This is a genomic window from Ligilactobacillus saerimneri, assembly GCF_036689625.1.
Taxonomy (GTDB): Bacteria; Bacillota; Bacilli; order Lactobacillales; family Lactobacillaceae; genus Ligilactobacillus; species Ligilactobacillus saerimneri.
The window spans coordinates 1,242,501-1,612,039 of sequence record NZ_CP144759.1 but is presented as its reverse complement, the minus strand read 5'-3'; the positions used below and the strand labels follow the sequence as shown (position 1 = coordinate 1,612,039).

General features: G+C 42.7%; 317 protein-coding genes, 2 tRNA genes, 1 rRNA gene, 8 pseudogenes and 3 other annotated features (1 of these 331 only partly in view). Of the genes and pseudogenes, 230 read left to right on the top strand and 98 right to left on the bottom strand.

The genetic code is table 11. From position 1 onward, the window contains the following. The first annotated feature begins 523 nt into the window (after nucleotides 1–523). The 7 genes from rpmH to V3C97_RS07735 all read left to right on the top strand — a co-directional run bounded on the left by rpmH (nucleotide 524) and on the right by V3C97_RS07735 (nucleotide 5,186). Entirely contained in the window at nucleotides 524–661 is a 138-nt protein-coding gene (rpmH, locus tag V3C97_RS07765) for a 50S ribosomal protein L34 (protein WP_009552632.1), read from the top strand. An 88-nt stretch (nucleotides 662–749) separates the two neighbouring features. Then, nucleotides 750–1,094 carry a ribonuclease P protein component gene (rnpA, locus tag V3C97_RS07760; RefSeq protein WP_338434201.1) on the top strand — a complete coding sequence of 115 codons (345 nt, stop codon included), beginning with the start codon at nucleotides 750–752 and terminating at the stop codon, nucleotides 1,092–1,094. 21 nt (nucleotides 1,095–1,115) lie between these two features. Then, complete coding sequence (gene yidC / locus V3C97_RS07755; RefSeq protein WP_338434200.1) at nucleotides 1,116–1,949, top strand: membrane protein insertase YidC; 834 nt, start codon at nucleotides 1,116–1,118, stop codon at nucleotides 1,947–1,949. A gap of 145 nt (nucleotides 1,950–2,094) precedes the next feature. Next, nucleotides 2,095–2,988, top strand: a complete 894-nt coding sequence (locus V3C97_RS07750; protein WP_027826215.1) for an alpha/beta hydrolase — start codon at nucleotides 2,095–2,097, stop codon at nucleotides 2,986–2,988. Between the two features lie 430 nt (nucleotides 2,989–3,418). Beyond that, nucleotides 3,419–4,579, top strand: a complete 1,161-nt coding sequence (locus V3C97_RS07745; protein ID WP_338434199.1) for an MFS transporter — start codon at nucleotides 3,419–3,421, stop codon at nucleotides 4,577–4,579. Nucleotides 4,580–4,644: 65 nt separating this feature from the next. Further along, complete coding sequence (locus tag V3C97_RS07740; RefSeq protein ID WP_009552623.1) at nucleotides 4,645–4,911, top strand: hypothetical protein; 267 nt, start codon at nucleotides 4,645–4,647, stop codon at nucleotides 4,909–4,911. Between the two features lie 11 nt (nucleotides 4,912–4,922). Beyond that, the gene (locus V3C97_RS07735; protein ID WP_317294223.1) at nucleotides 4,923–5,186 is read left to right on the top strand and encodes a hypothetical protein; all 264 of its coding nucleotides are present in this window, start codon (nucleotides 4,923–4,925) and stop codon (nucleotides 5,184–5,186) included. A 72-nt stretch (nucleotides 5,187–5,258) separates the two neighbouring features. Here V3C97_RS07735 and V3C97_RS07730 read toward each other — a convergent pair whose 3' ends face one another. Together V3C97_RS07730 and V3C97_RS07725 are read right to left on the bottom strand one after the other, a co-directional pair. Continuing rightward, a complete protein-coding gene (locus V3C97_RS07730) occupies nucleotides 5,259–5,888 on the bottom strand; it encodes an HAD family hydrolase (protein WP_338434198.1) in 630 nt (209 codons plus the stop codon). After that, nucleotides 5,885–6,652 (bottom strand): DeoR/GlpR family DNA-binding transcription regulator, encoded by a 768-nt coding sequence (locus V3C97_RS07725; protein ID WP_051012840.1) that lies wholly within the window; start codon nucleotides 6,650–6,652, stop codon nucleotides 5,885–5,887. Before V3C97_RS07725 ends, V3C97_RS07730 begins: the two co-directional genes overlap by 4 nt. A gap of 217 nt (nucleotides 6,653–6,869) precedes the next feature. On the opposite strand from V3C97_RS07725, the gene agaB reads away from it, so the two are divergent. The 4 genes from agaB to V3C97_RS07705 are packed head-to-tail and all read left to right on the top strand — an operon-like array spanning nucleotide 6,870 to nucleotide 10,188. Next, entirely contained in the window at nucleotides 6,870–8,084 is a 1,215-nt protein-coding gene (agaB, locus tag V3C97_RS07720; RefSeq protein WP_081581121.1) for a PTS galactosamine transporter subunit IIB, read from the top strand. A gap of 34 nt (nucleotides 8,085–8,118) precedes the next feature. Next, complete coding sequence (gene agaC, locus V3C97_RS07715) at nucleotides 8,119–8,922, top strand: PTS galactosamine transporter subunit IIC (RefSeq protein ID WP_338434197.1); 804 nt, start codon at nucleotides 8,119–8,121, stop codon at nucleotides 8,920–8,922. Next, entirely contained in the window at nucleotides 8,912–9,715 is an 804-nt protein-coding gene (gene agaD, locus V3C97_RS07710) for a PTS galactosamine transporter subunit IID (protein ID WP_268889139.1), read from the top strand. The genes agaC and agaD overlap by 11 nt, the downstream gene beginning before the upstream one ends. A gap of 29 nt (nucleotides 9,716–9,744) precedes the next feature. Beyond that, complete coding sequence (locus tag V3C97_RS07705; RefSeq protein ID WP_338434196.1) at nucleotides 9,745–10,188, top strand: PTS sugar transporter subunit IIA; 444 nt, start codon at nucleotides 9,745–9,747, stop codon at nucleotides 10,186–10,188. 77 nt (nucleotides 10,189–10,265) lie between these two features. Here V3C97_RS07705 and V3C97_RS07700 read toward each other — a convergent pair whose 3' ends face one another. After that, complete coding sequence (locus V3C97_RS07700) at nucleotides 10,266–10,796, bottom strand: GNAT family N-acetyltransferase (protein WP_338434195.1); 531 nt, start codon at nucleotides 10,794–10,796, stop codon at nucleotides 10,266–10,268. A 51-nt stretch (nucleotides 10,797–10,847) separates the two neighbouring features. Then, entirely contained in the window at nucleotides 10,848–11,477 is a 630-nt protein-coding gene (locus V3C97_RS07695; RefSeq protein WP_338434194.1) for a DNA-3-methyladenine glycosylase, read from the bottom strand. Nucleotides 11,478–11,544: 67 nt separating this feature from the next. Here V3C97_RS07695 and V3C97_RS07690 point away from each other — a divergent pair, with 67 nt between their 5' ends. Continuing rightward, a complete protein-coding gene (locus tag V3C97_RS07690) occupies nucleotides 11,545–11,907 on the top strand; it encodes a DUF488 domain-containing protein (RefSeq protein WP_338434193.1) in 363 nt (120 codons plus the stop codon). Between the two features lie 161 nt (nucleotides 11,908–12,068). On the opposite strand, the gene V3C97_RS07685 is transcribed toward V3C97_RS07690, so the two are convergent. The 4 genes from V3C97_RS07685 to V3C97_RS07670 form a co-directional block, all read right to left on the bottom strand. Then, nucleotides 12,069–13,334, bottom strand: coding sequence for a solute carrier family 23 protein (locus V3C97_RS07685; protein ID WP_009552600.1), 1,266 nt, complete (start codon nucleotides 13,332–13,334; stop codon nucleotides 12,069–12,071). A gap of 251 nt (nucleotides 13,335–13,585) precedes the next feature. Beyond that, on the bottom strand, nucleotides 13,586–15,262 hold the full coding sequence (locus V3C97_RS07680; protein WP_338434192.1) for a hypothetical protein: 1,677 nt from the start codon (nucleotides 15,260–15,262) through the stop codon (nucleotides 13,586–13,588). A 10-nt stretch (nucleotides 15,263–15,272) separates the two neighbouring features. Then, on the bottom strand, nucleotides 15,273–16,304 hold the full coding sequence (locus V3C97_RS07675) for a DUF916 and DUF3324 domain-containing protein (protein ID WP_338434191.1): 1,032 nt from the start codon (nucleotides 16,302–16,304) through the stop codon (nucleotides 15,273–15,275). A 21-nt stretch (nucleotides 16,305–16,325) separates the two neighbouring features. After that, nucleotides 16,326–16,940 carry a WxL domain-containing protein gene (locus V3C97_RS07670; protein WP_268889132.1) on the bottom strand — a complete coding sequence of 205 codons (615 nt, stop codon included), beginning with the start codon at nucleotides 16,938–16,940 and terminating at the stop codon, nucleotides 16,326–16,328. A 237-nt stretch (nucleotides 16,941–17,177) separates the two neighbouring features. On the opposite strand from V3C97_RS07670, the gene V3C97_RS07665 reads away from it, so the two are divergent. Then, entirely contained in the window at nucleotides 17,178–17,636 is a 459-nt protein-coding gene (locus V3C97_RS07665) for an 8-oxo-dGTP diphosphatase (RefSeq protein WP_268889183.1), read from the top strand. A gap of 86 nt (nucleotides 17,637–17,722) precedes the next feature. Here V3C97_RS07665 and V3C97_RS07660 read toward each other — a convergent pair whose 3' ends face one another. Beyond that, the gene (locus V3C97_RS07660; RefSeq protein ID WP_338434190.1) at nucleotides 17,723–19,651 is read right to left on the bottom strand and encodes a glucose PTS transporter subunit IIA; all 1,929 of its coding nucleotides are present in this window, start codon (nucleotides 19,649–19,651) and stop codon (nucleotides 17,723–17,725) included. A 176-nt stretch (nucleotides 19,652–19,827) separates the two neighbouring features. Here V3C97_RS07660 and treR point away from each other — a divergent pair, with 176 nt between their 5' ends. Beyond that, on the top strand, nucleotides 19,828–20,553 hold the full coding sequence (treR, locus tag V3C97_RS07655) for a trehalose operon repressor (protein ID WP_027826226.1): 726 nt from the start codon (nucleotides 19,828–19,830) through the stop codon (nucleotides 20,551–20,553). A 9-nt stretch (nucleotides 20,554–20,562) separates the two neighbouring features. Continuing rightward, nucleotides 20,563–22,227: an alpha,alpha-phosphotrehalase gene (gene treC / locus V3C97_RS07650; RefSeq protein ID WP_338434189.1), complete on the top strand. Its 1,665-nt coding sequence runs from the start codon at nucleotides 20,563–20,565 to the stop codon at nucleotides 22,225–22,227. A 97-nt stretch (nucleotides 22,228–22,324) separates the two neighbouring features. Here treC and V3C97_RS07645 read toward each other — a convergent pair whose 3' ends face one another. The 4 genes from V3C97_RS07645 to V3C97_RS07630 all read right to left on the bottom strand — a co-directional run bounded on the left by V3C97_RS07645 (nucleotide 22,325) and on the right by V3C97_RS07630 (nucleotide 24,169). After that, complete coding sequence (locus tag V3C97_RS07645) at nucleotides 22,325–22,705, bottom strand: DUF3021 family protein (protein WP_338434188.1); 381 nt, start codon at nucleotides 22,703–22,705, stop codon at nucleotides 22,325–22,327. A gap of 17 nt (nucleotides 22,706–22,722) precedes the next feature. Next, nucleotides 22,723–23,175: a LytTR family DNA-binding domain-containing protein gene (locus tag V3C97_RS07640; protein ID WP_338434187.1), complete on the bottom strand. Its 453-nt coding sequence runs from the start codon at nucleotides 23,173–23,175 to the stop codon at nucleotides 22,723–22,725. Nucleotides 23,176–23,410: 235 nt separating this feature from the next. Continuing rightward, nucleotides 23,411–23,869: a nitroreductase family protein gene (locus tag V3C97_RS07635; RefSeq protein WP_338434186.1), complete on the bottom strand. Its 459-nt coding sequence runs from the start codon at nucleotides 23,867–23,869 to the stop codon at nucleotides 23,411–23,413. 15 nt (nucleotides 23,870–23,884) lie between these two features. Then, a complete protein-coding gene (locus V3C97_RS07630) occupies nucleotides 23,885–24,169 on the bottom strand; it encodes a GNAT family N-acetyltransferase (RefSeq protein ID WP_338434185.1) in 285 nt (94 codons plus the stop codon). An 802-nt stretch (nucleotides 24,170–24,971) separates the two neighbouring features. On the opposite strand from V3C97_RS07630, the gene V3C97_RS07625 reads away from it, so the two are divergent. From V3C97_RS07625 to V3C97_RS07610, 4 genes are all read left to right on the top strand, one after another. Beyond that, a complete protein-coding gene (locus V3C97_RS07625) occupies nucleotides 24,972–25,787 on the top strand; it encodes a hypothetical protein (protein ID WP_338434184.1) in 816 nt (271 codons plus the stop codon). A 166-nt stretch (nucleotides 25,788–25,953) separates the two neighbouring features. Then, the gene (locus V3C97_RS07620) at nucleotides 25,954–26,892 is read left to right on the top strand and encodes a Dyp-type peroxidase (protein WP_338434183.1); all 939 of its coding nucleotides are present in this window, start codon (nucleotides 25,954–25,956) and stop codon (nucleotides 26,890–26,892) included. 167 nt (nucleotides 26,893–27,059) lie between these two features. After that, on the top strand, nucleotides 27,060–27,383 hold the full coding sequence (locus V3C97_RS07615) for a heavy metal-binding domain-containing protein (RefSeq protein ID WP_009552573.1): 324 nt from the start codon (nucleotides 27,060–27,062) through the stop codon (nucleotides 27,381–27,383). Nucleotides 27,384–27,522: 139 nt separating this feature from the next. Beyond that, on the top strand, nucleotides 27,523–28,062 hold the full coding sequence (locus tag V3C97_RS07610) for an O-acetyl-ADP-ribose deacetylase (RefSeq protein ID WP_338434182.1): 540 nt from the start codon (nucleotides 27,523–27,525) through the stop codon (nucleotides 28,060–28,062). A 157-nt stretch (nucleotides 28,063–28,219) separates the two neighbouring features. On the opposite strand, the gene V3C97_RS07605 is transcribed toward V3C97_RS07610, so the two are convergent. Then, the gene (locus V3C97_RS07605; protein ID WP_317294241.1) at nucleotides 28,220–29,131 is read right to left on the bottom strand and encodes a DNA/RNA non-specific endonuclease; all 912 of its coding nucleotides are present in this window, start codon (nucleotides 29,129–29,131) and stop codon (nucleotides 28,220–28,222) included. 259 nt (nucleotides 29,132–29,390) lie between these two features. Here V3C97_RS07605 and V3C97_RS07600 point away from each other — a divergent pair, with 259 nt between their 5' ends. Further along, nucleotides 29,391–30,590 (top strand): MFS transporter, encoded by a 1,200-nt coding sequence (locus V3C97_RS07600; RefSeq protein WP_216543221.1) that lies wholly within the window; start codon nucleotides 29,391–29,393, stop codon nucleotides 30,588–30,590. 58 nt (nucleotides 30,591–30,648) lie between these two features. Here V3C97_RS07600 and V3C97_RS07595 read toward each other — a convergent pair whose 3' ends face one another. Together V3C97_RS07595 and thrC are read right to left on the bottom strand one after the other, a co-directional pair. After that, a complete protein-coding gene (locus V3C97_RS07595; RefSeq protein ID WP_056968813.1) occupies nucleotides 30,649–32,310 on the bottom strand; it encodes an IS1182 family transposase in 1,662 nt (553 codons plus the stop codon). A 182-nt stretch (nucleotides 32,311–32,492) separates the two neighbouring features. After that, on the bottom strand, nucleotides 32,493–33,986 hold the full coding sequence (gene thrC, locus V3C97_RS07590; protein WP_338434181.1) for a threonine synthase: 1,494 nt from the start codon (nucleotides 33,984–33,986) through the stop codon (nucleotides 32,493–32,495). A 138-nt stretch (nucleotides 33,987–34,124) separates the two neighbouring features. Here thrC and V3C97_RS07585 point away from each other — a divergent pair, with 138 nt between their 5' ends. From V3C97_RS07585 to V3C97_RS07565, 5 genes are all read left to right on the top strand, one after another. Beyond that, a complete protein-coding gene (locus V3C97_RS07585; protein ID WP_338434180.1) occupies nucleotides 34,125–35,402 on the top strand; it encodes a homoserine dehydrogenase in 1,278 nt (425 codons plus the stop codon). A 17-nt stretch (nucleotides 35,403–35,419) separates the two neighbouring features. Further along, nucleotides 35,420–36,283 carry a homoserine kinase gene (gene thrB / locus V3C97_RS07580; protein WP_338434179.1) on the top strand — a complete coding sequence of 288 codons (864 nt, stop codon included), beginning with the start codon at nucleotides 35,420–35,422 and terminating at the stop codon, nucleotides 36,281–36,283. A 276-nt stretch (nucleotides 36,284–36,559) separates the two neighbouring features. Beyond that, nucleotides 36,560–37,738: an MFS transporter gene (locus V3C97_RS07575; protein ID WP_338434178.1), complete on the top strand. Its 1,179-nt coding sequence runs from the start codon at nucleotides 36,560–36,562 to the stop codon at nucleotides 37,736–37,738. Between the two features lie 311 nt (nucleotides 37,739–38,049). After that, complete coding sequence (locus V3C97_RS07570; protein ID WP_278838279.1) at nucleotides 38,050–39,813, top strand: 1-deoxy-D-xylulose-5-phosphate synthase; 1,764 nt, start codon at nucleotides 38,050–38,052, stop codon at nucleotides 39,811–39,813. A gap of 172 nt (nucleotides 39,814–39,985) precedes the next feature. After that, nucleotides 39,986–40,915 (top strand): DMT family transporter, encoded by a 930-nt coding sequence (locus tag V3C97_RS07565; RefSeq protein WP_338434177.1) that lies wholly within the window; start codon nucleotides 39,986–39,988, stop codon nucleotides 40,913–40,915. 317 nt (nucleotides 40,916–41,232) lie between these two features. On the opposite strand, the gene V3C97_RS07560 is transcribed toward V3C97_RS07565, so the two are convergent. Beyond that, complete coding sequence (locus V3C97_RS07560) at nucleotides 41,233–41,814, bottom strand: L,D-transpeptidase family protein (RefSeq protein WP_278838165.1); 582 nt, start codon at nucleotides 41,812–41,814, stop codon at nucleotides 41,233–41,235. 244 nt (nucleotides 41,815–42,058) lie between these two features. On the opposite strand from V3C97_RS07560, the gene adhE reads away from it, so the two are divergent. The 6 genes from adhE (at nucleotide 42,059) to V3C97_RS07530 (ending at nucleotide 50,833) form a co-directional block, all read left to right on the top strand. Next, on the top strand, nucleotides 42,059–44,638 hold the full coding sequence (gene adhE, locus V3C97_RS07555) for a bifunctional acetaldehyde-CoA/alcohol dehydrogenase (RefSeq protein ID WP_338434176.1): 2,580 nt from the start codon (nucleotides 42,059–42,061) through the stop codon (nucleotides 44,636–44,638). Between the two features lie 365 nt (nucleotides 44,639–45,003). Then, a complete protein-coding gene (locus V3C97_RS07550) occupies nucleotides 45,004–45,927 on the top strand; it encodes an IS30 family transposase (RefSeq protein ID WP_003709292.1) in 924 nt (307 codons plus the stop codon). Between the two features lie 438 nt (nucleotides 45,928–46,365). Next, complete coding sequence (locus V3C97_RS07545) at nucleotides 46,366–47,262, top strand: proline iminopeptidase-family hydrolase (RefSeq protein ID WP_278838167.1); 897 nt, start codon at nucleotides 46,366–46,368, stop codon at nucleotides 47,260–47,262. 22 nt (nucleotides 47,263–47,284) lie between these two features. Then, nucleotides 47,285–48,913 (top strand): peptide ABC transporter substrate-binding protein, encoded by a 1,629-nt coding sequence (locus V3C97_RS07540; RefSeq protein ID WP_338434175.1) that lies wholly within the window; start codon nucleotides 47,285–47,287, stop codon nucleotides 48,911–48,913. Between the two features lie 328 nt (nucleotides 48,914–49,241). Continuing rightward, nucleotides 49,242–49,640 (top strand): IS200/IS605 family transposase, encoded by a 399-nt coding sequence (gene tnpA, locus V3C97_RS07535; RefSeq protein ID WP_338434174.1) that lies wholly within the window; start codon nucleotides 49,242–49,244, stop codon nucleotides 49,638–49,640. Further along, on the top strand, nucleotides 49,640–50,833 hold the full coding sequence (locus V3C97_RS07530) for an RNA-guided endonuclease TnpB family protein (protein WP_338434173.1): 1,194 nt from the start codon (nucleotides 49,640–49,642) through the stop codon (nucleotides 50,831–50,833). The genes tnpA and V3C97_RS07530 overlap by 1 nt, the downstream gene beginning before the upstream one ends. 147 nt (nucleotides 50,834–50,980) lie before the next feature. Here the strand turns inward: V3C97_RS07530 and V3C97_RS07525 are convergent, their stop codons facing one another. Beyond that, nucleotides 50,981–51,733, bottom strand: coding sequence for an alpha/beta hydrolase (locus V3C97_RS07525; RefSeq protein WP_338434172.1), 753 nt, complete (start codon nucleotides 51,731–51,733; stop codon nucleotides 50,981–50,983). A gap of 115 nt (nucleotides 51,734–51,848) precedes the next feature. Between V3C97_RS07525 and V3C97_RS07520 the strand changes: the two genes are divergently transcribed. The 5 genes from V3C97_RS07520 (at nucleotide 51,849) to V3C97_RS07500 (ending at nucleotide 56,642) form a co-directional block, all read left to right on the top strand. After that, nucleotides 51,849–53,243 (top strand): amino acid permease, encoded by a 1,395-nt coding sequence (locus V3C97_RS07520; RefSeq protein ID WP_338434171.1) that lies wholly within the window; start codon nucleotides 51,849–51,851, stop codon nucleotides 53,241–53,243. Between the two features lie 44 nt (nucleotides 53,244–53,287). After that, a complete protein-coding gene (locus tag V3C97_RS07515) occupies nucleotides 53,288–53,695 on the top strand; it encodes a hypothetical protein (RefSeq protein ID WP_268889115.1) in 408 nt (135 codons plus the stop codon). A gap of 300 nt (nucleotides 53,696–53,995) precedes the next feature. Continuing rightward, on the top strand, nucleotides 53,996–54,988 hold the full coding sequence (gene trpX / locus V3C97_RS07510; protein ID WP_338434170.1) for a tryptophan ABC transporter substrate-binding protein: 993 nt from the start codon (nucleotides 53,996–53,998) through the stop codon (nucleotides 54,986–54,988). Further along, entirely contained in the window at nucleotides 54,985–55,881 is an 897-nt protein-coding gene (locus tag V3C97_RS07505) for an ABC transporter permease (RefSeq protein WP_338434169.1), read from the top strand. The genes trpX and V3C97_RS07505 overlap by 4 nt, the downstream gene beginning before the upstream one ends. After that, a complete protein-coding gene (locus V3C97_RS07500) occupies nucleotides 55,878–56,642 on the top strand; it encodes an ABC transporter ATP-binding protein (RefSeq protein WP_338434168.1) in 765 nt (254 codons plus the stop codon). Before V3C97_RS07505 ends, V3C97_RS07500 begins: the two co-directional genes overlap by 4 nt. A 212-nt stretch (nucleotides 56,643–56,854) precedes the next feature. On the opposite strand, the gene V3C97_RS07495 is transcribed toward V3C97_RS07500, so the two are convergent. After that, nucleotides 56,855–58,102, bottom strand: coding sequence for a GNAT family N-acetyltransferase (locus V3C97_RS07495; protein ID WP_338434167.1), 1,248 nt, complete (start codon nucleotides 58,100–58,102; stop codon nucleotides 56,855–56,857). Between the two features lie 121 nt (nucleotides 58,103–58,223). Here V3C97_RS07495 and V3C97_RS07490 point away from each other — a divergent pair, with 121 nt between their 5' ends. From V3C97_RS07490 to V3C97_RS07465, 7 genes and pseudogenes are all read left to right on the top strand, one after another. Continuing rightward, entirely contained in the window at nucleotides 58,224–58,835 is a 612-nt protein-coding gene (locus tag V3C97_RS07490) for a sugar O-acetyltransferase (protein ID WP_338434166.1), read from the top strand. Nucleotides 58,836–59,257: 422 nt separating this feature from the next. After that, entirely contained in the window at nucleotides 59,258–62,323 is a 3,066-nt protein-coding gene (locus tag V3C97_RS07485) for a mucin-binding protein (protein ID WP_338434165.1), read from the top strand. A gap of 313 nt (nucleotides 62,324–62,636) precedes the next feature. Further along, on the top strand, nucleotides 62,637–63,026 hold the full coding sequence (locus tag V3C97_RS07480; RefSeq protein WP_338434164.1) for a helix-turn-helix domain-containing protein: 390 nt from the start codon (nucleotides 62,637–62,639) through the stop codon (nucleotides 63,024–63,026). Between the two features lie 15 nt (nucleotides 63,027–63,041). Further along, a pseudogene (locus V3C97_RS07845) lies at nucleotides 63,042–63,194 on the top strand (helix-turn-helix domain-containing protein); the annotation flags it as partial. 262 nt (nucleotides 63,195–63,456) lie between these two features. Beyond that, nucleotides 63,457–64,206 (top strand): annotated as a pseudogene (locus tag V3C97_RS07475) (IS3 family transposase); the annotation flags it as partial. Between the two features lie 472 nt (nucleotides 64,207–64,678). Then, nucleotides 64,679–69,205, top strand: a complete 4,527-nt coding sequence (locus V3C97_RS07470; RefSeq protein ID WP_338434163.1) for a YSIRK-type signal peptide-containing protein — start codon at nucleotides 64,679–64,681, stop codon at nucleotides 69,203–69,205. Nucleotides 69,206–69,459: 254 nt separating this feature from the next. After that, nucleotides 69,460–69,852 (top strand): annotated as a pseudogene (locus V3C97_RS07465) (IS30 family transposase); the annotation flags it as partial. Between the two features lie 688 nt (nucleotides 69,853–70,540). On the opposite strand, the gene V3C97_RS07460 reads toward V3C97_RS07465, so the two are convergent. After that, nucleotides 70,541–71,464 (bottom strand): IS30 family transposase, encoded by a 924-nt coding sequence (locus V3C97_RS07460; protein WP_003709292.1) that lies wholly within the window; start codon nucleotides 71,462–71,464, stop codon nucleotides 70,541–70,543. 238 nt (nucleotides 71,465–71,702) lie between these two features. On the opposite strand from V3C97_RS07460, the gene V3C97_RS07455 reads away from it, so the two are divergent. From V3C97_RS07455 to fsa, 4 genes are read left to right on the top strand one after another with little or no spacing between them, the layout of a single operon-like run. Then, nucleotides 71,703–73,724, top strand: coding sequence for a BglG family transcription antiterminator (locus V3C97_RS07455; protein WP_338434162.1), 2,022 nt, complete (start codon nucleotides 71,703–71,705; stop codon nucleotides 73,722–73,724). Beyond that, the gene (locus V3C97_RS07450; RefSeq protein WP_338434161.1) at nucleotides 73,724–74,023 is read left to right on the top strand and encodes a PTS sugar transporter subunit IIB; all 300 of its coding nucleotides are present in this window, start codon (nucleotides 73,724–73,726) and stop codon (nucleotides 74,021–74,023) included. The genes V3C97_RS07455 and V3C97_RS07450 overlap by 1 nt, the downstream gene beginning before the upstream one ends. Before the next feature lie 32 nt (nucleotides 74,024–74,055). Then, nucleotides 74,056–75,420, top strand: coding sequence for a PTS ascorbate transporter subunit IIC (locus V3C97_RS07445; RefSeq protein WP_009551484.1), 1,365 nt, complete (start codon nucleotides 74,056–74,058; stop codon nucleotides 75,418–75,420). 39 nt (nucleotides 75,421–75,459) lie between these two features. Next, entirely contained in the window at nucleotides 75,460–76,113 is a 654-nt protein-coding gene (gene fsa / locus V3C97_RS07440) for a fructose-6-phosphate aldolase (protein ID WP_009551482.1), read from the top strand. 220 nt (nucleotides 76,114–76,333) lie between these two features. On the opposite strand, the gene add is transcribed toward fsa, so the two are convergent. Continuing rightward, the gene (gene add, locus V3C97_RS07435; RefSeq protein ID WP_338434160.1) at nucleotides 76,334–77,350 is read right to left on the bottom strand and encodes an adenosine deaminase; all 1,017 of its coding nucleotides are present in this window, start codon (nucleotides 77,348–77,350) and stop codon (nucleotides 76,334–76,336) included. Nucleotides 77,351–77,517: 167 nt separating this feature from the next. Here add and V3C97_RS07430 point away from each other — a divergent pair, with 167 nt between their 5' ends. From V3C97_RS07430 to V3C97_RS07410, 5 genes are all read left to right on the top strand, one after another. Continuing rightward, nucleotides 77,518–78,840, top strand: a complete 1,323-nt coding sequence (locus V3C97_RS07430; protein ID WP_283147117.1) for an NCS2 family permease — start codon at nucleotides 77,518–77,520, stop codon at nucleotides 78,838–78,840. A gap of 160 nt (nucleotides 78,841–79,000) precedes the next feature. Continuing rightward, nucleotides 79,001–80,662, top strand: a complete 1,662-nt coding sequence (locus tag V3C97_RS07425) for an IS1182 family transposase (RefSeq protein WP_056968813.1) — start codon at nucleotides 79,001–79,003, stop codon at nucleotides 80,660–80,662. Nucleotides 80,663–80,708: 46 nt separating this feature from the next. Further along, nucleotides 80,709–81,245, top strand: coding sequence for a GNAT family protein (locus V3C97_RS07420; protein WP_338434159.1), 537 nt, complete (start codon nucleotides 80,709–80,711; stop codon nucleotides 81,243–81,245). A gap of 45 nt (nucleotides 81,246–81,290) precedes the next feature. Beyond that, complete coding sequence (locus tag V3C97_RS07415; protein WP_283590391.1) at nucleotides 81,291–81,821, top strand: biotin transporter BioY; 531 nt, start codon at nucleotides 81,291–81,293, stop codon at nucleotides 81,819–81,821. A gap of 80 nt (nucleotides 81,822–81,901) precedes the next feature. Next, complete coding sequence (locus tag V3C97_RS07410; protein WP_009551472.1) at nucleotides 81,902–82,135, top strand: cytochrome b5 domain-containing protein; 234 nt, start codon at nucleotides 81,902–81,904, stop codon at nucleotides 82,133–82,135. 68 nt (nucleotides 82,136–82,203) lie between these two features. On the opposite strand, the gene V3C97_RS07405 is transcribed toward V3C97_RS07410, so the two are convergent. Beyond that, the gene (locus V3C97_RS07405) at nucleotides 82,204–83,160 is read right to left on the bottom strand and encodes an aldo/keto reductase (RefSeq protein ID WP_338434561.1); all 957 of its coding nucleotides are present in this window, start codon (nucleotides 83,158–83,160) and stop codon (nucleotides 82,204–82,206) included. Between the two features lie 91 nt (nucleotides 83,161–83,251). Further along, entirely contained in the window at nucleotides 83,252–83,911 is a 660-nt protein-coding gene (locus V3C97_RS07400) for an NAD(P)H-dependent oxidoreductase (protein ID WP_338434158.1), read from the bottom strand. Between the two features lie 137 nt (nucleotides 83,912–84,048). Between V3C97_RS07400 and V3C97_RS07395 the strand changes: the two genes are divergently transcribed. The 6 genes from V3C97_RS07395 (at nucleotide 84,049) to V3C97_RS07370 (ending at nucleotide 89,032) form a co-directional block, all read left to right on the top strand. Further along, entirely contained in the window at nucleotides 84,049–84,501 is a 453-nt protein-coding gene (locus tag V3C97_RS07395) for a MarR family winged helix-turn-helix transcriptional regulator (RefSeq protein WP_278837910.1), read from the top strand. Further along, complete coding sequence (locus V3C97_RS07390) at nucleotides 84,501–85,025, top strand: GNAT family N-acetyltransferase (protein WP_338434157.1); 525 nt, start codon at nucleotides 84,501–84,503, stop codon at nucleotides 85,023–85,025. Before V3C97_RS07395 ends, V3C97_RS07390 begins: the two co-directional genes overlap by 1 nt. A gap of 18 nt (nucleotides 85,026–85,043) precedes the next feature. Continuing rightward, nucleotides 85,044–85,763, top strand: coding sequence for a B3/4 domain-containing protein (locus V3C97_RS07385; RefSeq protein ID WP_422392866.1), 720 nt, complete (start codon nucleotides 85,044–85,046; stop codon nucleotides 85,761–85,763). Between the two features lie 51 nt (nucleotides 85,764–85,814). Continuing rightward, nucleotides 85,815–86,645 carry a dihydrodipicolinate synthase family protein gene (locus tag V3C97_RS07380; RefSeq protein WP_338434155.1) on the top strand — a complete coding sequence of 277 codons (831 nt, stop codon included), beginning with the start codon at nucleotides 85,815–85,817 and terminating at the stop codon, nucleotides 86,643–86,645. 2 nt (nucleotides 86,646–86,647) lie between these two features. Then, the gene (locus tag V3C97_RS07375; protein ID WP_338434154.1) at nucleotides 86,648–88,039 is read left to right on the top strand and encodes an MFS transporter; all 1,392 of its coding nucleotides are present in this window, start codon (nucleotides 86,648–86,650) and stop codon (nucleotides 88,037–88,039) included. 117 nt (nucleotides 88,040–88,156) lie between these two features. Further along, complete coding sequence (locus tag V3C97_RS07370; protein WP_338434153.1) at nucleotides 88,157–89,032, top strand: aldose 1-epimerase family protein; 876 nt, start codon at nucleotides 88,157–88,159, stop codon at nucleotides 89,030–89,032. Between the two features lie 88 nt (nucleotides 89,033–89,120). On the opposite strand, the gene V3C97_RS07365 is transcribed toward V3C97_RS07370, so the two are convergent. The 3 genes from V3C97_RS07365 to V3C97_RS07355 all read right to left on the bottom strand — a co-directional run bounded on the left by V3C97_RS07365 (nucleotide 89,121) and on the right by V3C97_RS07355 (nucleotide 92,663). Further along, on the bottom strand, nucleotides 89,121–89,642 hold the full coding sequence (locus tag V3C97_RS07365) for a hypothetical protein (protein ID WP_338434152.1): 522 nt from the start codon (nucleotides 89,640–89,642) through the stop codon (nucleotides 89,121–89,123). A 108-nt stretch (nucleotides 89,643–89,750) separates the two neighbouring features. Beyond that, entirely contained in the window at nucleotides 89,751–91,388 is a 1,638-nt protein-coding gene (locus V3C97_RS07360; RefSeq protein WP_338434151.1) for a peptide ABC transporter substrate-binding protein, read from the bottom strand. 330 nt (nucleotides 91,389–91,718) lie between these two features. Continuing rightward, entirely contained in the window at nucleotides 91,719–92,663 is a 945-nt protein-coding gene (locus tag V3C97_RS07355; RefSeq protein WP_338434150.1) for a sugar-binding transcriptional regulator, read from the bottom strand. Between the two features lie 139 nt (nucleotides 92,664–92,802). Here V3C97_RS07355 and V3C97_RS07350 point away from each other — a divergent pair, with 139 nt between their 5' ends. Continuing rightward, nucleotides 92,803–93,324 (top strand): hypothetical protein, encoded by a 522-nt coding sequence (locus tag V3C97_RS07350; protein ID WP_180848840.1) that lies wholly within the window; start codon nucleotides 92,803–92,805, stop codon nucleotides 93,322–93,324. Nucleotides 93,325–93,530: 206 nt separating this feature from the next. Continuing rightward, complete coding sequence (gene nagA / locus V3C97_RS07345) at nucleotides 93,531–94,670, top strand: N-acetylglucosamine-6-phosphate deacetylase (RefSeq protein WP_338434149.1); 1,140 nt, start codon at nucleotides 93,531–93,533, stop codon at nucleotides 94,668–94,670. A gap of 97 nt (nucleotides 94,671–94,767) precedes the next feature. Here the strand turns inward: nagA and V3C97_RS07340 are convergent, their stop codons facing one another. Both V3C97_RS07340 and V3C97_RS07335 read right to left on the bottom strand, forming a co-directional pair. Further along, the gene (locus V3C97_RS07340) at nucleotides 94,768–95,763 is read right to left on the bottom strand and encodes an asparaginase (protein ID WP_338434148.1); all 996 of its coding nucleotides are present in this window, start codon (nucleotides 95,761–95,763) and stop codon (nucleotides 94,768–94,770) included. A gap of 140 nt (nucleotides 95,764–95,903) precedes the next feature. Further along, on the bottom strand, nucleotides 95,904–97,256 hold the full coding sequence (locus V3C97_RS07335) for a DHA2 family efflux MFS transporter permease subunit (RefSeq protein ID WP_338434560.1): 1,353 nt from the start codon (nucleotides 97,254–97,256) through the stop codon (nucleotides 95,904–95,906). Between the two features lie 222 nt (nucleotides 97,257–97,478). Here V3C97_RS07335 and V3C97_RS07330 point away from each other — a divergent pair, with 222 nt between their 5' ends. Then, on the top strand, nucleotides 97,479–98,402 hold the full coding sequence (locus tag V3C97_RS07330; RefSeq protein WP_003709292.1) for an IS30 family transposase: 924 nt from the start codon (nucleotides 97,479–97,481) through the stop codon (nucleotides 98,400–98,402). A 91-nt stretch (nucleotides 98,403–98,493) separates the two neighbouring features. Here V3C97_RS07330 and V3C97_RS07325 read toward each other — a convergent pair whose 3' ends face one another. Continuing rightward, nucleotides 98,494–98,922 carry a hypothetical protein gene (locus V3C97_RS07325; RefSeq protein WP_338434147.1) on the bottom strand — a complete coding sequence of 143 codons (429 nt, stop codon included), beginning with the start codon at nucleotides 98,920–98,922 and terminating at the stop codon, nucleotides 98,494–98,496. A gap of 211 nt (nucleotides 98,923–99,133) precedes the next feature. Here V3C97_RS07325 and V3C97_RS07320 point away from each other — a divergent pair, with 211 nt between their 5' ends. Beyond that, nucleotides 99,134–100,840, top strand: a complete 1,707-nt coding sequence (locus tag V3C97_RS07320; RefSeq protein ID WP_338434146.1) for an IS1182 family transposase — start codon at nucleotides 99,134–99,136, stop codon at nucleotides 100,838–100,840. Between the two features lie 9 nt (nucleotides 100,841–100,849). On the opposite strand, the gene mscL is transcribed toward V3C97_RS07320, so the two are convergent. Further along, nucleotides 100,850–101,233, bottom strand: coding sequence for a large-conductance mechanosensitive channel protein MscL (mscL, locus tag V3C97_RS07315; protein WP_338434145.1), 384 nt, complete (start codon nucleotides 101,231–101,233; stop codon nucleotides 100,850–100,852). 505 nt (nucleotides 101,234–101,738) lie between these two features. Between mscL and V3C97_RS07310 the strand changes: the two genes are divergently transcribed. After that, the gene (locus V3C97_RS07310; RefSeq protein ID WP_338434144.1) at nucleotides 101,739–102,398 is read left to right on the top strand and encodes a LysM peptidoglycan-binding domain-containing protein; all 660 of its coding nucleotides are present in this window, start codon (nucleotides 101,739–101,741) and stop codon (nucleotides 102,396–102,398) included. Here the strand turns inward: V3C97_RS07310 and V3C97_RS07305 are convergent. Further along, the gene (locus V3C97_RS07305; protein ID WP_338434143.1) at nucleotides 102,364–104,142 is read right to left on the bottom strand and encodes an IS1182 family transposase; all 1,779 of its coding nucleotides are present in this window, start codon (nucleotides 104,140–104,142) and stop codon (nucleotides 102,364–102,366) included. The two genes, V3C97_RS07310 and V3C97_RS07305, sit on opposite strands and share 35 nt — an antisense overlap. A gap of 252 nt (nucleotides 104,143–104,394) precedes the next feature. Between V3C97_RS07305 and V3C97_RS07300 the strand changes: the two genes are divergently transcribed. The 4 genes from V3C97_RS07300 (at nucleotide 104,395) to ald (ending at nucleotide 109,472) form a co-directional block, all read left to right on the top strand. Continuing rightward, nucleotides 104,395–106,056: a formate--tetrahydrofolate ligase gene (locus V3C97_RS07300; RefSeq protein WP_338434142.1), complete on the top strand. Its 1,662-nt coding sequence runs from the start codon at nucleotides 104,395–104,397 to the stop codon at nucleotides 106,054–106,056. Between the two features lie 25 nt (nucleotides 106,057–106,081). Continuing rightward, nucleotides 106,082–106,738, top strand: coding sequence for a DNA alkylation repair protein (locus V3C97_RS07295; RefSeq protein WP_338434141.1), 657 nt, complete (start codon nucleotides 106,082–106,084; stop codon nucleotides 106,736–106,738). 60 nt (nucleotides 106,739–106,798) lie between these two features. Then, nucleotides 106,799–107,614 carry a sugar-phosphatase gene (yidA, locus tag V3C97_RS07290; protein WP_040533573.1) on the top strand — a complete coding sequence of 272 codons (816 nt, stop codon included), beginning with the start codon at nucleotides 106,799–106,801 and terminating at the stop codon, nucleotides 107,612–107,614. Between the two features lie 754 nt (nucleotides 107,615–108,368). Next, on the top strand, nucleotides 108,369–109,472 hold the full coding sequence (gene ald / locus V3C97_RS07285; RefSeq protein ID WP_009551428.1) for an alanine dehydrogenase: 1,104 nt from the start codon (nucleotides 108,369–108,371) through the stop codon (nucleotides 109,470–109,472). A gap of 191 nt (nucleotides 109,473–109,663) precedes the next feature. On the opposite strand, the gene V3C97_RS07280 is transcribed toward ald, so the two are convergent. Further along, complete coding sequence (locus tag V3C97_RS07280) at nucleotides 109,664–110,185, bottom strand: GNAT family N-acetyltransferase (protein WP_180848821.1); 522 nt, start codon at nucleotides 110,183–110,185, stop codon at nucleotides 109,664–109,666. 56 nt (nucleotides 110,186–110,241) lie between these two features. Between V3C97_RS07280 and V3C97_RS07275 the strand changes: the two genes are divergently transcribed. The 6 genes from V3C97_RS07275 (at nucleotide 110,242) to V3C97_RS07250 (ending at nucleotide 116,043) form a co-directional block, all read left to right on the top strand. Then, nucleotides 110,242–110,913, top strand: coding sequence for an NAD(P)H-dependent oxidoreductase (locus tag V3C97_RS07275; protein WP_338434140.1), 672 nt, complete (start codon nucleotides 110,242–110,244; stop codon nucleotides 110,911–110,913). After that, nucleotides 110,913–111,095 (top strand): hypothetical protein, encoded by a 183-nt coding sequence (locus V3C97_RS07270; RefSeq protein ID WP_009551422.1) that lies wholly within the window; start codon nucleotides 110,913–110,915, stop codon nucleotides 111,093–111,095. Before V3C97_RS07275 ends, V3C97_RS07270 begins: the two co-directional genes overlap by 1 nt. A 316-nt stretch (nucleotides 111,096–111,411) precedes the next feature. Continuing rightward, the gene (locus V3C97_RS07265) at nucleotides 111,412–112,293 is read left to right on the top strand and encodes an ABC transporter ATP-binding protein (RefSeq protein WP_422392865.1); all 882 of its coding nucleotides are present in this window, start codon (nucleotides 111,412–111,414) and stop codon (nucleotides 112,291–112,293) included. Continuing rightward, complete coding sequence (locus tag V3C97_RS07260) at nucleotides 112,286–113,521, top strand: ABC transporter permease (RefSeq protein ID WP_338434138.1); 1,236 nt, start codon at nucleotides 112,286–112,288, stop codon at nucleotides 113,519–113,521. The genes V3C97_RS07265 and V3C97_RS07260 overlap by 8 nt, the downstream gene beginning before the upstream one ends. Before the next feature lie 141 nt (nucleotides 113,522–113,662). After that, entirely contained in the window at nucleotides 113,663–114,358 is a 696-nt protein-coding gene (locus tag V3C97_RS07255; RefSeq protein WP_338434137.1) for a fructose-6-phosphate aldolase, read from the top strand. A gap of 359 nt (nucleotides 114,359–114,717) precedes the next feature. Then, nucleotides 114,718–116,043, top strand: a complete 1,326-nt coding sequence (locus tag V3C97_RS07250) for a M20/M25/M40 family metallo-hydrolase (RefSeq protein WP_338434136.1) — start codon at nucleotides 114,718–114,720, stop codon at nucleotides 116,041–116,043. Between the two features lie 195 nt (nucleotides 116,044–116,238). On the opposite strand, the gene V3C97_RS07245 is transcribed toward V3C97_RS07250, so the two are convergent. Then, a complete protein-coding gene (locus tag V3C97_RS07245) occupies nucleotides 116,239–117,252 on the bottom strand; it encodes a YeiH family protein (RefSeq protein ID WP_338434135.1) in 1,014 nt (337 codons plus the stop codon). Between the two features lie 96 nt (nucleotides 117,253–117,348). On the opposite strand from V3C97_RS07245, the gene V3C97_RS07240 reads away from it, so the two are divergent. Next, nucleotides 117,349–118,254 carry a LysR family transcriptional regulator gene (locus V3C97_RS07240; protein WP_338434134.1) on the top strand — a complete coding sequence of 302 codons (906 nt, stop codon included), beginning with the start codon at nucleotides 117,349–117,351 and terminating at the stop codon, nucleotides 118,252–118,254. 62 nt (nucleotides 118,255–118,316) lie between these two features. Here V3C97_RS07240 and V3C97_RS07235 read toward each other — a convergent pair whose 3' ends face one another. The 4 genes from V3C97_RS07235 to V3C97_RS07220 form a co-directional block, all read right to left on the bottom strand. Beyond that, nucleotides 118,317–118,550, bottom strand: a complete 234-nt coding sequence (locus tag V3C97_RS07235) for a hypothetical protein (protein WP_338434133.1) — start codon at nucleotides 118,548–118,550, stop codon at nucleotides 118,317–118,319. Nucleotides 118,551–118,682: 132 nt separating this feature from the next. After that, nucleotides 118,683–118,755 (bottom strand) — tRNA-Lys (locus tag V3C97_RS07230). 67 nt (nucleotides 118,756–118,822) lie between these two features. Then, a complete protein-coding gene (locus V3C97_RS07225; protein WP_278837726.1) occupies nucleotides 118,823–119,338 on the bottom strand; it encodes an SA1002 family membrane protein in 516 nt (171 codons plus the stop codon). Nucleotides 119,339–119,397: 59 nt separating this feature from the next. Continuing rightward, nucleotides 119,398–119,470 (bottom strand) — tRNA-Lys (locus V3C97_RS07220). An 800-nt stretch (nucleotides 119,471–120,270) separates the two neighbouring features. Between V3C97_RS07220 and V3C97_RS07215 the strand changes: the two genes are divergently transcribed. Then, nucleotides 120,271–121,008 (top strand): helix-turn-helix domain-containing protein, encoded by a 738-nt coding sequence (locus V3C97_RS07215; RefSeq protein ID WP_338434132.1) that lies wholly within the window; start codon nucleotides 120,271–120,273, stop codon nucleotides 121,006–121,008. Nucleotides 121,009–121,636: 628 nt separating this feature from the next. On the opposite strand, the gene V3C97_RS07210 is transcribed toward V3C97_RS07215, so the two are convergent. Genes V3C97_RS07210 through V3C97_RS07195 form a run of 4 tightly spaced genes read right to left on the bottom strand, consistent with a single transcriptional unit; the run spans nucleotide 121,637 to nucleotide 125,396 of the window. Beyond that, a complete protein-coding gene (locus V3C97_RS07210) occupies nucleotides 121,637–122,707 on the bottom strand; it encodes a spermidine/putrescine ABC transporter substrate-binding protein (protein ID WP_338434131.1) in 1,071 nt (356 codons plus the stop codon). Beyond that, a complete protein-coding gene (locus tag V3C97_RS07205; protein WP_338434130.1) occupies nucleotides 122,704–123,504 on the bottom strand; it encodes an ABC transporter permease in 801 nt (266 codons plus the stop codon). The genes V3C97_RS07210 and V3C97_RS07205 overlap by 4 nt, the downstream gene beginning before the upstream one ends. 1 nt (nucleotide 123,505) lies before the next feature. Beyond that, nucleotides 123,506–124,315, bottom strand: coding sequence for an ABC transporter permease (locus V3C97_RS07200; protein ID WP_338434129.1), 810 nt, complete (start codon nucleotides 124,313–124,315; stop codon nucleotides 123,506–123,508). Further along, nucleotides 124,302–125,396: an ABC transporter ATP-binding protein gene (locus V3C97_RS07195; protein WP_338434559.1), complete on the bottom strand. Its 1,095-nt coding sequence runs from the start codon at nucleotides 125,394–125,396 to the stop codon at nucleotides 124,302–124,304. The genes V3C97_RS07200 and V3C97_RS07195 overlap by 14 nt, the downstream gene beginning before the upstream one ends. Before the next feature lie 320 nt (nucleotides 125,397–125,716). Between V3C97_RS07195 and gdhA the strand changes: the two genes are divergently transcribed. The 4 genes from gdhA (at nucleotide 125,717) to V3C97_RS07175 (ending at nucleotide 130,800) form a co-directional block, all read left to right on the top strand. Further along, nucleotides 125,717–127,051 (top strand): NADP-specific glutamate dehydrogenase, encoded by a 1,335-nt coding sequence (gene gdhA, locus V3C97_RS07190; protein ID WP_338434128.1) that lies wholly within the window; start codon nucleotides 125,717–125,719, stop codon nucleotides 127,049–127,051. 175 nt (nucleotides 127,052–127,226) lie between these two features. Continuing rightward, a complete protein-coding gene (locus tag V3C97_RS07185; RefSeq protein WP_422392864.1) occupies nucleotides 127,227–128,096 on the top strand; it encodes an aldo/keto reductase in 870 nt (289 codons plus the stop codon). 96 nt (nucleotides 128,097–128,192) lie between these two features. Continuing rightward, the gene (locus V3C97_RS07180; protein WP_338434126.1) at nucleotides 128,193–129,074 is read left to right on the top strand and encodes an alpha/beta hydrolase; all 882 of its coding nucleotides are present in this window, start codon (nucleotides 128,193–128,195) and stop codon (nucleotides 129,072–129,074) included. Between the two features lie 163 nt (nucleotides 129,075–129,237). Next, on the top strand, nucleotides 129,238–130,800 hold the full coding sequence (locus V3C97_RS07175; protein ID WP_338434125.1) for a sodium:proton antiporter: 1,563 nt from the start codon (nucleotides 129,238–129,240) through the stop codon (nucleotides 130,798–130,800). Between the two features lie 81 nt (nucleotides 130,801–130,881). On the opposite strand, the gene V3C97_RS07170 is transcribed toward V3C97_RS07175, so the two are convergent. Genes V3C97_RS07170 through V3C97_RS07160 form a run of 3 tightly spaced genes read right to left on the bottom strand, consistent with a single transcriptional unit; the run spans nucleotide 130,882 to nucleotide 134,669 of the window. Beyond that, the gene (locus tag V3C97_RS07170; protein ID WP_338434124.1) at nucleotides 130,882–132,234 is read right to left on the bottom strand and encodes a M20/M25/M40 family metallo-hydrolase; all 1,353 of its coding nucleotides are present in this window, start codon (nucleotides 132,232–132,234) and stop codon (nucleotides 130,882–130,884) included. Between the two features lie 21 nt (nucleotides 132,235–132,255). Next, nucleotides 132,256–133,440, bottom strand: a complete 1,185-nt coding sequence (locus V3C97_RS07165) for a hypothetical protein (protein ID WP_338434123.1) — start codon at nucleotides 133,438–133,440, stop codon at nucleotides 132,256–132,258. A gap of 23 nt (nucleotides 133,441–133,463) precedes the next feature. Beyond that, on the bottom strand, nucleotides 133,464–134,669 hold the full coding sequence (locus tag V3C97_RS07160; protein ID WP_338434122.1) for an amidohydrolase family protein: 1,206 nt from the start codon (nucleotides 134,667–134,669) through the stop codon (nucleotides 133,464–133,466). Nucleotides 134,670–134,933: 264 nt separating this feature from the next. On the opposite strand from V3C97_RS07160, the gene V3C97_RS07155 reads away from it, so the two are divergent. Together V3C97_RS07155 and V3C97_RS07150 are read left to right on the top strand one after the other, a co-directional pair. Beyond that, the gene (locus V3C97_RS07155) at nucleotides 134,934–135,968 is read left to right on the top strand and encodes a branched-chain amino acid aminotransferase (RefSeq protein ID WP_009551378.1); all 1,035 of its coding nucleotides are present in this window, start codon (nucleotides 134,934–134,936) and stop codon (nucleotides 135,966–135,968) included. A 353-nt stretch (nucleotides 135,969–136,321) separates the two neighbouring features. Beyond that, nucleotides 136,322–136,450 (top strand): hypothetical protein, encoded by a 129-nt coding sequence (locus tag V3C97_RS07150; RefSeq protein WP_338434121.1) that lies wholly within the window; start codon nucleotides 136,322–136,324, stop codon nucleotides 136,448–136,450. Between the two features lie 177 nt (nucleotides 136,451–136,627). On the opposite strand, the gene V3C97_RS07145 is transcribed toward V3C97_RS07150, so the two are convergent. After that, nucleotides 136,628–138,550 (bottom strand): M13 family metallopeptidase, encoded by a 1,923-nt coding sequence (locus V3C97_RS07145; RefSeq protein ID WP_338434120.1) that lies wholly within the window; start codon nucleotides 138,548–138,550, stop codon nucleotides 136,628–136,630. Nucleotides 138,551–138,729: 179 nt separating this feature from the next. Between V3C97_RS07145 and V3C97_RS07140 the strand changes: the two genes are divergently transcribed. From V3C97_RS07140 to V3C97_RS07105, 8 genes and pseudogenes are all read left to right on the top strand, one after another. Continuing rightward, the gene (locus V3C97_RS07140) at nucleotides 138,730–139,143 is read left to right on the top strand and encodes a MerR family transcriptional regulator (RefSeq protein WP_338434119.1); all 414 of its coding nucleotides are present in this window, start codon (nucleotides 138,730–138,732) and stop codon (nucleotides 139,141–139,143) included. Then, on the top strand, nucleotides 139,140–139,676 hold the full coding sequence (locus tag V3C97_RS07135; protein ID WP_338434118.1) for an NAD(P)H-dependent oxidoreductase: 537 nt from the start codon (nucleotides 139,140–139,142) through the stop codon (nucleotides 139,674–139,676). The genes V3C97_RS07140 and V3C97_RS07135 overlap by 4 nt, the downstream gene beginning before the upstream one ends. 142 nt (nucleotides 139,677–139,818) lie before the next feature. Then, the gene (locus V3C97_RS07130; RefSeq protein WP_216543094.1) at nucleotides 139,819–140,862 is read left to right on the top strand and encodes a zinc-binding dehydrogenase; all 1,044 of its coding nucleotides are present in this window, start codon (nucleotides 139,819–139,821) and stop codon (nucleotides 140,860–140,862) included. Nucleotides 140,863–140,925: 63 nt separating this feature from the next. After that, entirely contained in the window at nucleotides 140,926–141,807 is an 882-nt protein-coding gene (locus V3C97_RS07125; protein WP_338434117.1) for an alpha/beta hydrolase, read from the top strand. Between the two features lie 43 nt (nucleotides 141,808–141,850). Beyond that, nucleotides 141,851–142,846, top strand: coding sequence for a hypothetical protein (locus V3C97_RS07120; RefSeq protein ID WP_338434116.1), 996 nt, complete (start codon nucleotides 141,851–141,853; stop codon nucleotides 142,844–142,846). Between the two features lie 187 nt (nucleotides 142,847–143,033). Beyond that, the gene (locus V3C97_RS07115; RefSeq protein WP_338434558.1) at nucleotides 143,034–144,848 is read left to right on the top strand and encodes a heavy metal translocating P-type ATPase; all 1,815 of its coding nucleotides are present in this window, start codon (nucleotides 143,034–143,036) and stop codon (nucleotides 144,846–144,848) included. A 195-nt stretch (nucleotides 144,849–145,043) separates the two neighbouring features. Next, on the top strand, nucleotides 145,044–145,655 hold the full coding sequence (locus V3C97_RS07110) for an NUDIX hydrolase (RefSeq protein ID WP_338434115.1): 612 nt from the start codon (nucleotides 145,044–145,046) through the stop codon (nucleotides 145,653–145,655). Between the two features lie 279 nt (nucleotides 145,656–145,934). After that, a pseudogene (locus V3C97_RS07105) lies at nucleotides 145,935–146,573 on the top strand (transketolase-like TK C-terminal-containing protein); the annotation flags it as partial. A 111-nt stretch (nucleotides 146,574–146,684) separates the two neighbouring features. Here the strand turns inward: V3C97_RS07105 and V3C97_RS07100 are convergent. Beyond that, nucleotides 146,685–147,116 (bottom strand): Rrf2 family transcriptional regulator, encoded by a 432-nt coding sequence (locus V3C97_RS07100; RefSeq protein WP_009551309.1) that lies wholly within the window; start codon nucleotides 147,114–147,116, stop codon nucleotides 146,685–146,687. A 73-nt stretch (nucleotides 147,117–147,189) separates the two neighbouring features. Further along, a complete protein-coding gene (locus V3C97_RS07095) occupies nucleotides 147,190–148,044 on the bottom strand; it encodes an NAD(P)H-binding protein (RefSeq protein ID WP_278838568.1) in 855 nt (284 codons plus the stop codon). 266 nt (nucleotides 148,045–148,310) lie between these two features. Between V3C97_RS07095 and V3C97_RS07090 the strand changes: the two genes are divergently transcribed. Both V3C97_RS07090 and V3C97_RS07085 read left to right on the top strand, forming a co-directional pair. Further along, nucleotides 148,311–149,915 (top strand): APC family permease, encoded by a 1,605-nt coding sequence (locus tag V3C97_RS07090; protein ID WP_268889710.1) that lies wholly within the window; start codon nucleotides 148,311–148,313, stop codon nucleotides 149,913–149,915. Nucleotides 149,916–150,048: 133 nt separating this feature from the next. Beyond that, nucleotides 150,049–150,864: a Cof-type HAD-IIB family hydrolase gene (locus V3C97_RS07085; protein WP_027826328.1), complete on the top strand. Its 816-nt coding sequence runs from the start codon at nucleotides 150,049–150,051 to the stop codon at nucleotides 150,862–150,864. A 499-nt stretch (nucleotides 150,865–151,363) separates the two neighbouring features. On the opposite strand, the gene V3C97_RS07080 is transcribed toward V3C97_RS07085, so the two are convergent. Continuing rightward, nucleotides 151,364–152,215 carry an aldo/keto reductase gene (locus tag V3C97_RS07080; protein WP_338434114.1) on the bottom strand — a complete coding sequence of 284 codons (852 nt, stop codon included), beginning with the start codon at nucleotides 152,213–152,215 and terminating at the stop codon, nucleotides 151,364–151,366. Between the two features lie 187 nt (nucleotides 152,216–152,402). Between V3C97_RS07080 and jag the strand changes: the two genes are divergently transcribed. The 7 genes from jag (at nucleotide 152,403) to V3C97_RS07050 (ending at nucleotide 159,678) form a co-directional block, all read left to right on the top strand. Further along, nucleotides 152,403–153,161 (top strand): RNA-binding cell elongation regulator Jag/EloR, encoded by a 759-nt coding sequence (gene jag, locus V3C97_RS07075; RefSeq protein ID WP_338434113.1) that lies wholly within the window; start codon nucleotides 152,403–152,405, stop codon nucleotides 153,159–153,161. A gap of 400 nt (nucleotides 153,162–153,561) precedes the next feature. Next, nucleotides 153,562–154,428, top strand: a complete 867-nt coding sequence (locus tag V3C97_RS07070; RefSeq protein ID WP_278838572.1) for an ROK family protein — start codon at nucleotides 153,562–153,564, stop codon at nucleotides 154,426–154,428. 122 nt (nucleotides 154,429–154,550) lie between these two features. Continuing rightward, nucleotides 154,551–156,173 (top strand): ABC-F family ATP-binding cassette domain-containing protein, encoded by a 1,623-nt coding sequence (locus V3C97_RS07065; RefSeq protein WP_338434112.1) that lies wholly within the window; start codon nucleotides 154,551–154,553, stop codon nucleotides 156,171–156,173. A 147-nt stretch (nucleotides 156,174–156,320) separates the two neighbouring features. Further along, on the top strand, nucleotides 156,321–157,052 hold the full coding sequence (locus tag V3C97_RS07060) for an acyltransferase family protein (protein ID WP_338434111.1): 732 nt from the start codon (nucleotides 156,321–156,323) through the stop codon (nucleotides 157,050–157,052). After that, a complete protein-coding gene (locus tag V3C97_RS07840; RefSeq protein WP_422392851.1) occupies nucleotides 157,043–157,417 on the top strand; it encodes an acyltransferase family protein in 375 nt (124 codons plus the stop codon). Before V3C97_RS07060 ends, V3C97_RS07840 begins: the two co-directional genes overlap by 10 nt. A 497-nt stretch (nucleotides 157,418–157,914) precedes the next feature. Next, complete coding sequence (locus V3C97_RS07055) at nucleotides 157,915–158,460, top strand: folate family ECF transporter S component (protein ID WP_317294711.1); 546 nt, start codon at nucleotides 157,915–157,917, stop codon at nucleotides 158,458–158,460. Nucleotides 158,461–158,823: 363 nt separating this feature from the next. Beyond that, a complete protein-coding gene (locus tag V3C97_RS07050; protein WP_338434110.1) occupies nucleotides 158,824–159,678 on the top strand; it encodes a glycosyltransferase in 855 nt (284 codons plus the stop codon). Nucleotides 159,679–160,601: 923 nt separating this feature from the next. On the opposite strand, the gene V3C97_RS07045 is transcribed toward V3C97_RS07050, so the two are convergent. Further along, a complete protein-coding gene (locus V3C97_RS07045; RefSeq protein WP_003709292.1) occupies nucleotides 160,602–161,525 on the bottom strand; it encodes an IS30 family transposase in 924 nt (307 codons plus the stop codon). A 338-nt stretch (nucleotides 161,526–161,863) separates the two neighbouring features. Between V3C97_RS07045 and V3C97_RS07040 the strand changes: the two genes are divergently transcribed. Next, on the top strand, nucleotides 161,864–162,700 hold the full coding sequence (locus V3C97_RS07040; RefSeq protein ID WP_338434109.1) for a glycosyltransferase family 2 protein: 837 nt from the start codon (nucleotides 161,864–161,866) through the stop codon (nucleotides 162,698–162,700). 226 nt (nucleotides 162,701–162,926) lie between these two features. On the opposite strand, the gene V3C97_RS07835 is transcribed toward V3C97_RS07040, so the two are convergent. The 3 genes from V3C97_RS07835 to V3C97_RS07030 all read right to left on the bottom strand — a co-directional run bounded on the left by V3C97_RS07835 (nucleotide 162,927) and on the right by V3C97_RS07030 (nucleotide 167,542). After that, the gene (locus V3C97_RS07835; RefSeq protein WP_422392863.1) at nucleotides 162,927–163,403 is read right to left on the bottom strand and encodes a transposase; all 477 of its coding nucleotides are present in this window, start codon (nucleotides 163,401–163,403) and stop codon (nucleotides 162,927–162,929) included. A gap of 195 nt (nucleotides 163,404–163,598) precedes the next feature. Beyond that, nucleotides 163,599–165,359 carry a glycerophosphodiester phosphodiesterase gene (locus tag V3C97_RS07035; protein WP_338434108.1) on the bottom strand — a complete coding sequence of 587 codons (1,761 nt, stop codon included), beginning with the start codon at nucleotides 165,357–165,359 and terminating at the stop codon, nucleotides 163,599–163,601. Nucleotides 165,360–165,472: 113 nt separating this feature from the next. Next, on the bottom strand, nucleotides 165,473–167,542 hold the full coding sequence (locus V3C97_RS07030; RefSeq protein ID WP_338434107.1) for a KUP/HAK/KT family potassium transporter: 2,070 nt from the start codon (nucleotides 167,540–167,542) through the stop codon (nucleotides 165,473–165,475). A gap of 224 nt (nucleotides 167,543–167,766) precedes the next feature. Here V3C97_RS07030 and V3C97_RS07025 point away from each other — a divergent pair, with 224 nt between their 5' ends. The 13 genes from V3C97_RS07025 (at nucleotide 167,767) to V3C97_RS06965 (ending at nucleotide 180,308) form a co-directional block, all read left to right on the top strand. Continuing rightward, nucleotides 167,767–168,024 carry a hypothetical protein gene (locus tag V3C97_RS07025; protein ID WP_338434106.1) on the top strand — a complete coding sequence of 86 codons (258 nt, stop codon included), beginning with the start codon at nucleotides 167,767–167,769 and terminating at the stop codon, nucleotides 168,022–168,024. A gap of 211 nt (nucleotides 168,025–168,235) precedes the next feature. Beyond that, nucleotides 168,236–169,219, top strand: coding sequence for an LCP family protein (locus V3C97_RS07020; RefSeq protein ID WP_338434105.1), 984 nt, complete (start codon nucleotides 168,236–168,238; stop codon nucleotides 169,217–169,219). A gap of 5 nt (nucleotides 169,220–169,224) precedes the next feature. Continuing rightward, nucleotides 169,225–170,409 carry a Wzz/FepE/Etk N-terminal domain-containing protein gene (locus V3C97_RS07015; protein WP_338434104.1) on the top strand — a complete coding sequence of 395 codons (1,185 nt, stop codon included), beginning with the start codon at nucleotides 169,225–169,227 and terminating at the stop codon, nucleotides 170,407–170,409. Between the two features lie 46 nt (nucleotides 170,410–170,455). Continuing rightward, nucleotides 170,456–171,568 carry a glycosyltransferase gene (locus V3C97_RS07010; RefSeq protein ID WP_338434103.1) on the top strand — a complete coding sequence of 371 codons (1,113 nt, stop codon included), beginning with the start codon at nucleotides 170,456–170,458 and terminating at the stop codon, nucleotides 171,566–171,568. A 6-nt stretch (nucleotides 171,569–171,574) separates the two neighbouring features. Next, nucleotides 171,575–172,666 carry a glycosyltransferase gene (locus V3C97_RS07005; RefSeq protein ID WP_338434102.1) on the top strand — a complete coding sequence of 364 codons (1,092 nt, stop codon included), beginning with the start codon at nucleotides 171,575–171,577 and terminating at the stop codon, nucleotides 172,664–172,666. A 12-nt stretch (nucleotides 172,667–172,678) separates the two neighbouring features. Then, complete coding sequence (locus V3C97_RS07000) at nucleotides 172,679–173,770, top strand: EpsG family protein (RefSeq protein WP_338434101.1); 1,092 nt, start codon at nucleotides 172,679–172,681, stop codon at nucleotides 173,768–173,770. A 36-nt stretch (nucleotides 173,771–173,806) separates the two neighbouring features. Then, nucleotides 173,807–175,039: an oligosaccharide flippase family protein gene (locus V3C97_RS06995; RefSeq protein WP_338434100.1), complete on the top strand. Its 1,233-nt coding sequence runs from the start codon at nucleotides 173,807–173,809 to the stop codon at nucleotides 175,037–175,039. 12 nt (nucleotides 175,040–175,051) lie between these two features. Next, nucleotides 175,052–175,843, top strand: coding sequence for a LicD family protein (locus V3C97_RS06990; RefSeq protein WP_338434099.1), 792 nt, complete (start codon nucleotides 175,052–175,054; stop codon nucleotides 175,841–175,843). Nucleotides 175,844–175,944: 101 nt separating this feature from the next. After that, nucleotides 175,945–176,676, top strand: a complete 732-nt coding sequence (locus V3C97_RS06985; protein WP_338434557.1) for an IspD/TarI family cytidylyltransferase — start codon at nucleotides 175,945–175,947, stop codon at nucleotides 176,674–176,676. Between the two features lie 300 nt (nucleotides 176,677–176,976). Continuing rightward, complete coding sequence (locus tag V3C97_RS06980; protein WP_338434098.1) at nucleotides 176,977–177,501, top strand: acyltransferase family protein; 525 nt, start codon at nucleotides 176,977–176,979, stop codon at nucleotides 177,499–177,501. A 39-nt stretch (nucleotides 177,502–177,540) separates the two neighbouring features. Continuing rightward, nucleotides 177,541–178,464, top strand: coding sequence for an IS30 family transposase (locus tag V3C97_RS06975; protein ID WP_003709292.1), 924 nt, complete (start codon nucleotides 177,541–177,543; stop codon nucleotides 178,462–178,464). Between the two features lie 102 nt (nucleotides 178,465–178,566). After that, complete coding sequence (locus V3C97_RS06970; protein ID WP_338434097.1) at nucleotides 178,567–179,082, top strand: hypothetical protein; 516 nt, start codon at nucleotides 178,567–178,569, stop codon at nucleotides 179,080–179,082. A 182-nt stretch (nucleotides 179,083–179,264) separates the two neighbouring features. Beyond that, nucleotides 179,265–180,308 (top strand): NAD(P)-dependent oxidoreductase, encoded by a 1,044-nt coding sequence (locus V3C97_RS06965; protein WP_338434096.1) that lies wholly within the window; start codon nucleotides 179,265–179,267, stop codon nucleotides 180,306–180,308. 362 nt (nucleotides 180,309–180,670) lie between these two features. Here the strand turns inward: V3C97_RS06965 and V3C97_RS07830 are convergent. Next, a pseudogene (locus V3C97_RS07830) lies at nucleotides 180,671–181,646 on the bottom strand (IS30 family transposase). A gap of 158 nt (nucleotides 181,647–181,804) precedes the next feature. Next, entirely contained in the window at nucleotides 181,805–182,281 is a 477-nt protein-coding gene (locus tag V3C97_RS06950) for a nucleoside 2-deoxyribosyltransferase (protein WP_338434094.1), read from the bottom strand. A 166-nt stretch (nucleotides 182,282–182,447) separates the two neighbouring features. Here V3C97_RS06950 and V3C97_RS06945 point away from each other — a divergent pair, with 166 nt between their 5' ends. The 8 genes from V3C97_RS06945 to V3C97_RS06910 all read left to right on the top strand — a co-directional run bounded on the left by V3C97_RS06945 (nucleotide 182,448) and on the right by V3C97_RS06910 (nucleotide 193,401). Next, entirely contained in the window at nucleotides 182,448–183,188 is a 741-nt protein-coding gene (locus V3C97_RS06945; RefSeq protein WP_180848743.1) for a deoxynucleoside kinase, read from the top strand. 31 nt (nucleotides 183,189–183,219) lie between these two features. Beyond that, nucleotides 183,220–184,128, top strand: a complete 909-nt coding sequence (locus V3C97_RS06940; protein WP_180848742.1) for a CPBP family intramembrane glutamic endopeptidase — start codon at nucleotides 183,220–183,222, stop codon at nucleotides 184,126–184,128. Between the two features lie 98 nt (nucleotides 184,129–184,226). Continuing rightward, nucleotides 184,227–184,703: a universal stress protein gene (locus tag V3C97_RS06935; RefSeq protein WP_009551258.1), complete on the top strand. Its 477-nt coding sequence runs from the start codon at nucleotides 184,227–184,229 to the stop codon at nucleotides 184,701–184,703. 642 nt (nucleotides 184,704–185,345) lie between these two features. Further along, on the top strand, nucleotides 185,346–186,536 hold the full coding sequence (locus V3C97_RS06930) for a cation:proton antiporter (RefSeq protein WP_338434093.1): 1,191 nt from the start codon (nucleotides 185,346–185,348) through the stop codon (nucleotides 186,534–186,536). A gap of 113 nt (nucleotides 186,537–186,649) precedes the next feature. Then, a complete protein-coding gene (locus tag V3C97_RS06925; RefSeq protein ID WP_338434092.1) occupies nucleotides 186,650–188,299 on the top strand; it encodes a polysaccharide biosynthesis protein in 1,650 nt (549 codons plus the stop codon). A gap of 179 nt (nucleotides 188,300–188,478) precedes the next feature. Next, nucleotides 188,479–189,867: a tRNA uridine-5-carboxymethylaminomethyl(34) synthesis GTPase MnmE gene (gene mnmE, locus V3C97_RS06920; protein WP_338434091.1), complete on the top strand. Its 1,389-nt coding sequence runs from the start codon at nucleotides 188,479–188,481 to the stop codon at nucleotides 189,865–189,867. Nucleotides 189,868–189,919: 52 nt separating this feature from the next. Continuing rightward, nucleotides 189,920–191,845 (top strand): tRNA uridine-5-carboxymethylaminomethyl(34) synthesis enzyme MnmG, encoded by a 1,926-nt coding sequence (gene mnmG / locus V3C97_RS06915; protein ID WP_338434090.1) that lies wholly within the window; start codon nucleotides 189,920–189,922, stop codon nucleotides 191,843–191,845. A 206-nt stretch (nucleotides 191,846–192,051) separates the two neighbouring features. Then, the gene (locus V3C97_RS06910; protein WP_338434089.1) at nucleotides 192,052–193,401 is read left to right on the top strand and encodes an MATE family efflux transporter; all 1,350 of its coding nucleotides are present in this window, start codon (nucleotides 192,052–192,054) and stop codon (nucleotides 193,399–193,401) included. A gap of 65 nt (nucleotides 193,402–193,466) precedes the next feature. Here V3C97_RS06910 and V3C97_RS06905 read toward each other — a convergent pair whose 3' ends face one another. Then, a complete protein-coding gene (locus V3C97_RS06905; RefSeq protein ID WP_283147200.1) occupies nucleotides 193,467–193,781 on the bottom strand; it encodes a hypothetical protein in 315 nt (104 codons plus the stop codon). An 89-nt stretch (nucleotides 193,782–193,870) separates the two neighbouring features. Further along, on the bottom strand, nucleotides 193,871–195,238 hold the full coding sequence (locus V3C97_RS06900) for an MFS transporter (RefSeq protein WP_338434088.1): 1,368 nt from the start codon (nucleotides 195,236–195,238) through the stop codon (nucleotides 193,871–193,873). Between the two features lie 334 nt (nucleotides 195,239–195,572). Here V3C97_RS06900 and V3C97_RS06895 point away from each other — a divergent pair, with 334 nt between their 5' ends. The 7 genes from V3C97_RS06895 to V3C97_RS06865 all read left to right on the top strand — a co-directional run bounded on the left by V3C97_RS06895 (nucleotide 195,573) and on the right by V3C97_RS06865 (nucleotide 203,057). Next, complete coding sequence (locus V3C97_RS06895; RefSeq protein WP_009551243.1) at nucleotides 195,573–196,316, top strand: DeoR/GlpR family DNA-binding transcription regulator; 744 nt, start codon at nucleotides 195,573–195,575, stop codon at nucleotides 196,314–196,316. 11 nt (nucleotides 196,317–196,327) lie between these two features. Further along, nucleotides 196,328–197,242: a 1-phosphofructokinase gene (pfkB, locus tag V3C97_RS06890; protein ID WP_338434087.1), complete on the top strand. Its 915-nt coding sequence runs from the start codon at nucleotides 196,328–196,330 to the stop codon at nucleotides 197,240–197,242. Nucleotides 197,243–197,291: 49 nt separating this feature from the next. Beyond that, nucleotides 197,292–199,241 carry a fructose-specific PTS transporter subunit EIIC gene (locus V3C97_RS06885; RefSeq protein ID WP_338434086.1) on the top strand — a complete coding sequence of 650 codons (1,950 nt, stop codon included), beginning with the start codon at nucleotides 197,292–197,294 and terminating at the stop codon, nucleotides 199,239–199,241. Nucleotides 199,242–199,338: 97 nt separating this feature from the next. Then, nucleotides 199,339–200,859: a LytTR family transcriptional regulator gene (locus tag V3C97_RS06880; protein WP_338434085.1), complete on the top strand. Its 1,521-nt coding sequence runs from the start codon at nucleotides 199,339–199,341 to the stop codon at nucleotides 200,857–200,859. Next, entirely contained in the window at nucleotides 200,856–201,290 is a 435-nt protein-coding gene (locus V3C97_RS06875) for a YolD-like family protein (protein ID WP_338434084.1), read from the top strand. Before V3C97_RS06880 ends, V3C97_RS06875 begins: the two co-directional genes overlap by 4 nt. Before the next feature lie 43 nt (nucleotides 201,291–201,333). Further along, the gene (locus tag V3C97_RS06870; RefSeq protein ID WP_027826461.1) at nucleotides 201,334–202,266 is read left to right on the top strand and encodes a glycosyltransferase family 2 protein; all 933 of its coding nucleotides are present in this window, start codon (nucleotides 201,334–201,336) and stop codon (nucleotides 202,264–202,266) included. 23 nt (nucleotides 202,267–202,289) lie between these two features. Beyond that, on the top strand, nucleotides 202,290–203,057 hold the full coding sequence (locus V3C97_RS06865) for an epoxyqueuosine reductase QueH (RefSeq protein ID WP_338434083.1): 768 nt from the start codon (nucleotides 202,290–202,292) through the stop codon (nucleotides 203,055–203,057). A 247-nt stretch (nucleotides 203,058–203,304) separates the two neighbouring features. Here the strand turns inward: V3C97_RS06865 and V3C97_RS06860 are convergent, their stop codons facing one another. Together V3C97_RS06860 and V3C97_RS06855 are read right to left on the bottom strand one after the other, a co-directional pair. After that, entirely contained in the window at nucleotides 203,305–204,171 is an 867-nt protein-coding gene (locus tag V3C97_RS06860) for a DegV family protein (RefSeq protein WP_278838415.1), read from the bottom strand. Between the two features lie 126 nt (nucleotides 204,172–204,297). After that, nucleotides 204,298–204,819 carry a hypothetical protein gene (locus V3C97_RS06855; protein ID WP_338434082.1) on the bottom strand — a complete coding sequence of 174 codons (522 nt, stop codon included), beginning with the start codon at nucleotides 204,817–204,819 and terminating at the stop codon, nucleotides 204,298–204,300. Nucleotides 204,820–204,955: 136 nt separating this feature from the next. On the opposite strand from V3C97_RS06855, the gene V3C97_RS06850 reads away from it, so the two are divergent. The 8 genes from V3C97_RS06850 to V3C97_RS06815 all read left to right on the top strand — a co-directional run bounded on the left by V3C97_RS06850 (nucleotide 204,956) and on the right by V3C97_RS06815 (nucleotide 210,143). After that, entirely contained in the window at nucleotides 204,956–205,363 is a 408-nt protein-coding gene (locus tag V3C97_RS06850; protein WP_338434081.1) for a helix-turn-helix transcriptional regulator, read from the top strand. A gap of 11 nt (nucleotides 205,364–205,374) precedes the next feature. After that, nucleotides 205,375–206,202 (top strand): YitT family protein, encoded by an 828-nt coding sequence (locus V3C97_RS06845; RefSeq protein ID WP_338434080.1) that lies wholly within the window; start codon nucleotides 205,375–205,377, stop codon nucleotides 206,200–206,202. A gap of 286 nt (nucleotides 206,203–206,488) precedes the next feature. Beyond that, the gene (locus tag V3C97_RS06840; RefSeq protein ID WP_338434555.1) at nucleotides 206,489–207,208 is read left to right on the top strand and encodes a TerC family protein; all 720 of its coding nucleotides are present in this window, start codon (nucleotides 206,489–206,491) and stop codon (nucleotides 207,206–207,208) included. A 29-nt stretch (nucleotides 207,209–207,237) separates the two neighbouring features. Further along, on the top strand, nucleotides 207,238–207,561 hold the full coding sequence (locus tag V3C97_RS06835) for a thioredoxin family protein (RefSeq protein ID WP_180848728.1): 324 nt from the start codon (nucleotides 207,238–207,240) through the stop codon (nucleotides 207,559–207,561). Nucleotides 207,562–207,572: 11 nt separating this feature from the next. Further along, nucleotides 207,573–207,962 (top strand): fluoride efflux transporter FluC, encoded by a 390-nt coding sequence (locus V3C97_RS06830; protein WP_051174542.1) that lies wholly within the window; start codon nucleotides 207,573–207,575, stop codon nucleotides 207,960–207,962. After that, nucleotides 207,959–208,309 (top strand): fluoride efflux transporter CrcB, encoded by a 351-nt coding sequence (gene crcB / locus V3C97_RS06825; protein WP_338434079.1) that lies wholly within the window; start codon nucleotides 207,959–207,961, stop codon nucleotides 208,307–208,309. Before V3C97_RS06830 ends, crcB begins: the two co-directional genes overlap by 4 nt. Nucleotides 208,310–208,334: 25 nt before the next feature. Beyond that, entirely contained in the window at nucleotides 208,335–209,234 is a 900-nt protein-coding gene (locus V3C97_RS06820; protein ID WP_027826451.1) for a DegV family protein, read from the top strand. 84 nt (nucleotides 209,235–209,318) lie between these two features. After that, complete coding sequence (locus V3C97_RS06815) at nucleotides 209,319–210,143, top strand: metallophosphoesterase (protein ID WP_338434078.1); 825 nt, start codon at nucleotides 209,319–209,321, stop codon at nucleotides 210,141–210,143. 65 nt (nucleotides 210,144–210,208) lie between these two features. On the opposite strand, the gene V3C97_RS06810 is transcribed toward V3C97_RS06815, so the two are convergent. Both V3C97_RS06810 and V3C97_RS06805 read right to left on the bottom strand, forming a co-directional pair. After that, the gene (locus V3C97_RS06810; RefSeq protein ID WP_317294383.1) at nucleotides 210,209–210,598 is read right to left on the bottom strand and encodes a VOC family protein; all 390 of its coding nucleotides are present in this window, start codon (nucleotides 210,596–210,598) and stop codon (nucleotides 210,209–210,211) included. Nucleotides 210,599–210,600: 2 nt separating this feature from the next. Next, nucleotides 210,601–211,953, bottom strand: coding sequence for an MATE family efflux transporter (locus tag V3C97_RS06805; RefSeq protein WP_338434077.1), 1,353 nt, complete (start codon nucleotides 211,951–211,953; stop codon nucleotides 210,601–210,603). Between the two features lie 303 nt (nucleotides 211,954–212,256). Between V3C97_RS06805 and V3C97_RS06800 the strand changes: the two genes are divergently transcribed. The 3 genes from V3C97_RS06800 to V3C97_RS06790 all read left to right on the top strand — a co-directional run bounded on the left by V3C97_RS06800 (nucleotide 212,257) and on the right by V3C97_RS06790 (nucleotide 215,797). After that, nucleotides 212,257–213,171 carry a proline-specific peptidase family protein gene (locus V3C97_RS06800; RefSeq protein ID WP_338434076.1) on the top strand — a complete coding sequence of 305 codons (915 nt, stop codon included), beginning with the start codon at nucleotides 212,257–212,259 and terminating at the stop codon, nucleotides 213,169–213,171. 125 nt (nucleotides 213,172–213,296) lie between these two features. Then, the gene (locus V3C97_RS06795; RefSeq protein WP_338434075.1) at nucleotides 213,297–214,169 is read left to right on the top strand and encodes an NAD(P)-dependent oxidoreductase; all 873 of its coding nucleotides are present in this window, start codon (nucleotides 213,297–213,299) and stop codon (nucleotides 214,167–214,169) included. A 224-nt stretch (nucleotides 214,170–214,393) separates the two neighbouring features. Continuing rightward, the gene (locus tag V3C97_RS06790) at nucleotides 214,394–215,797 is read left to right on the top strand and encodes an SLC45 family MFS transporter (protein WP_338434074.1); all 1,404 of its coding nucleotides are present in this window, start codon (nucleotides 214,394–214,396) and stop codon (nucleotides 215,795–215,797) included. Between the two features lie 69 nt (nucleotides 215,798–215,866). Here V3C97_RS06790 and V3C97_RS06785 read toward each other — a convergent pair whose 3' ends face one another. Then, entirely contained in the window at nucleotides 215,867–216,847 is a 981-nt protein-coding gene (locus V3C97_RS06785) for a LacI family DNA-binding transcriptional regulator (protein ID WP_338434073.1), read from the bottom strand. Nucleotides 216,848–217,022: 175 nt separating this feature from the next. Here V3C97_RS06785 and V3C97_RS06780 point away from each other — a divergent pair, with 175 nt between their 5' ends. Next, nucleotides 217,023–219,347, top strand: a complete 2,325-nt coding sequence (locus V3C97_RS06780) for a glycoside hydrolase family 31 protein (RefSeq protein WP_283590091.1) — start codon at nucleotides 217,023–217,025, stop codon at nucleotides 219,345–219,347. A gap of 51 nt (nucleotides 219,348–219,398) precedes the next feature. On the opposite strand, the gene V3C97_RS06775 is transcribed toward V3C97_RS06780, so the two are convergent. Then, nucleotides 219,399–221,816 (bottom strand): Xaa-Pro dipeptidyl-peptidase, encoded by a 2,418-nt coding sequence (locus V3C97_RS06775; protein WP_338434072.1) that lies wholly within the window; start codon nucleotides 221,814–221,816, stop codon nucleotides 219,399–219,401. A 154-nt stretch (nucleotides 221,817–221,970) separates the two neighbouring features. Next, nucleotides 221,971–222,221 (top strand) — a binding site (T-box leader). Between the two features lie 90 nt (nucleotides 222,222–222,311). Between V3C97_RS06775 and V3C97_RS06770 the strand changes: the two genes are divergently transcribed. Genes V3C97_RS06770 through V3C97_RS06755 form a run of 4 tightly spaced genes read left to right on the top strand, consistent with a single transcriptional unit; the run spans nucleotide 222,312 to nucleotide 226,095 of the window. Next, nucleotides 222,312–223,157, top strand: coding sequence for a MetQ/NlpA family ABC transporter substrate-binding protein (locus V3C97_RS06770; RefSeq protein ID WP_009551195.1), 846 nt, complete (start codon nucleotides 222,312–222,314; stop codon nucleotides 223,155–223,157). Nucleotides 223,158–223,167: 10 nt separating this feature from the next. Beyond that, nucleotides 223,168–224,229, top strand: a complete 1,062-nt coding sequence (locus tag V3C97_RS06765; protein ID WP_283590089.1) for a methionine ABC transporter ATP-binding protein — start codon at nucleotides 223,168–223,170, stop codon at nucleotides 224,227–224,229. Beyond that, nucleotides 224,222–224,923, top strand: a complete 702-nt coding sequence (locus V3C97_RS06760) for a methionine ABC transporter permease (RefSeq protein ID WP_338434071.1) — start codon at nucleotides 224,222–224,224, stop codon at nucleotides 224,921–224,923. The genes V3C97_RS06765 and V3C97_RS06760 overlap by 8 nt, the downstream gene beginning before the upstream one ends. 23 nt (nucleotides 224,924–224,946) lie before the next feature. Then, nucleotides 224,947–226,095, top strand: coding sequence for an ArgE/DapE family deacylase (locus V3C97_RS06755; RefSeq protein WP_338434070.1), 1,149 nt, complete (start codon nucleotides 224,947–224,949; stop codon nucleotides 226,093–226,095). A gap of 412 nt (nucleotides 226,096–226,507) precedes the next feature. On the opposite strand, the gene V3C97_RS06750 is transcribed toward V3C97_RS06755, so the two are convergent. Beyond that, nucleotides 226,508–227,902 carry an APC family permease gene (locus V3C97_RS06750; protein WP_338434069.1) on the bottom strand — a complete coding sequence of 465 codons (1,395 nt, stop codon included), beginning with the start codon at nucleotides 227,900–227,902 and terminating at the stop codon, nucleotides 226,508–226,510. A 218-nt stretch (nucleotides 227,903–228,120) separates the two neighbouring features. On the opposite strand from V3C97_RS06750, the gene V3C97_RS06745 reads away from it, so the two are divergent. The 4 genes from V3C97_RS06745 (at nucleotide 228,121) to V3C97_RS06730 (ending at nucleotide 230,753) form a co-directional block, all read left to right on the top strand. Then, nucleotides 228,121–228,564 (top strand): Fur family transcriptional regulator, encoded by a 444-nt coding sequence (locus V3C97_RS06745; protein WP_283146958.1) that lies wholly within the window; start codon nucleotides 228,121–228,123, stop codon nucleotides 228,562–228,564. 1 nt (nucleotide 228,565) lies between these two features. Then, nucleotides 228,566–229,039, top strand: coding sequence for a hypothetical protein (locus V3C97_RS06740; protein ID WP_317294373.1), 474 nt, complete (start codon nucleotides 228,566–228,568; stop codon nucleotides 229,037–229,039). 21 nt (nucleotides 229,040–229,060) lie between these two features. Next, the gene (locus V3C97_RS06735; RefSeq protein WP_317294372.1) at nucleotides 229,061–230,068 is read left to right on the top strand and encodes a DUF6681 family protein; all 1,008 of its coding nucleotides are present in this window, start codon (nucleotides 229,061–229,063) and stop codon (nucleotides 230,066–230,068) included. Between the two features lie 289 nt (nucleotides 230,069–230,357). After that, nucleotides 230,358–230,753, top strand: a complete 396-nt coding sequence (locus V3C97_RS06730) for a GNAT family N-acetyltransferase (protein WP_338434068.1) — start codon at nucleotides 230,358–230,360, stop codon at nucleotides 230,751–230,753. A 63-nt stretch (nucleotides 230,754–230,816) separates the two neighbouring features. Here V3C97_RS06730 and yjeM read toward each other — a convergent pair whose 3' ends face one another. Continuing rightward, entirely contained in the window at nucleotides 230,817–232,310 is a 1,494-nt protein-coding gene (yjeM, locus tag V3C97_RS06725; RefSeq protein ID WP_338434067.1) for a glutamate/gamma-aminobutyrate family transporter YjeM, read from the bottom strand. Nucleotides 232,311–232,494: 184 nt separating this feature from the next. On the opposite strand from yjeM, the gene V3C97_RS06720 reads away from it, so the two are divergent. Continuing rightward, nucleotides 232,495–232,974 carry a pyridoxamine 5'-phosphate oxidase family protein gene (locus tag V3C97_RS06720; RefSeq protein ID WP_278837858.1) on the top strand — a complete coding sequence of 160 codons (480 nt, stop codon included), beginning with the start codon at nucleotides 232,495–232,497 and terminating at the stop codon, nucleotides 232,972–232,974. Nucleotides 232,975–233,314: 340 nt separating this feature from the next. Here V3C97_RS06720 and hflX read toward each other — a convergent pair whose 3' ends face one another. Beyond that, nucleotides 233,315–234,571, bottom strand: coding sequence for a GTPase HflX (gene hflX, locus V3C97_RS06715; RefSeq protein WP_338434066.1), 1,257 nt, complete (start codon nucleotides 234,569–234,571; stop codon nucleotides 233,315–233,317). Nucleotides 234,572–234,896: 325 nt separating this feature from the next. Between hflX and V3C97_RS06710 the strand changes: the two genes are divergently transcribed. The 7 genes from V3C97_RS06710 (at nucleotide 234,897) to V3C97_RS06680 (ending at nucleotide 242,336) form a co-directional block, all read left to right on the top strand. Next, complete coding sequence (locus V3C97_RS06710; protein ID WP_338434065.1) at nucleotides 234,897–236,525, top strand: peptide ABC transporter substrate-binding protein; 1,629 nt, start codon at nucleotides 234,897–234,899, stop codon at nucleotides 236,523–236,525. A 151-nt stretch (nucleotides 236,526–236,676) separates the two neighbouring features. After that, nucleotides 236,677–237,606 (top strand): oligopeptide ABC transporter permease, encoded by a 930-nt coding sequence (gene opp3b, locus V3C97_RS06705; protein WP_009551167.1) that lies wholly within the window; start codon nucleotides 236,677–236,679, stop codon nucleotides 237,604–237,606. A gap of 4 nt (nucleotides 237,607–237,610) precedes the next feature. Then, entirely contained in the window at nucleotides 237,611–238,639 is a 1,029-nt protein-coding gene (locus V3C97_RS06700) for an ABC transporter permease (protein ID WP_338434064.1), read from the top strand. Between the two features lie 8 nt (nucleotides 238,640–238,647). Then, a complete protein-coding gene (locus V3C97_RS06695; protein ID WP_180848704.1) occupies nucleotides 238,648–239,718 on the top strand; it encodes an ABC transporter ATP-binding protein in 1,071 nt (356 codons plus the stop codon). Between the two features lie 13 nt (nucleotides 239,719–239,731). Continuing rightward, nucleotides 239,732–240,730, top strand: coding sequence for an ABC transporter ATP-binding protein (locus V3C97_RS06690; protein WP_338434063.1), 999 nt, complete (start codon nucleotides 239,732–239,734; stop codon nucleotides 240,728–240,730). Nucleotides 240,731–240,918: 188 nt separating this feature from the next. Then, nucleotides 240,919–241,566 (top strand): ABC transporter ATP-binding protein, encoded by a 648-nt coding sequence (locus V3C97_RS06685; RefSeq protein ID WP_422392850.1) that lies wholly within the window; start codon nucleotides 240,919–240,921, stop codon nucleotides 241,564–241,566. Next, nucleotides 241,566–242,336, top strand: coding sequence for an ABC transporter permease (locus tag V3C97_RS06680; protein WP_009551156.1), 771 nt, complete (start codon nucleotides 241,566–241,568; stop codon nucleotides 242,334–242,336). The genes V3C97_RS06685 and V3C97_RS06680 overlap by 1 nt, the downstream gene beginning before the upstream one ends. Before the next feature lie 149 nt (nucleotides 242,337–242,485). On the opposite strand, the gene V3C97_RS06675 is transcribed toward V3C97_RS06680, so the two are convergent. From V3C97_RS06675 to V3C97_RS06665, 3 genes are all read right to left on the bottom strand, one after another. Next, entirely contained in the window at nucleotides 242,486–243,157 is a 672-nt protein-coding gene (locus V3C97_RS06675) for a histidine phosphatase family protein (RefSeq protein ID WP_009551154.1), read from the bottom strand. A 23-nt stretch (nucleotides 243,158–243,180) separates the two neighbouring features. Continuing rightward, nucleotides 243,181–245,034, bottom strand: coding sequence for a monovalent cation:proton antiporter family protein (locus tag V3C97_RS06670; protein ID WP_009551152.1), 1,854 nt, complete (start codon nucleotides 245,032–245,034; stop codon nucleotides 243,181–243,183). A 141-nt stretch (nucleotides 245,035–245,175) separates the two neighbouring features. After that, nucleotides 245,176–245,883: an MIP/aquaporin family protein gene (locus V3C97_RS06665; RefSeq protein WP_009551150.1), complete on the bottom strand. Its 708-nt coding sequence runs from the start codon at nucleotides 245,881–245,883 to the stop codon at nucleotides 245,176–245,178. Between the two features lie 319 nt (nucleotides 245,884–246,202). On the opposite strand from V3C97_RS06665, the gene helD reads away from it, so the two are divergent. Then, nucleotides 246,203–248,512: an RNA polymerase recycling motor HelD gene (gene helD, locus V3C97_RS06660; RefSeq protein WP_338434061.1), complete on the top strand. Its 2,310-nt coding sequence runs from the start codon at nucleotides 246,203–246,205 to the stop codon at nucleotides 248,510–248,512. A 58-nt stretch (nucleotides 248,513–248,570) separates the two neighbouring features. Here the strand turns inward: helD and V3C97_RS06655 are convergent, their stop codons facing one another. Both V3C97_RS06655 and msrB read right to left on the bottom strand, forming a co-directional pair. Further along, a complete protein-coding gene (locus tag V3C97_RS06655) occupies nucleotides 248,571–249,314 on the bottom strand; it encodes an alpha/beta hydrolase (RefSeq protein ID WP_338434060.1) in 744 nt (247 codons plus the stop codon). 165 nt (nucleotides 249,315–249,479) lie between these two features. Beyond that, nucleotides 249,480–249,899, bottom strand: coding sequence for a peptide-methionine (R)-S-oxide reductase MsrB (gene msrB, locus V3C97_RS06650; protein WP_027826425.1), 420 nt, complete (start codon nucleotides 249,897–249,899; stop codon nucleotides 249,480–249,482). A 105-nt stretch (nucleotides 249,900–250,004) separates the two neighbouring features. Here msrB and V3C97_RS06645 point away from each other — a divergent pair, with 105 nt between their 5' ends. Continuing rightward, nucleotides 250,005–250,385, top strand: coding sequence for an iron chaperone (locus tag V3C97_RS06645; RefSeq protein WP_338434059.1), 381 nt, complete (start codon nucleotides 250,005–250,007; stop codon nucleotides 250,383–250,385). A 103-nt stretch (nucleotides 250,386–250,488) separates the two neighbouring features. On the opposite strand, the gene V3C97_RS06640 is transcribed toward V3C97_RS06645, so the two are convergent. Then, nucleotides 250,489–251,052, bottom strand: coding sequence for a GDSL-type esterase/lipase family protein (locus tag V3C97_RS06640; protein WP_278838190.1), 564 nt, complete (start codon nucleotides 251,050–251,052; stop codon nucleotides 250,489–250,491). A gap of 125 nt (nucleotides 251,053–251,177) precedes the next feature. On the opposite strand from V3C97_RS06640, the gene V3C97_RS06635 reads away from it, so the two are divergent. The 4 genes and pseudogenes from V3C97_RS06635 (at nucleotide 251,178) to V3C97_RS06615 (ending at nucleotide 259,721) form a co-directional block, all read left to right on the top strand. Beyond that, nucleotides 251,178–252,011 carry a DUF6612 family protein gene (locus V3C97_RS06635; protein WP_338434058.1) on the top strand — a complete coding sequence of 278 codons (834 nt, stop codon included), beginning with the start codon at nucleotides 251,178–251,180 and terminating at the stop codon, nucleotides 252,009–252,011. A gap of 167 nt (nucleotides 252,012–252,178) precedes the next feature. Further along, on the top strand, nucleotides 252,179–253,102 hold the full coding sequence (gene coaA, locus V3C97_RS06630) for a type I pantothenate kinase (protein WP_180848695.1): 924 nt from the start codon (nucleotides 252,179–252,181) through the stop codon (nucleotides 253,100–253,102). A gap of 126 nt (nucleotides 253,103–253,228) precedes the next feature. Then, nucleotides 253,229–254,767 carry a glutamine-hydrolyzing GMP synthase gene (guaA, locus tag V3C97_RS06625; protein WP_422392862.1) on the top strand — a complete coding sequence of 513 codons (1,539 nt, stop codon included), beginning with the start codon at nucleotides 253,229–253,231 and terminating at the stop codon, nucleotides 254,765–254,767. 206 nt (nucleotides 254,768–254,973) lie between these two features. Further along, nucleotides 254,974–259,721 (top strand): annotated as a pseudogene (locus V3C97_RS06615) (type ISP restriction/modification enzyme). A 46-nt stretch (nucleotides 259,722–259,767) separates the two neighbouring features. On the opposite strand, the gene V3C97_RS06610 reads toward V3C97_RS06615, so the two are convergent. Then, nucleotides 259,768–260,652 (bottom strand): hypothetical protein, encoded by an 885-nt coding sequence (locus tag V3C97_RS06610; protein WP_338434054.1) that lies wholly within the window; start codon nucleotides 260,650–260,652, stop codon nucleotides 259,768–259,770. A 262-nt stretch (nucleotides 260,653–260,914) separates the two neighbouring features. Here V3C97_RS06610 and V3C97_RS06605 point away from each other — a divergent pair, with 262 nt between their 5' ends. The 3 genes from V3C97_RS06605 (at nucleotide 260,915) to V3C97_RS06595 (ending at nucleotide 263,516) form a co-directional block, all read left to right on the top strand. Next, entirely contained in the window at nucleotides 260,915–261,244 is a 330-nt protein-coding gene (locus V3C97_RS06605; protein WP_338434053.1) for a hypothetical protein, read from the top strand. Then, on the top strand, nucleotides 261,241–262,359 hold the full coding sequence (locus V3C97_RS06600; RefSeq protein ID WP_338434052.1) for a hypothetical protein: 1,119 nt from the start codon (nucleotides 261,241–261,243) through the stop codon (nucleotides 262,357–262,359). Before V3C97_RS06605 ends, V3C97_RS06600 begins: the two co-directional genes overlap by 4 nt. 581 nt (nucleotides 262,360–262,940) lie before the next feature. Further along, nucleotides 262,941–263,516: a hypothetical protein gene (locus tag V3C97_RS06595; protein ID WP_338434051.1), complete on the top strand. Its 576-nt coding sequence runs from the start codon at nucleotides 262,941–262,943 to the stop codon at nucleotides 263,514–263,516. Between the two features lie 260 nt (nucleotides 263,517–263,776). Here V3C97_RS06595 and V3C97_RS06590 read toward each other — a convergent pair whose 3' ends face one another. Beyond that, a complete protein-coding gene (locus V3C97_RS06590; protein WP_003709292.1) occupies nucleotides 263,777–264,700 on the bottom strand; it encodes an IS30 family transposase in 924 nt (307 codons plus the stop codon). Nucleotides 264,701–264,840: 140 nt separating this feature from the next. Between V3C97_RS06590 and V3C97_RS06585 the strand changes: the two genes are divergently transcribed. The 24 genes and pseudogenes from V3C97_RS06585 to V3C97_RS06465 all read left to right on the top strand — a co-directional run bounded on the left by V3C97_RS06585 (nucleotide 264,841) and on the right by V3C97_RS06465 (nucleotide 297,675). Then, nucleotides 264,841–266,085 (top strand): Rep family protein, encoded by a 1,245-nt coding sequence (locus V3C97_RS06585; RefSeq protein WP_338434050.1) that lies wholly within the window; start codon nucleotides 264,841–264,843, stop codon nucleotides 266,083–266,085. A gap of 90 nt (nucleotides 266,086–266,175) precedes the next feature. Then, a complete protein-coding gene (locus tag V3C97_RS06580) occupies nucleotides 266,176–266,403 on the top strand; it encodes a DUF3173 domain-containing protein (protein WP_338434049.1) in 228 nt (75 codons plus the stop codon). Next, entirely contained in the window at nucleotides 266,384–267,604 is a 1,221-nt protein-coding gene (locus V3C97_RS06575; RefSeq protein ID WP_338434048.1) for a tyrosine-type recombinase/integrase, read from the top strand. Before V3C97_RS06580 ends, V3C97_RS06575 begins: the two co-directional genes overlap by 20 nt. 341 nt (nucleotides 267,605–267,945) lie before the next feature. Next, entirely contained in the window at nucleotides 267,946–268,752 is an 807-nt protein-coding gene (locus V3C97_RS06570; protein WP_338434047.1) for a glucosyltransferase domain-containing protein, read from the top strand. 27 nt (nucleotides 268,753–268,779) lie between these two features. Then, nucleotides 268,780–269,466 (top strand): hypothetical protein, encoded by a 687-nt coding sequence (locus V3C97_RS06565; protein ID WP_338434046.1) that lies wholly within the window; start codon nucleotides 268,780–268,782, stop codon nucleotides 269,464–269,466. A 594-nt stretch (nucleotides 269,467–270,060) separates the two neighbouring features. Next, nucleotides 270,061–273,732: a glucosaminidase domain-containing protein gene (locus tag V3C97_RS06560; RefSeq protein WP_422392861.1), complete on the top strand. Its 3,672-nt coding sequence runs from the start codon at nucleotides 270,061–270,063 to the stop codon at nucleotides 273,730–273,732. 96 nt (nucleotides 273,733–273,828) lie between these two features. Continuing rightward, on the top strand, nucleotides 273,829–277,098 hold the full coding sequence (locus V3C97_RS06550; protein WP_422392849.1) for an N-acetylmuramoyl-L-alanine amidase: 3,270 nt from the start codon (nucleotides 273,829–273,831) through the stop codon (nucleotides 277,096–277,098). Between the two features lie 184 nt (nucleotides 277,099–277,282). Further along, the gene (locus V3C97_RS06545; RefSeq protein WP_338434044.1) at nucleotides 277,283–280,567 is read left to right on the top strand and encodes a serine hydrolase; all 3,285 of its coding nucleotides are present in this window, start codon (nucleotides 277,283–277,285) and stop codon (nucleotides 280,565–280,567) included. Nucleotides 280,568–280,795: 228 nt separating this feature from the next. Beyond that, on the top strand, nucleotides 280,796–284,101 hold the full coding sequence (locus V3C97_RS06540; RefSeq protein ID WP_338434043.1) for an SEC10/PgrA surface exclusion domain-containing protein: 3,306 nt from the start codon (nucleotides 280,796–280,798) through the stop codon (nucleotides 284,099–284,101). Between the two features lie 347 nt (nucleotides 284,102–284,448). Beyond that, the gene (locus V3C97_RS06535) at nucleotides 284,449–284,958 is read left to right on the top strand and encodes a GNAT family N-acetyltransferase (RefSeq protein ID WP_338434042.1); all 510 of its coding nucleotides are present in this window, start codon (nucleotides 284,449–284,451) and stop codon (nucleotides 284,956–284,958) included. Between the two features lie 54 nt (nucleotides 284,959–285,012). Beyond that, nucleotides 285,013–285,609: a histidine phosphatase family protein gene (locus tag V3C97_RS06530; RefSeq protein WP_338434041.1), complete on the top strand. Its 597-nt coding sequence runs from the start codon at nucleotides 285,013–285,015 to the stop codon at nucleotides 285,607–285,609. A gap of 214 nt (nucleotides 285,610–285,823) precedes the next feature. Beyond that, entirely contained in the window at nucleotides 285,824–286,765 is a 942-nt protein-coding gene (locus V3C97_RS06525; protein WP_009552160.1) for a phosphate/phosphite/phosphonate ABC transporter substrate-binding protein, read from the top strand. A gap of 81 nt (nucleotides 286,766–286,846) precedes the next feature. Beyond that, nucleotides 286,847–287,605, top strand: a complete 759-nt coding sequence (gene phnC / locus V3C97_RS06520; protein ID WP_338434040.1) for a phosphonate ABC transporter ATP-binding protein — start codon at nucleotides 286,847–286,849, stop codon at nucleotides 287,603–287,605. A gap of 7 nt (nucleotides 287,606–287,612) precedes the next feature. After that, a complete protein-coding gene (gene phnE / locus V3C97_RS06515) occupies nucleotides 287,613–288,404 on the top strand; it encodes a phosphonate ABC transporter, permease protein PhnE (protein WP_338434039.1) in 792 nt (263 codons plus the stop codon). Between the two features lie 14 nt (nucleotides 288,405–288,418). Beyond that, entirely contained in the window at nucleotides 288,419–289,213 is a 795-nt protein-coding gene (phnE, locus tag V3C97_RS06510; protein WP_278838300.1) for a phosphonate ABC transporter, permease protein PhnE, read from the top strand. A gap of 2 nt (nucleotides 289,214–289,215) precedes the next feature. Then, nucleotides 289,216–290,756 (top strand): annotated as a pseudogene (locus tag V3C97_RS06505) (bifunctional metallophosphatase/5'-nucleotidase). Nucleotides 290,757–291,304: 548 nt separating this feature from the next. Beyond that, nucleotides 291,305–291,781: a PTS system mannose/fructose/N-acetylgalactosamine-transporter subunit IIB gene (locus V3C97_RS06500; RefSeq protein ID WP_009552150.1), complete on the top strand. Its 477-nt coding sequence runs from the start codon at nucleotides 291,305–291,307 to the stop codon at nucleotides 291,779–291,781. 17 nt (nucleotides 291,782–291,798) lie between these two features. After that, nucleotides 291,799–292,596, top strand: coding sequence for a PTS mannose/fructose/sorbose/N-acetylgalactosamine transporter subunit IIC (locus V3C97_RS06495; protein ID WP_009552149.1), 798 nt, complete (start codon nucleotides 291,799–291,801; stop codon nucleotides 292,594–292,596). Continuing rightward, a complete protein-coding gene (locus V3C97_RS06490; protein ID WP_009552147.1) occupies nucleotides 292,589–293,407 on the top strand; it encodes a PTS system mannose/fructose/sorbose family transporter subunit IID in 819 nt (272 codons plus the stop codon). The genes V3C97_RS06495 and V3C97_RS06490 overlap by 8 nt, the downstream gene beginning before the upstream one ends. 18 nt (nucleotides 293,408–293,425) lie before the next feature. Continuing rightward, nucleotides 293,426–293,848, top strand: coding sequence for a PTS sugar transporter subunit IIA (locus V3C97_RS06485; RefSeq protein WP_009552144.1), 423 nt, complete (start codon nucleotides 293,426–293,428; stop codon nucleotides 293,846–293,848). Between the two features lie 3 nt (nucleotides 293,849–293,851). Next, nucleotides 293,852–295,531 carry an alpha-glucosidase gene (locus V3C97_RS06480; protein WP_338434038.1) on the top strand — a complete coding sequence of 560 codons (1,680 nt, stop codon included), beginning with the start codon at nucleotides 293,852–293,854 and terminating at the stop codon, nucleotides 295,529–295,531. A gap of 30 nt (nucleotides 295,532–295,561) precedes the next feature. Beyond that, nucleotides 295,562–296,317, top strand: coding sequence for a MurR/RpiR family transcriptional regulator (locus V3C97_RS06475; RefSeq protein WP_009552140.1), 756 nt, complete (start codon nucleotides 295,562–295,564; stop codon nucleotides 296,315–296,317). 129 nt (nucleotides 296,318–296,446) lie between these two features. Next, entirely contained in the window at nucleotides 296,447–297,184 is a 738-nt protein-coding gene (locus V3C97_RS06470; protein WP_338434037.1) for an ATP-grasp domain-containing protein, read from the top strand. Nucleotides 297,185–297,228: 44 nt separating this feature from the next. Beyond that, the gene (locus V3C97_RS06465) at nucleotides 297,229–297,675 is read left to right on the top strand and encodes a GAF domain-containing protein (RefSeq protein ID WP_268889284.1); all 447 of its coding nucleotides are present in this window, start codon (nucleotides 297,229–297,231) and stop codon (nucleotides 297,673–297,675) included. Between the two features lie 140 nt (nucleotides 297,676–297,815). Here V3C97_RS06465 and msrA read toward each other — a convergent pair whose 3' ends face one another. Beyond that, nucleotides 297,816–298,340, bottom strand: a complete 525-nt coding sequence (msrA, locus tag V3C97_RS06460) for a peptide-methionine (S)-S-oxide reductase MsrA (RefSeq protein ID WP_009552134.1) — start codon at nucleotides 298,338–298,340, stop codon at nucleotides 297,816–297,818. A gap of 387 nt (nucleotides 298,341–298,727) precedes the next feature. Here msrA and cls point away from each other — a divergent pair, with 387 nt between their 5' ends. Together cls and V3C97_RS06450 are read left to right on the top strand one after the other, a co-directional pair. Next, nucleotides 298,728–300,203 (top strand): cardiolipin synthase, encoded by a 1,476-nt coding sequence (gene cls / locus V3C97_RS06455; protein ID WP_338434036.1) that lies wholly within the window; start codon nucleotides 298,728–298,730, stop codon nucleotides 300,201–300,203. A gap of 31 nt (nucleotides 300,204–300,234) precedes the next feature. After that, nucleotides 300,235–300,651, top strand: a complete 417-nt coding sequence (locus tag V3C97_RS06450) for a hypothetical protein (RefSeq protein ID WP_009552129.1) — start codon at nucleotides 300,235–300,237, stop codon at nucleotides 300,649–300,651. Nucleotides 300,652–300,741: 90 nt separating this feature from the next. On the opposite strand, the gene V3C97_RS06445 is transcribed toward V3C97_RS06450, so the two are convergent. Further along, nucleotides 300,742–301,599, bottom strand: a complete 858-nt coding sequence (locus V3C97_RS06445) for a patatin family protein (RefSeq protein WP_338434035.1) — start codon at nucleotides 301,597–301,599, stop codon at nucleotides 300,742–300,744. A gap of 135 nt (nucleotides 301,600–301,734) precedes the next feature. Continuing rightward, nucleotides 301,735–301,985 (top strand) — a binding site (T-box leader). A gap of 84 nt (nucleotides 301,986–302,069) precedes the next feature. On the opposite strand from V3C97_RS06445, the gene brnQ reads away from it, so the two are divergent. The 5 genes from brnQ (at nucleotide 302,070) to V3C97_RS06420 (ending at nucleotide 307,770) form a co-directional block, all read left to right on the top strand. Then, on the top strand, nucleotides 302,070–303,452 hold the full coding sequence (gene brnQ, locus V3C97_RS06440; RefSeq protein WP_338434034.1) for a branched-chain amino acid transport system II carrier protein: 1,383 nt from the start codon (nucleotides 302,070–302,072) through the stop codon (nucleotides 303,450–303,452). A 128-nt stretch (nucleotides 303,453–303,580) separates the two neighbouring features. Next, nucleotides 303,581–304,519: a DMT family transporter gene (locus tag V3C97_RS06435; RefSeq protein ID WP_338434033.1), complete on the top strand. Its 939-nt coding sequence runs from the start codon at nucleotides 303,581–303,583 to the stop codon at nucleotides 304,517–304,519. Nucleotides 304,520–304,662: 143 nt separating this feature from the next. Beyond that, the gene (locus V3C97_RS06430; RefSeq protein ID WP_009552117.1) at nucleotides 304,663–305,577 is read left to right on the top strand and encodes a magnesium transporter CorA family protein; all 915 of its coding nucleotides are present in this window, start codon (nucleotides 304,663–304,665) and stop codon (nucleotides 305,575–305,577) included. Between the two features lie 34 nt (nucleotides 305,578–305,611). Next, nucleotides 305,612–306,943 carry a threonine/serine ThrE exporter family protein gene (locus tag V3C97_RS06425; protein WP_009552116.1) on the top strand — a complete coding sequence of 444 codons (1,332 nt, stop codon included), beginning with the start codon at nucleotides 305,612–305,614 and terminating at the stop codon, nucleotides 306,941–306,943. A 68-nt stretch (nucleotides 306,944–307,011) separates the two neighbouring features. Continuing rightward, complete coding sequence (locus V3C97_RS06420) at nucleotides 307,012–307,770, top strand: NADPH-dependent oxidoreductase (RefSeq protein WP_338434032.1); 759 nt, start codon at nucleotides 307,012–307,014, stop codon at nucleotides 307,768–307,770. Between the two features lie 43 nt (nucleotides 307,771–307,813). Here V3C97_RS06420 and V3C97_RS06415 read toward each other — a convergent pair whose 3' ends face one another. Next, nucleotides 307,814–308,338 (bottom strand): GNAT family N-acetyltransferase, encoded by a 525-nt coding sequence (locus V3C97_RS06415; RefSeq protein ID WP_009552110.1) that lies wholly within the window; start codon nucleotides 308,336–308,338, stop codon nucleotides 307,814–307,816. 461 nt (nucleotides 308,339–308,799) lie between these two features. On the opposite strand from V3C97_RS06415, the gene ndk reads away from it, so the two are divergent. Further along, nucleotides 308,800–309,246, top strand: coding sequence for a nucleoside-diphosphate kinase (gene ndk, locus V3C97_RS06410; protein WP_027826708.1), 447 nt, complete (start codon nucleotides 308,800–308,802; stop codon nucleotides 309,244–309,246). A 157-nt stretch (nucleotides 309,247–309,403) separates the two neighbouring features. Here ndk and V3C97_RS06405 read toward each other — a convergent pair whose 3' ends face one another. Continuing rightward, nucleotides 309,404–310,285, bottom strand: a complete 882-nt coding sequence (locus V3C97_RS06405) for a LysR family transcriptional regulator (protein WP_338434031.1) — start codon at nucleotides 310,283–310,285, stop codon at nucleotides 309,404–309,406. A gap of 151 nt (nucleotides 310,286–310,436) precedes the next feature. Between V3C97_RS06405 and V3C97_RS06400 the strand changes: the two genes are divergently transcribed. The 7 genes from V3C97_RS06400 to V3C97_RS06370 all read left to right on the top strand — a co-directional run bounded on the left by V3C97_RS06400 (nucleotide 310,437) and on the right by V3C97_RS06370 (nucleotide 318,610). Continuing rightward, nucleotides 310,437–310,856: a cupin domain-containing protein gene (locus V3C97_RS06400; protein ID WP_338434030.1), complete on the top strand. Its 420-nt coding sequence runs from the start codon at nucleotides 310,437–310,439 to the stop codon at nucleotides 310,854–310,856. 18 nt (nucleotides 310,857–310,874) lie between these two features. Next, entirely contained in the window at nucleotides 310,875–311,198 is a 324-nt protein-coding gene (locus V3C97_RS06395) for a carboxymuconolactone decarboxylase family protein (RefSeq protein WP_009552100.1), read from the top strand. A 186-nt stretch (nucleotides 311,199–311,384) separates the two neighbouring features. Continuing rightward, complete coding sequence (locus V3C97_RS06390) at nucleotides 311,385–313,112, top strand: ABC transporter ATP-binding protein (RefSeq protein WP_338434029.1); 1,728 nt, start codon at nucleotides 311,385–311,387, stop codon at nucleotides 313,110–313,112. A 14-nt stretch (nucleotides 313,113–313,126) separates the two neighbouring features. Next, the gene (locus tag V3C97_RS06385) at nucleotides 313,127–314,896 is read left to right on the top strand and encodes an ABC transporter ATP-binding protein (RefSeq protein WP_338434028.1); all 1,770 of its coding nucleotides are present in this window, start codon (nucleotides 313,127–313,129) and stop codon (nucleotides 314,894–314,896) included. A gap of 186 nt (nucleotides 314,897–315,082) precedes the next feature. Then, nucleotides 315,083–316,282 carry a MalY/PatB family protein gene (locus V3C97_RS06380; protein ID WP_338434027.1) on the top strand — a complete coding sequence of 400 codons (1,200 nt, stop codon included), beginning with the start codon at nucleotides 315,083–315,085 and terminating at the stop codon, nucleotides 316,280–316,282. A 48-nt stretch (nucleotides 316,283–316,330) separates the two neighbouring features. Next, on the top strand, nucleotides 316,331–317,740 hold the full coding sequence (locus V3C97_RS06375; RefSeq protein ID WP_027826714.1) for a C69 family dipeptidase: 1,410 nt from the start codon (nucleotides 316,331–316,333) through the stop codon (nucleotides 317,738–317,740). 174 nt (nucleotides 317,741–317,914) lie between these two features. After that, nucleotides 317,915–318,610: a phosphatase PAP2 family protein gene (locus V3C97_RS06370; RefSeq protein WP_027826715.1), complete on the top strand. Its 696-nt coding sequence runs from the start codon at nucleotides 317,915–317,917 to the stop codon at nucleotides 318,608–318,610. A 75-nt stretch (nucleotides 318,611–318,685) separates the two neighbouring features. Here V3C97_RS06370 and V3C97_RS06365 read toward each other — a convergent pair whose 3' ends face one another. From V3C97_RS06365 to V3C97_RS06355, 3 genes are all read right to left on the bottom strand, one after another. Continuing rightward, the gene (locus V3C97_RS06365) at nucleotides 318,686–319,285 is read right to left on the bottom strand and encodes a histidine phosphatase family protein (RefSeq protein ID WP_027826716.1); all 600 of its coding nucleotides are present in this window, start codon (nucleotides 319,283–319,285) and stop codon (nucleotides 318,686–318,688) included. A gap of 21 nt (nucleotides 319,286–319,306) precedes the next feature. Further along, entirely contained in the window at nucleotides 319,307–320,809 is a 1,503-nt protein-coding gene (gene glpK, locus V3C97_RS06360; RefSeq protein ID WP_027826717.1) for a glycerol kinase GlpK, read from the bottom strand. Nucleotides 320,810–320,955: 146 nt separating this feature from the next. Beyond that, nucleotides 320,956–321,261, bottom strand: a complete 306-nt coding sequence (locus V3C97_RS06355; RefSeq protein WP_009552085.1) for a hypothetical protein — start codon at nucleotides 321,259–321,261, stop codon at nucleotides 320,956–320,958. Between the two features lie 309 nt (nucleotides 321,262–321,570). On the opposite strand from V3C97_RS06355, the gene V3C97_RS06350 reads away from it, so the two are divergent. Together V3C97_RS06350 and V3C97_RS06345 are read left to right on the top strand one after the other, a co-directional pair. After that, entirely contained in the window at nucleotides 321,571–322,617 is a 1,047-nt protein-coding gene (locus V3C97_RS06350) for an aldose epimerase family protein (RefSeq protein WP_027826719.1), read from the top strand. Nucleotides 322,618–322,642: 25 nt separating this feature from the next. Continuing rightward, on the top strand, nucleotides 322,643–323,287 hold the full coding sequence (locus V3C97_RS06345; protein WP_009552081.1) for an HAD family hydrolase: 645 nt from the start codon (nucleotides 322,643–322,645) through the stop codon (nucleotides 323,285–323,287). Nucleotides 323,288–323,347: 60 nt separating this feature from the next. On the opposite strand, the gene V3C97_RS06340 is transcribed toward V3C97_RS06345, so the two are convergent. Then, on the bottom strand, nucleotides 323,348–324,295 hold the full coding sequence (locus V3C97_RS06340; RefSeq protein ID WP_338434026.1) for a DMT family transporter: 948 nt from the start codon (nucleotides 324,293–324,295) through the stop codon (nucleotides 323,348–323,350). Between the two features lie 168 nt (nucleotides 324,296–324,463). On the opposite strand from V3C97_RS06340, the gene V3C97_RS06335 reads away from it, so the two are divergent. The 3 genes from V3C97_RS06335 to V3C97_RS06325 all read left to right on the top strand — a co-directional run bounded on the left by V3C97_RS06335 (nucleotide 324,464) and on the right by V3C97_RS06325 (nucleotide 327,503). After that, the gene (locus V3C97_RS06335) at nucleotides 324,464–325,528 is read left to right on the top strand and encodes an AI-2E family transporter (protein WP_216542920.1); all 1,065 of its coding nucleotides are present in this window, start codon (nucleotides 324,464–324,466) and stop codon (nucleotides 325,526–325,528) included. Further along, the gene (locus V3C97_RS06330; RefSeq protein WP_338434025.1) at nucleotides 325,521–326,720 is read left to right on the top strand and encodes a MalY/PatB family protein; all 1,200 of its coding nucleotides are present in this window, start codon (nucleotides 325,521–325,523) and stop codon (nucleotides 326,718–326,720) included. Before V3C97_RS06335 ends, V3C97_RS06330 begins: the two co-directional genes overlap by 8 nt. A gap of 96 nt (nucleotides 326,721–326,816) precedes the next feature. Continuing rightward, nucleotides 326,817–327,503, top strand: coding sequence for a 2,3-diphosphoglycerate-dependent phosphoglycerate mutase (locus tag V3C97_RS06325; protein ID WP_009552073.1), 687 nt, complete (start codon nucleotides 326,817–326,819; stop codon nucleotides 327,501–327,503). A 48-nt stretch (nucleotides 327,504–327,551) separates the two neighbouring features. On the opposite strand, the gene V3C97_RS06320 is transcribed toward V3C97_RS06325, so the two are convergent. Next, on the bottom strand, nucleotides 327,552–329,213 hold the full coding sequence (locus V3C97_RS06320) for an IS1182 family transposase (protein ID WP_056968813.1): 1,662 nt from the start codon (nucleotides 329,211–329,213) through the stop codon (nucleotides 327,552–327,554). Nucleotides 329,214–329,707: 494 nt separating this feature from the next. Here V3C97_RS06320 and V3C97_RS06315 point away from each other — a divergent pair, with 494 nt between their 5' ends. Together V3C97_RS06315 and V3C97_RS06310 are read left to right on the top strand one after the other, a co-directional pair. Further along, complete coding sequence (locus tag V3C97_RS06315) at nucleotides 329,708–330,280, top strand: hypothetical protein (protein ID WP_338434024.1); 573 nt, start codon at nucleotides 329,708–329,710, stop codon at nucleotides 330,278–330,280. Beyond that, nucleotides 330,229–330,993 (top strand): Rib/alpha-like domain-containing protein, encoded by a 765-nt coding sequence (locus V3C97_RS06310; RefSeq protein ID WP_338434553.1) that lies wholly within the window; start codon nucleotides 330,229–330,231, stop codon nucleotides 330,991–330,993. The genes V3C97_RS06315 and V3C97_RS06310 overlap by 52 nt, the downstream gene beginning before the upstream one ends. 108 nt (nucleotides 330,994–331,101) lie before the next feature. On the opposite strand, the gene V3C97_RS06305 is transcribed toward V3C97_RS06310, so the two are convergent. Beyond that, nucleotides 331,102–332,751, bottom strand: a complete 1,650-nt coding sequence (locus V3C97_RS06305) for a phosphoenolpyruvate carboxykinase (ATP) (protein ID WP_338434023.1) — start codon at nucleotides 332,749–332,751, stop codon at nucleotides 331,102–331,104. A gap of 270 nt (nucleotides 332,752–333,021) precedes the next feature. Here V3C97_RS06305 and V3C97_RS06300 point away from each other — a divergent pair, with 270 nt between their 5' ends. Both V3C97_RS06300 and V3C97_RS06295 read left to right on the top strand, forming a co-directional pair. Then, nucleotides 333,022–334,368 (top strand): NCS2 family permease, encoded by a 1,347-nt coding sequence (locus tag V3C97_RS06300; protein WP_317294323.1) that lies wholly within the window; start codon nucleotides 333,022–333,024, stop codon nucleotides 334,366–334,368. Between the two features lie 58 nt (nucleotides 334,369–334,426). Further along, complete coding sequence (locus tag V3C97_RS06295; protein ID WP_009552057.1) at nucleotides 334,427–336,208, top strand: adenine deaminase C-terminal domain-containing protein; 1,782 nt, start codon at nucleotides 334,427–334,429, stop codon at nucleotides 336,206–336,208. Between the two features lie 52 nt (nucleotides 336,209–336,260). On the opposite strand, the gene V3C97_RS06290 is transcribed toward V3C97_RS06295, so the two are convergent. From V3C97_RS06290 to asd, 6 genes are all read right to left on the bottom strand, one after another. After that, complete coding sequence (locus V3C97_RS06290; protein ID WP_027826728.1) at nucleotides 336,261–337,514, bottom strand: sensor histidine kinase; 1,254 nt, start codon at nucleotides 337,512–337,514, stop codon at nucleotides 336,261–336,263. A gap of 11 nt (nucleotides 337,515–337,525) precedes the next feature. Next, on the bottom strand, nucleotides 337,526–338,209 hold the full coding sequence (locus V3C97_RS06285) for a response regulator transcription factor (protein WP_338434022.1): 684 nt from the start codon (nucleotides 338,207–338,209) through the stop codon (nucleotides 337,526–337,528). 20 nt (nucleotides 338,210–338,229) lie between these two features. Then, a complete protein-coding gene (locus V3C97_RS06280) occupies nucleotides 338,230–338,841 on the bottom strand; it encodes a GTP pyrophosphokinase family protein (protein WP_338434021.1) in 612 nt (203 codons plus the stop codon). Between the two features lie 367 nt (nucleotides 338,842–339,208). Beyond that, on the bottom strand, nucleotides 339,209–339,958 hold the full coding sequence (locus tag V3C97_RS06275) for an amino acid ABC transporter ATP-binding protein (protein WP_338434020.1): 750 nt from the start codon (nucleotides 339,956–339,958) through the stop codon (nucleotides 339,209–339,211). Between the two features lie 3 nt (nucleotides 339,959–339,961). Further along, on the bottom strand, nucleotides 339,962–341,377 hold the full coding sequence (locus V3C97_RS06270; protein ID WP_338434552.1) for an ABC transporter substrate-binding protein/permease: 1,416 nt from the start codon (nucleotides 341,375–341,377) through the stop codon (nucleotides 339,962–339,964). A 225-nt stretch (nucleotides 341,378–341,602) separates the two neighbouring features. Continuing rightward, the gene (asd, locus tag V3C97_RS06265; protein ID WP_009552045.1) at nucleotides 341,603–342,688 is read right to left on the bottom strand and encodes an aspartate-semialdehyde dehydrogenase; all 1,086 of its coding nucleotides are present in this window, start codon (nucleotides 342,686–342,688) and stop codon (nucleotides 341,603–341,605) included. A gap of 373 nt (nucleotides 342,689–343,061) precedes the next feature. Here asd and V3C97_RS06260 point away from each other — a divergent pair, with 373 nt between their 5' ends. Beyond that, complete coding sequence (locus V3C97_RS06260) at nucleotides 343,062–344,153, top strand: LysM peptidoglycan-binding domain-containing protein (RefSeq protein ID WP_338434019.1); 1,092 nt, start codon at nucleotides 343,062–343,064, stop codon at nucleotides 344,151–344,153. Nucleotides 344,154–344,300: 147 nt separating this feature from the next. Here the strand turns inward: V3C97_RS06260 and V3C97_RS06255 are convergent, their stop codons facing one another. Together V3C97_RS06255 and V3C97_RS06250 are read right to left on the bottom strand one after the other, a co-directional pair. Further along, nucleotides 344,301–344,972 carry a histidine phosphatase family protein gene (locus V3C97_RS06255; protein WP_278838721.1) on the bottom strand — a complete coding sequence of 224 codons (672 nt, stop codon included), beginning with the start codon at nucleotides 344,970–344,972 and terminating at the stop codon, nucleotides 344,301–344,303. 22 nt (nucleotides 344,973–344,994) lie between these two features. After that, the gene (locus V3C97_RS06250) at nucleotides 344,995–345,381 is read right to left on the bottom strand and encodes a VOC family protein (RefSeq protein ID WP_009552039.1); all 387 of its coding nucleotides are present in this window, start codon (nucleotides 345,379–345,381) and stop codon (nucleotides 344,995–344,997) included. A gap of 185 nt (nucleotides 345,382–345,566) precedes the next feature. Between V3C97_RS06250 and tpx the strand changes: the two genes are divergently transcribed. After that, nucleotides 345,567–346,064 (top strand): thiol peroxidase, encoded by a 498-nt coding sequence (tpx, locus tag V3C97_RS06245; RefSeq protein ID WP_317294750.1) that lies wholly within the window; start codon nucleotides 345,567–345,569, stop codon nucleotides 346,062–346,064. Nucleotides 346,065–346,245: 181 nt separating this feature from the next. On the opposite strand, the gene V3C97_RS06240 is transcribed toward tpx, so the two are convergent. Genes V3C97_RS06240 through V3C97_RS06230 form a run of 3 tightly spaced genes read right to left on the bottom strand, consistent with a single transcriptional unit; the run spans nucleotide 346,246 to nucleotide 347,905 of the window. After that, nucleotides 346,246–347,091: a DUF72 domain-containing protein gene (locus V3C97_RS06240; protein WP_009552035.1), complete on the bottom strand. Its 846-nt coding sequence runs from the start codon at nucleotides 347,089–347,091 to the stop codon at nucleotides 346,246–346,248. Nucleotides 347,092–347,104: 13 nt separating this feature from the next. Next, complete coding sequence (locus tag V3C97_RS06235) at nucleotides 347,105–347,515, bottom strand: peptide deformylase (RefSeq protein ID WP_009552033.1); 411 nt, start codon at nucleotides 347,513–347,515, stop codon at nucleotides 347,105–347,107. Nucleotides 347,516–347,539: 24 nt separating this feature from the next. Next, a complete protein-coding gene (locus V3C97_RS06230; protein ID WP_009552031.1) occupies nucleotides 347,540–347,905 on the bottom strand; it encodes an acylphosphatase in 366 nt (121 codons plus the stop codon). 136 nt (nucleotides 347,906–348,041) lie between these two features. On the opposite strand from V3C97_RS06230, the gene V3C97_RS06225 reads away from it, so the two are divergent. Then, entirely contained in the window at nucleotides 348,042–349,274 is a 1,233-nt protein-coding gene (locus tag V3C97_RS06225; RefSeq protein WP_338434018.1) for an MFS transporter, read from the top strand. Nucleotides 349,275–349,325: 51 nt separating this feature from the next. Here the strand turns inward: V3C97_RS06225 and V3C97_RS06220 are convergent, their stop codons facing one another. Continuing rightward, nucleotides 349,326–350,402: a phosphoesterase gene (locus V3C97_RS06220; protein WP_278838182.1), complete on the bottom strand. Its 1,077-nt coding sequence runs from the start codon at nucleotides 350,400–350,402 to the stop codon at nucleotides 349,326–349,328. A gap of 129 nt (nucleotides 350,403–350,531) precedes the next feature. Between V3C97_RS06220 and manA the strand changes: the two genes are divergently transcribed. From manA to V3C97_RS06200, 4 genes are all read left to right on the top strand, one after another. Then, nucleotides 350,532–351,497: a mannose-6-phosphate isomerase, class I gene (gene manA / locus V3C97_RS06215; protein ID WP_317294747.1), complete on the top strand. Its 966-nt coding sequence runs from the start codon at nucleotides 350,532–350,534 to the stop codon at nucleotides 351,495–351,497. 150 nt (nucleotides 351,498–351,647) lie between these two features. Further along, a complete protein-coding gene (locus tag V3C97_RS06210; protein ID WP_338434017.1) occupies nucleotides 351,648–352,367 on the top strand; it encodes a DUF554 domain-containing protein in 720 nt (239 codons plus the stop codon). A 112-nt stretch (nucleotides 352,368–352,479) separates the two neighbouring features. Then, entirely contained in the window at nucleotides 352,480–353,235 is a 756-nt protein-coding gene (locus tag V3C97_RS06205) for an ABC transporter ATP-binding protein (protein WP_338434016.1), read from the top strand. 10 nt (nucleotides 353,236–353,245) lie between these two features. Next, entirely contained in the window at nucleotides 353,246–355,036 is a 1,791-nt protein-coding gene (locus V3C97_RS06200) for an FtsX-like permease family protein (RefSeq protein WP_338434015.1), read from the top strand. 113 nt (nucleotides 355,037–355,149) lie between these two features. Here the strand turns inward: V3C97_RS06200 and V3C97_RS07825 are convergent. Beyond that, nucleotides 355,150–355,251, bottom strand: a pseudogene (locus V3C97_RS07825) (IS3 family transposase); the annotation flags it as partial. 218 nt (nucleotides 355,252–355,469) lie between these two features. Next, nucleotides 355,470–356,585 carry an endonuclease/exonuclease/phosphatase family protein gene (locus V3C97_RS06190; protein WP_338434014.1) on the bottom strand — a complete coding sequence of 372 codons (1,116 nt, stop codon included), beginning with the start codon at nucleotides 356,583–356,585 and terminating at the stop codon, nucleotides 355,470–355,472. Between the two features lie 137 nt (nucleotides 356,586–356,722). On the opposite strand from V3C97_RS06190, the gene V3C97_RS06185 reads away from it, so the two are divergent. Further along, on the top strand, nucleotides 356,723–357,445 hold the full coding sequence (locus V3C97_RS06185; protein WP_009552015.1) for a hypothetical protein: 723 nt from the start codon (nucleotides 356,723–356,725) through the stop codon (nucleotides 357,443–357,445). Between the two features lie 50 nt (nucleotides 357,446–357,495). Here V3C97_RS06185 and V3C97_RS06180 read toward each other — a convergent pair whose 3' ends face one another. After that, nucleotides 357,496–358,434: a diacylglycerol kinase family protein gene (locus tag V3C97_RS06180; RefSeq protein ID WP_338434013.1), complete on the bottom strand. Its 939-nt coding sequence runs from the start codon at nucleotides 358,432–358,434 to the stop codon at nucleotides 357,496–357,498. 285 nt (nucleotides 358,435–358,719) lie between these two features. Here V3C97_RS06180 and V3C97_RS06175 point away from each other — a divergent pair, with 285 nt between their 5' ends. The 10 genes from V3C97_RS06175 to V3C97_RS06130 all read left to right on the top strand — a co-directional run. After that, complete coding sequence (locus tag V3C97_RS06175; RefSeq protein WP_338434012.1) at nucleotides 358,720–359,283, top strand: LysM peptidoglycan-binding domain-containing protein; 564 nt, start codon at nucleotides 358,720–358,722, stop codon at nucleotides 359,281–359,283. 291 nt (nucleotides 359,284–359,574) lie between these two features. Further along, entirely contained in the window at nucleotides 359,575–360,486 is a 912-nt protein-coding gene (locus tag V3C97_RS06170; RefSeq protein WP_338434011.1) for a glycosyltransferase, read from the top strand. A 9-nt stretch (nucleotides 360,487–360,495) separates the two neighbouring features. Then, nucleotides 360,496–360,894, top strand: coding sequence for a glycosyltransferase (locus tag V3C97_RS06165; RefSeq protein WP_268889245.1), 399 nt, complete (start codon nucleotides 360,496–360,498; stop codon nucleotides 360,892–360,894). Nucleotides 360,895–361,235: 341 nt separating this feature from the next. Further along, nucleotides 361,236–361,664: a hypothetical protein gene (locus V3C97_RS06160; protein WP_180848626.1), complete on the top strand. Its 429-nt coding sequence runs from the start codon at nucleotides 361,236–361,238 to the stop codon at nucleotides 361,662–361,664. A gap of 107 nt (nucleotides 361,665–361,771) precedes the next feature. After that, complete coding sequence (locus V3C97_RS06155; protein WP_338434010.1) at nucleotides 361,772–362,908, top strand: exonuclease SbcCD subunit D; 1,137 nt, start codon at nucleotides 361,772–361,774, stop codon at nucleotides 362,906–362,908. After that, a complete protein-coding gene (locus V3C97_RS06150) occupies nucleotides 362,895–366,020 on the top strand; it encodes an SMC family ATPase (RefSeq protein WP_338434009.1) in 3,126 nt (1,041 codons plus the stop codon). Before V3C97_RS06155 ends, V3C97_RS06150 begins: the two co-directional genes overlap by 14 nt. Before the next feature lie 13 nt (nucleotides 366,021–366,033). Beyond that, on the top strand, nucleotides 366,034–366,615 hold the full coding sequence (locus V3C97_RS06145) for a metal-dependent hydrolase (protein ID WP_180848623.1): 582 nt from the start codon (nucleotides 366,034–366,036) through the stop codon (nucleotides 366,613–366,615). Nucleotides 366,616–366,727: 112 nt separating this feature from the next. After that, a complete protein-coding gene (locus V3C97_RS06140; RefSeq protein ID WP_338434008.1) occupies nucleotides 366,728–367,171 on the top strand; it encodes a Fur family transcriptional regulator in 444 nt (147 codons plus the stop codon). After that, nucleotides 367,172–367,367, top strand: a binding site (T-box leader). A gap of 47 nt (nucleotides 367,368–367,414) precedes the next feature. Further along, nucleotides 367,415–368,671, top strand: coding sequence for a tyrosine--tRNA ligase (gene tyrS / locus V3C97_RS06135; protein ID WP_338434007.1), 1,257 nt, complete (start codon nucleotides 367,415–367,417; stop codon nucleotides 368,669–368,671). Between the two features lie 513 nt (nucleotides 368,672–369,184). Then, nucleotides 369,185–369,539: ribosomal RNA gene (locus tag V3C97_RS06130) — 16S ribosomal RNA — on the top strand (it continues 1,219 nt past the right edge of the window).

The following is a 369,539-nucleotide window of genomic DNA, read 5'->3' as shown; positions in this document are numbered from 1 at the left end:
TAAACTTCCTCCTTTCTATAAAATAATAATAAATGACACGTAAATATTTTAGCATTAGCAAAAAAACTTTTCCACAAGGTTGTGCAAAAAATAAAAACAGTGTGAACAGGATGTAAATAATGTTATCCACAAGTGGCGAGGACATTAAAAACACCCTGTTGATAACCGTCGTTTTCCACAAGCATGTAGTTAATTTAAAACCCTTATATGACAGGGATGGTTTTGATTTATATAATCTATCCACAGGGGTGTTGATAACCTTATCACCAAGATGTGATTTGGGGATAAGAAAGTGGATGAAGGTGTGAATTTAAAGATGAGAGTTTGGGGAGTAATCCACAAAGGGACACAGGAGAAGAGAGGTTATTGTGGATAATTATTAGTGGTATGACGGCAATTCGCCTTTGCTTTTAAGGCGAGGTATGTTAATATTATTCGGTAAGTTTGAATTTGACATAAACGCACTTGTTTAGTAAGATTACAAGTATGTCTAAAGTACAGAACAGGAATGGAGGTGTATTTCATGACTAAGAGAACATTCCAACCTAAGAAGCGTCACCGTCAACGTGTGCACGGTTTCCGTAAGCGTATGAGCACAAGCAACGGTCGCAAGGTTTTAGCACGTCGCCGCCGTAAAGGCAGAAAAGTTTTATCTGCATAGGCCACTGGACCGTCAGTGGTCTTTTTTATTATGTAAAGACAGAGTTGTACCTGTGCTGAGTTAAGCGCAGGGAATGGAGATAGATCTAATGAGAAAATCATACCGCGTAAAGAAAGAAGCGGAATTTCAAACAGTCTTTACCCAGGGGAAATCCTATGCAAATCGGCAGTTTGTGGTTTATGTTTTAGAAAAACCAAACCAGGAACATTTCCGGGTGGGGTTGTCTGTTGGCAAAAAGATCGGGAATGCAGTTGCTCGTAATTGGGTTAAACGGCGGATCCGGCAAAGTTTGACTGAACTCAAACCCCAATTAAAGCAGGATTGTGATTTCTTAGTGATTGCTCGTCCTACCGTCTCCTGGATGGAAATGAAAGAACTCAAAGGGCACTTGGTACATGTTTTAAAGATAGCCCAGGTGCTAGATGAGGAATAAAAGTGAGGTCAACGGCAACAAATGAAAAATAAGAAAAGAATGTTGGCGTTAGCCGGAGTATTGCCACTGCTGGTCTTACTATCCGGTTGTGCTAGCAAGCAAGCTCCAATTACCGCCCACTCAACTGGTTTTTGGGATCATTATATTGTTTGGAACGTTGTGCGGGCCATTCAAGGTCTTAGCCATGTGTTTGGTGACCGTTACGGCTGGGGGATCATTATTTTTACCATTATTGTCCGGATTGTGATCTTGCCGCTGATGATTGTGCAAATTCGCTCTACCCGGAAAACGATGGAATTGCAACCTAAGTTAAAGGAATTGCAAATGATGTATCCTGGGAAAGACGTTGAATCGCGTCAAGCGTTGGCTGCTGCACAACAACGGTTATATTCTGAAGCAGGAGTTAACCCGATGGCAGGATGTTTGCCATTAGTTGTTCAGATGCCGGTATTGTTTGCATTATATCAAGCAATTTATCGGTCTGACGTTCTTAAGAGCGGAACGTTCTTGTGGACACAACTAGGACATCGGGATCCATACTTTATCTTGCCAATTTTAGCTGCGTTATTTACATATTTGACTTCTAAACTCAGCATGATGAGTCAGCCAGAAAACAACACTATGACAACAACGATGACGTATGGGATGCCAATCATGATTTTTGTGATGGCGCTCAATTTCTCATCGGCCTTAGTGCTGTACTGGGTAGTTTCTAATGCTTTTTCTGCATTGCAAACACTCTTGTTTAACAATCCATACAAGATTCGCGCTGAAAGAGAAGCAAAGGAACGCGCTAAGAAAGAACATGCTAAAAAGATAGCGAAAGCTAAACGTAAGGCGTATAAAAAACGATAATAGCAATAAATAGCAAGCTGAAATTTCAGTTTGCTATTTTTTTAATAATTTATGGGCTATTGGCGATTGGTACAAATTGCTAAGGATCTGCTATCCTAGTAAGGAGAAAGGGAGAATCTGGTCCGAATAGGAAGGAGTCCATTACATGGAAAAAAGAATTGCCCATACACTCGCGACGCACAACGCTACACGGTTGGCAGTATTAGAATTGCCACCACTGTATTATACGCAGCCCCGGGCGGTGGTACAGATTATTCATGGGGCCATGGAATATAAAGAGCGTTATTTGCCACTAGCAACGTATTTACAAGAGAGTGGGTATGCAGTGGTACTTTCAGACAATCGGGGGCATGGTCATTCGGTTTCTGCTGATGATCCCTTTGGATTAATGAAGAGTGTTGACCAGTTGGTTGCTGATCAGGTTCAGATAACTAACTGGATCAAAGAGCATTATCCGCAGAGTGAGGTAGTTATTTACGGGCACTCTATGGGGTCCCTTATTGCCCGCCTATACCTGCAACGCCATGATCACTTGTTGAGTAAATTAATAATGACCGGTACGCCTAACTATAATGTGTTGGCTCCATTGGGAATGCGTCTAATCAGACTGGTACAACGGGTGAAAAAAGATGATGAAGTATCGAATTTGGTGGCGCGCGTGTGTGGTAACCAGATTAACGGTTACAGTTGGTTAAGCTATAATCAGGACAATATTGCCCGTGTGCGGCAAGACCCAATGATGATCAAACGCTATCCACTAGGGAGTATGAAGACTTTGGTTGAGGCTGATCTTCGTCTCAAAGATCCTGCTCAATGGCAGTGTCGACAACCACATTTGCCAATTTTAAATTTAGTGGGAGCAGACGATCATCAGATCACCGGGGGGAAAAAAGGAATTGCGGATACAGTGGCGCGCTTAAAGCAGAGCGGATATCACAATATTCAAACAATACTAATGCCACATATGAAACATGAAGTCCTCTTTGAAAAGGACCACCGCAAAGTATATCAAGCAATGAATAAGTTTTTAGCCGAGTGAATCAGAGTAACTTTCTGAAAACTTTTTGCATCATTTGCATCATCATGAAAATCCAACTTGATTATAGTGGGTTGTTTTCAAAACTTGCAAAAAAGATAAAAAATACCCACTGAGACTAATGATCATGATTAATCTCAGTGAGTACTATGGCTAGGATGAAGCAACATAAATAGGGTGCGAGGTATGATTTTCTAGAAAGTTAGGTGTTGCTCCCCCTAATCACTTAAAGTATAAGGGAGAAAGAGTTCTAAATTAAAGGAAGTAAATGCTTTGATTTCTCGTTAACGGGGAATAGAGCTACAATAGATAGAAATCGGTTTCATTTTTGTGAATCTATGAATATAAAATAGCAAAAAGTAAATCTTACTGCGGAAAAAATATGCTCCTCTGGAGCATAACCGAACAATAGTACAGGAAAGGGGCGAAATAAGTGCGGACAAAAAACGGTGCGGTATTAATGACAAATACTTTGGCTAATATGGGACAAGGACTGGCTCTCCCAATCACAACCCTATATGTCCATCAAAGTTTGCACAAATCATTGACTACGGCAGGCTTGGTCCTGATGGTTTGGGCGTTGGCAATGATGCTGGGAAATTATTGGGGTGGCCGAATGTTTGATGAGTGGCGCCAACAACCTACATACTATATTGGGGGAAGTATTGCTATTTTTGTGGGACTTTTAATGTCCCTATGGCCAGAGTGGCCCCTATACGCTGGAGCACTAGCCCTGTATGGGTTAGGTCTAGGAATATTAATCTCTGCAATTAATGGGTATTTGGCCCATTTGCAAAAAGAAGATAAAGAAATATTCAACGATGCTTACTGGATGCGTAACATCGGTTTTGCCCTCTCAACCGGACTCTCCGGAATATTGTATGCGGTCAATGTTCGGTGGGTACTCATTTTGACCACCTTATTGGTAGTAGTAGCTTTAGTTATGGTCAAAATTACTTTCAAAGAAGTAACAATTTCACCCGTACAACCAGCGAAACGACCACAATATCATCTTTTTAGTGCGGACCGTCAAACTGTTTTTAGTATTCTAGCTGTATGCTGGGCCTTATTTATTACGTGGTTGGGTTATGAACAATGGGGCTCAAATATGTCGATCTATATGATTGCTAATGGGATTCCAGTACAACATTATAGTTTGTTATTTACTATTTCGACAGGTGAAATCGTCCTTTTACAACCATTAGTGGCACGGACTTTTCGTAATACTTATCACAATGAGAAGATGCGTTTGATTATGGGAACGATCTTTTATATGGCTTCCTATCTGCCTATTATTTACGGAAATACATACAGTTTCTTTGTAATTGGGATCACCTGTCAAACTTTTGGGGAAATGATCCTCTTTTCGACTGCGCCGGTCTTTTTGAACCGGTTTGCTACTGATGAGAACCGTGCAACGTTGCAGTCACTAAATAGCATGGCTACATCTTTAGCCAGCGCTGTGGGGCCAGTTTTTGGGGGCTGGTTAATTTCACTGATTGATTATCAGCTGACCTTTGTGGTGATCTTTGCTTTACACGTATTGGTCATCCCATTATTATTAGCGTTACGGGCTCATCGTCAGGTGACTTAGTCTAAAAGTGGGGTTACGTGATAAATTAGAACTGGAAACTGAGAAGGAAAGTGAGTCGAAAAACGATGGATTTTTGGTTACAAATGGCATTTGCTGTGGCAATGTTGATGGATGAAGTACTCACTATTGCCCGGGTAATAAAACAAAAACAACCGCAACGCGTCAAAAACTATGCGATCGGTTTTCACATTGTGTTCATCTTAATGTTGTTATGGTTGGTTGTAGCTATGATCCAACAAACAGTCGAAATTATCCCGGGGATATTCTCGTTCTTAGGTTGGATGATTGTGGCAACTAGCTCATTCAAGACATTAAAAAAGATGAGCAAATAGGAGGAATAATAATGAGTTTTTGGATGCAGACGGGAATGTTGGTAGCGTTACTACTAAATGAGATAGTGATCATCTGGGATAATATGCGGTACCGACCGCAACTTTTTTTGCTGGGGTTTAGCTTGCTGCTAGCGATCCTGGATGTAGCATTACTCTATGTTACGCTCTATGCCCATACAGTGTATTTTCCAAGTTGGTTATCAGTATTGACGATCATTATAACGAGTTTAAATACAGTCCGTATCCTGAATGTGAGTGCCAACCGCCGGAGCTAGAGAATTTTTGAAATAAGATAAAAAGCATGGGAATCTTCTCCCATGCTTTTTGTATGTTGTAGTTTGAATAATTTAGCGAACCAGATGAGCAATATCTGTTGGTTGGGCTAAAACAATATCTGCTTCTTGCTGCCAAGCAGTTGTTCCGGCAGTCCCCCAACGGGCTAAAGCAAATTGCGCGCCAGCAGCATGAGTCATCTCCAAATCATATTTAGTATCACCCACATAGATAGCCTCAGTAGCGGGAATCTCCAACTGCGAGAGGGCTAATTCAAGCGGGTCAGGATGGGGTTTGTGGCGGTCGGTGTCAGAAGCTGTGATAACAGTATCAAACAACGGCATTAAGCCCATAGGAACAAACTCATTGTTGAATTCTTCAGATGTTTTGGAGGTAACAATCCCTAACTGAATATCTGGAGCCAACTGTCGGAGGGTAGAAGCTACCCCAGGAAAAAGCTCTTCGGTATGGACTAATTTCCCAATGAAGTGATTAACCACTTCTTCAACACGATCAATCTCAGCAGGATCATCAATAAAACGTTGTAAAGAAACTTGCGTAGGAATGCCCTTAGTGAAAGCAAGATCAGTGAAAGATAAATCGAGTCCTAACTCTTGTTTGAGCGCCAACTGGATTGAGCCGATCATGGCTTGGTCCGAGTCAACTAAAGTGCCATCAATATCAAAAATTAATGCTTTAGTCATAGCCAGTCGCCTCCGTCATTGTTGGTATAAAAAATTTCAACGTTATTTTGGTTAGCAACGTTCACGATCTTATCGGGGAGCGGTTTGTTGGTGATGATGATGTCAATATCATTGAAGTTCAATGCTAAAAAGTTGTGCATTTTATTAACTTTAGTACTGTCAACCAGTAAAACAACCTTATCAGAGTGTTCAATGATGGCTTTTTTGAAGTCAATTTCATCATCAAAGGCATAATACATCCCCCGTTCGGTCATCCCGATCGAGCTAATAAAGGCAACATCAAAGTGGTAGCTCCCGATATCAATTAAGGGCTTAGTTCCCGTAGTATACCGCATTTCGCGGTTCAATGTCCCACCTAGCATCCGCACCTTAGCTTTGGATTTGCTGAGGAGTTGTTCGGCCACTTCGAGTGAATTGGTAATAGCTAACAGGCTTTGGGAGTTGTCGAGGTGGCGGGGGATGAAACTAATTGTTGAAGAAACGTCGAAGTAGACGATCTCATCTGGACCGATCATCTGGGCCGCCAAGCGTCCCATCTTGTCCTTGACCGGGGTCATTTCAACCGAGCGGTTACTCAGATCTTCTAAACGGCTACTAAATGAGTGAGGTTGGTTGATTCCACCGTAAACACGTTCAGCATCGTTTTGTTCAACTAAGGTTAAGATGTCCCGCCGGGTCGTATCGCGTGAAGCCCCAGTGAGACGCATAATATCATGAAGACTGAGTGAGTGGCGTTTTAATAACTCACTTTTTATTAATTTCAAGCGGTCCTTTTTATTAATGATGTTCAGCTCCCTTGGCACAAAATTGTTATGTAAAATCAGGTGTGAATCTATAAAAATAAGATTCAATTTAGGATAAGTAACTAAAGCCAAAATAGCATAAAAACAGGCTAATGTAAACGTTGACAACGAGGGGTGAGAGTTTTATGCTATAACTGTTGTTATAGTAACATAACAAGTTGAGAGAGTAGGTTAGTTCGTGGCAAAAAAATCTGTTCCTTTGTATCAAAAAATGATGGTTGCAATCATGCATCAGGTCGATGCAGGTGCTTGGCATGAAGATGATAAGCTTCCATCAGAAAAGATCCTGGGTGAGCAGTATCAAGTGAGCCGGATTACCGTCCGTAAAGCGTTAGCAGAATTACAAAAGCGTAATTATGTCTACACCAAACATGGGCAGGGAACATTTGTTACTCCACGGGAACGGCGTAACCAGGGGATCGATTTTTGGAATACCGAACAGATCATCGCGCAAATGGGGTACCATCCGTCTAGTTCGATTGATCGTTTTCAGGTGGTAACAGACTACCGCTATGAAGGCATCAAGCAGCAAATGGGACTGAACAACGATGGCTATCTTTATAAAATTGAGAAGACCTATACCGCTGATAGTCAACGGGTGATGTACCGTCGAGTGTTTATTGCATATGAACGTTTCCCACAAATTACCCTCTCCGAACTTGAGCACACTGAGATTATTCCTTTAATTTGCCGTAAATACGGCTTTTCAACAAGCAATTTTTCCCTCAGTGTGACTGTTGTTCGGGCGTCAAAACAGACAAAGCAGTACTTGGATCATACTCATGATAATGTATATGTTTTCGAACGTAGGGGGTATGATCGGGACCGGATGGTTTACCTAGAAAAGGCGTATGTGACGGGCCTCTTACCTCTCCACTTGATGACGCATGATAACGAGAAAGGAAGTTTTAAGATGAGTACACCTGACATTGTGTTAACTCGCATTGATAACCGGTTGGTACACGGTCAAGTAGGGGTTGTTTGGACCTCAGCAATCGGAGCTAACTTACTGTTGGTGGCCAACGATGCAGCAGCTAAAGATGAATTACAACAGGAATTAATGACAGCGACAGCAGAAACTGCTGGCGTGGGGATTCGGTTCTGGACTTTGGATAAGACAATTTCAACTATTCACAAAGCCAGCGCACGGCAACATATCTTTCTAGTTGTCAAAACACCAGCTGATGTTTTGACCCTAGTTAAGGGGGGCGTGCCAATTACAGAAGTGAATGTTGGTAATATGCATTACAGTGATGGTAAAGAACAAATCTCCAAGAAGGTGTACATGGATCAAGCCGATAAGGATGCAATCAACGGACTGATTGATGCCGGAGTGAAGGTTTACATCAAGGATGTTCCAGAAGATAAGGAACAAGTTTTACAAAAGTTCTAGTCGATAAGAAAAAAACAGCAAAGAAGGTAATACAATGATTACACTGACCCAAGGGATTATAGTCTCTATTTTTGCCATTATTGCTGGGGCCGACTTTTGGTTGGAAGGTTTCTATATTTTCCGGCCAATGATTGTCTGCACAGTAACCGGGATGCTTCTGGGCGACCTACGGCTCGGAATCGTTGCTGGTGGTTTGACTGAATTAGCCTTTGCCGGATTAACTCCAGTTGGGGGGACACAACCACCTAACCCAATTATGGCGGGGATTATGACGGTAGTATTGGCACACACAACAGGACATACACCAACCACTGCGATTGGCTTGTCCTTACCATTTTCAATTTTGATGCAATACATAATTCTCTTCTTCTACTCAGCATTCTCATTGCTGACTAAGAAGTTGGATGAATACGCTGATCAAGCTGAAACTGGGAAGTTTGCCCGGTTGGTAATCACACCAACAGTGATTGTGTCGGTAGTTTATGGTTTATTCACTTTCTTATGTATCTATGCAGCCCAAGCACCAATGAAGGGCTTAGTCAACGCCATGCCAACTTGGTTAAGTCACGGCTTTGAAATCGCCGGTGGGATCTTGCCAGCTGTTGGGTTTGCAATGTTGCTCAAGAGCATGTTAAAGGGCAAATATGTTCCTTACTTGTTACTTGGGTTCACTGCTGCCTGCTTCATCAAGTTCGGTAACTTAATGCCAGTGGCTGTAATCGGGATTGCTTTGGCAATGATTGAATTTGAACGGGCAAAGAATAACCGGGATACACAACAAAAATTACGTGAAGTAGAAGAAAACGTCGCTAACGGAGGTGAAGAAGATGGCATCTAAGCACACGGGTAAATTAACCAAGAAAGATATTCGGATGGTTGGGGTGCGGTCAATCTGGAACCAATCAGCGATGAATTACCAACGGATGCAAGCTGATGGCTGGACATTAGCTATTTTGCCGGCCCTCAAGAAGATTTACGGGGACGACAAAAAGGGTTTAAGTGATGCAATCAAAGGAAACCTGCAGTTTATGAACACCAACAACTATGCAGCACCATTGTTGATGGGGTTAGAATTATCTCTGGAAGAAAATGGCGAAGACCGGGAAACCATTGATGGATTACGGGTGGCCTTGTTCGGTCCTTTAGCCGGGATCGGGGATGCGATCACATGGTTCACTATCTTACCAATTGTTGCGGGGATTACTGCATCTTTTGCTAAGCAAGGCAGTATCTTAGGACCACTGTTGTTCTTTATTGTCTATCTCTTATTATTCTTAGCGCGGATTCCGATTGCTCAATTAGGTTATAGTGCAGGTTCAAAGGCTGTTTCACAAATTCGGAAAGATTCAGCGATTGTTTCCCATGCTGCTAGCGTTTTGGGATGTACCGTTATTGGTGGTTTGATTGCAACTTACGTTCAAATTACGGTTAAGTCAAAAATTGCAGTTACATCATCTACTACAATCTCAATTCAAAAGCAGTTCTTTGACAACATTTTCCCTAATATTTTGCCATTAGGATACACGTTCTTACTGTATTACTTGGTTAAAAAGAAGAATGTTAGCCCAGTAATGTTAATCATCATTACATTCGTGCTGGCAATCATTTGTTCCTGGTTAGGAATCTTATAATTGTCAAAATTAACAAGGGAGGAAGAGAAATGCAAATTGTAGTGACAGGTCACGGTAATTTTGCCACGGGGATTGCTTCAACAGTGCAACTACTAGCAGGTAATGTGAGTGGTGTTCAATACGTTGACTTTACCGCTGATATGAATGAAGAAACCCTGACTAATAAGCTTCAAGAAACGTTAACCCAAGATCAAGGCACAGTCTTTTTCTGTGACCTTTTAGGGGGAACGCCTTACAAGCAAGCTGCCACTCTCAAAGCTACGCATCCTGATCAGGATATCGCGGTAGTTTGTGGTTGCAATGTAGCTTCCTTATTGGAAAATGCATTAATGGGATTGGATCAATTTACCAGCTCCCATGACTTAGCGGCTAAGATTGTAACTACTGCCCAGGCGGGAATTCGTGAATTTGGCGTTTCATCTCGTCCAGCAGCAACAGCGCGTCCTGTTGATGAAGAAGAGGATGGCATTTAACATCTAAACTAGTTTGATTAAACTAAGAAGAGGTCACCAAGAATTACACGTTCTTGGTGACCTCTTTTAAATTAAAATCATAAGTGCTTATACATGACTGGGCATGGACGGAGCTCATAGCCTAACGGATAATCCATCTCCTTAACCGTAACGAAGCCTTCACGCTTGTAGAATTTTAGACCGCCAAAGTTAAACTTCCAAGCACAGAGCACTAATTCTTGGATTCCCAGTTCCTGGGCGCGTTTTTCGGCATGCTGCAACAACTGTTTGCCCAAGCCGTGACCAGCAAAACCGCGAGTGGTATAAAGCCGAGAAATCTCTAACAATTCATTGCTATTTTGGGGCCGGACGCCTTCGAACTCTGGTGTGCGAGTTAATTTAGTATAGGCCAAAATGACATGTTCATCGAGATCTTCAATGAGGTAGAACTCGTTGTCCTCATCAGCTAATTCGTTTTTGAGATGAGATAGGTTTAGTTCATGCTGAGTATAAATTGTCATATCGAGGACATCAGCATCACTCTTATAAGAGTTGAAAAAGGTTAAAACACTAACTACTTGTAGCGGTTCTAAATCAGCCATAGTGGCTCTTCTCAGGCGGGTACGCATCACTACCACTCCATTCTTTTTTAGGTCTTAGTATAGCGTAAATTGGAACAATTAGTCCCAACCATGCTTGGATAGATCCATATCTCGTTTGCGCATCTGGGAGACATAGGGATTTCCCTGAACATAAAAGCGCAGGGGAGCGTTGCCATCTTTCTTGTTAAGATTAACGCCAATCCGGGAGCTAACGGCTATTTCTCGTGGAATATAGTGGTGGGCAATATCGATAGTTAAGATATTGTTTTCTAAAGGTTGCCCATCTAGCTTGCGCGAGTTGATTCCCAATGCTTGAACCAGTTTAGCAGGACCATTACTGATGGCAAAACCAGTTTGCCGCCGATTAGTAGCCATTTGCTCGGAATTAAGACACGGTTCTAAACCGCGGATTAGCACCCCATGAGGGACATCTTGCGCTTGAACAGCAATATCTAGGCAGTAATGGCCACGAATTTGATAGAGATAAATTGTTCCTGGTAAACCATAAAGGGACTCAGTGTAGTCGGTTCTCCGTCCATTGTACGCGTGGGAGGCAGAGTCGTTTTCACCTAGGTAAGCTTCTGTTTCTACAATCAATCCGCCAACGGTTCCTTTAGGACCATGGTAATACAAGGTAGTTCCCAGAAGATCTTGGGCAATCCGGGGAGTGGGACGCCCAGTGAAAAATTTTTGATAAGGGGTCAACAAGATTGCATCATCCTTTCAGAGGTTTTATGCTTAGGTTAGCACGAAAAGCAGGGAAGAAGGAATATATATGCAAATTAGGATAGCACGAATCTATCAGCAGCCAGCAGATCTTACTGGTTACCGGGTACTTGTTGATCGGTTATGGCCACGGGGTATTTCTAAAGCAAAAGCGCATTTAGACCAATGGCTGAAGGAAGTCGCACCGAGCAACGAACTGCGTAAATGGTTTGCTCATGATCCGACAAAGTTTGCTGACTTTAAAGTGCGGTACCAGGCGGAATTAGCAGATAATCCTGCTTACCAGGAGTTACTAGCTATGGCTCAGCAGCAAGCTTGTTTGATTCTTCTGTATAGTGCCAAGGATGAGCTACACAATCAGGCAGTGGTTTTACAGGAGAAATTACTAGCAGATAGTGACGCCAATCATTGATACTGAGTGTAGAATTAAAGGAAATAATATAAAAAGCAGTGAGTGCTGATAATAGCATTCACTGCTTTTTTAGCTCAATATTGCTGAGAAATCATAATTATGTCCTAACCCACACTTTCAGACATAATAAATATTTCCTGGGCAATACTTACTTTAATTGTTTAGCGTTCGCTGAAAGCTTTGTCTGGTAATACCAAGTTCAAAACAATTCCGAGGACGGATGCAACTGCTAGCCCAGAGAAAGTGTATTGACCTAATTGGAGGTAGGCATTACCAATCCCAATAACCAGGATGGAAGAAGCAATCATCAGGTTACGCTTCTTGTTGAAGTCAACCTGCTTGTCAACGATAACGCGTAACCCACTGGATGCGATTACCCCGAAGAGCAGGAAGGAGATCCCCCCGATTACCGGAGAAGGAATGGATTCGATCAAAGCACTTAACTTACCAACAAAGCTGAAGATGATGGCAAAAAGTGCAGCTCCACCTAAGACATAAACGCTGTGAACCTTAGTGATGGCTAAAACACCAATGTTTTCCCCGTAGGAAGTAACAGGAGGTCCACCAACAAATCCAGCGATGATAGAAGCAGTCCCGTCACCGGCTAAGGTATGGGTCAAGCCAGGATCCTTAAAGAAATTCCGATCAGTTAACTTGTTGAGCACCATGATATGGCCCATGTGTTCAGTCATTGTCACAAAGGCAATTGGGGCCATGCTGAGGATTGCGCCCCAGTACATATGAGGGTGGTAGCTGATGAATGGAATTTGGAAGCTTGGTAAGCTGAACCAAGCGGCTGATTGCACTCCACTAAGGTCAACAATTCCGAATAAGAGAGCAGCGATATACCCAGCAATAATCCCGAGTAAGATAGGAATTAAACTCAAGAAGCCTTTGAGGAACATGTTGAAACCAATTGTTACTAACAGGGTGATCATTGCAACAGCAAAGAACCGCAAGTCGTAGTTATTACCGTTCATTGTGGCATCCTTAGCAGCAGTAGCAGCCAGGGAAAGCCCGATAACCATGACGATTGGACCAACGACAATTGGGGGTAAGACCTTATCGATCCAATCAGAACCAAAGAAACTGATAATCAGGGCAACAATGAGATAAACCATCCCCACAGCCACTGTCCCCTGGGCAATTCCTGGGTAACCGGTTGTTTTCATCAAAGCCAGCATTGGGACAATGAATGAGAAACTAGACCCCATGTAAGCGGGGATTTTTCCCCGGGTGATCAAGATATACATGAGGGTACCAACCCCAGAACTGAAGAGGGCAATCCCTGGGTTCAAACCTACCAGAATTGGAACCAAGACGGTTGAACCGAACATGGAAAACATATGTTGGATGGAAAGACCAATCCATTGTCCAAAACTAGGACGTTCGTGGATGTCAAGGATGACATCATCGCGGTGTGACATAAATATTCCTCCTAAAATTAGCCCTAAAATGTAAAAATAGCTTTTGAACTCGAGGAGCCCAAAAGCTATACTAATCTACCACTCCCATAGATCAAAGGAGTAGGAAACACGTTGTCTTTTGAGGCCTCACGGGACCACATTAAAGGACCTTATTGAATTGTAGTCATTCTAGCGTGTTTTACATACAGTGTCAAGCAAGAAATGTCATCATTGTCATTTTTAATGTCTAAACAGTAATATTACTCGCCACTTTACTGCGAAGCTGCAATATTTGTTTTGGGGGTGAGATTCCAAGTGATATTCTCTTGATAATTGCTAGTTGTATCAAGGGGATTGTGGTACCCGTCCCACAAAATCTTAGCATTGAGAGAATGTGTGAACTCGCCACTAGTTCCATTTCCTTGCGTGAAGTTAGCTACGGTAGAAGGAGTGGTACTAAGGACTTGTCCCATGATCTCTAAGCGACCGTTGAGTGTCGTAATGCGGTGGGTAGTTGCGGTCGTTGTGATAGCCGCTGTTAGTTGCCAATTAGCGGTGCTAGCGTTAGGGATATAGGCGCTGACAGTATCCGTTGCAGCTGTTTGTGAAGAACTGCTGCCCCCATTGTAAATCGTCGTTGCGGCAATGCTCCCAAAGTCGATTACTGCTGGGACTTTTAGCACTGGAATCTGAAGTTGAATCTGAGCAGGGTTGCTGACAGTTACCAGAGAATCACCTGAATATACTCTGAGCTGGAGATAAACCTTGTTGCCCGTGTTTTCCTGTTGCGCGAGGTACTGGACAAAGCGGTCATTAGCTGCCAAAGTCATCCAGTCGGCCCCCAACGTTCCAGTGGCCTTATTAGAACCAAAGTCAGAGGCGACATCTTTGAACTCTTTACCAGTAGTGTAATACCAGTGGTAAGTTAGGTTAGTTCCTAAATTTTGCGTGATTGATTTAAGCATAGCAGGATCAAAATGATCCGCAGTATTCAAAGATTTATTCGTCAATGTATCTTGAGTGCTAACCATTGCCTTGAGACCACCATATTGGAGCGTAATAGCTTGGGGAGCAGAAGGTAAGGGATATTCAAATTTCACGGGAATTCCAAACTGATCCCCACTAGTATTTGTAATTCCATCCATAGCGGTGCTTAGAACGCTGGGATCTGTTTTGAGGACGTATTTTGTTTGGAGGGCATTGGCAACCACCTTTTGGCTAACTTGGGGACCGTCAATTGCGTTGTTTAAAGTATCAATACTAAAGAAGCTCTCAAAGCCTGTCTGAAGACGGGGGGCAGTAATTTCATAAGAAATTGATTGCCCCGCATAGTAATGACCAGATAATTGTCCCAGAGTATCATGCTGGACGCTATTCCAACCTAAGACCGGAGTGCTCATGACGTAGGGGTATGTTCCATCATCAGCCACCCCGTTGGTTTTCCAGAAACCATATGAGGAGTCATTATCGAAGATGCACAATTGAATTCGATCAGCCTTAATATTTCCCAGGTTAAAATTAACATTCCAAAGCGCGGTCCGTGAGAAGTCCTGAACTTTGGAACGTGTTACCTTACTACTGTCTAGCTCCTGACCGGAAATCTGGCCGTTAGTTTCGGTTACGACATAGTAGCGGGTTGCAGAGCTTTTATTCCAGCTAATATGAGCTAAAATGTTGTAATTAACATGGATATTGTTCCCATCACGGTATTCAGCGATGGGAGTGTTATCATCTAGCATAATCCCATACTTATTACGGGTAATGATGCCAGCTTCACGGTATCCCTCGGTCCAAGTCGCAAACGCAGTAGTCGGCCAAGTGACGGTCGAACCGCTAATCGGCGTGATATCCGCAGCTTTTGTCACTGTTGTCGGCGGTAAACTGAGGACCAAGCCAATACCGCAAATGAGATTTAGTAAGACAAGAAAAGGTTTAAAACTAATTCGCATAATGTTCACACTACTTATTTTTCTTATTTAAACGTTTATTTTGGGCAATGATTATCCCACATAAAATAACGATCAACAAGACCAAAAAGCCAATCAAGAGCCAAATTAATTGTGAAAGGCCCAACCAGCCTTTTTGTTTGGCAAACGGTACACCTTGGCTACCTGTGATCGTAAAGTTTTGCCGGAGATTCCATTTCCTTTTTCCTGACTGGAGGTGCAACGTTAGGGTATACTTACCTGCTCCAAGCTGATCATGGTCAGTGACCAGGAAGTTAAATGTTGAATTGGGTGCAACCTGGTAGTTTTGGACTTGGCGTTGGGCCAGGACTTTTGTCTGTCCCTGTTTGGTGATTTGGGCATTGATCTTTAATTTGCCAAATAAAACGGGACGTGTATTGCGTAGGGTAGCACTGATTTTAGGCCCCTTTTGAACCTTGACGGCCTTGAGTTTCATTTGGGCGACTTGATCGGGATGCTCTTGCTGACTGATCAATACGGGCAATGTCATAGCAAAGTGATTCTGTGCCGAAAGTTTACTCTTGGGATCAACATGAGCATTAGTCATACGCTCAACATAAATACCACCCGCGATGGTTCCATTAAACTTTTGTCGGGGAAGACGGAGATTAATGGAAACAGTCGTTGATTTATGGGCTGCTACTGTTACTTGTTGAGTTCGTTCTTTTTTAGGAACAAACTGGGTTAATTGGAAAGCAGCAGTGGGATCTTTTTTAGTCTTGAAATCTGTATAGTTGATGGCACCATTATCCGTTGTTGTTGCGTTACCTACGCGAACAATGTAGTCAACGTTGGTGTCAGAATTAAGGTTGGTGATTTTGACTTTTACAGGAACCGTCGTTTTAGGGCGCGTTTTAAGAGCAAAATAGCCCGTAGTATCCGGTCTTTGTTCCCGCGGATATACAGGGCTAATTGTAAATTGCGCCGCATCATTTGCGACTGCGGCCTGAACAGCCGGCTTCTGTAGAAAGCAAAATCCGAGCACCAAGGTCAGGATAACCTGGGTAAATGTTTTTACTTTCATTTGGATAACCTTCTCTAAAAATTATTTACTTACGTCAACATTTGGTGCTGAAGTTAAATTCCAGGTCAAGTTAGCAGTGTAGTCACCACTTGCTAAAGAGTCGTGACTGGAGAAGGTAAACTTAGCATGAGAAATAGTAGCGCTGGCACTCCCCTTGTTAGCCCCAGTAGAGCTGGCGATTTGGGTGGCAGAAGCGTTAGGAAGAGTTAAACTAAATGGGTTTTGTCCCCAAGTCCAGCCAGTAGCCGTACCATTGTTAAAAGAGAAAGTGCCTGGAGTGACAGCCATTGTCCCAGCAATCTTGCTATTACCATTGGTAAAAGCAGTTGTTTGGGAAACAGCGAGGTTCCAGCCGTTTTGATCTAAACGGGTGTCGGTAATTTTCACAGTATTGTTGGTGGTAAGATCTTGTTCAACTGAACCACCATTGAAGACTTGATCAGCAGTTACTGTTCCGAAAGCAAAACTTGGCACAGCATCCAGGGAGAGTTTGGCTGACTGATCGTCCTGTGAGATATTCAAGGTGGCAGTACTATTTTGTGAAGTTGCGTCAGCGGCATGTGCAGTTAAACTTCCGCCGAATAATAAACAACTAGTTGCGAGCGTTGCAAGGCTCAATTGTTTAGTTAATTTCATGTAAGTCGTCCTTTCTATAATAAAAAGAGATAAACTACACCTCCATAATAACGCATAAAATTTAAATTTTGAAATATTTAATTAGATAAATTTGCTATAATGATGGTTATATTAAAGAAAATTAATAATTTTATCAATATAAAAAATGATATTAATGATAATAAAAAGTTAGTCAGAGTATGGTTGATAATAGTTTGACAGTGGTACAATGAATGCACCTAAAGAGGAGGAATCATGATGGCAGATCGAACCGAACCAGTAACATTAACTAATATGTGTATGGTCCAAAAAGATGGCAAAGTATTAGTCCTTGACCGAACTGATCCTGCTTGGCCTGGCTTAACCTTTCCTGGAGGGCATGTTGAGCCGGGAGAGCCTGTGAATATGTCAGTAGTCCGTGAGATCAAAGAAGAAACGGGACTAAAGATTACGCCACCACGTTTATGTGGTTTGAAGCAGTTCAATGATGCTCAAAATCGGCGTTATATTGTTTTTTGTTACATTGCAAAGGTTCAGAGTGGGAAGCTCAGGGAATCGGCTGAGGGGCGATTAACATGGATGACCTTAGAAGAGTTGAAGCGACGCCCATTGGCTGAAGGTTTTGCAGGGATGTTGAATATTTTTTGTGATGAAGAATTAACGGAATACTTTGTCCACTACAGTGCAGATGGAGAGCGAAAAGAAGCAGTGTACTAGACAAAACCAAAAAAATCCGTACCAGCGAGTGAACATGGTACGGATTTTCTCTTTATTAGATGTTTAGTAAAAGCGGTTAGGATATATTACTTGGTTGAACCTGGCCGTTGCTTTTTAGCAACCTTCTTACCCATAGTCATTTGATCATTGTAGCCCCATACCCAAGTGATGATGAAGGAGACGATGATTGATACTGCACTAGCAAGTAAGAATGTATAGAAACTAGATAAATCAGTTGGATGTTGTGGATTGAAGAAGGATGAGAATCCAATCAAACCGCCGGTGAATCCAAACATTGTTCCGTGGAATAGACCAGTAATAAAGCCCCCAGCAGCGGAACCAATCAAACCAGAAACGAAGACTTTTCTATACCGGAGGTTAACCCCGTAAATAGCTGGTTCGGTAACCCCGCAGAAAGCAGAAATAGCTGCTGCAAAGCCGAGTTCTTTGGTGTCTTCCTTCTTGGACTTGAGTGCAACTGCCAGAACGGCTGCCCCTTGGGAGATCATAGTTGAACAGATAATAGCATTCAAAGCACTTTGACCTGTCCCTGCAATCTGTTGTGCAACTAGTGGGACAACACCCCAGTGAAGCCCGAAGATGACCAGTAATTGGTAGAAACCGCCGATGATAAGTCCCCCGGCCCAACCGGAAACAGAAACCAACCAGTTGATTAAAACGGCCACTCCGTTAGCAACACCTTGGATGACTGGACCAGTAATGACCAAAGTAATCACTGATACAACCAGAACGGTAATCAGAGGAATGAAAATCATGTGGAGGTAACTTGGTAAAATTTTCTTGAGCCAATCTTCACACTTCTTAGCCAGCCAAGCAGCTAAGATCATTGGGAAGATTGAGTAAGAATAATTCAGGAATTGGAACTTAAAGCCCCCAACTTCGAACATTGTCTTAAATGCTTTACCCCATTCAATTAATTGAGGATAGGCGAGGACGCCCCCAATAACCGCAGCGATAATTGGGTCAGAGTTGAGCCGTTTAGCAGCACTGAAACCGACTAAGATTGGCAGGAAGAAGAAGGCTGAGTCACCAATAGCTGACAACGTGATGTAAGCAGTGCTTTTGACATCAAGCAAAGCCCCCAGTTGCGGTAGGGTTAATAATGCTAACAGGCCCTTTAAAATCCCGGCGGCAGCGATAACACCTACAACGGGGCTCATTGAACCGGTGATGAACCCGATCAAGTTACCAAACGCTTTGGAGACAGGGTTTTTGCCGTTATCTACCTGTGGTTGGGTAGGAGCATCACCGAGGTCGCCTAATTCTTTAACAACTTCTTCGAAAACCGGCACAACTTCGTTGCCAATTACCACTTGGTATTGGCCAGAAGCGTGCATTACGTCAAGGACACCTCGTTGGTTTTTCAAGATTTCATCATTGGCCTTACCTTCATCTTTGAGGTAGAAACGTAACCGCGTGATACAGTGGATCACATTGTTAACATTAGCTTTGCCCCCAACGTTTTTAACGATAAACTTAGCTAATTCAGCATGCGAGAGTTTCTTGGAACTATCATGCGCTTCTTCTTGGCTCTTTAAAAAGGCAGTTGCCACTGGTTCTGCGCTATGAACTGCGCCTTCAGTCAGGTCTAAACCTGATAAGACCTGGGCTGAATTGGTAATAAGTACCATGATGGTAGTGTCAAGGCCACTTGCTTGAATTTGCTCAAGATCCATAGTAGCAATGGCATCTCCCGCACGCACTTCTTGTTCAGGGACGACATTCAATTGGAATGGTTTGCCAGCCAAACCGACCGTATCAACCCCCATGTGGATTAAGACTTCGAGTCCATCGTTAGTAACAATTCCGATCGCATGTTTGCTGTCGGCAACCATTGAAACTTTACCACTTACTGGGGCGACAACCTGACCATCAGTTGGGGTCAGGCCAAAACCTTGCCCCATAGTACCTTGGGCAAAGATGGGGTCAGATGTTTTTGCTAATGCAATCACAGTCCCATTTGCTGGTGCAAGCAGTTGACTTGTTTGTGCCATAATATCTCTCCTTTGTTAAACCGCTTTCTTTATATTCGTTCATTATATTATACTTGTACGTACAAGTTGTCAACATAAAATGTAAGAGATTACAAAAGTTGCTATATCAATCTTTTTAAAAGTGTTTACTTGTGTATACAAGTTGGTATAATAATAACAGAAATGGGGTGGAGAAGATGGCGCGTGTCAAAGCGGATATGATTGCACAAGACATTGCAACAAAGATCAAGCACGGAATATATGCGGCAGAATCGTTTTTACCTAGTGAGAATCAACTGACAGAGTTATACGGTGCTTCGCGAGCAACCGTCCGTAAAGCATTAGGAGAACTGCTCGATTTGGGATTGATTCAGAAGATAAAGGGGAAAGGCTCAAAGGTCTTACGACTGGACCGGTATACTTTTCCGCTTTCTGGGATCACAAGTTTTGCAGAACTTAACCGCAAGCTAGGAATGAATGCGACAACGGAGTTGCTGAAATTCAAGGAACAAACCAAGCTACCTATGAACTTTGAACGTTATTTTGAGGAAGAAAAAGATCTAGCAGGATACGAGATCGAACGGCTCCGGGTGATTGATGGTGAGCCTTATGTTTTGGATCAGGACTATGTGCTAAGCCCACCCGTGACCGGGTTAACGCCTGATATTGCTGCCAAGTCCCTTTATGCATACTTTGAACAGGACTTACAGCTGGATATTTCATATGCAACCAAAGAAGTCAATGTGATCAAAGTAGATCAACGAATCCATGATTTGTTGCAACTTGATCAAGAACTAGCAGTCGTTGTAATTAGCAGAAATTATTTGGCAGATACGACTGAATTTCAATTGACGTTGTCATATCACCGCCCAGATCGTTTTCGGTTTGTAGATTTTGCCCGGCGGCAAAAATTAAATTTCTAGGAGGCAGAGATGGAATTTAAAGAACTTGGAAAAAAGGTTATCTATCAGATTTATCCGAAATCATTTTATGATTCAAACAATGATGGTGTCGGAGATTTACGGGGAATTATTGCTAAATTAGACTATATCAAGCAGCTCAATGTTGATATGATCTGGTTCAATCCGTTCTTTGTTTCGCCACAAAATGACAATGGGTATGACATTGCTAATTACCGGCAAGTTGATCCGCGTTTTGGAACGATGGCAGATTTAGAAGAAATGATTGCTAAGCTTAAAGAGATCGGCGTCGGAGTAATGTTTGATATGGTGCTCAACCATTGTTCAACAGACCATGAATGGTTCCAAAAAGCATTGGCTGGCGATGAATACTACCAGAAGTTCTTCTACCTTCGCCCGGGGAAGGATGGGGGATATCCTAATAACTGGCAGTCCAAGTTCGGGGGCCCTGCTTGGAGTAAATTTGGTGATACCGACCTGTATTATCTCCATTTATATGATAAGACACAGGCTGATTTAGACTGGCATAATCCAGCGGTCAGAAAAGAATTGTTCGAGGTAGTTAACTTTTGGCGCCAAAAAGGAGTGCATGGCTTCCGGTTTGATGTGATCAATGTTACAGGGAAAGACACTGTTTTGGTTGATTCTACAAATATTGAACAGGAAAAGCGGCTCTATACAGATACACCGGTGGTCCAAGACTACCTTAGAGAACTTAATGCGCAGTCGTTTGGGCAGGATCCTGAAGCGATCACGGTGGGGGAGATGTCTTCAACGACAATCCCTAATTCGATTGCATATACTAAACCAGAGAACCACGAACTCTCCATGACTTTTGCTTTCCATCATTTGAAGACAGATTATATGGATGGGCAAAAGTGGACGCAGACACCATTTGATTTTCAGGCTTTGAAACACTATCTCTTGGACTGGCAAGAAGAAATCGCTCAAGGTGGTGGTTGGCAAGCCTTATTCTGGAATAACCATGATCAACCGTGGGCTTTGAATCGTTTTGGTGATCCAGGACAATACCGGGTAAAATCAGCAGAAATGATGGCAGCAACGATTCACCTAATGCGGGGGACGCCATATATCTACATGGGAGAAGAATTAGGGATGGTTGATCCGAGTTATCAATCCATGGCGGAATACGTGGATGTGGAAGCTCAGAATGCTTATCAGGAACTGGTAGCAGGAGGGCGGGATCCTCAGGAAGCTTTTGCGATTGTCCATTCTAAGGCACGCGATAACTCCCGGGTACCGATGCATTGGGATGCTAGCCAGTATGCGGGGTTCAGTCAGGTTAAGCCATGGTTGATGCCGACAGACCAAGCAAAGATCAATGTGCATCAGGAATTGACGAGTGGTGAAATTTTTGCTTTTTATCAGCAATTGATTGCATTACGTAAACAAGATGAGTTGGTCTCAAATGGACAGATCCACAGCATCTTACGCGACCATGATCAGGTGCTGGCATATGTACGGTCATTACCAGAACGGCCAGATCAATTGGCTGTTTTCAGTAATTTCTATGGTCAAGAAACCACAGTTGTCATTCCGGCCGAATTGCGTAAGGCAGGAGAAGTGGTAGTTACCAACTATGGCCGGGTACTTACTAGTTTGGCAGAAGAATTAACCTTGCAACCATACGAAACACTGGCTTTTCGAACCCAATAAACTATTTTTAGTTACAGGATGGAATGTTTCACGTGAAACAAACACGCCCTTGCTGGGAAAAAGCAGGGGCGTGTTTTTTGTGTAAGGAATATAATATTTACCGGCGTTTGCGTAAGGCTTCATTAACCCGTTGTACCTGGGTCCACTGGTCGATATAATAAATCACCCAGATGATGATGTAGATCAAAATGATAATGACAAATGTTTCGAACGAGAACCCCCAGTTATTGATCAGCATCATAATCCGGACGATACCAACAGTAGTGATGAAATGCAGCGCTATCAGGAAAAAGAAATTGTATTCGTCAAATATAAAAAGCATTGATGTTAAACCAATTACTCCGCCTAGTCCTAAGACACTTAAAGTATTAAACCAGGTGGTAGTAGTGGGACCGATACCAGCAGTAATTAGGCATAAATAAGCGACAGCTGCAAAACCTGTGCCGATGATAAACTGATGAATGGTTTTTTTTAACATAGGTGTTCCCCCTTTTTTTAAATGCCTAAACGTTGTTCAAGCTGTTTAAGATGCCGGCGACTGACAGTAGTCCGGTGGTTAGCGCTCAGACGAGCGACCATGGCCCCGCTAAAACCAGCCTCCAATGCCTGTAAATGATCAAGGTTGAGAATGGCATAGCGAGAAACTTGGACAAAGGTTGGCCCGAGCTCTTGGGCAATCTGGTAGAGATGGCCCCGCGTAGTAATCGTTTGGTCGGTAGTAGTGATCGTGAGAACTTCGCGATTGACTTCAATGAGAATGATGTTTTGATACTTGAGCATCAGGACCCGGTCGTTAGTTCTGACCGGGAGAACGGTTCGTGACCTACCTACTAGGTGATGAATGTCATGGATAAGGGCAGTGATCGCTGGTGTTTGTTCAGCGGCACGAACTGCGATCGAAATTTCGTCAGGACCTAAGTTGGTGTCGGGTTCGAATGACACGTGCATGTTACTCCCTCCTTGAGATTTGCGTAAACTAGGCAGTGCGTTGCTCTTGCTGGTAAATGGCTAAAACAGATTATTAGGCTTGCAGGAAGTAGATAATGCTAACTGCTAGTTCCTATCTTTTATGATAGACGAAGATAGGAGGTTTGTGGTAATTAGAAAAGCCAAACGGGTATGCATAAGGGTTAAAAGCACAAAAAGAGGCCCCGAACGGTAGATTCGGAGCCACAAAGTTGATTTATTTAACAATATTAGCTTTGATTCGGTCAACGGGGATTGGGCGTGGGATAAAGGCAGTGGTTGTTTGCCCCAAAGTGATCGCAAATAGGGGCGTGAAGCCAGCAGGAATGATCGCTGGTGGTAGACTGGCAACACAGTAGAGGTTGTAGTTTGCACCTAAGCCCATGTCCTCAGCTGCTAGTTCAATATTATGGATGATTGCTCCTGCTGAGAGGTACTTACTTGTTCGAACTTCACGCGCAGAAACCACAATAACGGTTGGTGCGTCATAGATCCCCGGGAGTTGCTGGAGGATTTCCGGTTTTTGAATAACGGTTAGGCGGTAATTATCATAGTTGCCACGGCCAACAGGAGCAGCGCTAGCAGCATGTAGTAGCTGTTGCAGCTGGTCAGGAGTAACTTGGCCTGTGTATTCACGTACTGCTTTGCGGGCGTGCAACATTGTCATTAATTCCATGCTAAGGCTCCTTTCTTATTTAGCAATGAGATCTTGGAATTCTAGATGTTTAGCGATAAAGGCTTTTGCGTATGGACACTGGGGGATGACATAACCTGTACGCTGCCGAACTTCGGCGAGAAAAGCCGTGGTCAGCTGCCCAGCGATCCCTTGCCCGCGGTGGGCAAGATCAACCCATACTTGTGTGATGAGATAGGTAGGGTGGGTTGCAGCGGGCATATCCTGGTAAGTGATCTTTCCCAGTGCTTCATGCGCGGGAGAGAATGCTGTAAATACATCTGTTTGCCATTGGTAGTCCATAGTGATCCTTCTTTCTAAAAGCGATATTTGTAAAAAAGACCGTGATGAAAAATCACGGCCACAAGCTATACTGGATGGATGAGTCCATAACTAACAATTTATGGTTGCTTTACAACTTTATTGTATATTGCTAGCAATTCTTTTCCCAGTAATATGCTTAAAAAGCCGTGACAAGGATGCCACGGCAAGTCGTAAGAAAAAACACAGGACATGAAGTACTGTGTTGGAGGATAACCTCCACGACCAACGGTACAGGAAAAAAGCACCGAACAATAGAATGGAAAGGCTATCTTTATTTATTTTTAATAAATAAAAAATCCTCTAAAACACGTGCCTGTGTGTCCAGAGGAAGTAGGGATCGGTTACGATTTACCAATCATTGGAAAGACGTAACCAGGTTTGGCTTGGTGAGAATCAAACCCTTATAAATGGTGAGATAATTAGAGTGACGATCCGACAGCAGATATGTGCCTGTCTTTCGCTGCCTATCATCCCATCGTCCTTTAGTATATCACATTTAAATTATGAATGTAGGGCTTAAAATGGAATATTAACTGATAAATATCTTATCTTACAGAAAGCGGATACAATATTGGCATTATAGTAATTGAAATGAGCTGATGAGTGTAAATTAATTGCGAAAAATAACACTAAATGAACAGGTACCCTCAGGGAGAATGAGAACATGATGAGGGCAATTCTCAGTAACCTGGTCCCGAGAAAAGCGCTTTTATGTGGTAAAATAATTGATGTTAGCGGTTGGATGACCGCAGAAAAAAGTATAGAGAAGGTAGTAACAAAAATGACAAACGTGAATAACGAAGATAAACGGGGTCCACAGTTTAGTTACGGGCTATATTATGGTGAGGTTATTTTGTTAGACTGGTTGAGTAAGGCTAAGCAAAACGATGAAGTACCACCACGTTTTGCCCAGGAATATGGGGTTGATATGTTAGCAGCCCTCAAGAAGTTTAAAGATCTTGCTTTACTCGAAAAGACTGCTGACGCATATCAGCTAACGGAAAAAGGGCAAAAATTATTGGCCGATCACGGTTATTTCATGTGGGCAGAAGGTAAGGAGGTATTCCTGCTCAGTCCTAAAGATTTGATTCGGTACGGCGAATTCAATGTCAAGCCACCATATAACCGTGTGGGGAGCCAAGCTTTAGATGACATCACTATGGAAACTAAGGACTTGAGCAAGTTGGCTGTCTATGAAGACGCCTTAGCCCGCTTGTTTAAAGACGAAAATATTATCCCAGGAATTGTTGAAAGAACATTCTTTAGCTTTATTTTGCAATATTTAGGGTTGCATGGTGAACGCACTGAGGATGGTCAAGGAGTACGGTTTAGTGCTACCACAATTTTCACCAAGCCATTGCCTGTTTTACAGCAACGGTTGGGGAGTACAGACTTCAATCCTGGTTTGTATGAATATGTTGGACAACGTTTTAAAGAAAAATACGGTAAGTTACTTGACCCGGTAATTGATCTGGACAAAGAAGATATTGCTAAGATGATTACTGATACAACGCGGTCCAATACTGTTCTTCAGGGGAACCGGGTGCGGTTGCTCAAGTCCAAGGTGAAGGACCAAGCAATGGTAACATACGAATAGGGTAATAATAGCAATTACCTCCAAATAGCAAGGGGTTGGATGATTCATCCAGCCCTTTTTTGGTAGTTAAGTTTAGCAAATATTTAAGGGGTTTATTTTTAAAAATTCTAAAATGGTATGCTATAATGTGCGGTGAGAGAAAGTTGAAATCAGGAGGTAGTTTGTGATGACAGTTAATCCTAGCATGGCTCAAAGCGTGTGGAAGAGTCCTGGTGAAAACGTGTTATTTACAGTTTTAGAATTGAAGCGTGAAGATCAGGCCCATGAACAAGAAGTGATTACAGATTTTGCCGATCGTTATCAAGCCATTTTGCGGTCAATGAACATTCGGATGAATGAGCGGGGCGGGATCGAAGCGGCCTGGGGGCTCAGCAACGCAGCTTGGGATTACTTGTTCCCTAATGCCAATAAACCGCAAGAATTGGAAACGTACCAGACACTGACAGGTCCCAAATACACAATGCCAGCTACTAAAGGCGACTTGTTCTTCCACTTGCGGGCCAAGGATGAGGCAACAGTATATGAAGTGATGAGCCAGATCATGGAATTTTTGCGACCTATTACAACTGTGGTGGATGAAACTAAGGGATTCCGCTATTTTGAGGGGCGCGCTATCATTGGTTTTATCGATGGTACCGAAGCTCCTGAAGTAGAACGGGCAGCTGAATATGCTATCATCGGGGACGAAGATCCAGAGTTTATTAACGGTTCGTATGCTTTTGCGCAAAAATGGCGCCACCATATGGATGTTTGGAATAGACTTTCAACTGAAACACAGGAAAAGGCGATTGGGCGGAAAAAGTTCAGTGATTTAGAATTAGATGATGAAGAAAAATTCGCTAACGCTCACAGCGCGGTATCAAATGTTGGCGATGAGAAAAAGATTGTGCGAATGAATGTGCCGTTCTCTGATCCGGCTTCCGGAAATACAGGCACATACTTCATCGGCTATGCTCGTCATTGGACAATTACTAAAGAAATGCTGGAAGCAATGGTTGACCAAGGTGATTACCTGTTATCGTTCTCTGATATTTTGAGTGGTCAGCTGTTCTTTATCCCATCCAAGGATACATTGGATGCAATTGCTGACGGTGAATATAAATAATATTATTACTACGGGGTGTGACCTAGGGACATGGAGGGAGCATCCCGTTATTTATATCTTTCTTAAACTGGCATCCATTGTTATTAAATTACATTAATGTTACAATAACGTTACATTGATTGATGAAATAATTAATAACCCGTTTAGTAAACGAGAGGAGAAAAATTATGCTGATTACAACAACTGAACATATTCCAGGCAAAGATTACGAAGTGATTGGAGAAGTTTTTGGCGTTACTACCCAGTCTAAGAATGTATTTTCTAACATTGGTGCCGGATTGAAAAATATTGTTGGGGGCGAAATCAAGGCATATACATCGATGCTCCATGAATCCCGGCAAAAAGCCATTGACCGGCTCAAAGAAGAAGCAGCAGCTAAGGGAGCCGATGCCATCGTTATGATGCGGTTTGATTCCGGCTCAATTGGGACTGATATGCAATCTGTCGTTGCGTATGGCACAGCAGTCCGTTTTCTCGATGACGAATATTAATAAAGATTAAGTTCCAGGAGCAAGGCGCAATCTCATTAGTGATTTCGTCTTGCTCCTTTACTATATAACTGGGGACAGACATCTGGTGTGATAGAATAGGGGCAGGAAGACGCGAAGAGAATTTAGGAAAGGATAAAAAATGAAGCAAATCAATATCATTCAGGGTGACATTACCCAATTAGATGTAACTGCGATTGTAAATGCCGCCAACCCGTCATTGCTAGGTGGCGGTGGTGTTGATGGAGCTATTCACCGAGCTGCGGGTCCCGAGTTATTGGCAGAATGTCGCACTTTGCATGGGTGTCCAGTTGGCGGAGCTAAGCTTACGCAGGGCTATCGTTTGCCGGCCCAGTATGTGATCCACACTCCAGGTCCAGTTTGGCAGGGTGGAAAAAATAACGAACCCCAGCTATTGCGCAATTCCTATGTCAATAGTTTGCGGGTGGCCGAAGAGCATGGTTGTGCTACGGTTGCCTTTCCAGCAATTAGTACCGGTGTTTATCATTATCCGCTAGAGGAGGCGACAAAGATTGCGTTGCAAACAGTGAATGATTTCCTAGCTAATTCCCAAGTGGTGACAGAGGTCATAATGGTTTGCTATAACGTGACTGCTTACCGTGTCTATAAAAATACGGCACGGTTACTCCCCTTTAATGAGCAAGTCTTTGTCAATTATTGAAATGAGGGAGTGAGAATTAACCTGTGCAGCAAAGTGTTTGTCCTAGCGTTTAGGCTGGTGGTTATTTTTCTCTATTATTTATAGGCTATTATTAAATAAACAACGAGGCTGGTGAGATGTAACTTCTCACCAGCCTCGTAGTATTAATTTGATCAAATTACCGGCGTTGTGCGTACCCGGTCGCATAATCAATTGTGATATTAGGTTGAACATTAGGGACGAAAACATTGAACTCTAGCGCGCCGTCCCGTGACTTGGCTTCTAAGTGAGCCCCAGCAGGCACTAAGTTGTCACCGGCATAAATATCAGTGACCCGGTAGCGAACTTGCTTATTTTGATCAAGGGCCTTCCGGACCAAGCCTTCGTAATAGTTCTGCCCGGTCGAATACTGGGCCCGCGCTTCATTGGCCCAGGCAGTTTGTGTGGCAATATTTTTGGGATTAGACTCCGAAGCATCGAACCCACGAATATTGCCGACTAAAGCATAGCCCAGGAGGTGCCCCCGGTCATAGGCATGCTTGTATGTTCCGGGGAGGTCGAGAACCTGATGGAAACCTAAGGGACGCCAATTAGTCCGACCGTTACCTGTTTCCTGACGGTTCCGGTACTGCCGACTGGTACGGTTGAGCCAAGCGTTGGCAACGGTTGGGCGTCCTAGATTATCTGTCTGGTTGACAGCATAAGGAGCACTAGCGATGTTAGCATTGAGATCAGTTTGGTTGTTGTTAACAATGAATGCTCCAGCATTATTCCATTGTAAATTCCCTTTCAATTGGGACGTAACTGAGTCAGTGAGGACAGTTGATGCTAACTGCTGGTCAGGAACAGTCGCAGTAGCAGGCAGGGTCAGAGAACTGGCATTGGCGGAGCTACTGCTTGATGTTGTTTCAGAGCTAACCGAGCTCTGGGTGCTATTTATCCTGCTGCTAGAGTTAGTTTGACTAGTATGTTGTGCTGGGGTGCTACTGCTGGCGGCAGAAGAAGTGTTACTAGAATTACTACATCCTGCTAGCGTGAGCACCAGCATTAAACCAGCGAGAAGCTGACTAAATTTGCGTAAGCGATGCATAAAAATATTCTCCTTTGGATATTAATATATTCAATTATATCAGAATATACGTTCGCCTAATAGGGAAGGAATAGTTGCTCCTGCTTAATAGTGCGGTAACATTATGGTTAGAACGCGTAAGCAAGTTACTAGTATTTGAATGAGAGAAAAAAGACTTCTCTCTGATTAGGACAAAAAAACTGTATAATGGAAAAGTTAATAATTATCAATACAATCTAAAGAAAGGAATTTCGTTGCGAAAACGAAGGAAAGATATTAAATGAAGTATCGTCTGCAAGCACTTGTTTTTGTTTTTGTTGCCTTTATGTTGGGCTGTAATGAATATATGATTGTGGGTGTGCTCCCTGATGTAGCCCGCGATTTTCATGAGCCTTTATCCAAACTAGGACTCTTAGTGACTATTTTTGCCCTAGTTTATGCGGTCTGCACCCCGATCATTACATCGGTTGCTAGTCGGTGGCCACGCCACCGGGTTCTTTTGAGTTTAATCGGCATTTTCTTGGTGGGAAATTCCTGGTCAGCATTAGCTACGGGTTATTGGAGTATGTTTATTTCCCGGGTTATAACCGCATCGGTTGCTGGGGCTATTATTTCCTTGGTAATGGTGATGGTAAACTTTACCGCTCCCCGTCATCGTCGGGCTAGTATCGTTTCATGGGTTTTTGCGGGTTTTAGTATTGCATCAATTATTGGAATCCCTATTGGGACTATTGTCAGCCACCTGTTCTCTTGGCGAGAAAGTTTCTGGATGATCTCCTTGTTAACCATTCCGGTTTTTGCCGCTTTATTATGGCTTTTGCCCCGCGATACCCCCCAAGTGCGGAGTCGTTTTAAGAAACAATTCACTTTATTACGTGACCAACGGGTGATTTTAGGCACATCGCTGATTGTTTTGGTGTGTGCTTCTGACTATACAATCTATACTTACATCCGGCCGTTAGTAACCAATGTTATGGGGTTTAGCTACGCGTGGTTAAATTGGATCCTCTTTGGGATGGGAGTTTTCTTTATCATTGGCAACAAGTTTGGGGGATATATTGCCGACCACGGGGGAATGTTGACCTTACGGTGGATTTACATCGTGATGACATTGTTATACCTCGCCTTAGGGGTAACGTTCCAGTACAAGTGGATCGCAGCGTTAATTATTGGGTTACTGTGTATCTCATTCTGTTGCTATGGGTCATCTACCCAGTTGATGTTCATGGATATTGCTGAATCAGAATATCCTGCATCATTAGACTTGGCCTCATCATTGAATGCTATTTTTGCCAATATTGGCATTTCACTGGGCTCGTTTACAGCTTCCGAAGCAGTACAATTCACTAAAATGAGCAACCTCGGCTATATTGGGGTTGTGTACGGCTTGCTCACCATCGTGGTGGTCTTTACTTTAGCGAATAAATATCAAAGTAAAAATAATGTACACATCCATTTGCCTGAACAAAAGGCAGAATAATAAGCAATTCATTAAAGAATACGAAAAAATAAAGAGGCTGGGAATTAACTATTATTTTCTAGCTTCTAACTAAGAAAATGCGAACTATGATTTTTGATTTAATCAAAAATTGTAGTTCGCATTTTTGGTTATTTACTAAAAAGGGTCTTAATTGGTTGATCATTTTACCCAATTTCGTTAAGTTCAATGCCATTAAGGTTAATCCGACATCATTTTCCACAGCCCGTTGGCCGCGCAAATGAGTTCGGCGTACGCCAAAATCCCTCTTCATGCGACCAAAGACTGGTTCAACGTCGAACTTGCGTCGACGATAGATCATCTTACCTTCATCGCTTGAGAGGGTCTCTTTGACTTTTGCTTTGTAATAATTCCAAGTTGGATTAACCTGGATGTAGCGCTGACGCTTACCTGGCGTTTTAGCTAACTGATCTAACTCTTCTGATGATTGATGTGTGTCGGCACGATAGAGTTTAAGATCGCGCTTAAATCCATACTTATCAGTTCGTTTACTGTAGCGATAAAAACTGAAGCGAACGCCTAAATGATCAATATAGTAGTCATCTTCGGCATTGTACTGCCAATTCTGAGGTTTTGTTGGATCATTTTTGAACTTACGCTTCTGCTCTTTTTGATAGGTGGTGTATGGAATGAGTGGTTGCTTATCGAATTGGTCAAGCAGTGTTGTGTAATTATATTCACTACCGTAACCAGCATCAGCTACCACGTGTGTAAAGAAATCCAAGCCATGGAATTGCTTAAGAAATGGCACTAAAGTCCTAGTATCAGTAGGATTGGAAAATAAAGCATAATCAAGGACAAACTGATTATGCGTGGCAATCTGAAGATTATATCCGGGTTTGAGTTCTCGGTTCATCATCGGATCTTCTTTCATGCACATAAAAGTTGCGTCGTGGTCTGTTTTCGAAAAGCTATTTCGTCCTTGAAAAATATCTTCGACACGTTCATATTTTTTAGCCCGTGGAATTAAGTCTTCTCTCAGTTGACGACGAAGCTTCTTTAGAAAACGTCGCCGACGTTTTCTAACTGAACCACCTTTAATTATTTTCGGCTCCTGTTTAATGGCTTCGTCTAGATTAGTGATTTCTTTTTCCACTTCTTCAGCCATTAATTCCATACCGTCGATAGATTCAATCATTTCTGGTTTCATCTCTTTGATGACTTGCTTTTCTACTAACTCATCATAAATACTAGCCGTCTTTTCTCTCAACTTAGCGTGATACTTTTCTATTGCCCGACGCCAAGTAAACGAGTACTTATTAGCATCCGCTTCAACCTTAGTGCCATCAATAAAGACTGCATCATTTTGAATTAGCCCATGGTCCGTAAGAGCCATAGTAAAGTAAACAAAGGTACGTTTTATTAAGTTCCTGGCGTGCTCACTCCGTCGAAAGTTATTGATGGTATGGTAACTGTATGAATGATCACGGGCTAACCATCGCATTGGTAAGTTTTCTTCTAACAAGGTTTCTATTTTCCGGCCAGAATAAGTTTGACGAGAGTACGCAAACAACAGAATTTTTAACATCAGTGCAGGGTGAGAAAGTGGGCGGCCGGTGACGGCCACGTTCTCTTCTAACAAAACCTCTTGTGGAATGGAATCGACAAAAGTATCAATTAACCGAACCAGATGATTTTTTGGCACATTGTAGTCATAATTTAGTACGAATTCTGTTTGTCCCGTGATATAATTTTGATACATGAAAATCGCTCCTTTATGTTTGTTTTTAGGGGTAATTACATCATATCAGGAACGATTTCCTGTGTACATAAGAAGCCGGACGATGAACCAAGATTTGATTCATCGTCCGGCTTTCATTTTGGACTGAGAGTTTTTTCCCAGCCTCTTTGACTTTATTTCCTACTCACATTTTCTGTTAGTAATCATTTATCAGTTTTCTTTAGGATATCTAAGACCATTCGGGGCATAGCGGCAGGAGTGGTAGTCAAGACGGGTTGCGGTTGATTGGTAAAGAGTTCTTCAACTCCAGCCGTTAAAGGCCGTGGGTCAAGTTGGGCAAGTTGCTCAATTGCATCTAATCCGGTGCTCTGACTAGGCACGGTATTATCTAGAGATTGTAAAACAGTTTCAGGGAATTTGTAAGGACTAGCTGTAGCTACGACTACACATGGCCGGGGGTCGCCACTTAAAGTACGGTACCGGTGGGCTGCAATGGACCCGACTGCTGTGTGGGGATCAATTAGATAGTTAGCTTCTTTAAAGACGCGGTTGATCTCTGTTTGAATTTCATCCGGGGTGGCATATTCAGCAGCAAAAAGTTGCTTGAGCTTGGTCAGTAGTTCCGTTGGCAGGGAATAGTGACCCTGATCTTGGAGTTCATGCATGAGTTGCTGAACGAGTTCAGCGTCACCACCGCTGACATCAAAGAGCAAGCGTTCGAGATTCGAAGAAACCAAAATATCCATCGAAGGCGAATTGGTTACGAAAAATTCTCGGCGTTTATCATAGGTGCCCGTAGCGAAAAAGTCGGTCAGGACATTATTTTTGTTTGAAGCACAAATCAAGCGCCCGACTGGAAGCCCCAACTTTGTGGCATAGTAACCGGCCAAAATATCCCCAAAGTTACCAGTAGGGACGGCAAAGTTGACTTGGTCACCTGCTTGGATCACTCCTTGCCGGAGTAGTTGTCCGTAAGCACTAAAGTAGTAAGTGATCTGGGGAATTAAACGTCCAATGTTCATCGAGTTAGCTGAAGAAAAATGTTGCTGGTGGGAGGCCAGAACTGCAGCCAGGGTAGGGTCGTTAAAGATCTCCTTGACCGTGGTCTGAGCCTGATCAAAGTTGCCCTTAACAGCAACTACATGGAGGTTGTCTCCCTGTTGGCTGCGCATTTGGGCCTCTTGGATCGGACTGATTCCATGTTGCGGATAAAAAACAATAACTCTGGTTCCTGCTACATTGCGAAAACCACGTAAAGCTGCCGTCCCGGTATCGCCAGAAGTAGCAGTGAGGATAATTGTTTCTTTAGTGTCCTTGGTTTGGTGCTTAGCTGCTTGCAGGAGATGTGGTAGCACTTGCAAGGCAACGTCTTTAAAGGCCAGCGTTGGTCCATGAAAAAGTTCTAAATAATAACTCCCAGCATGGATAGGTGTCAGCGGTGCGATCCGAGGATGGTCCCATTGAGCGCCATAAGCAGCAGGTACTGTTGCTGCGGTAGAGAGGTGGGGAAAGAACCACTGCAGGACGGTTTGGGCGAGCTGCTGGTAGGACGAAGTTGTTAAACGAGCGAGGTCAAACTGTGGTTGCGGAAAAGCAGCAGGGACAAACAGCCCGCCATCAGGGGCCAAGCCTTGAATGATGGCTTGAGCGTCCGTATATAATTGGGCGTTAGAATCGCGGGTACTACGGTAGTTCATGAGAAAGCCTCCTTAAAACGAATAGGTATTTGCTAATATTATACCCTTATTAATTAAAAAACTATGTTAAAATTTAAGAAAAGATGAGTCTTTAATTATAAAAGTGAATGTGACTTAGACGGGAAAGGTGGGAATCATATGGATGTCATCAAATTAGGAATGATCGGTTTAGGAACAGTTGGTAGCGGTGTCTTGGCGATGATTCAAGAACATGCGGATAAGATTTATGCAGTTACAGGGCGGAGATTAATTCTCAAAACAGTGATGGTACGTGATTTGGCGAAACACCGAGATGTAGCTGAGGTGGTTCATTTAACCACTGACTTGGATGATATCCTCTCTGATCCTGAAATTCAGATTGTGGTGGAAGTAATGGGAGGGATCCATCCGGCCAAAGAAGTAATTACCCAGTTGTTGCAGGCCCATAAACATGTTGTGACAGCAAATAAGGACCTCATTGCTACTGAAGGGGCTGATCTGATTCGGTTAGCCCGCGCTAATGGGTGTGATCTGATGTATGAAGCCAGTGTGGCCGGGGGTATTCCTATTTTACGGACGATTGCAGACAGTTTTGCGGCTGACCAGATCACTGAAGTTAAAGGAATTGTCAATGGAACTACAAATTACATTTTGACTCAGATGGCCCAACAAGGTTGGACGTATGCAGCGGCATTAAAGCAAGCACAACAATTAGGTTTTGCTGAATCTGATCCAACTAATGACGTCCAGGGGAAGGATGCAGCCTACAAGATGATGATTCTTAGCCAATTCTCTTTTGGCACGCAAGTGAACCTGGAGGATTTTGAAACGACCGGCATTGATGCAGTGGCTGCCCAGGATGTTCGGCAGGCAACGGCCTTTGGATACGTGTTGAAGCTAGTGGGAGTAGCCCGGTTGGTTGACCAGGGTATTTTTGTAGAGGTGGCGCCAGCTTTGGTCAGTGTGCACCACCCGCTAGCGGGAGTTAACAATGAAAATAATGCCGTGATGGTACAGGGACAGGCCGTTGGCGATACGCTGTTCTATGGTCCTGGTGCGGGAGCTTTACCGACTGCCAACAGTGTCCTGTCCGATATTACAACGGTAGTGAAGAATATGATTTTAAAGACCAATGGGAATTCGTTTAATCGGTATTCCCAAGCCCTCCCATTGGCTACGCCAGCCCAAGTTAAAGATCGGTATTACCTAGCGTTGACATTGCCAGACCAACCGGGGGAGATGCAAAAGTTGACCACTGTAATGGCCCAGATCAATGCAAGTTTCTCGCAAATTGTGCAACAAGCAGGAGAAAATGGGCAGGCGCGAGTAATGATTATTACGCACACGATGAGTAAAGAGCAACTCCATGAGCTTCAGCAAAGATTGACAGCACTTGGAACGATTACCCTGCATTGTGCTTATCGAGTAATTGAATAAGAAAGAGGGGTTAAGTTATGAAGATTATTGCACCAGCTTCTTCGGCCAACCTTGGTCCGGGCTTTGACTCGATCGGGTTGGCGGTTAACCGTTACCTTGAAGTAACAGTTGGACCTGCAAGTTTAACGTGGCAGGTAGACCATGATTTACCTGCGATCAGTCATGGAAGTGACAATTTGATCATCCAAGCGGCCCTTACAGTTGTCTCTAGCCTTCCGCCCCATCAGATCAAGGTAACAAGTGCGATTCCACTAGCCCACGGCTTGGGATCCTCATCCGCTGCGATTGTAGCAGGGATTGAACTGGCCAACCAATTAGCTCATTTACAGTTAACGGCGCAAGAAAAAATCCAATTAGCGGCCAAGATTGAAGGACATCCAGATAATGTTGCGCCTGCGATCTTAGGTGGAATTGTTGTGGGAACTAATATTGAAGATGAATTTGTGGCAGTTAAAGCCCCGACTCCGCCGTATAGGTTATTAGCGTATGTTCCACCATACAACGTTGTTACCGCTAAGGCGCGGGCCGTACTTCCTAGCCAATTACCGTTTTCTCAGGCGGTCCATGCTAGCGCAGTGGCCAATACGTTAGTAGCAGCTCTTTTTGGGCAACGCTATGATGTCTTGGGTAAATTAATGGAGGCAGACGAGTTTCACGAGCAAGTACGGTCTGCCTTAGTTCCGGAGCTAAGTCGTATCCGGAAGCTAGGACATGAGAGCGGGGCGGTCGCTACTTATCTAAGTGGTGCGGGCCCTACCATTATGACCTTGCTTCCTGCTACCCAGGTAAGTGAATTTAAAAAAAGGTTGCAAGCGTCAGGATTGACAGCTTCAACCTTAGACTTAACAATTGACCAAGCGGGAGTTCGGGTAGTCGATTAACCCAAAGATCGCTAAAAAAGCAACCCACTGAAATTGGTGTGTTTTTGTACACCAGTTTCAGGGGGTTCTTTTAATGGTTAGTTTTTGTAACAGGAAGGGTCTTTCGGCAAAATAAATTTGGCTTAGAAGATCACAGAAAATAGACTTAAAGCTGGTATTTTGAAAGCGCTATGGTATACATTGAAGATGTCACTAACAAAAAGTAAGTAAAAGTTAAAAAATTCACAAACTTTAATCAGTACTTGTTTATATTAATTAGCTTGAGGGGGAGATTTAGTGTTAGAAAAAAAGAACCACAGTTCTTTACTATTGGTGGGAATACTCCTAGTGGGGGTCTGCATGCGGATGCCTATCACAGCGTTGCCATCGGTTATTAAAGATATTGCTACTAGCTTTCGGGTTGCACCAAACAGCTTAGGAATCTTAACAACGATCCCGTTATTATGCTTTGGGTTTATCTCCCCTTTGGTGTCGCTTTTAGCACGGAAGATCGGTAATGAAGCAACCATCGGGTTAGCGCTCCTTTTACTGATTGTCGGCTCGTTTGCCCGGATTTTCAATTTCTGGTCCCTATTAGGGGGGACGGTCCTTGTGGGCTTAGCAATTACAGGTTTCAATGTTTTATTACCAGCAGTTATCGCAGATAAGCTCCCTGATAAGATCGGCAGTACGACCGGAATGTATAATGTTGCGATCACTTCATTTTCTGCTATTGGCGCATACACCATTTCACCATTATCACAAGCTGCAAGTTGGCAGGTGGCCATAGTTATTATTAGTTTGGTAGCAGTATTGACGGCCATAGTTTGGTTCCCTAATCTTAAGTATAATCAGCCCGAGAAACTTGTTCCGACAACCGACGCCCCAGCCGAAACCAACATGTGGCGCAACAAGACAGCTTGGTACCTGGTATTTTATTTTGGGGCCCAAAGTTTTGTCTTTTATAGTATTGTTGCTTGGTTACCAGCGATTGCTTTAGCGGCAGGGTTGACGCAGGATCAAGCCAGTTTAGTAGCAGGATTCTTTCAACTGTTCTCGATGCCATTTGCATTAGTAATTCCGGTGGTTGCTACACGGCTTTCGCATTTACGGCGGCGGTGGTTTGCTTTGTTTGCAGGAATTGCAGCTGCGGCTAGCCTGGGGATGTTGTTTTTCGCGGTCAACTCCGTTTGGTACTATCTCTTAGTAGCTCTACTAATGGGGATGGCAATTGGAACGACATTCCCATTAGGATTGACTGTTTTTGGGTTAAAAACGCGCAACGCTGCTGACACACGGAACCTTTCCGGGATGGTCCAGTCTGCGGGTTATTTATTGGCAGCGACAGGTCCGGTTATTGTGGGCCATCTCAATGCTGCTACTCATAGTTGGCAAGCAGGGCTAGTGGTCCTTTTGGGCGCAGTGGTTGTCTTCACAGTTGCAGGCTTATTGGCCGGGCGGCGCCACTATGTGTGATGTTTCACGTGAAACAATGATGCGTAACAGTGAAAACTTAGTTTGAATAGTTTGAGGCTGGGAGAAGCTTTCAATAATGCCCTCCGAGTATACAGATGAAGTAAAAGGCATCTGATGCTCGGAGGGTATTTTTATGGGAAAAGAACTAAATATTCCGCAGTGGAGAAACTTTTCATTCTTGAGATGGTACTGCTTTTTTGGACATGTGAAAAGATAAATGGTTAGTATAGTAACTTATTTTTTGCAAGTATAAAAACAGGGAGTATAATATAATAGCAATTACAAAAAGTAAGTGAAGGGAAGCGGTATTAATGAATCAACACCCAGATTATTTGCTCAATAAAATCACCGGACCAGCTGATGTTAAACAGTTAACTCTGGAAGAAATGGAGCAACTGGCGACAGAAATCCGGCAATTGGTAGTTGAAAAAGATGCAGCAATTGGTGGACACGTAGGCCCCAACCTTGGTGTGGCCGAAGCAACGATTGCATATCACTATGTGTTCAACTCACCAGTTGACAAGATTGTTTGGGATATTTCGCACCAGGCATATGGGCACAAGATGCTGACCGGACGGGCACAAGCCTTTCTTGATCCCGATCAGTATCAAACCGTGACCGGCTACACTAATCCGCAGGAAAGTCCGCATGATTATTATGCAATCGGGCACACCGGCACTTCGGTTGCACTGGCAATCGGGATGGCTAAGGCGCGGGATATGCAAGGACGTAAGGAAAATATCCTGGCCTTTATCGGTGATGGTTCGATGAGTGGGGGCTTGGCTTTTGAAGCTTTCAATAATGCCGCTAAGTTGCATTCCAATTTAATTATCGTGGTCAATGACAACCAGATGTCAATTGATGAAAACCAAGGGGGTCTGTATACCAGTCTAGCTGAATTGCGGGCTACTAACGGTCAGACACCAAACAATCCCTTTACTGCAATGGGGCTAGACTATAAATACGTTGCCGACGGTAATAATTTGGCAGCTATGATCGCAGCTTTTGAAGAAGTTAAGGACGTGGACCACCCAGTTGTTCTCCACATCAATACCCTTAAAGGAAAAGGCTACCAGCCAGCTATTGATCATCAAATGGCATTCCACTGGCATGGACCATTTGATGTGGCAACGGGAACAAGTACCGGTACTGCTAATGTAGAAAAATATGCTGATTTGGCACGGCAAACTGTGGCGGAACAAATCGATGCTGGCTTGCCAGTTTTAGCGCTGAATGCTGCTATTCCGGGAGCCTTTGGGCTGAAGGAGTTCCAGGCTAAGTACCCAGAAAATTATGACGATGTGGGAATTGCTGAACAATTTTCAATTACCTATGCAACTGGTTTAGCCCAGAATGGTGTGCGGCCAATTGCTTTTGAAAATAGCACTTTCCTGCAACGGGCATATGACCAGTTAGTCCATGATATGGCACTCAACAACCAGCCAGTTGTGCTTTATATCAGCAACGGTACGATCACAAGTGGATCCAAAACGCACCAGGGTGGGTTTGATATTCCATATTTGAGCAACATTCCTAATGTTGAATACTTAGCCCCAACCAATGCAGAAGAATTACAAGCAATGTTGAAGTGGGCTCTCCAACAAACTGACCAGCCGGTTGCAATCCGCCAACCAGGACAAGCAGTTGTCCATGGGGTAGCAACACAAACGGATTATAGTACGATCAAATATGCAGTCGATGACGGCGAAAAGGTAGCAATTCTGGCCCTGGGTGGTTTCTACGAATTAGGACGTGCAGTCCAAGCATTGTTGACTGACCAATTAGGGTTTAAGCCAACGCTGATTAACCCCTTATCAGCAACGACCCTTGATGAGGCAACATTGACGGCCCTTCGCGCCAACCACACTGTGGTAGTAACTTTAGAAGATGGTGAAGTAAATGGTGGCTGGGGCCAAAAAGTTGCTAGTTTCTATGGACCAACTGCAATGCGCGTTAAAAACTATGGGGCAGCGCGTGAATTCAACGATAGTGTACCAATGGTTGAGCTCAAGCGCCGCTACCATTTGACACCAGAGTTAATTGTTAACGATATTGCCACATTATTAAAAGACTAAAAGGGAAGGTATGATCCTGATTCCGAATGAAGTACACCTTCGGTCAAGGATCGTACCTTTTTTAATTGCAAAGAGAAACTTTTTTTAGCTAAAAAGAAATAAAAAACTGGTAAAAATGAAGAATAAAAATTATAATAAGCGATACCTATAATTTCGAAGGAGGCCCCAGTAAGTGCTTTTTTTAGTCCTATTTCCAATCATCACAGGCTGTGGATTAGCTGCCCAGTCAGCTGTCAATTCGCGGTTACGTTACTACGTTGAATCACCTCATTTTGCAACTTTGTTGACCTTCCTAACCGGCGGGATATTCCTTATTTTGACGATGTTAGTAACTCACGATTCTTTTGTCATTCCTAGCCAGGTGGTTAGCGGTGAACCATGGTGGGCTTGGTCTGGTGGGATCTTGGGGCTCATCGGCGTAACAATGCTAATCTTGTTATTCCCGATTCTGGGAAGTGTACAAACCACTATTTTAACGATCGGTGGTCAAATTCTGATGGGAGTTTTAGTTGACCAACTGGGCTGGTTTAATGCAGCTATTAAGCCCCTTAATACCTGGAAAATTGTGGGGATAGCACTTTTGATAGCAGGGGTAGTGTGGTCCAACTTGGCGCAAGGGCAAAACATGCGGACACAGGTAGCTAGTAAGCATCGCTTTTTATGGCAGGTAGCGGCTGTTTTAACGGGAATGGTGATTGCTACGCAAGCAACGGTCAACGGTTATTTGGGCTCAGTCTTGGGCTCATCATTGTATGCAGTGGTGATTTCATTTATGCTTAGCTTGGTTATCTTAACCTTGATTCTGTTGGTAGTGCGCGCCCCATGGCACAACCTGCGGACGTTACCCCAAGGAGTAAAGGAACAGCCGTGGATCATTGCTGGTGGACTATTGGGGGCGATTTATACTTTTAGTGTCGCTTGGTTAATTCCATTGTTGGGAACGGCAAAAGTGGTAATCTTTGGTCTGTTTGGCCAAGTCGCTTTTAGTATTGTGATTGATCATTTTGGTTTATTTGAAGCTGAAAAACAGCCAGTAACTACCGGCAAGCTATGCGGTCTGGCTGTGGCGTTTGTTGGGGTTTTACTTGTTAGTCTCCATTAAAATAAATGGTCGGCAGTAAATATTATTAATTAGTCGTGGTCCTAAAGCATTGGAGCGGCTGAGAAAAAGGGCTATAAATTTAAAAGGCACTAGAAACTACGTTACTGAAAACGTTGATTTCTAGTGCTTTTTGTTGTCATTGCTATAATTTCATCTAAAAAGTTGTTTCTTCAGCCTCTTTTTATGCGTCATGTCACATAAATAATGTGGGAAATTAGGGGGGCCAGTATATACGTAGGTCACCGCAATTTGTGTCAAACTATTATCTTAGCTTGGACAAGCGCTGTGCCACAAAGGTGATTTCCCACTCCGCATTTTTAGCGAATAACCACTTTAGTGTTATAAGGGATGTTTTGGAAGAACCACTGTGCATCAGGAATCGAAAGTCGCACGCACCCGTGTGAACGGGCAACCTTGCCTAAGTCTTGGGCTTCAGCGACAATGTATTGTCCCTGGTCATTAATGGGGACAGAATGGAAAAGATATTCGCCGTGATTTTTGAATGATACCCAAAAGTTGGCACCTTCGCCAGACGAAGGGTTGAAGAAAGATTGGCCCCGTTCTCCTTGAATGTGAAAGGTCCCGGTTGGAGTTGCTTGGTTTTTAGCACCAGTGGAACAATACATCTCATAGATTGTTTTATGACCGTCAATAAGATATACGCGTTGCCGCTTAGTCGAAACTAAAATCCACATATTAGGATGTTGACTGAGGTTGGGGTAATCTTTGGTCATAGATGATTGTTGCCAACTCTTAGTTGTTAAGGGGCGCATTCTGCGTGCTTCGTAAGGTAAAGCAAGTGGGTCACGCTGGTAAAGCCAAACTCCGCCCAGGATAACAATGACTAACAGAAAGAGTCCAATTAATCCGCGTCGCCGAGGACGATTATGTTTGCGCATGCTACTTCACTCCGAATCATATAATTTACTTTAATTATAGCTTAAACTTACTGGTTGTGGTGGAATAGGAAATTCGCTAAATTTCACAAATCATTTAAAGAAATCGTTTTCTTCCGCGTGGAAATAAGGGTTGCACCTTCCACAAAGTTTGTGAAAATTAAAAATGCGCTTTCATTTTTGCGATAATCAGGTATACTTAATTTGTTAAATAATTCACAAACGAATGACCAGGGGGGTTATACCGATGACAGCAGGAAATGAACAACCACAGATGGATGTCACAACTATGATTGATCACTTAGTAGAACAAGCGCACGAAGCACTAGCCCAGATGGCAGATTTTAGTCAGGATAAGGTCGACCAAATTTGCCAAGCTTTAGCGACAGCAGGTGAACAAAACGCCTATGAACTAGCTCAGATGGCAGTAACAGAAACGGGGCGCGGTATCGTTGAAGATAAAACAACTAAAAACATGTTTGCCAGTGAGAATATCTGGAATAGTTTGCGCCACGAAAAGACGGTCGGAATCATTGCTGAAGATAAAGAAAAAGAATTACTCAAAATTGCTGAACCAGTGGGTGTCATTGCTGGTGTTACTCCGGTGACCAACCCGACATCAACTGTGATTTTTAAGGCCATGATCGCCCTCAAAACACGGAATGCGATTATTTTTGGATTCCACCCCCAAGCACAAAAGGCGTGTGTTAAAACAGCCGAGCTTTTAGCGGCGGCAGCCGAAAAAGCTGGGGCCCCGCGGAATGCTATTCAGTGGATTAGTCAACCTAGTTTAGCTGCAACTTCAACCCTGATGAATCATCCTGATGTGCAACTTGTTTTAGCCACAGGGGGTCCTGGGATGGTCAAGGCAGCTTATTCAACCGGTAAGCCGGCCCTGGGAGTGGGACCAGGAAATGGTCCTGCCTATATTGAACAGACGGCAGATCTCAAGCGGGCAGTCTATGACATTATGCTATCTAAGACCTTTGATAACGGAATGGTCTGTGCTTCAGAAAATTCTGTTGTGGTTGACGATAGCGTTTATGCACAGGTTAAAGCCTTGTTCAAAGATTGGGGATGCTACTTTATTCCTGCCGATAAAGTAGCTACGTTTACCGAACATTTTATTGACCCAAAGCGGGGGACCGTGCAAGGACCAATTGCTGGGCGGTCAGCAGTGCAAATTGCAGAAATGTGCGGCCTCAAGGTTCCAGCTACGACTAAGGTTTTGGTGGCAGAACTCACTGGGGTGGGGCGTGATTATCCCCTATCAGCCGAAAAACTATCACCAGTCTTTACGATGTATCGTGCTAAGACCCAAGCCCATGCCTTTGAACTGTGTACTGAGCTCTTAAATTACGGGGGGCGGGGACATACTGCTGCTATCCATACAGAAGATCAAGAATTGATTAGACGGTTTGCTTTAGCGATGTCGGCTTGTCGGATTATTGTTAACCATCCGTCCGCACTGGGAGGCATTGGCGACCTTTACAATAACATGACACCATCCTTAACCTTGGGGACTGGGTCTTACGGGGCAAACTCTATCTCACATAATATTTCGGCACGGGATCTTTTGAACATCAAGACTGTTGCGATGCGACGGGATAATATGCAATGGGTAAAGGTTCCCTCTAAAACATATTTTGAACATGACGCTGCCAACTATTTAGGCCATATGCCGGATGTTGAACGTTTTTTTGTGGTAACAGACCAGGGAATTGTTGACCAAGGCTTTGCAACTGAGATCACAGATATTATCAGTAACCGGCGTGGAGCTAAAGCTTATGAAGTGTTCGAAGCAGTTACTAGCAACCCAACAACAGAGGTTGTAGCTGATGGTGTGCGGCGGATGCAGATTTTTAAACCAGATGTAATTGTTGCGCTGGGTGGGGGCTCAGTAATGGATGCTGCCAAAGCCATGCGCCTATTTTATGAAAATCCAACAATGACTTTTGCGGAAGCCCGCCAAAAGTTTCTTGACATCAGAAAACGGGTTGTTCGCTTTCCTAAGCACCATGATGTGCAGTTGGTTTGCATCCCAACTACATCGGGGACAGGATCTGAAGTATCGCCTTTTGCAATTATTAAGGATGGGCAAACGGGCATTAAATATCCTCTCTGTGACTATGCTTTGAGTCCGGATGTTTCGATTGTGGATGATCAGTTTGTTGCCACAATGCCTTCAGACCTAGTGGCAAGGTCGGGCTTTGAAGCGTTGGCCCATGCGCTGGAGTCATATGTTTCAACGATGGCGACAGATTTTACCCGCGGTTGGTCATTGCAAGCAATTAAGTTGATCTTTGCTAATTTAGAAGCTTCTTATCATGGTGATCGCCAAGCACGTAGCCGGATGCACAATGCAGCCACGCTTGCCGGGATGGCATATGCTAACGCCTTTTTAGGAATTGATCATGCACTAGCCCACACTCTCGGGGCGGCATTTGCTGTACCGAGTGGAATCGGCGATGCGATTGCTTTGCCCCATGTTATCGCCTTTAATGCACGTAAACCCCAAAAGTTAGCTATCTGGCCCCACTATGCGGTTTATCGCGCTGATAGTGACTATGCAGAAATTGCTCAGACCCTGGGATTAGGGGGACGGAACAACCAAGAAGCAATTGCAGCTTTAGTTGCGGCTGTCCGTGACTTAGCCCATGCAGTTGGAATCAAATTGCGGCTACGGAACTATGGAGTAGACAAACAAGAATTTGAAGACCGCCTCCATGACCTAGCAGTTGAAGCATATGGCAATCAAAATACGGTTACTAATCCGGTGGCACCGTTGATTAAACAGTTAGAAGAATTAATGCGGGCATGTTATTAAAAAGTAAATATTTCCCAGGAAATACATAAAGTAACTGGGAACAATGCAGAGGCTGGGAGAAAACAACGTTTTCTTCCAGTCTTATTATTTATTCGCTGATAGTACACGGATAGTGGGGGAGAAACATAAATTTAGGAGCTCAAATATAAGCGAAGGTTGCCGTACTTAGTGCAATCCATGGTCCCTAACTGGGTTAAACGATTTGTCGCAAGGGTTGTTTTTTGCACACTTTTGCATTTAATCACAAAAGAAACTTTTTTAAATGGCAGATTGTAAAATTTAAGTTGAACATTTTAGTGGACAGAAAAACCCATAAAGGTCTTTAATGGTGTCGTTACAACATTCCATTAGAAAGAAGGACCTTTATGGGCACCACTATCTTATCATTTTCAGACCGCATTGTCATCGAAACGCTTCGTCATGAAAAGCGATCTCTTCGATATATCGCTGATTACCTGGGCTTTAGTAAGACTACTATCTTTAATGAAATTCACCGGTTAAAGGGTGAATACCATGCGACTAGTGCGCAAGCCGACCACGAAACTAAACTTAGTTATCGTGGTCGTAAATGCTCATTAACGGCTAACCTCAAGCGACTAATCGAAGACAAGATCAAGATTCAGAAATGGTCAATTGAACAAGTAGCCCATGTGGTTAGGATCGCCTACAAGACTATCTATAACTGGGTCGATCAAGGACTTCTAGATATTCGGATGACTGATTTACCTGACCATGGTATTCGTCGTAAGCGTGCTAAAGAAACCCGTGGGACTTTCAGTCATGGTCGTTCGATTGAAGATCGTCCAGCTGAAGCTTCTGATCGTAATATTGCAGGCCATTTTGAAGCTGATACAGTTTTATCTGGCAAGCGCAAAGGTCAAGCAGTAGCCACGTTTGTCGAACGCAAGAGTCGCCTTACTATCGTTAAACGGCTTGGTGGACGAGATAGCACTTCAATGACTAAGGCTATCCTTGAGTTAGCTAATCAATTAGGAACTAATCTCAAGACACTGACGGTTGATCACGGGAAAGAGTTCGCCAACTACCAATCAATTGAGAAAAATACCGGCGTGCCGTTGTACTTTGCCCATGCTTATTCTCCGCATGAACGTGGTAGTAATGAGAATCGTAATCGAGTGTTACGGCGATTTATTCCTAAGGGTCAGCCAATTGAAGAGATTAGTGATGATGAATTGATTCAGATTAACTGGTATCTGAATTCACGGCCACTCAAATGTTTGAACTGGCGAACTCCAATTGAGATCTTTTTGCTTAATCTGCGTCATTAAATTTGTTCAAGTTATTTATTGCAATCTACCAAATTAATAGTTGACACATAATAAAATAGTGATAATATTATGGCAACGACATTAGAATAGAATGAGATAGCTGAGATAAGGACAGTAGTCCTCCGCCAGGTAGCAAGAGAGTTTCTGGTTGGTGTGAAGAAATTACACGGCGGTTGACGAATATCACCTTTGAGCCGGGACTGTGACATTAGCAGTTCCAGGGGGCGCCCTTTATAGCGCTAACGTATCGCCTGTCAACCTACCAGGATGGGCCACACGTGATGAGATGAGTTATGGTCAGTAATGTTGGCATAACTTAAAAATAGGTGGTACCGCTGAAAAGCCCTATGGAAACATTGTTTCCGTAGGGCTTTTTTCTTTATCCAGATCTTACTTCATTCTAAAATCGAATTATTTTTAATGAGGTGAATTTTGACTATGGAGCATCAAGGAACAACCTTATTGGCACTGGACAATGGGTATCATTTGTTTACACGGAAAGAAGGTCATGGCGCAATTAAGCTCTTGTGTGTCCATGGCGGACCAGGAGGAAACCACGAAGGATTTGACAATTTTGCGGCTAACCTTCCAGGTGATGAATTTACTGTATACACTTATGATCAATTGGGTTCGTATTATTCAGACCAACCTGATTTTTCGTTACCAGAAAACCAACATTATCTGACCCTTGATTACTACTTGTCTGAGCTGGAAGAAGTACGTCAGAAGCTAGGCTTAGAGGACTTCTATTTGCTAGGACATTCTTGGGGTGGATTACTTGCACAAGAATATGCCTTAAAGTATGGAGACCATCTCAAAGGACTTGTCATCATGAGCATGATCGACAATATCGCGGAATACACAACGCATATCAATTATTTGCGGAACAAAGAACTTACTCCACGCGAAGTAAAATACATGAAACAAGTTGAAGATGAAGAGAACTTTGACGATCCTATGTACCAGGAATTACTGGACCGTTTATATAGCCTGTATGTGGTCCGCCACCCACAGAACAAAGTTCGTACTGTTAGCAAGAAGGCAACGGCTGTTTACAATTATTTCCAGGGAAATAATGAGTTTGTGATGGTGGGAACCCTTAACGGCTGGGACCGACGGGCTGACTTGCATCAGGTAACTACCCCAACTCTGTTGACTTTCGGAGAATTCGATACGATGCCACTGGATGCAGCTCAAAGAATGAAAGAGACATTGCCCCATGCACGACTAGTCCTGACCCCTGATGGTGGACATGGTCACCAAATAGATAACCCAGCAGCATTTTTTGCAACGTTGAAACATTTTTTACGTCAAGTTGAACACAACGAATTTTAGTTAGAGAAAAGGGGAGAGAAAGATGAAATTAACAAAAGTAGCAGCGATGGGGGCAACAGTGGCCTTGAGTGCTTTAGCACTAGCCGCTTGCTCCAGTAAGAATACCACAGCCAATAACGACAATACTCTACGGTTGATGTTAACCGGGGATGTCCAATCACTAGACAATTCAAATGTTGCCAATCTAGCTCAATGGAATGTTTTGGAACAAACCATGGAAGGACTTTATCGCGCAGACAAAAAAGGCAATCCAGCCCCTGCGATGGCCACTAAAGTAGTTAAACCATCCAATAATGGGAAGACTTATGTGTTCCATCTGCGTAAAAATGCTAAGTGGGCAAATGGTGATCCTGTAACTGCCCAAGACTTTGTCAATTCATGGCGGCGGTCAGCTGGACCAACTGCAAAGTCAGGATATAATTATATCTTCACGGGGATCAAGAATGCTGAACAAGTTTCAACTGGGAAGATGCCAACTTCAGCCTTAGGGGTAAAAGCCCTTGACCGGCACACGTTGCGGGTCGACTTGGAATATGCGATGCCATACTTTAGCCGCATGATGGTCTTGCCAGCCTTCTTCCCTCAAAATACACGCATGGTAAAACAAGTGGGAAGCAAATATGGGACTAACAGCAAAAATATGGTTGCTAATGGGCCGTTCCAGGTTAAAGGTTGGACGGGAAGCAATGACTCCTGGAAATTAGTCAGAAATAAATACTACTATGATAAGAAAGATATCCACTTAAAACAAATGAATATGCGGGTGGTAAAGGATGCTAATACGGCTCATCAGTTATTCCAACAAAAACAGCTCGATGATGCCCAGATCACTGGGACGACTGCTCAAGGTCTGCAAAAGGATAAGAATTTACGGCACGTATATCGGGCAGGAACATACTATTTGCGGCTGAACTTAGCAAACAATAAGGCCTTCCAAAATGCCAAATTACGCCAGGCATTGTTCTTGGTCTTAAATAAAGACAGTTTGGCAAAGAAGGTTTTGAGTGACGGCTCTCAGGCAGCGTCAACGTATGTTGCCCCTCGGTTGGCGGTTGATCCGACGACAGGGAAAGATTTTGCCAAGGAAACAGCTCCTAAAGAAACATACAATGTAAAAAAGGCGCAGCAATTATGGCAAGAAGGGTTGAAAGAGCTCGGACAAAAGAAAGTTAAATTGACTTTAGTCAGTGATGACCAGACAGTTACCAAGAATGTCGGCCAATTTGTACAATCACAGGTTGAATCTAAGTTAGCGGGGGCTAGCGTTGAAGTTCACGCTGTTCCATCCAAGGAAGTTAGCGATCGTTTGGCTAACGGGAACTTTGATATGCAGAGTGCTCTGTGGTTAGCGGACTTTGCTGATCCAGTCAGTGACTTTGATGTATTAACTAAGAATAACCCCCAAAACTATGGTAAGTATGCAAACGATAACTACAATCAACAACTGGTTGATGCTAAGGGCGTTAACGGGACTAATCCAAAGAAGTACTGGGCAAATATGCGGGCTGCTCAAGAGCAACTGAACCAAGATATGCCAGTAGTTCCACTGTATACAATGACTGAAAGTCACTTAGTTAACCCTAAGGTTAAGGGTGTATTGTGGCACTCAGTTGGTGAAACAGATTATACACGGGCATCCTTCACCAAATAATCAAATTTAAAATTACTAAAAAGGCTGGGAGAAAATTTTGTTTTCTCACCAGCCTTGTTTTATGCAGTAATAACGCGGAAAATAGCCGCAAGTCTAGTAGCTAAGTACGAACTCAGGCTGCCACTAGGCGCCAGCCATCGTCCTAGCTTAGCTCACCCGCCTTGCCCCAAGGGCTATTTCCCTTTATCCTAAAATAGCGAGAATACCACCACTTCTATAAGTGGTGGATGAATCGCTCTGTTCTGAAGCACTAAAAGTGCTTTTTTTCTTGCGTCATTTTAACTCAGATATTATTATCAGTATATAACATAACAAAGGGGTATAAATTATGGAATTAGATAAAAATCAACATTCAGTATACTCTATTAACTATCATCTAGTAATGGTAGTTAAATATCGAAGGAAAGTAATATCTGATGAAATTTCAGGTTATTTAAGAGCTACTTTTGAACGGATTGGAGTTCCATATGGAATTGAATTAAAAGAATGGAATCATGACAAAGACCATGTTCACGTTCTGTTTAAATGCAATCCACAGATTGCTCCTGCGAAATTCATTAATGCTTATAAATCAGCTAGTTCAAGACTAGTTAAAAAGAATTACCCTGAAATTAAACAATATCTTTGGAAAGATGCCTTTTGGGCAAAAAGCTATTGCTTAATTTCAACTGGTGGAGTTTCAATCGACGTAATTAAAAAATATATTGAAAGGCAAGGACAAAAATAATGGTTTTAAAAGCGTTCAAATTAAGACTATATCCGAATAAAACTCAACGCACTCAAATGCACGTTAATTTTGGTTGTGTTCGTTTTGTATGGAATCAAATGCTTAATATGCACATTGAACGCTATAAAAACAATAAGCAAGCACGATTTCAAAATGCTTTTGCTATGAATAATATGCTAAGAGCTATGAAACTAGAGTTTCCTTGGTTAAAACAAGCAGAGTCTACTTCCTTACAAATGGCTAATCGTGATTTGGATGATGCTTTTCAAAGATTTTTTAACCCTAGTCTACAAAATGGCTTTCCTAAATTTAAGTCAAAAAAGAATGCCACTCAAAGCTACACTTCTAAATTTGTTAATAATAACATTCAAGTTGTAGATAACCATCATATTAAACTACCTAAGCTTGGCTTAGTGTATTTTAGAGGTGGTAGGATTTTAAACGGTAAAATTAAGGCAGTTACCGTTCGTGTCAATTCAAGGAATCAATATGAAGCTAGTGTTTTAGTAGAAAACGAAAACCAAGTTTTCGAAAAAACTAAAAAAGTTGTCGGTATTGATTTAGGATTGAGGAATTTAAGTATTACTTCTGATGGTCAAAAAGAAGATATTTTTAAAACTAGTGATAAACTCAATAAGAAATTGAGAATTTGGGAACGTAAAAAGTCTAGACGTTATGAAAATGCTAAAAAAGCGATAGCTTTTGATAAACATGAAAAAGCTTTGTTCCCTAGAACTGAACTAACTCAATTTCTTAGATACCAACAGGCTAGAAGAACGGTTGCTAAAATTAAGAAACAGATTGCTAACCGCAGAAAAGATAATCTTCATAAACTAACAACTAAGTTAGTTAAGCAATATGATGTAATTGTAGTTGAAAATCTGAGTGTTAAAAACATGATGAAAAATCATCATCTATCAGCTTCAATTGCTAATGCTGCTTGGGGTATTCTAGTTAGTCAATTAAAGTACAAATGTGCATGGTATGGTAAACAATTAATCATTGTAGATCCTAAAAATACCAGTCGTATTTGTCATGAATGTAAACAAAAAAATCACGAGATTGATAACCTGACTCAAAATGAGTGGCTAAATACTCGTGAATGGGATTGTCCTAATTGTCATACACATCTCGATAGAGATGTTAATGCAGCTAAAAATATCTTAGCTAGAGGATTAGAAACTCTAGCCTAATAATAAAACGGTATGGAACGTACCGTGGTAACAAAGCAGTGACCGCTACCGACTTAGTGAAAAGCTAGACTGGCAAGTTTGCTGTGTTCCCAGAATCCCCAACTTCAAACCGTTAAAAAACGAAGTTTTAGGTTAAGTTGGGGTAGTTCAATTTCTACTTAAAAACTCTGTCACGCGCTGGACAACTAACGAACGGTTCTCTCCTTTAAAAGTATGACTTCCGCCCCGAACGAGGTGGACTTCGCAGTTCATGCAGTACCGTTGGTATTCTTTGACCGCGCTGACGGGGATCACTACATCATCTGTCCCATGGATAACTAACATGGGTCCAGAAAACTGTGCAGTTGTTTCCATAATCGGCAAGGTTTGCGCGGTCCGAAGAAACCTTCCGTCCATTAGAACGTTGTCGATCATGATTTGCTCGGGAATATGGAAGGGGTCAAACCTGCTTTGCCAGATCTGGCCCTGACGGGCAAATTCTTTAACGCTAACCGCCGGGGCAAGCAGGACTAAGCGGTCAATCCAATCATGATAGTAGCCCGCTAGCATACCGGCAATAACACCACCAAGTGAGTGTCCCAGTAGGTAAATATGCTTGATACCAGGTAATTGGCGGGTATAAGTGAGGATCGTGTCCGCCTCACTTATTTCCTGGGGAATAGTCATTTCTTGGTAGCTTCCCTCACTATGACCCCGACCGGAAAAGTCAAACCGGACCGTGGTGAAACCACTAGCCACCAAAGCGTGGCTTAATTGGGATAAGAGGTCGTCCGGTTGGTAGCCACGATCGCCTTTGAAACCGTGAAAAAGGATAACTGCAGTATCGCTTGGTGTTGGGGGATATTCAATAATTCCCCGAAGCGCTTGTCCAGCGTTATAAAGTGTTACTACCTCGTCCATCACATCTTGCCTCCTTTTTTCAAATTATATCCTATCTATTACGGAAGTGGAATTGAAATAATGAGACGACTATGGTAAAAATAAAAATATTATTAAAGAAAATAGGAGGACTAGCATGGGAGAGAAAAAACAGCCTAATCATATATCGCTGAAGCGGACGCTGACATCTGGACAAATGGAAATGATTGCTCTAGGTGGGACAATCGGAGTGGGATTATTTATGGGCTCCACCTCAACCATTAAGTGGACCGGACCATCCGTTCTTCTCGCTTATGCTATTGTTGGTGTACTCCTGTACATGATCATGCGGGCATTGGGAGAGATGATTTATCTCAATCCTGGAACAGGTTCATTTGCGGATTATGCAACCGACTATATTCACCCTTTGGCCGGGTATCTTACTAAATGGAGCAATGTTTTTCAGTACATTGTCGTAGGTGTTTCAGAAGTCATTGCTGCTAGCGAATATTTAAATTATTGGTGGCCTAAGTTACCAACATGGGTTTCGGGGATAGCGGTGATTATCATATTGACTTTGGCTAACATTGCCTCGGCGAAAGCTTACGGAACTCTGGAATTTTATTTTGCGATGATAAAGGTCGTAACAATTATCATGATGATTGTTTTAGGCTTGTTGGTAATTTTTGCCGGCTTAGGCAATAACTGGCACCCACTGGGCTTAGCTAACCTTTGGCGTCATGGCGGCTTTTTCCCTGGTGGCCTCAAGGGCTTCATCTTTTCGATGTCAATCATTGTGGGTTCCTATCAAGGGATCGAGCTGCTCGGGATTACTGCTGGCGAAGCGGCTGAACCGAAGCATGCAATTGTGGCTTCGGTTAAGTCCATCGTTTGGCGGATCTTGATCTTTTATATTGGGGCGATCTTTGTGATCGTGACAATCTACCCATGGAATCAGCTTAAGGCAGTTGGCTCACCATTTGTGGAGACTTTCTCCAAAGTGGGGATCACTGCAGCCGCCGGCATTATCAACTTTGTGGTCCTAACGGCAGCTATGTCAGGAGCTAACTCCGGGGTTTATAGTGCTAGCCGCATGCTGTTCAAATTAGCCCATGATCATGAAGCTCCAGCGGTCTTTAAAAAGTTATCTAAGCATTTAGTCCCTAATGTTGCAATTTATGCGATTGCGGCGGGGATTTTCATTGGTTTTATTTTGAACCTAGTAGTGACAAGTTGGAGTAAAACGGCCGGGGATCTTTTTGTGATTGTGTACAGTTCAAGCGTGCTTCCAGGGATGGTGCCGTGGTTTGTGATTTTACTGTCAGAACTGCGTTTTCGGCGGCAGAACCAAGAAGCAATGGCAGACCATCCCTTTAAGATGCCCCTCTATCCGCTATCTAACTACATTGCGATCATCTTTTTAATCTTGATCGTTGTCTTTATGTTCATCAATCCCGAAACGCGGGTTTCAGTCACGGTCGGAGCAGTGTTCCTGTTGGTATTATCAGGGCACTACATGCTGACGCGCCAGCGGAGCAGTAGGGCAGATTAATGTTAGAATAGGACTATAATACATTTAAGAAATAGGGGATTAGAGTGAACAATAGAATTAAAGCGATCCTTACACCACGGTACAATTGGCTGATGCTATTGTTGGATCTAGTAGTGCTCGGAGCGAGCATTTACCGGCTCAACATCTACACTGCATTTATCGTGTTGGTGGACTTGAGTTTTGCGTTGCAAAACGGAGTGACACTGCACGGTTACCGTCTGCAACAGGGAACTCAATTAACCGCCAATAAACGTGAAGCTTTACTCCAGTTGGAAGCCAACAACATGGGGAAAGTTCTGGCGGCGTTACTATACTTAGGCGGATATTATTTTCCGTTTCATGATTCAGCCAATATGCTTCAAAACGGGGCAGCTGTGTTGGTAATGGTCTTGGCTTACTTTATTTTTGCCCAAGCTTATTATCGATGGCAGAAGCGTAAAATTAGTGATTAAGTTGGTTGACAGGGACTAAGAATCAGCTTATACTCAAAATAATTCTTATTCGGAAAGGAGATTTACCATGAATAATTTACAACCACAAGTAAACTATCGTTGGCAAAGCCGGCACTAGGGTTGTATTGCATTGCGCAGATACGACCCACCAGATCGTATCTGTGCCGGTAAATCTTCATGCCCGCACGGATGTTACCCGTGCGGGTTTTGCTTTTTAGGCATCACCTGCAGTAAAAGGGTGGTGCCTTTTTTTATACCACGATCTGGTCAGGAAGAGATTTAAAAGAAGGGGAGATAGTAGTGAAAAGATTAATTACAACCATCATTGTCTTGTTAGGTGTATTGGGGTTTGCTTTTGTCAGTGAACACCAGGCACAAACTGCCCAACAAAAGCGACCTGTTGTGGGGGTCTTGCAGACCCTAAGTCACCCGGCGCTAGACCAGATCAGGAAAGGCATTATTGCAGGGTTGAAATCAGAAGGGTATGTTGATGGGAAAAACGTGGTCTTGGACGTTGAAAATGCCCAGGGCGATCAAAGTAACCTCAAATCAATGGCGGATAAGTTTATGAACAAAAATGCCCGTGTAACGGTGGGAATTGCGACCCCTGCCGTCCAGGCGTTGGCTAACCAAACTACGGCAACCCCGGTAGTTATGGGGGGGATCAGTGATCCATTAGGAACAGGCTTGGTAAAAAGCTTGCAACATCCTGGAGGCAAAGTGACGGGAACTAAAGAACAAGAACCAGTCGCGCAGCAGGTTGCAATGATCCGGGCGATTATGCCAAATTTGAAAACAATTGGTGTCCTGCATACATCAAGTGATGATTCGTCAACTGCTGAATATCAGGAATTCAGAAAATTGATGGAAGCCCATGGCGTAACCGTAAAATCCTTCACCATTACGTCAACCAATGATATCAGTCAAACAGCAGAAACCATGGTGCGCCAAGTCGAAGCAGTTTATGTGCCGACAGATAATACAGTTGCTTCTGGGATTATGACCTTAGCTAAAGCAGTTGATGGGGCAAAGATTCCGCTTTTTCCTGCAGTGGCAACGATGATGAAGCCCGCTGGTGTGGCAACCATTAGCTCTAGTCAGTTTGATATGGGTGTGGTGACCGGGAAGATGGTTGCCCGAGTTCTTCGCGGGGAAAAACCCGCAACCATGGCAGTTGAACAGACTAAAAAAGTCGATACGACAATCAACCTCAAGCAAGCTCGGAAGCTAGGACTGACAATTCCACAGCGGTATGTTGACGCGGCAGAAAAGAGAGGGGAGATTATCCAATGAGTATGGTAACATCGACGATCGGACAGGGATTATTATGGGGGATTTTAGGCTTAGGCTTGTTTTTAACTTTTCGCATCCTAGATTTTCCAGACATGACGGTGGAAGGAACGTTTCCTTTTGGGGCGTGTGTTTGTGTCGAAGCCTTAGTTCATGGCGTTAATCCGTTCTTAGCAACCCTCTTGGCTTGTGGGGCGGGAATGGTAACGGGTTTGGTAACAGGTTTGCTCTATACCAAGGGCCGCATTCCGATCTTATTGGCTGGAATTCTGACCATGACCGGGGTATATTCCATTAACTTGCGTCTTCTGGGCAAAGCCAATGTCGGCTTGCTCAACCGGGCAACCTTACTGAATTTACCGCATTTACAACAACTCCCCCAGGGTTTTGCTAGTGTTATCGTGGGGTTGGTCGTAGCAGTGGTGGCGATCGTGGGCCTAGCTTTATTCTTAAACACAGATTTGGGCCAGGCGTTTATTGCCACGGGTGATAATGAAAAGATGGCCCGGTCTTTGGGGATCAATACCGATATGATGAAGATTTTGGGCTTGATGTTAGCCAATGGGTTGATCGGCCTAGCCGGCGGTTTACTAGCACAAAACGGTGGTTATGCAGATGTTAATATGGGGATTGGGACAATTGTTATCGGCCTGGCCGCAATCATCATTGGTGAAGTAGCCTATGGCGAATTAAGTTTGACAGCCCGGTTAGTAGCAGTGGTCGTCGGGAGTATTCTTTACCGGCTGATTTTATTAGCAGTTCTTCAGTTGGGCTTCAATACCAATGATTTCAAGTTGTTATCTGCGGTGATTTTGGCAGTTTGTCTGATGTTACCGCTATTGCAAGCAAAGTTTCACGTGAAACAATTACTGCACAAGGGGGTTGAACGACCATGAGGGAAGCGTTATTGGAACTAAAAAATATTTCTACCCGGGTCAACCTTGGTACTAAAGAAGAAAAAACTATTCTTCAAGATATTAATTTGAAAATTATGCCGGGAGACTTCATTACTTTACTAGGAACTAATGGTGCGGGCAAATCGACACTCTTGAACGTAATCAACGGAACTCTGCAGCCGACCAGTGGCCAGGTCTTACTCCAAGGGCGAGACTTGACGGGGATGTCCGAAGTCAAACGGGCGAAGTTTATCGCCCAGGTTTTTCAAGATCCTAAGCTGGGAACTGCGCCCCGGATGACGGTGGCTGAAAACCTCCTGTTAGCTACCAAGCGGGGGCAACGGCGTGGATTGCGGATGCGTCATCTTAGAGGGCAGATGGCCGCCTTTAAGGAGCGGGTGGCCCAACTACCAAACGGGTTGGGAGAGCGACTGCAAACATTTGTGGGTGACTTGTCTGGGGGCCAACGACAGACATTGAGCTTCTTGATGGCAACAATTCAAAGACCAGAACTATTACTTCTGGATGAACATACTGCAGCACTTGATCCCAATACCAGTCGTGACCTGTTACAGTTAACCGATGATGTTGTGGCCCAGGAGAAATTGACTTGTATCATGATCACCCACCAGTTAAAAGATGCTCTGAAATATGGGAACCGTCTATTGGTGTTGAATGCTGGTCAAGTTGTGCTGGATGTGCGGGGCGAAGGCAAACAACAACTAACTGAAAAAGAAATTTTGCGCTACTTTGCCGATTGAAGACCAGGATGCTTACTTACTCTGCTACCCGGCATATCGTAAAATATGTGCTGGCAGGAGTTTTTTAACTTATAAAAGGCCCCAAGAGCACATATTGTACAATATTGCGTGTCTCATCGACTAAGGACGGTTGGGTGTGCTAAAAATTTTTCAAAAAAGAAACACTGAACAAAATTCTGTCCAGTGTTTCTTTTTGTTAATAGTTATTTGTTTTATTTATGCTGTAATACATTGACTACGTCGGGAACAAGCTTCCCGGTAAGATCTTTGATTTGGCGGGTTGAAACGGGAGTGAAACCTAGTTTTTCTGCCACCCGCGCTGACTGCGGGTTGTCAGCGCGGTGACAGAGCCAGATGGTTTTGAAATGTAGCTGCTTAAAGGCAAGATCGATTAAAGCGCGGGACGCTTCGGGAATCAAGCCTTGGCCCCAGTATGGTTTGCCAATCCAATAGCCGAGTTCAGGTTCATCATCATAGTGGGAGACAGAATCTTCACCTAATTTTAAGCCGACGGCTCCGAGTAATTTACCCGATTGCCGGTTAGTGACCGCATAGGTGCCTTCAATTTGCAAAAAGTCGGTAATGTTGTCACGGCTGTTAGCCACCGAAGTATGAACAGGCCAGCCGGCGATTGGGCCGATATCCGGGTCTTTAGCCAGCTCATATAACTCAGGCGCATCATCTTCGCTGAAAGCCCGCAACACTAAGCGTTCGGTTGTAACTGTTGGCGGGAAATAGACGCCCTGGGCGGGAAGGGCGTGCGCAAAAGCGTGGTGATATTCTGCCAAGCTCTCATTAGCCCCTTCAGTAATCAGTGCTTCATTTTCTTCTACTGTAAGGTCAGTTGTCCCAAAGAACTGGTCCTGTAACCATGCCCGGTAGCGTTCAAGGGCTTGGAAAAAGGCCACCCGCGTGTGGTCAAGATTCTGAGCGTTAACGGCTACCGTCAGCTGGAGGTCCTGTTGGGAGTTAGTTGGCAAAGTAACCGCAGTCGGTTCAGTTGCGGAAAAATTAACCGTGATCGGCCGCATACTAGGGTCGGTTGTTTCAGACCATTGGACGGTTCGGTACAATTCGGCCCTAACGGCGTCGTTGGTTATGGCTGGATCAACCTGGACCCAAATTGGTGCTGGTTGGGGGGTCAGTTCAGCTGGGACATCATCAGTTGCTTCAAAGTCAGGATAATCTTCTTGATAGGTGTAGAGTAATTCGTCAGCTAAAGTCCAGACTTCCCCTGGGGTAAAGAGTGCCTCAGAGTGCATTAAGGTGTCACGGCGAGCAATTACCTGAAGGGCAATAAGGTTGACGAGGGTGGTAGCTGAAGTGAAGTCCCCCTTGATAATGAGCTTGATGTCGGCAGGAAGGGGAATCATTTCATTGAGCCAGGCACAAAAGTGCTGGGCCTCAACAGCAATTTCAGGTGCAAGGGTTGGCTTAAGTTGGAGTCGGATAATTGCCATAAAAACACTTCCTTAGAAAAATCTTTGTTCTTAGTATACAAGAAATCAGCCCGGATGGGCAGGAGCAGTGAACCGTGTTAGGATTAGGAAGAAATAATCATTAACTAATGAGGTGAAAGTAATGGAAGAGAATACCCAGAATATGCTGGTGGGAAAACCGTATACGCCAGCAACAGACGAAATTCACGCAATTTCACGGCGAAGTCACCGCCTGTGTCATGACTTCAACCAACTCTATGACACTGACCGTGAACAGCGGAATGCAATTGTTGATCAATTACTAGGAAAACACGGGCAAAATGTTTATTTCCAAGGCCCAATCTATTTTGACTATGGGCAGTTTACAACGATTGGTGACTATTTTTATGCTAATACCAATTTAACCGTGCTTGATACTTGTCCCGTTACGATCGGCAATAATGTCATGTTAGGCCCTAACGTCGGTCTCTTGACGCCCCAGCACCCGTTACTTCCGGAACAACGGAATGTCCGTGAATGGCAGGGGAAGATGCTTGACTATGAATACGGTGCTCCGATTACGATCGAAGACAACTGTTGGCTCGGGGGCAATGTTACTGTCCTGGGTGGGGTAACAATTGGTGCCGGCAGTGTAGTTGGCGCCGGTGCTGTGGTGACCAAGAGTGTGCCCCCTAATTCCCTGGTGTTAGGAGTGCCAGCCCGGGTTGTGCGGACGATTACTGAAGCTGACCGCTTAGCCGATTGGCCATATTAAGTAATGAAAAGGAACCACGATTCTAATCCTGAGAGCAGTAAAAGCTCCGCGGAAAAGAACTTCGTGGTTTTTTATTGCATTTTTCGCCACGGGGTAACTTTTATGTTATGCATACCATAATATATGCATATATTAGTGAAGTGTTTTTCGCAAACGTTGTCCCGATAGTGGGTGCACTAGTGAGTCAAGAAAGGACAATTGTAGTTTATAGATAAAAATACTTTGAGGCAAAATTTTTGATTTTTTAAAAATTAGGGTGTATTTTTAAAATTATGAGCGGTATTTAAGAATTTTTTAAAGAAAAACAGCAATACATACTTTGATATCGTTCAAATTATTTTTATCTAGGATACGCTAAAAGTGGGAAAATATTCCTAAATTTTTAGTGATTTCTAGGTGTATATTGGTTAGGGGGAACAGATATGGTTTCAAAAAACAATCACCAATTATATCAGCAAAAAGCTGCTGATCAAAAACAACGTTGGGGCGTACGGAAGTTGTCTGTAGGGGTAGCTTCGGTTTTATTAGGAACTACTTTCCTACTGCACAGCAACCATGCAGTATCAGCTAACACGGTTGCCAGCGGTACTACACCAAGCACCACAGCGCAGACGGATAGTAAAGATACAGTAAGACAGGGATCGGAATACACATTGCGGTCCAGTGTTGCACCCACAACTGCCACAGCTGGAGTTGGAAAAGACACTACTGCAACGCCAGTCCAACCAGCTGACAATGCGGCTAAACAAAACAATCAGCAAGCGGCTAATACGGATACGCAAACTAACACCGCACAACCAGCAGATAAAGCAGCCGCAACTAGCACAAAAAAAGCTAGTGACCAAACAACAACACCGGCCCAACCGGCAAAACCAGCTGTAGTTCAAAAGAACGTAAAACCGGCAGCGGCGCCAGCAACCACAACGACAAGTCCGGACCCAACAACACCGGATAAGTCGATTGATACGGCTATCATCAATGATAAGAACAACCTGGCAAACGAATGGATGAATTTGCCACAAGGTAAAATGAAGATTTACATCACGGTGAAAGGCTTGGATAACAAGATTTATGTTTCTTCATATGCTGATGCTCAAAAGAAACTCAAATCAGTACTTGTTGACAACCGGCTAGATCCTAATAGTCTTGAATTTCATTTGATGTTTGAAAATATTGATACTAAACAGAATATTGCTACTATGTTTGGTTGGGAAAAAAATGTAATTCAAGTAGATACCAGTCGCCTTGGAGCTGATGGAATCGTTGCATACGGTGAATCGGGTAAGGTATATCAAATTGGTTTGAATCATGACGGCGGTAGCTATGATTATTACGAAAGAATGGTTGAATTGGGCAAAGACATCAGCCAGGTAGGAGCTTTCTACATGACAGATCCTATTGAAGCTAATGATACTGTTTCTGTGACTATTCCAATTAAATATGTCGGGAATAAGAATCAGACAACACACATCTTCCTTGCTAGTTACTACAAGGGATACAAGGGCTATCCAGGGTTAGATTTGGGATTTACTACATTACACCCAGAACAAATCGAAATACCAGCCAAACCAACAACTGATAAAGACACTGTTACTACTGGGATCTACAATAATCCCCAGATCACTACTTCAGACTGGCTCAAGATGGTTCATGGTGAAGCGATTGCTTACTATACTGCCAAGGGCAAAGATGGTAAGACTTATGTGACGGGCTATGTAGCTGCTAACGGTAAGTCGCAGTCCATCATTAACGTGGAACAAATCGATTTGAGTACCCTGGAATACCACCTGATCTACCACAATGGTGACAAGGAAGTTGGCTCTGGGTTATGGGCTAACTTTGCTGATGGTAAAACAATCGCAATTGATACTAGTCGTTTAGGCGCCGATGGTCCGCAGTTAAAGAGCCAACAAGGTTGGTCCTATAAATGGGCTATTAATGGAGGCGGTGACAGAGGTATTTATTATAATAGTTGGGCAGAATATCTCAAGGCTCACAACAATGTAGGGGACCAAGCTACCCAAATTTCCCTGACGGGGACCGTCATTAAACCGGACGATACAATAGAATTTGTTATCCCGATTAAGTACATTGGGCAACTTTCTGATCGGGTCCATGCCCTGCCATTTGCATCAATCATTGATGATTATGGGAATGGCTTTACCCGCAACAGGGCAGATCTTTACTTTACCAAGGTTTACAAAGACTTAAGCGAGGTTAAGCAGGTAGTCATGCTTCCGACTGAGTTCATGGGGGAACAACCTGGTCAATCAGACTGGAAGCTCGTTAAGGAAATTTCCAAAGATATGCCAAATGGGTGGGATGCCCTTAAAATTAGCAACTTCCCAACCTATAAGGGATCATTCAATATGGATTCACTACCAAAAGGGGACTTACCATCGGTTGTTTATGGCAGTGCGCAATACTTTATTGACCTAAGCAAAATTCAAGAAATTTTTGCTAACCATGGTTACACGGTCAAGTATGCTAACAACAACGGTAAAGCTCAGGAAATGCCATTCTATGCATACACCACCCTGCCACTGGCAAAACGTGTTGATGATGATAGACCTGTCTTGAATGACCCATCTATCTGGGTAATCCAAGTTCAAGCTGTGCCTGCTATTATTTTAAATAAGGATCAACACTATGTGGCAGATCCAAATGCTAAGCCAGGGGACACCACTTCAATGATTGATGAGATTTATGCTGCTGATGACGCAGGACAGCGGAAGACGCGCGATCAACTAGAAAAGTTGCCAAAGACGGACGTGGATATTAGTTATGAATACCAAGCTCCAGGGGTTGCTACAGCTGTTGTGGTTGATAAGGTCGATTTGACTAAGGCGGGGGTATACACTGTCACTTACAGTCATACTTATGCTAATAATCAAGTAGTTAAGGATAGTCGCAAGGTTTATGTCGATGATGTTAAGCAAGAAACCAAGGACATTACTCGAACAATTATTGTCCACGCGCCAAACGGAACTGACCAAACAGTTATCCAAAAAGCAACATTGACACGGGAAGTGATTCTTGATGCAACTACTGGGGAAATCAAATCTGCGGGTGAATGGTCTACTGCTAAGTGGGAAACATACTCAGCTCCAGAATTTAAGGGTTACACTCCAGACAAAGCTCAAATTGATGAAACTACTGTGAACGGGGACACTCAGGATACAACTGTTGAGATTAGCTATACAGCTAACAAGCCAACTACGCCAGAGCAAAACAATGATCAAGGCCAAAAGCCACAAACTAACGATCAGGACCAAAAGCCACAAACCGTAGAGCAGGTAACAAAAACTGGCAAGGACAATGTAACGGTTAATACTCGGAGCCAAGCTCCAGCGCCAGTAGTTCAATCAGCTCAGGCTCAAAAGTTGCCACATACTGGAGAAGCTGAAAACCGCTTAGGAATCTTAGGCGTCTTAACAGCTACGCTCGGGATGTTAGGTTTAGGCTGGAAGAAACGTGAGAGACAGTAATTTTGCAAATAGACTATATTGAAATAGTAAAGCTAATTAATGCTGTGATTTATACAGAATTATAGATTATCTTTGTTTATTTAACGTGTGAGATTAGTGAAACACTCAGTCTATAAAAAGCCGGTGATGAATTAAAATTGAGGCTCTTTGTCAAATCGTATTGGTGAAGGTCAATTCCTCATCCATAAAATGGATGGGGAATTTTTTATTTCAAGATACAATCGATTCGTTTGAAAAAATTTATGATATGCTCCCTTTTAGGTGGAGAAACGAATTATGTAAAATTCACTCTCACCTGAAAGGGGGTATTTTTGTGTCTGGTAGAACGAGTCATCACTCTATGGAAGAGCGGCTTAGGATAGTTCTTCAGTGTATAAGTGGTCAGATTAGCCGCTCCACTTTAGCTAAGCAATATCATATCAGTGAGACTACAATTCAGGACTGGATTCGTGCTTATCGATATACTGGGATCGATGGTTTAAAAGAATATCATACTTGGCGCCGGCATTCACCGAAATTGAAACGACAAGTCTGCCAAGATTATTTAACGGGGAAGTATAGTCTCCGCATGTGTTGTGACAAATACAACATTTCAGGTCAGAGTGTATTACGAAGATGGATAAGACAGTATACTAGTGGTAAAACCTTTACGGAAAAATCAGGAGGTTCTACCAAGATGAAAGCCAAGCGCAAAGTTACTTGAGTTGAACGAGAAGAAGTCGTTACTTATGCCCTCCAGCATGGCAAGAATTACCAAGCCACAGCTGAGAAGTTCGATGTCTCATATCAACAAGTCTACAACTGGGTACGAAAGTTTGAGAAAGACGGCACCAATGGCTTAGTTGACCGTCGAGGTCAACGAAAGAAGTAGCCAAAGCCAACAAGAGAGTTACCCGAAATCGAACGCTTAAAGTTAGAAAATAAACGGCTCAAGCAAGAAAAACTGGAGTTAGAAGCGGGGAACTTTATTCTAAAAAAATTGGGTGCCCTGAGGGAGCAATCGAGGCCATAGAGTATGCCTTCGCTATCAAGCAATTAAAGAAGCGCGGCCTGTTTTTTCAGGGCTCACCGTTGCACAACTTTGCGCCATCGCAAAAGCTTCATTGAGTGGTTATTAGCGTTGGAATAAAACGCCAAACACACCTAAACAACAGGCAGATAGAGAACTTCAGAAGCTGATTAAACAAATTTATGATCAACACAACGGTCGGTATGGTTACCGACGAATTACCATGGAGCTAAACCGCAATCATCATCAAAAGATTGGCTACAAACGTGTCTTGCGGCTAATGAGGAAGTTAAGTCTGCAGGCCATCATTCGTCGACCCAGACAAGGTTGCACAATCGTCCGTGGCACCAACTTTGCTCCCAATCGATTAGATCGTAACTTTACGGCCGAGCGGCCGAACGAAAAATGGGTAACAGATGTGACTTACTTGACCTATGGTGATAGTCAAAAGGCCTACCTAAGTGCTATTAAAGACCTCTATGACGGGACCATCGTTGCTTACGAAGTAAGTCAACGTAATGACAACTCGTTAGTGATGAAGAACTTGGCACAAGCTTTAGCCCAGGAACCTGGAGCTCACCCCCTTCTTCATAGTGATCGAGGGACCCAGTATACTTCTAGTCAATACCTCCGCCAAACTACAGCAGCAGGGATTACAATCAGTATGTCTCGGGTTGGCAAGTGCATTGACAATGTCCCAATGGAAAGTTTCTGGAGTCACTATAAAGAAGAAGCTTATTACGACTACAAATTTAAAACTTATGAAGAGTTAGTAAAATCAATCAAAGAATACATTGATTTTTATAATCACAAGCGATATCAAACGAAATTAGGCAGCCTCGCGCCCGCAGAATATCGAGCATTAGCTGCCTAATCGTTTACATAATTCAATTCTCTACTTGACCGGGACCAGACCAAATGATTCATCACCGGCTTTTAATGCTCTTTGTCAAAATAGGGTTAGGTCCCTAAGTAGAACCACAATTCGCCACAGAAAACATGTGGTGGCATTTGTCAATACCAGAAAGTATAAAATTAAATTTTTGAATATTTTTGGTTATGTTACAAATTATCAGAAAAGGTATTAGCGTGAGCAATACTTGCTTAGTTAAATCTAATATATTTTATAAATTATCAAATGTTTTTTGTCATTAAGTCTTACAATTTAAATGTTGTATAAGTAATAATTTATCTTTATTTCGTAAATAAATTTTTGGGGGATAGTATAAATATTATATAAAATAATATGTTAAAATAAAATTAAATTAGTAATTTTAAAAGTTAATTTGAATTGAAGCACATCAGATCACTGATGCTGTGTGAAATAATTTAGGGAGGAATCTATAATGACTGGACGAAACAATCATTTTATGTGGAAAGAAACAAAACGTATCCCACGTTATAGTTTGCGTAAACTTAATGTGGGTGTAGCTTCTGTTCTTCTTGGTGTGACAATTTTTGGTTTTAATGTTTTGATCGACCAAACTAAGGTTTCGGCAAATACAACAGCAATCTCTGCTAAGGATACCAGCACGGCGTCGATAAATTTGGATGATAAGCAGACTTTAGTCAATAAGACAGGTGTAGTGCCAGCGACCAATAATAATAGTGGGTCCACTTCTATCAACAGCGCTGACACAACAGCATCAGATAATGTTGATAAAGAAGCTATTTCAACCAACAATGAAGAGACAGTACCATCAACCAATAACACAAATGTAGGATCATCAAATAGTATGGATAAGTCTGCTCCAATTAATGATGACAAAGCAGTGCAGCCAGCTAACAATGCTAAGGATACTACAGAAACTACGTCAGTAGTAACTCCAACTAGTACTGATCCGACCACAAGTAACAATGAAGAAGCCTCGACTAGCTTACCTTGGTATTCTTTTTCGTTAGTGACCACAAGTAACAATGAAGAACCCTCGACTAGCTTACCGATTTCAAACCAAGACATTAAGCTGGATTCCCAGCCCATGTTAACGGAGATAATTAATAAGCCCACGGATAACTGGGTATACAATAACCTGAAGTGGTATCAGGACACTTCAACAGAAAAAGTAAAGGAAATCTTACAAAACCACACTGCCAACGATGAGAGCGGGAGATACTACTTTGCCGGTGTTGCTAACTATAATGAACATTACCATGCTATCTATTTGTTGGCCCGCTCAAATAATTTGAATGATAATAGTTTATATGTAACAATTTTGCATACTGGATTGGGTAAAAATATACAAGAAGAAGTGGTAGCACCTGGTGAATCAAAGAAGGTTGAGTATAGTGGAACTACTCATACTCCAATTTTTACTAATTATGATGGGACTAGTGCTTCAATTGATCTTGATGGGATCGAAAAAGGCGATAATATATATGGCATGGTGGTTGGTTTTGCATATGGTCACAATACCGGAATTAAGGGAGACCCAGCTTCAATGGGAAATGGCTTTGTGATGACTCCAATACCAACGAAAATGACAACTACGATTCATTATATTGATCAAGCAACGGGAGACGAAATTGCAGTGCCAAAATCTTTTGAAGGTGTTGCTTATCAGAAATACACAATTACCGGAGAGGCACCAACTATTGATGGATATACATTGAAAAAATCGCCAGAGACCACAGGATATATCTCCCCATATAAAGTGGGTGAATCGTATGATTTTAGACTTGATAAACATGTAGTTATAAAGCAAACAGTAATTGACGCTCAAGGGTTGGTTCGAGTTACTGCGTATTATGATGGTGAAGTGCTTAATAATACGACACGTTACTTGGGGAACAAGTTAAATGTTAACGATCGCATGTCGTTTATTTCGCATGGAAAATGGTACACATATATAAATCAGATTACATCAACTAATGATGGTATTGTTTACTATTATGCAAAGGATGGTAGTGAAGATAAGTCTGAAGTTAGAGTTCATTATATCGATGTAACTGGGAGTAAAAATTCTCTTTTTGTGCCGGGAGATGGGGAAGAAGTAGCAACAGATAAGATTAGTGGTAAATTGGGAGAAAATTATAATTATAATGTCAATTTACCAACGGACTATAATTTGGCGACCAATCAAGCAAATACTGTAAATGGAACATATACTATTGATCATCACGATGAATATGTGTATGTAGTCAAAAAGACTTCAGCAGAGCTGGATCCAACGGTTCCAAACAAGACCAAGGTTGATGATCCAAAGAAGCTGACTGCTGGCGAAAAGAAAGAAGTCGAAGACAACATTCGTGATAACAACCCTGGCTTACCAGAAGGAACCAAGATTGATGTGGGTGACAATGGCGATACCACTATTACCTACCCAGACAAGTCAGTCGACACTATCAAAGGTAATCAGCTGGTTGAAGAAAAGAAGAGTGCTGAAAAGCTGGATCCAACGGTTCCAAACAAGACCAAGGTTGATGATCCAAAGAAGCTGACTGCTGGCGAAAAGAAAGAAGTCGAAGACAACATTCGTGATAACAACCCTGGCTTACCAGAAGGAACCAAGATTGATGTGGGTGACAATGGCGATACCACTATTACCTACCCAGACAAGTCAGTCGACACTATCAAAGGTAATCAGCTGGTTGAAGAAAAGAAGAGTGCTGAAAAGCTGGATCCAACGGTTCCAAACAAGACCAAGGTTGATGATCCAAAGAAGCTGACTGCTGGCGAAAAGAAAGAAGTCGAAGACAACATTCGTGATAACAACCCTGGCTTACCAGAAGGAACCAAGATTGATGTGGGTGACAATGGCGATACCACTATTACCTACCCAGACAAGTCAGTCGACACTATCAAAGGTAATCAGCTGGTTGAAGAAAAGAAGAGTGCTGAAAAGCTGGATCCAACGGTTCCAAACAAGACCAAGGTTGATGATCCAAAGAAGCTGACTGCTGGCGAAAAGAAAGAAGTCGAAGACAACATTCGTGATAACAACCCTGGCTTACCAGAAGGAACCAAGATTGATGTGGGTGACAATGGCGATACCACTATTACCTACCCAGACAAGTCAGTCGACACTATCAAAGGTAATCAGCTGGTTGAAGAAAAGAAGAGTGCTGAAAAGCTGGATCCAACGGTTCCAAACAAGACCAAGGTTGATGATCCAAAGAAGCTGACTGCTGGCGAAAAGAAAGAAGTCGAAGACAACATTCGTGATAACAACCCTGGCTTACCAGAAGGAACCAAGATTGATGTGGGTGACAATGGCGATACCACTATTACCTACCCAGACAAGTCAGTCGACACTATCAAAGGTAATCAGCTGGTTGAAGAAAAGAAGAGTGCTGAAAAGCTGGATCCAACGGTTCCAAACAAGACCAAGGTTGATGATCCAAAGAAGCTGACTGCTGGCGAAAAGAAAGAAGTCGAAGACAACATTCGTGATAACAACCCTGGCTTACCAGAAGGAACCAAGATTGATGTGGGTGACAATGGCGATACCACTATTACCTACCCAGACAAGTCAGTCGACACTATCAAAGGTAATCAGCTGGTTGAAGAAAAGAAGAGTGCTGAAAAGCTGGATCCAACGGTTCCAAACAAGACCAAGGTTGATGATCCAAAGAAGCTGACTGCTGGCGAAAAGAAAGAAGTCGAAGACAACATTCGTGATAACAACCCTGGCTTACCAGAAGGAACCAAGATTGATGTGGGTGACAATGGCGATACCACTATTACCTACCCAGACAAGTCAGTCGACACTATCAAAGGTAATCAGCTGGTTGAAGAAAAGAAGAGTGCTGAAAAGCTGGATCCAACGGTTCCAAACAAGACCAAGGTTGATGATCCAAAGAAGCTGACTGCTGGCGAAAAGAAAGAAGTCGAAGACAACATTCGTGATAACAACCCTGGCTTACCAGAAGGAACCAAGATTGATGTGGGTGACAATGGCGATACCACTATTACCTACCCAGACAAGTCAGTCGACACTATCAAAGGTAATCAGCTGGTTGAAGAAAAGAAGAGTGCTGAAAAGCTGGATCCAACGGTTCCAAACAAGACCAAGGTTGATGATCCAAAGAAGCTGACTGCTGGCGAAAAGAAAGAAGTCGAAGACAACATTCGTGATAACAACCCTGGCTTACCAGAAGGAACCAAGATTGATGTGGGTGACAATGGCGATACCACTATTACCTACCCAGACAAGTCAGTCGACACTATCAAAGGTAATCAGCTGGTTGAAGAAAAGAAGAGTGCTGAAAAGCTGGATCCAACGGTTCCAAACAAGACCAAGGTTGATGATCCAAAGAAGCTGACTGATGACGAAAAGAAAGAAGTGGCAGGCAAGGTCACAGAAGCCAATAAAGATAAGTTCCCAGAGAAGACGGAAGTCACAGTCGCCGATGATGGGACAGTCACAATCAACTATCCAGATGGCTCCCAGGATACGATTCCTGGTGACCAGGTAGTCGAAGCTAAGAAAGATGCCGATAAGACTAATCCAACAGTTCCAGGGACTAAGGTTGAAGTCAAGGATCCAAATAACCTGACTGATGAAGAGAAGCAACAGGTTAAGGAAAGTATCGAAAATGCCAATAAGGGCCAGTTCCCAGAAGGGACTCAGGTAACTATTGGTAATGATGGTACGGCTACGATCACTTATCCTGATGGCTCCCAGGACGTTATTCTAGGAAGCCAGTTGGTAACCAAGCAAGGAAGTGACGTTGCTAACGCTGGTGATGCCAAGAATAACGGTCAAGGAACGACAGCATCGATTCAAGGAGCAACCGCTGATACGACAGCGAAGAAGTTGCCACAAACAGGTGAGCAAGATGCTTCAGCTACTGCGGCAACAGGTTTGGGCTTGATCATGCTGAGCTTACTTGGTTTGTTTGGCCTCGGCAGCAAGAAGAGAAAAGAAGATTAGTAGTTAGTCAGAATAACTCACTAGTCTGAAGAGGCACAAAAAGGGGCTGTGACATAAGTCCTTTGAATAAAAGAACCGTTCAGAATTTCGGTTATAATGCCTTCTGAGTATACAGATGAAATAGAAAATTCATCTAGCATACTCGGAAGGCATTTTTCTGGCTCTTTGTCAAACCGTATTGGTGAAGGGCAATTCCTCATCCAGAAAATGGATGAGGAATTTTTTATTTCAAGATGGCAGATTGTAGAATTTAAGTTGAACGCAAGAGTCGTTTAACGGTTGTTAGACGTCTTGAAAGTTGGGATAGTTCCTCAATGACCCGAACTATCTTATCTTTAGCCAACCAGCTTCAAGATAGGCTAAAGACACTAACGGTTGACCATGGTAAAGAATTTGCTGGTTATCAAACAATCGAAGATCAAACCAAGGTGAAAGTCTATTTTGCTCATGCATATTCTCTGCATGAAAGAGGCAGTAATGAAAATTGCAATCGTGTTCTCCGCCGCTTCATTCCCAAAGGAAGATCAATAGAAACTATTAGTGACGAAGAACTAATTCAGATCAACTGGCCTTTAAATGCACGACCACTTAAATGTCTTAATTGGCGTACGCCGATTGAAGTCTTTTTGGAATGTTTACAACAATAATCGTTCAAGTTATTTATTGTAATCTGCTATTAACAAATATAATAAATAATTTCTCTTTACTTAATTGTTGAAGAATATTACTCCCCCACTTATTTAAGGATATATCCAAGAACTACAACCAGAATTCCCCAAATAAAAGTTAATTTTGCTAAAATTTTTTCAGAATCACATAGTATCCAGAAGTATAATTGAACTGTTAACCATAACATTTGTGAAAGTTAACCAAGATAAGATGCAGCATTTAAGATTATGTATATACTTCTAGTTTCCAAGATTAGTATGCTTAAAAAAGAAATGATCCCAGTTATCATCCACCAAAAATACAAAGTTTGATTAGTAGCTGTAATAGCTAAAATAAACAATATGAATAAACCAATTAGCATGAGAATTGTTGCGCGAATTAAATTATCTATGTTAGTAGTGAGAATGATTCGTAAAAACAATTTAAGTGTTTTCGGCAAGTGGATTTTACTTACAGGAGATATAATTATTAATATTGCTGTTATAAATGATCCTAAACTTATTGATAGAAGTAATAAATTAATATTAATGCTTTCTTTTATCCGATTCATTAGGCTTCCTCTATTATAGTAAATGGTTTGTAGGATATTGAATCACAGCTAAGGGAAGTATGAAACAAAAAACGTTTAATTTTTATGGTAGATTGCAATAAATAACTTGAACAAATTTAATGACGCAGATTAAGCAAAAAGATCTCAATTGGAGTTCGCCAGTTCAAACATTTGAGTGGCCGTGAATTCAGATACCAGTTAATCTGAATCAATTCATCATCACTAATCTCTTCAATTGGCTGACCCTTAGGAATAAATCGCCGTAACACTCGATTACGATTCTCATTACTACCACGTTCATGCGGAGAATAAGCATGGGCAAAGTACAACGGCACGCCGGTATTTTTCTCAATTGATTGGTAGTTGGCGAACTCTTTCCCGTGATCAACCGTCAGTGTCTTGAGATTAGTTCCTAATTGATTAGCTAACTCAAGGATAGCCTTAGTCATTGAAGTGCTATCTCGTCCACCAAGCCGTTTAACGATAGTAAGGCGACTCTTGCGTTCGACAAACGTGGCTACTGCTTGACCTTTGCGCTTGCCAGATAAAACTGTATCAGCTTCAAAATGGCCTGCAATATTACGATCAGAAGCTTCAGCTGGACGATCTTCAATCGAACGACCATGACTGAAAGTCCCACGGGTTTCTTTAGCACGCTTACGACGAATACCATGGTCAGGTAAATCAGTCATCCGAATATCTAGAAGTCCTTGATCGACCCAGTTATAGATAGTCTTGTAGGCGATCCTAACCACATGGGCTACTTGTTCAATTGACCATTTCTGAATCTTGATCTTGTCTTCGATTAGTCGCTTGAGGTTAGCCGTTAATGAGCATTTACGACCACGATAACTAAGTTTAGTTTCGTGGTCGGCTTGCGCACTAGTCGCATGGTATTCACCCTTTAACCGGTGAATTTCATTAAAGATAGTAGTCTTACTAAAGCCCAGGTAATCAGCGATATATCGAAGAGATCGCTTTTCATGACGAAGCGTTTCGATGACAATGCGGTCTGAAAATGATAAGATAGTGGTGCCCATAAAGGTCCTTCTTTCTAATGGAATGTTGTAACGACACCATTAAAGACCTTTATGGGTTTTTCTGTCCACTAAAATGTTCAACTTAAATTTTACAATCTGCCTTATTAAAATATATGTAAAAAATTCTGTTAAATAACTTCGGTACAATAGAAAGCGATTTTATAAATGGAATTTGTACCCAACTGCACCAAAAATGTAAGGGGATACATTGTAAGATGTAAATGTAGGAGGAAGGGCAATGAACTACAAGTACAATTACTTGCTGGCTAATTACACGCGTGAGCCAGTGACGTATACACAGGCAGCTAAGATTACGGGGGCTGACCCCCAGGTTATCCAACGGGATTTGGCTGCATGGATCACGGAGGATTCGGGTCTTTCCTTCAAGATGAAGTCTGTCACTACTGTTGAGTGGCTCAGGTTCTTTGATAATGTCGAACTAAATGAACTGGTCTTTAATGAAGAAGAACGGGTGAAACTTATCTACCTATTTGCCTATTCAAACTTTACTCACCTGTCAGTATTCTATTTTCAGCAATTATTAAATGTTTCTAAAGGAACAGTTCTCCACGACATCAAGGTGTTGCGACAAAGTTTAGCAGATCAAGGAATCGAGTTGGCCTATGACCGTAAGGAGGGATTTTATGTTCGAGGAGTTGAACTCACGATTAGGTTGATCGCCTGGAACTATGTGAGTGCACTCCTGACACAGAAAAATTGTCATGCTTTATTGCATTATTGGCTAGGGGAGAACTATCCGTTCGATTTTGTGGCGCGGATCAAAGATACGTTGGCCCAGAAGATGGCGGAAGATGGTTTAAAGTTGGTTCCAAGTCGCGAAGCAGGGATGGTTATTGCTACGGCGTTGACTTGGAAGAGGTTTAATCATTTTGAACTTGAATATCACGATGAGGCGGTTGACCTGCAAAAAGTAACAGCCTACCAGACAAGTCAAGCAACGCTAACGGCATTGCTTGGACCTAAGATTGAATTCAATGAGATTAATCTTTTTGCGATCTATCTGATCACAATCAGTGAAGGCAAGATTCAGGATGAAGAGTTTAATTTCCTGTTGCAGTGTGTGGTTAATATCATCAATGACTTTGAATCACGGGCGGCAATCAAGTTTACTAATTACCGGGAGCTGATGTTCAATATCTTCAGTCACTTGGTACCGGCTTATTTTCGGATCAAACATGGGATTCAGGTGGATAATGTAGCAGTGGCAAGCATCAAGCATGAATATGCTGCGATCTACCGGTTAACCGATAAGTCATTAGGGCCACTGCGGCACCTGACTGGTAAGGAAATCCCAGAAGCAGAGGTTTCTTTATTCACTATCCTATTTGGGGGGGCGTTGATGAGTGCTAGTGCTAACGCACCGCAGGCAGACCTAACTGCGTATGTGATCTGCCCTAACGGAGTAAGTTCATCGCTGATCTTACAGACGGAACTGGCCCGCCTTTTTCCAACGATTAACTTTAAAAAGGCGACAACTGTGGCGGACTTAGAAACAGTTGCGCCAGATGATTATGACATTTTGTTTTCAACCATCAAGGTAGAAACAACAAAAAAACTATATGTTGTTCGACCGATCATGTCGCAGCTCGAAAAAAACGAGCTCCTCAATCGGGTCCAAAAAGATTGGTTTATTCCAGGGATGTCATTGCCAAACGTTGCCGAAATCGTGCGCGCTTTGGAACCATATATCGAGTTTAAACCTGGAGTTAATAAAGAGAAACTCTATAAAGTGCTAAATAAACGCATGACCCAGTGGCTAAGACGAGAGGAGGATACACGACCGATGTTAGCAGAACTTTTAACCGCAGATACAATTCAAGTGGTTGATAACCACGACTTATCCTGGGAGGACGCAATCACGTTAAGCGCCCAACCATTACTTAAACAAGGAAAGATCGAAGCCCGTTATATCGATAGTATGATTGATAAGGTGAAGAATTTCGGACCATTCATCAATATCGGGGATCATGTGGCGATGCCACATGCCCGGCCCGAAGATGGGGTCAACGAAGTGGGGATGGCATTATTGAAATTAACTAACGATGTCAACCTCTTAGATGATGAAAAACACCCAGTTAATCTCTTTATCTGTTTGGCAGCGGTAGACAATGACGCTCACTTACGGGCATTGGCTAGCCTAACCAAATTACTATCCCAAAAAGACGTGCTCCAAAGATTAACTTCCGCACAGTCAGTTGATGAACTATTAGCAATTATTAATGAAGGAGACGAAGCATAATGAAGTTTACAGCAGTTTGCCAAAGTGGTTTAGGAACAAGTTTTATGGTGCAAATGAATATTGAAAATTCCCTGAATGATTTGGGAGTAAACATGGATGATTTTGCTGTTGACCACACTGATTCAGGAAGTGTGAGTGCTGATATGGCGGATTACTTCTTTGTTGAGAGTACACTGGTACCAGCATTGTTCCGCATTCCAGAAGAAAAAATTGTGCCATTAAAGTCCATTATTGACGCTGAAGAAGTCAAAGAACATGTGATTGAAATTTTGGATAATAATGGGATCGCCCACAACTAATTAGTTGGGGATAGATATTGGGAGGAAAAAATATGAAAGTGATAATGAGTTTATTCCTATCAATCGTAGGAACGCCAGCAATTCTCGTTTCCTTGCTCGCCTTGTGTGGGTTGCTTTTACAAAAGAAAAAGACATCAGATGTTATCTCTGGAACTGTTAAGACCATGATCGGGTTCTTGGTTTTGACTGGTGGTGCCGGCGTTTTATCAGGAGCTTTAACACCATTTGCTAGCATGTTCCAAACAGCCTTGCATACTCAAGGGGTTGTGCCAAGTAACGAAGCCGTAGTAGCGATTGCGCTCCAACACTTCGGAACACCAACAGCCTTGATTATGGCAATTGGGATGGTAGTCAACATCTTGTTGGCTCGGTTTACCCGCTTTAAGTACATCTTCTTAACCGGGCAAGCTATGCTTTATGTTTCTTGCTTGACCGCCGTTATTCTGGTTAGTGCAGGTTTCGGAACAGACTTCACTATGATTCTCTTAGGGGGGATCTTTGAAGGGACACTGTTGACTGTTACTCCGGCTTTGTGTCAACCATTTATGCGGCAAATCACTGGTAACGATAGCGTGGCTATGGGGCACACTGGGAACATCGGTTATGCTTCTGCTGGTTTGATCGGTAAGTGGTTTGGTAACAAAGAAAAGTCTACTGAAGAAGTTAACATTTCCAAGAACTGGAGTTTCTTACGTGACTCTACTATTTCCATCATGTTATTGATGTCAGTTGTTTACATTGGTTTAGCTATTGCTGCTGGTCCAAGCTATGTTGAACATAAGTTATCTAACGGGACTGAAGCCTTTGTTTATGCTATTACTCAGGCTGGGACATTTACTGCTGGTTTCGTAATCGTGTTACAAGGTGTACGTATGATCTTGGCTGAAATCGTACCAGCCTTCCAAGGGATCGCTAAGAAGTGGGTTCCAGGTTCCAAGCCAGCTTTGGACGTGCCAATCATCTTCCCTTATGCACCAAACGCTGTTTTGATTGGATTCTTTACTAGTTTCATCATGGGGACTATCTCCATGTTTGCAATGATCGCAATGCACACAACAGTTATCATTCCTGGTGTGGTTGGTCACTTCTTCTGTGGGGCAGCAGCTGGGGTTTATGGTAACGCAACTGGTGGTCGGCGTGGTGCCGTGTTAGGTTCTGCCTTCAACGGGTTACTGTTAAGTTGGTTGCCACTGTTCATCCTGCCATTGCTGGGTGAATTGAAGTTAGCTGCTTCTACTTTCGCCGATACTGACTACTTGATCCCAGGTTTGGCCTTAGGCTACATCGGTCAAGCTGGTAAGTTAGCTTTGATCTGTGGGATTGCTGCCTTCGTTCTTGCCGTGGTATTGTTGAGTGCTTACTTGAACGCACGCGACAAGAAAGCTGCAACAAAGTAATTTAGGAATAAGGAAGAAAAAGAGAGGGTAAGTTGAATTATGAAATTCTTTTTAGATACAGCAAACGTTGATGATATTAAGCGCTATGCCCAACTAGGACTCGTGGATGGGGTAACAACCAACCCAACGCTAGTTTCTAAGGAAGGACGCGACTTTGAAACTGTTGTTAAAGAAATCACAACGATCGTTTCTGGCCCAGTTTCTGCCGAAGTAACCGGGACTACCTATGAAGAAATGGTCGCCCAAGCACATGACATTGCCAAGTGGGCTGACAACATCGTGGTTAAGATCCCGATGACAGAAGCTGGTTTGCGGGCAGTTAAGACACTGAGTGAAGAAGGAATCAAAACCAATGTGACTTTGATCTTCTCTGTTGCCCAAGGACTCTTGGCTGCTAAGGCTGGGGCAACTTACATCTCCCCATTCTTAGGCCGCTTAGATGATATCGGTGGTTCTGGGATCGAATTAGTAGCTGATTTGCGGGATGTTTTAGACAACTATGGTTTCAAGACAGAAATCATTGCTGCTAGTGTCCGGGGCGCTGACCATGTGAAGCAAGCTGCTTTAGCTGGCTCAGACATTGCGACTATTCCAGCTAAGGTCTTTGGTAAGTTATGGTCACACCCATTGACAGATAAAGGTTTGGCAAGCTTTGCTGCTGACTGGGAAGCTTTCCAAGCACAACAAAAATAATTAGGAACAACGCTAGTGATCTAGGCCATTGTTCCACAATCACTAAATCCTTTAATATATGCTTTTTCAAGAGGCTGGGAGAAAAAGAATGTTTTCTCCCAGTCTCAGTCTTTAGTTGCTAATGTTTTTTAGGTAACGAAAAGATGGCAAATATAAAAGGCGAGTTGGAATAATTCCAGCTCGCCTTTTTGGTGTCATCAGTAGTGTTTAGTTGGTTATTTTAGTTGTTTTGGGCGTATTCGTCAAGTTCCTTCAAGTAAAAATCCTTTTGTTCCCGGCTGATCCAGGAAGCTTCAAAGGAGTTCTTGGCCAAGGTTACAACCTGTTCCTTGGTCAAGTTGTACTTGTCAGCAAAAGCATAGTAGTTATCCCCAATATAACCACCGAAGTAAGCAGGATCATCGGAGTGGATAGAAACTAGGACATCTTTGGACAATAATTCCAAGATTTCGTCACCCTTCATGAATGGTGAAACGAAAGAGTTGGATAATGGGCAAGAAGTAAAGCCAATCTTGTTCTTAGCTGCAAATTCTACCAAGTCAGGATCTTCTACGATGTTTGTCCCGTGGTCAACCCGTTCTACACCGATTACTTCGAGCAGTTCGCGGATGTGTTCGATAGAATCCTTTTGATCGATATCGGCGTGAGCAGTTAAGTGTAAGCCTTCAGCGGATGCCTTGGCAAATTGGTGGAAGAACTTCATTGGTGGGTTGTTATGTTCGTCTGAGTCTAACCCGACACCAATGAACTTGTCCTTGTAGTTGAGGGCCTCTTCCAAGGTTTCACGTGCAGAATCACGGGAGAGGTCACGGAGGAAGCACATAATCAGTTGGGCATCAACGTTTAAAGCGCGGGCGTCAACTGTTGCCCGGTAAAGACCGTTGATTACTGTTTCAAAGGCAATACCCCGGCTTGTGTGAGCCTGAGGATCGAAGAAGATTTCGACGTGGCGCACGTTGTTTTTAGCAGCCCGTTGTAAATAATCCATTGCCAGGTCATAGAAGTCTTGTTCGTGTTGCAAGACGTTCATAGCTGGATAATAAACAGCTAAGAAAGAAGCTAGGTCATCATATTGGTAAGTAGCACGCACATCCTCGATGCTTTCTTGACCAATATCAACATGGTTACGCTTAGCTAATTTGAGCTTTAATTCAGGTTCCAAAGTCCCTTCAATATGAACGTGAAGTTCGGCTTTTGGTAAATTTTGCGTAAATTCCGGTGTAACTTCTGTAGCCATTAGATAGACCTCCGTTTTGTTAATTGTTCGTGTTTAACTATCTGTATCTAAATATTAACACTCTTTGTTTTCCTGTCAAGCCGTAAAAACCGAAAAATAACCTTGAACAACAGGGGCGACAATGGCATAATATTTAGAAATGTACAAAAGAGCGAGGTTTGTTTTTTATGAATAATATCATGGAAAGGTGGTTTCATCTTTCAGAAAATAATACTTCAATTAAACGAGAAACAATCGCTGGTTTAACAACGTTTGTTTCGATGGCATATATCCTCTTTGTGATCCCAACGATTCTGGGAGAAGCAGGGATGGATAAGGGAGCAGCTTTTACCGCTACGGCATTATCGGCGATCCTCGGCTGTGGGTTGATGGCTTTTCTGGCTAACTATCCAGTGGCAGTCGCCCCCGGCTTAGGTGATAATGCGTTTTTCACTTATTCAGTGGTTTTAGCGATGGGAATCCCCTGGCAGAAAGCAATGGCAGGAGTGTTCGTTGCTTCAGTGATTTTTACCCTCCTTTCGTGTATGAAAGTTCGGGAAATAGTGATTGACGCAATTCCGTACGATCTCAAGCTGGCCATGGCTGCAGGGATCGGAATTTTCATTGCTTTTGTTGGTTTGAAGGGTGGGGGCCTGGTAGTGGCTAACAAGTCCTCTTTGATTGGGATCGGCTCATTTACAGTCCCAACCACTTGGTTAACTATTTTTGGAATCTTTGTGGTGGTGATTTTGATGGCCCGTCAGGTTCCAGGCTCTATCTTTTACGGGATTGTTGCCACAACGCTCTTAGGCTTGGCAACGGGACTGATTAAAATGCCAACCCACATTGTGGCCCTTGCTCCAAGCATGAAATCAACGTTTGCAGTTGGGATCAAAGAGCTTCCCGCGATGACTGACCCGCAGATGTGGGCAGTCGTCCTCGTCTTACTATTGGTAGCGTTCTTTGATACTGCTGGGACTTTGATCGGCTTGGTGCAACAAGCGGGTTTGGCCAAAAATGGGAAGATGCCTCGTTTAGGGCGGGCGTTGATGGCTGATTCATTGTCAATGCTTGGGGGCGCGATAATGGGAACGACTCCTTCAGCAACCTATGTCGAATCGTCAGCTGGGATTGCTATGGGGGGCAAGACGGGATTGACTTCACTGGTAACGGCAATTCTCTTTGGGTTGTCAATGTTTTTCTCACCGTTGTTGACAGTTGTGACTAGCCAGGTAACTGCTCCAGTCCTGATTGTTGTTGGATCTTTGATGGCATCATCTTTGCGGGAAATCCAATGGGATCGTTTTGAGATAGCTTTCCCTGCGTTTGTAACAATTATTGGCATGCCGTTGACCTATAACATTTCATATGGGATTGCTTTTGGTTTTTTGATCTATCCGGTGGCAATGACAGCTGCAGGAAGACGCAAGGAAGTCAATGGGGTGATGTGGATTTTGTTAGCGGTCTTCATTATTCTGTTGTATGTTTTGAATGTCTTACCAAGCAATTAGTATATAGTAGTTGTAGAGGCTGGGAAAAAACTCTCAGTCCAAAATGAAAGCCGGACGATGAATCAAATCTTGGTTCATCGTCCGGCTTCTTATGTACACAGGAAATCGTTCCTGATATGATGTAATTACCCCTAAAAACAAACATAAAGGAGCGATTTTCATGTATCAAAATTATATCACGGGACAAACAGAATTCGTACTAAATTATGACTACAATGTGCCAAAAAATCATCTGGTTCGGTTAATTGATACTTTTGTCGATTCCATTCCACAAGAGGTTTTGTTAGAAGAGAACGTGGCCGTCACCGGCCGCCCACTTTCTCACCCTGCACTGATGTTAAAAATTCTGTTGTTTGCGTACTCTCGTCAAACTTATTCTGGCCGGAAAATAGAAACCTTGTTAGAAGAAAACTTACCAATGCGATGGTTAGCCCGTGATCATTCATACAGTTACCATACCATCAATAACTTTCGACGGAGTGAGCACGCCAGGAACTTAATAAAACGTACCTTTGTTTACTTTACTATGGCTCTTACGGACCATGGGCTAATTCAAAATGATGCAGTCTTTATTGATGGCACTAAGGTTGAAGCGGATGCTAATAAGTACTCGTTTACTTGGCGTCGGGCAATAGAAAAGTATCACGCTAAGTTGAGAGAAAAGACGGCTAGTATTTATGATGAGTTAGTAGAAAAGCAAGTCATCAAAGAGATGAAACCAGAAATGATTGAATCTATCGACGGTATGGAATTAATGGCTGAAGAAGTGGAAAAAGAAATCACTAATCTAGACGAAGCCATTAAACAGGAGCCGAAAATAATTAAAGGTGGTTCAGTTAGAAAACGTCGGCGACGTTTTCTAAAGAAGCTTCGTCGTCAACTGAGAGAAGACTTAATTCCACGGGCTAAAAAATATGAACGTGTCGAAGATATTTTTCAAGGACGAAATAGCTTTTCGAAAACAGACCACGACGCAACTTTTATGTGCATGAAAGAAGATCCGATGATGAACCGAGAACTCAAACCCGGATATAATCTTCAGATTGCCACGCATAATCAGTTTGTCCTTGATTATGCTTTATTTTCCAATCCTACTGATACTAGGACTTTAGTGCCATTTCTTAAGCAATTCCATGGCTTGGATTTCTTTACACACGTGGTAGCTGATGCTGGTTACGGTAGTGAATATAATTACACAACACTGCTTGACCAATTCGATAAGCAACCACTCATTCCATACACCACCTATCAAAAAGAGCAGAAGCGTAAGTTCAAAAATGATCCAACAAAACCTCAGAATTGGCAGTACAATGCCGAAGATGACTACTATATTGATCATTTAGGCGTTCGCTTCAGTTTTTATCGCTACAGTAAACGAACTGATAAGTATGGATTTAAGCGCGATCTTAAACTCTATCGTGCCGACACACATCAATCATCAGAAGAGTTAGATCAGTTAGCTAAAACGCCAGGTAAGCGTCAGCGCTACATCCAGGTTAATCCAACTTGGAATTATTACAAAGCAAAAGTCAAAGAGACCCTCTCAAGCGATGAAGGTAAGATGATCTATCGTCGACGCAAGTTCGACGTTGAACCAGTCTTTGGTCGCATGAAGAGGGATTTTGGCGTACGCCGAACTCATTTGCGCGGCCAACGGGCTGTGGAAAATGATGTCGGATTAACCTTAATGGCATTGAACTTAACGAAATTGGGTAAAATGATCAACCAATTAAGACCCTTTTTAGTAAATAACCAAAAATGCGAACTACAATTTTTGATTAAATCAAAAATCATAGTTCGCATTTTCTTAGTTAGAAGCTAGAAAATAATAGTTAATTCCCAGCCTCTTTTTGGTAAGGGGGAGTAATATGCAAGTAACTTTACGACCATTAACGAAACAAGATGCGCTGGTTTTTTGGGAATTAGCATTTGCTGACTCCAATGCAGAGTGGCGCCAGTGGGATGGACCGTATTTTAATGACCATTATCCCAGTCGTGAAGAATGGCTAGCGGGCGCTGCCCAGCGTTACCTCAACAACCCTTTACGCCAAGTAATCTGGGTTGATGGTCAGATGGTAGGATCAGTATCGGCCCGGTATGAAGATGGGGACCTCAAACACTGGTTGGATGTTGGCATTACGGTTTATACCAGTACCCAATGGGGACAAGGGATTGGCCGGATAGCCCTGAGCTTGTGGGTGGATAAATTATTCGCTCAAATTGACCTGCCCCATATTGGGTTAACAACTTGGTCGGGAAATATTCGGATGATGCGGCTAGCAGAAAGGTTAGGAATGCAGCAAGAAGCCCGGATCCGCCAAGTTAGGTACTGGCAAGGACGGTACTATGATTCAGTAAAGTATGGAATTTTGCGTTCGGAATGGAAAACTAATGGTAGAATATGAGTAACTCTTATAGAGAGAATAAGATACCGAAGGATGATAAGGTTAATGAAAACAAGAAGATTAACATTGAATGCCATGATGCTAGCGCTCTTGGTTGTTTGTTCACAGCTCACAATTCCACTCCCCTTAGTCCCGTTGACATTGCAAACTTTTGCAGTGGGGATTATTGCAACCTTACTGCCACTGACAGCAGGAGTTGAGGTGTTGGCCGCCTATATTTTATTAGGAATGGTTGGTCTCCCTGTTTTTGCTGGTATGGCAGGCGGGGTAGCTGTTTTAGCTGGGCCTTTGGGTGGTTACATCTTTGGTTTTGTAATTTATATCCTGGTAACGGCAGGAATTATTAAACTGCGGGGGACAGGCTGGTGGACATTGACTTGGGCCAACATGGTGGGGGCTTTGATCCAACTGGTACTAGGATCCATATGGATGGTGCCATTTAACCACTTGACCCTTACTGGGGCATTGTTGGCGGGTTGTGTACCGTTCATCATTCCGGGCCTGATCAAGATCGCCTTGGTTGTAATGGTAGCCAGTCGGGTACAAGCATGGATGCCTAACTTACGCCAACTGTAAGAAGCCAAATTAGTTACTTTTTATTAGCTAACATGGTAAAGTGAGATTAGAAAAGTATAATTGATAAGGAGTGAGTACTAATGGCAGAAAAGATTTTTACTAAAGAAGAATTAGCTCAATACAATGGGGAAAACGGACAGCCAGCTTATGTAGCCATTGACGGTGTGGTGTATGATGTTTCTAACGTTGGTCCATGGGCTGGCGGCAAACACCATGGTAATGTGGCAGGGAACGAACTCTCGGCTGCGATTGAACATTCACCGCATGGTAAAGGTGTCTTGAAGAAGTTACCAGTAGTTGGTAAGTTGGCTTAAGAAATATTGCTGATAAAAAAGGAGTACGCGTGATGAGGCGTACTCCTTTTTGTTTTCTTTGAAAAATTTTATGGCAAGGTATTGCCTGCAGCAAAGTAGAGGTCATACCATTCTTGCTTAGTCAAAGTTACATCGCTTCCAGCGGCACTATCCTTGATATGGTCAGGGTTCATCGTCCCCAACAGCACTTGCATATGGGCTGGATGCCGGAGAATCCAAGCAACAGCGATGGCATTCTTAGAAACACCGTACTTTGTAGCTAGTTCAGCCAATTTTTGGTTTAATTCAGGATAATGTTCATCGTCGTTAATATACATCCCATCAAACATTCCGTACTGGAATGGTGACCAAGCCTGCAAAGTCATTCCATATTGCCGTGCATACTCAATAATGCCACCATCACGGTTGATAGAACCTTCGTCACGCATATTGGTATAGATTCCAAAGTCAATTATCCCCGAGTGAGCTACCGAGAATTGCACTTGGTTGATCAATAAGGGCTGTTTAACGGCTGTTTTTAACATCTCAATTTGCCGAGGATTGAAGTTGGAAACCCCAAAGTGGCGGACCTTACCGCTGGTTTCGAGTTCATCAAAAGCAGCCGCAACTTCATCGAGTTCCATTAGGGGATCAGGCCGGTGGAGCAAGAAGGCATCCAAGTAGTCAATCCCCATTCGGGATAAGATTCCATCCACTGTTGCGAGTAAGTGTTGTTTGGAGAAGTCATACCGTTGTCCGAAAACAAGGTCACCCCGACTTCTTTGGGGATTTAAGACGATCCCGCCCTTGGATTGGATGAAAAGCTGGTCACGGTTAATTCCAGCTGACTTGAGGGCTTGACCAAAGACCGTTTCGGATTTGCCATTTCCATAAATGTCAGCCGAGTCAATGAAATTAATACCAGCGTCCATTGCAGCTTGTAATGAACTGGCAGCCTGTTCAGGGGTAAGGGCTGCCATTCGCATGATCCTGAGGGCAACGTTTGAAGCAGACCAGTTGCTTTGTCCAATATTGACGTTTTGAATTAACGTAACACTCCTATCATTAATATATTCATATACATATATCAGTATAGAACGCTAAGAAAGCGTCAACAAATAAAATGCTTACTAAAAGTCAGAGTTCCTGATAAATGTCAGCTAAAGGTTGCCGCTTTTTCGGTGTAATTTCTTGTGCCCGGTAACCAAAACTAGCCATAACTGCTACGCCCCAGTGTTCAGGATCCATCAAGCCATGATCAGCAAAGTATTGGTCCATTTTGGCATGGTCAAAACCTTCGATCGGACAGGAATCAATGTCCAACCGGCCGGCAGCTGTCAGCATGTTACCTAAAGTAATGTAGGTTTGCCGACAAGCCCAATCGAAACGCGCGCGAGGAGTGTCGAGGTTGAGGTCGTGTTCTTGGAACTGCTTGAACCGTTGAGACCGGGGTGAGTTGGGGTCGAAATCATGGTGTTTGATGTCACTGACTAGGTGTTGAACGTAGGGGCTGTTATAGGTAATATCTTTCCGCGCCAGGATGGCAATAATCTTGTCAGCCCCGTCGATACTAGCCTGGGCCCCCCAAGCAAGGTCATAAATATCATGCTTGGTTTTTGTGTCTAAGAGAACAAATTTCCAGGGCTCATACCCATAAGAACTAGGTGAAAGTCGGCCGACTTCAAGGATAGTTGCCCAATCTTGAGGAGCTAATTTTTTAGTGGGGTCGTATTTCTTGGTGGCGTACCGCCGGTGCATATCAGCGATGATTTGATCGCGTAGTAGTTGTTTATCCATTAAAATCACTTACCTTTTGATAGTTTGCTTATTGATAGTATAACGTATCGGGTACAGAAAGTTTAGTGAGGTATTCTGTTGTTTTTTGTTGCATTTGCAACAAAAATAATTATACTTAAAGTGAAAGAGGTGATGATATGCAGGATGTTTTGCGTGAGATCGGGATGATTGCCCGAGCACTAGATTCAATTGCCAATATTGAGTTTAAGGATGTGCAGTTAACCCGGGGACAATACCTTTACCTGGTCCGGATCTATGAAAATCCCGGTATTATCGCTGAACAGCTGGCAGGGATGATCAAAGTTGACCGCACGACAGTCGCGCGCTCCCTCCAACAACTTGAGAAAAAAGGTATTATTGAGCGGCGTAATGATCCCAAAAACAAAAAGATCAAGCGTTTATATGTTACGGATAAAGGAGCTGAAATTTACCCCTTTATCTTACGGGAAAATGAATACTCCAATCGCATCTCATTAGCCGGTTTTAGTGCAGATGAGATTGCCCAGCTCCATGATATGTTAGTGCGGATGCGCCACAATACTGACAAAAGTTGGGATTTCGTAAAAAAAGGAGGACACCGCGAGTATTAATGACAAAGATAACAATTCGACGTGTAGACCAAGCAGATTTGAAAACCCTACAAGCGCTTAGTCGGCGAACATTTGTGGAAACATTTGGGTCAGTTAACACTTCCCAAGATATGGCGACGTATTTACAGCGAGCCTTTGCTCAGGAGCAGCTGTTGCAAGAACTGCTGACGCCGGGGAGTGAGTTTTATTTTGCGTTGATTGAGGACGAAATCGTTGGTTACCTCAAACTCAATCAGGCAGGAGCACAAACAGAAGATGTGGCCCCCAACGCATTAGAAATTCAACGGCTTTATGTTTGTCAAAAGGCCCAGCACATGGGAGTGGGGCGGACACTGATGGATTTTGCCCTTCAGCGAGCACAACAGTGCCATCATAAAGCAGTTTGGTTGGGAGTTTGGAATCAAAATCGGAAAGCCCAGGCCTTTTACCAGCAGTACGGCTTTGTCCAAGTGGGACAGCACGAATTTATTTTAGGAACCGATCATCAAATAGACAATATTGTGCTAAAAGAACTATCTAAATAAGGAGAGTCAATTATGGGAATGAAGAATTTTGTTGTAGAACCATCCTTTTGGGAACTGTTTCCCAAAGGACAAATCAATGTTGCGGTATTTACTAACGTTGATAATCATGATTCAGCTTTAGCACCCGAAGTACGGGAGGGATTACTAACAACTGCTAGTCAGGTAGCGCAGAAGTTCTTGACCGCAGAGCAATTTGCCCAAAATCAAGTAGTTCAAGAATGGCGTCAGGCTTATCAGCAGTTCAAAAAGAAGAAAGGAGCACGGTCTTCGATCGAAGCTTTGCTAAAGCGGGTTGATCAGGGGCGGACCTTTGATCCTATTAGTCCCTTAGTTGATATCTACAACAGCATCTCACTGACGTATGGTGTGCCTTGCGGGATGGAAGATTGCGCTAAGGTAGATGGGACTATGAAGTTAGGTTTGGCTCAAGGTGGAGAGTCATTCTGGCCTTTAGGAGCAGAAAAGGATGATCCGGCGCGCACAGGTGAATTGATTTATAGCGACGATACTGGTGCTATCTGCCGGAGTTTGAACTGGCGGGAAGGGGCACGGACGATGTTGACAGACGAGTCAACCAAAGTGATTGCCTTTATGGAATCAGTAAATGAGGCTCAAGCCCAACGAGCAGATCAGGCTATGACTGAATTGGTTCAAAAGATGGAACATGTCATGGGCGCAACTGTTTTGCAGACTGCCACTATTACGCCCGAACAACAAGCGCCAGTAACGCTCGACTAGGCTAGTGAGAGAAAGAGAACTGCATCAAATATTTTTATGAGGTGAAAATCAATGACAACTGAATTACACGCATCATATCATATTGCAATGCCAACTGCTTTCAATGCTGATGAGAGTTTAAATGCTGTTAATACTATTAAATATATGTGCTATTTGAAGGCACAGGGGGTTGAGTCAGCTATGGTTTCTGGCACAACTGGGGAACAACATAGCATGACAGCTGATGAAAAGATTGCTTTGGTAGATGAGATTGACCGTCATCCGGAACTGGCCGATGATTTTGAAGTGATCTTTGGCGTAGCTAGCATTCGAGAAAGGGAAGCAATGCGGTTAGCCCATCGGGTTGAAGAAAGCCCGGTTGTTAAGGGTGTCCTGTTAGGATTTCCGCCATATATTCAACCAACCCAAGACGAAGCTTACCAGTATGTGATGCACTTAGGGCAAGCGATGCCTAGCAAAGCACTGATTATCTACAATAACCCTGAACAGACCGGGTTTGACATTGCGGTGGATACTTTTACCCGCTTGGTAGCTGCCTTACCAAATATTGTCGGAATTAAAGAAACTGGTGACTGGCATAGAGCGCCAGAACTGTTACAAAAAGCACCGCGAAAGATCGCAATTTATGCCGGGGGCGAACATTTTATTGCCGATAAGGTTAAGGTTGGCTATACCCGAATCTCCTCGATTGGTGGAAATCTATACCCAGTGGAAATGCAGGATTGGTTCAAGCAGTTAGTCAAGGATCCAACGGTGAAGTTTGCTCACCAAGATGGGGTGGATGAGATAGACCATCATCAATTGTATGTTTACTTGAAAGATCAGTTGACACAAAAAACAGGCATTGATATGGGGAGAGGACGGGCACCAATCGGTGATTAATCATGACAAGTAAACAGACCAGGATGAGATCAGGCCAGCTAAGTCTAGCACTGGTTGGAGTAGGGTTGATTGCTTTTATTGGAACCTTGATGGAGACCGCACTCAACGTGACCCTGCCGGCGATGATGACACAGTTTAGTGTGAGCCTGACAACTGTTCAGTGGTTGACAACCGGTTATCTCTTGGTTTCGTCTTGGATGATGATCATCAATGCCCGTCTGGTTCAGCGTTATAGCCTCCGTTTCCTCTTAGGAGTGGGAACGGGTGGTTTTCTTGTAAGCTTAGTAATCTGCAGTCTGGCACCAAGCTTTCCTTATCTTTTTGGCGGGCGAATACTGAGTGGTGTTTGTATGGGGATCTGTATCCCCCTCCTCTTTACGGTGATCACCCGTTATGCCCCGCGGTCTCGACTGGGCTTTTTCATGGCAGTTGGGGTAACCATTACCGCCCTGGCACCAGCCTTGGGCCCAACCTATGGGGGAATAGTATTGCGTTTTTTCAATTGGCGATGGATTTTCCTGCTATCCTTGCCCCTAGTTCTGGGAGGCTGGTTGCTTGCATTAGTCGCACTACCTAGGGAACAAATCAATGCTCCAAATCAGAACTTCGATATTAAAGGTTTTGTTTGGCTGGTATTGTTGCTAACAACTTTCCAACTCTTAGTTACTAGTGGGGGTAGAAAAAATGGACTGATCTTCACTCTCCTATTAGTTCTTTGTGGGGGAATGGTAAGCGGATGTTGGCGCCATATTCAGCGTCAGCCCCAGCCAGTATTAGCAGCGACATTATTTACTAACCAGCGTTTTGGGATATATTTCACTGCTTATTTCATTCTGCAAGCTGTAAATGTTGCCCTGGGTGGTTTTCTCATTCCTAATTTTCTCCAATTGGTTTGGCACCAATCAGCATTTATTGCTGGAAGCGCAATGTTACCGGGATTGTTGATCCGAATAGGATTAATGCCTCTGGCCGGCAAGTGGTTCGATCACTTGAATCACAAGGGGGTGGGTCAGCATCTAATCTATGGGGGAACCACCGTGGTTGGCGTCAGCATGTTGATCCTGGGGCATCTCGCCCACGGGTCCGTTCAGGTTGGATTGCTAGTTGGGGTGTATGTCCTCTACAATGCGGGTTTGGCATTAGCGATCAGTAACCTGATGACGACTAGTATCCAAGCAGTTGCAACGACAGAAACAGCAGATGCCAATGCCCTCCTCAACACGGCCCAACAATACTCGGGCGGAATTGGGATTGCACTTGTTGCTACGCTGATTAACCGCCAGGGTGTTCCGGCAGGTTTTTATTGGAGTTTAGTGAGGTTAGCGTTGGGGATAGCAGCAGTTATCTTCCTAGTGATCAGCGGTAGAAAATTAATTAACACAAAAAATAATTAAAACGACGAGGCTGGGAGAAAACACTGTTTTCTTCCAGCCTCGGTCTTTATGCACTCATGGTTAGTGGTACAATGGGGTTTAATAAGGAAAAGGTTTTCGTAAAGAGTAGGTGAGCACATGACAGTAACAATAGAGAACGATTATCTCAAAGTCACAATAGGACTCAAAGGAGCCCAACCACAGAGCATTTGGAATAAGGGAACGGAAACAGAATATCTGTGGCAGGGAGACGAACGGTATTGGAAATGGCAGGCGCCCCAGCTTTTTCCGATCATTGGCAAACTCAAAAATGACACGATGTTTGTCGATGGCAAAGCGTTTCACATGCAACAACATGGGTTTGGGCGTCATACACAATTTATGGTAGTAGCCCAGACACCAACGCAAGTTACTTTAGCGTTGACAGATAATGCCACGACGCGAACCATGTTTCCCTACAAGTTTCGCTTAGAGATCACTTATCATTTACAGCGGAATAAACTCCAGGTGCAGTACCGGGTTGAGAATCGCGATAAGCAAGCAATATACTTTTCTCTAGGTGGTCACCCGGGCTTCAATGTGCCGCTACAAAAAAATCAAAAATTTACAGATTATCAAGTAGAACTCTCTGGTCCCTACAATGAAATAAGCCTCGATCCGTTCAGCGGGTTAGCCCGGCCGGCACAAAAAGTTGCTGGAAACCAGAAGCGGTGGGCTTTGACTCGGCAGGCATTTGCTAATGATGCCCATATTTATGAGTTTGCTGATCGGAAAGCGAGCGTGGCGCTTTTTGATCGGAAGCGGACGGCAGGGGTGCGGATCAGCTCGACCAATGTTCGTTACTGGGGTGTTTGGTCGACCTATCCAGCTGCAGGATCGTTTGTCTGTATTGAACCATGGTGGGGGATTGATGACACAGTCACGACTGACCAAGATTTTACCCATAAGTTTGCTAACAATATGCTGGCAATTGGAGCAAAGTTCGCTGGCGATTATACGATTGCTATTTATTAGGAGTAACATAAAAAGGCTGGGAGAAAACTTTGTTTTCTCACCAGCCTTACTTCACTAATAGCACACGGATAACGTAGGCAATAAAATTTTAATCACCAAATAATTCCTCAGCAAGATCGTTCAAAAACGAGCCATCTTCAATCTTGTTTACTAGCTTTTTGAAGTCTTGGGAGTTTTCATATTTGTGGGTCAACTTGCCGTCTTGGGCTTGCCAGAGGAGTTGGTTGTCATATTTGAGGGAAACAGTCCATCCAGAGCCAACGTTTTTGTTGATCCAAGTCGAAACTTTTTGAACATGGTTCTCGAGGGTTTGTCCCGTTTGGACGGCTGCAGGGGTACCCATTGCCATATAAAGGACGATTTTTTGCAGGTCATCTTTAGCGCTATCCTTAACTTTAACTCGCACCGTCTTTTCCCCGTAGTCAACTGTTGTGTCAAATTCATCTGTTGCAAAGGATTTGACGGTTGTCGTCGTGACTTCATTGATTACTTTGGTTTTGTGGTGGTGCCATAAGGCAAAGCCACCTACCAGCAACACAATAAGAACGATGATAATATTACGTTTATTACTCAACCAAGAAGGTTGCTTACTTGTAGTAGAGTTTTCCATATTTTCCCCCTTAATGTATAAAAACAGATCAATAGAATTATACAGGAAAGAACAGGTAAAGAACACACAAAAAGACGCTCATCTGAGCGTCTTTTTAACAGTTGAAAATTACTTCATATAAGCATACTTGTAATTCCACTGGGTTCCAGCAGTGTTGTGGATAATTCCCTTGACGTTAGACCGTTGCATGAAAGCATTGGTTTGTTCATACAGTGGTGTAATTCCTTGGTCAGTGTTAAAGATTTGGGCTGCCTTGACTAAATCATTCCACCGTTGTTCAGGGTTATTAGCATCAGCATTTTCTGCCTTTTCAATCAAAGCATCGTATTCACTATTGCTGTACTTACCCCGGTTGTAAGGAGTATTGGTTTCTGGAATCTGCATGAAAGTATACGGATCGTTGAAGTCCCCACCCCAGCCGGCAAGGAAGATGTCGAAGTCGCCTTTACGGGCTTTGTCTGCGGCACTGTTGCCAGGAATACTTTCAATCTTAACTGTCAAACCAGGTAAGACGGAAGAATATTGGGATTGTAGGTATTGGGTAACTTCTTGGTTCCCGTTCGCGTCATTGGCAGCTAAGATCGTTAGCGTTAACTTCTTAGCGCCAATTTCTTGCATCCCTTTCTTCCAATATTGTTTAGCTAATTTAACGTTGTAATCAACGGTATTGTTAACCTTTTGTTCTTGGGCAAAGTCTTTGCCGGTCTTAGGGTTGTATGCCAACTTAGATGGGACGAAACCTTGCGGTGTATCAGAGCCATCCCCTAATACCTTCTTGGTCAATGTCTTCCGATCCACTGCCAATGATAATGCCAACCGGATGTTCTTGTTATTCAGGGCTTTCTTGTTAAGTGCGTTTGGATCTTGGAAGTTATATTCTAACCAAGCAACGTAAGAATATGGATACTTCTTGAGGTTTTTATTGTTCTTGAAGTTCTTGACTTGTTGGTTAGATAACTGGGTCATATCCAGCTTGCCTTGCTGGTAGAGTTCATAACCAGTAGTAGTGTTGGCAACTACCCGGTAATTAATCTTGTGGAGTTTAACGACATCTTTATCCCAGTATTGGTTATTCTTGACGAAGGCCCACTTGTTACCGGTACCGTTCCAGTCAACAATCTTAAATGGTCCGGAGTAAACCATGTATTGTGACTTAGTTGCGTATTTCTTACCATATTTTTCGGCAACCTTTTGATTTTGTGGTCCAAAGAGTGGGTAAGCCATCAAGACTTTGAAGTAAGCCACAGGTTTATCTAAGTGGACAACCACTGTTTTTTTGTCAGGAGCTTCGATCCCCAATTTGTCAGGGGAAGTTTTTCCTTCGTTAATAGCAGTTGCATTAACCACGTTATCGAACATGTAAGCATATGATGACTTGGTCTTTGGATCTAAGGTCCGCCGCCAAGAATAAACGAAGTCTTGGGCAGTGATAGGATCACCATTTGACCATTTGGCATTCCGAAGTTTGAATGTCCAAGTCTTACCATCAGCAGATACGCTGCTACTCTTGGCTAATCCTGGGGTAACCTTCCCGTCTTTGCCCAGGCGGTAGAAACTTTCAAAAACGTTCCCCGTTTGACCATAGCCAGTGGCTTTAGAGATATCAATCGTATCCAGTGGCGCAGGTGCGCTAAGATTTAGTGTTTGCTTGTCAGTCTTGCCCGAAGCATTGTTGTTTCCGCAAGCTGCCAAAGCAATCGCTGCAAGGCCCAGAGTGACAGACAACATTATTTTTTTAAATTTCATAATTATATTCTCCCCAATTGAATGTACCTATATGTAAACTGACGATCAAAACCTAACAGCAACAACAGGCCAACTGAGGCCCACGGGAGAAACCAGTGCGATGACGCATGGTCTCTCGTGAAGCCAGTGATAATAAGTGCGTCATAACGCAGGCTCCTTTCTCAGTAGAACATATTTACAATAATGTATTCCTTTTCTACTAACATGTGTAATTATAATGTTCTTACAATTAGTAAGTCAAGTAAAAACTCTACTAAGCCAGAAATAAAAAAACGGACCAGGATTCCAACACAGATCCTGGTCCGGTAAGCAAAGCTTGAGATAATTATTTTAAAGTGAACACAAAATTTTGTTAGCAGTGCTTTCAGAAGTGATAATATCCGTAAAAGCATCTGAATAAAGCGCACCTTTGGCAGTTCGGATGGGCGTACTAGCTTCAAGAATACCGACCCGGTGGGGAATACGCTTGATCTCAGGTAAAGAAAGTCCGAAAACTGTATCCTTATCGGCAGTCAGAAACCGCCCATGTTCGTCATAAGGCCGCCCGTAAACAACCCCAGCTACTTTCTTACTATGGAGCCCAGGGAAGTAAGTCCTGAAATTCTTGCCCAAGTTGGTCATGTTTTCGATAGAACTCAAAGTGCCCACGCTGGAGAAAGTTACGTCGATTTTCCGTGCTACATCAAGCACAGACTTGACTGCAGGTTCCTCCGCTAGGGTTTGCCGGAGGTGATCGTTAGCCACATATAGGGGAGCAGGAATAGTTAAGTATATAGCGGAATTATATTTGCTAACTGCCCGTTGTAAAAGTGTCACGGGTTCAGCATACCGTTTCCGGAGCCCCAGCTCACCGACAAAGGAAGTGAAAACTAAGTTCCGCTGGTCACTTTGCTGGAAACTATCAAGTACCTGATAAATGGATTTACCCCAGGTAATTCCAACCACACGGGCCTGGGCGATCAAGTCCTGGATGATCTTAGCTGTGAAAGTAAGTAAAACTTCTTGGTTAGTAATACTGTCGATCTTTTCCTTCATAATGTAGACATTTTCAACCGCAAACTCACGTTTAAACGCCCGCTCCATGACAGTGTTGCGGTCGAAGGGGGTGTTGATGTGAATTGAAACCAAGTGGTTGTCAATAATTTCTTCTAAGTACTTCGAAATATAATAACGGCTGACATCGTATTTAACAGAGAGATCACTGACCGAAAGTTTATTTAAATAAAAATCCTGGGCAATACTGAGTAACAGGTCCAGATGTTGTTTGTCTTGCATAGCCAAGTCCCCTCTGCGTATTGATTTATATAATTTAATTATAACATTTTTTATAATTTTTGTATCCGCGCGGATCGCAATAATTATGCAGGATTGTGGTAGAATAAGGAATGATTTATAGCGAGTATGGGGTGGAATTATGGCTGAGAAAAATAAGCAAGAACATGGATATAAAATTATTAATATAATTGCAGTAATTGTCTTTATCCTAGGAGCATGGGGTGCTTTTAGACATCTAACGAGTTTTAGATATCAGATCGAAGGAAATGCCTTTCGGGTCCAGACAGATTTAGAGGCTCAAGGTCCAATGGTAAAGCAAATGGGGAAAGAATCCGTTAAGATTTCGAGCACGAATTATTATATGGTATTTGGTTCAGGAAACTTTTATGGAACTGCCCTTGCGTTTGATACAGCTAAAGAAGCCCAACGAGCAGCTACCGACAAGCAGGTCTTTCGTCAATATGCAGAGAGCGGGCAGGCTTCAATGAAATACAAGATCATTAATGATAAGCTAGCAGTTCGCCAGCAAAATGGGGGATATCTCACTTTGAACAAGCAGAAGGCAACTGTGAAGAACGGCTTTAAAGTACAAAGCCGGTTGACGGGACAGGGAACTGCCGTGTCTTACCTTTACCGGCAAAAATATGTCAGAATTAACTAAGCGAAATGAGGATGCGAACGGTCGGATGATTCTTAATTTTAGGAAAATCTGACCGTTTTTTTAGGCTAAGGAATAAGTTAATCAGGCAATAAATGGGATCGCTTTCGTGATTGGTATAGACAAATTGCGGGGATTTAGGTAAATTGTTTAATGGATAGACTGCTGCGAATAAAAGCAGTGGTGAGCAGAGTATGGGAGGAATCAGTATGGCAAAAGTATTCAAAAATGTGACGATTGCAACGGGAACGGAAATCATTACGGATGGTTATATTCGATTTGACGACCAGGTGCGGGCAGTTGGTCCGATGAGTGATTTTCATAATGAAGCTGGGGATGAAGTGACCTATGCGCATGGGAAAGTAATTGTTCCCGGCTTCATTGATGTGCATTGTCATGGGGGGTATGGGTACGACACCATGGATGCGGATCCTGAAAAGATTGATAAGATGGTGCGGGCCACTGCTTATCATGAGGGAGTTACGAGCTTCTTTTGTACCACCATTACCCAAAGTAATGAAAATATTGTACGGGCAATGGTCGGGGTTAAGCAAGCTGCAGAGAAAAATAAAGTGATTCAAGGAATCCACCTAGAAGGCCCATTCATTGATGCGGAAGTTAAGGGAGCGCAACCAGAAAAGTATATTACCAAACCAGACGCAGCCTTATTGGACCAGTGGAATGACCTGGCTGGTGGTTTGGTCAAGATTATTTCCTTTGCTCCTGAAAATGATGGTGCCCGTGAACTAGAAGATTATTGCATTGACCATGGGATTGTCCCATCAGTTGGGCATAGTATGGCGACGCGCCAAGACTTGCTGACAAGTAAAGTGAGCCATACTTGCCACCTCTACAACGCCCAATCTCCGCTCAGTCACCGTGAACCGGGGGTGGCAGGTCATACGTTACTGCAGGATGAGATGTATGCAGAGCTAATCATGGATGGTTACCATATTTGTCCCGACATGTTGCAGTTAGCATACAGTATTAAGGGGCCCGAAAAGATCGAATTAATCACAGATTCGATGCGGAAAAAGGGTCTGGGCGATGGTGTTAGTGAACTAGGAGGCCAGAAAGTTTTTGTTGAAGGTATTCATGCTACTTTGGCTGACGGAACAATTGCTGGGTCAGTTTTACCATTCATCACAGCCTTCCGAAATGCCATGAAGTTTACCACTGCTGGTTTATATGAAGCAGTATTGATGAGTTCAGTCAACCAAGCCCGTGAATTTGGCTTAACTAGCAAGGGTGGACTTCAAGTCGGGAAGGATGCTGACTTGAATATTTTAGATGCAGACTACAATTTATTGGCTACATATAGTTACGGTGAGTTGGTAACTGCTGAGTAAGCCTAAAGATCACTAGTAAAATGCACAAAAAAGCTCCAACTATTCACACTAAGGTGAAAATGTTGGAGCTTTTTAAAAATTAATAATATAGAAAAAGTTAATTAATCGTTACTTCGCCAGCGATATCAGTATTAAAGAAAGCAGTGATTTCATCAACATCCATCCCTTGACCTAAACCAACCATCAGCTTGGTAATAGCACTTTCGGAAGTCATATCACGAGCACTGATGGCCCCTTCCAGGAGGGCTTGCCGCCCAACTTCATAACGGGTAAGGTCGCTACGTTCGTAGAGGCACTGGCTAGCGGCAATAACCGGGATACCTTGTCGGATCAAGTCACCAATCGCCGCAGCAACATTCCGTCTGATAAAGGTCATTCCACCAAGACCGTAGGCTTCAATCACGATCCCATGACAACCATTATCAACCATCGCTTGTAAAAGTTTAGGGTCAAAGCCAGGAAAGAGTTTGACCAAAGAAACATTGGTATCAATGTTGGTGTTGAGGACGCAGGCAGTCGCTTGGGGACGAGGACGCTTGTTCTTGATTTCAAAACCATCAGAGGTAACTTCAGCGACTACCGGGACATTAACACTTTCAAAAGCGTTGAAGGCAGTTGTCCGAACTTTGACGCTCCGGCAGCCCCGCATGACTTTGCCGTCAAAGGCTAAGTAAATGTCTGGTTCAAGGCGGGCAGCCGCTACAAAGGCCAGCTTCAGATTATCGGGCGCATCGCTTAAGGCAACGTTCATCGGGACCTGACTGCCAGTAAAGACCACGGGAATCTTGATCCCTTGCAGCATGAAGGTCATCATGGAAGCTGTATATGCCATAGTATCAGTCCCGTGGGACACAACAATCCCATCATAGTTATGACGGTTGGCATAAATTTTTTCAGCGATAAGTTTCCATTCCTCGGGCTGGATATTGGAAGAGTCAAGGTTTAAGATATCCTGGACTTCGATCTGATAGGGAAGGCTCCCCATCATTTGGATGAGTTGCTCACCTGATTCACCGGGCACCAGTCCGCTTTCGGATACAACTGAAGCGATGGTTCCACCGGTAGAAAGTAGCAACAATTTCTTTTGTTCCATAATGTTCACCAATTTTTCTAAAAATCTAAGTTTATTTTACGGGGTTCACCAGGGAAAAACAAGAATTCGTCCTTAGTGTCGGAATAAGCAAAAAAGCTTCCTATATATTAAGGAGACTTTTGAGGAGTAAATAGACTTTGTTAATTGTTGGATTTATTTTTTAACGTCGCTACCAACAACAAGCCGACGATTGCCAAACAAACGGTAAAGTAAAAGCCGTAGTGGACTCCGCTCGCAAAGGCAGCTGCATGTCCCGCTGTGTGGTGTGCAGCTTGTCCGGCACCGAGCAGGCTCGTTGCAACAGCAGTAGCAATAGCCCCCACAATCTGTTGCAAAGTGTTCATGATAGTGGAGCCGTCGGCAGATTCTGGTCCTTGTAAAGCATTAAGTCCGTGAGTCTGTGATGGCGACATTGCTAGGGGACAACCGATCATCATGATGACGTGAGCACAAATGATGTATGGAATTGATGCGTGGGCGGAAGCAAAAATAAACATGATTGCCCCAATTAGAGCAATACCAAAGCCCAAACAAGCCGGCACTTTAGCTCCAATGTTGTCATACATCCGTCCTGAGATCGCAGATACGATCGCGTTAACTAAACCACCTGGGAGTATGATGATCCCGGCCATAGCTACGGGAAGAAGCATGGCATTTTGAATGAATTGTGGCAGTAAGTACATGGCTGACAAAATTATTCCAAAGTCGATCATTACTAGGAGTGCGCCTGTTCTGAAGGCTGGCTTAGCGAAGACCCACAGGTTAAGGATCGGTTCTGCCAAGGTTAATTGACGGCAAGCATAAAGAGTTAGGACCACGATTGCTAGGATAAGCAGGCCGAGAACGCGAGGAGAGACCCAGCCGTCCTTGCTGGCGAAGCTAACTCCAGCAACTAAGGATGAGAACCCGATAATTGACCCTAATACAGACAAGATATCAACATGGGGCCGGGTGATCGGGCTGACATTTTTCAAGAAAAGCACTGCAAAAACTAAACCGATAGCTAATAACAGGGCGAAAATGTAAAAGATATCGCGCCAAGATAAAGCGCCGAGAATGATCCCAGTGATGGTTGGCCCAATCGCAGGCGCAAACATGATGACTAAGGCGTTGACTCCCATAACAGCTCCGAGCCGTTGTGGTGGGAAAATCAGCATTGCTACGGTAAACATCAAGGGCAAAATCAACCCGGTTCCAATCCCTTGGATCAAACGTCCAACTAAAAGGATACTAAAGGACGAAGCAAAGCCGGAAATCAGTGCCCCAATAGCAAAATCGGCCAGGGCAAAGATGATAATTTGTCGGGTAGTGAACCATTTAGAGATGATACTAGCAAATGGCAAAACGATCCCAATAATGAGCATGTAGCCGGTAACCAGCCATTGTAAGGAGATGGCTTCTACTCCAAAAACTTTACCGAGCGTTGGCAGGGCAATGTTGAGGGAGGTTTCACTGAGCATCCCGACAAACGCCCCGATCAGCATACTGGTCATCGCTAACCAGGGATGCTTGATCTCTGCTTGGGTATAAACTTTATGACGTGTATTATTTTCCACAAATAATTCCTCTTTCTAACTTAATATTGTTTTTTGAAGCTGGTGATTATCTTAATAAGGCAGATTGTAAAATTTAAGTTGAACATTTTAGTGGACAGAAAAACCCATAAAGGTCTTTAATGGTGTCGTTACAACATTCCATTAGAAAGAAGGACCTTTATGGGCACCACTATCTTATCATTTTCAGACCGCATTGTCATCGAAACGCTTCGTCATGAAAAGCGATCTCTTCGATATATCGCTGATTACCTGGGCTTTAGTAAGACTACTATCTTTAATGAAATTCACCGGTTAAAGGGTGAATACCATGCGACTAGTGCGCAAGCCGACCACGAAACTAAACTTAGTTATCGTGGTCGTAAATGCTCATTAACGGCTAACCTCAAGCGACTAATCGAAGACAAGATCAAGATTCAGAAATGGTCAATTGAACAAGTAGCCCATGTGGTTAGGATCGCCTACAAGACTATCTATAACTGGGTCGATCAAGGACTTCTAGATATTCGGATGACTGATTTACCTGACCATGGTATTCGTCGTAAGCGTGCTAAAGAAACCCGTGGGACTTTCAGTCATGGTCGTTCGATTGAAGATCGTCCAGCTGAAGCTTCTGATCGTAATATTGCAGGCCATTTTGAAGCTGATACAGTTTTATCTGGCAAGCGCAAAGGTCAAGCAGTAGCCACGTTTGTCGAACGCAAGAGTCGCCTTACTATCGTTAAACGGCTTGGTGGACGAGATAGCACTTCAATGACTAAGGCTATCCTTGAGTTAGCTAATCAATTAGGAACTAATCTCAAGACACTGACGGTTGATCACGGGAAAGAGTTCGCCAACTACCAATCAATTGAGAAAAATACCGGCGTGCCGTTGTACTTTGCCCATGCTTATTCTCCGCATGAACGTGGTAGTAATGAGAATCGTAATCGAGTGTTACGGCGATTTATTCCTAAGGGTCAGCCAATTGAAGAGATTAGTGATGATGAATTGATTCAGATTAACTGGTATCTGAATTCACGGCCACTCAAATGTTTGAACTGGCGAACTCCAATTGAGATCTTTTTGCTTAATCTGCGTCATTAAATTTGTTCAAGTTATTTATTGCAATCTACCATAAAAATAAAATTTTGACATAAGTTAGAATTTAGTGAAAAATTTATTTGATTTTTTCTTCTTATAAAATGCAATCCCAAAGACCATGAGATTGCGGAGTAAAACCAGCTTGGGTCCAAAAGGCCGTGGTAGCTGGATCGGGAATAAAGCCGAGCCGAACTGTGGTCATCCGGCGGCGTCGGGCTAGGTTGAGGAGGGAAGTCAACAATGCAGAAGCATGCTTATCGTAGTCATAAGCACCACTAACAGCAAGAGTAGTGATGATGAACATTGGCTGCGTATAGGTAAAGGTGAGGAGTTCTGCATGGAGGTAAGCTAGAACCTGGTCAGTTAAAGGATCGACACTGACCCTGAGCACATGCTGGTGGGGATCTTTCAAAAGAGTTGTTAGATAACTAGTAGTGTCAGCGAGGGTGCAGCCTTCGTTCAATTCGGTATTATTGATGCGTTGAATATCCCGACTGTCATCGGGGGTGACTTCTCTGAGCATATGGGTAATCTCCCTTGGTTAGTTTGTTTCTATTATATATAGATATAAATACAGATAGAAGTAAAAAGAGGCTGGGAAAAAACTCCTAGTCCAAAATAAAAACCGGATGATGAATTTTTTGAACAATTCATCATCCGGTTTTTATGTACACAGGAAATCGTTCCTGATATGATGTAATTACCCCTAAAAACAACCAAAGGGAGCGATTTTCATGTATCAAAATTATACCATAGGGCAAACCGAATTCGTACTAAACTATAACTATGATTTACCACGGAATCATGTTGCACGATTAATTAGTGATTTTGTCGACTCGATTCCACAAGATGTGCTATTAGAAGATTCGGGAGCGGCTACTGGTCGCCCTTCATCACATCCAGCAATTATGCTTAAGATTCTCTTGTTTGCCTACTCACGTCAAACTTATTCTGGAAGAAAGATTGAAATGATGTTGGATGAGAACTTGCCAATGCGTTGGTTAGCCCATGATTATACTTATAGCTACCATACCATCAATAACTTTCGACGCAGTCAGCACGCTAGTAAGCTAATTAAACATGCCTTTGTCTACTTTACCATGGCTTTGAAAGATCACGGACTAATTCAAAATGATGCAGTTTTTATCGATGGGACCAAGGTGGAAGCCGATGCCAATAAATATTCATTTACTTGGCGGCGGACGGTTGAAAAGTATCACGCTAAGTTAAGAGAAAAGACGAGTAAGCTTTATGAGGAACTAGTAGAAAAACAAGTGGTGCAAGAAATGGCACCCGAGCTGGTTACTTCTGCCGAAGGCATGGAAGTAATGGAACAAGAACTTGCGGAGAAAATCACTAAGTTAGATGAAGAGATTAAGCAAGAACCAAAAATCATCAAAGGTGGTTCAGTTAGAAAACGGCGCCGTCGTTTTCTAAAAAAACTTCGCCATCAATTAAGCAACGACCTAATTCCGCGTGCCAAAAAGTATGAACGTGCCGAAGATATCTTCCAAGGTCGTAATAGCTATTCCAAGACTGATCATGATGCGACTTTTATGTGTATGAAGGAAGATCCGATGATGAATCGGGAGTTAAAGCCCGGCTATAACCTGCAAATCGCTACACATAAGCAATTTGTCCTTGATTACGGGCTCTTTTCAAATCCAACTGACACCAGGACCTTAGTGCCATTCCTTACACAGTTTCATGCTTTAGATTTCTTTAAGCATATCGTTGCCGATGCCGGTTATGGTAGTGAGTACAATTACACAATGATTCTTGATCAGTTTGAAAAGCAGCCTGTTATTCCATACACAACTTATCAAAAGGAACAGAAACATAAATTTAAAAACGATCCAACTAAATCACAAAATTGGCAGTATAATGCCGAAGATGATTACTACATCGATCATTTAGGAGTTCGCTTTAGCTTTTATCGGTATAGTAGGCGAACCGATAAATATGGTTTCGAACGTGATTTCAAACTCTATCGAGCGGATAAGCACCAACTGTCAGAACAATTGGATGAGTTGGCAAAAACACCAAGTGGTCGGCAACGCTATATGCAGGTTAACCTAACGTGGAATTATTACAAGGCTAAAGTAAAAGCAACCCTCTCAAGTGACGAAGGCAAGGCAATTTATCGTCGACGAAAGTTCGACGTTGAGCCAGTCTTTGGTCACATGAAGAGGGATTTTGGCATACGCCGAACTCATCTACGCGGACAACGGGCTGTGGAAAATGACATTGGGCTAGCCTTGATGGCATTAAATCTAACGAAATTTGGTCAATCAATTAGTCGATTGGCGACTAATTTTATAAATAATTTAAAATCCGGACTACGATTTTTGAATCGATCAAAAATCGTAGTCCGGATTTTACTGTTAGAGAACCAAGAATTAATAGTTAATTCCCAGCCCCTTTTATATATGTGCTGCTAATCAGGGTAATTACTTGTTAGCATCTTGCTTCTTTAATAAAGCAACAATTTCTTCTAAGTACTTTTCTTCAGCAGATGGTTCAGGATCAGCCGGTGCTTCTTCCTTCTTAGGCAATGCCTTGTTAACTGCCTTAACGATCAAGAAGACTACAAAGGCAATGATTAAGAAGTTAATGATCGAGTTCAAAAATGCCCCAAACTTAAAGTGGGCGTCCCCGATAGAAAAGACGAGGTTAGAGAGATCGATCTTACCCAAGAAAATCCCAATTAATGGGTTGATTAAGTTTTCTACCAATGAAGTAACGATAGCAGTAAAAGCAGACCCGATGATTACCCCAACGGCGAGGTCTAAAACATTACCGCGTGAAATAAATTCTTTAAATTCCTTTAGCATGCTTCAACATCCTTCTATGAATATTTACTTATTATATACAAGCTTACCAACAAAATTAACGAGAAGCAACTCAAAAAATCTTTATATACCGCCTATATAAATATAATTGAATACAGTTTTTAGTAATAAGTGTAACATTCTCGTCATAAAAGAGGAATTTTAGCGAAAATGTGTTCGTTTTGGTGAAGAGAAAGAACTTTTTTTGCGAAAGCATATTTAATTATTTAATTGATATGCAGATGGACAACGTTTTTTGAAATATAAATAAAAGGGAAGTTAGTCCCATGCTGATGGGATCTAGGCTTAAATCTTTGTTTTTTAAGCTTTACAAAAGATTACAGATTGTAATAATCGTTACGATGTTGGGGATTTTCGTAAAATTGCTGGTATTTTAATGTTACAAGACGCTTATATACTAAGAATTGTTAGCTCGCAGGGGCGAGTGGAAAAAGTTTTTATTAGATAACATAACTACAGACAATACACATAGGAGTGAATTTTCTATATGAATTTCAAACAAACTTTACTTTCAGTTGCAGCAGCTAGTGGCTTGTTCCTTTTTGGTTCCAAGGCTGCTAACGCCGACCAAGTAACTTATACAGTTAAGAGTGGGGATACTGTTAGCCAAATTGCTAAGGACCACAACACTACTGTTAAGTCTATTGAAAAGTTAAACAACTTAAAGAACGTTAACTTGATCTTCGTCGATCAAAAGTTAATCGTTGAAGAAAATGGTGAAGCAGCTAATACTGCAGTTGCTCAAGCAGCACAACCTGCTACAACAGCAGTTGCCCAAGCACCAGTACAACAACCAGTACAACAACCAGTGCAACAGGCACAAGCTGCACCAGCACAACAAGCAAGTTCAGCTCAAACTAACTACGCTGCAACACAAACACAAACTCAAAACACATACAGTGCACCTGTAGCTACAGGTTCTAGCTCTGAAGAAGCTGCTAAAGCTTGGATTGCAGGGCGTGAATCAGGTGGTTCATACACTGCTACTAACGGTAACTACTATGGTAAGTACCAATTATCCCGTGCATATTTAAATGGTGACTACTCAGCTGCTAACCAAGAACGCGTAGCTAACCAATACGTACAAGCTCGTTATGGTTCATGGTCTGCTGCTAAGGCTCACTGGTTGAGCAACGGCTGGTACTAAAATTAAGCTCAGTGTAAGCATATATTAGCTTTAGTACACTATTTATCCAAACAGTGTCTGGGAAAAAACTAACTTTCAGATACCAAAAGACGATCAATCCAACTCTTAATTTGAGTTGCTTGACCGTCTTTTTCTTGTTATTTTTATTTTTGCGTAAAGAAGATTGGTCCTTTGACCATCTTCTGTTCCAATATTTGCTTAAATTCATCATCATGAAGGCTATTCCCACATCAGTTTCAACCTTCTTTTTGCCTCTTAAATGAGTTCGACGCATGCCAAAAACGTTCTTCAAATGTCCAAAAACTGGCTCCACATCATACTTTCTCTTGCTGTAGATGTACCTGCCTTCAGGACTTTGGAGAACTCCTTTAGCTTTTTCTTTTAAGTATTGCCAGTTAGGATTATAGCGAACCTGCCGCTGGCGTCCGCTCTTGGTTTTGGCTAAACGCTCTAATTCTGGCGTTAATTGAAATTTATCCGCTTCGTAAACCTTAAAATCGCGAACCTGACCAGTCGATTTATCTTTACGCCGACTATAACATTTGAAGCTAAACCTAACGCCGTTTTGATCAAGGTAGTAATCGTCTTCTTCATCATAGAACCAGTTGGCTAGCTTAGTTGGATCGTTTTTGTACTTTCTAGTTTGTTCCTTTTCGTACATGGTATAAGGGATATAGTACTGCTTGTCTGAATATTCTTCTTCAAGCATTGAGTAGTTGTACTCGCTGCCGTAGCCAGCATCGGCGACGATCTTATCGAACTTGTCCATTGTCGTTATCTGTTTTAAAAAAGGCTCTAGCGTCTTAAAGTCAGTCGGATTGGGATACAAAGCAAAATCGACTACGTATTGATCCGTTGTAGCGACTTGGATATTATAGCCTGGCTTGAGCTGGCCGTTCTTCATGTGGTCTTCTTTCATATGCATGAACGTCGCATCGTGGTCGGTTTTAGAGTAGCTATTTCGCCCAGCAAAGACTTCTTCTGCCTCTTCATACTTCTTCATTCTAGGCACGTAGTCTTTTCTTAGCTTATGAAGCAGCTTTTTTAGAGCTCGTCTTTTTGCTTTTCTAGCCGAGCCGCCAGGAATGGCTTTAGGCTCTTGGGCAATCTCTTCAGTCAGTTTTTCAATTTCAGCTTCCGTTTCTTGCGCTAGCTCCGTCAACCCCTGACTGGTTTGTACTTGCTCTTTTGCCATTGCTTTGACGACTTCTTTGGCAATCAGTTCATCATATAGTTCAACTGCTTGACCTTTGAGCTTTTCATGATACTTTTCAACTGCCTTGCGCCAGACAAAGCTATAGCGATTGGCATCGGCTTCGATTTTCGTGCCGTCGATGAAGATAGCCCCTTCGTTGATCAAGCCTTCTTGTTCCAGTAGGTTGGTAAAGTAAAGAAAGCATTTCTTGACCAATTCGTTGGCGTGGTCGCTCGATCTAAAATTATTGATGGTATGGTATGAAATCTGCTGGTGCTCAGCCAATACCATCATTGGTAGATTTTCTTCTAACATCAGCGCAATTTTTCTGCCTGAGAATACTCTGCGAGAATAAGCAAAAAGCAAGATCTTAAGCATCATAGCAGGGTGATAGGCAGGACGCCCGGTTTTGGCAGAATCGCCCAATAGGACGTCTTCTGGAATCGAATCGACGAACCAGCCGATCACTGTTGCCAAGTGATTGTTAGGTATAGTAAAGTCTAAATTAAGTGTTAAAGCAGTCTGGCCTGTGGTATAATTTTGATACATTGAGATTGTCTTCTTTCTTTTTATACTGTAGCGATTTAATAATATCAAGGAAGGCAGTTAAAGTATAGAAAAAGAACGATGAAATCGAAAAGGAAATCATCGTTCTTTTTTCATGTCTTAGGAATTAGTTTTTTCCCAGACACTGTTTTTTCGTGCAGTAATAAAAACTAGGCATTAATTGTAAGTGGTCAAAGAAGCATTTTCTTAGTATCATAAAAGCAAATAGCGTAGTTAGGTAAAGAGGGATATAAGATGACAGATATTGAAATTGCTAGCCAGGCTGAAATGTTGCCGATCACAGAGATTGCTAAAAAGATCGGGTTGCAGGCAGATGACATTGAACAGTATGGCAAATACAAAGCTAAGTTGGCGTGGCCTTTAGCATACCGTCCAGACAAAAAGCATAAGCTGGTTTTAGTGACCTCAATCAATCCCACTCCGGCTGGGGAGGGGAAGTCAACGGTGCTAGTTGGTTTGGGTGATGCCATGAATCAGATTGGGCGTCAGACTGTTATCGCCATGCGGGAGCCATCCATGGGGCCGGTCTTTGGAATCAAAGGTGGGGCTACTGGCGGAGGATATAGCCAGGTATTACCGATGGAAGATATTAACTTGCACTTTACTGGAGATATGCACGCACTAACGGCAGCCAATAACACATTAGCAGCGTTAATTGATAATTACATTATGCGGGATAATTCTTTAGGATTGGATCCTCGGCGGATTCAATGGAAACGTGTCGAAGACGTTAACGACCGAGCTTTACGCAACGTTGTGACCGGCTTAGGGGGCGTGATGCAAGGTGTTCCACGTGAAACAGGCTTTGACATCACTGCAGCTTCGGAGTTAATGGCGGTTCTATGTTTGGCTACCGACTTAGTTGACCTCAAACACCGAGTGGGACGGATCGTTGTTGGGTATACTTATGATGCCGAACCAGTTACGGTTGCCCAGCTGGGTTTTACGGATGCAGTAACAATCTTACTAAAAGATGCCCTCAAACCGAACCTGGTCCAAACAATTGCCCACACGCCAACCATCATCCATGGGGGACCGTTTGCTAATATTGCTCATGGATGTAACAGTGTGATTGCTACTCGGGCGGCCATGCAGTTGGCAGACTATACCGTAACAGAGGCCGGCTTTGGAGCAGACCTTGGGGCGGAAAAATTCCTAGATATTAAGGTGCCAGTTTTAGGAAAGACACCAGACGCAGTGGTCATTGTCGCAACTGTACGTGCTCTGGAATATAATGGTGGGGCTAAGCTTGCTGATCTTGACCGAGAAAACTTATTGGAATTAAAGCGGGGATTAGCTAACCTTAACCGCCATATTACCAATGTGCAGCGGTACGGCTTGCCGGTGGTAGTAGCAATAAACCATTTCGCTAGTGACACAGATCGGGAACTGGCTGTGATTACGGAAAATTGTCAGTCCTTGGGTGTCGATGTAGCTGTAACTGACGCTTGGGCGCAGGGAGGCGCAGGCACGCTTGCCCTTGCAAAAAAGGTAGTCCAACTAGTAGAAGAAACTAAGACTGAATTTACACCGCTATATGATTATCAAGCAAGTCCTCGGGCTAAAGTAGAAACGATTGCGAAGAAATACTATGGGGCCAGCGAGGTCGAATTTAGCCGTAAGGCCACAAAACAATTGGAACAGTTTGCCCGTTTAGGCTGGAACGATTTGCCAATCTGTATTGCCAAGACACAATACTCGTTTACTGATGACCAAACTGTTCTAGGAGCCCCGACAGGGTTCAAATTTCACATTCGTGAATTTGTTCCTAAACTGGGAGCAGGCTTCATAGTTGCCCTGGCCGGCAATATGATGACAATGCCAGGCTTACCAGCCCGACCAGCTGCGGTTGGGATGACAATTGATGCTGATGAGAAGATAACTGGTCTATTTTAACCATTTAGGATGGGGAGAAGACATTATGGATCATTTTATGGCAATAACGGCCACCTTTGCAGAGCACCGCGATCCAGAAAGAGCGCAGGGAATGGCCCATTATATGCGGGACCAATTCTCATTTTACGGGATTCAGGCCACGCAAAGACGCCAGCTAAGTCGCCCATGGCTGAAGATCGAGCGCAAGCAACCAATTGATTGGCGCTTGATTGACCAGTGTTTTGCTGCTGCGGAGCGCGAACTACAGTATTTTGCATGTGATTATCTCCGGTGGCGGACCCATTATTTAACATATGAAGATCTCCCCCATATCAAGACGTTATTGATGACCAAGTCATGGTGGGATACGGTTGATTCCTTAGTTAAAGTTTTAGGGCAAATGGCCTTAGCTGATCCGCGTGTGGCGACAATGATGGTAACCTGGGGGACCGACCCTAATTTGTGGGTCCGGCGGGCCGCTATTGAGCACCAGTTGGGACTGAAAGACCGAACTGATCAAGCCCGCTTAGCAACCATCATTACGGCCAACTTGGGGCAGGATGAGTTTTTTATCAACAAAGCTATTGGTTGGGCGTTACGGGAATATTCAAAGACCGATTCGGACTGGGTCCGCAATTACCTCGCTGAATATCAAGGTCAACTAGCTCCCCTGAGTGTGCGGGAGGCAAGTAAGTACCTCTGAGCTTGTAAAGAAAACTTCAAGCACGGTATACTATAAATATTTATAAGGGAGGGGATTACGATTTCCATCAAGTTAATTGCGATTGATATCGACGCAACATTATTAAATAGTAAACATGAAATTACTCCAGCAGTGCGGGAGGCCATTCAAAAGGCTAAAGAAGCGGGTAAAAAAGTCGTTATTTGTACAGGACGGCCACTTTCTGGGGCTAAGCAGATCCTAAAAGACTTGGGTCTGGCTGATCAGGATGACCAATATGTAGTAACATTTGGAGGCTCACTGGTCCAAACAACAGCTGGGGATTCGATCTTTAAGGCAACTTTGACTTATGCAGACTATGTTGACTTAGAATATATTGCACGGAAGAAAGGATTACATTTCCACGCCAATGGCTTAGACCGCCTCTATACTGCTAACCGAGATGTGGGTGACTACACGATGCGGGAAGCGCGGTTGGTTTCACAAGCCATTTCCTTTAGAACACCAGAAGAAATGCACGATATCCCAGTTGTGAAGGCAATGTTTGTGGATGAACCAGAAGTTATTGATGAAGCGATCAAGGACATGTCACTCTTCAATCAATTGGCAGACCGGGTAACTTATACACGGTCAACACCTTACTATTTTGAAGCAAATGCTAAGGGGATCAACAAGGCCAGTGCCTTGCAACAATTAGCTAAGGTGCTGGATTTAACGCCAGCAGAAATTATGGCGATTGGGGACCAAGGTAATGACTTGGCAATGATCGAATATGCAGGAACTGGCGTTGCAATGGGTAATGCCATTCCAGAAGTAAAAGCCGTTGCGCAACAAATTACCACTGACTGTGACCATGATGGTGTAGCTAACGCGATTTATAACTGGGCAATGGACTAAACAAAAAAGAGGCTGAAAAAACAGCCTCTTTTTTGTGTATTCAAGTTGATTGGTTGAAGGATTATAAGTTCCTCTATTCTCTCTCATGACAACCACAATTAATGTACTTGTCGAACCAATAAAACAGACTATACATGAAAACTATGAAAAAGGCAAATAATTGATCTGAAAATATCAATAAAGATTGCTTATTAGGTAACCATTGATTATAATCAAGGTGCAGAATAAAAGCGGTCTCACGGCCAATTTTCATTCTGTATTTTCCTTATAGATGCCGCTGTCTCACCACAGCGGTCTTTTTTTTTCTAGAGATGAGAAGTTGGTAAGAATTCCCATAAAATTGGTAGGGTAGATATTGGCAAAGAAAAAATCACTTATTTTGGAATGCATGGTGCCTTTTTTCAAACAAAAGATTTAAGGCAAATACTGAGCAATGCTTATTTACAAGTTGTTAATGGGGAGAATGGGCAAGAAGAAGCACGCTTTCATGCTCTTTACTCATGAATTTATATAAAAGTATTTAGAGTAAGCAAAAATGCTAAAAGAGCTACAAAGATTGTCGCTCAGAGATGATGATAAATGTAAACACGAGCCTGACAATGTAAGCTTGTGAAGTATTTAGCAATATATTATAAATTAATAATTTTTAATGATGGTTGTTAAAGAGGGAAAAGACATGCTATATTTTGTTCACAGTTGAAAGCGCTATCAACAGTGATGATGTTACTATACTTCCGAAAGGAGTCATTAATTGATGTTAATTGGGGTACCAAAGGAAATTAAAAAGCAAGAGGAACGGGTTGGCGCAATGCCAAGTGCAGTTGCAACCCTCGTTCAGGCAGGACACCAAGTAGTAGTTGAAAAGGGCGCAGGGCTTGGATCAGGCTTTACTGACCAAGACTATATTGCTGCCGGCGCAAAGATTGGGTCGACTGCCGAAGCTTGGGATGCTGAAATGATCATCAAGGTCAAAGAACCTTTAGCTAGTGAATATGATTATTTCAAGCCGAACCAGATTATCTATACATACCTCCACTTGGCTGCTGACCGGGCATTGACTGAAGCGATGTTGGCTAAGCAAGTAACCGGGGTTGCTTATGAAACAATGGTGGGGCGTCATGGCGACTTACCTCTGCTCTTCCCAATGAGTGAAATTGCGGGACGGATGGCTGCCCAAGTGGGGGCTCACTTCCTAGAACAACCCCATGGTGGCAAAGGCGTGTTGCTCAATGGTGTGACCGGAGTTAACCGGGCCAAGGTAACTGTTATTGGTGCTGGAACTGTTGGTTTCAATGCCGCTAAGATCGCTGTTGGAATGGGGGCACAGGTAACTATTTTAGATATCAATGCGCAACGTTTAGCTGAAGTCGATAATATCTTCGGCGGGCGGGTACAAACATTGATGTCCAATAGTGCTAATATTGCAGCAGCAGTTAAGCAGTCCGATTTAGTAATCGGGGCAGTGCTGATTCCTGGGGCAGCAGCACCAAAGTTGGTCACTGAAGAAATGGTGGCCAGCATGGAACCCGGGTCTGTGATCGTGGATATTCCGATTGACCAAGGGGGGATCTTTGAGACTACCACTCGGGCAACAACCCACGAAGACCCAACATATGTCTCCCACGGAGTAGTCCACTATACAGTGGCTAATATGCCAGGGGCGGTACCAAAGACAGCCACAGAAGCGTTATCTAGTGCAACTGTACGTTATGCACTTGAGATTGCCAATAAGGGCATCGAAAAGGCCGCTGCAGAAGATAATACTGTCCTGACAGGGATTAATACTTATCAGGGGGGCTTAACTTCCAAGGCAGTTGCTGATAGTTTAGATATTACTTATACTCCTTATCCAGGCTAAAAACTGGATGTCCCAGTTTGTGGGCTAACATGAAGCATGTTACTGGGATACGGAAACATTAGTGGGTGGTCTTAATCACTCTTCCATACCTATAATCTATTCTCCATACATGACAACCATAACCAAATTTGTGACCACCGCACCAAAAGCAGGGTTCCTCGGGCATACAAGCTCGGGGGATCCTGCTTTTGTTATAGGTTTAGTTCAAATGCAATGCGCCGCGGGTCGAGGGGGTCATCAACTAGGATCTCTCCACGCTGTGAGAAATCAAATTTAGCAGCGATTTTTTGTACCGGTTGGTTGAGACGGTAAGTATCAAGGCGAATATTAGTTATTCCTTGACTAGCCATTAAAGTAATAATGTTAGTCATAAAGAAATGACTCAAATGTTGTCCACGAAAATCCTGGCTAATTGCCATACGGTGAATAGTAGCGTATGGGTCGGCGGTATTAGCCCATGAACCTTTAGTAATGGTGTGATAAGTCGGTTCATTACCAATAACTACGGCTGCATAGCCGACAACTTGACCGGCAACAAGCAGAACATAAGCGTGACTATTTTTGATATCTAATTCAATGTCAGATGTAGCAGGGTAACCAGTTTGCCATTGGGGACTGCCACTGGCCTTGAGAAATTCTTTTGCTCCAGCGATGATTTTCATAATCATGGGAAGGTCGTTCATCTGGGCAGGCCGGGTATAAATGTTTGCCAATCGTACTCACTCCTCTTACAATAATTTTAAAAAGTATAGCATAAGGAGGCGCAGATATGAAAACATTGGTCGTTGTGGGCCACCCACGGTTAGGTGAATCAACGACGCAGCAATTTTTGAAAGTTGCTGCTAGTGAGTGTGCCAATGTTACTTGGCATGAGCTGCAACTTCCCTTTGAGGTTACCCGGGAGCAAGCTTTAATCCAACAGCATGACCGGATTATCGTGCAGTTTCCGCTGTACTGGTATAGTGCACCGGCAATAATGCGTCAATGGTTTGATGAAGTGTGGCGGATACCACTGACAACGGGAAATTACCGGTTATTGCGCGGAAAACAACTTGGGGTGGTGGTGACCGCGGGCGCTGCTCAAAACGAGTTCCAAGCTGGAGGAAAGCAGGGAGCAACGATGGATGAAGTTCTCCGTCCCTACCAGATGACCGCTAGGGTAACTGAAATGGAATATTTACCGGCATTGCCAATATATCAGTTTAATTATCTTAGTGAGCAAGCTAAACAGGAGTTGTATATTACTTATCAAAGTTATATCAGTAATCCTGAGCATGGGCACTTTGCTGGTTTAGAGCAATGGTTGCTGGCCCGCCTTGATTTATTGGGCACTACTATGCCGGACTTGGCACCGGTGCTTGCCCAACTGCGGGCTAACCAGGAAGAACTAACGGATATTGCACAACAAGTTAAATGGATGCGGCAGGAGGATGATGAGTGATGATTGATCCTAATAATGAATGGGCGGAGCAACAACTAGCGAAATTACATGCCCAGGCAACGACTTATCCAACTCAGGCCCTGTTGCGGGCGGCTAGGCAATTGGTTGTGGCTCAGGACCAGCGCCTGGATCAATTACGTGGGGAGTTGGATGGGCGGATGTGGAGCCCCCAAAAGTGGTAATTTTTAAAAAACTTAACGTCTTGTTAACAAATCCTTAATATTTTGCGTGTATATTAAGAGCATAAAGTAATTGGCACTTCAATTACTTTATGGGCATCTTGTTGACATATCTCCCAATCCCATAAACCTCCAACAAGATAGCTCGTCTTTAACTCAAGATAGATATTTCCATATTTCCTAAGGGGCCCAGTGGTAAGCTGGGCTCTTTTTTTGGTAGTTGGTATTAAGCAAAATGGGGCTGTGTTAAAATATATATGCAACAAATTCTATGTAGTGTCTTATTAAGCGGACAGAAAGTAGTGAACGTATGGAAAATATCCTCGAAGTAACTCATTTGACCAAACACTTCGGCCCATTGGTGGCCGTTGATGATGTCAGTTTCAGTGTCGCCCCCGGCGAGGTGCTGGGACTTGTGGGACAAAACGGTGCCGGTAAGTCAACGACTTTTAAGATGATTCTCAATTTTTTGCGCCCGGATGCAGGGACAATCCTGACTGCAGGCCAGCCCATAACGACGAAATTTTTTGATCAGTTGGGATACCTCCCTGAAGAGCGAGGCTTGTATCTTGATATGACGATTCAGGAACAGGTGGAATATTTTGCACACCTGCATGGATGTAAACCAGCAGTAACTGCGCGTCGGCTGCCTGAGTGGCTAGAACGACTAGCAGTCAAGGGCGATGCTAAAACCAAAGTGAAGGACCTCTCCAAGGGGAATCAACAAAAGGTCCAGTTGATTACGGCCCTAATCCATCAACCACGGTTGGTGATTTTAGATGAACCCTTTTCAGGCTTGGACCCCGTCAATGTCCAGCTGTTAATCAAAGTAGTTTTGGAGCTTAAAGAGCAAGGGACTGCGATAATCTTCTCATCCCATAATATGAAAAATGTGACGGCTGTTTCGGATAAACTCTTGATGTTGGTCAATGGACGGCGCCGTCTTTATGGATCGATTGCTGCTATTCGTAATCACTACGAGCGTAAAGAGTTGTACCTTGAAGGAGTTAACGGAGATGACTATCCGGGTGTGATTGCGCGCCGAAATGATGGTTTAGGAGAGGTTTTGACGTTTGATTCGCAAGAACATGCAGAAGCAGCTATTGCAATAGTCCGGAATGACGAGCAATTGCAGGGGTTCCGCCTTTTAGAACCAACGTTGGACGACATCTTTGCCTGGGAGGTAAAAACCAATGAATAAAGTATTAACAGTTGCACAGATGGTTTTCAAAAAACGCGTTCGGTCAGCGGTGTATTATTGGATGATTCTAGCGCCACTCTTTTTCTTAGCCTTAACGTTTGGGATTGCAAAATTTACTATGAGTCAAGCAGAAAAATCTCTTCCCCGGATTGCGATCGTGGCTCCCCAACCGCTCAAAAAAGTATTAGAGCAAAGTTCCGGGAAAAAATACCGGGTTAAGTCTAGTGTTACTCCGACTACATATGCGCAACAAAAGCAAGTTTTAAAGAAGGGTAAAGTTGACGGTATTTTGGTGATTAGCCCTGATTTTGAACGGGTCCAATACTTATATAATAGTGACGCACAAGCAACAAACCCCGTTCCAGCCCTACAAGCGCAGTTGACAGCTTTACGTTCGCAAACGTTAGCAGCGCAGGCGGGGATCGATAGCGCTACTTGGCAGAAAATGATTGGTAAAGTGAAAATTGATCAACATGCTTTTCAGCAAAAAGACACTGTTAATCAGACCGATCGGGCGACAGCTGATGGTTTGGGGAAAGGGATGGTTTTAGTAGCCTTTCTCTTTTTAACTAGCTATGTATCAATCGTCGGCGCAGAAATTGGTAATGAAAAGAGTAACCACCTGATTGAGGGGATCTTGGCAGCAGTACCGGCACGTAAGCATTTTGCCGGCAAGATGCTGGGGATCGGAGCGCTAGTGGTTTTACAAATTGTCATTTACACTGTGCTGGGGATAATTGGGCAAGTGATCTTGAAAAATAAGTATCCGGACCTATATCGTCCGATCAAACAATTTATGGCGACCATTAGTAGCCAGTATTTGTTTGTGGCAGTGATTTTGACCTTGTTGACAGTTGCGCTATATGTCTTTTTAACTGCTATGATTGCAGCTTTTGTTTCACGGAACGAGGATATTTCTCAGGCAACCTCGATGGTAACAAGTTTGATGTTCATTCCGTATATTCTTGGTTTTATTCTGGGTTCAAATCCTAACATGCTGATCGCCAAAATTTTAGGATATGTCCCGTTCTTTAGTTTCGGGGTAATGCCAGTTCGCTTAGCAATGGGGGCTGTCCCTTATTGGGCAGGTTATGTGGCCTGTGCGTTGGCCCTAGTAGGAGCGATAGCAATGTACTGGTGTGCAGCAATTGTTTATGAACGGAATGCTTTTGCTTATAGCAATATCGGACCTTTGAAAGCTATCATAAATAAAATTCTGCGGAAGTGAAAAATATAGAGAGGACCTAAGAATTTGAGAGGTCCTCTCTATTTTATTGTTACTTATTAAAGGTATTATTTTATGATATTGAATGCGTTTTCTGAGATAGGTAGAATGACAATGATGAAACTAGCGAGGAGGAAATCAACTATGGAATTGTATTTAGATACAGCAAATATTGAAATAATTAAGCATTACGTAGATGTGATTGCTCTAGCAGGGGTAACCTCCAATCCAACAATTGTTAAAAAAGAGGGGAAAATTGATTTCTTCAACCATATGAAGCAGATCAAAGATATTATCAGGCCCCAGGCAAAATTGCATGTGCAAGCAGTCGGGCAAACGCGGGAAGACTTTATTCAAGATGCGTATTCGATTTTGGAAGGAATTGCGCCCGATGTTTTTGTTAAAATTCCCACAACCGAGGAAGGGCTAGCAGCGATTAAGGTGCTGAAGCAAGAAAAAGTTAACATTACCGCAACGGCAGTTTATACAGAGTTCCAGGCTTATTTGGCCTTGGCGGCTGGAGCAGACTATATTGCTCCGTATTACAACCGGATGCGGAATATGAATATTGATGCACCAAGCTTTGTGCGTAATATTGCTGACCAAATCGCCCGAGAAAAGAGTAGCAGCAAGATTCTGGCAGCTAGTTTCCATAATGTGGAACAAGTTAACGCTGCTCTGCGTAATGGGGCTCAAGCGGTCACTATGGGGCCTGATGTCCTTGCTAGTGGGTTGAAAATACCAGCAATCGCCCCTGCTGTGACGGCCTTTCAAACAGATTGGGAGAGTATCTATGGAGTAGGTTCTTCGATTACCAGCATAAAAAAAGATTACAAATAGCATTTTGTTAAAAAATAATTTGACTTTATCATCAAATTATCATAAAGCAACAGTAATATAATAAACTGGTGGGATGAGTAGGTGACTAAACCCTAGCCCAGAGAGTCCGGTAAGGTGAGAGCGGATCGAGGGAAGGTCAGTGAAGATGGTCCCAAGTGGATGGAGCTAGTGAAGTTAGTTCAGCTAGCTACGGGGACGCCCGTTATAGCGTGCGAGTATTCGCAAAAAAGCGAGCACTCAGTGAGGGGGCAGGTGTGAGTCTGTCCTGAAAACGGGTGGTAACACGTGGTGAAGCAACGTCCCAGGAATCAATGGTGATTCCTGGGGCTTTTTTTATTCAAAATAAGGAGTGGTGAATTATGCGAGAATATATCAAAGAACATTGGCAAGATTTTAGTGATTTATTACGGATTAAAACCATTGCAGCACAGCACATTGGAATCGAAGAAACCAGTACCTGGGTAGCCCAAGCCTTCCGCAATTTAGGCGCCAAGAAAGTAGCTGTTTGGGATGATCAAGGCGGTAATCCGGTTGTATTTGCAGAGTTTACAGGCCAAAGTGATAAAACCATTCTTTTCTATAACCACTATGATACGCAGCCAGCAGAACCGTTAGACCAATGGGCAACCGATCCGTTTGCGGTAACAGTCCAGGATGACCATATTTTTGCCCGGGGAATTGGCGACGACAAAGGGGACCTGATTTTTCGACTTGCCTGGGTCAAGTATCATCAAGAACGTGGTGATCTCCCGGTTAATGTGAAATTTTATGTTGAAGGCGAAGAGGAAATTGGGAGCAGTCATGTGGTTCAATATACACAAGCACATCAGGCCGACCTGCAAGCTGATGCCGTCCTGTGGGAAGGGGGCGCAAAGAATGAAGCGGAAAAACTAGCAATTGTCGGGGGCTTGCAGGGGATCTCATGCCTTGAGCTAACAGCAGTTTCAGCAGATGTAGACCTCCACTCCTCAAAGGCATCTTATGCGGAGTCAGCCCCATGGCGACTGGTCAAAGCCCTCAATTTACTTCGGGATGATCAGACTAGCAGGATTTTAATTCCTGGGATTTATGATGACGTGCGGCCCTTGACACCTGCAGAACAGCAGCAAGTAGCCACGCTAGATTTTGATGCAGCAAAAGTTATTGCCAGCGAAGGATTGAAGCGGCCGTTGCTGACAGATACACCTCGAACCGATCTAACTAACCAGCCGACAATCACTATCAATGGGATTACAGCCGGCTACCAGGAAGAGGGAGTCAAGACCGTTCTACCGCGGTTAGCAACCGCTAAACTCGACTTCCGGTTAGCGCCAGATCAAGATCCACAGCGAATTCCAAACCTGGTTCGGGCTTATCTTGATCAAAATGGGTTCACTGATATTAAAGTAGAGTACATTGTTGGGCAAAAAGGCTACCGCAGTGATGTGAACCATCCTTTTGTTGGGCTAGTTTGTGATACTGCCCGTGAAGTCTATGGTCCAGATGGTTATCAGTATGTTCTTAACAGTTTTGGCGCTGGACCAGCTTATGCGTTTGGGGATTTGTTACAACTTCCTGTGTTAGGGATTGGAATCGGTTATGCAGGCTCAAATGTTCATGGTGCCAATGAAAATGTGCGCTTAACTGACGCGTTACAAGCAGTAGAACACTTAGAATTGGTAGCGCAGAAATTTGCTCAACAATAAAACCAGCGAATAGCTAAAAAATCTGCTATGGGAAATTTTCCATAGCAGATTTTTTACTTGTTATTATTGTTTGTAGTGCTTTGGTCAATATGACACGACGCAAGAAAAAATATGCGCCAGAAGACAAAGGGCATTAGTATGCTTGGTGTTATTCATTTACCGACACATAATTTACTATATACCGTATCCTCGAAATTAAAAGAAGACTTTACTGCAGATAGCAACGAAAGCGAGGAGGATGAATGAGCCGATAGAAGCTGCTACCAAGGCGTTGCGTCCCCGGTGAAGTAACACCCGGAAGTTAACGCTCATCCCCAAAGCGGCCATTGCCATTCCCAAGATCAGGTAAGCTAGTTTGACCAAGTTGGCTAAAACAATAGGTCCTAAAGGCAAGAATGTACCGATGACACTAGCAAGAATAAACCCGGCCATAAACCAAGGGACAGGAACTTTTCCTTTAGCTTGCCCAACAGCACGTTCCTTCTTTTGGTACCACAAACCAACAATGACAGCGATGGGGGCAAGTAACAACACACGGGAGAGTTTGGTAATGATGGCAGTGTCTAAACTAACTGGACCGCCAGCACTTCCGGCTGCCACGGCATGGGCAATTTCATGGAGACTTCCCCCTGTCATTACTCCGAACTGCAGAGCTGACATATGGAGGAGGGGTTTGAGGCCGATTTCGATTAAGGTGAAAAGAGTTCCTAAAATGGCCACAATTGCGACCGCTACAACTTCGTTTTCGCGGTGAGTTTCGTTATCGTCAGCGCCGAGCTGGGAGGAGATCCCCATCACCGCAGCTGCACCGCAAATCCCGGTTCCACTAGCAGTTAAAATTGCAAGGTGACGGTCAACCCCAAACTTACGGGCGAGTTGGTAAACCATGACGATTGTCCCCGTGACGATCACCGCAGCCAAAACAATACTTTTAACACCTGCTTGTGCGAGCGCAATAAGATTGAGTTTGAAACCTAAAAGGATGATCCCCAAGCGTAAGAACTTATTGGAAATCAATCCGATCCCGGGGCGGGAGTATGTAACTGCGGGTTGAAAAACCTGGCAGATCATTCCTAAAATAAGAGCTAAAACAAGGGCCCCGATTACTTTAAGGTAAGGAAAGCCCGCTAACCATGACCCCAGCAGTGAGCATAATAAAGTCATAAGAAAAGCACTACCGAAGCGCTTAGAAAAGATAATTTGACGCATAATATATCTCCTTCTCTGTATTTGCTTTACTAAGGGTAGCATGGAATATAGTATAATTAAAAATACATAATTGTTTGTAATATATAAGTATTACTTATGAAAGGGGTAAAAATGACACACTTGTTTGACCACCGTTTGGAAACTTTGGTGATGGTTGCGACTACTGGGTCATTTACGGCCGCTGCGCAGGCGTTATATATCAGTCAACCCGCTGTTTCGCAACAGATTAGGTCATTAGAGATGGACTTACGTTTAGACTTGGTTGTTCGACAGGGGAAGAATGTCCAGTTGACACCAGCGGCCCGAGAGTTAGTAGCTTATCTCCGCCATCAACAGGTTCACCATGAGCAGTTATTGACTAAACTGCGCCAAGAAGAGCGTGGTCCATTACGGTTAGGAGCAACGTTATCGCTCAGCCAGCTTTTGTTGCCTCCACTATTGCACCGGGCTCTTAAAGATGGGTGGCAGGTCAATAGCCAAGTTGCGAACACGGGGCAATTGCTAACGCTGATCGAGAAGGGATCATTAGATGTGGCGTTGATTGAAGGGAATTTTAATAAAAAAGACTTCGGTACAATTGAACTGGGAACAGTCCCGTTTGTTCCCGTGGGTGGGACCGATCTTCCGACGACGATGACTTGGGAAGAAGTCTTCCGCCAGCCCTTATTAGTTCGTGAAGAAGGGTCTGGGACACGGGCGATTTTGACTGCTTGGTTGGCAAGTCATAACTATTCGTTGGCGGACTTTGAGCAAGTAATAACATTAAATAATCCGACAACGATTATCAATTTACTTAAAGAAGGTAGTGGGGTCAGTTTTATGTACCGTGATCTGGTAGCAGACGATATTGCTCAGTGCCGGTTGCAAGGCTTGAACCTGCCACGGTTTGCAGTGGCCCACCCGCTCAATTTGGTGTACTTAAAAGGAAGTATTCGGATAAAAGACTACCAACGAATAGCCCAAATATTGCAACAAGCATTAGGCAAGCAAGGCCAAAATTAAAAGCAGGCAAAGAGAAGAAAACTTCTTTTCGCCTGCTATTTTTTTGCAATAATTATTATTGGTTAAAGTGACCGGGTGAAGTTGGCCCAGATGCCCCAGATGATAAAGCCGAAGAAAGCAACGATACCAACTACGGCAATACTTAGAGCAAAAAAGAACTTGAAAAAGATCAGTAAAATGAGGAACCCAAAAAAGCTCCCGAACAAGCCAAAAACACCGCGGAAGAAAAAGCGAAGCACCGAAAAGATGCTCCCAAGAAACAGCATCAAAATAACAATCGCCAGTAATGCGCCCATAGTAGCATCCCTCCTTGATTTACTAAACTAAGTATAGCAGATTGTTCTACCATTAACGGGCAAGCCGTGTAAGTTTAATATTAAATTAAATAAAAAAGACGAGGTAAAAACCTCGTCTCAGTAAATCTCTGATGGACAGTCAGGGGATCGAACCCTGGACCCACGGATTAAGAGTCCGTTGCTCTGCCAGCTGAGCTAACTGTCCATGTCTTAACAACAGATATTATGATAGCAAGTATCTATTGATAATGCAAGACTTTTTTGGATAAAAATTATATTTCTTCATGGGTGAATTTGAATAGGACAACTGCGATCCAAGAAGCAATGAATGAAGATAATCCGGCAACGAGTAACACGTTGGCGCTCACTGCAGTCAAACTAGAAACATTTTTGATGATTTTGAGCGTTCGGAGGAGATTTTCGAAGACAATTTGGTAGATCGTTGCATAAATTAAACTCCATTGGATGTAGTATTCGATGATAGTGAGTGTAGTCACTGATAAGGGACGGATCCGGTTGAGCAGGCGTAACACTAGGTATAAGAAGACGCCCGCAATAATGATCACGAGACCATAGAGTAAGAAAAGTGATCCCATATGCAAATGAGGGAACGATGAACTGAACATATAAGCAAGAACGATGGCAGTGACAATGAAAATGGTGCTCAAAATGATCATCGTGGTGAGTAGGAACAGAGCGTGGAGAAAGGCAAACTGTTCCCGCTTACGTCGTTGTACAACAATACCGATGATGACCATCACGATCAATAATCCCCAGGCAACTGTCATGAGAAACCCTCCTTAATAGCAAAAAACAGGCCTGAGATTCCTCACGCCTGTTACAAGTATGGACAGTCAGGGGATCGAACCCTGGACCCACGGATTAAGAGTCCGTTGCTCTGCCAGCTGAGCTAACTGTCCATTAGTTAAGTAAATTAACAACAAAAATATAATAGCAAAAAACCTGCGCAATGACAAGATTTTTTTGACTTGTTGTGTCGTGATCACTTCATGGCTGAAGCGAATCAACGAATATTACTTTAACAAATAATTTAGATGAGCGCAAGCAAAAAATTGCTAACTGTAAATAATAGACGTTTTTTTACAATTTGCCGGGGTAAAGCAATAGGTGAAAATACAGCCGTTTATGAAAAAGAGATTTTACTAGCCAAATAAAATGAGAGCAGGATGCTACGATGGGCATCCTGCTCTTTTTGGATACAAAAAAGCGACCGGGTAAGGGTCGCTCGTACTTAGTTGTTGTATATCTCTGGTTAACTATGGTCGTTGTTGTCAAAATGACATCTTATTCTCACAACCCAGACTTTATCGACTCGAACATGTCAGCATGTCGGTTCAAGCCATAGTTGGTCTGGATACCGCACATGGTGGGTTAAGCCTGTGGGGAGAAACAAAACAACATTTGCCTGCTGGTAGACAAGGGAAAATGCAGGAAACAATAACCAAGCTTACCTGATAAATGGTAAGTAATCCCAGAGTCGTTTTTCATTATAACATGATTGCAAAGCGGAAGGAAAAGCTTTTTGTTCGTGGTACCGCATCCATCTGCTCAACCACAAGGGACACTAAAACAAAGTGTCCCTTGTCCTTAATCGTAAATGTCCTTTATTGTCCGTTGCTGACCTTTGCAACGGACATTTATCGGTAATTTAAGCGCTTTCATTGAAGATAGAATTAAGACTGTCAGGAGGGGGAAAACGATGCCGAAGGATATTGATCAACAAATTATTGATTATTTATTAACTCACACCGAGTTCACCACTTCTGATGAGCTATCAAGTGAACTGGGTGTATCGTCCAAAACGATTACCCGGCATGTCGGTAGTATCAATAAAAAGTTTTCTAAGCAAATTATCAATGCTAAAAGAGGCCAAGGATACAAACTCGACTATGCCACATATCTGGATGTTGCGAATGAAAATTCGCAAACCAATTCTTCAGTCAAGCTCCGACGTGAGTATATTGTTACCAAGTTACTATTTGCCGCTCCAAATGCGGTGATGATTTATGACTTGGTGAACAAACTCTACATCAGCGAGTCGGTATTGCAGACAGATGTCAAAGAGATTGGTCAACGCCTAGAGAAGTGGGACCTCAAGCTGGTACGCAAGCAACGGTCCTTACGGGTGGTTGGAAGTGAGAAGGCAGTGCGTGATGCTCTGATCGAAGTCGTATTCCATTTGAGTAATGCGACTGACATTGATGCTGTTGCTAACGGGATCAGTAAGGTTAATATCTCCTCTGACTACAAGCACGCATTCTTTGCTAAGGTACGTGAAATCTTGGCTGAAAATGATGGCTGGGATCCAAACACCCTCTTCCCAGAAGCAATCGAAGCTGGTAAGAAGGTTGTTCACCACAAGAACGAATTATTCAATGCTGTTGGTAAGGCTGCCCTCTACGAAGGCATCGACCCATGGCGTGCAGAATTCATCTAAACTTAAACGTTACGCCTAAGTAACTACCTCTAATTTAAAAAGGCTGGGGCTTGAACACGAAAATGTTCAGGCTCCAGCCTTTTTTGTGATGCTTGCACATCACTGCGACTTTATGCACTAGGGCACGGGATCTAACCGAGGATGTTCGTATTTCTATTCCTTAACGTGTTCACCAGCTCAAAAGCCTATGGATAACAACACCCCAGTGGATGACTTCATCATCTCACCGGGATGTCCTCCTACGCCTTTTACCCGAGCTGGTTCACACTTCTATTAACGTGCTTCGTCGTGCAGAAAGCTATATCTAACTACGGGTGCCTTTGATGATGCTCATCATTCGTTACCCTAGGTTAGATCACGCTTTCTAACCGCACCACTCAGCACTTCTATTCCTTAACGTGCTCACATCCTCAGATCCCTATCCCTAACTTTGATCTCTTGCAATGTTTGACATTGCTACGAGTTCATACGCTAGTGTACGGGATCTAACCGAGGATGTTCACACCTCTATTCCTTAACGTGTTCACCAGCTCAAAAGCCTATGGATAACAACACCCCAATGGATGACTTCATCATCTCATCGGGGTGTCCGTTATCCTACGCCTTTTACCCGAGCTGGTTCACACTTCTATTTTGTCATCTTAAACTTCAAAAACAAATCATTATATGTTTGGTTAACCTTGCGAGGCAAGTCCTTATATACTTCCAAATGCTCCATCGTCCGTTCATCCGGATAAAAGGCCTTATTATTAATTATCTCAGGATCCAAATACTTCTTAGCCCGCCGGTTCGGGGTGGCATAACCAACATAGTCGGCATTTTGTGCCGCATGCTTAGGTTCAAGCATAAAATTGATAAAAGCATAAGCAGCCTTGGTATTTTTGGCTGTTTTAGGAATAACAAAGTTGTCATACCAGATATTACTTCCCTCACTAGGAACGACATAATGGAGGTGCGAGTTGACAGCCATCATCTCTGCTGCATCACCTGAATAAGTAACACCTAAAGCTGCTTCGTTTCGTTCAAGATAGAGTTTCATTTCGTCACCAACCACTGCCCGAGTGTTGGGCATTAGGTGGGTGAGCTTTTGTTCAGCTGCTACCAAAGTTGCGGTATCAGTAGTATTAACCGAGTGTCCCTGGGTGATCAGCGCGATCCCCATCATGTCACGGGCACTGTCGAGAAGCATTTCTTGTTTGTGAAAACGGGGTTCCCATAACTGGTTCCAGTGCTGGGGGGGATTTTTGACCAGGCGATCATTGTAAATAATGCCCAGGGTCCCCCAGAAGTAAGGAACAGAGTATTTATTATGGGGATCAAAGCTTTGATTGAGTAACCGGGGATCGATATTTTGCAGGTTGGGCAATTGTTGGTGATCCAAGGGTCTAATCAGGTGGGCTTTGGCCATCCTGGTAACGGTGTATTCACTAGGGACTGCGAGGTCATACCGAGTCCCTCCTTGCTGGATTTTGGTCAACATCGCCTCGTTAGAATCAAAGGTTTCATAGTCGACATGATAACCAGTTTGTTTTTCAAACTTAGTGATCAAAGCAGGATCGATATAATCCCCCCAGTTATAGATGACCAATGTTTTAGTAGGTGATGAAGCCTGCCGACTAGTAGTAAGTTGCCGGTTCCATAATGTCAAACCGCCGATAACAGCGAGCAGGAAGATCACGGCTGATAAGAGTTTCTTCATTGGGTGAGCCTCCTTTTAGCACCTTTCTTAGTAGAAAAGCGGTAGTAAGTATAGACTAAGATCAGTGATACAAGGAACATTATTGTGGATAAGGCATTGATTTCAAGATCAATCCCTTGGCGCGCCCGGGAGTAAATTTCAACTGATAAAGTTGAGAAACCATTCCCGGTAACGAAAAAGGTTACAGCAAAATCATCTAATGAATAAGTCAAGGCCATGAAGAAGCCAGCCATGATCCCATCCATGATCCCCGGAATAGTTACCTGGGAGAAAGCTTGCCACCTAGTAGCTCCCAGGTCATAAGCTGCATCTTTGAGTGATTTGGGCAATTCTTTAACCCGTGGCAGGACCATGAGGACTACGATCGGAATGGAAAAAGCCACATGGCTAAACAATACGGACCAAAAACCCAATTTAAAGCCGAGGAAAGTGAAGAAAATCAAGAAGCTTGCTCCGATGATAACATCCGGTGAAACGAGGAGGATGTTATTTAAAATTAGGATATTACGCCGCCACAAGCGGTTATGCATTCCATTGATCATGAGGGCTCCTGCGGTCCCCACTACGGTAGCTAAAAGGGCGGAGAGGAGGGCCAAGACTAAAGTATTAAGAACAATGCTAATCATGCGGGTGTCCTGAAAGAGGGCCTGATAATGGACCCATGAAAAGTGATGAAAACCGTCCATGCGCTCACCAGAACTAAATGAATAGTAGATCAAGTAAAAAATGGGCAAGTACATGACTACAAGGACCAGTGCGAGATAAATTCTACCAATAGAAAAACGTTTTTGAGGCAACTCAGGCACCTCCTTTTTTATTGTTATCGTCTGTTAGTACCATGACTATCAGCATTGCCAGGACTAAAACCACTCCGATGGTCGACCCCATACCCCAGTTCTGGGTAGTCAAGAAGTGCTCTTCGATTGCTGTACCTAGGGTAATGACCCGGTTCCCCCCAATCAGACGGGTAATCATGAAGAGGGATAGCGATGGGATGAAAACCGCTTGGATCCCAGCAGCAACCCCACTTTTACTCAGGGGGAAAATCACCTTGGTAAAGGTTTGCCACCGGCTGGCTCCCAGGTCGAGGCTGGCATTGATTAGCGAAGTAGGAATCGCTGTGATTGCATTAAAAATTGGGAGCACCATAAATGGTAGTTCAATGTAGGCAGCCACCCAAACAAAGGCTGCGTTAGTAAAGAGCAACTGGTGACTCCCTAACCCAATAAAACGCAGAAAGTTATTAATAGATCCATGTTGCCCCAAAAGCCCGATGAACGCATAGGTCTTTAAGAGGAGGTTGATCCAGGTGGGAAGAATGACTAGCGCTAACCAAAAATCTTTACTACGAAGTTGGGCAATAACATAGGCTACCGGATAGGCAACCACCAGGGTAATGCCAGTGATCACTAGGGCATACCAAACGGAGTTAAAGGTCATTTGGAGGTAGGTTGCTGAATGAATGTAGTCATGGTAGTTCTCCCAGGTCAGATGACCATTGATGTTAAGAAATGATTGATAAAAAATCAAAACCAATGGGGCAGTTACAAACAATGCCAGCCATAAGATATAAGGCAGGGTAAAGACCAGGTGCTTATTCTTGCTCATGAGCGCCTCCTTCTTGGTAAGCAGCTAAACGGGCATCAAAATCAGTTTGGCTTTCATTGAACCGCATGACATGGATATCTTCGGGATCAAAAGTAATCCCAATTTGCTTACCCACAACGGTCTTGTGGATTGAGTTAATCGTCCATTCATGCCCTTCAGTATCACGGACCACGATTTGGTAGTCGACACCACGGAAGAGCTGCGATTCGACCGTTGCTGTGAGCATCCCTTTAGCAACTGAAGTAATATCAAGATCTTCGGGACGTAAAACAACTTCAACTGCTTCGTTAGGTTCAAACCCACCATCAAGGCAAGAGAACTGCCGTCCATCAATTTCAACTACATAATCTTCAACCATTGTGGCGGGGATGATGTTAGACTCACCGATAAAGTCAGCAACGAAGTGGTTCAAAGGTTCATCATAAATATCTACTGGGGTTCCTGACTGTTCGATCAGTCCGTTATTGATAATCATGATATGGTCACTCATAGCTAACGCTTCTTCCTGGTCATGAGTGACAAAGATGAAGGTAATCCCTAAGCGTCGTTGGAGCTGGCGGAGTTCTGTTTGCATTTCTTTGCGCAATTTATGATCTAAAGCAGAGAGTGCTTCATCCAAGAGAAGGATTTTGGGCCGGTTGACGATGGCGCGGGCAATCGCAACCCGTTGCTTCTGTCCTCCTGATAATTCATCCAGCTCGCGGTCAGCAAAGTCAGCTAGGTGAACGAGATTTAAGGCTTCATTCACCCGGGCAGTGATTTCCTGTTTGTTGACCCGTTGCAAGCGCAAGGCAAAGGCAACATTGTCAAACACATCGAGGTGGGGAAACAAAGCATAGTCCTGAAAGACTGTATTTACCTGGCGCTTGTTGGCTGGAACTTGGTTGATGGTTTGGCCATCAAAAGCAATTGTCCCGCCATTAGGAAATTCAAAGCCCGCAATCAAACGTAAAATGGTAGTTTTTCCGGATCCAGAAGGACCCAAAATGGTATAGAACTTGCCCTCCTCGATTTCAAATGAGATGTCTTGCAAGATAACATTGGATCCGAATTGTTTCTTTACTCCGGTAAACTTGAGCATCGCCAATCATATCACTCCCTTGGTATTAAGTATGTGCTTATGGTAATTATCGTTTATTTTTTTATTTAAATATGTTTATGCCCGCCGTTAATAGAAAAATGCTTTGATCGTCTATCAAAGCGAGTTAATTTATTGATGAAAAATTACCGCTGCTAAATCATAGCACTTTGGAGGATATGAAGGAAGAAAAAATTATCGCGGATATGGGAACGGGAAATGGTTTTAAATTAACTTAAAATGAGCCTTTCTTATTGATTTTTAATTTAAATAACGATTATAATAATAAAAAAGACACTTTTTGTCCCGAAGGAGGTCATCTTATGGCATATGTTGATGATGTATACACCCGCTTGGTACAGCAAAATCCTGCCCAGCCAGAATTTCACCAAGCAGTCAAAGAAGTTTTAGAGACGATCCGGCCAGCGGTCGAAGCAAATGAAGCTCGATATCGCCAGTTAGCGCTCTTGGAACGGTTGACGACACCGGACCGGCAACTTTTATTCCGAGTGCCATGGGTGGATGACCAGGGACAAGTTCAAGTAAATAACGGTTATCGGGTAGAATTTAATAATGCGCTTGGCCCCTACAAGGGAGGGTTACGACTGCATCCTACGGTTAACCTGGGAATTCTTAAGTTTTTGGGCTTTGAACAGATTTTCAAAAACGCCCTGACGACATTACCTATTGGTGGGGCTAAGGGGGGCGCTGATTTTGACCCTAAGGGGAAATCAGATCGTGAAATCATGGCTTTTTGTCAGAGCTTTATGACAGAGTTATATAAGTATATTGGGGCAGATATTGATGTTCCAGCCGGTGACATTGGGACCGGTGCCCGCGAAGTAGGATATTTGTTCGGCCAGTACAAACGGTTGACCAACCGCTTTGAAGGGGTATTAACAGGCAAAGGCCTGGCGTGGGGTGGTTCCCTAGTCCGAACTGAAGCTACGGGCTATGGTTTGCTTTATCTTGTAGAAGCCTTATTAGCGAGCCAAGGACAAGATCTCCAAGGTAAGACAGTAACTGTTTCAGGTGCTGGTAACGTCGCAATCTATGCCGTTGAAAAGGCCCAACAGTTGGGAGCCAAGGTCGTTACGGTGTCTGATTCCTCGGGGTGGGTTTATGATCCAGCCGGGATTGATGTAGCTTTACTCAAAGAGGTTAAAGAGCAACGCCGGGAACGGCTGACAGCATATGCTTCAGCGCGAGAAGGTGCCACGTATCATGACGGGCGGGGTGTATGGACAGTAGCGACTGATATTGCTCTACCATGTGCTACGCAAAATGAGTTGGATTTGACGGATGCCCAGGCTTTGGTGGCTAACGGTGTGCAAGTAGTGGCAGAAGGAGCTAATATGCCAACCACCCTGGAAGCGACAACTTATCTCCAAGAACAAGGGGTGGCCTTCTTGCCAGGCAAAGCAGCAAACGCTGGTGGGGTAGCCGTATCGGCACTGGAAATGAGTCAAAATTCAGAGCGTCTATACTGGAGTTTTGCCGAAGTTGATGCGAAGTTACGTCAGATTATGCAGGATATTTTTACTAATATTACAACCACGGCTACTGAATACGGGATGCCGGGTAACTATGTAGCCGGAGCCAATATCGCTAGCTTCTTAAAGGTAGCTGGAGCGATGGAAGCTCAGGGAGTAGTATAAGTTTACAGTGTACTGATGAAAACGGGTGGAAGATAAGTTCTGCCCGTTTGTTAATTTATCCAGAAAGTGGATTAATAAATGTGAAAGCTAACTATTAGTAAGTAAATTACTTTAGTAACAGTTACGGCGAATTGTATAATAATACCGTTAATAATAGTAATTGGGAGGCTTTACAATAACACTAGTCGATGTTAATTCACCGGTAAAACTCAGCAACGGGGTAGAAATTCCTTGTGTAGGCTACGGGACTTTCCGGACAGAACCAGCCACAACAGCCGCTGCGGTCAAGGCTGCCTTGCAAGCAGGGTATCGCCATATTGATACAGCTTCATTGTATAAAAACGAAGCAGGTGTAGGCCAGGCGATCAAAGAATCTGGGGTAGCACGGGAAGACTTATTTGTTACTTCGAAATTATGGACTTCTGACTGGGGCTATGAAAATGTCAAACAAGTATTTCAAGCCAGCTTAGACCGGTTAGGATTGGATTACCTCGACTTGTATCTGATCCACTGGCCAGCCAATGAAAAGCAGTTCGGGACTGATGCAGCTAAGATCAACGCAGAAACATGGCGGGCATTTGAAGAGTTATACCAAGAAGGAAAAGTGCGGGCCATTGGCTTGAGCAACTTTATGCCCCACCATGTTAAAAAGTTACTGGAAACAGCAACAATTAAACCGATGGTTGACCAGATTGAAATCCACCCTGGTTGGACGCACGAAGCAGAGATCAAGGAACTCCAAGCAATGGACATTGTAGTTGAAGCCTGGGGTCCTCTTGGCGGGCAGGGAGCGACTGTTTTAACCAACCCAGTTATGCAAGAAATTGCCGCTACTCATGGTAAGACGACTGCTCAAGTTAGTTTGCGTTGGATCCTCCAACAAGGGGTGGTCCCATTGCCAAAGTCAGTCCATGCAAACCGGATTAAGCAAAATATGGAGATCTTTGATTTTGAACTGACCGATGAAGAAATGGCAAAAATTTTCGCTTTGAAGGACCTAGGTGGGCAGTGCAAGGATCCGGATGAAGTGATTTTTAATTACTAAACAAGACTAAGTAGCTTATGGAGTACAATTGAACGGGAGGCTGGTGAGAAAGAAAGACTTTCTCCCAGCCTTTGCTTTTAGTAGGAAGAAGGAAGTATGATGTATTATCAAGAAATAAATTTACGGACTACTGGGGTAGCGAGGATGAAGGCATACATCCTGGACGAAGAAATTACTCATCGCCACCATATCAAGCGACCCCTGATGGTTATCTGCCCTGGCGGTGGTTATTTGACATTAGCCCACCGCGAGAGTGAACCGGTGGTGGCCCGCTTTTTGGGTGCAGGTTACAATGTTGTCTTGGTTGATTATTCTGTTTATTTTAAACAGCGACCAAATCCCGGTGAACCAGGCGTAGTTAACCAGGACTTTCGGATCGCTGATGCTGTTCAAGACTTAGTTCAAGCGCTAAATATTATCCAAGAAAACAGCGACGCTTGGTTTATTGAAACGAGTAGGATATATTTATTAGGTTTTTCGGCGGGAGCTCACCTGGTAGGAACCGTTGCTGAGAACTATCATGATCCCGAATGGCAAAAAAGATTCGGGGTGCAGTTTACCCAATTAACCTTACAGGGATTGATCTTAGCCTATCCGATGTTGATAGCAACCGAAGTTAACGTCAAAGAAAGGGATGCCTTTCGGGACTTAATGGCACGCGAAGATATCCTACAACTGGATTTAACGCAAAACGTATCTGCCCAGATGCCGCGGACTTTTATCTGGCAGGGCAACGAAGATCAAACGGTTAATCCCCTGACGACAACGCAATTTATTCTCAAACTGCAGCAAGCGGGAGTGCCGTGTGAATATCATTTGTATGAAAAAGGAGGCCATGGGGTAGCGTTGGCAGACCGAACAAGTGCAACGACTCCTGATTATATCGTGCCTAACCTAGCGCAATGGGTCACCGCAGTTCAGGTGTGGCTTGCTCAAGACGATGGTGAGCTTACGCTCTATCCGGACCTCCGTGAATAATATTGATTAATGGAATAAAACTGAAATTAGATGATTTTCAGTTTTATTCTTTTTTTAATTTTATTTTTTTACATAAACATCAAATTAGTGGCAATTTCAGCTGAAATATGTGTTAATTAATAGAACTATGTAACACGAGGAAAATTAGGAAAGGAATGGTTAGATGGAATTGATTATTTCCGGTGGCACGATCATCATCGTGGCAGCCTTAGCCAGCATTATCAATGAGTTCTTACCCCGGGTTTCAGGAAGTTATGTCGCGATTGCCTTTGGGATTGCCATAGGCTTTATCCCGTTTTTGAATGATTTGGTGGTCAACTTCAATACGGAAATATTCATGCTCTTTGTAGTCGCGCCACTGCTATATTTCGAAGGGCAGGCGACGCGGCTGAATCTGATTTGGCGGCAAGTACGAGCGATCATTTCCCTAGCTTTGGTCTTGGCGTTAGCGATTACCATTGCAGCAGGATTCTCGGTCCATTATTTATTGGGATATAGCTTACCTTTGGCCTTTATCATGGCATCCCTAGCTACCCCAACGGATGCAACAGCTACTGAAGCAGTGTCCGACGGCCTGATAGTCCCTGAACGAACGGAACACGCCCTCAAGTTAGAATCAATGTTCAACGATGCTTCCGGAATTGTGCTTTTGAGTGCTACGTCACTATGGTTGACGCGGGGACACTTGGATGTGCAAGGTTCGATCATGTCCTTTATCATCGCAGCTGGGGGCGGGGTAGTTTTTGGCTTCCTTTTTGCCTTTGGAATGATTTCTTTTCGGAAATTATTTACCAAGAATTCGACTTATAATGGTCAAGCAATCCTGTACTTATTGACTCCAATTTTTATCTATTTGACTGCTGAACACTTTCATATGTCAGGGATCATCGCAGTAGTGATGGCTGGACTGGTGCAAAATAGTGAGTCATCGCGTAGTAGCTTCGCCCATGTGAAGCAGTTTCATACCAATTTGGTATTAATGAACTTTACCCAGGCCTTGCTGAATAGCGCGGTGTTTGTGATTTTGGGCTTGATGTTGGTGCGGATCTTTCGGGCTGAACTCGGTTTGGTCAACCTTAGCATCAGTATTGCAACCGGAGCCCTTTTATATGGGATCAATCTTTTAGTACGGTACCTGTACAAGCGGTTCAAACACGTATCCCACCATGAGAGCTTAGTCTTTGCTCTAGGCGGGGTTCGGGGGGCGATCACAATGGCTTTAGTCTTTTCGATAAAAGAAAGTGGTTTGACTAGTACCCAGTTTAACCAGGTACTTTTGGCAGAAATCTTTTTGATCCTGTTAAGTATGATTGTTCCAACAGTCTTGTTTCGGTTTATCTTGCCAGCCGATACACCTCCAACTGAGGCGGCCGCAACGCGGGATCGGATTCGCCTTGAAATGGTACAAGCCGGGCGCGAAGCAGTCAAAAAGATCTACTTGCCACCCCGGGTGCGGCAACGGATAATGTATGATCTAGCGGACCAGGCCAATCGAACTAGCCAACGGGACTTTTGGCAAGAATGGCGTCGAACTAGTGTGTCAGAGTTGACGCAAGGCGAAAAGGAACTGGAACAACGGGCATTGACCTGGGCTTTGATGCAGGAATGGCGGTATATTGATGAGATTTCACAAAAAGAAGAACTAACTGATGATATTTATCGGTTTTATGATGAAATCACACTAGCATTGTCAATGCTGATGGATCCAGATAATAAATTACGCTAGATAAACACAAAAGCAGAGTACCAATTCGAATGGTACTCTGCTTTTTAATGGCTAAAGAAAATATAAGTTAGAAAGTATAAGTTAAGCTTGCTGACTGAATTCTTCAAGCAAGCGGGCGAGATAACCCGAAGCTTGCTGGTAATCAGTTAGGCGGATGTTTTCATTTGGGGCATGAGGAGTGCTGGCAGCGTAATGAACACCGACCCCCATCAGTGGTGCTTGGGTAACTTCAAAGAATGGAAGCATTGGGCCACCACCGGGTTGATTAGGAACTAAGACAACCTGGTCTTGACCATAAACTTCTGCAGCCACGCGTTTGCCAAGCTGAACGAACGGATCTTCTAGGTTAGTCCGGTAAGCATCTTCTCCTAACAGGAAGTGGAGCTTGATATCAGGGAACCCATTTTTTACGAGTTGATCCTGCAGGTAGCCGACAATAGTTTCTGGGTCTTGTCCCGGGACTAAACGGCAGTCAAGCTTAACCATAGCGCGGCGGGGGATGACAGTTTTGACCCCATCACCCTCATAGCCAGCTGAAAGGCCATTAATAGTGATGGTTGGTTCAGTCATTACGGCCGTGAACGGTTTGGCTACCGGAAGCTTACCGTGGCTGACACCAAAGGTATCAACTACTGCTTGAGTATCAAAGTCGGGCTCTTGCTGGGCAACTTGTTCGGCTGCATATGGTGACAATGGTTGAACATTGTCATAGAAATGCTCAGCTTTAATCTTGCGGTCTGGCCCATATAGCGTTGCTAGCCCCTGAACGAGGCGCCAAGCAGCATTGTTCAGATAAGGAGCCAAAGAAGAGTGGGCGTCAGATTGGGCAGTAGTAACTTCAGCTTCAAATGAAGCCACCCCCTTGGTCCCAGCGATAATCTGAAACTTTTCAGCTTCGTTTTTACCGCCACCTTCCCAGATAACCGCGTCACAACTGAGATACTCAGCAGCATCTTGGGCATATTTACCTACATTGGGACTACCAATTTCTTCTTCACCTTCAATGAAGAATTTCAAATTACATGGGAGGCCACCATGTTCTTGAAAATACCGGACTACGGCCAAACGGGACATCAATTCCCCCTTATCATCGCAGACCCCGCGGGCATATAACTTGCCATCACGGACGGTTGGCTCAAATGGATCGGATTCCCATTCATCCAAGGGATCTGGTGGCTGAACATCATAGTGGTTATAGAACAAAATTGTCTTGGCGCTGTTACCAGTGAAGGAGGCAAACACAGCGGGATTTTGGTACTGGTCGAAGACCTTGACCTGGTCAGCCCCCAAGTCCTTGAACCAATCGGTAAGGTAGGCAACAGTTTCTTTAATTCCCCGTCCCTGCGCGGAAACACTAGGAATAGTTAAATATTTAGCACTGGTTTCAAGTTCAGCAGCAACAAACTTTTCAACGTCATTGATATCTACTGTCATAAGAAAAGCCTCTTTTCTAAATTAAAGCATGTTGAGGAAGAAGGATGCGATTAATACGGATGCAATTGAAACAGTTGCAAAACCCCCAACCAGCATTTTAGGAAGCATGTTGTCTAAGAGAAAGGCCCGTTCATCGGCATCGTCAGTTAAACTATTAACCACATCGGTAGTTAAAATGTAGTCAGCGGGGAAGCCACACAGGGCAGTGAGAGCACAGGCGAAAGCCATGGGCCGACTCATGCCAAATGGCTTAGCCAGGATAACTGATGCCAAAAACATCCCGAGTAAGCCTAAAGCGATTAAGATCAATGCTTGGAGGAGGATTTTACCGATTGTAGCTGGTGTTGTTGCATTTAATTCGGCCAAGACGAAAACCAGCAACCCGTACATCAACCAGTTGAAAACTTTGGCTTTATTCAAAGCATCATCAGGTAAGAAGCCGGCAGCATGGGCCACTACCCCGAAGATTAGGCAGAGGACGTTGGCATTGATCACACCATGAAGTAAACTAGAAATCCAAAAACTGAAAACAGCAACCAGGGCTACTTTAGCCATGATGAAAGCAGGTGTATCGTATTCAGCACCGAGGCTGAAGAAGCGTTGGCGGTCGTTGCTGCTAGTAGAACCAGTATCGTTGGCAACCGCTGCTTTCGCTGCTGCCGGATCGTTTTGAAAAACAACCTTCAGGCGTGCACCTTCCTTGCGGAGGCAAGTTGAAATCATAGGAAAACTAATGATATGGTGACAAACAAACATTGTTACTGGGTAAGCAACTAAAGCCACCATTCCCGCTTTTTGGATCCCTTGAGTCATCAAAGCGGCTGCTACCAAGCCCCCGGTGAGGGTTGGAACAGTGGAGACAACAAGGTCACGTCCAAAGAATGCTAGCCCAATTGTCAGGGTGAAGATTAAAGTTCCTAACATCCCTAATACGGCGATACAAACGGCTTTCCATTGTTGAACCAACTTTTTTAAATTCATTAAAGTTCCTAAGTGGACCAATAAGATTCCGATGGCAATGGTAATAAATGCTTTAGAATATGATGCTTGGGCAATTAAGTCTTTGGGGAAAACAGTCCAAAAACCGATCAAGAAAATAATCGCAACAACAAAAATTGATGGGATCCAAGAATGAGTTTTTTTAGATACCCATTCACCCAGGAACATGGCGACCATGATGGTCAAAAAACAAAGTAGATTTTCCATAAGCAGTTCCTCTCTTTAAAAATTTAAAACATTCGTTGTCCTTTTTTGTAAACTTGCTTGTCCTTTTGTTGGACGGCTTTGACGTCAGCTAATGGATCGGCATCTAGAACTAAGAAATCAGCAAATTTCCCTGGTTCGAGTGTGCCGTAATCAGCCTCAATGCCGAGTAGTTCGGATGAGAACTTTCCGGCCGCTTGGAGGGCTTGGAAATTAGTAGCACCGTTTTCTACTAGTAGCTGTAATTCATAGGGAGCTTCTTCAAAGCGGTTAAAAGGCGTTCCAGCATCAGTCCCAAAGGCGATTTTGACCCCGGCTCGAATGGCTTTGCCGATGTTTTCGAAGTAATCGTTAATAAAGGCTTTAGCCTTGTCCAACATGTATTGAGGTAACTTACCTTCGCCATATTCAGGAATAGTCCAAGCAGCAATTAATGTGGTTACCAGAAAAGTACCTTGTTCTTTCATAGCGGCAATGTCCTCATCACTCAGGTAAGAACCATGTTCGATTGAATCAACCCCAGCGAGGATAGCGTTGTGAATACCAGCTCGGCCTTCAGCGTGGGCAGCCACAGTCATATGCTTAGAATGGGCTTCGGCAACAGCCATCTTCAGTTCTTCCAGTGAGAGTTCGGTGTCATCAACTTGGTCAGTAGCTGACATGATTCCGCCCGTAGCCATAACTTTGATGTTTTGAGTACCGAGCTTGAATGCTTGGCGGACGGCCTTGCGGACTTCGTCAGGTGAATCGGTTAAGTAGCCCCAGGTAGTGCAACCGTCGTGTCCTTCAGTAAAATCACCGTGACCACCAGTCATTGAAAGAGGACGCCCGGAAGGCATAATTTCTGGCATTTTGAAATCAAAAACCCGCCCTTCGCGATAAAAGTTTGCCAATTGGATATCGACATTAAATGCGCAGCCACAGTCGCGGACATAAGTTTGCCCGCTCTTAAGGAGTAATTCGAGATTATGTAGTGCTTGCACGGTTGCTTCAGCTTCAGTTAAGTATTCTGTTTTATTAGTGATGGGATTCATCATAATGTGCGTATGGGCATTAATCAGACCAGGCATTACAAACTTGCCTTGAAGATCGGTACGATCGGTGACATCTGGATATTTTCCCGTCCCTTGGTTGCTAATCCGGCCAGCTTCGTCGACCACAAACCAAGCGTTTTCAGTTAAAGTAGCGGTTGTTCCGTCAAACATATTGCAATTAAAAAATAGTTTATCCATAGGCACATCTCCTTTTTAACCTGCAACTCATTATCAACTAATTACAAATTAATCATTTTTTAATAAAATGGTTAATAATTTAGCACTATTGAAAATATTTGCAACCCCTGAAAACGCATTAATTTAAAAGTTAGGACATGTAGTATATAAATAGGTGAAATTTTGTTTGCCAGAAATAGAGTTGCATTCGATAGTTAAAATGGGCTGTTATTTCTCAAAAAATTTAGTATAGTAAACATAACGAAGCATTAGGAGGACTTAACTATGACAGCAAAAGCGCCTGTGACGACAATTGATTGGGAAAATCTAGGCTTTGACTATATGGACTTGCCATATCGGTACCGTGCCTATTGGAAAGACGGTGAATGGTATAAGCAAGGATTAGAAGAAGATGCAAACCTGGTGATCAACGAAGGATCTCCAGCTTTACACTACGGACAACAAGCTTTTGAAGGCTTGAAAGCTTATCGAACTAAGGATAATCATGTGCAGTTATTTCGGCCTGACCGCAATGCCAAGCGCCTTCAGGACAGTTGTGACCGCCTCCTGATGCCTCATGTACCGGTAGAAATGTTTATTGATGCCTGCAAGGAAGTAGTGCAGGCCAATGAAGAATTCGTTCCACCTTATGGAACTGGGGGGACACTGTATTTACGGCCAATGATGATTGGGGTTGGTGAAAATATCGGGGTCCATGCTGCTAAGGAATATATCTTCAGTATCTTTGCGATGCCGGTTGGAAACTACTTCAAGGGTGGTATGGTACCAACTAAGTTCTTGGTTTCAGAATATGACCGAGCTGCTCACCGGGGAACTGGGGCTAGCAAGGTTGGGGGCAACTATGCAGCTAGCCTCTTGCCAGGTAGTAAGGCCCATGCTGCTGGTTTCTCCGACTGCATCTACTTGGATCCGGTTAACCATGAAAAGATTGAAGAAGTCGGTTCCGCAAACTTCTTTGGTATTACCAAGGACGGAAAGTTTGTGACTCCAAAGTCACCATCAATCTTGCCATCAGTGACAAAGTACTCTCTCCTTTACTTGGCGGAACATAATTTTGGGATGGAAGTAGAACAAGGTGACATTTATATCAATGATTTGGATCGTTTTGCTGAAGCAGGTGCTTGCGGAACGGCAGCGGTCATTTCACCAATCGCTGGGTTCCAAGTGGGTGATACTTACCATGAATTTTACTCGGAAACAGAAGTAGGCCCAGTGACGAAGAAGCTTTATGAAGAGTTGACGGGGATCCAGTTTGGTGACCGGCCAGCGCCAGAAGGATGGATTGTGCGGGTGGACTAAAGAAGTGTGAACGAACCCGATTAACTCCCGTGCCCTAGTGCATGAAGTCGCGGTGATGCGCAAGCATCACAAGAGTTTATGACTAGGGATAGGGAGTTGGGTGAGGAGCACGTTAAAGAAATGTGAACCAGCTCGGGTAAAAGGCGTAGGATAACGGACACCCCGGTAAGATGATGGAGTCATCCACTGGGGTGTTGTTATCCATAGGCTTTTGAGCTGGTGAACACGTTAATAGAAGTGCTGAGTAGTGCGGTTAGAAAGCGTGATCTAACCTAGGGTAACGAATGATGAGCATCATCAGAGGCACCCGTAGTTAGATATATCTTTCTGCACTACAAAGCACGACAATAGAAGTGCTGAACATTGCGGTTTACCTCTGCAAGGATAACTCGGTTGATCTGATGTTGCATAAGCAACGCCAGAACTGCCAGCCAGCTACTGCGCAGAAGTATAATCCAATTGATAAGCGAACAAACAACTAGTTACGTAATTCATCTTCAAAAATTAGAGCTATTAAATTCAATGTGGGCTGTGATATAAGTCCTTTGAATAAAAGAACCGCTCGGAATTTCATTTGAAATTCTGAGCGGTTCTTGCTTTATTTTAGAGTTATTATTAGGGACTTATGTCACAGTCCTTTTTTATTAGTGAATGACAAGTTACCAGATGTTTACCCGTTCGCTTGCAGGTAAGTACATTCCGTCACCTGGTTGGACATTGAATGTTTGATAGAAATCATCCAGGTTTTTAACTTGAATATTAGCCCGAAGCTCGTGTGGAGAGTGGACATCGATTGCCAGTAAGAGTTTTTGCCGTTCAAGGGAGGACTTCATGCACCAGATCCGAGCCCAGTTGATGAAGAAGGCCCGCAGGTCAGCAGAGCCGTCTTCTTTAGCAGCTTGCAGAGCACAGCTTAGACCACCAGCATCAGCAATATTTTCTGAGACCACCAATTTACCGTTAACCTTGCCGGCAGGAGTGGTGAGCCCGTCAAACTGCTTAATCATCTTTTCAGCCAGTTCTTGGAAATGTTTGAGGTCTGCATCAGTCCACCAGTTGTTCATGTTCCCGTATTCGTCAAACTTCGCCCCGTTGTTATCAAAGGCATGGGAGATTTCATGGGCGATAACGGCCCCAATTCCCCCATAGTTAGCGCTGGCCGGTTGGTCCAAACTATAAAATGGTGCCTGGAGAATAGCAGCGGGGAAGACGATGATGTTGAACGATGGGTTGTAGTAGGCATTGACCATGTGTGCTGGCATTCCCCACCGGGTCCGATCGACAGGTTTGGTTAAACGTCCGTAGTGGTCTTTGAGGATGATCTTAGTAAACTCGTGATCATTATCCAGAAGCGAAGCAGATTCATCGACACTGAACTTAGTGTAGAGCGGGTCTAGCTCGTCCGGATAACCCACGTTGATTCCCAGAGTATTGAGCTTAACAACGGCTTGTTTACGGGTGGCAGCACTCAGCCAGTCGTTATTTTCTAACCGTTGCTTGTAGACAGCGACCATCTTTTCAACCATGTGGTGGACGTCAGCTTTGGCTTGAGGGCCAAAATATTTGTGGCCATAGTAGAGCCCAACAACTTGGTCAAACTGGTTAGTTGCCAGGTAATAAGCCGCTTTTTGCGGTTTTTTTGCTTCCTTTGATCCTGATAGAGCCCGACCATATTCACCACTGGTAACCCGCATTTCATCAGTTAAGTAAGGTGCCATAGCAATCAGCATCTTGACCACGATCCAACTTTGAATTTGAGCGAAAGTAGCGGGTGTTACTAGTTGGTTTAAGGCAGCATAATAGTTAGGTTCGGTGACGATTACTTGGTCAACCGTGGTTCCAACTAAGCGTTGCGCATAAGCTACTAGATCAATGGCACTGCTGGTTTGTGCAAATTTTGCTGGAGTATATTTGTTATACATCTTAGTATAGTCAGCCCGCTCAGTAGAGTCTTTTTCATGGGGTGCCAGAGCAGCATCAAAAGCCAACGCCCGCTGGAGATGGTCCTCAGCGAAGTCAGCGCTATAACCAGCCAAGGAGAACAACTTGCGAACCATATTTTGATAAATTGCCAGCAATTGGTCTGCCTGATCCTTTTTTTCGTCTGTGTAGTATGTTTTGTCCGGTAAGATCAAGTGAGGAGCTTCGGCATAGAGGGCATAGTGGGCAGTGTCCTTCATATCAGGGTCAACTGACATTGGGAATGGTGTGGGGTAGCCACTCATGGTCAACTCTGGTAAGGCTTCCTGCCAATCTTGGAGGTCTTTAAGGTCCAAAATGCGGTCAAGAAACTTTTGTGCTGGGGCAAAGCCAAGGGCTTCCCGTTCATCAAAGTTGGCTGCTTTACGGTAGTACTTGATGAATTCTTGTAAATAAGGATCATCCGGGATATCTTTGCCATCGAGCATGGCTTGGAAATCGGCCATCAAGGTCTTTTCGATGTTGTCAGCCAAATCAGCAAAGCCCCCAGTAGTTGGCTTGTCTGCTGGAATGACAGCATGTTGGAGCCATTCACCATTAACGGCCTGATAGAGGTCATCTTTGAGCAATGCTTCATTGATTGGATATTGTTTATTTGTCATTCAGGTCATCCTTTCATGCGTAGTCAATGAGTTGTTATTTATATTTTAGCCCAAATATTATTGATTTCACAGAATTAACCCTGAACGCCAAAAGTTTAATTTTTGAAAAATATTGTTTGACTTAGAGTCCGCTCCAAGTAATATGATGAACTTAGAAATTGTAACTGGAGGGAGATAAGATGGCAGATTCGACAATTTCAGCAGTGGCAGAAAAGTTTCACGTGAAACCAGATACCCTGCGTTATTATGAGCGCATTGGCTTGTTGCCACCTGTACCCCGGCAGACTAACGGGAACCGTTATTATCCGCCGAGTATCCAAGAATGGTTAGAAATGGTTTTGTGTTTTCGGGCGTCAGGGATGGCGATTGAACCGCTGATTGAATATTGTAGTTTATTGCAACAGGGCGATGAAACCGCCCCCGCCCGGGAAAAGATTTTGCGGGAGCAGTTAGCAGTGTTATTAACCCAGCGTGAACAATTGGACAAATCGATTCACCGGCTAGAAGGCAAGGTTACCCGCTATGAAAGAGGAGAAGTTAAAGTAGGGGCTGATTGGCTCCACTTTGCAGAAAAAAAGGATGCTAGAAAATGAAGACAGTTGTTTTAGTATTTCACCCAGATTTAAATACATCCCGGGTTAACCGTGCTTTGGCAGCAGGCTTGCCGGCAGAAATCGAGGTGCGGGACATGTACCGGTTGTACTCGGATTTTAAAATTAATGTTGCCCAGGAACAAGCAGTCTTGGCGAATGCAGACCGAATCGTGCTTCAGTTCCCAATGTATTGGTATAGTTCGCCAGCTTTGCTCAAGCAATGGGAAGATGATGTCTTGGAATATGGTTGGGCCTACGGGTCAAAAGGCGATGCACTCCATGGCAAGGAACTGGTAATTGCGGTTTCACCAGGAGCAGATAATTATGACCGGGATAAGTTTGCCAAGTACCATGTCACAGAATTGCTCCGGCCATTCCAGGCAACGAGCCGCCTGATTGGGACGAAGTTTGTTAAACCCTTTATCACAGTGGGAGCTTCGACGATTGGTAAGGAACAACTGGAACAACAAGTCCAGGCCTATGCAACCTACCTAACCCAGGCGACGTTACCAGTGCTGGGCGATTTTGAATAGCAGGTGATTAGTTATGGATTATGTACAATTAGGAAAAACAGACATTATGGTTTCCCCGGTATGTGTGGGGCCATTGACGGCTAATCCGCCTCAGGGAACAATGTTGATTGATGAAAAGAAGTAAAGAAAGGATGGATTGAATATGAAGAAAGCTATTTTTGAAAAAGCGGGAAAAATGAGTGTTGTGGAAGCGCCGATGCCAACTATTGAAAAAGATGATGATGTTATCATCAAGGTCGTTCGGACCTGTGTTTGTGGGTCAGACCTCTGGGCATACTCAGCTGGGGATGCTAAAGAAGCTCACTCAGAAAACACTGGTCACGAAGCCATCGGGATCGTTGAAGAAGTGGGAGCGGCTATTACTACGGTTAAGAAGGGTGACTTTGTGATTGCACCTTTTACCCATGGTTGTGGGCATTGTCCAGCTTGTTTAGCGGGATTTGATGGTGTATGTCAAGACCACAGTGATAACTTTACTAATGGCAATCAAGCTGAGTATATTCGGTTCCAGCATGGACAGTGGGCGCTGGTGAAAGTACCCGGACAGCCGGAAGATTATTCCGAAGGGATGCTCAAGTCTTTGTTAACTTTGGCTGATGTTATGGCAACAGGGTACCACGCTGCTGTCACGGCCCATGTTGGTGCGGGCGATAAAGTGGTCGTTGTTGGCGATGGAGCAGTAGGCCAATGCGCTGTTATTGCTGCTAAGATGCTGGGTGCTTCCCAAATTATCATCATGAGCCGGCACGCAGATCGGCAAAAGATGGCCCTGGATTTTGGGGCTACGGACTTTGTAGCTGAACGGGGCCAAGAAGGCATTCAAAAAGTGGTGGAATTAACGGGTGGTACTGGTGCCGACGCAGTTCTGGAATGTGTTGGGGCCCAGGCTTCAACTGACCAAGCCTTTGGGGTAGTACGCCCTGGTGGGCGAATTGGTCGGGTGGGCTTGCCCCATGGCGAAAAGATGGATCCAGCTGCTACCTTCTATCGGAATATTACTTTGGCTGGTGGCCCAGCCTCAGTGACGACATACGACAAGGAAGTCTTACTTAAGGCTGTGCTGGATGGAGCGATTGAACCGGGGAAGGTCTTTACTCAAGAGTATACTTTAGATGAAATCAATGCTGCTTACCAGGATATGGCTGACCGGAAGACCATCAAGGCTTATGTTAAGGTTAGTGACTAGTAAGAAGTGATTACTAAAACTTATCCCCAAGTGGATAAGTTTTTTAATTAGAAGGGAGAAGTTATGCACAAGCAAAAAGTAACATGGTGGATTCTCGGCGGCCTGCTCGTCCTCTTGTTGGTTACTGGCGGCGGGTTGGGGCTGCGGTCTTACCAAAGAAAAGCTTTGGCCCGCCAATACCGGCAGACGACTACGCCAACCATCTTTTTTCATGGTTATGGTTCGAGCTACCGGGCTGAACGCCAGATGGCAAATTACGCCCGCAAACAGGGCGTGACTAATACTGTTGTGCGGGCGAATGTGGCCCGCAACGGGCGGGTGACCTGGCACGGAACTATTCCTCCAAAAACCCGCAATCCCATCATTCTGGTTAACCTGGATAACAATAAGATGACCGCCACGGAAAGGAAGGATTTTGTCAAAGTTTATGACCAACGCAGTCAGTATGTAAAAGCCGTTGTGGTAACCATGCAAAAAAGATATGGGTTTAAACACATGAATTTGGTGGCACATTCGATGGGTAACCTTTTGGTAGCCAACTATATCAAAAACAACGTGCATAATAAGCACTTACCACAAATTGACCATGTGATTGCAATCGCCGGTCACTTTAACGGCTTTAATGGCGAAGCTGGTGCCAAACAGACAAGCATTGACCCGCAAACGGGAAAACCCGACCGAATGTTACCAGGTTACCGGGCGTTACTGCCACTTCGCCATACTTTCCCCAAAACAACGCAGGTCTTCAATATTTACGGTGACCAGGGAGATGGAAATGACGGGGCGGTACCAGTTGCCTCAGCCCGCTCCTACCGCTACCTGGTAGCTACTAGGGCCCGGTCGTACCAGGAAAATAAAATTACTGGACATGATGCCCAACATAGTCGGTTACATGAAAGCCAGCAAGTGGATCGTTTGTTAGTCAATTTCCTCTGGCGGAAGTGATATGGTAATCTTAGAGCAGTATCTTTGGAAAGGAGAGTTGGCGATGCCAACCAAGATTACTGCCCTGACAAGGGAGCAGCGTTTGAAGATTATGGCAACTCTGACAGCTGATCAGGTGCAGGCACTGGGGGAATTTACCCGATTCACAATCTTATCACGCTTTCACACCCGCCACTATTTGCACAATACTGACTGGGTCTTTCAAGGGGTACAAGTTGATCCGTGGTACCATATGGCACATGCACACCGGGGGACGAATTTGTACTGTGATTGTGGGCGGCGTTTGAAAAATCAATTCATCCTCAAGTCACGCCGAACGGGTCAGGTTTTGATGTTGGGGAGTGCGCATTTTGCCCAACATGCAGCGATCCCCCACCAGGTTGTTCGTGAAATTCAGCAAGGGTTGAACGCGATCAACCTGTATGTTGACCGCGTGTTGGTGGCCTACCAACGCGGACAGCGGTTCCCGCATGCTCTTTATGAACGGGTGGTCCAGCAGCACGGGTTTGCCGGTAGGAAGCAAAGTGTTTTTTACCAGCGGTGCAATCTTTTTGACCAGGTTGATTTGCCATTATTAGCAGACGATGTTGCACGGTTACGTCGCTTGCTACGTCCCGACAAACCACGGCTCTCACCAGCTGAAAAACAGGAACGTTATCAAGCAACGCTAACCAACTGGGAAGAATTAGCCCAATTGGTGCGGGCCTTTCAGTTGCAGTTGAGTCAGTTGAATTTGACGCCACAGGACCGGCACCGGATCATGACCAATGCCCGTAACTATGCGCTCCACCGCCGCCAGAATAAATACTATTGCCTGGATCGGAATGAAGCAGCAACATTAACCCTGACAAAATTACGAGCACAGGTCGAGCTCAAACTGCAAGAAATATCTTTTTATGCCCAAATAACTGTTCAGCATCCTGATCAGCAAGTGGAAAAGTTGCACCAACGGGCGGTGCAAATGTTGAATAAACATGGGCGGAAACTAGTACGTTCACGGCAATTTGGGGTGGCTGAGGCCCAAGCATTATTAGCATAGAATTATTAGATCACCGTTAGTTTTTAAAAATTATAAACTAACGGTGTTTTTTTTATTTTTGCTGGGGCTAAAGTAGCAATTTGATCATTGACGGAGCTGGGATAGGTAAAAGCTGTGGAATATAAATCATTCTATTTCAATCTTTGTTACAATAGTTATAGAAGAAAGATGAAAGGGGTTACGGATGATGGCACATAAACAAAAGTTAATGCTCCTAGGTGGGGTAGCAGTCCTGGCCATGATTTGTGAGTGGGGATTGCACCAAGCCTTGTGGGCCCAAGCAATTAATACGATTGCTGGGGGAATCATTGCACTATCAATGCTGATTGAAATGGTCAAAAAGATGCGCACTGGTGATTACGGAGTGGATTTGTTAGCAGTGACGGCGATTGTCGCAACTTTGGCCGTGGGAGAATACTGGGCGGCAATGGTGATCCTACTGATGCTTATCGGTGGTGATACCCTGGAAGATTATGCTAATGCCCGGGCGCACAGTGAGCTCAAGACGTTACTGGACAATAGTCCGCGGATCGGCCATGTCAGACTTGACGGCGAGTTGGTTGACCAACCCGTAGAAGCGATCCAGGTGGGCCAAGAGGTAGTGGTGCGACCAGGTGAATTAGTCCCGGTTGACGGGATCGTTGTCCAAGGGAACAGTACGGTGAATGAATCTTCCTTAACGGGGGAATCAAAGCCCCTGGATAAAGGACCTGGAGACGAGCTGCTTTCGGGTTCGTTGAATGGGGATGTGTCCTTGACGATGCGGGTTGAGCGGACAGCCCAGGATAGTCAATACCAGCAATTGGTGGAATTGATTCGGCAAGCGGACCAAACACCAGCTGACTTTGTCCGCTTGGCGGACCGTTACGCTTTACCGTTTACCATCGTTGCATATATTATTGCCGGGATTGCTTGGTGGGTAGCCCAAGATCCGGTACGGTTTGCGCAAGTTTTAGTGGTGGCGTCACCGTGTCCCTTGATCTTAGCAGCCCCAGTTGCCTTTGTTTCGGGGATGAGTCGGTCTTCCCATGCAGGGGTTGTAGTTAAGACGGGGGCAGTGATTGAAAAAATGGCGACCGCTCAAACGGCGGCCTTCGACAAGACAGGAACTTTAACACGGGGAAACTTGGCAGTAAGTCAAGTTGTTCCTGTATCGGGGCGCGATCCTCACGAATTGTTGGCTTTAGTTGCTAGCGCTGAGCAGACTTCGGGTCACGTCCTAGCTCAGTCTATTGTTAGCCGGGCCAAGGAAGAGGGCTTGACGTTGACCGATCCGACTACGATGAATGAAGTGACCGCTAAGGGGATTATTGCGACCGTGGCGGGCCACGAGGTAAAGGTCGGAAAGCATGCCTTCATTGTGGAGGAACTTGACGCAAGCCAGATCCTCCAAGTGCCTATTACAGCAGTATACGTAGCAGTTGATGGTGCATATTGGGGCCGGATTGAATTAGAGGATCAGCTCCGACCAGAAGCAGGCGAAACGTTGAACCGCCTTCGTAAAGCCGGAGTTAGTCACCAAATGATCGTGACGGGCGACCAGCAAAAGATCGCAGATCAGATCGCCCAGGCAGTCGGAATTGATGAAGTATATGGTGACTTATTGCCCAAAGATAAGGTAAGCCACCTCAACGACTTACGCCCAGACCAGCGACCGAGCATTATGGTGGGGGATGGGGTCAATGACGCCCCAGTCCTCAAAGTGGCTGATGTTGGGATCGCGATGGGGGCACACGGGTCGACGGCAGCCAGTGAGTCAGCGGATGTGGTGATCCTGACAGATAACCTGCAGAAGGTGGCTGAAGCGGTGGAAATTGCCCAAGATACATTACGGATCGCTAAGCAAGCTGTGTGGATTGGGATTGCTGTTTGTACCGCGTTGATGTTGATTTGTTCAACCGGCTGGGTCCCAACAATTATCGGCGCGATGCTCCAGGAAGTGGTAGATACGGTATGTATCCTCTGGGGCTTGCGGGCTAAGAGTGCTCACGGTAGAAATTAATAGCAAGCTAAGGATAGTCCTACGTGAAAGCGTGGGGCTATTTTGTCGAGAAATATAGTGGTTATCAATATTCACAGTTAACCGTCAGATTTAGGGAAAACAATAATTATTTCCTAAACCTGACGGTTATTTGTTTGATGAATAAAAAATGTTTTATCATATAGTTAGTAAGCGTTATCGAAAGGAACAGATATTATGGCACAATGGTTGGATTGGGCGATTGAGTTACAGAGTTTGGCCCAAGCAGGTTTACACTATGGACATGATGTATATGACAAGGAACGTTACCAGCGTATTCGGGAGATTGCAGCTGAGATCATGGCGGTCCATGCCGATATACCAGTTGAACGGGTCCAAGATTTATTTTGTAATGAAAAAGGATATCAAACACCTAAACTTGATTGTCGGGCAGCGATCTTTCAGGACGACAAGATTCTGCTGGTGCAAGAGAGCAACGGTCAGTGGGCGCTGCCAGGCGGTTGGGTAGAGGTGAACCTCTCGGTTAAGAATAATACGATTAAGGAAGTCAAAGAAGAAACAGGGTTGGACGCTATTCCGCAACGCCTGATTGCTTTGCATGATCGGAATCTCCACAATGAACCCCCATATGCGTATGGAATTTGTAAAGTTTTCAGCTTATGCAAGGTAACCGGGGGAGAATTTCACGAAAATTCAGAAACTTTAGGCTATGAATATTTTGCCCAAGATGAATTACCACCTTTGATGGCAGACAAAACGACGGTTGAACAGGTGCAGATGTGTTTTGAGGCCTACAAAGATCCTCAATGGCAACCTGTGTTTGATTGAAAAAATATATTTGTGGATATTAAGTATACTTATCAATGATATTTACACACACTGGATTGGTTTGAAAAAATCAATCCAGTTTTTTTGGAGGCATGATGTAGGAAAAATCCTGATATAGCAAGGTTTTAAGGAGTTAGGGACTAATATAGTTCAAGTATTAAGGTAATAGTTAAGGGGTATACTTATTAAATAATATAAGGAGTTGGCATTAATTTATGATAACGCTTTCCTTACAATAAGAATCGTAAAGAGTAGGAGTTGATATCATGGCGCCAAGAAATTCCACTAATCTATGTCCTGACACACGACTCAGTCGCGGTTGGTGAAGATGGGCCAACTCACGAACCAATCGAACAACTCGCCGGTTTGCGGGCCATCCCCGATGTGCAGGTATTGCGACCAGCTGACGGGAATGAAACGTCCGCAGCTTGGGCAACTGCCCTCCAAACTACTGACAAGCCAACGCTGCTTGTCTTGAGCCGGCAGAACCTCGCAACCCTTCCGGTTGATCAAGCAACAGTCTTTGCGGGAGTTGACAAAGGGGGTTACGTCGTAGCACCAGCCACTAAGGCAGTGCCAGATGGAATTTTGATTGCTACTAGTTCAGAAGTCAACCTGGCATTGGCAGCTCAAAGTGAACTCCGTGACCACGGTCAAGATGTGAGCGTTGTTTCCTTGCCAAGCTGGGAACGCTTTGCTCAACAAGATCCTGCTTACCAAGAAGCGGTCTTGCCAGCTGCGGTCACTAAACGGGTGACAATTGAAGCGGCTGCAACTTTTGGCTGGGCTAAGTTTGCTAGCAGCCATGGTGCTTCCATCGGGATCGACCACTTTGGTGCTTCTGCTCCTGGCGATTTGGTATTAGATCAGCTGGGTATGAATGTTGCCAATGTAGTTGACACTTTCATGAACTTATAAAATACGGCTTAAACTATCTTTCTTATCCGAATATATGCTTAAAAAAGAAAGATAGGTTGAAAAGCAAATAGCGGTGATAGAATGTAATTTCACATTCTGTCGCCGCTATTTTTAATGCTTATTTTGATGACGATGCAAGATCCCAGTGATGACATCTTGTAAAGTAGTTGCCTGTAATTGTGCTTCGGCTGCTACTTGAACCTGAGCATAAACTTCATTAAGAGTATCTTGGATATTGGCTCCCACCAGACAGTTAGGGTTAGTTTTCGGATCAATATGGAGTAAATCATGGTTCATATTGAGAGCATGATAAACATCCAACAAAGTGATGTTAGCAGGATCTTTGGCTAAGGTAGCATTGGGTGCCCCCTGTTGACTTTGGATCAAACCAGCCCGGCGCAGATCCGACATAAGACTCCGAACTACGCTGGGATTGGCCTCAATGCTAGCAGCAATTTGTTTACTTGACCGGTCACCATCTTTAAAGATGTCCAGATAGGCCAAGATATGGATTGCATCGCTTAGTTTATGAGAAAATTTCATCGGCATTCATCCTTCGCGTTAATTGTCATGGTGTAAGGATACCATATTTAGCAGAAAGGAACGATCAACTTGCTTATTTTTGTTCAACAAGCCGTGTGACAACCGTAGTCAATGGGGTCAAGTCACCGTCCAACAAATTCATCAAATCAGCGCTGGCATGGCGCAGGTCTCCCACGGCTGCGGGTTCTTGGAAAGAGGCAAAGAGGCTTGCTGTATCGTGGTCAAATCCTGCCTGTTCGAGCCCAGCAATGTAGGCTTCCCGTGTTACCAAAGTAGCGGTGTTGGTAATATTTAATGTACTAGCAAGGTCTTGTCCAAGTTGCGCATAAGTCCGAATTGGACCGGCCAATTCATAGCTTGGTTGGGGATCATCCATGGTTAAAACTTTGACAGCAGCCCGGGCGTAGTCTTGTTCAGCCGCCCAGCCCATTGCCTGGTCAGTCCAATAAGCAGCTGGCTGTTGGTGAGCTAGAGCTTGGATAAAGCCTGCTTCGTTTTCTAAATACCAGTTATTACGGACAAAAGAGTGTTTGAGCCCCGCAGCCTGGATTGCTACTTCGGTGGCCCGATGGTCACTGGCCAGAGCACTTTGCGCTTGGTCAGCATGAGGAAAACTAGTATAAACAGTCAGAGCAACGTGGTTAGCTTGCAAAGCAGCAATCACGTTTTGATGCTGGTCGAGCCGGGCAACTGGTCCTCCAGGTTGGGATGAGATAAAGAGAACCCGGTCGACACTATGCAAAGCCTCCGTCATACTAGGGGCGCTGTCATAATCCCCAATTCTAACTTCATTATTAGGGAATAGTTTGGTGGCTTTTTCTTGGTTGCGAGCAATAACGATAACGTTATCAGCCCCTACGGCATGGTTGAGCGCAGCGACTGCATATTGTCCAAAGTGGCCTGTGGCAGCAGTAATAGCATATTTCATAAGTATTATCTCCTTTGTTGTTTTATTATTAACATGCATTAGTATAACTTATGTTATTTTAAAGTCAACAAGTTTGCTTACGATTATTTTAAACTGGGAGAAATTATTATTTTCTTCCCAGCCTTAGTCTTTATTTACTAATATTTTCCATTTACAAGAAGTGACAAAACTTGAACCCTAGCTGATATACACGCTGAGCGTGTGCTATACTGGAAATTATGTACCCTGTGTGTAATGGGGGAGTTAGGATGAATGGAGGAACAAGCATGCGTCAACGAAAAATTAGCCTCTTTTCTGGAGTAATGCTCGCCTTGAGCTCATTGATTGGGTCTGGCTGGCTGTTTGGCTCTGGCGCAGCTGCCCGGGTTGCGGGACCAGCTGCGGTGATCTCATGGATCATCGGGGCGATTATCATGATTATGATTGCTTTTAATTATGTCGAATTGGGGACGATGTTTCCCGAATCCGGGGGGATGAGTCGGTTTGCACAGTACAGCCACGGCCCCTTGTTAGGATTTATCGCTGCCTGGGCTAACTGGGTTTCGTTGGTGACCTTGCTCCCCATTGAAGCCGTGGCGTGTGTCCAGTATATGAGCTCTTGGCCATGGGCTTGGGCTAACTGGACCCGAAAGTTTATGGCAGATGGGACCATCACTACGGAAGGGTTATTAGTTGTCTTTGCAATTATGATTGTTTTTACCCTGATTAATTTTTGGTCAGTCAAACTATTAACGCATTTTACCAGTTTGATTTCAGTTTTTAAAATTCTAATCCCGAGTTTGACGATCTTGATGTTAATCATCGCTGGTTTTCACGGGAGCAACTTTGGACACAACTCTGCGACCTTTATGCCGTATGGAACCCGGGGGATCTTTGAAGCGGTGGCTGTATCCGGGATTATCCTGTCATATGATGCTTTCCAAACAGTAATCAATATGGGCGGTGAGATGGTCAATCCTCAGAAGAACATCTTCCGTGGGGTATGGATCTCATTGTCAATCACGGCAGTGATCTATATCCTTTTGCAGGTGGCATTTATTGGTGCAGTTACTCCGAGTGATCTGGCTCGGGTGGGTTGGCATGGGATCAATTTTGCATCCCCATTTGCTGATTTGGCGATCTTATTAGGGTTGCACTGGCTGTCCTTACTATTGTACGTGGATGCGTTTGTGTCCCCATTCGGAACAGGGGTAACCTTCGTGGCTACTTCATCTAGAACTTTGGCGGCAATGACGCGGAATGGTAATTTGCCAGCATGGTTGGGGCGGATGAACCGCCGTTATATGATTCCACGGCTAGCGATGCTAGCAGACCTGTTTTTAGCGATGGTCTTGGTGTTCTTCTTCCGTGACTGGAGCAAATTGGCAACAGTAGTGTCGATCTCGACTTTCGTTGCTTATGCTACCGGGCCAGTGACAGCAGTAGCTTTACGCAAACTGCGTCCCCACTTTACCCGTCCCTTTAACTCACGTCACCTGGCATGGGTTGCGCCAGTATCCTTTGTTATGACTGGTTTGGTTATTTACTGGGCAATGTGGCCAACTACGGTCGAAGTGATCGGAATTGTGTTGTTAGGTCTACCAATTTACTTCTACTATGACCTGCGTTACAACCATGTACCGTTGCGGCGGCAACTAAAAGGGGCCTTATGGCTCTTGGTTTACTTGGTATTTATCTCTGTGGTTTCGTACCTTGGAAGCACCGGTTTTGGAGGAAGGGACATCCTTAGATATCCTTTTGACTTCATAGTAATTATCGGGGCTTCATTGATCTTCTATTGGTGGGCAGTTCGGTCGCGCGTTGATGGCCCTGACCTGGAAGCCGCGGAAAAGGTTAATGCTAAAGTTAAACGCACTTACGAAGATAAATAAAAAACTAGGCATACTAGTATGACGAGGGGCTACAAGCGACCTGCTTGTAGTCTCTTTTTATTTGATAATGATTGTAAGCGTTTCTAGATATATGCTATTCTGAACTATGAATTAAGAGTAGAGGAGTTTTTGTATGACGTTACCATTTAAAGTTGTTGCCTTTGATATGGACGGCACTTTTTTACAAGATGATAAGAAGTATGATTATCACCGCTTCAACCATGTTTTTCATCGGTTGCAAGACCATGGGGTGCAGGTGGTTGTAGCTAGTGGCAATCCTGCCCAGATTCTCCAACAATACTTTACTGAGTACACGGATCAATTGACGATTTTAGCGGAAAATGGGGCGCAAGCGCTGGAGCGGGGACGACAAGTATTAGCTTCAACGTTAAACCGGAATAAGGTTCATGAAGCAGTAGCCTTCCTCCAACAAGATTTGGGGATTGCGCCTGCCTTATCTGGAAGTAAGCAAGGATATTTCCCGCGCAATACTTCCTCAGAATTCATGGAGCACATGGGTTTTTATTATCCTAAACACGTTATCCGTGACTTATTACCTTTACCAGCAGATGACATTTTCCAAATTTCGATGTTGGTAAAGGATGATGCTGTTCCTGGAATCAAGACCCAACTTGATACGAAATTCCACGGTGAATTGGATATTACTCCTAGTGGGAACGACTCAATTGACATCACCAAACCAGGGATTAACAAGGGCTGGGGGTTGACCCAGTTGTTACAAAGATGGCACCTAACCGCGGATGATTTGATTGCTTTTGGTGATGGGGACAACGACCTGAGTATGTTGCAGCTAGCCAAGTATTCTTATGCCATGCCCAATGGTAATGCTAACGTTAAAGCTACGGCTAATTATTTAGCAGTGGCGGATAACAACAATGGTGGGGTCCTGGCAACCCTAGAAGATTATTTAGACCGAGCAGAAAAATAAACATTGAAAGAGCTATGAGTAGGAAATAACCTTTGTAGCAAGTTACTGAGCTACTAGACTTGTGGTTATTTTTCAGACTATCTAAAAAATAAAGACCGAGGTTGGTGAGAAAACAGTATTTTCTCCCAGCCTCGGTCGATTAATTAATATGTGAAGTGAATGTAAACAGCGGTATTTGTGATATTCATCATTCGTTACCTAGGTTAGGTCGCGTTTTTTAACCGCGATGCTCGGCACTTCTATTGTCGTGCCTCACATTGCAAGCGGCTCGTCTGTAAATGACAACTTCGGCGATGATTTCATCATCCCCATCAGTTGTTCCCTTACAGCACGCCTCTTACCCGCAATGCTCAGCACTTCTATTAACGTGTTCACCAGCTCAAATAACGTGTTCACCAGCTCAAAAGCCTATGGATAACAACACCCCAGTGGATGACTTCATCATCCCACCGGGGTGTCCGTTATCCCACGCCTTTTAACCGAGCTGGTTCACACTTCTTTAAAAACCAGCCGTATCTGGGTCCGTCGCATAACCCACAACCCCATCCAGGGCATCAATGCGCCGCATTTGTTCTGGCGAAAGTTCAAAATCAAAAATCTTAGTATTATCTTCAATATAATTAGGATGGATCGACTTTGGCAACGGCAAGAATCCGTGTTGTAACGACCACCGTAAGCAAACTTGGACCACCGTCTTGCCAGTTTCCTGTGCAATTTCTTGCATGGTTGGTTCTGTAAAAATCTTCCCCGTTCCCAAAGGACTATATGCTTCAAGTAACATGCCATGGTCGCGGCTATAAGCAATCGTTTCCTGATTAAGATCACCCGGGCAGATCCGAATTTGGTTAACCATTGGGGCAACTTTTTGGGTCTGTTCGAGAACTTGGAGGTGGTGCTTACGGAAGTTAGACACCCCAATTGCCTTGAGTTTACCAGCTTGGTAAGCATCTTCTAATGCGTGCCAAGTATCTTGAAGGTGGGCTTCCCAGTTTTCATCCCGAAAGGCAACTGGATTTGGCCAGTGGATCAAGAATAAGTCGAGATAATCAAGCCCTAAGTCAGCAAGACTTTGATCAATTGCCTGGCTAGCTAGGTCATAGCTATGGAAAGAATTGTTAAGCTTGGAAGTAACCCAGAGGTGGCGGCGACTGATCCCACTTTCTTTGATGGCCTGACCAACCTCTTTTTCATTGCCATACATTTCGGCAGTGTCAATGTGCCGGTAACCTGAAACCAAAGCAGACTTCACCACAGATTTGGCGATCTCTGGAGCAGTTTGCCATGTTCCAAACCCAACCACGGGGATCTGGGTACCGTTACTCAGGGAATATGTGTCAATGATGCTACGCATAAATATAACCTCTCTTCATGCCATGATAACTTGCAACAAGTTTCATTCTAATTGTATTCTTAAAAAATAAGAAAGTAAAACTAAAATGTTAGCCTTACCCAAGATCCGGTACTACATTCAGCATGTTACTTTTGTTATAATTAGCATAAATATAGCGCGTTAATCCGCGCCAATTCCATGGAGGTCGATGAAAACGAGATATACAGGTAAAACTATCGCTGAAGCTGTTGCCACTGGGTTGCAGACTCTGAATAAGCAACCTGAACAAGTAGAATATCAAGTCATAGTCACCCCGAAGAAGGGCTTTTTGGGAATTGGACGGCGTGACGCTGTGATCACAATGACTGTTAAAGAGGAACCCGCACCGACGCCGACACAAGCTGCTAAATCAGAAGCAACGCCTGCTCCTGATCCAGCTAAGGTAGCAACGCCTGAAGCTGGTCCGACACAGGCGTCAGTGGAACCGCCGGTTAGTTCTGCACGCCAGCAACGGGACCAAGCCTTTCGCGAGTTAGGCTATTATTTGGCGGATATTACCAAACAAATGGGGATTACAACTACGATCAATGTAACTCCAGGAAGCCATGTGGTGCGGTACGATTTTACCACCCCAACGGAAGGGCTCCTGATTGGCAAGCACGGGAAGGTAATCAATTCGCTCCAACTTTTAGCCCAAGTCTTTTTGGATAAGCACCTGCGTCACCATGTGCGGGTTGAGCTCAACGTGGCTGATTATCGGCAGCGACGGGCAGAAACCCTGGAGCGCTTGGCTAAGCGGGTTGCGCGGAATGCCATCGCTCAGGGAGAGAGCCAATATCTTGATCCGATGCCGTCATTTGAACGTAAAGTTATTCATGGAGCCTTGGCCCACAATGACCACGTCAAAACATACTCTCGGGGTCGCGAACCTTACCGGTCAGTTGTGGTTGAACCGGTTCATCGATAGTCTATATCAGGGACACGCCTTAGATTAGGTCTACTAATCTGGGGCGTATTTTTATGGAGAAATAGTCTGGATAAGGACTTTTTACCAGGAAAATAATGGGTATTTTCGGAAAAAAGAAGGAGTTCATCAGTTGAAAAACCCTGCTTAAAGTCTCTTTTAGCGCTCGAAAAAATGTCCGTATTGCTAATTATATAGGGACAAAAAAGCTTTTAAATCAGCTAAAAAGGACATAAAGACAGCTACTTTTTAGCGAATATCCTGATAATGATAGCGCTATCTGCTTATAACTGTTATTATAGTAAGTATTATGATAAACGATTGACACAAATAGTAACTGGTGTTTGCGCTTTCATAATATTATAATTTAGTTGTAATCATACCAAGATAGGGGATATTTATTATGGCAACATTAGTTGGCGGAATTGAAGCAGGCGGAACAAAGTTTGTCTGTGTAGTCGGGACACCAGATGGTGAAATCAAGGACAGCGTGCGCTTTCCAACCGAAGCACCAGAGCAAACCATGGCCAACGTTTTTAAATTTTTCGATCAATACGACGTTAAAGTGATCGCAATTGGGTCATTCGGGCCAATTGATATTAACGAAGACTCAGCTACATATGGCTACATTACCAGCACGCCAAAGCCAGGTTGGACGAACTTTGATTTCGTCGGTGCGATGGAGAAACAATACCCAGGGGTAAAGATTTTATGGACAACGGACGTTAACATTGCTGGTTACGGTGAATACAAGGCTGGCGCTGCTAAGGGCCACAAGAATGTTTTGTATGTAACTGTTGGGACCGGTGTGGGTGTCGGCTATGTTCAAGATGGCAAATTCTTCCAGGGCTTTAGCCACCCTGAAGGTGGCCACATGCTCCCACGGCGGTATCCAGGCGATGATTTTAAGGGTGTATGTCCATATCATGGATCCTGTATCGAAGGGCTGACAGCTGGTCCAGCAGTGGAAGCCCGGGCTGGGAAGAAGGGTCACCTTTTGGCCGCTGATGACAAAGTTTGGGACTATGAAGCATTTTATTTAGCTCAAGCATGCGCTACTTACACCGTGACCTTCCGACCAGACATTATTGTCTTTGGTGGGGGCGTAATGAAACAAGAACAACTCTTTGACAAGATTCGGAAGCAAACAGCAGAATTGCTCAATGGTTATCTCGATACACCAAACATGGAAGATTACATTGTTCATGTTGGCTTAGGCGATGATGCTGGGATCAAGGGTTGCTTGCTGTGGGCTGGCGACAACTTATAAAAGAAGTAAATACTGCAATTTAAGCGGGAGTTCGTGAACCCCCGCTTTTTGTTATGGCGCTTTTAATTTGCTAGTGAACTGTGTTACATTCTATGTAACGATAAAGAAATGAGGGCAAATCTGTGATTACTGTAAATGATTTGAGTTTAAACTTCTCGGGACGTTTACTCTATGATGATGTTAATTTGAAATTTACCCCCGGTAATTGTTACGGCATTATTGGTGCTAACGGCGCCGGCAAGTCGACTTTCCTCCACCTGTTGGAAGGACAAATCGAGCCGACAACGGGTTCGATTACGATCGGTGCCAACGAACGATTATCTAGTTTGCAACAGGACCACTTTGCTTTTGAAGAATTTCCGGTCTTGGAAACTGTGATTCAAGGGCACAAGAAGCTATACGATATTATGAAGGAAAAAGACGCCTTGTATGCCAAACCAGACTTTTCTGAAGCCGATGGGATCAAGGCAGCAGAACTAGAGGCGGAATTCGCAGAAATGGATGGGTGGAATGCTGAGACCGAAGCGGCTCAGCTGCTGCAATCCTTGGGAATCCCAGAGGGGCAGCATAACTTGCTGATGAGTGAACTGGCTGAAAGTGACAAGGTGAAAGTGCTCTTGGCTCAAGCCCTCTTTGGCTCACCGGACATCCTCTTGCTGGACGAACCAACCAACGGGTTAGATGTGCACACTATTGCCTGGCTTGAAGACTTTCTAGCTGATTACCAAAATATTGTAATCGTGGTTTCCCACGACCGCCACTTTCTCAACCAAGTCTGCACTCACATGTGTGATGTGGACTTTGGAAAGATCAAACTCTATGTCGGAAACTATGACTTCTGGCTGGAATCTAGCCAGTTAGCAGCTAAACTGCAGGCTAATGCGAACGCAAAGAAGGAAGAAAAGATCAAAGAATTGCAGGAGTTTATCGCCCGGTTCTCGGCTAATGCTTCTAAGTCCAAGCAGGCAACTTCACGGAAGAAGCAGTTAGAAAAAATTACCCTTGATGATATCAAGCCGTCTTCGCGGAAGTATCCGTTCATCAAGTTCGACCTGGAACGAGAACTAGGTAACGATTTGGTCAAGGTAGAAAACATCTCCTATACTGTTGACGGCGAACAACTCCTCAACAATGTTAGCTTCATCATCCGGCCTGGGGAAAAGGTTGCTTTCCTTTCCCGTAACGACCGGGCAACAACAGCATTGATGCAGATCATGGCGGGAGAATTGCAACCTGATGCAGGGACGGTAACTTGGGGCCAAACAACGAACCGTAGTTACATGTCTAAAGACCTTAATGCTAGCTTTGAAAATGATGAGCTCAGCATCTTAGACTGGTTGCGTCAATTTGCTTCCAAGGAGCAGGATGATAATACTTTCTTGCGGGGCTTTTTAGGTAAGATGCTATTTTCAGGTGATGATATTACCAAGCAGATCAAAGTCTTGTCTGGGGGCGAGAAGGTGCGGTGTATCCTGGCAAAGATGATGTTAGAGCAACCTAACGTACTCTTGATGGATGATCCGACTAACCACTTAGATTTAGAGTCAATTACAGCGCTGAATGATGCCATGATTGATTTTAGTGGTTCCATCCTGTTTACATCTCATGACCATGAATATATTCAGACAATTGCTAATCATATTATCGAAGTGGGGCCGAATGGTGTGGTTGATCGCTTCGATACAACGTATGATGAGTTCTTGGCTCACCCAACTGTGCAGGAACAAGTAGCCAAGTTATATTAAGAACAGATAATTAATTGTGCGGCTCACTACTAGGATGTGGTGGGCTGTTTTAGTTAGTAAATATTTTGTAACACATAGGTATGAATTTATAATGTTATAATGTTAAAAGCTTTTATTACATTATTTCAGGGAAGGAACGGGTTAGGGATGGGGAAGATTTCTAGAAGAGATCATGGAATTGATTTGCTTGAAACGCTCGCAATATTCTTTGTGTTGGCGTATCATTGTTCATTCTATGATTTTAATTTCATTGGTAATAAGTTGCCCATATATTATTTCCGGTATTTTTTTAGAACAATTTTGTCAACTTGTGTACCACTATTTTTCTTTGCTAATGGTTTTTTAGTTTTTCATAGAAAGTTTGATTTAAAGAAACATGTGAAGAAAATTCTCAGATTCATGTTATTGGCAGTTGTTTGGGGAATCTTAACAATAGTTATTTTGATGTTTATACGCGGAGATTACCTCTCTAGCAAAGAAATATTGAGAATTTTATGGCGGTGGCAAGGCGGGTGGATAGGACATCTGTGGTTCTTAGGTGCGTTTGTGAGTTATTATCTTATTTTTCCATTACTTAAAATAGTTTTTGATTATAACAGAAGGGTCTTTCTGTACTTCGTAGTAGTGTGTGGGATATTTACATTTGGACGTGTTTTTATAAATAACATATGGGATGTTTGTGTTACGCAAATTATACATTCTGCAGCTACAAGCAGAGACATTGACCTTTTGGGGATTTTTAATATTTTCGATCCTTTCAGAGCTCCATATTATTATGCGGTAGTATATTCGTGTATAGGCGGGCTTGTGTATGAGTACAAAGATCAGTTGATGTCTGTACCAGTAAAAAAAGAAATATTTATGCTTTATTGGCAATAGTATTATCATGCACTTTTCTTTGGTTACTGGGTATATCTTACTCAAAGGTTAATGGAGCGGTATGGGATGTTGTTTGGGAAGGATATGATACAGTCCCAACACTAGTAAACATCTTGGCGTTATATGTCCTAGTGTTGAATTTTAACCATAGAAATGTTGTCATAGAAACAGTGTCCAAGAACACTTTAGGGATATATTTAATCCATGAAATAATTCTTGATATTTTGGGACCAATGGTTATGAAGCATTCATCGTTACGGACATTGTGGTTCAATATTATTTTTACGATTGTATTTGTTTTGCTGTGTACTTCAGTAGCTGAATTTATTAAACGAATACCTATTGTTAAACATTTATTGATATAGTTGGTCGTTAATCTGTGTTCATTGAAATATGAACGCAGATTTTTTATTGTTGATCTAAGTAGGTAAAAGATAGAAGAACTCCCGATATATCGTAATATAGGTGCAAAAGTGGATTGTTTTCATGCTTTTTACAGAGAAATGGCGCATATTGTAATATATTTCGTGTCGCTTGTGTTCAAGTTGATAAATTGTGCCGAAAAAATTTATTGCAACAAGTTTTGGGCGCTGACTAATGAGGTAGAGTGCTAAGTGTTAGGCAGAAAAATTGATCCACAATATAGTAAAAAACTCAGTGATGGACTTAAAAGAATATTGTGGTATAGTTAGTCAACGTAGGGGTAGGAAACTACGCGCAACGCTCCCTCGGAACGGAATGTGAACGATGGAGGAGTGGTCAAAGTCATGTGACCGACGTGTTTTTTCCGCATTCACCAATTGAAACTGAATAAGATTCTGGTGTCTGTCCTCCCGCAAATAATTTTTGGGAGTTGATTAACATGACAAAGTATTTTTCCTGGCGTAGTCCTAAGCTGACTACCAAGACGTTGACGGTAGCTGCGATGCTGATTGCAGTGCAAGTGGTACTAGGGAAGCTTTCCGTAGGTAATACCCAGGTCCTCAAAGCTGGTCTGGGTTTCATTGGAACCGCGATGATCGGATATTTCCTGGGACCGTGGTTAGGCGGTATGGTGATGATCGTTGATGATATCATTGCCAATACGATCCTTTCGACGGGCGCTGGTTTCTTCCCGGGGTTCACGTTGAGTGCTTTCATCTCGGGGGTGATTGCCGGGTTGTTCTTGCACCAACAACGGATTAGTTTACCACGGCTATTTGCCTACGAATTGGTCCAAATCACGATTACGAATGTGATTTTTAACACTTTGTGGCTGCACATCATACGCGGGGTACCATTTACCCAATTGTTTTGGGTACGGTTGCCGAAAGAAGTGATCAGTTGGCCGGTGGAAAGTCTGGTGGGCTTTATTGTCCTCGGGGCGCTAGTTCGGGCATTAAGAGCACGGAATATTTCGGTGAATTAAATTAGATAACTAAGTTTAAGTGGGCACCTTGCTCCAGCTGAAAGAAACAGGCGGAGTGGGGTGCCTTTTTGTTTGCAGCAGTATTAGGCATGTCGAGCGTATTTTTTGCTCTTGTGGATAGCCTAAGCATAATGATAATATAAATATGTATATTGTCTTTTTGTAGTTTTAATCATTGGGGAGCAAAAAGACTACTGAATACATAGAATACAATTGAACGAAAATGATATTAAGCGTCGATCACAGGTGCATATATAGTTATGGATCGGTGAAAGAAGACGCGATTATTTTGAATGCCGTTGGCGAGGCTGGCGGACTCGTACCTGCCAGATGAAAACGGCATAGAGCAATGAGGTTAGAATAATGAAGAACAAGCAGGTAGGCGATAAATTTCCTACGTTTGCTGTTTTAATGACAGTTTATGAAAAAGAACAGCCAGCATTTTTAGACCGCTCTTTATGTAGCGTGAGCGAACAGACAGTCCGCCCTGACCAAATTGTGGTAGTGACTGATGGGCCTTTGACACCTGAATTAGATCGGGTGTTGGCGCGCCACCAAACTGCATTTGGAGAAGCATTTAAGATTGTTCGCCTGGCAGAAAATAAGGGTCGGGGCCGGGCATCACAAGCCGGAATTGACACGATTACTACGGAGTGGATTGCCCGCATGGACTCGGATGACATTTGTCTACCTGATCGGTTTGAAAAGCAGCTGCAAGCAATCGTCGCACATCCTCAAGTGGCAGTGGTTGGTGGCTATGTCTTAGAGTTCGCTGATGAAGAAGATAATATCGTCGGCAAGCGGAAAGTTCCGTTGACTAATGATGAGATTCGTAACTATGCCAAGTATCGTAATCCGATCAATAACCCGGCAGTGATGTTCAAAAGGGAAGCTATCCCTAACTTAGGGGGCTATCCGACGATGAATATCCTTGAGGACTATGACCTGTGGATTCGGTTTATTGCCAACGGTTATGAACTGATGAACTTGCCGGAATACCTCGTTAAGATGCGGGTCAGCTCCGGGATGTACTCCCGGCGCGGGGGGATGGACTTCCTCAAGACCTATATCAAGATGAAGCGCAAGTGGCGTCAGATGGGCATAGGGGACTGGAAGTCCGAGCTCACCAGTAACGTTGCGATGACCGCCAATACGTTGTTGCCTGATAAGGCCCGTAAATTGATCTATCAAAAGGTCCTACATAAAAATTGTAGATAAGTGAAGAAAGTTCGCAGTGCCAACGGTGGTTGGTACTGCGGGCTTTTTAAATAAAAAATAAAGTTAAATATTACCTTGTTTACTATTACTTTTGATAGAGTAAGCTGCAGGCAATGCAGAATGAAAGATTTCGATAATTTGTAATCGTTGTCTATTGCGTTGTGAAAGTAGAATCAAGATATATATTAAAATTATTGAGCAGGTGGCTATGATTGGCGAATAAGTATAGGGCAATAAATCATGAAAATTACGAATATGCAGGCTATTGAAGTTAATGTTAAATAATGTGAAACCTTTGACAAGACCAGGCACATGATACAGGAGGGCGAGAAGGCAAAAGCTTATAGTAAGAGAAAATATAGCGTTACTATCTATATAGCTTTTATATGTATGTTTTGGGGAATTATTTTCCATAAAATTCTTTAAAAAGGTTAACTCTGAAAGCGAAAGTTCTGTAAAATTACAGGTCAGCAATTTACATAAGTAAAAACGATTAATATTTTTGTCACTATTGAGATACCAGATTAACTGCTCTTTTGGGGGTAAAACACCTTTTTTGTCAAGAAAGTGTAGTAGTTCAGAAAAATAGTCGCTACTTAAGCGTATGAAAAAGTAAGAATTAATATCATTCCATGTGCTCCATTTCTTCTTTATTATGAGCAATTAAAATTTTAGAAAACAGTTTATCTATTATATTACTTAGAAAAGCAATGAACTTTATCGCTACATAAAATCCTATAATTTCTATGATAATGCATAAAACACAAAGTAAAAAGTAAAGAAAAATATACATTTCAAGCTTCTTTTTGTTTACAAATTTATATATTTATATATAAAGTATATGACATAAACCAAACAGCAACAACATTTATAATGAGAGTGTTTTTATATTAGGTAGATTGCAATAAATAACTTGAACAAATTTAATGACGCAGATTAAGCAAAAAGATCTCAATTGGAGTTCGCCAGTTCAAACATTTGAGTGGCCGTGAATTCAGATACCAGTTAATCTGAATCAATTCATCATCACTAATCTCTTCAATTGGCTGACCCTTAGGAATAAATCGCCGTAACACTCGATTACGATTCTCATTACTACCACGTTCATGCGGAGAATAAGCATGGGCAAAGTACAACGGCACGCCGGTATTTTTCTCAATTGATTGGTAGTTGGCGAACTCTTTCCCGTGATCAACCGTCAGTGTCTTGAGATTAGTTCCTAATTGATTAGCTAACTCAAGGATAGCCTTAGTCATTGAAGTGCTATCTCGTCCACCAAGCCGTTTAACGATAGTAAGGCGACTCTTGCGTTCGACAAACGTGGCTACTGCTTGACCTTTGCGCTTGCCAGATAAAACTGTATCAGCTTCAAAATGGCCTGCAATATTACGATCAGAAGCTTCAGCTGGACGATCTTCAATCGAACGACCATGACTGAAAGTCCCACGGGTTTCTTTAGCACGCTTACGACGAATACCATGGTCAGGTAAATCAGTCATCCGAATATCTAGAAGTCCTTGATCGACCCAGTTATAGATAGTCTTGTAGGCGATCCTAACCACATGGGCTACTTGTTCAATTGACCATTTCTGAATCTTGATCTTGTCTTCGATTAGTCGCTTGAGGTTAGCCGTTAATGAGCATTTACGACCACGATAACTAAGTTTAGTTTCGTGGTCGGCTTGCGCACTAGTCGCATGGTATTCACCCTTTAACCGGTGAATTTCATTAAAGATAGTAGTCTTACTAAAGCCCAGGTAATCAGCGATATATCGAAGAGATCGCTTTTCATGACGAAGCGTTTCGATGACAATGCGGTCTGAAAATGATAAGATAGTGGTGCCCATAAAGGTCCTTCTTTCTAATGGAATGTTGTAACGACACCATTAAAGACCTTTATGGGTTTTTCTGTCCACTAAAATGTTCAACTTAAATTTTACAATCTGCCATTATTAAACAATAGGTGAATTATTAGCCTGTCATCTTTATATAAAAAGTGGTGGTTTAATTTTTCTTAAAAATCACGTATCGCAACGACCTGTAATGATTCTGATATTGAGTGAGATCAAGTGATAGTGGTAATATTAAACCGTATATTGCCTTTTAGCAGCAAGCTTTGGGGCATAAATCAAGATTATGAAAACTAGCACCAGAAGTGCTAAGAAAGAATTAGGGATTGAAAGCAATGAATCAACCAAAGATTTCAATATACGTGCCAGCGTATAACTGTGAAGCCACGATTGCCAAATGTTTGGATAGCCTGCTAGCCCAGACATATCCACAAGTTGAGATTGTGGTTGTGAACGACGGTTCTACTGACAAAACAGGAGAAATACTCGCTAACTACGCCACTTCTTGCCGGGTGATTACCCAGGCCAACCAAGGTTTGGGAAAAACGCGGCGCAATGCTATTGCAGCTTGCACAGGTGAATATGTGGCGACAGTTGACGCTGATGACTATGTCACTCCCAACTGGCTGACAGACTGTATCACAGCTATGACAGAGAACAACGCTGATGTGGGGATGTTTGGTTTTGTATCAGTTAACCAGGAAGGGCATGAGCTAAAGTACGGGCTCAAGCGCGAATACCAAGCAGAACTACTCTCCAGTGTTGAAACCGTTCAGCGCCTAGGAAAAGATGAACTCAAGAACATGAGTTGGGGCTTCATTACGAAACGTGAATACTGGTTGCAGGTACTCGAACACCTGACTGCCAGCAGATACTATGAGGATGTAGCTTCAACCTATAAGGTTATGATGCAGGCTAACCGCGTAGCATTGATTCCAGGGACCTACTATTATTATGTTCAAGCAGAAGGAACAATTACCAAGACCCCATCCATAAACCAGGTAACTGACTTGGAACGGATCAAGCAGCAGCTCCAAGCCGATTTAACCGGCCCTTATCAACCCTTATTAACCGATTGGATCTTCCATATTACCATGATGCAATACCAGATTCTTTCATTAATTGGGGGGGGCACGGAGCGCAGCTCAAGCAGCTCAAACAAGATATCCTAGCTAATATTCCGGCTGGTATGAGCAAAGTTGAACGGATCAAAGTCTTGTTGGTGCGGATGAACTTATACAGCCACTTCTATGGCAGTATCAAGAAACTGAGAAATATTTAGTGGGGATTAATGATGAAATTTGATATTAGAAAGCGTACCCCCATAAAAAAACGGCTCTTTGTCAAATCGTATTGGTGAAGGTCGATTCCTCATCCAGAAATGGATGGGGAATTTTTTTATTTCAAGATACAATCAATTTGTTTGAAAAAATTCAATTGATTTCTAAAACCATAACACGTTTTCTTTAAGGTTTTAATTTTACAGATTAACCCTTCAATTGGACCATTGGAAAGAGTTGAAGTAACGCCGTTCAACACATATTTTCGGGCATGTTTTAGGCTGCTTATTACTTGATCCATAACACTCCCATTGGGAGTATAAGTTGTGATTAGCTTCATAAATGCTGGTGCATCGTGCGCGGCTACGGCATTTATCAAAGTTTGGTAGGTTTGGTAAACGTCATAGAACTGAGAGTGTTGGGTAAAAATCAAATCTAAGGCGTTTCTTTGGGTCATATATTCATTAACACCATGGAGATAAGCTAATTTACTATCATCAATCTCGTGTTCATTCTTTTGAAAAAGGTGCCAGTGACTTTTAAGGATCTTGTATTCGCGGCTCCGATGATCGGATACTTGTTTATGGAGTTGAATTCATGATTGAAAAAAGTGTGTTACACCATTTCAGCTAGTGTTGTAAAAGTGTTATTAACATTGTGACGTAAGGGTTGATATAGAATATTTTTTCTTTATGCGAGTAGGTTTTGGTTTTCGAATACTAGCGCAACTTTTGCATAAAAGGACATCCCCCGCTGTGGCATTGCACCACGGGCGGGGGATGGTTTTTAACTAGCTTTCAAAATTATTCAAATAATTCAAAATCCGCATTGTATAGTTAGGATCATGGTAGTTTTTTAATTCGGTTTGAAGTTCGGAGAGGTTATCCGTGATAATCCCATCTACCCCTAAAAAGAGCATTCGCTGCATGCTATCCGCATTGTTGACCGTCCAGGCATATACGGGCTGGTGGTGCAGTTCAGAGAGAAGGATAAAACTATCATCCAGGGTCGAATATTCCATCGAATAAAAGCTAGCGTCGGTATTAGGATAGGTCAGATTATAGGGTTGAATGTAGCCAATTTTAAGCTGGGGTGCTTGGTGGCGAACCTGCTGGACAACACTATAGTCCAATGAATGGATCCGATTGTGGTCCCGCTGGAGACGGTGGGCATATTTGGTTAAAAAATCATGCATCAAGTTGGGCGAATCGTTCGGAGTGGTCTTGATTTCTACCAACAACTTTTGGTGGAGTTTTTCAGCAGCGGTTAGGTACTGGTCAAAACTAGCTACGGAGGCTTCATGACCATCTTCATGTGCAGTTAACTTGGTTAGTTGCGCTAGGGTCAAGTCATGGGGCTTTTTATTAACGCCAGTCAGTTTCTTTAAGTTTTCATCGTGCATTACAACGAACTGGTGGTCCTTGGTTTCGTGAATGTCCATCTCGACATAGTCTGGGTCTTCTTTGGCCGTCCGCTTTAGCGCTGGGATAGTATTTTGGACCCCGTTATGATCATCAACGCCCCGGTGGGAAATCAAAAGTGGGTGAACATCATTGCTATTTTTAAGGTAAAAGTAGTTACTTGGAACCGCAAGTAGTCCCATAATTACGACAGCCGTGATAACCAAACCGGCTAATTTTCCGCGCGCTGGCTGGTAAAGGGAAAAGCCATGGCTAGGTAAAGTTACTGGAGCAGCTGCCAACGCTAAAGTGACTGTAGCAAACCATGTTCCCAAGAGTGAGTGACTGACTTCGAGGAGGGTCAAGTTAAGGGTTGCAAAATACAAAGCCTTAGGCCGTGCTAAATGATCCCAGCCTATTTGGGTGAGAACGACGATGATGACTACAAGTAACAGCAAGACTCCTAAGAGTAAGGATAAAAGGATGATTTGCTTAAGGAGGGGCCACCACTGGCGCTGACTGGTCATCTGCCAGCTCGCCCGGATGCTCGCCCGAGCTGTTCGTTGGTCGAGAATTAGGAGCGGGAGAACATAGAGGAGGCGTAACCCGACAAAGAGTGCCCCTAGGTGGAGAATAACATATCCTCCAGCCAGCCAAGGGCTACTAAAGATAAAGTCTAAGATGAACCCTGGAATATGCACCTTAGCAAATAGCTGGGTCTTAAAAACTAAACTAGCTCCTGGGAGCAACAAGAGAACATATCCCAGGAGAACCAGGAGGGCAGCTGGGCGCAAGTGACGGAGCGCAAAAAGAGAATCGCTGAGTACTTCGCCGAGGCTAAAACGCTGGTGTTGAATTGCTTGAATCCCTAAAAGAAGAAAAGCAAACTGCCAGTAACCCACGATCAAGATTAGAATAAGTTCTCCTACCAGAGCCAAAGAAACGAGTGGATGTTGAGTCAAGAGCATTGTGATGTTAGTTAGGGTGAAGATTGGCACTTTTCCCAGGTGAAGAAGGTAGGTAGCAAGCAAACGGAAGAAAGGAATAAAGATGACTTCCAAGCTAATTCCCATTCCGGTAAACAATAGGACATAGTTCCACCAGTGTTCCCTAAATTCAGCGTTAAGCTGACGTAGTGTCGGTTGTGGCATATGACTTCCCCCTCAAGTCTAAAATATCACTTCTATCTTACCCGATTTTTACGGTAAAACAAAAGGAGCAGGTTCCTAATGATTGATGGGAGACTGCTCCTTTAAGTTATTAACTATTTCTTTTTATTGTGGCGGAATAGGTCAGGTTTTGGAACCGGACGCCGCTTGGTCTTGGCATTATAGATCTTGCGCTGCACCATATATTCATGGTGGTTTTTGTTAATGAAAAGTGGGGTTGATTCTTCGACCACATTGCTAAACTCCAGTCCGTACCATGCAACTGGAGAAGCAGTGATGTTTTGGAGGAAGATCCGCGCAGCGATCAAGCGCCGATCAGCCGGCTTGATATCTGAAGTAGTCAGGTCAGCTGGTTCCTCATTGACAATAACGAACCTGAAGCCCCCAACCTTCCGGTCTTTCATCGTGGAATACTTCGGCGTTTGCGGAGGCAAAATTCCCTGGTTGATCAGGTTGTTAACGACTTGCCGCAAGTAAACAGAAACACTCTGTGTCCGCCGAAAACCAAGGTAGAGCTGGACATTGACGATGTTTTTAGTCCCCAACATATCAACAGTGTAGTTACTTTCGAATGGTTTGTCAGTTTCGTTGACTGTCACAAACCAATAAACCTGGGCCCGTTTTGGTCCCTTGTCGAGAATGGAGTACATTGCAGACCGCTTGATCCGGTAGTTATCTTTGACCTTAGTCATGTAAACTAAGTTGGTTGTATACAGAGGAATATCTTCGTCATTAGCCAATTTGGTTAATTGAGGGATGAAATCTTTGAGGGATACATATTCGCTTTCTGCTTCGTATGCGTCCCGGCGTTTGTTCCCAAAGTACCAGATGTACATTACGGCTAAGATTGCCAACAGGATTAAGAAAGTGACATACCCACCGTGGACGAACTTCACAACACTAGCGATGAAGAAGATCGTTTCGATAGTGAGGAAGAACGCACTCATCAGGATGGCAAGCGCCCGGCTGATGTGGTGTTCGATATATTCAAATAACAAGACGGTTGTCATCAACATGGTAATAGTGATTGCCAACCCGTAGGCTGCTTCCATGTTTTCTGAACTTCTGAAAAACCAAACAACGCCAAGGGTGATGATACAAAGGATCCAGTTGATGTCACCAATATAGATCTGGTTGCGGACGTCACTAGGGTGTTTAACAATCATCCGCGGCAAGAACTTCAACCCGATGGCTTCGCTGACTAGGGTGTAAGACCCAGTGATCAATGCTTGGGAAGCAATGATCGCTGCCAAAGTGGCGATGATAATGGCGGGTAGTTGCCAGTGACTAGGTAGCATTGCATACAAAGGGTTGACTGCCCGGGTCCCACTGAACTTCGGGTTGGAAATATTGTCCATCATCCATGCCCCCTGACCCAAGTAGTTGAGGGTCAATGCTGTCAGCACCAGCGGCCATGTCGCATAAACGTTTCGTTTACCTACGTGTCCCATGTCAGAGTAGAGTGCTTCAGCCCCGGTTGTTGCCAGGAAAACAGCCCCGAGGATAAAAATTCCGGCTTTGTTATGTGGACTAAACAAAAGAGCAATGGCATGGTGAGGCAAAAGGGCAGCAATCACTTCGGGGTGCCGGTGGATATTGGCCACCCCAGCAACAGCCAAGAAGCCAAACCACAGGATCATGATCGGACCGAAGCCCTTGCCGATGAACCCTGTCCCAAAGCGCTGCACCATAAAGAGAGCCAGTAAAATCCCGGTAGTGATCAGGAGGACCAACATCTGCGAGTTAGGAAAACTAAAGAAACTAAAGTCTTTGCCTTTCAACCCTTCGACGGCTGAAGTGACCGTCACTGCTGGAGTCAAAGTTCCATCAGCGAGGAGGGCTGCGCCCCCGATCAGAGCTGGCAAAACAAGCCACTTGCCGTAGTTTCGAACTAGGGCATAAAGGGCGAAGATCCCGCCTTCACCGTTGTTATCGGCGCGCATTGCAATCAAGACATACTTAACAGTAGTGATGAGCATTAATGTCCAAAAAATAAGTGAAATGGCACCAACGATGTATTCGGGAGTGACGTTGCGCATCCCGCCAGCATCATTGATGATCGCGTTCATAACGTAGAGAGGGGAGGTCCCGATATCGCCGTAGACGATTCCGAGTGTTACCAGCATCCCTGCTAACGATATTTTATTGAGTGATTTAGCATCCATGATAAATGCCTCCATATTTTCTCCAAATCTTACCAGTGATTATACCATGTTCGCGCACTTTGCGCCGAAAAACTCGGGAAAGTCCGTGTGTGATAGTTAACTTTTGCTAAAATTCTGACTAAAAAGCGAAAATTATTACAAGAAACGACTATTATAATTATGAAGAAAAATGAGGAAGAGGTGGATCAATGGTTCCAACGCGTTCACAAAGGATGGGAGAAATAATGCGCGAATATCCGTTAACGTTAGCATTTGCTGGGTTGGCTATTCTATACATGTTGCTTGTTGCTAATAATTTTGTTACAGCAGTGGCTTTTATTGCCTGGAGTGCTGGACCAGCATTGATTGGGGAAACGCTAGTCCGTTATGTTGTTGATCGCAATGCTGTCGCCCAGTATAAGCTGGCCGAGCTAGTTGTGGCTTTAGTTCAGTTGACCTTAACTTGTGGTGGCTTGTGGTTTTTCTATACTTATTTAAATTAATTATTAGGGTGAGCACACAAGACATAATTAATAACGGATAATGATAATTTACAGGCATTTCTGGTTGCTAGTGAGATGCCTGTTTTTATATGGATGAGAGATTGACAAGACAGGCCCTTTCCCGCTAATATTAAGGTTTGTACAAGTGTATTTTGAAATTAGTTAATGATGGTAACGAGGGAGAAAGTTACTAAAATTACGGAGGAAAATTATGGATACGGAACAACAAGAATTACGGCGCCCACGGCACCCCAAAAAGAAGCACCATTGGGGACGGTGGTTCTTTGGTGTCCTTGGTATTTTAGTGATTATTGGCGTGTTTTTTGCTGGTAAGGCATGGATGAATGTCCGAAATGCGACGTCCAAGATGTATACCCCAACCGGGGCAACTTCAAGCGCAGAGTTATCGAGTAAGCTGAGGGACAGTGAGCCCGTTAGTTTCTTACTGATGGGGACCGATACAGGTGCCCTTGGTCGTTCATATAAAGGGCGGACCGACACCATGATATTGATGACAGTCAATCCGAAGAAAAAAAAGACAACCCTGGTCAGCATTCCACGGGATATGCGGGTTAACCTTGCGAATGACCCAGAAAATTCACCGGCTAAGATCAACGCTGCCTATACTTACGGGGGTGTCAAAGAGGCAATCAATACGGTTAAGAATTACTTCCGTGTTCCAATTGATGGTTACTTGTTAGTTAACATGGGTGGCCTAGAAAAAGCTATTGATCAAGTTGGGGGAATTACAGTTACTTCACCGCTGACCTTCAGTTATGATGGTTATAGCTTTGTTAAAGGACAAGCTACTACTATGAATGGGGCTAAGGCGTTGGCGTTTAGTCGAATGCGGCATGAAGACCCACAAGGAGACTATGGGCGCCAACAACGGCAACGGATGGTTATCATGGCATTACTTAAAGAATCTGCTTCCTATAAGTCAATTTTGAACAACGACTTCTTGGATTCAGTATCAGATATGGCTCAGACCGATCTGACCATGAGCAATATGACGCAGTTAGCAGTTCACTACCGCGGGTCGGTTGGCAATGTTAAGTCAGATCATGCTCAAGGGCAATCAATCAGTATCAACGGGGTTTCTTATGAAGAAGTTTCGTTGACTGAACGCCACCGGGTAAGCGATGAGTTACGCCAATCTTTAGGCCTAAAAAAAGTTACATTGAGTGAGGAGTAAGGATAATGGATACAGCAAAAACACAAATTGATTATGCAAGATTGTGGCGAGTGTTTAAACGATATTGGGTAATGATAGTAGGAATTACTGTGGTTTTTGGAGGAATTTCTTTTTATAAAGCACAGAAAGACAGTAATCAGAGCCATTACACAGCTAAAACTCAAGTTTTGGTTAGTCAGACGAAAACAGCTTCTCAAAAGGAAAATGAGGCAGATTCAACTGTTCCAATGGGTACATACAGGGACTTAGCAAGTAACGAAAAAGTTGTGAAGAATGTTGAAAAGATCCTTAAGAAGAAGCATATTGATATAACAGCGGAAGAGCTACGTAAAGTAACTACAGTTGAATTTCAGGATCAATCACAGGTGTTCAGTATTAGCGTTCAAACCGTAGATAAAAGGCGCTCACAGTTGATAGCGAAATATACAGCGCAAGAATTTCAAAAAGAATTCAAAAACATTGTTAACGGATATGATGTAAAGGTTCTAAATGATGTTCCACAAGTAGAGCGGGAATCTAGTGACCGAAAAGATTTGAAGATTATCGTTGTGGCTACTGTTGCAGGATTCATTCTTAGCTCAGGAGTAGCGTTACTTTTAGATTTAAAAGATAAAAAAATATATTCTGATAAAGATATCAGAAGTATTGGTTTATCCACTTTAGGACAATTTAGTTCAAAGGTGGCAATGAATGATGATTTTACAGACTATCAGATGATTTGCGCGAATATTGACTTAGTAAAAAATGGAAAGTCTTTACTAGTAACAACATTAAACGAAGAAGAGAATTCATTGGCCTTTGAGTTGGCAAAGATGTGGGCTTCTAAGGAAAAGAAGGTATTGTTTGTAGATGGAAGTTCCACACGTGGGCATTATGAAGATGATGCTATTCAGGAAACAGAAGTATCGAATTTATGGATGACCTCATTACAGAAGTATTCTAATGACAAGTTAGATATTGCTGACAAGAAGAACATGTTAACTAGTTTAGAAAAAAGATTCGATTGGATAGTTATAGATGCGCCTTCTTTCCAACACAATGCAGAAGTTCGCGAGTGGTCAGTCAGTGTTGATGGAGTAGTATTAATCATCAAAAAGAATAGTACTCAAATTGATGAGTTAATGGATAGCATTGAAGTGCTGAACTTAGGTCGGGCTAAGATTTTAGGGTACGTAATGGATAAGCAATAATAATATAGTAGCAATTTAGTATAGTTGTGAGAGAAGGGAGCTACTGATGAAAGTTAAGGTACTACAAGTTGTCTCTGATATAATTCCTGACTCTGGAGTGCAGAAAGTATTGATGGAGTATTTCCGTCATTTTTATCAGGAAGTAACATATGATTTTATTTACTGGGGAGAACAGGACCCAGCTATGATAAAAGAAATAGAAGAATTAGGGGGGAACGTATATAAGATTGTATCTCCACTCAAAATTAGCGAATTTAGAAGAGAATGGAATGAATTTTGTCAAAACCATAATGGAGAATACGACATTTTTGAAAATAGCTTGGTTTTTTTAGGCTTCTTTTTTAAAGATGTTAAGAAAACTTTAGGAGTACGGGTTAGCATCACTCATTCCCATACGAATAGGTTTGGCGATAGCAAATTATCGAATCTTCGCAACAAATTATTTTATCATTTAACGGGATCAGTCACAGGTGATGTATTATTTTCTTGCACTAAGAAAGCAGGACATGCTTCTTTTGGTAAGAAAATTCAGCGCAAACCTTGGTACGTAATCAATAATGCGTTTGAATTAGCAAAATTTAAGTACAATTTAAGGGTTAGAAATGAAGTCCGGCAGGAGATGGGATGGACCGATAAATATGTTATTACTAATGTGGGGCGTTTCTCACCGCCTAAGAACCATAAATTAATTATGACGACATTCGCAGAATTGAATAAAACTAATCCCAACGCACAATTAGTGTTAATTGGAAGTGGGCCACTACGGGAAAAGATTGTTACGCAAGCTCGGGAGTTAAAAGTAGACGATAAAGTATCCTTTTTGGGAGTTAGGAATGATGTCCAAAGATTATTGCAAGGAACAGATACGTTTTTCTTTCCATCGATATTCGAAGGATTGGGTATAGCATTAGTTGAGGCTCAGGTTGCAGGAGCACAATGCCTGGCAAGTGATGTTATCCCTGAGGAAGCAAATATAACAAATTACCAACATTTGAGCTTAAAAGCATCTCCGGCTGATTGGGCGCAAAAATTGCGAGAACTAGTTGATAGTTCGCGAATTACTGACGGATATGTAAGAGCGGTTAAAGCGGGATTTGATATCAATACTGAAGCTGAAAAATTACAACATTTATATGCGAAATTAATAAGTAGAGGGTAAATTAATATGAGAAAAGTTTTACATGTATTTACCAAATTAGATCAAGGTGGAATCGAACATGTAATCATTAATTTAATAAGAAATATGGATCCAAATCAGGTAGAATTTCATTTTGCTATTCTTTCAGGAAAAAAAGGGGTCTTGGATGATTATATTACCCAACTTGGTGGTAAAATTCATTATTTTACAAGTGGAGATAACTCATTTCGCAATGTACGGAGTAATTTATCTAGAATTATTCAAGAATATGGACCTTTTAGTGCAATTCATAGTCACGTATATTTCTTTTCTGGTTTCATACTCAAGGTTGCTAAAAAGAACGGCGTTCCAGTGAGAATAGCGCATGCGCATGACACATATAAAGGTGAAAAACAATCTTTTGTTAGAAAAATTTATGAAAAAACAATGCGACATGAAATAAATCGCTACGCGACTTACAAGTTCGGTGTCTCTACGGCGGCTTGTCAACATGTCTTTGGCAAAATAGATGACCATACGTTTATTGTTAATAATGGAATTAATTTAGAACAGTACAAATTTGATGAGGATTTAAGAGTTGCGAAACGTAAGGAATTGAATATATCTGATAAGGACAAGGTTTTGATTAATATTGGAAGGTTTGAAGATCAAAAAGATCACCAATATTTGATTGAAGTGTTTGACAAGCTTGTCAATGATGATCCTACATACTATTTAATACTAGTAGGAAGTGGCTCATTAAAATCTCAAATCCAGTTATACGTAAATAAAAAAGGTATTGATGATAGGGTGCTTTTCTTGGAAAACCGTTCTGATATCAACGAGCTTCTCATGGCTGCGGATATTTTTGTTATGCCATCTAAATATGAGGGCCTGCCAGTAGTAATGATTGAAGCGCAAGCGACTGGGATTCCTTGTGTTGTTTCGGATAGAATTACAAATGAGGCGTTTATTTTGCCGAATGTCGAGGTTTTAAGTAAAGCTAAAAAATCTCTTTGGATACAGACTATAAAGAACATCCCGCTACAACGCTATACTACTCCAGATAAATTACTATCAGATGCAGGCTTCAACATTAAAAAGATTGCGCAATTTGTTCAAAAAAAATATTATGAGTAGTTAAACCTATAGGTGATAAAAGTGCTATTTTATTTTTTAGTATATGCTAGTATTCCAGTTTTATATGGATACTCATATTTAGTAACGAAACAATTGAATAATCGTCTATTTTTGTGGTTGGCTGGAATAGAATTGGCATTTATATCGGGTAATCGTGCTATTACGGTTGGAACTGACACGCAGACTTATAGCAATATATTTGCCTGGTATTTAAGATTCAAAGGAGGTAATGGCCTAGCATCCCATTTGCTTCACGTTGAATATGGCTACTTATACCTCAACAGGATAGTAAAGTACTGGGGAGGAACTTTTCCAGTCTTAATGATAATAGTTGCTTGTATTACAGTATTTGGATACTTTTATTTCATTGAAAATTTCTCCTCAGACTATCTTACATCAGTACTACTTTTTCTCGGGTTGACATATTATTTTTTATCAATGAATATTAGTCGGCAAATGTTAGCTGTTTCGGTAGGTTTAATTGCGCTAGTATTTTTAAAAAGGCAACAGCGATGGAAAAGTTTACTACTAATTATATTAGCAGGAACAATTCATAATGTAGGATATTTATTTGTAGCTTTGTGGATTATTAGTCAATTCAAGTTTAACAAAGGTATCTTCATGACAATGGTGGCAAGTACAGTTATTGTTGGCGGACCTGTGGCAATTCTTGTAGAACATTTTATGAAAAATAGTTCACGCTATCGTGTGATTGTTGAGACAGGCGGTAGTGGAAAAGGTATTTTTGGCTTAATTTACACGGTTATGATTGGTATAGCAATGCTAATCTTAATGTACTATTTTGATTACCAAAATAGTAAGATACAAGACAGGATACTTCTTTATGGTATGCTAATTATTATATTTTTTAATGTATTGAGCATAAGGTATAGTTTCCTAGGGAGAGTGCGTTTTGTCTTTGAACCAATGATGGTTGCGATTGTTCCTTATATGATTGAATGTTTAGGAATGAAAAAAATACGAGCATTACTTAATATAGGGATTTTCATTGTTGGGTTAATTGCAATGTATAAAATGATGCCAGGTAATATTTTTTACGGAGTTGTTCCATATTCTTTATGGGATGATATACTTCCCCGTTAAATTTATTTAAAAACAAATCATGGATAGGATGTAATTATGAGTCAAAAAAAAGCAGTAACTAATAACGTAACCATGTTATACATCATGAATATCACGCAGTTGGTGTTGCCATTAGTAACGCTTCCTTATTTAGCCAGAGTATTAACCTTAGGAACGTATGGTGTGGTTAGTTATACAAAAAACGTAATGATTTATGTTAATCTTTTGATTGAATTTGGGTATCTCCTATCAGGGACTAAAGAAGTAGTTGACGCCAGAGGGGATTCGGACAAATTAGGAAGAGTTATTGGAAGAACTACACAAGCTAAACTATTTATTAGTCTTATTAGTTTCATAGTTTTATTGGGGATGATTCTCAGTATAAAAATGTTGCGGATGCACCCAATATTTACAATTTTAATGGCAGTACCTCAATTCCTATCAATCTTTTTATTTGATTACTTCTTTCGTGGCATTGAAAAAATGCAAATAATTACTATTCGTTTTTTGATCATGCGAGGAATAGCAACTGTGTTAACCTTCTTTGTGGTGAAAAATAGCCAAGATATGATCTATATTCCATTACTAGATATTTTAGGGGGAAGCGTTGCTGTTATTTGGGTATTTTATGAGTTGCGAAAAATGGGAATTCATATTCAATGGGTTCCGTTTAGAGAAGTTATTGAATCTCTCAAAGTATCTTTAACTTATTTTATGTCAAATATAGCAACTACTGCATTTGGAGCATTTAATACCATTATTGTAGGAATGGTGCTTAATGCTCATCAGGTAGCTTATTGGACAATGCTGATGTCATTAGTAGTTGGGGTACAAGGTTTGTATAGTCCTATTTCCGATGGTATTTACCCTCAGATGATTAAAACAAGAAGTTTACGTCTGTTCAGAAATATCTTACTGATATTTACACCGGTATTGATTGCAGGGTGCTTGTTTACATATTTTGCTGCACCAATAATTGTTGCTATCATTGGTGGACATAAATATATTCCGATGTATCCTTTATTAAAGCAGGCAGTTCCGTTGTTGTTTGTCAGCTTCTACAGTATCTTGTGTGGTTGGCCATTGTTAGGATCTATCAATAAGATTCGTGAAACGACGATGACGACAATTGTTGCGGCTTCTAGCCAGGTTATCGGAGTATTGCTGCTATTAGTTACACATACATTTAGCTTATACAGTTTAGTTTGGTTACGTATTTTGTCCGAAAGTATCATGTTGATGATGCGGTTATCGGTATTTGTCCGTAATAAAGATGAATATAATGTATAAAGAGGGGTATTCATGTGGAAATTAACATCGAAGGAAATTAAGGCACGGTTATTAGACGTACTAGTATTTATGGATCAGGTATGTCGCAAACATGATATTCAGTATACTTTATTGTCCGGAACGTTACTAGGAGCTGCTCGTCATCAGGGATTTATTCCCTGGGATGATGATGTAGACGTGGCAATGTTATGGGATGATTACGTTAAATTTATTAATTTAGACGAAGTGCGTAATGTGGATGGAATAGGTATACATTGCGCAGATACTGAGAGAGATTATAATGAACATTATTATTATCCTTATGCAAAATTGGAAGATAACACTACACTAATTCACAGTGATCAAAAATTTGATAAGGGCGGTATTTTCGTAGATATATTCCCAATAATTGCATTCCCTAATGATGATGTTGAAGCTAAGAAGCTATCTAAAGAGATGAGTAAACGACGTTGGAGATCATTAGTCAGTGCAACTAAATATGAAAATTATATGAAGAGAATTTTAAGGTTATGCTATTCGTTAAACTATCGAAGCAATCGTGATCGGATGTTGGAATTAGGGGCTGCTCAAAATATAAGTTCTGCGAAATACGTTGGAGATATGTTTAGTAGATATAATAGTTTTGATGATCGTTTTCCTAAAGAATTATTCTCGGAGTACACTACGTTACCGTTTGAAGGATACGAATTAAGTGTGATCGCAAATTATGAGCAAATGCTTAAAATGACTTATGGTAACTGGCAACAGGTACCCCCAGTTGACCAACGCGTTTCACATGAACTAACAGTTTATTTAAAAGATTAGTTACCCAGTGTTGAAGATTAATTCTTGTTTGAAATTATGTAATATATAGAATTCTTGGTAATTAATAAAATGTAGACAATATCTCGAAAAAGGAAGTAATAATAATGAATATTGCAGCTATATTTGCTGGTGGGGTTGGTACCCGCATGCACTCAAAAGAACTGCCTAAGCAATTCTTAAAAATCCATGATAAGCCGATTATAATTCATACCTTAGAATTATTTGAGGATAATCCCGAAATAGACATGATTGTGATTTCTTGTGTTGAAAATTGGATTGGATATTTAAATGAATTAATTAAAAAATACAATCTACGAAAAGTTCAAAAAATAGTAAAAGGTGGCAAAACGGGGCAAGAATCTATTTTTAATGTGCTTAAAGCAGCGGAAGAATTAGGCAATAGAAAAGAAGATATTGTCCTTATTCATGATGGCGTTCGCCCATTAATCAACCAAAAAACTATTTATGACAATATCGCTTCAGTTAAGAAAAATGGTTCGGCAATTACGTCTGTTAAAGCTAAGGAAACAATTTTAATTGTTGATAAAGACGAGGCAATTTCAGAAGTTCCAAATAGAGCTCATTCACGTTTAGCGAGAGCACCACAAAGTTTTTATTTAAATGATATTTTAACAGCACATGAACAAGCAATCGCAGAGAAGAAATTTGATTTTATTGATTCATGTTCAATGATGCAATATTACGGGAAAAAATTATATTTGGTTGATGGACCGCAAGAAAACATAAAAATTACAACCCCGGATGATTTCTATACTATGCGTGCCTTACTAGATGCTAGAGAAAATGCTCAAATTTATGGAATTGAAGAATGATATGTCTAAAACTTTAGATGGTAATGATAGTTTATTTGTAGCATATCTCACGAATAGCTTATAAAAGGGTTGATAGTACAATACTTATAAGATTGCTATTGATAGTTAATGATAATGGATACTAGTATGAGTTAACGATAATAGTAATATAGGCATATACCATTTGTGGCTTGCTTTTGTTTAGAAATATTCAAAAGATTACCACAAATGGCTTTTTTGTTATTAGTTTAATTCTTGAAAAATATATACCTGTTTATGCTTACAGACTGCAGTGTATTTAATAATGAATGAGGTAATAAAATGACTGAGGTAAGTTTTGATGAAAAAGATATAAAAAATAAGTTAAGTTGGGGTGAATTGAGTAAGTATCGAGGAGACTTATTTGGATTAGCGATTATTCAAATAATGATTTTTCACTATTTTGAAAATTACTTCAACGCGGGCGGTAACACCAGGGTGATTACTCTTATCGGAAAAATATACTATTATATTTTTGGGTCTATTGGTGTCGAAATCTTTTTATTTTTATCTGGAATGGGACTTTATTATTCTTTGACGAAGAATAATAAAGTTAAAGAGTTCTATATACGAAGATTTACTCGTGTCTTACCGACATTTCTTATTGTGTCAGTAGTGTATTATTTCTGGCGAAATTTTATTTATGAGAAGAGGGGAGTTATTGGTTTTCTCCGTGGAGAATTGTTTATTGACTTTGTTAGGGTACATGATACGACATATTGGTTCATATTGCTCATTTTAATAAGGCAGATTGTAAAATTTAAGTTGAACATTTTAGTGGACAGAAAAACCCATAAAGGTCTTTAATGGTGTCGTTACAACATTCCATTAGAAAGAAGGACCTTTATGGGCACCACTATCTTATCATTTTCAGACCGCATTGTCATCGAAACGCTTCGTCATGAAAAGCGATCTCTTCGATATATCGCTGATTACCTGGGCTTTAGTAAGACTACTATCTTTAATGAAATTCACCGGTTAAAGGGTGAATACCATGCGACTAGTGCGCAAGCCGACCACGAAACTAAACTTAGTTATCGTGGTCGTAAATGCTCATTAACGGCTAACCTCAAGCGACTAATCGAAGACAAGATCAAGATTCAGAAATGGTCAATTGAACAAGTAGCCCATGTGGTTAGGATCGCCTACAAGACTATCTATAACTGGGTCGATCAAGGACTTCTAGATATTCGGATGACTGATTTACCTGACCATGGTATTCGTCGTAAGCGTGCTAAAGAAACCCGTGGGACTTTCAGTCATGGTCGTTCGATTGAAGATCGTCCAGCTGAAGCTTCTGATCGTAATATTGCAGGCCATTTTGAAGCTGATACAGTTTTATCTGGCAAGCGCAAAGGTCAAGCAGTAGCCACGTTTGTCGAACGCAAGAGTCGCCTTACTATCGTTAAACGGCTTGGTGGACGAGATAGCACTTCAATGACTAAGGCTATCCTTGAGTTAGCTAATCAATTAGGAACTAATCTCAAGACACTGACGGTTGATCACGGGAAAGAGTTCGCCAACTACCAATCAATTGAGAAAAATACCGGCGTGCCGTTGTACTTTGCCCATGCTTATTCTCCGCATGAACGTGGTAGTAATGAGAATCGTAATCGAGTGTTACGGCGATTTATTCCTAAGGGTCAGCCAATTGAAGAGATTAGTGATGATGAATTGATTCAGATTAACTGGTATCTGAATTCACGGCCACTCAAATGTTTGAACTGGCGAACTCCAATTGAGATCTTTTTGCTTAATCTGCGTCATTAAATTTGTTCAAGTTATTTATTGCAATCTACCATAATGTATCTCGTTTTTCCTTATTTATATCGAACGCTCCTTCCCGATAAAAAACATAGAACATCAGTATTGATGGGGATTTTAAGTGTATGGTTATTGACCGCCATCTTAGCTTATTTTCTGATTCCTGGGCTTTTTGCCAATACAGAAATTTTATATTTGCGAATTCCGATTTTTATTCTGGGCTTATTTTATGCTGATAAGGTGATGAATAATAGTCCTTTAACAAACGTAGAAATACTTTTATTGATAGCAATTGTGGTATTGAAAGTGGCCTTCAATCGAGTAACCATGATTCCTGTAGGAGGACGGATTATGGCAACTCTTTGGAGTTTTCCAATAATGTTTGCTGGGGTGTGGTTATGTAAAAATTTCCTTGTTTACAATAATTATCTGCATCGTTTTGTTCAATGGACAGGGTCACTTTCATTAGAGTTGTATATTATTCATGTTAGTTTGCGAGAAGTGTTTAACGCTTACAATTTTTCCATGGCAATAGGTTGGCATTATATGGTAATGATAGTTATAACATACTTAATTGCCATCTTATTGAAGAAAACAGTAACAAATATCATAAAAAATATATAATACTGTTTTACTAAATGATTGATAAGTGCTTTGACAGAAGATAATTGCAAAATGGTTGGAATGTCTATAATTAGTTAGTTTGCGCTATGGGAAGGATTTTATAGTGGTATTCTTAATATAGACGAGATAATGTGCTAATTATGACAAGTTATTAGTCAGAGAAAGAAAAGAGGATAAAATTAATGCAATCAATTTTAATGCAAGACTTTGAAGAGTTATTACATTCAGAGTTAGACTTAGAGCCATTTCGAGGAAAAATATTCTTTGTAACCGGGGCAACAGGATTAGTTGGCTCCCTGGTTCTTCGCTTTTTAGCATATGCTAATGAGCAACTGGACTTAGATTTAAAATTACTGGCTTTGGTTCGTAATAAGGAGAAAGCACAGCGGCTTTATGCAAAATACAAAACTGCTCCGTTAAAATTTGTTGTAACTGAGTTGGGGCATAGTGACTTACATTTGTCTGAAAAGGTTGATTATGTCATTCATGCGGCAGCAGTAACCGGTTCTAAGCAGATGATTGCCGACCCGGTAGGAACTATTCGAACAGCTTTATGGGGGACTGACGAAGTCCTTCAGGAGGCGGTTAGAAATAATGCTGAGGCGATGGTATATCTTTCTTCAATGGAAGTATACGGCCAACCAGTAGTTACGGGACAGACAACAGAAAAAGATCTAGGGTACGTTGACTTAACCAATATTCGATCCTCCTATCCCGAAGGTAAAAGAATGAGTGAATTAATGTGCAATTCATACGCAGAACAATACGGTTTGCGAGTGATGTCAGCTCGTTTAGCCCAAGTTTTTGGGGCGGGGGTATTGCCAGGGGAAAACAGAGTATTCGCTCAATTCGCCCGCAGTGCAATGAATGGAGAGAATATAGTACTTCATACTACTGGACAATCCGAAGGGAATTATGTGTATGCAACGGATGCCATTAAGGCGATCCTGATACTACTTCAAAAAGGTGAAACTAGGCAGGCATATAATGTTGCTAATGAGGATAGTCACATGACTATCAAAGCGATGGCTGAAATGGTTATGGATAACTTTGGGATTTCAGGAGCACAGGTTGTCATTGATATTCCAAAGGAGAACATGGGCTATGCCCCCGATGTCAAAATGTGGTTGAGTAGTCAGAAGCTCCAGCAACTAGGGTGGAGACCTACTGTTAACCTCAAGGATAGTTACGCACGTCTCATTCAGTGGTTACAGGAAAAAAAGTAGAGTTTATCTGCCTTGTTAAAGTGTATTAATAAAGACTGAGCTGTACAACATAAATATTCATTGGTATTAACGATGGACATCTATGATTAAATGCGGTTCATTTTAGATAACAGGCATAAAACTACAGTAAAGACGGCGTTTTCATGGACAAATAGGGCGAGCGGTGATAATCTTTTTTCTTTCACCACGAATAGTTTTTTCAGAATAATCCAATAGTTCAACATTTGGGTCTGTAATTCCTAAAGCTTTTAGCATTGAATAGTTATCAAGAGACAAAAGCAAAACCTTCTTTCGATTATTTTGTGGTGATTTAATTGTATGACAAGGACCAGCTTTTGGCCCTTATTTTTTACGGTGAATTGTCAAACCAAGTGCAACACTTTATCAAAGAAAACTTCAGTAGCGGTCAAATAATTTAAGACCTTTTTGGGACGAAGATTAAGTTGCTTTTGCCATTCAGCTATCTCTTGATCCGTATAATTATCAAGGTTAGTTCGCTTAGGAAAATATTCACGTAATAAACCATTCATATTTTCATTAGAACCACGTTGTTCTGGTGAATACGGATCAGGCCAGTATACTAACGCCCCTAGGCGTTCAGCTGTTGCATCTAAATCAAGGAATTCTGTTCCATGATCTGGAGTTAGTGAATGAACAAATTCTGGGTCGATACTAGAAAACATGTCAATCAAACCATGATTGATACAGACTGCATCTTTACGAGTAACTCGTTTCATTAACACATACCGACTTTTACGATCAACGGCAGTGATTAGAACTGAATGACTTGTTTTACCTAGGACAGTGTCAATTTCCCAGTCCCCCAGTCGTTTACGTTCATTAATAAAGTTAGGTCGTTCATGAATTGAAATATAGTTAGTTTGTACTTCTTTATGGCTTGGTGTGCCGTGTATGATTTTTATGACGTAGATGGCGTTTAAGTCCGCGATCGTTCTTAGAGCGAAGTGGTTGCCCGAGATTATGTGCATAAAGATGTCGGTAGATAGTAGCGTAACTAACACAAGTAAGACCTTCTAATTCAAAGCGAGCAACGATTTGTTCGGGAAACCAGTTCATTTTTTGAATATAGTAAGCAATCTTATCTCTAAGGGTAGAATCTTGGTCCAAGAGCCGTGGCTTATGACATTTCTTGCGTTTTCTTTCGTAGTTTCTTTGCGCCCGTGAGGGTGAATATTCACCTTTTAAACGTTTGAATTCACGGGAAATGGTACTAGGACTACGGTGTAGTTTGAGTGCAATAGCACGATAAGATATTCCCTGAGCTTGAAATTTAAGCAGCTTTTCTCGTTCAAATATAGTAAGATGATTATAGCTCATAGCGTGTACCTCGTATGTTTTATTTGGTCATTAAACATTGTACCCGCTATGGGTCTTTTTTTGTATTTGTGTTGCACTTAGAGTGTAAATTCACAACAAAAAAATCTGGCATTGGCGCTCACCAATACCAGAAAACCATAGATTGTATATAACTAAGCTTAAATCACCGGCCGGTTAGCCCGCTGTGGTAGCATAACGTTGAAGTCATATTCTGCTAGCTTCTGCAAACCGTGGTCCTGACTGAGATCAAAGTAAGTGGTTAGGCTTTGGGCAATCATCAAGTTGATCTCTTTTTTAGGATCAAACTGAATGACCGCTACCGGGGTATGAGTTCCGTAGGCCAAGCCAACTTCAAAGGCAGTACCTGAATCCATCTCGTTATCGGCTTCTTCTAACTTGTAGTCCGCAATAGCGACGACGATGTCGGCCTGGTAGATGTGGTTGACATCAAGACGGAAGGTAGCATCCTGCCAGCCGAGCGAACCAAATTCTTCCTGCGAATAAGGATGTTTTTCTGGAAGAAAGATCTCACCGATCGTAGGATTTTGCTGGAGAGCAGCGACAACTTGGTTGATACGGGTGCGTTGCCCATCACTGAAAAAGGGAGCAGCTAAGTAAACAGATTTTTGTTGCATAGTATTCAATCCTTATTAATAATTTTACAAGATGTAGTGGGATGTTAAATCCTATCTACAAGATAAAGAATCTTTGCTTTATTTTCAATGGGATTCCTAGTATTATTAGGTATGTTATTGTAAAAAACGACTAGCTAAAATCAAACGAAAGGATGCTTCTATCATTTTGATTACGTTATCAGGGATTATTGGTTCTGGGAAGTCAAGCTTGACCAAGATCTTGTCTGAAGAACTCGGAACCACAGCATATTATGAACCAGTTAAAGACAACCCCGTTTTACCTATCTTTTATAAGGGGAATGAGATTGCTGCCAAGAAACGGGCGGCCGGTGATGCCGAAGCTACCAACCCATACGCATATTTATTGCAAACTTTCTTTTTGAACCGCCGCTTTGCGATGATCAAGAAAGCTATGGAAAATGACAATAATGTCTTAGACAGGTCGATCTATGAAGACGAGATTTTTATGAAAATGAATACCGAACTGGGCAATGCTACCCAGGTGGAATATGACATCTACAAGAGCCTGCTCAATAATATGATGGAAGAACTACCCCTGGCTGCTCACAAGAAATCACCTGACTTGATGATTACGATCAAAGTTTCTTATGAAACCATGCTTAACCGGATCAAAAAGCGGGGCCGGAAATATGAACAGGTGGAATTAGATCCTTCCTTGAGCGACTACTATCACCGTTTGCTGAAACACTATGATATCTGGATGCAAGAATATAGCTACTCACCTTTACTGATCATTGATGGGGACAAGTATGACTTCATGGCTAACAAGCATGACCGGGTGGCAGTCTTAGAAACAATTGAAAATAAATTGGTGGAACTGGGTAATTTGACTGAGGCTGACTTTGCCCGCTACCAACAAAAGCACCAAGAGTTTTTGCAATCTTAAGAAAAATACCTAAGAAAAGAGGGCGGTATTGATGGAAATGTTAGATGTACAGTATAAGAAAGAAGCACGCCATGCTTTAGCATTAATGCTCGGATATATTATTGTTTTTCAGGCAGTAGCTTCCTTTTCATGGCGCCTTTTTTCTTCGATTTCTACTGCGATGAGTTCAGGGATCCCATACTATCTCGGGGTAGCAGCTGGCTTGTTAGTAATTTTCATTGGTACCAGCAAAATTGACCAGCGAGCGATCTGGCAGCAAATTCGAACTATTCCGCGTAAGCCGACTGCCAGAACGATTGTGACTCTTTTAGCCCTGATAATGCTGGCAAATATGTTTTTTGGGATTTGGAGTAACTTGGTTGAGCATATTTTCCAGGTATTTGGTTTGACAACCAGAGCGCAACTAGAAACTGCTTCTGCCAACGGTAAAGATTCACTGTCGATGATTATTTATGTCACTGTGGTTGCGCCAATTTTCGAGGAGTTTATTTTTCGGGGTTACTTGCTCCACTATTTCAGCAAGTACAGCCAAAAGTTAGCTGTGTTTGTTACGGCATTCTTTTTTGGAATCTACCATATGAATATTGCCCAGACACCATTTGCTTTTTGCCTAGGTTTGTTGTTAGCTTATACGGCGCTGACTTACGGTTTGCGGTGGTCGATCTTTGTTCACTTTTGTAACAACGCGTTTGGACAAGTAGTTTCGATCCTTGCTGTTCACTGGGGTGGCGCTGTTAATGCAGTCAGCTCAATGTTTATGCTGGTGATGGCAGTGGGTGGCCTGGTCTTTTTAATTCGCCATGCAAGCCAAATCAAAAGCTGGCTTCAAGCCAACGTTATTCCACCCCACTATCTGACCTGGAGCTTACTTAACTGGCCTGCAGGAGTAGCGTATGTTTTATGTGTCATTTCAATCGTCATGGGGCTAGACAGGATCTAGCATTTGCAGCGGATCGTCCTTGCAGTTTCACTAGAAAACACATATCATAATATTAGAAGGGTTTAATATTAGAGTTATCTAGTCGAGAGGTGAGGATAATGGCTTACATGATGAATTACAAACGTATTTTGGTTGCTGTTGACGGATCCCAAGGGTCACGCTATGCATTGGAAGATGCGGTGAACCTAGTGAAGGGGACCACAACTCGATTAGATGTGTTGCGGGTTTTGGACCTTAATACTCTGGAATATGGGGGCGCTGGTGTAGCCTTGGATGGCGAACGGATTTATGAGATTGAACAAGAAGCCGAACAAGAGATGCTACGCTTGCGGAAGGAAATTGTTGAGGAAAAAGGCCTTGATGATAGCCAAGTTTACGTCCACTTACGCTTTGGCAATCCAAAACGCATTATAGCGCGTGAGTTCCCTCAAGAATACAAGAGTAACCTGATCGTCCTAGGTTATACCGGACGTAACTTTATCGAGCGGGTTATGATGGGGTCTGTCGCTGCTTATGTGACACGCGAAGCACTGTGTGATGTTTTGACCTGCAAAGGAAATAACGAAACTAAATAGTTAGATTGAATGGTGGTTGCCTAAAAAAGGTGAACCACCTTTTTGATTGTAATCATTAAAAACGAGTGAAAAACAGACTAGAAAGAGCTTCTAATAATGAAATCATTAAAAATAATGGCGAAAGAGACAGGAACACGAGTGTTTCGGAGCTTACTTTATTTCTGTAAGTGAAAATTGAAGTATAAACGTTGATTTGACAATGTTTACTTGCATAATTATTTTTAAGTGCAGCTGAAGCAAAGATAAAAAAAGAAAGCGGATTAAATTTATACGCCAAAATTTATGAGAGCGTTTATTATAAATTCCCTTTTATTTAAACTTCACTTTGACACCTAACCAGAAAACGGTTACACTTAAAACTGTTGGAAATGCCGAATGTCTGTTATTTCGGATTACCATAATCGAGTTGGAGCCGCTTTCTTATGATTTATTAGTTTGATATAAAATAATTAAAGATATAGTATGCTTCAGAAATTATTTTTGAGATTTACTCCAACTCAAATACCTTATCTCCTTTGAAAAAACTAGAGGGAGTCATAACGTATGGTAGCGATACGTTATGGCTCCTTTTAGTTTAGGATAAATTTCATGTATAATACTCCTTGTAAGTAAATTTAGGTGATAATGAAAAGAGGTGAACCAATGATTTATTTACGAACACTAACCTTGGTTTTGTTAGCGACAGCGATTGTTGGACACTTGAGTCGGCGGATACGGATTCCGGCCGTAGTGGGGCAGTTGGTTGTCGGTATTATCTTGGGACAAGCTGTTCTAGGCTGGGTTCCCAATGACCAATTTATGCACATCTTTTCCGAAATTGGGGTCATCATCCTGATGTTCATGGCGGGTCTGGAAAGCGACCTAGCTCTTTTGAAGAAATATTTTGTGCCATCTTTGGCGGTGGCGGTTTTTGGGGTTGTCCTGCCAGTATGGCTTGTTTTTGGGTTTGGCTTTTTGTTCAACCTTTCAATCGAAAGTTCTCTGTTTTTAGGTGTGACCTTTGCGGCTACTTCAGTGAGCATCACAGTTGAAGTGCTCAAAGAGATGAATAAGTTGGACACTAAGGAAGGGTCAACCATCTTGGGGGCAGCTGTGATCGATGATATCCTAGCGGTGCTGATCCTGAGTGTCTTGGTTTCAGTTTACGGTAATGTAGGTAGCTCCAGCGGTGGAACCAACAGTATTCTTTTGAACTTAGTGCTACAAGCGGTTTATTTCATTGGGGTCTACGTAATTTTCAAGTGGGTAGCTCCGATTTTGATGTCACTAGGAGAAAAACTCCAGGTACCGGCCTCAGTAGTTTTAATGTCCCTTGTGATGTGCTTGGGGATGGCTTATCTGGCTGATCTGGTGGGCTTAAGTACTGTCGTGGGATCTTTCTTCGCGGGGATTGCAGTTGGTCAAACTGAGTACCGGGCAGAGATTGACCATAATATTATCCCGATCGGGTATGCAGTCTTTATCCCGATGTTCTTTGTTTCAATCGGGTTGAACATGACCTTCCATGGCTTCATCAGTGACCTCAAGTTTACTGTGCCATTGCTACTATTAGCTTTATTCACGAAGTGGTTCGGTTGTGGCCTAGGGGCCCGGTTAACAGGGATGAACTTTGATTCGGCTAGTATTATCGGATCGGGCATGGTTTCCCGGGGGGAGATGGCCCTGATCGTTGCCCAGGTGGGATTCCAAGCCCATTTACTCCATGCAGACTACTATTCAGGGGTAATCATGGTAATCATTCTGACAACCTTGATCGCTCCAGGAATGATCAAGTCGGCCCTGGGTCGGCAAGCCAAGAACATGACACACCAATCTGCCGAAACAACGGAGTAAAGAAGCGTATTTTCCGGGAAATTAGTACGGAAAATACGTTTTTCTATTCGCAGGCAAAAATTAGCGGTATAATTACTTTTTAGATTTAAATAACGCGGAGTGTAAACAAGAAAATGAAAAAGAGTAGACTATTATCGGGAGCTTTTTGGATGATGGCTGGAAGCATCCTCTCCCGTGTTTTAGGAGTTATCTATCTGATTCCATGGTTGATGATGATGGGGAGCGCAGCGCAACAGAATGCTGCCCAGGCCATCTTCAACTCAGCATATAACTTTTATGCGCTCTTTCTTTCCTTAGGGGTCGCTGGGTTTCCAACGGTGATTGCTCGGCAAGTAGCGGCCTACAATGGTGAAAATAAATTTAATAATAGTAAGCGGGTCTTCAAAGTTGCACTCTTCTGCATGCTCTGTACGGGGATCGGCTGTGCCGTCTTGCTCTACGTGTTGGCACCGGTGATCGCTGAACGGAGCGCCGTGGTATCGACCAGTGTTGCTACCAAGGCTATCCGGGTGATGTGTCCCACTTTGGTGATCTTGCCACCAATGAGTTTGACGCGGGGCTTTTTCCAAGGAAATACAGATATGAAACCCTATGGGATCTCACAGTTGTGGGAACAACTAATCCGTATTCTCTTTATTCTGGGGGCGACTTTCTATGTGATGAAAGTCATCCATGGGTCATATATCACGGCGGTTAATTATAGTACCTTTGCTACCTTCCTCGGGGCAGTTGCTAGTTTGATCTATCTGGTGTGGTATTACTGGAAAAAGCGCTCGGAATACCAAGAACTGGCTGCGCAGAGTTTACCGGCAGATAATAATGATCTCAAGCAGATTTTTATTGGTATTCTTAAAGAAGCTATTCCATTCATTTATGTGGGTTCAGCCGTAACGATTGTTCAGTTTATCGATCAGATGACTTTTAAAGATATCGTTGTGAAACTGACGGGGGTTTCTCCCTTCCATGCTCAGGACCTGTATACTTACTTCTCCGCCAACCCTAACAAGATCACAACAGTGGTTGTGGCATTAACAATTGCGGTTGCTGCTTCCTCGCTGCCCCTGCTGGCAGAACAGTCACGGACAGGTAATCGGGAAGGCGTCAGCAAGTTGATCGTCCAAAACATTGAACTGATGGTAGTGACCCTTTTACCAGTCGCCTTCCTGCTTTCTGTTTTGGCATGGGAAGTTAATGGGGTCTTCTATCCTTTCTCCCGCTTAGGGGCTGATTTGATGTCAGTCGCTTTGATTGGAAGTATTGCCTTGGGAGTCTTTACTGACTTCTTTTCGATTGCCCAGTCACTTGGGAACCACCGCCTGGCTGTCCGGACGTTAACCTTAGGGTTGATCCTTAAATTAGCCTTACAGATTCCATTAACCTATATCTGGGGTGCTTTTGGGACAGTATGGGCAACCACGATTACCTTTGCAGCGATTGCAGTGGTCGTCTTCGGTTATGTTTATAGTCATTACCTTGAACCCGGACAATTAGAAGGCGCTTTACAATTGATTTTTATCAATATTGTTTTGGGTGCAGTCGCCTGGCTGACTCACTGGGGCTTAGATCAGGTCTACATTCCGCAAGGCAAACTAGCTGCTTTCTTCTATGCAGCGGTCTTTGGTGGCTTCTTCATGGTGGTTTATGCTTTGATTCTTAATCGGTTTGGGTTCCTTAAGCGGATCTTTGGTTTTCGCCTACCTGGGATCAGGAGCGAACAAAGTACCTCCACTGAACAACGCTCACCACGGGGGCGGCATTTCTAAGTCGCGTTAAAGTTTTAATTGACTTTATTTAGTAATGAACGTATATTAAAAGTAATCATTCTTATCTTGATAGATAAAGTAGTCAAAGTGCTTTATCCATGTCTTTTATACAGGAAAACTGTATTATATAGTGCATGGAGTGGCACTTTTTTTCTTGCTTTTTAAAGGGAGGATAGTTGATGGAAATCACGGAATTTGATACAATCGCCGCTATTTCAACCCCGCCAGGAGAAGGGGCGATTTCAATTGTACGGATGAGCGGGGAAAATGCCGTCAAGATCGCCACCAAGGTTTTCCAGGGGAAGGACCTAACGCAAGTGGCTAGTCACACGATCAACTACGGACATATTATTGACCCGGCATCACACCGTGAAATTGATGAAGTCATGGTTTCGGTACTACGGGGACCAAAGACTTATACCAGGGAAGATATTATTGAAATTAATTGCCACGGGGGGATTGTTTCAACTAATGAGATTTTGCAGTTGCTTTTGCAAAACGGAGCGCGGTTAGCGGAACCTGGTGAGTTTACCAAGCGGGCTTTCTTACATGGCCGCATTGATTTGACCCAAGCAGAGTCAGTGATGGATTTGATTCGGGCCAAGACAGACCGGTCAATGAAAGTTGCTTTGAACCAGTTAGATGGTAATTTGGCTCATTTGATCAATAATTTACGCCAGGATATCCTGGATGTTTTGGCTCAAGTTGAGGTCAATATTGATTATCCTGAATATGACGATGTCGAAACATTGACTACGAAGATGCTTAAAGAAAAAGCACTGGCTGTACGGGACCGTATCAAGCAGTTGGAACAAACGGCTAAACAAGGAAAGATCCTGCGCGAAGGGCTAGCTACGGCAATTGTGGGACGGCCGAACGTGGGCAAGTCAAGTTTGCTGAACCACTTGTTGCATGAAGATAAGGCTATTGTGACCGATATTGCTGGGACCACCAGGGACGTGATCGAAGAATATGTTAATGTCCGTGGGGTGCCGTTGAAGTTGATCGATACGGCTGGAATTCGTGAAACAGACGATAAGGTTGAAAAGATCGGGGTGGAACGTTCCCGGCAAGCGATCGACCAAGCAGATTTGGTGATGTTACTGTTGAACGCTAGCGAACCACTGGCGGCTGAAGACCAAGAATTATTGGCCGCTACGGCGGATAAGAAGCGAATTGTTGTGCTCAACAAAACGGACTTGCCGCAGCAGTTGGATCAAGCTGAGTTGCAGACTTATCTCAAACCAGCAGAAGAAGTCATCGCACTCTCTGTTTTAGCTAATGCAGGGATTGATCAGCTAGAAGAACAAATTGCCAAACTGTTCTTTGGGGGAATCGAAAATTCCCAAACAACGGTCATTGTTACCAATGCCCGCCATGTAGCCTTGCTTAATAAGGCAGAACAATCTTTGACTGCAGTGTTGCAGGGGATCGAAGCAGGAATGCCGGTGGATCTCTGTCAGATTGATATGACAGCTGCTTGGGACAGCCTCGGGGAGATCACTGGGGACTCTTACCAAGACGAGTTGCTAGATCAGCTCTTTAGTCAGTTCTGTTTAGGAAAATAACTTGGAATAAGAGAAAGGAAGATATGCTGGCTTACTAGCCACAAAGAGAATTATGGTTGAATCATTTGGAAAACAATATCAAGGACAAGATTATGATGTTATCGTAGTTGGGGCCGGTCATGCTGGCTGTGAAGCGGCGCTAGCGGCTGCCCGGATGGGAAATGAAACCCTGCTGATCACTATTCAGTTGGAAATGACTGCTTTCATGCCATGTAATCCTTCTATTGGGGGCCCAGCTAAGGGAATTGTAGTTCGCGAAGTAGACGCACTTGGGGGCGAAATGGGGCGTAACATTGACAAGACATACGTCCAAATGCGGATGCTGAACACTGGTAAAGGACCAGCAGTTCGCGCATTGCGGGCTCAAGCAGATAAGCGTTTATATTCTGAAGAAATGAAGCATACGTTGGAACGTCAAGAACATCTAACTCTCCGGCAGGGAATCGTTGACGACCTGATCGTTGAAGATGGGGTCGTCAAGGGTGTGATCACTAATACTGGGGCCCGTTATGGTGCGAAAGCGGTCGTTTTAACAACCGGGACAGCAGCCCGGGGCCGGATCATCATTGGGGAATTGCGGTATTCTTCTGGTCCTAACAACACCCAAGCAGCGGTTGAATTGTCGAAGAACTTGGAAAAGCTGGGCTTTGAGCTCAAGCGGTTCAAGACGGGGACCCCACCACGGGTTGACGGGAATACAATTGATTATAGTAAGACCGAAGAACAGCCTGGGGATGCAGACGTCAACCACTTTAGCTTTGAAACCTCGGATGAGGACTACCTCACAGTTGAACAGCAACTGTCATGCTGGTTGACATATACTAACGAAAAAACCCACGAGATCATCAATAGCAACCTGGATCGTGCTCCGATGTTCTCGGGTGTGATCGAAGGGGTTGGGCCCCGTTACTGCCCATCAATCGAAGATAAGATTGTTCGTTTTGCTGATAAGCCTCGCCACCAGTTGTTCTTGGAACCGGAAGGACGAAACACAGATGAGTACTATGTTCAAGGCTTGTCCACTTCAATGCCAGAAGAAGTCCAACAACAGATGGTGCATTCGATTTCAGGTTTGGAAAACGCGCAGATGATGCGACCAGGCTATGCGATCGAGTATGATATTGTTGCTCCATACCAGTTGCGCCCAACATTAGAAACCAAACTCATCCGTGGGCTGTACACTGCTGGTCAAACTAATGGGACTTCAGGGTACGAAGAAGCAGCTGGTCAAGGGATCATTGCCGGAATTAACGCGGGCCGCCATGCGCTGGGTAAAGAAGAAATCGTCCTCAAGCGGTCTGATGCCTATATCGGGGTTATGATCGATGATCTGGTAACCAAGGGAACTAACGAACCATACCGGTTGTTGACTTCACGGGCTGAATACCGGTTGATCTTGCGCCACGACAATGCTGACTTACGGTTGACAGATTTAGGTCATAAAATTGGTTTGATTTCTGATGAACGCTACCAAGCTTTCGAAGCTAAGAAAGCAGCGATTGCAGCCGAAGAAGCACGGTTAGCAACAATTCGGTTAACACCAAACACTCCTGGTATCAATGACTACCTTGAATCCCATGGTGATCGTCCGTTGAAGGATGGGGTGTTAGCTAGTGACTTCTTGCGGCGCCCATATGCAAGTTACAAGGATTTGTTACAGTTCATCCCGGCTCCAACAGAACCTTTGGACCGGCGGGTGATTGAACAGATTGAGATCCAGTTCAAGTATGCTGGCTACATCAAGAAGGAAGAAGAAAAGGTTGCCAAGCTCAAGCGGATGGAAGCTAAGAAGATTCCGGCTGACATTGATTATGCCAAAATTGATGGCATTGCGACAGAAGCACGGCAAAAGTTTGAAAAGATCCAGCCAACTACCCTCGCACAAGCAGGCCGGATCAGTGGGGTTAACCCCGCTGACTTAGCCATCCTGGCAGTTTATATCCAAGAGGGCCGGATTGCCAAAAAACAGGCTGAATAATATTTCATGTAAATAAGAACTAACAAGCAGCTATGGGGGACTATTTCCTAGCTGCTTGTTTTTTTATAACGGAAAATTAGGTGAAGATCGATGTTGTAACCTACTAAATGAGGGTAAAGTATAGTACAATGAAAATAGATTGCTCTAAAAGTACCAGCTAGTTAGCATGGTGCTTAATTTTTAGATAGTAGCGGAAGGAGGATATCATGGAAAAGCTAGAGAAGCGGCAATTAGTCCGTGATGTGTCACGGGGAGCCCTGGGCTCAGTGGGATTGTCGATCTATATTCTAGCGGATTCATTTTTCGTGGCGAGAAGTTTAGGCGTACTCGGTGTTTCAGTAATGAGTCTGACGATGCCATTGTTTAACCTAATGGAGGGGTTAGGACTCTTATTGGGAATGGGGGGCGCAACGCTTTTCATCATTGATAAAATCCAAGAGCCGTCTAATTCTAAAAAAGTTTTCCCACAGATCTTTAGAATTGGATTGATTTTAGGCTTATTTTTTATGGCGCTCGGGCTAACATGTCCCCGGCAAATTGCCCAACTCTTAGGGGCAAACCAGGCAGTGTTGGCGATGACGACGGAGTATACGCGGATCATCCTCTTAGGTGGACCGGTGTTTGTACTCAACAATTTCTTTTTAAGTTTCGTGCGTAATGACCGCGATACCTTTTTGGCAATGGTGGCGATGTTGGTTTCAAGTATTTGGAACGTAGTAGCCGATTGGCTCTTCATCCTCGTCTTTAAGTGGGGGATGCTAGGGGCTGGTTTAGCGACTACATCAGCACCATTGATCAGTATCCTCATCATGTCGGTTCACTGGTTCAATGGTAAGAGCTCCTTGTCGTTCAAGCCGGCGGGCTTCCGTCTGTCCAATATTCGGTACACATTGGAATTGGGCTTGCCATCATTTTTGATGGAGATGAGTAACGGTTTTACTATTTTTATTTTTAACAAGGTAATCCTGGCGGTTAGCGATGAATATGCGGTTGCTGCCTACGGGGTGATCACCAACGTATTGCTGGTGGCCCTGGCTCTTTTTACCGGGACTGCCCAGGGGATCCAGCCTTTTGTCAGCAAAGAGTTTGCACAGCGCCAGTTCAAACGGGCGTTTCAAGCGTTACACTTGGCGATTCGGGTCGCCTTAGGAATTGGCTTGGTGATCTATGTCGGTGCTGTTGTATTTAGAGGACCGATTGTTGCTGCTTTTAACGAACAAGGCAACCCAGTTGTGGCTAGTTTGGCGACTAAGGGGATGGGAATCCTCCTCATTAGCCTATTCTTCTCGGCTATCAACAATCAGCTGATCATTTTCTTGGCTTCATGTGATGCTACCAAGCAAAGTATCAGTCTGGTCTTGTTTAGAGGGTACCTGTTGGTATTCCCAATTCTTTTACCGTTGGCATTTTTCTTCAAAATGTCAGGTGTCTGGGTGGGCTTACCTTTGATCGAAATTATTTCCTTGGTAGTCGGACTGAGCCTAATTAAACGCCTCCGGCAAGTTATCAAGAATAAGTACAACGGACAAAAAGGTCGGTTGAAGCAAATAGATTAGTTATAACAAATAAATAATCCCGTAGTTACACGGTGGCTTGCTATGTAACTACGGGATTTTTGTTGCTATTTTTTGTTTGGCTTTTGGACTAATTGGGCTTTACGTTGCTGTAATAATTGCCGCCGTAGGGCTCTTTTTTCCTGCCAACGTTGACGCCAATCGTGGAACCAGGCTTTGAGTTTAGCAGCCAGAAACCACAGGGGGGTAAATAAACAAGATAAGAAGCCAGATAATAAGATAAACATGCCTACGAACAATAATAGCTGCGTTCGTGCGTCAAAATGAAACCAATTATGATGGTGAACATAAATAACTAACCCCATTAAGGGAAGTAAGAAGCCACAGCCGGTTAAAAATAAATTGCGAAAATACCGTCGCACGATGGTCACTTCCTCACCAAGAACTATTTTTACCAATAATATAACAGAAACTCACCTTTTAATGTGTAAAAAGATGAGTTCTTTAGTAATTATTTCTGTTTATGCTTGAGATAGGAAGCAAAGATTACAGATAAGCACAGGATACAAAAGACAGTAACCCAGATTGCCACCCGCATTCCAGTGACTAGAGAATGTGGCAAACCAGCGATCACGATCAGAAGTGTAACTGAGATTGCCCCTGATACCTGCCGCAACGAGTTGTTCAAGGCGGTAGCATGACTGATATCTTCATGTGCTACTGCGACGAATGATTCGGACATGGCAGGTGAGAAAATCATAGCATTACCGGCCATCCGGATAGCATAAGCAACTGTCATGAGCCAGATGGGGGTATCTTTAGTAATCGTTAGGAAAGGAATAGTAGCAATCAACATCAAGATTGCCCCAGAGAAAATCAACCCCTTAGGACCGTGAGCATCGTAGTAGCGTCCGACCAAGGCAGCACACAGGGCGTTAACGATCGCCCCAGGCAGGAGAATCATTCCGGATTCCATGGAGGAAACGCGGGAAACATTTTCGGTGAAAACAGGGATTAGCTGTTCTGTTCCCAAAAGAACAGAGAAGGCCAACATCCCTACCATGGTCATCAACCGGAAGGACCGTTCCTTAAGAATGGCCACTTTGAGCAGTGGCTGCTTGAGTCGGAGTTGCCGTTTGACGAAGATGTACAAGATACCAATGCCGACAAGCAGCATCACAGAAGCAACCGCCCAGTTGTAACCAAAAACAGACATACTGAACAGGGCCAAACCAGAACCAATTAAGGATTCAAAGACTGATACCAGGTCAATTTTGATCGGCCGCGGGGTGGAATAGTTAGGAAAAGTAAACAGTGAGATGACCCACAAGAGGATCATCAATGGCAAAATCAAGATAAATAAGTAATGCCAATTAAGATAGTTGAGGATGATCCCTGACAGAGTAGGCCCAATGGCTGGCCCGAAAGCTACTACTAGGCTGGAAATTCCCAGAATTGTTCCCCGCCGTTGTGGAGGATAGATCGAAATCATGGTTGTCATTTGGAAAGACATCAACAGGCCCCCAGCACAAGCTTGGATTAACCGGGCTAACAAGAGACTATAAAAGTTATTAGCAAAACAACCAACGAGTGTCCCTACGATGAAAGTCCCGATGATGCCAAGATAAACTTGGCGGTTACTGTATTTTTCATACAAATTGGATGAAAGGGGAGTAACAATCCCAATCACTAAAGTATAGGCAGTTGTCAGTAGCTGCGTAATATTCAAGCTAACGTGCATTTGATGGCTGATCACGGGAAGGGCAGTTACCATCATTGTTTGACTACCCAAGCTAATAAAGGTTGATAAGAGCAACACAGCAGAAACGATCAAGCGTGTTTTAGTGTCGATTTGAACGCGAGAAGTGCGCATAGACATGAATAACGAATCCTCCTTATAGATAAATTAATTATAAAAACATATGCTATTATGCCTGGCAAACGCTGAAATAACAATACTTTACAGTAACTTTTAATGTTATCCAGTTCAAGTTTAATTCTCTTCGAATAAGGATTTAAGTTTTTTTAGGGGTTTGTGGTGGATTATGGTAGACGATGACTGTTACTGCGCTATCTGACGGTATATTGACTATATTTGATACCGCTTTCTTGTGCCTTGCGAAGGCTTTTTGTATTTTTTGGTTGTTTGTGGTGTTTTATGGTTGTTTTTCGCTGTGGTAGGTGGTATTATATGGAACGAAGAGGTGATGAAAGTGCTTGCAGAAGAACGACGGCAAGTGATTTTAAGGATGTTACAGCAACATGGCATCGTTAAGATCCAAGATATTTGCCGCTTAACCGACTGCTCGATGTCGTCAGCACGGCGTGATTTACAGCTCTTGGAAGAAGAAGGGCTTTTACACCGGGTACACGGGGGCGCACAGATCAAGCGTGCGCTCCAAAGCGAAATGACGATGACCGATAAGTCGAGCAAAAACCATGACCAAAAGGTGATGATTGCGCAAAAGGCCGCCGCTCTCATTCAGGATGACGATGTGATTTATCTTGATTCTGGTTCAACTACATTGGAGTTAGCCCGAATTTTGGACGCTACCAAAAAAATTACGGTGGTAACTAACAGTGTGTTGAGTGCGGCAGTATTATCAGACCATGGGATCGACACGATTGTTCTAGGCGGGCGTCTCAAGAACAATACCCGAGCGATTGCCGGGGCGGATGCAGCGGTTGAGTTGAGTAAATACCGGTTTAACCGCGCTTTCCTAGGGATCAATGCGATTCATGCTACGGATGGTTTGATGACGCCTGATCCAGACGAGGCAGCTGTCAAGCGGATGGCACTACGCCAGAGCGACAAAAATTACGTTATGGCTGACAGTACTAAGTTTGATCAGGTTTCGTTTGTTAAAGTCGCTGATTGTACGGACGCTACCATTATCACAGATGATAATTTGTCACCGCGGATTGCTAAGCGTTTTGTCAACCAAACGTTTATCTAGGAGGTAAGGTTATGATTTATACAGTTACGATTAACCCATCCATCGACTATATTGTCCAGTTGCCAGAGTTGCATTTGGGTTTGGTCAACCGGATGGCTTATGACAACAAACTTCCCGGCGGAAAAGGGATCAATGTTTCCCGCATTCTCCGTGAACTGGGCCATGACAGTGTTGCCTGGGGCTTTATGGGTGGTTTTACAGGTCGGTTTATTACCGATGCTTTGGAAAAGGATGGTTTAAAAACTGACTTCACCCCTGTCGCAGCTGACACGCGGATCAATGTCAAGATCAAGGCCGAAGAAGAAACAGAAATCAATGGTAAGGGTCCGGCAGTGACTCCTGCTGAAATCGCTACTTTCAAAGAAAAGTTTGCTCATTTGACTGCAGACGACGTTGTAATTTTTGCGGGTAGTTTGGTGCCGAACCTGGATGATGATTTCTACTTTGAACTGATCAAGATCATTCAAGAAAAAGGTGCCCAGTTCGTTATTGATACAACTGGGGAGAGCTTGCGCAAAGCGCTCCAAGAAAAACCCCTGGTGGTTAAGCCTAATAACCATGAATTAGCAGAGCTCTTTGGCGTTGAATTCTCAGGGATTGATGACATCATCAAGTATGCTCAAAAGCTTCGGGAGATGGGAGCACAGTACGTGATGATTTCCATGGCTGGTGATGGTGGCCTGTTGGTTACTGCCGATGGTGTTTACCGGAGCTTGGCACCGCAGGGCACAGTGGTTAACTCAGTAGGGGCTGGGGATTCGATGTTAGCTGGATTCACGGGGACATATGCTGATACCCATGATCCGGTCGAAGCCTTCCGCTATGGGTTGGCTAGTGGATCAGCAACCGCCTTTTCAGAAGATTTGGCAACGCGGGCTAAGATTGATGAGATCTTGCCGCAAATCAAAATCACTAAGATTGGTTAATGAGATTTAGTAATTTATTTGCAAGTATGTTAGTAAAGGGAGTGTAAAAATGGATATTCGCGAATTGCTCAAGCAAGACCTGATGGTAATGGACTTGCAGGCAACTACCAAACAAGAAGTTATCGATGAAATGGTACATAACTTGTTTGTCCATGGCATCATCGATGATGAAGATGTATATAAGAAAGATATTTTGGCCCGTGAAGAAGAAAGCTCCACTGGGATGGGAGATGGGATTGCGATCCCACACGCCCATGATACAGCCGTTAAGACACCAGCAGTGATGTTTGCTAAGAGTGCCCAAGGGGTTGACTACCAATCCATGGACGGGCAACCAGCCCATCTTTTCTTCATGATTGCTGCACCTGAAGGAGGAAGTAATACCCACTTGAAGGCTTTGGCCGCCTTATCCCAAGTATTACTGAATGCTGATGTGGTTGCTCAATTAAAAGCTGCTACTGAACCAGCTCAAGTTCAAGCAATCTTCTCCAAGGCTATTGAAGCTAAGGAAGCAGAAAACAAGGCCCGGGATGAACGTGAACAAGCTATGGCTGCTAGTGAACGGCCTTACCTAGTTGGGGTGACTGCTTGTCCAAACGGGATTGCACACACATATATGGCAGAAGAAAACCTCCACAAGGCTGCTGAAAAGCTCGGGGTTGATATCAAGATTGAAACTGATGGTTCCGAAGGTGTTGGTCACCGGTTGACTGCGCAAGATATTGCCCGTGCCCAAGGGGTAGTGATCGCTGCCGATAAGAAGATTAACATGGCACGGTTTGATGGCAAGCCACTGGTTAACAAAGCTTCCATTGATGGAATTAGACATCCAGAAGAACTGATCCAGAAAGTCTTGGATGGCAAAGCTGCTGTTTACCATGCTGAAGGCGGTGCCGTAGCTGCTGAAGAAGATGACAACAACGGTTCTACTTGGAGTAACATCTACAAGCAATTGATGAATGGGGTTTCCCACATGTTACCATTCGTTATCGGTGGTGGGATTCTGATGGCCCTTTCCTTCGTGGTAGAAAGCTACTTTGGTGGTGCTAACTCCGAAGCCTTTGTTTTCTTAAACAATGCTGGGAATATGGCTTTTGCTTTCATGGTCCCTGTTTTGGCCGGATATATTGCTGAATCAATCGGCGACAAGCCAGCATTGATGCCTGGTTTCGTCGGTGGGTTTATGGCAATGGTATACAAGGGCTCTTTCGGTGGAGCATATATTGCTAATATCCAACATACTGCCAACTCTAACGCTGGGTTCCTTGGTGGGATTGCTGCCGGTTTTATCGCTGGTTACTTGATCGTTGGTTTGCGTAAGCTCTTCTCTGGAATGCCAAAGTCCCTTGAGGGGATGAAACCAATGTTACTATATCCTGTTTTAGGCTTGCTGTTGATTGCTTTGATCATGTACTTCATCGTCAACCCAATCTTCTCCACGATCAATAGTTGGATTACTAGCTTCCTGAATGGGATGGGGACTGGTAACTTAGTATTGTTAACGACTATCTTGGCCGGAATGATGGCGATCGACATGGGTGGTCCTTTCAACAAGGCGGCATATGTTTTCGCTTCTGGTGCTTTTGCTAACGATCCAAAGTCCGTTACTGCTGCTATCCTGATGGGGGCTGTTATGGTTGGGGGGATGGTTCCTCCATTCGCCACTGCTATCGGGACTGCCTTCTTCAAGAACAAGTATACTGAAGAAGAACGGCGTGCCGGCGTTACTAACTGGATCTTAGGCTTCTCATTCATCACAGAAGGGGCTATTCCATTCGCAACTTCTGACCCTGGTCGTGTCTTACCATCATGTATTATCGGTTCTGCCATTGGTGGGGCATTAGTTGGGATGATGAAAGTTGGTGTGCCTGCACCTCACGGTGGCTTGTGGGTATCCCCACTGGCAACTAACATCTTAGGCTTCTTTGTTGCAACGATTGTTGGTTCCATTGTGGCTGCTTTGATCCTAAGCTTCTGGAAGAAGCCAGTTAATGAATAATGTTCACTAAGAGACTGGAAACAGTCTCTTTTTTATTCCCTAAAACGAACATACGTGCTATATTATTAATTAATAAAAACGAAAGGATGTTCGCTTTATGGAACGAGATAAGATATACTTGGCGATCGACCTCAAAGCTTTTTATGCATCGGTAGAGTGCTGTGCCCGTGGATGGGACCCGCTCAATACCAACCTGGTAGTGGCTGACCAGACGAGGACAGATAAGACAATTTGCTTAGCAGTTTCACCAGCCCTCAAGGCTTTTGGGATCAAGGGCCGGCCACGGCTATTTGCGGTAAAGCAAGCCGTAGCGACGCTCAACCGGGAGCGAGCACAGCATGCTACTTGTCATCATCTTTCTGCGCATAAGTCCGTTTATCGGCAAAAATTGTTACGTTCGCCCGACTTGCGCATTGATTTCAAAATCGTTCCTCCGCGGATGAAGTACTATCTCCAAAAAAGTGCTGCCATCTACGGAATTTATCTCCGCTTCTTGCCGGCAGATAAGATCCATGTTTACTCCATTGATGAAGTTTTCTTGGATGTTTCTGATTATTTGGTCACACATGATGTGACTGCACACCAACTAGCCCGGTTGCTTATCAAACGGATTTATCAAGAAACAGGACTGACTGCGACTGCTGGTATTGGCACTAACTTGTATCTGGCTAAAGTGGCTCTCGATATCGGGGCCAAGCATGTGCAGCCAGATTCTGATGGAGTCCGGATTGCTTTTCTAGATGAAAAACGGTACCGGTGTGATTTGTGGGATCATCAACCCCTAACGGATTTTTGGCGGATTGGTCGGGGGTATGCGCAACGTTTACAGAAGTTGGGCTTAGTGACAATGAGGGATATTGCGCAAGCTTCGTTGGGAACATTAACAGATCAGGGAAATGCAGACCTGCTTTTCAAAGAGTTCGGGATTAATGCGGAATTATTGATTGACCACGCCTGGGGCAAAGAAGCAACGACGATGGCAGACATCAAGCATTATCATCCTGCCGCCCATGGCTTTTCTACCAACCAAATCCTGCCAGCTCCAACGCCTGTTGCTGATGCGCGTTTAACTTTAGGTGGAATGATTGATAATTTGGTGCAACAATTGGTACGCTATGATCTCTTGACTGATCAGATCAGCCTGGGAATTAGCTATGATCAAGCCAGTTTAAATTACTATGACTATCAAGGAGAATTAAGTCAGGACTTCTATGGGCGGATCCGCCCCAAATCACTCCATGTCCATACAACCTTGGCTGTTCCTACGGCGGCCGCCAGTGACTTACGGCGTGCCTTTCATACGTTGTTTGATCAACATATCAACTCGCATTTACTGGTGCGCCGCATTATGGTAGGAGCTGGTCATCTCCAATCCCGCCAGGGCAACCAGCTAGCAGTGCGGTATGAGCAGACAAATCTGTTTGTGGACCCATTAGCACAACGGGTACAAGAGCAGTATGCTGATTATCAACGTGAACGTGATCACCGCTTGCAACAGGCAATCTTGACTTTGCAGCAGCAGTATAATAACAAGAATATTGTTATCAGATTGGCCGACATCCTTCCTGGAGCACGGACGAAAGAGCGGAATCTGCAGATTGGAGGCCACCGGGCATGAAGAATAGAGAATATCTGCGGGATGAATTGATCAGTAAAGAATATATTCCTGCTCGGAATCATCCCCGGATGCCGCGCACCAAGCGCGCTGCCCAATTTGCGCCCTTTGCAGCCCTGACGGGCTTCGAGCAAGAAGTAGCGCTGATTCGGGAAAAATATCAGCGGAAACGGTACTTAGACCAAGCAGCTCAAACCCAAATCTGGACCCTCTTAACTCAGAGTATGACTGAGCACCGGCCACTTACCATTGAATATTTCAATGAGGCAGTAGGATACTACGATGAAGTAACCGGAGTGGTAACTAATTTAGATAACAGGCGGCAAGAATGTATTCTTGCTAACAAACAAGTTATGTACTTGGAGAATATCGGTGGCGCATGGTTTAGGCAAAAGAGTAGAGAAACTTCTGCAAAGAACACTAGACTGGTATAAAATAAAGGGTATATAACTTAGAGAAAGTTGAGAATTAGCTAGGATGACGAAAACACTCTCACTTGTGGTGCCGTGCTATTACGAGGAACAAACAATTGACCTCTTTTATGCGGCAGTTGAAGATATCAAATCCCAGCTACCCGGATTAGAACTAGAATATTGGTTTATCAATGACGGGTCGCGGGACCAAACATTAGCTAAAATGCGGGCATTACAAGCCCGTGATCCAGAGCATGTGCATTATGCGTCCTTTTCCCGCAATTTTGGTAAGGAAGCAGCAATGCTATGTGGGCTTCGCTTAGCAACTGGGGATTACGTTACAGTAATGGACGCGGACCTGCAGGATCCACCAGATATGCTCCCCCAGATGGTTGAGATCTTGGAAACCACGGACTATGATTGTGTCGGCACTCGGCGGGTGGACCGCGAAGGTGAACCCCCAATTCGGTCATTTTTTGCCCGGATGTTTTACCGGATCATTAATAAAATTTCGGACAGTGAGATCGTCGATGGAGCCCGTGACTTTCGGGTGATGACACGCCCGTTTGTCAATTCAGTGCTAGAGTTAAGCGAGTACAACCGTTTCTCCAAGGGGATCTTTAGCTGGGTTGGTTATAAGACCAAGTACCTCCCATATGAGAATCGGGAGCGGGTAGCTGGAGATACGAGCTGGAATTTTTGGGGTTTGTTTAAATATTCGATTGATGGTTTAGTGAATTTTTCCCAATTTCCGCTCGATATTGCTTCGCTGGTTGGCTTGTTCTCATCATTATTTTCCGGGCTGGGAATCCTCTTTATTGTTATTCGGTACCTGATGTATGGTGACCGGACAACTGGTTGGGCCTCAATGGTCTGTATTGTCCTCTTTATCGGGGGGATTCAGCTTTTGTGCTTGGGGATTCTTGGCAAGTACATTGGCAAGATTTTTACTGAGGTTAAGCACCGTCCGATTTATATCGTGAAAGAAAAGAAATAATTACTTAAAGTGAGGGTAGGATCATGATTGATTTACATGAAATCATCGACAAGATGAACCCCAAACAGAAGTTTAACTATGACAAAATAATGCAAAAGATGGTTCAGAGTTGGCAGGCTAATGGTATTCGCCCGCGGATCCTAATGCACAGCTGTTGTGCACCGTGCAGTACATATACTTTGGAGTATTTGACCCAGTATGCAGATGTGATGATTTATTTTGCTAACTCTAATATCCATCCACGTGATGAGTACCTGCGACGGAAGTATGTCCAGCAGAAATTTATTCATGATTTCAACGCGCAAACAGGAAATAAAGTCCAATTTATTGCAGCTCCTTATCAGCCCCAGGAATACTTTGAACAGGTCCGAGGATTGCAGGATGAGCCAGAAGGAGGGGCCCGGTGTCGGGTATGCTACAATTATCGTTTAGATTTAGTGGCACAAAAGGCCGTCGAGTTGGGCTTTGACTACTTTGGCAGTACATTAACGATCTCGCCCCATAAGAATTCCCAAGTGATCAACAGTGTGGGGATTGACATTCAGGAGTTATACGATACGCAGTATCTCCCCAGTGATTTTAAAAAGAATAACGGGTACCGGCGGTCAGTTGAGATGTGTCATGAATATGACATTTACCGGCAGTGCTACTGTGGCTGTGTCTTTGCAGCTAAGGCCCAGGGGATTGACCTGAGTCAGATCAGGCGTGAGGCCCGGGCTTTTCTAGTTGGTAAGGATGGCGACCAAGAATTCCCAGAAATTGTCTTTAACATTGAACGAGAAAATAAGTAGCAATGAAAAGCGGGTGGGGAATGCCTTAACAGCAGTACATCTGATAATAAAGGGTACTCCGCATATGGTAAAATCTCCGGGAGGCTGGACCTGCATCCATGCCTTATTTCCTGGATGATCTGATAGTATCCTCTGACCGTGCGCGCTGGTGAACTAACTTCAAAACTAAATTTAGGCATAGTAAAACCCCCATAATTGGATTGTTTTAATCCAACTATGGGGGTGTTTTTATTCCTAGCCTTTATGGTTATTCATGTTTTTCTGGTTTTTCCGCCAATGTAATTAACCCAACGGCATTCATCCCAGTGTGGGTCATAATGATAGGACTAGTTAATTCAGCAAGATAAGGAATATCCTTGTTGACGTTATTAACTAGCACGTTGTCCTTGATCCGTTGTAAAAATTCTGGATCAGTAGCGACGTTGGACAAGGACAAAGCTTGGATTTGGTTGTCCTGGTGCATTTTCGCAATTTCCTTAGTATGCTTGAGGAAAAGTTTGCGTCCCCGCCCCTTAGCATAGATCCCCAAGCCATCGTTGTTAACCCGAACGATAACTTTAATATTGATGATTTTAGTTAAAGCACCGGCGACCTTGCTAATGCGCCCGCCTGCGACTAAAGCATCAAGATTATCAACTAAAACATCAATTTGAGTTCGATGCCAAATATCGATTAAGTGGGCCTTGATCTCATCCATAGACTTGCCAGCAGCGATATCTTTGGCTGCGGCAATAACTTGGAAGGCCATCCCGCGGTCAGTTGACTTACTGTTGATAACAGTAACCTTGCCATCGACCATCTCGGCGGCAGCCACAGCTGTTTTGTAAGTTCCGCTTAGGAAGTCAGCCATCATAATTGCGAGCACTTCGCTCCCGTCAGCGGTTAACTGCTCGTAAAGATCAAGAAAACGCCCTAATGCGGGTTGACTAGTCTTGGGAAGGATGCCCCGCCGTAAGTATTCCACTAACTCTGGTCTTGTGATCGTTTCCCCATCAATGTATTGCTTACCTTCAAGTTCGACGGATAGTGGAATAATCGTAATATTGTATTTTTCAATTTCAGCAGGTGTTAACTGAACTGAAGAATCGGTTAAAATTTTAATAGCTCTTGTCATAGGGATACCTCACACACGATCCTTTATAAAAAGGTTTTCTTTCCTTTAATTATACGGCAAAAAGGTTTTGATGTGCAACTGGTTATTAAAGTTGTCTGATATAGATTTGAAGTCTATATATCTAGATTAAAAGACCAAGACGCGCAGAGAATACGGCCGGTGCCGTTCGCTGATTTGAAGCTCACCTTCCTCAAAGGTGATGATCTTGTACGGACCACCGTTGATTTGCGTTGCTAGACTAGAATTTTCATCGCTTGCAAGAATGTTTTTTAGTTGCAAGTTATACTTTTGCGGCAAATGACCAATGATCAATGGTGGTCGGTCATGGGGGAGGTATTTGAGAGCATAGAGTTCTGCCGCGGGGTCAAAGTCAATCACAAAATCTCCCAGATAAACATCTTGGGGGTAGCGTTGGACTTGGAGCTCCTCATAGTCTTTGAGCAAAAGTAATTGGATATTTTTTTGTAGTGCTTCATCAGTATAGGAATCTAAAAGAGCCGTTTCTGTATCAAGCTTGTGGAGGGCAAGCTGCAATACGTCAAGATGTTCATATAGATCGGGAATTTCAGTGTCGATATACCAGGGATCGTTATATTTGATTTCATGGTATGGACTGACAGCTGCGGGTTTTTTGGATGATTCTGCCATTAAATCACCTCCTAATGAATAAATTTTGCGTATGTTTATCTTAGCACAAGTCAAAGCTGGCGCCGAATAAAGTTGACAGCGCATTCGTAATGGAAGTGTAGTATCATAGAAAGTGAATAAAGGATGGTGAGCGGATATGTTTGCTGAACGACTACGAGCATTACGACAAGGAAGAAATATGACTCTGACAGAGTTAGCACGCGAATTATCGAAGATGACCCCTGATGAACGTCCCAATACTGGGCCCCAAATAGGTAGTTGGGAGCGCGGAGTGAATACTCCTTCATATATTGAGGTTCATAAATTAGCAGTTTTCTTTGGGGTTTCCATGGATTACTTGGCTGGTCGGGCTTATCCTCAAATTGACCTTAATGAATTGTTTGCGACGACTTCCCAGTTAGAATTTGCTGGGCAAAAATTGAGTTCAGCTGACCGTAACGCCATCTATGGCCTGGTTAAGGGTTATGTCCAGGGTAAATACTTCGATCCAAATGGGGCGAGTGGTATGGCCCTGACTGATGATTTGACATTACCACTAGATTGAGAGTTGAAAAAGTGAGAGCAGATTATAAGTTAATTATTCGTAATATCTTTCTAAACGTTATGGGAGCGCTGGTTTATGCCATTGCCGTCCGGGCTTTCCTCATTAGTAATGACCTCGGTGAGGGTGGGGTAACAGGTCTCATGACGATATTTTACTATTGCTTCAAGATCCCGACTTGGTTGACCAACTGTGTGCTCAACACAATCATTTTGATCTTGGGATGGAAACTACTGGATAAAAAGACGGTTTATTACACTCTTTTAACCATCTTTTCGATTTCAACCTGGCTACATGTTGTGGATCGGATCCACTTTGAACTACATGATCCCTTGGTAGCTGCTTTAGCAGGTGGGGCTCTGATGGGGATCGCCATGGGATTGATTTTCAAAGGACATGGGACCATCGCCGGGAGTACCGTTTTAGCCGCTATTTTGAATAAATATTTTGGCTTCAAAACAGGTTACGCGATGCTAATTTTTGATTATGCAGTAGCTATTCCATCCTTAGTGGTCATAGGGTTTGAAAACATGCTACTAACCTTGGTAGAACTGTATGCTTCAGCAGTTGTTTTGAACAAGATCTTAGCCTGGGGAGTTGACCAAAAGGCGCTGTTAATCACCGGAGAATTTCCGCAGACCTTAGGCACAGACTTAACCCAGTTGTATGGGGGAAAAATAACTGAGTTAGCTGGAGATACAGGGGTCCACTTATATTATGTTTGCGCCACAAGCAAGTATGTTAATGCGCTTAACAAGATCAAACAATTAGCGCCAGCAGCATACGTCGTGGTATCTGATGTGCGCAGTAGTTACGGACGGGATGTACTGCGTTTACTATAACAAGATATTGTGAGTGGAAAATAATCTTTGCGGTAAGCTAGGATGATAAAGTGCGGTGGTCTTTGTTCGTACTTAGAATTAGACTTACGGTTATTTTCCCCGTTAGTTGTAAAACAAAGATCGAGGCTGGTGAGAAAACACTGTTTTCTCCCAGCCTCTTGTACTAGGAAGATAGGCGAAGCTTTTTGTCTCCCTTATAATCTATGCTAAAATTGAACTACTAACATTTAAATGCTTAGGACGCATGAAAGGAGAAGTAATCTGATTGTTTACGATTTTGCATAAAATGTACGGTCCACTGTTTGATAGTCATAACTGGGCAACAGTGGTGACGTCCAAAGAAGATTGGATCATCATTTTGACGTTAGTTCTATTAGAATGTATTTTGTCTGTTGATAACGCGATTGTTTTAGCTGCCCAAACGCAAAAGCTACCAACAAAGCTTGAACAAGAAAAGTCTTTATTCTATGGGCTATGGGGGGCCTATATTTTCCGCTTTATCCTGGTCGGATTAGGGTCATACTTGATTAATTTTTGGGAGATTAAAGTGGTCGGAGCAGTTTATCTGATTTACCTGTCTGTTCGCCACTTTTATGAAATTCTTCGTCCTGACCGAGTCCATCACAAGGACAAAAAGAAGTCCCTTTTTGCATGGATGCCTCTATTCTGGCAGGTAGTTATTTCAATTGAGATGATGGATATTGTCTTCTCCGTTGACTCGGTATTGGCTTCCTTGGCTGTTTCACCGAACCCCGTGATTGTATTTATCGGTGGGATGGTTGGGATCTTGTGTATGCGGGGGATCGCTGAAGTGATCATGCGGTTAATGGATGTCCTCCCCGAACTGAAAGTGATGGCCTATGTTCTGATTGGGATCATTGGGATTAAGCTATTATTGTCAATCCCAGCAATTGATATTGAAATTCCAGCGACATGGTTCGGTTTAATCGTGTTATTAGCCTTTATTGTGACATTTATTGTGCATTGGGCTAGAAACAAAAAGTAATGTCCAAATGGAGAAAAGAGGAAGAGTGGATGCGACAAGTAACACCAGCAACTATTGAACAATTGACTGCGGATCACATGGCGCTAGTAGATTTTTGGGCTTCGTGGTGTGGTCCCTGTCAGATGATGGAACCAGTCTTAGCTGCATTAGATCAGGAATTCGGGGCAGAGATTAACTTTGGCAAACTGAACGTTGAAAAGTACCAAGACTTTGCTGTATCCAATAACATCATGAGTATTCCAGCTCTAATCTTATATGTTGATGGTCAACCCAAAGAAAAAATTACGGGGTATCGGGAGCTGGCTGCCATGCGGGCATATTTGAAACGTAAGCTAGCTGAATATCCAGCTTAGGGGTTGTAATAGTGAAAATTAAGAAAAGTCAGATTATTGGTAATACATTGAGTATCATGATCTGCGCTATGTTGGGTGGGAGTTTACGCTACTGGCTCAGCCAGGTTATACCTTTATGGCCCATGCTTGTCATCAACCTTAGTGGATGTCTAATTTTGGGGGGGTTGACCTTTTATTGGCTTGAACGCAAACCTCTCGCTGAATGGATCACTGTTGGCTTGGGAACCGGGTTGCTTGGTGCCTTTACCAGCTTTTCATCGTTTACCCTCGATGTAGTCAAAATGACTAGTCCTGGATTGGTCTGGGGATATGTGCTCCTCAGTATTGGTGGCGGGTTGCTGGCAACTGCTAGTGGCTGCTATATTGGGCATTACCTAGGTACACGGGAGGTACGCCGATGACATATTTGTGGATATGTTTGGGAGCCAGTTGTGGTAGTGCCGTGCGCTATCTGATTGCAACATGGTTTAAAACTCAACAGTGGGGGCAAACCTTCCCGTACGCCACTCTCATTGTAAATCTCACGGGAGCTTGGGGTTTGGGCGTATTGGCCCACCACCTGGTAGCAACTAGTTCGGCTTATTTACTACTGGGAACCGGGTTTATGGGCGGATATACAACTTTTTCGACTATGAACCTAGAATTGTGGTTACAGGCTAAGAGTAAAAAATGGGGGCAATTGGTACCTTATTTACTATTAACTTATGGTGGGGGTGTACTCCTAGCTTGGTGGGGGTATCTCTTATAAAAATAAAAGATGTGATTGAAGAACGATGAAAGAAGAAAAAATTGCGATAATAACTGATAGTTCTAGCGGGTTGCCGGCAGAATTATTAGCTAAAAACGATATACAAGTGATTAATATCCCCATTCGTGTAGGGGAAAAAGTCTATCGTGAAGGAGCAGGACTGGATCCGTTGTGGTTTCAGGCTGAGATGGCAGAAACAGATCAAGTTCCGGTTTTAGAACAATTACCTGTATCAGTGTTACAGGAACAGATGAATAATTTGAGGACGGCGGGGTATACTGACGCATTGTATATCCTTTTGTCGGGGGGGATTTCTCCTTTAGCTTCCAAAGTGGAGGCCTGTGCCAACCTCGTGGATGGGCTTAAAGTGACCGTCTTTGACTCTCTAACTGCAGGGGCAAGCCTGGCGCAGATGGTGCAGTTAGCAGTAGCTATGCGCCGTGATGGGTGCGATGTTTCTGAAATATTAACTGCTTTGCGTGAGTATCAAGGCAGTTCAGCGACACTGTTGGTGCTACGTAATTTGCGCCAGTTGAACAAGCACGGTTATGTATCCAATGGATCAACCCTGGTTAGCAACATTCTCTTGCGGTTAAAAACTTTGGCGTTGTTTGATGAAACCGGGCGGTTAGTGATGGTTGATACTCAGAGCCGGCTCAAGACACTTTATAAAGAAGTTACTAAACGCGCCCATAAAGATTACTTGAACTTACAGGACCGAATGGTGATCACTATCATGGAAACACCTGACCGGATGAGTACAGATAGTTTAGATGAGATTCGTGAACAATTGACCAGTACTTTTCCGAAAGCTAAAGTTGTGGTCAAACCTTTTCCACCATCTTTGATCACGATCACTGGGGCACACAGTGCGGGGATAACTTGGGGGCCCGACTGGGAGTTTCTAGCGTTAAAAAAGAATTGAGATTTAAATAGAGATTATGTGAGCGGGAGACGTAACTAGTGTTGCTAGTTAGGCCGCTCTTTTTTGATTGAGGAAGTGATGGGCATGCGGATTGCGATCAGTAGTGATAATCATGTGGATAGTAATCAGGTAGATGTGGATGAAATTGTTGCACAACAAGCAGAATATTTACGTATCCACAATGTGGATATGTATTTTATTGCCGGCGATGTCACCAATGATTTTCAAAAAACAGTGGATTATGTGGAAAAGTTAACTGCTTTAACCACAGCTGAGGTCCGTTTTATCGCGGGCAATCATGATATGCTCCATAATGTAACGTACACAGAGCTCGAGTCAAACCTTCATCCCCAATATTTCCACAGGCAGCAGTTAAGGCTCCCTAACTGGACGATTATTGGTAACAATGGCTGGTATGATTATTCCTTTTCACAGTATTATACACAGCCGGCTAGTGTGGTGCGGTGGAAAAAGGCTTTGTGGGTAGATAGTCCGCTCCAGCAGCCAGGATCCGACCGGGAACGGATGGATCGTGTTTTGGCCCAGATAAAAAAAGCTTTGGACCAAGTGCAAACCCCTAATGTGCTGGTTATTACCCACTTTGTTCCTCACCGCCAGCTTCTATGGCCCAAGCCAGCACGGGTTAAGACTGCCCGGCATGAACGGATTTATGAAATGGTAGTTGCAATGATGGGAAGTCAACGACTGGGTGACTTGCTTGCAAGTTATCCCCAGGTAAAGGATGTGATTTACGGCCATATTCATGGAGTTCACCCACCCCAAATCTATGATGAGATTACCTACCTAAATCCAGCTGTGGGAGTAAATAAACTGCGCAACCAAGAATGGCAATGGCCAAACTTTATGCAACAATGGCAACACCAATTAGTGGTGCTCGATCTGGCATAGAAAGTTATCCAGATGTTAATAACCCGGTAGTAAGAGAATCTCCTTGCTACCGGGTTATTTAAAGGCTATTTATTCTTATATGTGGAAACTTCGATTAAGTTTTGATCCGGGTCATGGACATAAAGGGAAAGCATTTCTCCTTCTGCTCCTAATTTTTTCACCGGACCAGCCACGATATCGACAAAGTAGCTCACCATATGGTTGTGCACATCTTCCATATTATCACCAACAACAATTGCAAGGTCGGCCGCCCCAACGGTGGGGTGTGTGGCCTTGAGGGCGTCACAATCAGCACGCTGCAGGCGAATCAATTGGTGCCCGCAACGGAGGGTAGTTACATGGTCATCACTTTGGTCAGCGATGATCGGCATATCAAACACTTCATGGTAAAAACGTTCCGCAGCAGCAATATCACTAACAGTCAGAACGATATGGTCAAGTCTTCTTACACGCATAATTAAATACCTTCTTTTTTATAATTTTTCCATCCTTTAATGCAGGTGGTAACAAAGTAAGTCCCAATAACAGTAACCAGGGCTTCGGTGATCGGTACGCTAGCCCAAACCCCGTTGATCCCAAACAGGTGGCCACAGATGACAATGGCAGGAATAAGAATAATGTATCCCCGCATGATGGAAAGGAAAAAAGCCTGGCGTGGCCGGTTGACAGCAATCATGAACATCATCATTAAGACGTTTAGTGCGACGAAGAATGCACAAGTAAAATAGATCGGTAAACCTGATGTTGCATAGACACTCAGAGCTTGGGAGTGAGCGGTGTTGAACACTGCAACTACTGGTTGGCGGAAAAGCGTCAAGCAGATAAAGGTTCCGGTTGCAATTCCCAAAGTAACCTTGAATCCCAGCTTTAGGGAAGTGATTACGCCCGCATAGTTATGCTTGCCAAACTCACGACTAGCAATCGGTTGGACTCCGAGCGCAACCCCGTTACTCATAGCGATGACAACAAGCGCGATGTTAGCGATAACTCCATAGGCAGCGATTGCCGGGTTGCCCCCTAAGCCAAGTAAGACCCAGTTAAAAACAAAGATACTTACCCCACTGCTTAGCTCATTGAAGAAAGAAGCAGTCCCCAGGCGGGCGGCTTTAAGGAGCCAATGCCAGTCAGGCATAGCGAGGCGTAAGGTCAGAGTTCGCTGAGCAAAGCGCCGATGAAAACTAGCTACCACAAGGTTGAGGGTCGGTGCGATCGCAGCAGCAATTGCTGCTCCATTCATTCCCAGGTCAAAGATAAAGATCAAGACATAATCCAAAACAATCATCGAAAGGGTTTCGGTAAGGGCAGCAGCCATCGTCAGTGAAGGATTACCATCGTTACGAATAAAGTTAACGGTGATGTACTTGCACATGATAAAGGGAGCTGACCAAGCAAGGATCCGAAAATAAGAATAGGCCAGAGGCAGGGTTTGTTCATTGGCTCCTAGCAGATGTAAGATTGGAGTGGTAAACAGATAAAATAAAATGATAAAGATAATCCCCGTTCCGGCAGCAAAGGTAATCAATTGGCTGAAGAGGTTGCGGACCTTTTCAGGATGACGCACCTTGTTGAGAGAAAAGAGGGTCGAGCCCCCGACCCCGAGCATCAAGCCGATCGCATTGAAAAAATTAAAGACAGGCAGAACAATATTAAGGGTGGATAACCCGAGCTCTCCTGCGGTGATGGAAACAAAAAGGGTATCAATCAAGATATATAGGGAGATCCCCAGGTATGCAAAAATATTGCGGAAAATATAGTGGCGAGTTTCTTGGATAATTTCTTTTTGCAAGCATGTTCTTCCTTTCACGAGCATATCAAATTTAGTATACCAGAGTTTATGGTGGAAAGCGTAAGGAAGTGTGCGTTGAGTAGGCAATTAAATTCAAGTATAATTGGGCGTGTGTAGAAGTATAATTTTTGATCTACATATAGGAGAGGCTGGGAAAATTTTGTTTTTCTCAGCCTCATTCTTTATTTGCAAATTCTATATCAATAACATGGCTGTTCGAGCTTGCCGCGAGGATTATTTCTAAGCATATTTGACAAGTATTTTTGGTTGTAGGGACCAAAGGTGTACAATGATATAGTTAAGTAATTATTTTAAAGAGGCGATAATATGCATAAGGGAACAAAGATTATTACTTTAGATAATGGCTACCATTTGTGGACTAATACGCAGGGCGAGGGGGACATTCATTTACTTGCCCTCCATGGTGGTCCTGGTGGCAATCATGAATATTGGGAAGACGCAGCTGTACAACTGCAAAAACATGGGATCAACGCCACAGTAACTATGTATGACCAATTAGGTTCACTTTATTCAGACCAGCCAGACTATTCCCAACCAGATATTGCGGCTAAATATTTGACGTATGAATACTTTTTAGATGAAGTCGACGAAGTACGGGCTAAGTTAGGTTTAGACAATATCTATTTGATCGGGCAGAGCTGGGGTGGCTTGCTTGTTCAAGAATATGCAGTTAAGTACGGGCAGCATTTAAAGGGAGCAATCATTTCATCTATGGTTGACGAAATTGATGAGTATGTTGACCATGTCAACTATCTACGGGAAAAGACTCTTCCTGCTGATGCCGTGGCCTTTATGAAAAAATGTGAGGCGGCGAATGATTATAGTAACCCCCAATACCAAAAATACGTTCAAGTAATGAATGAGAACTATGTAGATCGTAAGCAACCATCCAAGTTATACCACTTGTATGACCTAGGGGGAACTGCGGTATACAATGCTTTCCAAGGGGATAATGAGTTTGTGATCACGGGTAAACTCAAAGACTGGCATTTCCGGGATCAATTATCTAAGATCACGGTTCCAACCCTCTTAACCTTTGGCGAACACGAAACCATGCCTCTTGCAACTGCCAAGACGATGGCAAGTCTCATCCCTAACTCACGGCTGGTAACTACACCTGAAGGGGGTCACCACCACATGGTGGATAATCCGGATGTTTATTACCACAACTTAGCTCAATTTATCAATCAAGTTGAAAATCATACTTTCAATCAAGCTTAAGTTTGCAGAGTGCGCAATGATGCTAGCCCCAATATGGTCAGTGTTGTTCGGGCACTCTTTTTATTAACTAGACGACAAACGTAACGATAACGGCTTATAATGAAACTAATAATAATGAAAGGGTGATGACGATGCAAATTGGTTTTATCGGAACAGGGGTTATGGGAACGGGAATTATCCAAAACCTATTACGTGCAGGCTATCAAGTGCAGGTTTTTAACCGCACAAAGGCTCACGCACAGACAGTAGTAGCTGCTGGTGCTCAATGGGTGGATAGCCCAGCTGCTCTAGCTGAACAAGCGGATGTGATTTTCACAATGGTAGGTTTCCCCCAAGATGTCGAACAAGTTTATCTAGGTGAAAATGGTCTTTTAGCCCATGCCCATCCCGGACAAATTATGGTTGATATGACGACTAGCAAGCCATCACTAGCTCAAAAGTTGGGACAGTTAGGGCAGGAGCAAGGGGTTGCTGTTTTAGATGCCCCGGTTTCTGGAGGTGATATTGGGGCAAAAAACGGGACCTTGACAGTAATGGTTGGGGGCCCTGCGGCGCCCCTAAATCAGCTCCGCCCCTTAATGACCAGTTTTAGCAAGGAAATTAATTACTTCGGCAGTTGGGGTGCAGGCCAGCATGCCAAGATGGCCAACCAGATTATGATTGCGGGTACAATGACAGGGATGACAGAGGCGCTGGTTTATGCACGACATGCGGGCTTGGATACTAAGCAAGTTATTCAGACCCTCCAAGGTGGGGCAGCGGCCAATTTTAGCATGGGCACGTATGGCCCACGGATCTTAGCTCAAGACTATACACCCGGCTTTTTTGCCAAGCATTTTCTCAAGGACTTACGGATCGCACTTGCTGAAGCAGAAGCTATGCACCTTGACTTGCCTGGCACAGCTACTGCTAAGCGCTTGTACACAGAACTCGTAGATGAACGCCACCATGGCGATGATGGGACGCAAGCATTGATTAAGTTGTGGGAAGAAAATTAATCATTCGTAATGAGCAAGAAAAAATAGATTACTAATGATTGGAAAACTTCTTAAGTTGGGGGATGATCTGCAACTTAGGAAGTTTTTTGCATTAAAACCCATTATAAAGTAAACGTTTTCTTAAAAACGCTTGCATTATTTTGTAGGAGTGCTAGGATAATAGTTGTAGTTTATGTAAACGTTTACCTGAAGTGAATGATTTTTCGATAAAAGGGAGTGTTAACATGGATGCAACACATACTAATCACCATATTCACCACGAGAGTCAGCCGCAAGTAACCCAAAAAGAACGGGTTGATCTTGACGCTAACTTGCCTGATCTGTCACGGCGGGTGATTTTTGCTATCACGTTTGGCTTTTTAGGGATTAACATGGGCTTTTCGCTCCAAAGTTCCCAAATGAGCCGAATTTTTCAATCAATCGGAGCTAACCCCAATACACTAGGTTTCTTCTTTATCTTCCCACCACTAATGGGGATGATTGTTCAACCGTTGATTGGTAAGTATTCTGATCGTACATGGAATCGTTTCGGACGGCGAATGCCATATCTGCTATTTGGGGCACCAGTTGCTGCGTTAGTTTTACTGATGCTACCACCATTTACAGGTTCTTTAGGTTTTGGCTATGGTTCAGTGGCAGCGATGGTTTTTGCTGCCTTTGCAGTCTGCTTCATGGACTTATTTAATAATATCTGCATGCAACCATTTAGAATGATTGTTGGAGATATGGTAAATAATAAACAGAAGAATTTTGCCTGGTCATGGCAACAGATTTTCTTTAACGGTGGTGGTATTTTAGCATCGTTGCTACCATTTGTTTTTGCTTTGTTGGGCATGCACAATACTGCTAAGCGTGGGGTAGTACCAAATACGGTTATTTGGGCTTACGTTGTAGCAGCTGCCGTTTTGTTCATCACTAGTATGTGGACTGTTTTCAATGTTAAGGAATATGACCCTAAGACTTATGCTAAGTATCATGGAATCGATCCAGCAGCCAATACTCAGTCGGTTTCCTTATGGCATTTGTTAAAGACGGCGCCTAAGTCCTTCTATGAAATTTGCTTGGTTCAATTTTTTAGCTGGGTTGGGGTAATGTATGTTTGGACGTATACTACTGGTACGCTAGCTAAGAATGTTTGGGGAACTTCCAACCCAACCAGTGCAGGCTTCCAAGCAGCTGGTAATTGGTATGGTGTTTTAACAGCTATTTTGAGTATTGCTGGTATTTGCTGGGGGTTCTTGTATTCCAAATCTAAAGCTAATGCGCGGAAGCAATGGTATGCTCTGGGTCTAGGTTTGGGCAGCTTAGGTTTGATTCTCGTTTCATTTGCACATAATCAAATGCTAACTATTATTGCCTTTATTCTGTTTGGAATTGCCTATTTTACTATCCACACTATTCCCTTTACGTTGTTAACGTCATCTTTGAATGGTGAAAATGAAGGAGCATACATGGGTTTGTTCAACATTGGGATCTGTTTGCCACAAATTATCGCATCCCTGTTGAGTTTTGTGATCTTCCCAATGACTGGGAAGAGCCAGCCGATGATGATGTTAATTGCCGGTATCTCCCTAGCAATTGGTGCCTTGTGTGTTCACCATATTCACGAAGGTGTTGCCAAGAAATAATTAAATAGAACCTAAAAATGAAGCCTAAGACCGGAAGGTGCATAAAGCGCCTGGCAAGTCTTAGGCTTTTTAGATGGTTGTTACACTTTCTCTTGCGGTTATTGCAACAGGAATGAATTGAGAGCCATTGGTTTGAATGAGGTTTTCAACACTTGTTTTGCCCATTAAGTAAAAGTCTTGGGTAACACTGGTCATTTGTGGCACTGTGATATCACAGATAAAAGTACCGTCGATACTAATAATTGAAAGATCATCAGGAAGTTTCAATCCGGCTGTGTGGGCAGCTTTAATCAATCCAGCTCCAACCAGATCGCTCGCAGCCACTATTGCCGTGAGGTGTAAGCGTTGGATCGTGGCAAATGCTGCTTGCGCACTGGCAAGACTATAATCCCCGTATTGAATCCAATGGGGTTCGATTACTTGGTTAGCACTAAGCATGGCTTTTTCATAACCAAGTAGACGCTGATGTCCAGTAGGAGAGTTGTCGATTCCTACCAATCCAATCCGCCGGTGGCCATGTTGGAGCAGGTATTGGGTGGCTACTTGACCAATTTCAATATTGTCGGAACTGATAAATTTACTGGAATCATTATGTTCGCCATAGATAGAAACAAAGCGGTAGGGGATGCCGGACTTATCTAAGAGTTGGAGCTGGTCATGACTCGCTTTAGCAGCAACAAGGAGAATTCCAGAAACCGAGCGTGCCAATGCGGAATTGATTGCTTGAGTGAGCATAGCGCTATCATTATCTCCTGCATAAAAAATAATTGAATTTCGATGGTGAGCTTGAATGCCGTCTTGGATTCCATCTAAAACGTCTTGCCAAAAGTGAGTTTTAGTATTGTTAAGAATGATAGCAATAGTTTTAATTTCATTAGCTGCTAACTCTGCAGCGGAAACATTACGGTGGTAGCCCATTTCCGCAGCGATTTGGCGCACCTTTTGAGCAGTTTCTTCGCGGTATGAGCCCTCTTTATTGGCTAGTACTCGGGAAACAGTAGCAGTCGAAACATTGGCCGCTCTAGCGACATCTTTAATGGTAACTCCCATTAGTGAACACGTCCTTTTTAGTGTCATTGCCTTAATTATACTGTATTTTCGAAGTTATGCGAAAGAGTTATTTAGTTGATATCAGGCTATTGTAAACGTTTACGTAAAGTGGTAAGGTAAAGGTGGTAAACGAATTACATTAAACTTCAAGTCCATAATAAGGGAGTTAATGACAATGAATAACCAGAAATTTGGTTATCAAGATGACAACCAGAAAATTACACTTGATTTCGCCACAGGCAAAGAAATAATTCTCAATATTATTACCCCAGAAATTATTGAGGTATTTGAGGATCATGGTTGTGCAACTAACTCATATGCAATTGAAGGAAATAAAAAACAACCGACAGACTACACAGTTACTGATTGCGGTGATCATATCGAAGTCCAGACCACTGCGTTAATTGGTAAAGTATATCCTGATCGGAAGATCGATTTTTATGATGCACAAAATCATCCGTTGGTTTTGGATTACCGTGGTGAACGGCAAATGTTACCAACAGATATGGATGATGAGCACCGGAATACAGTTATGTCAGAGGGGCATGCTGTCCACGCTAAAGCCACTCCAGATAATGTTAACTTTGAAATCCTCAAATCGTTAGCAAAGGATGAAGTCTTTTATGGCTTGGGTGGAAAAACAGGCTTTTTGAACAAGCGGGGCTATGAATATGACAATTGGAATACGGATGTTCCAGTGTTACATAATGATAGTCAAACCCACCTATATAAGTCGATCCCAGTTGTATATGGGATGAAAAATGGTTATCCGTATGGTCTGTTTTTTGATGATACTTATAAGAGCCATTTTGATCTAGGCAAAGAGAGCGATAATTATTATTTCTACTCTGCAGTGGGAGGCAACGTTGACTACTATGTTTTAGGTGGGCAAACGCTACAAGCCGTCGTTGCTAACTACACTTACCTAACAGGGAGAACACCCCTTCCTCAAAAATGGATGCTAGGTTATCAACAATCTCGTTGGGGATATAGTATCAGCGATACGCGCGTGGAAGATATTGCAGATAAGTTTGCAGAGTATGATCTTCCGTTAGATGTTATTCATCTGGATATTGACTATATGCGGGGCTACCGTGATTTTACCTGGGACACGACAAAGTTTACTGATCCGAAAGCCTTTGTCCAAAAGATGCGCGAACGGGGCATTCGTTTGATGCCAATCCTAGACGCTGGTGTCAAAGTGGATGATAAGTATGACATTTACAAGGAAGGTATGGCTAAAGGTTACTTTGTTACAAATCCAGATGGAAGCGTCTATATTGGGTCAGTTTGGCCTGGTGATTCTGTGTTCCCTGATTTTGGCAACCCAGATGTTAGAGCATGGTGGGCTAAGCATATTAAGTTCTTTGCTGATATGGGAGCTTGTGGGATTTGGAATGATATGGATGAACCAGCCAACTTTAGGGCTAAAGGGCAACTTCCAGATGATCTAGTTTTCCATAATGGACAGGAAAAGACGACCCATGCCAAGATGCACAATGTATTTGGTCATCTTCAATCGCAAGCAGCCTACGAAGGAATGAAAGCTGCCACGCAGCAGCGACCATACATCATTACCCGGGCAGCTTATGCTGGCACACAGAAGTATTCAACCGTTTGGACAGGCGATAATGCTGCAGTCTGGTCGCATTTACAGTTAGCGATTCCCCAACTAAATGGCTTAGGGATGAGTGGCTTTGCCTTTGCCGGAACAGATATTGGCGGATTCCAGGAAGATACAACCCCAGAATTATTGACGCGGTGGGTTGAAGCTTCTGTTTTAGTACCATTGATGCGGAATCACTCAATTCTGGGATCACGGTATCAGGAACCATGGTCATTTGACCAGCAGACGTTAGACATTTATCGGAAGTACCTAAACTTGCGGTACCGGCTGATTCCTTACCTGTATGACCAATTCCACCAAGCTGAAACATCAGGCTTGCCAGTAATGCGGCCATTAGTGTTGAACTATCCTCAAGATCGGGAAACCTGGAACTTAAACGATCAATACCTGGTGGGCGACAATATTTTAGTAGCTCCGATTGTTAATCAAGGGGCTACCAAGCGAATGGTTTATCTTCCTGCTGGTGAATGGGTCGATTTCTGGAACAATACGGAATATGCGGGACAGCGGTATGTTATGGTTGATGCTCCACTGGATACTCTTCCTTTGTTTGTCCGGAAAGATACGATCATCCCGTGGGGGAATAAGGTAATGCACGTCAGTGATGAACCAGAAAAGATGATGACATTCAAGGTATACGGTAACCAGGGTACGTATTGCCACTATCAAGACAATGGGCAGGATTTCAAGTATCAGCAAGGTGAATTCAATGAATATGTTATCAATGTAGCTAACGATCAAATTGAGGTCCAGTTACAGAAGCATGACTTCAAGCCGGTGTACCAGCATATTGTGGTTGAAACAGCTACTAAGCATGCAAAATTCACGTTCGATAGTGAATCTGACCAGTATCGACAAGTAGAAACTAACTAAAAAAGAAGCTGCGAGAAATATCCTCGCAGCTTTTTTAGCTAAAGCAGTGTATTAATGGAATGGTGTCATCTGCAACTCAATGTGTGACTTAGATGGGTCAATTGAATAAGTAATCCCCTGGTTGCCCCGAATAGTCATTGGCATATCGGTTGCGCAAATTACCAGGCCCAGTTGATGGCCTGCTAGTAGGTGGTAATAGGCTGGCTGCAGGGACAGGTCAACTTGATAAAATGAACCAGGCTCAACAGGATCGGCCTGCCAGAGGTTGGTCCTGTTTTGAAGGTTGATATGCCCACGACTGATCAGCTTAAACGAACTAGGTTGCTTTGCCAAAGTAAATTCATGCAACTGGTTGTCTTGCCATTGATAGCCATAAGGAATAGAGAAGCCCCGCAGTGGGGTAGGATCCGCTTTAAGTCGCCGGGCAGTCCCATAATCAACCAGCATACAGCTGATTAAACCAATATCCTGGTCAGAAGCGACACGTAAACTGACTTGAGGTAGGCCTTGCAGGTATTGATCCTGTTGGAGCGGTTTGGTCAGAAAGACAAGGCGCTGACTGGTTAGCTTAGTTGTCTTTAGGGTAAGCAGGTCATTTTCCCATTGGTCAAGATTATGAGTATAAAAGTCAAAATCTACTGGATCCAATTGATCAGTGAATGATGCTATTGGAACTTGAAGTTGACGTTGCGTCCTAAGCTGTTTTTCTCCTAGGTAGAGGGTTTGGTTAGGTTTTCCGCCCCAATCAGAAAAGGTATGCCAGGTAGCAGGTTGGCTATTGTCCTGAACCAAGACGTCCGGGAGAAGTTGCGGCGCCCCATTGTCGATGCCGTAGAGCTCATGGGAGAGCCACAGGTTCATCATGTCAGAAAAATCAAGTGACTGGAAGTTGTTGATATAAATATGTTGGCCCTGGTGGAGGATCAACTTACGGGTGCCCGATAGTGGCGCCAGTTTGTGCCAGAGATTGTAGGCATGGACGGGCTTGACATTTTGATCATTGAGGCCATGAACGATGAGAACATCAGCAGTAATATGAGCAGTATCTTTAAGATAGTTGCGTGCATCCCAAAAGGCATTGTAAGATCCAGTTGTCCGGTCTTGGCCAGCGGTTATCGCCGCCAGTTGCTCATGGAAATATTTCTTGATGTGAAGGTAATCATTAGCTGTTTTTTGACGACTAAAGCATTCTTCGGCCAAAACATCGGCATCTTCACCAGGGAAGCCTCCAGGAGCAACAACTAGTCCGCCTTCACGATAATAGTCATACCAGTTAGAAATAGCGGCCTCAGAGATTACTGTTTTGAGACCGTCAACTCCGGTAGTAGCAGCAGCAGTTGCCAGGGTGCCGAGATAAGATTTGCCGGTCATAGCCACATTGCCAGTCGTCCACCAAGCGGTAATAGCGGTTGATCCCGTTCTATCAGTATAGGCGGGGCGGTTGCCGTTAAGCCATTCAATTACGGCCACTGCCGCGGCTGTTTCGGCTGGATCACCAGTAGTTCTTACCCCATCAGAGTCCTTGGTCCCAATTCCGGCAGAATAGACGGCCGCGAAGCCCCGAGCAAGGAAATATTCATTCAACTTGACGCTTGGCTCAGTAGAAAAAGTCTCCGTGGCCGCTGTGACCGTATCGGTAGGAACCGTCTTTTGGGGTGTAGGCACTGTTGGTGCTTGATAGGCAATATCTGTGTAAGTTAGCGCTTGGACAGGCTTTTTGGTCAATGGCACGTTGACATCGTGCATCATCCGGTCCCCAGCTGCATCATTTGTTCCCTGGTTATACGGGCTGGCAGTGAATACGACTGGGACCTGGATCCCTTGATTAGTTGCCTGTGGGCGAATGATGATAGTCTTTAAGCGGTCTGCGCGACTATCATGATCGGTATCTAAGTCTGATTCAACGTAGACAACTTCGCGGACAAGATTATCGGTAGCAAAAACGGGCTGGGCTTTACCATTGAAAAACAGCGGTTGTGGCAGGTTATCAAATTGATGGAAGTAGCCTGCTGCTGCCAGGTGATCGAGGTAAACATATCCGCCCTTAGTAAAGGTGTTGAGTAAGTTATACCATGCAGTGACGACATCACTGGTAGTAGTTAGTGGAGAATGATAGGGAAGGTGAAATCGGTTCATAGCAGGGAAAGGATCACCAATAGTAAAGTCTTCCCCATGTTCAAAGCCTAAAAGCTGGAGGGCAACAGTGTAGAAAGCAGTCGCATCAACTGCATGCCGGTTAACAAACTCAGGGACAGAAGTGGTGGGAGTAGCCAAATATTCTGCCACAGCCGCATTCTTTCCAGCTGGCGTCAAGGCCTGAACCTGGGTTTGTTGGAGCAGGCGCAGCCATAGAGTCGTGGGATTAGTCGCTGTGACCGTGAAGTCGGCCGGAAGGAAGCGTAATTGCTTGAGCTCTGATATTTGGGTTGCGAGATCAGGAGTATGGAATGCAAATTGATTAAATTTCATTGAGAAAATCCCTCCTAAATAATAATGATTTTTCTCAAGTTTACCACGCTTTAAGGGAGAAGCCTAAAATAACGCGAAAAAAATTCGTCAAAAATGTTGACGAAAATGAGAATTAAGTTATAATGTTTCCATAATCAATAATAAGTTACTCAAAAGAAACGTTATGAACAGTAGAGTAGGAACCGGATATAGCTACAGAGAGCTCCTGGGTGGTGTGAAGGAGTGGTTGAAAGTTCTGAAGATGGACTGGGAATGGTGTTGACGATATTTAGTCAACAACGGGTTTGCACACGTTACTAGTGCAAGGTATTTCCTCAGGAGACGTCCCGGGGAGAAACCTAGAGAGGCTGGGCTCTGTGAGGGGCTCGGTGAAGTAAGGTGGCACCACGAGCAATCGTCCTTTATCAAGATAGTTGATAAAGGGCGATTTTTTTTGGGATAATTTAATTGGTTAGGAAAAAGATATCAGCAAGGATACAAGGGAGGAAATGAATTATGAGAAGAAGAAAGAATTTAATTATTTGGTTAGTCGTACTGGTAGCTATTATCGGAGGAGGAATTTTCTCACTTGTCCATAAACGGACCCAACAAAACAAAACAGTTACGGTTGGGGTAGTGGGGATCTCTAACCAGGATGAAAAGATTTGGGATCAAGTAAAGAAAACAGCTAAGGATAAGTATGGGGTAACCGTTCAGTTGAAGGATTTTACTGACTATAACCAACCCAACAAAGCTCTTCAAAATGGCGATATTGATTTAAACAACTTCCAACACACAGCATTCTTAAATGCTTGGAACAAGGCCAACAAAGGTGACCTGGTAAGCATTGGGAGTACGGTCATTGCCCCAATTCGGCTCTACTCAGAAAAGTATCACAAACTTAATGAGTTACCACAAGGAGCTACTATTGCAGTTCCTAACGATGCTTCCAATGAAAGTCGGGCCCTTTATGTTTTGAAAAATGCAGGTTTGATCACTTTTAAGAAGGGAACAGGTAAATTAGCAACGATTGCTGATATTGACAAGAACCCTAAAGAACTTAAGATCAAGGAATTAGGGGCAGAACAAACTGCTCGTTCGCTGAAGGATGTGGATGCTGCGGTTGTTAACAACACATATGCAATTCCGGCTAAGTTAGGGGATAAGCAAACAATCTACGTTGAACCTTTGAACAAAGACTCTGAACAATGGATCAATGTCTTTGCTGCTAACAAGAAGGATAAGAACAACCAAGCATATAAAGATGTGGTAAAGTCTTACCAAACTAAGGAAGTTAAGCGCCTGTTGCACAAGTACTATGGTAATAAAGAAGTCACTGCATGGGATATTAAGTTGAAATAAGGAGGACCATATGGCAGACATCATTAAACTAGAAAATATTGAAGTGTCCTTCCAACAAAAAGGACGGACGGTCACTGCAGTTAAAAATGTCAACTTGAATGTTGAACAGGGGGATATTTTCGGAATTGTAGGTTATTCTGGGGCCGGAAAGTCAACGTTGGTGCGTACCATCAATCTTTTACAAAAGCCAACAGCTGGAAAAATCACAGTTGCGGGGACAACGCTTTTTGCGGATCACAAGCAGCAGGTTACCCCCAAAGAGTTACAGGCTAAGCGGCGGAATATTGGGATGATCTTCCAACATTTCAATCTCTTGAATGAAACCACTGTGGCTGATAATGTGATGTTTGCTTTGCGCCATAGTCCCCTTTCAGATCAGGAGATCGAAACCAAAGCACTCAAGTTGTTGGATTTAGTAGGATTAAAGGACAAAGCTAACTTCTATCCAGTCCAGTTATCTGGGGGGGAACAACAGCGGGTGGCGATTGCCCGGGCGTTGGCTAATGATCCGGAAATCTTGATCTCTGATGAAGCTACTTCGGCTTTGGATCCACGCAATACCAACCAGATTTTGGACTTATTAAAGGATCTCAACCAAAAATTAGGCTTAACGATTGTCTTGATTACTCACGAAATGGATGCGGTCAAGCGCGTGGCTAACAAGATTGCAGTTATGCAACATGGAGAAATTATCGAACAAGGAAGTCTGCGGGATGTTTACTTGCGTCCCAAAGCAGAACTCAGTCGCCAGTTTGTTGGAGGATCTTTAGCAGCGATTGAAACTCTTAAAGCCTTCAACTTGGGCAAACTGGAAGCAGACCAGGGGCTATTCCAAGTTGTCTTTTCCGCGGCTAACTTAACTAAGTCGATCATTTTGGATCTATATCGCGAATTAGGCTTGGATGTATCGATGCTTTACGGGAACATTGAGGTTTTAGGCAACGAACCAGTTGGGACAATGTTTATCCTAGTTAAAGGAAACGATGACCAGCTGGCTAGTGTTCCCGCCTTCTTAGGAGACAAAGATGTTGAAGTGACACGGATTGATGAACGGGGGATTTGGAATGACTAACTTTTTGAATGAATATTTGCCAAATGTAGTCAATTTAGGCTGGTCTGGCGATAGTGGCTGGGGAACAGCCATCGTCCAAACCCTCTACATGACTTTTTGGCCGGCTATTTTTGGTGGTTTGCTAGGGGTGGTCTTTGGGATTGCCCTAGTTGTAAGTAAACCGGATGGAATTTTACCTAATAAATTCTGGTTCGGTTTTTGTGACAAGGTAGTCTCCCTTTTTCGGGCCGTACCATTTATTATTTTGCTGGCGGTAATTGCTCCGTTTACGCAATTGATTGTCGGAACTCAGATTGGGACGACGGCAGCGATTGTTCCGTTATCTTTGGGTGTCTTTCCTTTTTACGCCCGTCAAGTACAAGTGGCCTTGGAAAGTGTAGATAGTGGTAAGGTTGAAGCTGCCCAAGCTTTAGGGGCCACCAATACAGATATTATTGTGGATGTTTATCTGCGGGAAGCTCGGGCTGAATTGATCCGGGTTTCAACGGTAACCCTGATCAGTTTAGTCGGGTTAACGGCGATGGCAGGGGCAATCGGTGCCGGTGGTTTAGGTAATACAGCTATTGCTTATGGCTATAACCGCTTTAACAATGACATTACCATTGTTGCAACGCTGCTAGTTTTATTATTAGTGTTAATAATCCAGTTAGTTGGCGATGGTTTAGCCAAGAAGTTTAATCATCAAGCACGTTAATATAAGAAAAGAGATGTCTGATCATGGATAAGGCAAGTAAAATCAAGGTCTTGCGCGATTTATTGCAAATTGATACAGCTAATGGGAACGAATTAGCAGTTGCAACGTACTTACAGCACTTGTTGCAACAATATGGACTAGCAGCCAAGGTTTTGGAATTTGCCCCCAACCGTGCCAACCTAGTTCTTGATATCGGAACGGGGGACCCAGTTTTAGGGATTACCGGACACATGGACACGGTGGCTTTAGGGGATACTGATCAGTGGACTTATTCCCCACTAGCGGCTCATGTCCAGGGGGACCGGATCTACGGACGCGGGGCTGCTGATATGAAAAGTGGGCTTGCTGCTCAGGTGTTAGCCCTCATTGAACTTGTCAGTGTAGGAAAATTACCCGGGCATGTACGGTGGTTAGCTACTGCTGGTGAAGAATATGGAACGCCGGGGGCTAACCGGTTGGAAAAAGTGGGCCTAGCCCGCGACTTAGCTGCACTAGTAGTCGGTGAACCAACGAGTGGGAATATTGTGTACGCACATGCGGGAAGTTTTAACTACCGGGTTGTCAGCCAGGGAAAAGCTGTTCATTCGTCCGAACCCAGTCAGGGTAAGAATGCCCTAGCAGCGCTAGTGGATTTCTGTGTTGCCGAACGAACTCTCTTTGCCGATGTGCCGGCGGATCCTTACCTTGGTGAGGTAAAGCATAGTGTTACGATTATGCATGGCGGAGACCAGGTCAATACGATTCCCGATCATGCCGAACTTTACGGGAATATTCGTGCCACCAAAGTCTTTGGCAATGAGTTAGTTAGTCAGAGATTGCAGAAACTGGTAGCTCGAATCAATGCCCAAGGGCAGGCGCAACTGACCCTCGAAGTGCTCCACGATTGGCGACCGGTCGGAACGGATCCTAAGGCATCTTTGGTGCAGTTAGCATTAGCAAGCAGTCAGGCCGCATATGCGGCCTACCCAGACCATGCTGAACCAATGTTGACAACGATCAACGGAGCGACGGATGCATCGGTATTTGTTAAATCCAATCCTGACTTGCCTGTGGTACTGCTCGGACCAGATGATTGGAATGTCGCCCATCAAGTAGATGAATACACTTCGATCAGTAGCTATTTAGCAACGATTGAGGCCTATAAGAAACTGATTGTTGGCTATTTTAATTAGCTATTAAACGCAACTGGAAAATATTAGGGATAAAGGCCGAGGCTGGTGAGAAAACATTGTTTTCTTCCAGCCTCGGCCTTTTAGTAACAACCCTAGTAAAATAACACTAGATATTTTTAACTTGTTTTAACTTTTTGTAGAAAATTCTTCACAAATTCATCACAAATACTGCGTATGATAAAGACAATCAGTTAATAGCAATTAACTGACTCCCCTAAATTGAAAATTTTGTTCTTTTTCTCCCTAAATCCTAACAATGAACAAAAAAATTTTCATAATTATAACCCTAACATTGGAGCGTGTTCATAGTAAATGGACTGCTCCTTTTTTATTCTTCACGTTATTGGTGTGTTATTAGTGAACAAAAATAAGGCTAGGAAGAAAAATAGAATTTTCTCCCCGCCTTATAAAATTAGTCAACTTTATTTAACTTGCTGTGCCTAATGCCATAACTTAGGTAAATTACTGCTCCGATGATAAACCATACCAAGGATGCCAACCATGTTTCCGCTGGTAATTGGGTCATCAAGGCTAGACACATAATAACCGAAATAAGCGGTAAGACGGGATAGAAAGGAACTTTAAATCCCGTATTCTCAATATCAGGACGCTTACGCAGCCGGATAACACCATAGGATACAAAAGTAAAGGCTAGTAAGGTACCAATGTTGACCAAGCTAGTGATCTGATCCAAAGAAACTACCCCGCCAAAGAAAGCGATAATGATGGTTACAATGATCAAACTATTGGTAGGGACTTTAGTCTTAGGATTGATCTTTCCTAACGCTTCCGGGAACAACCCATCGCGACCGATAGAATAGATCAGGCGGGTGGAACTAAACATGGTGGAAATCATGCTAGTTGCCATCCCTGCCAAAGCCCCCACTGAGAGGATAGCAGCGACCCAGTCCTGGTGGACCAGCTGTAAGGCATAAGCCACTGGGTTGCTGACGTCTAGCTGTTTGTAATAAACCATTCCCGTGAGGACCACGGATACTGCAATATAAAGAATCGTGGTAATGACCAACGTGCCAATGATTCCCCGAGGCATATTTTTTTGGGGATCTTTGACGTCGGCGGCTGAAGCAGCCACAACGTCAAAACCAAGGTAAGCAAAGAAGACCAATGAGGAACCCTTGATAACCCCACTGAAGCCATATGGCATAAATGGGTGCAGGTTTTTGCCCTTAATAAAAAAGGCACCCACCACTACGAAGATCAAGATGATGATCACTTTGACGATTACCATGATGTCATTGACCCGTACTGAAGTCCGCGAACCATGAGCGAGCAAGAGTGCAACGATTAAAACAGAGGCGACGGCAGTGATATTAATATATGTACCGTGAGCCGGATCAAACGGTCCACTCAAAGCTTGGGGCATATGCAAGCCCAGGGCACTGATAAATGAGTTAAAATATGAAGCCCACCCTGTTGAAACAGCAGCTACGGCGAGCATGTACTCTAAGATCAAGGCCCATCCTAAAAACCAACCGATACTTTCGCCATACAGCACGTTACCGAAGGAATAGGCGCTCCCTGCGACGGGTAAAGCAGAGGACAACTCAGCATAGCACATCGCAGACAGGGAACAAACTAAAGCAGCGATAACAAATGAAAGACTGATGGCCGGGCCACTGTGCAGTGCAGCCACTGTCCCAGGCAAAATGAAGATCCCAGTCCCGATTACCACGCCGATCCCTAGAGAAATTAGGTCACGAGCGTTAAGTGTTTTAATAAAACCCTTATCAGAAGCTAAGTAACGGGAAAGATCTTCTTTTTGGAAAAGACGTTCTTTCAGCCCCATAAATTCACCTCCATAATGTAGATATATTAAAAATAACAAGATGAGAATAAGATGTCAAAATTAATTTAGCTCCCATTTTTATGCTAAAGAGATTTAACTAGTAAGTAAGGGGGGAGCTTGTATAAAATATGCTAAGAAATAAGAATAAAATTCGCCTCCTGGAGGTGGGAATGCTAAACTAGAGAAGAAAATTCATCATCGAAGTGGGGGTGGAGCAGATGATTGATGAAGCGTTGGGTATTTTACGACGCAACAACTACAAAGTGACTAAGCAACGGCAAAGTATGCTGGAATATTTGAGTAATTTTCAGCATCATTTTATTGAAGTGACACAGGTAGATGCTTATTTGCGGCAGCTCTACCCAGGAGTTAGTCATAATACGATTTATCGAAATATCGAAGATTTTACCCGGATGGGAATTCTGGAAGCAATCAACCGACCGACGGGAAAGTGTGTAAAGTACCAATGTGATTTTCAGAACCATCACCACCATTTCATTTGTAAGAAGTGTGGGCGGGTCCAAGAGATAGCTGTTTGTCCGTTCGATGAACAGGTTAAACAGCAACTGGCTGGGTGTACAATTGAAAGTCATGTTTTTGAAATCTATGGCATTTGTGCCCAGTGTAATGCAAGGCTAGAAAAAGAAATGGAGCGATCATAAAATGGCATACCGAGTACCACCACTGTTGACACCATTTGCGATTCTGTCAGCGGTGCTTGCCTTAGGAGCAACAAACGTTGCGGTCAACAAGGTAACTCATACATCAGAGGGACGCCAGATAACCCAAGTGTCCTCGAGTGTGAGTGAATCTATTCCAAAAGCGGACAGCAGTGATCAGAACAGTAAAAAGGATAATAGTTCGGAAGACAAAGACAAAAAACAAGATAGTTCTAGTGCAGATTCGAGTTCTGCTGCAACAAGTTCGGCGACAACGACGTATTCGCCGGATACTAATCAGGAAAATACCGGACAAAATAGTAACCAGACGGCAGATAGCTCAACTACAACAAAAAATGACACGACTACTGATAAGTCTAGTTCTAGTGCTACTACGAATAGTAATGCTACTAATACGCAAAATCAAAACACAACAACGCAAAGCGGTGGGACCACTACCCAGAATGGTGGGCAATAATTATAGAAAGGAGGATCACCGATGTTTAGTCTTTTAAGTATGATCAATGGCTGGATTGGCTACATTAACATGAATGCCAAAATAAAGAACCGTGTTTATACTGTGCTTGGTGGGCTGGGGAATTTTTATCTTCTCTATGTCGCTTACCGCTTTTATGCTAACGGTTTTGCGGGACGAGGCACATTGTTCATCTTAGCATTTTTGATTTTATTATATTTTACCTATTTAAATGTCATGTATTTCTTTACGGATCGACCGGCGAAATTTGATATTAGTCCAGTGATTATGCAGTGGTTGCATATCACGCCCAAGGATCCAGAGGAAGAAGCACGGAAAAAAGTGGCGCGGGCTCGCGCCTTTTACCAGCAGCATGGCTATGTGCAGACGAATGGGATTTTTAAAGATGAAAATTTACTTCCTGCTACGCTAGCATTCTCACCCAAGCAGAAGGCCAATATCCAACAATTGGTGCAACAATTAGCGACGATTCAGTATCTGAATCTTGACTACGGGGGCCGAACTGATGATGATATTTATCAAGAACTCAAAACCAAGGCCCAAGGACAGATTTATGCGTTAGCTGATCCAGTGGCGTTGCCATATTTTAACCTAAAAAACACTGGTGATCGGCTTGAAGTATACGGTGGTTTAAACCAAATGGAGAGTCAGTCTTTGGCGACGATTACTGAAATCGGTCTTATGCCAGCTACCCAAGCTTTGACCAAGTACCGCCTATCAATCGCAACGGCGGTTGTGGCAGGCGGACCGTTTAAGCGTGGAGGACGTTCCACAGTGATGGAAGAACACCAACCCTTTACTCTCAAAGTCCAACTAGCATATCAAGAAAAAACAACCGCTGTTACTAATCCAATAGCTCCGCCATCGTCCGAACCTGAGCCCTCAAAGCTAAAGTCTAGCCCAGAACAACCTTTGCGGCGGACCCAACATACAGATGCCGAGTGGAAAGACACTGCGGATCAATCCGATATTTCCGAGCATTATAGTCGGACGGAACGATATCACCGTTAATTGAATAATGAGAAAAGCGAGGCTGGAAGAAGATAGCATTTCTCCCAGCCTCGCTTGTATTTACGCAAATTATGATGCAGATACTTAATTGCAGGGTGTTTGCTTGCAAGCCATTTCCCTTAGGGAGTGGCGGTTGACATGGCGCAAGTCTAGAATTGTTTCTTAGTAATAGGGGATTCGGCTTGATAATTCTGGCTAGATGAATTATTATTAAATTATTAATTTTATCATTTTTGTTTAATCATATGTTAAGAAAAAAGCGGTGAGTGACCTTGAGGAGGACAAGTAGATGGAAATGGTGGTAAATCCCAAACTCAACCGGTCAGAGCTGATCACGTTTTTTGATAGTGCAGGTTGGGATAAAGAAAACATTGAGAACTTGCGGAAGGGTTTGAAGAAGTCCCATGTTATTGCTGCCTTTGAAGAAGGCAAGCTAGTAGGACTTGTCCGGGCTATCAGTGATTATGCAACTACGGCCTATATTCAAGACCTACTAGTTTTACCTGAATATGAAGATTCACAGCTTGGGGTCGATTTGATTCGTCACTCGGTGCGGTATTTTGATTCGTTGAATCATATTGCAGTCCTCTCAGCCCGTGCTGACGACAAAACCGATCGCTTCTTCCGTTATTTAGGGTTTGATAAAGAGCAAGATATTGGTTATGGAGCTTACGTTTTAAAGTAATGAAGATGACAAAAGAGGTTGGAAAGATAAAATTTTTCCAACCTCTTTTCGTTTACTATTAAGTTAGTCGATAATATGTTTGCGTTCCGCCCGCCGGTAGAAAATCCATGCGAGTACGCCAAAGAGAACAGGCCCAAAGGCAGTCCAAAAAGCAGTAGCGTAGTCACCGTCCAGAATTGGTTGAACACAAGTGAAGACGATTCCGACGGCGATAACTAACCAAACTATGATTGAAATGATCCATGTCCAAGTCTGGTTTTTGAAAAAGACAAACGGACGGTCGAGATCTTTTTTCATCTTGAAGAATGGGAAAGCCCCAATCAAGAAAAGATATGGTGCCGAGGATGAAACATTCATCATGTCGGTCAAAATGGTGTAGAACTGGTTAGCAGCATCGCCCCCAAAGGAGATAAAGAGGATGATTACTGATACCAGTGCTGCTTGACACCACATGGCAAAGGCCGGCATACCGACATCATTGAGGGCAGTTAAGCGGGCAGGCAAGAGGCGGGAGTCGCTTCCTTCAATGAAAGATTTGATGGGGGAGTAGCACATAACAAAGGCGGCTCCCAAGCCCCCAAAGACATCACTCAGTGCAGTGATCTGGGAGAAAATCTTCCCTAAAATGACAGCCCCGCTGGAGCTCAGCCCGAGCGCTTTGCCGAGGGTTAACCCCATGTTATTGATGAGGACATATTCAACATTAGCCAAGTTAACATGGGCTTTACCTAACACTGTGTTCCAGTTAGCGACGACCCCACATAGGAAGATAGTCAAAATGTAGAGGAAAGTCATCATTAACATTGCAATGATTAGAGCCTTCGGGAAAGTTTTTTCAGGTTTATGAACAGAGTCAATCACCCCAGCCATTGTTTCTAGGCCGCCATAAGCAAATAATGCGTACACAATGAAGGACAGGATGGCGATCGGGGAAACAAACATTGGGTTAGGTGACTTGATCAAGTTAGTCGTTGTCATCGGTTCAGCCAAGTGACCGTGATTTAGTACCCACAGTAATAAACTGGCTGCGATGAAGATCACAGAAATTCCTAGGGTAATAATGCCCCCAACGGATGCGATCCGAGAAATTTTGTCGATCCCACGGGAGGCAACGAAAGTAACTATAATAAGGAAAATAACTTCCAAAATCCCCAGCGTTTTGTTGGCTGACATCCCTAGGAGGTGCCAACTTTGGGTAGTATCATGCCCAGTTAACATGGTTGATACTGAAACAAGGAAAAATTGAGTAGAAGAAACGAGCCAGACAATCCATGCGGATAACCAGATAAAGGTCCCGATGAAGGCCGGCTTTTTACCAATAGAACCTTCTAGCCAGGAGTAGATCCCACCTTTGGCCGCCTTGAAGGAAGCACCGTATTCAGCAAACATCAAGGCCGAAGGGACGAAGAACAAAATTGCAGTCAAAACGTACCAAATGATACTTGCATAACCCATCTGGTAGAAAGCAGTCATTGAGTTGCTAAACCCAAAAATTGATGAAAAAATCATCAAGACCAAACCGCTAAGGGTGATCTGCTTAATAGTTTTCTTGGACATAAAAATACTTCTTTCTACATAATGTATAGTTTTTTAAAATTAGTAATAATTATACACCTAAATTTATAAATGAGAGCCTTGCTTACAGGATGTTAATTAAACCCTAATTAGCTACAAATGCAACGTTATTGGGGATATAATAACAATGAAAGCTATTACTTGTTATGCAAATGAGGCGATATTTATGAGTGAAAAAGATACTGTTACCGATGTAAAATTAATAAATTCTGTGCTCGATCAGTGTCGGACGTTGCGACTGGGATTGCGTGATGGGCAGCGAGTATATGTAGTTCCTGTACATTATGGCTACCAGGAAGAAAATGGGCATTACACACTGTATTTCCACGGACGGCCACAAGGACGGCGGTATGAACTGTTAAAGGCGACCCACTATGCAGGTTTTGAAATTGATGATGACGATATTTTTAAGCCGGGTCAAGATAACATGGCCTGTACATACTCGGCGAGTTACAGGAGTGTGATCGGTGAAGGGAAAGTGACACTAGTGATGGATCCGCAAGAAAAACAAGTAGCATTCGGTCCATTAATGCAGCACTATACCGGACGAACTGACTTTAAATATGATCCTAAGTCATTGGCATATGTGCAAGTTTACCGGTTGGACGTAACAGAAATGTCGTGTCGGATCCACCAGGCTGAATAAGTAATTGCAGGAATCAGGAATAGCACCTAAAAAATGAGGCTGAGAAATTTTTCAGTCTCATTTTTTAAGTGATGTAAGGTTCATGTAAAAAATGATTAATTTAAAAAGCGAACGAATAGAAAAAAGCACTTTTGGCAGAGGACACATGATATATAGTGAAATATGTGCAGAAAGAGCATTTAGAAAAACGGAGTTAATAGGAATGAGGAAGCTTGCACCTATATTTAAATATTGTCGTGTCAGTTCGGAAAAAGAGATCTAAAAGAAAATTTACTCGCAGTAAAAATAAAAAATTCCCAGCGGCTGTTCAGCAACGAACAGTTAACTGGGAATTGATAAGTTATTGGACATAATCTTGGAGTTGGGCCGCTAGTTGGGGACTGACCTCTGCTGTAATTTGGGTGCCAGTTGCGAGGTAATCGGTTTTGATGATTTGAGCTTCTTCATTGAGCTGTTGGACCAGCTGTCCTTCAGCAAAGGGAATGAGGAAGGTTAGTGTTTGGTAGCCAGTGAAAATCTTTTGGCGGATAACATCAGCGAGAACTTGCAGTGATTGCGAATCCCGAGCACTATAAGTAATTGCGTCACCAGTAACTAGAGGATACCGTGTATTGGCTAAGTCGGCTTTATTATATGCATAAACCATCGGAATATCATCAATCCCAATAGAAGCGAGTGTTTCTTCGGTCGTAGCGATCATTTCGCGGGCATGTGGATCGGAGGCATCGACGACTTGAACGAGCAAGTCGGCATTACGTGCTTCAGCTAGGGTTGATTCAAAAGCAGCCACGAGGGTATGGGGCAGCTTGCTGACGAACCCGACCGTATCGCTGAGGAGAAATTCTTTATTATCTGCAAAGTGAACTTTACGAACTGACGTATCCAGGGTTGCAAAGAGCATATTTTTGACAAAGACTTGCTTGTCTTCCTCCTGTCCGGTAAGTTGCAAAAGACCATTCATGGTAGTTGATTTGCCGGCATTGGTATACCCCACCAGGGCCACCTGGGGCAAACCAGAAGCCCGACGCTGCTTACTTTGGGTTACCTGGTCTTTTTGCACATCTTTGAGTTTTTTACGCAGCTGGGAGATCTGTTTTTCAATTACCCGCCGGTTTAATTCTAATTTAGTTTCCCCAGCTCCCCGGTTGGTAAAGCCTCCGCCGGCATTGCCGGCTGTCTGCTGGTCGAGTTTTTCCGCTGCACTTGTACGTAAGCGGGGAAGTTGGTATTGGAGTTTAGCAATTTCGACTTGGAGCTTGGCCTCTCTGGTCCGTGCCCGTGAAGCAAAGATATCTAGGATCAGGGCTGTGCGATCAATCACGGTGAGCCCAGTATCTTGTTCAAGATTCCGAATTTGGGTTGGCGAGAGTTCATCGTTAACGATCAGAGCGTCGGCGGCATGCACCTGGCCAGCCTGGAAAATTTCAGTTACTTTGCCCGCACCAAAGTAAGTAGCCGCGACTGGGCGCTCGAGCTTTTGATGAATAGAAGCGACCACTTCGAGGTTGTCGGCTTCAGCAAGAGCTTGGAGCTCTTCCATAGTATAAGTAAAGTTTTCTGTTTGGTTTTCAATTCCACCAATTATGACGGCTGTCATAATATCACCCCTTTATCCTCTTAATTATAGCAAATGCATCAAATGATAAATATGCTCATAATTTCTTAATTTTAACGAAAAATAACGGCAAATAATGCGCAAATCATTACCGAATTAACTCCACTAATTAGTTAAAAAAAGAATCTTTTTAAGAACTACAATGCGTTTTAGCAGCAAAGAAAGCGGTTGTAAACAAACTTTTGCACCCAATATGAGAAAGTTTTCTTGATATTAATTTATTTATAATATATACTTTACTCAAGTTGTTAGGGATTTATTATTTCGTTGTTACATAGCTTAGCTTTTTTAGAAATGGGGTATAATTATGAAACTCAAAAAAGTTGCGGCTGCCGGGTCAGTTGTTTTCCTTTCAGCTTTAGCCCTGGCTGCCTGTGGTAATAAATCTGCTGATTCTTCCAAACAGGTTTTTAACTTTAGTGAAACTGGTGAATTACCAGGGATGGACTTGTCCAAAGCGACAGATACTATTTCTTGCACTAACTTAGCCAATACTATGGAAGGTCTTTATCGGATTGGTAAAGATAGTAAGATCGAACCTGGGGTAGCTAAGAAGACTGAAGTTTCTAAGGATGGGAAGACATATACTTTCTATCTGCGGAAATCTAAATGGTCTAACGGTGATCCTGTAACTGCTAAGGACTTCGTATATTCCTGGCGCAGAACACTTGATCCAAAGACTGCTTCTCAATATTCCTACCTCTTTGATGGTGTTCAAAATGCTAATGACATCATTGAAGGTAAGAAAGCTCCAGATACTTTGGGGATCAAGGCAGAAGGCGACTACAAGTTAGTTGTTAACTTGGAAAAGCCAATTCCTTACTTCAAGTTATTGATGGGCTTCCCTGTATTCTTCCCACAAAACCAAAAGGCCGTTGACAAGTTCGGCTCCAAGTATGCGACAGCTTCTGACAAGTTGTACTACAACGGGCCATTTAAGTTAACTGGCTGGACTGGTTCTAACCTTTCTTGGAAGTTACAAAAGAACAATTCTTACTGGGATAAGAAGAACGTTCACCTAGACTCAGTTAACTACCAAGTTAACAAATCTGGTAACACACGTTACAATAAGTACAAGCAAGGATCAGTTGACTATGCCACATTGGAAACAGATCAAGCTAAGAACTTGAAGAACAACGCGGATTACCACTTGATGAAGGAATCAACATTGGCTTACCTCGAATTCAATGAACAAGCTTCTAACCCAACAGTTAAGAAGGCCTTGTCGAACAAGAAGATTCGGCAAGCATTGTCCATGGCAATCAACCGTGACCAATATGTGAAGACTTCTGCCTTCGGTTCACAAGCAGCTCCTGGGATCGTGCCAGACGGCTTAGCAGTTCGCAACGGTAAAGACTTCAACAGTAACATCAAAGGTACTGGTGTAACTTCAGATGCTAAGGAAGCTAAGAAGTTATGGAAGGAAGGCTTAGCTGAAATCGGTGAAAAGAAGTTAACCTTGAACTTACTGGGTGACGATACTGATGCAGCTAAGAAGTCTGGGGACTTCATGCAAAGTAACTGGGAAACTACTCTTCCTGGTTTGAAGGTTAACGTGCAAAACGTACCATTCAAGACTCGTTTAGCACGGCAATCATCTGGTGACTTCGATGTAGTTCTGACCCTTTGGGGCGATGACTTCGCTGATCCAATCTCAACATTAGACCTCTTCACTTCTGACAACAGCCAAAACAATGGTAAGTGGAAGAATTCTGAATACGATAGCTTGATCAAGGCTTCTAAGACAACTGATGCCAACGATCCTGCAAAGCGTTGGGATGACTTGCAAAAGGCACAAAAGATCTTACTGGAAGACCAAGCAGTGGCTCCTATCTACCAAAGAAGAACACCATACTTGGTAAAGAGCAAGGTTAAGGGCCTGATCATCAACTCTGTTGGTGTCACATACAACTTCAAGAATGTCCAAATCAAGTAGCTAAAATTATGATCTAAATCTCAAGGCGGGGGCAACGAAATAACGTTACCCCTTGCTTTGTAATTATGAAGATAAAAACTTGGCCTGTGATTTGACCACTCTTTTATCTCACTCATAGCGAGTCTTATAAATAGAATGCGAGGTTAAAACAATGCGTAAATACCTACTCAAAAGAGTATTTTACATGATTTTGACGCTGTTCTTAGTGGCAACAATCACGTTCTTCTTAATGAAACTGATGCCCGGGACACCGTTCACAAATCAGCAAAAAATGTCAGCAACGCAGATTGCAGTTGTGAATAAGCAATACGGTCTAGACAAGCCAATTTGGCAGCAATATCTGTCCTACATGCTCAATGCTGCTCATGGTGACTTTGGGACTTCTTTCCAATTCAGTAACCAATCAGTTTCGTACTTGATTTCTAGCCGGATTGGCGCTTCCGCCCAATTGGGTATCCAAGCGATTATCTTCGGGGTAGTGTTAGGAATTATTGTTGGTTCATTTGCAGCCATCAACCGTAATACTTGGATTGATACTTTATGTACAGTGCTTTCAATCATTGGTAAGTCAGTACCAAACTTCGTGTTGGCCGTGCTTTTACAGTACTATATTGCCTTGAAGCTAAACTGGCTACCAGTTGCCGGATGGAATGGCTTTAACTACACCATTTTACCGACGATTGCCCTTGGGGTAGGACCACTGGCTGAAACAGCCCGGTTCGTCCGGACGGGGATGGTGGACGTTTTGAACTCTGACTATATCGAATTAGCCCGGGCTAAGGGGATGAGTCGGTTCGGTATTGTTTACCACCACGCACTGCGGAACAGTTTGATTCCGCTGGTAACCCTGATTGGGCCATACACAGTTGCCTTGATGACTGGTTCAATGGTTATCGAAAACATCTTCTCAATCCCTGGGATCGGGGAACAATTCGTTAAGTCGATCACTACCAACGACTACCCAACTATCATGGGGGTAACGATGTTATTCTCAGCTGGGTTAGTGTTAGTGATCCTGTTGACGGATATTGTTTACGGCTTCATCGATCCACGGATTAGACTTGCAGGAAATGAGGGATAAAGATATGGCTGAAGAAAAACTGAATTTAACACCCCAGGACTTTGAGCCCGTATCTAAGAACGAAAAGGGCGACGATGAAAAGATCGCAGCTCCTTCCCTGACTTTCCTTCAGGACGCATGGCTGCGACTCAAAAAGAACAAGGGGGCAGTTGTTTCCCTGTTCATTATCATCATTATGTTAGTAGTTGCTTTCGGTTCAAGTTTCTTTATTACCAATGCCCAACTGGTAAAGTCTGCCCCACAATATGCAAACTTGCCAGCTAAGATTCCAGGCATTGATATCAATGGCCTGAACGGGAAGTTGAAGATGGGGGGCGCATGGGTTGATGCCTATGCTCAAAACAACGTACCTGCTAACAAATACTTTATTTTAGGGACTGACTACTTAGGTCGTTCCTTAGCGCAAAGAATTATTTACGGGACTAAGGTTTCCTTGATCGTTGCGATTGTAGCGACATTCTTTGACCTTGCCATCGGGGTTTCCTATGGGATCATCTCCGGTTGGAAAGGTGGCCGTGTTGATAACGTTATGCAACGGATTATTGAAGTTATTTCTTCTGTGCCAAACCTGGTTATTGTGGTGCTGATGTTGCTGGTATTTAAGCCAGGGATGACATCCATCATCTTAGCCTTGGCCATCTCTTCTTGGACAACAATGGCCCGGATGATTCGTGCTGAAACGTTATCCTTAAAGACCCAAGAATATGTTCTGGCTGCCCGGACACTGGGCGAGTCACCAAGCAAAATTGCTTGGAAGCACTTAGTGCCGAACCTTTCCAGTATCATTATCATTCAAACAATGTACACTATTCCAAGTGCAATCTTCTTTGAAGCCTTCTTGAGTTTCATTGGGATTGGGATTTCTGCTCCGCAAACTTCACTTGGGGTACTTCTGAATGACGGACAAAAGAACTTCCAGTTCTTGCCATACCAAATGTGGTATCCAGCAATTGTCCTCTGTGTACTGATGATTTGCTTTAACCTGTTAGGTGACGGCTTGCGTGACGCATTTGATCCAAAGACAAGAAGGTAGGTTAGATTATGGCTGAAAGAATTTTAGATGTACAAAATCTTAAAATTGATTTCCACACATATGCAGGTGAAGTCAAGGCCATTCGCGATGTCAGCTTCCACCTTGACCGGGGTGAAACACTGGCAATCGTAGGGGAATCAGGTTCGGGTAAGTCCGTAACCACAAAGTCTTTGATGGGTCTGTTAGCAAACAACGCCAAGGTCAAAGGCGGACGCGTAATGTTCCATGGCGATGATATCCTGCAATATTCAGAAAAGAAAATGCAGACTATTCGGGGCAAGGACATTGCAATGATCTTCCAGGATCCGATGACTTCTCTGGATCCAACTATGAAGATTGGGCGGCAAATTGCTGAACCCCTGATGAAGCATAAGCATGTGGACAAGAAAAAGGCGTTGGAACAAGCAGTTGAAATGCTCCGTTTGGTTGGGATCGTTAACCCTGAAGAACGGGTCAACGACTACCCCCACCAATTCTCTGGGGGGCAGCGGCAACGGATCGTGATTGCAATCGCTTTGATTTGTTATCCAGAAATCTTGATTGCCGATGAACCAACGACTGCCTTGGACGTAACAATCCAAGCGCAGATCTTGGATTTGATGAAAGAATTGCAACAAAAGATTGAAACTTCAATCATTTTCATCACACACGACTTAGGGGTTGTGGCCGGAATGGCTGACCGAGTAGCTGTGATGTATGCTGGTGAAATCTTGGAATACGGGACTGTGGATGAAATCTTCTACAATCCTCAGCACCCATATACTTGGGGCTTGCTGAATTCCATGCCAACATTGGATAGTAAGCACCTGGAATCAATTCCGGGGACGCCACCAGATCTTTTGGATCCACCAAAGGGTGATCCATTTGCACCACGGAACCCATATGCGATGAAGATTGATACCGAAAAGAAGGCACCATTCTTCAAAGTATCCGAAACCCACTATGCCTCAACATGGTTGTTAGCACCAGGGGCACCTAAGGTAACACCGCCTGCCGAAATCCAACGGCGGCAAAAAATCTATGCTAAGTTAAAGAGTGGCGAACTTAGTCGGGCAGACGTCGCTAACTTGGCTGAATAGGGGGGAAATGTACATGCCAGAACAAAAGAAGAAACTTTTGCAAGTCAAGCACTTGAAACAATACTTCAACGTTGGCAAGCCAGATGAACTCCATGCCGTTGATGATATGACCTTTGATATCTATGAAGGGGAAACATTTGGTTTGGTAGGTGAATCAGGTTCCGGTAAGACAACGACAGGACGGGCAATCATCCACTTGTATGAACCAACCGATGGGGAAATTATTTTTAACGGTAAGGATGTTAGCCAGCTCAAGAGTCGGAAGGAACGGCTTGAATTCACGCGGGAAATGCAGATGATTTTCCAGGATCCATACGCATCTTTAAACCCACGGATGACAGTGCGGGATATTATTGCCGAAGGGATTGATATCCACCATTTGGCTAAGAATGAGCAAGAAAGAAACGACCGGGTAGCTGAATTACTGGATACAGTTGGTTTGAACAAAGACCATGCTAGTCGTTATCCTCACGAATTCTCTGGGGGGCAGCGGCAACGGATTGGGATTGCGCGGGCATTGGCTGTTGATCCTAAGTTTATCATTGCCGATGAACCAATTTCTGCCTTGGACGTTTCGATTCAAGCTCAAGTAGTTAACCTGCTCAAAGATTTACAAGAAAAGCACGGTTTAACATATCTCTTTATCGCCCACGATTTATCTATGGTGAAGTACATTTCTGATCGAATCGGAGTTATGCACTATGGTAAGCTATTAGAAGTCGGTCCGGCTGATGAAGTATATACACAACCACTGCATGATTATACTGCTAGTTTGATCTCTGCTGTGCCTGTTCCTGATCCTGAGTTTGAACGGAACAGACGGCAAATTCCTTATGATGCAGCTGCGGAAGACGAAAGCGACGGCGTCCCACGTAAGCTGCATGAGATCACACCAGGTCACTTCGTACGGTGTACAGAGGCAGAAGTTCCGATGTATAAAGAACGGGCAGCCGAAAATGCTAAAAAAGCTCAGGCTCAAGCAGCTGAAAGAGCTGAACTCATTGAGGAATAAAGACCAATTATTAGTATTCCAACCAATTTTAAGTAAGTCTCTAACAGATGAACGGTAATAGGGTGAGAGGTTTCTCACTCCACAAAAAACAGGATGTTGCTGAGCAGCATCCTGTTTTTCGTATAAGCAAGATATTGGTGATTAATTTAGAAATATTATAAAATGTTCTCAAAAAGAAGCGGGAAGTGATGAAGATGGCAGAAGCGATCATTACGATCAATGATCTGGATTATACTGTCAAAGATCATACTGTTTTACAAGATTTTAATATGCAGGTGATAAAGGGCGATTATTTAACAATTGCCGGACCTTCGGGAAGTGGTAAGAGCACCCTTTTGAAGCTGATGGCAGGCTTTCTCAGCCCTGACCGGGGAACGATCGTCTATCAGGGGCAAGATCTAACGACTTATCCCATCACTGACTACCGGCAACAAGTTTCATATTGTATCCAACAGCCGTTACTATTTGGAACAACAGTCATGGATAATTTTATTTTTCCGTATCAAATAACTAACCAGGCAGTTGATCACGACCGTATCCAGCATTTGCTGGCGGCAGTCGACCTGCCCCAAGAATATACCCAAAAGAAAATTACGGAGTTGTCTGGGGGCGAACGCCAGCGTGTGGCCCTAGTACGTAACCTCTTGTTAGAACCACAAGTCTTATTGCTGGATGAAGTAACCGCTGGTCTTGATGAACGGTCCAAACAAATTGTTCTGGATTTGTTAGCCGTAGAACACCAGCGGGGCAAGACGTTGATCAAGGTAACGCATGATACAGATGAGATCCATACGGCACACCACCTGGTACATTTGGAAAAAGGAGGAGTTAGCTAATGCAAGGTTTGGCAGTTTCCAACTTATCGCTACTACTGGCGTTGTTTCTGGTAGTTGTAGCGATGGGGATTAGTGTACGGGAGAAGTTAGATCTCCACCGGGATATTATCTACGCTATTTTACGGGCAATTATTCAATTAACAGTTGTAGGTTACGTTCTCAAAGCAGTCTTTCATGTCGCTAACATCTTTTTGACCTTAACCTTGACGCTGATCATTATTTTGAATGCGTCATGGAATGCTTACCAACGAAATGGCCGCCAAAAACGTGGCTTTATCTACTCATTTATTGCAATTTTTTCAAGTACAACAGTGACAATCATGATTCTAGTTTTATCTGGCTCAATCCGACCGGTGGCCCAACAGTTAGTACCCATTTCCGGGATGATTGCATCCAATTCGATGGTGGCGATTGGGTTAGCATACCGGGCAATGCGGACACAATTCAAGCAACAGGCCCAGCAGGTCAACGAAATGTTGGCTTTGGGAGCAACTGGCTTTCAAGCCTCCCGGGCAATAATTCGGGAAAGTATCAAAACGGGCATGCAACCGACGATTGATTCGGCTAAAACGGTCGGATTGGTCAGCCTGCCAGGGATGATGTCAGGTTTGATTTTTGCGGGCGTGGATCCGGTTTATGCGATTAAGTACCAGATTATGGTGACGTTTATGCTAATGTCAGCGACAAGTATTGGATCAGTGATTGCTATTTATTTGTCGTACCGCAATTATTTCAACGACCGCTTGCAGCTGGTCTTACCAGAAGAGTGATGGTTTCAAAAGGATGTAGCTTAGGAAATGTTTTTAGTGTGATGATAGTTTGCCCCGTATTTTAGTGTCAAGAATGATACTATTCAGGCGGGGCATAAAGTTAAGGGAAACAAAAAGGAGCACCGCATTAGTGCTCCTTTTTTGGCATTTTAGTATTCTTGATCATCGCGGGAGTGATTGTAATAGTCAACTGTGACATCATCTGCGGTAACCGTAAAGCGGGTAACACTCCCGTTTTCCAGGTGTTCGCTGAGAATATCGAATTCAGGTTTGAAGCGATTAACCATATGGCGGATGAGGATACTGTGGCCAGTGATGAGAATGTTATCACCATCATGGGCAGTCTGCCGTAGACCATCTAAACCACGGTTGACCCGGGTCCAAAACTCAGTCGTGTTTTCAGCATCTTTGAACGGATCAGCTTCTTTCAAGAAGTTGAGGACTGCATCCATCCCGTAACGGGCTACGATTTCATCGTAAGTTTTGACTCCATGGGGCATTCCCGCCATGAACCAAGCCTGTTCAGCATCATTTCCTTCGAAGAATCCAAAACCTTGTTCACGGAAATCATAGTTGGCAACTGGGGTAGGTAATTGATCGCGGTAATCATTATTAGCAATCACGAGTTGGGCCGTTTTAAGGGTCCGTCCCACGCCACTATAATAGATTTTGTCGAATTTAACATGAGCAAGGTGGCGGCCGGCAGCATTAGCTTGAGCAATCCCTTCGTCATTGAGGTCAGAATCACACCAGCCTTGAAGACGGCGGTAGTGGTTGAGCATTGTCCGCCCGTGGCGAACGAGATAAAGTTTAAAAGCCATGTTTGAGTCGTCCTTTCGCATAGTTAGTCATTACGCTTCCCGATCTTTTGTTGCAATTCACGCGCGGTATTCTTATCCCCAGTTAGGAGTAAGTGGTCATACAGGCGGATACGCGTATTCCCGTGAGGGGCAATCGTCTTGCCGGCCCGAATGATCCGAGAGATCGTTAGCTTGTCAGTACCAGGCAGGTCCTTGATGTCGGTGCCATCGTACTTCGCATTCGTAACTTCAATTTCAAAGATACTGAAATCTTCTTGCTGAATAAACCGGAGCATTGATGGGGTTTCAACCATTGACCGGGTCATCCCCACATTAGTATCAAAGGCATCAAAGACTTCAATTCCCTGAGCAAGAAGAGCATTTTCGGTTGTATCCATTGGTTCACGGTTTTCAAGGCGACAGATTACCCGAGGAACCCCGTATTCCTTAGCAGCCGTCGCTAACTTGACGTTGGTTGAGGTGTCAAGGTGGGCCAATAAGAGAATATCAGTATCAAAAACTTCGTTGTCAATCAGACACTGGACATCCGTTGAGGCCAATTTTTGCACATTGGCTTGTGAATTATATGTGGAGTAGTTTTTCTCCCGGTCAGTAAAGAGGGTGACATCGTACCATTCTTTAGAAAGCTGTTGTGCAGCACTAACAGTAACCAAGTTAGCTCCAATAATCGATACTTGGGTTTTCTTCATATCTTCTACTTCTGGACGATAGAGTTTGTTGAAGACGAGGGGACCGAAGATACAAGTCAGAATAGCAGCTAACATGAAAGCGCCCGACTGCTGGCTGGAGATTACGTGGAGTTCTTCAGCCACTTGCAGTGTTGCTAAAACCAAAGTAATAGTTGTTCCAGAAAGGAAGGATGCAGCCGCTGCGTTCCGCTGGGAGAAGCGGCGAACAAAGCCAAAGTATGCTGGCAGTTTAGCAACGACATAAGCAATAAAGAACAACGGAATTAAGATCAAGGTTGTTGGTGATTGCATCAATGCGGGAATATCGAGCTTGACCCCAGTCAGAATAAAGAAGAAGGGGATCAAAAACCCGTATCCAACGGCATCGAGGTGGCGTTGCGTACTCTTAACTGGTTCAAGTAATTTAACCACGATCCCAGCGACGAAAGCCCCGAAGATATTCTCGGCCCCTACCCCAGTAGCAGTAAGAACCAGAGCAATGATTACCATGAAAGAGAGGCGGATATCCAGCTGGGTAGTTGATTTGTTGATGTTGTCAAAGAAAGTAAAGAAACGCCGAAAACGGTGGAAAAGGAAGGCCGCTAGGATGAAAAGTAGGGAAATCAACCAGAGGCTGCCCCCCCGACCGCTATGGACGGAAGAATACACGGTTAAGGCTAGCATTGGAACAACTTCACCAAAGATGGCAAAGAGGAGGACCGCTTGCCCAAACTTTTTGCTCAGCAGTTCATTTTCTTTCAATAAGGAAATGACGATTCCTAAAGAAACGGTCGCAAAGAGGATAGTGGCCAAAGCGACATCGGTAAAGAGTCCGGAGACTTTAAACAGCATCGCTAGAATGAAAGAGGTAACGACGCTAAGAACATAGGCAATTGAAGCGGCCAACAAGGGTGAGGTGTTGGGAGTTGCTGCCATCCGTTTTTGTTCTAGTGGGGACGGATCAACGTTTTTCTTGAACAAGGAAAAGTCAATTTCAAGACCACTAAGGAACATCAGCATGATCACCCCGAGAGTTGAGAGGTAGGCGAGCGAACTATCAATGTGGATAACATTTAAGCAACTCTTACCGAGGATAATTCCGACCAAAATCTCAGCGACTGAGGTAGGAAGAATGGAAACTTTAAATTTGGCTAGTAACAGCGGGACGAAGAACGCCACGATTGTTACCAGTAACAGTGAAACTGTCATAAAAAATGAATACTCCTTTCAGGAAAATATTGACTACATTATAGCGAGAAAAACTATAAATGGCTACTGAAAGCAACAAACCGGTGAATTCCGCAGGGAACTCACCGGTTCGTTAATACTTATGTAATAATTGCTATTAGCTTACATAATTAATGCTTGTAAGCCAGTTGCAGCCAAACTACCTACTAATGGACCAACAAATGGTACCCAGGCATAAGCCCAGTCAGCAGTAGTCTTGTTTGGTACAGGCAAGATAGTATAAGCAAAGCGTGGTGCCCAGTCACGTGCAGGGTTCATAGCAAAACCAGTTGCTCCTCCCAGTGCTTGACCGATAACCATAACCAAAAGCCCAATGATGAATGGCTTCAAACCTTCGCTGAAGTCACCCAGGTTCAAGAGAACGAAGACTAAGGCAAAGGTTGCGATGGCTTCACTGCAGAAGTTGAAGAAGTTGCTTCTGATCTGACCACCAGTAGCAAAGATCCCAACGTTGTTACCTTCTTCAGCTGTTTTGGTTTCCTTAAATTGTGGGTAGTAATGCACAATCACAATAGCAGCCCCGGCAAAGGCACCTAAGAATTGGGCCAAGATGTAAGGAGCAACTTGACTCCAAGGGAACTTACCAAAAGCTGCAAAACTCAAAGTTACAACTGGGTTCAAGTGAGCTTCTGAGCCCAAGTGACCTGCAACGTAGATGGCAAAAGCAAAAGCCAATCCCCATGCAAAAGTGACGTAGTGCCAGTTAGAACCAGACGCATGAGTTTTCTTCAAAGTTACTGAAGCGCCGATCCCAACCCCGAACAAGATAAGGACAAAGGTTCCGAAGAACTCTCCCAAAAATCCAGACATAATAATCCTCCGTAGACATTTTTACAATTTTAACAGTGATAGATTTTACCTGAAAACGACTTAAAATGAAAGTCTTTTTTGTGTTATTTTCATAACTTGTTTTCAAAAGCGAAAAAAGAAGGAGATCACTGGTACAGTAACATTTAATGGCATGGATATATCTAAAATAAAAAGAGAGTACCGGCGAATTATTCGTTCATTTACAGAAAACGATTTCATATGGTGGAGGGGGATTGTTTGAACCATAACTAGAAAAAATGCTACAATATTATGCTAAGAAATTGAGTGTTTAATAGTGATCAAACTAGGGGGCAAGCAAATGAGCTCGAAACCAGTTACTAAACAAGATGAACAAAAACGTATGGATATGGTTGTGGATAAGATCAAAGTTGCTGCAGCAGCCAATCAAAAGAAAATCGCTGCTGTTGAACGGGATAAAGAAAATATGCAGGCTGATTTTAATAAGAACCTGCGGATCAATACCAGTACCTATTCCGGGATGATGGATACCGCGATGACGATTCGCCAACAGCAACAAGCGCTGGCGGAGCGGGAGAATGCCTGGCAGAGTGCTACTCGGGAGTTGGGAATGTTGCAAAAAATGGAGCACAAGCCCTACTTTGCGCGCATCGATCTCCAGGAAGCGGGTGAAGATAAGACCGAGGCAATTTATATCGGTCTGGGTTCCTTTGCAGATTCACCCGATCATTTTTTGATTTATGACTGGCGGGCGCCGATTTCCAGTGTTTACTATGATGGACAACTAGGACATGTGACCTATAATAGTCCGATGGGAAAGCAAGAAGCTAATCTCAAATTAAAGCGACAGTTCGTAGTTGAAGATGGTAAGATCATTACCCTCTTTGATACCGATGAAACTGTGGGGGACCAGATGCTTTTGGACGTGTTGGGCGATGCTTCTGATACTAAGATGAAAAGCATCGTGACCACAATCCAGCGGGAACAAAATAAGATCATCCGGGATACTAAGTCGGACTTACTCTTTGTTCAAGGGGCAGCCGGTTCGGGAAAAACTTCGGCTGTTTTACAACGGGTGGCCTTTCTATTATATCGTTACCGGGGGAACCTGACTTCAAGCCAGATTATCCTCTTTTCTCCTAACCAGTTGTTCAATGATTATATTGATCAAGTGTTGCCAGAACTAGGGGAACACAATATGGTGCAGATGACCTACTATCAATATACCCAACGGCGCCTACCTAAACTTAAAGTAGAAACTTTGGCCCAGCGCTTTGCTGAAGCCGACGACCGGCAAGCACGACGGCTCCAAGCGTTGAAAGATAGTTTACGGATGTTCAAGGCTACTAGCAACTATGCCAAGTACCTCAATCGCAAAGGAGTACGGTTCCGCGACCTCAAATTCCAGGGGAAGACGTATTTTTCTAAAGAGGAAATTAGTGCAATTTACTATGGATTCAATGAATCATATAGCTTGCGCAATCGGCTTGAAGGCACAGTCAATAAACTTTTGCATAAGTTACAAAGCCAAATCGGACGGCTAGCTAAGACGGATGAGGTGGAAAAAGCAATCCAGGACTTGAGCCAAGAACAGTTAAACGCTTTGTACGGCGATCATCCAAAAGACGCAGGTAACGGAACTGCGGAATTAAGCTTTTTAGCTAAACGTTATGTTCAAAAACAGTTGCAACCACTACGCAGAGCGATCTTAAAGGGATGGTTCTTTAATGTTAGTGGACAATTTATTCACTTCTTGCGCCATGTGCCTGACCTGGTTAACCTGAATGATTATGGGGTAACACCCGCGGAATGGCAGGCAGATGTTGATGCAACAATTGCTGCTATCAAAGCAGGCCAGATGGCGATGAGTAACGTGACACCGTACTTATACCTGTATGATTTGATTACTGGTAAACGGGGCGATACCAAGATGCGGCATGTGTTTATTGATGAAATTCAAGATTATAGTGCCTACCAATTGGCGTACCTGAAGTTCCGTTTCCCACGGGCTAAGTTTACGATGTTAGGAGACCTGAACCAGGCAATCTTTACGGGAGAAAATAGTCACAGTTTATTGAAAGAATTGAGTACGATGTTTGCTCCGGAAAAAACTCAAGTGGTGCAATTAACTAAGTCCTATCGTTCAACCCAGCAAATTACTGATTTTAGTCGGGAAGTATTGATCAATGGGGAAAAGGTCACTGCTTTTGCTCGTAATGGGGCGATTCCTACAATCACGGTAGCCAAAAGCTCCGACCAGTTGCTGGCCGGAGTTATCCGCCAGGTCCACCAAAATGAAGCGGCTAAGATGACAACTGCTATTATTGGGAAAACGCTGACTGAATGTCAGGAATTAACCAAGAAACTTAAAGCACATAAGTTGCCAGTTACATTGATTAAAACGGAAAATCAACGGCTGGTTCCAGGGACGATTGTTGTACCGGCATACCTGGCTAAGGGGTTAGAGTTTGATGCGGTAATCGTGTGGAATGCCAACCGCAAGAATTATCATTTTGAAAGTGAACGTCAGCTAGTATATACGATTTGCTCACGGGCTATGCACCAATTAGATATCTTTGCGGTGGGTGAGTTGACCCCATTGATGGATAGTATTGATCCGGAATTATACGAATTAATATATATTCAATAATTTTAATTAAACCCTCTCGAGTGTGGTCTACGATCGCTACCGAGAGGGTTTTTAGGTATTATTTGGTTTGTGTTGTAGGTAATCCATGCAACCATGCAGTCAATGTGTGGGCAATCTGTACTTGTTGTTCTTGGTTTGAAATAGTTGCGGAACGATCACCTTTTTGTAAACCATAACTGCCGAAGCCACTGTGATTGCCACCAGGAATGGTAACAAATTGGGTGGTTGTTGGGAGGTATTTTTTGTTGTTGGAATATTTGTCCCAGTTCAAAACACCATCCCGATTCCCGGTGATATTAAGAACGGGTAGTCCGCTGTGATCGAGCCGTCCTTTTTGATCAGCATAAGCTGCGAGGAAAAAGACTCCTTTGAGGTGGGGGTCGTGCTGGTGGTGGGCATAGCGAGCGGCCATGGCTCCGCCTAGGGAATGACCGCCAAGTACATAGTTTTCATCGGAGCCAATAACTTCATGGACTTTATCTGGTGCTAGGACAGCCAGGTTGAGGGGAAAATGAACAATTTTCACAGTGTAACCAGCTTGTGCTACCTGCTGGGCCCAAGGAGCATAACTCGCCGGTTGTACAAGTGCTCCCGAATAGAAGACGACCGTTAGTCGGCTGTGTTTGGCTTTAAAAGTAGTGACATCTTTAGTTGTATGAGCAGATCTGACAGCCTGCTGGGCAGTTGTAGTGGGGCGGTAGGTAGCATGGTGAAGGTACGCTCCGCCGATTCCGATTATTAACCCCAGTATGAGGACAAGGATCTTCCAAATGTGCTTTAAGCGATAGTGTTTCTTTGGCATGTGATTTCCAACTTTCAAAATAGGATATTACAGTATAACAGAAGAAACTGAATTGTATAAGGCGTAAATAAAGACTTATGAGCCACCAAAAAGTCATCGAAACCAACGGCGAAAGTTTGTAAAAAAAGCCAAGCTACGCAAATCAGGCGTTGCTTGGCTTTGGTATTATTTGAACAGGTTCCGGTATTCCCCATACCCTTCTTTTTCTAGGTCAGCGACTGGGATGAATCGTAGTGCGGCTGAATTAATACAGTAGCGGAGACCACCACGGTCAACTGGTCCGTCGCAAAAGACGTGCCCTAAATGAGAATCAGCCCCCTTAGACCGAACTTCGGTACGTTCCATTCCAAACGATTGGTCGCGCTTTTCTTGGAGCTTAACCAAAGGTTTAGTAAAGGCAGGCCAGCCACAACCAGAATCATATTTATCTAGGGAAGAAAACAAGGGTTCACCAGAAACGACGTCGACATAGATCCCATCTTCAAAGAAGTTGTCATACTTACCAGTAAAGGGCGCCTCTGTTCCGGCTTCCTGGGTGACTTTGTATTGCAATGGTGTTAAGTGTTCCAAATCTTTTTTGACCACAATAATCCCCTCCAATAATCATTCTTAAAAACCAGGTTACTCTATCAAATGACTTTTGGGAAGTAACTTGCTTAGGTTAAAATAGAAGTAAACGGAGGTGCTAAGATGGCTTTTTACGACGATTATTTAGCAAAAATTGAGAATCCGGACCACCGGCAAAAAATGGCAAGGGTTTTGCAGTGGGTTGAAAAACGTTACCCCAATTTGGCGGGGCGGATTGCCTGGAATCAACCAATGTTTACGGATCATGGGACATTTATCATTGGTTTTAGTGTGGCCCAAAAGCATTTTGTATTTGCCGGTGAAGACGAAATCATTGCGGCTTTTGGTCCAGAGTTTGACCGGTTAGGTTTGTCCTATGGTAAAAAGTTAGTTCGCGTAAGTTTTGATCAGGAAGTTCCGTATGATCTCTTAGCTAAAGTGATTGAGTATAACATTGCAGATAAACAAGACTGTCAGACATTTTGGCGCCCACGCGCAAAGTAAGTTGGAAAGTTAGTAAAAGTTAAGGGGTTGGGAGAAAACACTGTTTTCTCACCAGCCCCGCTTTTATTACTAATATTTCCCACTCACTTTCTTTAATAACCGACTAATTGCGGTTGAGTTGGGTCTTAATCAGAGGTAACAGGTGGTTAGTTAACAGGCGATAAGCATCCTTGGAATAGTGAATGCCATCAGCTTGTAAAAGTTTGTCAGAAGAATATTGCTGGCAGACTTGTTGCCAATTGAGGGTGGGGATTTTATTAGCTTGCCCAACTTTTAGAACTACTTGGACATACTGGTTCATTGTGACAAATAACGGTGTTGCTTGTTGGGCGTCTCTACTGGTGATTCCGGGAGTGACGAGGACACAGCGTTGGCGACCAATTTTGTCGATCATTGTTTGCAAGGCTGTCTGAAAATCTTTCGGACTGGTATTAGGGTCGGCACAGTCATTGGTACCAAAAAAGATAACAACGACTTGGGGATTAGCACTGAGAACGTCGGTTTGTAGCCGGGTCAAGGCTGTTCGGGCTTGGTCACCGATACCACCACGATTGATGATTTCATAGGTGCCCAAGGCATCCCGAATCATTCGTGAAAAGAGGGGGGAAGGGAAGCCATTAATCACACCAGCAGTGATGCTGTCGCCAAATAAGACGATATTATGCATTGAAAGTCATTCCTTTCTTTATCTGATTTTACGCATTTAAGTTTATCTATATTTTAGCACTAGCGTGTCAAGCTGTTGAAAACTTACTGTATGATAAAATTAAGCGTGAAAGGAATGGTGGAATAATGCTAACCAAAAAGTATCGCCTGGTCTTCAGCCTGGTTTTGATGATGGCTGGAGTTCTGAGTGCATGTAGTAGTACGGCAAATACTACTAATTCAGGCAATGAACAGCAGGCGCAAAAGCTTGCGCAACGGACGATTGGAAAGCTCAATAAGCAAAAAAGTTTACAAGTAACACTAAACTCACGGGTCAAATCAACGACAACGAGCAAAAAGCGTAAAAAAACGGAAAATTATGAGTATACGATGGCGGTAGCCTACCAGAAGAAACCGGACATTATGCGGATTGAGACGACTATTGTTACTAGAAAAAAGACCAGTGCTGCCCCAGTATATTTAAATGATTATGATGTATATACCAAACCCAATGATGGGCAGTGGGTCAAAACAGCAGCTAATCAAGCGGGGTTTGACTTTGATACCCAAAAAGATCAATATGCAGCAGTGAGCCTACTCAAGCGGATGGCAACAAGTAGTAAGCTCCATGTGAAAACGCGTAAAGGGCAGTACATATTAACCTACCGGGGGCATGGTGATAGTGCAACCGAGATGGTCAAGGACGCACTAGGCGTTGGCAATCCTGGGAATGACTCCGGAATGGGGGCTGTGATTGATCAGATGAATGTTGAATCCTTTGACTATCAGATTGTGATCGATCGGCATAGTTTGTTGCCACAGTCATACCAAGGCAAGATCAAGATGACAACTAAAGATGGAACTAAGGTGGCCCAAACGCAGAGTCTCAAGGGCAAGTTCAGCCAGTATAACCAAGTGCCAACGATAACTTTGCCTGAAGCTAAGCGGGTAACGACGACAAGTCAAACAACAAATAATTAAGACCAGTTTTTATGAATAAAGTGGAAGCGAGAGGAAATGGTTAGGCAGAGAAGCCGTTTTTCTTAACGCTTTCACTTTTCTGATGGGGTAACTTGTGTTGTTTGCCTAAGAATATGCTATAATTTTGGCATTATTGAGCAGAGATGCAGGAGAAATAAATATTAAAGATGGAAGATCAATTAAATTATTATCGGCTGGCTCGGGACGAGTGGCAACGCCTTCGGACGGGTGAAATGGTAGCGACTTTAACTGCAGATGAACTCCAACAGATTCAGTCGCTGAACGACCGCATTTCATTACGCGACGTTGCCGAAGTTTATATGCCATTAGTCCATTTATTGCGGGTATATTTACGCAATCATCGGGCTTTAAACCGGGATCAAACTAAATTTTTAGGTATCACGGAACAACCCAATCCCTTTATCATCGGGATTGCTGGTTCAGTAGCCGTTGGCAAGAGCACAGTAGCGCGACTTTTGCAGATTCTTTTGAGCAAGCTTTTGCCACAAGAAAAGGTTCAAATGATCACTACGGACGGTTTTCTTTATCCTAATGCGGAGTTGCAACGGCGGGGAATTATGGATCGGAAAGGCTTCCCCGAAAGTTATGACATGCAGCGGCTGATTAATTTTATCGATGATGTAAAAAATGGGCGCCCAGCCTATGCTCCCCGGTACTCGCACCAGGTGTATGACATTGTCGCTGACGAGTATGATACAGTGGCTAGTCCAGATATTTTAATCGTTGAAGGGATCAATGTCTTGCAGTTGCCCTCCAACCAGCAGATCTATGTCAGTGATTATTTTGATTTTTCATTGTATATTGACGCCCCGGAGAGCTTGATACAGCAGTGGTACTTGGAACGCTTTGGGATGCTATTGGATACAGCCTTTCAGGACCCAACGAATTATTATTATGACTTGGCTCAACAAGACCGCAAGGAGGCTTTTGCCTTTGCTAAGCAAGTGTGGCAGAAGGTTAACCATACTAACCTGCACAAGTTCATCCTGCCGACACGAAACCGAGCTAATTTGATTATTCGCAAAGGAGTCGAACATCGGGTTAATGAACTGTGGTTGCGCAAGACGTGATTATTAGGACTCGGCAAGAAATCTTGCTAATCGTCCTAACTTGATGATATATTTCCATTACTGTACAATAGAAAAAAGCAATAATTCTTGAGAAATGATGAGGTGAATATCTTGGCAAATGTGGATATGCAGGCTTTCGACAAAATCATTGTGCTTGATTTTGGGAGCCAGTATAATCAATTGATTACCCGGCGGATCCGGGACTTTGGGATCTACTCTGAACTGTTATCCCATAAGATTACAGCTGCGGAGATTAAGAAGATTAACCCTAAGGGTATTATCTTCTCAGGTGGTCCGAACAGCGTCTATGCAGACGGAGCCTTCACAGTTGATCCAGATATCTATAAGTTAGGTATTCCAATTTTGGGGATCTGTTACGGGATGCAGCTGATGGCCCACAACTTAGGTGGTAAGGTTGAATCAGCAAAGGATTCTGAATACGGTCGGGCAGATATTGAGGTTACTGACGACAATGCGGTAATGTTCAAAGACTTGCCTAAAGACCAGTATGTATGGATGAGTCACGGGGACTTGGTTACTGAAGTACCAGCTGGCTTTACCGCTACGGCTACAAGTGCTAACTGCCCAATTTCAGCGATGGCTAATAATGCTAAGAAGTTCTATGGCTTGCAGTTCCACACTGAAGTTCGGAATACTCAGTACGGTTTAGATATTTTACGACGGTTTGCCTTTGATGTCTGTGGTGCCGAAGCTAACTGGACGATGGATGACTTCATTAATTTACAAGTTGCCAAGATTAAAGAAGAAGTTGGCTCCAAGAAGGTGATTTTAGGTCTTTCTGGTGGGGTCGATTCTAGTGTAGCTGCTGTGCTGTTGAACAAAGCCATTGGCGATCAGTTGACTTGTATCTTTGTTGACCACGGTTTGCTGCGGAAGAACGAAGCACAACAAGTAATGGATGCTTTGAGCCGTGATCTTGGGGTTAACATTGTCAAGGTTGATGCTGCGGACCGCTTCTTAGGCAAGTTAGCCGGGGTTACTGATCCTGAACAAAAACGGAAGATTATCGGTAATGAATTTATCGAAGTCTTCAACGAAGAAGCTTTGAAGATCAAGGATGTTGACTTCTTGGCTCAAGGAACACTGTATACTGACGTCATCGAGTCAGGGACAGATACAGCCCAAACGATTAAGTCCCACCATAACGTTGGGGGCTTGCCAGAAGACCTGCACTTCAAGTTGATTGAACCATTACGATCCTTGTTCAAGGATGAAACCCGTGAACTTGGTGAAAAGTTAGGTATTCCGCATGAATTAGTATGGCGGCAACCATTCCCAGGTCCTGGTTTAGGGATCCGCGTAATTGGTGAAATTACTGAAGAAAAACTCCGCATTGTGCGTGACACTGATGCAATTTTACGCGAAGAAATTGCTAAGCATGGTTTGGACAAGGAAGTATGGCAATACTTCACTGTTCTCCCAGGGATTCGTTCTGTTGGGGTTATGGGTGACGGTCGGACTTACGACTACACTATCGGCATTCGGGCAGTGACATCTATTGATGGGATGACAGCTGACTTTGCCCAATTACCATGGGATGTCCTCCAAGAAATCTCTGTCCGGATGGTCAACGAAGTCGACAACGTGAACCGCGTAGTCTACGATGTTACTTCCAAGCCACCGGCAACGATTGAATGGGAATAAGTTGCTAATGCAACTTGAGAGAGGAAAGCCTATTTAACAACGTTTTCGGGCACAACTTCTAACCAAAATTTACTAAAAATGATATGGTAGTCTGCCAAAAGTCTGCCAAAGCTAAAAAAGATCCACCACAAATTTTGTGTTGGATCTTTTTTTTGATGAGTTAGAAAGTATACAATGTGAATATACATATTTATGGAGGAAAACAAATGAGTACGTTTAATGAACTAGTTAGTCAGATTGATAGCTATATGACTAATCAGCGTGATCGGGGAACGGCATTTGAAAAACTAGTTGTCGCTTATTTAAAAAATGAACCAGCTTTTAAAAATAAGTACAGTGATGTTTGGATGTTGAATGAAGTTCCTGAAAAATATCATATTTCTAAGCAAGATACTGGGGTTGATATTGTTGCCCGTGATCGGATGACGGGGAAATTAACCGCAGTTCAAGCTAAATACTATAAAGGCAAAGTTGGTAAGAATACGATTAATTCATTCATTGCCGAAACCAGCAAGAATTACTATACTGATGGGATGATTGTTTCTGCAACTGATGAATGGAATCGGAATGCCAAGAAAGCAACCGAAGGCTTATCCAAAGATATTGCGATCGTCGGACTGTCGCAATTACAAGCCGCAAACTTTGATTGGCAATTGTTCGACTTTGATTCTTACGCAAAGAACTTACAACGGAAGCCAAAGAAGTTAAGAGATTATCAAGAAGAAGCAATCGCAAGATCTCTGGCATACTTCAAGGATCATGATCGGGGTAAGTTGATTATGGCACCTGGGACCGGGAAAACTTTTACCAGTTTGAAGATTGCGGAAGCAATGATGAACGAGGCGGGGAAAGATAACTATAACGTCTTGTATTTGGTGCCAAGTATTCAGTTATTATCCCAAACCTTATTCAACTGGAATTCAGATAAAGATGATGATATCACCATGGTTTCTTTTTCAGTAGTTTCTGATAAAAAAGCTACTAAGAAGAAAATGGGACAAGAGGATCTGAGTGCTAGAGATGTTGGTTTTCCAGCGACAACAGATGTTGATGAACTGATGGCAAACTATGCCCAAGTAAAACATCATGCTGGGAAAACAATGACAGTAATTTTTTCTACATATCAATCAATTGATGTAATTCATAATGCCCAACAGGCGGGTTATCCGAAGTTTGATTTGATTGTTGCTGATGAAGCCCATAGAACAACTGGTGCGAATGCGCAGGGTAATTCGAGTGTCTTCAACAAGGTCCACCACGATAAATATGTGGCGGGGGGAGTAGACTCTACCAAACCGCTACTCCTAAGATCTATGGGGCGGATGCCAAGAAGAAAGCTGACGATCAAAGTATTGAACTGGCATCAATGGATGATGAGGATATTTATGGTAAGGAAATTTTCCGTTTAGGTTTCGGTGATGCAGTTGCCAGAGGTTACCTAACAGACTATAAAGTTTCCATCATTAGTGTTGACGAGCACTTCATCAATAAGAGTATGCAAAGCATCATGGCAAATGATACCAGTGAGTTGCAAACAGATGATGTGGGTAAAATCATCGGTGTTTGGAATGCAATGGTTAAGCGGACAGGAAAAAATGGTGCTGTTGAGGGAGCACCGATGAAGCGTGCGATTGCCTTTACTGATACGATTGCTCACTCTGAACAAATTGCTAACGAGTTTAATGATGTTGTTAATGATTATTTAAATGAAGTTAGTGATGGTAGTTATTCTGTTAATGTGAAGCACGTAGATGGTTCTTTGAATGCTTTGCAGAAAAAGACAGCATTGGACTGGTTGAGTGATGATATTCCTGAAAATGAAGCCCGTGTTCTGTCCAATGTGCGCTTCTTAACCGAAGGGATTGATGTTCCTAACCTGGACGCAGTGATTTTCTTTAGTCCGAAAAAGTCCCAAGTTGATATTGTGCAAGCCGTGGGACGGATTATGCGGAAGTTTGAAGGTAAGGAATATGGCTATGTGGTCTTACCGATTGTTTTAGACAATAGTGCTGATCCAACTAAAGCGCTGGATAATAATGACCGTTTTAAACAAATCTGGCAGGTGTTAAACGCATTGCGTTCGGTTGACGAACGGTTTGAAGCCGAAATCAACAAGTTGGAATTGAATAAGCGGAAACCAAAGAAAATCAGTTTTACTGATATTAAAAATCCACCAGATAATACTGTTAGTGAAAATAACAATAAGGACAATAACGATAATAGCGATAATGGTAACGAAAAAACACACCGCGATCCAGAACAGCTATCGTTGAATTTAGAAAAAGTATCTGATTTAGAACAGGCATTTTATGGTAAGATCGTGCAAAAAGTTGGTGACCGCCGTTACCTGGAAGATTGGTCCAAAGACGTTGCTGAAATTGCCAAACGTCACATTACTAAGATTAATGATCTGATTACTAGTCAGCCAGGGGCAAAGCAAGCCTTTGATGTCTTTTTGAAGAGTCTGCAAAATAATATCAATTCCTCTGTGGATCAAAAACAGGCGATCGAGATGTTAGCCCAGCATTTAATTACTCAACCAATTTTTGAAGCTTTATTTGAAGGGTATAGCTTTGTTAGAGATAACCCAGTATCTCATGCGATGAATGATGTGGTATCAGCTTTCTCTGTCTTTGGTTTTGACCGGGAACAAAAGGAGCTAGCCCCATTCTATGAATCAGTGAAACTGAGAGCATCAGGGATTGATAATGCCGAAGCTAAGCAAAAAATCATTGTCACCTTGTACGATAAGTTCTTTAGAACAGGTTTCAAGGAAACCACTGAACAGCTAGGGATTGTCTTTACTCCTGTTGAAGTAGTTGATTTTATTGTTAAATCTGTTGACTATGCCTTGAATAAACACTTTGGTAAAAGGTTATCAAGTAAGAACGTTCATGTTTTGGATCCATTTACAGGTACAGGGACCTTTATTACCAGAACACTCCAATATCTCAAACGGCAAATGGATCAGGGAGAGATTACGTTTGAAGATATTCAACATAAATATAACAATGAACTCCATGCCAATGAAATTATCCTGTTAAGCTATTACATTGCTTCTATCAATATTGAAGCCGTTTTTGATGAAGTTAATGGACCTGAGCGGGGTTATCAACCGTTTGAGGGAATTGTTTTAACTGATACTTTCGAAAGTACTGAGCGCGAAAATTCATTTATGGATGAACTTCTTGGTGAAAATAATGAACGACTAAAGAAGCAACAGGAACAACCAATCACAGCGATTATCAGCAACCCACCATATTCTGTAGGACAAAAGAGTCAGAATGATAATAATGCTAACCAACACTACGTAATTCTAGAAAAAAATATTCGTGATACTTATTTTAAAAAAGCGTCATCAAATGCTAAGAATGCATTGATGGACAGTTATGTAAAAGCATTCAGATGGGCAACTGATAGACTAGCTGGCAAAGGTGTTATAGGTTTTGTAACTAATGGAAGTTTCCTAGATACTAAAACCACAGATGGGTTAAGAGCTTCATTGTATGAAGAGTTCAACCATTTATATATCTTTAATTTACGGGGAAATCAGCGCACTTCTGGGGAACAGTCGCGTAAAGAAGGCGGAAAGATTTTTGGGTCAGGAAGCCGAGCTCCGATTGCGATAAGTATTTTAGTTAAAGACGGTTCAGATGATCATGAAATTCATTATCATGATATTGGTGATTATCTTAGTCAAAAAGATAAATTGAAGATCATTAGCGATTTTAGTTCAATTAAAAATATTGATTGGACGGAAATTACTCCTGATGAAAACAATGATTGGATTAATCAGCGAGATCCCGCTTATCAAAGATACTATTCAATCGCAAATGCAAAAAATGGAGTTTTTTCATGTGGAGCTATTGGAGTTGGAACAGGCAGAGATTCATGGGTTATTAATTTTAGTAACAAGGCTTTGCTAGAAAATGTAAGTAAGATGATTGCAAACTATAACCTTGAAAGAGAAAGAGTTAATAATTCACTGGATGGGCAAAGAACTGTTGCAGCTCTTAACAAAAATGCAAACTATATAAAATGGACTAGTGAACTAGAAAAAAAAGCGATAAATAATGTTCCTATTGAATTTTATAATGATAAGATTGTCGAAACTTTATATAGGCCTTTTGCTAAAAAATATATGTATTATGATCGTGAATTAATTCATCGTCCAGGAAAATTTTATAAGCAGTGGGGAGAATCTAATTTAGCTATTATAACAACAGGACGTGGAGCTGGGAGAAATTTTTCTGTACTAATAACAGGATTGATTCCTAATGCACATACTCTGGATACAGGACAGAGTTTTATGCGTTATGATAATTCTGTTGATGAAGGATTGCTTATTTCCAATAATAGCAATTTAAACGTGAATTTTGCTCAAAAATTAGGTGTATCCTTAGATGATACTTTTGCCTATGTATATGGCTTGCTTAATTCAAGGGAATACCAAGAAAAGTATGCTAATGATTTAAAGAAGGATTTAGCTAGAATTCCAATTGTCAAGGAGAAAGAAAAGTATGTAGAAATCGGCAAGAAACTTATGGATTTACATCTTAATTATGAAGAAGTACCTATGTATGAAGAGATTTCAATTGAAAGTAAAACTGATCCAAGTTACCAAGTTAAGAAGATGAAGTTTGCCAAAGTCAGAAATTCTGAGACAGGCAAACTTGAGAAAGATCGGTCTACAATCATTTTTAATACAGATCTTACAATTAAAAACATTCCTGAAAAAGCATATGAATATGTAGTTAATGGTCGTTCAGCTATTGAGTGGATTATGGATCAATATCGGGTTAAAACTGATAAGAAGTCAGGAATCACGGACGACCCGAACGATTTCAGCGATGATCCAAAGTATATATTTAATCTCTTGTTGCGGATTATTAATGTTTCAGTCCAAACAGTGGACTTGGTTAATAGTCTGCCTAAGTTGGAGATAGTTGAATAATAGTAGGTAGTAAAAAAGCGATGGGGGGTACACCATCGCTTTTTTGTTAATCTTTTTTAGAGGCTGTTAGCTTTGAGGGAATCTCGTAGATACTTAAAATGAGATCATCAAGCCCTTCGCAGGGGTGAGTCACACCAAAATAATACAGCTTAAAGTAAGCTAGCTTAAAAGCACTTTCCCACACTTCCTGCGGATTTTCAGGACGTTGGGCCCCGTAGCTACCTGATTTTTTATGTGATTCTTCAAATGAGTTCGATAATGATTCCAGACGTTTAACTAAAAAATTGTTCCTGATTTCATCGTTTTTAGCAATAATATCAAAGATATCAGCTGTTGCAGCTTCAATAAATTCAGCTGGCACAAAAGCTTCAAGTACTTCAGAAAGTTCCTCTTTTTCAGAAGAACTTTCCTGATGTTTCAAACTGCGCGTCCGGGAGGTCAAAATAACGTCGGCAAGTGTATTTTTCATGCTTTCAAAAGATGGATTTTCTAGGTGCGTGATCCTCTTTGAAGTTTTCAGGGGTAACTCACTCTTAAAATAGCAAAAAACGTCATGCAATAAGTCATCTGCTAAGTAAAGTTCTCCAGAGGAACGAAGAAACTTGTAATTGATTCCTTCTTTCCCCAACTCCTTTGCTTTTCGCCCGATGGCATCAACGCCCTTCCTTTCTTTCAACCCCACAATGAGGCTCTCTTCTAAGATGGCAGCGAATTGGTGAGGCAACAACCCATCATTGATGATGGCTGTAACGCGATTAATTGAGTGCCAAAGTAAATTTTTTTGGGAATCGTATAAAACACCCTCAATACGTGAAACGGGCTCCGCATGCAATGGGTCTGGTTGCTTGAGTACCTGAGGTACCCCATAAAACGGGTCTACAGTTGAAAAATATGGGCTCACTTCGTCTTTCTTAAAAAAGTATTTTGTCATGATGGACACTCCTTTTTAATATGATTTTCTGAGAGCTATTTGAAACTGTTAGCTCTCTGAAGTATAAGTTACTAACTTTTTCACCTTCTGTGTGTCAACTTGAAGTCAAATAAATTTAAACCAAAAATTGAAAATCAAAATCGCTTCATAGCAACGTTTATAAGGTGCTTTTGAAATTAAGTTGACAACATGATTTTTAAGTTTTAGGTATGATTAAACCATCAGATCTGATGCAAACAAATAATTTTTAAGGAGAATTTTTATGAAAATTCAAAATTTCTCAGGGTATACAGAGCAAAACTATCAAGCGCAGTTTAGCGGTGTTACACCGCGGGTTTTACTCGGTTCGGGGTTAGAGGCAAGGCTAAAATTTGATGCTGAGACTGGTCGACCAGTTGAGTCGGGCGAGATCGAAAGTAAGCGGTTATGGGTCTACTACCCAGGTCTAGGGGTGCAAGCTGTTAAGTTGCCAGCTGATTACAGTTTGACAAAGGACGTTGAAGATTTGGCGGAAATTGAGTTGATTTCTCCAGAAGGGTGCATTATTGGCTCGGAGATCTATGTGCGAGCTAAAGGGGTAAAGAGTAAGTGATGCTTTTTCCATCAGAAGAAGTTAGATCTACTGAAACTGTTACCTATATTAAAAGCGTGATTATGTACACGCTTTTTTCGGATGCCAATCAAAATGCTGAGTATGAGGTTGAAGAAGTTGAAGGGGGATTTATTTTTATTCCGATTTATCCGATTACTTATGTTATTGATGAAGCCTTCTATAATAGACTTTTCACGATCTTAAACCTGGCATTGACGCCGATGTACACTTTAATTCGTCCGCTTACGATGCAGGTAATCACGCTTAGAAACCGTTCGCCTTCCCAATCTAGGGGATTATTTATCCCTGCTAGAAAAGGAAAGCCACAGCGGTTAAAGGGAACTATTTCGGAGCTTGCAGGCAGGTATAGACAAACAGGCGGAATCTCTATTATGGATATTTTATCTTGGGACTTCGTGCGCTCACCTCATGCGATTATTACGGGTGTGAGTGGTAGCGGCAAAAGTTACTTTTTAAAGTATCTTTTCACGGTGTGTTCACTGATAGGTGATACAGTTGCGATTGATCCTAAGGGAAGTGATTTAGCTCGGTTGGCTAAAAACCAAAGTGCAAAAGGTATTATCATTCCATCCTTTGTTGATCAAGGAGGAAGCGGTGGTATTGGGGGAAAATTTCTCCAGGAAGTGGTTAGTACTTTGAAAAAGGTAGAAGCCCAGATGTATTTGCGGCAAGGCAAGCTATACCAAGCTACTAAGAAGGTTTCCACTGATTACAGAGAGATCGGACTTAAGCCGATTTTCATCTTCATTGATGAGTTGGCAGCCTTGATGACTGGAGCTACTAGGCAGGTAAAGCAGGACTTTCAAGATACATTAACGCGGTTAATTGTTTTAGGGAGAGAAGCGGGAGTATATCTCGTCTTGTCGATGCAGTCAGCCCGTGCGGAGTATTTACCGACCATTGTTAGGGATAGTATTTCGCTAAGAGTTCAGTTAGGGCGGATTAATTCAGAAAATACGCGTTTTTTGTTCCCTGAGCTTAGTGAGATGCCTATGGTGCCAATTGGTGGTAAAGGCTCTGGAATACTAAGCATTGCTGGTGATCCACGTTATGCAGGGATTGAGCCTGTGTTGACTCCGACAATTTTAGACTAAAGGTTATGCGGTCGTTTTGAAGACTAGAAGTGTCAATTAGTTTGACAGCGAGTTTAAATTATTTGATTTTGAAAAATGGTATACTAAAAGATTTTTGATCACGAAAAATGAGTTGTTGCTACCGTCAAAGGATCAAAAGAGTTCATATATGCGACACTTTTGTAACAGAAATGGATCATTGTGCGACACTTTTGTAGCGAAGCACATCAAGTATGTGTGGAAAGTGTAACAAATTAATACAATTTTGATACACTTTCGAATCACTTTATTTGAAGGTGCGAACAAAGGGGGTGAGAGTTTGTTCTATTTTAGAAAGCTCTGGTCCTTGATATATCTGGTGTTAGGAACGTTTTACCTAGTTTGTGAGTATGTATTAGTAAAAATTATTGAATACATTGCTAACTTACTAAGTATATCTGGAAAGATACATTTTGCTACTAAAGTGCATCATTTTACGACACTTTTGTAACAAAGATGATTCATAATGCAACACATTTGTTGCATTATGTGTGGAAAGTGTAACGAGTTAATACAGTTTTGCATCACCTTATTTTAAAGTTATGAACCAAGGGGGTGGGAGTTTGCTCTATTTTAGAAAGCTCTGGTCCTTGATATATCTGGTGTTAGGAACATTTTACCTGATTTGTGAGTACGTATTAGTAAAAATTATTGAGTATATCGCTAATTTGTTGAGTGTATCTGGAAAGATACATTTTGCTACTCAATTGAATTATTTTGTGACAAAAGTGCATCACTTTACGACACTTTTGTTATATATCGTAACCATTTTAAGTGTGTTATTAATCGTTTGGTTATTAATCGATATTTTTAGTGGACAGTTAAAGCTAGATCTTAAGTCAGCACAAATTACCCGCCTTTTAAGAAGGCAAGTTTCAAGTGAGAGTATGCAAGTTGTTGCCAGTGAAGAAAGAAGTGCTAATTGCTGGATCCGTAAGGGTAGGATTATCCAGCGTGATAATAAATTGATGTTTATTATTCCTTGTTTTGGAAGCAGCACGGTTGCAGCCATCATTCAAAAGAGATGTGAAGACTATCTCTTGAAGTGGCTAGATAACAATTTTCCAAGGACTAAGTGGACACCACTTGATACTAAGACAAGCGGTCTGGGAACTTGGTTGATAGTTAGAGAAAAGTAGAAAAAATTCATCAGGTCATTATTTGGCGGGCATTGGGGGCTGCTTTGCCACAGCAAAGAGCAGTTGCCCATTTGCCCGCCATTTACAGAAGCACAAGAAAACAGTTTTTATAGTAAAGACATAAAATACTCAAAAGATGAGTCACTTCGCGACTTTGCTGGGCTTGTTTCTAAGTCGCGATAAAGACACAAAATGAGCATGAAGGCTGATATAAAAGGGGTTTTTCATAAGGTAGATTGCAATAAATAACTTGAACAAATTTAATGACGCAGATTAAGCAAAAAGATCTCAATTGGAGTTCGCCAGTTCAAACATTTGAGTGGCCGTGAATTCAGATACCAGTTAATCTGAATCAATTCATCATCACTAATCTCTTCAATTGGCTGACCCTTAGGAATAAATCGCCGTAACACTCGATTACGATTCTCATTACTACCACGTTCATGCGGAGAATAAGCATGGGCAAAGTACAACGGCACGCCGGTATTTTTCTCAATTGATTGGTAGTTGGCGAACTCTTTCCCGTGATCAACCGTCAGTGTCTTGAGATTAGTTCCTAATTGATTAGCTAACTCAAGGATAGCCTTAGTCATTGAAGTGCTATCTCGTCCACCAAGCCGTTTAACGATAGTAAGGCGACTCTTGCGTTCGACAAACGTGGCTACTGCTTGACCTTTGCGCTTGCCAGATAAAACTGTATCAGCTTCAAAATGGCCTGCAATATTACGATCAGAAGCTTCAGCTGGACGATCTTCAATCGAACGACCATGACTGAAAGTCCCACGGGTTTCTTTAGCACGCTTACGACGAATACCATGGTCAGGTAAATCAGTCATCCGAATATCTAGAAGTCCTTGATCGACCCAGTTATAGATAGTCTTGTAGGCGATCCTAACCACATGGGCTACTTGTTCAATTGACCATTTCTGAATCTTGATCTTGTCTTCGATTAGTCGCTTGAGGTTAGCCGTTAATGAGCATTTACGACCACGATAACTAAGTTTAGTTTCGTGGTCGGCTTGCGCACTAGTCGCATGGTATTCACCCTTTAACCGGTGAATTTCATTAAAGATAGTAGTCTTACTAAAGCCCAGGTAATCAGCGATATATCGAAGAGATCGCTTTTCATGACGAAGCGTTTCGATGACAATGCGGTCTGAAAATGATAAGATAGTGGTGCCCATAAAGGTCCTTCTTTCTAATGGAATGTTGTAACGACACCATTAAAGACCTTTATGGGTTTTTCTGTCCACTAAAATGTTCAACTTAAATTTTACAATCTGCCATAAAGATAAAAGCTAGACATTGAGAAAAAGATGATGACATGAAAGTAAAAAATAAAGTTACAGCAAAGAAAACTTCAAGTAAAAAGAAGTTATTTGAAGAAGATTTTAACCCAGTTAAGCGATCATCAGTGTTGATGTATGAACAGCAAGTAAAGTATCTTCCACTTTCGCTAGAAAGATTGCGAGAGCAGATAGAGATTTTAGAGAGAAGAAAAGGTTTGCTAAGGTGGGCTTTGATCAAGCATGACAAGGATACTGACAAAGAAGGAGAGTTGGTTGCATCACATTATCATGTAGTACTGCAGTTTAGAAAGCGCGTTACAGTCGATACAGTAGCAAAAAGATTCAAAGATAAACCACAGCAATTTGAGATCATGACCAAGCGCGGACAGGGGGCGAAAAATTCAGCCGAAAATGCGTTTGCTTATTTGATCCATAGGACTACAAATTCACGTGAAAAATATCAATATGATGTGAATGAAGTTATCGCAAATTTTGATTTTTCAAAGTTTATGCAAGAGCAAGAAGAAAGATTACGGACGCCAGATGATGTGCTTGATCTGTTGGGAGAAGGCAAGATCACACGACAAGAAGCTATCGAAGAAATTTCTTTCTTCGGAGCTGCGAAGATGAGTGAGTATAGGAGAAAAATTGAAGATGTTTTTGCTATGCGGATTGAGTTGGATTATCAAACATGGTTATACGAGATGGAACAGAAAAGTGAGCCAATTAAAATTATCTGGTGTTTTGGACCTGGTGGAACAGGCAAGACACGATATGCCAAGAATTGGGCGGATAGACACGGATTAATTTACTATATTTGCTCTGGTAGTAACTCACCTTTCGATGGACTTAATGGTCTGGGGCCGCGACAACAAGAAGTGTTGATTATTGATGAGCTTAGACCAGGGGTGTTAAAGTACCATGATTTATTGCAGATATTGGACCCGTGGAACTATGAGAAGCGAGCAGTTGCTAGGTACCGCAATCCACGGATTATGGCAAAAGTGATTTTTGTTTGTACGGTTTATAGTCCGTTTGATTTTTATAAAAATACGCTTGTTAGTGATCGGAATATTGATACTTTTAAGCAGTTGTTAAGAAGAATTGGAGTGACGATAGAGTTTACTTATGATGGGATTTTTGAAGTTCAGTTAAGTACAGATAGTATGCTTTATGAGCGAGTAAAGCGGTATGAGAATCAATATGTTAACCACACTAGAGAAGTTGCATTCAGCATTGATGATTTAGAATCTTATGGAAAAAATGATAATGGAAAATAGCCATTGCAATTATTGGGGGCAATGGCTATGTGATAGTAAGTTAGCGCGTCACTATCACGGTCATTATCTAATATTGAAAGGATGATGACAATGCAAAAAACGACTATTACTGCGACTGAATTAGTTGAAGAACTAGGATTTAAGTTAAATCAAGCGCGAAGGATAATTAGGGAAGCTAAGTCAATAATGGTTAGCCGAGGTTATTCGATGTATAATAATAAGCGGTTAGGTGTTGTTCCGAGAACAGTTGTCGAAGAAATAATAGGTTTACCACTCATGAATGAGGAGGTAAATGACTATGGGAAAAACAACTGTTGAAAGCACAAAATATCCTGGCGTATATAAAGATAGCCGTGGAAATTACTTCTATCAAGCATATTTGGGCAAAGATCCTATTACAGGGAAGAAAATCACAAAAAAGTCCAGGAGGTCTAGAAATGGCAAGCCTTTTAAAAGTGCTCTGAGTGCAAATATTGAGTTATCTAAAATAAAGGTTCAATATTTAGAACAAAGTGGTAAAGCAAACTACCGACTTACCCTAAAAACATTTATGGACGAAATTTTCATACCTAAATATAAAGCAGATGTCTTACAGTCAACATTTGAGTCACATAAGAAAGCATTTGAGCGGATTGTTGATAGTTTAGGGGATAAGAAGCTTAGCGAGATAACAGTTTTAGATTGTGAAAAATATCGAACTTGGTTACTTAATAATTATTCAACCTCTTATGCTAATTTGAATTACGTTGCTTTCAGACAGGTGCTAGATTTTGCTGTAAGGATGGACTTTATCAACCAAAATGTTGCTAAAAAAACGAAAGCAATTCCGAAGGGACGGGCATTACAGTCATTTTGGACCAAAGAAGAGTTTGAAAGTGTGATTTCTCAATGTTGCATAGATATATTTGAACAACATATGAACTTCATGTTGCTTTGGTTATATTTCATGACGGGGATGCGTGTAGGTGAAGGACAGGCTCTTAGATGGTCTGATGTTGATTTCACAAAAAGAATAGTCAGAATTTATCATAATATTGATTACAAAAATAAAAGCAACTACAAAATTAATGATTACACTAAGACCTCTAGTGGTATGAGAACCATCAGTATTGATCGAACAACTGTTAAATACTTGAAGCGGTGGAAGAAAGCCCAACATGAACTAATAAAAAGTGAGTTCATTTTATCATATGATGGCGAGCCTATTCCTAGATCAACTATTCAAAGAATTATTAGCAGATACTCTAAGTTGGCTAATGTTCATCCGATTCAAGGGAAGGGATTAAGGCACAGTCATGCCAGTTACCTTATCAACGAGCTTAATGCAGATGTGCTAACTGTTTCTAGAAGATTAGGACACTCTAGTCCTGATATAACATTAAAATATTATGCGCATATGTGGAATCGTAATGATAGCGTTCTTGCGGATAGAATGGAAGGAAGTATAAATTTTAAACCCAATAACGAAAATAGGATAGAATTTAACGGAAATCAACATATTAAAAAGCAGCTTAATTAGTCTGCCAAAATTCTGCCAACATTGTACAACCATTGATATATCAATAGTTGTGGTGCAAAAAAGTTATTGAATGGGAATAAGTTATATAAATTAAAACAGAAAGCATAAGACTTTGTTTTTGCTAAGTTTGAGTTAAAAATAAAAGAGGCAGTTATTTCATATGTTGATATATGAGTTAGCTGTTTTTTTTGTGAGGATAATTAAAAGGTAGTATTTTATAAGAAATTATTTTGCACATAATTAATTGCATATTAACATTGGGTTCAACTTGCTGATAAGCTTGATTTTAAAAATAAATAAAATATTATTTAACAACAAAATAGGGGTTCTTTGGAGATACAATGAAAAAACTAGATGATTTTTGGGATCAACAAAGCAAATTTGTTTTCTTGATTTCTGTAATTTTAATGATTATTGCACATGGTTTTTGTTTCATGAATTTAATGTATTCACATGATTCATTGAAATTTTATGAGACATCTGGGATAGATAAAATTGCTTTGGGAAGGTGGCTATATCCCTTATTTGTTCATGTAAGACAAATTGCTACTCCTTGGATGATGGGAATATTGAGTACAATATATGTTGCAATAGCTGTTGTACTAGTTACAAAAATTCTAGATTTTAATAAATTGCAGAGCGTATGCGTTGCAATGCTATTCTCGTCAAGCATTACATTAACTGCATTATTTTGTACATATATTTTTGATGCGGATGCTGATTGCATGGCTATGTTATTAGCTTGTTTTGCAGTATATGCATTTAAATCTTTTCCAAATGGAATAAATATAATAACTTCATCGACAGCTATAATGCTCTGTTTAGCACTATATCAAGCATATATTTGTTTGACGATCGGTTTATTTATTGCTTTTTTAATAATTAAATCTAAAGAAATAAAAAATTGGGAAGATGTTTTAAGAGTATTTATTATTGGACTCAAGGAAATATTAGCAATTATTTTATCTATTATAATGTACATTTCGATGATGCATTTGGTAGCTAACCATTATAGGGTGAGACTCTCTACAAAGTATAATGGAGCTGGAAAATTGAGCTCGTTGACTTTTAACACGGTTTTAAAGGCAATACCTGAAGCGTATAGTTATTTTAGGGATACTTTTTTCAATGTTACAGGTTATAATTGACAATCAATGGTATACGTTTACTATTTTATGGTATTTGTATTGCTTTTATCTTTTGTTGTATATATAAGGACAAATAAACCATTTATTGGAGCAATGATAATAATTATTCCTTGTATTATACTTATGCCATTAGCATTAAATGCTATATTTTTAGTATCATTTGGGGCAATACATCAATTGATGATTTTTGCTTTTTGTTTAGTACTTTTATTGCCATTTATATTTACAAATATAACTGCAGAACCAGTAAGGTATGGTAGAAAAATAGTTAATTGTATAGCTGCATTATCTATTTCATTTATATGTTTTAATAACATTGTTTATTCAAACGGGGCATATACATATAAAAAATTGGTTTATGATAATACTGCTTTAAATGCCCAAACAATATGGAAGGATGTAAATAGTACTAAAGGTTATACTAATGGGGTGACACCAGTTGTACTGATGGGAGAATTCGGAAGTTCCAGGGCTGCCTACAATAGTTCGGTTGGAGATAGATTTAATGATGCCCTGACTGGAGCTTCAAAATCTTCCATGACATATCATAAAAGTGTGAGGAAATATTTCTACGGGATATTGGGTCGTGATATGAAGTTGAAATATAATGATCCAAACATACGGCGAAATAAAAAATATATAGACATGCCAGCTTATCCTAGTAAAGGATATTGTGAAATGATAAATGGTAAAGTTGTTGTTAAATTAAACTGAGAAAATAGAGAGTATATTAAGTCAATGAATTAGTCTATTTGGTTCTTGTTTTAACGAGAAAGAGATACATTTTTTGAAATTCCAACAATTGTAAAAAATAGGTTCTTTGAGGGCTATTATTGGCATAAAAAATCCTCATCCATTAAGGATGGGGATTTTTTATTTTCTTCGAAACCCAACTTTCATTCTCAAAACAAACGAATTATATTCTTTTACTTTTGTGCAGGGATACCTGACATATAGTAAGATAGGTGCTCGGGCCAACAGTAAAATTCTTGATTGGTGCTGGTTGTAGCTTGCACCTATTTTTCAATATGACGGGTCTAGTTTGAACAAGCTGGACAAACAAAAATCTGTGTCAGCAAAATCAGCCCATAAAATTTGTTTCAACGAGCAAAGATTACAAAAACATTGATTATGGAAATTATTTTAAAAATTAAAGTTACAAATTAGCTACAAATTGGCGATAGCATTGCCAAGCGTAAAGAAAATTGCGTACTATAAAAGAAAAGACAATTAAAGAATAGTTAATAATTTAGGAAATCGGGAGATGAAAGCAACTTGTTAGGAAAAGATATCAAAAAAAGATTCAAGATGTATAAAGCGGGTAAGTCGTGGGTTGTTGCACCTTTAGTCTTTTTTGGACTGGTTGCAGGACTAGAACTGACGACCAATTTTGCGGCTGCGGATACAGTTAATCAAAACGACCCTACCACAGTAGCAGTAGTAGCCAAAACCACAAGTGGTACTAGTCAACAAGAAAAGCCAACGGTAGCTGCAACAGCGCAAGCAACTACGGCCAATAATACTACTAGTTCAGCTTCTGCTGCTGAATCCCAACCGGCGAATGAAAACGCTCAAGATGCTACAAGTGTGGATAAGAGCCAAACTACCACAACATCCACAGCTAACGAGGCAGCGACGGCAACGACTACAACACAAACAGCAACACAAGCAACTACGCAGCAAAATACAAGTGCAAGACTAGCTGTTAGCAAAGTTGTAGTTAAGAAGAATGTTGTTAACGCGTCAGCACTGGCTGCTAACAAAACGCAGGTAACCCAGCCACAAATTAACTATGGTGGCGACATCACGTATGATGTTTCCGGTAATGGTGGTGCCAAGGCAACCAATGCTACTAACGTATCAGGAGTAAGCAACAGTTCTAACAGTATTCCTAGCGTTACTAATGCCTCAACAACAGTGCGTAATTTTGTTAACCAAATTGGCAGTGCAGCTATGCAAGTTTCCCAAGAATATGGGGTTTATGCTTCGATGATGATTGCTCAAGCTGGTTTGGAAAGTGCCTGGGGTCAGAGCCAATTAGCCCGCCAAGCGCATAACTTATTTGGGGTTAAGTACAATGGGCGCGGCGAGTATGTTTTGATGCCAACGTTAGAATTCTATGGTGGTGCCTACCACACGGTTTATGCTAAGTTTCAGAAGTACAGCAGTTACTATGATTCCTTGGTGCGTTATGCACAACTTTTGCGGAGTAATTTCCCCAACTCCACTAAGCGGGCTGGTAGTTACCAACAGGCAGCTCAAAACCTCCGTCATGGGGTTTATGGTGCATACGCTACCGATCCAACTTATGCAAGCAAGTTGACTAACTTGATCAATACGTACTCTTTATATCGGTTTGATCAACCTGTCAGTCAAGAAAAGTATGAAAATGGTCATTGGTACTTGTACAAAAATGGACAACGACAAACGGGTTTCCAACATTTATCCCAAGGCAACCGAGTTGTTTATTACAATAGCCAGGGCCAGATGGTGTACGGGCAGCAACAAATTAATGGCCATTGGTATTATTTCGATGAAAGTTCCGGGGCTATGCAAACCGGAGTCAAGTATATTGCTAGCCAACACAAAAATGTCTACTACAACAGCCAGGGGCAACTACAATACGGTGAACAAAAGATCAAGGGTCACTGGTATCTCTTTGCGCAAAGAAGTGGGGCAATGCAAACAGGCTTCCAAAAGCTCCCCGACGGACGAATCGTCTACTACAATCAAAATGGGCAAATGCAGTACTATGAACAACGGATCAATGGTTACTGGTACCTCTTTGACTGGAGTAGTGGTGCCCTCAAGACTGGTTTCCAAAGATTAAGTGATGGGCGGACTGTTTACTATAATCAAGTCGGTCAAATGCAATATGGCTGGCGCCAAATGAATGGTGCTTGGTATTATTTTGCTACTGATTCAGGTGCAATGACGAAGGGGCAAAAGAAGATCGGCAACTATTGGTATAATTTCGATCGCAACAATGGGCGGATGTCTACGGGGTTCACATGGTTACCAGATGATAAGAAGACAGCTTATTATGATCGCAATGGGCATATGTTGTATGGTGAACAACGGATCAATGGCTACTGGTACCTCTTTGAAAAAGATAGTGGCAAAATGGTAACGGGTTTTCGCAAGCTAGCCAACGGCCGAACAGTTTACTACCAACAAAATGGACAAATGGCGCATGGAGAACTGAAGATTGGTTCCGGTTGGACTTGGTATCTTTTTGATAAGAGTACTGGGGCGATGAAGACAGGTTTCCAATACATTCCGGAATATAAGAAGACTGTTTATTATGCCAAGAATGGGCAAATGCAATACGGTGAACAGCAGATCAATGGCCACTGGTACTTGTTTAACCAAGTGAGTGGTGCCATGGAGACAGGTTTCCAATATATTCCTAAGTATAAAAAGACCGTTTACTACAACAAAAATGGACAGATGCAGTATGGCTGGCAACAGGTCAATGGTCACTGGTACTATCTGGAAAGCGGATCTGGCGCTATGTACCGCGGTCAAAAGCAAATCGCAGGTCACTGGTATAACTTTGATCGCAATAATGGGCAAATGTCAGTAGGGTTCACATATCTACCAGACGACAAAAAGACCGTATACTATGCCAATAATGGTTGGATGCTCTATGGTCAACAAAAGATTAATGGTCGGTGGTACCTCCTGGAACAGGGAAGTGGCCGGATGTTGACTGGTTTTAGAAAATTATCTAATGGACGGACTGTTTATTATGCTTTAAATGGTCAAATGCAATACGGCTGGCAGAGAATCAATGGACGCTGGTATTATTTGGAAAACGGTTCTGGTGCAATGGTTAAAGGGCGAAAATGGATTAACAATGCAACCTACTTCTTTGATCAAAATACGGGAGTAATGCATGTTAGTGAACTGATTTTTAATACTGCTAAAAAGACGCTAAGTTATATTGATTCTAACGGCCAATTTATAGTTGGCAAAGCATATATACTTGATAAAGCAAGTTACACTTTCAACTCTCTGGGAGATTTGATTCATGGGCCTGGCGAAGCCAATATCAAGGGTCATTGGTATTTATTTGGAACGGGAAATAAAGTATTGACTGGTTTCCAAAAATTGAAAGATGGTCGGACCGTTTATTATAAACCGGAAACGGGCCAGATGCAGTACGGCGAGCAACGAATTGGCAAAGGATGGACCTGGTACCTCTTCGATAAGTGGTCTGGTGCCATGAAAACTGGCTTCCAATACTTAGCTAACCAGAAGAAGACCGTTTACTACGCAAGTAATGGCCAAATGCAATATGGTCAACAAAAGATTAACGGTTATTGGTATCTCTTCGATAAAGTCAGCGGAGCGATGAAGACAGGCTTACAAGCAATTCCTGAGCAGCAGAAGGTTGTCTTTTATGGAAATGACGGACGAATGAGATACGGAACAATCTACAACGGGCGTGTAACATATTATGCTGATAATAGTTCAGGCGCAATTTATGGTGTTTATCATAATGCAGATGTGATTCCACAACGGCCAGAACTACCTACGGGATGTGAGATTACGGCAGTGGCAACTATGCTTCGGTATGCAGGCGTAAATGCCAGCAAGACCCAATTAGCGAATGAAATGCCGCGGAGTAACAACCCTAATAGGGGCTTTGTTGGTAACCCATTCAGGGCATATGGTTATGGTAATTGGGTAGCACCAGGAGGAGTAGCACCGGTTATTAGTAAGCACTTAGGCCACAGTCAAATTATGACAGGAGCTAGCATGCAAGCTATCCAAAATAAACTCTTATATGGACATTTGGTGGTGGTATGGCTAGCTAACTTCAATGGATTTGGAACTCATTCAGTGACTTTAACAGGTTACAAGAATGGAACACTTTATTACAACAATCCGTGGACAGCTCGTAAAGAAAGCATATCAGTAGGAACTTTTTATCGTCACTGGAATTGGGATGCCCAACGTGCAATTAGTTACTAAAAAGGATTAAGATATTTAATGATATAAACCTGAATTAACAATTAAGGGAAAATAGGTTAATTTAGGTAAGCTTTAGTTAGAAAAAGGGTGGAAATATTGTTTGATCATGAAAAAAAACGCTTTAAAATGTATAAAGCGGGTAAATCTTGGGTTGTCGCCCCACTAGTTTTTTTAGGAATGCTCACAGGGGTGGCAGTTACTAACAATTTTGTGGCGGCTGATACTGCCGCTCAAGCAGACACAGCAAGCCAACCAATAACGGAAGTGACTACTGCTAAACAGGTTGAAGAAACGCAAAAGACAGAAGCTGTTGGCACTGAAAATGTGACAAATATTACTACAAGTTCTCAACCTAAAGCAACTACTACACCACAAATAGGTGAACAGGAAAAAGTAGTTGCCTCAGAGGCGCAAAATATTCAAAGTACGCAGAATAATACTGCAAGCAAAACAAGCGTTGCACAAACAAGCCAACCAACATCAAAAACGACAGTAGCTGCTGCCCCAGCTGCTCCGCAAGCGCCAGTGCAAAGAAAGTTAAAAGCAGCTGCAACAGCAACAACTAGCTTTCCTAAGCCTGCTGATGCCGTTGAAAGACAAATCAATGGCCACTGGTACTTATATAATCCAAAAACCAATACTAAATATACTGGTTTTCAAACTTTGAAGGATGGGCGAATTGTTTACTATAATAACCTTGGGCAGATGCAATATGGGGAACAACGAATTGGCAAAGGTTGGACATGGTACCTTTTTGACAAGTGGAATGGGGCGATGAAGACCGGCTTCCAATACATTCCCGAATATAAGAAGACTGTCTATTATGCTAAGAATGGGCAGATACAATATGGTCAACAAAAGATTAATGGTTACTGGTATCTCTTTGATCCAGTCAGTGGTGCTAGACAAACTGGTTTCCGCAAGTTGGCCGATGGGCGAACTGTTTATTACAAACAAAATGGGCAAATGGCCCATGGGGAACTGAAGATTGGTTCTGGTTGGACCTGGTACAACTTTGACAAGAATACCGGGGCAATGAAGACTGGCTTCCAGTACATTCCGGAATACAAAAAGACCGTTTATTATGCTGCTAATGGCCAAATGCAATACGGGGAACAAAAGATCAACGGTTACTGGTACTTGTTTGATTCGGCTAGTGGTGCTAGACAAAATGGCTTCCAATACATTTCTAAGCTTAAGAAGATTGTTTACTACAACAAAGACGGACAAATGCAGTATGGTTGGCAACAAATCGGTGGTCACTGGTACTATCTGGAAAACGGATCTGGGGCTATGTACCGTGGTCAAAAGCAAATCGCAGGTCACTGGTATAACTTTGAGCGCAACAATGGTCAAATGTCAGTAGGGTTTACATATCTACCAGACGACAAAAAGACCGTTTATTATGCCAATAATGGTTGGATGCAATATGGTCAACAAAAGATTAATGGAAACTCATATCTTTTTGAACAAGGCAGCGGGCGGATGTTAACTGGTTTCCACAAGCTGGCCGATGGGCGGACCGTTTATTACAAAAACAACGGGCAAATGGCCCATGGGGAACTGAAGATTGGTTCTGGTTGGACCTGGTATAACTTTGATAAAAATACCGGGGCAATGAAGACCGGCTTCCAGTATATTCCTGAATACAAGAAGACCGTTTATTATGCTGCTAACGGTCAGATGCAATACGGCGAACAACAAATCAATGGCCATTGGTACTTATTTGACTCGGTCAGTGGAGCTATGCAGACTGGCTTCCAATATATTCCAAAGTTCAAGAAAACTGTTTACTATAACCAAAATGGTCAAATGCAGTATGGCTGGCAACAGGTCAACAGACACTGGTACTATTTAGAAAATGGATCTGGGGCTATGTATCGTGGTCAAAAACAGATCGCAGGTCACTGGTATAACTTTGATCGCAATAATGGTCAAATGTCAGTAGGGTTCACATATCTACCAGACGACAAAAAGACCGTTTATTATGCCTCTAACGGTTGGATGCTTTATGGTCAACAAAAGATTAATGGACATTCGTATCTGTTTGAACAAGGCAGTGGGCGGATGTTGACGGGATTCCAAAAGCTCTCCGATGGCCGGACTGCATACTATGCTGCTAATGGGCAGATGCAGTATGGTTGGCAAACAATTTCTGGACGGACATATTATTTTGATCTAAGTTCAGGCGCCATGGCTAAAGGACAAAAGAAGATCAATAACGAAACTTATTACTTTGACCAGAAAACAGGGGTTGTTAGAGGAAATGAATTAGTTTTCGATAAGGGGACATCAACCTTACATTACCTTGACCATGCTGGTCGGATGTTATTTAATTCACGGTCCATTATTGATGGTATTAGTTATCTTTTTGACAAATCAGGAGCTTTAGTTCATGTTGTTGGTGAAGCGAAGATAGGGGGACACTGGTACCTCTTTGGAACAGCCAACAAGGTTAAAACAGATTTTCAATCATTACCGGACAAGAGAATAGTTTACTATGACCCTAATACAGCACAAATGTTGTATGGGCAACAAGAAATTGCTGGTCATTGGTACCTCTTTGATAAAGGTAGTGGGTCAATGAAGACCGGCTTCCAGTACATTCCCGAACAGACTAAGACCGTTTATTATGCAAGCAATGGTCAAATGTTATATGGTCGCCAGAATATTGGGGGCCATTGGTACTTGTTCAATAATGAATCTGGCGAAATGTACAAAGGTTGGAAGCTAGAAGGTCACGATTGGTACTACTACAATACCAATAACGGGCAGATGCAGACCGGCAATGCTACGATCAATGGTGTTAACTATACCTTTGCGAGTGATGGAAAACAGATTCCTAATTATCACATTGACTATACTTATGCTTTAGCTCCAGGGCAGGGTGATAGTGATAAAGCAGCTAACAATTACATTGTCTTGCATGAAGTTGGTGTTGAGTCTGGAGCAGCAGCCAATGCTAGATATTTCAAGCAGAATTTGAATAGAAGTGAAACGTATGTAACTTTTGTTGTTGGTGATGGTGGTAAAGTTTACCAAGTTGGGGCTCCAGGTCAGATTTCTTGGGGTGCAGGTTATAATGCTAATCACAACGCTCCAGTTCAGATCGAATTGGGGCGGACCTGGAATAGCAACCAATTCTGGCAAGACTATAGGACCTATGTCAGATTAGCCCGGGATATGGCTGGTAAGTACGGTATTCCGTTGACTCTAGATGCAGGTGGTGTCGGTACACGGGGTATTAAGTCTCACTACTGGGTGACACAACATATCTGGGGCGATCACGTTGACCCATATGGTTACTTATCACGCTTTGGAGTGACTAAGGATAAGTTAGCACATGACTTGTTGTACGGAATCTAAATAGTTTCAAAAATATTTTTAGATACACTCATGCACTAATAGGATCGGGGAATACCGGTCCTATTTTTGTATTTAGTTATGCTTAATTGATAAAATAATAGTTGTTGTAAGCATTTTTTTGGTTGCTTATAATAATGATGATAAAAGTTTTTAATAATGAAATTGTTTTGGGAGATGAACTATTTTGTTAACAGATAATATCAAGAAGCGATACAAAATGTACAAAGCAGGGAAGTCATGGGTTGTTGCACCGCTAGTATTTTTGGGTACTACTGCGGGATTGGCATTGGCGAATGCTCATGTTTATGCGGATGACAGCGGAGTTCGTGATGAGACAACGACAAATGTAACCAGAGTCATGTCAGATCAAAGCTCTGCTAGTAGTTTGGATGCGACGGACTCAAGATTCTCGACGTCACAAACTGTTGTTACTAAAGAAACACAATCAGCAAATGGTGTAGTAGCTGCGGAAACAGAAACGGCTACTAGTACTGCGAAAAATAATTCAGGGACACTGGTAGATCCGCAAGAGGCCTCAGACTCAAGTAAAAAGGATACGGACAAAATCAAGACTAATATGGCTCAATCAAGTCAACCAGCTGTAAAAAAGGCTATGGCTACTGCGCCAGCTGCTCCACAAGCACCAGCACAAAATAAGCTGAAGGCAGCCACTATCCAAACAACAAGCTTTCCTAAGCCAGCTGATGCTGTTGAAAAGCAAATCAATGGGTACTGGTACCTGTATAATCCAAAAACTAATACAAAATACACAGGCTTTCAAACATTGAAGGATGGGCGAATTGTCTATTACAACGGTTTAGGCCAGATGCAATATGGTGAACAAAAGATCGGGTCCGGTTGGACCTGGTATTTATTTGATAAGTGGACTGGGGCAATGAAGACCGGTTTCCAATACATTCCTGAATATAAGAAGACGGTTTACTATGCTAAAAATGGCCAAATGCAATACGGGTGGCAACAAGTTAATGGACACTGGTACTACTTAACAAATGGTTCTGGTGCGATGACTAAGGGCCAAAAGCAAATCGCCGGTCATTGGTACAACTTTGACCGTAATAACGGTCAAATGTCCACCGGCTTTACATACCTGCCAGATGATAAGAAAACCGTTTACTATGCAGATAATGGTTGGATGGTATACGGTGAAAAACAAATCAATGGCTACTGGTACTTATTTGAACAAGGTAGTGGACGAATGTTGACGGGCTTCCAAAAGCTCCCTGACGGACGGACCGTCTACTACAATAATCAAGGCCAAATGCAATATGGTGAACAAAAGATCGGGTCCGGTTGGACCTGGTATTTGTTCGACAAGAGCAGCGGAGCAATGAAGACTGGCTTCCAAACTTTACCTGATGGCCGTAAGGTATATTATGCTTCTAATGGACAAATGCAATACGGTGAACAACGAATCGGTGGCTACTGGTATTTATTTGACTCAGCCAATGGGGCAATGAAGGCGGGGTTCCAATATATTCCGAAATACCAAAAGACGGTTTATTATGATGAAAAAGGCCATATGCAATATGGTTGGCAGAAGGTTAAGGGTCACTGGTATTACTTGGAATATGGTTCTGGTGCAATGGTTAGAGGTCAAAAGCAGATTGCTGGTCACTGGTATAACTTTGATCAGAATAACGGGCAGATGTCCACAGGTTTCACTTACTTACCCGATGATAAGAAGACGGTATACTATGCAGCTAACGGTTGGATGCAATACGGAGAAAAACAAATTAATGGTTACTGGTACCTGTTTGAAAAGGACAGCGGTCGGATGTTGACTGGTTTCCAAGGACTTCCAGATGGGCGAACCGTCTATTACAACAATCAGGGTCAAATGCAGTATGGCTGGCAAACAATTTCTGGACAGAAATATTATTTTGATTTAGGTTCCGGTGCGATGGCCAAGGGGCGTCAAACCATCGCTAATGCAACTTACTATTTTGATCCGACTAGTGGCATTATGAAAAAAGGTGAGTTTTTCTATGACCAAAAAAACGCCTTACTATTATATGCTACTAGCACCGGACAATTAGCTAAGGCTGGTGAGCAAGACATTGCAGGGACAACCTGTGTGTTCGACGATCAAGGAGCCGTGGTCCATGTGCCAGGAGAAGCTCAGATTGCTGGTCACTGGTATTTGTTTGGTAAGAATAATCAAGTCTTGGTTGGTTTTCAAAAATTATCTGATGGGCGAACGGTATATTATAGTCCGAAAACTGCACAGATGCAGTATTATCAGCAGCAAATAAATAATCACTGGTATCTCTTTGATAAGGGAAGTGGTGCGATGAAAACCGGCTTCCAACGCTTAGATGATGGGCGAACTGTTTATTATGCAAGCAATGGGCAGATGCAGTACGGTGAGCAACGAATTGGCAAGGGTTGGACCTGGTACCTCTTTGATAAGTGGACAGGTGCGATGAAGACGGGCTTCCAATATTTAGCTGATCAAAAGAAGACAGTTTATTATGCAAGCAATGGGCAAATGCAATACGGGCAGCAAAAAATCAATGGTCACTGGTATCTTTTTGATAAGGTCAGTGGGGCAATGAAGACGGGCTTCCAGTACATTGCAGAACAAAAGAAAATTGTCTACTATGCTGGCAACGGGCAGATGGTATATGGCTGGCAAAACATGTATGGTAACCGGTATTTCTTCGACCGTGAAAGTGGTGCCCAGGCTAAAAGTGAAATCTTGCGGATTGACGGGCATTATTATGCTTTTGATGGTCGGGGAAATGCCCATGATTTCAATGAATTGAATAGCTTGATTAATCGGTTAGGGTCGAATATTTCTGTGGCTATTCAATCTCAGCGCTCGGGTCAGATCTATACTTACAGTAATGCCGGCAATCGGCGGTATAATACTGCAAGTACTGTCAAAGTTGCTGTTTTAGCAGAACTGCTACATAACAGAGGGGGTAATTTAACTGCCGAGGAACGGCATTTAGCAGAAATTATGATTAGAAATAGTGATAACGAGGCTACTACCAATTTGATCCGCTATCATCTAAGAGAAGCTGGCAGTCCGGTTAACCGCTTGTACCGCGATTTGGGGATGAGGAATACCACTCCTAGTTCATCGTGGGGAGCTACGCAGACTACCCCAGCAGATCAGTTAAAACTGTTATATCAGATTTTCATGACAGATCATTCTTCCTACCTTAACCGCAAGTCCCAGGATTATATCAGACACTTAATGCATACGGTTAGTGCTGGACAACGGTGGGGGATATCCGCCGGAAGCAGTGATTATTATCTGAAAAACGGCTGGGTACCTTTTAGTTGGAATGGTAATGATCCATGGTTTGTTAATAGTATCGGTTTTATCCCTAACAACGGTCACGGGTATACAATAGCGATTTATAGTGCTAACAACCCATTTTCCCAGGGAATTAACAAGATTGAACAGGTGGCAAGAAAAGTTAGTCAAATGCTTAAATAAGCTAAACGAAAGAGGCTGGAGAATTCTATTTTTTCCAGTCTCTTATTTATTGATGGCTTACAGACAATATGGGAAATAATAAGCCTAGGGACTACAAGCATTTGAACACGAAATTTATTTTTCTGTATTTTTATACCCCAATTATAGGTAGCATTGACGCTAATAATTAAACGGGATAAAATTTATGTGTAAACGTTTTTTATACATAGTTATCCGAGGAGGGTTTTTATGAAAAAAGCAAGACTTAAGGCACTGACATTGGCAACAGTTGCTACTTCGGCCACAATTGTGGCAGCTAACAACCAGACGGTTCACGCGGCAACGCCAGTTAGTTCCCCAACAGATACACAAACGCAGGCAACAACGACTAAAGAACAATTAGAAGCAAAGGTTGCAACGGCAAAAACAGCCTTGGATCAGGCTCAAGCCCAAGTACAAGCTGCACAAGAGCGACTTGCTCAAGCTCAAGCAACCGCCAAACCTGACGCTCAAAAAGTTCAGGCAGCTCAAGCAGATTTAACCCAAGCAACTGCCCAACAGACTCAGGCGCAAAAAGAGTATGATGAAGCCCAAGCCAATCTCAAGCAACTACAAGCAGAAAATACAAATTTAGATGACAAGATAAAGCAAGCGCAAGACCAGATGACCCAAGCTAATCAATCCGAGCAAGCAGCCCAAAATGAGGTTACGCAGGCCCAAGCCGATGTAGCTACTGCCCAAACAGGGGTTGAGCAGGCCACGCAAGCCCAAACGGACGCCCAAAAACAAGTACAAACAGCAACTGCTGCTGAGCAAGCTGCTCAGGATACAGTGACAGCCAAGCAACAAGATGCTGATCAGACCCAAGCTGCGGTCACCCAGAGTCAGGCAAAGGTTGACCAAGCCACGCAAGCCCAAACTACTGCCGAAACTGAAATGAACGAAGCTCAAAAACAGGCGGAGGCTGCCCAAACCCAGGCCAGCCAAGTTCAGGAGCAACTGCAACAAGCAGAGGCAGAAGCCACTACTGCCTCTGATAATGTAACAGCCAAACAAGCTGATGTGACTCAAGCTGAACAGGCAGTGACCGACGCCACGAAAGCCACCATGGATGCAGAAAAAGTGGTTCAAGAAAAGAAGGATGCCCTGACTGCTGCTCGGGATGCGTTAAACAATGTTGGCAGTGATCAAGCCCAGGCCGACTTAGACGCTGCTAACCGACAGGTTGCTGCCAAGCAACAAGCTTTAACGACTGCCCAAGATAGCGTAACCAGTGCTCAAAAAGATGTTGATGCCGGAAATAAAGCCCAAGCATTGGCTGAACAAGCGGTTAATGACGCCAACCAAGCAGTAACTGATGCTACAGCAGCGGTTACTGCGGCCCAACAAACCGCTGATCAAGCTGGAACGGCAGTAACCCAAGCCCAGGCCGATGTTGCTACTAAACAGGCCACTGTTGATGACCTCAACCAGCAGCTGGACAATCAGAATACCATCACTTTACCTGATGGTTATGTAGCGGCCCTGCGAGAATACGAAGATAGCAAAACATCTGATGCCAGTGCTGCTGTTGAAAAATTTAAAGATGCGGGGAAAGCTGCTAATAGCTATAAGCATAATCAGGCAGACCAGCAGGTTAGTGTTGATTACAAGAACCTGACGGAAGATCAGCGTAAGGAATTAACAATCTTTGCTGTTGATATGGTTAACCAAATCCGCCAAGCATTCGGGACAGCCCCAATGTTAGCTACACCTAAAGCACTAGAATTTTCTAAGCGAATTACCGATGAAGCATACAATGATGCAAACTGGGATGCCTTTGGCGAGCATATGACAGACGGTAAGAGTCATAACGTTGATGGGATAGACAATATAGCTAACGATATGGACGCAGCTGGTTGGTCGGAAAATATGGGCGGTTCGCTACAATATTGGACTATGGGGAGTAATGGCTTCCAGAAACTACCAATCGGTCCGCAGACCATGGATTCTCTAAAAGAAGCATTGTATGATACGATCGTGCAAATGATGTTTGATGATGCAGGTTCTAAGTGGGGGCATGCTTTGGCCTTTGCTACTTTTGATAGTGGGACACAGGCAACGATGGGGGTTGACTTCGATAAGTATGGTTACTCCCACTTCAACATGGCCGGTGCTAGTGATAGCAATGGTTTTGCTGATAGTCCATATGCACTTTCAAATACAGATGAGCTGAAACAACAACTTCAGGAAGCCCAAACGGCCCTGACAACGGCCCAAAATAACCTTGCGTCTAAACAGACAGCAGCTACCCAAGCTCAAAATGAATTAGCTGTAGCGCAAGATAAACAAACAGCGGCGGAAAATAGTCAAAAGATTGCCCAAAACGATTTACAAAAAGTTAAGGCAGCAGTGGCCCAGGCCCAAGCTAAATTGACTACCGCTCAGCAAACAGCCCAAGAAGCGCAAACAGCTTTGGACCAGGCCCAAACAGCACAAAAAGAAGCCCAGGATAAAGTTGATGCCCTCAATGCTGATCTCCAGACTAAACAGGCCCAGGTAGATCAAGCCCAAGCAGCCTTGGATACTGCCCGTAAGGTCTTAGACGAGAAAAATGCGACTCTGAAGGCTGCCAATGACAATTTGACTGATACTCAGGAAGCTTTAGCTGATGCGCAATCAGAACTCACGGATGCGCAAAATAAAGTTCAAAGTTTACAGCAGCAGTTACAAAACTTGGCTGGGGTTCAGGATAAATTAACCCAAGCTCAGAAGAATTATCAGGCTGCACAGACAGCAGTAACTCAAGCCCAAGCTGATTTGAACGAAAAGCAAAAAGCTGCCCAAACGGCTGCTGAAGCCTTAAAGCAAGCGCAAGCTGAAGCACAAAACAAGCAAACTGAACTGCAAACAGCTCAACAAGCATTAGCTACTGCCACCGACCAAGTAACTCAGGCTAATGACACTTTGCAGACAGCTCAGACTAACTTAGCCACTAAAAAAGCAGCGTTAGCTCAGGCCCAACAAGATACGCAGGCAGCCCAAGCTAATTTGGCGACATTGCAACAGCTACCGACGCGGCTTCAACAAGCCCAGGATCTAGCCACAACCAAGGCCACGGCTTTGGCTAATGCACAGCAAAAATATACTGCTGCGTTGGCAAAATTCAACCAAGTACAAACGCTGGCCACAACGCATGAGCAAGCAGTGGCCCAAGCCCAAACTGATTTGGCTGCGGCTATGGAAAAAAGAGCCCAGGCGCAAGCAGAATATGATGCTGCTCTGCAAGCATTGCATAATTATCATGTTATCGATGAAGTAGTTACAGCAACCGAACAAACAACTAAACCAGATAAACAGCATGGAGTTGGGCAGAGTACAGGGGGCAAAAATAATATGTCGGTAACCCCCGTTCAAGAGTCTGCGACGATTGTGCAAACTAATAAACAAAAACACCAAGCAGGATTGCCACACACAGGGCAACAAGTAGACCCATTAACCACATGGGGAGCACTATTGGTAGCCTTAGGATCATTATTTGGTTTAGCGGTTACCGGACGGAGAAAAGAAGAATAATCTTTGCTAGATAGCAAAAACGAGACAGGAGGAAAATTTTTTTCTTACCTGTCTCGTTTTTTATTCAATAAATAACGTGGAAAATAGCCACAAGTTGATCCACATTGTACACGCCTTGTTCGAGCGTAGCTAAGCTACTCACTGTGAACACTATTCTCAGTTGTTTTTATATGTTGACACTTATTCATAATGCAAATGGTGTATTCCGATAGATTAACCAGCGAGCGTTAAATAAAAATCAAGTTAGCGACAAGAGTATATTGAATTAAGCGTACAGGGAATAAAGAATGTACGCTTTTTTATGTAATGAGTACAATAAGACTAATTTAAAGAAATGAGGTGGTTAGATGAAAATTAGGCAGTTACATAGAGAAGATGATGGGGTGCTTGCTACTATTATTCGGCACGAACTAGAGCATTACCAATTGAATTTGCCGGGGACAGCGTATTTTGATCCTGAACTTGGTCATTTAAGTGAATTTTATCGTTATCCAGGTCGCGGCTACTTTGTAGTGGTTGATGCCAATGACCAAGTCGTCGGGGGAGCTGGCTTTGGGGAGTATGTCCCGAAACGAAAAATTGCTGAGCTCCAAAAAGTATACATTAGCCAGGCTGCTCAAGGGCATGGGTGGAGTTATTCTTTAATCAAAAAGGTTGAACAGGCAGCTAGGGAAGCTGGATATGAGTACATTGCCTTAGAGAGTCATCACCGCCTCGCTGCAGCCCTGCATGTGTACCATAAACTTGGTTACCATTCAATGCCGGCTTCATTGACTACGAGTGATGCGCACAACTTGATGGATTGCTTCATGATAAAGCCCCTAACGGAAACAGGTGACTTCCCCCTTAAAATCTAATGAGAAGCATTGTATAATATATATGTACACGTTTCCAAAGTAGGAGTGATTATAATGAAGAAGAAACTATATCTTGTTCGGCATGGGCAAACACTTTTTAACCGTCTCCACAAGACGCAAGGGTGGTGTGATTCGCCACTGACTGAATTGGGGAAGAAACAAGCACGGGCAGCGGGTAAGTTTTTACAAAATGTTGAATTCGATGCTGCCTACGCCTCAACCTCAGAACGAACCAACGATACCTTGGAATTGATTCGGGATATGCCATATATCCGACTCAAGGACTTGCGCGAGATGAGCTTTGGAACGTTTGAGGGGGCTGATGAATATTTACAGCCTAAAAATTGGTTTATCGACAACCCATCTGCTTTTGTGCAGTATGGCGGTGAAGATATGGCCGATGTTCAAAAACGAATGAATGAAACAATCACCGCGATTATGGAAATGGAAGGGAACAACACTGTCCTGATTGTATCGCATGGTGGGGCGATCGGGAACTTCCTTCACAAATGGGCTCCAGAAACAGTTAAGATGATTCGGAGTCAACGGGGGATCCCAAATTGCACTGTTAGTGAAATCGAATATGATCCAGCTACTAAGACTTTCGAGTTGATCATTATGACTGATCCTGGTCGTTGGTACATGGATTAACAATATATTGAATACTGGTGGAACGCTATGTTTCATCAGTATTTTTATTTTTTGAAAAAAGTTCGTCTTTTGATAAAAAATTCAATTTTTTTAATTTTTAATGTGTGATTTTATATCAAAAAGTGAATTATAGAAAATAATGTTTGATAAATAGTTCGTTATTTAATATATTATTTGCGTAGTAAAGAAAAAGAACATCGAGAGGGAGCAAAAAATGCGAATTTTCAAAAAGGTTTTACTTGCATCATCTGCTTTATTAGTAGCTGCAGGGTTAGCAGCTTGTGGTAAATCATCATCTAGTTCATCTAAGTCATCTGGGGATTACACTCCTAAAGAACTGACAGTTCAGTTTGTGCCTTCATCAAATGCCAACAAGATGGAAGCCAAGGCTAAGCCATTGGAAAAACTATTGAAGAAGGAATTAGGTATTCCAGTTAAGGTTAGTGTTTCTACTGACTACAACACTGTGGTGGAAGCCATGGGTTCTAAGAAAGTTGACGTTGGTTTCTTGCCACCAGACGCATATGTTTTAGCTCACAAGAATTACGGCGCTAAGGTTTTACTCCAAGCAGAACGTTATAACTACTTGGAACCAGGTGATCGTCAAGGTAACAAGTTGGTAGATTACTACCATTCGCAAATTTTAGTTCGCAAAGATAGTGGCATTAAGAAATTATCTGATTTGAAGGGCAAGAAGATTGCTGTTCAAGACACTACTTCTACCGCAGGCTGGATCTTCCCAGCTGTTTCTCTCTACAAGCATGGGATTAACATCAACAAGGACGGGATTAAGACTGTTCAAGTTAAGGGCCATGACCAAGGGGTATTAGCTGTCTATAACAAGAACGCAGATGCAGCCTTTGTTTTCCAAGGAGCACGTAACTTAGTTAAGAAGGATGCTCCTGATGTAATGGATAAAGTGGTTCCACTCTATCAAACACCTAAGATTCCAAATGATACGATCACTGTCCGGGGAGATATGAGTCCAAAGTGGCAAAAGAAGATTTCTCAAGCCTTCAAGAAAGTTGTTAAGACTAAGGAAGGTAAGCAGATCATGATGGACGTTTACACTCATGCAGGTTACAAGGATTCCAAGGACAGTAACTTTAATACTATTCGTCAGTATGACAAGATTGCTGAAAAGCTGAATAAGTAACTTTTAACACGTTTGATAATTTTTGGGGCTGAGGAATAATCATTATTTCCCGGCCCTTTGTTTATGAAGTGAGGGAGAAATATGGCTGAGAAGTTAATTGAATTTCAACAGGTGCGCAAAGTTTACCCTAATGGGGTTGTGGGGCTTGATAACATTAATTTGACGATCAATAAGGGGGAATTTGTTGCAGTTGTGGGGTTGTCTGGTGCGGGAAAAAGTACGCTGATGCGGACGATTAACCGCATGCATGATATTACGAGTGGCGACATCTTGCTCAATGGGCGTTCCATTGTTGCTTTAAAGGGAAAAGAGCTACGGCAATTGCGTCGGGAAATTGGGATGATTTTCCAAAACTTTAATCTGGTTAAGCGTTCCAGTGTTCAACGGAATGTTCTTTCGGGACGCGTAGGGTATTATCCAACGTGGAAGAGTGCTTTGGGACTGTTCAGCAAGGAAGATAAAGAAAAGGCAGAATTAGCCCTCCAACGGGTAAATATGGCAGAAAAAATCTATACCCGGGTGGACCAACTTTCAGGTGGACAACAGCAACGGGTAGCCATTGCGCGAACTTTCATGCAAGACCCGCAAATTATTTTGGCGGATGAGCCGATCGCTTCCTTGGACCCAATGACTACTAAAGAAGTAATGGATGACCTCAAAAAACTCAACCAAGATTTTGGTATTACCGTTATTGCCAACTTGCACTCGGTTCCGATTGCTATGGAATATTCCGATCACATTATTGGGTTACGGGCAGGTAAGCTGGTTTATGACCAACCGATTGCGGCTGTAAAGCAAACTGACTTTGATGAGATTTATGCCGAAAAGCAAGAAGGGTAGGGATTTTATGAACAACAAGATTCCAAAAAGAACCTTCGTCCAAAAATATCACCTAATTGGGTGGGGTTGGACAGTTTTATTTGTTATTCTTTTGGGCCTTTCATCAGCTATGACTGGGGTTGATTGGGGGACTTTTTTCACCAATCTAAATCAGTTTTTTGTCCTAGTTGAACAGATGGCTTCTCCGGCCTGGGACTATATTGATATCATTTGGCAACCACTGCTGGAAACGATTCAGATGGCCCTGATTGGAACTACTATTGGGACAGTATTAGCGGTGCCTTTTGCGATCATTGCTGCCCGTAACATTGTTAAAAATAAAGTGGTTAGAAGTGTAATTCGCTTGATCCTCAACCTAGTACGGACCCTCCCAGACCTGCTATTAGCAGCACTATTTGTGGCGATTGTTGGGATCGGCCCGACAGCAGGGGTTTGGACACTGGCAGTCTTTTCTTTTGGGATGGTTTCAAAGCTCTTCTATGAAGCAATTGAAACTATTGACGAAGGACCACTAGAAGCACTGCGAGCAGCTGGAGCCAACAAGATGCAAATTATCATTTTTGCTGTGTTGCCACAGATTTTGAACAATTTCGTAAGTTACTTTTTGTATACTTTTGAAATTAATGTCCGGGCGTCAACTATTTTAGGTTATCTTGGTGCCGGTGGGATCGGGGTATATCTCCAACGGTCACTGTCATCATTCCAGTACGCACAAACCGGGGTCATTGTCATCGTTATTTTTGCAGTCGTAATTATCATTGATGGCTTTAGCAATTGGTTAAGGGAGAAGTTGGTATAATGAGTATTAGTACGATGAATAATAAAAAAGAAACCTGGCAGCGGTATAGTTGGTTAGGTTGGGGTGTAGTCATCATTGCTATTTACATTTGGGCTTTAACTGGATTGCAATTCTCAGGTGTACAAGAATCAGCCCGAGAAGTCAGTTTTTCCATCTTGCATGGTCTCACCCATCCAGATTTTTCATATGTTTATAATGGCAGTGGTGAAGATTTAGTCAGTTTGATTATCCAGACCTTGGCGATTGCCTTTCTGGGGACCTTTGTTTCCGCTTTGCTCAGTGTGCCCTTTGCATTCTGGGCTGCCCGGACAGATAAAAATAGTCGGTGGCACGTCCGGTCAACAACGGGAAAATTGGTTTTGGTATTTATCAGAACTTTTCCAGAAATTGTTTTGGCGATCATGTTTATTAAAGCGGTTGGTCCAGGATCTTTTGCAGGGGTTTTAGCGGTTTCAATCCACTCAATTGGGATGTTAGGGAAGCTATTTTCTGAAGCAATTGAAAACATGGACCGTGGAGCAGATGAAGCATTAGAAGCAGCTGGGGGTAACCGAGCAGATATCTGGTTGCTAGCAACATTTCCGACCATTTTACCTGAATTTATCAACTATACTTTGTACCGGTTTGAAATTGCTGTACGGTCAGCATCGATCCTGGGAATGGTTGGTGCCGGTGGGATCGGGACTCCGCTCCTCTTTGCAATTCAAACTCGGACTTGGGACCGAGTAGGGATTATCTTACTGGGAATTATTATCATGGTAACGGTAATTGACTGGGTTTCAGGGACATTACGAAAGCGATTGGTGTAAAAATGCGGTTAAGAATTTTATCAACTAGTGATGTTCATGGCAATATTTATCCAACTAACTTTGCTACCAAAGATGCCTATAACCCCTTTGGTTACCTCAAAGATATTGCCATGATTAAACAGATTAGACAGCAATACCTGGATGATATTGTGGTTTACATTGAAAATGGGGATTTTATTGAGGGTGCTCCGATGTCGTCTTATGCCTTTAAGACCCAAGCAACTGACCACTTCGATCAGATGTTTAAGGAATTGACCCAAGAAGCAGAAGCTGATGTGGGAATCTTAGGGAACCATGAGTTCAATTATGGGATTGATTATATTAAGCAAGTATGGCAAGACGTTACCTATCCTTTACTCTCTGCCAATATTTTGGAAGATGGTCAGCCTTTATTTGCTCCGTATACTGTTATTGAAAAACAAGGCGTCAAAATTGGAATCGTAGGGGTAACCACCCAGTATATTCCCCACTGGGAAGAACCGGACCATGTGAAGCATTTGACCTTCCAGTCAGCTTTAACTGCAGCGCAAAAATACGTAACCCAGCTCCGACCAGTAGTGGATGTAGTCATTTTGGCTTACCATGGAGGGTTCGAGGCAGACTTGGAAACGGGGCAGCCGACAGAAACCGATACCGGTGAGAATGAAGGCTACAAATTGTTAACGCAGATTCCTGGAGTTGATGTAGTGGTGACTGGACATCAGCACCGTCAGATTGCAACGATTGTGAATGGAATCCCGACAACCCAGCCCGGGTATCGGGGCGAAAAAATCGGGCAGATTATTCTTGATTTGGATGAAAACAAGCAGGTTGTCAATGCACAGGCCGAATTGTTGTCTGTGGCATCGGTTCCACCTGACGCAAAGATGTCACGGTTGACTGCGCCATGGAAGCAAGCAGTTGACGCGTGGTTGGACCAGCCATTAACAACAATTACGGGAGACATGTTGATCCATGATCACCTGCAAGCACGCTTATATGGGCATCCATATCTGGAATTAATTAACCAAGTAGAAATGGCGGCTACGGGAGCAGATGTTGCTTCTACTGCTTTATTTAATAATGAAATTCGCGGCTTGGATCCGCAAGTAACGATTCGGAATATTTTAAACGGTTATCCTTATCCTAATACCCTGGTAGTAGAACGGGTAACGGGGAAGGATTTGCGGACAGCACTAGAACGGTGTGCCTCTTTCTTCGAAGTGGATGATGCCGGGCAAGTGACAGTAGCGCAAAAGTTTGTTTATCCCAAAGAGCAATTCTATGATTATGATTTTTATAGTGGAATTGATTATACTTTTGACCTACGACAGCCAGTAGGGCACCGAGTAGTGCGCTTGCAATACCATGGTCAAGAGCTAGGTGATCACGATCAAGTAGAAACCAGTACCGTGGAATCGGCGGAGGGGAATACCCGATGTTTAGTGCTGACAAGATCGTTCGCAAGTATGAAGATGATGTGCAAGGCTTACTGATTGATTATTTAAGCCAACACGCTACTTATCAAGCACAGCAGCCGGCTAATCTAACAATTAAATATTAAAATCAGGGACGCATTTAACCGAAAAAAAGGATAAATGTGTCTTTTTTATGCGCAAAATTGTAGGGATGAAAAAAGAATAGAAAAAATTTCTAAAAATTAAGGTGTTTTTGGTATCAAGAAAATACAAATTTGGTATCAAAAAGGTGGTTTTTCCCAGGAAAATGACACCACGAGCAAAGAAAAAGGTGTTAATTATAGTTGCGAGGTGATTATTTAACCCTCAATGGGGCCTAATCAGCAGTGAAACCGGTATCAAAAAAGCGACAGGTAGACAAGAGTGTAGCGTTCAAACAAAAAACTGTTAAACCGCTTTCTTTAATTAATTTAATGTACCATTTTGCCTGGGATTTTTCCCGGGAAAATGAAGCATAATGTCAAGATATAATAAAAATTACTGAAAAATTGACAGATAGTTCAGAAAAATGAAGCATGTTCCAAGTTGGATGGGTTAAATCCCTAACCGTCCTCAAAGTGAAAACGCATTCATTTTATGTGCTATATTATTTGCGTCAAGAAGAACAGGAAAAAATAGAAAAGAGGAATTGATTATGTCATTAGTATTAGCACGTGTCGATCAACGTTTAATTCACGGGATTGTTGTAACCCAGTGGGCGGGTGCAACCCAGGCCAAACGTTTAATGGTTGTCGATGATGAAATTAGCAAGGATGAAACCCAAAAGGTTGCTATGCGGATGAGTAAGCCAGCTGGTACGGGGATGTCAATTATTGACACTGAAAAAGCCATCACTAATTTCAACAAAGGTAAATATGATAACCATAATGTATTCTTAATTGTGCGCGAACCAGAAACTTTACTCCGGTTACTCCATGGCGGGGTTAAGATTCCTAAAGTAAACATCGGCATTATGTTCGATGGTGAGGGTAAGCAAACAGTAAAAAAGATGGTTTCTGTTAACCAAAAAGAAATTGATGATTTCAAACAATTACAAGCAGAGGGTGTTCCAGTTACCTTCCAGTTTGTTCCTAGTGATACTGAAGAACCTTTGGAAACATATATCAAGTAGTGAGGATGTGAATAGAAATGTTGCAAGGTTTATTAATTATTCTTTTATCAATGTGGATGGTCCTTGACCAACAAGGCTTGGTACTTTTGACTTGGTTCCCAATTATGGTGGCACTAGTTGCCGGGTTGATCATGGGTGATATGCATACAGCGATGGTAATCGGGGGTACTTTCCAGTTGATGGCCCTCGGGGTTGCCAACATTGGGGGCTCATCAGTTCCTAACTGGGGCTTGGCCACAGTTGTGGGGATCTATGTTGCCTGCCGGACGACCCATGATATTGAACAAGCTAAGGCAGTTGCTTTAGCCGTAGGTGTTCCAGTTGGGATGTTAGGGATCCAATTAGACGTTGTTGCTAAGTTATTGAACTCTTGGGTTAACCACCGGGCTGAAAAAGCTGCTCAAGAACATAAATTTGAAAAGATGTTCCGTTCCTTCTGGATCGGGCCAGTGATCTTCTCCTTATCCACTGGTTTGCCAACTGCTCTGTGTGTCATTTTCGGGAGCACGATCGTTAAGGTCTTGTTGAAGGCAGTGCCAGTTTGGGTTACTAACGGTTTGTCAATTGCCGGGAACATGTTGCCAGTAGTCGGGATTGCATTACTGTTACAAGTTATGCCGGTTAAGAAGTATATGTCAATGTTAATGATCGGTTATGTTTTTGCTGCATACCTCAACGTACCAATGTTAGGGGTATCAATTATTGGGGCAGCCATTGCCTACTACTACTTCACTGTTGAAATGAAGAAGAGTTCAACTCCAGCTGCAGTAGCGACAGCAACTGACGATGAGGAAGGAGACGACTGGGATGAATAACGAAATTGAAACAAACAAGATTTTAACGAAGAAGGATATTCGGAAGGCTGCTTTCCGGTATATGTTCATGGCTTGCAATGCCTTTAATTATGAAAACCAACAAGGGACCAGTGCTGTATGGGGCTTAGGTCGGGCACTGCGGAAAATCTATCCTAATGATGATGACTACTTGAAGTCTTTGAATAACCAATTTAAGTATTTCAACACCACTACCTGGATGGGGAACATTCTTCTAGGTGCTAGCTTGGCTATGGAAGAAAAGGATGGCTTGGCAGCTCTGGATACAGTTCAAAACTTTAAGACAGGGATGATGGGACCTTTAGCAGGAATTGGTGATACTTTGATCTGGGTACTTTACCCAACAATCATTGGATCCATTTCAGCATACATGGGTCTGCAAGGTAACCCAACCGGCGCAATTATCTGGCTATTATTAAACATTTTCTTCTTATTCTTTAGATTTAAGCTGTTCGATTTAGGCTACAATTCTGGTTTGAAGTTGGTAACAACTTTAGGGGAAAAGATCAACGTCTTCACAGAGGCAGCTTCAATCATGGGCTTGACTGTAATCGGAGCTTTAGTTCCATCAGTAGTCAAGATGAAGGTAGGCTTGGTCTTCACAACTGGGAAGGTTAAGATGCCAATTCAAACACAAATCCTAGACAAGATTATGCCAGCATTATTACCAGTGGCATTGACATTTGTAGTGTACAAGTTACTGGTTTCCAAGAAGATGACAGTTATCCAAATGATTTTTGCAATCATTGCTTTGGCATTAGTATGTTCCTTCTTTGGGATTTTGACGGTTTAAGATGAGTAGGTGAGTAAGATGAGAAAGGTTATTTTTGCCAGCCACCATACTTTGGCGGCCGGGATGAAAGATACGGTTGAATATATTATTCCAAATGCACCTGAAATTACCGCAATTTCAGCATATCTGGATAATGTACCCGTAGAAGAGGCAATTAAAAAAGCATTGAACGGTGTTGGACCTGATGACGAAGTATTGGTCTTTACTGACCTCTTGAGTGGATCGGTAAACCAAGGTTTCATTCCCTACCTCAACCAACCTAATATCCATGTGATTACTGGAATGAACCTCCCAGTAATTATGGCGGTGTTGCTGGGGACAATGGGGCAAAAAATAACACCAGAATTGATTCAAAAGAGTATTGCTGATGCACGTACGCAATTAGTTTATGTCAATGACTATTTACAAGCACAGGCTGAAGCAGATGAGGAGGACGAATGACAGATGAGTGCTAAGTGGTGGCAAAAAAGTGTGATTTATCAAGCTTATCCCCAAAGTTTTAACGATTCTAACGATGATGGAATCGGTGATCTGAAGGGATTAGAAGAAAAAATTCCTTACCTACACAAGTTAGGGATTGATGTCATTTGGTTGAATCCAATTTACCAATCACCATTAGTTGATAATGGCTATGATATCAGTAACTATGAGGAAATTTTGCCCCAATATGGGACTAAACGAGACTTCCAAGACTTGTTGGCAACGGCTCATGCTCATGGGATCAAGATTATCTTAGACTTAGTGGTCAACCATACAAGTGATCAACACGAATGGTTCAAGCAATCATGTCAAAGCAAAGATAATCCGTATGCTGATTTCTATATTTGGAAAGATCCTCAACCAGACGGTTCAGCACCTACAAATTGGGGTTCAACTTTTGGTGGTCCCGCATGGGAATATGTCCCAAGTCGTGGTCAATACTATCTCCACTGTTTTGCAAAGGAACAACCAGATTTGAATTGGGAAAATCCCGCTGTCCGAGCTAAAGTCTATGAGATGATGCAAGGTTGGTTTGATCTAGGGATTGATGGTTTCCGGATGGACGTTATCAGTTTGATCAGTAAACGCCAAGAATATCCGGATGCACCTGCTGGAACTCCATATTCCAAGTCATACTATGTCGGGGCATCAAATGGTCCTCGGGTACATGAATTTCTCCACGAGATGAATGAAAAAGTTCTTAGTCAATATGATGTAATGACAGTGGGAGAAACTCCTAATACTAACAGTAAGCAAGCATTACTATATACTGATCCGGCCCGGCAAGAGCTTGATATGGTATTCCAATTTGACCATATGCACTTGGACTATGGAAAATACGGAAAATTCTCCGATGTGCGCTTCAAGATGAGTGATTTGAGAACGGTTCTGAACCGGTGGCAGAAGGATTTGGAAAAAGGCTGGAACTCCCTGTACTGGAGCAACCACGATCAGCCACGGGCCGTTACACGCTTTGGTAATGATGGTAAATATCGCGTAGAATCTGCTAAAATGCTGGCAACTTTACTGCATATGATGAAGGGGACACCGTTTATCTTTGAAGGTGAAGAAATTGGGATGAAAAACGTACCTTTTGCTAGCTTAGATGACTACCAGGATATTGAAACAAAATACTTTATTGAAGCGATGCGGGAAAATGGTGAAGATGAAGACTACATCAAACGGTGTGTCTACCTCCGGTCACGGGATAATGCGCGGACACCGATGCCATGGAATGGCGATGCTACCACAGGGTATGGCTTCTCCAACGGGCAACCTTGGATCAAGTATTCACCTGATAATGCACAAATTAATGTTGAAGCAGCTTTAGCCGATCCAGATTCCATCTTCTACCATTATCAGAAGTTGATCAAATTGCGGAAGCAACTGCCAATCATTACGGAAGGTAGTTTTGATTTAGTAAAGGCAGACGATTCTGATGTCTTTAGTTATGTCCGGACTTTAGGTGATAAAAAATTATTAGTCATCTGTTCGTTTGCAGATGAAAAAGTTCCGTATCAATTACCATTTGATATTGCGGATGCAGAATTGATCAGCAGTAATTATCATGGTGAAGTAAATAAATTGGCTGACAAGTTAATTTTGCGGCCGTATGAGGCGCTTGCCTATTATTTTGATAAATAGTAGTATGATGAAAAAAGGTAGGTGAGTATAGTGAATTTTGACCAGCATGTGAAATTAGTTTACGATGTTTTGTCAGCATCTGAAAAGGAAACAATTAATTATATTCGCCAACATCGCCAGCAAGTAACAACGATGTCAATCAATGAACTGGCAGCCAAAGTGCTGTCCTCCAGAAGTACGATTTTACGGTTGGCTAAAAAGCTGGGTTTCCGTGGTTATACGGATCTGAAGTATACCTTACGTGAGGACCTCAATCAGCCATCGATTGTGCCGAGTGACTTGTTGGGCAACTTGCAGATGGATATCAATAAAACTTTTCAATATGCACAACAGACAAACTTCGAACCATTAATCAATGCGATCAAAAAAGCTCAGACCTTAGTTATCTATACTACAGGATTTACCCAAGAGAACTATGCCCGGGAGTTATCTAAAGAGCTGATGCTAGTGGGCAAAGATAATGTTATTATTTCTGGGCAGTCAAATTTTGAGATGGTCAGCACGCGGTTGACAAGCGCTGACTTGGTGGTAGTAGTTTCGTTGAGCGGTAGCGTAGCAAATGTGCGCGATACGATCACTGAGTTAGTTCTCAATGGAGTTCCTATTTGTTCAGTAACCGATTTTGGGAAGAATTTCTTAGAAGAGCATGCGAAGTACAAGCTGTTTTACAAAACGTCAGGCCTACCGAGTTCATACACTCAAGCTGAACGGTCGATGGTAGGACTGAATATTATCTTAACGATTCTAGCCCGAAAGTATCGGGAGGCAATCCTCTTTGATGAATAATAGCAATCATTAAACTTAGACAGGAAACATGGTATGAAGACTATGTTTCCTGTTTTTTTATTGGGATAAAAAATGACCTCAATGAGGTTAATAATTCACTAAAATGGAGAATGAAAAGGAGGGGGTTAAATGAAAGTATATATTCAAGCAAATCGTCAGGGAATGACGTATAGTGTCAATGGTTATATGGCTATGGATGGTTTTTATCAGATGGGGTTTATGCCCCGCTTGTTTACTAACTTGGCAGAAATTAGTCCTGACTTGGAGCGACCTGATATCGTAGTGGGTGGGATAAGAACCGTTCAAACCCGGCTAGCAGATTTAGGAGTAGATTGGGGCGAGATCAATTATCCACCAGAACTCTTACCATATTTAGGCCGTAAGATTTGGCACGATACGATGGACAATATCAATGCTCATCCAGAAAAATGGCCGGTCTTTGTTAAATCACTCGTAGGAAAGCAAACGGTTAGTCGGGTGATTCGGGGACCACATGATTTGGTAGGGATGGGTTCGAGTTATGAGAATATCCCGGTCCTGTGTAGTGAAGTGGTGGATTTTGTGGCTGAATGGCGAGTGTTTGTCCGTTATGGTCAGATTCTAGGGGTTAAACCGTATTGGGGTGATTGGCATTGCCAGTTTGATCCGGCAGTAATTGAAAATTGTTTAGCTGCATATCACACAGCCAAAGCTGGTTATAGTATCGATTTTGGAGTTGATCGGCGTGGGCAAACCTTACTAGTAGAAGTTAACGATGGCTATTCACTAGGAGCATACGGCCTAGATAATATTGCTTATGCCAAACTTTTAGCCGCCCGGTGGGCCGAGTTAACCGGCACTCCAGATGAGTGTGCATTTGACCAATAAAAGTGCTCATTCTGGTATAATATTAGGCAAATTGGAGGGATTATATGAAGGCAGCTGATTATCAATTATTACTGGAACAAACACAGGCATTATTAGCTGAAGAAACAGATTGGGTTGCTAAGACGGCTAACCTATCAGCACTTCTCTATGAGCAGTTAAATGATGTTAACTTTGCTGGTTTTTATCGGTACGAAAATGATGAGTTGATTTTGGGACCATTTCAGGGGAAAGTAGCTTGTGTGCACATTCAAATGGGGAAAGGCGTTTGTGGAACGGCAGCGGCCCGTAGAGAAACAATAGTGGTCCCGAATGTCCACGAGTTTGCCGGGCATATTGCTTGCGACAGTGCGTCAAATTCCGAGATTGTGGTACCTATTTATCGTCATGGTCAATTGTGGGGAGTTTTGGATATCGATAGTCCGAAGTTAAGTAACTTTGATGAAGTCGATGCGCAGCATTTGGAACAAATTTGTGCAGAAATATTTAAATAAGATAATGGAAAAGGCTGGAAGAAAATAATATTTTCTCACCAGCCTCGGTCTAATTTATTAACATTTCACGGATAACGTAGAAAACAACTGCAGGTCTAGAACCTAAAAGTTATCTCCCAACTATTATATTTATTGAATGGTTAGTCGGCCCAATTTTCTTTAATGAATTTTTCGCGCCCACCTTTTTCTTCAATCATGTAGCGGAAAGGATTCTTCTTGTAAAAATCCTGATGATAATCTTCGGCAGGGTAAAAAGGTTGGGCATCTTCGATGGTTGTGACAATTTCGGCATCACCGAAACGACCACTTGCTTGGAGCTTCTGCTTAGAAGCTAAGGCTATTTGCCGTTGAGCGGGACTATTGGTGAAGATTACCGGGCGGTACTGGTCACCACGATCCTGGAATTGCCCCATAGCGTCGGTTGGATCTGTTTGGCGCCAATAGATTTCGACCAATTCTGAGTAAGAAATTTTCTCAGGATCAAAGGTGATTCTCACGGCCTCGGTATGTCCAGTCGTCCCAGTGCAGACCTCTTCGTAAGTTGGATTAGGGACGTGGCCTCCGGTATAGCCGGATTCAACCTTTTCAATCCCGGGAAAAGTATCGAAGGGTTTAACCATACACCAGAAACACCCGCCGGCAAAAATTGCAGTATCTAAACTCATACAAAAGACATCCTTTCGTAAGTAATTATTGGTTGTTCTTATCTTAACCCGCAAAAAGAAAATAACAAACTAAAAGGCTCAGTAGTTCTCCTAGATCTTTGTTATCAAAGACCAAAATAAGTGTGATATAGTATGAGTTAGATTTAATAATGAGGGTGAAAACTATGACAAAATACATCGTTGAATTAACAGAAGCAGATTTAAACATGATTAAAGATTGCCACTCAAAGAATCCTTCTTTGATGGAAGCAATGAATAACGCACAAAAGAAAGAAGACTAAAATTACTTTCACTGTGGCTGAGGACGCGAACAATATTGTTCGCGTCTTTTTTGTTGAAGCCAAGAACGTGGTAAAATAGGAAACAAGAATTCAGGGGAGGAAAACTATGTTAGTGGATTGGGATATTATTCGCCGTATTATTGAAGCTGTTTTAGCGATTAATGCGGTATTGGCATTTTGGACGGTTTTTCGTAGCCATCGTGATATTGCCTCAACATGGGCTTGGCTATTAGTGTTAACTATCTTTCCATATGTAGGTTTTATTGCTTATCTATTTGTTGGACGCCAACTTTCGCATGACAAAATTTTTTCAATTCAAGAAGAACAAGCAGCTCTGCGTAACCGTATTTTGCGTAAGCAACGGCAGCTGATAGCAGGGAATAAGCACATTAAGCATAAACGTGAACGGCAGTTAGTGGACCTGTTTTTGAGCACCAACGATGCGTTGCTAACAACTGATAATCAGGTCAAGATATTCACCGATGGTCAGGAGAAGTTTGATAGTTTAATTGCAGACATTAACGCAGCTGAGGATCATGTGCTGATTGAATATTATAGTTTTTATGCTGATAATCTTGGAAAATACATTTTGACTGCCTTAGAACACGCTGCCCAACGGGGAGTTCAGGTTCGAGTTTTGTATGATATGGCTGGATCACGTGGCACTACGTACAAGTTTTTCACCCAACTGGAAGCATACGGTGGGTTGGCTCAGGCTTTTGCTTCTAAAGCCAAGGCACGGTTCACAACGCCCCGGATGAACTATCACTTACACCGTAAGCTCGCTATTATTGACGGACAGATCGGCTACATCGGGGGATTTAATATCGGTGACCAATACTTAGGGGAAGATCCCAAGTTTGGTTACTGGCGGGATACACACCTGCGGGTAGTCGGACAGGCAGTTAAGATGATGACGGTCCGGTTTGCGATGGATTGGAATACCACTTGTCGGGGGACTGATAAGCCACGGATCAATATTGAAGATCAATTTAAGAATTTCGAGGTAAAGCCACCTTTAGCAGATCCGGACTTAGTCCCCATGCAAATTGTGGCTTCTGGTCCTGACAACGAGGAATATGCAATTCGGCGGGGGTATGAAGCAATTATTGGTTCGGCTAAACAATATATCTATATTCAAACGCCGTACCTAATTCCAGAAGACTCATATTTAGAGGCGTTGATCATTGCTGCTCGCAGTGGGGTAGATGTTCGTATCATGATTCCGTGCATGCCAGACCATCCGTTTGTTTATCGGGCAACTGAATACTATGCGAAGTATCTTGTCGAAAATGGAGTTAAAGTTTATAAGTATGATAAAGGCTTTCTCCATGCTAAAACAATGGTAAGTGGGAACGATATTGCTTCGGTGGGTTCAGCTAATATGGACTATCGGAGTTTTCGCTTGAACTTTGAAGTTAATGCGTTTGCTTATAACAAAAAATTAACTGCACAATTAAAACAAATTTTTGAAGATGACCTCCAAGATTGTACATTGTTGACCGAGGAATATTTTGCTCAGCAATCATCATGGCGGAAGTTCAAACAACACTTTTCACGGATGCTTTCACCAATTTTGTGAGAGATGGTGTTTAAAGAAAATGAGGTGAAACATGCTGATTTTGGATGCGTTACTGAAAGTAGCGTTATTGGTAATCCTGTTACTACAAATACTTAATACCTTATCGGTGTACTTGATCCGAAGCAATACTTTTCAACAGGAGTTAGCGGGCGGCTTGCTATCAGAAGAAGTCAATCGACTGTTGGTAGGGAGTGCGGTCAGTGAACTTACAATTGGGGGTGCGTGGTTGCTCCTCTTGTATGTTTTCAAAGACTTTTCGCACTTGTGGCTGGTCTTTTTTATTCTAGAAATTGGAAGCTTTATTTACACCAGTTACCAGTATAAACACGCTGATTTGGCAAATAATCCCCAACGATTAGCTAAGTTTTATCATAAAAACATCTGGTTGATTATTGCGTGGATCCAATTGTTTTGTGTGGTAGGATATGCGTATCGAATTCTGCGTTAAAATGAATTGTTAAATAGACCGAGGCTGGTGAGAAAAAATTACTTTCTCGCCAGCCTCGTTGTTTATTCATCCTTAGTAAGGAATGATTATTCAATTTTCAAGATAAGTGATCAGATGAGAGAGAATTCGGTGTGCCTCTCTTTGTCCTTGTTCATATAGTGCATCCAGCTTTTTAACATTGCCTTCCAGTCGTTTGATAGTTACAGGAATTTGCGGAGCGATGCAGAAAAGTTCCCCTCGTTGGTGCATTTTATTAATTGTGACAACTTGGTGGTTATACATTTCTGGACGGTTAATCCCCGCCTGGATGAATTCCGGATATTGACGGTAGAGATGTTGGTACATTTTAGCGACTGCAGAACTAGTCTTTTTCTTGCGGTAGTTAATGTCCCGGGTTCGAACAACGACAATTTTGTCGAAGCCCTGTTTTTGAGCAATATCAACTGGGATAGAGTCTGCGACACCGCCATCTAAGCACAGTCCTTGAGTGGTTTGCCGTGGTTCGGCCATAAAGGGCATGGAGGAAGATGCAATCAGCGCGTCCTGCAGGTCTTTGCCACCAGGATTGGTAAAAACTGCAGCTTGTCCAGTGGCCAAAGAAGTGGCAACAATCGAAAAATTAGTCGCTGAGCGATGGTAAGCACGTTCGTCAAAATTACTCCATTGCAAACCATGATCTTCAAACAGGTAGTCGAGATCGATGATACTCTTTTTGCGTAGGAGGTGTCGAATCGAGATGTAGTCACTATTATGGCGATAACCAGTGTTGATTGAAGTGACACGGCCATATTGTTTAGAAACAAAGTTGGCGCCACAAAGCGCCCCTGCTGAAACACCAATTACACTTTGAAATTCAATATGGTGAGCCAGGAAAGTGTCTACGACACCAGCAGAATATTGTCCCCGTAGTGCCCCACCTTCCAAGACTAATGCAGCGTTGTAAAGCATGGAAACATCCTTTCTGTGATTACTTATGCTTATTGTAAACTATTTTGATGGGATATCGATTAAAAAAATATTAAATAAATGATTGACAGATGAGATGGCCTAAGCTATATTATTAGCAAGCAAGATCGAATATCAAAGACCACGATGAGAAAGAAGAGTAGTCTGAACTGAACTGACAGCGAGTCCCGGTTGGTGTGAGGGGATGAGGGAAGTTGAGATGAAAATCCCTTTCGAGTGTTGGCCCGAACATAGTAGGGTCCATTGGGAACGCCCATTATAGCGTTAGCGTATCGCTCAAAGTATGACTTGGGGCCGTACGTGAAAGGTAACTGCAGCGATGTGGTTATGAATGCAGGGTGGTACCACGCACAAGAGGCGTCCTTGAACCGTAATGACGGTTTGAGGGCGCCTTTTTTCGTGATGATAGGCGGTCAAAGAGGTATTGGCAAAACCATGTGAGGAGAATTTTTATGAAGAAAGATTATAGTAAATTGACCTTAAAAGATTATTTTGTCGTTAGTTCGATGCTCTTTGCCTTGTTTTTTGGGGCAGGAAATTTGATCTTCCCCCTGCATTTAGGGCAGATGGCCGGGCATAACTGGTTATTAGCAGCCGGCGGTTTTTTAGTAACGGGGGTATTATTACCGCTTTTGTCAGTGTTAGCAATTGCTGTAACCAAATCCAAGGGAGTCTATGATGTTGGACTGCCACTGGGAGCAGGTTTTGCACTGGTCTTCATGGTCTTGATTCACGCGACGATCGGACCGTTGTTTGGGACCCCACGGACAGCTACCGTTTCATACACGGTGGGGGTAGCACCACTTTTACCTGCAGGTTGGCAAACATGGGGCTTAGTAGTTTTCTCAGCCTTGTTCTTTGCAGCCGCTTTTGCATTATCTTATCGACAAAATAAGATTGTGGAAAATCTGGGTAAGCTATTAAATCCAACATTCTTAGTCTTACTTTTCGTAGTTTTCTTCGTAGCATTTTTACACCCGATGGGAAAATTATCATTAGCTAAAGCAACAACTGTTTATGTCAACGCGCCATTTATCAACGGTTTCTTGGAAGGCTATAATACGATGGATGCTTTGGCAGGTTTGGCCTTTGGGGTAACGGTTGTGACAGCTATTCGGATGATGAAGAAGAACGAAAGTGTTTCTGTAACAACTACTAAAGCCGGAGTCTTTTCGATGGCTGCAATGGGGTTGATCTACCTGCTGTTGGTCATGGTTGGTGTGATGTCATTGGGCAAGTTTAAGCTATCAGCAGATGGTGGGATCGCTTTTTCCCAGATCGTTAATGGTTATGCAGGGACAGCTGGTCAAGCATTTTTAGCGGTTTTGATGACTTTAACATGTTTGACCACTGCAGTTGGTTTGGTAGCTGCTTTTGCTCAAGACTTCCATGAACATTTCCCTCAGCTCAGTTATCACACATGGTTATTTTTGAACTGTTTCGTTTCTTTCTTGACAGCTAACTTGGGATTACAACAAATCATTGCATGGTCTGTGCCAATGTTGATGTTCTTGTATCCATTATCAATGGTTTTGATCGTATTGTCAGTGACATCACCATTGTTCAACCGTGATGGCCGGGTATACTTTGCGGTAGTGTTGTTTACGGTGGTACCTGCTTTCTTTGATATGGTGGTTTCCTTCCCTGCCGTAGTAAGTCAAAGTGCATTTGGACAAGCAGTGGCCGCTTTCCGGTTACACTACTTACCATTATCTGCCCTAGGCTTATCGTGGGTTGTGCCAGCCCTAGTTGGCTTTGCCTTAGGAGTTGTATGGCATGTGGCTAAGCGGAGACAAACTAGTCGTCAGTATCAAGTTAACTTAGAAAAAGAATAGTTATAGAATGGATTAGGACAGGCTTCTGTTACGAATGAAAAATTTCGTAACGTTGCCTGCCTTTTTGTTTTTAATTAAAAGAGTTTTGTTATAAAATGAGAGAAGTTTTTACTGAAAGGGGACTGATTATGCAGTCAGAGTTTTCAAATACTACTGTAATTAAGGGGATTGCCTTGTCAGCTTTAGCTTCGACATTTTGGGGAATCTCTGGGGTAGTAACTCAATTTATCTCTCAAAACCTCACCATTCCAGCTGCCTGGTTTTTATCAATGCGGACTTTTGGCGCTGGAGTGACGCTTTTACTGATTAGTTTTCTTTTTTATGGGTCGAAAAAAACCCTGGGGGTCTTTAAGAATTGGAAGTCGGTGGGGATCTTGTTAGCCTATGCTTTGATAGGGTTAGCGGCTAACATGGGCTCGTTTTATGTATCAATTCAGACGGGGAATGCCTCGGCTACGACAATTTTGCAATATTTAGCGCCATTATTTGTAGTTGCAGGAGCTTTCTTTTTTAAGCATATTCGACCTTTGCGTTCGGATTTAATTTCATTTTTGTTATGTTTAGTGGGTGTGTTTTTTGCTTTGACCAAAGGGGACATGACGCAGTTAGCTATCCCTATGGATTCGTTAATTTGGGGATTGATCTCTGCAGTTACGGCTGCCTGTTACGTAGTTTTTCCTCGTCCTCTGATTGCTGCTGGGAATCCCCCGTTTGTCGTTTTAGGGTGGGGAACATTGATCGCAAGTATCGGCTTTAATACCAACCATCCATTTTGGCATAACCACCCAACTGTGAGTTGGCAACTAGTAGTGGCTGTGGCAGCAGTTATCTTAATCGGAACGATCATGTCGTTCAGTACCCTTTTATACAGTCTGCGTTTTGCTCCATCAGATGTGGTAAGCATTATGGATGCAGTTCAGCCGATTGTGACTTCAGTTCTCAGTGTTGTCTTTTTAGGTTTGCATATGACATGGATTGAAACATTGGGTGTTATTATTGTTATCGTAGCGATTTATATTCTACAAAATAGTCGGCAAAAATTAGAGAAAAACGCGAAGACGTTTTAAGAAGTAGGTACGGATGAGGTTGGAAATTCCAACCTCTATTTTTTTGAACTGTGGGTGACTGTCAGCAGACTTGTGAGTTTAGGCATAAGAGTGGCTTTTGCGTTATAATAAAGGCAACTATTTAAGCTGACGGAGGGGGAAACATGCTAAAGATTAGACAGATTAATGCTGAAAATCGGTGGATCAGTGTGTGTAAGCCAACGATCAAAGAGCAACACGAATTGGTGACTAAGTATCATGTGTCTGATGAGATGTTGGAATACGCAATCGACCCGTATGAAAAGGCCCGGGTTGAAACAGATGAAAAGCGGGGCATTACATTATTAATTTTTGACGTTTATGTTCCCACGGATGAGATTCCAGCACCACAAACAGCACCGATCGGAATCATGTTGACGGAAAAGGACCTACTAGTCTTTACTAATGAGGAAACAATGTTTGTTAACCAGATGGCTGAGCAAACATTGGAGGCAGTTGAATTGGAGTATGGGAATAAACTCGACTTTGCTTTGATGCTGATGTATCGCTTATCAGTTGAATATCTAGAACCGCTCCATATGATTGATGTTAAGCGGCAAAGACTCCAAAATAAGATTTTGCAACGGACAGGACGTCGGGTGATCAATGAATCTATGGAGATCGATACCAATCTGGTTTATATTCTTACTTCACTCCGTGGCAATGTTTCCTTGTTAATGGAGTTTGATCGAATCTATGGGCATTCAATGACAGACCAGCAAGCCGATTATTTGGATGATATTATTGTCGAAGCCCAGCAGGGGTTGGAAATGGCCCAGATGATTTCGGAAGTTGTGGAGCGGGTTTCGGATGCATATGGTAAAGTTTTAGACAGTGATCTAAACCAAACGATGAAGGTCTTGACGGTCTTTTCAATTGTTTTATCTATTCCAACAATTGTATCGGGCTTTTATGGAGAAAATGTGCACCACTTGCCATTCGCTGATAGTCCCTATGCTTGGCAGATCACGGTGGGGATAGCAGTACTGTTGATGATCGTCACTTTAGTGATTGTTCTCAACCGGCGTTGGTATCATTAGTTAATTGAAATTTTGGAAGAAAGAGTGAGAGAGAATGGAATATGAAGACAACCCCCGCATGCGTCACCACATGCCGATTCCTTGGGAGGAGTTTGCTGAGAAAAATGGTGACACGATCGCACGTGAAGCCCCTTTGCGTGAGAAAGCTGCATTAGTGGGACGGATTGGCATCATCATGCTATCTTGCGGGACCGGTGCTTGGCGAGTTCGTGAATCAATGAATACTGCGTCCCGGGTGCTAGGTATTACTTGTTCGGCCGACGTGGGGTTAGTTTCTTTGGAATACACTTGTTATGAAAATGGTATGAGCTATACTCAAGCCTTGTCTTTACCACGAACTGGAGTTAACACGGATAAGCTTCGGGAAATGGAGAGTTTTGTGCGACGTTTTGCTAATGATGGAGCTTATCTTACTGTCCGTCAAGTCCATGACTTGCTAGATAAAATTGAGAATAAGCCTGCCAATTATCCAGCGTTTGTTGCTGGCTTAGCATCTGCTTTAGCTTGTGCTGGGTTCGTTTTTCTCCTCGGTGGTGGCTGGATTGAAATGATCTGCTGTTTCTGTGGGGCCGGTTTGGGGAATTACGTCCGTAAAAAGATGGGTGAATACCATTTGACTCACTTAGCCAATACGGTTGTTAGTGTAGCGGTTGCCTGTCTAGTTTACTTAGTAGTTTTTGAATTGCTGTTGAAATTTAATATCAATGAACGGCATGAAGCGGGGTATATTGGTGCAATGTTGTTTGTTATTCCAGGATTCCCATTCATTACTAGCGGGCTCGATATTGCCAAATTGGATATGCGGTCTGGACTAGAACGCCTAGCTCATGCGGTAACAATTGTAGTTGTTGCGACCCTAGTCGGGTGGCTAGTGGCATATACAGTTCATTTGCGCCCAGCAGACTTTATTCCGCTTAATTTACCTCCACTAGTGTTATTATTATTACGGTTACCAGCCAGTTTTTGTGGGGTTTTCGGTTTCTCAATTATGTTCAACTCGACACCTAAGATGGCAACCACAGCTGGTGTGATTGGGGCCATAGCCAATACTTTGCGGTTAGAATTAGTTGATTTAGGCCATATGCCCCCCAGTGCAGCTGCTTTTTGTGGCGCTTTAGTAGCGGGCTTGTTGGCATCATTGATTCATAAGAAGATGGACTTCCCCCGGATTTCGTTAACTGTTCCATCGATTGTGATCATGGTTCCAGGATTATATTTATATCGGGCAACGTATAATATCGGGTTAACTTCGATAGGAGTGGGAGCCTACTGGTTAACCCAAGCAATTTTGATTATTATTGCCTTACCGTTAGGTTTGATTGCAGCGCGAATTGTAGCTGATTCAAAGTGGCGATACAATGACTAATTAAATATAGATTAACGTAGCACCTAAGTTGGTGCTGCGTTTTTCTTTCTTAAAAAGGAGTGGTGCTTATGCAGACAAATGATACTATTACAACACAGTTGAATCACCGGACGGTACGGCAATTTACCGACCAGCCGTTAGATAAAGAAACGCTAACTACTTTGTATGAAGTAGCACGCCGGACAGCAACTAGTCAATACTTACAGAAGTTTTCGCTCATTCATGTGACAGATCTGGCAAAGAAACGTCGTTTCGCTAGCATTTGTCGGCAACCAGCGATTGCAGAAAATGGGGACCTGTTTATTTTTGTAGCTGATTTGCGGCGTAACCAACAGATCCGGCGACAAAATGGGGCTGATGATGGTCGCTTGCATACTATGGACCTCTACTTGCAGGGGATGGCTGATGCGACCCTGGCGTTACAGAATATGTATGTAGCGGCGGAGAGCCTTGGCTTAGGTGGGGTGATCTTGGGAAGTATTCGCAATGATCTTAAGGCTGTAACGGAACTTTTAGACTTGCCAGCAATGGTCATCCCAGTACTAGGTTTGCGGCTAGGTGTGCCGGCTGAAGACCATGAACAAAAACCACGTTTACCCCAAAAATTATTAGTAATGGAAAACACATATAATGATGTTTTAGATGAACAAGCATATCAAGAGTTTGATCGGACTTTGGCTACGTACTATGCTGAGCGTAACGCTAATGCGCGACAAGAAAATTTCACGAGTTTAATTGCAGGAGAAAATAGCACCTTGAATGAGAAAGTTACTAAACGGGATGATGTTTTGAAAGTGACCCACGCTCAAGGACTGTTATGGAAATAGTAGAATTGGATAAAATAAAAGTGCCTATGAAAAGGCACTTTTTTTATGCAATATTCAATTCAAATGCCACTCGACGTGGATCGAGGGGGTCGTTAATCAAGATTTGTCCGCGTTTTTGGAAACCAAAGCGCGCAGCGATTCGGTGGATTTGGACATTCTTTTCAAACGTATCAATACGTAGGTTACGGACGCCTTGACTCATTGCCAATGAAATTAAGCCTGAAAGTAAGAAGGAACTTAGATTTTGCCCACGGTACTGGGAGGAAATAGCTACCCGATGCAATGTTGCATAAGGATCACGATTATTGGCCCAGCTTCCCTCCGTGATAACTTCATACATGGGGTCATCGCCGATAATCATTGCTGAATACCCCGCAACTTGTCCGTCAACAATCAAGACGTAGCCACTATGTGCGCGAATATCTTTAGCAATATCATTATTAGCAGGGTAACCACTTTGCCATTGCGGGCTACCGATTTCTTTTAGATATTGTTTGGCAGAGTTGATAATCTCCATGATTTTATCTAAATCGTCTAGTGTTGCTCGGCGAGTATAAATGTTTGCCATCTCACTTTCACTTCCTTTTCCATTTTGAACACAACAGGATCAGTTGTGCACTTTTTGATAGTATTTTTATAAGACGCCATATTATACCAGATCAGATAGTAAAAATGGAATTACAAATTTCTAACCCAAATAATAATTTTGACTTGAATTAAAATAAAACACTTTCAATTAAGAAATGACGAGAAAAAACGATTTACGGACGAAAAAATATAGTTAAATAACCTTAATAGATCACATTAATCCACTACTAAGCATGCTGAATTAAATTAGTTGTACTAAATAATAAAGAGGCGAATAAATTAATAAAGATATTAGTCAAAAAATATATAACTATTGAGTTAAATTTGAAACAGTAGTACGGGGACCAAGTGACGAAAAGTGTGCATAATTTTTTAAAAGGTAGCGCTTTATTTTCATTTGGTATAAAATTAAATAGATTAAATATGTTAGGAATGATATTCATGGCAATTGCAGAAAAACAAGAAGAAAGAACGCTCCTCTTGATCAAACCTGATGGCGTTCGTGACCACCGGGTAGGGAACATCATTAGTCGAATTGAAAATCGGCGGTTTACTATTGACGCAATTAAGACAATGACGGCTGACGATGAAATTTTGAAGAAGCATTACAGTCATTTGGTGGATAAGCCATTCTTCCCGGGAATTTTGAAATACATGGAAAGTGGTGCAATTGTTGCCTTGGTGGTATCTGGGACTAACGTTATCAACGTAGTACACAAGATGGCAGGGGCAACCAACCCATCAGAAGCTGCTCCGGGAACAATCCGTGGCGATTTTGCCCGGGAATGGACCAACAAGGAATCAATCCACAACGTTGTGCACACGTCAGATAGTGTTGAATCAGCTGAACGTGAAATCGCACTATGGTTCCCTGAATTAGCTGAATGATATAAAAAGTAAGAGGAAAATTACCTTTGTAGTAAGGCGTTGGCCTTCGTTTGTACTTAGATACTAGGCTTGCGAATATTTTCCCCGTTATCTGTGAAAATTAGTAAATGAAGATCGCGGCTGGTGAGAAAACACTGTTTTCTCCCAGCCCCTTTCTTTATTTTGAAGTTATATTGGTCAAAAAGTGCAAGAAAGCCCGGGCAGCTGGCGCAAGGGAACGCTGTTTCTTCCATACCAATAAGTGGGCACTGGTAGTACGGGGACTTAGTGGCACAAATGTTAACCGGGCGTCGTGAATTTGCTCAGCTACCCCGCGGATGCCTAAGTGGTAGTAGTTTCCGGTCAAAAGCAAAGTTGATAGGGATCCAGGAAGGTTGGTTGTAATTTTTACGTTTAAACGGTTACTGGAAAGGGACAATGCCTCTGCAACGTTGTCACGAACAATTGACCGGCGCCCCATGATGAGTGGAAGCGAAGCTAGCTGTGCTGATGTGATACTATCCTGTTGAGCTAGGGGGTCGTCTTGGCGCATAAGTACGCCCCATTCTTCAGTAACGGGAAGTCTGAAAAAGTGATATTTAGCGGTTTCGACAGGCTCGATTAAAGCAGCAAAGTCATCTTGTCCCTGGTCAAGACGGGGGCGCAGGCTATCTCCATCACCGGCGAAAAGCGCGAATTTAACTCCTGGATGCTGGGCTTGAAATTGGTCAATTTGGCTCATCAACCGGGGAGTAACAGCTGATTCTACCAAGCCTAAGTTGATGGTTCCCACTAATTGATCGCTACTAGTCTGGATTTCCTTTTGTGCATGGTCAAGCAGGTCAAGAATGACCTGCGCGCGTTCGCGAAACAATAATCCGGCCGCATTCAGTTGCAGGTGGTGATTGTTACGGTCAAATAATGGTCGCCCCACTAACCGTTCTAATTCTTGAATTTGGCGAGATAGAGTAGGTTGAGTCAGGTGAAGTCGCTGTGCCGCCTGAGTGATGTTGTTGGTTTCAGCTACAACCAAGAAATAACGTAAAATGCGAGTATCCATGCGTATTCCTCCCTAAAAAGCTAACTGCATTATACAGCAGAATCAAAATAATAATTCATTTTTTGCATGATCAACTACTAGTAATAGGTATTTTTCATGAGTTAACATGGGAATTATACTGAGCATAAGACAACTAAGGGAGGTCATTTTAATGCAAGAACAAGCAGCACAGATGAGAAATAACCTTTTTGATTTGGGTGAACCTAACGTAGCTTATGCAAAGTATTTTAGCGGACAGAGTTATTTGCAAAGCATCGTTGCACCTGATGACATGGTTGACGTCAATATCAGTAGTGTCAGTTTTGAGCCGGCATGCCGTAATAACTGGCACATCCATCACAATGGGTATCAAATACTCATTGTGACTGCTGGGCAGGGATGGTATCAGGAAGCAGGAAAGCCGGTGCGGCTGTTACAGTCCGGAGATGTTGTGGTGATTAAGGCAGGGGTGAAGCATTGGCATGGAGCTACGCAGAATAGTTGGTTCACCCATTTAGCAGTGACAAAAGGGAACAGTGAATGGCTGGAACCTGTTAGTGATTCTGATTATGCTAAGTTGCACCAGGATTAACGCAAGGAGGTTATAGTTATGACAGTAAAACAGACCGCAGGCCGCGAACAATTAGGTGATTTTGCACCTCAATTTGCTCATTTTAATGATGACGTCCTTTTTGGCGAAGTATGGGCTGATGAAGAAAGTTTAAGTGCACGTGATCGTTCGTTACTAACAGTAACCGCATTAATTACTAAGGGGGCTTTTGCACAATTACCGTATCATTTGCAGACAGCCAAGAAAAATGGCATTTCTAAGCAAGAGATTAGTGCTGTGATTACGCAACTCGCTTTTTATGTTGGCTGGCCCAATGCCTGGAGTGCCTTTAACTTAGCCAAGCAGGTGTGGTCAGAAAAATAAACTTAACTAAACAAAGCTTTAGAGGAGGTTGGGAAGAACCGCTGTTTTTTCCAGCTTCTTTTTTATGTCCTATTCGCTTTTGCATTTGCAATTGAAAAAGGCGACAGCGCTGAGCAAAATTGTTAAAATTAGGTTAAATATAGTATAATCGTTTTATTATTTTGTCGATTTAAAAGGAGGATGGTCATGAAAATTCTGTTTCCATATTTTCGGCGCTACTGGCTAACTGTGCTTGCTGCTGGTTTGTCAGTTGCAGCCACCACCCTTACTGCTCTGTGGATTCCATGGTTACTTCAGTCAGTTTTGAACGCTTTGACGGCTAACCATCAGCACCAGTTAATTCAGTATGGCGTGCAACTAACGACTGTGGGGATACTAGGGGTTATCTTTGGAATTTTAGCTGTTTTCTTCGCAGCAAAAGTGACACAAGGAGTGACCAACGACCTCCGGGCTGACCTATATGCGCAGATCCAGTCTTTTTCATATGCTAATATTAACCAATTTTCAGCTGGGAGTTTAGTTGTGCGCTTAGTTAATGATATGAATCAAGTGATGAACCTGGTAATGAATGGGATCACGCAAATTGTACGGGTGCCGTTCCTTTTTGCTGGTTCGTTAGTGCTGGGGGTACTAACTATTCCGCGTTTATGGTGGATTTTTCCCCTTGCAATGGCGCTGATGATATTGTTAGCCTGGTTAGTTTTTTCACAGATGGGCAAATTATTTACCAGTTACCAGGAGAAAATTGACGTAATCAACAATAAAGCTAAAGAAGCTTTGCAAGGGATCAGGGTGATCAAATCGTTTAATCAGGAAGAAGCTGAAAGCCACCGATTCGAAGAGCGTTCCGCGGACCTCAACCAGCTCAATCTGCGGATTGGAAATCTCTTTGTTACATCATATCCAGTATTTATGGTAGTGGCTTATGCGGCGGTCGCATTAGCATTGCTATTGGTGGGGAAGGATATTTTGGCGCATCCGCAGGAAGTGACAGCGATTAGTACGTTCATTACATATTTAATGCAAATGATTTTTGCTATTATGATCGCGGGAATGCTGTTAACCATGATGTCCCGAGGGCTGGTTGCTTTAGAACGAATTAGTGAAGTGTTGGCGACCAAGCCAGCATTAACTTTCTCCCCTGATGCACCAGCAGAAGCTTTAGATGGAAGCGTTGAGTTCGAGCATGTTTCGTTTGCATATCCGGATCAGGCAGACCGACTAGTTCTTAAGGATGTCACTTTTAAAATCCACCCTGGAGAGATGATTGGGCTAGTTGGTGCAACAGGGGCCGGAAAAACGACCCTGGCACAACTGATCCCACGATTATTTGATCCGACGGAAGGGACGGTTAAAGTCGGAGGGCGTGACTTACGGGAAGTCAATGAGCAGTCATTGCGCCGAACAGTTAGTTTTGTTTTACAACGGGCAACCCTGTTTAGTGGGACGATCAAAGATAATCTGCGGCAAGGCAAAGCGGATGCTACACTGCGGGAAATGCAGTTGGCTGCGCGGTTAGCCCGGGCTGATGAATTTATTACTCAGTTTAATGATGAGTATAATCATCAGATTGAGGAGCGATCGGCTAACCTTTCTGGGGGGCAAAAACAGCGGTTATCCTTGGCCCGGGGCTTAATTGCACAACCGAAGATCCTGATCCTTGACGATACGACCTCGGCATTAGATGCTGAATCGGAAAAAATTGTTCAAGAGGCATTGGAGCATGAATTAGGTGCGACAACAACGATCATTATTGCGGAAAAAATCATGTCAGTTGTTAATGCGGATCGAATTTTTGTGTTAGATAATGGTCGAATTCAGGCTCAAGGAACCCATACTGAATTACTACAAACATCTCCACTTTATAAGGAGATTTATGATACTCAAGTCGCGCATGCCCAAAATTTCCATTAGAAGGGAGGAAGAATATGCGTAAAGCAAGTGCAATCCAGTATTTTAAGCATTACCTAGCCCCATATTGGCGGGGAATGCTGGTAATGATCGTATTGAGCTTACTCTCCGTTGTCTTTGAAGTGGTGGCTCCGCTTTTTATGGGACGGGCAGTAACGGCATTAGCCCAGTATGTTGCAGCTTATCGGGCAGGGAAGCGGATAACTATTGGAGCGTTTCAAGTAAATTTGAAACTAATGATTCTGATGTATAGTATGTTCTTGTTGTTTCTGTTAGCATCGTGGCTAATTGCAGTCCGGATTAACTCTTTTGCTAACCATGATATGCGGGTTAATTTATTTAAAAAATTCCAGCGGTTAACGATTAAGTATTTCGATACACACCAGGACGGCAAGCTGTTATCGCTGTTTACGTCAGATTTGGATAACATTTTCAATGCCCTCAACAATGCTATTTTTGAACTAATTGCCCAGGTGGCGATTTTCGCTGGAACAATTTGGTTGATGCTGCGGGTTAATGTGCAGCTGGCCCTGGTAACAATGGCTTTGACACCAGTGGCTTTACTGGTTACCGTAATTTTGATGCGGAAGTCTAAAAAGTATATTGACTTGCAACAAGAAAAGATCAGTGCCCTCAATGGTTATGTTAACGAGCAGATTAACGGCCAAAAAGTTATTATTACTAACGGTTTGCAGCAACAATCTATTGCTGGATTTAATCGCTATAACGATGAGGTACGGACGGCAATGTTTAAGGGGCAACTTTACTCTGGAATGCTCAATCCTTTGCTACAAGGTTTGTCATACCTTAACTTGGCCATCGTAATTGCGGTAGGTTCAGTTATTGTGATGAACAGTGGGATATCGCGGTCTGTTGGCTTGGGGTTGATTGTGACGTTTGTTCAGTTTTCGCAGCAATATTTTTCGCCCCTGACCCAATTAGCATCAATCTATTCCCAGATTCAGCTCGCGCTGACAGGGGCTAAGCGGATTGATCAGGTGGAAATTCAACCAGAAGAAGATCAAGTGCCGACAGGTCAGAATCTGGCACCGCTCACAAAAAAGGTAGCAGTCGTGGATGCCCACTTTGGTTACCAACCCGATAAAGAAATTCTCCACGGAATTGACCTGAACATTCCCCAGGGAACAATGTTAGCATTGGTAGGACCAACTGGTTCGGGAAAAACAACGGTAATGAATCTTTTCAATCGCTTTTATGATGTTGATCAGGGCTGTGTTACCATTGACGAACAAGATGTACGGACATTGACACTTAAATCATTGCGGTCGCGTATCGGAATAGTGCTCCAGGACTCAGTTTTATTTACTGGGACAGTAGCGTTTAACATTAAGTTTGGCAAACCTGCAGCAACGGATGAAGAAATGATTGCAGCCGCTAAACAAGCTAATATTCATGATTATATTATGACGTTACCCCAAGGCTATGCCACTGAGATTGACGGGGAACAAGGAATCTTTTCGACTGGGCAAAAACAGCTACTTTCGATTGCACGGACTTTATTAACGGATCCTGATTTCTTGATTCTGGACGAGGCAACAGCCAATGTGGATACTGTTACCGAAGCGAAAATTCAAGCAGCGATGGACAATATCATTGCTGGACGAACGAGTTTTGTAATTGCTCACCGGCTCAAGACGATTATCAATGCTGATCAGATCGCTGTTCTCAAAGATGGGAATGTAGTTGAGCAAGGAAACCATGCAGAATTATTAGCGCAGAAGGGATTTTATTATAAGTTGTATACCAACCAAATGGTATTAGATTAGAAGAAAACACTAGGTTATCAACACAGTTGAGCGCCTGGTGTTTTTTGTGTGATGTGGATAAGTTAAGGGGTTAAATATAAATAACAGATTTATTGATTTTTATGGGGATAAAAGCCAACTTATCCCCAGTTAAGCATGGTAAAATCAAACCAGAGTAAGTTTAGTTTGTGGAAAAGATGTGAAATTATGACAGAAACGTACGATTTTACCCAAGTGGTTGACTTGCGTGGGGATAACACACGCAAATGGGGGGATGATGCAACCGTTTTGCCCATGGACCTGGCAGATATGGACTTTTTGGCCGCCCCGGCAATTCAAAAAGAACTTCTGGCTAAGGTGCAAACAGGCTTTTATAGCTATCAAACAGTACCAGACCAGTATTTTGCAGCGGTCACTAACTGGTTCAAACAACGTCATGGGGTAACCATACCAGCGGATTGGCAAATTTTTGCTAGTGGGATACGCCCAACTGTTAATGCAATTATCCGTGAGTTAACCCAACCAGGAGATAAGATTATTGTGCAAAAACCGGGTTATAGTATGGTGGCACTGGCTGCAACGGGCCGAAAACTGGTACAAACTGACCTGGTATATGACGCAGAACAGTTGACCTATCAGTTAGATGATGAGCGCCTAGCCCAGCAGTTAGCAGATCCCAAGGTTAAATTGATGATCTTATGTAATCCCCATAACCCAACGGGAAAAGTGTGGACAAAGGATGAAATAACAACCATTGTTCAGTTATGCACAGAAAATGATGTGGTCTTACTGAGCGATGAGGCCCATGGAGACCTAACTTTTAATGATGGTGGATATTTTTCTGCCTTGGCGGTACCGAAAGCGTTGCGCTCCAGCGTGGTTGCTGTTGTGTCACCAAGTAAAGCATTTAATTTGGCTGCTCTCCAAGCTGCAACGGTGATTGTTCCCGATAACCAGCTACGTGTGGATGTAGCCTTAGCGTTAAAAAACTATGCTTTGAGTGAACCGAACTTGCTAGCGGTTGCCGGAACAATCGCTGCTTATCAAGCCGGAGCAGCTTGGTTAGATCAACTCTTGGTCTATCTTCGGGCCAATCGCCAAGAAGTAGCACATTTTCTTGACCACAATATCCCAACCATTAAATGGGTGCCAACAGCTGGAACAACTATGATGTGGCTCGATATTAGTGCCCTTAATACTGATGCCGAAGCGTTCCGTTCTTTCTTGATTAAGGAAGTGGGGCTGAAAGTTACTGCGGGTAACACTTTTGGTGCGGATCAATTTATTCGTTTGGCTATCGGTTGTCCGCAGGCCACTTTAGACGAGGGGCTGCGGCGTTTGCAACGGGGCGTGGTGCGTTTTCTCCAGCAACGGCGGACAAACAAATGGGCCTCCCTCCTTTCCTAGAGAAGCGTATAATAGAATTAACTCAATAGATAGAAGAGGCGAATTTTTATGAAACCAACTGAATGTACGACAATTTTAGTCGGTAAAAAAGCATCAATTGATGGCTCGACGATGATTGCCCGGAGCGAAGATGGAGGACGGGAAATCATTCCTGAGAGCTTTAAGGTAGTTCATCCTGCAGATCAACCCCGCCACTACAAGAGTGTAATCACAGGGTGTGAGGTAGACCTCCCAGAAGAACCAATGCGGTATACTAGTGCACCAGATGCCAGTGGCAAGCAAGGAATCTGGGCAGCTGCGGGGATCAATGAAGTAAACGTTGCGATGACTGCAACTGAAACAATCACAACTAACGCCCGGATTCAAGGCGTTGATCCTCTATTAGTCAACGCAGGGCTGGGGGAAGAAGACTTTGTCACTTTGACCTTGCCTTATATCCACACCGCACGTGAAGGGGTAACACGGGTGGGCCACCTGCTGGAAAAATATGGGACTTATGAGATGAATGGGATGGCCTTTGCTGACCATGATGAGATCTGGTATTTGGAAACAATTGGGGGCCATCACTGGGCAGCGCGGCGGATTCCTGATGATGCGTATGTAGTCGCCCCTAACCGCTTAAACATTGATGAATTTGATTTTGATAGTCCTGATTTTATGGCTTCGGCAGACCTGCAAGAGTTGATCAATACTTACCATCTCAATCCTGATTTTGAAGGGTATAATTTCCGCCACATTTTCGGAAGTGCAACGATCAAAGACACACACTATAACAACCCGCGGGCATGGTATGTCCATCACTACTTTGATCCAGAGTCAACAACCACTCCGTTGGATCAAGATCAGCCTTTTATTACCTATGCTAACCGTAAAATTAGCGTGGATGACATTATGTTCTTGATGGCATCACATTATCAAAATACCCCGTATGATGCTTATGGGGATCAAGGAACCCCTGCGGAAAAGAAACGTTTCCGTCCAATCGGCATTAATCGGAATTTTGAAACTCATGTCTTGCAAATTAGAAATGATGTTCCTGCAGGCTTGGCAGGTGTTCAATGGTTAGGCTTTGGCCCCAACACCTTCAACGCAATGGTGCCATTTTACACGAATATTACCGATACGCCTGCGTCCTTCCGGGACACAGGGGCTAAGTTTAACTTACACAGTATCTTCTGGCTGAACAAGCTGATGTCCCAATTAGGCGATACGAATTTCAAGCTTTATGGAGAATTAGAAGATGCCTTTGAACAAAAGACCGTAGCCGGCTGTTACCAAATTCAGCACGCAACGGATCAAGAAGCCCAAGCTTTACAAGGAGCCGCCTTACAGGCTGCTCTGACAACTGCTAACCAGAAGATGGCTGATTTGACTTTTGCCAACACGGTTGAACTTTTGGGAACAATGGTGGATGAAGGTCATTCCCACATGCAGCTCAAGTATGACTTGCTGGATTAAGAGGCGTTGTAGTTTATAAAAAATTAATAATTTAACCAAATGCGAGCGTTTGCTAACCGCTAGACCTGGTTAGGGACGCTCGCCTTTATTTTTAGCAAATAAGATTGAATAGCTACCGTATTTTGGCTATTATGAACAGGTAACATGTTTAATTTAAGAAAGAGGATCGGGTTAATGAAGTTACCAAGTAATGATATTTTTATGGAAAAGCGTCCCCAAGCGTGGGTTGAAAGCAGCCCATGGTACAATGTTGCGGCGGGGCTGAGCTTATTTTTGTTTATTTTGATCACCATCTGTGTCAAGGCTAATGTGCACTTCTTCACCACTATTGAAGATAAAGTGACTGCAACTATGCAGGCTAACTTTGGCCATCCCCAACTCAACTATCAAGGTGGGTTTTTGAATGATATTATGACGTTTGTTGCTTCTTATGGGGATATTGTCCCAATGGGGATCATTGTCCTCATTATAGCTGCGGTACTATTCTTCAAGTACAGAAAGAGTTTGGCCATCTGGATGGTAGGTACCTTTGGGGTAATGGGAGTTGTTGGCTTAGTGCTCAAGAAATTAATCCACCGGATGCGACCAGCAGGCCACTTGTTAGCCGATGATGGTTTTTCATTTCCGAGTGGGCATTCCTTAGCAGCTACTATGGTAATTTGGATGGTTATCATGATTTTAGTTCCCCGGATCAAGTCTAAAGGGGTACGAATTATCGTAACGCTTTTGTTAGTGATTTTGTGGTTACTAATTCTATTTTCCCGCTTATACTTCTCAGCTCATCATTTGGGAGATATTTTAGGTGGCGTTACCTTATCTTTGGCACTATTGTGGGGAAGCATGGCAGGTTATGCACGCTTTTTTGATTAAGTTTTTGGATTAATTAAAAAGACCTAGACATGAAGGATTCATAGTATTATGCAATCCAGATGGCTAGGTCTTTTATTATTTACTGTAATAGTCCAAGTATATGTGATGAGGATCATCGAGGCGCAGTCTAGTGATCCCAGCATTAGCTGGTTCCATGAGGATATCATGGTTAGTGACCCCCATAAGAAAACTGACCCATAACTTGATAGTCATCCCGTGGCTAACTACCAGAATGTTACTGTCCTGTGCCTGATAGCGCGTGAAAAGTTCATCCATAAAAGAACGGAGTTGTTCTTGAATACCTGCGTAAGTATCTCCCTGATGAATGTTGCTTGCTTCCGCTATAAAACGATTCATATCATTGAAATACTCAGAATACTTTTGTGATAAGCTATTTAGTTTGTATCCATCCCAGATACCGTAGTCAAATTCACGAAGACGCGGGTCAAAAGTTATTGGTTGCTGTCCAGCGGTGATAATGCTAGCTGTCTCACCAGCCCGCAGGAGGGGGGAGGAATAAGTATGGTCAAAAGTTAATGGAAGCAACTTTTCTCCAGTGATTTGCGCCTGTTGTCGTCCTAGCGGTGTCAGTGGGGTGTCAATTTGACTTCCTTGTAAGATTGCTTGAGCATTAGCTTCGCTTTGTCCATGGCGGACAAGATAGAGATTGATCATAGAAACACATCTCCTAAATTATTAGTTTGGTTTAAAAGCCATAGTTGCTTGAACGGCTCGTTGCCATCCTTGATAGAGGTGGTTACGGGTTGTTTTTTCCATTTGGGGAGTAAATGTTTGCCCGGTTGTAGTAAGTTGTTTTAGTTCGTTCATATCTTGCCAGAAACCAGTGGCCAACCCGGCCAAAAAGGCCGCACCTAAGGCGGTAGTTTCGATATTATGAGCGCGTTTAATCGGAATCCCCATAATGTCAGCCTGGAATTGCATTAGGTAGTTATTGCGGGTAGCCCCGCCATCAACGCTGATTGTAGGAATTGCGATCCCAGTGTCTTTTTGCATTGTGTCGACAACATCTCGTGTTTGATAGGCCAGAGATTGGAGGGTGGCTTTGACAAAGTCATACTTGGTAGTTCCCCGTGTGATACCAAAGATAGCTCCCCGGGCGTCGGCATCCCAATAAGGGGCACCTAAACCAGTGAAAGCAGGAACAACGTAGATTTCATTAGCGGAAGTTGATTTTTTAACTGCTTGCTCTGACGCGTGAGCACTAGGGATCATTTTCATTGAGTCACGGAGCCACTGAATAGCTGAGCCAGCAACGAAAATGGATCCTTCCAATGCGTAGGTGGTCTGACCATCTAAACTGTAAGCAATCGTGGTCAGAAGATTGTTTTTGGAATATACCGGTTGGGCCCCAGTGTTCATTACGAGGAAGCCCCCAGTTCCATAAGTGTTTTTGATCATTCCTGGTGCCGTGGCTTGTTGACCAAAAAGTGCACTCTGCTGGTCACCAATCATGCCCGCGATAGGGATAGATTTGCCAAAGAAGTGGACCGGTGCAGTCATACCGTATATGCCAGAGTTGCTGACTACTTCAGGCATCATGAGCCGAGGAATGTTGAGTAAGTCTAGAATGTCTTGATCCCAAGTGAGGGTTTGAAGGTTAAACAGCATTGTCCGGGAAGCATTGGTATAGTCGGTAATGTGAAGTTTGCCACCAGACAATTTCCAAGCGAGCCAAGTGTTGATAGTACCAAATAATAGCTCGCCTTTAGCTGCCCGTTCTTGTGCTCCTGGAACGTGGTCGAGGATCCAGCGAACTTTAGTTGCTGAAAAATAAGGATCAATGATCAACCCGGTTTTCTGATGGATCATATCAGCGTAACCTTCTTCCAAGAGCTGATCAGTAATATCCTTGGATTGCCGTGACTGCCAGACAATTGCGTGATAAATAGGTAAACCGGTATTTTTGTCCCAAACAACCGTTGTTTCCCGTTGGTTGGTAATACCAATTCCAGCAACTTGTTCGGGTTTGATGCCAGCTTTTGTAACCGCAATGGTCATGGTTGCTAAAACATTAATCCAAATTTCATTAGCGTCATGTTCGACCCAGCCAGGTTGCGGAAAATACTGGGTGAACTCGCGTTGCGAATCGGCGATTACCTGCCCGTCATGGTCAATAATTACCGCACGGGTAGAAGTGGTTCCTTCGTCGATTGCGAGGATGTATTGTTTTTGTGTCATAGTCAAAAAATCCCTTCGTAACAAACTCACGCCAAAAGCGCTTTCTTAAACGTAAATATATTTTAGCCTAAAAAAACAGGTGCGACAACATGCGCACCTGTTCGTAAGGACTAATTATTTTTTGGATATGTGTGAATCAATATTGTTTAGCTGATTTCAACCATCATTGACTTAGCATCGCAGTTAGCAATAGGCATAAAGGCCAAACCAACGGCATTGGAATCAATGGAAATGGAATAATCACTAGTAAGATGTGGGACTAGCTTCGTGAGTTCGTTAATTTGTTCAGATTCGAACCGGTTGAAGGAGAAGTTACGCTTAACTTTCATGCCTTCTTCTAAATTGCGATCAAAAATTACGTTTAAATAGTGTCCTGATTGACTATCAGATAGACGCCATGTTTTATCCTTGTCTTCCCGGGCATCGATTTTTTCAATAATTGTATTACTCATAATGCATAATCCTCTCAGTCATATAAAATCTATATCCTTGACGATTAATATCATACAGCTTAAATATGCAATTTGCAACTACGTTAACGGTAACATTTAAGCATTTAAGCAAAAATGCTTAAAAAGAAATCTTTAAATGGGGAAATTTGGGGGATATAACGGATAAAAAAAGTTTTAAAATATGTTTTTGCTTATTTTGCCTTAAAAAGATGATAAGTATGTTACGAGAGATGATTCATGCTAAAATGAAAACGGATACTAATTGTATGTTGAGACTATATTTTTTGTAATCTGGAGGGCAAAATTGTCATGGATATAACACGGAAACATTTTGGGATGTACAACAACCATATGGTAACAAAGATCACGTTGGAAAATGACAACGGGGTGGAAATTTCGTGTATAACTTTAGGTGCTACGTGGACTGATTTTAAAGTTCCGCGTTTAGACGGAACTAAGGCAAACTTATTGTTGAATTTTGATACGCCGGCGCAATATGAACAAATGTTGGTGGGGCAAACAGTTGGACGTGTTGGAGGACGAATCGCGCATGCACGCTTCCACCTCAATAATCAGGAGTATCATTTAGAAGCAAATGACGGGGTTAACTTACTTCATGGTGGGGCACATGGTTTTCAACATTTGAACTGGAACTATACTACTTCACGGACAGCCAACAGTATCAGTGCGATCTTTCAACGGCAGATTACTCAAGAGTTAGATGGGTTCCCAGGGGATATCTTGGTGACGATTATTTATACGCTCAACAATAACGATCAAGTAACGATTGCTTACTCGGCCCAAGGAGATAGTGAAGTAGATACACTCTTTAATCCAACTAGTCGGGCGTTTTTTAATCTTAGTGACCATGATAACCTTGCTAGTTCAGAATTAATGATCAATACGCCTGAACGTTTACGCCTTAATGAGGAATTGATTCCAACAGGGGATACGATTCAGGTGGCAGGAACACCATATGATTTCCAAGAGTTAAGTAATATTGGTCAAGCCTTACTTGCTACTGATGGAACTGGAATTGATATGGCTTATGTGGTTAATGGACCAGGAAAAGCAACACAGCCGATTGCTGTATTGCGAGATGCGGACACGGGGCGCCAGGTGACGATCGACTCTGATCGAAACGGTTTGATGGTTTATACGATGAACCATATTGCTAGTGACCAAATTAGATATAGTCGTGATGAAGGAAAACGGGCTCATGTTTTTGAAGGAATTGCTCTGGAAGCCCAAACCCTACCTGATGCCATTAATCAGACAAACTTTGGCGATATTGTATTACCACGTGGAGGTAAGAAGACCTACCGAACAACGTACACTTATCAATTAAAAGACTAAGAAAAAGAGAGAGGGAAAGAGAATTATGCTTCAAAATTATTTATTTGACTTTGACGGAACTCTGGCTGATTCGGGGACAACAACTGTTGATGCAATTCAGGCTGTGTTTGCAGACTATAAGTTTACCCAACCCAGTGCGGACGAGATACGATATTATATGGGGATCCCAATTGAGACTTCTTTTCCCATCTGGACTGACCACCAAGCTGATGACAAGACGTTAGCTGCGATGTATGCAGATTTTCGACAAATCTACGGTGAATTAGAGCGGGTTAATATTAAGTTGTTTGCAGGGATTAAAGATGTGCTTGCTACTCTAAAAGCAGACAACAAGGAATTGTTTGTAGTAACTAGCAAGGCTTCAGGGGCCATTAAGCGGAGCTTGAAGCAACTTGCAATTGAGCAATATTTCACTGGAACAATTGGCTCAGACCAAGTAGATCATTATAAGCCAGCTCCGGATGGAGTGTTGAATATTGCACGGCAATACCAACTGAATTTAGACCAATGTATAATGATTGGTGATGCCAAATATGATTTGCAGATGGGAAATGCAGCTGGAGTAGCTACTTGTGGATGCAAGTGGGGTGCTTATGATGTTGCATCCTTGGAAAAGGAAAAGCCTACGTATTTAATTGACCATCCACAAGAATTATTAACATTGAGATAATACAAAAAGAAGGTTCCGTTTTTGGAACCTTCTTTATTTGTATTATCTGCCAGAAGTGCGTTACTCACTAGAACTGCGACTTTCTTTTGAAAAACCATTATTAGTTGTGGGACGATCAGCCAAAGCCAGCACAATCGTGGCAGTCAGAATCATGACTGCACCTAGGATTTCTGCCCAGTTGAGAACCAACCCCATGAAGAGAAAACCACCAACGACGGCTGTTAATGCTTCAAACGTAATCAAAACTGTGGCTTCAGTAGGGGAAATATATTTAAGGCTACTAATGAAGATATAATATGCTAGCCCTGTTCCAGCAATAGAAGTGAAGCTGATTCCTAGCAACGAGTCCCAGGTGATATGGGGAGCATCAACCCAAACGGGGTGGATCCCCTCAAAGATAATTCCTCCGAGAAGCATAGCCCACGCCATGATTGGCAAAGAACCATAGGAAGCGACTAGTTTTACTGGAAGAGCGTTGTTGAGAGCAGCGCAGACGGCAAAAGTTAGTCCCCAAAAAATAGTTGGTCCGTCAAGAGAAATATGGTTGAGCGATCCTCGTGTCACTAAGAGCCACGTTCCCAAGGTGGCGATCACAATCGCAAGCCATCGTAGCCCATTGGGAAATTCATGGTAGACTACTGCAGCATAGATCACAACGAGGATAACACTCAAACTTTGGAGAATAGTTGCCATAGCAGCTGAAGAAACCTTGACGGCCATGGCAAAAGCTAATTGATCACCAGCTAGGCCAAAAATGGTGTAAATCAAGAGTGTGGTGATTCCCTTTTGAGAATGCCAAACAGAAAAAATCTTTTTTCCGTTTACAGCGAAAGCAACTGCCAATAGGAGAATTCCTGAAATGATCATTTTGACCCCAATGAGCCAGGAAAGTTCAACGGGAGTTCGCTGGAATAGAAATTGGGAGGTAATTCCATCAATTCCCCAGAGAATAGCACCGGTTAAGGCTAAAAAGATGCCAAATAAGTGTTTGTGTGCTTGCTTTTTCATAATGAACGTGGTCCTTTTTAAATAAAGTTATATTATTTTAATTGTACCGCATTTTATTATGTTTTGCTGGCAAAGAAAGAGAAGAAAATCCCCGCTAGATAGCTAGTAATCAGTGTCTTCAAACTGGAAATGTTGTAAACTAAGTGTAAATGAAGAGGAGGAAGAACTATGGAGATTTGGCATCGGTTTGTCAATAATATCAAGTTACGCCGATTAGTAGTTTTGCTGGGATTAATTGGCGTTTTATACTTGGCGCGTGGGATGATGACGATCATATTACTGACGTTCATTTTTTCCTTTTTAATTGTGCGGCTGATTAGAAAAATTCATCATTACGTGCATGTCCCCCCAGCATTGATTGTAGTAATCGTTTATCTGCTTTTGATCGGGTTGATTTATTTGGCCATTACGACCTATATTCCAACACTGGTCAAGGAATCAGAGACGCTAGTCAAATCATTGCTTGATTTTTACAATCATCCGCCCAAGGGGGCTAGTGATGTTTTGAATTACGTTTCGAATTTTGTTAGTACCTCGACAATTACGGAACAGATCAAACACGGACTTTCTTTGGTAGTGACATCTTTAACTAGTTTGGGAAGTATGGCCTTTGCTTTAGCGATGTCATTATTATTGAGTTTCTTTTTCAGTATTGAAGTTGATCAGATGCAAAGTATTAATCAAAGTTTCTTTAATAGTGAACATGCGTGGCTGTTTAAGGATATTGCTTTCTTTGCGCGCAAGTTTACCAATACGTTCGGAATTGTCTTAGAAGCACAATTTATCATTGCAATTGTTAATACGATTATTACTACTTTAGGTTTAATGATCATTAATATTCCCCAGTTATTCTCCTTAGCCTTGTTGATTTTTGTGATGAGTATGGTGCCGGTAGCAGGGGTTATCATTTCGGCCATTCCAATGTGTTTGATTGCATATTCTGATGGAGGGTTGAGTGATGTGATCTATATCATCATTATGCTGACGGTTGTTCATGCGTTGGAAGCATACATTCTCAATCCTAAGTTAATGTCGAGTAAGACAGACCTGCCGGTATTTTATACTTTTGTAGTGTTGCTAGTTGCCGAGCGTCTTTTTGGAATGTGGGGATTAATTGTCGGAATTCCAATTTTTACCTTCTTCCTCGATATTCTTGGGGTAAAAATTAATCATGGGAAAAGTCATAATGTTAAACAAAAACTACAAGAGAGGTTGAGTAAGAAAGATGAATAAAGAAGAATTTATTGCCCAATATGCAGTCGAGCGTAAGCATACTAACTCAGCAAAGTGGGATGGGTTAGAAGCTACTTTTGGTAGGGATGACCTTTTGCCGTTATGGGTAGCCGATACGGAGTTTAAGATTCCTCAAGCAGCACAAGATGCTTTAATTCAACGGGTGCATCACGGTGCCTTTGGGTACTCGCTGACACCAGATGAATATTATGATGCCTATTTTGCATGGCAGAAGGGTCGTTACCAAACTGAGCTACAAAAAGACTGGATGCGATTTGGCTTAGGGGTAGTGAATGCCCTGAGCACAATTGTACGGGCCCTAACTTTACCTGGGGAAAGTATCATGGTTCTTCAGCCTGTATATTATCCCTTTATGCGTGTGATCCAAGAAAATGATCGTCACTTGGTGGTTTCTAATTTACGTGCTGAAAACGATACTTATGTTATGGATATGGAAGATATTGCTAACAAAATGGACCAGCACCATGTTAAAATGTTGATCTTTTGTAGTCCCCACAACCCAGTAGGGAAGGTGTGGAGTGAACAGGAATTGACAACTCTCTTAGAACTATGTCGGGAAAAACAGGTACTAGTAGTTTCTGATGAGATTCATCATGACTTAATCATAGGGGATAAGCCGTTTGTTTCAGCTTTGTCCATTGCCCAAGGGATTTATCGCGATAATACAGTAATGGTGGACTCGCCTTCCAAGACTTTCAATATGGCAGCATTATTAGGATCTAATATTGTTATTCCTAATCCACAGTTGCGGGAACGCTATGATAAGGAAGTGCGTGAGTTATCCTTGCCATCTGCAACAGTGATGGCGCAGACGGCAGCGACGGCAGCTTACCGGGATGGAGCGTCATGGCTAGAAGGGCTGTTAGCTGTTATCAAAGACAATTACCTTTATGTTAAGGAATGCTTGCAAGCTGTAGAGCCACAGATCAAAGTGGCAGATTTACAAGGAACTTATTTGGCATGGGTGGACCTCTCTTCGGTAGTTGCGCCAGAGCATCTAGAATACTTTATCAAGCATAAAGCTCATTTGGCAGTTGACTTTGGTGATTGGTTTGGCGAAGCAGGTGAGGGGCACATTCGTTTGAACTTGGCAACCACGCCAGCAATCGTGCATCAGGCAATGGATCAACTAGCGCAAGCAATTGTGGAAAATAAGGAAGTAAACCAATAATTTGGGGCTAATACTGTTAATTTTATGTGATTCAGTGTAAAATTAATCTGTAAGTTTTACACTAAATATTTTTTCAAAGAAAGAGGTATTTACTAAATGGCTAAATTAGTATTTATCCGTCACGGTCAAAGTGAATGGAACTTGAAGAATCTTTTCACTGGTTGGGTTGATGTTAACCTTTCCGAACAAGGTGTTGAAGAAGCTAAGGCTGCTGGGCGCAAGCTTAAAGAAGCAGGGATTGAATTTGATCAAGCTTACACTTCTGTTTTAACTCGTGCCATCAAGACTTTGCACTTTGCATTGGAAGAAAGTGGTCAACTCTGGGTTCCAGAAACTAAGACTTGGCGCTTGAATGAACGTCACTATGGTGCATTACAAGGCAAGAACAAGGCTGACGCTGCTGCTAAGTATGGTGACGAACAAGTTCACATTTGGCGTCGTTCTTACGATGTTTTACCACCATTATTGGATGCCAATGATGAAGGTTCTGCATTGAACGATCGTCGTTACGCTGACTTAGATCCACGGACTGTTCCAGCAGGTGAAAACTTGAAGGTTACCCTGGAACGGGTTATTCCATTCTGGCAAGATGAAATTGCTCCAAAGTTACGTGAAGGTAAGAACGTGATCATCGCTGCACACGGTAACTCCTTACGTGCTTTGACTAAGTACATTGAAAACATTTCTGATGAAGATATCATGAATGTTGAAATGGCTACTGGTCAGCCAGTTGTTTATGACTTGGACGAAAACTTGAACATCGTAAACAAGGAAAAGCTCTAATAAGCTAAGAATATTTAGGACAAGAGGCTGGGAATTAACTATTATTTTCTAGCTTCTAACTAAGAAAATGCGAACTATGATTTTTGATTTAATCAAAAATTGTAGTTCGCATTTTTGGTTATTTACTAAAAAGGGTCTTAATTGGTTGATCATTTTACCCAATTTCGTTAAGTTCAATGCCATTAAGGTTAATCCGACATCATTTTCCACAGCCCGTTGGCCGCGCAAATGAGTTCGGCGTACGCCAAAATCCCTCTTCATGCGACCAAAGACTGGTTCAACGTCGAACTTGCGTCGACGATAGATCATCTTACCTTCATCGCTTGAGAGGGTCTCTTTGACTTTTGCTTTGTAATAATTCCAAGTTGGATTAACCTGGATGTAGCGCTGACGCTTACCTGGCGTTTTAGCTAACTGATCTAACTCTTCTGATGATTGATGTGTGTCGGCACGATAGAGTTTAAGATCGCGCTTAAATCCATACTTATCAGTTCGTTTACTGTAGCGATAAAAACTGAAGCGAACGCCTAAATGATCAATATAGTAGTCATCTTCGGCATTGTACTGCCAATTCTGAGGTTTTGTTGGATCATTTTTGAACTTACGCTTCTGCTCTTTTTGATAGGTGGTGTATGGAATGAGTGGTTGCTTATCGAATTGGTCAAGCAGTGTTGTGTAATTATATTCACTACCGTAACCAGCATCAGCTACCACGTGTGTAAAGAAATCCAAGCCATGGAATTGCTTAAGAAATGGCACTAAAGTCCTAGTATCAGTAGGATTGGAAAATAAAGCATAATCAAGGACAAACTGATTATGCGTGGCAATCTGAAGATTATATCCGGGTTTGAGTTCTCGGTTCATCATCGGATCTTCTTTCATGCACATAAAAGTTGCGTCGTGGTCTGTTTTCGAAAAGCTATTTCGTCCTTGAAAAATATCTTCGACACGTTCATATTTTTTAGCCCGTGGAATTAAGTCTTCTCTCAGTTGACGACGAAGCTTCTTTAGAAAACGTCGCCGACGTTTTCTAACTGAACCACCTTTAATTATTTTCGGCTCCTGTTTAATGGCTTCGTCTAGATTAGTGATTTCTTTTTCCACTTCTTCAGCCATTAATTCCATACCGTCGATAGATTCAATCATTTCTGGTTTCATCTCTTTGATGACTTGCTTTTCTACTAACTCATCATAAATACTAGCCGTCTTTTCTCTCAACTTAGCGTGATACTTTTCTATTGCCCGACGCCAAGTAAACGAGTACTTATTAGCATCCGCTTCAACCTTAGTGCCATCAATAAAGACTGCATCATTTTGAATTAGCCCATGGTCCGTAAGAGCCATAGTAAAGTAAACAAAGGTACGTTTTATTAAGTTCCTGGCGTGCTCACTCCGTCGAAAGTTATTGATGGTATGGTAACTGTATGAATGATCACGGGCTAACCATCGCATTGGTAAGTTTTCTTCTAACAAGGTTTCTATTTTCCGGCCAGAATAAGTTTGACGAGAGTACGCAAACAACAGAATTTTTAACATCAGTGCAGGGTGAGAAAGTGGGCGGCCGGTGACGGCCACGTTCTCTTCTAACAAAACCTCTTGTGGAATGGAATCGACAAAAGTATCAATTAACCGAACCAGATGATTTTTTGGCACATTGTAGTCATAATTTAGTACGAATTCTGTTTGTCCCGTGATATAATTTTGATACATGAAAATCGCTCCTTTATGTTTGTTTTTAGGGGTAATTACATCATATCAGGAACGATTTCCTGTGTACATAAGAAGCCGGACGATGAACCAAGATTTGATTCATCGTCCGGCTTTCATTTTGGACTGAGAGTTTTTTCCCAGCCTCTTTTTTAATATTTCGACCTTTAATGCTTTTCTGGAATTGACGTTATCTCCATCAGAAATATGTTTAGTAATGATAATATTTTGTTTTTAATTTTATAAAAAAACACCTAAATATTTACTTTGTACAATAAAAGCATTTTGCTGACTAATGAGTGATAATACCTATATAATAGCTATACTGGGGGACATACAGAAGGAAAGTTCTACGTAACACAATATAAAAATTATTGCATAAATATTTAATGTTAATTGATGAGATTAACTGCATTTTTGCTAGACTTAATTTAGATATAATTATTTTATTTAATTAATGCATCTTTCATTTTTGTGAATAACGAGGAGGAAGACAAATGTTATCTAGCAAAAATCGTCAGGAATATAAACAAAAGTATGGTGATAAGAAGCAGCGTTATTCTATTCATCGGGTTGGTTTAGTAACTGCATCGGTATTAGTCGGGTTGGTCTTTTCAGGAATGAATGGTAAGGCTCATGCTGACACAATCGCCACAACTACAACGGTTCATGAAAATAACACTACGGATGTTGTGGCAACCAATGATCTGCAGGAAGATACTGTTAAATTACATTCAACAGTTACTGCGCCAACAGCAAAAACAGAACCAGTAGAAGAAAATACTACGGTTGAAACAGCACAAGAAAATAATAGTGATCAGTTGGCAAAACAAGACACTACTCCAGAAACTGGAGTAGAGCCAGTGCAGCCAGAAGCTGACAAACATGATCAGAAGCAACTTGCTGTGGCCAAGGATACCAATACTGTGACAACAGCACCAACTGTTTGGATCGAGACGGAAAGTATACCCAGAACTTTGCTACGGCTGACTATACTGCTAACTATTCACAGACTGATGTGCAAAAATATGGGGCAAATTTACATCCAGATGAAGTTACAACGAACTTGAATACAGTTCCGGATGCTAATAAAGCATTTGATGCCGAAGCAAAGGCGGACAAACATATTAAGGAAATCATCTGGAAGGATGCCGACAGTATCGACACTAGCCTGGAAGCAACTACCAAGGACCCAGTAGCTTATAAGGCGGTAGTAACTTTCAACGATGGGACAACGGTTGAGATTGATGTCTCAGTAAAGGTAGTGGACAACCGGACAGATGCTGAGAAGAACAATCCAGACATAACAACAAGTGTGACTGTAACTCAGGGTGAAGATGTTAATCCAGAAGATCTGATCAAGAACCGTGAGCAATTACCTGATGATGTAACTATTGATTGGACGGTTGCGCCGGATACTGATCAAGTTGGAAAAACTACGGGTATAATGACGATTAATTATCCGGATGGTTCGCAGCAAGGAATAACCATCACAATCACTGTACTTCCAAAAGAAAAACAAGTAACCCCTGATAAGGATGGAGTTACAGAAACAACGAATAAAGAAGTAGTGGACGCAAGCGTGTCAAGCGCTAAAGTGACGCCAACTGCAGTAACCAAGAAGGCGCCAGCAACTGCTAAAGAAGAGGCTCAGACCACTCCAACTAAGAGTTTGCCTCAAACAGGTGATGCGACCCCAACCAATGCCGGCCTAGTTGGTGCAGTGTTAACAGCACTTGGATTGGTAGGGCTAGGTGGTGCTCGAAGAAGAAAGAATAATTAATTAGACCATATTGCTACACTAAGTAGCACATAATGAAGATGTTTTTATAAGTTGAGTACAAAAAAGAGATCTGGTAAGTAATGCCAGATCTCTTTTTGTTATATAAGCTTAAACGTTAGCAATTAAGCTCATCAGTGTTTCTTTAATTTCACTCGGTAGATTTTCATGCGGGTGGTTAGCTGCATAATCTTGGAGCCATTGGAGACGAATCTCTAGCCGTGTTTTAAGGCGGTGGCAGTAGTCTTGATTAGTAAAGTCCACTGGATAGTCCGTTAAAGGCAAGTAACTAATATGTGGGAGATTACCAAAAGGACGCCATAGGTCTGTTTTTTGATCGGCGATAATATCCTCTAAAATACCCAAAGTGACTTTCTTAGGGATATCCTGTCCGCCAAAAGCGTCTGTATTGACAATATAGCAATTAACTTGATGATTAGTGAATAACTCCTTGAAGTCATGATAGTCCTCAGATAGAGGATAAGCCCTAAATGGGTTAGCAAATGGCTCAATCACTAGAGCATCACGACTAGCGGGGTCAACATTTTCAGCACTCGAACGCTTAGTGGCTAAAGTGATACCGAACGTGGTTGCGGTAATCGGGTCATCCAATCGGAGTACAGGAGGGAGACTATCATCTTTCATGATCCAAAAAATATCGGTGATAGGAGCACTTTCCTTGTCCACTCGGTTAGTTGACGCGTACCGGGATTTAATAGTGCGGCCATTACCGTTTCGTAAGTCTTCAGTTACTAGTGTTTTTTGGCCATTCGCATCTAGTGTAACTCCGACATTCATCACTGTTGTAAAATATTCAGCTTCTTTGCTGCCCGGTAGATAATCATTAGTCTTATCAAAGTATGCGGGTTCTAAAGCGACTGAACTGCCGTCTTCACGACTAATGACGAAAGCATCATCATGCAGAACAGTGATAGCGAATTTGCCACCGTGCTTAGCATGCGTCAAAGAAGACTTGCCGGAACCTGATAAGCCGTAAAAGGCAAGTACTTTGTCAGCTTTATTGCTGAAATGAATGGCTTTTTCGCCTCCATGATAAGCGGTATATCCATTGCGGTGAGCAGTGGCCCAGGCTAAAGTGAGTGTTGTTTTCTTTAACTCTCCAAAGTACCGTAAACCTAAGACAGCAGCTGCATTGTGATCAGCGTCTATGATTACTAATCCCTGGGGATAACGGTCATCATGCCATTCCGGATCGCAATACAGGTAGATATCACCTTCGTTATATGGAACTGAACGTTGATAACGTCGAGTGTATTCTGCTGTTACTGCTTGGAAATTCAAAAGATAAGAAAGAAGGTTGAATTCATATCCGCTAGGTAGTAGCAGATGGCTTTTTAGCATGAAGTCTTCATCTAAGCCAACCATCACGCTGGTTTTGAAAAAACTGCGCTGATGGTTATTGTAAATTGCCTCCCGCAAAATAGCATTAAGAGCAGCTGGGTTCTCTGCGGGATTATTGATAAAATGCCGAGCAGCCGCTGTCCGGCCTACAATTGCCCCGTGGTTATCAACTAGCATCTTGGCGTGAGGGGGGAGACCTAGTTCATCAGTATGTAAAATCGGTTGGTCGGTTACGATTACCTTAGGGCTTTGAGCAGCTAAGGTATACGCATCGGCCACGGTAGTAACTTCTCGAACGTTATTACCATAGAAGGCTGTTTCAATGGTCGTCCGGGTTGCCGAGAAAATCTTATTAGCACGCGTAATGTCACTTAACGCAAACTTTGTTTTAGTGGCCATAAAAATCACTCCTTTAAGTAAAAGCAACTATCAAGTAAGCGGTTGCTTACCTACTATTATAGCAAAAATTAGTGATGTCTATGAGAGATAAAACATAATTTAACGCTTAATCCGGCGAAAAATAGTTCGCTTTTCAAGCGTTTTATTAACCTTCGGCACTAACTTTATTAAAAATGAATGGTTTTTACGAACATTAATGGTTGACGATCATTTTTTTGTATGACATAATCACAGTGTAATAATTATTGATCACACGGAGGTATTTATCGTATGAATTCTGAAATGAGTTCAAAGTCGGGCGTTGCTGGCTGGTTAGATCGTGTTTTCCATCTTTCGGAAAATAACACCAGCGTTAAGCGTGAATTTTTAGCGGGGCTGACAACATTCGTTGCTATGGCCTATATTTTATTCGTTAACCCTAGTGTTTTAGGGGATGCAGGAATGGATAGGGGGGCAGTTTTCACTGCTACTGCCTTATCTGCTATTCTTGGTTGTTTATTGATGGGCTTTTTAGCAAACTATCCCATTGCAATTGCACCAGGTTTAGGTGACAATGCATTCTTTACTTACTCAGTTGTATTGGCTATGGGGATTCCATGGCAAAAGGCAATGGCCGGGGTGTTCATTGCTTCCGTTCTGTTTACTTTAGTATCTTTCTTCAAGATTCGTGAAATTATCATTGATGCGATTCCGCAAGACCTCAAGTATGCGATGGCAGCCGGGATCGGGATTTTCATCGCATTCGTTGGTTTACAAGGTGGGGGTTTGATCGTTGCTGACAAGTCATCTTTGGTTTCTATCGGTTCCTTCACTGTTCCAACTACTTGGTTGACAATTTTCGGGGTCTTCTTCATTGGGATTTTGATGGCTAAGAAGGTTCCAGGTTCAATCTTTTATGGGTTAGTTGCAACTACATTACTTGGTTTGGCAACAGGTTTGATCAAGATGCCAACGCACATTATCTCCACTGCTCCAAGTATGAAGCCAACTTTCGGTGTTGGGTTAGAACATCTGTCTGTTCTCTCTAGTCCACAAATGTGGGCCGTTGTCCTGATCTTCTTCTTAGTTGCTTTCTTCGATACTGCCGGAACTTTGATCGGTTTGGCACAACAAGCTGGGATCATGAAGGATGGCAAGATGCCACGGATCGGTCGCGCTTTGATGGCTGACTCCCTGTCCATGCTTGGTGGGGCTGTCATGGGGACTACACCAACAGCTGCTTACGTTGAGTCTTCAGCCGGGATTGCTATCGGTGGTAAGACTGGTTTGACAGCAGTGGTAACGGGGATCCTGTTTGGTTTCAGTATGATTTTCTCCCCATTGCTGACAGTGGTTACTTCCCAAGTAACGGCACCAGCATTGATCGTTGTAGGTGTGTTAATGGTTTCTGCTTTACGTGATATCCAATGGGATAAGTTCGAAGTAGCATTGCCTGCTTTCTTGGTAGTTATCGGGATGCCGTTGACTTACAACATTTCTTACGGGATTGCCTTTGGGTTCTTGACTTACCCAATCATGATGGTGGCAGCAGGTCGGCGGAAGGATGTCAATCCGATTATGTGGATTCTCTTCCTACTCTTTATCCTTCTGTTATATGTATTGAACATTTTGCACTAAACAAATAATTTAGATTTTAGCTATTACTGACTGTAACCTTGATCAAAGGAGAATCGGAATGTTAACAAAAGAATTGCTTGCAGATTATATTGATGCAGGTGCTGCTAAGAAAAAAGCTGATTTGGTTATTCAAAATGGGACATTGATTAACGTTAATACTGGTGAATACTATCCAGCTGATGTTGCGGTCTACAAAGACAAGATCGTAGCGGTAGATCCTGATGTTTCTGATTATATTGGTGAAGACACCAAGAAAATCGATGCTACTGGCAAGTATCTTGCACCAGGTTTGATCGACTGCCACATTCACGTTGAATGCAGCAAGATGGGAATGACTCGCTTCGCACAAGCTGTTGTTCCACGGGGGACAACCAGCATCATCACTGGTTTTGATGAATATATCTCCGTTTTGGGCTTGAAAGGGTTAGATGATATCTTTGCTGAAGTCGATGCTTCACCATTGAAGGTATTCTGGGGCATTCCATATAAGACACCATATACTATTCCAACTTCAACTATTGCTTATAATATTGAAGGAGCAGACCACGATGAATACCAAACACATGAGAACTGTTATGGGGTTTGGGAAACTGTTCGTGAAGCGGTCCAAACTAAGGAACCAACCACGATGCAGGCTTTAGTGGCAGCACGCAAGAACCACCAACCAATCTTTGGTTGCTCACCAATGGCACGGGGCAAGGAGCTCAATGAATTCTTGATGAGTGGGGTTCAAGTAGACCACGAAAGTTACGATCATGAAGAATTTTTGGAAAAGGCGCGTAAAGGAATTCACATCGTAGTCCGTGAATCTGCTGTAACGCAATTCTTGAAGGAAAACATCCGTGCTATTACTGAAGGAGCAGCTGGTGCAGCTCGGCACACTAGTTTCTGTTCTGATGATGTCAATGCCCGGTATATCTTGGAAAATGGACACATTGATCACATGGTACGTTTAGCAATCAAGGCCGGGGTTGACCCAATGACTGCTATTCAAATGGCAACAATCAACGGGGCTGAAGCCTGCAAGATTGATGGGCAAGTTGGTTCAATTGCACCAGGTAAGGATGCGGATATTCTCTTGGTTGACCAACCAGGAACATTTAATATTCAATCTGTAATCAGTAAGGGGCAAATCGTGACTGAAGATGGGGTCAACAAGTTTGATTACCAGATTCCAGAACGCTCAGCCGCACTGGTGCACACTGTACAACGTGACCTCACTACGGCAGCCGACTTTGAATATCACGTAGACATTACTAATGGGACGGCAGAAGTTGAAACAATTAACAGTATTGGACCATTCGTACGTAAGCGGCGTGATGTAGAGCTGGATGTAGTTGATGGTGTGGTTCAACCAGATCCGGAAAAAGATGTAGCCTTAGTTTCTGTCTTAGAACGTTATGGAATCAATGGTAACCAATCATTGGGGTTCATTTCTGGTTGGTCCTTTAAGAAAGGTGCGATTGCTACAACTGCTGCCCCAGACGACAACAATATCGTGGTTGCTGGTGTCAGTCGGGAAGATATGGCTCTCGCCGTTAACACCCTGATCGAAAACGATGGTGGGCAAGTGGTTGTTATCGACGGTGAAGTTGTTTCCTTCTTACCATTACCAATCGCAGGGATCGCCTCTGACTTAGAGCCAGAAGCTTTAGCACAAAAGGAAGTGGAACTGGATCAAGCTGCTCAACAAATTGGTAGTCGCCTCCCTGATCCAATCTTCTACCTTTCCTTCTTACCTATCACAGCTATTCCTGACTTGGCCATCACTGATGGTGGGAATGTTGATTATCCAAAGCTTAGTTACTTTGATCCAATTTTAAAGGTTACTGCTAAGTAGTAAATATTAATCATGCAAAAAATCCAGGCCTTCGTGTGAAGACCTGGATTTTTTATGCTTTCAAGGTGACAATCATCTGCAATTGTCCATCCTTGTAGTTGGCTTGGATTTTGCCCTTAAATAAAGCGACAATTCGCTGTGCCATTGAGAGGCCAATGCCAAATCCGGTTTGGGTTTTATTATGACTGTGATGGGAAGAATCACCACGGTAGAAGCGGTCAAAAAACTTTGTATAGTCTTGGTCTTTACCGGCAGCATAAGTATTAGCAACAGTCAAAATGGCATTTTTAGTAACAGGATTCTTGTGCAGGGTGATAGAGATAGTTCCTTGTTCATCGCAATACTTAACGGCATTGTCGAGCAAAATGTTGACTAGTTCATAAAAGTAGTTTTGGTCGGCTTTAATTTGGATATCGTCATCAACAAAAGCTTCTAGTTTCTTAGAATTTTGATCAGCAACCCCTCGGAAACTATTAGCGATCTCAGTCACTGTATCAGTAGCGTTGACAGCAGTCAGGGTGATTTGGGGATGCTCTTCCATTCGTGCCAAGGAGATCAGCTCATTGACGAGACGAGTTAAGCGGGTGACCTGTTGCTTATTACTAGTGGTCAGCTCAGTTTCCCCAGAAAGCATTTCCTGCATCTCTGTATTAGCGGAAATGATGGTCAGAGGAGTTTTAAGCTCATGGCCTGCGTTGGTAATGAATTCTTTTTGACGTTTTTCAGCTTGGATAATAGGTCTAATAGCTCGTTTGGAAAAACCAATCAAAAGGCCAGTATACAAAATCATGCTGATGATCCCTACAATAACGGTAAAACGGATGATTTCGCGGGTTTCGGCTGTCAGGATAGATTTATCCAAGAATACAATCAATGTTTGCTTTTTAGTCTTTTTTATCCGGTAAGCATAGGCGGTTTTTTGATAGTAAACATTCCCTTCTAATTTAGGGGTGTTTTTAACTTGTTGAGCAAACGTTCTAATCGTTGTGGGAGGAACAGTCATGATATGGCTGTCATCAATAAAGACTTTGTTGGTTTTGTTGTCAATCGTTGCACTAAAGTAACGATATTGAAAAATTCCTTCCCGAGTCGGTTGTGTTTTGAAAAAATCATTGCGGGGTTGTTGGTTGGCTGCTTTACGGTTCAGACTACCATCTTGAGCAATTAACATTGTTAAAACGTTGTCGACAACTTTTTGACTACGATAGTAGGTTAGAGCTGAGATCCCCCCGATTAAGGTTAGAAGGACGGCTAACAGAGCGGTACTAGAGATGAGAATGAAACGATTACGAAAATGACGAATCATATGCTCGCCTCCTAAGCTGAAGCTGGCGGTGCTTGGAGCTTAAAGGGACCAACCTGTGCGCCGATAATGGAGACGGTTGAACCAATGGCAGCTAACTTCTGACGTAGGTAAGAGATGGTGAACCAAACGTCATCTTCATCAGCTTCTTCATCATCGTCATCCCAGGTATGGGTGAGAAGTGTCGTGACACTGAGTTCTTTTTCAGCATTAAGCACTAGATATTGGAGCATCCGAGTTTCTTTGGGGGAGAGGCTAATTGAGTTGTGACTAACTAGGGTCCCTTCGTTAGTATCCAAAGATAGGTCGCCAAAAGTTAAAGTATTGGTATCGTAAGCTTCATTGCGCCGTTCGATAGAACGTAATCGTGCTAGCAGTTCCTTAAGGGAGAAGGGCTTGGTGAGGTAGTCATCAGCACCGGTGTCCAACCCTAAAACACGGTCATCAATTTCGGCTTTAGCAGTTAACATCATAATATATGTCCTGTCACCCCGAGCCCGGATTTCTTTCAAAGCTGTAATGCCATCTTTAACTGGCATCATAATATCGAGAATGATCGCGTCGTAAGCGTTGGTTGCTGCTAAGTCGACGGCTTCTTGGCCGTTATGGGCAACATCAACGGTATAATTTAGACTCTGGATCGCCATTGTGACGACCCGAGCGAGTTGTTCTTCATCTTCAGCGAGGAGAATACGCATAATAATTCACTTCCTTTTATCTAATCAGCGGCATTGATTAACTGCCGAATCGTTTGCATTTGAACATCGCATGATGCCAATTGATCGGCGCAACGCTTGAGCTCTTTTTCAATCCGTTGGGGATTAGCGATATTATGTTTATATTTCATTTCGTGTTCTAAACTGGCCCACGAGTCCATTGCGATTGTGCGCAGCTGAACTTCAATAAAGTAGTGTCCCGGAGTATGACCATCAATATCAACGTGAGGAGTGACAACATCAAGAATAATATGGTAGCTCCGGTAGCCATTAGGTTTGGCATTTTTAATGTAATCTTTTTCTTGAATGATTGAGCACCACGAAGCGTGTTTGAAATACTTTAGGCAGCGATCAATGTCGTCAATGAAGTTACACACAATACGAATACCCACAGCATCTTTACATTTACGCAGGGCCGAAGTCGTTGTTACCGGGTATCCTTTGCGGAGACACTTTTCTTCCATACTAGCAGGAGTCTTTACCCGACCGATTAGATGTTCAAAGAGTTTGGGTTGACCGTTTTGTTGCATTTCTTGATTAGCGGCTAGAATACGCCTTTGCACCTCTGTCAGTAAAGTAGTTAAGGTAGTGTGATATTCGCCATAGATACTCATGATTAATCCCTCCAATTAAGATTATTATACCAAGAGAATTTTTGTGTGAACTATAACGAGGGATAATGCTAAAAAAACTTAAATGTGAGTAGAAAATGATTTTCGTGGTAAGGCGGTGGGCTAAGCTAAGACGATGGTTGGTGCAAAGCGCGACGACCTTCGTTTTAGCTTAGATAATAGACTTGCGGTTGTTTTTCACGTTACTCAAAAAACTTTAGTGACTAAAGACCGAGATGCTGGAAAAGTCTAAGGAATTTAAAAAGCACTAGCAACCACGTTACCGAAAACGTTGATTTCTAGTGCTTTTTGCTGTTTGCTATGGTTTTATTTAAAAAGCTGTTTTTTCCAACCTCTCATTTATCAAATTTTAGATATTAAGCACTTTGTCGAGGAAGCTCTTAGTATCAGGGTGTTGTGGATTGGTAAAGATTTCTTCAGGGGTTCCTTGTTCCCGAATTTTACCGTCGTGGAAAAAGACCACCCGATCGGCAACTTGCTTGGCAAATCCCATTTCATGAGTTACCACAATCATCGTCATCCCATCGTTAGCTAGATCTTTCATAACTTGAAGAACGTCGCCAACCATTTCTGGGTCTAATGCACTGGTTGGTTCATCAAAGAGCATGACGTCAGGTTTCATTGCTAATGCTCGTGCGATAGCGACCCGTTGCTTTTGCCCCCCAGAAAGAGTTTGCGGACGGACATCAGCCTTATCTTTAAGCCCTACTAGTTCTAAATAGTGGAGCGCATCTTTCTTAGCTTGCTCAGGAGTAGCTTTGTGGAGTTCAATCGGGGCAAGCGTGATATTGTCAAGAACTGACATGTTCGGGAAAAGGTTGAAGTGCTGAAACACCATGCCGATATTTTCGCGTACTTTATTGATATCAGTTTGTGGATCAGTGATGTCGTGGCCATCAACGATGATCTGTCCGCTGTTGGCTTCTTCTAGTTTGTTAATGCAACGAAGAAATGTACTTTTCCCTGACCCGGATGGGCCAATCATGCAGACAACTTCACTGGGTTTAACATTGAGGCTGATTCCAGTGAGAACTTCATTTTTGCCATAACTTTTGTGGAGATCAGTCACTTGGACTTTATATTGTTCTGCCTGTGTCATTGTTTATCCCATCCTTTTTTGAATATATTTAGATAACCATGTGAGTAAAGTAATGATGATGACATAAATCATGCCGATGATCAGCCACATTTTGAAACCTTCCATGTTTTGGGAAATAATAACCGTCCCCGTTTGGGTCAGTTCCATAACCCCAATAGCTGAGAGAATGGAAGTATCTTTCAAAGTAATGATGAATTGGTTGACCAATGATGGTACCATAATCTTCAATCCTTGCGGAGCAATAACCTTGCGTAGTGCTTTATGGTAGGGCAACCCTAGGGAGCGGGCTGCTTCCCATTGCCCTTGATCGACAGCATCGAAGCCGCCTTTGACGATGGCACCAATATAAGCTCCTTCATCTAACATTAGAGTTAAAATACCAGCAGTGAAAAGTGGAATCTTATGACCTGTGAGGTTAGGAATTCCCATGTAAATGAAGAAGGCTAAGACGATCATTGGCAGCCCCCGAAAGACGTAAATGATTGTACTTGATAATGCCCGGGCACCTTTGTTTTGCATAATTCCTAGTACTCCAAGGATTAAGCCAAAAACTAAAGCGCAGAGAATGCCGATTACGGTTAATTGGATTGTTTGCCATAAACCATTGAGGAGGGTGGCCCGATTAGCCTTGATTAAACCTAAGAAACTAGTATCACTAGTTTTTTTATTAGTGACATTACTCTTAGTGTACTTATCAACCAATTTTTGTAAGCGCCCAGTTTTTTGCATCCATTTAATACCATCGTTGACTTTAGCTTGGAAAGCTAGGTTCTTATCTTTTTGGAAAGCAATTGCCACTGGTTGGGAATCGATAGCCTTTTTAGAAACAACTTTGAGTGGCATTCCCTGTTTGATTCCGTAGCGAATAACAGGTTCATCATCGAAGGTAGCACTGGTATTGCCAATTTTTACGTCATTCCACATTGTGTTAGAAGAATCGAAATATTTAATCTTGTAACCGTACTTTGCTTGATTTTTCTTTAAGTAAATAGCAGCGCTTGTTCCGGGTTTACTAGAAACGACTTTGCCTTTAAGTTGACTAAGGCTAGTGATCTTACTATCTTTGGCAACAGCCATTACAACACCACTAGTATAGTAGGAACGAGAAAAATCATATTTTTGCTTTCGTTCGTCGGTAACACTCATTCCGGCCATGATAGCATCAACCTGCCCGGATTCTAAAGCTTGCAAGTCACCATCAAAACTCATTGGTTTTAATGTGTACTTGAAGTGCTCATGTTGAGCAATTTGTTGTAACATTTCAATTTCGATACCAGGATTTTTACCTTTATATGTTCCCTGGCTATCTTGGATTGCAAAAGGAGCAAAGGTATTGTTAGTTGCGATTGTGTATGTTGGCTCATCAGCGTGGACCTGCTGATTGTGTGCCCCCAATATTCCTGTAATAATTCCTAACATCAGTAGGAAGATGTAACCGCATTTTTTCCATCTTTTAGTGTTCATAACTACCGTATCCTCCTTTATGGTAAAACGTTAAGTAGTAACTATGAGTATTAGTGTAAACTATTCTCACAACATAAAGCAAGTTTTTGTGTCATATAATATGACATAAAGTGTAAAAGTTAAACAAAAAAGACGGAGAAAAACATTGTTTTCTCCGTCTTATTGGATCCTAGATAGAAATTATTTAGCAGTTAAAAAACCCTTAGCAGCTAGTAGTTCAGCCATTAAAACGCCACCACCAGCAGCTCCCCGTAAGGTATTGTGGGAAAGACCAACAAACTTCCAATCAAAAAGACTATCTTCCCGCAGGCGTCCAATTGAAACACCCATGCCATGTTCATAATCAACATCAAGCTTAACTTGAGGACGATCGGGTTCTTCCAAGTATTGGATGAAGTGTTCAGGGGCACTTGGCAAGTGCAACTCTTGGGGAATCCCCCGGTAATTTCGCAGCGCATCTACTAATTGCTCCTTAGTAGGGTTCTTCTTAAAGTTAACGAAGACAGTTGCAGTGTGCCCATAGAGAATCGGAACCCGAATGCACTGACTAGTAATAACAGGAGTTGTTGCAGGAACGATTTCTTTGTCAACGATATGTCCCCAAATCCGTAAAGGTTCCTTTTCGGATTTTTCTTCTTCACCAGAAATAAATGGAATAATATTACCTTCCATTTCTGGCCAAGTAGCGAAGTTTTTCCCTGCACCAGAAATAGCTTGGTAAGTAGAAGCAACCACCTGTGTCGGTTCAAATTCCTGCCAAGCAGAGAGGGCAGGGGTATAACTTTGAATAGAGCAGTTGGGTTTAACAGCGATAAATCCACGCTTGGTTCCTAGTCGTTCCCGCTGAGCATGGATGATCTCAATGTGTTCAGGATTAATTTCTGGAATCACCATTGGCACATCCGGCGTCCAGCGATGAGCACTGTTATTAGAAATAACTGGTGTTTCATGCTGAGCATATTCTTCTTCGATCTTTTTGATCACATCTTTGGACATGCTAACAGCAGAGAAAACAAAATCAACTTGAGAGCAGATTTCATCAACTTGGTTAACATCGATGATTTTGAGGTTGGCAACTTCTGCTGGAACTGGTTCATCCATTTTCCAGCGTCCGTCAACAGCTTCGCTATATGTTTTGCCAGCACTTCGTGGACTGGCTGCAACGACTGCAGTTTCAAACCACGGGTGGTTGTGTAATAGGGTAATGAAACGCTGACCGACCATTCCGGTTGCACCAAGAACGCCGACCTTTAGCTTTGTGCTCATATAATTCACTTCCATCTAAATTAATTAGCTCGGTTGAACTAGTAGTTACCGTATATTTTAAGATCTATATCGTGGTTAATCAACTATCAAAAACTTTCTTCTTACAAAAACAAGGATTTTTGTTGCAAAAAAGTAAAAAAACATGTTTGAAACGGTTTTTTTAAGCAGTTACTTACTGGTTGGAAAACGTTTTTTGTTACAAAAACAAAAAACAAAAAGGTTATTATAGCAACGCTTAGGCGTCAAATATTACGTATATAAATGATAATTAATACAGGTGTAATATTACTAACATCGTGATGCAACACTGCTCATATATAATGTGGACATTAAGTCGTAAGGAATACTAATAATTTTAGGAGTGAACAAAGTCTTGAAAAAAAATACTAAGGCATTTTTAGCAGGTACAATCGGGGCTATGGGTCTTTTGTTAGGTTCATCCCAAGTTGCCAGCGCCAATACAACTGTTAAAGTAAAGAGTGGAGATACAGTTTGGAACTTCGCTAAGAAGTACGGTGTTTCCATCCAATCAATCGAAAAATTAAACAAGGTTAGCGCAGACTCACACTTGATTTATGTTAACCAATCATTAGAAATCCCTACTGATGGTAACCAAGCTGAAGAAAAGACTACTACTCCAGCACCAACGGCTACTGGTACATACACTGTACAAGCAGGTGATTCTCTGTGGACAATCGCACAAAAGTACAACACTACTGTTGATGCTTTAGCACAATTAAACGGCTTGAACCTTAACTCATTGTTACATGTAGGTCAAAGCCTTAAGGTAACTGGTACTGCTACTGCTTCTGCAACTCAAACTGCTAACACCCAAGCAGCTGCACAACCAGCTCAAACTAACCAAGCAGCAACTGCACAAACTGCTAACACTCAAGTAGCAACTCAAACTACTGCAAGTCAAGCAACTGCACAAACTGCTACAACTAGCCAAGCAACTGCAAGCTACAACACTCAAGCAGCTGCACAACCAGCTCAAACTAGTCAAGCAGCTGCACAACCAGCTCAAACTAGTCAAGCAACTGCAAGCTACAACACTCAAGCAGCTGCACAACCAGCTCAAACTAGTCAAGCAGCTACAACTCAAACATATGCTAACAACGGTTCTGTAGTTTCTATTGCTAACCGTTACTTAGGTACTCCATATGCTTGGGGTGGGACAACTCCTCAAGGTTTTGACTGCTCTGGCTTCACTCAATATGTTTATGGTCAAGCAGGTAAGAGCATTGGTCGTAACACTGTTGCCCAAGAATCAGCTGGTTCTCAAATTCCAGTTAGCCAAGCACAACCTGGTGACTTACTCTTCTGGGGTAGCCGTGGCAGTTCCTACCACGTAGCAATCTACGCTGGTAACGGTCGTTACATTGCTGCACCTACTGAAGGTCAAAGCGTAAGCTATGGTAACACTGCATACTACACACCTTCATTTGCTGTGCACGTTAACTAATTAAAATTTCAGCATTAAAATGATTGTTAAAATCCTCGCTTTTGTGGCGGGGATTTTTTATTTTAACGACGTTTTTCCGTGCCAACGGAAATAAAAACCACCTTACCAAGTGATGACTACTGAGTAAGGTTGGTTACATAAAGATAGTTAATAGGTTTGGTCTGTTCGATAGTGATTGTAGTATACGACCTCGACATTGTTGGGAGTAAAAACTAATTTTGTGACAGCTCCGTTTTCAGGCATTTGTTCACGTTTAGTAATCAGGTCAGGACGATAATGTTGAACTAAGCATCCTATTGTTTCGGCATGACTGGTCACCAAAACTTTGTCTCCGTCTTGGCAGTGATCACGAAGATAAGTCAATCCACGGTCAAGGCGTGACCAAAATTCATATTGATCTTCTGCCAAACTGAGGGGATCAGCTCTTTTAAAACTATCTTTGGTTTGGTTGAAGTCATGATGATTTAAGAACTTATCCAGACTGCGATAACCTTCATGGTGCAAGACGGCTGCCCATAACTGTTCATAAGGAACGTTTTCAAAGAAACCATAGTACTGTTCACGAAAATAGACTAGGGGAATAGGCTGCTTCAAAGAAGTTAATTCATTTTGAGCAAGGATCAAGCGGGCAGTTGCTTGTGCTCTTCCTGTATCAGAACTGAATGCTTTAGTAAAAGCAACATGAGCGAGGCGTTTTCCTGTTTCAATTGCAGTTCGTCTTCCGGTTAAAGTCAATGGCGTGTCAGCCCAACCTTGATTTTGTCCTTTAAGATTGGACTCAGTTTGTCCATGGCGCACAAGATAAACGGTAAAGGCCATAGTAAAAACTCCTTTCGTAAAGTCACTCATGAATTTCTAGCGGTTGACCACTAGGATCAAAGAAAAAGGCCATTGGTTGGTGAGTGAAATCGTCATAGCGTAAAGGTTCGTGCGGGATTCCTAATCGATCGAATTGGTGCAAAGTAGTAGTGACACTTGCTACTTTGAAGGCTAAGTGCCGCAACCCTTGTGTTTCAGGCTGGGGAAGGCTAGGGCGTGCTGGCGCTGATGGTTTGATAAAAATCTCCAACGTTAAAGCGCCCTGTTGAACGTTGAGAATGGTATCTCCCTTAGCAGGACGATTATGCTGACTGATGACCCTAAAGCCTAGTTTATTAACATAAAAATCATACATTTGTTGATAATTGTGTCCAATCAATGCGATGTGATGAATATTTTCAAATTGCATTATATCCTCCCGATGCTTGTATCTCTATAAAATTATACCATTTGGTAGGAAATGAATTCTGTTAATGAAAAAAGAGAAACCACTTATGGAGAATTGCGTAAGCTAATTGTTTATAAAAAGAAGATATTATTTGTATAATTAAGCCAGTAATACCATTGTTGGTGTAATAAGGAGGAATTACTACTATGGAAGTTACATTTAAAGGAACAGCTGTGACTACTAATGCTGAACCAACAGCTGTCGGGGCACAGCTCCCCTTATTTACAGTAGTGGACGAAGCTGGTCAAGAATTTGGTCCGCAAGATTTTCGGGGAAAGATCACTTTAATTAGCGTAGTCCCTGATGTTAATACTAGGGTATGTAGTTTATCTACCAAGAAGTTCAACCAGGATGTGGATGAGTTTCCAGGAGTTAATTTCTTAACAATCTCAACTAATACACCAGACCAACAAAAAGATTGGTGTGCTGCGGAAGGTGTTCAACAGATGAAGCTTTTATCTGATGCAGGTCATTCTTTCGGGAAAGCAATGGGCTTGTATATTCAGGCTAAAGATTTTGATGCTCGGAGTGTTTGGGTATTAAATGCTGAAGGAGATGTAATTTATCGGGAAATCGTTCCTGAAATTTCTAGTGAACCAGATTACCAAGCAGCATTAGATGTTGTTCGCAGTTTAACGGTTTAAAGATTAGTGGAAATAACCTTTGCAGCAAGCCGTTGAGCTGAGCTAGGGCGAGACTGAGAAAAAGCATAAAAATTTAAAAGCACTAGAAATTACGCTACTGAAAACGTTGATTTCTAGTGCTTTTTATTGTTGTTATTGGTTATAGTTTCATCTAAAAAGCCATTTTTTCAGTCTTTTTACTTTAAAATAAATCCGTTTGCTCTGGAGGTTTAGGAGCTAAATTATCAAAGTGAAGCTGAAGTTTGCTTTGAAGAGCTTGGGCGTTAGGGGCTGCATCCCCGCCAGAATTATTATTGAATATTACGCAGAACTCTTGTGCTGCAGTTTGATGTTTTCGTATTAATCGAGCCAAGTTAGTCAGCTCCTGATCAGAATAACGATAGAGAGTCCTTTTTTTACGCCATTCAGGACTGCGATTGCCCCAGCCAACAGCATTCCGTCCATGGAGCCGAATAAGAATAAGGTTAGGGGTAGTCTGTGCCAGTACAAAAGGAACTGAACCAGGTAAGTGGTGGGGTTCGTCAGCAGCGACAAGCGTATAGTGGAGCTGATGGCAGATAGTCACCGTTTGTGTTTTCTGTGGACCAGTTAGCCAAGATTCATGGCGAAACTCAACGGCAATCGGTAAATTAGGTGCCAGTTGGCGGAGATGCTTTAGATAGATATAGTTTTCTGAAGTTGCCGTAAAATATGGTGGAAACTGGAAAAGTGTAGTCTTGACCTGATGGCTAACTAAGAGAGGTTGTAAACAAGTTATGAAGGCTGCCATACTTGTCTTTAGAGCAGAACTACTTAAAACTCCACTATGAGTAGTTAGTTCTTGGGGAGCTTTGAAGATGAATTGGAAAGTTGTGGGAACAGCTGCTTGCCAATTATGAATTGTTTGTACCTGGGGTAAAGCATAGAAAGTTGTATCAACTTCAACGGTAGGAAAGAATGCAGCATATTCAGTTAACGTTAAGGGTCGTGGATGATTAGCCAGGAGCGATTGGTGCTCTGACCAGGTAGTTAGACCAATAGTAATCACGGTGAGGCCCTCCTTAGATTAAGATACCTTCACAATGGTCCAACTCATGCTGAATGATTTGAGCCATTGCCCCCGTAAAGGTTTCAGTATGTGGATGGAAATTTTGGTCCTGATAAGTAACAGTAATCGTCTGGTAACGGGTGGTAGAACGAGTTCCCGGTAGTGACAGGCAGCCTTCACTGGTGGTATAAAGTCCCTGCCGTTTTTTGATTGTGGGATTGACCAGGACGAAAGGTAAAGGACCAGGTTGAACGATAATAATCCGTTTGGAACTACCAATCATATTAGCTGCCATGCCTACACAGTGGTCTTGGTGAGCAGCCAATGTATCGTAAAGATCACGAATAACTTGCTGATCAGTTGCCTGAGCTGGCGAGGATTTTTGTTGTAACAAAAAAGTATCAGTAACAATTGGCTTAATCATTAGGATAACTCCTTTTTCTTAGTATCAGTAACGAGGTTCAAAAACATGTTCATCAGGGATAACCGCTAGTTTGCGACTCGTGATGTGAGTAATTTTAATATATGGGCGCTGTGCTAGAGCTTTCTTAATAAAGGCAATTTTATCACTGGGTCCTTGAAAGACGGCTTGAACTCGGCCATCATCAAGATTTTTAACCCAGCCGGTCAGGCTAAGCTGCTGGGCCAGCTCAGCTGTTTGGAATCGAAAGCCCACTCCCTGGACCTGACCACTGAAAAAACATTCCTGGCGGATAATAGGAGCGTTAGGGTTGAAATGTGGCAGGTTAGGTGTTTGTAATTCATAATCAGCTGGCAAGGCGAATTTAGCACGCAACTTATCCCATAAAGACATCGATGTCACTCCTTAGATGAATTGATTACCTAAATCATACCAGTTTTTGTTATTTTTTCTAAAGGTTAAGTGATGGAGTTTGCAATTTAAATTAGTGGGGCGTACCATTAGCGGTTAGGAGAGAAGGCGAATAATAATGGGACTTTCACAAGCAAGTCAAACTTTCCCCACCAAAACTTGGAAAAAAACTTTTTATACATTATGGTTGGGGAGTTTCATTACTGGTTTGGGCTTTTCAATGACAATGCCTTTTATGCCATTATATATGGAAACATTAGGGCATTATTCGACCGCTCAGCTGAGTTTTTACTCAGGCTTGGCATTTTCTGCTACATATTTGGCTCAAGCCATAGTTTCTCCATATTGGGGGAGTCTAGCTGACCGCAAGGGACGAAAATTAATGTGCTTGCGGGCCTCAGGAGTGATGACTTTTACCTTATTCATCACTGGTTTTGCCCACCACGTGTGGACGATTATTTTATTGCGGTTTATTCAGGGTAGTTTCTCAGGTTATGTCAATAATTCCGTGGCATTTATCGCTGGTGAAACCCCGAATAATCACTCAGGAACAGTTTTAGCCGAAATGCAGACAGCTTCGGTTTCTGGTAACCTATTAGGACCAATCTTTGGCGGAGTAATTGCTGGTATTTGGGGCTATCGAGTCCCATTTTGGCTAACTGGGATTCTGATGGGAATTTGTTTCATCTTAACCCTTGTGGGTGCAACTGAAGAACACTTTAAACCAGTTGCCAAGCAGAAGATGGAATCATTTAATAGCATTTTCAAGACCATTCCGCACAAAGGCTTAATTGCAACAATGTTCATGACAACATTATTTATCCAATCATCACTAATGTCGATCTCACCGATTATCTCCTTGCTAGTAAAGCAATTGATGCACAATCAGGGACCGATTTCGTTTGTTAGTGGGATTGTAGCAGCTGCCCCTGGTTTTGGGACCTTATTAGCAGCCCGCCGAATGGGACATACGATGGATAAAATAGGGCCACTCAAGGTGTTAACCGTGGGTTTGATGGCTGAAGTGCTCTTGTTTATCCCGATGTTTCTAGTTACTTCACCATGGAGTTTAGCTGGATTGAGATTTTTGATTGGGATCGGAGATGCAGCCTTAATGCCTGCTGCCCAAACAGTTTTAACCTTAGTAGTGCCCCGCAAGGCCTTTGGACGAGTCTTCAGTTATAATCAATCATTCCAAGCTGCTGGTGGTGTTTTCGGACCGATGATTGGATCAGGAGTGGCTGGTCTTTTCAACTACCAAACGGTATTCTTGGCGACTGCTTTAATGCTGGGAGTTAACTTTATTTTGGTGATTTTTGCTCGGCATCATCAACCACAAAAACAAGCATAGAAAAACGTGTCCTTAAAAGTTAGATTTTCAAGGACACGTTTTTTACTAGTATTATTTAAATAAATTAGCCAGTTTAGCTGCCATTTCCGGATCAATACTATCGCCTAAAGAATTATCACTACTTTCTTTAGCCATCTTTTCTGCTACTTGGACTTTAGTTTGTAAAGCAGCAATCACAGCTTGCTCACCAGCTACTAAAGGATCAAGCTCCAGTGTTCCACCAGCAGAGTCAGCATGCCCCCCGCCATTGAAGTATTGGGTTGCAAATTTTGCCACGTCTAAGCGGCCATTGCTACGTAAAGAAACACTATGTCCATCAATCACTAAGGCAGCATCAACGTCGTTGCGTTGGAGGAGTTCGTGAGCAATTTCAGATTTATAGTCACTTGCGTAGACGATTCCGAAGCTATTTTTACCCAGAGTGAAAGTCTCGGTACTACGGAGGTGCTTTTCGAGATAGCGGTGGCGTCGATCATTAAGAGTATCAATTAGAAGGGCATTACGTGCCCGGAAACTCTGCCAGCTTTCAGCTAAGACGGCTCGGACAAACTGTTCAGATTTGTTAAGTGGATAGAACCAGAACAATTGATTGAGTTCATCGGCTGCCTTTTTAGTAGCCGTATCCATTGTAGGATCATTTTGCCAATCCCAGGTATCGTATGCACGAATGAGTTCTACTATTTGAGCAAGGTCATGTTGCCGTTGTGATGGTAAATTAGCAAAGTTAACATTTTGAGTAATCCAGTACCAAACTAAACTAGTAGCGCTGGGATTTTTATGTGTTTGGGGGGTAGTGATACTGTTGGCTGGATGTTGATCACGTTGTTCTTGTTCAGACTCATGGTGGTCAAATATCAACCAATGGTTAGCAAAATGTTCGTCTAATTTTTCAAAAGAATAGTCACTATCTGGAGTCATATCCATGATATAGACATCACTGTAACGAGCGATATCAGGTTGGCGAAACCACCAACTTAATTCTGCATCAATCCGTCCAGCCGAGCAAGTAGTGAGGTCGAATTCAACGTTTCCAAACAAATCTGGTTGAACTGCTTCTAAAAGCAAGGGAGCACCGAATCCGTCGAGATCGTTGTGTGAGAAAATTTTGATATGCTGTGCTTTTTTCACGCCAAAAACTCCTTTTTTAATCTTAAGATAGATTATAGCCGTCTTTGGCGTAAAATCATAGGTGTTAAACGGTTTCATAACGTGGTAAGATGAATGAGAAGTTATAATTATCAAAGGGGATAATGTGATATGGCAGAGCCTTTATTTTTAGCTCCAGTTTTCCATGAGAAAATTTGGGGAGGACGTAATTTAGAAACTGCTTTTGACTATGATATTCCAGCAGGCAAGATTGGAGAATGCTGGGCTATTTCAGGTCATGAGCATGGACCTAATCAGATCATCAATGGTGAATATCGTGGGCAATTGTTGCCCGATGTTTATGCCGAGCATCCGGAGCTGTTTGGTAATCCTGCGTCACCAGTCTTTCCATTATTGACAAAAATCCTCGATGCTAATGATAGTCTCTCGGTTCAGGTTCATCCAGATGATGCCTATGCTGAAGAACATGAGCATGAATTGGGAAAAACTGAGTGTTGGTATGTCATCCATGCTGATGAAGGTGCATATTTGACATATGGTCATACGGCACAGACCAAAGAAGAACTGGCCTCCTTGATCCATGCTGGTAAGTGGGATCAACTCTTAGGTAAGAAACCTGTCAAGGCAGGGGATTTTGTATATGTTCCGAGTGGAACCATTCATGCCTTAAACAAGGGAATTATGGTGTTAGAAACTCAGCAAAGCTCGGACACTACCTATCGGCTATATGATTATGATCGGGTTGATCAAAAAACTGGTCAAAAGCGTGAGCTGCATATTCAACAATCCTTGGATACAACAACGGTTCCCTATCATGAACCAAACCTGCATGTGACACATGAGCAAGTGGGAGCATCGACGGTTACGACATTTATCACACAACCTGAATCACCATACTTCAGTGTTTACAAATGGGATGTTCATGGGACTTTGGAACGGAAGCATAGCCACGGTCCGTATACTCTAATGTCGGTTTTGGATGGGAACGGGACTTTGCAGGCTGCTGGGCAGGAGTATCAGCTGGCCAAGGGAATGCATTTAATCATCCCGGCTCCAATTACTACTTGGCAAGTCTGTGGTGAGATGACAATTATTGCATCTGAACCAGTAAAATAACTGCAACCAGATTGGATATAGCAGAAAGAGCAAAGGATACAGCAAGTCCAAAAGTATCCTTTGTTCTTTTTTACATGGGTATCAGCATGGCTGCTTAAAGTTGGAACGTTCTGGTAATATTAACTTCAAATATAAGAAATGAGCGAGAAAATGGTTGGATTAGGAACAATTGTTGATGTTGTGGCGATTATTGGTGGGGGACTAGTAGGGATGATCTTTCAACAATTCATTAGCCCCCAATTACGCCGCATAGTAATGCAGACCTTAGGTTTGGCGGTGATTTTTGTGGGAATGGCCGGAACATTGAGTCATATGTTACGAATTGCTGCCAATGGCCAGCTAACAACAAGCAATAGTATGATGCTGATTATCAGCTTAACTATCGGTGGAATACTGGGATGGTTGTTGCATTTGGAGAATGCAGTTACATACTTGGCGCAGTGGTTTAAACGTATTTTCAAACGACAAAACGATACCCGTTTTATCACAGGATTTATTAGTGCCACGATTCCGACTTGTGTTGGTGCCATGTTAATCATCGGAGCGCTCCAGGATGGTCTCCAGCATGATCCCCAGTTATTGTTTACTAAGGCGATTTTGGACGGTGTTACTGTGGCTATTTTTGCAGCTGCATATGGAATGGGGGCACTTTTGGCAGCAGTTCCAGTTGGGGTGTTGCAAGGCGGAATAACCTTTTTAGCTGTTTTTGTCCGTCCTTGGTTAACAACTGCAATGTTGGATGGGATATCTTTGATAGGCTCAGTGTTGATTTTTGCAGTGGGATTGAATGTTTTATTTGAGCTCAAATTACCAGTTTTAAATATGCTTCCTGCACTGATTGTGGCGATGGTTTATACACTATTTGGCTAATGTGGGGATTAGGTGTTAGCACCTAATCCTCATTTTTTATTTGCATTTACCTTTGTTTGTGATACAGTTAGTTACACAAGTAATTAACTACGACACAAAAAAGGGGAAGAAAATGAAAAAAGAACAAATTGTAACCGTAAGCCAGTTACGCAAAGTTTATGGTAAAAAAGGTGGGTGGCAGTATGAAGCTTTGAAGGACGTTTCCTTCAATGTTACCAAAGGTGAATTTGTGGCAATCATGGGATCTTCAGGTGCCGGCAAGACAACTCTGCTAAACATGTTAGCAACGTTTGATAAACCAACTAGTGGGCATGTCACAATTGCTGGTCATGATGTTACTAGTCTAAAAGGCAAGCATTTAGCTAATTTTCGGGGACAAGAAATTGGTTTTATTTTCCAGGACTTTAATCTTTTAGAAAGTTTAACTGTTGCTGAAAATATTCGCTTACCTTTGTCTTTACAAGGAGTAAAAGCCAGCCAGATCACTCCAGCAGTAGAAAAGATTGCGGAAACATTAGAAATTGCACCCTTACTGGCAAAGTATCCGGCCGAACTTTCCGGAGGGCAAAAACAACGGGTTGCTGTTGCGCGGAGTTTAGTACACCAACCTTCAATTTTGCTAGGGGATGAACCAACAGGAGCACTGGATTCTAAAACATCCCGCGAAATGTTAAATCTTTTGGAAAAGATTAATCGTGAGCAAGCAATGTCGATTTTGATGGTGACTCACGATCCCTTCACGGCTAGTTACTGTCAGAGAATTATCTTTATTAAAGATGGGCAAGTTGGTCAAGAAATCTATCGGGGCGACCGTTCACGGCAGGAATTTTACCAAGAAATTCTGGATGTACTAGGGACGTTTGAATAGGAGGAAAAGTATGCTAGCTAAATTAGCAGTTGCCGGGTTACGCACCCGGATCAAGGATTATATGGTCTTGTTTTCAGGTTTGGTTATTTCTAGTGCAATCTTCTATATGTTTGCAACGTTAGCGGTGAATAAGGAAATGATCCACAAGTCTAACGACCTGATTAGCTTTTCCGCTATCTTGTTCAATATCGGGATCATCTTATTGGCAATGATTACGTTTGTTTATATCCTGTACGCAAATAATTTTTTGTTAGGGATGCGCCAGAAAGATTATGGTTTGTTTATGATGCTAGGAGCCAAAAAGCAACGTGTGGGGTTCTTGATTGCTTGTGAAACAATGTTAATCGGACTTCTGTCAACAGTTTTAGGAATTTTGTTTGGTGGGGTGCTGAGTATTGGTGTTCGCCACATTCTTGAAAAAATGATGGGAATGGAGCTAACTTATTATCGGCCCTTTTATCTCCGCGCTATGGTTATTACGTTGGTGATTTATCTAGCTGTATTTGGATTTGCAGCTCTGATTAATACGGCTGTCATGGTGCGTAAACCTGCATTAGACTTGTTGCGACGGGGAGTTAAACCGCATAAAAGTATCCGCCAACCTTGGTTACTGATGGTGGAAGTAATCTTGGGGATTGGTATTTTAGGGTACGCATATTATTTGATGCGGCACCCGGTATTATTTGGCCAGTGGACTTTGCTATGGTGTTTTGTAATTACAGCAGTTGGCAGTTATTTTGTCATTAATGGGACAGTAGTAGCTGTGGTAAATCTGGTTCGCAAAACTTCCTGGGCCCAAAAACAACTTAATACGTTTACCTTGGGGCAATTACAGTTCAGAATTCAGGAATATACAGCAATCTTAACTATGGTGTCATTGATGTTCGGTCTGGCACTAGGAGCACTGACGATGGGGGTAGCTTTTAAAAACCAAACGGAACAGACTGCTGAAGTTGCAAGTGCATATGGTATGGTTGTGTATAATCCTAATATTCGGCAAAAAGCAGCTATGAAAAAGGTCACTACCAAAAAGCAGCAACGTTATACATATAAGCAAGTGGGGACGAAATATTATTATGACAGCAGTGAGTTCGATCGTCAGCCATATGTGGCTATCCAACCTCTAGCTGGTTCAGAAAATATGACGACCAATTACAAGTATATTAAGTATGATGGGAAAAAGATGCAGGAGCATAGCTATGAATTGACTTTTTATACTGAAATGACAAGCAGCGCATTCGTTGTAAGTCATAAACAGTTCCAGCAAGTCCAGGCTCCAGCTAAGATGGCATACTTTATCCAAACAGCTCCTATCGGCAAGACTTATGCCCAGATTAAGCAGGTGGCTGACGCAAGTTCTGATCCTCACCAAGTGACTGCGGGTATAGGAGGCCAGTATCGCGGATATGTGACTGCACAGTCGTTATACTCAGTGATGGAATTCATGGGGGGCTTTTTAGCAATTGCATTTTTGGCAATGCTGGCATCATGTCTAATGTTCAAAATTCTTTCTGGTTCCTACGATGACACGCGGCGTTACCAGATGCTGGCTAAGATCGGGACACCGCGTGAATTATTGAAGCGTGCTATTGCTAAAGAAGTAGCGGTCTTGTTCTTCTTACCAGCTGTATTGGGAACATTGGATGTTTTATTTGGTTTACAAATGTTTAAGTTACTAGTAGTAGCTCCTTATCGGAGTTTTGGGATGCCATTTGTAATTTTTATGGTACTGTACTTAGGTTATTATTCTTTGGCAGTATGGATGTACAGGCGGATAGTTTTACGGGATATTATTCAGTAAACATTTTTTGTAGAAGATAGTGTTCTTTATCTAAGTAGACACGACATATAGTGCGGTAAAAAACAAACCTGGAGAGTTGAAGTACAACAAAAAAGTTAGACAAAATTGAATAACTAAGCTACTAAGGTATGATTCCGATATTCCACCGGAGTTATGCCTTTTGTTTTTAATGAAATTCGTTTGTAGTTAAAGTAGTGAACATACTGTCTTGAAAGCTGTTTAAGTTCTTAATGTCTTTCATGGTGAGAATCCATCCAGTAGCTCGGCCTTAAATAGGTGAGGAAAACCCTCAATTGATAATTCCAACCTTGATCAGAATAAATAATTGGATGCACACCATAGAAAAAAGCCCCATAATTGTTAGACAAAGATTCTAACGATTGTGAGGCATTTTAAGAGTCTAGATTCGTTTTTTATTTATAAAGAATGTTCATTATTGCAATGTAAAAGAAAGTTTGACGGGATTATGATCTGCATATTGAAATTGGGTATCAAGATTAGTTGCGTGGGCAGTTACATTAGGGGAAACTAAGAACCCATCGATTACGGTTTCATAATTAACGCCCTTTTGATAAGGGATGTCTGTTGCCCGACAGGTAGGGACTTGGTCCTCATTAGTAGCGTGCACCATTCGCATCTTTGAAGTGATATTTTTGCTAGAAAGCACTGATACCCAATCTGGTACCTGCTGTTTATTTTTGAAATGAGTTAACATTTTTGCGCCAAAAGCATGGTTGAAGTCACCGCCAACGATAACATAATCTCCTTGAGCAACGGCAGCATCCATCACATGATTGAGCAACTTGAGTTGTTTTTTACGCATTTCGCCCCCCTTATCATAGGCAGACATATGGCTATTAATCAAAAGTAGCTGTTTATGATTCTTAACAGGGATGGTTAACACTTCAAAACACCGATCAAGATCAGTAAATTTGGAAATAAAACTGGAGGTTACAGGATATTTACGTCGTTCTGCCTGAGAAATTCGGTACTTGCTCAAGGATAGCAAACCTGACCGGACTGATCCGTGGGGATTGTTTAAAGGCAGAAAAATATAACCTGAATGAAAGTTACTGGCAAAAACACTAGCGTAATTGGGGAAACTTTGTTGAATTTTTTGTACCTGGTTAACGTGAAAACTGCGCGTTGAGTTGGTATCAACCTCTTGCATTAGAGCAAAATCTGGTTGTTGCTGCTTGAGCGTAGTGACCGCTCCATTGGTATCAACTAAAACGGTTTGCTTGTTAACTGCTGTTCCGTATTTACCTTGAGTCTTTTGGCCATCGACCATGCGCCCCGTATCCATGAAGAAGCTGTATTTTTGGTTGTAGGCCCCAAAGCCAATATTATACGTTAAAGCAGTATATTCTTGTCCAGGGGCTAACTCTGCTTGTTGCGGATCCTTAATTGTAAGTTTTTGATGGTCCTTGATCCGGTAGTAATGGCTCTGCATGTAAATAACATAACTTGCAGCAATTAGTACCAGTAGTCCCAAAGTGATGACAATTCCCCGTCCAAGCCAACGGGCGATTTTGTTATGTGAATTCATATGGAAAACTTCCTTAACTTTTACTATATTGATAATTTTATTGTAAAAGAAAAGAAGTGAGCAAACAATCTTTCTATAATGAGTATTTAACAATACGATGGCGTATACTGAATGAGAATAGTATAGAAGGTGAGATAATGGAACTGACAGCATATCAACAAAAATTAGCAGCTTGGCTTGATGAATACCGGGATTTTGTCCCGGCACAGACTCGAATCAGGGTAGTGCAGCAAATCCTTGCAGCAATAAAACAGCATGAACTCCCAGACCAATTAATTTCCTTGGAGTTTTCTGAAACAGAACTTGTGGATAATTTAGGGAAGTATCCGCAGTTACTAACATTTGAATCGGAATTATTAGATCTGCGCCAGCTCCTTGTGGAAAAGTTTGGCATATGGCATCTCTTTTCTCGGCGATGGGTGCAGGATTTGAAACATTTCATTAATGCTGAACAAACAAAGAGTTTAGAATTAATGGCAGGTAATGCAGTATTAACGAAGTTTGTCCCCAATATGCGTGCGACGGATAATTTGGATTGGAAAGGACAAGACAATGAACATCCCCATCCATGGACAACAGTGGAAAATAGCGATGCACTGGTGGCTGTTCAAAAATATTATCGAGTGGTGGATAACATTGTTTTGGCGTGGGCGCCTGACCAGGACGAAATTGATTGGCATATTCTCCAATTTTTGCGTCAGCAAAAGTGGGCTGGAAAATTTATTGTGATTGGGGAAAAGAATGGTGCAACTAATTCCAAGGCATTTTGGCAAAATAGCCACTTGACCCTGGTTGCAGAACTTAACCGCAATCATCCACAAGTAGATTTTATTAATGATCAAGTATTTTTAGTTAAATAAAAACGTGTGTCTTTTGATGAAATAATCATCTCACTGAAAGACACACGTTTTTAAATTAAAAATTGTTGTTTGCTGAGAGTGAAACTAATATTGAAAGGATCACTGTTCAAAACTTCCCCATCAGCTTGACCAAATTCAGAACTAGTAGTGGATAAGTCAATTTGATTGGCTTGGAAGTGGTGAAAATTGCGAAAACTGAGGTATCTATGCCCCGGAAGTAACATAGTTATGAACAGCCAGATGAACTTTAAGGTAGATTTTTTTTCGATGATAACTAAATCGAGTTTACCATCATTCATTTTGGCAAGGGGCATAATCGGGACACCACCACCGAAGTAAGGGTGGTTAGTAGTAGTTACCAAAAAAGCACGCTCATAAGTTTGGGTTTTCCCGTCGATAGTAGCAGTGAGTTGAAATGCGCGTTGCCTAAAAAAGGCATTGATAGCTGACAAAACATAACTAGAAATACCTAAGCGTACCTTATTTAAGAATTTCTTACTTGGCGCTCGGTTAGTTTGATGAACAACGCGGGCATCAAAGCCAATACCTAAATTATTCGTGAAAACGGCAGTAATATTGCGCGTTTTCTCGTAAAAAACACCAATATCAAGAGTGGTTGGATCAGTGGTAGTAGTGATCTTCTGTAATGCTGCAAGGGGATCTGCAGGAATGTTAGCCCCACGCGCAAAGTCGTTCCCCGATCCACAGGGAATATAACCGATAGTAACTTGAACACCAGCATGATGAAGACCATTCAATGTCTCATGGAGTGTCCCGTCACCCCCAACAACCACTAAGATAGTAGTTGAAGTCAGGTAGTGGGCAAGCACCTGTGCGAGCTGGTACTCATGATGAGGATATTGAGTGAAATGAACAGAGTACAGTAGCTGCTGCTCATTTAACCAGTGACGCAACTGGGGCCACACCTGTTGCGCATGGCCACTGCCGGCTTCTGGATTAACAATGAAAAGATAGTTGCGTTTCTTCACAGAGTTACTCCTTTCATTTTAATAGTTATGTCTTACATTATAGAACAATTTTAAATGAAAGGTAAAACATAAAAGTGAAGCATGGGAAATAAAAAACTATGGCTGTGGAGATAAGGTTACTTAAAAGTTACGGATTTATGGCGATGTTACAAAAAAGGCCGAATTTGTAACTTGCCTGGCAAGTGCCTGTTATATCCGAACATTATACTAAGAATGTGATTTAGTTAAAAAATAAAACTAGTTAATACTTAAACAAGTAAAAGAATTAAGGAAGGAAATATTACTATGGCAATGAAGAAAGTTTTAATGTCAGTAGCTGCTGCTGGGGGAATGTTTGTAGTTGGAACTTCTACGGCGCATGCCGATAACGTAACATATACTGTAAAGGCTGGCGATACCGTTTCTGAAATTGCTGAACACTTTGATACAACTGTTGCTAAGATTAAGCAACTTAATCAGCTAGAAAACGAAAACTTAATTCTTGTCGGCCAAAAGTTATTGGTAACAGGGGAACAACCTGTTAATACTACTAACGGAACCGCCAATAATACTTCCGCTAATACTGGTAACACGAACCAGGCGGCTTACCAAGCTCTAGTAACCCAAGCACCAAGTACAGCTACTGGTTCTGATGCTGAAGCTAAGGCGTGGATTGCTAGTCATGAGTCTGGTGGATCTTATACTGCATCCAACGGTAACTATTATGGTAAGTACCAATTGAGTCGTTCTTACTTAGGTGGTGATTATTCACCAGCTAACCAAGAACGTGTGGCAGATAATTATGTTGCTTCTCGTTATGGCTCATGGTCAGCAGCCAAGTCACATTGGTTAAGCCATGGTTGGTACTAAAATAATGTATCAGTTTATTAAATCAATATCCGAATAAAAAGACTGGAAAATGCTATTTTCCAGTCTTTTTTTACTCATTAATTTAGAAGCTAAACAGCTTATCGAGAAGATCATTTGTTATTAATAATTAAGGAACCTTTGATCGTTGAGTAACGTTATACGCTAAAAGGTTTGCAAGTTGACAATAATTAATCGCCATTAGTATCATAAAAGTGGATTTATAATATTATTTTAATTAATTCAATATGATGGCACCTCCTAGTAATAAGCGGAATAAAGGAGTGAGAGAACATGGAAAATACGTTAGTGTCAGCAATCATTACAACTTACGGACGACCATTTTCATTAGTGAAACGCGCGATTGATTCTGTTCTCCACCAGACATACCCACATATTGAGTTGATCCTAGTTGATGATAATGGCAAGAATAGTTCTTTACATACAAAGTTGTCGCATCAAGTTACGGCTACTTTTGGTGATCATGTCAAGTATTTGAGTAATACGCACAATCAAGGCGGGCAATTTTCACGAAATCGTGGTTTTTGGGAAAGTCGTGGTGAGTTTGTTGCTTTTTTAGATGACGATGATGTTTGGTTTCCTAATAAAATAGCAACTCAGTTGCAATTTTTTACTAATCAAGATATTGGCTTGGTGAGTTGTTGGGGACGGATATTGAATAATAAAACAGGACTGTTAAATCACCAAGTTTTTTCTCCTTTGATGAAGTTGCTCTATTTTCCTCCGGTCCAACCATTGATAACGTTTTTTAATGAGCAAAATTTTGATTGGATAATTGGGGTGGAAGGATGGCGCAGTGTTCTTCTAGCGTGGTTAGCCCCTCATCTCCAAGCAAAAACCGCTGGGTGGCAGCATGGCCGTAGTCAGAATTATTTTTATTTGCCACAGCAATATTATTTTCAACGGCGCAGTCTATTTCAGCGTTATTTAAAACAACTAGATGCTTATGTAGTGTTGGCAAGTGATGATGTGAAGATCATGGAAGATAACTTTCATTGTCAAGCACAACAAATTGTCAATCCTCGGACCTTTGTAAGTCCAATTAAATCTCATTACGGAAAGAACTTGTTAGCAGCGGGACGATTGGAACCAGTCAAAGGATATGAGCGATTATTATACTCACTAGCGTATTTAAACCAATTGAATCTTGAATGGCAATGCGAAATTGCAGGCACTGGCTCATAGGCCAAAACCTTGACCGCTTTATGCCAGCAATTAGATCTGGCAACGCAGGTTCATTTTCTGGGACGCGTTACAGAAATGCCGGCAGTTTTTGCACGTAGCTCAGTGTTTTTGCTAACTTCGTATTGGGAAGGAATGCCATTAGTTATACTAGAAGCTTTGGAAATGGGGTGCCCAGTAGTCACATTTGATATTCCAGATATTAATGATTTGGTTGTAGATGGTTACAATGGAATCGTTGTTCCTCAGTCAGCCGGTAGTCAAGGCTTTGCCCAAGCCATTGCCTGGTTACTTGAAGATCAACGATTGTGGGAGAAGTTACATCACAACGCTCTGCAAGAAGCAACTAAATATTCGCTAGATAAAATAATTTCTAAGTGGGAAAGCCTTTTGCAAGTGGAAAGTGAATGACAGTAGAATCTTTGGTATACTTGTTATAAATAGATTAAGAGCAATGTCCTTAACTAGTTATCCTAGTAAGGGAAGGTTTATAATCAAGACTGGAGTCGCAGGACTAAGGGGGCAATTATGGGCCTATCATTGATGCTAGTGTTGGTACTGTTGATCGTGATCGGTGTGATAATGCTGATTAGTGCCCGGACAATACGACAACGTAATATGTTGTTGATAAAGATTTTAATTCTGGCTATTGGAATTATTTGCCTAGGCGGAGGCAGTTACCTCTTATTTTATCTATTTATCAACGGAGCTTTATAGAAATAACGTAATCAGTCAATAATTGAGGTGGAGTTATGTATAACTATCATGAAGAAAAAGAAAATCTCCTGGACTTTTTAACTGAAGAATATACTTTATTTAAACGGCAACAAGACTTGTACGGAAAGTATCTCGAAATGGCAATTCCGCTTTCAGATTGTGTGGGAGAAATGACCCGACATGCAGGAAGTTATACTGCTATTCGCATGATGCAGGTTGCTAGTGAACGGGCCGGAGTAGACGAGGGCTTTCAACTAAATGATGATGACAACCAATTTGTGGTGGAGATGCATAATAGTTTAGTTGATTTTGTTAGTGATACTGTTATTCCTGATACAGATGATGCATTGAATAATTTTGCTGATCCAGACCAACTGGTATCTGTTTTAGATGATTTATTCCAAAATGCATTACAGACAGCATTGAAACCATTTCAATCAGATGACGAAGCACAAGCTGAATAACGAGCGAATTTAAATAAAAAAGGGGGACGTAACAGAAAAAGTTACGTCCTTTTTCTATGCTATAATGTTGTTAAAAATAACGAACAAGTGATCGGCGGGAGGATAAGATGCGTTTTTTACACACGGCGGATTGGCATATTGGTAAACGCTTGGGTGACTTTTCATTACAATTAGAGCAACAAGATGCATTTCAAAAAATAGTGGCAATTGCGCGGCAAGAACAAGTTGATGCAGTGGTAATTGCAGGGGACTTATACGACCGGAGTTTGGCTAGCGAAGAAAGTGTTCAGACTGTTAATGGGATGTTGGAATATTTAAACTTGCATGAACATTTGCCACTCCTAATAATTAGTGGAAATCATGATTCAGCTGTCAGGTTGAGTACTGGGGATAAGTGGATGCGACAAGCGGGGGTTCATATTGTAACTGACCTTGAAGATGCAATGAAACCAATTATCATTGACGATACGCAGTTCTTCTTATTGCCATATTTTGAACCGTATCAGGCACGTAATTTTTTTGCTGATCGGACAATCAAAACCACCCAGGATGCGGTTATCAAACTGGTGGCACAGATGCAAAAAATGTTTGATCCAACTAAAAAACATGTTTTAGTAGCGCACTTTTTTGCTGCTAATCAAGCCGGTAGTACGCAACAAAGTGAGGCAGTGGTCGGAGGGGTAGACATGGTAGCAACGGGTGTGCTGCAACCCTTTGATTATGTAGCTTTGGGACATATTCACAATCCCCAAGCATTAACTGATGAAAAAATTAAATATAGTGGTACTCCCCTCATGTTTTCCACAGGCGAGATTACCCAAACTAAAGGCGTCCGAATTATAGATACGACACCATTTAACAGTCAATTTATTCCACTGACGCCTTTGCATGCAATCAAGAAACTTACCGGGACGTTTGCTGACGTAACAAGTTTTGATCAGCAAGCTCAAGTTGAGAAAACAGATTATGTAGCGGTAGAGCTTACTGATCAGGAACCAGTAATGGATGCGTTTAATCGGCTCCATGCTGTTTATCCCCGATTATTTGAACTAACTCGCCGGCGTATTCGGCGCCACCCTCAGCAGAGGAATGATATTTCACGATATGTACATAGTGAGCAGTTAGATCCGGTAGTAGTATTACGTGATTTCTATCAATATGTCACGGGGCAACCACTCGCACCAGCACAAGAAAAGTGGGCATTAAAGGTTCGACAGGAGGTGGATGACAATGAAACCAATTAAAATACGGATGCAATATTTTGGTCCTTATGTGGATGAAACGGTTGATTTTAGTCGCTTTTTTGATAAGCCGGTATTTTTGATTGCAGGTAAAACAGGAAGTGGGAAAACTACTATTCTTGACGCAATAGTTTATGCTCTTTTTGGGGAAACTTCGGGTCAAGTGCGAGAAGGAAACCAGTTGCGAGCAAATTTTGCCGGACCAGATGAGCGCACTGTCGTGTCATTGGTTTTTGAACATCAGGATACAACCTACACTCTAATTCGCCAGCCTAAGCAAGTTTTGCGAAAAAAACGTGGCACAGGAAATAAAGAATATGGTGAAGAGGTTAGTTTAACCTATTATGTAACTCCCCAAAAAGAAGTAACTTTGAAAAAAAGTGGACAAGTACGCCAGAAGATCTTGGCAATCCTGGGTTTGACAGCTGAGCAGTTTCGACAAGTAGTTTTGCTTCCACAAGAGCAATTTAACAAGTTTTTGTTGGCTGATAGCGATGAAAAAGAAAAAACATTGCGGACTATCTTTAGAACGGAAGCTTACCAACAGTGGAAAGAACAAATGGTGGATGCTGCTAAGAAAATGGTAACAACTTTGCAAAAACAGGAGGCACAGTTGGCAGCAATTAAAAGTCAGGTTGACCCCCAGGGTGACTTAGCCTTAGACAGCACAGACCATTGGCTCAATACTTGGAATGAACGAATCGCTGGTCAGCAAGCAGATCTTCAAAAGCAACAAGCGAGAATAGCGGAGCAAAAACGTACAGAAAAAGAGTGGCAAGACCAACTAGTTACTTATCAACAAATCAATGATCGCCTCCAAGAATTACGGGATTTACAAACTCAATTGCAGAGCTTGCAAGCTGAGTTGCCACAAATGCAAGCTGATGAACAGCGAGTAGCATTGTTAGAGTGGGTTCAAACACAAGCTACAACATTGACTAGGCGAAATGAAGCGCAAAAACAATTACGAGAAGGGCAACAGCATCAGCAAGAACAGCAGGCCAGGATAGAAAAGGTAAAGCTTGCTTTAGAAAAATGGGCGCATAAAGATCACAAATTGAGTGAAAAAGAGCAACGAGCGGTCGCTTTAAACCAGTCTCAAGAACAATTACAAAACCAAGCCCAAATATTACAGCAATTAGCTGACCTCGATGGGCAGTTCTCCGAGTTGCAGGATCGATTGGTCACTGCCCAAAGACGTCAAACTGAGCTTGAGGATCAAGTGGTGATCATGAACGCAAACTTGCAACAGGATCTCCACCGACAAATAGAGTTAAGCGGACAGAAGGAAGACTTGGCGGTCAAAATAGTAGCTCAAGAACAGCGCTATTTCCAACTTAAACAAAGTGCTCAGAGTATTGGCACGCAAGCAGAACGATTGAAACATCTGCAAAAAGAAAAGAAGAATACACACAAGCGCATACTTCAGGCCAAACAAGAAGTTCAGCAAGCAGACCGTGTTTTCGCTACCGTTAATAATGATTGGGTAGCTAAACAAATTGCCCAACTAGCTCAACAGTTAGAGCCAGGGACACCTTGCCCGGTATGTGGTGCCTTAGATCATCCGCGTGTGGCTACCACTCAGATAACGTCAGTGACAGAGGCAGACTATGAAAAAGCTCAGGCTGAGCGGGAACGAGCAGGCAATTATCTCCATCAGCAAGAAGCTATATATGCTCAGTTACAAGAGCAAGTAACAAACCAAACGGCAGATGTAGAAAAGTTATTAAATCAGTTTACAGAAATGCTTTCCCAGGATGTTACGGTTGAAAGTAATGCTGATTGTCAGGCAGTCTTGATGCAAGAGCAAACAGCGCTTACTCAGAGCAAAAAACAGGCAGAGTTCTTGGAAAACAAATTGGCTGATATTACTCAAAAGGTAACCCAAGCCACAGCGCAAAAACAACAGAATGAAACAGGACAAGCAACCATTGCAACGCAAATAACAGACTGGCATGAACAACAGCAAATAATTAATAATAAGCGAAATGAACTTCTACAACAAGTACCAGCAGGAGTGCATTTAGCGACTGTTGAACAACAAATCCAAGCAAATAAAGATTTTATTGCTCAAGTTGCTACTGCACGGAAAGCATTGGACCAAGAAAAAAATACATTAGATCAAAACTATTCAACTATCCAGGGCCAGCTTCAGATTTATCAACAACTCATTAAAGACAATGAAGCGGTTATTCACAAGTGTGGACAAGAGTTAGAACGAGCTGTTAGTGAAGCTCCGGTTGCAATGACGATTCGCCAATTAGAAGAATACACGGTAAACTTGGCAGGTTTGCCGCAATTGCGCGCCAAAGTGACAAATTGGTTTAATGAGTATAATAATCGCCAACAGCAGTATGCTAAATTGCAGGACCAGACAGCCGGGCAAAAGATGCACGATCTATCACCATTAAAAGAAAAATTGCAGGTATTGCGTACACAACAAGAGCAGTCCAATGTTATTTTGGGGCGGATGCAGCGTGACATAACGGAGTATGAGCAGGTTTATACTCAAGTTAAGCAGCTGTGGGAAAGTTTTAAACATAATGAAACACAACAACGTTTTATTCATCAGTTAGTTGAAGCTGTTGCCGGAAACAACCGGGACCACCACTTATCATTGGAACGGTTTGTTTTACAGCATTATTTAGAACAAGTTCTCCAAGTAGCTAATGAACGGCTACCACATTTACTCCAAGATCGGTATTATTTCACTTTGAGTAGTGAAGAAAGTAAATACCGTAAGACGACGGGCTTGCAAATTAATGTTTTTGATGAGTTTGTAGGAACAGAGCGTTCTGTATCTACGCTTTCCGGTGGTGAAGGATTTATTGCTTCTTTGACTTTGGCCCTAGCGCTGGGTGAAGTTATTCAGAGTCAGCATGGTGGACCACAAGTCGAAGCATTATTTATCGACGAAGGGTTTGATTCTTTGGATATCGAAGCCTTAAACAATGTCTTGGATAGTATTCGGATTATTGAAGGCCAGAACCGATTGATTGGTATGATTAGTCACGTTGAAGGGATGGAGGAAGAAATTCCTAATCAGTTGCAGGTGATCCAAGAAAACGGTCGAAGTCATATCCGCTACATGATTGACGGAGTTATTCAATCATAAGGAGGGGTGTGAAGTGCAATGGAAAACACACATAACAACAACCTTGGCCTTAACGCTACCCTTGGTGGCCGCTAGCAATGAGGTTTCATGGATTAATGTTGGAGCCTTAGCGGTGGGTAGTCTTCTGCCAGATATTGATCATCCACAATCAGTTATTGGAAAGCGGCACAAAGTAGTTAGTAACGTAACGCGCACCGCGTTTGGTCATCGCGGGGTTACGCATTCGTTTATAGGTATTTTTGTAGTGTATGGGCTGATGCTATTTTTTCAAAAAAATTATCTTGCACCGCCGACTAAATGGTTGCCGTTTTGGTTGATTGTGGGATATCTTGCGCATATTATCGAAGATAGTTTTTCCTCACGCGGGGTTCATTGGACGTGGCCGTTTTTTAACAAAAAACGTAAACAACGTTTATTCATATATTATCGAACTGGAAGCTTGAGCGAGTATTTGTTGTTAGGTTTCTTTATGTGCTTAATAATTGTAGAGTTATATCTCTTTTATCAGGCAGCTTGGTCGCATATTATTCCCGTTGATGTACAAGGAAAGATAGGAATGTGGATCATGCGGATCCAAACTATGCTGTATTTTTGATAGTTGTTTTTAAAAATTATAATATTAAATAATTGCTAATCATGAGTGAAAATAGTAGAGTGAAAGTAGTATTAGAACGTATTTAGAGCCTAGAGAAAGGAGACTTGCTAAGATGGAAAACCAAGCAACATTAGCACAAGCGGCAGCTAAATTACGGGCCAAACATGTCAAAAATACGCCTCAACGGCAGGTGATTTTATCTTATCTGATGACTTCTAAGGAACATCCTTCAATCAAGATGATTCACGAACACGTTGCTGCTAACGGCTTTAAGGTAAGTTTAGCAACGATTTATAACACCTTAGAGATTCTCCAAGAAAAAGAATTAATAATTCAAGTTGCAGCTGACAGCGATGGACATATGCGGTATGATTATTATCAGAAACCTCACTATCATGTGATTTGTGTGCGGTGTAATAAAATCATCGACGTGTTTCATGATGGTTTCCAGGCGGTGGAGCAGGATGCTGCACAAGCAACTGGTTTTAAGGTTTACAATAGTCAGTGCGAAGTATATGGATTATGTCCTGACTGTCAAGCTGAATTAGCAAAATAACTTGTGACGTTGAAGTGGTACAGTAGGATGATGGTCCCTTTTGTCAGAGACCTGGTGGGAGCTGTAAACCAGGAAAAACCATTTATCTGAATTACAACTATGGAGTTGCGGCGGGTCATTCCGTTATCGATGACAGAGCGACTGGAGAACTATCTCCAGTAACCTGGGTGGTAACGCGGAAAATTTCGTCCCTAGTATTGATACTGATACTAGGGACTTTTAATTTATTAAGGAGGTACGAGTATGGCAAACATTCTCGAAGATCTAAAATGGCGGGAAGCCGTTAACCAAGTAACTGATGAAGAAGGTTTGAGTAAGTTATTAGATAAAAAAGCAGTTGGATTATACTGTGGAGTTGATCCAACAGGTGACAGTTTACACATTGGTCACTTGGTACCATTCATGATTCTCAAGCGTTTCCAGATGGCTGGAAATCGGGCCCACATTATCATTGGTGGGGGGACAGGTTCGATTGGTGATCCATCAGGCAAAAAGTCAGAACGGGTATTGCAAACAATGGAACAGGTACGGCACAATGAACAAGCGCTAACAAAGCAAATGCAAAAATTGTTCGGTGCGGATAATATTACAATTGTTAACAATTATGAATGGTTGTCACAGATCAGCTTGCTAACGTTCTTGCGTGATTATGGGAAGTTATTCAACGTTAACACAATGTTGAACAAGGAAATCGTCGCTAGTCGTCTAGAAGTTGGGATTTCATACACAGAATTCACTTACCAGATCTTACAATCAATTGACTTCTTACATCTATGGCAAACACGTGATGTACAACTGCAAATTGGTGGTGGAGATCAATGGGGAAACATCACTTCCGGGGTTGATTTGATTCACAAAACCGAAGGGTCTAAGGCTGAAGCATATGGTTTGACTGTGCCACTGATGCTAAAGGCTGATGGGACCAAGTTTGGGAAAACAGCTGGCGGTGCTGTTTGGTTAGATCCAGAAAAGACTACGCCATACGAATTCTACCAATTCTGGTTGAACCAAGATGACCGGGATGTAGTCAAATTCTTGAAATACTTTACTTTCTTAAGTAAGGAAGAAATTGAAGCTTTAGCTGAAAAGGTCAAGACAGAACCAGAAAAGCGTGAGGCGCAACGGCGGTTAGCCCAAGAAGTGACCAAGTTTGTCCATGGCAAAGAAGCAGTACGGGAAGCAGAAAACATCTCTCAAGCTCTCTTCTCTGGCGAAGTAAAGAATTTAACAGCTCACGAAATTGAACAAGGGTTTAAGAAGATGCCAACGGTTGAAGTGCCAGCTGGTAAGGAAAATATTATTTTGTGGTTAGTAGATGTGGCTAAAATTGAAAGTTCGCGGCGTCAAGCGCGTGAAGATGTGAAGAATGGCGCTATCCGGATTAACGGAGAAAAGATCACTGATGTTGATGCAGAAATTGACACAGCTGCAGCATTTGATGGGAAATTTGTGATTGTTCGGCGGGGAAAGAAGCGTTATTTCTTAGCACGAGTAAAATAATTAATTATTAACAGGGAAAGGGAGCCACTCTTTTCCTGTTTTTTGTTTAGATAATAAATACTGAGCGTGAAAAAGAAGAATTTTTTTGAAGTGATTTAACGAACAAACGGATAGTTTTATGTAGATATTCTTTGATAAAGTGCTTATTTATATAGCATTAAAACAATAGATTTGTTTAAAGTTCGGATTTGATGACCGTGATGATTTTTGTGGATGCAATTCTTAAAAATAAGGGGTTGACGCTGGCGGTAAAAGTGGCTATAGTAATACATGCTGTTGATGCGAAACAAGTTGATTGTTGTAAAAGTTAAGTGATTGATTCAAAAAAGTGTTTGACATCGATTGATGGTTTTGGTAATATAATCAAGTCGCATCGCGATAAAGTAGATCTTTGAAAACTGAACAAAGTTTCGACAAATCAAATGTGTGGGACTTCTTGCTAGACGCAAGAGCAAAACATTTGCGAATGTCAATTCGCTAGTAATTTTTACGAGTCTAATCGACTTAAGATTTTAAATCGAGAGTTTGATCCTGGCTCAGGATGAACGCTGGCGGCGTGCCTAATACATGCAAGTCGAGCGCATCGGCCCAACTGATTGAAGATGCTTGCATCCGATTGACGATGGTTTACCGATGAGCGGCGGACGGGTGAGTAACACGTAGGTAACCTGCCCAGAAGCGGGGGATAACACCTGGAAACAGATGCTAATACCGCATAGGTCATTTGACCGCATGGTCAAATGATTAAAGATGGCTCTGCTATCACTTCTGGATGGACCTGCGGCGTATTAGCTAGTTGGTAAGGTAACGGCTTACCAAGGCAATGATACGTAGCCGAGTTGAGAGACTGATCGGCCACATTGGGACT

Bases quoted from the DNA above. Each gene is read 5' to 3' on its own strand.
- rpmH (WP_009552632.1), top strand. From the start codon at position 524: ATGACTAAGAGAACATTCCAACCTAAGAAGCGTCACCGTCAACGTGTG.
- rnpA (WP_338434201.1), top strand. From the start codon at position 750: ATGAGAAAATCATACCGCGTAAAGAAAGAAGCGGAATTTCAAACAGTC.
- yidC (WP_338434200.1), top strand. From the start codon at position 1,116: ATGAAAAATAAGAAAAGAATGTTGGCGTTAGCCGGAGTATTGCCACTG.
- V3C97_RS07750 (WP_027826215.1), top strand. From the start codon at position 2,095: ATGGAAAAAAGAATTGCCCATACACTCGCGACGCACAACGCTACACGG.
- V3C97_RS07740 (WP_009552623.1), top strand. From the start codon at position 4,645: ATGGATTTTTGGTTACAAATGGCATTTGCTGTGGCAATGTTGATGGAT.
- V3C97_RS07735 (WP_317294223.1), top strand. From the start codon at position 4,923: ATGAGTTTTTGGATGCAGACGGGAATGTTGGTAGCGTTACTACTAAAT.
- V3C97_RS07730 (WP_338434198.1), bottom strand. From the start codon at position 5,888: ATGACTAAAGCATTAATTTTTGATATTGATGGCACTTTAGTTGACTCG.
- agaC (WP_338434197.1), top strand. From the start codon at position 8,119: ATGATTACACTGACCCAAGGGATTATAGTCTCTATTTTTGCCATTATT.
- agaD (WP_268889139.1), top strand. From the start codon at position 8,912: ATGGCATCTAAGCACACGGGTAAATTAACCAAGAAAGATATTCGGATG.
- V3C97_RS07705 (WP_338434196.1), top strand. From the start codon at position 9,745: ATGCAAATTGTAGTGACAGGTCACGGTAATTTTGCCACGGGGATTGCT.
- V3C97_RS07700 (WP_338434195.1), bottom strand. From the start codon at position 10,796: ATGCGTACCCGCCTGAGAAGAGCCACTATGGCTGATTTAGAACCGCTA.
- V3C97_RS07690 (WP_338434193.1), top strand. From the start codon at position 11,545: ATGCAAATTAGGATAGCACGAATCTATCAGCAGCCAGCAGATCTTACT.
- V3C97_RS07685 (WP_009552600.1), bottom strand. From the start codon at position 13,334: ATGTCACACCGCGATGATGTCATCCTTGACATCCACGAACGTCCTAGT.
- V3C97_RS07680 (WP_338434192.1), bottom strand. From the start codon at position 15,262: ATGCGAATTAGTTTTAAACCTTTTCTTGTCTTACTAAATCTCATTTGC.
- V3C97_RS07675 (WP_338434191.1), bottom strand. From the start codon at position 16,304: ATGAAAGTAAAAACATTTACCCAGGTTATCCTGACCTTGGTGCTCGGA.
- V3C97_RS07670 (WP_268889132.1), bottom strand. From the start codon at position 16,940: ATGAAATTAACTAAACAATTGAGCCTTGCAACGCTCGCAACTAGTTGT.
- V3C97_RS07665 (WP_268889183.1), top strand. From the start codon at position 17,178: ATGGCAGATCGAACCGAACCAGTAACATTAACTAATATGTGTATGGTC.
- V3C97_RS07660 (WP_338434190.1), bottom strand. From the start codon at position 19,651: ATGGCACAAACAAGTCAACTGCTTGCACCAGCAAATGGGACTGTGATT.
- treR (WP_027826226.1), top strand. From the start codon at position 19,828: ATGGCGCGTGTCAAAGCGGATATGATTGCACAAGACATTGCAACAAAG.
- treC (WP_338434189.1), top strand. From the start codon at position 20,563: ATGGAATTTAAAGAACTTGGAAAAAAGGTTATCTATCAGATTTATCCG.
- V3C97_RS07645 (WP_338434188.1), bottom strand. From the start codon at position 22,705: ATGTTAAAAAAAACCATTCATCAGTTTATCATCGGCACAGGTTTTGCA.
- V3C97_RS07640 (WP_338434187.1), bottom strand. From the start codon at position 23,175: ATGCACGTGTCATTCGAACCCGACACCAACTTAGGTCCTGACGAAATT.
- V3C97_RS07635 (WP_338434186.1), bottom strand. From the start codon at position 23,869: ATGGAATTAATGACAATGTTGCACGCCCGCAAAGCAGTACGTGAATAC.
- V3C97_RS07630 (WP_338434185.1), bottom strand. From the start codon at position 24,169: ATGGACTACCAATGGCAAACAGATGTATTTACAGCATTCTCTCCCGCG.
- V3C97_RS07625 (WP_338434184.1), top strand. From the start codon at position 24,972: ATGACAAACGTGAATAACGAAGATAAACGGGGTCCACAGTTTAGTTAC.
- V3C97_RS07620 (WP_338434183.1), top strand. From the start codon at position 25,954: ATGACAGTTAATCCTAGCATGGCTCAAAGCGTGTGGAAGAGTCCTGGT.
- V3C97_RS07615 (WP_009552573.1), top strand. From the start codon at position 27,060: ATGCTGATTACAACAACTGAACATATTCCAGGCAAAGATTACGAAGTG.
- V3C97_RS07610 (WP_338434182.1), top strand. From the start codon at position 27,523: ATGAAGCAAATCAATATCATTCAGGGTGACATTACCCAATTAGATGTA.
- V3C97_RS07605 (WP_317294241.1), bottom strand. From the start codon at position 29,131: ATGCATCGCTTACGCAAATTTAGTCAGCTTCTCGCTGGTTTAATGCTG.
- V3C97_RS07600 (WP_216543221.1), top strand. From the start codon at position 29,391: ATGAAGTATCGTCTGCAAGCACTTGTTTTTGTTTTTGTTGCCTTTATG.
- V3C97_RS07595 (WP_056968813.1), bottom strand. From the start codon at position 32,310: ATGTATCAAAATTATATCACGGGACAAACAGAATTCGTACTAAATTAT.
- thrC (WP_338434181.1), bottom strand. From the start codon at position 33,986: ATGAACTACCGTAGTACCCGCGATTCTAACGCCCAATTATATACGGAC.
- V3C97_RS07585 (WP_338434180.1), top strand. From the start codon at position 34,125: ATGGATGTCATCAAATTAGGAATGATCGGTTTAGGAACAGTTGGTAGC.
- thrB (WP_338434179.1), top strand. From the start codon at position 35,420: ATGAAGATTATTGCACCAGCTTCTTCGGCCAACCTTGGTCCGGGCTTT.
- V3C97_RS07570 (WP_278838279.1), top strand. From the start codon at position 38,050: ATGAATCAACACCCAGATTATTTGCTCAATAAAATCACCGGACCAGCT.
- V3C97_RS07560 (WP_278838165.1), bottom strand. From the start codon at position 41,814: ATGCGCAAACATAATCGTCCTCGGCGACGCGGATTAATTGGACTCTTT.
- adhE (WP_338434176.1), top strand. From the start codon at position 42,059: ATGACAGCAGGAAATGAACAACCACAGATGGATGTCACAACTATGATT.
- V3C97_RS07550 (WP_003709292.1), top strand. From the start codon at position 45,004: ATGGGCACCACTATCTTATCATTTTCAGACCGCATTGTCATCGAAACG.
- V3C97_RS07545 (WP_278838167.1), top strand. From the start codon at position 46,366: ATGGAGCATCAAGGAACAACCTTATTGGCACTGGACAATGGGTATCAT.
- V3C97_RS07540 (WP_338434175.1), top strand. From the start codon at position 47,285: ATGAAATTAACAAAAGTAGCAGCGATGGGGGCAACAGTGGCCTTGAGT.
- tnpA (WP_338434174.1), top strand. From the start codon at position 49,242: ATGGAATTAGATAAAAATCAACATTCAGTATACTCTATTAACTATCAT.
- V3C97_RS07530 (WP_338434173.1), top strand. From the start codon at position 49,640: ATGGTTTTAAAAGCGTTCAAATTAAGACTATATCCGAATAAAACTCAA.
- V3C97_RS07525 (WP_338434172.1), bottom strand. From the start codon at position 51,733: ATGGACGAGGTAGTAACACTTTATAACGCTGGACAAGCGCTTCGGGGA.
- V3C97_RS07520 (WP_338434171.1), top strand. From the start codon at position 51,849: ATGGGAGAGAAAAAACAGCCTAATCATATATCGCTGAAGCGGACGCTG.
- V3C97_RS07505 (WP_338434169.1), top strand. From the start codon at position 54,985: ATGAGTATGGTAACATCGACGATCGGACAGGGATTATTATGGGGGATT.
- V3C97_RS07500 (WP_338434168.1), top strand. From the start codon at position 55,878: ATGAGGGAAGCGTTATTGGAACTAAAAAATATTTCTACCCGGGTCAAC.
- V3C97_RS07495 (WP_338434167.1), bottom strand. From the start codon at position 58,102: ATGGCAATTATCCGACTCCAACTTAAGCCAACCCTTGCACCTGAAATT.
- V3C97_RS07490 (WP_338434166.1), top strand. From the start codon at position 58,224: ATGGAAGAGAATACCCAGAATATGCTGGTGGGAAAACCGTATACGCCA.
- V3C97_RS07485 (WP_338434165.1), top strand. From the start codon at position 59,258: ATGGTTTCAAAAAACAATCACCAATTATATCAGCAAAAAGCTGCTGAT.
- V3C97_RS07470 (WP_338434163.1), top strand. From the start codon at position 64,679: ATGACTGGACGAAACAATCATTTTATGTGGAAAGAAACAAAACGTATC.
- V3C97_RS07460 (WP_003709292.1), bottom strand. From the start codon at position 71,464: ATGGGCACCACTATCTTATCATTTTCAGACCGCATTGTCATCGAAACG.
- V3C97_RS07455 (WP_338434162.1), top strand. From the start codon at position 71,703: ATGAACTACAAGTACAATTACTTGCTGGCTAATTACACGCGTGAGCCA.
- V3C97_RS07450 (WP_338434161.1), top strand. From the start codon at position 73,724: ATGAAGTTTACAGCAGTTTGCCAAAGTGGTTTAGGAACAAGTTTTATG.
- V3C97_RS07445 (WP_009551484.1), top strand. From the start codon at position 74,056: ATGAAAGTGATAATGAGTTTATTCCTATCAATCGTAGGAACGCCAGCA.
- fsa (WP_009551482.1), top strand. From the start codon at position 75,460: ATGAAATTCTTTTTAGATACAGCAAACGTTGATGATATTAAGCGCTAT.
- add (WP_338434160.1), bottom strand. From the start codon at position 77,350: ATGGCTACAGAAGTTACACCGGAATTTACGCAAAATTTACCAAAAGCC.
- V3C97_RS07430 (WP_283147117.1), top strand. From the start codon at position 77,518: ATGAATAATATCATGGAAAGGTGGTTTCATCTTTCAGAAAATAATACT.
- V3C97_RS07425 (WP_056968813.1), top strand. From the start codon at position 79,001: ATGTATCAAAATTATATCACGGGACAAACAGAATTCGTACTAAATTAT.
- V3C97_RS07420 (WP_338434159.1), top strand. From the start codon at position 80,709: ATGCAAGTAACTTTACGACCATTAACGAAACAAGATGCGCTGGTTTTT.
- V3C97_RS07415 (WP_283590391.1), top strand. From the start codon at position 81,291: ATGAAAACAAGAAGATTAACATTGAATGCCATGATGCTAGCGCTCTTG.
- V3C97_RS07410 (WP_009551472.1), top strand. From the start codon at position 81,902: ATGGCAGAAAAGATTTTTACTAAAGAAGAATTAGCTCAATACAATGGG.
- V3C97_RS07400 (WP_338434158.1), bottom strand. From the start codon at position 83,911: ATGGATAAACAACTACTACGCGATCAAATCATCGCTGATATGCACCGG.
- V3C97_RS07395 (WP_278837910.1), top strand. From the start codon at position 84,049: ATGCAGGATGTTTTGCGTGAGATCGGGATGATTGCCCGAGCACTAGAT.
- V3C97_RS07390 (WP_338434157.1), top strand. From the start codon at position 84,501: ATGACAAAGATAACAATTCGACGTGTAGACCAAGCAGATTTGAAAACC.
- V3C97_RS07385 (WP_422392866.1), top strand. From the start codon at position 85,044: ATGAAGAATTTTGTTGTAGAACCATCCTTTTGGGAACTGTTTCCCAAA.
- V3C97_RS07380 (WP_338434155.1), top strand. From the start codon at position 85,815: ATGACAACTGAATTACACGCATCATATCATATTGCAATGCCAACTGCT.
- V3C97_RS07375 (WP_338434154.1), top strand. From the start codon at position 86,648: ATGACAAGTAAACAGACCAGGATGAGATCAGGCCAGCTAAGTCTAGCA.
- V3C97_RS07370 (WP_338434153.1), top strand. From the start codon at position 88,157: ATGACAGTAACAATAGAGAACGATTATCTCAAAGTCACAATAGGACTC.
- V3C97_RS07365 (WP_338434152.1), bottom strand. From the start codon at position 89,642: ATGGAAAACTCTACTACAAGTAAGCAACCTTCTTGGTTGAGTAATAAA.
- V3C97_RS07360 (WP_338434151.1), bottom strand. From the start codon at position 91,388: ATGAAATTTAAAAAAATAATGTTGTCTGTCACTCTGGGCCTTGCAGCG.
- V3C97_RS07355 (WP_338434150.1), bottom strand. From the start codon at position 92,663: ATGCAAGACAAACAACATCTGGACCTGTTACTCAGTATTGCCCAGGAT.
- V3C97_RS07350 (WP_180848840.1), top strand. From the start codon at position 92,803: ATGGCTGAGAAAAATAAGCAAGAACATGGATATAAAATTATTAATATA.
- nagA (WP_338434149.1), top strand. From the start codon at position 93,531: ATGGCAAAAGTATTCAAAAATGTGACGATTGCAACGGGAACGGAAATC.
- V3C97_RS07340 (WP_338434148.1), bottom strand. From the start codon at position 95,763: ATGGAACAAAAGAAATTGTTGCTACTTTCTACCGGTGGAACCATCGCT.
- V3C97_RS07335 (WP_338434560.1), bottom strand. From the start codon at position 97,256: ATGACCAGTATGCTGATCGGGGCGTTTGTCGGGATGCTCAGTGAAACC.
- V3C97_RS07330 (WP_003709292.1), top strand. From the start codon at position 97,479: ATGGGCACCACTATCTTATCATTTTCAGACCGCATTGTCATCGAAACG.
- V3C97_RS07325 (WP_338434147.1), bottom strand. From the start codon at position 98,922: ATGCTCAGAGAAGTCACCCCCGATGACAGTCGGGATATTCAACGCATC.
- V3C97_RS07320 (WP_338434146.1), top strand. From the start codon at position 99,134: ATGTATCAAAATTATACCATAGGGCAAACCGAATTCGTACTAAACTAT.
- mscL (WP_338434145.1), bottom strand. From the start codon at position 101,233: ATGCTAAAGGAATTTAAAGAATTTATTTCACGCGGTAATGTTTTAGAC.
- V3C97_RS07310 (WP_338434144.1), top strand. From the start codon at position 101,739: ATGAATTTCAAACAAACTTTACTTTCAGTTGCAGCAGCTAGTGGCTTG.
- V3C97_RS07305 (WP_338434143.1), bottom strand. From the start codon at position 104,142: ATGTATCAAAATTATACCACAGGCCAGACTGCTTTAACACTTAATTTA.
- V3C97_RS07300 (WP_338434142.1), top strand. From the start codon at position 104,395: ATGACAGATATTGAAATTGCTAGCCAGGCTGAAATGTTGCCGATCACA.
- V3C97_RS07295 (WP_338434141.1), top strand. From the start codon at position 106,082: ATGGATCATTTTATGGCAATAACGGCCACCTTTGCAGAGCACCGCGAT.
- ald (WP_009551428.1), top strand. From the start codon at position 108,369: ATGTTAATTGGGGTACCAAAGGAAATTAAAAAGCAAGAGGAACGGGTT.
- V3C97_RS07275 (WP_338434140.1), top strand. From the start codon at position 110,242: ATGAAAACATTGGTCGTTGTGGGCCACCCACGGTTAGGTGAATCAACG.
- V3C97_RS07270 (WP_009551422.1), top strand. From the start codon at position 110,913: ATGATTGATCCTAATAATGAATGGGCGGAGCAACAACTAGCGAAATTA.
- V3C97_RS07260 (WP_338434138.1), top strand. From the start codon at position 112,286: ATGAATAAAGTATTAACAGTTGCACAGATGGTTTTCAAAAAACGCGTT.
- V3C97_RS07255 (WP_338434137.1), top strand. From the start codon at position 113,663: ATGGAATTGTATTTAGATACAGCAAATATTGAAATAATTAAGCATTAC.
- V3C97_RS07250 (WP_338434136.1), top strand. From the start codon at position 114,718: ATGCGAGAATATATCAAAGAACATTGGCAAGATTTTAGTGATTTATTA.
- V3C97_RS07245 (WP_338434135.1), bottom strand. From the start codon at position 117,252: ATGCGTCAAATTATCTTTTCTAAGCGCTTCGGTAGTGCTTTTCTTATG.
- V3C97_RS07240 (WP_338434134.1), top strand. From the start codon at position 117,349: ATGAAAGGGGTAAAAATGACACACTTGTTTGACCACCGTTTGGAAACT.
- V3C97_RS07235 (WP_338434133.1), bottom strand. From the start codon at position 118,550: ATGGGCGCATTACTGGCGATTGTTATTTTGATGCTGTTTCTTGGGAGC.
- V3C97_RS07225 (WP_278837726.1), bottom strand. From the start codon at position 119,338: ATGACAGTTGCCTGGGGATTATTGATCGTGATGGTCATCATCGGTATT.
- V3C97_RS07215 (WP_338434132.1), top strand. From the start codon at position 120,271: ATGCCGAAGGATATTGATCAACAAATTATTGATTATTTATTAACTCAC.
- V3C97_RS07210 (WP_338434131.1), bottom strand. From the start codon at position 122,707: ATGAAGAAACTCTTATCAGCCGTGATCTTCCTGCTCGCTGTTATCGGC.
- V3C97_RS07200 (WP_338434129.1), bottom strand. From the start codon at position 124,315: ATGAGCAAGAATAAGCACCTGGTCTTTACCCTGCCTTATATCTTATGG.
- V3C97_RS07195 (WP_338434559.1), bottom strand. From the start codon at position 125,396: ATGCTCAAGTTTACCGGAGTAAAGAAACAATTCGGATCCAATGTTATC.
- gdhA (WP_338434128.1), top strand. From the start codon at position 125,717: ATGGCATATGTTGATGATGTATACACCCGCTTGGTACAGCAAAATCCT.
- V3C97_RS07180 (WP_338434126.1), top strand. From the start codon at position 128,193: ATGATGTATTATCAAGAAATAAATTTACGGACTACTGGGGTAGCGAGG.
- V3C97_RS07175 (WP_338434125.1), top strand. From the start codon at position 129,238: ATGGAATTGATTATTTCCGGTGGCACGATCATCATCGTGGCAGCCTTA.
- V3C97_RS07170 (WP_338434124.1), bottom strand. From the start codon at position 132,234: ATGACAGTAGATATCAATGACGTTGAAAAGTTTGTTGCTGCTGAACTT.
- V3C97_RS07165 (WP_338434123.1), bottom strand. From the start codon at position 133,440: ATGGAAAATCTACTTTGTTTTTTGACCATCATGGTCGCCATGTTCCTG.
- V3C97_RS07160 (WP_338434122.1), bottom strand. From the start codon at position 134,669: ATGGATAAACTATTTTTTAATTGCAATATGTTTGACGGAACAACCGCT.
- V3C97_RS07155 (WP_009551378.1), top strand. From the start codon at position 134,934: ATGACAGCAAAAGCGCCTGTGACGACAATTGATTGGGAAAATCTAGGC.
- V3C97_RS07145 (WP_338434120.1), bottom strand. From the start codon at position 138,550: ATGACAAATAAACAATATCCAATCAATGAAGCATTGCTCAAAGATGAC.
- V3C97_RS07140 (WP_338434119.1), top strand. From the start codon at position 138,730: ATGGCAGATTCGACAATTTCAGCAGTGGCAGAAAAGTTTCACGTGAAA.
- V3C97_RS07135 (WP_338434118.1), top strand. From the start codon at position 139,140: ATGAAGACAGTTGTTTTAGTATTTCACCCAGATTTAAATACATCCCGG.
- V3C97_RS07130 (WP_216543094.1), top strand. From the start codon at position 139,819: ATGAAGAAAGCTATTTTTGAAAAAGCGGGAAAAATGAGTGTTGTGGAA.
- V3C97_RS07125 (WP_338434117.1), top strand. From the start codon at position 140,926: ATGCACAAGCAAAAAGTAACATGGTGGATTCTCGGCGGCCTGCTCGTC.
- V3C97_RS07120 (WP_338434116.1), top strand. From the start codon at position 141,851: ATGCCAACCAAGATTACTGCCCTGACAAGGGAGCAGCGTTTGAAGATT.
- V3C97_RS07115 (WP_338434558.1), top strand. From the start codon at position 143,034: ATGGCACATAAACAAAAGTTAATGCTCCTAGGTGGGGTAGCAGTCCTG.
- V3C97_RS07110 (WP_338434115.1), top strand. From the start codon at position 145,044: ATGGCACAATGGTTGGATTGGGCGATTGAGTTACAGAGTTTGGCCCAA.
- V3C97_RS07100 (WP_009551309.1), bottom strand. From the start codon at position 147,116: ATGAAATTTTCTCATAAACTAAGCGATGCAATCCATATCTTGGCCTAT.
- V3C97_RS07095 (WP_278838568.1), bottom strand. From the start codon at position 148,044: ATGAAATATGCTATTACTGCTGCCACAGGCCACTTTGGACAATATGCA.
- V3C97_RS07090 (WP_268889710.1), top strand. From the start codon at position 148,311: ATGCGTCAACGAAAAATTAGCCTCTTTTCTGGAGTAATGCTCGCCTTG.
- V3C97_RS07085 (WP_027826328.1), top strand. From the start codon at position 150,049: ATGACGTTACCATTTAAAGTTGTTGCCTTTGATATGGACGGCACTTTT.
- V3C97_RS07080 (WP_338434114.1), bottom strand. From the start codon at position 152,215: ATGCGTAGCATCATTGACACATATTCCCTGAGTAACGGTACCCAGATC.
- jag (WP_338434113.1), top strand. From the start codon at position 152,403: ATGAAAACGAGATATACAGGTAAAACTATCGCTGAAGCTGTTGCCACT.
- V3C97_RS07070 (WP_278838572.1), top strand. From the start codon at position 153,562: ATGGCAACATTAGTTGGCGGAATTGAAGCAGGCGGAACAAAGTTTGTC.
- V3C97_RS07060 (WP_338434111.1), top strand. From the start codon at position 156,321: ATGGGGAAGATTTCTAGAAGAGATCATGGAATTGATTTGCTTGAAACG.
- V3C97_RS07055 (WP_317294711.1), top strand. From the start codon at position 157,915: ATGACAAAGTATTTTTCCTGGCGTAGTCCTAAGCTGACTACCAAGACG.
- V3C97_RS07050 (WP_338434110.1), top strand. From the start codon at position 158,824: ATGAAGAACAAGCAGGTAGGCGATAAATTTCCTACGTTTGCTGTTTTA.
- V3C97_RS07045 (WP_003709292.1), bottom strand. From the start codon at position 161,525: ATGGGCACCACTATCTTATCATTTTCAGACCGCATTGTCATCGAAACG.
- V3C97_RS07040 (WP_338434109.1), top strand. From the start codon at position 161,864: ATGAATCAACCAAAGATTTCAATATACGTGCCAGCGTATAACTGTGAA.
- V3C97_RS07035 (WP_338434108.1), bottom strand. From the start codon at position 165,359: ATGCCACAACCGACACTACGTCAGCTTAACGCTGAATTTAGGGAACAC.
- V3C97_RS07030 (WP_338434107.1), bottom strand. From the start codon at position 167,542: ATGGATGCTAAATCACTCAATAAAATATCGTTAGCAGGGATGCTGGTA.
- V3C97_RS07025 (WP_338434106.1), top strand. From the start codon at position 167,767: ATGCGCGAATATCCGTTAACGTTAGCATTTGCTGGGTTGGCTATTCTA.
- V3C97_RS07020 (WP_338434105.1), top strand. From the start codon at position 168,236: ATGGATACGGAACAACAAGAATTACGGCGCCCACGGCACCCCAAAAAG.
- V3C97_RS07015 (WP_338434104.1), top strand. From the start codon at position 169,225: ATGGATACAGCAAAAACACAAATTGATTATGCAAGATTGTGGCGAGTG.
- V3C97_RS07010 (WP_338434103.1), top strand. From the start codon at position 170,456: ATGAAAGTTAAGGTACTACAAGTTGTCTCTGATATAATTCCTGACTCT.
- V3C97_RS07005 (WP_338434102.1), top strand. From the start codon at position 171,575: ATGAGAAAAGTTTTACATGTATTTACCAAATTAGATCAAGGTGGAATC.
- V3C97_RS06995 (WP_338434100.1), top strand. From the start codon at position 173,807: ATGAGTCAAAAAAAAGCAGTAACTAATAACGTAACCATGTTATACATC.
- V3C97_RS06990 (WP_338434099.1), top strand. From the start codon at position 175,052: ATGTGGAAATTAACATCGAAGGAAATTAAGGCACGGTTATTAGACGTA.
- V3C97_RS06980 (WP_338434098.1), top strand. From the start codon at position 176,977: ATGACTGAGGTAAGTTTTGATGAAAAAGATATAAAAAATAAGTTAAGT.
- V3C97_RS06975 (WP_003709292.1), top strand. From the start codon at position 177,541: ATGGGCACCACTATCTTATCATTTTCAGACCGCATTGTCATCGAAACG.
- V3C97_RS06970 (WP_338434097.1), top strand. From the start codon at position 178,567: ATGGGGATTTTAAGTGTATGGTTATTGACCGCCATCTTAGCTTATTTT.
- V3C97_RS06965 (WP_338434096.1), top strand. From the start codon at position 179,265: ATGCAATCAATTTTAATGCAAGACTTTGAAGAGTTATTACATTCAGAG.
- V3C97_RS06950 (WP_338434094.1), bottom strand. From the start codon at position 182,281: ATGCAACAAAAATCTGTTTACTTAGCTGCTCCCTTTTTCAGTGATGGG.
- V3C97_RS06940 (WP_180848742.1), top strand. From the start codon at position 183,220: ATGGAAATGTTAGATGTACAGTATAAGAAAGAAGCACGCCATGCTTTA.
- V3C97_RS06935 (WP_009551258.1), top strand. From the start codon at position 184,227: ATGGCTTACATGATGAATTACAAACGTATTTTGGTTGCTGTTGACGGA.
- V3C97_RS06930 (WP_338434093.1), top strand. From the start codon at position 185,346: ATGATTTATTTACGAACACTAACCTTGGTTTTGTTAGCGACAGCGATT.
- V3C97_RS06925 (WP_338434092.1), top strand. From the start codon at position 186,650: ATGAAAAAGAGTAGACTATTATCGGGAGCTTTTTGGATGATGGCTGGA.
- mnmE (WP_338434091.1), top strand. From the start codon at position 188,479: ATGGAAATCACGGAATTTGATACAATCGCCGCTATTTCAACCCCGCCA.
- mnmG (WP_338434090.1), top strand. From the start codon at position 189,920: ATGGTTGAATCATTTGGAAAACAATATCAAGGACAAGATTATGATGTT.
- V3C97_RS06910 (WP_338434089.1), top strand. From the start codon at position 192,052: ATGGAAAAGCTAGAGAAGCGGCAATTAGTCCGTGATGTGTCACGGGGA.
- V3C97_RS06900 (WP_338434088.1), bottom strand. From the start codon at position 195,238: ATGTCTATGCGCACTTCTCGCGTTCAAATCGACACTAAAACACGCTTG.
- pfkB (WP_338434087.1), top strand. From the start codon at position 196,328: ATGATTTATACAGTTACGATTAACCCATCCATCGACTATATTGTCCAG.
- V3C97_RS06885 (WP_338434086.1), top strand. From the start codon at position 197,292: ATGGATATTCGCGAATTGCTCAAGCAAGACCTGATGGTAATGGACTTG.
- V3C97_RS06880 (WP_338434085.1), top strand. From the start codon at position 199,339: ATGGAACGAGATAAGATATACTTGGCGATCGACCTCAAAGCTTTTTAT.
- V3C97_RS06875 (WP_338434084.1), top strand. From the start codon at position 200,856: ATGAAGAATAGAGAATATCTGCGGGATGAATTGATCAGTAAAGAATAT.
- V3C97_RS06870 (WP_027826461.1), top strand. From the start codon at position 201,334: ATGACGAAAACACTCTCACTTGTGGTGCCGTGCTATTACGAGGAACAA.
- V3C97_RS06865 (WP_338434083.1), top strand. From the start codon at position 202,290: ATGATTGATTTACATGAAATCATCGACAAGATGAACCCCAAACAGAAG.
- V3C97_RS06860 (WP_278838415.1), bottom strand. From the start codon at position 204,171: ATGACAAGAGCTATTAAAATTTTAACCGATTCTTCAGTTCAGTTAACA.
- V3C97_RS06855 (WP_338434082.1), bottom strand. From the start codon at position 204,819: ATGGCAGAATCATCCAAAAAACCCGCAGCTGTCAGTCCATACCATGAA.
- V3C97_RS06850 (WP_338434081.1), top strand. From the start codon at position 204,956: ATGTTTGCTGAACGACTACGAGCATTACGACAAGGAAGAAATATGACT.
- V3C97_RS06840 (WP_338434555.1), top strand. From the start codon at position 206,489: ATGTACGGTCCACTGTTTGATAGTCATAACTGGGCAACAGTGGTGACG.
- V3C97_RS06835 (WP_180848728.1), top strand. From the start codon at position 207,238: ATGCGACAAGTAACACCAGCAACTATTGAACAATTGACTGCGGATCAC.
- crcB (WP_338434079.1), top strand. From the start codon at position 207,959: ATGACATATTTGTGGATATGTTTGGGAGCCAGTTGTGGTAGTGCCGTG.
- V3C97_RS06820 (WP_027826451.1), top strand. From the start codon at position 208,335: ATGAAAGAAGAAAAAATTGCGATAATAACTGATAGTTCTAGCGGGTTG.
- V3C97_RS06815 (WP_338434078.1), top strand. From the start codon at position 209,319: ATGCGGATTGCGATCAGTAGTGATAATCATGTGGATAGTAATCAGGTA.
- V3C97_RS06810 (WP_317294383.1), bottom strand. From the start codon at position 210,598: ATGCGTGTAAGAAGACTTGACCATATCGTTCTGACTGTTAGTGATATT.
- V3C97_RS06805 (WP_338434077.1), bottom strand. From the start codon at position 211,953: ATGCTCGTGAAAGGAAGAACATGCTTGCAAAAAGAAATTATCCAAGAA.
- V3C97_RS06800 (WP_338434076.1), top strand. From the start codon at position 212,257: ATGCATAAGGGAACAAAGATTATTACTTTAGATAATGGCTACCATTTG.
- V3C97_RS06795 (WP_338434075.1), top strand. From the start codon at position 213,297: ATGACGATGCAAATTGGTTTTATCGGAACAGGGGTTATGGGAACGGGA.
- V3C97_RS06790 (WP_338434074.1), top strand. From the start codon at position 214,394: ATGGATGCAACACATACTAATCACCATATTCACCACGAGAGTCAGCCG.
- V3C97_RS06785 (WP_338434073.1), bottom strand. From the start codon at position 216,847: ATGGGAGTTACCATTAAAGATGTCGCTAGAGCGGCCAATGTTTCGACT.
- V3C97_RS06780 (WP_283590091.1), top strand. From the start codon at position 217,023: ATGAATAACCAGAAATTTGGTTATCAAGATGACAACCAGAAAATTACA.
- V3C97_RS06775 (WP_338434072.1), bottom strand. From the start codon at position 221,816: ATGAAATTTAATCAATTTGCATTCCATACTCCTGATCTCGCAACCCAA.
- V3C97_RS06770 (WP_009551195.1), top strand. From the start codon at position 222,312: ATGAGAAGAAGAAAGAATTTAATTATTTGGTTAGTCGTACTGGTAGCT.
- V3C97_RS06765 (WP_283590089.1), top strand. From the start codon at position 223,168: ATGGCAGACATCATTAAACTAGAAAATATTGAAGTGTCCTTCCAACAA.
- V3C97_RS06760 (WP_338434071.1), top strand. From the start codon at position 224,222: ATGACTAACTTTTTGAATGAATATTTGCCAAATGTAGTCAATTTAGGC.
- V3C97_RS06755 (WP_338434070.1), top strand. From the start codon at position 224,947: ATGGATAAGGCAAGTAAAATCAAGGTCTTGCGCGATTTATTGCAAATT.
- V3C97_RS06750 (WP_338434069.1), bottom strand. From the start codon at position 227,902: ATGGGGCTGAAAGAACGTCTTTTCCAAAAAGAAGATCTTTCCCGTTAC.
- V3C97_RS06745 (WP_283146958.1), top strand. From the start codon at position 228,121: ATGATTGATGAAGCGTTGGGTATTTTACGACGCAACAACTACAAAGTG.
- V3C97_RS06740 (WP_317294373.1), top strand. From the start codon at position 228,566: ATGGCATACCGAGTACCACCACTGTTGACACCATTTGCGATTCTGTCA.
- V3C97_RS06735 (WP_317294372.1), top strand. From the start codon at position 229,061: ATGTTTAGTCTTTTAAGTATGATCAATGGCTGGATTGGCTACATTAAC.
- V3C97_RS06730 (WP_338434068.1), top strand. From the start codon at position 230,358: ATGGAAATGGTGGTAAATCCCAAACTCAACCGGTCAGAGCTGATCACG.
- yjeM (WP_338434067.1), bottom strand. From the start codon at position 232,310: ATGTCCAAGAAAACTATTAAGCAGATCACCCTTAGCGGTTTGGTCTTG.
- V3C97_RS06720 (WP_278837858.1), top strand. From the start codon at position 232,495: ATGAGTGAAAAAGATACTGTTACCGATGTAAAATTAATAAATTCTGTG.
- hflX (WP_338434066.1), bottom strand. From the start codon at position 234,571: ATGACAGCCGTCATAATTGGTGGAATTGAAAACCAAACAGAAAACTTT.
- V3C97_RS06710 (WP_338434065.1), top strand. From the start codon at position 234,897: ATGAAACTCAAAAAAGTTGCGGCTGCCGGGTCAGTTGTTTTCCTTTCA.
- opp3b (WP_009551167.1), top strand. From the start codon at position 236,677: ATGCGTAAATACCTACTCAAAAGAGTATTTTACATGATTTTGACGCTG.
- V3C97_RS06700 (WP_338434064.1), top strand. From the start codon at position 237,611: ATGGCTGAAGAAAAACTGAATTTAACACCCCAGGACTTTGAGCCCGTA.
- V3C97_RS06695 (WP_180848704.1), top strand. From the start codon at position 238,648: ATGGCTGAAAGAATTTTAGATGTACAAAATCTTAAAATTGATTTCCAC.
- V3C97_RS06690 (WP_338434063.1), top strand. From the start codon at position 239,732: ATGCCAGAACAAAAGAAGAAACTTTTGCAAGTCAAGCACTTGAAACAA.
- V3C97_RS06685 (WP_422392850.1), top strand. From the start codon at position 240,919: ATGAAGATGGCAGAAGCGATCATTACGATCAATGATCTGGATTATACT.
- V3C97_RS06680 (WP_009551156.1), top strand. From the start codon at position 241,566: ATGCAAGGTTTGGCAGTTTCCAACTTATCGCTACTACTGGCGTTGTTT.
- V3C97_RS06675 (WP_009551154.1), bottom strand. From the start codon at position 243,157: ATGGCTTTTAAACTTTATCTCGTTCGCCACGGGCGGACAATGCTCAAC.
- V3C97_RS06670 (WP_009551152.1), bottom strand. From the start codon at position 245,034: ATGACAGTTTCACTGTTACTGGTAACAATCGTGGCGTTCTTCGTCCCG.
- V3C97_RS06665 (WP_009551150.1), bottom strand. From the start codon at position 245,883: ATGTCTGGATTTTTGGGAGAGTTCTTCGGAACCTTTGTCCTTATCTTG.
- helD (WP_338434061.1), top strand. From the start codon at position 246,203: ATGAGCTCGAAACCAGTTACTAAACAAGATGAACAAAAACGTATGGAT.
- V3C97_RS06655 (WP_338434060.1), bottom strand. From the start codon at position 249,314: ATGCCAAAGAAACACTATCGCTTAAAGCACATTTGGAAGATCCTTGTC.
- V3C97_RS06645 (WP_338434059.1), top strand. From the start codon at position 250,005: ATGGCTTTTTACGACGATTATTTAGCAAAAATTGAGAATCCGGACCAC.
- V3C97_RS06640 (WP_278838190.1), bottom strand. From the start codon at position 251,052: ATGCATAATATCGTCTTATTTGGCGACAGCATCACTGCTGGTGTGATT.
- V3C97_RS06635 (WP_338434058.1), top strand. From the start codon at position 251,178: ATGCTAACCAAAAAGTATCGCCTGGTCTTCAGCCTGGTTTTGATGATG.
- coaA (WP_180848695.1), top strand. From the start codon at position 252,179: ATGGAAGATCAATTAAATTATTATCGGCTGGCTCGGGACGAGTGGCAA.
- guaA (WP_422392862.1), top strand. From the start codon at position 253,229: ATGCAGGCTTTCGACAAAATCATTGTGCTTGATTTTGGGAGCCAGTAT.
- V3C97_RS06610 (WP_338434054.1), bottom strand. From the start codon at position 260,652: ATGACAAAATACTTTTTTAAGAAAGACGAAGTGAGCCCATATTTTTCA.
- V3C97_RS06605 (WP_338434053.1), top strand. From the start codon at position 260,915: ATGAAAATTCAAAATTTCTCAGGGTATACAGAGCAAAACTATCAAGCG.
- V3C97_RS06590 (WP_003709292.1), bottom strand. From the start codon at position 264,700: ATGGGCACCACTATCTTATCATTTTCAGACCGCATTGTCATCGAAACG.
- V3C97_RS06585 (WP_338434050.1), top strand. From the start codon at position 264,841: ATGAAAGTAAAAAATAAAGTTACAGCAAAGAAAACTTCAAGTAAAAAG.
- V3C97_RS06580 (WP_338434049.1), top strand. From the start codon at position 266,176: ATGCAAAAAACGACTATTACTGCGACTGAATTAGTTGAAGAACTAGGA.
- V3C97_RS06575 (WP_338434048.1), top strand. From the start codon at position 266,384: ATGGGAAAAACAACTGTTGAAAGCACAAAATATCCTGGCGTATATAAA.
- V3C97_RS06570 (WP_338434047.1), top strand. From the start codon at position 267,946: ATGAAAAAACTAGATGATTTTTGGGATCAACAAAGCAAATTTGTTTTC.
- V3C97_RS06565 (WP_338434046.1), top strand. From the start codon at position 268,780: ATGGTATTTGTATTGCTTTTATCTTTTGTTGTATATATAAGGACAAAT.
- V3C97_RS06560 (WP_422392861.1), top strand. From the start codon at position 270,061: ATGTATAAAGCGGGTAAGTCGTGGGTTGTTGCACCTTTAGTCTTTTTT.
- V3C97_RS06540 (WP_338434043.1), top strand. From the start codon at position 280,796: ATGAAAAAAGCAAGACTTAAGGCACTGACATTGGCAACAGTTGCTACT.
- V3C97_RS06535 (WP_338434042.1), top strand. From the start codon at position 284,449: ATGAAAATTAGGCAGTTACATAGAGAAGATGATGGGGTGCTTGCTACT.
- V3C97_RS06530 (WP_338434041.1), top strand. From the start codon at position 285,013: ATGAAGAAGAAACTATATCTTGTTCGGCATGGGCAAACACTTTTTAAC.
- V3C97_RS06525 (WP_009552160.1), top strand. From the start codon at position 285,824: ATGCGAATTTTCAAAAAGGTTTTACTTGCATCATCTGCTTTATTAGTA.
- phnC (WP_338434040.1), top strand. From the start codon at position 286,847: ATGGCTGAGAAGTTAATTGAATTTCAACAGGTGCGCAAAGTTTACCCT.
- phnE (WP_338434039.1), top strand. From the start codon at position 287,613: ATGAACAACAAGATTCCAAAAAGAACCTTCGTCCAAAAATATCACCTA.
- phnE (WP_278838300.1), top strand. From the start codon at position 288,419: ATGAATAATAAAAAAGAAACCTGGCAGCGGTATAGTTGGTTAGGTTGG.
- V3C97_RS06500 (WP_009552150.1), top strand. From the start codon at position 291,305: ATGTCATTAGTATTAGCACGTGTCGATCAACGTTTAATTCACGGGATT.
- V3C97_RS06495 (WP_009552149.1), top strand. From the start codon at position 291,799: ATGTTGCAAGGTTTATTAATTATTCTTTTATCAATGTGGATGGTCCTT.
- V3C97_RS06490 (WP_009552147.1), top strand. From the start codon at position 292,589: ATGAATAACGAAATTGAAACAAACAAGATTTTAACGAAGAAGGATATT.
- V3C97_RS06485 (WP_009552144.1), top strand. From the start codon at position 293,426: ATGAGAAAGGTTATTTTTGCCAGCCACCATACTTTGGCGGCCGGGATG.
- V3C97_RS06480 (WP_338434038.1), top strand. From the start codon at position 293,852: ATGAGTGCTAAGTGGTGGCAAAAAAGTGTGATTTATCAAGCTTATCCC.
- V3C97_RS06470 (WP_338434037.1), top strand. From the start codon at position 296,447: ATGAAAGTATATATTCAAGCAAATCGTCAGGGAATGACGTATAGTGTC.
- V3C97_RS06465 (WP_268889284.1), top strand. From the start codon at position 297,229: ATGAAGGCAGCTGATTATCAATTATTACTGGAACAAACACAGGCATTA.
- msrA (WP_009552134.1), bottom strand. From the start codon at position 298,340: ATGAGTTTAGATACTGCAATTTTTGCCGGCGGGTGTTTCTGGTGTATG.
- cls (WP_338434036.1), top strand. From the start codon at position 298,728: ATGTTAGTGGATTGGGATATTATTCGCCGTATTATTGAAGCTGTTTTA.
- V3C97_RS06450 (WP_009552129.1), top strand. From the start codon at position 300,235: ATGCTGATTTTGGATGCGTTACTGAAAGTAGCGTTATTGGTAATCCTG.
- V3C97_RS06445 (WP_338434035.1), bottom strand. From the start codon at position 301,599: ATGCTTTACAACGCTGCATTAGTCTTGGAAGGTGGGGCACTACGGGGA.
- brnQ (WP_338434034.1), top strand. From the start codon at position 302,070: ATGAAGAAAGATTATAGTAAATTGACCTTAAAAGATTATTTTGTCGTT.
- V3C97_RS06435 (WP_338434033.1), top strand. From the start codon at position 303,581: ATGCAGTCAGAGTTTTCAAATACTACTGTAATTAAGGGGATTGCCTTG.
- V3C97_RS06430 (WP_009552117.1), top strand. From the start codon at position 304,663: ATGCTAAAGATTAGACAGATTAATGCTGAAAATCGGTGGATCAGTGTG.
- V3C97_RS06425 (WP_009552116.1), top strand. From the start codon at position 305,612: ATGGAATATGAAGACAACCCCCGCATGCGTCACCACATGCCGATTCCT.
- V3C97_RS06420 (WP_338434032.1), top strand. From the start codon at position 307,012: ATGCAGACAAATGATACTATTACAACACAGTTGAATCACCGGACGGTA.
- V3C97_RS06415 (WP_009552110.1), bottom strand. From the start codon at position 308,338: ATGGCAAACATTTATACTCGCCGAGCAACACTAGACGATTTAGATAAA.
- ndk (WP_027826708.1), top strand. From the start codon at position 308,800: ATGGCAATTGCAGAAAAACAAGAAGAAAGAACGCTCCTCTTGATCAAA.
- V3C97_RS06405 (WP_338434031.1), bottom strand. From the start codon at position 310,285: ATGGATACTCGCATTTTACGTTATTTCTTGGTTGTAGCTGAAACCAAC.
- V3C97_RS06400 (WP_338434030.1), top strand. From the start codon at position 310,437: ATGCAAGAACAAGCAGCACAGATGAGAAATAACCTTTTTGATTTGGGT.
- V3C97_RS06395 (WP_009552100.1), top strand. From the start codon at position 310,875: ATGACAGTAAAACAGACCGCAGGCCGCGAACAATTAGGTGATTTTGCA.
- V3C97_RS06390 (WP_338434029.1), top strand. From the start codon at position 311,385: ATGAAAATTCTGTTTCCATATTTTCGGCGCTACTGGCTAACTGTGCTT.
- V3C97_RS06385 (WP_338434028.1), top strand. From the start codon at position 313,127: ATGCGTAAAGCAAGTGCAATCCAGTATTTTAAGCATTACCTAGCCCCA.
- V3C97_RS06380 (WP_338434027.1), top strand. From the start codon at position 315,083: ATGACAGAAACGTACGATTTTACCCAAGTGGTTGACTTGCGTGGGGAT.
- V3C97_RS06375 (WP_027826714.1), top strand. From the start codon at position 316,331: ATGAAACCAACTGAATGTACGACAATTTTAGTCGGTAAAAAAGCATCA.
- V3C97_RS06370 (WP_027826715.1), top strand. From the start codon at position 317,915: ATGAAGTTACCAAGTAATGATATTTTTATGGAAAAGCGTCCCCAAGCG.
- V3C97_RS06365 (WP_027826716.1), bottom strand. From the start codon at position 319,285: ATGATCAATCTCTATCTTGTCCGCCATGGACAAAGCGAAGCTAATGCT.
- glpK (WP_027826717.1), bottom strand. From the start codon at position 320,809: ATGACACAAAAACAATACATCCTCGCAATCGACGAAGGAACCACTTCT.
- V3C97_RS06355 (WP_009552085.1), bottom strand. From the start codon at position 321,261: ATGAGTAATACAATTATTGAAAAAATCGATGCCCGGGAAGACAAGGAT.
- V3C97_RS06350 (WP_027826719.1), top strand. From the start codon at position 321,571: ATGGATATAACACGGAAACATTTTGGGATGTACAACAACCATATGGTA.
- V3C97_RS06345 (WP_009552081.1), top strand. From the start codon at position 322,643: ATGCTTCAAAATTATTTATTTGACTTTGACGGAACTCTGGCTGATTCG.
- V3C97_RS06340 (WP_338434026.1), bottom strand. From the start codon at position 324,295: ATGAAAAAGCAAGCACACAAACACTTATTTGGCATCTTTTTAGCCTTA.
- V3C97_RS06335 (WP_216542920.1), top strand. From the start codon at position 324,464: ATGGAGATTTGGCATCGGTTTGTCAATAATATCAAGTTACGCCGATTA.
- V3C97_RS06330 (WP_338434025.1), top strand. From the start codon at position 325,521: ATGAATAAAGAAGAATTTATTGCCCAATATGCAGTCGAGCGTAAGCAT.
- V3C97_RS06325 (WP_009552073.1), top strand. From the start codon at position 326,817: ATGGCTAAATTAGTATTTATCCGTCACGGTCAAAGTGAATGGAACTTG.
- V3C97_RS06320 (WP_056968813.1), bottom strand. From the start codon at position 329,213: ATGTATCAAAATTATATCACGGGACAAACAGAATTCGTACTAAATTAT.
- V3C97_RS06315 (WP_338434024.1), top strand. From the start codon at position 329,708: ATGTTATCTAGCAAAAATCGTCAGGAATATAAACAAAAGTATGGTGAT.
- V3C97_RS06305 (WP_338434023.1), bottom strand. From the start codon at position 332,751: ATGGCCACTAAAACAAAGTTTGCGTTAAGTGACATTACGCGTGCTAAT.
- V3C97_RS06300 (WP_317294323.1), top strand. From the start codon at position 333,022: ATGAATTCTGAAATGAGTTCAAAGTCGGGCGTTGCTGGCTGGTTAGAT.
- V3C97_RS06295 (WP_009552057.1), top strand. From the start codon at position 334,427: ATGTTAACAAAAGAATTGCTTGCAGATTATATTGATGCAGGTGCTGCT.
- V3C97_RS06290 (WP_027826728.1), bottom strand. From the start codon at position 337,514: ATGATTCGTCATTTTCGTAATCGTTTCATTCTCATCTCTAGTACCGCT.
- V3C97_RS06285 (WP_338434022.1), bottom strand. From the start codon at position 338,209: ATGCGTATTCTCCTCGCTGAAGATGAAGAACAACTCGCTCGGGTCGTC.
- V3C97_RS06280 (WP_338434021.1), bottom strand. From the start codon at position 338,841: ATGAGTATCTATGGCGAATATCACACTACCTTAACTACTTTACTGACA.
- V3C97_RS06275 (WP_338434020.1), bottom strand. From the start codon at position 339,958: ATGACACAGGCAGAACAATATAAAGTCCAAGTGACTGATCTCCACAAA.
- V3C97_RS06270 (WP_338434552.1), bottom strand. From the start codon at position 341,377: ATGTTAGGAATTATTACAGGAATATTGGGGGCACACAATCAGCAGGTC.
- asd (WP_009552045.1), bottom strand. From the start codon at position 342,688: ATGAGCACAAAGCTAAAGGTCGGCGTTCTTGGTGCAACCGGAATGGTC.
- V3C97_RS06255 (WP_278838721.1), bottom strand. From the start codon at position 344,972: ATGGCCTTTACCGTTTATCTTGTGCGCCATGGACAAACTGAGTCCAAT.
- V3C97_RS06250 (WP_009552039.1), bottom strand. From the start codon at position 345,381: ATGCAATTTGAAAATATTCATCACATCGCATTGATTGGACACAATTAT.
- tpx (WP_317294750.1), top strand. From the start codon at position 345,567: ATGGAAGTTACATTTAAAGGAACAGCTGTGACTACTAATGCTGAACCA.
- V3C97_RS06235 (WP_009552033.1), bottom strand. From the start codon at position 347,515: ATGATTAAGCCAATTGTTACTGATACTTTTTTGTTACAACAAAAATCC.
- V3C97_RS06230 (WP_009552031.1), bottom strand. From the start codon at position 347,905: ATGTCTTTATGGGATAAGTTGCGTGCTAAATTCGCCTTGCCAGCTGAT.
- V3C97_RS06225 (WP_338434018.1), top strand. From the start codon at position 348,042: ATGGGACTTTCACAAGCAAGTCAAACTTTCCCCACCAAAACTTGGAAA.
- manA (WP_317294747.1), top strand. From the start codon at position 350,532: ATGGCAGAGCCTTTATTTTTAGCTCCAGTTTTCCATGAGAAAATTTGG.
- V3C97_RS06210 (WP_338434017.1), top strand. From the start codon at position 351,648: ATGGTTGGATTAGGAACAATTGTTGATGTTGTGGCGATTATTGGTGGG.
- V3C97_RS06205 (WP_338434016.1), top strand. From the start codon at position 352,480: ATGAAAAAAGAACAAATTGTAACCGTAAGCCAGTTACGCAAAGTTTAT.
- V3C97_RS06200 (WP_338434015.1), top strand. From the start codon at position 353,246: ATGCTAGCTAAATTAGCAGTTGCCGGGTTACGCACCCGGATCAAGGAT.
- V3C97_RS06190 (WP_338434014.1), bottom strand. From the start codon at position 356,585: ATGAATTCACATAACAAAATCGCCCGTTGGCTTGGACGGGGAATTGTC.
- V3C97_RS06185 (WP_009552015.1), top strand. From the start codon at position 356,723: ATGGAACTGACAGCATATCAACAAAAATTAGCAGCTTGGCTTGATGAA.
- V3C97_RS06175 (WP_338434012.1), top strand. From the start codon at position 358,720: ATGGCAATGAAGAAAGTTTTAATGTCAGTAGCTGCTGCTGGGGGAATG.
- V3C97_RS06170 (WP_338434011.1), top strand. From the start codon at position 359,575: ATGGAAAATACGTTAGTGTCAGCAATCATTACAACTTACGGACGACCA.
- V3C97_RS06160 (WP_180848626.1), top strand. From the start codon at position 361,236: ATGTATAACTATCATGAAGAAAAAGAAAATCTCCTGGACTTTTTAACT.
- V3C97_RS06155 (WP_338434010.1), top strand. From the start codon at position 361,772: ATGCGTTTTTTACACACGGCGGATTGGCATATTGGTAAACGCTTGGGT.
- V3C97_RS06150 (WP_338434009.1), top strand. From the start codon at position 362,895: ATGAAACCAATTAAAATACGGATGCAATATTTTGGTCCTTATGTGGAT.
- V3C97_RS06140 (WP_338434008.1), top strand. From the start codon at position 366,728: ATGGAAAACCAAGCAACATTAGCACAAGCGGCAGCTAAATTACGGGCC.
- tyrS (WP_338434007.1), top strand. From the start codon at position 367,415: ATGGCAAACATTCTCGAAGATCTAAAATGGCGGGAAGCCGTTAACCAA.